Genomic DNA, 357912 nt, shown 5'->3' with positions numbered 1-357912 from the left:
TTGGTGGATGCCTTGGCATGCACAGGCGATGAAGGACGTGTTACGCTGCGATAAGCCGTGGGGAGCTGCGAATAAGCTTTGATCCATGGATCTCCGAATGGGGAAACCCACCTTAAATGCTTGGAAAATCCAAACTGACTGCAAGGTCGGCTTGGGTTTCCAAGCATTGTTATAAGGTATCTTACTTTCGAATACATAGGGGTAAGAAGCGAACGCAGGGAACTGAAACATCTAAGTACCTGCAGGAAAGGACATCAACCGAGACTCCGCAAGTAGTGGCGAGCGAACGCGGACCAGGCCAGTGGCATTAGTGATTAAAGCGGAACGCTCTGGAAAGTGCGGCCGTAGCGGGTGACAGCCCCGTACGCGTAGATATCATTAATGTCCTAGAGTAGGGCGGGACACGTGAAATCCTGTCTGAACATGGGGAGACCACTCTCCAAGCCTAAGTACTCGTGCATGACCGATAGCGAACAAGTACCGTGAGGGAAAGGTGAAAAGCACCCCGACAAGGGGAGTGAAATAGTACCTGAAACCGGATGCCTACAAACAGTCGGAGGGGGCAACCCTGACGGCGTACCTTTTGTATAATGGGTCAACGACTTAGTGTAACAAGCAAGCTTAAGCCGGTAGGTGTAGGCGCAGCGAAAGCGAGTCTGAATAGGGCGATATAGTTTGTTGCATTAGACCCGAAACCGAGTGATCTAGCCATGAGCAGGTTGAAGGTTGGGTAACACCAACTGGAGGACCGAACCCGCATCTGTTGCAATAGATTGGGATGACTTGTGGCTAGGGGTGAAAGGCCAATCAAACTCGGAAATAGCTGGTTCTCCGCGAAATCTATTTAGGTAGAGCGTCTGGCGAATACTCCCGGGGGTAGAGCACTGGATGGGCTATGGGGACTCACCGTCTTACTGATCCTAACCAAACTCCGAATACCGGGAAGTACTACCAGGCAGACACACGGCGGGTGCTAACGTCCGTCGTGAAAAGGGCAACAACCCTAACCTCCAGCTAAGGTCCCCAAGTCATGGCTAAGTGGGAAAGGATGTGAGGATCCCAAAACAACCAGGATGTTGGCTTAGAAGCAGCCATCATTTAAAGAAAGCGTAACAGCTCACTGGTCTAAATAAGGGTCTTTGCGCCGAAAATGTAACGGGGCTAAAGCCATGCACCGAAGCTGAGGATTCCTCTTTGAGGAGTGGTAGCGGAGCGTTCCGTAAGCTGATGAAGGGAGACCCGTGAGGGCTCCTGGAGGTATCGGAAGTGCGAATGTTGACATGAGTAACGATAAAGAGGGTGAGAGACCCTCTCGCCGAAAGACCAAGGGTTCCTGCTTAAAGTTAATCTGAGCAGGGTTAGCCGGCCCCTAAGACGAGGCGGACACGCGTAGTCGATGGGAACCACGTTAATATTCGTGGGCCTGGTGGAAGTGACGGATCGCACAAGTTGTTCATTCTTATTGGATTGGATGGGCAGCGGAGCGGTTCCAGGAAATAGCTCCACCGTATAGACCGTACCCGAAACCGACACAGGTGGTCAGGTAGAGTATACCAAGGCGCTTGAGAGAACTATGTTGAAGGAACTCGGCAAATTGCACGCGTAACTTCGGAAGAAGCGTGACCCCATAGTAGGCAACTATTGTGGGGTGGCACAGACCAGGGGGTAGCGACTGTTTATCAAAAACACAGGGCTCTGCGAAGTCGCAAGACGACGTATAGGGTCTGACGCCTGCCCGGTGCTGGAAGGTTAAGAGGAGAGGTGCAAGCTTTGAATCGAAGCCCCAGTAAACGGCGGCCGTAACTATAACGGTCCTAAGGTAGCGAAATTCCTTGTCGGGTAAGTTCCGACCTGCACGAATGGCGTAACGACTTCCCCGCTGTCTCCAACATAGACTCAGTGAAATTGAATTCCCCGTGAAGATGCGGGGTTCCTGCGGTCAGACGGAAAGACCCCGTGCACCTTTACTATAGCTTTACACTGGCATTCGTGTCGGCATGTGTAGGATAGGTGGTAGGCTTTGAAGCAGGGACGCCAGTTTCTGTGGAGCCATCCTTGAAATACCACCCTTATCGTCATGGATGTCTAACCGCGGCCCGTTATCCGGGTCCGGGACAGTGTATGGTGGGTAGTTTGACTGGGGCGGTCGCCTCCGAAAGAGTAACGGAGGCGCGCGATGGTGGGCTCAGACCGGTCGGAAATCGGTCGTCGAGTGCAATGGCATAAGCCCGCCTGACTGCGAGACTGACAAGTCGAGCAGAGACGAAAGTCGGTCATAGTGATCCGGTGGTCCCGCGTGGAAGGGCCATCGCTCAACGGATAAAAGGTACGCCGGGGATAACAGGCTGATGACCCCCAAGAGTCCATATCGACGGGGTTGTTTGGCACCTCGATGTCGGCTCATCGCATCCTGGGGCTGGAGCAGGTCCCAAGGGTTTGGCTGTTCGCCAATTAAAGCGGTACGTGAGCTGGGTTCAGAACGTCGTGAGACAGTTCGGTCCCTATCTGCCGTGGGTGTAGGAATATTGACAGGATCTGTCCCTAGTACGAGAGGACCGGGATGGACATATCTCTGGTGGACCTGTTGTCCTGCCAAGGGCATAGCAGGGTAGCTATATATGGACGGGATAACCGCTGAAGGCATCTAAGCGGGAAACCCACCTGGAAACGAGTATTCCCTATCAGAGCCGTGGAAGACGACCACGTTGATAGGCCGGGTGTGGAAGTGCGGCAACGCATGAAGCTTACCGGTACTAATAGCTCGATTGGCTTGATCGTTCTCATTGACTATGCTCATCAGGCTTTGCCTGATGATGCTTGACCTTTTGTCCTCACGCGCCAATGGCGCTGCGGACGGCGCGCCGGACAACCGGCGACGCGCTTTGCGCTTGCGGCCTTCTGGCCGAAGGTGCCTCGCGAAAGGTTCAAAGACGTGTTCAAATAAAAAGGATGTGAAAACATCCACCAGCTTCTCAACACAAGTTGCGCTTCGCTGACCTGGTGGTCATGGCGGGGTGGCTGCACCCGTTCCCTTTCCGAACACGGCCGTGAAACGCCCCAGCGCCTATGGTACTTCGTCTTAAGACGCGGGAGAGTCGGTCGCTGCCAGGTCTGCAAAACGCAACTCGTGTAAATCTTCTCATTACGAAATTTACGGCCCAAAGCCGATCAAAGGGCCGCTCACAAAGCGGCCTTTTGTGTTTGGTGCCATATGATACGAGACAAATTGCTTCGCAATTTGCTCGGCACAGATCCGTAAATCGCAAAGCGATTTACGTAGCAGCGACAAATCCAAAACGGATTTGTCGCGGGACGGATAAACTGCTTTGCAGTTTACCTAGGTAACGCGGGGTGGAGCAGCCCGGTAGCTCGTCAGGCTCATAACCTGAAGGCCGCAGGTTCAAATCCTGCCCCCGCAACCAAATCCTTACTAAACCTCCCCCGAAATCTAACCGCACGCCGCTTATCGCTGCCGCAAAGACTTCGTCTTCGCTAGCGATGCTCGCTCCTCGTTCCCCAATACTCATCATAACCGCATGGGTGAGAAACCCGAACAGGGCAAAAAGCCTGCAAACGAAACCAATTAAACAAGCCCGCCGCAAAGCGGGCTTTTTTATTGGCGCGAGAAGCGGCTACGCCCATCGTCTTCAGCCACCGCAGCCCGCCACAATGCCAAAATTTATCTCATCCTCGCAAAAACCACAGCTAGCCGGAATAAATCGGCAGCTCCGTTGTCAACGTTCATGAAACCGCTCTGCAAAACAAGGAGCCCGCATGAACGTCTTTCCCCGAAAAAGTTCCCTTCCGCTAGCGGTATCCATCTTGGTGGTCCTGTCCGTTTCGGCGTTTGCGGACGATCCAGCATCGCATGAACACACCACCTCCGCGGTTACTGACGAGACGCCGTTCCTGAAGGAAAACGATGCAGCCATGGCGAAGATGATGAGCGACATGGCGGTCAAGCCGACAGGCGACGTTAGCAGGGATTTTGTCGAGATGATGATCCCTCATCATCAAGGCGCGATCGATATGGCACAGGCCTATCTGCGCTATGGCAGCAATGAGCAACTCAAACGCATTGCCCAGGAAATCATCGTCGATCAACAGCAGGAAATCGCCGCGATGCGGCTGGCTCTCGGCGATCCTCTTCCGCCTTCGGAGCCGGCACCGACACAAGTTTCCCCGCAAAACTCCCTCTCTTCCGGCGCCGGCATGTCGATGATGCCGGCCATGGATCCGAACATGAAAATGGGCAATTGAAAGGACCCCGTCATGAAGTCTAGCCTTCTCGCCCTCAGCCTGCTTGCCGGCACGATGCTGGCGCCCTTAACAAGTTTCGCCGGCCAGGCGCCGGGTGCGGCCTCTGATCCTGACATCCCGATCAGTAGCAAGGATCGCGTCTACGCGGCCGAACAATTCTCCAACACGGTTTCGGTCACCGATCCATCCACTAACAAATTGCTCGGCGTCATCCGTCTCGGCGATCCGCAACCGGGCAATCTCAGCCCGCTCTATCGCGGGCAGGTCCTGGTCCACGGCATGGGCTATTCGCCCGACCACCAGACATTGGCTGTCGTTTCGATCGGCTCGAATTCGGTGACGTTCATCGACACAGCAACCAATGCCGTAAAGCACACCACATATGTGGGCCGTTCGCCGCACGAGGCATTCTTTACGCCTGATGGTAACGAAGTCTGGGTCACCGTTCGCGGAGAGGATTATATCTCCGTCATCGATGCGCATACCTATGAGGAGAAGCTGCAGATCAAGGTGCCGGCCGGCCCAGGCATGCAGATCTTCTCGCCGGATGGCAAATACGGCTATATATGCTCCTCGTTCAATCCCGAGACCGTTGTCGTTTCCGTCGCCGATCACCAGATCGTCGGCCACATCAAGCAGGAAAGCCCCTTCTGCCCCAACATTGCCGCGGCGCCTGATGGCAAGCAGGTCTGGTTTACGCTGAAGGATATCGGGAAGACGCAGGTCTTCGACGCTGAAGCCCCCTTTGATCTCATCAGGACGATCGATACCGGGCCAATCACCAATCACGTCAACATCGTTCACAACGCCAACGGCGAATTTGCCTATATCTCCGTTGGTGGCCTTAACGAGGTGAAGGTCTATCGCACGGATAATTTCGAACAGGTCGCGACAATTCCCGTCGGCAATCTTCCGCACGGCGTCTGGCCATCAGGCGATGGCACGCGCGTTTATGTGGGTCTCGAAAACGCCGATGCGCTGGCAGCGATCGATACACTGATAAACAAGGTGATCGCTACGATACCGATCGGCCAGGCACCGCAGGCCGTCAACTATGTCCCCGATGCAGTCCCAGAGGGCGACGGCACGCAGAACCTCCAACCGCTCGGCGTCGCTGGCCAGGTGGCGCATCTTGTCCTGCGCGCGCCGAAGGCGAAGCAGGATGGCGTTGCACCGACGAGTGTCTCCCTTTTCGATCAGGGTTTGTCACAGGTGCTGCAGGCTTCCGTGACGGGGCTGGAGCCCAAGAAGCCTTACATTCTTGCACTCTCCATGCGAGCTGACGGGACTGGCGATCTCCAGCCTCTGGCGTCATTCATGACAAACCCGGCTGGTTCGGCGATCGTCAATACCGTCGGCCCCATAAGGCAGATCGTCCAGACCAGAGAGAAGGCCGAGCGCCGCTATCTCGTCATTACCGCGGCGGGAGATAAAGGGTCCGGCGAAGTCGTCCAGATCGAAGCGAAGTAAATCTCTTCCGCCCGCCGCCTGTGATAGGGTGGCGGGCGAGCTCCTGAAGGTAAGCCTCATGAGTGACATTCTGCAGCTTGTCGAGCCGATGATCCCGGCACTCCGCCGCTACGCTCGTGGATTGTTGAAAGATGCAACGGCGGCCGACGATCTCGTTCAGGATTGCCTGGAGCGGGTTATTGCCCATTGGCATCATCGCCGAAACGACGATCCGCGCACCTGGATTTTCGCTATCCTTCACAATCTCGCGGTCAACCGGTTGAAACAGACCGCACGCCGTGGCGAACATCTGCCCTTTGAGAAGGTGGATGAAAGTGCCTTTGCCCGGCAACCGACACAGGAAGACAATCTGATGCGTCGCGATATCATTCAGGCGCTGGAGAAACTTCCGGAGGAGCAGCGCAGCGTCCTGCTGCTGGTATCGGTCGAGGATCTGTCCTATTCGCAGACAGCGGAAGTCCTGGCTATCCCGATCGGCACCGTCATGTCGCGCCTGTCGCGGGCGCGTGAGCGGCTACGGCAGATATTGGAGAACTCGGGGCAGACAACACAGGGGCCAGCCGCCCATCTTCGGAGAGTAAAATGAGCGTAAAACCGATCACCGAGGATGATCTTCATGGTTTTGTGGACGGTGCGCTGGATGAGGCGCGTGAAGCCGAGGTTTCCGTCTATCTTGAAACCCATCCCGAAATCGCCGCGCGAATCGACAGCTATGGCAGGCAGCGGCTCGATTTGCGGGCTGCGCTCAACTCTGTCGCGGAAGAACCAATCCCGAGCCGACTGAACCTGAGCCACCTGCTGGAGGTGCCCAAGCAAGGCCGGCTGCCCTTCTGGCGTATCGCGGCCGCTGCAGTCGTTCTTCTCGTCGCCGGCGGTTCCGGTGGCTGGATGCTGCATGGTATGTACCGGCAGCCAAACGAGGGCATGGTAGCGCTGGCTGATGAAGCTGCCAACAGCTTCGCCACTTACGCGCCCGACAAGGTGAGGCCGGTCGAGCTCCGTGCCGACAATATGGCCGAACTCGTCGACTGGGCAACGGAGCGCATGGGCCGCAAGCCGGTGCTGCCGGATCTTTCCAAGTCGGGCTATCGTCTGATGGGCGGCAGGATGATCTCGACGTCGCATGGCGCCGGATTGATGCTGATGTATGATGATGATCGGGGAACGCGTCTCGTCATGCTGACGCGGCCAATGCTCGCCGATCAGAACAAACCCATGGCGCCGCATGCGCAGGGCAATGTTGAGGGCTGGAGCTGGGCGTCCGGCGGCATGGGGTACAGCCTCGTCGGTGCCCTGTCAGCCGATACCTTGCATCCTCTCGCCGATGATATCAGGCACCAGACCGAAACCGGGGCCTGAGTTCCGTCAAACCTAGAGCAGGTCGCGCGAAATTGTGCAGCGGTTTTGCGGTAATCACATGGGAAAACAAAGACTTTAGTGCATGCGCGGGCGGCGTTTCTCGCCGCCGCGCTTTCCCGGCAATCCCATCATGCCTTCAGGAATCTGTTCGTCGGCTGCCAATGCCGCATTGTGCTGGCGTAGACGCTCGAGCGCCACGGAAGCAAGCTCGGTATAGGGAATGGCGGCCGGATCGTCGGTATGGATATCCTGGATCGCCGCGAGGACTGTCTCGGCTTGGGTGAGACGGCGTGTTGCGATGAGGGCCACACCTTCCTTGTAGCGGGCCTGCACCACATGGGGCGCCTGCTCGCCGATGCGATGGAAAGTTACGGCTGCATCCTCATAGAGTTTCAGCGCCAGTTGCGTATCTCCAAGGCGAAGTGCAATCGGCAGCGGCTCGGCGGTGCGCTCCAGCAGCGACTGATAGGCGGCAAGGGCTTCGGTCAGCTTTCCCCGATCGAAGAGCAGGTTGGCAAGGCCAAATTCGGCACCGACATGGCCCGGCGAGGATTGCAGAACCTGGGTGAAGACGATCTCGGCTTTTCCCTTCTCACCCTTTCGATACATTTCGAGTGCTTGTTCGTAGACATATTTGACGCTGCGTGGATGCAGAACACCGCCGAGATTGCGTCCGTCGCGGGTCCTGAAGAGCGTATAGCTGATCCGCCGCTCGTCAGCGCAGAAGACATATTTGTAAGATTCGTTTCCACGCAGGAAATCATAAAACCGGAAGCCGTCTTCGATCGCCCGGCGGATGCAGTATCCATGCAGAACCAGACCGGGAGACGGAGTTTTCCAGTTCTCGTCACGACCGGTGATATAGAAAAGGATCGTCTTTTTTGGGTGGTCGATGATATTGGCGAGGGCGCCGAGCGGCTGCTCGCCGAACCAGAAGACCGGGACGTCGAGCGTGCCGCTCTTGAAGCAGTCCATCAGCATTTCACGCGTTGAATTGATGAGCCGCTCCGTCCGCTCCGGTCCTTTGCGCTCCGTCCATCGCGTGCGCCAGAAATCGAAAAGAATAGTGAGGTCGCGGTCAATGGTCTCGGGCGTTGCCATCGTGATTCGGTAGCCTTCGTCGCCATCGAGCTTGCGCAGGAAGCGGCGCAGCTTCTGGCGCGTCTGACTGCTCAAAGTCTGCTCCAGATAGTCGTCCCAGCTTGCCGGCAACGAGACGACCGGGCAGATCGTATTATCGATATTATCATGGCTGGTGGGCACGTTGTCACGGAACATGACAAGCGGCCCCTGCAGCGCCAGGATCATCTTCTCCCGCCGTTCCGGCGGCCCGCTGAAATGCTCCAGCCTGAGATGCGTCCAGTTCTGCTGTTTGAGATAAGCAGCAAAACCGGCGATGGCTTTTTGCTCGTAACCCGGCATGACGATGAGGCCGGTATAGTCAGCCGAATAATTCCCGCCCATGACGATTTCATCGTAGAAAAGCCCGCACTGCTCATCAAGTTTCGTGAGCAATCTCAGCGGCAAAAAGGCGACATAGGGAGCATTCGGCTCCCGCTCGCGCAGCGCCAGCACGAACCATCGGCCGCGGTGCCCAAGAAAGTCTCTGAGCCATGTCCAGGAGAGGAAATGTTGGGCGTCTGGATCATCCCGATAGACCTGATCCCAATTGTCGCGAACGGCGTCAAAACCGGCGATGGTATCAATGACATCGATGCGCATGCCCCCCTCCCAATACTCCATACCTAATTCGGGAAATTCCAGTCTAATGGGAAACATCGATCTTCAAATAAACCGTCCGGGTGATTCCTTGAGACGAAATCGGATTAGCCCAACGCAGCCATTCTCGGCCTGCAATACTAGAGCGCGACAATCCGTGGACTTGCATGGATGAAAGCCCAGAGCGCCTTGCTGATATTGACGATCTCGCCAATCGATTTTTCCAGAAGCTCCAATTCCCGGTCATCCATCTGTTCGATCTTTCCGTAGCGAATTTCCTTGTCGTCCTCGACCAGGCGCATGAGTTGCGTGCTGGAGATTTCACCCTTCTCGTCGAAGGAATAGATGCAGTGATTGTATTTGTTGCGCATCTTCGATTCCTTCTTCAGGCGCGACATGGCTGAAAGAACGGCTTTGCGGTCCGCAGCCGGCGTCGAAGGAAGCTTCGCGAGACGCTCGACGAGATCTATGCGCGCGCGTGTCGTATTAAGCGTCAGGAAGACAACGATCGCCGCCTCCTTCTCCACCTTGAGAAGATGGGCGATAATATAGATCAGCAGGCTTTCTGTATTCGTCCAGACATAGTTTAACCGGCCAACATTCAACAAGACATCTGACATGGCCGGCATGCTGAACTCCCTCGGCTCAACGCTGATAATACATGGACTATATCAGATCATTTCGTTGAACGCTTCGGCCATTTCTGCGCTTAGCGCTCCTTGAAGGCGCGTGACATGCTGTCGGCGATCGGTTTGCTCAGATATTCGAAGAAGGTGCGCTCCGAACTCTGGATCAGCACTTCAGCAGGCATGCCGGGAACTGGATGGAAGTTGTGAACGCGGGCAATTTCCGAGTCCGGGATCTGTACGCGCACGATGTACACATCCTTCACGGACAGGCCGGCATTTTCCTCAATGGAGTCGGCCGAAACATAGAAGACCTTGCCTTCCAGAACCGGCGTGGTGCGCCTGTTGAGGGCGGTCAGGCGGATTGCCGCCGTCTGCCCTTCGTGAAGCTGATCGATGGAGGTACGCAATACCTGCGCCTCCAGGATCAGCGGCACGTGGGCCGGCAGGATTTCCATGATCGGTTTTCCGGTGGTGATGACGCCGCCGGCGGTGTGGTAGTAGGAGCGCACAACGGTACCAGTCACCGGCGAACGGATGACCGTACGCTCCAGAACGCCAGCAGCTTCGTGCAGCTGTTGACGCACGCTGTCGAGGTCGGATTCGGCGGTCTCCAGCGCATCAAGCGCTGCCTGCTTGTTGGAGTTGACGGCGATGACCGCTTCCTGACGGAATTTTGCGATTTCCGCCTCGCTCTCGTTGAGTTCTCCGTTCAGGCGCGAAATATCGCCCATCGCATCGGCAATGGCGCGCTCGATGGCCAGAAGGTCGGTCTTGCGCATATAGCCGACCTTGACGAGCCGTTCCTTGGAGTCCCGCTCATCCGAGAGCAGCGCCAGTTGCCGTTCGAAGGACTCGCGCTGGCCTTTGTAGCCTTCGAAGCGGTATTCCAGCGACTTGATGTTCTTCTCGATAAGGTTGAGCTGCTCCTCGAGTTTGACCTGCTTGCTGCGGAAGACGATGTTCTGGCTCTGGATGATGGCGTTGATATCGGGGTCACTCGCCTCTGCCATGACGATGTCAGGAAGCTTGAACTCACGCGATCCCTGTGCTTCGGCCCTCAGACGTCCAACGACTGCTTCCAGACGCAGCCGCCTCAGCGTCAGCATCCGCTCGTTGGTCAACGCGGCTGTTTGGTCGAGCGTCACCAGGACGTCGCCCTCCTTGACGCTTTCGCCTTCGCTGACGAGCATTTCCTTGATGATGCCGCCTTCAAGGTGCTGGACGACCTTGTTGTTGCCGGTTGCCACGAAGCTGCCCTGGGCGATGATGGCGGAGGCAAGTGGCGCGGTTGCCCCCCAGTATCCGAAACCGCCGAACGAGCAGAAGAGGACCGCCAGGCCGACAAAGCTGTGCAAACGGATGGAGCGTGGCACGTCGCCATACCATTCGAGCTGCACCGGGCCGCTGGATTCCTGCTTTTTCTTTCCCATGGCCTTCATCCTTCGATACGCGGTGACTGTTGGCCAGTTCGGCCATTGCCCTTGGATATTGCCTGCAGGACTTCCATTCGCTCGCCGAACATGGCGACCGTGCCGTCCTTGAGCACCATGATCTTGTCTACGCACTGCAGAAGTGCCGGGCGTTGCGTGATCGTAACTGTCGTGATGCCCTGTTTCTTGGCGTGGATCAGTGCTTTTGCGAGCGCGGCTTCGCCCTGGGTGTCGAGATTGGAATTGGGCTCGTCGAGCACGACGAATTTGGGATTGCCGAAGAAGGCGCGCGCCAGTGCGATGCGCTGCTTCTGGCCACCCGAAAGCGGCGCGCCATCGGACGCGACGACGGTCTCATAACCCTGTGGGAAACTGGCGATCAGCTCATGCACGTCGGCAAGGACGGCGGCCTCATAGATCTGCCGGTCTTCGACGTCATCGCGCATGCGGCAGATATTGGCCTTGATGGTGCCCGGGAAGAGCTGCACATCCTGCGGCAGATAGCCGATGCTTTCGCCGAACTGCCGCTGGTCCCAATTGCGCAGATCCATGAGGTCGAGGCGCACATTGCCGGAGGTCGGCAGGATCGAGCCCACCAGCATCTTGCCGAGCGTCGTCTTGCCGGAACCGGAATTGCCGATGATCCCCAGCGATTCACCCTTCCTCAACGAGAAGGAGATGCCGTTCAGGATCACCTTCTTCTGCGGCGGCGGAACGAAGAGGATCCGCTCCACATCGAGCCTGCCTTCCGGATTGGGAAGGCGCAGCCGCGGAAAGTTGAGCGGCGAGGTCAGCAGCAGGTTTTTGATGCGGCCATAGGCTGCGGCCGATCGGTTGAACTGATGCCAGCCTTCGATTGCTCCTTCAATCGGCGCCAGCGCACGGCCAGAAATGATTGAGGCTGCGATGACCATGCCGCCCGTCAGCTCTCCTGACAGCGACAGATGCGCGCCCCAGCCGAGAAGCCCGACCTGCGTGATCATGCGGCAGGCCTTGGAAATGCCGGTGAAGATGATGTTGCGGTCCTGCGCCTGGACGTGGGATTTCAGCGAGCCGGCGGTTTCGCGGCCCCACATCTTCACTGCTTCGGGGATCATCGCGAGCGCGTTGATGATCTGCGAATTCCGCGACATGGAATCGAGATGGAAATTCGCGCGGCTGAGATAGCTGTTGGATTCGGCGAACTGTTTGGCCGTGAACTTCTGGTTCAGGAAAGCGATCACAAACAGCACCGCGCAGCAGACCATGATGATGATGCCGAGATGCGGATGCACCAGGTAGACGACGATCACGAAGAGCGGCATCAGCGGCGCGTCGAGGAAAGCAATCAGCGTTCCTGAAGTCAAAAAGCTGCGGAGAGATTGAAGGTCCTGCAGGATCTGGTAATCCTTGCCGCTTCCATGCAGCGAGGCGCGAGCGGCGGCACTGAGGATCGGCGCGCCCAGCTGGACTTCCAGTTCCACGGCAGTCCGCATCAGGATGAAGCGCCGGACAGAATCCAGGAAGGCCTGTAAGAGGACGGCGCCCACCACCACGATGGAAAGCATCACCAACGTGTCGATGGAGCGACTGGTCAGGACACGGTCGGAAATCTGGAAGAGGTAGAGCGGGATCGCCAGCAGGAGTACGTTGATCGCGATCGTGAAGACCATCACGATCGCGAGATTGCGCCTGATAACCGCGATGCCTCGCGCAAGGCTCAAAGCGAAATTCACCGGCTCGCTGCGCTTGTGGAAGCCGCTGTTTCCGCCGCCGCCCCCGCCGCCCCCGCCGCCGAAATCCGGTTCCTTGCCGCCCCCGCCGCCGTCGCCTGTGCGCAGGCGGCGCTCATTTTCCTTCACCGGACCGGTGTCGCCATCGATCGTCTTGGCAAAGGGAATATCCGGCTTGGCCTTGAGCTCGTCGGTTTCACCGGGCATCCGCCGGGCCTCGATGACGGGCGCCGCCATCAGTTCTTCAGCCGGCTGCGGCTTTGTTTCCGGCTCCACGACATTGACGACGGGTATGTCATGGCCGGAAAGCTGCCTTGTAGGTTGTTCGGTCGGCATCACGGTTTGCACGTCATCCACCTTCTCTTCAGCGACAGCCTCGACTTCATGGGGATAGGAAGACACTTTGCGCGTCAGCTGGCGAAGATGGTCCACCGCATCGTCGATCGCCGAAACGCAGGTCTCCGTCAGAAAATCCTGAGGATTTGCCGCCGTAGAGGACGGCTTTTCGCCACGCAGATCAAGCGCGCTGCTATTTGCAAAAATCTGTTTTGAAATCTGATTCATCGCGGTCTCTCCCAAGATACGCAGGTCACGCGACCACGGCTTGCATTACATCTGAGGGGTGAGCGGAGGACCATGAAAGATCATGCCCGCCGTTGATGATGCCGTCGCCGCTGTCCGCGCCTTGGGGGGCATCGTCATCGAGAAAGGCGATGACTTCATTGGCAAGCTTTTCGCCCGCCGTCTCGGGCTGGGTGGTGTCGTGTTCTATGATACCACCCTGGATGAGAATGGCGTCGGAATAGAGCTGACCGGCAACATAGGTGGTGTTGCCGAAGCTGTCGTAGTCGACGATTTCAGCGATATTGGCGACGGTATTGCTGCCTGTATCGATCGTGATCACGGCGTCCTGGTTGTTCTTCAGAAGCTCGGCTGCAGCCTGGGTCACGTCGTCGGAATCTCCGAGCACCGCGACCTGCTTGATGATCGTCATGTCGTAGAGATTGCCTGTGATGTAGAGAACATTCACGCCGACATAGCCCTGGAAATTGGAATCGGTGGACAAGCCCTCGGGCATTGTCGGATCGCGCTCCTGGATCCCCTTCTCTGCCTCGTGCATATAGTCGGGCATGGTCTCGAAGCGGTCGTTGGTTCCAACATTGTGGATCGCCGCAAGATTCCAGATGAGATTGTTGCCGGACTGGATGGTGGCACCGCCGTCTACACCGTCTTCGGCGCGCGCCCAGTCGTTGTCGTAGAGAAGCGAAATCTGCGTGATGCTGTTGATATCGTAGACATTTCCGCCGACGATCACCAGATCGTACTGCAGGCCCATTTGGAAGAAGGACGAGAAATTCAGCGTCGTATTTCCGCCCGTCAGAACCGTCGCTTCCGACCCACTCGTCGTGACGGTCATGGTGTCGTTGTCGGTCACGAAATGATACTGTTCGATCCAGCTCACGAAGGAGACGTCGCCCTCGATGACGCTGACACGCCAGGCCATCGGAAAGATGGGGTCGCCATGTACATCCACCGTTGTCTGCGGCTGTGTTGACTGGAACGTGTCCCGTTCGAAGCTTGCAATATTGTAGGCGGTGACGCCGGTTGCATCGGCTGAGGAATGGAAGACCGAGGCGATGCTGTCATTGTCGCTGTAGACATAGACCTGGGTGATCGCATCGACCTGGTGATAGTCGCCCATGACAGCCGTCACGGAAGAGATCACTGCGGTATTGACGACGGAGGCAATGTTGGCGACGAGGTTTGCGCCCGCAGTGACCTCCAGGCTGTTTCCAGCGGGGTCATGCTGTTCGACGGATGTCTGGGTTTCGTCCGGTTCCTCAGGCAGTTTGGCGAGCCCCCGGTCCGGCAGCAGGTCGTCGAGCGCCGGAATTCCGGAAACGTGCTTGCCGTTCATATAAGGTCCGGTGATCTCGTCACCCGCCAGCACGAAATCATGTGCCTGATCGTTTGGATTGTCTGCCGGCGGCTCGCCCGTTCCGATCGATGTCTGGCCGGAATCCCTTACTCCCTGGATGTAGGTTTCCATATCCCCGGCGATCTGCTTGACCCCCTCCAGGGTGTCGGTCCGATGCAGGTCGGAAAAGGGAGAGAAAATCTCGGCCTTGGCGCTGAATTCAGCCAGTTTCTCAACGACGAAACTCGTATCGCGCGGGGCATGATTGCCACCAGTCATATCGAGATAATCGTCGTCGTAGAGAATGTTGACCTGTGTGGTGAAGCGGATCACCGAGCCGGGGCCGTCGAAAACCTGCAGCTCTTCTTCGGTTTCGATATCGATGTCCTGTGGGCTGCCGAACCGGGGCAGCGACGACACATCGCGGTGGGCAATCTCGGAGAGCTTTTCGATGCTTTCCTCAAAGGGGCGGCCGAAGCGGCGTGCGCCCCCATAAGCGATCTCATAGCTGACGCTTCTGTAGTTGACATCAGGATCGTAGTCCTGGAGCGCGAGATCGGAGGCGAAGGTGGGCGTATTGGCGACCAGATCGTCAAGCGCCGGATTATTTTCGGCAGGGCCTGTACCCTCCGTCAGCCCCGCACGCAGCCTCATCTCATCGGTCGTCGTTTCGAATATGCCGATGAAATGGGCGATGATTTCTGAGAATTTCTCGATTTGCATTGCCTTGGCCTCCCTTATCGAAGAGACGACCGGCCATGCGACATCCTTCTGAGGGAGCCGCGCTGTTCGTCAATTCGCACGCAAGCATTCAAACTGCACCGGCCGAAGCCGGTGCAGCCCTTTCTTGTCTTGGAGGTTAGTGCCCACTTGTATCTTCGCCGACATCGGAAGCATGTGAGTTGCCGCCGATGACACTGGAGTCCACAGCGTTGCTGAGCATGTTCGCGCCCTGAACGAGCTCCATATGGAAGCCCGAATTGGCAAGAATTGCCGAAGCATCTGCCGTCGAAGTGCCTGTGACGTCGTCACCTGCCTTGAGATCCCAGCCCTTGCTGTCCATATCCATGCCGTCAGCACCGTGCGCTGTGCCGGCATTCGCACTCAGGTGGTTCTGAGCGCCGCCGTTCTCCATCGTGATGTTCCAGGCCTGATCCTGGTCTGCGAGATGGTTTGCCTGGACAGTGCTGAAGACTGAGTCGGCGCCTTCGCCGGACAGTGAACCGTTGAGGATATTGTCGATATTGAGGGTGAAGGAGAAGTCATCCCCGATGTCGAAGGTGAGGTCGTGGCCGGCTACGCCGAGGTTCCCGAAGTCCTTGACATCATCAATGACGGCGAAGTCCGTGTCCGTCTTGTTGAAGCTGTCGCTGGTATTGTGGCTATTGGTGGTCGTCTTGGTATCGGTATCCGTAATCGTCTTGATGTCGGTGTCGATATCCGTGTCCGTCTTGGTGGTCGTGTCGTTATCGGTGATCGTCTTGATGTCAACGTCGTCGTCGCTGTACGACTTGGCGTCATAGCTCCAGTCGTAGTCCGACTTCGTGGTGGTCGTCGTGTCGTTATCGTTGATGGTGGTCGTCTTGGTGTTCGTGTCGTCGTCCGACTTGTAGCTCCAGTCGTAGTCGTTGTCGCGGTTGTCGCCGTTGTCGGTCTTCACATCGAGATCTACATTGGCCTTGACGTCAACGTCGGTGCTGTTGTCGGTGTTGTTGCGATTGTCACCATTGGCGATGCCGCCGACGTAACCTGTGGAATCATCATCGATTTCGGTTGAATTGATAGCGCTGGAAAGGCCATCGGCCAGGGCGCCCACCTTGACGGTGTCGTCGTCTGAGCCCTGCGGACCGGGCTTCGGATCATAAGGCATTACGTTTCCTCCAGAAAAAAACTGGAGCAGCTTTCGAAGTCCCTCTCATCTCAAATGGGATCTTTGCTCGCGCTTGCTCCAATGCGTTAACATCGGCAGATGGACTCGATACCTTTTCACCTGCAGCTTCATCGCGATTTGTTGGCCAAATTCTGTATTGGGATTGTGCCTATTCAGTACAAAGACGCACAAATCCGGTCCCGGACTCGATATGAGCGCGAGCAAGGCAGTCGAACTTCTTTTTGAGTTCCCTCGAAAGAAGACCAAGTATCAAAAACACATGCTGATACTTGATTTTCACGTCGCCACTTTGGCAACCGTTGCAGATTGATGGAAAAAAATGGGTCCCGATAGATATCAATTCGGGCTAAGGCATCTGAAGTCCGGTTCAATACTCCAGCTAAGCCAATACCGGATCGCGGGCTCGGAGAAGGCTGTGTGCGAATTCGGGACGGCGCCCCATACCTCGGAATCCGGAAGGTTCGACTGATTGCGGTATCGCGAAGTTAAGCTCGAAAGGTTCTCCGTCTTATTTTGAAATATCGTCTGCCCATTACCGCTTTGCTTTTGTATGTCTCGAACTAATACATGCTGCGTTATACCGTGATCTAGTTGAAATACCGCCCGCTAGTATGTTTCTTGTCGGAAATGCAACCATAAAGTGGCAAAAAATAAATATAACTTCGTGACAACTAACCCATTTGGGCCATTTCTTTCCTTTGAAATCCATATTACCATAATTAAGAAATGCCTAAAAGATAAGGCGGCCACATGCCTAGGGGCAATGTTCGTCGGCATGTAATACCCGCCATCGCGCCAATGGGAGTAGAAGCTCCTTGTTTGAGTATAGTGTAGCGCTAGGGGAGGCGTATATGTTCATGGTTGGGTCGGAAGTAGGAGATTCGGATCAGGCAAGAAGACTGGGTCCGAATGGAGAAACAGTCCTGGTAATCGCCAAGGCGGACTTGTTCTCCGAGTGCATGGTTGAGGCACTGGCAAAGAAATTCCCGAATTTTGATGTCGTAAGCGTATCGAGCGCGCAGTCCATATCCGAGAAGGATATTCACGACATGCGGCTTGTCCTGTTCTATCATGTCGCCGGCGCCGAGTTGCACGATGCGCTGCAGGTCGTTCGTGAAAACCGTCCGGACGCATCCATCGGCCTTGTCGTCGAAGCTATCGATATGATGGAGCCCTATATCAGCCGTCTTGTCGAGGCGCGTGTCGTCGATGGCGTCCTGCCGCTCAATCTGCGTCTGGATGTCTTCATGGCGGCAATCGATCTGCTGATGAAGGGCGGCGAACATTTTCCATCCGCGCTTCTGGGTCGTCTGTCCAACCGGGCAACGGCGCAGCTCGAGCCCTCGCTGTACCAGACGAAGTCCGTCGACGCAGCGCGCGCCAACGCGCTGAAGCTTCGCCGCAATAGCATGGCGGCTCTGACCACGCGCGAGGTACAGATTCTCGACCTCATCTGTAAGGGCACGCAGAACAAGATCATCGCCGACAAACTTCACCTGTCCGAAAACACGGTGAAGGTTCACGTCCGCAATATCTATAAGAAGATGAATGTGAGAAATCGCACTGAAGCGGCCTCACGTTTCTTCAACGATACGTCGGACAGTGGCGATCTCTCTGGCAGATGGCCGCACTAGGCCATCAATCCATCCGGGACGAGCGGGCAAAGCAGTGTGATTTCTGGCCGAAACCGCTCGGCGAACAGATGTAAGGCGCGGAACCGGGATAGACCGCGGCGCTCACTTTAGCCGAAGCGGTCTTCGGTTCGGCAGCATAGGCGAAGTCCTTCGCGGCATGTGGCACGCTTGCCACAACGACATTCTTCTCCGTGCTTCCCACGATCGCGGTATCGACGACCGCACATGAGATCGGTCCGATGGCCGAGAGAACGATCGTCGCAGCCAAAGCTAGAGAGCTGAAGCTGCATGGCGCTCTGCCATGCATGCGATCATGAGTCGTCATTAAAAAACCCTCTCTATCATCAGGGCAATAGCGACGCGCCCTCGCACACCAATGGCTGGCCACTCCTTATATTGGCTTCATTGACTGAAGCTGGAGCGGCCGGACAGAAAGCATGGCACCATAGTCATTGAGAGGGATTAATCAAGCAAATTCCGAAGTTTAATACTATAGCTATTTAGAATTGCTCCCGTGTTTTGAAGTTGACCTTCACTGATATCCTCTTATCATTTTGAGCATAGGTACAATTATCCGAAGAATAACCGAGTCGGTTATTTCATAGATACCACTTCGCGTTGAAGTTATCGAGGCGGATCAAGAGGGAGCCTAAAGTATAGAAGGGTCTATGAAGACCACACGACATGGGAAGGAATTTGTAGTGCGTAGTATTCCCACCGAAGGATATTCAGGATCTGCATTCGCATCGCCACGCCAGGAGTCAAAAACCGTGCTGGTCAACGGAGGCGCCGGTTTCCTGGGTTCCCATCTTTGCGAGCGACTTCTCGAGCGCGGCCATCAGGTCATCTGTCTCGACAATTTCTACACCGGCCGCCACGTCAATATCGAGCATCTGCTGCAGAATGCCCGTTTTCGGCTTTTGGAACATGACGTGCGCCAGCCCTATGACGTCGAGGCTTCCGTCATCTTCAACTTTGCTTCGCCAGCCTCGCCGCCGGACTATCAGCGTGATCCCGTCGGCACCTTGCTGACCAATGTGCTTGGAGCCGTCAATACGCTCGATGCAGCCCGCCGCAGCGGCGCAACGGTCGTCCAATCCTCGACTTCGGAAGTCTATGGGGATCCGCACGAGAATCCGCAGCGCGAAACCTATTTCGGCAATGTCAACCCGATCGGTCCGCGCGGCTGCTACGACGAGGGCAAGCGGTCAGCCGAAACCCTGTTCTTCGATTATCACCGCAAGTATGGCGTCGATATCAAGGTTGGCCGGATCTTCAATACCTATGGCCCGCGTATGCGCCTTGATGATGGACGCGTCGTATCCAATTTCATCGTCCAGGCGCTCTCCAACACCGACATAACGATCTACGGGGATGGCCGGCAGACCCGCTCCTTCTGCTATGTCGACGATCTCGTCGCTGGTTTCCTGCGTTTCGCCGATGCCGGCGAACACTGCGTCGGTCCGATCAATCTCGGCAATCCGGCGGAGATCACTGTGCGGGATCTGGCCGAAATCGTCCTTGATCTGACCAATTCGCGCTCGCGCATCATTTACCTGCCGGCCGTGGCAGACGATCCGCAGCAGCGCCGTCCGGATATTTCCAGAGCCAGAGAAGAGTTGAACTGGTGGCCGACGACGGAGCTGAAGACCGGGCTGAAGCGTACGATAGCCTATTTCGATGCGCTGCTTGCCCGCAAGGAAGTGGTGGAGGCCGTATGAGATGCCACGCTACATCCTGGTTACGGGTGGCGCCGGCTTCATCGGCAGCCACATCTGCAAGGCGCTTGCGTGTGCCGGAATGGTTCCGGTCACCTATGACAATCTTTCCACCGGACATATCGACAGCGTCCGGTGGGGCCCGCTGATCCAGGCGGATATCGCCGATGGCGCAAGGTTGCGGCATGTCATGGCCGAGTATTCGCCGGATTGTGTCATCCATTGCGGTGCCAACGCCTATGTCGGTGAATCCGTCGAAAAGCCGAGCATCTATTATCGCAACAATGTCATCGGCAGCCTGTCGCTGCTGGACGCCTGTCTCGATTGCGGTATCGACAGGATCGTCTTTTCCAGCAGCTGCGCGACCTACGGCATTCCCGAGATGCTGCCGATCGGCGAGAAAACGCCGCAACAGCCGGTCAATCCTTATGGCAGAACCAAACTGATCTTCGAAATGGCACTGGAGGATTATGCGGCCGCCTATGGTATCCGCTTCGCCGCACTCCGTTACTTCAACGCGGCCGGCGCCGATCCGGAAGGCCAGCTTGCCGAGCGGCACTATCCCGAAACCCATCTGATCCCGCGCGCTCTTCTCGCCGCAAGCGGCCGGATCGAGAGCCTCGACATTTTCGGCACCGATTATTCGACGGATGACGGCACCTGCGTCAGGGATTACATCCATGTCAGCGATCTTGCCCAGGCGCATCTCGCCGCGGTTCGTCACCTTCTGGTCGGCGGCAATTCCTTGAGCCTCAATCTGGGTTCCGGCCGCGGCACGTCGGTCGGCGAGATCCTTAATGCCGTCAAACGAAAGACCGGCCACAGGGTGCCGATCCGTTGTCAGCCGCGCCGCGCTGGCGATCCGCCTGTGCTTTTCGCCGATACGAAAAGGGCTCGCCTGGAGCTCGACTTCATGCCGACGCTTTCGGATATCGATACGATCATCCGCACGGCTGGCCCGACCTTCGGACTGGAGGTGATCGCATGAGCACCAGAGCCGAAATCGACCACGCACATCAGTCTTCTGCCGCCAAATCCGAGATGTTCGAGCCTGTCTTTACCGGCTGGAATCGAGCCGCTTATGGTCTTGGCATCGTCTGCTGGCTGGCAGCACTCGCTTACTTCTGGCTCTGGTGGGCTGAGCCCACTCATGTCGTTTCATGGCCGTCATTCCTGCTCGTCACCCTCATCCTTGCCTGGGTCACCCTGATACCGGCCTATTTCATCCTGATCTTTCTGGATGCGCGGCAGGTCAGATCATCCGCCGACCTGCCAAAGGGCCGCGTCGCGATGGTGGTCACCAAGGCACCGTCCGAACCTTTCGCCGTCGTGCGCAAGACGCTTCTTGCGATGCTCGATCAGAAGGGTGTCGAGTTCGATGTCTGGCTCGCCGATGAAGATCCGTCCGAGGAGACCAAGAGATGGTGCGGGCAGCATGGTGTCATGATCTCAACCCGCAAGGGCGTCAGCGAATATCACCGCCCCGTCTGGCCGCGCCGCACGCGCTGCAAGGAAGGCAATCTCGCCTATTTCTATGATCACTTCGGCTATGAACGCTATGATTTCGTCGCCCAGTTCGATGCCGATCATGTGCCGACGCCGACTTATCTTCGCGAGGTCCTGCGGCCCTTCGCCGATCCCGAAGTCGGCTATGTCTCGGCACCCAGCATCTGCGATGCCAATGCGGCCGAAAGCTGGGCCGCCCGCGGCAGGCTCTATGCCGAAGCGAGCCTGCATGGTTCGCTGCAGGCAGGATACAATAATGGCTGGGCGCCGCTCTGCATCGGCTCGCACTATGCCGTTCGCACGGCCGCCTTGAGGAAGATCGGCGGGCTCGGTCCCGAGCTTGCGGAAGATCATTCGACCACGCTGATGATGAATGCCGGCGGCTGGCGCGGGGTCCATGCGGTCAATGCCATCGCCCATGGCGACGGGCCGGCGACCTTTGCCGATCTGGTGGTGCAGGAATTCCAGTGGTCCCGCAGCCTAGTGACCATCCTCCTGCATCATTCTCGCCGGCATGTCGCCCGGCTGCCGCTGAAGTTGAAGTTCCAGTTCCTGTTTTCGCAGCTCTGGTATCCGTTGTTTTCGACTTTCATGGCAGTGATGTTCCTGCTGCCGGTCGCAGCCCTGCTCACCGGCCATGTCTTCGTCAACGTCACCTATCCGGCATTCCTGCTGCATTCTCTGCCGCTTTCGATCGTGCTGACGGTATTCGCCATCTTCTGGCGCGCATCAGGCACATTCAGGCCATACGATGCAAAGCTCTTTGGCTGGGAAGGGGTGGTTTTCATCCTGCTGCGCTGGCCTTGGTCGCTTGCCGGCACCCTCGCTGCCGCACGCGATCACGTGACCGGTTCCTTCGTGGATTTCCGCATCACTCCGAAGGGTGATCAAGGACAGCGCAAACTGCCGGCGCGGATAATGGCACCATACATCGCACTATTGGGCATTTGTGCTGCGGCCATGGCTTTTGCTGCCGATGGCGATGGTGCGCGTGGCTTCCAGATCTTCGCGGCGATCAACCTGTTGATTTATGTATCGCTCGTAATCCTGGTTGTCGTCCGTCACACAGTGGAGAACGGTCAGTCCCTTTTGCCGCAAGTATACGGCCTGCGGTTTACCGCCTCCGCCGGTCTCGTCGCCTGCCTGGTCGGCGGGGCGCAACTCGGCAACCACGGGCTAGCTGCCATGGAAGCGCTTTCGCACGGCCAGCCCTTCGTCACCTTTACCGAGTTGCAATTTGCTGTGGCGGGTGCAGGGCTCGGCGGAGGCAAGACCAGGATCGTGAAATTCCGTCTCAAATGGCACGGTTTTGAAGCCGGCCGTGAACGAAGGGATGGTGGGGAGAGCAGAAATGCGTGAGGAGGATAAAATGAGCATGACAATACGATTGACGGGAGGAGTGCTGGCTCTGTGCCTCGGCCTCATCCTCCCGATGGGTGCGCTCGCATCAGAAAAGACGAAAGCACCGACGCCGACGCCGCTGAGTGCCGGCGAACTCTACGTCATCTACGCCGACAAGACCTGGACCTGGGACACGGGTGGCGGACGTTTCATTGGCGAGGGTAGGCATTTCGTCGCCTGGGTCGACAATGGCGGCAAACAGTCTTTCGCCGAGGGCCGCTGGGTCGTCGATGATCTCGGTCAGATGTGCATGCGCGCGACCTGGACCAATAATGAGGGGGCGGCACGTGCCAGTACCTGCTTCGGCCACCGCAAGATCGGCAACACGATCTATCAGCGGCGTCAGCCGAGCGGGGACTGGTACGTGTTCCGGCACGCTTCCACGAAAGCCGATGATGAGTTCCGGAAGCTGGTTCCGGCAGACACGGTGAGCTTGAAAGCCAAAGAGCTGAAGCAGGTTCTCGCGACCAATAAATAGCCGAAGGGGAGGAAAAGACTATGAAAACTCTGGCGAAGAAAATCTCGACGGCAACAATCGCGATGCTTCTGCTCGGCGTTGCCGATCTGTCGCACCGAAGTGAGGCGCAGAACGCCGCCGTCATGAATGCGGGTGCCCAGACGATCACCGACAAGACGATCACCGACAAGCGGCCCGCCATTCATGCCAATGGCATCAAGTTTGGTGCCTACGACCCGCATGGCGATTTCGGCGCGCAGCAGAGCGTGACGACAGAGCACCTCTTCCTTCCATGGGAGGACGTCGATCTCGAAACGCTGCGTGTGGCGGATGCCTATGCGCTGGCAAGAGGCCGCAACCTGCTGATCACGGTGGAACCCTGGTCGTGGGATGTGGACTGGCGGCTGACGTCAGATGAACTTCGCTGGAAGCTGTTTCACGGCGACTACGATGCGAATATGCGGGCAATTGCCAGGATGATCGCCCAGTTGAAAAGCCCTGTCATCGTCCGCTGGGGACAGGAAATGGAAGACGACTCCGGCCGCTTTTCGTGGTCCGGCTGGAATCCTTCTGAATATATAACCGCCTACAGGCGCATGATGGATATCGTGCGGCAGGAGGCGCCCGATACGAAACTCATGTGGTCGCCGAAGGGACAGGCGGGCCTTAATGCTTATTATCCAGGCGACACCTATGTCGACTTCATCGGCCTCTCGGTCTTCGGTTTGGAACCTTACGACCGGATCGTTCACAACGGGCCGCGAACTTTTTCCGAGGCGCTGAGGCCGGGTTACGACCTCGTCGCCCAGTATCACAAGCCGGTCTGGGTGGCTGAACTCGGCTATGAGGGCAGTGATGGATACATCAAGCCGTGGATGGAAACAGCAACGCTCAAGCAGAGTGATTTTCCGGAGCTGCAGGAAGTCGTCTACTTCAATGACCGAGACGTACACACCTGGCCGTTCAATCTCGGCCGGCCCGATTGGCGGGTTATTGAAGACGCGAGCAACTAGGCTGGGGTCAAAAGAAAGGCCCGCCGATGGCGGGCCTTTGTCGGTATATGCGGGATATGATCAACCCTTGATGGTGGCCTTGCCGGTTTCGACGAGCTTGGCTGCGGCATCGGCTACTGAGATTCGCTCGAAGGCGAGCTCATCGCAGGTCGGACGAAGAACACGCTGGTCGAATTCGGTCGCGCCCATCGGTACTGGCCGCGGATATTCGCCGACCTGATCCTTGAGCAGATTGACGTATTTGACCGTTTCCTGCTCCGTCGGGTTGAGCTGCGGCAGTATAGCTTCACGAACCGCCGGCGACATCGGCACGCCACGTTCCACACCGAGAATCTTGCCGGCTTCCGGATCGTTGACGAAGAAACTGATGAACTTTGCGGCGGCTTCGCCCTGCTTGGTCGTGGCACCCACGCTCCAGATCAGTGCCGGGCGATAATAGTGACCGGACGGGCCCCCCTTCTTCTCGCGTGGCAGCATGGTGATGCCGAGCTTGTTCTTGATGATAAGCTGATAACCAACCATCTGGTTGGAATAGGCCATGCCGATCACCGATTTGCCAAGGCCGAGGCAATTGGTGTCGATGGTGTTCTGGTCAAGCGTCTGAACGTCGGCGGCGACGGTGCCGCCCGCCTTGCGCAGCTTTTCCCAGTAGTCGAACCATTCCTTGGCGTCGTCGACCGTGAAGCCGAGGCCGACACCCTCCTTGGCGAAGAGGCTCTTGCCGCGCTGGCGCAGCCAGGCGTCGAAGACATAATTGTAACGCGCCGCATAGGGGCCGCCACCCTTGCCGGAGGCTTTGGCGAGTTCCACGGCAAGCTTGGCATACTCATCCCAGGTGAGATCGGGCGTCGGCAGCGGAATACCCGCCTTTTCGAATTCGACGGTATCGAAGAACATCGCGAAGGAATTGAGCCCGAGGCCGACACCGTAGAGCTTGCCGTCGACGGTGGTGAGCTTCAGCATATCGGCGCCGAAGCTGTCGACCTTGAGCGTCGAAGGTACGAATTCATCGAGCGGCAGGCAGGCGCCGCGCTTGGAATAGTCGGAGATCGTGCCCGGCTCCAGCTGGAAGACATCTGCGATCGCGCGGCCGGCCATCTGCGTTGCGAGCTTCGTCCAGTAGCCGTCGCCCGAAAGCGACTCGCCGACAATAGTGACACCCGGTGTCTTCGACTGATAGAGTTTGGCAACATCCAGTGTGCGCTTGGCACGGTCGTTGGAACCCCACCACATGGCGCGAAGCGAAGCGTCCTCGGCAAATGCGGGGATCGAGCTGCCAGCGCCAAAGGCAAGGCCGGCCGCGGCACCCGCGGTTCCCATCAAGAATGAACGGCGATTGACCTGCATTGATTTCCTCCTGTGTCCGATGCCCGGTGCCATCCTCCAATGGTCTTTCCAGGCGTGCCGGAGGCTAGAGTACGCAAAAAATTTCTCTTTGCAAGAATTTATGATTATCTTGCAAATTTGCGTAATTTGCATAATCTTTGCCACATGAACGAGATTAAAATGAATGAGATCAAGACCAGGCGACCGCGACAGGCCGATATTGCCAGTCTGGCCGGTGTTTCGGTTTCCACGGTATCGCGGGTGCTCGCCAATGAACCGGGCATCAGCGAAAGCGTGCGGCGGCACATTTTGAAGGTCGCTGCCGAACATGGCTATCCGGTGAAGACTGTTTCGGAAAGCGTTCCGGGCGGGCTTGCCCTGATTGCCAGCGACGGGGCAACCGGTGGCCTCAGCGTCTTCTACGAATCGATTGTTGAGGGCCTTCGCGCCGGTGCCGCCGATGCCGGCATGCCTTTCGAAGTGCGGCTCGTGCGCGAGGACCGCACGACGCCTGATGTTGTCGGCGAATATATGCAGACGGCGGAAGCCGAAGGGCTTTTCCTCGTCGGCATCGATCCCAGCGATACGTTGCGGGCCTGGCTGGAAGAGACAGGAACACCGACCGTCCTCGTCAACGGTACCGATCCACGCCTGCGCCTCGATGGCGTCTCGCCCTCCAATTTCTTCGGCGCCTACGAGGCGACGAGCCGGCTCACGACAGCCGGTCATCGCCGTATCCTGCATCTCACCGGCTCGCATCGCCACACGATCCGCGAACGTGTGCGAGGATTCGAGGCAGCGATTGCCGCGATTCCCGGTGCCGAAGGCCGGCTCGTTCCGCTTACCTTCCAGGGCAGCGCCAGCCGCGAGGCGCATGAGCGCACGGTCGCGATGCTCGCGGAAGATCCCGGATACACGGCGGCCTTCTGCATGAATGATTTCATTGCCGTCGGCGTGCTTGAAGCCGTCACCGAAGCAGGCCTTCGCGTTCCCGAGGATTTCGCGATCGTCGGCTTCGATGACCTGCCCTGTGCCGTCATGACCAATCCCAGGCTTTCCACCATGCGCGTCGACCGCGCGGCGCTTGGCCGCGAGGCCGTCTCCCTTCTGATCTCCCGCTACCGCGACAGGACCGCGCCCGCCCGCCATATCTGCCAGGCGGTCGTTCCCGTTGCAGGAGGCACTGTTCCTGATACCGACAAGCTGTGAGTGATGCCGATGACCTATGATCCCGCCAGCGCCAATCCGCTCGCAGGCAATCCGCTGAAGACCCGCGCCGACATGATCCGCGCTGTCAACGATCTCTTCAATCCGCTGCTGCCCTTCTTCTCTGATGGAAATGCCCGTGTTCGCCTCGATGGCGCCGGCGCTCATTTCGACCGGGCCGCTGCTGATCTTGAAGGTTTCGCTCGTCCGCTCTGGGGTCTTGCACCGCTCGGCGCCGGCAAGAACGCTTTCGATCACTGGCACCGCTTTGCCGAAGGGCTTGCGAATGGCTGTGATCCGACCCATCCCGAATATTGGGGCACGGTCAATGCCCGCGACCAGCGCATGGTGGAGCTCGCCGCCCTCGGTTTTGCCCTGGCGCTGGTGCCTGACAAGATCTGGGAGCCGCTCGACAAGCGCTCTCGCGACAATATCATCGCCTATTTCAAGCATGTCCGGCAGTTCGACTATGCTGACAACAACTGGAAATTCTTCCGGATCTTCGTCGATATCGCTCTCGACCGCCTCGGCGCCGATTTCGATCGCAGTCTGACCAAGCAATATCTTGAGGAACTCGAAGGTTTCTACATTGGCGACGGCTGGTACCGTGACGGCAATATCCGCCGCATCGACCACTACATTCCCTTCGCAATGCATTTCTACGGCTTGATCTATTCCAAGCTGGTCGACGACGACTATGCCAAGCGTTATCGCGAGCGCGCCGTGCTCTTCGCCAAGGATTTCCGCCATTGGTTTGCGCCCGATGGCGCGACAATCCCCTTCGGCCGCAGCCTCACCTATCGTTTCGCCTGTGCCGGTTTCTGGTCGGCGCTCGCCTTCGCCGATCTGGAGGCGTTGCCTTGGGGCGAGGTCAAGCATCTCTGCCTCGAGCATCTGCGCTGGTGGCGGGACAAGCCGATCGCCAGCCACGATGGTGTTCTCTCCATTGGCTTCGGCTATCCGAACCTCTTGATGTCGGAGAGTTATAATTCTGCCGGCTCACCTTACTGGGCCTTCAAGGTCTTCCTGCCGCTCGCCATTGCCGAGGATCATCCCTTCTGGACCGCGGAGGAAAAGGCGCCTGAACAGACGCCGGAGGTCGTTCCGCAGCGTCATCCGGGCATGGTGGTCATGCGTGCCGGCAATGATGTCGTGGCGCTCTCGTCTGGCCAGGAAAACCTGCAGATGCGCTTCGGCACGGAGAAATATGCAAAATTCGCTTATTCTGCCTGCTACGGCTTCAGCGTCGAGGCTGACGAGCGAGCCTTCGCACTTGGCGCCTTCGATTCCGCGCTCGCCTTCAGCGATGACGGCCTGCATTACCGCGTCCGCGAAACCAATGAAGAAGCGAAGATCGCCGGCAACATCCTTTACTCCAGATGGTCAGCCTTCAAGGACGTGAAGGTCGAAACCTGGCTCGTGCCATCGGCCCCGTGGCATATCCGCGTCCACCGCATCACAACACCACGCCCGCTGCGGACCGCGGAAGGCGGCTTCGCGATTGCCAAACGCGATCTTGATGCGGACACGCTTTCGGCGGCCGAAGGCTCGGCCCATGCGATCGGCGAACTGGATTTCACCGGCATCGTCGACCTAGGTTCTTCGATCAAGAGAAGCGGCCTTGCCCAGAAGGCGCTGCCGAATACCAACTTGATCGTTGCCAAGACGCTCGTGCCCCAGCTCCGCGGTGAGATTCCGGCCGGCGAAACAATTCTGGTCACGGCTGTACTCGCGTTGAACGATCCGGCTGCCGTATCGGGGGCATGGACTACGCCGCCGAAAGCACCTGATATCGCTGCGCTCCGGAAGCTGGTCAGCGAGAAGGGCGTGACCGTCAGCGCCATCGAAGCGCCAGGACATATGCCATGAGCCGTGCTGCCATCGTCCTCGCCATGCAGCCTTCCCGCACGGAGCATGTGCTGCCCGAGGCGGTCCTTCGCCGGCTGGACGGCATCGGACGCCTGCTCGATGCCGAACCGCTTCAGCACTTCGACGACGAGCGGGCAAAGCGTCTGTTGTCCGAGGCGGAAATCCTCATCACCGGCTGGGGCGCGCCCTATGTCGGCCGCGAGGTTCTGGCGCGTGCGCCGAAATTGAAGCTCGTCGTTCATGCCGCGGGAACGGTGAAGGGCCTCGTCGATGCCGGCATTTTCGAGGCCGGCGTCGTCGTCAGCCATGCGGCCGAGGCCAATGCCGTGCCGGTCGCCGAATTCACGCTCGCCGCAATCATCTTTGCCGGCAAACATGTCTTCCGTTTCCGCGACCTCTATGTCGGCGACCGCCATCGTGATCGCACCCATCCGATGCAGCGTGAGGCCATCGGCAATTATCGCCGCACGGTGGGCATCATCGGTGCGTCACGCATCGGTCGCCGCGTCATCGATCTGCTGAAGCCCTTCGATTACAGGGTACTGCTCTTCGATCCGACCATCGATGCCGGTCAGGCGCGTGGAATGGGCGTGTACAAGGTGGAGCTCGACGATCTCATGCGTCATTCGGATATCGTCTCCCTCCACGCGCCATCACTGCCGTCCACCTACCATATGATCGATGCCGCAAAACTGGCGCTGATGAAGGATAGCGCGACGCTGATCAATACCGCGCGCGGCGCGCTGATCGATGAGGACGCTTTGCTTGACGTGCTGAAGACCGGCCGTATCGACGCTATTATCGATGTGACCGATCCCGAAATACCGGGACCGGAATCGGCATTTTACGATCTGCCCAACGTCTTCCTGACACCGCATATCGCCGGTGCTGTCGGCCTCGAGCGCAGCCGCCTCGGTGAAATGGCAGCGGATGAGGCCGAACGCTTCATCAAAGGCGAGCCCCTGCTTTACCGGCTCACCCTCGAAAACCTGGAAAATACCGCCTGAGGTGCCTTACGACGCCTTCAGCGAATTCGGCGAACCGTCATTGGCAAGCTCCGGCATCAGGTCGGAAATACTGACGACCTTGCCGGTGCGCGAGCTCGTCAGCGCCGCAATGCCGCAAAGCACGGACATGGCGCCGGCGCGGGTGCCGGCCCGCTGCGCGAGCTTGTCCTGCATGTCGGGCTTGAAGATCATGTTGCGCATCCGGTCGTCACCGCCGTAATGGCCGCCGGAGAAATGCGGCACCGTGATGCGCTCGACGGCCTCCTTGCCATGCGGGAAGCTGCGGATCAGCAGGATCGTATCTTCCTTCGGCTCTTCCCAAGGCTGTGCTTCATACTGGCGGATTTCGATACGGCCCTTGGTACCGTTGAAGGCGAGGTGATGGCCCTCGATCGGCTGGAACGTGTTCAGTGAATAGGAGACATGGACATTGTTTCGGTAGCGGATCGAAGCGACCATCGTATCGGGAATGTCGATGTCTTCGCGGAAGACACAGCCGTCGCGGAAATAGCCGTCGATCCTTGAGGGATCCTCATAGAGCGTGTCGAGGAAGGGATCCTTTTCGAGGTCGAGGTAATAATCGCATTCCTGCGTGTGCGGACAGAGCTTGCAACGCGGGCCGCGAAAGGGACCCGTGCGGCCGTAATTCTGCAGATCGGCAAAAGAGGTCACGGCGTCAGGATCGCTGTCGAGATACCAGTTCAGAAGGTCGAAATGATGCGTCGCCTTGTGAACGAAGAGGCTGCCGGAATTTTCCGTATAGGCGTGCCAGCGGCGGAAATAATCAGCGCCATGCTTGGTGTTGAGATACCAGTGGAAATCGACCGACGTAACGCGGCCGATTTCGCCGGAATTCAGGAGTTCCTTGATCTTCGCTGCCGTCGGCGCATAGCGATAGTTGAAGGAAACGTCGACCCGGCGGCCGGTGCGCTTTTCGGCATCCAGAATCCGGCGAATCTTCTCGACCGAGGTGGTCATCGGCTTTTCGGTGATGACGTCGATGCCGGATTCCAACGCCCTAACCACGATATCGTCATGCGTATGGTCGGGCGTGCAGACGATGACGAGATCCGGCTTCTGCTCTGTGAGCATCGAATCGATGTTTTCATAGAGTGGCGCATTGCTGCCGATCATGGTGCGGGCGCGCTCGCCGCGTAGCGAATTCTTCTCGACGATCGCAGTCAGGTCGACATGCTCGCGCCAGCCGGCCAAGAGATCCTTGCCCCACATCGTGGTGCCGCGGTTACCGGTGCCGATCAGGGCAAAACGGCGTTTCTCCATCGAATGATTCCTCCTTCATACGTGATGAAACGATTGGACTTTAGAGCAATTCCAGCAAAAGTGTGCAGCGGTTTTGCGTCCGGAATTGCGTTAAAACAAAGAGATAGAACATGTCCGTGTTTCGAAGAAAAACGGACATGCTCTAGAATCAGATTTGGCAGCAGCTCCTGAAGCGCTCGACGCAGGTGGCGATCACCTCGTCGGCGGGACGCTTCCACCAGTTCTCAGCCGAGAAGATTTCGACCTCCTGCGCGCCGAAGAAGCCGGCGGCTTCCACCATCCGTCTTATGCCTTTGAGATCGATGACGCCATCGCCCATCATGCCGCGGTCGAGCAGCATGTCCTTGGTCGGCACCAGCCAGTCACAGATGTGATGGGCAAAGATGCGCTTCATCCGTCCGGCGCGGGCGATCTGGTTGGCCAGATCGGGATCCCACCAGACGTGATAAACATCGACGGCGACGCCGACATCCTCGCCGAGTTGTTCGCACATATCGAGCGCCTGGCCGAGCGTGTTTACACAAGCCCGGTCGGCCGCATACATTGGATGCAATGGCTCGATCGCGAGCTTCACGCCCGAGGCCTGCGCATGCGGCAGCACGGCGGCAATGCCGTCGAACACCATCTGGCGGGCCGCGACGATATCCTTCGAACTATCAGGCAAACCGCCGACGACGAGCACGAGGCAATCGGCGGAAAACGCTGCCGCCTCGTCGATGGCGCATCTGTTGTCGTCGAGGTTCTTCTGCCAGTCGGCCTCGTTTGCCGCCGGAAAGAAGCCGCCGCGGCAGAGTCCGGTCAGCTTGATACCGTTCGACTTGACGATGCGCACTGCCTCGTCGAGGCCGGCCTTGGCGACCTGATCGCGCCAGGGCGCGATCGAGGTGATGCCGTGTTTCAGGCAGATATCGACGGCTTCGGCAAAGCCACATTGCTCGCGGATTGTCGCAAGGTTGATCGAAAGTCCTTCGACCTGCATGTCATTCCCCTCCCATTGCCATGCTGACGTTCAGTGAACGCCGTGGACGGCAAGCACCTGCTTCATGCGATCAGTTGCAAGGTCCGGATCGGCCAGAACCCGGGCCTTGTCGGCCAGGCGGAAAAGCTCCGCCAGATGCGTGAGCGAGCGCGTGCTCTGCTGGCCGCCGATCATTGTGAAATGATCCTGCAAGCCGTTGAGATAGGCGAGGAAGACGACGCCGGTCTTGTAAAAGCGGGTCGGCGCTTTGAAGATGTGGCGCGACAGCGGAACTGTCGGCTCGAGCAGATCGAAGAATTCGTGGTTGCTCTTACGGCCAAGCGCGTCGAGTGCGGCCGAAGCCGCAGGCGCGATGGCGTCAAAGATGCCGAGCAGCGCATCCGAATGGCCCTGCTCGTCGCCGGCAATCAGTTCGGCATAGTTGAAATCATCGCCAGTGTACATGCGCACGCTCTTCGGCAGCTGCCGGCGCATCGTGACTTCCTTCTCCTTGGAAAGAAGTGAGATCTTGATACCGTCGACCTTGGCGGCATTGGCTTCGATCACCTGCAGGCAGGTTTCCATCGCCTTCAGATGGTCGCCATTGCCCCAATATCCCTGAAGCGCCGGGTCGAACATTTCGCCGAGCCAATGGATGATGACAGGTTCTTTTACCTGGCGAAGAATGCGGTCATAGACCCTGACATAGTCATCCGGCCCCTTGGCGGCGGCGGCCAGTGCCCGGCTTGCCATCAGGATGATGCGACCGCCGGCAGCTTCCACCGTTTCGATCTGCTCTTCATAAGACCTAATGATCGTATCGATGGTCACGTCGGGGCCGGGCGTCAGATGGTCGGTGCCGGCGCCGCAGGCAATCAGCGCGTCCTTGCGTCCGGCTGCTTCGCCAAGCGCGCGGCGGACCAGCTCACGGGCTTCCGGCCAGCCGAGGCCCATGCCGCGCTGTGCAGTATCCATCGCCTCGGCCACGCCGAGGCCGAGGTCCCAAAGCCGATGGCGGAAGGCAAGCGTCCGTTCCCAGTCGATCGCCGGTGTCAGCCACGGATCATTGTCGGCGAGCGGATCGGCCACGACATGGGCGGCGGCAAAGGCGATACGCGGGAAGCTCTTGGCTTCCCGCTTCGTGAGTTCGATCGGCGTGCCGGTCAGTGTATAAGGAGCGATCTTGCCGTCGAGGGGGAGATTGATCGTCGTCACGGCTCAGAACTCCAGCGTGGGAACGTCGAGCCAGCGGCGCTCGGCCCAGGATTTCAGGCCGAGTTCTGCAAGCTGCACGCCCTTGGCGCCGGCTTCCAGGCCGTAGGGCCAGGGAGCATCTTCGACGACGTGGCGAATGAACATTTCCCACTGCGCCTTGAAGCCGTTGTCGAAGACCTGCGTATCCGGCACTTCGTCCCAGGTCTTGTAGAAGTCGATGGTCTGCGGCTGGTCAGGATTCCAGACAGGCTTCGGCGTATTGACGCGGTGCTGGCTCCAGCACTTGGTGAGGCCGGCAACGGCCGAGCCATGCGTGCCGTCCACCTGGAAGGTCACGAGGTCGTCGCGACGAACGCGTACGGCCCAGGAGGAATTGATCTGCGCGATCGCGCCGCCTTCCAGCTCGAAGGTCGCATAGGCGGCATCATCGGTGTCGCAATTATAGGGCTTGCCCTGTTCGTCGATACGGCTGGGAATATGGGTCGCGCCCAGGCAGGAAACGGCCTTCACCTCACCGAAGAGATTGTCGAGCACATAGCGCCAGTGGCAGAGCATATCGAGAATGATGCCGCCGCCATCGGCCTTGCGATAATTCCAGGACGGGCGCTGCGCCGGAACGCCCCAGTCGCCTTCGAAGACCCAGTAGCCGAATTCGCCGCGCACTGAGAGGATCTTGCCGAAGAAGCCAGAATCGCGCAGCAGCGCCAGCTTGCGCAGGCCAGGCAGGAACAGCTTGTCCTGTACCACGCCGTGCTTGAGGCCCGAAGCACGCGCCTTGCGCGCAAGGTCGATCGCGACCTGCAGATCGTCGGAAATCGGCTTTTCGCAATAGACATGCTTGCCGGCATCGAGCGCCTTGGTGAGAAGCTCGGCGCGCATCAGCGTCGTGCCGGCATCGAAGAAGATGGTGTCATCGGGATTGGCGAGCGCGGCATCCAGATCGGTCGACCAGCGCTTGATATTATGCTTGCGGGCAAGCTCCTCCATCTTCGCGCCGTTACGGCCGACGATGATTGGATCGATTTCCAGTTTTTCGCCTGATTTCAGCGTGATGCCGCCTTGATCGCGGAAGGCCAGGATCGACCGAACGAGGTGCTGGTTGTAGCCCATACGGCCGGTAACGCCGTGCAAAATGATCCCCAAACGTGCCATTGTTCCCTCCCTGGAAGCTTTTATGCGTCGGGAGCGGGCAGCCGGGCCCGGCCCTCCCGAGCCGGTAACTAAACAGTTACTTGATGGCAGAAGAGGAATATTGCTGTCAATAGCCAATTCGGTTTTTTGAAAATCAGCGCTTTATCGAGGCGAGCGTGACGTGAACGATATGTCGTTCCCAGGCTTCGAGATTGGCAGGCGTAATGAGATCGCGGCCGAAGATCGTGGAAAGCGTGTACTGGTTGGAGAGGTAGAAATAGCCGAGCGAGGCGATCGTCAGATAGACATGCAGCGGGTCGGCGGTCTCGATGAAGACTCCCGCCTTCTTGCCTTCTTCCAGCACCTGCGAAAGCTCGCCGATCAGATGCGAATGTAATTCCTTGAGCCGCACGGACTGGCGCAGCCAGCGGGCGCGATGCAGGTTTTCCGTGCCGAGCAGGCTGAGGAACTCCGGATGCTGCAGGAAGTAGCGCCAGGTGAAGAGGGCAAGTTCCCCAATGCCCTCCTCAGGGCTGCGGGTGCCGATGTTCAGTGCGCGCTCGGCGGTGCGGATGCTGACATAGGCTTCCTCAAGCACACGCAGATAGAGCTGCTCCTTGTCGCCGAAATAGTGATAGAGCATGCGCTTGTTGGTGCCGGCGCGCTCGGCGATGGAATCGACACGCGCGCCACCCATGCCGTTTTCGGCAAATTCCCGCGTCGCGGCTTCAAGTATGGCCGCACGGGTACGCTCCGGATCGCGTTGGGCGGTTCGCTCGGCGGACGGGCGCTTGATTTTCTTTTTTGCGCTCTCCCCGGTGTCGTTCATCAGATTTCCCCTATTTTCCCATGTTGCGCTCATAAAGCTTAAGCGGAAGAATGTAAAAACCCGAATTTGCAAACGCAACCGGGCCACCAACACCGCTTGACAGCCCGGAGGCTTTGAACATAGCTTGTAACCAATTAGTTATTTGTTGCAAGATAGCTAGTTGGGAAGCGTGTGGAGGCGCTTCCTATTGGGAGGAGGAAAACCAATATGTCTTTTCGTGTAAGCAGACGTAATTTCATGGCGGGCGGAGCAACGCTCCTTTCGCTTTCGGCGCTCGGAAACAGCGCTTTCGCGCAGGAGAACCGCTTGCGCCTCATCTGGTGGGGCTCTCAGCCGCGCGCTGACCGCACCAACAAGGTCTCCGACCTTTTCAAGGCGAAGAACAGCGGTGTTTCGATCACCGGCGAATTCCTCGGATGGGCTGATTACTGGCCGCGTCTGGCCACACAGGTGGCTGGCCGCAACGCCCCCGACGTCATCCAGATGGACTACCGCTATATTGTCGAATACGCCCGGCGCGGCGCTCTTGCCCCGCTGGAATCCTATATGCCGTCGAAGCTGCAGATCGATGATTTCGATCCGGCACAGATCGAAGGCGGCAAGGTCGATGGCCACCTGTACGGTGTCAGCCTCGGCGCGAATTCGGCGGCCACGGTCATCAACACCGTCGCCTTCCAGGAAGCCGGCATCGATGTGCCGACGAACAAGACGACCTGGGAAGAATTCGGCAAGATCGGTGCTGAAATCACCAAGGCCGGCAAGCGCAAGGGCTATTTCGGCTTTGCTGATGGCAGCGGCGGCGAACCGCTCTTCGAAAACTATGTACGTCAGCGCGGCAAGGCGCTGTACACGGCCGATTCGAAGATCGCTTTCGGCGCGGACGACGCCGCGGAATGGTTCGACATGTGGGCCAAGTTCCGTGAAGCTAAAGCTTGCGTAACGCCTGACATTCAGGCGCTCTATAAGGATACGATCGACACCAGCCCGCTGACCCTCGGCAAGGCTGCCTGCGATTATGCTCACTCCAACCAGTTCGTTGGCTATCAGGCGATGGTCAAGGACAAGTTGATGCTCAGCAACTACCTGCGGATCAAGCCGGACTCGAAGGGCGGCCATTACCGCAAACCTTCGATGTTCTTCTCCGTCTCTGCACAGTCGAAGGTGATCGATCAGGCTGTCGATTACGTCAACTTCTTCGTCAAGAACCCCGATGCCGCCAAGATACTCGATGTCGAGCGCGGCATTCCGGAATCGAAGGCGATGCGCGAAGTCGTCGCCGGCAAGCTCGATGAAACCGGCAAGATCCCGCTCGAATATGTCGCCGGTCTCGGCGATCTCGCCGGCCCGCTTCCGCCCCCGCCGCCGACCGGCGCCGGCGAAGGCCAGGTCGTGCTGCGCACCATCTCGGAGCAGGTGGCCTTTGGCCAAGTCACTCCGGCTGATGCAGGCAAGCAGCTCGTGGATGAAATCACGCGAATTCTCGCGCGGGGTTAATCTTATATGACCAATGCGATGCGCACGTCCGCAGGGACGGTAACCGTGGAAAGATATCAGGGAGTAAAGGCTGACGGACGCTTCCGGCGCCTGTGGAATGCCAATGCTCCCGGCTATCTCTTTCTGCTTCCGTGGCTGGTAGGCTTCTTCGGCCTGACACTCGGCCCGGCCCTGATTTCGCTCTACCTCTCCTTCACCGACTTCGACATGTTGAGGGCGCCGGGATGGGTAGGGGCCGCAAATTACGTGCGCATCGCCACGGCCGATCCGAAATTCGCATCGGCCATGTCCGTCACGCTGACCTACGTCGTGCTGTCGGTTCCCTTCAAGCTGACCTTCGCCCTGCTCGTCGCACTTGCCCTGAACCGGGGTCTGCGTGGCCTGCCGATCTATCGTGCGATCTTCTACCTTCCGTCCCTTCTCGGCGGCAGCGTCGCGATTGCCGTGCTGTGGCGCCAGCTCTTTGCCAGCGATGGCCTCGTTAACGCCGCGCTCGCACAATTCGGTATCGTCGGCCCGAGCTGGATCTCGCATCCGAGCTATTCGATCTATACGCTGGTGGCTCTCTCCGTCTGGCAGTTCGGCTCGCCGATGATCATCTTCCTGGCCGGCCTGCGGCAGATCCCGCAGGATATGTATGAGGCAGCAAGCCTCGACGGCGCCTCGAAATTCCGCCAGTTCTACAAGATCACCCTGCCGCTTCTCACACCTGTGATCTTCTTCAATGCTGTCGTTCAGACGATCGATGCCTTCAAGGCTTTCACACCCGCCTTCATCATTTCCGGCGGTACGGGCGGTCCGATCAATTCGACGCTGTTCTACACGCTCTATCTCTATCAGGAAGCCTTCGGCAATTTCCGCATGGGCTATGCCTCGGCGCTCGCCTGGATCCTCGTGGTGATCATCGCGATCTTCACCGCCTTCTCCTTCCTGACCTCGCGCTACTGGGTGCACTACGATGACTGAGATGACCGCTTCCGTCACCGCGGCCAGGCCGCCATCGGACATCACCAAACGCAGCCTCCCGGCTTCGATTATCATCCATGCGCTGCTGATCGCCGCCTCGCTGCTGATGCTCTATCCACTTCTGTGGATGGTGTCGGCATCGGTCAGGCCGGAAAACGAAATCTTCTCGTCGACCTCGCTCATCCCATCGTCGGTCGATTTTTCCTCCTATGTGCGCGGCTGGACCGGCCTCGACATCACCTTTGGCCGCTTCTTCTGGAATTCCCTCGTCATCTCGCTGCTTGTAGTGGCGGGCAATGTCATCGCCTGTTCGCTGACGGCCTTCGCCTTCGCGCGGCTGCGGTTTGCCGGCCGGAACTTCTGGTTCGCGATCATGCTCGGCACGCTGATGATCCCCTATCACGTGACGCTCATCCCGCAATATGTGCTCTTCCTCGATCTCGGCTGGGTCAACACCATCCTGCCGCTGGTCGTGCCGAAGTTCCTGGCCAGCGACGCCTTCTTCATTTTCCTCATGGTGCAGTTCTTCCGCGGCATCCCGCGCGAACTCGATGAAGCGGCGATGATGGATGGCTGCAGCGCTTGGCGCATCTATTGGAAGATCATGCTGCCGCTGTCGCTGCCGGTTCTGGCGACAGCCGCCATCTTCTCCTTCATCTGGACCTGGGACGATTTCTTCGGTCCGCTGATCTACCTCAACGACATGAACACTTACACGATCCAGCTCGGCCTGCGCACTTTCGTGGACTCCACCAGCGCATCGGACTGGGGCGGACTGTTCGCCATGTCGACGCTGACCCTCGTGCCCGTCTTCTTCTTCTTCTTGTTCTTCCAGCGCCTGCTGATCGAAGGCATCGCCACGACCGGCATGAAGCGTTGATGGGTCGGGCAGGAAAGCAAGACAGGGAAGAATGACATGAGCATCAAGACAGTCGCTATCATCGGCTGCGGTATCGGCCGCTCTCACATCGTCGAGGGTTATCTGCCGCATCCGGACAAGTTCAAGGTCGTGGCGATCTGCGACCTGAACGAGGAGCGCCTGAAGACGGTCGGCAACGAATTCGGCATCGAATGGCGCACGACCTCCTTCGATGAACTGCTTGCCGATGACAGCATCGACATCATCGATATCTGCACGCCGCCCGGCATCCATAAGGAGCAGGTCATAGCCGCCCTGGCCGCCGGCAAGCATGTGGTCTGTGAAAAGCCGCTCACCGGCTCGCTCGCCAGTGCCGACGAAATCATCGCGGCAGAAAAGACTGCCAAAGGCACACTGATGCCGATCTTCCAGTATCGCTATGGCGATGGCGTCGAGAAGGCCAAGCGCATCATCGATGGCGGTCTCGCCGGCAAGTTCTACATGGGCTCGGTCGAGACCTTCTGGCGCCGCAAGCCGGAATATTATGCCGTGCCCTGGCGCGGCAAATGGGAAACCGAACTCGGTGGCGTACTCGTCACCCATGCGCTCCATCTGCACGACATGCTCTTTTATCTCGCCGGCCCGGCAACCCGCGTGTTCGGCCGCGTGGCAACCCGTGTCAACGAGATCGAGGTGGAAGATTGCGCCTCCGTCAGCCTGCAGATGCAGAACGGCGCCTTCGTCTCGCTGTCCTGCACGCTCGGTTCGCAGAACGAAATCAGCCGGCTCAGGCTTCATTTCGAAAACATCACCTTCGAAAGCAATCATGAGGCCTATGCGCCCGGCCAGGATCCCTGGCAGATCATCGCTGCCGACGATGAAGTACAGGCGGAGATCGATGCTGTCATCGCCGACTGGCAGCCCGTGCCGCTGCGCTTCAACACGCAGATGCTGCGCTTCCACGATTATCTGATGGGCAAAGGACCGCTTCCGGTGACGAGCGCGGATGCAAGGCGCGCGCTGGAGCTGGTCACTGCCATCTATCAATCCTCCGATAGCGGCGCCGATGTCGCCCTGCCGATCGGTCCTGACAGCCCGAAATACGCCGACTGGCGTGCAAGAACCAAATAAGAGGGGATTTCGGAACATGGCAACGAGTGTCGTTCTTCAGAAGGTCGAGAAGCGTTATGGCCAGCTCGACGTCATTCACGGCATCGACCTGACGATCGATCCCGGCGAATTCGCCGTCTTCGTCGGCCCTTCGGGCTGCGGCAAGTCCACGCTGCTGCGCATGATCGCCGGCCTTGAGGAAATCTCCGGCGGCGCGCTGCTGCTCGACAATGAGCGCATGAACGAAGTGACGCCCGCCAAGCGCGGCATCGCCATGGTCTTCCAGTCCTACGCTCTTTATCCGCACATGTCGGTTTACAAGAACCTCGCCTTCGGCCTGGAAACCGCGGGCTACAAGAAGGCCGAGATCGAACCGAAGGTGCGCCGTGCCGCGCAGATCCTGCAGATCGAGAAGCTGCTCGAGCGCAAGCCGAAGGCACTATCAGGCGGCCAGCGCCAGCGCGTGGCGATCGGGCGCGCCATCGTGCGCGAGCCGCGCATCTTCCTCTTCGACGAGCCGCTGTCCAACCTTGATGCCGAACTGCGCGTGCAGATGCGCGTGGAGATTTCCCGCCTGCACCGCAGCCTCGGCAACACGATGATCTATGTCACCCACGATCAGGTGGAGGCCATGACGATGGCCGACAAGATCGTCGTCCTGAATTCCGGCCGCATCGAACAGGTTGGCGCCCCGCTCGACCTGTACAACAACCCCGCCAACCGCTTCGTCGCCGGCTTTATCGGTAGCCCGAAGATGAATTTCCTGAGTGCAAAGATCGAGAGCGTCACAGACACTGGCTCGACGGTCAATGTCTGCGGCAATTCCATTCAGCTCGGTCGCAGGCTTGCCGGTCAGGCTGGCCAGAACGTCACCTTCGGCATCCGCCCCGAGCATCTTTCCTTGGCGGAGGGCGGCGCCGTCCTTTCGACCGTCAATGTAGATCTGGTCGAAAATCTCGGCGGTGCCACGATGCTATACGCCACGACGCCGGACAATCAGCCGCTCACCATCGCACTCGATGGCCAGCAAAAGGTCGAACGCGGCACCAATGTGAAGGCCTCCTTCGATCCGGCGCGGTGTCATGTCTTTGATGATGCCGGCAAGACGATCTAAATCAGCCCGGCTTGACAGCCGATCCCTCTCAAGCCCATCATTTCATTGAGGGCTAAGAGGGGGATACGCGTGACGCCTGAAGAGAGGATTCATGCGCTTGGCATCTGGCAAGGCCCGATCGACATAGCCCCGATCACCGGCGGCCTCACCAACCGGAATTACCTGGTGAGGGATGGCGCGCTGCGGCGCGTCGTCCGTCTGGGCGATGATATTCCGGTCCATCATATCAGCAGGCAGAACGAGCTTGCGGCGAGCCGAGCCGCCCATGCGGCCGGCATCTCGCCTGCCGTTATCCATCACGTGCCAGGTGTGCTGGTTCTCGACTTCATCGATGCCGCACCGCTGTCACCCGAGGGCATCCGCAAGCCGGAAACGCTTGCTCGTGTCATTCTGTTGATCCGTGCCTGCCATCACGACATGGCCCGCCATTTCCGTGGTCAGGCGATGATCTTCTGGGTCTTCCATGTAATCCGGGATTATGTCGCGAACCTGAGGGCCGCAAACAGTCCGTATGTGCCGTTGCTGAACGCCCTGCTTGAGAAGGCGGAGCGTCTCGAGGCGGCGGCAGGTCCCTTCGAAATCGCCTTCGGCCACAATGATCTTCTGGCCACTAATTTCCTCGACGATGGCCGGCGGCTCTGGCTGATCGATTGGGATTATGCGGGCTTCAACACGCCGCTCTTCGATCTCGGTGGTCTTGCCTCCAACAGCGAGTTTTCGGGCGAGGCGGAGCGCCTCATGCTGGAGACTTATTTCGATCGACCGCTGACGGATGATCTCAGCCGCCGCTATCGGGCCATGAAATGCGCCTCGCTGCTGCGCGAGACGCTCTGGAGTATGATCTCCGAGATCCATTCCACCATCGATTTCGACTACGCTGCCTATACCGCCGAAAATCTCGCCCGCTTCGAGCGCGCCTATCGGGCATTTGAACAGGATCATTGAATGACGAAGGAATTACCGAAGACGGCAAAGGCCGTGGTCATCGGCGGCGGCATCATCGGCTGCTCGACCGCCTATCATCTGGCCAAGCTCGGCTGGACCGATACGGTGCTCCTTGAGCGCAAGAAGCTGACGTCAGGCACGACATTCCACGCCGCCGGCCTCGTCGGCCAATTGCGCACCAGCGCCAACATCACCCAGCTTCTGGGATATTCCGTCGATCTCTATAAGAAGCTCGAAGCCGAGACAGGTCTCGGCACCGGCTGGAAGATGAATGGCGGCCTGCGGCTTGCCTGTAACGAGGAGCGCTGGACGGAGGTCAAGCGTCAGGCGACCACGGCTCAGTCCTTCGGCCTAGAAATGCATCTCCTGAACCCGCAGGAAGCTTTCGATCTCTGGCCGCTGATGACGACAGACGATCTCGTCGGCGCCGCGTATCTGCCGACGGATGGTCAGGCCAATCCCTCCGACATCACTCAGGCGCTGGCAAAAGGCGCCCGCATGGCCGGCGTCTCTATCTTCGACGACACTGAAGTTCTCGATCTCGAAATCGACAGGGGCAGGATCCGCGCCGTCATCACCGGACAAGGCCGCATCGAATGCGAACGGGTCGTGGTCTGCGCTGGCCAATGGACCCGCAGTTTCGCCGCCCGCTTCGGCGTCAATGTCCCGCTCGTCTCCGTCGAGCATCAATATATCATCACCGAATCCTTCGGCGTGCCCTCCAATCTTCCGACCCTGCGCGATCCTGATCGCCTCACCTATTACAAGGAGGAGGTCGGCGGCATGGTCATGGGCGGTTACGAGCCGAACCCCATCGGCTGGGCGCTGGACGGCATCCCTGATGGTTTCCACTACACGCTGCTCGACAGCAATTTCGATCATTTCGAGCAGATCATGGAGCAGGCTCTCGGCCGCGTCCCGGCGCTCGAAAATGCTGGTATCAAGCAGCTTCTGAACGGGCCTGAGAGTTTTACGCCCGACGGCAACTTCATTCTCGGCGAGGCACCGGAGTTGAAGAATTTCTTCGTCGGCGCCGGCTTCAACGCTTTCGGTATCGCCTCGGCCGGTGGTGCCGGCATGGCGCTTGCCGAATGGGTGACGAAGGGCGAGCCGCCCTACGACCTCTGGCCGGTCGATATCCGCCGATTCGGCCGCCCGCATTTCGATACGGACTGGGTTCGCACGAGAACGCTGGAGGCCTATGGCAAACACTACACGCTGGCCTTCCCCTTCGAGGAATACTCGAGCGGCCGCCCTTGCCGCAAGTCTCCGCTTTATGAACGGTTGAAGGCGCAGGGCGCCTGCTTCGGCGAAAAGCTCGGCTGGGAGCGGCCGAACTGGTTTGCCGATCTCTTCGCCAATGAAGAGCCGAAGGATATCTATACCTACGGCCGCCAGAACTGGTTTGATGCCGTTGGCCGCGAGCACAAGGCCGTGCGCGAGGCAGCGGTCATCTTCGACCAGACCTCCTTCGCCAAATTCGTGCTGAAGGGCAGGGATGCAGAAGCAGCATTGTCATGGATTGCCGCCAACGATGTGGCAAAGCCCGAGGGATCGCTGATTTACACGCAGATGCTGAACGACAAGGGCGGCATTGAATGCGACGTCACCTGCGCCCGCATCGCCGAGAACGAATATTACATCGTCACCGGCACCGGCTTTGCCACGCATGATTTCGACTGGATCTCGCGCAACATTCCGGATGGCCTTCACGCCGAACTCGTCGATGTCACCTCGGCCTACACCGTACTGTCGCTGATGGGGCCGAATTCCCGTGTCATCCTGGAAAAGGTCACGACCAGCGACGTCTCCAACGCTGCCTTCCCCTTCAGCCGCGTCAGGACCATCGGCATTGCCGGTTGCCCCGTGCGGGCTCTGCGCATCACCTATGTCGGCGAGCTCGGCTACGAACTGCATGTGCCGATTGAATATGCGACGACCGTCTATGATGCGCTGATGGCGGCGGACGGGCAGTTCGGCCTCGTCAATGCCGGTTACCGTGCCATTGAAAGCTGCCGCCTGGAAAAGGGTTACCGCGCCTGGGGCTCCGATATCGGCCCCGACCACACGCCTATTGAAGCCGGTCTCGGCTGGGCTGTGAAGATGCGGAAGAACACGCCCTTCAAGGGGCGCGAGGCGATCGAGCGCCAGCTCGAAGGCGGTGTGAAAAAGATGCTCGCCTGCTTCGTGCCTGACGATCCCGATATCGTTCTGCTCGGCCGCGAAACCATCTATCGTGACGGTAAGCGTGTCGGCTGGCTCTCCAGCGGCGGCTTCGGCTACACCCTCGGCAGGCCGATCGGTTACGGCTATGTCCGTAACCCTGATGGTGTAACGGAGGATTTTGTCCTCTCCGGCACTTATGAACTGGATGTCGCCCGCGAGCGCGTGTCCTGCAAGGTTAGCCTGAAACCACTCTATGACCCCGAGATGCAGAGGATAAGGGCCTAGAACGCTTGTGACGGGGGAAAATTCCCCGGATGTTTCCTCATCCCTGTGGCACGTATAGGGATGAGGAAGTTTCGCTAACCCTTCAATATAGCGGCAGCCTGTTGTCCTGGATCAGGATCTCCAGCTTGTTCGCCACATCTTCCGTCCAGGCGACATTCCCGGTAAGCGCCTTCGGGAACAAGCCTGGCAAGCCGAACAGAGCTGCCGAAACCGCTCCGCCATTGCGCGGCACACCGTCGAGAAGTGCTGCAATCTCTCCCGCCCGTGGGTCACGCAGTTCGTAGCGTTCGCCATTGCGATCGATGCCGATAGCATAGCGCATCCAGGCGGCGACGGCGATTGCATAGGTCTCCGCCTTGTTGCCCTTGGCAAGCGCTTCCGTTGCTGGTTCCAGCAGACGCTGCGGCAGTTTCTGCGTGCCGTCCATGGCGATCTGATAGGTGCGGTGGGCGATCGCCTTGTTTGCAAAGCGTGCTATCAATTCGTCCGCATAGGTGTCGAGATCGATGCCGGGAACCGGATCCAGCGTTGCCGCTGCCGCATTCATGTGCCGGCGCGCAAGTGCTGAAAGTCCTGCATCATCCATGACGTCGCGGATGAATTCATAGCCTGCTGTATAGCCAAGATAGGCGAGCAGCGAATGCGCGCCGTTCAACATGCGCAGCTTCATCTTTTCATAGGCCGAGACTTCCTCGACCATCAGCGCGCCGTGAACCTTCTCCCAGGCCGGACGACCGTTGACGAAATGGTCCTCGATCACCCATTGGGTAAAGGGTTCCGTCTCGATTGCTGCCATGTCCGTGCGGCCCGTCAGCCGCTTGGCATCGGCATAGGTCGCATCGGTGCTTGCCGGCGTGATACGGTCGACCATCGTCGAAGGAAAGGGCACGTTCGCCTCGATCCAGCCATGCAGTTCCGGATCGATGCGGGCAGTGAATTCCAGCACCAGACGCTTAAGCACCGCGCCGTTGCTCGGCAGGTTGTCGCAGCTAAGCGGCGTAAAGGGTGTTATGCCCTTCTGCCGGCGCCGTGCCAGACCCTCGACGAGATAGCCGATGACACCGCGCGGCGCATGCCGGTTGGCGAGGTCGGCGACGATATCGGGATGCTTGAGGTCGAGCCCTCCGGTTGCCGGATCGAAACCATAGGCCTTTTCCGTCACTGTCATGCTGACGATGCGGATATCAGGGTCTTCGAGTCGTGCCAGAAGGCCCGCCGGATCGCGCGGCGCCACATGCGCCTTCAGGATCGAGCCGACGACGTGGGCCGTCGTGCCCGAGGTGTCGCGGATCAGCACCGTATAGAGCCCGTTCTGGGCGGACAGATTATCCGCGACATCGGGGGTGCGCAGGCTCGCCACTTCGATGCCCCAGTCACCGCCGGCAGCAGCCAGAGCGCCATCCGTGAAAGGCGCGAAATGCGCACGGAAGAAGGCGCCGGGGCCAAGATGCAGGATGCCGGCCTTCAGCGCATTCCGGTCATAGGCAGGAAGCTTCGCTGTCGGCGCAAGGCCGGTCACGTTCTGCAGTTTGTCGCTCACAGCTTGTAGGCCTTCTTCGCATTGTCATAGGAAAGTTCGCGCGCGACGATCTCGGCTTCTTTCCTGGAAATCCGGTGCTCGACGGCGAGCTGTGCCAGGAAACGGCAGATCTCGCGGCGCCAGACATCATGGCGGGCGGGGATCGACAGCAGTGCACGCGTATCGTCATTGAAGCCGGCGAGATTGGCAAAGCCAGCCGTCTCCACCACTTGGTCGAGGTAACGGCGGATGCCAAGCGGGCTGTCGTGGAACCACCAAGGCGGGCCGATCATCAGGCAGGCCCAATGGCCGGCCATCGGCGCGAGCTCCCGGGCATAGGTCGTCTCGTCGAGCGTAAAGAGCAGGATGCGCAGGCTTGGTGCATGGCCGTATTTCGACAGCAGCGCGTTGAGGCCGCCAACCCAGTCGGTACGCGTCGGAATATCGGCGCCCATATTCGGGCCACGCGTCTCGAAAAGCTCGCGGTCGGTATTGCGGCGCGAACCGGCATGGATCTGCATCACCATGCCGTCCTCGGCAGAAAGACCGGCCATTTCCGTCATCATCTGCCCGCGGAAAAGTTCAGCATCGGCGGCTGAAAGCGGTCCCTTCAGCGCCTTGTCGAGCAGCGCTTGCTTCTCGGCAAGCGGTAGATCGGCGGTAAAGGCGGTCGGCACGCCGTGGTCGGTCGCCGTCGCTCCGAACTGGCGGAAATAGGCGCGCCGCTTGCGATGTGCCTCGATGAGGCCATCCCATTTGGTGATGTCGCAGCCGGTGATCTCTCCGAACTTGATCAGATTGTCGCGGAAACCAACGGCATCGGGATCGGTGACGCCGTCAGGCCGGTAGGTCGTGCGTACTTTGCCGATCCAACCGTCCGCCGCCATCTTCTGGTGATGCGGCAGCGGATCGAGCGCGCCTTCGGTCGTGGCAATTGTTTCGATGCCGAAACGCTGATGCAGTGCCCGCGGCCGGAACTCCGGAAGCTTGAGCTGCGCATTGATGTGGTCGTAGAGCGCATCTGCGTTATCAGTCGTCAGTGGCTCGGTGCAGCCGAGCACGGCTGACATGGCATGATCGACCCAAAGGCTCGACGGGGTTCCGCGGAAAAGATGGTATTTGGCGGCGAAAGCACGCCAGATATCGCGGCCGCTCGAAACCATTTTGCCGTCGAGACGCGGTACACCGAGCTGGTCAAGCTTGGTGCCGGCGCTGTGTAACATGCGGAAGAGATAATGATCGGGAATGACAAGCAGCGAAGAGGCGTCTTCGAAGGCCTTGTCGTCAGCGAACCAGGACGGTTCGGTGTGCCCGTGCGGGCTGACGATCGGAAGAGCGCGCACCGTCTCATAGAGATCGCGCGCTATTGTCCGCGTTGCCGGATCGGCGGGAAAGAGCCGGTCCGGATGAAGAAAGCCATTGCTTACATCCATCAGTTTTCCTCCCTGATGGATAACGGCCTACCCCACATCATTAGACGCGGCAAGGGCTTTTGGTAACCAGACGGTCCACTTTCGGAATCGTTTTTATGGGGGCTCGAAACCATTGACGCCCCCGCCTATTTCGGCTTTGGAATACCACCTGATATCAGGGGAGAAAACCGATGTCCGACGAGGCAGCCCGCCTTACAAGGCTCGAAGAAATGCTGGCCCATCAGGCTAAGACGATCGATGAGCTTTCCGATCAGCTTGCCGAACAATGGAAGGTCATGGAGCAGACGCGCGCCAAGCTTGACCGATTGACCGAGCGCTTTCTGAGTCTCGAGGAGCAATCGCTGGAAGCGCCGGCGATCACCAAGCCGCCGCACTACTGAGCGGCCATGCCGCCGAGCTGTGCTCGGCGGTGCCTGCGGGCTGCCTGCAGCAGGAAAGCGGTTTCGCGCTTTCGCCCTTTGCGATATAGCCCGGAAAGACGAAGCTGAACGAGAGACATCCCATGGCGGCCACCATCCGTTATCATCAGGGCGATATTTCCGCGGCGGATGCCGCCCGTTACACCGGCGCGATCGCGATCGATACCGAAACGCTGGGCCTTGTGCCGCGCCGGGACCGCCTTTGCGTCGTGCAGCTTTCGCCGGGTGACGGCTCTGCCGATGTGATCCGCATTGCGGCCGGCCAGAAGGAAGCGCCGAACCTTACCGCGCTGCTCGCCGATCCGTCGCGCCAGAAGATATTCCATTACGGCCGCTTCGATATCGCCGTACTCTTCCATACGTTCGGCGTCACCGCGACGCCGGTCTTCTGCACGAAGATCGCCTCGCGCCTCATCCGTACTTACACCGATCGCCACGGCCTGAAGGATAATCTCAAGGAAATGCTCGACGTCGATATCTCCAAGACGCAGCAATCTTCCGACTGGGCTGCTGAAACACTCTCGCAGGCGCAGCTCGAATATGCCGCCTCCGACGTGCTCTACCTGCACGCGTTGCGCGACAAGCTAAATGAGCGCCTGATTCGCGACGGCCGCCTGGAACATGCGACGGCCTGTTTCGAATTCCTGCCGACGCGCGCCAAGCTCGATCTTCTCGGCTGGGAAGAGGCGGATATCTTCGCCCATAGCTGAGGTTATCGGACATGCAGGCAAGGTCGTAGACTGGGCGTCTTCGGCCGTTAGCTATTCGTTAAGGTATTTTCAGTAACATTATTCTTAATTTTTATGCATTCGACGGCGCGAAATACGCCGATGCGGACAGGAGGATCTGCCGGGATGCAAGGGGCCGGATGAGCGCGGTCTCGTTGTACGACCTGCTTTCATAGCCACTTTGCGAAAGGAGCGTGCCTGTGTTGTCTCCCATTCGTTCGGCGTCCAATGCAAGCCTTTCTTCTCAGGGTCAGACGGCGGCGATCGTTGCCGGTGGCCTCGGCCGTTCGGTGGTCGCCCCCACCCCGGTAAATGCAGTTGAAGCAGCAGACCTCAATGCCGCGATTGCCGGCAAGCTCAATATTCTGCTCATCGCCGCGCGCCAGCGCATGATTGAAGCGCTTCTCGACATCATCAATGCTACGGGACGCACCATCGCGCTGCAGCGTGGTGAAGGTGAATCCGATCAGGCCTTTGCCGCCCGTGTCGCTGATGCCATCCGTCGCATGCCCGACGCCGAGATCGATGCGGTCGAGCACCAGCTTTCCGATGACGGACATAGCCTGCCGTTGAGAATGATCGCCGCAGCCCTCAAGGACCCGACCGGGCCGGAGGCCACCCGTGTCATCGCCTATCTCGAGATTATCAGCTACAAGGACAGGGATCTCGCAGCCCGCGCCGTCGTCCGCTCTTATCGCCAGAACGATGCCGCGCCGCTGCCGCGCACCGAGCCGCGGCCGGAAATCAAGCTTCAGGGAGAAAACCTGCCCACTGCACGTCAGTCCGCAGCAAAAACGGCTGAAAATGTAGCGATGCCTGCTGCCGAAGAAATCGTTCCGGCCGAAGCGACTGTTGTCGTGGCGACCGATCCAACCGTTGAGGATCAGAAGACTGGCAGTCAGCCCACGGCAGCGGCGCATGAAGCTTCATCGCAGGCAACTACGCCGAGAGAGACAGAAGAAGTCCAGGCTGCACCGGTAGACCAGGAAGTGGTCGAGCCGGAACAGGCCGAACCCGCTCTCGAGCAGCAGACAATCTCCGCCAAGGCTGATCCGGTTATTCCGCGCAACTGGACCGGCATCGCAAGCTCCATGACCGAACAGGTTTCGCAGATGATCGCAACGATCATCCGCGCGCAGGAGGCAACTGTCCTGTTGACGGATACGCCTGTCGAAGCCGCCGTCGAAATCGATGCTATGCTGGACGAGGCCGTCATCAGCGAGGCGACGGAGAGCCTGGTTCGCACAACCCCGGAAGATGTGGTCGAGCCTGCATCTGCCCAGGCCGCGCAGGCTTCTCGCCCATCTCAGGCAGAAATCGCTGCGGCTGCCCAGACGGCGCGTCCCGTCAGAGAAATCGCCGCACAGCCGCAGCCGGTTCCCATCCCGGTTGTCGAGACGCCTTCCTATGTTCCGCTCGCAGCCCGCATGCCGGAAGGGCTTCCCTACGCGCAAACGCCTTACCAGTTCGCCCGCGATGAATATAAGGCGACCAAGGCCGATGACCCCCCTCGTCGCCATCACGAAAACGGCGGCTCGCAGGATCAGCAGCAACAGCAGCCGCAATCCGGTCAGGGCGGCGACGAGCAGCAGGCCGGCGGGGAGGAAGCCCCGCGGGAGGAGCGGCGCCAGCCGAAAATGTTTGATCCCGATCCGTCTACTGCTCCGGCAACGGTCACCGACCCGGTCTATGCCCTCTACCAGCGCATGGTCGGCTGGGAATAATCCGGAACAATTCCAGCAAAAGTGTGCAGCGGTTTTGCGTCCGGAATTGCGTGGGTACAAAGAGCCCTAGACAATCTCCCAAAACGAAAGAACCCGCCGGATCGCTCCGGCGGGTTCTTCATTTCAATGGATCAGCGAAGGATTATTCGCCGCCGCGGTTCTTCAGAGCCGCGCCGAGGATGTCGCCGAGCGAAGCGCCCGAGTCGGACGAACCGAACTGAGCAACGGCTTCCTTCTCTTCCGCGATTTCCAGAGCCTTGATGGACAGCATGATCTTGCGGTCCTTCTTGGAGAAGTTGGTAACGCGGGCGTCGACGGTCTGGCCGACCGAGAAGCGCTCAGGACGCTGCTCGTCGCGGTCGCGGGCGAGGTCGGCGCGACGGATGAAGGAAGTGATGTCCTCGTGGTTGACGAGCTTCACTTCGATACCGCCGTCGTTGATCGCGATGACTTCGCAGGAAACGACTGCATTCTTGCGCAGGTCGCCGGAAGCTGCTGCTTCGCCGACTGCATCCTTGCCGAGCTGCTTGATGCCGAGCGAGATGCGTTCCTTCTCGACGTCGACGTCGAGAACGACTGCCTTGACGACGTCGCCCTTGTTGAACTCCTCGATGACCTGTTCGCCCGGACGGTTCCAGTCGAGGTCAGAGAGGTGAACCATGCCGTCGACATCGCCGTCGAGGCCGATGAACAGGCCGAATTCGGTCTTGTTCTTGACTTCGCCTTCGACTTCAGTGCCGGCCGGATGGCTGCGGGCGAATGCTGCCCACGGGTTTTCCAGCGTCTGCTTGAGGCCGAGCGAAATACGGCGCTTGGACGGATCGACTTCGAGAACGACGACTTCGACTTCCTGGCTCGTGGACAGGATCTTGCCGGGGTGAACGTTCTTCTTGGTCCAGGACATTTCCGAGATGTGGATCAGGCCTTCAATGCCCGGCTCCAGCTCGACGAACGCACCGTAGTCGGTGATGTTCGTAACGGTACCGGAAATCTTCTTGCCTTCCGGATACTTGGCCTGGATGCCATCCCACGGATCGGACTCGAGCTGCTTCATGCCAAGCGAGATACGGTGGGTTTCCTGGTTGATGCGGATGATCTGAACCTTGACCTGCTGGCCGATGTTCAGGATTTCCGACGGATGGTTCACACGGCGCCATGCCATGTCGGTGACGTGCAGCAGGCCGTCGATGCCGCCGAGGTCAACGAACGCACCGTAATCGGTGATGTTCTTGACGACGCCGTCAACAACCTGGCCTTCTTCGAGGTTCTGAACGATTTCAGAACGCTGCTCGGCACGGGATTCTTCCAGAACCGTACGGCGCGAAACCACGATGTTGCCGCGGCGCTTGTCCATCTTGAGGATTTCGAAGGGCTGCGGGTTGTGCATGAGGGGCGTAACGTCGCGGATCGGACGGATGTCGACCTGAGAACGCGGAAGGAAGGCGATCGCACCGTCGAGGTCGACCGTGAAGCCACCCTTGACCTGGTTGAAGATAACGCCTTCGACGCGCTCGCCAGCTTCGAACTTGGCTTCGAGCTTGATCCAGCTTTCTTCGCGGCGAGCCTTCTCGCGCGACAGAACAGCTTCGCCAAGCGCGTTTTCGATGCGCTCGACGTATACTTCGACTTCGTCGCCGACCTTCAGCGAACCGTCCTTGGCACGTGCGCCGAATTCCTTGAGCGCGATGCGGCCTTCGACCTTCAGGCCAACGTCAACAACGGCGACATCCTTTTCGATGCCCGTGACGATACCCTTGGTAACATAGCCTTCAGCCAGATCGTTCTTGGCAAAGGACTCTTCGAGAAGGGCCGCGAAATCCTCGCGAGAGGGAGTAGCTACTGACATAAAATCTCCTGCGTGGCCTTCGATAGCTTCAAGGCTCACGTATGCGCCGGTTGGTTCGAGTTGAATGGGCCTGAACCCAGTCCGCCTTCTTTCAAGAAGGCAATCCGGCGCGTGGACGGAATTTCAGGCTTGCTTTCGCATGAGCGTCCCGCGCACGAAGCGCGGAAAACCGCTTGATTAGGCATTTCGGCTCAAGGCGACGTCGATAAACGACTTAGCGGCTTGAAACGCGGCCTCTATACTCATTTCCGACGTGTCAAGCAAGTGCGCATCGACTGCCGGTTTCATCGGGCTGTCCGCCCTGTTCATGTCGCGATCGTCGCGTCGCTTGACGTCTTCGAAAATCGCCTCGAAATCCGCTACGCCGCCCTTGCTGATGATCTCGTCGTAACGGCGTGTTGCGCGCACTTCTGGCGACGCCGTCACATAGAGCTTCACAGGTGCCGCGGGGCAGACGACGGTGCCAATATCGCGCCCGTCGAGAACTGTCCCCGGCAGCTTCTCGGAAAACCGCCGCTGCGCCTCAACGAGCGCCCGGCGAACCGCCGGCATCACCGCAATTTTCGAGGCGGCTTCGCCAATCTCATGTCTCGACAATATATCGCGATCGAGACCCGCGAGTTCAACCTCGAGCGCCATCTTTTCAGCGACCGTCTCGTCATTGAGCGGGAGCCCGGCATCGATCAGCGCCTTGGCGGTCGCCCGGTAGGTGAGGCCGGTGTCGAGATGGTGAAAGCCGTACTGCTCCGCGATCCTGCGCGAAAGCGTGCCCTTGCCTGCCGCGGCAGGGCCGTCAATGGCGATGATGAAGCTGCCGGTCATGAAGTCATTCCGTGCCGAGGCCGCCGTAACGGCGTACCAGTTCCTGCATTTCGGCTTGCTCTGCCATCTCGTCGAGGCCCTTTGCAACACCCTCGCGGTCGGCGACCGGCCGGTTCTGGCTCACCTTCCATTTGCCTTCGATCTCGGCGATTTCGATTTCGACGCCGATAATGCCCTTGAGCTGCGCACGGATAAATTCCTCTGGCGCATCGCCGACCGACCATGGTTTCTCACGCTGGCCCTCATGTTCGCCGGTAATTGCATTGATCTGCGCAAGCAGCCAGCCAGCATCCTCGATCACCCGTGCCAGTCCGCGTGCCTGCACGATCGCATAGTTCCAGGTCGGCACCACTTTGCCGGTCTCGGCCTTGGTCTGGTACCAAGACGGTGTGACATAGGAATCCGCGCCCTGGAAGACGGCAAGCACCGGCGCACCTGCAGCAATGTCCCGCCACTGCCCATTTGCCCGCGCCAGATGCAGCCGCAGCGTTCCCTTCTCTGATGCGCCGGCGTCGAGATGGAAGGGCACGGAATTGGCGATCAGCCCGGAAGCCGCCGCCGTGATCAGCAGGCCAAGCGGATGCGCACGGATCAGCGCATGCTGCACATTGAGATCGTCTTCGCAGAAATGTGGTGGCTGGTACATATCAGGCCTGCTCGATCTTCGCCCCGAGGCTCTTCATCAGATCCATGAACTGCGGAAAGCTGGTTGCAATCATACTGCTGTCGTCGATACCGACAGGATGCTCCGAAGCCAGCCCCATGACAAGGAAGCTCATGGCGATACGATGGTCGAGATGCGTGATGACCTGCTCGCCGGCAGCATTGCCGAGCCCCTTGCCATCCGGCCGGCCGGTGACGGAAAGCCAGTCCTTGCCTTCTTCGCATTCGACCCCGTTGAGCTTCAGCCCTTCCGCCACAGTCGAGAGCCGGTCCAACTCCTTGACCCGCAGTTCCTGCAGGCCGTTCATCACCGTTCGGCCCTTGGCAAAGGCGGCGGCAACGGCAAGAACCGGATATTCATCGATCATCGACGGTGCCCGATCTGTCGGAACGGTGACACCGGTCAACTCGGAGTGGCGCACGCGCAGGTCCGCGACATCTTCGCCGCCCGCAAGCCGCGGATCGAGGATCTCGATATCGGCGCCCATCTCCTGCAACGTCAGGATCAGTCCCGTCCGCGTCGGGCTCATCAGCACATTGGAAATGGTGACGTCCGAGCCCGGCACCAGCAAAGCCGCCACCAGCGGGAACGCGGCGGAGGAGGGGTCGCCAGGCACGTCGATCGTCTGGCCGGTCAGCTTGCCGCGGCCTTGCAGCCGGATCGTCCGCGTGCCGTCCCTGTCGGTCTTGATTGACAGTTCCGCGCCGAAGCCAGCCAGCATCTTTTCGGTATGGTCACGCGTGATCGCCGGCTCGATAACCGTCGTCACACCCGGTACATTGAGACCGGCCAGCAGCACCGCCGATTTCACCTGCGCCGAGGCGACGGGCAGGGTGTAGCGGATCGGAGCCGGCGTTTCCGGCCCGCGCAGCATGACGGGCAGGCGGTCGCCCTCCACCGCCTTCACCTGCACGCCCATGCGGCGCAACGGATCGAGCACGCGGCCCATCGGCCGCCGGGAAAGCGAGGCGTCACCGGTAAAGACGGTATCGAAATCATAGACGCCTGCAAGGCCCATGGTCAGGCGCGCGCCGGTGCCGGAATTGCCAAAATCGAGCGGAACCTCCGGTGCAAGCAATGCGCCGTTGCCTGTTCCGTTGATGATCCACGCGTCGCCCTCCTTGCGGATCACGGCGCCCATAACCTGCATTGCCTTGCCGGTATTGAGCACATCCTCACCTTCGAGAAGCCCGGTAACGCGCGTTTCCCCCGATGCCAGCCCGCCGAGTATCAGCACGCGATGCGAGATCGACTTGTCGCCGGGAATACGGATGATTCCGGAAAGCCCGGAGGATCTGCGGGCGACGGCCGGCTTCGATGCGGAACCCTGCGACATGGGTTAATCCCTTGCAAAGGCAATATATTCGCGCCACTCACAGCTCGGCGCCGGCATGTTTTTCCGGTCGGCATTGCTGCAATCGCGGCTGGTTAGCACAAACTTGCCGAGCGGTCATCCGGAATGCCGGGCAAAAGCCTGAAGTACCTTCTGCAGTTTGGCTTTGACATGGGAAGCCGTAGCGATTAAGGGGACCGGCTTATAAATTCCGAATAGAACGCCGGTTTGACGGCATTTGCCGAATCTCGCATTCGGCCATTCTCACGAGGCTTATAGTGGCGAAAGCGGAACTTGGAACCAAGCGCACCGATCCGGAAACCGGCAAGAAGTTCTACGACTTGAACCGGGACCCGATCGTCTCCCCCTACACCGGTAAATCCTACCCCCTGTCCTTCTTCGAAGAAACCTCGGCAATTGCTGAAGTTCAGGATGAGGACGAGGTTGCAGAAGTCGATACCGAAAACACCGAAGTCGAACTGGTTTCGCTCGAAGACGCCGATGACAGTGCTTCCGGCGACGATATCCCCGATATCGGCGATGACGATGTCGAAATCGAAGGCGATGACGACGATACCTTCCTCGAAGCCGATGAAGATGACGAAGATGACGACATGAGCGATATCATCGGCGTCACCGGCGACGAAGACGAAGTCTGAGCGAACGAATACCGGCCCGGATGACAAAAATTTCCCGGGCCGGATTTTTTAGGCTTGCCATCTGCGAAAACCGCAAGTAATAAGCCGCCACTCCAAAGGGATCGCCTTCGGAGTATCCCAGGACCGGCGCAAGCCGGACCACCCTGATGGGGCTATAGCTCAGCTGGGAGAGCGCTTGCATGGCATGCAAGAGGTCAGCGGTTCGATCCCGCTTAGCTCCACCAAATCTCTCCAAATGCAGTTCAGTAAGCACTTCAGGTCAGCATAACTGACATTTGTCAAAAGCTGTCTGGTTGCCACTTTTGCTGACGGCTGAAATCAGGTTCTTATATCCTGCGTTGAGGCCAGCCGATTCGGCGCTTCCCGGACCCGAACCCATGACACGAGCAAGACGCCGCCGCATCATCAGAACCCGCAGGACCGCGACCGGACTGGCGCTGGTTGGCTCGATTTCCTTCCTTGCGGGAATGACGGATGCGACAGGCCTGCTTCTGACCGGGGACTTCGTATCCTTCATGACCGGCAATACGACGCGGGCGGCATTGGCGCTGAGCAGCGGCGATGTCAGGCATGCCGCCGTGCTTGTGTCGGCCATCATCGTCTTCGTGCTCGGCAATGCCGCCGGCATTGTCGTTGCGCATCGCGCGGAGCGGCGCATCTTCGTCGTGCTCTGCTGCGTCAGCCTCATGCTGGCACTAGCCTCTATGATGACGCTGCAGGATCTGTTGATGACACGTTTCTATACGATCGTTCTCGCAATGGGCATGGTGAATGCAGCGGTCGAGCATATAGAGGGGCTGCCGATCGGCCTGACCTATGTGACCGGCGCGCTGTCGCGTTTCGGTCGCGGCATAGGCCGCTGGATCATTGGCGACCGGCGCCTCGACTGGACCATCCAGATCGTGCCATGGGGCGGCATGGTGCTCGGTGCCATCAGCGGGGCCCTCATGACGCGTCTTGTGGGCGCGCAGGCGCTGTGGCTGGTCTCCGTTTTCGCGATGGCGCTGGCGATTGTCGCCCTGTTTATTCCGCGCCCACTGCAGCGTCGGTTCAATCAAAAGATCGGAGCCTCCGGCCCGCATTCGGCGCGTGCCAGATAACCGCCGTCACCACCCAGCCGAGCCTGAACGCAGAGAACCTGGGACCACTCTTCGCGAACGGTACGGCCTCGCCTCGGCGTTCTTTCCGATCTGAGGCTTATTTCTTGGAGATGGTGACGAATTTCGTACCCCGCACGCGGGTGGTGACGATGCAAGGGTCGCCGCCGGTGCGATCGCAGAAGCGCGGGTTCATTTTCATGGCGAGCACCATATTGCCGAAACGCTGGACGAAGTCGTAGCCAAAGATCTGCGCCGTCGCGATCATGAAGTAGCCGCCTTCGGCCACCTGCAGATAAAAATTATAGGTGCAGCCGTCTTCGTTGCACTGCGGACCCTTCTGGCCGTCGCAGGTGAGTTCGCCCTCGTTGACGACCACGTCCATGAGGCCGTCATTGTTGATATCCTGGCGGATGAGGAAACCGTCACCGAAGGATGCTTCCGTGCATTGTTCCTGGAAATGCTTCTTCTCATAGATCTCCGGGTCGGAGATCAGCGATTGCTGTGCGAAAGCCGCGACCGGCATGACCAGCAGCAGAACGATGTTCAGGAGTACAGGCAACAGCGTCTTCACGGCTTTCCTCTTATGGATAAAGGCTCTCTGGCCTTCCATTCTGTACGCGCCGCCTTGCGCCGCCCTTGCCGCAATGATTCAGTGTGCCTCGTTCCGCCGGTCTGGAGGCCTCGATGTCATTGCTCGTCTATCTCGATTACGCCGGCATTGCCCTCTTTGCCGCAACCGGCGCGCTGGCCGCCTCGCGCAAGCAGCTCGACCTGATCGGCTTCCTGTTTTTCGCGATCGTGACGGGGACGGGCGGCGGTACCGTGCGCGATATCATTCTCGGCCGCGTGCCGGTCTTCTGGGTGTTGAACCCGTTCTATATCGTCATCTGCTGCATTGCGGGTGTCGTCGTCTTCTTTACCGCCCATCTCCTGGAATCGCGCTATCGCCTGCTGATCTGGCTCGATGCGGTCGGTCTTGCCGCCTATTGCGTGCTCGGCGCCGCCAAGGGGCTGGCCGCGACCGGCTCGCCGACGATCGCCATTGTCACTGGCGCCCTGACGGCGACCTTCGGCGGCATCCTGCGCGATCTCCTGGCAAACGAACCATCCGTGCTGCTGCGCCCGGAAATTTACGTGACGGCGGCCCTGGTGGGATCGGGCGTCTTTACCGGCGTCAATGCGCTTGGCGCCGAGCTCTATATCGCATCGGCTTGTGGTGTCGCAGCAGCCTTCGCAGTGCGCGGCGGCGCCCTGTGGTTCGGCTGGACATTCCCGACCTACAAGCACATGCCTGGCCGACATCCTGACGATGTGATGTAAAAGTCAGCCCTGCTTCTGCCGCAGACGGATCACCACGTCGACATGGGCGATTTCCATGCCCTCGGGCGGCAACGGCAGATTGGCGATCGTCAGATTGCTGATCGGAATATCGAGCACCTCGTTTTCGCCTTCGACGAAAAAGTGATGGTGATCGGAGACATTGGTGTCGAAATAGGTTTTGGCACTCTCGACGGCGAGAACGCGGATAAGGCCGGCTTCTGTGAACTGATGCAGCGTGTTGTAGACCGTCGCGAGCGAAACCGGCACGCCAGCGGTGACTGCTTCCTCGTGCAGTTCCTCGACGGTCAAGTGCCGGTCGCCCTTGGCAAACAGGAGGTCGCCAAGCGCGACGCGCTGGCGGGTGGGACGCAGGCCTGCGCTACGCAGCCTGACCTCAATGGCGATCGGGGTTTCACCCGTCATTAACACCAACTCCGGTTATTCTGGCGAAAAGCAATCATGTTTGTTCAAAGCGATATAACTTTTGCGCAAAAGCCTTTCAATAGTTCAATGGGGACAAGAGCCTTCGAAAGGCCGCAAAAACGGGCTTTTGACGCAATTAGGTCTGGTCGCGGCCTTGGCCTTCCTGTATGCGACCACCAAATACTGGCTCAGGCCCGGTCCGGAACGAAGAAATGAAGCCGCCATGCTTGCGCTTCATTTTCTAGTGAACTTGGACTAAAGACACACATCCATCGCCAAGAACGCGGGGGGAAACAGAGATTTATGACGACCAGACAGTCCAGCTACTCGTATGAAGAACTTATCGCCTGCGCACATGGCGAGCTGTTCGGGCCTGGCAATGCGCAGCTGCCTTTGCCGCCTATGCTGATGGTTCATCGCATCACGGATATCTCTGAAACGGGCGGCGCCTTCGACAAGGGCTATCTGCGGGCCGAATACGATGTTCGCCCTGACGACTGGTATTTCCCCTGCCATTTCGAAGGCAACCCGATCATGCCCGGCTGCCTTGGCCTTGACGGCATGTGGCAGCTGACCGGCTTCTATCTGGGTTGGCTCGGGGAACAGGGCCGCGGCATGGCGCTCTCGACCGGCGAAGTGAAGTTCAAGGGCATGGTCCGCCCGCACACGAAGCTGATTGAATACGGTATCGACTTCAAGCGCGTCATGCGCGGCCGTCTGGTGCTCGGCACTGCCGATGGCTGGCTGAAGGCGGATGGCGAAACCATTTATCAGGCGACCGATCTTCGCGTCGGTCTCTCGAAAGACAAGACGGCCTGAAAACCGCGTTTCGAGCGGCTCACGAAAACAACAAGGGTTTGATCAGATGAGACGGGTAGTTGTCACGGGTCTAGGTGTCGTGTCTTCGATCGGAAACGACGCGGCCGAAGTCACCGAATCCCTGCGCCAGGCAAAGTCCGGTATTTCCTTCTCCAGCGATTTCGCCGAACACGGCTTCAAGTGCCAGGTCTGGGGCAGCCCCAAGCTCGGCGCCGACAAGCTCGCCGAACTGGTCGATCGTCGCGCCATGCGCTTCCTCTCGCAGGGCGGCGCCTGGAACCATGTCGCCATGAAGCAGGCGATCGCCGATTCCGGCCTGGAAGACAAGGACTACAGCGAAAACGAGCGCGTCGGCATCATCATGGGTTCCGGCGGTCCGTCCACGCGCACGCTCATCGAAGCAGCCGAGATCACCGTCAAGAATAACAGCCCGAAGCGCATCGGCCCCTTCGCCGTGCCGAAGGCCATGTCGTCCACCGCGTCCGCAACGCTTGCCACCTGGTTCAAGATCCACGGTGTCAACTATTCGATCTCGTCTGCCTGCTCCACGTCAGCGCACTGCATCGGCAACGCCGTTGAAATGATCCAGTGGGGCAAGCAGGACTTGATGTTTGCCGGCGGCCACGAAGATCTCGACTGGACCATGTCGAACCTCTTCGATGCCATGGGCGCCATGTCCTCCAAGTACAACGACACGCCGGATACCGCTTCTCGAGCCTATGACGTCAGCCGTGACGGCTTCGTCATCGCCGGCGGCGCTGGTGTGCTCGTCCTCGAGGAGCTGGAACATGCCAAGGCGCGCGGTGCCAAGATCTATGCCGAAATCATCGGCTACGGCGCAACCTCCGATGGCTATGACATGGTCGCTCCCTCGGGCGAGGGTGCCATCCGCTGCATGCGTCAGGCGTTGGCAACCGTGAAGGGCGATGTCGACTACATCAACACGCACGGCACGTCGACGCCGGTCGGCGACAGCAAGGAAATCGGCGCCATCCGCGCGGTTTTCGGCGAGAAGCTGCCGCACATCCAGTCCACCAAGTCACTCACGGGCCATTCGCTCGGTGCCGCCGGTGTGCAGGAATCGATCTATTCGCTGCTGATGATGCAGGAAGGCTTCATCGGCGAAAGCGCGCATATTAAGGAACTCGATCCGGAATTCGAAGGCGTGCCGATCGTCCGCAAGCGTATCGACAATGCCAAGATCGACATTGCCCTCTCCAATTCCTTCGGCTTCGGCGGCACCAACGCCACGCTCGTGTTCCAGCGCTACAACGGATAATAACAATGACCGGAATTATGCAGGGTAAGCGCGGCCTCATCATGGGCGTCGCAAACAACCATTCTATCGCCTGGGGAATTTCGAAGGCGCTCGCTGCCCAGGGCGCCGAGCTGGCTTTCACTTTCCAGGGAGATGCGCTTGGCAAGCGCGTCAAGCCGCTTGCAGCCGAAGTCAATTCCGATTTTCTTCTGCCTTGCGATGTCGAGGACATCGCTTCGGTCGACACGGTCATCGACACGATCAAGGAGCGCTGGGGCAAGCTGGATTTCATCGTCCATGCCATCGGCTTTTCCGACAAGAATGAACTGAAGGGCCTCTACGCCGATACGACGCGCGAGAACTTCAGCCGCACTATGGTCATCTCCTGTTTCTCCTTCACGGAAATCGCCAAGCGCTGTGCGCCGCTGATGGAAGATGGCGGCACCATGCTGACGCTGACCTATAACGGCTCCACGCGCGTCATCCCGAACTACAACGTCATGGGCGTCGCTAAGGCTGCTCTGGAAGCTTCCGTGCGCTATCTGGCTGCCGATTACGGTCCGCGCGGCATCCGCGTCAACGCTATCTCGGCAGGCCCGATCCGCACGCTCGCCGGCGCTGGCATTTCCGATGCCCGTGCCATCCTGTCGTGGAACCAGCGCAATGCACCGCTGCGCAAGACCGTGACTATCGATCACGTCGGCAGCTCCGCGCTGTACCTGCTTTCGGATCTCTCGATGGGCGTGACGGGCGAAATCCACTTCGTGGATGCCGGCTACAACATCACCTCCATGCCGACACTGGAGACGCTGCGCAAGGCAGACGTCGAGTAAGGCCGGACAAGGCTTAAAAAGAAAAGGCGGCCATCGGCCGCCTTTTTTATTTACGTGCCCACAACACTTTGAAGCGGGCATTGCGGCAGGTTTCGCCGCTATCCTTGAAATGCTCCGCAAGCACCGGCTCATAAGGCAGGCCGCGATTAGCCACCAGCATCAGCCGCCCGCCGCCGCGCAGCGAAGAGGCCGCCGTTTTGATCATTGCCTGTCCGAGTGAGGGCTCAGCCGCATGGCCCTCATGAAAGGGCGGGTTCATGATGACGAGATCGTATTTGTCTCGCACCTGCTCGCCCGCCAGATCGTGCCAGAAGAAGCGCACAGGCGCGTCCGGGCAGTTCTCCGCCAGATTGGCCTTGGCGACCTCCAGGGCCTCGTAGTTGGCCTCGTAGAGGTCAAGGCGGGCAAGGTTAGGAGACTTCTGTGCAAGTTCGGCGGAGAGATAGCCCCAGCCGGCGCCGAAATCGGCCGCATCGCCGGTAAAATCGGTCGGCAGGCGCGAGGCGAGAAGCTGCGAACCGGCGTCAAGCCGGTCATGCGAGAACATGCCGGGCGAGGCAATGAAGCGGCCGTCGACGCGAACCGGCGACTTGCCGAACTTCGCAACGATCTCGCTGACATCGGCCGGCCGGCCGAACCAGAAGGCGACGCCATGATATTTCGGCATATGCTCGGTATCGAGGCCGAAACCTTCCACACGCTTGCGCAGCGGCTGGATGCCGTCTTCCTTGCCGCCGGCGACGACGATCAGCCCACCGGCCTTCACGCGGGAAAGGGCAGCGGCGATATTGGCTTCGTTTTCGCCCTTGTGCTTGGTGCAGAGCACGAGCGCTGCGTCATAGTCTTCACCGTCGATCTCCGGCTTCGCCTCGATGCGCTGCGCCAGAAGCTGCCTGTAGAGCGGCTTGAAGCCCTGTACGGCCTCCAGGGACGCGGCAAAGCCCTCAGGCAGGGCGAAGCCCGCCTCTGCGCCGAGGAAGAGCACGCGCTCGCCTTCGCCTGGCGGCGCGACGGTTTCGCTGGCAAAGGGGTGGAAAAGGGTTTTCAGCGTCTCGCGGCTCATGATCTGGTCCCGTCATCTGGAGCAATTCCAGGAAACTGCGCAGCGGTTTTCGTCCGCAATTGCGCAAAGGTCGAATACAAAAAGGGCGCGGAAACAGTCCCGCGCCCGGATATCAGCGGAGAAGGCGCGGCTTATTCGGCCGCTTCATCCTTCTTCTTGTCGCCCTTTTCAGCAGCCGGGATTTCCTGGCCGGTGGCCTGGTCGACGACCTTCATGGACAGGCGAACCTTGCCGCGTTCGTCGAAGCCGAGCAGCTTGACCCAGACCTTATCGCCTTCCTTGACGACGTCCTGGGTCTTCGCGACACGCTCGGAAGCAAGCTGCGAGATGTGGACGAGACCGTCACGGGCGCCGAAGAAGTTGACGAAGGCGCCGAAATCGGCGGTCTTGACAACAGTGCCTTCGTAGATCTGGCCGATTTCCGGCTCGGCGACGATCGAGTGGATCCACTTGCGGGCCGCTTCGATTTCCTTGCCCGAGGAGGAGGCGATCTTGACGGTACCGTCGTCCTCGATATTGATCTTCGCGCCGGTCTTTTCGACGATTTCGCGGATGACCTTGCCGCCGGAGCCGATGACTTCGCGGATCTTGTCGACCGGAATATTCATGACTTCGATGCGCGGAGCGAATTCGCCGAGCTGGCCACGGCTTTCGGTGATGGCCTTCGCCATTTCGCCGAGAATGTGGGCGCGACCACCCTGGGCCTGGCCAAGAGCGACCTTCATGATCTCTTCGGTGATACCGGCGATCTTGATGTCCATCTGCAGCGAGGTGATGCCGTCAGCAGTACCTGCCACCTTGAAGTCCATGTCGCCGAGGTGATCTTCGTCACCGAGAATGTCGGAGAGGACGGCGAAGCGATCGCCTTCGAGGATCAGGCCCATGGCGATACCGGCAACCGGCTTGGCAAGCGGAACGCCTGCGTCCATCAGAGCGAGCGAAGTGCCGCAGACGGTAGCCATCGAGGACGAGCCATTCGACTCGGTGATCTCGGAGACGACGCGCAGCGTGTAGGGGAACTGTTCGGCGGAAGGCAGCATCGGGCGAATTGCGCGCCATGCGAGCTTGCCATGACCGATTTCACGGCGACCCGGGGAGCCCATGCGGCCGGTTTCGCCAACCGAGTAGGGAGGGAAGTTGTAATGGAGCAGGAAGCGCTCCTTGTACATGCCCGTCAGGCTGTCGACATACTGCTCGTCTTCGCCGGTGCCGAGCGTGGCAACCACGATCGCCTGCGTTTCACCGCGGGTAAAGAGCGCCGAACCATGCGTGCGCGGCAGAAGGCCGACTTCGGATACGATCGGACGAACGGTTTCGAGGTCGCGACCATCGATGCGGCTCTTGGTGTCGAGGATGTTCCAGCGGACGATCTTGGCCTGCAGGTGCTTGAAGATCGCGCCGACTTCTTCGGCCGTGTAGCGGGCTTCGCCCTCTTCCGGGAGGAAGTGCGCCTTCACCTTCGCCTTGACGGCGTCGACGGCGGCGTAGCGGTCGGCCTTCTGGGTGATCTTGTAGGCTTCGCGAAGTTCACCTTCGGCAAGGCCGAGCATTTCGGATTCGAGAGCGGAGTAGTCTTCCGGCTGGAAGTCACGCGGTTCCTTGGCGGCAACTTCAGCGAGCTTGATGATCGCGTCGAGAACCGGCTGGAAGCCCTTGTGGCCGAACATGACGGCGCCGAGCATGACGTCTTCCGGAAGCTCCTTGGCTTCGGATTCGACCATCAGGACGGCATCGTAAGTGCCGGCGACGACAAGGTCGAGGCTCGATTCATCCATCTCGTCGAGATGCGGGTTGAGAACGTATTCGCCATTGATGTAGCCGACGCGTGCGCCGCCGACCGGGCCCATGAAGGGAACGCCTGATAGCGTCAGCGCAGCGGAGGTTGCAACCATGGACAGGATGTCCGGGTTGTTCTCGAGGTCGTGTTGGATGACGGTGACGACGACCTGCGTGTCGTTCTTGTAGCCTTCCGGGAAGAGCGGACGGATCGGGCGGTCGATCAGGCGGGAAACGAGGGTTTCGTTTTCGCTCGGGCGACCTTCGCGCTTGAAATAGCCGCCGGGGATCTTGCCGGCTGCATAGGTCTTTTCCTGATAGTTGACCGTCAGCGGGAAGAAGTCCTGGCCGGGCTTCGGCGCCTTGGCGGAAACGACGGTCGCGAGAACCACGGTTTCGCCGTAGGTGGCGAGTACAGCGCCGTCAGCCTGACGGGCGATCTTGCCGGTCTCAAGCTTGAGCGGGCGGCCTGCCCACTCGATTTCTACTTTATGTGTATCGAACATGTCTTGTCCTTCAATGCAGCCAACGCGCCGTCTCCGTGAGGAGCAGCATAGCGTCGACCACAATCAGTGTGACGCATCACGGGCAAGACAACGGGAAGCTTCGAGCGGACGATTTCCCTCGGGAAATCGGGCCAAAGCTCTTGTGAAACTCTGGCCGAAAGCATCCGGCAATCCTGCCCCATGACAGGTCAACGGTTGGTTTGGCAGATCCGGCCCATCCGGAACTGCCGTCTTTCCATTCACACAGATAGCGCGCGCCTGGAAAATGTCATCGGGAGACGCACTCCCGGAAAAACAATCGGCGGGCGAAGCGCTTCGCCCGCCGAAAAATCATTAGCGGCGGATACCCAGGCCGTTGATCAGCTTGGTGTAGCGGCCTTCGTCCTTCTTCTTGAGATAGTCAAGAAGCGAGCGGCGGCTGGAAACGAGCGTCAGCAGACCACGGCGGGAATGGTTATCCTTCTTGTGGTCCTTGAAGTGTTCGGTCAGGTTGTTGATGCGCTCGGTGAGGATCGCAACCTGTACTTCCGGCGAACCAGTGTCGCCCTCGGTGGTCGCATATTCCTTGATCAGCGCAGCCTTGCGCTCAGCAGTGATCGACATCGGACAATCCTTTCGTTGAGAGGAGTTTAAGTCGCCAAAAGCCGGGATGTCGTCCAGCCTTGGCCGCGAATGCAATCGGGGATACCCAGATGCTGGCGCTGCCTATAAACCAAATAAGCAGCGTTGGAAAGAGGGCACCAGTAGCGGTTTCAGCGCCCCGCCATGGCGTCCCGGATCATCGCGTCGTATCCTTCGGGATCCTGCAGCATGGCGAAATGGCTGGCATCCTTCAGGATGACGAGTTTTGCGCCTGGAATTTCCTTCGCCATCATCTCTGTATGGTCGAGCTTTACGGCCTCGTCATGATCGCCGATGGCGAGCGTGATCGGCACCGTGATCTTTCCGAGATCCGCTGCCGTCCAGGCAGGCTGTGTCGCCCACATTTCCGAGATTTGTTTGACGAAGGCGTCGTATTCGTTCGGCGTCGGCGACAGCTTTTTGTAATATTCGCCGGCGACATTGATGTAGTCGTTGAAGGTCTTGTTGCTCATGACGTCGGACTTCACGCCGTCGGTCGTGACATTTGCCGCCTGGGCGATGACGCGCGTGAGCTTCTCCGGATGTTTCATCGCCATGTCGATGCCGATGATGCCGCCGTCTGACCAGCCGACCAGCGTCACCTTGTCGATTTTCAGATAGTCGAGAAGTGCTACATAATCCGATGTCATCAGATCATAGCCGAAGGGCTGCTGGCTGCGCGTCGAGCGCCCATGCCCGCGGCTGTCAGCGACAATGACAAGGTGATCCTTGGCGAAATCGGCGACCTGATGGCCCCAGACATCGGCATTTCCAAGCCCGCCGTGGATGAAGAGGATCGGGTCGCCCTCGCCATATTCGGCGTAATACATCCTGATGTCGTTGACTTCTGCCATGCCGCTCGCCTTCGGCGCCGACATGGAAGGAAAGGCCGGAAGTTCGGCCCAGCGCTCGCCAGATTGAGCGATCGTAACCGTGAGAAACAACGAAAAGAACGTCAGTATTCCCAAAGCGATTTTGCGCATATTCTTCCCCCTATGACGGGCCGTTATGGCCCGCCGGGAAACATATCGCATCGCCTATTTCTGGCAATGCCGCTATTTGCAACTTTCAGGCGAAAACGCGCTTCGGCCGGAATTCACCCTGTCCGATCTCGCCGATCGCGATCAGCCTGCCCCGGGCCGTCGCATAGGCCTCGCTTTCGGCAACCGGCGCGTCGCGGCCGCGCACCAGGATAGGGTTGCCCATTTTCAGCCGGTGCGCCTGATCATCGCTGACAACAAGGTGCGGCAGGGCCGACAGCGCTTCGCAGGTATCGATCAGCAGTGCGTCGAGGGCGGCAAGACGCTCATCCATGTCTTCGATCTCTTCGAGCGCAGTGAGCTTTGCAAGCGGCACCATCGTCTCTTCCGCAAAGGGCGCGACGAAAGTTCTGCGCAGGCCGGAAACATGACCGTAGCAGCCGAGTTCGCGGCCGAAATCGCGGGCAAGCGCCCGCACATAGGTGCCCTTGCCGCATTCCACCTCGAAATGCGCGGTATTGTCATCCGGGCAGGCGAGAAGCGTGAGGCGATGAATCTCGACCTCGCGTGAGGGGATCTCGACCGCCTCGCCGTCGCGCGCCAGATCGTAGGCGCGTTCACCGGCGATCTTGATCGCGGAAAACTGTGGCGGAACCTGGCTGATCGTGCCGATATATTTCGGCAGGATATCGCGGATCTGCTGTTCGCTCGGGCGCTTGTCGGAGTTCTGCGTAACCTCGCCCTCGAGGTCGTCGGTCGCCCGTTCCTCACCCCAGCTCACCGTGAATTCGTAAATCTTGCGGCCGTCCATCACATAGGGAACGGTCTTGGTGGCATCGCCGAGCGCGATCGGCAGCATGCCCGATGCCAATGGATCGAGTGTGCCTGCATGGCCGCACTTCTGCGCCTTGAAGAGCCACTTGATTTTGGAAACGGCTTCCGTCGAGCCGAAATCCACCGGCTTGTCGAGGATCAGCCAGCCGGAAATCGGGCGGCCCTTGGGTTTGCGTGGTTTGGACATCAGTTTCTTCTGTTATTCGTCGTCATTGTCGAGATCGCGGCTCACTTCGGGCGAGCGCAGCAGGTCGTCGATCTTCTTGTAATTGTCGAAGCTGGTATCGTCGCGGAAGCGCACTTCCGGCATGTATTTCATCTGCCGGAGCTGCGGTCCGAGCCGGCCGCGGATGAACTTCGCATTGCGGTTCAACGCGTCGATGACGATCGTATGGTCGGAAACGCCGAGCGGCGTCACATAGGCCGTCGCGATCTTGAGGTCGGGCGACATGCGCACTTCGGAGATCGAGATCACGGTCGCCTCGATGATGTCGTCGCGCACTTCGCCACGCTGCAGCACCTGGGTGATTGCTGCGCGAACCTGCTCGCCGACGCGCAGCATGCGCTGCGACGGTGCCGAGGATGTGGGTCTTGTTGCCATTGTTCTTTATCCCAAAAGGATCGGGCGCCGGACTGGATGATCCGGCGCCCGTCCAAGATTTCAATCGTCGCCCGATCAGAGCGTGCGCGTGATGTGCTCGACGCGGAAGCACTCGATGACGTCGCCGACACGCATGTCTTCGTAGTTCTCGAAGGCCATACCGCACTCCTGGCCCATCGGTACTTCAGAGACTTCGTCCTTGAAGCGCTTGAGGGTCTTGAGCTTGCCTTCGTGCACGACGACGTTGTCGCGGATGAGGCGGACACCCGCGCCACGCTCGACCTTGCCTTCGACGACGCGGCAACCCGCGACCTTGCCGACCTTGGTGATGTTGAACACCTCCAGGATCTCGGCATTGCCGATGAAGGTCTCGCGACGTTCCGGCGAAAGAAGACCCGACATCGCTGCCTTCACGTCATCCACGAGGTCGTAGATGATGTTGTAGTAGCGGATCTCGATCCCCTCACGTTCGGCGAACTGGCGTGCCTGCGCATTCGCACGCACGTTGAAGCCGATGATGGCAGCGTTCGATGCTTCGGCAAGCGAGATGTCGGACTCGGTGATACCGCCTGCGCCCGAATGAACGATGCGGGCACGAACCTCGTCGGTACCGAGCTTGTCCAATGCGCCGGCAATCGCTTCGATCGAGCCCTGCACGTCGCCCTTGATGACCAGCGGGAATTCCTTCACGCCGGTGCTCTGGAGCTGCGTCATCATCTGTTCCAGCGAACCGCGCTGTCCCGACAGGCGGGCAGCCGCCTTGTCGCGGGCGAGACGCTGACGATACTCCGAGATTTCGCGGGCGCGGCTTTCATTCTCGACGACGGCAAACTTGTCACCTGCCTGCGGCGTGCCGGAAAGACCGAGAACCTCGACCGGGGTCGCGGGACGGGCTTCCTTCACATGGTCGCCCTTATCGGTGACCAGGGCGCGCACGCGGCCCCAGACGTCACCGGCAACGATGATCTGACCCGGACGCAGTGTGCCCTTCTGGACAAGCACTGTCGCAACCGCACCACGACCGCGGTCGAGCTGGGCTTCGATGACAGTACCTTCAGCCGTCCTGTTCGGATTGGCCTTAAGGTCGAGAATTTCGGCCTGCAGCAGGATCGCTTCGAGCAGCTTATCGAGGTTCTTGCCGGTCTTGGCCGAAACTTCGACGTCGAGCACTTCACCGCCCATGGATTCTACGAAGACTTCGTGCTGCAGAAGCTGGTTGCGAACCTTCTGCGGATCGGCCTCGTGCTTGTCGACCTTGTTGATCGCCACGATGATCGGAACACCGGCCGCCTTGGCGTGGTTGATGGATTCGATCGTCTGCGGCATCACGCTATCGTCAGCCGCGACCACAAGGATCGCGATATCGGTAGCCTGCGCACCGCGGGCACGCATCGCCGTAAAGGCTGCGTGGCCGGGAGTATCGATGAAGGTGATCTTCTGGCCGTTCTGTTCCACCTGATAGGCGCCGATATGCTGCGTGATGCCACCGGCTTCGCCGGAGACCACGTTGGCATGGCGGATAGCGTCGAGCAGCGAGGTCTTGCCGTGGTCGACGTGGCCCATGATGGTGACGACAGGCGGGCGCGAAACCAGTTCGCCCTGCTCGTCGGACACATTGAAGATGCCGAGTTCGACGTCGGATTCGGATACGCGCCTGACCGTATGGCCGAATTCACCGGCAATGAGTTCAGCGAGGTCGGCGTCGATGACGTCGCCCGGCTTCATCATCTGGCCTTCCTTCATCAGGTACTTGATGACGTCAACGGCACGTTCAGACATGCGCTGCGACAGTTCCTGAATGGTGATGGTTTCGGGCAGTACGACCTCGCGGGTGATCTTCTCGCGCGTCTCCTGCATCTGGCTGCGGCGGAACTTTTCCTGCCGGCGGCGCATGGCCGAAAGCGAACGCCCGCGTGCATTGCCGTCGTCATCGACGTTTGCGGTGGTAACGGTCAGCTTGCCGCGGCGGCGGTCTTCCTCGCTCTTCGGGCGGGTTGTCACCGGCTTTGCGGGCTCCGGACGAACCGGGCGGCCACGGACCGGACCGCTGCGCGAAGCACCGCGGTCTTCCTCTTCGCCTTCATTACGGCGACCACGCACACCTGCCGGTGCGCCTGGCGCAGGCCGGGCGGTTGAGGGCGACGGAGCGGTTTCCGGACGGCGAGCGGCCGGCGCGGCTGCCGGCTGCTGCGGACGAGGAGTTTCAACACGTGCTTCCACTGCAGGAGCGGCAGGTGGTTCGGCCAGGGCTGCTGCTGCGGCCTCCGCCTGGCGTACGGCCTCTTCTGCGGCGCGCAGCTTGGCTTCCTCCGCTTCGGCGGCCTGGCGTACGGCCTCTTCTGCCGCGCGGCGCTTTTCTTCCTCAGCACGACGGATGGCGTCCTGCGCGTCACGGGCTTGCGCATCGGCAAGCGCGCGGCGACGGGCATCCATTTCCTCAGGCGAAAGGTGGTTCAGCACCACGGGACGTGGACGATCCTGCTGACGCTGCGGCTGGTAGGATTGCTGCGGACGCTGGCTTGTCTGCTGCGGGCGCTGGTTGTTCTGGCCACCAGGCTGTTGAATGCGCGGGGCCGGAGCCGACTGCTGCGGGCGCGCCTGCACAGGCGCCGGCGCCGGTTCAGGCGTGCGCACCGGAGCTACGGGAGCAGGTGTCATCGGCTTTTCGTCTTCAGGGCGCATCGGGCGCCGCTTGCGGGTCTCGACGACGACCGCCTTGGTGCGACCGCGACCCATATCCTGGCGAACGGTACCCTGGCTCATTCCTGATGGTTTCAGGGTGAGGGTTTTCTTCCCCGTTGCGCTGATTGTCTTGTCGTCGTTGCTATCGGTCATTCGTTCCCGTTCCTTCGGACAGGGAACGATGAAGCCATCAGACCCTGTCAATCACATACAATCGATCAATGATATTGCGGCCGGCTTCCGCCGGTGACCGCATCATTGTTTTTGCTGGCCAGCGCCGCCCGGTGCCCGGGACTGACCGCCGTTACGGTACTGTTCGAGCATCTTTGCGCGCTTCACTACACCTTCACCCGCCTGCCCTGCAAGCACTGCGGCATGGATAAAAGCATTCTGGCCCATCACCCCTTCCATTTCGCTCTCCGAGAAGAGACGGAAGGAAGGTATTTCTTCCTCGGTTTCCATTCCGAGGTGCCAGGCCTTGCGAGCCTGGTCTATTTTTCTCACGCCATCGGCGGCTGCATCCGTCGAATGGAACACTGCAAGCGCAGCCCCGCTGCGTATTGCGGCATCCACCTTGGCCGAGCCAGTGACGAGCTGGCCCGCCTTGCGCGCCATATTCATCATCTGCAGAAGCTGCTGCAGAAACAGCCGCTCCACCCGCTCGGCGAGGTCGTCGGCTGCCTTGACATCGGCCTTGAGAGCGCGGGCGAAGAGCTTCTTCGCCACCGCCCTCTCGACCAGCGACCGGTCGATCTTCACCCAGCAGCCGCGTCCCGGCAGCGTGCGCTTCAGATCCGGCACCACCGTCCCGTCAGGGGCGGCCACGAAGCGGATCAGCTCATCCGGCGATCCGCTTTCGCGTGTTGCGATGCACATGCGGCCGTTCACGTCGTAACCTGCAAGATCATCGTCCTCAGGAGATGTGTCCGGCGTCAGTGTCATTATGCGTCCTGCTCGGTCGCATCGGCTTCGACAGCCTCAGCGTCCTTCGCAAGGTCTTCTTCAGTAATCCAGCCGGCGAGCAGGCGGGCCTGCACAACCATCTGTTCGGCTTCTACACGCGAAATGTCGAACTTCGAGAACAGGCCCTCGAACTTCTTCGTTTCGCCATTCTTGCGTTCGGTCCAGCCAACGAGATCGTCGGCCGCGCAGCCTGCGAAGTCCTCGATCGTCTTAATACCGTCTTCGCCGAGCGCGACCATCATCTGGGCAGTTATGCCGTCGATCTGGCGCAGCTCGTCGGCAACGCCGAGAGCCTTGCGCTTCTCGTCCATTTCCGCCTCGAGCTTCTCGAGGAATTCGCGGGCGCGGGTCTGGATTTCCTGCGCGGTGTCTTCGTCGAAACCGTCGATCGACGAGATTTCGTCGAGATCGACATAAGCCAGTTCCTCAACAGCGGCGAAGCCTTCCGAAGCCAGAACCTGGCCGACCATCTCGTCGACATCGAGCGCGTCCATGAAGAGGTTGGTGCGCTCGTTGAATTCCTTCTGACGGCGCTCGGACTCTTCGGCTTCCGTCATGATGTCGATGTCCCAACCCGTCAGCTGCGAAGCCAGACGGACGTTCTGGCCGCGGCGGCCGATGGCGAGCGAAAGCTGCTCATCCGGAACGACCACTTCGATGCGTTCAGCATCTTCGTCGAGAACGACCTTTGCGACTTCGGCCGGCTGCAGGGCATTGACGACGAAGGTCGCCGGGTCCTGCGACCAGGGAATGATGTCGATCTTCTCGCCCTGGAGCTCGCCGACGACGGCCTGGACGCGCGAACCACGCATACCGACGCAGGCGCCGACCGGATCGATCGAAGAGTTGTTCGAGATCACGGCGATCTTGGCGCGCGAACCCGGGTCGCGGGCAACCGACTTCACCTGGATGATGCCGTCGTAAATTTCCGGCACTTCCATGGTGAAGAGCTTCACCATGAACTGCGGATGCGTGCGCGACAGGAAGATCTGCGGGCCGCGCTGCTCGCGACGGACATCATATACGTACGCACGGACGCGATCGCCATAGCGAACATTCTCGCGCGGGATCATTTCGTCACGGCGGATGATGCCTTCACCGCGGCCGAGGTCGACGATGACATTGCCATATTCGACGCGCTTGACCGTTCCGTTGACGATTTCGCCGACACGATCCTTGAATTCGTCGAACTGGCGGTCACGCTCGGCTTCGCGCACCTTCTGCACGATAACCTGCTTGGCCGACTGTGCGGCGATGCGGCCGAAATCCATCGGCGGCAGCGGATCGGCGATGAAGTCGCCAATGGCGGCGTCCGGATTGCGGTCGCGGGCCAGTTCCAGCGGGATCTGCGTGGAATAATCTTCGGCCTTCTCGACGACTTCGAGCAGGCGCTGAAGACGGATTTCGCCGGTCTTCGGGTTGATGTCGGCGCGGATATTGGATTCGGTACCGTAACGGGAACGCGCCGCCTTCTGGATGGCATCGGCCATCGCGGCAAGCACGATCTCGCGGTCGATGACCTTTTCGCGCGCCACAGCATCTGCGATCTGCAGAAGTTCGAGCCGGTTTGCACTGACTGCCATTGTTGTGTTTCTCCGTCCTTGACTACCCGGGTTCCCGTCCCTGGAGCTTGCGTTGATCGGTTATTCTTCGTCGTCCGCTTCGTTCTGGTTCGCAGCCTGCGCCTTTGCCAGCTTGTCGGCGCGCAGTGCATCCCGGATCAGATCGTCGGTCAGAATGAGTTTGGCATCGCTGAGCGCAGTGAAGGGGATGACGACCTTCTGCTCCTCGCCATAGGCAACCTGATCGCGTTCGATCGTAAACCCGTCGGCGTCCGCTTCGACGATCTTGCCGCGGAAGCGTTTGCGATTGCCGATCATGATCGACGTTTCGCACTTTACGAGGTGGCCCTGCCAGCGAGTAAAATCGGATTTCCGCACCAGAGGGCGGTCGATACCCGGCGAAGACACTTCTAGATGATACTCTTTATCGATCGGATCTTCCACATCGAGCACCGGAGAAATCGCCATGGAGACCTGCTCGCAGTCTTCGACGCTCATCGTGCCATCGTTCTTCTCGGCCATGACCTGCATCGTCATGCCATTCTGGTTGAGCATGCGAACGCGAATGAGGCGGAAGCCGATGTCGACGAGTACGGGTTCGATAATGTCGGCAAGACGCTGGTCAAGCCCGGTCTCGGTAATCAGCCGCGGCTCATGTTGATTGTCTGCGTTTGTCAGATCCGACAAGCGGTGCGCTCCCTGCGATTTCTGGCATTCGGGGTGATCGCGCTAATAAAAAAGAGCGGGTCCTTGCGGCCCACTCTTCATCGAACGATCAAGAATTTGAGTGCCATATAGTCCCGTTTTTTGGAAATTGCAAGGTCGACGCCGATTCCGCCTCCTCCGCCCCTGCAAGTGCGAGCTAACCTATGGCGAGCACTCATCTTCCGCATATATTGCTATTGAGGCACAACGATAAAAGCGGGGGGAAGCGTGGCCTATACGTCTTCGACATTTGCGCCTTTGCGGCATGAGACCTACCGCACCATCTGGTTTGCAAGCCTCGCCTCGAACTTCGGTGGCCTGATTCAGGCTGTCGGTGCCGCCTGGATGATGACGGTCATCACCTCGTCCGAGGACATGGTTGCGCTGGTCCAGACCTCGACGGCGCTGCCGATCATGCTGTTCTCGCTGATCTCGGGCGCTCTCGCCGACAATTATGACCGGCGCCGGATCATGCTGACGGCGCAATCCGCGATGTTCGTGGTCTCGATCGTGTTGACGGCTTGCGCCATTCTCGGCTGGATTACCCCCGCACTGCTGCTCTTCTTTACGTTTCTCATCGGCTGCGGCACGGCGCTCAACAATCCCTCCTGGCAGGCCTCTGTTGGCGACATGGTGCCGCGCGCCGATTTGCCGGGCGCGGTTACGCTGAACAGTATGGGCTTCAACATTACCCGCAGTGTCGGTCCGGCGATCGGTGGCGCCATCGTGGCGGCTGCCGGTGCCGCTGCGGCCTTTGCAGTGAACGCGCTGAGCTACATTGCGCTCCTCTATGTGCTGTTTCGCTGGCGGCCCAGCACGCCTGCGTCGACGCTGCCGCGCGAAACACTTGGCAGCGCCATTTTTGCCGGCATGCGTTATGTCTCCATGTCGCCCAACCTCGAAAAGATCCTCCTCAGAGGGCTGGTATTCGGTATCGGTGCAAGTTCTATCCAGGCGCTGCTGCCGGTCGTCGCGCTCGATCTCGTCTCTGGCGGGCCGCTGACCTATGGCTTCATGCTCGGCGCCTTCGGCGTCGGCGCGATCGGTGGTGCCATACTGAGCACCAGTCTGCGCGAGATGTTCTCCAGCGAGACGATCATCCGCTTGGCCTTTACAGGCTTTGCACTCAGCGCCGTGATCGCAGCTCTCAGCCCAAGTGCCGTGCTCACCTCGGCCGGGTTGCTTGTAGCCGGTGCCTGCTGGGTTTCGGCGCTTTCGCTCTTCAACATCATCGTCCAGCTTTCGACGCCGCGCTGGGTGGTCGGCCGCGCTTTGTCGCTTTACCAGACCGTCACCTTCGGCGGTATTGCCGGTGGAAGCTGGCTCTGGGGTGTTGCCGCCGACCGGTATGGTCTTTCGAATGCACTGCTGATGTCGGCTGCGGTCCTGCTGCTTGGAGTCGTGATCGGCCTGCGCTTTTCCATGCCGGCTTTCGCCTCGCTCAATCTCGATCCGCTGAACCGCTTTATCGAGCCCGCGCTCGGTCTCGATATCACGCCGCGCAGCGGCCCGATCGTCATCCAGGTCGCTTACCAGATCGCCGATAGCGACTTGGCCGAATTCATGACGCTGATGGTTGAACGCCGCCGCATCCGCATCCGCGATGGCGCCCGCAACTGGGCTCTGATGCGCGATCTCGAAAATCCCGGCCTCTGGACGGAAACCTATCACACGCCGACCTGGGTCGAATATATCAGGCACAACCAGCGCCGAACGCAGGCCGATGCCGAAAATACCGACCGGCTTCGCGCCCTGCACTGCGGCGAGGACCTGCCGAACGTTCATCGCATGATCGAACGGCAGGCCATTCCGCCCGTCGATGACGTCTTCCACAAGGCACCGATCGATCTGCACCATTGAGGTCAGCCATGCACGTCTTCCGAAGCGCACGACAATCCGATCTCGCCGACATCATCCGGCTGCTCGCCGATGATGATCTCGGCAGCACACGGGAGGTCGTCTCGGATCCCGTCGATATACGCTATCTCGCAGCCTTCGCCGCAATCGAGGCAGATCCCAACCAGTTGCTGGCTGTTGCAATCGACGAGACAGACAGGGTCGTCGGCTGCTTGCAGCTGAGCTTTCTTCCCGGCCTTTCGCGAACGGGCATGTGGCGGGGCCAGATCGAAAGCGTGCGCATTGCGAAGAGCCATCGCGGCTCCGGGTTGGGCTCGCAATTCATCGAATGGGCGATCGCCCGCTGCGCGGAACGTGGTTGCGGTCTCGTGCAACTCACATCCGACAAGACGCGTGCGGATTCGATCCGGTTTTATGAAAAGCTCGGTTTCGTGACGAGCCATGAGGGGTTGAAGCGCAACCTGTAAAGCATCCGCCTGGCGCGCACGCCTCTTACTTGAGCTTGCCCTTCATCGATGCCTCGGGAAAGCAAGTCGGTTTCATGCCGTTCTTTTCCTGCCACTGGCCGATCGCGCGCCGTGTCTTGTAGCCGGGCAATCCATCCGAACCGCCGACATCGTACCCCTGCCGTTCCAGTGCGCGCTGCATGGCGGCGACATCCGAGCGCAGCATCTTGCCTACATCGCCCCATTGCCCCTGGAAGGAACCGGAACCGGAGGCGATGCGGTCGGCAAGATTGCCGATATAGAGGGCATAGAGGTCGGAGTTGTTGTATTCCTTGATGATATAGAAGTTCGGCGTGACGATGAATTCCGGCCCATCACGCCCCGCAGGCACCAGCATCATGCCTTGCGCTTTCAACTCGCCGGATGGAAAACCCTTGCCGGAAATACGTTTGATGCCGAGCGACCCCCAGTGGGAGAGCGGCTTGGCAAGATCAGGCCCTTCCTGCGCGCAGGAGACTGGGTCGGGGATCGTCACTTCGAAGCCCCAGTCGCGGTCGCGCTGCCAGCCCTTTTTCACGAGGAAATTGGCAATCGAGGCGAGCGTGTCGGGAACCGAGGTCCAGATATTGCGGTGACCGTCGCCGTCGAAATCGACGGCATATTTCAGGTAGCTCGTCGGCATGAACTGCGGTTGGCCGAGCGCGCCTGCCGACGATCCCTTGAAATCGGCAGGTGTTACGTCACCGCCGTCGAGAATATGCAGCGCAGCGATCAGCTCCATGCGGAACATCTCCTTGCGCGTCGACATGAAGGCCTTGGTCGCCAGAATCTCGACGGCGGAATTCGGGATCTTCGCCGCGCCGAAGCCGGTCTCGCGTCCCCAGATTGCCAGCACGATCGAGCCCGGCACGCCATAGGTCTTTTCAATGCGGCGGAGCGTCGAGGCATATTGTGAGGCAAAGCCGCGCCCGGTCATCGCAAGCCGCTTCAGCCGATCCTCGTTGAAATAGGGGCCTGGTGAGGAAAACTCGGCCTGAGTTTGCCTCTGCTCCTTCGGCGGCGGAAAGCCGGGAGGGGCAAGATCGGTCAGGGTCCAATCCAGTTCAACGCCTGAAAAGGCCGCGCGGAAGGTCTTCTCCGAAATGCCGTTCTTTTTCGCTTCCGGCCAGAGATCGGCCTGCACCCATTTTTCGAATTGCGCTTCGACATCGGCTTTCGAAGGTGCGGCGTAAGAGGGGATGGAGGAAAGCGCCAGCAGGGCGGCGCCTGTTGAAAGAAGCCGGCCGAAGAAGTTCATATATCCCCCTAAATTGCTGTGCGCGCTCGAAGCGCAGCCGTCAGCGTACCCTCGTCGAGATAGTCGAGCTCGCCCCCCACAGGCACGCCATGCGCCAGCCGCGTGATTTTCACATTGAGATCTGCGAGCTGGTCGGTGATGTAATGCGCTGTCGTCTGCCCTTCGACGGTCGCATTCACAGCGATGATGATTTCCTTGATACCGCCCTCGCCGACGCGGTTGATCAGCCCGCGGATATTGAGATCGTCAGGGCCGACGCCGTCAAGCGGCGAGAGCGTGCCGCCAAGCACATGATATGCGGCGTTCAGTGCGCCCGCGCGCTCCAGCGCCCAGAGATCCGAGACGTCCTCGACGACAATGATCACGGATTGGTCGCGCTGCGCATCGGTGCAGACCGTACAGGGATCGACCGTATCGACATTGCCGCAGTGCGAGCAGATTTTCACCTTGTCATAGGCCTCGCCCATCGCATGTGAGAGAGGACCGAGAAGCTGATCCTTCTTCTTGATGAGATGCAGCGCCGCCCGCCGCGCCGAGCGCGGCCCGAGGCCCGGCACTTTCGCCAGAAGCTGGATCAGTTTTTCGATTTCGGGGCCGGTGACTCGCTTTGCCATGCGCCGTTCTTAACTGATATGGAACGAAAACGGAATCGCCGAAGGATCGCCAGACCGATGAAAATCCTCGCAGTCTGCAAGGGTGCAGCAGAACGCCTACCCGGCAAGAGCTACAAGACCGGTATCTTCAAACATGCCGTCGCCGGCGGCGTCATGATCGATGCCGAAGGCCTCGTGGGCGATGCGATCTGCAACAGGAAACATCACGGCGGCGTCGATCAGGCTGTCTATCTGGAGGGTTCGGTCAGCCTCGACTGGTGGGCGAACGAACTCGGCCACCCTGTCGAGCCCGGCACCTTCGGCGAGAATCTCGTCATCGAAGGGCTTGATAACCGCGATGTCTCGGTCGGCGACCGCTTTATCGCCGGCGAACTGATCCTCGAAGTCACATCCTGCCGCATCCCTTGCGCCACGTTCGCTGCCAGGATGAACGATCCGAAATTCGTCAAGCGCTACACCAGGGCGGCACGCCCCGGCATCTATTGCCGCGTGATATCAAAGGGAATCGTGGAAGCTGGAATGTCGGTCGAATATAGGCCCTTTTCCGGCGCCACAGTGACCATGCCGGAAATGATGGAAACCTTCGGGCGCCAGCTTTCCGCCGCAGATCGCAACCGCTATCTGGCGGCGCCTGTTCACTACAAGCTGCGAGCCGAACTGGAAGAACAGCCATAACTCAGCGCATGGCGATCGTGACGGCAGCCCCCGCCATCGTTCCCGCGCTCACCCGGTTGGCGATCCGCACCGCACGCCGGCTTTTCAGGAAACCGCGCGCCTTTGCGGCGAGGAACATCCAGCTGAAATCGACGACAGCCAGAACGACGAACAGCGTGACGACGAGTTCGGCCCAACCGGCAAGCGATACCGAGGGAATGTCGATGATCGACGGCAGAAGGGCCACATAGAACATCATGATCTTCGGATTGCCGAGCGCAATCGCTAGGCCGGTCAGAAACATCCGACCACGCGAACGTTCCTGCGGCAACTCTTCTTCCTCGACCTCGGCTTTGGCGAACCACATCCGCCAGGCGAGATAAAGAAGATAGAGCACGCCCAACCATTTAACGACGACGAAGACGTGGTAGAAACTTTCGGCGATCGCCGAGAGGCCGGCAATGGCGCAGGTCAGCCAGATCGCATCCCCGGCCCACATGCCGAACAGGAAAGGCAGCACGTCGCGCGTGCCTTTCGAGATGACCCGGGCGACAAGCGCCGCAACGCTCGGTCCGGGTGTGCCGGCGGCAATGAAAAGAGCGCCGGCGAAAACCAGCAGCGTCGTCAAGGTCATCATCTCCCGTCTCTTCTTCCGGGGCCAGTCATTACCGGACCAGTCGACGAAATCAGAAAGGCAGCTTGAAACCGGGCGGGATCGGCAGGCCGGCCGTCAGCGCCTTGGTCTTTTCGGCAGCGATGGCTTCCGCTTTGTCCTTGGCATCCTTGTGGGCGGCAACGATCAGGTCTTCGAGGATCTCGACATCGTCTTCCTTGAAGAGGGAAGGGTCGATCTTCAGGCTCTTCAATTCGCCTTTGCCGGAGATGATAACGGTGACGAGCCCGCCGCCTGCCTTGCCTTCGGCGGTCAGCTCGGCGATTTCCGCCTGCATCTGCTCCATCTTGGCCTGCATTTCCTTGACTTTGCCCATCATGCCCATGATGTCGCGCATCGTCTTCTCCTTCTTGAAACTAGAATTCTATGTCGTCGCCGGGCAGGATATCGCCTTCTTCGGATTCGGCGGCGGCAGGCGGGTTGACCTCCTCCGCCTCTTCCTCCGGCGTCGGCGCCCGCACGCGTACGTCGATGATCTTGGCACCCGGAAACTGGGCAAGAATTGCCGCGACATCAGGGTCCTGACGCGCATCGCTGACGCGCTGTTCCTGCGCCTTAGCTTCCGCCTCCACCATCGTCGGCCCGCCTTCTTCGCGGCTGGTGCTGACGATCCAGTGGATGCCTGTCCATTCCTTGAGCTTGACGGCAAGCTCGTTGAGCAGCGTGCCGGGTGTGCCCTCGGTGAGGTTCACGTCCAGACGGCCAGGCTCGATCCGTACGGGCCGCACGAAGTTGCGCACCAATGCCTTGAGTTTGACGTCGCGTTTTTCAGCTGCGAGATCAACGATATCGCTGATCGAATTGACCGGCACGAGCGGCTTCGGCGCTTCCACCGGCTTCGTCTCGACGCGGCCGATACTCTGCGGCTCCAGATTGGGCACGGCGCGCAGCATGGCGGTTGGCCCCGAGGGCTGTGGCCGTGGGGCGGGCTCGGGAGCCCGTGCCGTCACATTCGTCTGGTAGGGCACGCGCGTGCCGCCGCCATTGCCCGAAGGCACAGGCGAGGACGGGCGTGGTGCACCGTTTTCGTTGGAAAATTCCGCAAGCCGCCGCGCCGCATCCTCAGGTGCCGGCAGATGTGCTGCATGCGCGAGCCGGATCAGCACCATCTCGGCTGCACCCGCCGTGCGCGAAGAGTTTTCCGTCTCTGGAATGCCCTTCAGCAGCATCTGCCAGATGCGCGAGAGCGTGGTAACCGCGACACCTTGCGCAAATTCCGCAGCCTTGGTGCGCTCCACTTCGCTGAGCGATGGGTCGTTTGCGGCATCGGGCACATATTTCAGCCGCGTCACCAGATGCGTGAAGTCGGCGAGATCCGTCAGCACCACGACCGGGTTGGCGCCCGCTTCGTACTGGCTCTGGAATTCATTGAGGGCGCTTGCGACATCGCCGCGCACGATATGCTGGAAGAGGTCGACGATGCGGGCGCGATCGGCAAGGCCGAGCATGCCGCGCACGGCCTCGGCTTGCACCACGCCGCCGCCATGCGCGATCGCCTGGTCCATCAGCGACAGGCCGTCACGGGCAGAGCCTTCCGCAGCGCGCGCGATCATCGCCAGCGCATCCGGTTCCGCCTCGATGCCTTCCTTGGCGGCGATGGTCGAAAACAGGCCGACGAGATCGGAAGCGCTGATGCGGCGCAGGTCGAAGCGCTGGCAGCGCGAGAGAACGGTGATCGGAACCTTGCGGATTTCCGTCGTCGCGAAGATGAATTTCACATGCTCCGGCGGCTCCTCGAGCGTCTTCAACAACCCGTTGAAGGCTTGCGTCGAAAGCATGTGCACTTCGTCGATGATATAGACCTTGAAGCGGGCAGAAACCGGCCGGTAGCGCACCTGCTCGATAATCTCTCTGATATCGTCGATGCCGGTATGCGAGGCAGCGTCCATCTCGATCACGTCGACATGGCGGCCTTCCATGATCGCCTGGCAATGTTCGCCCGGCACGCGAAGGTCGATCGTCGGCTTGTCGATCTCAGCCGTCTTGTAGTTCAAGGCGCGGGCCAGAATGCGCGCCGTCGTCGTCTTGCCCACGCCGCGAACGCCGGTCAGCATATAGGCCTGCGCGATGCGACCGGTCTCGAAGGCGTTGGTGAGCGTACGGACCATCGGCTCCTGGCCGACCATCAGGTCCGTGAAATCCTTGGGGCGGTATTTGCGTGCCAGCACCCGGTATCCGGTGCCCGTCGAGGCGGCATCTTGTGATTGTCGCTCGGTGTCGCTCATCGCCCTGCTTGCGCCCGGAAGGCCGGGCTTCTTGGAAGAGAAGGTGGGAGGCTGGCACGATGACCCGTGCCGGGCTCGTTAGGGCTGCTTCCTTCCGGACCTGACCCGGTTGGCGAGTGGCTCGTCCACCACCAACCTCCCGGATGCACATATCGGCAAATTCCTCATCAAAAGCAAGCCAAGCTCCGAAAAAACTGCTAGTCCATTGGAAAACATGAGGAGAATGCCTTTGAGCGATTTCGTGCTCGACCCCAGGCTCGAAAACGACAGTACCAGTATCCTGCTGACTGGCCTGTGTGACGTCAGGCTATCGAAGGATGCTCGCTGGCCCTGGCTGATCCTGGTGCCGCGCCGGGCGGATATTACAGAGATCTTCGAGCTGACGCCGCTCGATCAGGTGCTGCTGACCTTCGAGATCGAGCTCGTCTCCGCAGCACTCAAGAAGGTTACCGGTGCCACGAAAATCAATGTCGGGGCTCTTGGCAATATCGTCCGCCAGCTTCATGTTCATGTCATTGCGCGTTCTGAAGGTGACGCGAACTGGCCGGGTCCTGTCTGGGGTTTCGGCAAGGCCGAGCCTTACAAGGACGCAGCAAGAGACGAATTCATAGCTAAGCTGCGGGAAGCCCTTTCACCATGAGTCATTCGCTTTTCGATTCGGACCTGCCGCATCCGGAACCCAGCAATCTCACCGCCTTTGCCGCAAACGACCTGCACCGCGACAGCGAACATCGCGATGAAGGCTCTGTCGAAAAGGCGCTCGCCCGCGAAGGCACGCATATTTTCGCCTTCGCCAAGGACAAGTTGGTGCTCAAGCACGATGGCCAGGTGCTCGATCCGCTCTTCGCACGCTACGAGCTGCAGGAGCTGAAACCGAATTGGGACGAAACCGTGCTGCTCGGCTATCGCAAAACCGGCGAGCCGCGCCTTGCCGTGCCCGTCGGCATCGATGTCGAGGATATGGCGAGCCAGTACAAGCCGGTCGACGGACGCTCGCTCTTCCGTGACGAGCTCGTCGACGAGATGCTGCTCGGCGAGTTCTCCCAGGCAGCAAGCCTCATCCGCTGGAACGGTGACAACCAGTTTTGCGGCCGCTGCGGCTCCGTCATGGAAATCCGCATCGGCGGCTACAAGCGGGTCTGCACGGCCTGCGAGCACATGATCTTCCCGCGCACCGATCCCGTCGTCATCATGCTGACGATCGATGAGGAGCGTGATCTTTGCCTGCTCGGCCGCAGCCCGCATTTCGCGCCCGGCATGTACTCCTGTCTGGCGGGCTTCCTGGAGCCCGGCGAGACGATCGAAAATGCCGTTCGCCGTGAAACGCTGGAAGAATCCGGCATCAAGACCGGCCGTATCCGTTATCATGCCTCCCAGCCCTGGCCGATGCCGCATTCGCTGATGATCGGCTGTTATGCCGAGGCGAAGTCGTGCGATATCCACCGCGATGAGGCTGAGCTTGAGGATTGCCGCTGGTTCACCCGCGAAGAAACCATCGAAATGCTGGAGCGTCCTGGCGCCAACGGCAAGGCGCCGCCGCCGAAGGGTGCGATTGCCCATCGCCTGATGCGCGATTGGGTCGAGTGGAAACGCTGAACAAAAGGTCGGAGAGCACGGATGATCGTCAGCCGGTCCGGCCTGTCTGCATGAGGGCATAATCATGGTCGCCCGCTCAGAACGGCTGCTGACCCTGCTTCAGACGCTCCGGCGCTATCGGCGGCCGGTCACCGGCACCGTATTGGCCGAAGAAACCGGTGTCAGCCTTCGCACGCTCTACCGCGATATTGCGAGCCTTCAGGCGCAAGGCGCCATGATCGAGGGCGAGGCCGGCATAGGCTATGTGCTGAAACCCGGCTTCATGTTGCCGCCGATGATGTTTTCCGAGGAGGAGCTGGAAGCACTGGTGCTTGGCTCGCGTTGGGTGGCGCGCGCCGCCGAGCCGCGCCTGGCCAATGCCGGCGCTGATGCGCTGGCGAAGATCGCCGCCGTGCTGCCGCCCGACATGCGCGATATGGTCGATTCGGCTACACTTTTTGTCGGCCGCAAACGGCAGGATGAGGATAAGGCGGATGTTTCGGCCATCCGCAAGGCAATCCGCCTGGAGCGCATCCTTGAACTGCATTATGGCGACGAACAGGGGCGTGTCTCCCGCCGCCGTGTCTGGCCTTTCGCGCTCGGCTATTTCGAGCATGTGCGCATCATAATGGCCTGGTGCGAACTACGCCAGGATTTCCGTCATTTCCGCACCGATCGTATCATCGACATGACGATCCATGACACGCGGTATCCGCGTCGTCGCACCGTTCTCCTGAAGGAATGGCGGGACACCCAGGATACTCCGATCGAGCACTAACGCTACTGCCATAAACTGTCAGCAGGATGCGCTATTGTCAGTACCAGTCCAGCAGGAAGGAGTACTGATCATGGGAATGCCTCAAGTCGTTCAATATGCCGGCCGTCGTACTTCAGTCAAAGCCGGAAAAACCCTTCGTTCGCGTCTGGTGCGCTTGTTTGCCGACAGGTTCACAGGAGCGTCAGCACGCCGTCCGCGCCTTGATCTCGAGACGATGCCGCACTGGCACAAGCGCGATCTCGGCATCATGGACGGACAGGACTGGCGCGTCGGCGACGATCTCTTCCGTTAAGGCCGCACGCCGGCCTCATTGATATTCCTCCCGGTAACGAAAGCGGCGCTGTCTGCAGCGCTGCAATCGGAGATCTGCTGCCATAAAATGGCAGCAGATCTCGGCCGGGCATCTTTCAACCCAGTGGAGAACTGAAATGGCCAGCCCCAATCTTATTATCCTCTATGTCAAGGACCCCGCTGAAAGCGCCGCCTTCTATCGCAATATTCTGAGCCGCGAGCCGGCGGTGGAGGCGCCGAATTTCGTCGCCTTTCCGCTCGATGGCGGCTTCACCCTCGGCCTCTGGCGCCGCAGCAGCGTCGAACCGCAACCCTCGGCCATCGGTAACCGCGGTGAGGTCGCCTTCATGGTCGATGGAGAAAATGCCGTCGCCAGGCATTACGAAGACTGGCGGGGCCGTGGCCTGCCCTTCGCTCAGGATCTGACCGAACTCGACTTCGGTCCGACCTTCGTCGTGCTGGATCCGGACGGGCATCGCTTGCGTGTTTGTGAGCCGGATAAATAAATCAAGGTATGCATAAGGCCTCTCCGGTCAGTTGTCGGAGAGGCTTTGGGTAATCCTTACAGAAGTCCCCGCATTGCATGGCCCTTGTAGACGCCGAGGATGCGCACCTTCTCGGAGAAGAAACGCAGTTCCTCCAGTGCCCGTCGCACATGCGCGTCGTTCGGGTGGCCCTCGATATCAGCGTAGAACTGCGTCGCCACGAACTTGCCGCCGAGCTGATAGCTTTCGAGCTTCGTCATGTTGATGTTGTTCGTCGCAAAACCGCCGAGCGCCTTGTAGAGCGCTGCCGGAATATTGCGGACGTTGAAGACGAAGGTGGTGACGATCTTTTCGTCACTGGCAGCGCGTTCTGCCCATTCCTCATCACGTGACAGTACAACGAAGCGCGTCACATTGTTTTCCGTATCCTCGACATTCTCGGCGATGATATCGAGGCCGTAGAGGTCGGCGGCAAGGCGCGGCGCGAGCGCCGCCATCGAGCGGTCGCCGGTTTCCTTGACGAGCTTGGCGGCCCCTGCCGTGTCGCCGGCGATCACAGGCTTCCAGCCATTGGCGCGCACGATCTTGCGGCACTGACCGAGCGCATGGATATGGCTGTGCACAGTGCGGATCTCGTCCTTCGTCACGCCCGGCAGAACCATGAGCTGAAAGCGGATCGGCATGAAATATTCGCCGATAATGTGCAGGCGCGATTCCGGCAGGAGGTGATGGATGTCAGCCACACGCCCGGCGATCGTGTTTTCGATCGGGATCATACCGATATCGGCGTCACCATTGTCGACCGCCGTGAAGGCATCCTCGAAGGTCTGGCAGGGTAACGGTTCCATGGTCGGAAACATGTCGCGGCTCGCCATGTCGGAATTGGCGCCGAATTCGCCCTGGAAGGCGATCCTGTTGGTCTTGATGTTCATGAGGAAAATCCGTCAGTTGGCCTTTGCGGAGAGAATGCGCCGCGCCTTTTCGAGGTCGGCCGGAGTATCGACACCAAGCGGAACCGTGTCAACGATCTCGACATCGATGCGCATGCCGGCTTCGAGTGCCCGCAACTGCTCCAACGATTCGCGCTTTTCCAGCGTCGATGGGCCAAGCGAGACAAAACGCTCGAGTGCCGCGCGTCGGTAGGCATAGAGCCCGATATGGTGATAGAGCGGCCCTTTGCCGTAAGGCGCGGTCGTGCGGGTGAAGTAAAGCGCACGCAGACGGCTGGCGGAGAGCGGTGAACCGACGACTTTCACAATGTGCGGCGCGGTCTTGTCTTCCTCGTTGTCGATTTCGGTCGTCAGAGTTCCAATATCGACGGCCTCGTTCTCGAGAGGACGTAAAGCCGCACGCACGGTTTCCGGCTCGATCGTCGGCAGGTCGCCTTGGACGTTCACGACGATTTTGGCTTTCGCGTCTGGATCGACCTTGTTCAGCGCCTCGAAAATGCGGTCAGAGCCAGACTGATGGTCTTGGCGTGTCATGACCACTTCAAAGCCGGCGGCGGCGACAGCATCGAACACCTGCTGGTCGTCGACGGCAATAACCACCCGGCCAATCGCCGCTTCCTGTGCTCGTTTCGCCACCTGCACGATCATTGGCAGACCGCAAATATCGGCCAGCGGCTTGCCGGGAAGCCGGGTGGAGGCCATGCGTGCGGGGATCAGCACCAGCACCTCATCTAATTTTAAATCAGTCATTGTTCGGGCCTTCTAATCCGGGCTGAAAAGTGGCAAAAAGTCTCACGCACAAGACCATTTAGACAGTTGCAACGAATAGCCAAAAGACATAGGTTCCGCGCAATTTCAAGATGGTCCGGTTTCTGGTCTGCCGGCTGCAAGGGGAGCATTGCAGATGAATTCATACGTCAATACGGCCGTGGGAGCGCTGCTAGGAACGATCTTCGTTCTGATGTCTGTCTCCATCGCGTCCGAGGGGATCTTCCATTCCGAGGCGCCGGAGAAGGAAGGTTTTGCCATCGTCGCCGAGGAGGCACCCGCCGCCGGCGGTGAAGGCGCACCTGCTGCCGTTGCTGTTCCGATCGCGCAGCTTCTTGCCAGCGCCGACGCCAAGGCCGGCGAGACCGTATTCAAGAAGTGTCAGGCCTGTCATGACGGCACCAAAGGCGGACCGAACAAAGTCGGCCCGAATCTCTTTGGTGTCGTAGATCGGCCGATCGCTTCGCATGAAGGCTTTGCATATTCCTCCGCCATGAAGGACTTCTCCAAGGGCAGCAGCGAGCATTGGACCTTCGAAAACCTCAACAAGTTCCTGCTGGCACCGAAGAAAGACGTCCCGGGTACCGCCATGGGCTTTGCAGGCCTGCCGAAGGATCAGGACCGCGCCAACGTCATTCTCTATCTGCACACGCTGGCAGATTCACCGGCTCCGCTGCCGGATCCGAATGCTCCGACTGCAACGCAGTAAGAAGCGACGAATTTTTTCGAGAAGAAGCCCGGTCACAAGCCGGGCTTTTTTATTGCCTCAGGCACCGAGAATATAGGCCCAGAAGGAAACGGTGATCGCGCCGAGCGCCGTGGTCACTGTAATCGTCGAGGCGGCAAGGCTGTGACCGACGCCGAAGCGGTTGGCGATCAGCCAGGCATTCACCCCCGTCGGCACCGATGAGGTCAGCACCAGAGCCGCCGCCCACTCGTTGTTGAGGCCGAAAAGATGGCTTGCTGCCCACACGCAGCCAGGCAGCAGCAGCAGCTTGAAGGCGGAGGTCACGCTGGCGATTCCGACATTGCCGGAGACACCGTATTTCTGCAGCGCCATACCGAGCGAAATCAATGCCGCCGGACCAGCCGTGCCGGCAATCTGTCCAACGACGGAGCTGACCGTTGCCGGCATGGTCAGTCCCGAGACGTGAAAGACCGTGCCGGCGGCAATGCCGATGACCAACGGATTGTGTAGCAGATTCAGGCCGATCTGCTTCAGTACCAGGGTCATGCTGCGGTCGCTCTTGCCGGAGATTTTGCGTTCGGCATGTTCCATCATGATTGTGCCGGCCACCATCATGATCGGCAGATGCACGGCAAGCAGGATGGAAAGGGCAACAAGCCCTTCGCTGCCCACGGTACGCTCGACCAGCGGCAGGCCGATGAAGATGTTGTTGGCGAAAGCGGAGGACACGCCGGCAAGCACGCCGATCCGCTCATCGCGCCCGAAGAAGCGCGTGGCAACGATGTGCCCGGCCGTCCATGTCACCGCGACACCGGCAAAATAGACGATCCAGAGCCGAAACGGCGACGCGCCATGGAAATCGGCCTCGGCGATGGTGCGGAAAAGCAGCAGCGGCACGGCGATCTTAAAAACGAACTCGCTCAAGGCATCGCCGACCTCAGCCGTCAGCAACCCTGTACGGACAATCAGCCAGCCGATGAGAATGAGAAGGAAGATCGGAAGAACGTCGAAGATGATGGCTGACATAGACTGCTGCTCTGCGCGGGGATCGCCGAGGTCTAGCAGCTAATCGCCAGCCATGACAAATGCCTTGGATGCAATATCCTTCGCGGCGCAACAAAAAAAGCGGGCTAAGCCCGCTTTTCCGCATCCGGTCCTGCCGGATAGCCGGTTGCGATACTGCCAGTTCATCCGTGGTCAGCGTCGTCCCGGTAAGATTGAAGGGATCATCCCTCCCATACCCCGGCCATACGAGATACCTGCATGCCGGTCTTCCTGATGCTGTTTTTAGGTAAGCATGGTGACAGCGGCATGACGAATAAACGGCAGTTTTGCGAAGACTTGGAAGGCGGTGTGCTGTTTATCCTTCCAATACCAGCAAATTTCGCTAAGACCGATTACCGGCTATCACAAATCCGGGACTTCCCATTTCATGACCAAATTCGATGTTCTGACGGTCGGCAACGCAATCGTCGATATTATCGCCCGTTGCGACGACCAGTTTCTCATTGACAACAAGATCACCAAGGCAGCGATGAACCTCATCGATGCCGATCGCGCCGGACTGCTCTACTCTCGCATGGGACCGGCACTCGAAGCTTCTGGCGGCAGCGCCGGCAATACGGCCGCAGGCGTTGCAAGCCTCGGCGGCAAGGCCGCCTATTTCGGCAAGGTCGCAGAAGACCAGCTCGGCGAGATCTTCGCGCATGATATCCGTGCTCAGGGAGTTCACTACCGGACCGAGGCCAAGGGAAAATTTCCGCCGACCGCACGCTCGATGATTTTCGTCACCGATGACGGCGAACGCTCGATGAACACCTATCTCGGCGCTTGCGTCGAACTCGGGCCTGAGGATGTCGAAGCGGATGTGGTGGCGCAAGCCAAGGTGACCTATTTCGAAGGTTATCTCTGGGATCCGCCGCGTGCCAAGGAAGCGATCCTCGATTGCGCCCGCATCGCCCACGAGAACGGTCGCGAAATGTCGATGACGCTCTCAGACAGCTTCTGCGTCGATCGTTACCGCAGCGAATTCCTGGACCTGATGCGCTCGGGCAAGGTCGATATCGTCTTCGCCAACCGCCAGGAGATCCTGTCGCTTTACGAGACCGACGATTTTGAGGAAGCGCTGAACAAGATCGCCAAGGATTGCAAGATCGCCGCCGTGACCATGAGCGAGGACGGTGCCGTGATCCTGAAGGGCAACGAGCGCCATTACGTCGATGCGATCAAGATCAATGAAGTGGTCGATACGACGGGCGCCGGCGATCTCTTCGCCTCAGGCTTCCTCTACGGCTACACGCAGGGCCGCACGCTGGAAGATTGCGGCAAGCTCGGCTGCCTTGCCGCCGGCATCGTCATCCAGCAGATCGGCCCGCGGCCGATGAAGTCGCTCTCCGAAGCTGCAAAGGAGGCGGGCCTTATTTAAAGGCCTCGCCCGGATAGGCACCCCAGATTTCCGACTGCGCCACCCAGCCTTCGGCGCCGTCGGTCTTTGCGAAGCACCATTCGCCATTGCACTCGCCGATCGAGATCATCACCCCAGGCTCCAGCTTGGCAACGATGCTGGCGGACGGCTGTGACTCACGGCGCAGGTTCACATAGACGCCCTTGCCTTTTCCCTTCATCCACGGTGCCGCGATTGCGGCCCGCTGGCCTGACAGCAGCGACTGATTGACCCAACCCTCCGTGCCGTCGGCATCGCGGATACGGCGCCAGTTGTCGTATTCCTGGATGATTTCGACCGGCAAACCCGTCTTCAGATACATCCAGGAAACCGCATAATCTGTTCCCGGTCCGATGCGCAGGTTCACGCGTTTGGACTTCAGCGTCACGAAGCGCGGCAGCGGCAGGCCGCTCGGCCCCTTGGCCGCCTGGGCTTGTGCAAATTCGATGGTGCCCGCCGATACGGCAAAGGCAACCGCCAGAACGAGGCAGGACTTCATAACTGTGCGACGCATGGAAGCTTCCGTTGGCTCGAATTCGCAGCAGGCCGCGCCTGCTCGCTTTCCGGGATTCCCCGGCCGCCACACGAGTTTTGTTTGTCTTCGCGTGCGGGTCTGGTAGAAAATGCCCGGAACGGGAAAATGATCGCCCATCTTGGTTAAAGACCTCTAAACAAGGCACTGCAAGCCGCTATGACGACGAAGAAAAAACCGAAGGTCTACATAACCCGCAAGCTGCCTGATGTCGTCGAAACCCGCATGCGCGAGCTTTTCGATGCCGAGTTGAATATCGACGATACGCCGCGATCCGTGCCCGAACTCGTCGAAGCCGTCAGGACCTGCGACGTGCTGGTTCCGACCGTGACCGACCGGATCGACGCAGCTCTCATCGAACAAGCCGGGCCGCAGATGAAACTGATCGCCAGCTTTTCCAACGGTACCGACCATATCGATGTCGAGGCCGCCGCCCGAAAAGGCATCACCGTTACCAACACGCCGAACGTACTGACCGATGACACCGCCGACATGACCATGGCGCTGATCCTCGCCGTGCCGCGACGAATCGGCGAAGGTGCGCGCGTGCTGACCGACAGGCCCGGCGAATGGGCCGGCTGGTCTCCGACATGGATGCTCGGGCGACGCATCCATGGAAAGCGAATCGGCATCGTCGGCATGGGCCGTATCGGCACGGCCGTTGCGCGACGCGCCAAGGCCTTCGGCCTGTCGATCCATTATCACAACCGCAAACGCGTCAATCCGGCGACCGAGGATGAGCTGGAGGCGACCTATTGGGAAAGCCTCGACCAGATGCTTGCCCGCGTCGACATCGTCTCGGTCAATTGCCCCTCGACGCCCGCAACCTTCCATCTCTTGTCGGCAAGGCGCCTGGCGCTGCTTCAGCCGACCGCCTATCTCGTCAACACTTCTCGCGGTGACGTGATCGACGAGGCTGCTCTCATCAAATGCCTGCGGGAAGGAAAGATCGCTGGCGCCGGGCTCGATGTTTTCGAGAACGAACCTGTCGTCAATCCGAAGCTGGTGAAGCTCGCCAATGAGGGCAAGGTCGTGCTGTTGCCGCATATGAGCTCGGCAACGATCGAGGGACGTGCGGAGATGGGCGACAAGGTCATCATCAACATCCGCGCCTTCATCGACGGCCATCGCCCACCGAATCGGGTGCTGCCGGGCCGGTGACGACCGGAGCGCTCCCATCTTTAGGCCAGATTAGCCGGCGAGCGCTTTCTTCATCTCGATAAACGTCACGCGCGTAAAACCGGGATGGGATTTCTCTGCGGTCCTTTCAAAGCCCCAGGCAGCGAAGGTCGCGTGATTGCCGACGAGCTCTATCCGTGTCTCGAGCCTCAATGCCGGAAGGCCGAGATCGAGCGCCGTCTCTTCGGCGATATCAAGCAGTCGCCGGCCGATGCCCTTGCCTTGCGCGGATGGCAGAACCGCGAGTTTTCCGACATAGAGGCAATCCTTCTCCGGGCGCAGGAAAATGCAGCCGGCGAGCTGCCCCGCATCCTCTACGACATAGGCGATTTCTGCCTTTGCCTTTTCCACCAGCGATTCCATCGTCAGGCGAGTTGCTGAGGAGGGCGGATCGATGCGGCCTTCCATATAGGCGAAGGATGCGAGAATGAGATCGAGCAGCTCGCCCCAGCGAGCAAAACTCTCATCGATGCGAAAAGGCGTCATGCGGTCCTGCTCTGCCTCGCGCGCCGGCGCTTGTAGCGGATCGTATCGAAACGGGCAGACAGGGCGTCATAGAGCAGCAAGCGGCCAATCAGCGGTTCGCCGGCACCGGTAATGAGCTTGATCGCCTCCATGGCCATCATCGTGCCAATCACGCCCGTCAGTGCGCCAATGATACCGGCCTCCGCGCAGGCGGGGATCAATCCGGACGGCGGTACTTCGGGAAAGAGATCGCGATATCCAGGGTTCTGCGTGCCGTCTTCTGCAGCCTCATAGGGTTTCAGCACCGTCAGCGACCCGTCGAAGCGGCCGACGGCGCCGGTCACGAGCGGGATACGCGCTTCTTCTGCTGCATCGGCGGCCATATAGCGCGTATCGAAATTATCCGAGCCGTCGATCAGGAGATCGAAGCCGGAGAGGTGCAAACGCGCCGTATCGGCAGAAAGACGCTCAGTGAAACGGATGACCTTGATATGCGGGTTCAGCCGAGCGATCGCAATGGCCGCGCTTTCCGTCTTCATTTCGCCGATCGTGCCGGAATCGTGGATCACCTGCCGCTGCAGGTTGGAGAGCGAAACACGGTCGTCATCGGCAATGCCGAGCGTGCCGACGCCTGCGGCCGCCAGATATTGCAGGATCGGCGCCCCGAGCCCTCCGGCGCCGATGACAAGCACGCGGGCGGCCTTCAGCTTCTGCTGTCCCGCGCCGCCGATTTCCGGCAGCAGTATGTGGCGATGATAGCGTGCGATTTCGTCCGGGCTGAGGGGGTCCATGGGCGTAATGCTAACACGCCTCGAACCGCGGGGAGAAGCGCTATCGCTCATTCGAAAACCCTTCCGTCGGCAACCGTGAAAAACTGTGCCCGCTCGGCAAGTGCCGCAAACATCTGATGGTCCGTTCCTGTCATGAATGCCTGGCCGCCAAGCCCGTCTATGAGGTCGAACAGGGCGGCGCGACGTCCCTCGTCGAGATGGGCGGCAATCTCGTCCAGGAGCAGAACCGGCGCATGGCCAGTAAGGTTGCCGACTAGCCGCGCATGGGCAAGGACAAGGCCCACCAGCAGGGCTTTCTGCTCGCCGGTGGAGCAGCGCGCCGCTTCCATCTGCTTCTCACGATGATGCACGATGAGATCGGCGCGATGCGGCCCCTCCAGCGTGCGTCCGGCGCCGGCATCGCGGTAACGGTTGGCGGCGAGTGTTGCCGCATACTCATCTTCCAGATCGACTGAGGGTCGGGAGAACTGGCCATCCATGAAGCCCGAGAGCTGCAGAGATGCTGACGGGAAGGGCGAAGTCTCGCGGCTTTCCTCGATGAGCCGTGTCAGCAGGCCGAGCATTTCCTGGCGGGCGAGCGCCATGGCAATACCGAGGCTTGCCATCTGCTCCTCGATGCCGGAAAGCCAGGACGGATCGAAGCGGCCTTCGTCGAGCAACTTGTTGCGGCTGCGCATGGCGCGCTCGAAGTCGCTCGCCCGCCTGCCATGCTCAGGGTCGAGCGACAGGACCAGCCTGTCGAGGAACCGCCTGCGGTCGGAAGAGCCGCCGGTAAAGAGCCCGTCCATTGCCGGCGTAAGCCAGAGCACGCGCAGATGGTCGGTCAACTCGTCAACCGTCTTGGCCGTGGTTCCGTTGATGCGCAGCCTGCGCGCCATCGCCTCGTCGCTGGCATCGATCCCCGTACCGATCTCGACATCGCCTTCCATGCCTTCGAGCTTGGCAAAGATCGAAAATCCGCCCACAGCACCGACACGGGTAATATCGCCATAGGCGGCGCGGCGCAGCCCGCGTCCCGGTGACAGGAAGGAGACCGCCTCCATCAGGTTGGTCTTGCCGGCGCCGTTGTCCCCAGTCAGCACCACGTGCCGCCCGTCGAGCGCAAGCGAGGCCGACGCATAATTGCGAAAGTCGGTCAGTTTCAGACGGGAAAGGGCAACCTTGTGCGGCATCGGATATCCGGAAACATCAAGGCTGACAGTGAGAGCCTTTCCTAGTCAGAATGATTCAATCTGACTAGGAAAGGCTCTAAGCCGAAGTGTCAGGGATATCAAGGCTGAGAGCCGTTTCGGCTGTCAATGCCTGCGAGGGGCGGGCGGATCGAGCTGTGCCTCGGCCTCCGCAATCGCCTTTTCGATCCAATAGCGGAGATCCGGCCGGTCTTCGATCGAGCCGCGCAGCGATTTCAATGAATCGATCATCAGCGTCAGTTTCTGGCGGCGCATATTGATGACGATACTGTCGGCATCAGATTTCCCGGTGGGAGCGGATGTCATGCAGTATTCGAAGCCTCTTGTCTGACAGGTACTATAGGGGTTCCGTAACTATCGTCTCATGCAATGAAGTCAACTACAGGGTGTTCAACTTTTCGCGACATCGCCGCCAAGTCATCAAACAAGGATTAGAAGTTGTAAATCCGCGCAGCGAACAGTTATTTGGGCGGCCTAATGCCCAAAAAAAGTCGGTTGAAAATTGCAACTTCCGGGTTGAGATATTCAGCTGACGCTATATGGTAAATTAAGGGTTTACCGGGAGAGAGTGCAGCAGTGCCAGATCCGATTGATATCATTGTCGGCAGCAACGTGAGACAGCTTCGCGCCCGCCGACGTGTTTCTCAACTGGAGCTCGGCGAAGCGCTTGGCCTTACATTCCAGCAGATCCAGAAATACGAGAAGGGGACGAACCGCGTCTCTGCCAGCAAGCTGCATCAGATAGCGGTCTTCCTGGGGGTCGATATTTCCGAGCTATTTGAAGGTACGGGAATTTCCCAGTTTACCAACCGCGTCGAGTTGAGCCCCGAGGCCTATGAGCTGGCGGTCAGCTTTGACAGGTTGAGCTCGATTGCGGGCAAGCAGGCGGTCAAGACGATCCTCAACCTCATGTGCGGTCAGGCAACCGAAAACGCGGCTTGATGCGTCGCACATATCCTTGAAATCGACGGGATCTCAGTGAAGCTCGCGCTCGTGCAGCGCGACGAGCAGGGCGTCCTGCGTCTGATGGCCGGCATGATAAAGGTCGATCGCGATGCTGGCGATCGAAAGGCCCTGCTGGCTGCGAAGCTTGATGTTGCGTTCGGCACACCACGAATAGAGCGCACCTGCCAACGCATCGACATCTTCGGACAGAGAATTTGAAAAGTTCGTTGCCGACATGGAGATACCCTCTGTTAGTCCCGGACTGCGGGCCAAAGACAGTATGGATTTCAGTAACTTGCAAGCGTCATCGGATCTGTGCGTTAACACAAGACATCTGCGGGCAGACGCGCGTCCCGGCTTGAAACAGATGTCTCGAATTGGAGCGCGCATGAAAAAGCCGGAGGCGGAACCTCCGGCTTTTGTAACCTTGAAGGATATCGAGCTCAGCCCTCGAAGAATTCCTTCATCCGGGCAAAGAAGCCCGTCGATTCCGGATTGTTCTCCTTGGAGGAGAGCTGCTCGAATTCCTGCAGAAGCTCACGCTGGCGCTTGGAAAGCTTCTGCGGCGTCTCGATCTGGATCTGGATGTAGAGATCACCCGTCTGGCTGGAACGCAGCACCGGCATGCCCTTGCCCTTCAGGCGGAATTGCTTACCGGCCTGTGTGCCTTCGGGAACCGTGACGCGCGACTTGGTGCCGTCGAGCGTCGCCACATCGAAGGTACCGCCGAGCGCTGCCGTCGTCATGGAGATCGGCACGGCGCAATAGAGATCGGCTCCGTCGCGCTGATAGAACTCATGCGGCTTCACCGACAGGAAGATATAGAGATCGCCCGCCGGGCCGCCACGCGTACCGGCCTCGCCTTCGCCCTGCAGGCGAATGCGGGTGCCGTCCTCGATGCCGGCAGGGATGTTGACCGAGAGCGAACGCTCTTCGGTCACACGGCCCTGGCCGTGGCACTTCGGGCATGGATCGGGAATGATCTGGCCGCGGCCATGGCAGGTCGGGCAGGTGCGTTCGACTGAGAAGAAGCCTTGCGCTGCGCGCACACGGCCCGAACCCTGGCAGGTGCCGCAGGTTTTCGGCTGCGTGCCCGGTTTTGCGCCGGAGCCCGAACAGACGTCGCAGGTAATCGACGTCGGAACGCGGATCTGTGCCGTCTTGCCGGAAAAGGCCTCTTCCAGCGAGATTTCCATATTGTAGCGAAGATCAGCGCCGCGTTCGCGACCGCCAGAAGAGCGCTGCCGTCCGCGGCCTCCACCCATCATCTCGCCGAAAATGTCCTCGAAGATGTCGGAGAAGCCGCCACCGGCAAATCCGGCGCCGCCGCCGAAGCCGCCGGGACCGCCCATGCCGCCGTGCTCGAAGGCCGCATGGCCATAACGATCGTAGGCCGCGCGCTTCTGCGGATCCTTCAGCGTTTCGTAGGCTTCGTTGATTTCCTTGAACTTGCGTTCGGCATCTTTATCATCCGGGTTCTTGTCCGGATGGAATTTCATCGCCAGCTTGCGGAAGGCGCTTTTCAGCTCTTTTTCATCCGCCGTCTTGGCTACACCCAGAGTTTCGTAAAAGTCCGCTTTTGCCAATTTAAGCCCCGGAAATGGATTTCCGGCTGCCATGGTGAGCAGCCGGATGTCTATCGTCTAGCGTAGGCCGCCAGTCCGCCGATTAAGCGGACTTCTTGCGGTCGTCGTCCTTGACTTCTTCGTAGTCGGCATCGACGACATTGTCATCCTCAGCCGAAGCATCGGTCGCGCCGCCTTCGGTCTGCTGGGCTTCATAGATCGCCTGGCCGAGCTTCATGGAAACTTCCATGAGGGTCTGGGTCTTGGCCTTGATGTCTTCGGCGTCAGCTTCAGTTGCTTCGGTCGCGGACTTCAGAGCGGCAATCGCATCGGAGATCGCGGTGCGGTCGGCTTCCGAAACCTTGTCACCATAATCCTTGAGCGACTTCTCCGTGGAATGAATCAGGCTTTCGGCCTGGTTCTTGGCTTCCACACCCTCGCGGCGCTTCTTGTCTTCGGCAGCGTGCGATTCGGCATCCTTGACCATCTTTTCGATGTCGGCGTCGGAGAGACCACCGGAGGCCTGGATGCGGATCTGCTGTTCCTTGCCGGTGCCCTTGTCCTTGGCCGAAACCTGCACGATGCCGTTCGCGTCGATGTCGAAGGTGACTTCGATCTGCGGAACGCCGCGCGGTGCCGGCGGCAGGCCGACGAGGTCGAACTGGCCGAGCAGCTTGTTGTCGGCAGCCATTTCACGCTCGCCCTGCGAGACGCGGATGGTGACGGCCTGCTGGTTGTCGTCGGCGGTCGAGAAGGTCTGGCTCTTCTTCGTCGGGATCGTCGTGTTGCGTTCGATCAGACGGGTGAAGACGCCGCCGAGCGTTTCGATGCCGAGAGACAGCGGGGTTACGTCGAGAAGCAGAACGTCCTTGACGTCGCCCTGGAGAACGCCGGCCTGGATGGCAGCGCCGAGAGCGACGACTTCATCCGGGTTGACGCCCTTGTGCGGTTCCTTGCCGAACAGCTGCTTGACGACTTCCTGAACCTTCGGCATGCGGCTCATGCCCCCGACGAGAACGACTTCGTCGATTTCGGCAGCGGTGACGCCAGCATCCTTGAGGGCTGCCTTGCACGGAGCGATCGTGCGCTGAACGAGATCGTCGACCAGGCTTTCGAGCTTGGCGCGGGTCAGCTTCAGTGTCAGGTGCTTCGGGCCGGAAGCATCAGCCGTGATGAACGGCAGGTTGATTTCGGTCTGCTGCGAAGAGGACAGCTCGATCTTGGCCTTTTCAGCAGCTTCCTTGAGGCGCTGCAGGGCGAGCTTGTCGTTCTTCAGGTCGATGCCGTTGTCCTTCTTGAACTCGGCAACGAGATATTCGACGAGACGCATGTCGAAGTCTTCACCGCCGAGGAAGGTATCGCCGTTGGTGGACTTCACTTCGAAGACACCGTCGCCGATTTCGAGGATCGAGATATCGAAGGTGCCGCCGCCAAGGTCGTAGACGGCGATCGTCTTGCCGTCCTTCTTGTCAAGGCCATAGGCGAGAGCAGCAGCAGTCGGCTCGTTGATGATGCGGAGCACTTCAAGACCTGCAATGCGGCCGGCATCCTTGGTTGCCTGGCGCTGCGCGTCGTTGAAATATGCGGGAACAGTGATAACGGCCTTTTCGACCTTTTCACCGAGATAGGATTCGGCGGTTTCCTTCATCTTCTGAAGGATCATCGCGGAAATCTGTGCAGGCGAGTAGCCCTTGCCGTTGGCTTCGACCCAGGCGTCGCCATTGTCGCCCTTGACGATCGTGAAGGGAACGAGGTGCTTGTCCTTCTCGACGGTCGGATCTTCGTAGCGGCGGCCGATGAGGCGCTTTACGGCGAAGAGTGTGTTCGTGGGGTTGGTGACCGCCTGGCGCTTGGCCGGCTGACCGACGAGGCGTTCGCCGTCATCGGAAAATGCCACCATGGAAGGGGTCGTACGCGCGCCTTCCGCGTTCTCGATGACCTTTGCGTCCTTGCCGTCCATGACCGCGACGCAGGAATTTGTCGTTCCAAGGTCGATACCAATTACTTTTGCCATGTCATTCTCTCCTTGAAGCAAGCTGTCGGAACCCCGGTAAGGCATTTCCCTGACAGCCCCTTACGGGATGGGTCTACTAAGATTACGCAATCGTGATTGCGGTGATGCGGCGTATATAAGGAGCGGTTTTCTGGACTGCAAGGCGAGAAATGGCCTGGAATCCAGCAAAACGAATGTGTTGCGTTCAATTTTTACAGTAGCCGGAAAAGGGTCTGCTTTGCACCTTCAAACCGTGCAAATCTTGCATGCCGAGCCTTGCGCGGGACGTGCTCCCGCAAGGCGTCTTATCCGGTCTCAATACTGTCTGCTGTCTCCTATTGCCCCATGATGAGATCGAGCAGGGTCGTGCGACGTGGCTGCGCCCCTGATGTTGCCTGCGGTCCGCCGACATCACCGGGCGGCACCATGTCGTCGTAACCGCCGCCGGCGACATCGGCGGGCGGCACAGGGCCGCCATTCACCGGCATCGCCGTCTGCCGCTGTCCGGGTGCCGGCGGATAGCGGTTCAGGTCGGCATTGCCGCCGAAGACACCGGAAATGATGCTTCCGACCGTAGACGGCTGCTCGGGCGCCGGCTGCGCCTGCGCCATCGGCTGGCCGTTGGCGGGATCGGTTCCAGGATCGGAGAATGTCTGGCCCATGCCGAAAAGCGGTGCCGGCGAAAGCCCCTTATGCGCGGCGACCATGAAATCCTTCCAGGCCTTGGCCGGGAGCCCGCCGCCGGTCACCTTCTTCATCGGCGTGCCATCGTCATTGCCGAACCACACGCCCGTCGTCAGATTGCTGGTGAAGCCGACGAACAGCGCATCGCGCGAATTCTGCGTCGTACCGGTCTTGCCTGCTGCCTGCCAGCCGGGAAGCTTGGCGCTCGAGCCTGTACCGCCGTTGATGACGCCCATCATCATCATGTTCATTTCGGCGACGATCTGCTCGGAAAGCACGCGCGGCGGATTGTCGTAGGTATTCTCGTAGAGCACCTTGCCTTCGGTGGTGGTCACCCGGCGGATCACATGCGGGGTTGCCTTGTAGCCACCGTTCATGAAGGCTGCATAGGAGGCCGTCAGCTCCATCAGTGACACTTCCGAGGTGCCGAGAGCGATCGAGGCATTGGGCTGCAGGTCTGATTCGATACCAAGGCGGTGGGCGAGTTTGATCACCTGATCGGGGCCGTCATACATCACAAGCTGGGCGGCCACCGTATTGAGCGACTTTGCGAGCGCAGTGCGGAGCGTCACTTCGCCATTATATTTCTTCTCGTAATTCTCCGGTGTCCAGTTGCCGATGCGGATCGGCGCGTCGTTGAAAACGGAATCCGGCGTCAGGCCCTTTTCGAGCGCGGCGGCATAGACGAATGGCTTGAAGGAGGAGCCCGGCTGGCGTTTGGCCTTGACGGCGCGGTTGAACTGGCTCGTCGCGTAATCCCTGCCCCCGACAAGCGCACGGATCGCGCCCGTACCGTCGATCGAGACGAGGGCGGCCTGCGACGCGTCGAACTTGCCGCCTTCCTTGTCGAGCACATCGACCAGCGACTGCTCGGCCTTCTTTTCGAGGTTCTTGTCGATGGTCGTGTCGACGATGACGTCTTCCTTCACGTCGCCGACCAGCCCCTGCAGCTCGTCCATCACCATATCGGCGACATATTGTCCGGCGCCCGACCAGTAGCTGCGGGCAGAAGCCGGCGTCTGTGACATTGCCGTCTTGATCTCGCCGTCGCTGATATAGCCCTGGTCGCGCATCGCCTGCAGCACGATCTGCGCGCGGGCATTTGCTGCCTCCGGATCACGGGCCGGCGAAAGGCGGGACGGCGCTTTCACAAGGCCCGCAAGCAGGGCTGCTTCGCCGAGGTTCACATCGCGCGCCGACTTGTTGAAATAGCGTCGTGCCGCCGCTTCCACGCCATAGGCATTCGAACCGAAATAGACGCGGTTCAGATACATCGCAAGGATCTGGTCCTTGGTGTATTTCTGTTCCAGCCAGAAGGAGAGCAGTACCTCCTGCACCTTGCGCTCGAGCGTGCGCTCGGGCGAGAGGAACAGGTTCTTGGCAAGCTGCTGCGTCAGCGTCGAACCGCCCTGGATCGGCTGGCCGGTCGCATTGTTGACGAAGGCACGCGCGAGCCCGAACGGATCGACGCCGAAATGCGAATAGAAGCGTCGGTCTTCGATGGCGATGATCGCTTCTGGAATATAGGGCGACATATTATCCAGCGACAACGCCTCGCCGCCGGTCGCACCGCGGTTGGCGATCGCGCTGCCGTCTACGGCGGTGATCTTGACGTTTGGCGGCCGTTCCGGGATTGCCCAGGTGCTGGCGCTCGGCATGCGCGAACCATAATAGAACACGAGCCCGGCAACACCGATGCCAGCCCAGATGCCAAGTACGATACACCAGTAGACGACCCTGCGCAGGAACGCGAACAGACCACCGCCTTCACGCTCGCGCGGCTCGGGACGGCGCTTTGCAGGTGCGCGGCGAGGAGCGGGCGATCGCGATGGACGCTTGGAGCCGTGTCGCCCGTCGATGCGGTCGTCGGCATCGAGCGCAAATTCGTCATCCTCCTCACGGCCGCCACGGCCGTTGAAGGACGGTTCGATCCTGTCGTCTGATCTGCGTCTGGCTACCATCGTGGAGCGGCTGAACCCTTGCTCTAAGACCGCGCCCCCAGGCAACGGTTTTATCCGATTGAATTGTAAATGCGGCGAATTAACGGGCTGTTAAGAACAATACCAATACGGCCAAGTGCTCTCCCTGCCTGCATTTTTTCCGTCAGCCAGCCATGACTTCCCCACATGGCTGCCATTCATTGTGAGTGTCACAAAACTGACATATATCGCCGCGACTTCGCTTCTCCGAAGAAGCAGAGCGCAATATCAGGCAGAAAATGACGATCGATCCCGACAAGATGGACGAAGCTCGCCTCCGCGAAGTCTGGAGCGTGCATGCCTTTGCGCAGCATTATCGCCTCGACAGGGTGGAGGAGAGCCGGTTGAAGATGCTGCTTGGCCCTTATGCAGAGATGCGTGATCTGCTGGCGACCCAGCGTCGCACTTCTTCCGGCTGGTGAGGGAACCAATAGGCTTTGCAGCAGTTTTATCGAGAGCGGGACATACCCCTCACGTCCCGCTCAGATCGGCCGTCTCCCCTCAACACGTGCCGATCGATATCAGGCCCGGCGTATCACCAGATACGTCGGGTCCTTTTCTTTAGGGGCGATAAGGCCCGCGATCGCGATAATAGTAATCCGGCCCGCGGCGCCCGCGGTCGCGATTACGGTAGAAGTCGCGATTGCGGTAGTAACGATCCCAATAGAGGCCGACGCTGAAGGTGACGGCGATCAAGGTTTTCCGCGGGCCTTGAAATGTGAAAGACGGCTTCCGATATAAGGCTTCAGAAATCGCAGCCCGGAAATGTTGTGCGCGTTATCGTCGCATCGTTTCCGTGATCTGGTTGAACTAGCCGTTTACCGGCAGTAAACCTTTCGGGATCACTCTGGCTGTGCACTATCCGCTTCTCCTTTGACCACGGATGTACTGGCACTGAGATGAGGCGGATAACGGAAGGCCGGTTTGCCCCGGCCTTTTTGTTTGCAGATTTCGGATGGCGTGCCGCGCAGACCGCGGGCACGCCTTTTTTATTTCAAGCCTTCAGTGCGGCAAGGATGCGCACCCAGGAGCGGATGCCCTTGTGGTAGGAGGCGAGCTCGTACTTTTCGTTCGGTGAATGGATACGGTCGTCGGAGAGGCCGAAGCCGACGAGCAGGGATTCCATGCCGAGCATTTTCTGAAAATCTCCGACGATCGGGATCGAGCCACCCATGCCGATGACAATGGCAGGCTTTGGCCATTCATCGGAAAGCGCGTTGCGCGCCTTGGTCAGAACAGGCGAGTCATAGGAAAGATGAATGGCCGGCGAGGCGCCATGCGGATGGAACTCGACCGAGCAGTCGGCCGGGATCTTCGAGCGAACGTAGTTGCGGAAGCTTTCACGGATCGCTGCCGGATCCTGCGTACCGACGAGGCGAAAGGAGACTTTCGCCGATGCCTTTGCGGCAATGACAGTCTTGAAGCCTTCACCGGTATAGCCGCCCCAGATGCCGTTGACCTCGGCGGTCGGGCGCGCCCAGGTGAGTTCCAGGACTGAGCGGCCCTTTTCGCCCGAGGGAATGGAGAGGCCGACTTCGCCGAGGAAGTTTTCCGCCGACTTGCCGAGCGCCCCCCAGGATGCCTTGATGTTGGCGGGCGTTTCCTCCACACCGTTGTAGAAGCCTTCGAGTGTAATGCGGCCGGTTTCGTCATGCAGGCCGGCAAGCGCCTCCACGAGAATATGGATCGGGTTGGCGGCGGCACCCCCGAACAGGCCGGAATGCAGGTCGCGATCGGCGGCCGTTACCACGATTTCTTCACCGACAAGGCCGCGAAGAGCGGCCGCGATTGCCGGCGTATCGCGATCCCACATGCTCGTGTCGCAGACGAGGGCGTAATCGGCCTTGAGCTCAGTGGCATTGGCTTCGAGGAACGGCTTCAGCGACGGCGATCCGGACTCTTCCTCGCCTTCGAAAAGAATGGTGACGCGGCAGGGAAGCGCGCCGTTGATCTCCTTATAGGCGCGGCAGGCCTCGACGAAGGTCATCAGCTGGCCCTTGTCGTCGGCAGTGCCGCGGCCGGTCAGGATCTTGCGGCCGTTGCCGGCATCCTTGATGGCCGGATCGAAGGGGTCGTTTTCCCAGAGCTCGATCGGATCGACCGGCTGCACGTCATAGTGACCGTAGAACAAGACGTGGGGCGCATCAGCCGAGGCACCTTCGTGATGGGCGACCACCATAGGGTGGCCGGGCGTGTCGCGAACCGAGGCATCAAAGCCAAGCGTCTTGAGATAGGCTACCAGCCACTCGGCTGCCTTGCGGCATTCGGCCTTATAGGCCGGATCGGTCGAGATCGACTTGATGCGCAAGAGCTCGAACAGCTTTTCGAGGCTTGAATCGAGATTCTTGTCGGCACGCGCAAGGATGGGATTTAGTTCGGTCATTTCCAACTCCTTCTGAAATTCGGCCGGACGATAGACCCAATCGGCTGCGGTTTCGAGCGTCAAATTTCAAGATGTTATGTTGGCACCAAATGCTACAATAGATAAAGTAGTGACATTAAATGCAATTTACGGTTATTTAGCACAATCTAAATAACATCGTGCAGAGGTCGACTTTCGAGGTGGCGAATGTTCTCGGTTATTGCCTGCATCAGGGATAATCATGACTGGCGGCTGGTCGTTGCCGCTGTGATCGTCTGCCTCGTTGGCAGCCTGACGACCATGCTCCTTCTTTTCCGTGCCCAGGAATGCGATGTCGGCCAGCGAAAGCTCTGGATCGGCACGTCAGCCTTTGCCTGCGGCGTGGGTGTATGGGCAACGCATTTCATCGCGATGCTCGCTTATGATGGCGGCATGCCGATCAGCTACGATCTGCGCCTTACCTTTCTCTCGGTATTCCTGTCGATTTTCGGCTCCTGGGTGGCCATACTGATCGCGTCGGAGGGCAGGACCGGCTATTCCCTTGCTTTTAGTGGCTTGCTGATGGCGCTTGGCATCACGGCCATGCATATGACTGGCATGCAGGCGATCGAGGCCCCGGCCGTCATCGTCTATGATGCCTTCACGTCGGTCGTTGCTTTCTGCTCCTGCGCGGTTCTGGCGACGGTAGCCTTCCTCGTCTTCTTCCAGTTGAAAGGCATGAAACGCTTCGCCGCCTCCTCCGGCGCCTTTGTGCTGGCGATCTGCACGCTGCATTTCATCTCGATGAGCAGCATTACGCTGGTGCCCGACCCAACGCGCGAGGTGCCGGCGATGGCGCTCCAGCCCGAGGTTCTTGCGGTGATCGTCATGGTTGTCGCAACCGGCCTCATCCTCATGGCCTTCGGCGCAGTCTTCCTCGAAAGCCATCTGACCGATCTTCGCGGCCTTGCCAACGTTTCGCAGGAGGGCCTCGTCATCCTGCGCGAAGGCAGGATCATCGACACCAATGAGCGCTTCCTGACCCTGTCTGGCTGGAAGCTTGCGGAACTCACTGGCAACATTCCCTCTGCCGTCCTGGCTCTCATCCATGTTGGGCAGGAGAGTGATCACCGGGAAATGCTGCTGATTGCCAAGGACGAGAGGGAGATCCGTGTCGAGGTCGTCACGCGGCGGATCGTCTATCGCGGGCGCCATTGCGATGTTCTCGTCGTTCGTGACCTCACCCAGCACAGGCGCGCCGGAGAGATGAGCGAGCATCTCGCCCATCATGATGTTTCGCCAGGCTCTGCAGGTCGCTGAGCTAGAGTGGGCGCAGATTTTCGGCATGCCGAGGCCCAGGTAATAAAGCTCAAGCGCAACCGCGCCGCCCCGGAGCGATTCAGAGTGCCTTGGCGTTGTTGATGAGGCGCCGGATATATTCGAGCATCAGCTCCCGCTCGAAGACTCGAAAGCCCTTGAAGAGCGCAAGATCGGCCTCGCGTGCCGTATCGATGGCCTCAGCCTCCATCGCCTTGGCTTTCTCGGAGAGGAAGATCAGTTGGGCGCGTTTGTCGGTTGGGTGTGGGCGCCGCTCGATCAGCCCGTCGCGCACCATGCGGGAGAGCGTGTTGGCCATCGTCGCTTGTTCGATATCGACGCGCTCCAGAAGCTGCTTCTGGGTGAGCCCGTCTTCGGCCCAAAGTTCCAGAAGTATGGGGAACTGGCCGGGAGAAAAACCGAGTCCTGCCGCGCGCTGATGTAGCGAGCGGGCAAAACCCTTGGCCAGCTGGCTGGCAAGGTAGGCACCGGAATCCATTCGATTAAATCCCATGATTGTAAATTAGGCTCAAAATCGTGCAGTAGACAATGCAACAAATCGCATACGATCCATCAAAACATATGCGGCAAGCTCTTAAATTTTCGAGAGGTGAAGCGCCTGGCTGAAAAACAAAGCCGCCATGGCCTGGAGGATGGCCATGGCGGCTTGAAAATGGGGACAAAGGCCCGGAGAGGGGGATGAGGCCTTTGTCCAAGCCTGACGCGGCGGGGGACAAGCCGGCTATCAGACCCGCGGCGCGATCAAACGCCGGTAGGTGTGATTTGTGATTGAGAATGTGGTTTTTCAAGGGAAAGAGAAAAAACCGCCTATTACAAATTGGTAACAGTTTGGTGAGGCGGAATCTTTTTGCGCACCCAAGTTTATATGGACCTTGAAAGGCCGCCGCGCTATCCATGCTGCCATGAAAAAAGGCGATCACCTCTTCCTTATCGACGGTTCGGGTTTCATCTTCCGGGCCTTTCACGCTTTGCCCCCGCTGACACGCAAATCCGACGGCCTGCCGGTCGGCGCCGTCTCCGGTTTCTGCAACATGCTTTGGAAGCTGCTGAGAGATGCACGCGGTACCGATGTGGCTGCCACGCCCACCCATCTTGCCGTCATTTTCGACTACTCGTCGAAGACCTTCCGCAAGGATCTCTATGACGCCTATAAGGCGAACCGTTCGGCGCCGCCCGAAGAGCTGGTGCCGCAGTTCGGCCTGATCCGCGAAGCGACGCGCGCTTTCAATCTGCCTTGCATCGAGACGGAAGGTTTCGAGGCCGACGATATTATCGCGACCTATGCCCGCGAGGCCGAAGCTGTCGGCGCCGATGTGACGATCGTCTCCTCCGACAAGGATCTGATGCAGCTCGTCACCTCGAATGTCCACATGTACGACAGCATGAAGGACAAGCAGATCAGCATCCCCGATGTCATCGAGAAATGGGGTGTGCCGCCGGAAAAGATGATCGACCTGCAGGCGATGACCGGCGATTCCGTCGACAATGTTCCCGGCATCCCCGGCATAGGCCCGAAGACGGCCGCCCAGCTTCTCGCTGAATATGGCGATCTCGATACGCTTCTCGAGCGTGCCCATGAGATCAAGCAGGAAAAGCGCCGCCTGACCATTCTCGAAAACATCGACAAGGCAAAGCTCTCCCGCGAGCTGGTGCGGCTTCGCACCGACGTACCGCTGGAACTCGATCTCGACGCGCTCGTCCTGGAACCACAGAATGGCCCCAAGCTGATCGGTTTCCTGAAGACCATGGAGTTCACGACGCTGACGCGTCGTGTCGCGGAATTCTGCAATTGCGATGCCAGTGAGATCGAGCCAGCCTTCGTGAAGATCGAATGGGGTGCGGATGCGCATGGCCCGGATCTCGACGCCGAGGAGCCGAAGCCTGTCGCCGGCGCTGTGCCTGACATAGGTGGGGAAGCCGTCGCCGTTCCGCCGCGCGCGAAAGCGAAGACCGCGGTCGAAGGCACGTTTGCGCCTGCGGATCTTGCCAAGGCACGTGCGGAGGCCTTTGCGAGCCTGCCGTTCGACCATTCCTCCTATGTGACGATCCGCGACCTTGCGACCCTCGACCAATGGATCGCCGATGCCAGGGATACCGGCCTCGTCGCCTTCGATACGGAAACGACCTCGCTCGACGCCATGCAGGCCGAGCTCGTCGGTTTCTCGCTGGCGATTGCCGACAACACCGCCGATCCGACCGGCACGCGGATCCGCGCTGCCTATGTGCCCATCAACCACAAGACGGGTGTCGGTGATCTGCTCGGTGGCGGTCTCGCCGACAACCAGATCCCGATGGGCGATGCGCTGTCGCGGCTGAAGGCGCTGCTGGAGGATGAATCGATCCTCAAGGTGGCGCAGAACCTGAAGTATGACTACCTGCTGATGAAGCGTTACGGCATCGAGACGAAGAGTTTCGACGATACGATGCTGATATCCTACGTGCTCGATGCCGGCACCGGCGCGCATGGCATGGACCCGCTGTCGGAAAAGTTCCTCGGCCACACGCCGATCGCCTACAAGGATGTCGCCGGCTCCGGCAAGTCGAACGTTACCTTCGACCTCGTCGATATCGAGCGCGCGACACACTATGCCGCCGAAGACGCCGAAGTGACGCTGCGTCTCTGGATGGTGCTGAAGCCGCGCCTTGCCGCGACCCAGCTGACGCGCGTCTATGAGCGCCTCGAACGTCCGCTCCTGCCGGTTCTGGCTCGGATGGAAGCGCGCGGCATCACGGTCGACCGACAGATCCTTTCGCGCCTCTCGGGCGAACTGGCCCAGGGTGCAGCCAGATACGAGGATGAAATCTATCAGCTTGCCGGCGAGAGGTTCAATATCGGCTCTCCCAAGCAGCTTGGCGACATCCTGTTCGGCAAGATGGGTCTTGCCGGTGGCACCAAGACCAAGACCGGCCAGTGGTCGACCTCGGCAAGCGTGCTGGAAGACCTGGCGGCAGCCGGCTTCGAGCTGCCCCGCAAGATCGTCGACTGGCGCCAGCTCACCAAGCTGAAGTCTACCTACACGGATGCGCTTCCGGGTTACATCCATCCGGAAACGAAGCGGGTGCACACCTCCTATTCGCTGGCATCGACGACAACAGGCCGTCTTTCTTCCTCGGAGCCGAACCTTCAGAACATTCCGGTGCGCACCGCCGAAGGCCGCAAGATCCGCACCGCCTTCATTTCGTCGCCGGGTCACAAGCTGATCTCGGCCGACTATAGCCAGATCGAGCTGCGCGTGCTTGCCCATGTCGCCGAAATCCCGCAGCTCGTGCGCGCCTTCGAAGACGGCATCGACATCCATGCGATGACCGCTTCCGAAATGTTCGGCGTGCCGGTCGAGGGCATGCCGGGCGAAGTGCGCCGCCGCGCCAAGGCCATCAACTTCGGCATCATCTACGGCATCTCGGCCTTCGGCCTTGCCAACCAGCTTTCCATCGAGCGTTCGGAAGCCGGCGACTACATCAAGAAATATTTCGAACGCTTCCCCGGCATCCGCGATTACATGGAAAGCCGCAAGCAGATGGCCCGTGACAAGGGCTATGTCGAAACGATCTTCGGTCGCCGAATCAATTATCCGGAAATCCGCTCGTCGAATCCTTCCGTCCGCGCCTTCAACGAACGTGCTGCCATCAATGCGCCGATCCAGGGCTCGGCCGCCGATGTCATCCGCCGCGCCATGATCAAGATCGAGCCGGCGCTTGCCGAGGCCGGCCTTGCCGATCGGGCCCGCATGCTCTTGCAGGTGCACGATGAATTGATCTTCGAGGTCGAAGACGAGGATGTCCAAAAGGCGATGCCGATCATCGTCTCTGTCATGGAAAACGCCACCTCGCCGGCGCTTGAAATGCGTGTGCCGCTTCGCGTCGACGCCCGCGCTGCCACCAATTGGGACGAAGCGCACTAAAGCATGTCGCGCAAAAGTGTGTAGCGGTTTTGCGCCAACGACATGCGAAAACGAAAGCCTAAAGTGCGGCAAGCGAATCTGAAAGATCGCGACGCGCTTTAGGCGCTTCGTCAGATTACCCCAAAGATTTTTCCTGAAGAGTCAAATCTCTGAAACCAATGAGGTTTCGTCTTTTTGGTCGTCCCGGAACGAGACGGCTGGAAGGAACTTATTAACCTTCATTTCCTATCCGGAAGGATGTCAGAATTTACCAAGCGTGAGTGAGTAACTGTCGCATGCGTTTTCCTAGAACCAATTTGACGGATGCCGGAGATTTCTCCTCCGGACTTGAGGCTGAACATCCCGTGGAAAATGCACCCGTGGAATATGAAGGCGAAAAGCCGGTGCCGCCACTCTGGCAGAGCAATTTCTCGCTCGCCCCGAACGTCCGCTTCACCCGCACGCCGGAAACGCTGATCAGCAAGCGCCGCGCGCCGGAAGAGCCAGGTCGTGAGGAAATCGTTGTGCCTCCCTCGCAGGCCGTAGCAGCGCCGCAACCCTTAGCAGCACCGCAGATGCGCGCGCCGATCACGGTGAACGTACCCTTCGATATCTATCTGCCCGAAGTGGCCGAACCGATCGCCGCGCCGCCGCCGGAACCTCAGCCGCAGCCCGTTGCCGCAATTCCCGTCGAAACCACGCTACGCGCAGCGACGGAGCTTTCCTCCATTTCGGATTTCGCCTTCTGGGAAGTCATGGCCTTCGAGGAGACGGATGTCGGTCCGTCGCGTACCCCGGTCATCGCATTGCAGCAGGCCGAACCCGAATCGATCACCTCGCGCTTCCGCATCATGGAGTGGCGCCCGGGCCGGCATAATCCGGCGCCGGTGGCACCGCGCGCAACGCTGCCGGTTACACCCGCGCAAGTCCGCCCCGCACGTCCTCCGGCAGTGCGCGTTGCGCAGGCTCCGGTCGCTCCAACACCGGTCGCTCAGGCTCCGATAGCTCAGGCCCCAGTAGTTCAGGCCCCAGTAATTCAGCCGCCTGTGGTTCAGTCGAACCAGGCACCGGCAGATGTCCGGCCCGCGTCGCGTGTCGAGATCGCCGCATCTGCGCTGTCCCCGGTTCGCCCGGCTCGCATGACCGTCGAGAAGGTCGATGCATCGGGCTACGAATTCCCGCCGCGCGCCCTGTTGCAGGAGCCGCCGGAGCGGCTCGGCGAGATCATGTCGCAGGAAACGCTCGAGCAGAATGCCGGCCTCCTGGAAAGCGTGCTGGAGGATTTCGGCATCAAAGGCGAGATCATCCATGTCCGCCCCGGTCCGGTCGTCACCCTCTATGAATTCGAGCCGGCGCCGGGCGTAAAATCATCCCGCGTCATCGGCCTTGCCGATGATATCGCCCGCTCCATGTCGGCACTCTCTGCCCGTGTTGCTGTCGTCCCCGGCCGCAACGTCATCGGCATCGAACTGCCGAATGCGACGCGCGAAACCGTCTATTTCCGCGAGATGATCGAAAGCGACGATTTCGATAAGAGCGGCTACAAGCTGGCCCTCGGCCTCGGCAAGACCATCGGTGGCGAGCCCGTGATCGCCGAACTCGCCAAGATGCCGCATCTGCTCGTCGCCGGCACCACCGGCTCGGGCAAATCCGTCGCCATCAACACCATGATCCTGTCGCTGCTCTACCGCATGACGCCGGAACAGTGCCGCCTGATCATGGTCGATCCCAAGATGCTGGAACTCTCCGTCTATGACGGCATTCCCCACCTGCTGACGCCTGTCGTCACCGATCCCAAGAAAGCCGTCATGGCGCTGAAATGGGCGGTACGCGAGATGGAGGAGCGCTATCGCAAGATGTCGCGCCTCGGCGTGCGCAATATCGACGGCTACAACGGCCGCGTCTCCCTGGCCCGCGAAAAGGGCGAGACCATCCATATCATGGTCCAGGTTGGCTTCGACCGGCAGACCGGTGCGCCGATCGAGGAGCAACAGGAGCTGGACCTCGCGCCGATGCCCTATATCGTCGTCATCGTCGACGAAATGGCCGACCTGATGATGGTCGCCGGCAAGGAGATCGAAGGGGCGATCCAGCGTCTGGCGCAGATGGCCCGTGCCGCCGGCATCCATCTCATCATGGCAACCCAGCGTCCTTCGGTCGATGTCATCACCGGCACGATCAAGGCGAACTTCCCGACCCGCATTTCCTTCCAGGTCACCTCGAAGATCGACAGCCGCACGATCCTTGGCGAACAAGGCGCCGAACAGCTGCTCGGCCAGGGCGACATGCTGCATATGCAGGGCGGCGGCCGCATCTCCCGTGTCCACGGCCCCTTCGTTTCCGACGCGGAAGTCGAAAAGGTCGTGGCACACCTGAAGACGCAGGGCCGGCCGGAATATCTCGATACGGTCACGGCCGGCGAGGACGAAGAAGGCGAGGATGAAGAGGACGGCGCCGCCTTCGACAAGAGCGCCATGGGCGCCGAGGATGGCGACGAGCTTTACCAGCAGGCCGTCAAGGTCGTCATGCGCGACAAGAAGTGCTCGACCTCCTACATCCAGCGCCGTCTCGGCATCGGCTATAACCGCGCCGCCTCGCTGGTCGAGCGCATGGAGAAGGAAGGGCTGGTCGGCCCGGCAAACCATGTCGGCAAGCGTGAAATTGTCTCGGGGCGTGGCGACGGCGAATAATCGGAGCGCGGCTGGTTATCCCTCCTCAGAGGCCAGCCGCAGCGTCTCGAGCACAAAGTCACGCTTGCCGCCGGTATAACAATCCCAATCGTCATTTGCCTCGCTCATGAGCGTCATCTTGAGGGCGGCATAGGCATTCGCTCGTTCCGTGTGCGAGCGCAGATAGTCGCGAAACGCGATCCGGTCTCGCAAAACGGCATTATCCGTCGAGCAGACGTAGAGTCGCGCGCCGTACGAGCCCTTGCCGCTGGTGAAGGTCCAGGTCTGCTGCTGGTACTTGTCGCCATGGAAGGTGTAGGCGCCGAGCGATTGCACACGTTCGATCGCCTCGGGAAGCGCATCCGCATTCTCAAAGGCGGCGTGCAGGTCGATCTTCGGCTTGGCCGCCAGTCCGGGGACGGATGTGCTGCCGACATGATGAAAGACGGGGGTGAGATCGGCGAGAAACGGCTCAAGCTCGCCGACGATCTGACGGAAGAGAGACGGCCATTCCGGGTCATAGTCGATGACCTGAATGGCCATTCTCATCTCCTCATCTTGTTCAGACGATTTCCTTCAGGAAGCCGTCCAGGAGATCGATCATCTTGCGCTCGGCCTCTTCCAGCGAGTCGCTGTTGTCGAGCTCCACGACATCGTAATCGCCGCGCACCGTCAGCGGGCCGCGGGCGAGGCGGGCCATGATGTCCTCGTGCGTCTCGCGGCCGCGCGCTTCCAGGCGGCTGGCCAGCACTTCCGGGCGGGCCGTCACATTGATGACCTTCAGCCGCGGGAAGGCGGCCTGGAAACGGTGCAGCGCCGAACGCGAACCGTTCGCAACGACAATGTGGCCCTTGGAAAGTGCGACGGAAACCTCCGCCGGAATGGCGTATTTGAGACCATGCGCCTCCCACCAGACGGCAAAGGCACCGGACTGCTCCATCGATGCGAATCCCGCATCCGAAACGGCGAGATGATCCTCCCCGCCGGCATCGCCTTCACGGGTGATGACGCGGCGGGCAAAATGCACGTCCTCCCGGCGATCGAAATGCCGGGCCGCAAGGTTCATCAGCGTGTCCTTGCCAGCCCCGCTCGGACCGACGACGACGACCATGATGCCGCGTTCGGCACCGGCGCCCGGATGGGGTTCGTGTGACATCATCATGCGACACGGCGTCCTTCACGCCAGACGGAACGGGTCACCGGCACGCCGTGCGAGCGGTGGACGCGGACGAGATCGGCACGCAGGCCGGTTTCGATGCGGCCGCGATCGTTGAGGCTGACGGTGCGTGCTGGCGTTGCCGTCACCATTGCAATTGCCTTCGACAAAGTAATGCCCTCAACCTCGTCGGCAAGAATGAAGGGCGCATGCAGCAGGCTGAGCGGCACATAGTCGGACGAAAGCACGTCGAGAACGCCGAGCTGCGCCAGATCACGCGCGGCGATATTGCCGGAGTGCGATTTGCCGCGCACGATGTTCGGCGCGCCCATGAGCACGCTCATGCCGTTTTCATGCGACAGCCGGGCTGCGTCGATGCTGGTCGGGAATTCGGCCAGGCGCACGCCGTTTTCAATCGCCTCATCGACATGGGCAGATGTGGCATCGTCATGGCTTGCGACGGTGATTCCGCGTTCGGCGCAGACCTTGGAGATCGCGTCACGATTTGGCGTCGAATTGCGATCGGACTCGGCGATGCGTCTGGCGCAGAAGCGGGCGAACTCCTCATCGGAAAGACCGCGCTTCTTCTGATAGTAAAAGACGTACTGGTCCATTGTCTGGAACTGGCGCTGGCCGGGCGCATGATCCATCAGCGAGACGAGACGAACATAAGGGTCGTTTTCGAAATCGGCGAAGTGCTGCAGCACGTTGTCGGCCGAAACCTCGCAGCGCAGATGGACGAGATGCTCGGCGCGCAGGCGCCCTTCCTTTTCGGCGGACTGAATGGCATCGGCCATCTCGCGCATTTCGCCGTGCTCGAAACCGCCGTCTTCATCAGCACCCATGCGCAGGCAGTCGAAGACCGTGGTGATGCCCGAGGTGACGATCTGCGCGTCATGGGCCTGTATCGCCGCCGTCTTGTTCCAGCGGATGCCCGGACGCGGCGAATAGTGGCCTTCCAGATGGTCTGTGTGCAGCTCGACGAGGCCAGGAATGACGTAGTCGCCCTCAAAGTCTTCGCCGGCTACCGAACTGCCTCCCGAGATATCGGCGATCTTGCCGTCACGGATGAGAATGGAGCCCGAAAGAATATCGTCCTCGAGAACGATACGGGCGTTTGAGAGAACGGTTTCTTTGCTCATGTCAGAAAATCTTTCAGCTTTTGGCGCCAGCAAGAGGCAGCCATGTGTGGACTTTGAAAGGCGCGCCGCGCGCCTCCTCGCTAAAGACGGCAAGGCCGGAAATGCGAAGCGGCCTGCCGGTAAAAGCTGCGAAACGCTCCGTCAGGATCGCCTTCATCACTTCCGCGCGCTCTTCCGGCACCTGCCCGGTCAGCGTCATGTGGAAGCCGAAGTCATCCATGACATATGGATAGCCCCAGCGCATGAGATTATTGCGCTGGCTCTCAGAGAGCCTTTCCGGTTTGCGCCTGATAATATCGGCCTCGGAGAGTGCCGCCCGGAATGGTTCGAAAGACTTTACCACCTTTGCCGCGAAATCCTGAAGCGGTTGGTGCAGCGAACCCGGCACAAGCGCGAAGAAGCGACCAAGCTGGCCGAGCACCAGCTCCGGGATTTCAAAGGCGGGCGTGTTGGCGGCGAAATCTTCGACGACCGCCATCAGGTCCTTTTCGGTCACGGAGGAGGCAAGCTCGAAGGGCGCCTTGATCGTCGCATGGAAGCCATAGCGGCGCGGATCGGCCGTCAGTTCGAATTGTTCATGAGCCGGCAGCGTCTCGTACTCGGGCGCAGGATAGGTCTCCTCGGTAAAGGCATTGCGGCCGAGCCAGACGGAGGCTGCATCCGTCAGGGGATCATCCTTGGACGGTGAAAAATAGAGAGCGTAGCGCAAGGCTTTTATCCTGGAGATCGTCCGAACGGGGAGGGCAATGTGCAGTGATTTGGCGGCAAACCGCAAGCACGCTCCGGCTAAAAGATTTCCATGACAGAATGATGATGGAGACCGAAATGCCCACCATCATTTCGACAAATCCGATCAGTGCCTCTGCTTCGTTCCCATCAGCCGGTGACGCATTGCGTTGGAGGCTGCGTCGAAGAGAAAGACGACGATCAGGATGAGCATGACCATGTAGGCGACATTCTGCCAATTGGAATTGGTCCGCATCGCTTCCCACAGCTTCAGCCCGATGCCGCCGGCGCCGACGGCACCGATAATGGTCGCACCGCGGACATTCGATTCCCACTGGTAGAGGGTTTGGCTGACGAAGACGGGAATGATCTGCGGAATGATCCCGAAGCGATGGACGAGCAGCGTGGAGGCGCCGGTCGATTTGATGCCTTCGCGCGGCTTGTTGTCGATGTTTTCGAGTCCTTCGGAATAAAGCTTGCCGAGCGTGCCGGTTTCCGTGAGGAAAATAGCACCGGAACCGGCAAGCGGACCGGGGCCGAAGGCGCGCGTCAGGAACAGCGCCCAGATCAGCATATCGACCGAGCGCAAGAAGTCGAAGAACCGTTTGAGGCCTTGGTTCAGCACGCGGTTTGGCGTGATGTTGCGCGCCGCCAGGAAGGCGAGCGGAAATGCCGCGAGCGCACCGAGCAGCGTGCCGAGGAAGGCCATGACGATGGTCTGGAAAAGCTTGGTCCAGACGTCTCCGTGCTGCCACGCGCCGTTGTTCCAGATATTGTCGAAGGCCAGCGACAGGTTGGACTGATCCGGCTCGATCCGTGGGCCGGAGATGATCATGCTGACGACTTCACCTGCAGGCTTATCGAAGAAGGGCGAATGCGTGTCGAAGATGAAGTTTGGCCAGCCGAGCAGTCGCTTGTGGACCTTGATGCGATGTGCCGCGATGCTGACATCGCCCGAAAATCCCATATCAACGAGGATGTTGTCGTCGTAGACGGACATCCAGTCGGGCACAGCACCGTCGACGCGCGGGTTCTCGCCGGTGATGTCGACAGGCACCGTTACGCCATGGGCAGTCAGCAGAACCTGCGTCCTGGAGATTTCCACCTGGCGGTTCGTGCCGCTGAGGGAAACGACGACGTTGCCGTCCGGTTTGTTGACGATCCAGCTAGGGTTCGGATTATCGCCAAGGGGAGAGAAGCGCGGATAGCGTACGGTAATGCCGCCGTCGCCGATCCGGAATTCCGGTTGGGCGTCGTAGCTGACCCACTGCGACATATAGATGCCGAAACGCTCCCAATGCGCCTCGGAGATCAGCCGTGGCATCTGGAAGAACCAGACGGCGTAGATGCAATAGACAAGCGTGCCGATCGCGATCATCAGCACGCCGAAGCGTTGCTTGAAGGAACGTTGGAAATATTCCGGATAGCGCGTTTCGATCTCATGCATGCGGTTGGCGTCGAGTACGGTCATGGCGTCCTCAGTGCTGGAGAAGGAAGGCATGATCGCCAACAAGCTTGCGGCGGATCCAGGCCGAGAGCTGATCGACTGCGACGATCGTTATAAAGAGCAGAAGGACGAGCGCCACCGTCTTGGCGCCGAAACCACGGGAGATCGAGAGCTTCAGCTCTTCGCCGATGCCGCCGCCGCCGACGGCGCCGATGATGGTCGATGCGCGAACGTTGATCTCAAGGCGGAGCAGCATATACGACATGAGGTTGGGCAGTACCTGCGGCAGCGCCGCGAAGCGGACGCGCTCGAACCAGTTGGCCCCGACCGCCTTCATGCCGTCATCCGATTTCATGTCGGCATTTTCGATCACTTCGTAGAACAGTTTGCCGAGAGCGCCGATCGTATGAAGGGTGATGGCGATGATGGCCGCTACCGGTCCGATCGACAGAATGGCGGAAAACAGCCCTGCGATGACGATTTCGGGAAAGGCGCGCAAGAATTCCATCAGACGCTTCACGCACACGCGCAGCACACCCGAGGGGGCGAAGTTGCGCGCGGCCAGGAAACTGAGCGGTAGAGCGAAGACGAAGGCAACGATGGTCGAAAGGATCGCGATGTTGATCGTCACGATCATCAGTTCGAAATATTCGGGGATATAGAAATCGCCCCAGACATACACGCGACCTTTGGCGAAATTATATTCTTCACCGCCGGTGTCATTGACGCTGGGGATGTCGAACAGCGCGCGCCAGACGTCGTTCCAGTCTTTGGGAATGAGCCAGCTGAGGAAGTCGAAGAGATGCGGGAGACGTTCGAAGAAGTGCCCGGCATTGCTCTCGTCGGCAAAACGCACGGAGCTGACAAAAGCGAAAAGCAGGATTGCAAGCCCAATCAGCGTATAGAAGCGCCGCTTGGCGACCATCCGGTCCCATGCTGTGACTATTTCGCTAGAGCTCTGCATATTTGGTTGAATATCGGCAACAGTCATCAGCGCTCGAGCCCCTGTGCAAGAAAAGGGCGGCCGTCGCCGGCCGCCCCAGACATGAATGGAGAATTAGCCGCCGATGGCAGCCTTGCGGACGTCAACTACAGCGTTGTAGAAGTCGTGCTTGACCGGAACGTAGCCAGTGAAATCGCCACCTTCGATGGCGTTGAAGCACTTTTCATCGGTCTTCGGCAGAGCCAGGTAGAAATCGGAGATCTTCTTGATCCACGCGTCGCCGAGGGCGTTGCGGACAACGACCGGACCGTTCGGGATCAGCGGCGAGCGCCAGACTTCAACGAGCTTGTTCGGATCGACTGAGCCCTTGGCAACGACCTTGTGGAAGGTGCCGGAGGTGTAGCCGTCCATGAAATCGCCGATGCCCGAGCTATCGTCAACTGCAACGTCAACCTTGCCGTCGTAGGCAGCGAGCAGGTTGTTCTCGTGGCCGCCGTTGAACTGCGTGGAAGCGAAGAACTTGTCGTTCGGCGCGCCGGTGTCCTTCGGGATCTGCGTCAGCGGAACGAGGTAGCCCGAGGTGGAGTCCGGATCGGCGTAGCCGAGCTTCTTGCCCTTGGCGTCCTTGATGGTCTTGATGCCGGAAGACTTCAGAGCGAGACCGATCGAGTAGTAACCCGTGGAGCCGTCCTTCTGCTGCGTCGTCAGGATCGGCGAAACAGCCTTCGGATCCTTGATATAGATGGCAGCGTAACCGGAAGCGCCGAGGCCGGCAACGTCGAGCGTGCCGCCGAGCAGACCCTGGATAACGCCGTCATAGTCGGCGGCCGGGAACAGCGAAACCTTCTCGAAGCCCAATTCCTTCTTCAGGTGGTCCGCGAGGCAGGCATAGTTGCGCAGACGGTCGGCTTCGTTTTCGCCGCCGAGGATGCCGATGCGCAGTTCCTTGAGGTCGGCAGCATTTGCAGCGCCGGTCGCGAGCGCCAGAAGCGCCGTTGCGGCAAAGAGTGCTTTCTTGAACATGGTTCTCTCCTGATTGACCGGAAACCCGGCCGTCTTGTTAAGAAGATGTGCGCCCTTGACGCGGGCATTCGATCGCGACCGCCCCTCTCACAGACCGGCCAGCGCCAGCGGTGGGTTGCCGACGGATTGGTTTTCCGCTCCTTCCGGAGCGATGTTGATTGCAGTCGAGGTCATCGTTTCGTCGACGCCCGCGCCGTCCTTGTCCGTACCGTAGATTTCCTTCACGGCCTCGGTGGTCAGTTCGGAGGGCTTGCCGTCGAAGACGACACGGCCGCCTGCCATGCCGACGATGCGTTCGCAGTAGTTGCGGGCCGTATCGAGCGTATGCAGGTTGGTTACGACGGTGATGCCTTCACGCTCGTTGATGTCACGCAGCGCATCCATGACGATTTTTGCGTTCAGCGGGTCGAGCGAAGCGATCGGCTCGTCGGCCAGAACCATCTTCGGGTTCTGCATCAGCGCGCGGGCAATGGCGACGCGCTGCTGCTGGCCGCCCGAAAGCGTGCCGGCTGCCTGCAGTGCCGTCTGCTCGATGCCGAGGCGCTCGAGCGCTGCGATGGCCTGGATGCGCTCTTCACGGGTGAAGACGTTGAGCAGGCTGAGGATCGTCGAGCGATGGTTCAGGCGGCCGAGCATGACGTTGGTGAGTACGTCGAGGCGCGCCACGAGGTTGAACTGCTGGAAGATCATCGCGCAGTCGCGCTGCCAGTTGCGCAGCGCCTGGCCGCGAAGGCCGGAAACCTCGACACCACCAAAATGGATGGTGCCGGAGGAGGGTTCCTGCAGGCGGTTGATCATGCGCAGGAGCGTGGACTTGCCGGCGCCGGAACGGCCGATGATGCCGACCATCTGGCCTTGCGGAATGTCCAGCGTTACGGAATCAACAGCGAGCTTCTTTCCGAACCGGCGTGTGACATTCCTCAGCTCGAACATCATGCTCTTCCTTCGCATTGTAGGCTTGCTTCTGGGATCGCATTAGTCCCGCTTGATGAACCTCGCGTGTCAGTTTTGTGTAAGTCCTGTCACAATTCTCCGCACCGCAATATTGGGCTCAGCAGCCGTACCGGGAGAGGAAGTCTTCGGCGCCCAGCGCCCGGAAATCCGCCAGTGCTTCGCGCAGCCGGCCGTGTTCCCAGTCCCACCAGGCAAGCCTGTCCATGCGCTCGCCGATCTCCTTCGGAAAGCGCTCCCGGATGAGCTTGGCCGGCACGCCGCCGACGATCGTGTAGGGAGCGACATCCTTGGAGACGACCGCACCGGCGCCGATCACAGCCCCGTTGCCGACAGTCACTCCCGGCAGGATCGTAGCACCATGGCCGATCCAGACATCGTTGCCGATCACGACGCGGTTGGAGCGGCGCCATTCAAAGAATTCCGTCTCCATGTCGGCATCCGGCCAGTAGTCGACGGCGCGGTAGGTGAAATGGTGCAGCGTCGCGCGCCAGGTCGGATGGTTGGTGGCATTGATGCGCACGGCGGCGGCGATGTTGACGAACTTGCCGATCGTCGCGCACCAGATAGAGCCGTCCTGCATGATGTAGGAATAGTCGCCGAACTCCGCCTCGCTGATGCGGCAGCGCTCGGAAACTTCCGTATAGCGGCCGAAGGTCGAATTGGAGACGGAGGCGGTCTCGTGAAAATAGGGCTCGTTGCCCAGTTTGCGGCTCATGCTGCGATTGCCTTTCGCGGAGAGAATTGCTGAACGTCGAGAATGCGGTCGGCGGCTGCCTCGCGCACTTCCTCATCGTGGAAGATACCGAGCAGGGCGACGCCGGCCTTCTTCTTTTCCTCGATCATGCCGACGACGACGGCCCGGTTCTTCGCGTCGAGCGAGGCGGTCGGCTCGTCGAGCAGCAGAATCGTGTGATCGGTGATGAAGCCGCGGGCAATGTTGACGCGCTGCTGCTCGCCGCCGGAGAAGGTGGCGGGCGGCAGCTGCCAGAGCGCTTCCGGAAGGTTGAGTTTTTCCAGCAGGGCGGCGGCCTTTTCCCTGGCGCTGGCGGCAGCTTCACCACGTGCGAGCAGCGGCTCGGCGACGACGTCGAGTGCCGCAACGCGTGGCACGGTGCGCAGGAACTGGCTAACATAGCCGAGCGTCTGGCGCCGCACGTCGAGAATGGTGCGCGGGTCGGCGGCGGCGAGGTCGACGATCTTACCCTTGTGGTTGACGAGGATCTGGCCGGTATCGACGGCATAATTGCCGTAGATCATCTTGAGCAGCGAGCTTTTGCCGATGCCCGACGGGCCGCCGAGCACGACACATTCGCCTGACGCCACCGAGAAGGAGACATCCGAGACGACCGGCAGCTTGATGCCGTCGCGCAGGTGCATGATGAAGCTCTTGGCGACTTCTGAAACGACGAGGGGCGTTGCCATGGTTCTTAAACCTGCAGGATCGAGGAAACGAGGAGCTGGGTGTAGGGCTCGCGCGGGTCATCGAGCACGCGGTCGGTCAGACCCTGCTCGATGACGAAGCCGTCCTTCATCACCATCATGCGATGGGAGAGAAGGCGGGCGACGGCGAGATCATGCGTGACGATGATGGCCGACAGGCCGAGATCGTTGACGAGACCGCGCACCAGATCGAGCAGACGTGCCTGCACTGATACGTCGAGACCGCCGGTCGGCTCATCCATGAAGACGAGGCGTGGGCCGGTGACGAGATTGCGGGCGATCTGCAGGCGCTGGCGCATGCCGCCGGAAAAGGCGCGAGGCTGGTCGTCGATGCGGTCGGCGTCGATCTCGACGCGCTCCAGCCAGTCGAGGGCGGTGGAGCGGATCTTGCCGTAGTGCCGGTCGCCGATCGCCATCAGGCGTTCGCCGACATTGGCGCCGGCCGAAACCGTCATGCGCAGCCCGTCAGCCGGGTTCTGATGCACGAAACCCCAGTCGGTACGCATCAGGAAGCGGCGCTCGGCCTCGTTCATGTGGTAGAGGTCGCGGTAGGTGCCGTCACGCATGTGGTACTCGACACTGCCAGTGGTCGGCATCAGCCGGGTGGAAATGCAGTTCAGCAGCGTCGTCTTGCCCGAGCCGGATTCGCCGACAATGGCGAGCACTTCACCAGGCCACAGCTCGAAGGAGACGTTCCGGCAGCCGATGCGGTTGCCGTAGAACTTCGAGAGGTCGTTGACTTTGAGAAGCGGTGTTTCGGTCATTCTGCAGCCTCCCGGGCCAGCATTTCGCCGGCATGTCCGTGCGCGCGGCGGTCTTCGCAATGGTCGGTATCGGAGCAGACGAACATGCGCCCGCCCTTGTCGTCGAGGATCACCTCGTCGAGATAGACGTCCTCTGCGCCGCAGAGCGCGCAGGGCTTGCCGAAGCGCTGGATTTCGAAGGGATGGTCTTCGAAATCAAGGCTGACGACGTCGGTATAGGGCGGCACGGCATAGATGCGCTTTTCGCGGCCGGCGCCGAACAGTTGCAGCGCTTCGGACTTGTGCATCTTCGGATTGTCGAATTTCGGCGTCGGCGAGGGATCCATGACATAGCGGCCGTTGACCTTGACCGGATATGCATAGGTCGTGGCGATACGGCCGTTGCGGGCGATATCCTCGTAGAGCTTCACATGCATGAGGCCGTATTCTTCCAGCGCATGCATTTTGCGTGTCTCGGTCTCGCGCGGTTCGAGGAAGCGCAGCGGTTCCGGGATCGGCACCTGGTAGACGAGAACCTGGCCGGCTCCGAGCTTTTCCTCCGGGATGCGGTGGCGCGTCTGGATGATCGTCGCGTCCTTGGTGTGGGTCGTGACGGCGACATTGGCGACCTTCTGGAAGAAGGCGCGGATGGAGACGGCGTTCGTCGTGTCGTCCGCACCCTGGTCGATGACCTTGAGAACGTCGTCAGGTCCGATGATAGCGGCCGTCACCTGCACACCGCCGGTGCCCCAGCCGTAGGGCATCGGCATTTCGCGGGAAGCAAAGGGCACCTGATAGCCGGGAATGGCGATCGCCTTCAGGATCGTCCGGCGGATCATGCGCTTGGTTTGTTCGTCGAGATAGGCGAAATTGTAGGTGGCGAGATCACTCATTCGGCGGCCTCCTTTTGGGTCTCGCCGCTGTTGCGGGCGGCTTCGAATTCGCGGCGCATGCGGCGGACGAGGTCAAGTTCAGCCTGGAAGTCCACATAGTGCGGAAGCTTCAGGTGCTCGACGAAGCCGGTCGCCTGCACATTGTCGGAATGGGAAATGACGAATTCCTCGTCCTGTGCCGGCGCGGTAATGTCCTCGCCGAGCTCTTCAGCCCGCAATGCGCGATCCACCAGCGACATGGCCATGGCCTTGCGCTCGCTCTGGCCGAAGACGAGGCCGTAGCCGCGGGTGAACTGCGGCGGAGCCTTGGCCGAACCTTTGAACTGGTTGACCATCTGGCATTCGGTGAGCTGGATCGGCCCGAGCGAGACGGCAAAGCCGAGTTCCGGCACATCGAATTCCACCTCGACCTCGCCGATGCGGATTTCACCGGTGAAGGGGTGGTTGCGGCCGTAGCCGCGCTGGGTGGAATAGCCGAGCGCCAGAAGGAAGCCTTCGTCGCCGCGGGCAAGCGCCTGCAGGCGAAGATCGCGGGTCATCGGGAATTCCATCGGCTCGCGCGTCAGGTCGCCCGTCTGGTGGTCTTCGGGGAGCTCGCCATCGTTTTCGATCAGCCCTTCCTGGCCGAGGATTTCGGAGACGCGCATGACGCGGCCGGCTTCCGCCTCGCGCTGCGCCGGCTCTTCCACGGTCTCGTCGGAGAGCAGCGAGGGGTCGAGCAGGCGGTGCGTATAGTCGAAAGTCGGGCCGAGTAGCTGGCCGCCCGGGAGGTCCTTGTAGGTGGCGGAGATGCGCCGTTCGATCTGCATATTGGCCGTATCGAGCGGCTTCGAATAGCCGAAGCGCGGCAGCGTCGTGCGGTAGGCGCGCAGCAGGAAGATCGCCTCGATCATGTCGCCGCGCGACTGGCGCACGGCAAGTGCGGCAAGCGTGCGGTCGTAGAGCGAGGCTTCGGCCATGACGCGATCGACGGCGAGAGCAAGCTGTTCGACGATCTGCTCGATGCCGATCGCCGGCACGGAGCGGTCGCCACGCCGGCGGTCAGCGAGCAGGCGGTGGGCATTGGCGATGGCGGCCTCGCCACCCTTGACGGCAACATACATGAGCTCAGATCTCCGTTGCTGTGATCTTTGTGGTGCGCGGCAGGCAGAGGAAACGCTTGCCCGCCGTCAGCACGATGTCGATGCCGCGCGGGAAGAGGGCGCGGTTCTCAGTCCACAGGCGCAGGAACGTTTCCGGCAGGCCGACAGGCGCGATCTCGGTCACGCTCTGGATGCCCGGCCCCATCAGCGCCAGGCGGCGCCCGCCTTCGAGATCGGCAAGCTCGATCACCACTGTCGTGGAGCGATCGGGATATTCCTGCGTGCCGGCGGCAAACAGGCCGAAGGTGGAAAGCATCGTGCCGGCCTCGACGAAGGCGAAGCGCGCCTCGGCCTTTTCGGTGGTCAGCGGTGCGCCGGTGTGGAAGCCAAGCCATTCCGGGATCGCCGATCTGGCAAGTCCGGCCGAAAGCCAGACGGGCGTGTCATGGTCGCAGAGCGTCAGGCCGATCGCGCCGGCGGCAATGCCAAGCGGCGCGGGCGCCGTCACATCGGCTGCGACCGTCTGGATCGTGCCGGGCCGGGCCATGCCGTCCATCAGCATCTTGAATACGCTCTGGGCCTCGAATACCGGCTCGGCAAAGCCGCCGGTCAGAACATCGGTCTTGGCGCTCATCAGTTGTCTCCCCGCACCATGGTGAAGAAATCGACGCGGGTCGCAGCCGTCTCCTCGGCCTTGAGACCGGCCTCGGCGGCAATGCGGCTTGATATCGGCGACAGCAGCCTGTCCTCGACGAAGCCCTTGGTGGCCTCCTCCTGCCAGAGCGCATCGAAGATCGCGCAAAGCCGTGCCTTCTCGCGGTCGGTGCCGAGCGCCTGCGCATGGCCGACGGAGCCGGAGCCAAGGCGCACTGTCGCGCGCGTCACTGTGACCTCGCCGAGATTGAAGGGCGCGCCGCCGCCGCCGATGCGGCCGCGAACCATGACGAGACCCGTTTCCGGGCCGCGCACCGGCTGTGCCGCCGGCTTTTCGGCAAGCGCATCCCACGCCGCCAGCAATTCTTGCCTCTCAGCGCGCGCCAGCAGATCGACGGTGCGTTTGCGTCCGTTGTCTGTCTGCGCCGCAGCGTCTGCCTTCTCTGCTGCCGTCATCGTTTTTTCCTCGAAATGTCTATTGATATAGACAACCATACAAGCTATACCTATCCCTAAATCGGCGAGGTGACAAGCGTGTGACACGACGCGTCCAAATTGGCCGAGCCTGAAGATGAATTCGGGTCGAAGATGAGCTGGCAGGGGTGCAATGGCAGGCATGAAGCAGGTGCAGCGGCAGACTGGCGTGGCGCTCTGGCGGCAGATCGCGGACAGGATCCGCGAGGCGATCAGCAGCGGCGCCTATGACGAAACGGGCATGGTGCCGCCGGAAACCGTTCTGGCGCTGCAGTTCGGCGTCAACAGGCATACGGTCCGCAGCGCGTTGGCCGCGCTCGCCCAGGAAGGCATCGTGCGTGCGGTGCAGGGCCGCGGCACACTGATCGAGCGCAAGGAACGCCTGAATTTTCCGATCAGCCGCCGCACCCGCTTTACCGATGGTCTGGGCGACCAGGCGCGCGAGACGCACTCGCTCCTGCTCGGCCACGCGGAAGAGGCGGCCAATACCGAAGTGGCCCGCTGGCTTCGCATCGAACCGGGCACGCCGGTCATCCGGCTGGAAACAGTGCGCGATGCGGACAGGCGGCCTGTCGCGCGCGGCACGAGCTGGTTTCCGGCAGCGCGCTTTCCCGGCCTCGTCGAGACCTATCGCCAGACCGAGTCCGTCACCAAGACTTTCGCAGCACTTGGCCTGTCGGACTATGTGCGCGCCACGACCGAGATCACCGCCGCCCACGCCGATTCCGGCGACCTCGCCGATCTGGAGCTGACGCCGGGTGCCGTGCTGCTGATCACCAAGGCGATGAATACCGATCTGGACGGCGTGCCAGTCCAATATTCGATCAGCCGTTTCGCGGCAGACCGCGTCCAGTTCACCATCGAGAACTGAAAACGAAAAAGGCCGGGCGCGAGCCTGGCCTCAAACCTTATCGATGCCTGATCACACTCAGTGCGCGCCGGACATGTCGCCGAGCACTTCCTTGGAAGCGACGGTGGAATCTGCCTTCAGCTTGTAGACCATGGGCACGCCGGTCGCCAGATTCAGCGAAAGAACCTGCTCGCGGGTGAGGCGGTCGAGAACCATGACGAGCGAACGCAGCGAATTGCCGTGCGCGGCAACCAGCACCTTTTCGCCGCGCAGCACGCGCGGAAGGATTTCCGTCAGATAGTAAGGCCAGACGCGGGCGCCGGTGTCGCGCAGGCTTTCGCCGCCCGGAGGCGGAACGTCATAGGAGCGGCGCCAGACATGCACTTGCTCTTCGCCCCACTTGGCGCGGGCGTCGTCCTTGTTGAGGCCGGAGAGATCGCCGTAGTCGCGCTCGTTGAGTGCCTGGTCGCGGATCGTCTCGAGATTAGGCTGACCGACCTTGTCGAGGACAAGCTTCAGCGTGTGCTGCGCGCGCACCAGTGCGGAGGTGAAGGCGATATCGAACTTGATGCCGTAGTCGGCAAGCGCCTGGCCGCCGGTCGTGGCTTCCTGGATGCCGAGCTCGGTCAGGTCGGGGTCCTTCCAGCCGGTGAAGAGATTCTTGAGATTCCAGTCGCTCTGGCCGTGGCGAACGAGGACGAGGGTACCGCTCATGAAAAATGCCTCCGAGAAATGGTCAATGGGAAGAAAGCCCGAGAACGTCGAGCATGGAATAGAGCCCCGGTTTCTTGTCGCGCGCCCAAAGGGCTGCCTTGATGGCGCCGCGCGCAAAAATCGAACGGTCGGTTGCGCTATGCGAAAGTGTGACGGTCTCGCCTTCGCCGGCAAAGAGCACCGAATGCTCGCCGATGACTGAGCCGCCGCGCAGCGTCGCAAAGCCGATCGTGCCGGCTTCCCGCGGCCCGGTATGGCCGTCGCGCACACGTACGGATTTCGAGCCGAGATCGATGCTGCGGCCCTTCGCAGCTGCCTCGCCGAGCAGCAATGCGGTTCCAGAGGGCGCATCGACCTTGCGCTTGTGATGCATTTCGAGAATTTCGATATCCCAGTCGGCGGGATCGAGCGCCTGAGCCGCCTGCTGTACGAAAACGCTGAGCAGGTTGACCCCGAGACTCATATTGCCCGACTGGACGATGCGGGCATGGCGCGAGGCGGCCGCAATCTTTGCGTTGTGCTCATCGGAGCAGCCGGTCGTGCCGACGACATGAACGATGCGCGCCTGCGCCGCCAGTCCGGCAAATTCCACACTGGTGGCGGGCGATGTGAAGTCCAGCACGCCCTCGGCATGCAGGAACGCTGCCAAGGGATCGTCGCTGATGATGACACCATTGGCGCCGAGACCGGCGATTTCACCAGCATCCTTGCCGACGAAGGGCGAGCCCGGCCGCGCGACCGCTGCATGCAGTGTTGCGCCGTCGATGGAATGGATGAGACGGATGAGCGTCTGTCCCATGCGCCCTGCCGCTCCGACCACAACCAGTTTCATCGCAGCGTCGCTCATGTCAGTCCGTCATCCCGATCAGTATGAATCAGAAGCCGAAGGCCTCTGCAGATTGTTGAGGCGAGCGTAAAGTCCGTCGCTGACCTTCGCAAGCGTCTCGTGATTGCCTTCTTCGACGACGCGGCCCTGCTGCATCACGATGATCTTGTCGGCGCGCACCACGGTCGAAAGCCGGTGGGCGATAACGACGACGGTGCGGCCGGTCATGGCTTCGTCGAGCGCCTTCTGCACGGCTGCTTCCGATTCCGTATCGAGCGCCGAGGTCGCCTCGTCGAGAAGCAGGATCGGCGCGTTGCGCACCAAAGCGCGGGCGATCGACAGCCGCTGGCGCTGGCCGCCGGACAATGTCACGCCGTTTTCGCCGACGGGCGTATCATAGCCCTGTGACTGCGCGACGATGAAGTCATGCGCATAGGCAAGCCGCGCTGCCTTCTCGATATCCTCGTCCGTGGCTTCCGGACGGCCGTAACGGATATTGTCGCGGATCGTGCCTTCAAAGAGGTAAGGCTGCTGCGAGACATAGGCGAGCTGCTGGCGCAGCGAACGCTTGGTGATATGGGCGATATCCTGTCCGTCGATCAAGATCTCGCCGCCCTTCGGATCGTAGAAGCGCGGAATGAGGCTGATGACGGTGGACTTACCGGCGCCGGACGGACCGACGAGCGCCGTCGTCTTGCCGCCCTCGGCCGTCAGCGTCACGCCGTCAAGCACGCTTTCATTGCCATAGGCAAAGGAGACGTTGCGGAATTCGATCTTTGCTTCGGTGACAACAAGTGGCTTGGCATCCGGCAGGTCGCGCTGGCGCGTTTCCATGTCGAGCAACTCGTAGATCATCCGGGCGTTGACGACGGCGCGCTCCATCTGCACCTGCAGGCGGGCAAGACGTCGGGCCGGATCGTAAGCGAGCAGCAGTGCCGTGACGAAGGAGAAGAAGGCGCCCGGCGGCACGCCCTGATAGATCGAGCGATAGGCGGCATAGGCAAGCACGCTCGCGACGGCAAAGCCCGCAAAGCTCTCCGTCAGCGGCGAGGTGCGCTCGGAAAGCCGCGCGATGCGGTTTGCCCGGCCCTCGGCAGCGCCGATCAGCTTGTTGACCTTCTTCTCCAGTGCCTCTTCCATCGTGAAGGCCTTGACGATGGAAATGCCCTGGATCGTCTCCTGCATGGCGCCGAGAACATGGCTGTTGAGGTCGACGGCCTCGCGAGTGGCCGAGCGCAGCCGCTTGGAAACGTAGCGTAGCGCATAAAGCAGCGGCGGCGCCAGAATGAAGACGGCAAGGCTCAGCAGCGGATCCTGAACGACCATGACGCCGATCAGCGAGACGAAGGTGAGGAGGTCACGCACGGTCGACGTGATTGTGAGGTTCAATACGTCGCGGATACCGGTAACGTTCTGGCTCACCTGGGCCGCGATATGGGCGGAGCGAGACTCGTTGAAGTAGCCGACGGAGAGCGTCATCAGGTGCGAATAGATCCGTCGCTGATAGCGCGCAACGATATCGTTGCCGATCCTTGAAAGGGCAACGCCTTGCCCGTAGCTCGCAAAACCGCGCAGCATGAAAGCGATGAAGATCGAAAGACAGATGATCCAGACGACGTCCGCACGCCTGTTGGCGAAGGCCTCGTCAATGATCGCCCGCATGATCCAGGCCGTGAATGCCGTCGAAAGCGCTATGACGACAAGGCAGGAGATCGCAAAGACATAGCCCCAGAGATGGTCCCGGCCGTTTTCCGCAATGATGCGCTTCAGGATGCCCGTCACGGTATCGCTGTTGACATGTGGCTTTCTGCTGTCGGCGGCTTCCAAAAATAGGCTTCCTGTCTCGGGGCTGCGTGCCACAGGCGCGGCACGCATATGCGCGGGCTCTATAAAGAGTTGACGGGGCTTTGGCTAGAGCGCCGTGCGTCCCATCGGGGCGCACAAAGGACGCTCTAACGCCTTGAAACTATGCTTCAGGCTCAGGCCCGCCAGCGCCGTCCATCCGTCGAAAGGCCGAAGTTTGCAGGCATGCGTGCATAGGAAGAAAGCCCGGCAAGAGCTGCCAGCGGATGCGTCACGACATAGGTCGGGATCGTACGCAGTAGGGCCGAATGCGGCGCCTTGTCTTCGAATGCGGCCCGGAATTCCGGCTTTTTCAGTGCCGGAAGGATCTTCTGAGAGATGCCGCCCGAAAGATAGACGCCGCCGCGGGCCATGAATACCAGCGCCATGTCGCCCGCCACGCGGCCGAGATAGCTGGCAAACAGCGAAACGGTTTCGACCGCGACCTTGTCGCTGCCGACGAGCGCATGCGACGTGATGTCCGCCGGGTCGCTCATGGTTGGCGTGGCACCGTCGGCCGCGCAGATGGCGCGGTAAAGGTTGACGATACCGCGGCCGCAGAGGATCTGCTCGGCCGAAATGCGGCCCTCGATTGTCTCGACATGCGGGAAGATCTCATAGTCGCGTTTGCTGCGCGGCCCGAGGTCGACATGCCCGCCTTCGCCTGGAACCGGAATCCACGTCGACTGGGTATGGACCAGACCACCGACCCCGAGGCCGGTGCCGGGTCCGAGAACGACGCGGGAGGCCACCATGTCACCCGAAGCGTTGCCGATACGTTCGCGATTGTCGTCGGAAAGTGCCGCGATTGCCAGCGCCTGTGCTTCAAAATCGTTGACGACGAGCACATCGACAAGGCCGAGGCCCTCGATCATCCGCTTCGGCCGCACCACCCAGGGGCAGTTGGTCAGGGGGATTTCATCGGCCTTGATCGGTCCGGCAACGGCAAGGATCGCGGCGCGCGGCTGTACGGAGGTCTTGTCGAGCACACCCTTCTGGATCGCCTCGTCGATCGTCTCGTAATCAGCGGTGCGCACATTGGGAAACTGCTTCGGCTCCGCATAGGCATCCGTCAGGATGGAGAAGCGGGCATTCGTGCCACCGATGTCGCCGATCAGGATCGGAAAGGGCAAGGGAGTAGAGGATGCAGTCATGGCCGGTTCCGTGCTGTAGGCCCGAGGGATCAGGCGTTAAGGGTAGGGAGAAGCTTTTCGGCTGTAGACTCGTTCAGTGCCATCGGAATGTCGTAGACGATCGCAAGCCGCATCAGCGCCTTGACGTCGACATCATGCGGCATCGGCGTCAGCGGGTCCACGAAGAAGATCAGGGCGCTGACCTCGCCGGTGGAAATCAGTGCGCCGATCTGCTGGTCGCCGCCGAGCGGGCCGCTTTTCAGCCGGGTCACGTGAAGGTCGGGAGCGGCGTCGAGCACGCGCCCGCCCGTCGTGCCGGTGGCGACGATTTTCCATTGGGCGAGAAGATCCCTGTTACGGCGGGCAAACGCCGCCATATCGTCCTTCTTCTGGTCATGCGCAATCAATGCAAGGCATTTGCCGCCGGCCATGAACGGGTTCTCCGCGCGAGTAATTCAATCGATTTGACCGCTTCTACACCAGGCGTTTGTGATTTGAAAGACAGCCGCCCGCCAGCCTGTTTGGCCTGTTCAGCCTATTGCACGACCGGCTTGTCGTTCGGAACCGGGCCGACGGAAGGAAGTGCGCTGCCGGTATCGACAGGTGGTGCAGCCGCCGGGGCTGCTGTCAGAGCACTCGCCGCGGAAGGGCCGCCATAGGTCCCGGCTTCCGTAGAGGCGATGGACGGGGCATCGACAACGGCAGAGCAGGCCTTCGGCAGGTCGGAGACCATGACCTCACGCGGCGGCTTCGGCGGCTTTGCACCGGGTTGCGGCGGCTTCGGCGCCGCCCAAGGTTCCTTGGTGAACCACCAGGCAAGCGATTCGTCGCAGCCGTCACCGCCAGCCACCGGCGCCTGCCCTGTACAGCCCTTGGCTCCAACAGGGCATTTGATGCGGATATGGAAATGCGAATCGTGCCCGTATTCGGGCCGCAGTTTGCCGAGATTGGTGCGGTCGCCGGTCCAGGTGTCGCACATCTTCTTCTTGATTGCCGGATTGACGAAGATGCGCTCGACCTGCGGATAGCTTGCCGCCAGCATCAAGAGTGCCGCCCGCTGCTCGCTCCATACTTTCGGATCGACGGTCAGGAACTTGTCTTTCTGCAGCATGGTGGTGAAGGGCAGATCTTCCCGCTGTTCGTAGCTCAAGCGCTGCGAGGGCATGGGTGTAAACCAGACATCGGCATCCAGCCCGATCTGGTGCGACGCATGGCCGTTGAACATCGGCCCGCCGCGCGGCTGGGCAATGTCGCCGACCAGGATGCCCGGCCAGCCGATCTTGGCACGCGCATCCTGCGAGAATTTTTCCAGAAGCGATATCATCACCGGATTGCCCCAGCGCCGATTGCGTGAAAGGCGCATCGCCTGCCAGGTCGGCCCGTCCGCCGGCAGCGCCTCCGCACCGGTCATGCAGCCCTTGGCATAGAAACCGATCGGCTGCGCCGGCCCCTGCGTCGGCAATTTCACGGCGCCGAAAATCGCCTTGGCGCTGCCGGGGCTCGGCGTCTTCTGCTGTGCGCCGACATCACCGGCGATAAGGCTTGCGCCCATCGCGCCGGCAAGCGTCAGCTTGCCAAACGCCCTGACATCGAATGTCAGTTTGCCGAAAGTCCTGAAAACCTGAGCCAAGCCGAAAGCCATGCCATTCCCTTGCTGCGCCAAAGTGATTTGCAATCGAATCTATCGTGAAAAGCAATTTTGGTGAATCGATGTTTTGGCAGGCGGCGTGGGGACGGATCGCCGCAGCATCACGCGTTGGCCAGAACCTCGGCCGTTTTGCGCACGCGCGACAGGCGCCGCAGGATGCGCTCACAGGCAAGCGAATGCATTTCGGCGGTGAAGGTGCTCATCGCATCCTCGACAGCGATGACAGCATAATTATGAGCAAATGCATCGCGGATCGTCGCCTCGACGCCGAAATTCGTGGCGATGCCGGTCAGGATCACGGTCCTGATACCGCGGCGGCGAAGCTGGAGGTCCAGTTCCGTGCCGTAGAAGGCGCTCCACTGATGCTTGACGATATGGACGTCGACTGCGAGCGCAGCGATTTCCACTGGTGCCGCAAGCGCGGCCGCCGGAAGACCACCTTCCGGGAAAACCGTCGGCTCGTCCACCGGCTGGTTGACAGCATCGGCATAGTCCGGGGAGAATCCGACGGTAACGAGGATCACCGTCCCGCCTTCGGATTTCAGCCTGGTGGCGATTGCGGCGGTATTCTCGATCACTTGCGGGGCGGGATGGGGCGCAAGCTGCCGGCCGACGATGAAGCCTTGCAGGTCGATGGAAATGAGTGCGGTGGTCTTCGGATCATAAAGGGACATGAGAAATCTCCGGGGGAAGGAAATATGAGGGTATCCTCACAATGAAAAATACGAGGATAGCCTCACAAAAATCAAGCCCCGAACCGCAAACCCGTGTGCCGAAACGCCAGCGCGGCCATGAGCGCGTTGCGATCCTGCTGGAAGCGGCAGCCAGGGTCTTTCTCGAAAAAGGCTATGACGCCGCAACCATGACGGAGATTGCCGCGGCGGCAAATTCTTCGATCGGTTCGCTCTATCAGTTCTTCCCGACCAAGCCTCTGCTTGCCGAGGCGCTGCATATCGATCGCCTGCAGCATCTGAACAGCGGGCTCGCCGAACTCGCCGAGAAGACCAGGGGGAAGAGTGCTGCCGAAATCGGCGATGCGATCTTTACGCGGCTCGGCCGGTTCATCGAGGATCATCCGGAATTTCCGGTTCTCGCCGCGCGACGCGACGTGCCGAAGGAGCGAAAGGCGAAGTCGCGTGCGGAGCTTCGTGCCAACATCACCGCACTCCTGAAGAATGCTGAACCGTCGGTCGAGCGCGATGTCGATCTCCTGGGCGCCCTCGTCCTGGAGCTGCTGCGCATCGTCGTCGCGGCCGCCAATGACCCTGATGGTTCGGGCGATCCGCGCCTGGTTGGAGAGCTGCGTCGCATGCTCCGCAAGCGCCTCGAGGAGGTGACGCCCTGACCTCCATTGGTAAGGTCAAAATTTCGCGAGCCCGGTAAAAAACAAACTCTTTCCTGTTTTTCGCCTGCATTTCTCGTATTGTCGGCGAAACTAATAACAGGGGAAGAATGAATAGTGGCTTCGTGGTCGAAAATCGGTGTGCTGGTAGCATTGGCGGGTGCGCTCGCACCTATGACTGTATTGGCTCAGGACCAGCAGTTTAAAATCGGCAGTTCGGTCATCAGCGAGATGAAGTACAAGCCGGGCTTTACCCGCTTCGACTACGTCAATCCCGATGCCCCGAAAGGCGGCGACCTGCGCCTGTCTTCAAGCGGCACTTTCGACACTTTCAATCCTTTGCTGGCAAAAGGCCAGACAGCGGTGGGTTTGTCGCTCGTTTACGACACCCTGCTGAAGCCAGCTGATGACGAACTCCTCGTCTCCTATGGTCTGCTTGCTGAAGGCCTTTCCTATCCGCCCGACGTTTCGAGCGCCACCTTTCGCCTTCGCAAGGAAGCAAAATGGGCTGATGGCCAGCCGGTCACGCCCGAAGACGTCGTTTTCAGCTTCGACAAGACCAAGGAGCTGAACCCGCTTGCCGGGAACTACTACCATCACGTGGTCAAGGCCGAGAAGACGGGCGAGCGGGACGTTACATTCACCTTCGATGAAAAGAACAATCGCGAGCTGCCGAATATTCTCGGCCAATTGATGATCGTGCCGAAACACTGGTGGGAGGCACCGGGACCGGATGGCAAACCGCGAGACATTTCGAAGACGACGCTTGAGCCGGTCATGGGTTCGGGACCATACAAAATTGCCGCCTTCTCGGCTGGTGCGACGATCCGCTACGAGTTGCGGGACGACTATTGGGGCAAGGACCTCAATGTGAACGTTGGTCAGAACAATTTCCGCAACATTCTCTACACCTATTATGGCGATCGGGACGTCGAGTTCGAAGCGTTCCGTGCCGGCAACAGCGATTACTGGCAGGAGACTTTTGCTGCGCGTTGGGCAACAGGATATGATTTCCCCGCCGTGAAGGAAGGGCGCATCAAGAAGGAAGAGGTTACCAATCCCCTGCGCTCCACCGGCATCATGCAGGCGCTGGTGCCGAATATGCGGCGCGACATCTTCAAGGACGAGCGGGTGCGCGAGGCGTTGAATTACGGCTTCGATTTCGAGGAATTGAACCGCACGGTCGCCTACAACAGCTACAAGCGGATCGACAGCTACTTCTGGAACACCGATCTTGCCTCGTCCGGCCTTCCGCAAGGCAGGGAGCTGGAAATTCTTCAGGGCTTGAAGGATCAGGTTCCCGCGGACATCTTCACGACCCCCTACAGCAATCCCGTTGGCGGGGATCCGCAGAAAAGCCGTGACAACCTTCGCAAGGCGATCTCCCTTCTGAAAGAAGCCGGCTGGGAGCTGAAGGGCAATCGGATGGTCAATGCCAAGAGCGGTCAGCCGATGAGCTTCGAGATATTGTTGTCGAGCCCCTTGCTTGAGCGCTGGGCGGTGCCCTATGCCACCAATTTGAAGAAGATCGGTATCGATGCGCGGATCCGCACAGTCGATGCCGCGCAATATACCAACCGTGCGCGCAGCTTCGATTTCGATATGATCTGGAATGTCTGGGCCGAAACCGTGAACCCCGGCAACGAGCAGGCCGATTACTGGGGATCGGGTTCCGCCAATCAGCAAGGGTCGCGCAACTATGCCGGCATCGCCAATCCGGCCGTCGATGCGCTTGTTCGCATGATTATCTTTGCCCCCAACAGAGATGAACAGGTTGCGGCCATCAAGGCTATGGACCGTGTGCTGCTCGCCAATCACTATGTCATTCCGCTGTTCTACCGGGACACCTATTCGATTGCTTATTGGAATACGGTGACGCGTCCGGCAGAGTTTCCGGCATACGGCCTTGGCTTCCCCGATGCTTGGTGGTCCACCTCGGCGAAATGAGCAGACTTGCAATGCGAGGGGGCCTGCGCTCCAAATGGCATCGACGAATCATGAATGCCGGCACAAGCCGGCAAAGGAAGGCTGGCAGATTGAACGGCAATAGACTGGACGGCATGCAGGCGAAGATATTCCCGGAGGCCCGAGACTGATGGGAGCCTATATTCTTCGCCGCCTGCTTCTGATGATCCCGACGATCATCGGCATCATGGCGATTTCCTTCGTCGTCGTTCAATTCGCGCCCGGCGGCCCCGTCGAGCAAGTGATCTCCCAATTGACCGGCCAGGCCGACAGTGCCGATCAACGCCTCTCCGGCGGCGGTGATCTCATGGTCGGTGGAGGAGACGATGCCGGCTCGAAATATCGCGGTGCGCAGGGCCTCGATCCGGAACTGATCGCCAAGCTCGAAAAGCAGTTCGGCTTCGACAAACCACCGCTGACCCGCTTCGGCGAGATGATGTGGAACTACATCCGCTTCGATTTCGGCGAGAGCTTCTTCCGCAACACGACCGTGCTCAATCTGATTATCGAGAAACTTCCGGTCTCGATCTCGCTCGGCATCTGGATCCTGATCTTTTCCTACGCCATCTCCATTCCGCTCGGCATCCGCAAAGCGGTCAAGGACGGCTCCTCCTTCGATGTCTGGACATCAGGCGTCATCATCGTCGGTTATGCCGTGCCGAGCTTCCTGTTCGGCATCCTGCTGATCGTACTGTTCGCCGGCGGTTCCTTCTATGACTGGTTCCCGCTGCGTGGCCTGGTATCCGATAATTTCGACCAGCTTGCCTGGTGGCAGAAACCGCTCGACTACTTCTGGCACCTCACGCTGCCGCTGATCTCGCTGTCGCTGGCATCTTTTGCCACGACGACGCTGCTGACCAAGAATTCCTTCATCGACGAGATCAAGAAGCAATATGTCATCACCGCGCGCGCCAAGGGCCTGAACGAGCGGCAGGTGCTCTATGGTCATGTCTTCCGCAACGCCATGCTGATCGTCATTGCAAGCTTCCCGAGCGCCTTCATCTCCGCCTTCTTCACCGGCTCGCTGCTGATCGAGAATATCTTCTCCCTCGATGGCTTGGGGCGCCTCGGCTACCTCTCGGTCGTCAACCGCGATTATCCGATCGTCTTTGCAACGCTCTACATCTTCTCGCTGCTCGGCCTCTTCGTCGGCCTGATATCCGACCTGCTCTATACCTGGATCGATCCGCGCATCGATTTCGAGCGGAGGGACGTCTGATGGATGTCGCCGCAAATCCGACGACGGCCGCACCCGTCCGCCCGCCCCGCAAAGGCCTGCTGTCGCCCACCAACATCAGGCGCTGGCGGAACTTCAAGGCCAACAAGCGCGGCTACTGGTCGCTCTGGCTGTTCCTCGTCCTCTTCGTGCTCAGCCTCTTTGCCGAATTCATCGCCAATGACAGGCCGATCATCGCCTCCTACAAGGGCGAGATCCTTTTCCCTGTCATCGTCGATTATCCCGAAGAGAAGTTCGGCGGCTTCCTGGCCGAGACGGACTACCGCTCCTCCGTCATATCGGATGAGATCAACGCCAACGGCTGGATGATCTGGCCGCCGATCCGCTACTCCTATCAGTCGGTCAATTCCAATATCCCGCATTCGGCCCCAACCGCGCCCTTCTGGCTGATGTCGGCGCAGGAGCGTTGCTCGGCCTATCCGCAGGGCGTCGATGATCCCGGCTGCAGGCTCGGCAATCTCAACTGGCTCGGCACGGACGATCAGGCGCGCGATGTATTTGCCCGCGTCATCTATGGCTTCCGCATATCCGTTCTCTTCGGCCTGGTACTCACCATCTGCTCGGCCGTCATCGGCGTGACGGCCGGTGCCATTCAGGGTTATTTCGGCGGCTGGACCGACCTGTTTTTCCAGCGTTTCATCGAGATATGGTCCTCGATGCCGGTGCTCTACATTCTGTTGATCATCGCCGCCATCCTGCCGCCCGGCTTCTTCGTGCTGCTCGGCATCATGCTGCTCTTCTCCTGGGTGGGCTTCGTCGGCGTCGTGCGTGCCGAGTTCCTGCGCGCCCGCAATTTCGAATATGTCCGGGCCGCTCGCGCCCTCGGCGTCAACAACCGCACCATCATGTGGCGGCATATGCTGCCGAATGCGATGGTCGCGACGCTGACCTTCCTGCCCTTCATCCTCTCAGGCTCGATCACCACGCTGACCTCGCTCGACTTCCTGGGCTTCGGCATGCCGCCGGGCTCTCCCTCGCTCGGTGAACTGATCGCCCAGGGCAAGGCCAATCTTCAGGCGCCATGGCTCGGGCTGACGGCCTTCTTCACCATGTCGATCATGCTGTCGCTGCTGATCTTCATCGGCGAAGCGGTGCGCGATGCCTTCGATCCGAGAAAGACGTTCCAATGAGTGAAACGCTGCTCTCCGTCCGCGATCTCTCGGTCGCCTTCCATCAGGGTGGCGAAACCTCGCTTGCCGTCGATCGCATCTCTTTTGATATCCATAAGGGCGAGGTTGTCGCTCTCGTCGGCGAATCCGGTTCCGGCAAGTCGGTCTCTGCAAATTCGATCCTGCGGCTTCTGCCCTATCCCTCGGCAAGCCATCCGAGCGGCGAGATCTTCTTCAAGGGCAAGGATCTGCTGAAGGCCTCCGACCGCGAATTGCGCGAAGTTCGCGGCAACGACATCACCATGATCTTCCAGGAGCCGATGACATCGCTCAATCCGCTCCATACGATCGAAAAGCAGATTGCCGAAATCCTCGCACTGCATCAGGGTATGACCGGGCAGGCGGCGCGTACCCGCGTGCTGGAGTTGCTGAACCAGGTCGGCATCCGCGAGCCGGAAAAACGGCTGAAAGCCTATCCGCATGAACTCTCGGGCGGCCAGCGTCAGCGTGTGATGATCGCAATGGCGCTCGCCAATCGGCCCGAATTGCTGATCGCCGACGAGCCGACCACCGCGCTCGACGTCACGGTCCAGGCGCAGATCCTCGAACTCTTGCGCAAGCTGAAGGGCGAGCACGGCATGTCCATGCTCTTCATCACCCACGATCTCGGCATCGTGCGCAAATTCGCCGACCGCGTCTGCGTCATGACCAAGGGCAAGATCGTCGAGACCGGACCGGTGGAAGAGGTCTTCACCGATCCGAAGCATGACTATACGCGCCATTTGCTTGCCTCCGAACCGCGCGGCGAGCCGCCGGTGACCGACGCCTCCAAGCCTGTTGTCATGGAAGGCAATGACATCAAGGTCTGGTTTCCGATCAAGGCCGGTTTCATGCGCAAGGTCGTCGATCACGTGAAGGCCGTCGACGGCATCGACCTGACGCTCAGAGCGGGGCAGACGCTCGGGGTCGTCGGCGAATCCGGCTCCGGCAAGACCACGCTGGGGCTGGCGCTCACGCGTCTCATCTCCTCGAAGGGGCGCATTTCCTTCGTCGGAAAAGATATAGCAAGCTATTCATTCACCGATATGCGACCGCTGCGCAATCAGCTTCAGGTCGTCTTCCAGGATCCCTATGGCTCGCTGAGCCCACGCATGTCCGTCGGCGATATCGTTGCCGAAGGCCTGAAAGTGCACGAGCGCTCGCTCTCGGCCGAAGAGCGCGACCAGCGCGTCTGCTGGGCGCTTGAAGAAGTCGGCCTCGATCCGCTCACCCGCTGGCGCTTCCCGCACGAATTCTCCGGCGGCCAGCGCCAGCGCATCGCGATCGCACGCGCCATGGTTCTGAAGCCACGCTTCGTTATGCTCGATGAGCCGACCTCGGCGCTGGATATGAGCGTGCAGGCGCAGGTGGTGGATCTCTTGCGCGATCTGCAGAAGAAGCACGAACTTGCTTATCTCTTCATCAGCCACGACCTGAAAGTGGTCAAGGCGCTTGCCAATGACGTCATCGTCATGCGCTTCGGCAAGGTGGTGGAACAGGGGCCGTCAGCGGATATCTTCCGTGCGCCGAAGGATGACTATACCAGGGCGCTGATGGCCGCCGCCTTCAACATCGAGGCGGTGCCGACGCCGGCAATTCAGCAGTAAAAGACGGGCAGCAGTAAAGAAGATCATGTCAGCAAGACCTCCCATTCTCGTCGATCTCAAGTTCGACCCTGATACCGTTGCCCGCATCCTCAAGACCGCCTTTGCCGATCGCGGCAGCATCAATTCAGCCGATCCCGCGAACAAGGCGCTCGACCTGACCGGTGTCGATTACGCGCTGCTCTGGAAGCCGGATGCCGATATCTTCCAGCGCGCGCCGAACCTGAAGGTGCTCTTTTCCGGCGGCGCCGGGGTCGATAGCATCCTGTTCATTCCCGATCTGCCTGACATCCCGATCGTTCGCTTCGTCGATCGCAGCCTGACGACGCGCATGAGCGAATGGGTGGTCATGCAATGCCTCATGCACCTGCGCCTGCAGCGCGAGCACGACAAAGACCAGCGCGACAGGGTCTGGGGCAAGCTCGTCCCGCCGGAAGCCGCCGAAATCACCGTCGGTGTCATGGGCCTCGGTATTCTCGGCCAGGATGCCGTCGCCAAGCTCAGGGTCATGGGCTTCAACGTGATCGGCTGGTCGCGCTCGAAGAAAGAGGTTGAAGGCATCGAAACCTTCGACGGCTCGGAGCTCGATGGCTTCCTGTCGAAGACCGATATCGTCGTCGGCCTGCTGCCGCTGACGCCCGACACCACGGGCCTGTACAACAAGGCCTTCTTCGCCAGGCTCCGCCAGGGCGGTGCGCTCGGCAAACCGGTTTTCATCAATGCAGGCCGCGGCAAGAGCCAGGTCCAGGCCGATATCGTTGCGGCGATCGAGGGCGGCGTGCTCGGCGGCGCCTCGCTCGATGTCTTCGAGGTCGAACCGCTGCCGGCGGACGATCCGCTCTGGCATCTGGAGACTGTCTTCATCACCCCGCATGACGCTGCGATCTCCGAAGAGAACGCGCTTTTCCGTCATGTCGAGACCCAGATCGCCCGCTTCGAACGCGGCGAGCCGCTGCAATTCGTCGTCGATCGCAAGGCGGGGTACTAGAGCGCCGTGCGTCCGTTTGGACGCACAAAGGACGTTCTAACTCTTTGATCTTACGTATCAGGCTTTCCGAAAATCGATTCCGATTTTCGGGCCGATGCTGTAGCGCGCGTCGCGCAAAAGCGCGGAACTATTGAGCAAGCGCCGCCAATGTCCGTTTCCGGCCCTGAGCGGTCATTCCCGACCCCACGACACAGGCCAGGAAACTGCCACCTGCTATTACATATCTGCGTTGCATAATAGGAAGTATGCGTTTGCCTGAGATGAGATCATAAGGCGCGTAGCTGATGCACATGAGAGTCCTTAAAATGGATTGGGTCCCTGTAGTCTTCGTTACGTTTAAGGTTTTCGCTTTAGGAACGGCCATGTTCTTCGCCATCAAGTGGCATTACGATCGAGGAGAGAAGGGAAACAGGCGAGCGGTACTACGCACGGGCGGCAAGATGGCCGCAGTCTTCGCGCTGGCGCTCCTAGGCGTGGGGCTCGTCGCCTTCGCCCTTAGCAGTATGCTCGGTTTGGACTTGAGGCTCCCATGATCGCATCATCAATGGACCTAGGCGGCTTGGACAAATTTTGATCGGCAGCAAGCCCAAGGATGGTCTCTTTTGTGGGCTCAACTGGTCCGGTGAGAGGGCAACAGGATACGATTTGGCTCCGACGGCTTTGATGGCTCGATTGGCAGCGCGCCAACAAAGATCCTAATTTCGTCATTCGGTGAATTTGTCTACGCCGCTGAGCATGGCGGGGTCTTGCGATAACGACATGCCCAGATCCCCTTCGGAACCATCCGGCACGGCTCCTCGTTTCTCATCCGAAGTTCCGCGAGCCTCGCCCGCGGATAACCGAAGGAGACGACCATGACGCACACCGAAACGCGTTGGGAAAAGTCCGATCAGAAGCTGCACGCCGAAGAGCAGATTTCGCCTTTGAAGGCCAGGCAGGGCCGCACGGGTCGTCGCATCCTGACGGTGCTGGTGGCCGCCCTCGTGCTGGCTTTCCTCATTTGGATCCCCGTCGAGATCTGGGGCCAGAGGCAAGCCAATGACGTCGCTCCGCAGCAGCCGGGCCAGGCAATGCAGTCGCAGGTTCCAGCCGCTCCCGCGCAGAACGCCAGCCCAGCCCCGGCTCAGCCCGCGGCACCCGCACAATAACGTGCGGATGTCAGGCATTTAAACCACGTCCCGCAGCCATTCCTGCTGCGGGACGTTGCCTGTTGTTTTTTCTGGACTTTGCCGATCGATTTTTCGATAAGAAAGCGCACGAGCCGGTTTGTGCGCTGGCCGTTCCAGGGCCGCACCTGACCGGATTGACGGACAGGCAGGAGTTTCATGGCCAGGACCGATATCGCTAGGCGCGTCTACAATCATACCTGGAAACTCGATCCGATCGTTCGCAGTCTGATCGATACGGATTTCTACAAGCTTCTGATGCTGCAGATGATCTGGAAGCTCTATCCTGAGGTCAATGCCTCTTTCACGCTCATCAACCGCACCAAGCGCGTGCGCCTTGCAGAACAGATCGACGAGGGCGAATTGCGCGAGCATCTCGATCATGCGCGCACGCTCAGGCTCGCCAAGAAGGAGATGATCTGGCTCGCCGGTAACAGCTTCTATGGCCGCGCACAGATCTTCGAGCCGGAATTCCTGGCCTGGCTCTCCAATTTCCAGCTGCCGGAATATGAGCTCTCCAAGAAAGACGGCCAGTATGTGCTGGATTTCCATGGGTCGTGGAAGGAAACGACCATGTGGGAAATCCCGGCCCTCGCCATCATCAACGAGCTGCGCTCGCGCGCAGCCATGAAGACGATGGGTCCCTTCACGCTTGACGTGCTCTATGCCCGCGCCAAGGCCAAGATGTGGGCCAAGGTAGAAAAGCTGCGTGAATTGCCGGGCCTGCGCATTTCCGATTTCGGCACCCGCCGCCGCCACAGCTTCCTCTGGCAGCGTTGGTGCGTGGAAGCGCTGAAGGAAGGAATCGGTCCGGCATTTACCGGCACCAGTAATGTATTGCTGGCTATGGATTCCGATCTCGAAGCCGTCGGTACCAATGCGCATGAGCTGCCGATGGTGGCGGCAGCCCTTGCCGAGACCGACGAGCAGCTCAAGAACGCGCCCTACAAGGTGCTGCGCGACTGGAACAAGCTCTATGGCGGCAACCTGCTGATCGTCCTGCCGGACGCCTTCGGAACGGCCGCCTTCCTGCGCGACGCGCCGGAATGGGTGGCCGACTGGACCGGCTTTCGCCCGGACAGCGCCCCGCCGGTCGAAGGCGGCGAAAAGATCATCGACTGGTGGAAGAAGATGGGCCGCGACCCGCGCCAGAAACTCCTGATCTTCTCCGATGGCCTCGATGTCGATGCGATCATCGACACCTACAAGCATTTCGAAGGACGCGTGCGCATGAGCTTCGGCTGGGGCACGAACCTGACGAATGACTTCGCCGGCTGCGCGCCGAACGACAGTTCCGACTTCCTGCCGATTTCCATCGTCTGCAAGGTGAGCGACGCCAATGGCCGCCCGGCGGTGAAGCTCTCGGACAATCCGCAAAAGGCGACCGGCGAACCGGCCGAAGTCGAGCGCTATCTGAAATTCTTTGGCGCCGAGGATCGGACCGATCAGGCCGTGCTGGTCTAAGAAACGGAACGCGGCGTCGGCCAATGCCGGCGCGGCTCTTCTACCACAAGCCTGCCGCCGCGGCGTTTCTGATTGACGATGACACTGTCGTCAGGCGGGTGGGCGACACCGAGCCTCTCGGCGAGCGATCGGGCGTCGGCCGGCGCGCGTACCTTCACATCGTTGTCGAAATAGACATAGACATCGCGGCCCTTCGCCGAGCGTTTCAGCGGCGGCTTGATACGGCTGGCATCATCAGGCTCGATTCCGTGCGTCCAGGCATCGATGCGTCCAGCCCAGCGATCAAGCGCCTCATCGCTATAGCCGCTGACATAAAGCTGTTCCGATCCGTGCAGTCGGCAATAGATGAAGTCGGCCGTCACATCCATCAGCAACGGCCATTCCACGGTATCGGCGATCACCAGCCCGACTTTGTGTTCACGCAGCAATTCGATGAATTCGGGCGTGCAGAAACTGTCGTGGCGAATTTCCAGCGCGTGGCGCATGGGCTGCGTCGTCTCGCTCTTCGTCCAGGCACGGCCATCAAGCCGTTCGTCATGCTGCTTCGCGATTTCGGCAGCAGCATCTGTATCTCCAGGCAGCATTGCCAGAAAGCGCGCGAACAGGTCGGCATCGAATGTCAGGTTTGGCGGAAATTGCCAGAGGATCGGCCCGAGTTTTGGCCCCAGCCGCAGCAGGCCGGAGGCGAGGAAATTGGCGAGTGGCGTTTCGATGTCGCGTAGGCGCCGCAGATGAGTGATGTAGCGCGATCCCTTGACCGAAAAGACGAAACCATCCGGCGTCTCGTCACGCCAGCGGGCGAAAACATCCGGCTTCTGCAGCCCATAGAACGTGCCGTTGATCTCTATGGAGGGAAATTGCCGGGAGGCATAGGCAAGCTCGCTCTTCCTAGCCAATCCATTGGGATAGAAGACACCGCGCCAGGGCGCATAGGTCCATCCCGATATGCCGATGCGGATCGTGCCTGTTTTTGCCATGGGAAAGGAACCGCGCCGGCGCGCACTTGTTCCCGCATGAAAAAGGCGCCGCCTTGCTGGCAGCGCCTCGCATCGCGTCGGACAAGATCAGCCGGCCGGCTTCAGCGAGCTGATGATGGCGATCAGCTCGTCGTCATGGGCGTCCTGCTTGCCCTTAGTGCCCCAGTAGGTGATCAGGAGCAGCTTGCCTTCAGCAGGCGAAAGCACGGCGACGCCGATATTGACGGCGCCTTCCTTGTCGGTGCCATCCCAATCGAAGGTCTTCATCTTCATGCCGTTGATCTCGGCTTCGGACTCCTTCTGGGTCTTCTCCTCGATGCTCACGCCGTTCTTCTGCAGGAAGGCGAAGGCTTCGTCGATGATCTTGTCGCTGGTCTTCTCATCGGCAACATCGATCGAAAGATAGATCGCCGAATCGGCCGACGAAGCGTCTATGCCGGTCTCCGTTTCCTTCGGTCCCCAGTTGTCGGGAATGGTGACGGTCGCGACCGGATCGTCGCTCGGAAATTCCAGCGTTTCCGCCTGGGCCATCACAGGCAGGAATGCCGCAAAGGCGGCCGCAATGATGAGTTTCTTCATGGTAGGTCCCCGGATGGTCGCGCCCCGGCGGGCAGCAGCCCTTGCCACCCCTCTCGCTCCGGATCACGCCACGCCCCTTTGTTATCGGCTTTTGCTTTGCCAAGCCTTACCGGGCGCGGGCCTGAAAGCACGCAATGTTTAAAGGCGCGGTCCATTTTTGGTGTCTTCAGGAAGTGGATGATGCAGGCGACGCGCGGAGCCACATCGCCAATGAGGCCATGTCAGGCAGCGAGCGGAGAGGCCCGAAAGCGCAAGGCTGCCTCGAGGCCATCAAGCACTCCGCGCTATTTCTTTCGCTCAACTTTCTGCCTCTACGAATCCGGTCAGACACAATCTGACCTGGAGAGAAACCGTGGAAGCCAGCCCGAAAATCCTGCTTAGTTTCAAGGAAGTCATCGAGGTGACCGGCCTTAGTCGCCCCACCCTCTACCGGCAGATGAGGGCCGGCCAGCTTGGCTTTGTGAAGGTCGGAAGGCGCACGCTGTTTCGCCCTGCGGATCTGCAGGCTTTCATCGAGAGCCACATCAAGGCGCCGGCCGAAACCGCCAACCGCACCGTCTGAAACGGGACAATGCCATGCTCCGAATACCTGAATACACGCCGTCGAAGATGGACGTGAACGATATCGCATGTCTGCGCCGTGACGTGTCGCTTGCTTTGACCGTCTCGCAACACGGCTACAAGCTCGATCGCAACGGGCAGGAGCTTGAAACCTGCTGCCCCTTCCATGCGGAAGACACCCCGTCCTTCACGATCTTCACAGGCAATGACGGTATCGAGCGCTTCCATTGCTTCGGCTGCGGCAGGAAGGGCGATGTGCTTGATTTCGTGCGCGAGGTGAAGGGCGTCGATCTGCCCGAAGCCATCCGCATCCTCGGCGGCGGCGTCAGCAGCCGGCCGAACCTTCGGCCGAAAACGGTCGAGGCGCCTGATCCCTATGAGGGCGTAACGCCGATCCCGCCGCCGGCGGATCTGTTGCGGGCCGGCCAGCGCGTGCGGCTCTACAATCCCAAGCGCAAGGGCGAGCGCTCCGAATGGGGCTCATTCGCGCCCTCGATGGTCTTTCCCTATCGCAATGCCGACGGCTCTCTATCAGGCTATGTGCTGCGCCATGATCTCGCCGATGGGGCTAAGGAAACGCCGATGGTGATGTTTGTCCGTCTGCCGGACGGGACCGAAACATGGTGCCGCTTCCCGTTCCCGAAGCCCCGGCCGATCTATGGTTTGCAGGATATCGGCGACCGACAGGTGCTGATCGTCGAGGGCGAGAAGTGCCGCGACAGGCTGCATGAATCGAGCGGGCGGGCGGTCGTTTCCTGGGCGGGCGGAACGCAGGGCGTCAAGCACACCGATTGGTCGCCGCTATCAGGCCGCGACGTGCTCATCTGGCCGGATTTCGATCCCCCGGGCATGGCGGCGGCAAATGAAATCGCCGCGCAGCTGACGAGCCTCGGCTCCCGTGTCCGGCTCGTCGGCTTTGCCGATATCGGTGCCGCAAGCGAGCGTGAGACCTATCGCGTCGAAGACTGGCGGGCGGGCCTCTATCCCGGTCGCGGCTGGGATTGCGCCGATGCGCTGGACGATGGATGGACACGAGCCGAGATCGACGCCTTCATGCAGGCCACGGTGCGCCCCTTCGCGCTACCGGCTGCACAGGACGAAAAGCCTGTAACGGTCGAGCGCGTCGGCCGCGCGTCGCGGCGCAAAGCAGTCGTCCGTGACATGCCGCCACCGGCCAGAGAGGGAGACGACCGGCCGACGCTGCTCTTCGATGAAGCCGATCTTTCGGAAGCGGTGACGAATGCCTGCCGCTTGGCGATCGAGGCCGGCGCGCCGCTCTATGCCCGCGACACGGTCCTGTTTCGCGCCGTCCGCATTGCGGGGAAGGAAAAGACGGTGCTGGTCCCCGCCGATGAGGATGCGATGACCGAAATACTGACGAAACACATACGCTGGCTGAAACCCGACGCGAGAGTGACGCTCGGCCATAGGCCTGTGTCCTGCCCGGCGCTGGTCGCCAGATCCGTCATTGCCCGACACGGGGAATGGCCTTTCCCGCAGATCAGGGCGGTCGTGTCCCTGCCGATGATGCGCAGCGATGGCACCATCATCAACATCAAGGGCTTCGACCGGCAATCCGGCATCCTCTTCGAATCGGACAAGACATGGCCCGAAATCCCCGAATGCCCGGACAGGGCAGCAGCCGTGACAGCGCTGGAAAGCATCAGGAAGCTTGTCGCGAGCTTCCCCTTCGTCAGCGGCGTCGATGAATCGGCAGCGCTCGCCATGATCCTGACGGCGATCATCCGCCCCAGCCTGAAAACCGCGCCGCTGTTCGGGGTGAATGCGACGGCGCCCGGCACCGGCAAATCCAAGCTGGTGGACGTTGCCGCCATTCTGGCGACCGGCCGGGCCGCAGCGGTCAACTCCTATGCGGGCGACGATAACGAGCTGCGCAAGGTCCTGGAGTCGCGGCTCCTGCAGGGCGACAGTTTCATCAATCTAGACAATCTGTCGGTGGCGCTCCGCTCCGATCACCTTTGCCAGGTCCTGTCCCAGGAGGAAGTCAATATTCGCCCGCTCGGCAAGACCGTCTCGCTGGATTCGGCAACGGCGGTCATGTTCTGCGCCACAGGCAACGGCTTGCGCTTTGCCGGCGACCTGACGCGGCGCGTTGTGCTGATCAATCTCGATGCCGGCGTCGAGCGGCCGGAAGAGCGCGTCTTCGAGAGCGACGTCATCGAGGACGCACGCCGGCAGCGGGTGGAGATCGTCATATCAGCCTTGACGCTCCTGCGGGCATTCGTCGCCAAAGAGGCCGACAAGGTCTCGCCGGCGCTCGGCTCCTTCGAGCACTGGTCAAACCTCGTCCGCTCCGCGCTCGTCTGGCTCGGCCTGCCCGATCCGCTCGGCAATGCGGTAAAGATCCGGGACAACGACCCGGAGAAGGAACGAACATCGGCGATCATTTCAGCCCTGCCGGCCGGCAAGCCCTGGGTCGCGGCCGACATTGCCAGGATGGTGGACGAGGGAGCCTTCGATCCGATCGGCAACCGCCGGCACGAGGGGCTGATTGATGCCCTGTCAGAGTTCATCGAGCGCGGGCGGCTGAATACCGCGCGTTTCAGCGGCTTCCTGCGCAAACACTGCGGTCGGATCGTCAACGGCCAGATGATCGTCAGTGCGGGGAAAAACCGCGTGAACGCGGCTCTTTGGAAGGTCGAAAACGCGGGGAAAAGCTGAGGCAAAGGCGCTGCCTACGTGACAACGCCAAGCCGCACGGATGCTCTCGTCGAAATGGATGTTCATCGCGGCAGCCAACCAGAATCCCGCTCTGATGAGGGACTTTCAAATACCTCTCTGCATAGGATGCATAACTTGCATAGGATTTTCCATACGCCGTGTGGGAAATGTCAGACTGTGACATGACAGGCATTGAATCTGACATTTCCTATAGAGCAGTTGAAAACTGCCTATGCATCCTATGCACCCAGCGAAGATTATCTACTTCGACAGCCAGCTTTCGAAATAGTGGCGCACGGCCGCACCCGCGCCGAAATGATCGGTCGTATCCAGCCTCGCAACCGCGCCGCGCACGACATCCGCCACAACGGATGCAGGCAAGATGCCGGACTTGACCATGCTTTGGCGTACTCATGGGGTCGGCTGGCTTTTCCTTTTTTATTTTGGTCACGCTTTTATTCTGCGGAGTGAAGTTTGGGCTGGACCCCGCCACCGTCCCATCATCTCCGGATTCACCCAGCAAGGCAGAAATCGTACTTCCGCCAGCATCCTGACCCCCATCACCCCATCATCATTGTTGAGTGACATCGAGCTTGTGGAAACTCGGTTGAAAAATACCGCGTAACGTGTAGCTTGAAACCAAGGTTGGGGCATTTGATCATGTTGCTTTATTCGACCATTCAAGGCGTTGTCGCAACGTTGCTGCTGTCAACAACCGCTCTTCTCCCCACGTCGCGTGTCGCTGCAGATAAATGGGCGGAGCAAGTCTTTCCGGACCCGCTTGAGTGCGCTTTCAACGAAGGCACAATAGCTTATTACGCTGATGAAAACGCAATCAACATCACCATACCAGTCTCTGACGCGGTTAGGGCAAGTCTGAAGGCTATGGAGAGCAAGATTTCGAGTGCTTGCACTCCGGGAAACATGCCGCCTATCGATGTAGCCGTCGTCGGAGAATTCTTTGGTAGTCGCTACAATCAGTTCAGCTTGCCGATCTATGCCCGCGAGGTTGGAGGTGGCTGTATGTCACCATATTACTACCGCTTTTCCTTCCCGGAAAAAGCAACCACACTCCATGACAATATCCTGCTGCGCACAGGCAGAGACCTTAAAGTGCGTTCGGGAAGTGGAGAGAGCGAGCAGATAGATGACCGCGGGTGGATCACCGACCACGGCGATCACAGCGTCTATGTTTGTAATATGGAAGAAGGGTTCTAAATCGAGCCGCTTAGAGTCGCCAGCTACGCCTACATATTCGATTCTGAAGCGACGCGACGCTGCAATATATTCTTCGATCGCTTCGCGGATAAAAGCGACCATGCGGTTCGGCCGACGAGCGGCGCGATACGTGCGAAGATTTCAGTGAAGTACGGCGACCGAGGCCACGCCAGCTTCGTTAGCTGCTCGGAGGATAGCGCTTCGAAGCTCCCTGCTATTGGCTTTTCCGGTCATAACGTCGAGACAGGCTTTCACCGCAGATAAAAACTCCTCACCATCGTCCGACGGCCAATCTTTCATCAAAGCGTTGGCAGCCTCCTGGACAGTTCTAACGGTCAAGCGCCGGCCGGAATCCTGGAAGATGAGAATAACTTGATCAAATTCGGTCGAGGTGTCGAGTTTCATTACGCAGTACTCCAGCGATACGGCCCGCGAACACGTTTTAAGTGAGAACCTAATCGTAGGGTTGTACACTGTCGCGTGAAAAACGTGTGACATGCCGCAACCCTTGTTGTAAGCGACAAGCCGGGGCCGTTCAGGCGGCGTAGTTCCATGGCATGAGCGCGTCGATTTCACTGCTGGGCCATCCATTCGCAAGGCGCTCAAGCGTCTGGGTCAACCAAGCTTGCGGATCGACTGCATTCATCTTTGCCGTTTGCAGGAGCGTCGCGATGGTCGCCCAAGTCCGGCCGCCACCGTCGCTTCCAGCGAATAGACTATTTTTTCTCGTGATCGCTTGGGGTCTGATTGCTCGCTCGACTATGTTGGAGTCGAGTTCGATGCGGCCGTCGGTCAGGAAGCGCTCGAAGATGTCTCGACGCGAGATGGCATACCGCAGAGCTTCGGCGAGTTTGGATTTTCCAGAGACCCGTGGCAGGGTCGCCTGCCAGAGAGTGAAGAGGTCACGGACGATCGCTGCGGAGATCTCCTGGCGTGCAGCGACACGAGCTTCAGGGCTTTGGCCGCGCACACGCTCCTCGATCTCCCATAACCTCGCCATACGCTCGACGGTGTCTGTAGCGACCTTCGAGCTCTTTGCGACATGCAACTCGTAGAACTTTCTCCGGCTGTGCGACCAACAGCCGGCCAGGATGGCGCTGTCATTGCCTCCATCTTTCCGGACGAGCTTGTTATAAGCGGCATATCCGTCGACCTGCAGGATTCCACGATAGCCGCTCAGGTGTCGTGCGACACACTCGGTGGCTCGACTGTCCTCGAAGCGATAGGCTACCATCGGTGGACCGCTGCCCCCAAAAGTCCGGTCATCCCTGGCATACGCCCATAGCCATGCCGTCTTCGCTGATCCGGAACCAGGTGCAAGTGTGGGCAAGGTCGTTTCGTCGGCAAAGATCCGTTCGGCCTTCTTGATCTCATCGAGGATGTAGTCGGCGAGGATATTGAGCTCGAACCCCAGCTTGCCCATCCATTGAGCCATCAGCTTGCGGTCGAGTTCGACCTTGTCGCGTGCGTAGATGGCTTCCTGGCGATAGAGTGGCAGCCCGTCGGCATATTTGGAAACGGCGATCTGGGCCAGAAGTGCTTCCGTCGGAATGCCACCTTCGATGATATGTGCCGGAGCCGCCGCCTGGACGACACCATCCTCGTTCCTAAAGGCATACTTCGGCCGGCGGGTGACGATGACACGGAACTTCGCTGCCACGACATCCAGCCGCTCGGAGACGTCTTCTCCAATCAGGATTTTGGTCTTACCTGCATGTTCTGGAAGCTCTTCCGGTTCGATCACGACCTCGACGCGCTCAAGATGAGGCGCAAAGCCCTTGCGTGGCCGCGGAGCGCGTTTGCTGTCCGCGCTACCGCGGCCTTTCGTGACCTGAGCCTTGATCGTCGCAATGCCGGTCTCGATCTCTTCGAAGACAAAGGCATGCTGCTCGTCATCGACGGTGGATGATGCAAGCCTTTCCGAGCGTCGGCCAAATCGGGCGCGATCGAAAGCCTTCAGGATCTGCGTCAGCCGCTCGATGCGCTCATCGGCGTCCGCGTTGCGGGCCTCTAGATCGTCAACCTGCTTCTCCAAAGCCTCGACGCGGGCTGCTTTTGCGGCCATAGCAAGAACCATGGCTTTGAGAGCCTCTACATCATCCGGGAGCTCAATCTCGGGCCGCGTCATGGGTATGATCAGAGCATATTTTGCCGCGCTCCGCCCATGCTTTCAGGGACCTGATTCACTTCGCCGCAGCGGTTTTACCCAACAATCTCGGGAGGCTTCACCGGCGTGGATCGAACCCGCTTCCAGTCCATTCCGTCGACTAAAGCCAGAAGCTGGGCATGATTGAGCTGGACGCGATGATGGCCGATCCGGGGCCAGCAGAACTGGGCTTTTTCCAGCCGCTTCGCATAGAGGCAAACGCCGGAGCCATCCCACCACACGATCTTGACTCGGTCTGCTCTCTTGGCCCGAAAGACATAAAGTGCACCGTTGAACGGATCACTGCCAGCATCCCGTACCAGCGAAAGCAAGCTGTCCGGCCCCTTTCGGAAGTCGATGGGATGGCTCGCAAGAAAGACCTTCACGCCGGACGGGATCATGCCGACCGCACCGCTCGGATCACCCGCTGCAGGTGTGCTTCGCCGATATCTGCGTCGGCCCGGATAACGACGTCGCCGATGATAAGCTCGATCATCGCACGTGTGCCAATCGTCCCAGTCTCCGTCTGACCAGCCCGATCTTGCGAGGAGGATCGTTGTCCGTCACGAGCATCACGACGCCAGCCAAATAGCTGCGAGGGATGTATGCCGATGCGATGCGCAATGGCCGAGACGCTTGCGCCGGGCTCCATTGCCTCAGCCACAGCCCGCGCTTTAAAATCATCGGACCAGCGGCGCCGAAATTGCCGTGGGGCGCCCTCAAGCCGTTCCGGAACAGCCTCGATCATATGGAAGTTTCTAGTTCCAGAGCTAGGCGCAGACATAGAAGCTCACAGTTTGTGAATCGTCTGTCCGCAATACAGCGGCCAACGCTACTGACGCCAGATGGGGTCAGCTTGTCGCTTACCCCTTGTTGCGCCGTCATTTCGATGCTTTCGGCCAGCGCTATTTTCCGCGTTACGCTGGCCGAGGCGCGATGCCTACGCCGTGGTAACCGGCCATGCTCGGCGCACCGCTGGACAGTGACAGCCGGGGCCGAAAGATATCCGTAAAATGTCGGAGATTTCGCAAAAGGCAGAGGCCCGATCCCTCGTGCTGACCGGGCCTCCTCGGTTGCCACCTCGAAGGGGCTTTCATCGCGGACTTTCCGATTAGACCTTCCTCGACCCCCCAGGGGCGTCGAGGAAGCTCTTACATGAGAGCTTCCCAACTCGGCAAGAAAGTGATTCAACACTGCTTTCTAGGAGCAGTCATGATCCGGTGTTTAATGTCAGATCAAGAGTGGTCATTCTTCGAGCCGTTCGTGCCTCGCGGCGGTTCGGATAAAAAACATCCTTTCAGTCGAAACTGAAACCATTAAGAAGCTTTATTCACAAACATAAAATCGTGCGGACTTAGCTGTTCCTGTAACCCGTATCCCATTGAATTCAAGTAAATCGTTAGCTTTGCAATATCCCTGCACTCAATACACATATGTTTGAACCTGAAAACCTCATGATCTATTCCCTTAAGAACCTCTATTTCTGCGCCCTCTACATCTAAAGACAAGAGATCAATTTCTTTAGGTGCGTTAGACGTGATTAAAAGCTCGTTCAAAGGTTTAGCGACTGCACCAAATGTGAAAATCCTATCAGTGCTTGCTAAAAATTGTTTCCCAATTTCAGCGTGAGCCATTGGGTCCGCTATATCAGACTCAAGTCCAATTGGAGCGGACATAAGGTTTGCAAATGCCATCTCGACAAAGCGATCCTTGTAATCAAATGAAACGCACGCATTGCAAAAAATATGATTATAAGCTGCTCGATTAGCAAGGCACTTTAGATAGTTATGAGGTGTCGGTTCAACTAATACGCCCCTCCAGTTTCTATGGCGCTCGAAATATAAAGTGTTGGACTGATCAACCCCATCATTCGCACCTAACTCCACATAAAATCCATCATTATATGGGACATACTTTTCAATCTTCGCATCCAAACCGTTCAGGCCGTAATACATCTTCGCTAGACTCGCATATTTTATTTGCGTTGCTTGTTGTCTGTAAGGAGGTGGTGCCGCATCATTACTATTTTTTCATCACTTCACCGAAGTTAGATTAAAATTAGCGGCCATGGTTGCTGCTAGCTTGCTGTGACAACACGTGATCATCGGCACGCTTGAGCAAATTTGTCGAGCCAAGGTATGAATATCCATGATTCTGTCAATAGTTCTTGGGCGCTACAGGTGTGGCTAGCACTACATTGGCAGATTGAGGCAAGTTTGGTTTGAGATTGGCACCTTTGATTGGAGGTGCCGATGACAGACATGGACGCAGAACTTTCGCTGTTTTTACAGCCGTCTGTCGATCGGTTTGGGCACGGAAAGCGCCGCGCCATCGCCGGCGTGATCGGTCCGCGAGACTGCAAAAGCATCGAGCCGGATGCGGCCGACGGTGTCTTCCCCCGTCATAGCCTGTGAAATCCTGCTTGCCTTCTCCAGGCCACGTCTCCCGCTATTTGTATTTCGGCTGATATTCTTCGGTCACCGCAGATCGTCGCCTGCTTTCACGAACGGACGGTTGTCTGGAAACCACCAAGTCGATTGGGGCCGTAATCCCGATCGGTACATCCCTCGGGGCTCACATCGGCTTCGTCGACGTCAACTGCTGGGGTCTCATCAATCGTGAGTTTCGCACTATCCGCGCTTTCAAGCGTCCAGTATCGGCTGGAAAGCTCATATTCGTCATGTGTGACGTCGTAGGTTCTGGCGCGATAAACAGTGACTTTTGCCATCCACTTCTCCTTTCACTCGTGTCCCGCCCGCGATAGGTCGTAGGAATTGGGGTTGCCTCATGGCACTGAGCAAGCGTCTCCAGCCATGCAGCTAATCCGGCGGGCACTTCGACGCTCCCAGCTTCCAGTGCTTCCACCCATGAGAGATCGCATTGCAACGCGCTAGCAAGATTGATTGGCGTCCAGCGAATGTGCAGAAGGCATTCGGTGAAACGAGCGGGGGTCATGGCGGGCTCCAATTCGCGTTCGTCGACACAGTGGCATTGCTCGCGTGCATGTCAATCAAACTAGTGTTGGCTCACATCCTCGGAAACTGGCACGGCTCCCTCATTTCTGGGTTCGACGTGTGTTCTAAAGCATAACTTGCCAATGCACGCCCAACGTCCGATGCTGGTCTGAATGCAGGAAACCGGCAATCTCTATGACTGGTCAATCCGAGAAACCAAAACTGTCTGTTGTCGCACAGAACACTTCGCAGCAGATCGAGACGAACGATGCGCAGCAGCAGGTTAATGCTGCGCTCCTCCAACTCGCTGCGAATATTATCCGCGTGGTACGCCGCGCCGGAAGGCCTGAGGAACTTCTTTCCCAATGCGCTGATGTCGTGAATTCTGCTGTCGATTATCGAGATGCCGCGGGCAGGCTGCCCTCGCCAGCTACATTGGCTTCAGCGATCCACCTGGAGCGCGAACTTATCGATTATGGTGATACCTTCTGGGCCGGCAGAAAGCTCGCATATAGGCGCATTGTCAGGGGCTCATTGCAAGTGGCGCGTCCCAGTTGCTGGGGCAACGTTTGCAGATCGATCGGGGCGAAGATGAGATCGACCACGCGATTGAGGAACTTGATCGCCTCCGTGAGGAAATCAGAAAGAAGCGAGCTGCGGAGCAACGCGCGGCGAGTCCGAAGGCTGCGACAGGACCGCGTCTATGATCAGGTGACTGGTATCTTTCAGATACTCAAAGAGTATGCCGTAAAACGCATCCACGCTCAGGATTGCATTCACGGCTAGGCGATAATCGTCGTCCTCCTCAATCGCCAATTTGAGGTTAGGTCTGGCGGCAGTCTCAAAAAAACCGGAAGGAGTCATTTTGCGCCGGATCATCCTTTAGCAGAAGGTTTGCCGGTGCCGTTCATTTGCGAGAGTCGAAAGCAGCGACAATGGCGCAGGCGATACGATTTCACAAATTCACCCTTGTTCGCTCCAACACCCGTAGCAAAGTGGGGACGAGATAGGCATGCCCTAGAATATCAATGCAAAAACAGCGGCATAGAAGAGATAAATGGCGGACAAGGTGGGATTCGAACCCACGGTACGCTTTCACGTACACACGCGTTCCAGGCGTGCGCCTTAAACCACTCGGCCACCTGTCCTTATTGGGTGTTCGCATCCGCAGAGGATGCAAATCGTCGGAACGGCGCGATATATACCGATGATTTTTCACCGATCAACCCAAATCTAACAGTTTTTTGACTTCTTCCGATAAAACTACGCGCAATGCCGTCCATTGCGCCGTCTCCGTTGCCAACCTATCTCTAGGTCTGAGTGGAGAATGGCGCGGCTCGCCGTATAATCAGGCCTATCCGTCGTCGGAGGAATCGATGCGTTTCTTGTTGCGTCTTGCCAGTCTGTTTGCGCTGGCAGTTGCGGTCATTGCCGGTACCATCGATTCGATCCAGTCCGTCGCATCCTCGCAAGTGATCATGACTCCGATGTCGGATGCATGGGAGGATGTCAGCCCCTCGACGCTTGTCGCGCTCCAGTCCTCCGTTTCCTATTACGTCCATCCGCGTTTCTACGCTTTCATCTTCCAATGGCTCATGCTGCAGCCGGCCTTTGCCGTGCTTCTGGTGCTGTCGCTGCTGCTGTGGATGATCGGCTACAAGAAGCCGCCGGTGGCAGGCCGTTTTACCGCCTGACAAACAGGGGCCGGAGGGTGTGGATGAGCGCAATCGGCAGCTACCAGAACGGGAAGATAATGGTGCCGATGACGCCAAGGCATTGGTTAGAAAATTCGCATTTTAGCAGTCGATTTGCCCAGAATTCAGCACCAAAGGACTGATTTTCGGCAATAATGGCAAATCTTTACCAACCGAAAAATTTCTGGTGAATTTTTCGCTGAGCCATGCAAGGATGCACGCAGCCAGGCCTCCGGGGGGAGGTCGGTGGTTCCGCAGACATGCCTGAAAAAGGCTTGCGGGAGGACCCCAAACAAATAGCAACAACAGGGCTGCAAACTCATGAAAAAATCCCTTCTCACCCTCCTTGCCGTGGCAGCGATGTCGACGACGGCGCTTGCCGCCGACATCAAGCCGGCTCTCGTTTACGGCACCGGAGGGAAGTTCGATAAATCCTTCAACGAAGCTGCCTTTAACGGCGCTGAAAAGTTCAAGAAGGAAACCGGCATCGCCTATCGCGATTTCGAGCCGACCGGCGACACCCAGGGCGAGCAGGCCATCCGCAACTTCGCAAGCCGCGGCTTCAACCCGGTTGTTGCCGTTTCCTTCGCCTGGACCTCGGCTGTCGAGAAGGTTGCCGCTGAATTCCCGGATACCAAGTTTATCATCGTTGACTCCGTCGTCGACAAGCCGAACGTCCGTTCCGTCCTCTACAAGGAAGAAGAAGGCTCCTACCTCGTCGGCGTTCTCGCCGGCATGGCGTCCAAGACCGGCAAGGTCGGTTTCGTCGGCGGCATGGACATTCCGCTGATCCGCAAGTTCGAATGCGGCTATGAGCAGGGCGCACGCGCCGTCAAGGCCGACGTCGAAGTCTTCCAGAACATGACCGGCACGACCGGTGCTGCCTGGAACGACCCGGTTCGCGGCGGCGAGCTTGCCAAGAACCAGATCGACCAGGGCGCAGACGTCGTTTACGCAGCAGCCGGTGCGACCGGTCTCGGCGTTCTGCAGACAGCAGCCGACAACAAGAAGCTGTCGATCGGCGTCGATTCCAACCAGAACCACCTGCATCCGGGTTCGGTCCTGACCTCGATGGTCAAGCGCGTCGATCTCGCCGTCTACAACGCCTATAATGACACCAAGAACGACAAGTTCACGGCTGGCGTCCAGTCTCTCGGCGTCAAGGAAGACGGCGTTGCCGCCGCGATGGACGAGAACAACAAGTCGCTGATCACGCCGGAAATGCAGGCCGCCGTCGACAAGGCCAGGGCCGACATCATTGCTGGCACCGTCAAGGTCCACGATTACACCACGGACAACGCCTGCCCGAAGTGAGTCGTAACTGAGATCGGGCGTATGGCGGACAAGGATTTTCGCCATACGCCCTTTTCTTATTTGGAGCCTGCTGTGACAGACCAGCCTGCTATCGAACTTGTCGGCATCGACAAGAAATTCGGCGCCGTTCACGCCAACAAGGACATCAACCTGACCGTTGCCAAGGGTTCGATCCATGGCATTATCGGGGAAAACGGCGCTGGCAAATCGACCCTGATGTCCATCATCTACGGTTTTTACCAGGCCGACAGCGGCGAGATCCGCGTCAACGGCCAGCCCATCACCATCAGGGACAGCCAGGCGGCCATCGCTGCCGGCATCGGCATGGTGCACCAGCATTTCATGCTGGTCGATAATTTCACCGTCCTCGAAAACATCATGCTCGGTGCCGAAGGCGGCGCGCTGCTGGCCAAGGGCGTGGCATCGGCCCGCGCCGAACTCAAGCGGCTGGAAACCGAGTACGGCCTGGAGGTCAACCCGGACGCGCTGATCGAGCAGCTCCCGGTCGGCCTGCAGCAGCGTGTTGAAATCCTGAAAGCCATGTATCGCGGCGCCGAGATCCTGATCCTCGATGAGCCGACGGGTGTACTGACCCCGGCCGAGGCCGATCACCTGTTCCGCATCCTCGGCGTGCTGCGCGACGAGGGCAAGACCGTTGTCCTCATCACCCACAAGCTGCGCGAGATCATGGCGATCACCGACACTGTCTCCGTCATGCGCCGCGGCGAGATGGTCGCCACCCGCAAGACCAGCGAGACCACGGTCGAAGAGCTTGCCGAACTCATGGTTGGCCGCCGTGTTCTGCTGCGCGTCCAGAAGGGCGAGGCAAAGCCTGCCGATGTCATGCTTTCCGTCCGCAACCTGACGGTCAAGGACAACAGAGGCGTGACTATGGTCGACAACGTCTCCTTCGATGTCCGCGCCGGCGAGATCGTCGGCATTGCCGGTGTCGCCGGCAATGGCCAGTCGGAACTGCTGGAAGCGATCGCCGGCATCCGCAAGCCCGCCTCCGGCGAAATCCTGCTCGACGGCCAGGCCATCGACAAGGCCGATCCGGCCCGTCTTCGCGAGCTTGGCCTCGCCCATATTCCCGAAGACCGCCACCATATGGGCCTCGTCCTGAAATTCGAAGAATATGAAAATGCCGTGCTCGGTTATCACCGCCGGCCGGCCTACAGTCGTGGCCCGCTGCTCGATCTCGAAGCCATCCGCAAGGATGCCATGGAGAAGATCGAGAAATACGATATTCGCCCGCCGAACCCGCGGCTGAAGACGGCGAATTTTTCCGGCGGCAACCAGCAGAAGATCGTCGTCGCCCGCGAGATCGAGCGCGATCCGAAGATGCTGATCATCGGCCAGCCGACCCGCGGCGTCGATATCGGCGCCATCGAATTCATCCATCGCCGGATTATCGAGATGCGCGATGCGGGCAAGGCCATCCTGCTCGTTTCCGTCGAGCTCGACGAAATCCGCGCCCTTTCAGACCGTATCCTTGTCATGTTCGCCGGCCACGTCGTCGGCGAGAAGACGCCCGATGCCGGTGAACAGACCCTCGGCCTGATGATGGCCGGCATTGCCGCGTGAGGCCTCGATGAGCACTGCTTCCGTAACACTACCGAGATGGATCAATTACGGTCTGATCCCTCTATTGAATCTGATCGTCGCCTTCCTGATCTCCGGCTTCGTCGTCTGGCTGATCGGCGAGAGCCCGCTGGCGGCGCTTTCGCTGCTCATCGAAGGTGCCTTCGGCAGCGGCGAGGGCATCGGCTTCACGCTCTATTACGCAACGAGCTTCATCTTCACCGGCCTTTCGGTTGCCGTCGCCATCCATGCCGGCCTCTTCAACATCGGCTCGGAAGGCCAGGCCTATATCGGCGGCCTTGGCTGTGCGCTGGTGGCGCTGGCGCTCGACAATTATGTGCCCTGGTATGTGACGATGCCGATCGCCGTTATCGGCGCCGGCCTTTTCGGCGCTGCCTGGGCCTTCATTCCCGCCTTTCTTCAGGCCAAGCGCGGCAGCCACATCGTCATCACGACGATCATGTTCAATTATATCGCCGCCGCCCTCATGGTCTATCTGCTGGTGCACGTGCTGATCGTGCCGGGCAAGATGGCGCCGGAAACCCGCACCTTCCTCGAAGGCGGACAACTTCCGAAGCTCGGCTGGGTCATGACGATGTTCGGAGCCAAGCTCGGTGCGGCCCCGTTCAACGTCTCCTTCATCATCGCGCTGTTTGCCGCCTGGTTCGTCTGGGTGCTGGTCTGGCGCAGCAAGCTCGGCTTTGACATGCGCACGCTGGGCATCAGCCCGACAGCTGCCGCCTATGCCGGCACGCCCCATGCGCGCACCATCATCATCGCCATGCTGCTCTCTGGCGCGCTTGCCGGCATGATGGCGCTGAACCCGGTCATGGGCTCGTCGGCCCGTCTGCAGGTGGAATTCGTCGGTGGCGCTGGCTTCGTCGGCATCGCCGTATCGCTGATGGGACGAAACCACCCGCTCGGTATTATCTTCGCCGCGATCCTTTTCGGCGTCCTTTATCAGGGCGGCGACTGGATTTCTTTCGAAATGCCCAACATCACCCGCGAGATGATCCTTGTCATTCAGGGTCTGGTGATCCTGTTTGCCGGCGCGCTGGAATATATGTTCCGCCCGGCGATGGCGCTCATCTACCAGCAGTTCAAGCGAGCCTGAGGAACAGACGATGGAATATTATGAAGTTTTCATCAATGTTCTGAGCTCGACGATCCGGCTCTCCATTCCGCTGATCTTCACCGCACTTGCCGGCCTGTTTTCCGAGCGCGCCGGCATTTTCGACATCGGTCTAGAAGGCAAGATGCTGGGCTCGGCCTTCGCCGCCGCCTGCATCGCCTATCTCACCGGCTCGGCCTGGGCAGGCCTCGGTGCCGGCGTGGTCTGCTCGGTGGCGTTGAGCCTCGTGCATGGCTTTGCCTCGATCACCAATCGCGGCAACCAGATCATCTCGGGGGTCGCCATCAACTTCTTCATCGCCGGTATCACCATCGTGCTCGGCCAGGCCTGGTTCGGGCAGGGCGGCCGCACACCGCAACTGGCACCCGACGCCCGTTTCGCGCCGATCATACTCCCCGGTGCCGATGCCATCCGTGAGGTGCCGATCATCGGCCCGCTCTATGCCGGCGTGATCTCCGGCAACAATATCCTCACCTACCTTGCCTTCCTCGCCGTGCCCTTCTCCTGGTGGGTGCTCTACCGCACGCGTTTTGGCCTGCGTCTTCGCGCCGTCGGTGAAAATCCGGGAGCGGTGGATACGGCAGGCATTTCCGTCTCCTGGCTGCGTTACCGCGCCGTCATGTGCGCCGGCATCCTCTGCGGCTTTGCCGGCACCTACCTGGCGATCGCCCAATCGGCTGCCTTCATCAAGGACATGTCGGCGGGCAAGGGCTATATCGCGCTCGCCGCTCTCGTCTTCGCCAAGTGGAGGCCGGTGCCTGTCATGTTCGCCTGCCTGCTTTTCGGCTTCCTCGATGCGCTGGCGAATTTCATGCAGGGCAAACAGGTGCCGCTGATCGGCGAAGTACCGGTACAGGTTTTCCAGGCTCTGCCCTATATCCTGACCTGTGTTCTGCTCGCCGGCTTCATCGGCGTTGCAATTCCGCCGAAGGCCGGCGGCGTGCCCTATGTGAAGGAGCGTTGATATGTCTCACGACCTGTTCGAAGCCGCCCGCGGCGCCATGGCCTTCGCGCATGCTCCTTATTCCAAGTTTCCCGTCGGCGCGGCAATCCGCGCCGAGGATGGCAAAGTCTATACCGGCGCCAATATCGAAAACCTCTCCTTCCCGCAGGGCTGGTGCGCCGAGCCGACGGCAATCAGCGCCATGATCATGGGTGGCGCCAAGAAGATCGTCGAAATGGCCGTCATCGCCGAAAAACTGCCGCTCTGCCCGCCCTGCGGCGGCTGCCGGCAGAAGATCTCGGAATTCGCCTCCAAGGACACGAAGATCTATCTTTGCGACGAAGCCGGCGTGAAGAAGACCATGACCATGGAAGAGCTTCTTCCCTTCAGTTTTGAGACGGAACTCGGATGATCGCGACCATCGATCTGCTCGCGGCTCTGCTCGGCGGGCTCAAACCGCGCTACGGCATCGTGCTCGGCTCGGGCCTCGGCTCGCTGGTCAGTGAGCTCACCGATGTCGTGCGTATTCCCTACAAGGATCTGCCGGGTTTTCCGGTCAGCGCCGTCTCCGGCCATGCCGGAGAGGTCGTCGCCGGTCATCTCGGCTCGGTGCCGGTCATCATGCTCTCCGGCCGTGTTCACTATTATGAAAAGGGCGATGCCAACGCCATGCGCCTGCCGATCGAGGTTCTGCAGGCGCTCGGCGTCGAGGCCCTGATTCTCACCAATTCGGCGGGTTCGCTGAAAGAGGACATACCGCCCGGTTCGGTCATGCAGATTGCCGATCACATCAATTATTCCGGCATGAATCCGCTGATCGGGCAAGAGAGCGACCACCGTTTCGTCGGCATGACCAATGCTTATGACGCCGAGCTTTCGGCTGCCATGCGAGATGCAGCAAAGACGCTTGATATCCCGCTCGCAAGCGGCGTCTACATGTGGTTCTCGGGCCCAAGCTTCGAGACGCCGGCCGAAATCCGCATGGCCCGTGTTCTCGGTGCCGATGCAGTCGGCATGTCGACTGTGCCTGAAGTCATCATTGCAAGAATGCTGGGCTTGAGGGTTGCGGCTGCCTCCGTAATCACCAACTATGGGGCTGGCATGACCGGAGACGAGCTCAGCCACGAGGAAACCAAGGACATGGCGCCGGTTGGCGGTGCCCGTCTTGCCGCTATACTCAAAGAAATGATTGCCGGAAACTGATTGCCGGTGGAGGAAGCGAATATGAATAGCCATTCCAGCCGCGAAACGGCAGCTGTCGCCCTTTCCCTTCTCGATCTTACCAATCTGAAGGACGACTGCACCCAGGAGCAGATCGATACGCTTTGCGCCCGCGCGCAGACACCCTATGGCAACAGTGCCGCAATCTGCATCTGGCCGCGTTTCGTCGCCCATGCCCGCATCCTGCTCGGCAAGGGCCACCCGGTCCGTATCGCGACCGTCGTCAATTTTCCCTCCGGCGACATGGAAATCGCTGATGTCGCCGCCGAAACGCGTGAGGCGATCGCCGATGGCGCCGATGAGATCGATCTCGTCATCCCCTATCGCAAGCTGATGGCAGGCAACGAGAAGGCCGTTACCGATATGGTCGCGGCCGTGCGCGCCGAGTGCGTTGCACCCGTGCTCCTGAAGGTCATCATCGAGACCGGCGAGCTGAAGGATGCCGCCCTCATCCGCCGTGCCTCGGAACTGGCGATCGAAGCGGGCGCCGATTTCATCAAGACCTCTACCGGCAAAGTTGCCGTCAACGCGACGCTGGAAGCAGCCGACATCATGATCCGCGCGATCAGAGAGAGCGGCCGCAAGGTGGGTTTCAAGCCGGCTGGCGGCATATCGACCGTTGCGGATGCTGCCCTTTATCTGAGCCTTGCGGAAACCATCATGACGCCGGACTGGGCGATGCCCTCCACGTTCCGTTTCGGTGCCTCCGGCCTGCTCGACAATATCCTCTCCGTGCTCAGCGGCACGGAGCCGAAGCCGGCGGCAGCCTCGAGCTATTGAGATGATCCCGCAGGAGATCATCCGCCAGAAGCGCAACGGCGCCGAACTGCCGACCGATGATATCGACGCCTTTATCGCAGCCCTGGCTGCCGGCAATCTGTCGGAAGGCCAAATCGGCGCCTTTGCCATGGCGGTCTGGTTCAAGGGCATGTCACGCACCGAGACCGTCGCGCTGACGCTTGCCATGGCGCGCTCCGGCGACATGCTCTCCTGGGAGGGCATCGATCGGCCAGTCGCGGACAAGCATTCGACCGGGGGAGTGGGCGACAACGTCTCGCTGGTGCTCGCCCCGATCGCTGCCGCCTGCGGTCTGGCCGTGCCGATGATTTCCGGCCGCGGCCTCGGTCATACCGGGGGAACGCTGGACAAGCTCGAATCCATTCCGGGCTATACGATCAACCCGGATGCCGCTCTCTTCCGCAAAGTGGTGAAGGAGGTCGGCTGCGCCATCATCGGCCCGACGGGTGCCTTGGCGCCGGCCGATGGCCGGCTCTATGCCGTGCGCGATGTGACGGCGACCGTCGATTCCATCCCGCTGATAACCGCCTCGATCCTGTCGAAGAAGCTTGCAGCCGGCCTTCAGACATTGGTGCTCGACGTCAAGACAGGTAACGGCGCCTTCATGGCCGATCCGGAGCAGGCAATCGTGCTGGCGCATTCGCTGGTCGAAGTAGCAAATGGCGCGGGCGTGAAGACATCTGCGCTGATCACGGACATGAACCAGCCGCTTGCCGATAGCGCCGGCAATGCCGTGGAAGTGCGCAACTGCCTCGATTTCCTGGCAGGTCGAAAGACCGGTACCCGCCTTGAAACCGTGGTGCTTGCCTTTGCCGCCGAGATGCTCGTGCAGTCGGGTATTGCGGGCTCGCTTATGGAGGCGGAGGGCAGGGCACAGGATGCTCTCTCTTCCGGCAAGGCTGCGGAGATCTTCGCGCGCATGGTGCATATGCTCGGCGGCCCGGCCGATCTTCTGGAACGGCCGGATGCCTATCTGCGTAAGGCACCGATCGAGCGGCCTGTTGCGGCATCGCGCACCGGCTGGCTCGCGGCCTGCGACGCCCGCGATGTGGGCGTGAGCGTGATCGACCTTGGCGGCGGGCGACGCCATCCGGCTGACAGGATCGACCACAGTGTCGGCTTCACCGGTCTGCTGCCGCTTGGAACGCGTGTGAATGAGGGCGATCCGATAGCGCTCGTTCACGCTGCCGACGAGGCTTCGGCCGAAGGGGCCGTCGTCGCACTTGCCGCAAACTATCGCATTGCCGACGAGAAGCCGGAACTTCCCCCTGTCATCGCCGGCCGTATCTGATCAGGAAAGGCTCTACTGCTTGAGGCTGAGTGAGCCGTCGGCGACGGAGTAGGAGGCAAGCTTCTGCAGGAAGCTCATGCCGACCAGCGTGCCGCTCAGCGCCTCGTCCTTCAGCACGAAGGCTTCGACGCTGCGAACGCGAATGCCGCCGATTTCCACGCGGTCGAGCATCACATGCGCTGCCTTGGTCTGGCCGTTTGCCGTATTGACGGCATAGCGGAAATCGAGTTGGTTGCCGGAAAAGCCGAGCCTGCGGGCGAGGCTTTCGTTCAGCGCGACATAGGTGGCGCCGGTATCGATCAGCCCCTGTACCGGCTTGCCGTTGATCCTGAAATTGCCGGTATAGTGGCCCTGAGCATCGGCCTGCAGGCGGATCATGCCGCCATCGGCGATCGTGGCCGACGTATCGGGTGCACTATCTTCGGTCGAGACGAAATTTGCGGAGATCGTATTGCCGGGCTGCTGCGTCGTGCGGGTGAGCAGAGAAGGCACTTGTGTCGCCAGCGCAGCCGCGATGCTGGCAAATATGACGGTACGCATGAGCATGAAACAGAAATCCTTCCTGTATAAACCCCGCCTCATGCGGGACCTCACGCTTCAAGCAGCTAAGCCATAAGTGCTGAAAAGTTGCTAACGGCGACACAAAAAAGGCCCGGAACGAACCGCCGGGCCTTGGAAGGTTTTCGAATTGGTAAAGGAAGCTGAAACTATTTGGTGCCGTACATCCGGTCGCCGGCATCGCCGAGACCGGGCACGATATAGCCCTTCTCGTTCAGATGGCTGTCGATCGCCGCCGTGAAGACCGGAACGTCGGGGTGGGCGGTACGGAAGTTCTTGATACCCTCGGGAGCGGCCAGCAGGCAGAGGAAGCGGATATTGTGTGCTCCGCGCTCCTTCAGCTTGTCGATGGCCGCAATCGAGGAGTTGCCGGTCGCAAGCATCGGGTCGACCACGATGATCAGGCGCTCGGCGACATCCTCGGGCGCCTTGAAGTAATATTCGACGGGCTGCAGCGTTTCATGGTCGCGATAGACGCCGATATGGGAAACACGGGCGGACGGCACGAGATCGAGCATGCCTTCCAGAAGACCGTTGCCGGCGCGCAGGATGGAGGCGAAAACCAGCTTCTTGCCTTCGAGGATCGGCGACTGCATCTGCTGGATCGGCGTTTCGATCGTCTCCATCGTCAGCTCCAGATCGCGGGTGACCTCATAACAAAGCAATGTCGAGATCTCGCGCAACAGCCGGCGGAAGCTGCCTGTCGAGGTTTCCTTGCGCCGCATGATGGTGAGTTTGTGCTGCACGAGCGGATGATCGATGACTGTGACGCCGTCCATAGGGAAACCTTCCAATTCTTTGTTCTTATCGGCTGTTTCTTTCATGGAAATCGTCTCCTCTGCAAGAGCGGAGGCGAATTCGCCTGGAGCATTAACAACCCCGCGCCGTTAAAGACGGGCAAGCAACGCCTGGCGGGTCTCTTCGTCGACGAAGGCTGCCTCGATGGCCGTTCGCGTCATAGCATTGATTTCAGCGTCACTGAAGGCGAAGGCCTCCGAGGCAAGCTCGTATTCCCGCTTGAGCGATGTGTGGAAAAATGGCGGATCGTCAGAGCTGATCGTCACCTTCACGCCCGCATCTCTCAGTCTGCCCAACGGGTGCGAGACGAAATCCGGAAAAACCTTGAGCGCGATATTCGAGCCGGGGCAGACCTCCAGTACCGTGCCGAGGTCTGCAAGCCGCTTGACGAGTTCGGCATCCTCGATTGCCCGCACACCGTGGCCGATACGCGAAGGGCGCACCTCATCCAATGCGTCCGAAACGCTGAAGGCGCCGCAAACTTCACCGGCATGGATGGTAAGGCCGAGCCCCGCATCGCGGGCGATGTCGAAGGCGCGCGCATAATCGGCAACGCGACCCATCCGCTCCTCGCCGGCGAGATTGAAGCCGGTGATCAGCGGGTTATTGGCCTTTGCCGCATATTCCGCAGCGCCGATCACGCTTTCCGGACCGAAATGCCGTTCCCCGGTCACGATCAGCCGCGCCTCGATGCCGCTTTTTGCCTTCGCCCGGCGGATGCCTTCGCAAACACCTGATATATAGGCGTCCGCACCGAGGCCGATGCGCTTGCCGTGGTCGGGCGAAACGATGAGCTCGCTGTAGATCGTACCGATGCCGGCAAGTTCTTCCAGATAGGTTTCCGTCAGCAGCGCGTAGTCTTCCTCGGTCTTGTAGACCTCGGAAACCTTGTCGTAACATTTGAGAAAGCTCGCGAAATCATGCCAGACATAGGCGCCGCCCTGCAGATGAGCGCTGATGTCGATGTTGTATTTGCGCGCTTGAGCCTCGGTCAGATCAGGGGGAGCAGCGCCCTCCAGATGGCAGTGCAGCTCGACCTTCCTCAAATGCGATGTCACAGAATACTCCTCCCATACTGTCCCGAGGGAATACCGAGATGCCGCGCAACGCTCTCGCCGATATCGGCATAGGTCCGGCGTATGCCGACCGAGCGCGATCTGATGCCGGGACCGTAGGCGATAACAGGCACGCGCTCGCGCGTATGGTCGGTGCCGCGCCAGGTCGGGTCGCAGCCGTGATCGGCGGTCAGGATCACGAGGTCGCCGGCCCGCAGCTTCCGGTGAACTTCCGTCAGGCGCGCGTCGAAGGCTTCGAGGGCTGCCGCATAACCCGGCACGTCGCGGCGATGGCCATACAGCATGTCGAAATCGACGAAATTGGTGAAGACGAGATCGCCGTCCTCCGCCTCGTCTATTGCAGCAAGGGAAGCATCCATCAGGGCATCGTTACCGTTAGCCTTGATGACCCGTGAAACGCCGTGATGGGCGAAGATATCGCCGATCTTGCCGATGGCGTGCACATTGCGGCCATGCTGGACGAGCCGGTCGAGCAGCGTCGGTTCTGGCGGCGGCACCGAGAAGTCGCGACGGTTGCCGGTTCTCTGGAAGGTCGCGGCGCTTTGGCCAATGAAGGGGCGCGCGATGACGCGGCCGATATTGTAGGGATCGAGAAGGCTGCGGGCGATCTGGCAGAAGTTGAGCAGGCGGTCGAGGCCGAAATAGACCTCATGAGCGGCCACCTGGAACACGGAATCCGAGGAAGTGTAGCAGATCGGCTTGCCGCTGAGCATATGCTCTTCGCCGTAACGGGCGATGATCTCGGTTCCCGAGGCATGGCAGTTGCCGAGAATGCCGGGCACATCAGCTGCGCGGCAGAGCGCGTCGACCAATTCCTGCGGAAAGGCATCGCCCTTATCAGGAAAATAGCCCCAATCGAAGGTAACAGGCGTTCCGGCGATTTCCCAGTGACCTGATGGCGTGTCCTTGCCGCGCGAGGTTTCGTTGGCAGCGCCATAGAGGCCGTAGATCTTGTCCGGCAACGGCATGCCGGCGGGAAACTGGCCGGAGGCCGCCCGCGCAATATGCAGCAGCCCGAGCGCCGACATGTTCGGGAGTGCAAGGGGGCCGGAACGCAGGCCGGCTCGGTCGCCAGCACCTGCCGCACAGAATTCGGCGATATGGCCGAGCGTATCGGCGCCTTCATCGCCATAGGCTGCCGCATCCGGCGCTCCGCCGACACCGAAGGAATCCAGAACGAAGAGAAAGGCACGCGCCATTTTTCACCCGTATTAACTGCTGTCGTCAGCGTATGGCTGGAACGATCCGACTGGCGCACAGCCATATAATGACGGGAACCGCTTGGCAAATTTGAGGTGTGGAACTTAAAGTTTGGCAGGCGGATCCGAAGGATCGCGACACGCTTTAGCAATCGCCGCAGGGAATATTGTCGTTTTGCCGCTGGCGATAGAAATAGCTGCGGCTGATCGTGATGGTGCGCGTCTCCGCCGGCAAGAAGCTGGGAGCAAAGACGAGCAGCGTATAGGGCGTGCTGAGCTCGGTGCGGATGAGGAAGCTGTTTGCCTTCTTCATTTCCGTCGGCACATCGGAAACCGCGCTGTTCTTGGCATAGGGTGCTGCACCGCTTGGGGCCCAGGACCAAAGAACCGTGGGATTGGCGCTGCCGTCGATCTGGATTGCCGTGACCTTCAATGAGAGACCGGAACTGTCATAAGGCGCAAAGATCGCCGGGGCGGCTTTGGCGATATCTGTGAGCGAGCTTTTGGTAACGCTCTGCTGCTGGGTAATGATATCGGCGATCGAGCCGGCGGCACGTGTCGTGCGCTTGCTGATGTTGAGCCCGAGCGTGATCTCGAATGCGCCGAGATAGAGCATGATCAGAACCGGGAAGATGATTGCAAACTCGATGGCGCCCACGCCCTTCCGGTCGCGTACGAAGCGCCGCGCCGTCGAGGCCAGCGACATGAGAAGTCCGCGACGCGCCATTATGGATATTGCTCATTCTGGAAAGCCGCCGCCGCGACGATCAGATATTCGCTCGGCATGGAACTGCCGACTGGGCGAAGGCCGGTGACATAAGGACGGACGAGATCGACGATGATGGACCAGCGATAATAGGCCCGCACCATGTTGATCGAACCGGGGCCGCCGGGCGTGAACTTGAAGTCTGAGATCTTTAGATCGGAGTATTTATCTGAAGACACTCGGGGGATCGTCGTCGGGATCGAGGCAAAGGTCGTGAAGCTCCGCACATCCAGATAGAGCTTGCCGGGTGTCGCCGCCTCCGTCGCCGAGCAGCGGATGATGATCGAGATCTCGTCGCAGAAGGCCTGCCGGAACTGCGTCTGCGTAAAAGAGCCGGGACGTGTGGGATCGAATGTGATCTGCCCCGTCCGTATCTGACGGCTCATCGTGTCGACGGCGTTCGAGACGAGTTGCTCCGCCGCAAAGGCGATGAAGGTTTCCAGGATGGCGAATATGACGATGAAATAGGGAATGGCCAGCAGCGCAAACTCGATCGCGGCGGAGCCGTCACGCGAGCGGGCCAGGGCGCGAAGTCTGGATAAACGGAGGGACGCACGCACCTTGCCCGTCTCCTGCTCACTGATCGCCATAGTCTGGCCCCGAAAATGTTCTTCGGGCGCCACACTAAGGCGCGTTCGTTGATATTCCGTTTCAGGCCGGAGCAACTATTTTAACGAATAGGCGTGAGCTGAGCGTATATTGATCAGTTTCCGGAAGCCGCTCCACCCTGCTGTGAATGCTGTTCGCAATTGGGCGTGCAGGAAAGAACCGAGCGCTCCGTCTGGCGAAAGACGCGCACTGTGTTGCCTTCATCGATGGAGACGAGAATGCGTTCGTCCAGAATGGCGTTTCCATCGATATCGAGCAGCACGATATTGGTCGTGCCGAAGGCGCGGCCCGTCAATACGATTGTCTTGGCGTCGGCGACAGTCGCATCGGCAACCTTGGAATTGCCGACGATGACCTTGCTGACCGGCCGGTCGAGCTTCAGGACGCGCGCGTGATCCATATAGACGCGCAGCATGTCTTCCTGGGCGGAGGCCGCGGATGCCGTAAGAGCCGCAATCACCCAGGCAAAGAAAACGGTCTTGCCGTTCGATGGCATTTTGGCCCTCTTTCACGATCGTAATGCTAATTGCAGATAGAATGGAAAAAAATGGTGAACGAAGCTTTAAGCTCTCCATGTCATGTTCATGAGTGAGGCGCTCTGGATTGTTTCGGTACGCTTCGATGAGGCATGAAATCGACGGGCAGCAGAAATTCGTGCCATTTCTGGATGGCTTGAAAGCTATTGTGCCACTTTGCTCCCGGAATTCCTTAGAAATGCAAGCAATGCCGTAAGGAGTTACTTACCCTGACTGGGCCGGTTGTCTCGTTTACACCTTGTTAACGTATTTCATTAAGTCGATGGAAACGGCCATTCGCTAGGTTGCAGCCATCCGATCAACGGCAACAGTTGGCGGACGTGCTGAACATCAACTGGAGTTAGAGGTAACCATGACCAAGCTTTTTAGCCGTTTTCTGAAGGATGAATCCGGCGCGACCGCAATCGAATACGGCCTGATCGCCGCCCTCATTTCCGTAGCCCTCGTTGCTGGCGCCACCACGCTCGGCGGCAAGATTGGCGACACGTTCAACAACCTTGGCGGCCAGATGGAGGCCGCTGCCACCAAGGCCAAGCTCCCTACTACTCCGGCACCGCAGGAATAAGGTTTGCCACAAGGCATGCTGTAGGTAAGGGCTGGATTTGATCTGGCCGACACGTGGAGCGGGCTCACAGCTGAACGGCGGTGAGCCTTTTCGACTCCTGCATGATCGGGTGAGAATATGATAGCAGCTGCAGTTTTTGTGATACTGCCACTCTGCCTCGCCATGGCGGCATTCTCGGATCTGTTCACCATGACGATCCCGAACCGCGTTTCCTTGATCCTCATTGCCTCGTTCTTCATCCTGGCCCCGTTATCCGGCCTCGGATGGGGTGTGATCGGCATGCATCTTGCCGGCGCAGCCGTCGTCTTTTGCGTCTGCTTTGCTCTCTTTGCCCTCAACGTTATGGGTGGTGGAGACGCCAAGCTTTTGAGTGCGACCGCACTCTGGTTCGGCTTCAGCTCATCTCTTCTTTTCCTGATGGCCGATGTTGGGATGATCGGCGGTCTCCTGACTTTGCTGATTTTGTTGGTCAGGTCGCAATCCAACATCATCCTCGCTATCGGCCTGCCTGTTCCCAATTCGCTCCTGCTGGCCAAGAAGATCCCCTATGGCATTGCCATCGCGATCGGCGGCTTCATGGCCTTTCCGTCCTCGCCGCTGTTCATCGCAGCACTGGAAAGCCTGAAATGACGGCATTTTAATCGGTCGTTAACTTAAAATGTAAGTGTTCCATTAACTATAATTACACCAATTCCTGAGCATTCTGCGGGGCGAACGCGTTGTGCCCTAAGGAATGATCGATGAAGCCGGCCCGCCTTATTATTTTAGCTGTCGCCGTGGTGGCAGCCGGCCTTGCCGGTCTTCTTGCGATGAACATGGCCGGTAGTGGCGGTGTCGTAACGAAAGTCCAATCCGTCATCGAGAAGGAGCCGACTGTTAACGTCCTGGTCTCCAGCGCCAATCTTCCTGTCGGCGCGCGGCTGGATGAGAACGCCGTCCACTGGATGGCCTGGCCCCAGAATGGCATTGTCCAGGGCTTCATTACCGAGACCGATCGGCCGGACGCGATCAAGGATCTGCAGGGCGCCGTCGTGCGCTTGCCCGTCTTCGAGGGCGAACCCATCCGCCCGGAAAAGGTCGCCGATTCCAACAGCCGTATCCTGTCCTCGCTGCTGCCAGCCGGCAAGCGCGCCGTGGCGACAGAGATTTCCGTCGCGACTGGTGCGGGCGGCTTCATCCTCCCCAATGATCGCGTCGACGTCAACATGGTGCGCAAAGGGCAGGGCACGGACAAATACATAACCGAAACCGTGCTGAGCAATGTCCGTGTTCTCGCCATCGACCAGCAGATCGAGGAAAAGGAAGACGGCACCAAGGCAGCGGTCGGCACGACAGCAACGCTGGAACTGACTCCCGACCAGACCAAGGTTCTGGCCGTCGCCCAGCAGATGGCCGATCGCCTTTCGCTTGCCTTGCGCTCCGTCGCCGATGCGCGGGAGCAGGACACCAGCGCGGCAGATTATCTGCTCAGCGGCGATAACGGCAGCGCACTCATCCAAGTCATCAAGTCCGGCTCCATCGTCACGGATGCCACCGGCTCAGTGAAGCCGGAGTAAGGGAAATGCAGATGGGCAACTCAACACAGCGCACCAGGCTTTTCCTGACCGGCTGCCTTTCCCTGGCAATGGCAGCGACAGGCGTTGCGCCGCTCTCCTTCGTCGCATCCTCGGGCGTCGAACAAGCCAATGCCGCGTCGGAAAGCCTCATCCGCATATCGCAGGGTGGCCCCGGCGCGCATCGCCGCGTGAAGCTCGGTCTCAACAAGGCCGTCGTCGTCGATCTGCCTGATGACGCGCACGATATTCTCGTTTCCGACCCGGTTATGGCCGATGCCGTGACCCGTACCTCGCGGCGCATCTACCTGTTCGGCAAGAAGGTCGGACAGACCAATATTTTCGTATTCGGCGCCAGCGGCGAAGAGGTCGTCAGCCTCGATGTCGAGATCGAGCGCGACGTCTCCGGTCTCGAGACCAATCTGCGCCGCTTCATCCCGGATTCCGCCATCAAGGTCGAGATCGTTTCCGACAATATCGTGCTGACCGGTACCGTTCGTACACCTCAGGATGCCACCCAGGCAGCAGCGCTCGCCAAGGCCTTCCTGAAAGGCGGTGAGGCCACGACGCGCACGGAAAGTATTTCCGGCAGCGGTGGAGACAATTCGGTTGCGCTGTTTAACGAAGGCCGTCAGGAGTCCCAGGTCGTCAACCTCCTGAAGATCGAGGGCGAAGACCAAGTCACGCTCAAGGTCACGATCGCCGAGGTCCGCCGTGAAGTCTTGAAACAGCTTGGCTTCGACAATCTCGTCACCAATTCCTCGGGCATGACAGTCGCCCAGCTCGGCAGCCCGTCCGCCGATAGCGCCACATCCGTCGTTGGCGGCGGCCTCGCCGCACTCTTCAAGAACTCGATCGGCAAGTATGATATTTCGACCTATCTGAATGCGCTGGAACAGGGCAAGGTCGTCCGCACGCTGGCCGAACCCACGTTGACGGCGATTTCCGGCCAGGCTGCGACTTTCAATTCCGGCGGTCAGGTTCTTTACTCGACGACAGACAATAACGGCAACGTCACCGTCGTTCCCTATGACTACGGCATCAATCTGGCCTTCAAGCCGCTGGTCCTTTCATCCGGCCGCATCAGCCTGCAGATCAACACAAACGTCTCGGAGCCGGCGCCGTCGGTATCGGGTGCTGCGCCGACCTATCAGCGCCGCTCGGCACAGACCTCGGTCGAGCTTCCCTCGGGTGGCTCGATCGCTCTTGCGGGCCTCATCCGCGACAACATCTCCCAGACGATGAACGGGACACCCGGCGTCTCGAAAATCCCGCTTCTCGGCACGCTCTTCCGCCAGAAGGGGGTCGAACGCCAGGAAACGGAACTCGTCATCATCGCGACGCCCTATCTGGTGCGTCCGGTGGCGCGCAATCAGCTTAACAGGCCGGATGACAATTTCAGCCCGACGAATGATGCGTCCGCCTTCTTCATGAACCGCGTCAACAAGGTTTACGGCAGCTCTCAGGCGCCTGTTGCCGATGCGCAGTTCCACGGTTCCATCGGATTTATCTACAAATGAGCGGGGCACGGTCTGAACCGATGAAAACGAACAGAGATCAGGCGATGGTCCATTGGAGCCCGAAACATTCCCGCACGACGAAGCCTCTGCTCGTGGCTGCATCACTCGCCGTTGCAATTCTTTCCGGCTGCGCCGGCCCGCGTGATCAGCTGACGACCGGCGGTATTCCCGATGACTACCGGGAGCGCCATCCCATCGTCGTGACAGAAGCCGAACAGACGGTTGATATTCCCGTTGCCTCCAGCGATCGCCGCCTGACGATCGCCCAGCGCGAGTTGATCCGCGGCTTTGCGCAAAACTACGTGTCACGCGCGTCTGGCCCCGTCTACATCCTGTCTCCCGAGGGGTCGGCGAATGCAGGAGCGGCCCGCGCCCTGCGCAGCCAGGTTCGTGCCGAACTTGCTTCGCGTGGCATTGCCAGCAACAAGATCATCAATACGTCTTATGCGGCAACCGGCGTTCTCGACGCCGCGCCGATACGCTTGAGCTTCACTGGCACGACGGCGGTAACGACCCAGTGCGGCCAATGGCCGAAGGATATCTCGGCAGATTTCACCAACCAGAATTACTACAATTTCGGCTGTGCCTCGCAGAACAACCTCGCCGCCCAGGTCGCCAATCCGGGAGATTTCGTCGCTCCCCGCGGCATGACCCCGATCGACGCAGAGCAGCGTAACGAGGTGATCAAGGAATACCGCGGGACAGAAGAATGAGCACCGTCGATTACGAGATCAAGAACACCAGCGAGCTCCGCCATGCCGAAGAGGCGATGCGCATGGGCGAGTTGGAAAACATGCGGCCGCTGCCGCGCATCTCCGTTCATGCCTTTTGCGAAAGCGAGGGGTTGCAGCGGGTCATGGAACGCTGTGCCAATGACCGGCGCATGTCGAAGGTCAGCCTGCGCATCACCAGCGGCGGCACGGCTGCCGCCGCAAACATGTTCTCAGGCGCACCGACGCCGAACCTGATCATCCTTGAAACCAGGGCGAACCCGGCCAACCTGCTTGCCGAGCTCGCACCGCTCGCCTACGTCTGCGATCCCTCGACCAAGGTCATCATCGTCGGCTACTACAACGATATCGGTCTCTACCGCGATCTGATCCGCAACGGCATTTCCGAATATATCGTCCAACCCGTCGCCATGCCCGACATCATGGGGGCGATGGCGGCGATTTTCGTCGATCCGGAAGCCGAGCCGCTTGGCCGCTCCATCGCCTTCATTGGCGCCAAGGGCGGGGTCGGGGCCTCGACGATCGCCCATAATTGCGCCTTCGGCATCTCCAACCTGTTCTCGACCGAGACGATCCTGGCCGATCTCGACCTGCCCTATGGCACGGCGAACATCGATTTCGATCAGGATCCGGCCCAGGGCATTGCCGAGGCCGTCTTTGCGCCGGAGCGGCTTGACGAGGTTTTCCTCGATCGCCTGCTGACCAAGTGCTCGGAGCATCTTTCACTGCTGGCCGCTCCCTCGCTTCTCGACCGCGCCTATGATTTCGAGGGCCAAGCCTTCCAGCCGGTGATGGATGTGCTGCAGCGCAGCGCGCCTGTAACGGTGCTCGACGTTCCGCATGCCTGGTCGGACTGGACCCGTACGGTACTGTCAAGCGCCGACGAAGTGGTTATCTGCGCGGTTCCCGATCTCGCCAACCTGCGCAACACCAAGAACATGCTTGATGCGCTCCGTAAGATACGCCCGAACGACAAGGTGCCGCATCTCATTCTCAATCAGGTCGGTATGCCGAAGCGGCCGGAAATCTCGGTTTCCGATTTCTGCGAGCCGCTGGAAGTCGAACCGATTGCCATCATTCCCTTCGATATCGCCCTCTTCGGAAACGCCGCCAACAGTGGCCGGATGATTTCGGAGGTCGATCCGAAATCTCCGACGTCGGAGACTTTTTCGCAGATCTCGCACATCGTCACCGGTCGCGTGGCAATCAAGAAATCCAGGAAGGGCGGCCTTCTCGGCCTTCTGAAGCGTAAGTGAACGAGTAGAATTGGATCGGATCAATGTTCGGAAAACGCGGAAATGAAGGTTTCGGAAAGGCCGGTGTCGGCGGTGTCGCCGCTCCACCGCCGCCGATGCCGGCTGCCGCCCCGGCAGCCTCATCCGGTCCCGCAGTGCTCGTCGAGCCGTCGCGCGAGCCTGTCCGCCAGCAGGTGGCGCCGCCGCCGATGCAGACGCCGCAGCGCAAGCGCCCCGCCCGCACGGACGAATATTACGATACCAAGGCGCAGGTTTTTTCCGCGCTGATCGATACGATCGACCTCTCGCAGCTTTCCAAGCTGGACGGCGAAAGCGCGCGCGAGGAAATCCGCGATATCGTCAACGATATCATCACCATCAAGAATTTTGCGATGTCGATCTCCGAGCAGGAGGAACTGCTCGAGGATATCTGCAATGACGTGCTGGGCTACGGTCCGCTGGAGCCGCTGCTGGCGCGCGACGACATTGCCGACATCATGGTCAACGGTGCGGGTCAGACCTTCATCGAAGTCGGCGGCAAGACTATCGAATCCGAAATCCGCTTCCGCGACAATTCGCAGCTTCTTTCGATCTGCCAGCGCATCGTCAGCCAGGTCGGCCGTCGTGTCGATGAATCGAGCCCGATCTGCGACGCGCGCCTGCCTGACGGCTCACGTGTCAACGTCATTGCGCCACCGCTTTCCATCGATGGCCCGGCACTCACCATCCGCAAATTCAAGAAGGACAAGCTGACGCTTGATCAGCTGGTGCGCTTCGGCGCGATCACGCCCGAAGGCGCGACCATCCTGCAGATCATCGGCCGCGTCCGCTGCAACATCATCATCTCCGGCGGTACGGGTTCCGGCAAGACCACGCTTCTGAACTGCCTGACGAACTACATCGACCGCGACGAGCGCGTTATCACCTGCGAGGATACGGCCGAACTGCAGCTCCAGCAACCGCATGTCGTGCGTCTCGAAACCCGCCCGCCGAACATCGAAGGCGAGGGCGAGATCACCATGCGCGATCTGGTCAAGAACTGCCTGCGCATGCGTCCCGAACGCATCATCGTCGGCGAAGTGCGCGGACCGGAGGTTTTCGACCTCCTGCAGGCCATGAACACCGGCCACGATGGCTCCATGGGCACGATCCACGCCAACAACCCACGCGAATGCTTGAGCCGTATGGAATCGATGATCGCCATGGGTGGCTTCACCTTGCCCGCAAAGACCGTGCGCGAGATCATCTCCTCCTCGATTGATGTCATCATCCAGGCGCAGCGCCTGCGCGACGGTTCGCGTCGCATCACCCAGATCACCGAGGTGGTCGGGATGGAAGGTGACGTCATCATCACCCAGGACCTGATGCGCTACGAGATCGAAGGCGAGGACGCCAGCGGTCGTCTGATTGGCCGCCATATGTCCGCCGGTATCGGCAAGCCGCATTTCTGGGATCGCGCCCGCTATTACAACGAAGAAAAACGCCTCGCCGCCGCGCTCGACGAGATGGAATCGAAATCGAAGGATTGAGATGTTCGGCATCGATCCGACAGTGCTGGCAATTGTCGTTCTCGCAGCCGTTGCGGCGGCCGCGGTAAGCTATGCCGTATTGTTCTCTCGTATCGAGAGCGACAAGAAATCGGCAAGCCGCATCAACCGCGTCAAATCGGCCGAACTCGATCGTACCAAGGTCAAGGCCGCCCGCGACCGTGTGCAGGAACTGTCGAAGCGCCGCAAATCGATGCAGGACAGCCTGAAGGATCTCGAAAAGCGGCAGCACGAAAAGACCAAGAAGACACTGTCGCTGAAATCCCGCCTGGTGCAGGCGGGACTGCCGATCACGCCCGTCCGTTTCTATCTTTTCAGCGCGCTCTTCGCGTTTGTGCTGCTGGTCGTGCTTTTCATCGTCGGCGCATCGACACCGATCATGCTTGGCGTGCCCGTGGCCGCAGGGCTTGGTCTGCCGCGCTGGGTGCTGGGCTTCCTCGTCTCGCGCCGCCAGAACAAGTTCCTCGATGAATTTCCGAATGCGCTCGACGTCATCGTCCGCTCCATCCGCTCCGGCCTCCCGCTGAACGATGCGATCCGCCTCGTTGCGACCGAGGGGGTCGAGCCCGTCAAGGGCGAATTCCGCCGTATCGTCGAATCGCAGCAGGTGGGTCTCAGCGTGCCCGAAGCCTGTGCCCGCATGACCAATCAGATGCCGTTGCAGGAGGTCAATTTCTTCGCGATCGTCATCGCCATCCAGTCGCAGGCCGGCGGCAACCTGTCGGAAGCGATCGGCAATCTCTCCAAGGTGCTGCGCGACCGCAAGAAGATGAAGGCCAAGGTGAAGGCGCTGTCGATGGAAGCCAAGGCATCTGCCGTCATCATCGGCGCCCTTCCATTCATCGTTGCCACGCTCGTCTACCTGACGTCGCCGCAATACATGATGATCCTGTTCACCGATCCGCGCGGCCACTTCATCATGGGCTTTTCGGCGGTCTGGATGTCGATCGGCATCTTCGTGATGCGCAATATGATCAACTTCGATATCTAGCGGGAGCAAAGCAGCATGTCGCAGGAACTCGCCGCAACATTGACCGACCCCGCCATGATCGTCGCGGTGCTCGTCGCCATCGCCGTCTTTGCCACCTTCTACACGCTTGCCGTTCCCTTTTTCGAGCGCGGCGATCTCAACAAGCGCATGAAGGCTGTCTCGACCGAGCGCGAGCAGATCCGCGCCCGCGAGCGCGCCCGTATGAATGCCGACGTCGGCGGCAAGGCCACGCTCAGAAGCCAGAACAACCGGCCCGTCCGCCAGATCGTCGAGCGTTTCAACCTGCGTAAGGCGCTCGTCGACGACAACACGATGAACAAGCTGCGCGCAGCTGGCTTTCGCTCGGAAAACGCGTTGAACACCTTCCTCGTCGCGCGCTTTCTTCTGCCGTTTCTCTTCCTGGCCGTTGCCGCATTCTGGATGTTCGGACTCGGCAACCTTGCGGAGAAGGGCCTGCCGATACGGGTCTTCATCGTCATCGGCATCGCCTATATCGGCTTCTATGCACCGAATATCTATATCTCCAACCGTATGGGCAAGCGTCAGCTATCCATCAAGCGCGCCTGGCCGGACGCGCTGGACATGATGCTGATTTGCGTGGAATCGGGCATTTCCATCGAAGCGGCCATGCGTCGCGTCTCCGAAGAGCTCGGCGAACAATCGCCACCGCTTGCCGAAGAAATGGTGCTGACGACCGCTGAGCTCTCCTTCCTGCCGGATCGCCGCGCCGCACTCGAGAATCTCGCAACCCGCACCCAGATCGATCTCGTTCGTTCGGTCACCCAGGCGCTGATGCAGGCGGACCGCTACGGTACGCCCATTGCGACGGCGCTGCGCGTGCTTGCGCAGGAAGGCCGCGACGAACGTATGAACGAGGCGGAAAAGAAGGCTGCTGCCCTGCCACCGAAGCTGACCGTTCCGATGATCCTCTTCTTCCTGCCGGTATTGATCGCCGTCATCCTTGGTCCCGCCGGCATCCAGGTTGCCGACAGGTTCTGACGCTTGCCGCCGTCAAGAGATCCGATGACCCCGCTTTTCCGCGTGACTGGCGAAACGGATGGCGACCCATCGATAAGGGCGGAACTTCGCGCCACCCGCTTGGCAACCCTTGATCACATGAGCAATACCGGCAAAACTATACAGCGGTTTTGCGTCTGGAATTGTGTGAAAATGGAGTTTTGCCATGTCCTCTCTGGGCATCTTTATCAGCATCATCAGCGCTTTGATGATCGGCGCTATGAGCCCCGGTCCGAGTTTCGTCGTCGTCTCGCGGATTGCCATTTCCCGTTCCCGCTTTGACGGACTTGCCGCTGCACTCGGCATGGGCATCGGCGGCGTGACCTTCGCTATCCTTGCGCTTGCCGGCTTGACGGCGCTGCTTTCACAATTCGAGTGGCTCTATCTGGTGTTGAAGATCGCTGGCGGAGCCTACCTGCTCTACATCGCCTTCGCGATCTGGAAGGGAGCAAGCGAGCCGCTTGTATTGTCGGGCGATGTCGCCGGCAAAAGCGTGCCGGCACGCAGTTTTACGGCTGCTCTGTTGACGCAGTTGAGCAATCCGAAGACGATTGTTGTCTACGCCAGCATCTTTGCAGCACTGCTGCCCAAAACCGTGCCGGCGGAGCTTTTGCTGGCGCTGCCGGTGGGCGTCTTCCTGGTGGAGGCGGGATGGTATGCGATTGTGGCATTTGCCTTCTCGGCCCATCATCCGCGAAAGCTCTATATCGCCGCCAAGGTCTGGATCGACAGGGCGGCAGGCGCTGTCATGGCCGGCCTTGGCCTGCGTCTCATCCTCTCGGGACTGAGCAGCAAATAGGTCAGTTGGTACTGGCGGCGGCAGACGACGTCGTGTCTTTTGCCGCGAGCTTCTGCCAGGAATTCTGCTGGGAAAGCATGCCGCGCAGATAGGCGACATTCGCATCGGCCTGCTGCGGCGAAAGCTCGCGCCGCGCAATCTGCTCTGCCTCGGGGAATCTGCCCTGCAGGCCGACGACGAGGGCGAGGTTCTGGCGCACGCGGCTGTCGGCGGAAGGCTGGCCGGCGGCCGAGCGCAGATAGGTTTCCGCCGTGCGCAGATCGCCCGTCAGAAGATAGGACATGCCGAGGTTGGAAAGGATCGACGGCTCGTTCGGCTGAATATCGAGCGCATCGCGGTAGCGCTGGCGTGCGTCGCTTGGCTTGCCCATCTGATCGAGGATCGCGCCTTCCGCCGAGATCAGCCGCCAGTCGGGCCGATCGGGTGTCTGTGCCCTGCCGATCGTATCCAGCGCCTGCTGAAGCTGCCCCGCAGCGGCCTGCGCCTTGCCGTAGGCGGCAAGCACGTTGCGATCACTGGGATTGGCGATGGCAACCTGCTGCATGACGGCAAGCGCTTGCGCGTCGCGTCCGTTCATCCGCAGCAGATTGGCATAGTTTACGCCGTTGACGGGATCGCGCGGATTCTTCTCATAGGCCCGGCCGACGCGGTCGATGGCGGCCCGCAATTCGTTGGCATCCATCTGCTCGACTGGCCTGTCGAGTTTCGGGATCGAACCGGTTGTCATCCGATCCTTTGATGTCGTCGAGCAGCCGCCGAGGGCGAGCATGGCGAGAAGAGCCACGGTTCCCTGAAAAACACGCTTCTTATAAGGGGTAGAGGCCGAGAAGGGCATTGCGCGTTCCTGAATAAATCGGCGCCTGACCTCGAAGCGGAACAGGGAAAGGTTTGACGCAATCTTCGCTCCAGCAATAGTCTGTTAACCCTAACAGACCGTTAAGAAATGATTCTGCCCCGCCGCTTAAGGACAATCATGGCCCCCTTCCAGTTCATCGAAAGACCCACGCCTTTCAACACCAAGGGTGGGTCGACGCTGCCCATCTTCGCTGTCACGCCCGCCCATATCGAAACCGGCACGATCGATCCGATCGCGCTCGATTGGGCCGGCAAGGCCGGCTACAAGGCGGAAAGCGGCTCGGTGCTGCTGATCCCCACCGCCGAGGGTCACCTCGGCGGCGCGCTCTTCGGGCTCGGCAGTAATCCGTCGGAACAGCCTTTTATAACCGGCAAGCTAGCCCGCGCACTTCCGGCCGGCGACTGGCACATCGAGACCGCACCGCTGACGGCCAACCGCCTGGCGCTCGGCTTCGGTCTCGGCAGCTACCGCTTTGACCGCTACAAGTCTGAAAAATCCCCGGCTGCGACGCTGATGATCCCGCGCGATGCAGACGGCAACGAGATCAAGCGCCAGCTCGCCGGCGTCTTCCTCGCCCGCGACCTCATCAACACGCCGACCAACGACATGGGTCCGGAACAGCTCGAAGCCGCCTTCCGTGGCTTGGCCCAGCACTACAAGGCGGAGATGTCGGTCATCATTGGCGACGACCTGCTCAAGGAAAACTTCCCGCTCGTCCACACTGTCGGCCGCGCCAGCGCCGATGCGCCGCGCCTTCTGGAGCTGCGCTGGGGCAAGAAGGGCCACCGCAAGGTGACGCTGGTCGGCAAGGGCGTCTGCTTCGATACAGGCGGTCTCGACATCAAGCCGGCTTCCTCCATGCTGCTGATGAAGAAGGACATGGGCGGTGCCGCGAACGTCATGGGCTTGGCGCTCATGATCATGGATGCCAAGCTGAAGGTGGATTTGCGCGTCATCATCCCGGTCGTCGAGAATTCCATCTCGTCGAATGCCTTCCGCCCCGGCGATATCTACAAGAGCCGCAAGGGCCTGACGGTCCAGATCGACAATACCGATGCCGAAGGCCGCCTGATTCTGGCCGATGCGCTCGCTTATGCCGACGAGGAAGAACCCGATCTGCTGATCGACATGGCGACCCTGACGGGTGCCGCTCGCGTTGCCCTCGGCCCCGATCTGCCGCCCTTCTTCACCGATGATGCGATCCTCGCTCACGACTTGACGGAGGCAAGCCTCGAGACGGACGATCCGCTCTGGCGGCTGCCGCTTTACGCCGGCTACGAGAAGGACATCCGCACCAAGTTTGCCGATATCACCAATGCTCCGGCGGGCGGCATGGCCGGTGCGATCACCGCAGCACTCTTCCTGAAGCGCTTCGTCAGCAAAGCAAAGAGCTGGGCGCATTTCGATATCTACGGTTGGGCGCCGAACGAGCGCGCGCATTCGCCGGGTGGCGGTGAGGCGCAGGCCATCCGCGCGCTATACCATCACATTCGCCACAGCGTCCGCTGAGCCGATCGTTAAAATTTTATTCACCTTGCGAGGCGGCATTTTGTGCCGCCTCTTGCTTGCGCGTTGTAACTGCCGGAAAATGAAACGTTAGCGTAACGATTTCCGGAGGGGCCGTGCCGATTGAACTGACCGCCTCGCAGGCGCTTGGCCTCTGGCACAGTGTGGCGCTCAACCAGGTTCGTCACGACAACAGAGATTTGACGTTGCGCCAGATGGCGATCCTGCTGCATATCTATCTGGTGCCGCCGCCGCATACCGTGCGCGGACTGGCTGCGACGCTGAACGTGACGAAGCCGGTCATCACCCGGGCGCTGGATACGATGGGGGAAATGGGCCTCGTCGATCGCGTCCGCGACGATGCCGACCGGCGCAACGTCATCATCAAGCGCACCGTTGGCGGTGCGCTCTATCTCGAAAAGCTCGGCGACCTCGTGCGCGAGCAGGGCCGCAAGCTTTCGGTCTGAATGGCCCCCGACTGAAAGGGCCATCTGAAAGGCCCATCTGAAAGGAATGTCATGACGATGCTCGACCGCCGCCTCCACGCCTATCGCCCGGATCTCGCGGAAGCCGGCCTCGAGGGCAAGGTCGAAGCGACGCGTTTCGTCAGCGGCACGCCGGCCCGTGTCTGCGTCCCGGTCGTTGCCTTGCGCCCCCAGCCGGACTTTGCCCGTGGCATCGACACGGAACTGCTTTATGGCGAGGATATCACGATATTCGATCGCGCTGACGGCTGGTGCTGGGTCAAAGCCGCATCGGATGGCTATGTCGGCTACTTGCCCGAGGACGCAATTGCAGAAGCAGCGACGACCTCGACCCACATCGTCGTTCCGCAGCGCACCTTCCTCTATCCCGAACCGGAATTGCGTAAACCCTATAAGACGGTGCTTTCCATGGGTAGCCGCGTTCATATTGCCGGCGAAGCGGAAGCGCGTGGCAATCGCTATCTGGTCCTCGATGACGGCACTGCGATCTTCTCGAAGCACCTGCTGCCGCTGGGTGCCTTGGACGGCCAGGATTATGTCGATATCGCCGCCCGCTTTCTGGAAACGCCCTATCTCTGGGGCGGCCGTTCAGGCCTCGGTATCGATTGCTCCGGCCTCGTCCAGCTTGCGCTGCAGATGACCGGCAGAAGCGCGCCGCGGGATACAGACATGCAGGCGGCGGGCCTCGGCGAGCCGATCGAGCGCTCGGATGTGCGCCGCGGTGATCTAGTCTTCTGGAAGGGGCATGTTGCGATTTTCGAAGATCCCGAAACCATCATCCATGCCAACGGCCATACGATGACCGTTGCGCGCGAGAATTTCGAGGCGGCCGTCGAGCGCATCGGCTGGCTATACGAGCAGCCGACCGGCTATCGCCGTCCGTTCTGACGTTACCTGCAATCGTCAGGCCGCTGGCGGCTTTGGCCAGTCTTTCACGCCACCCGTCCAGTTTTCGAAGGCTTTCGAGAGCCTGAGCACCCGCATGTCATCGAAGCGCGGCCCGACGATCTGCAGGCCGATCGGCATGCCGGATTTCGAGAAGCCGCAATTGATCGATGACGCCGGCTGGTCCGACATGTTCCACGGCACCGTGAAGGCGATATGCTCGAAGGGCAGCTTCGGATCGTTGGTCGGCGAGGGCCATTCGGCCGGATAGGAGACGATCGGATTGGTCGGTGACAACACCGCATCGACCTCGGTGAAAAGCCGGCCGCAGGTCTTGCGCATCTCGATCGTCTGATTGAAACCCTTGACGGCGTCCACGCCGCTGACATCGGCACCGCCCTTCGCCCACTCGTAGATATAGGGAAGAATACTCTCGCGGCGTTCCTCGCTGAGCCCGGCAATGTCGCCCCAGAAACGCGCGCGCCAGAAAGTGTCGAGCCCATCCAGCATGGCGCGCGTCAGCACCGGTGCGGCTGGAACGATCGTTGCCCCGGCCTTCTCGAAGAGCCTAGCTGCTTCTTCGACGGCTATCCTCACATCTTCATCGACCGCAAGACCGCAGCCGGCATCGAGCATCAGCCCGATCCGCATGCCGCTGACATCGATATCGAGGTCCATCCAGTCGAAGTCATTCGGCGGCAGGCTGGTGCCGTCGCGCCAGTCGGGACGGGAAAGGGTCGCCATCGAATAGGCGGCATCCTCCACGGTGCGGGTCATCGGCCCCGCACAGCGCCCGACATAATAGGGATCGACCGGAATGCGCCCATGGCTTGGCTTGAAGCCGAAGACGCCAGTCCAGCCCGCCGGCAGGCGCACAGAGCCGCCAATATCGGTGCCGACATGCAGCGGCCCGTAGCCGGCAGCGGTTGCCGCCGAGGCGCCAGCGCTCGAACCGCCGGGGTTTTGCGTAATGTCCCAGGGATTGCGGCTCAGAGGATGAAAGCTGGAAAGGCCCGAAGAGAGCATGCCGTAATCGGGGCAGGTCGTCTTGGCGAAGATGATTGCGCCGTCCTCCCGCAGACGAGCCGCCGCCGGGGCATCCGCTTCCGCGGGCTTCAGTTCGATCGCTTTCGTGCCAAGCGGTACTGGCTGGCCTTTGGTCGCGATCAGCTCTTTCAGCGTGACCGGGATACCGTCCAGTGGACCGAGTGTTCCGCCTTTCATCCAGCGTTCGCTCGATGCCTTCGCCTGCTCGCGCGCCGCCTGCGGATCGTAGAGATAAAGCGCTGCGATCGAAGGTTCCCAGGCGTCGATATGCCTTTCGAGGGCAAGCCAGTATTCGAGCGGCGAGAGGCTTTTGTCAGTGAAGCGCCGCCTGAGTTCGTGGATGGTGAAATCGGTATCTGGCATGGTCTGGTCTTTCGGGCGTTTTGTCTTGGGAGGACATCAGCGGCTCGCTTCGCGCGGGTCGAAAAGATCACGCAGCCCGTCGCCCAGCATGTTGAAGCCGAAGACGGTGAGCGCGATCGCAAGGCCGGGCATAATCGCCAGCCAAGGGGCCAGCGAAAGGAAGGTCTGGGCATCCGCCAGCATTCGCCCCCAGGTCGGCGCCGGCGGCGCCATGCCGAGGCCGAGGAAGGAAAGGCCGGCCTCGGTAAGAATCGCCAAGCCGAGCTGGATCGCTGCATGCACAATGATCTGGCTTATGATGTTCGGCAGCACATGTCGGACCGAGATCGTGAAGCGGCTGTTGCCGATCGCCTGCGCCGCCAGAACGTAATCTCGGCTCCAGGCCTGCAAGGAGGTAGCGAGCGTCACGCGGGCAAAGACAGGTACCATGAAGACCGCGATTGCCGTGATGGCGGTAAAGCGCCCCGGTCCCAGAAAGGCGCCGAGGATCATGGCCGAAAGGATCGGAGGTAGGGCGAAGATCACGTCGCAGGCGCGCATCATCAGCGTCTCATAGGGGCCACGGATCGCAGCCGCGGAAATGCCGGCGATCGAGCCAAGCGTCCCACCGATGGCGACCGCGCTGACGGCGATAGACAGCGAATTCCAGCATCCGACCATCAGCATGGAGAGCACATCGCGGCCGAACTGGTCCGTGCCAAGCAGGCCGAAGGCAAGCGGCGGCTGCAGCTTGTGAATGATCTGCATCTTTGCCGGAGGCAGCGGCGTCCAGAAGAGCGACAGCAGGGCAATGGCAGCGAGAAAGCCGACGATGATGGTCCCGACGATCAGGTTCTTTCGTCGGCTAAGCCTGAAGCTACGGCGTCGCGGAACGACGGCGGAGGAGACGATGGGTGCCATCATGCCGCCTTTCGCATGCGCGGATCGATCATGAGATAGGAGAGATCGACGATGAAGTTCATGACGATGACGAGGCCCGCGAAGAACAGCACGACATCCTGCATGACAACGATGTCGCGCTGCGACAGCGCCTGAAAGGCAAGCCGCCCGAGGCCGGGAAGGTTGAAGACGTTTTCGACCAGCACCGCGCCGGCGACGAGAAAGGTGAATTGCAGCCCTAGGATGGTCAGGATCGGGACCAGTGCATTCGGCACGATATGCCGCCAGAGCACGGTGCTGCGCGCCAATCCTTTGGCGACGGCCGTACGGGCGAAATCCTCATGCATTGTGTCGAGCACGGCAGATCGCGTCACGCGCGTCAGCACTCCGGCTTGCGGCAGAGCCAGCGCTACGGCCGGCATCACCAGCGCCTGCAATGCAGGCAGAAGCCCGGCGTCCCATCCCGGAAAACCGCCTGCCGGCATGAGACCGAGCGTAGTGGAAAACAGGATGATGAGCAGCAGCGCCACCCAGAAGGCCGGCACGGCGATGCTCACCTGCGAGAAGACCGTGGCGATCGCATCGACGATACCGCCGCGCCGCGCCGCGGCCAGCACGCCGAGCGGCAAGGCAATCAGCACGGAGAGCATGATGGCGATCAGCGCGAGCGGCAGCGTCACGGCCAGTCGCTCGATAATCAGCCCGGCGACCGGAACGCCATAGGTGTAGGATTGTCCGAGATTGCCCGAGAAGACACCGGCAAGCCATTGGCCGTAACGAAACAGAAGCGGCTGGTCTAGGCCGAGCTCATGCCGCAGCGCCGTCAGTGTCTCCGGGCTTGCCGAGGTGCCGAGCATGATCGAAGCAGGATCACCGGGCAGCAGATCCATGACGGCGAAGATCACCAGCGACACGACGAGAAGAGTGATGACGAGGCCGGCGAGGCGGCGGGAAAGCAGTGCGATCATATCGTCTTCATCACCCTGTCAGTCGCCGCCCGCACTCGGTTGTTCAATCTTCCCAGGAAACGTTGCTGAGAACGTTGGAAGGGATCGGCTCGTTCTCCCACAGGCCCTTCAGCTTCTTGTCCCAGACGCCGAGCTTGGGCATGACGAAGAGGTAGAGCGCCGGCACTTCCTCGGCGAGGATCTTCTGTGCCTCGCCGTAGATCTTGGCCTGTTCGGCCGTATCAGTAGTCTCCTGCACCTTCTTCATGAGATCGTTGAAGGCGGGGTTCTTGTAGTTGAAGTAATAGGGATCACGCGAATAGACATCGATGTCCATCGGCTCGGCATGGGCAACGATCGTCATGTCGTAATCGCGGCTGGTCATCACATCCTTCACCCACTTTGCCGGAAATTCCGTGGGCTCGATGTTAACAGTCACGCCGATTTCGGCAAACATCGCCTGCATCACCTGCGCGCTACGTGGAGCATAGGCCATCTGCGGCGATTTGATCGTGAAGGTGAAACCACTGGGATAACCGGCCTCCGCAAGCAGTGCCCTCGCCTTTTCGACATTGTAAGGCAGCACGCCTGTCATGTCCTGATAACCGGGATCGTTCGGCGTATAGTGGCTGCCGATCGCCGTGCCGAGGCCGGACCAAGCACCGTCGATGACGGTCTGGCGGTCGATTGCCATCATCAGTGCCTGGCGCACGCGTTTGTCGTCGAAAGGCTTGCGGGCATTGTTCATGCCGGCAACGACCTTGAGCTCGGTATTGCCGACCTTGGTCGCGAGACGCGCGTCGCCATCGAAGGAGCTCATCAGCTCGGGTGCTGCGAATTCCGGAAAGGCGTCGAGATCGCCGGATTTCAGCGCTGCCGCCTGTGCTTGCGGATCGTTGATGAAGCGGAAGGTGACCTTGTCGAGCTTGGCCGCACCCACCTTGTTCCAGTAATCGGTATTCTTGATCAGTTCCACGTGGTCGCCCTTGGCCCAGGTGGAGAATTTGAACGGCCCGGTACCGACAGGCGTCGTCTTGTCGTCGGCTGCAGACTTCGGTCCGACCATGACGGAAGCCGGCCAGCCGAGCCAGTAGATCAGGCTGCCGGTCGGGCTGGAAAGATGCAGCACCAGTGTTTCGGCATCCGGCGTATCGATGGAGGCGATCGACGCGAAGAAGCGCTTCTGCGGATTGACGGAATCCTTGCCGCGGGCGCGGTCGAGAGCGAACTTGGCGGCGGCCGAATCAAAAGCCTCGCCGTCGTGGAATTTCACGCCGCTCTGCAGCTTGAACGTATAGGCCAGGCCATCGGGGGAAATTTCCCAGCTCTTGGCGAGCTGCGGCTGCACTTTACCGGTCTCGTCGATACTGACCAGTCCTTCGAAAATGTTCTGCCAGGTCACCTGGCCGATGGCGACAGGTGCAGCGATCGTCGGGTCAAGGCCGGTTGGCTCGACGCTCATCCCGAGATTGAGTGTGGTCTTGGCGGCTTCGGCGGGCGTCAGCGCCAGCATCATGATGCCGGCGGAAAGCGCCGCACCCATGGAAAGACGCCGCATGAGACGCGCCGACGGCGCGAGCGAAACCTTGATCATCCTGTTCCCCTGTTTGGTTCCGCTGCTGGACGGATCCCTTTTGCGAGTAGAGTGACACTACGGCAGTGCACACACAATGACGATTTTGTGTGCTCAGCGTAGCCGAAAAAGCTACACCGCAATTCTTGCCGTGATGCAAGTCCGCGAGTTCTACTCTTTGCTGTCGGTCTTGCGGTTCGATTGCTCGCGCATGAAGCGTTCGATGAAATCGAGAAGCTTGGTTGCGGCAAAGGAAAGCTGTCGATCGGGCGCCACGCAGAGATCGACATGCGTGCGGATACTGGTCTTGCCGGCAAGGGGAATGGCGCAGAGCTGCCCGGCCTCGATCTCGCGGCGAACGGTCAGCGCCGGCAGCAGCGTCACCGCTGCGTTGCTCAACACCAGTTCTTTGAGCATCTCCAGCGAACTCGTCACGAAAACCGGATCGAGGCTCAGCCCTTCCTTGTCGAAGAGCGCGTCGAAGGCCTGGCGAAAGCCGAAGGATTGATCGGGCAGAGCCAGCGCGTAATCGGCCAATTCCTTCAGGGGAATATCCGGACGCGCCGCAGCTGGATGGCTCGGTGAAGTGATGAGGTCGTAGGCGATTTCCGAGCGCAGCCGCACCTTGGTGCCGGACATCGGCGGCGCAAACAGAGTCACCGCAATATCGGCTTCCGCGCTGTTTACGGCTTCGATGGCCGCCCGTGCGCTGGTGATCGTCACGGCAAAGCGCAGCTTGGGATATTTCAGGCTGAACTCGGCCAGCGCAGGCGCAAGCAGATTAGCGACGGTCGCGCCGTTTGCGTAAATGTTGACACGGCCGCGCTGCAGGCCTTTCAGATCCTCGATCAGCTGCTGTACATGGTCGAGCTCGCGCAGGGTGCGCCCGGCACGCGCCGCCAGCAGCTCGCCGGCAGCCGTCAGCTTCACACCGCGGGCGCTGCGTTCCACAAGGGGCGCGCCGAAGTGGTATTCGAGGTTCTCGATCTGCCGGCTGATGGCCGTCGGCGCGACATTCAGGTTTTCGGCGGCCTGGCGCATGGAGTTGGTTCGCACCAGCTCGTCGAAATACATCAGCGCCCGAATCTGCATTCACCCGTTCTCCGCCGTGAGGCTCTTTTATGTAATCTAGGCAACTAGCGTCCGGCCGGATAGCGGTCGCGCCATGCCATCAGCGCATCCGGCACCGGAAGCGCCGTCGCCTCGTAGACGCCGCGCGCGATCGCCCGCGCCATAACGATCCCGGCCAGATGACACAATTCCATCAGGCTTGCCATGTCGTTGCGCTTCTGCCGGCCGGTGGAGGCCGCAAAAATCGTATCGCCGTCGAGCGGCAGGTGGGCGGGCAGCACCGCACGCGCCAGCCCGTCATGGGCGGCGATGGAAAGCCGGTGCGCCTCCGCCTTGATCAGCGATGCATCGGTGACGATGGCGCCGATCGTCGTGGCCGTCGTCTTCACGCCCTTCAGCCGCAGGCTATGGTCCATCAGGCTGGGCAAGCCGAGCCCGCCGAATTCTGCATTCTGCTCGAAGGGGGCGGCCCAGAAATGCGGGCCTTCGCCGATCGTCGCCGTACCGACGGCATTGACGGCGACGATGGCCGCGATGCGATGCCCGGCGCTGCTGACCGCACTTGCCGAGCCGAGCCCGCCCTTGAAGGTCGCGGTCGTTGCCCCCGTGCCCGCACCAACAGTGCCGAGATCGAACGCGCCCTTGCAGGCGGCTTTCACGGCCTCATAGCCCATCTCGCGATAGGGCGAATGCACGCCCCAATCCTTGTCGCCGCCATTAAGCAGATCCATCAGGATCGCCTGGGGCACGATCGGAATGCGAACCGGGCCGACCTGAAATCCACGTCCCATCTCTCGCAAGCCTGCTTGCACGCCGCCCGCAGCGTCGAGACCGAAGGCCGATCCGCCCGACAGCACGAAGGCGTCGACAGCATCGACGACCATGGAAGGGTCGAGCAGCGCTGTATCGCGCCCGCCCGGCGCACCGCCGAGCACGCTGCCGGAAGCTACTGCCGCTTCATCGAAGACGATGGCCGTGACGCCAGAACCAAGCGAGAGGTCGGTTGCGTGGCCGACGGAGACGCCTTCGATATCGGTGAGGAGGTTGAGAAGATCGGACAAGCGCTGGCTCCTGTCTTGAAGGGAAGCGCGCCGATAGGAAGTCAAATGCGTTTAAAAGACAAGACCGGCCCGTTTTGCCGGGCCGGTCGGAAATCCTCTGAGTATTAAAGCCGCGTTCTGCGTTAGGCATGAAGGGGCTTCGGGTGGCGGCGGGTCATCAGGTCGTGAATGGCCAGCTTCACCTCGGCGGGCGAGCTGAAATGCTGCTCGTCGAGGTCATGGACATGGAACTTGACGGCAATGAACTTCAACCGGTCATCGTCCGGAATGACGATCCCGACCGGGATGCCTGCATATTCGATAACTTCTTTTTTCATGCGTAGAACTCCTGCCGCGCGGATGCGCTGGCTATGGCGAATTGACTTGTCTGTTACCGTTGAAAGGGGACGAACGTCACATTCGACAGTTCGGGCGGGAGAGGGCGCCCGGACGGTCATTGCCAAGCACAGATCGCCCAAGGACTCTGGCGAGAATTGCGAAATCGATCATGTCTCGTTCCTTGTATTGGCGTTGCACTTGCGTGGTCCCGGTAGAGCCCGGGGCCGGTGAAAGACCATCTCTTTAATCTACTAACTTAGTAGAGAATAGCCGATGGCCTATAAGAAACATATTCCGAAACGTGTCAAAATATCGGCGATCCGAAAAATTTCATTCCATCGCACGTCGGTTTGCAGAAAGAAATCTATCACGTCTTCGTGCAACCCATGTGACGGTCCGAGTAGTCTCGTAATCGCCGAAGCAGACATAGGAGGCCGATCTGATTCCGGCAATGGGGCGTTTGGTTAAAATTTGGAAAGCCTTGAAAAGACCGAATTAGTAAACGGCTGGAGCCCTCGTCTACCAGCCTTCCCGAAGCACCTTTTCCAGCATATCGGCGAAGAAATCGGCGCTTTGTTCGGTGAGGCAGAGCGGCGGCTTGATCTTCAACACATTCAGGTGATCACCTGTCGGCTGCATGATGACGCCGAGTTCCAGCAGCCGGTCGCAGATCGCCACCGTCTCTTCGGTCGCCGGCTCCAGCGTCGTCCTGTCGCGCACGAATTCGAGGCCGAGATAGAGGCCCATTCCATGCACGGCGCCGACAATCGGATAGCTGTCGATGAGTGCCGCCAGTCGCGCCTTCAGATGGTCGCCCACCTCCCGGGCATTGTCCTGCAGCCGCTCCTCGGCCATGACGTCGAGAACCGTCATGCCGGCAACGCAACTGACCGGGCTGCCGCCGGCCGAGGAGAAGAAATAACCTTCCTTCTCCAGCGAAGCGGCGATCTCCTTCGTCGTGATGACGGCGCCGAGCGGATGGCCGTCACCCATGCCCTTGGCGATGGTGATGATATCGGGCACGACGCCTTGCTGCTCGAAACCCCAGAAATAATGGCCGAGCCGCCCGTAGCCCACCTGCACTTCGTCGGCGATGCAGAGGCCGCCGCGCTCTCGCACGTGCCGGTAGACCTCCGTGAGATAGCCGTCGGGCAGTGGAATGCCGCCGGCATTGCCATAGACAGATTCGGCAATGAAGCCGGCCAGCCCTTCGCTCTTGGCATCGATGGCTTCCAGCACCGGTGTTATCGTGCCGAGATAATCCGCTGCGGTTTCCGGCCCACGGAACTGGCCGCGATAGGTATTGGGCGAGACGACGGCGTGAACCCAGTCCGGCCGTGTCGTCAGCGCCTGCGGATTGTCGGCGACAGAGGTGGAGACGGCATCGCTTGCCACCGACCAGCCGTGATAGCCCTCCAGCAGGCAGAGCATGTTGCGTTGGCCGCTATGCGTCCAGGCAAGCCGCAACGCCAGGTCGTTGGCTTCCGAGCCGCTGTTGACGAGGAAGACGGCATCCATGCCGTCGGGCGCCAGCGATGCTAGGCTCTCGGAGAATTCCGCGACGGCGGCATAGTGGAAGCGCGAATTGGTGTTCAGCATCAGCCATTGCTGGCCGATCGCTTCCGCCATGCGCGGATGACCATGGCCGAGGATCGTGACATTGTTGACCATGTCGAGATAGGCGCGACCCTCGATATCGAAGAGATGCTCCTTCCAGCCGCGCTCGACCTGCGGCGGGTGCGCGTAATAATTCTTCTGCGGACTGGCGAAATGTGCCTGCCGCAGCTCGAGAAGCGTTGCCGTTTCGGGTTTTGGTGCATCGGCACCCGGCCCGAGGAGCACCGAAGGCGAGGGGCAGAGCGCGGACCACGCCTCGGCTTGTTGCGGTGTCGAAAAGAGTGGCGGCTCGAAGCCGGCGATGCTGCAAAGCTGCAGCCGCAATCCGCCGAGCGAGGACGTCTCGCCGGAGACCGTGCCGAGCCCCTGACCGGCGGCGACCTCGCTGCCGTCCTCGACTGAAAGTTCGATGCCGTCGATATGCAGTTTCATATCGGCGCCTGTGAGGACCAGATGCTGGTCGTACCAGGTGATCCGACCGGCAAAGGGTGCGGCAACGAGGCTGCCCGCTGCAAGGCAGATATCCATATGCAGGGCATAGGTCGCCTGGGCTTTTGCACGGTGCAGGCCGGCGCGGGACAGGCGATATTCGCCGTAACGCGTCGCCGCGGTTCCCGTTTCCGCCGCCGCGCGGGCAAGAAGCCGCCAGTCCATATCGGTCGCCAGCCAGTTACCGTCAGAAAAATGCGGGCTCTGCACACCGAGATCGACATAGGCGATGGATGCAGGATCGATCTCCGGCAAGAGCGGCTGCCAGTCCGTCGTATCGACACCGGCAATATCGAGACCGGCCGCTTTCAGGATAGCCGCTTCCATCAGTTCGAACGGTACGGACATCGCCGTATCGAAAATGCGCCGTTCGCCCTCCAGATTTCCTCTGACATAGTCATTATCGGGATCGATTGCGATCTGCTGCTCGCTGCTGGCGACGAGAATGACGGCGCGCGCCACGATGAGCGGCCAGAGCGCCTTCAGCTCGTCATCCATCAACGGGTAAATCTCGTGATAGGCTTTCACCGCCGGCAGGATGTAAAAGGGATCGCCATCTGCCTGATGCAGCAGAGAGGCGCAGGTCACGGCAAGGTCGCCGACCAGCCAGCCGCGGATGATGTCGCCGAAATCGATCACGCCGTCGGGAACGGGCCGCCCATGCACATCAGGGCGGCTGACGACATTATCACCGGTCACGTCGTGATGAACCGCCTGAAGCCGCAGCGACGGCGCAAGCGGCTGGATGCGGCGCACAGCCATGACCATCGTCTTGGCGATCCTGTCGCGCGCGGCGCTGTCGGTAATGGAGGAAAGCAGTTGCACGGCCACGGGCCCGGCGCGGCGCAGGTCCCATTGCAGGCTGCGGTCGAGCCCGGGATGGCTAAAATCGGCAAGCGCCTCAGCCAGTCGCGCGCAGAGCGCACCGAGCGCCGCGACCGAGGTGGGCGCCAGATAGGCGCGGTGGGTCAGGCCTTCGCCTTCGAGATATTCCAGCAAACGGACCTGGTAATCCTGCTCCCGCACGTTGACGGAAACGATCTCCTGCCCTTCGGTGGACGCCATCACGTTTGGAACACGCGGCGCATCCGCCTTGGCGCGTAAATGATGGATCGCCGCATTCTGCGCCTCGAGTTCCTCGGTCGCATAGGCGGCATGGCAGATCTTCAGCACATAGCGGCCGTCTTCCGTGTCGAGCCGGTAGTTGCGGTCCTGCTGGCTGCCGAGTTCGGACAGCGTGCCGGAAAGCCCGTAGTGGGAAAGAAGGATATCCGTGGCTTCGGAAGCGGTAACATCGGGGCGCGGCAGCGCCATGCGGTCAACAAGCGCTTCGTCGGTCATGGCACCCCTCCGCAGCATGATTCGATTACCTAATGAAACAGATAATCAAGCACTTGCCGACAAGCAACGGAAGATTGCGCCAGCCGCGGATTTAGGGGAAGTGCGTTGTTTGCCTCAACCCATGCGTTCGGAGGCATAGCTGCCGGGGCTGGCGGGGAAGACGATCGTGCGGTTGCCGTTGAGGAAGACGCGGCGATGGATATGCGCATGGATGGCGCGCGCCAGCACCTGGCTTTCGACATCGCGGCCGATCGAGACATAGTCTTCGGCGCTCTGCGCATGGGTGATGCGAGCAGTGTCCTGCTCGATGATCGGGCCTTCGTCGAGATCGGCCGTCACGTAATGCGCTGTCGCGCCGATCAGCTTCACGCCGCGCTCATAGGCCTGTTTGTAAGGGTTGGCGCCCTTGAAGCTCGGCAGGAAGGAGTGGTGGATGTTGATGATACGGCCTGACATCTTCCGGCACATCGCATCCGACAGCACCTGCATGTAGCGGGCAAGCACGATGAGTTCGGTGCCGGTCTGCTCGACGATGTCGAGGATCTGGGCTTCGGCCTGCGGCTTGTTTTCCTTCGTCACCTTGATGTGGTGGAAGGGAATGTCGTGGTTGACCACGACTTTCTGGTATTCGAAATGGTTGGAGACGACGCCGACGATGTCGATCGGCAGCGCACCGATCTTCCAGCGGTAGAGCAGGTCGTTGAGACAGTGGCCGAAGCGGGAGACCATCAGAAGCACCTTCAGGCGCTCGCTCCCGTCATGTACCTCCGCATCCATGCCGAACTTCTCGTAGATCGGCTTGAAGCCTTCGCGGATCTCGGCAAGCGTTGCACCCTCTTCGGAAATGAAGCTGACGCGCATGAAGAACTTGCCGGTATCGAGGTCGTCGAACTGCGAACTATCGATGATGTTGCAACCCTTTTCGGCGAGATAGGTCGAAATCGCCGCCACGACGCCGCGCGTCGACTTGCAGGTTACCGTCAATACGTAGTCCGTCATGTCCTCTTCCCTCTCTTAAGCCGCCGGGCCGTCCTTAGATCAAACCCCCGGCCGCGAACAGGCCGGCAAGCTTTCATTTCTGCAATAAATTGCAAGCCGAACCTTCATGCCTGCGGCATTTGCTTTCATGGCCGCAAGCTTATGACAGGACGCGCGGGATTCCGTTCTGCCTGCGCCGTTCGAAATCCCGTCCTCGCCCTCTGATAGTTTGAGGTCAGACGGCCGGCCGGCTGGCGACCCGGACTTTTCTGCGCGGCGTGATGATTTCGTGAATGATCGCTCCCACGATGGAGGAGAGCGCGAGGCAGAGGATCACGAAGATGACAGGCTGCTGAAGCGCGCCGACCGGGAAATGATTGGCGATGATCCGGAGGAAAGCCAGCGTGAAGGCATGCGTGATGTAGATCTCGTATGAGGCGTCGCCGAGATAGTTGAGCCAGCGCACAAAGGGAAGTTTCGAAAAGTCGATGGAAATAGCGCTATAGACGATGAAGATTGCCGGTATGCCCCAGCCATAATAACGGTCTCCAGGCCGCACCAGATCCTCGTTGATGAAGAGGAAGGCGAAGCCGACAGCAAGCAGAGCCCAGGCCCAGCGCTGCGGCAGCAGAAGCTTCTGGCCATAGAGCCAGCCGAGCGCCACGCCGGCCAGGAATTCCAGGATGATGGGTTCGCCATAGAATTTAGTGGCTGTCGTTTCCGGCAGCAGGTGGCAGACGATCAGGATGGCTGCAAAGGCACCGAAGAGGGCGGGCAGGCGATAGTCCTCGCGGATCGGCAATAGCAGCGCGAAGACGAAATAGAAGAACATCTCATAATTCAGCGTCCAGCCGGGCACGATGACGGGCGCGATCATCGTCGGGTCGACCGGATTGATCCAGGGCAGGAACAGCATCGAGGCCATGAGATGCGGCAGATCGAAAACGGTAGACTTGAGAAGCGACGGTGCGATAAGCGCGACAGCCGCCGAAAATAGCGTCGCCAGCCAGTAGAGCGGCACGATCCTCTTGACGCGCTTGCGGACGAAATCGACCGGCGTCATGTTTCGTCCGCTTGTCGTCAGCCACATCACGAAGCCGCTGAGCACGAAGAAGATATCGACACCCGTTTCGCCATAGATGAACGAGGTCGCGTCTATGGCGGGATTGACCTTGGCAAGCTGCAGGATCGCGTGGAAATAGACGACCATCAGCGCCGCGATGGCACGCAGATATTGCAGCTGGACAAGCATCTGGTGTCTTGCTCCCACAGGCTCTGCGGATCGCCCTTCAGGCAAGCCGCTTCGTCAACTCAGTACATTTGCCGGACGACCCTGCCGGATACGTGGCGTGTCGCGGAAACGCATGAACCCGATGACAAGCCAGACGAGACCGGCGATCTTCATCGAGAAGATTGCCGTTCCCCCGATCATCATATTCAGAAAAATGAAAAGAGAAAGTGAATGGGCGCAGCGCCTTTGTGCCGGGGTCGTGCCCGCGGGAAACAGGCAGACGAAGAGCCAGAAGGCGATGACGCCGAAGATCGTTGCGCCATAGACGAGGTAGACATAGCCGCTATCGGCGAATTCGGCGACTTTATCGACGGAAAGCCCGAGGATCGCCAGTGGATCGAGATCCATCAGTTTCTTCATCGTCAGATTGATGCGCCCGGTGAAATTGTCGCCGATCGCATTGGGGTCCTTCATGTAGACAAGAAAGCCGGCGCAAACGATGAGCGGCATCAGCGCCAGATTGAAAGCCTTGGGGATTCTGGGAAAGACGAAATAGCCGCCGATACAGCAGATGCAGAAGATGAGCATCGTGCGGGTATCATTGGTCGTGAGGATCAGCAGCGCTGTCGCAATGGCCAGCGCCCGGTCGATCCGCGTCAGCCGTTCCCACATCGAAATAAGGTAGATCGCGATCACGCCACAGAAATTGGCGAGCGACACCTGCTCCAGAAAGATCGAGGACGAGCGGTGATCGATGATGCCGAATGAGAATCGGCCGGGAAAGCCGAGTGCATTCTGGAACAGGCCCGTCGTGTTGAAACTGAGCGGCTTCAGCCCGCGCGTGTTGGCGAAATAGTCCGAGGGATGCACGATACTGACATAGAAGGGCACGCTGATGATCTCGAAGATCAAGAAAAGCAGCACCATGAAACAGGCCACACGGAAGATCAGCTTCAGCGTCCGCTCGTTGCACCAGCCTCCAAGCCCCGTGAAGCAGAAGATGATCAGCACGTTGCGGAAATGATCGATGAAGGCCATGCGGTTGATCACGCTGACATAGACCGTCACGATCAGCGTGAAGAGCATGAACAGGAAGGCCGGAAGGTCTTCCTCATAGATCCCTTTGTGCAGGATGTAGATGATTGCGCTCGCCATGATCAGGCCTTCGCTGGCCGCCACGTGCGTCATCGAAAGCGGCATGACGTTGTGGTTTATGAAGGCCAGGATGCCATTGTAGAGAACCGAGAGCAGCCCGAGGATCAGAATCGGGTAATCGAGACGCGAAGCCGGGCTCGCCGCACCGGCAGCCGTTTCGAATCTCGTGCTTGTCTCTCCGATTGCTGCCATGTCACTTCCCCGCAGGCTTTACTGCTGCACAGGCGGGCGCATGCTTGGCAACCATTTGCTCAAGCAGACGCATTTGCGGGCGCTCCGGCGTGTCACGCGGCTGCACGTTGAAAGGTTCGCTGGCCGGCCACCATTCGCCAGCCGCCCAGTAGGAGAAGCCGATCCACGCATCGCTATTGTCGGACATGGTGGTGAACATGGTCTTCAGGCCATCGAGGCAATCCGCATTTGCAGACGCGCCAAATTCACCGAGGAAACCGCGTTTGCCGTTCTTCTTCAGCCAGGCGGTCACATTGCTGACGGCATCGGTCGCGGCCTTTGCGCCCTCGCAGGTCTCGTGCGTGCCCGAAGAATCCGCGTCGAGATACTGATGGAATTCATAGGCGTAGAAATCGAGCGGATCACGCACGCCGAGCATGACGGTTCCGTTCGCGCCGCCGATCACATCGGTTTCCCAGCTTGCAGCTCCGCTCCAGGCCGTACCGGGAACGAGGATGAGATTGCGCGCGCCGACCGCTCGAATGCCGCGGATCGCGGCGTTGGCGGCTTTCAGCCAATCGGTCGCGGGAATGTCATGCGGCTCGTTCATCAGCCCGAAGAGCACGCCGTCCTGGTTGGCAAATTCGACGGAAAGCCGAGCCCAGAAATCGGCAAAGGCTGCATTCGCTACGGGCGGCTTGCCGACCTGATCCTTGTCATAGTAGCCGAAATTATGCGGATCGAGCAGCACGCTCATCTTGTGCTTGCGAACCAGCGCTACCGTATCCTTCAAACGCTGCAGTTCATCATCGTCGAGCCGCGCGCCAAGCGTCGGCTGCAGCCGCTCCCAGCGGAAGGGCAGGCGGATGATCGTCATTCCCTTCTTGGCGAAATAGCGGATCGTTTCTTCGGTCGGGTAGGTGTAGTTCGTGCCGTAGACGCCGCCGCGCTCGCCATATTCGGCGCCGGAGAGATTGACGCCATAATAGCAAAGTGGTGCGCTCGCGGCATGGGCGGTGGACGAAATGCTCATGACGGCGGCAACCAGCAGCCTGTGCAGCAGTCTTTTCCGTTTCATGGCTATCCTCGCGGGTCGCGGCAGGTCGCCACGTCGGCTTCAATGCCGTCATCTTAACGGTCCGTTAGCTAAGAATTTCTAAAGTCGCTCTGTCTCGGCCATCCTTTCCTGCCGGGCGGATGCGGTGTTTATGAATCAGTATGACGGGAACAGGGTGAGCCGCCTGCCTGCCTGGCGCAGTTATGAGTCGTCTCAGCCTGCGCCTGAAGGCACCCGTGCGCGCAGCCCTATCATCCGGCCGACCGATTTCGTTCCGCCTCCACCGACTCCCGAGCCTGGTCCTCTTCCGGTTCGCCCTGCAGCGTCGGAAAGCCGCCCCGCTGAGCCGCCACGCCGCGATATTCCTGCCATCCCCGAACCCTCATCAGCGCCTGAACCCGTGGTCCAGCAAGCACCTGATGTCGTCGGACCATTGCTGGATATCAGATCCGCGGTTGCCGCCATCTGGAGCAGGCGCCTGATTATTGCCGGTCTTTGCCTCGTCGGTGCCGCTGCCGGCGCGGTGATCGCGCCTCGCATTCAGCAAAAATTCACTGCCGTTGCCGCCCTCTATTTCGATCCGCGTCAGATCGGACTTGCCGACAGCGGCGCGCAGACCGCGGCCCCGTCACCGGAAATGATTTCGACGCTGATCGATAGCCAGGTTCAGCTGCTGACCTCGGGCAACGTATTGCGTCGCGTAGCCGACGCCATGAAGCTCGATCAGGATCCGGAATTCACCGGCGGCAGGACGGATGGTGCCGCTATCATCGGCGCTCTTCAAAAGGCCCTGCTGATCACGCGTGAGAATAATACCTATGTGGTCTCGCTTGCTGCGACGACGCACGATCCTGAGAAATCCGCGAAGCTCGCAAATCAGGTCGTCACCTCCTTCATGCAGGAGGAAAGCAGCGCATCGACCGGCCTTTATGAGACCACCTCCTCAGCGCTCGGCGGTCGCCTCGACGATCTGCGCCAGAAGGTGCAGGAAGCCGAACAGGCGGTCGAAACCTTCCGCGCCGACAACGACATGGCGGCGACCGAGGGCAACCTGATTTCCGATCAGCGCCTTTCGTCCCTGAATACGCTGCTCATTACCGCCCAGGAAAAGACTATTCAGGCCAAGGCCCGTGCCGATGCCGCTGCAAGTCTGCGCGTCGAAGATATCGTCGCCGGCAGCCAGACGGATGGCGCCACGGGCACATCGCCGCTCGTCAGCCTGCGGCAGCAATATTCCGCCCAGGCCGCTGTCGTCGGCAGCCTGCAGAGCCAGATGGGTTCGCGTCATCCGCGCCTTCAGGCCGCGCGCTCTTCGCTCGACAGCATCGGGGTAGAAATCAGGGGCGAGTTGCAGCGGGTCGCGACCTCGGCAAGAGCCGAATATGAACAGGCCAAGAAGGCCGAAGACGATATCGCCAAGGAACTGGCGGTGCAGAAAGCCCTGCAAGCCACGACATCGGACAAGCAGGTGCAGCTGAACGAACTGCAGCGCAAGGCGACGGCCGCCCGTGAACTTTACGAATCAGTTCTGAAGCGTTCCGGTGAGACCAGCGAAGAGCAGAACCTCAACCAGAGCAATATCCGCGTCGTCTCACCAGCCGAAGTTCCTGTTAAGGCAGATGGGCCGAGTAAGAAAATCATCATGGTCGCAGGCGTGATTGGTGGCTTGCTTGCCGGCTTTGCTGTCGGCGCTGGTTTTGCAATCCTCGCCGGCCTCTTCTCTCATCCCGTCATCAGGAGCTATTTCCGCAAGCCTGCTCGCGCTTCCGCTTGATGGCGACTTCCAATCTTCCTACATCCTGAACACGGGTACTGAACGAAAGACGCCCGTGAAAGAGGTTGTGATGCGGTTCGCTGCGGTTCTCCTGTTGTCGCTTGTTGCCGGCGCTTCGGCTGCGCCCGCCTCTGCCATCGATTGGCAGAATTCCGGCAAGCAGGCCGTGCAACCGCTCTATCCCTACAAGGATCTTCCGGGCGTGAAGGCGCAGCCGGACAAGAAGGTGGAGGAGTTGTACGACTGCCACACCGAGACGGTGCAGATCCGCCGCCGCTATGACCAGATCTTCCGCTCGGGCGGCATGCCGACACTGATGTATGTCTGCGAACGCGACGGTGTCGTATCCATGGATAGCCGGGTGCCGTTGCGCGGCCATTATCAGCCGGTGCGGTGAAAACCGCAGCGAGTCCCCGCGAGGTTATTGCCTGCAAGGCGAGATAGCTTGATCACCGTTCAATGAATTGACGGCGACTGCAACCAATCTTTTGGCCGCATCAATCTTCAACGAGCGGGCTGAAATGCCAATTGCGGCACTTCGCCACCAAGGATACGGTCGGCAAAGGACACGTTGGAGAGACCGTAGCGCTGATACAGCTCATTGTCCTGGTTGGCCCGAAACTCCGCCTGATCGGACGGCGAAGAGAAATATTTCCCAATCAAGAGCGGCAGGCGAACGGTTTTCAGGTTCTTTTGCTGGAACACATGCCAGAACAGTGCATCGCCGACCGATCTGATCAGGGATCCGTCGCCAAAGTAGCTCGGATAGTATTTCCCGACCATTTTCGGGCTCCAGAGTGTTGCCGGACCGAAAGTACCGCGCTCACCGGTACCCGATCCAAGCCTCAGGCGTTCACGCGGCTTCGGAGGCCAGTCCGGCGCAAATTCGGATGCCGTCAGTATCGGCGCTTTGAAAGGCTCATCGAGATGGGAATTATCAAAGCAGACCAGCCACTCGCCTCCAACCATTCCGGCGGAAGAAGCGCAAGCTGCTCCGACCAGGAGCTCGACCGCATTTGTGGCCAGGCGGTCGTCCATATTGAGGTTCATCACGAACAGTGAATTGCTCAATGCCACTGCCGCCGACCAGGCCTCGTAGATCGAGAGTGGCTGAGAGAAGACGTAACAGTCCGCGTCCAGCCATTCGGGCGGCATATCACCATTGTCGAAGATATAGATGATGCGCACGCCGACACTTTGTTGGCGCAGGTTTATGTAGTGCGACTTCAGCAGCTCGAACTTGTTGTTTTGACGGTGCCATACCGCACAGAACACGGTGACCAGCGCCGTCTCATTATCACTCTGCGTCCTTGCTTTAATAAAGTGCATGTCGGGCAATTCCTTTCGCGCAAGGTTCGCGCATGGCAGAGGCGGCATTGGTGTTAACCACGAAGGAGATGGCATGAGCCGGGCATTCGCGTCAATTGCCGTGGTTAGAAATCCTGGGGGCGGCCGCCCGGTCATCTGAAATCGGCATTTGAACGTGTTCGTTGTGTCGCGAAGAACGCGCGGCGACGGGAAATAAGGAAATTGGATGCAGCAGAAGCGCGATCTGACCTCTGCCAGCCGAAGGGTCTCTGCAGGGTGCTGCGCGGGCCATCGAGAGGGGCGTCCATGCGTTTCCTGATAACCGGGGCGGGCGGCATCCTGGGTAGGCATGTTATCAGGCATTTCGCTCAGTTTGCGCCAAGCGCAGATGTGATCGCCAACAAGGCGGACCTGACGAATCTGGATGCGACCCGAGCGGCAATCGCTGCCCTGCAGCCGATCGATAAGGTTGTTCATCTGGCGGCCCTGGTGCCGGTGGCATCAGTTAAGGCAGACCCGGCCCGCGCCTATGCCGTGAATGTCGGCGGCACGATCAATCTTCTCTCGGCGCTCGAGGGGCACCCGGCCACGTTCCTCTACTGCTCATCGAGCCATATCTATGCGCCGTCCCATCTGCCGATAACCGAGGACGCCGAAAAGGCGCCACCCTCTTTCTACGGACGGACAAAATGGGTGGCCGAGAGCGTTGCGTCCGACATTTGCGAGGCATCCGGCCGCACCTTTTGTGCGGCGCGTGTTTTCTCGATTCATGACCCAGCGCAAACTGGCTCGTTCCTTCGACCATCCATCGAGCGTCGGCTGGCAGAAGAGGACCTGAGCCAACCCTTCACGCTTCCGGGCGGTGACAGTGTCAGGGATTTTCTGCCGGCAGAAGATGCCGCAGAACTGGTCGTACGCCTTGCCCTTTCTTCCGCGACGGGGCCGGTCAATGTCGGCTCCGGGCGTGGCACAACCATTCGCGATTTCGTGCAGAGTTTCAGCCCCCGGCTCCTCGATATCAGGGCGACCGGCGGCTCCGACACCCTGGTCGCCGATATCTCAAGGCTTAGACAATTACTAGGAGACTCTGATGTCTGAGACTGTTTCCATTGTCATTCCGACCTTTAACAGAGCCGGAATGCTGCCTGTCGCTATTGACAGCGCCTTGAACCAAACGAAAGCGTGCGAGGTTATCGTCGTCGACCACGGCTCCACCGACGATACGCCGAAAGTTGCCGAGGCTTACGGTGACCGCATCCTCTACATCCGCCGCGAGCGCGATTTCGGGCCGCATTTCTGCTGGCTGGAAGGCGCGTTGCACGCCAGCGGTGAATTCGTTCACCTGCAATATGACGACGACTGGATCGCGCCAACCTTCATCGAGGCGTGCCTTGCGGTCATCACGCCGGAAACCGGCTTCGCCTTCAGCGGCGCTGACGTGACGGATGGTCCTGGCCTGCCCATCAAGCTTCGCCAGTTTATGGACTGGCTGCCCGCAACCGGCACCTATCCGGTCGATGCCATCGAAAGACAGATTCTCGGCTCGCTGATCTCGCCCGGCGCGGCGCTCTATCGCCGACAGATCCTCATCGATGCACTTTATCCGGGTCGGTTGCCGCTTCAGATAAACGAATATCGCGGCGTCGGCCCGGATGCTTTCGTCTCATTGCTTTCGATGCTGCGCTATCCAGCGGTCGGCTACGTCCGTGAACCGCTCGCTTTCTTCCGCTTTCACGAGGGGTCTATCACCATCGACGCCTTTGCATCCGGCGAGAAGACCGCACGGTTGCGCGCCGCTTATGCAGAAGTAACCCGCCACTATCTCGAAATGAAAGTGATGCGCGCTGTGCGTATCAGGGAGGCATCGTAATGACTGTAGGGCGTCCAATCCGCTTAGTTACTCAAGATCGTCCAATCCGCCTTGCAGAGGAAACCATCGATCAGGGTGAACTCGAGGCCCTCTCCGAGTGGATGCTTGCAGGCAACCGCCTGACCAAGGCTGAGCAGACGCTCGCCTTCGAGCAGGAATTCGCTGCCTGGATGGACTGCCGCCACGCGGTTTATGTCAACTCCGGGTCGTCGGCGAACCTGTTGATGATCGCCGCGCTCAAGGAAGCAGGCCGCCTGCGCAATAACAAGGCGATCGCTGCCGGCGTCAGCTGGGTCACCACGGTTTCACCACTGCTCCAGCTCGGCTTCGATGTACGCCTCTGCGATTGCGATTCGAAGTCGCTGGGCATCGACCTCAATCATCTGGAAGACCTTTGCCGCACGGATCCGCCGGCACTGCTGATCATCGTCCACGTTCTCGGCCATGCCGGCGACATGGATGCCATCCGCGATATTTGCCAGCGCTATGATGTCATCCTGCTGGAAGATGCCTGCGAGGCCCTCGGTTCGACCTACAAGGGTCGCAAGCTGGGCGCGATCGGCGCTGCTGGCAGTTTCTCCTTCTATTACGGCCACCACATCTCGACGATCGAGGGTGGCATGGTCGTCACCGACGATGCCGACCTGCATCAGCTGATGCTTTCTCTGCGTTCGCACGGCTGGAGCCGCGATCTCAAGCCCGAACTGCGCCAATCTCTGGCGGAGCAGAACGGCGTCGATGAGTTCAAGAATCTCTACACCTTCTACCATGCCGGCTATAACTTGCGCTCCACCGACCTCCAGGCATTCCTCGGCCGGTCGCAGCTCAAGAAGCTTGACCAGATCGTCGAACGCCGCCGCATCAATTTCGACCTCTACCGCAAGGCGTTGCCGGACTTCTTCTCCCAGTCGGGTGATACGGAGGTTCTGTCGTCCTTCGCCTACGGCACCTTCATCGAGAACCGGCTGGAAACCTACAAGCACATCAATGCGCTCGACATTGAATGCCGGCCGTTGATCTGCGGCAACATCGCGCGCCATCCCTTCTGGCTCCGCGACCATCCGCGGCTTGTCCTTCCGAACGCCGACAAGGTGCATGACTACGGCATCTATCTGCCGAACCACCATAATCTGAATGAAGCGGACATTGCGCGCGTGGCCGACGCCTTCGCCTCTGTTGCCCGCCCCTGCTAAGAGCGAAGACACATGACGAATACGGCTCCAAAGCGCGCTCTGATCACGGGCGTAACCGGACAGGACGGTTCCTATCTTGCGGAGCTGCTGCTCTCCAAGGGTTATCAGGTCCACGGCATCAAGCGCCGATCATCGAGTTTCAACTCGGCGCGCGTCGATCACCTCTATGAAGACGTGCATGAGGTCGATCGCCGCTTCACGATGCACTATGGCGACATGACCGATTCCACCAACCTGATCCGCCTGATTCAGGAAGTGCAGCCGGACGAGATCTATAACCTGGCCGCCCAGTCTCACGTCCATGTGAGCTTCGAGACGCCTGAATATACGGCTAACGCCGACGGCATGGGTACGCTGCGCATCCTGGAAGCCCTGCGTATCCTGCGCATGGACAAGACGCGTTTCTATCAGGCCTCGACCTCCGAGCTCTACGGCAAGGTGGTGGAGACGCCTCAGAAGGAGACAACTCCCTTCTACCCGCGTTCGCCCTATGGTGTCGCCAAGCTCTACGCATACTGGATCACGGTCAACTACCGCGAATCCTACGGAATCCACGCCTCGAACGGCATTCTCTTCAACCACGAGAGCCCGCGTCGCGGTGAAACCTTCGTGACCCGCAAGATCACCCGCGCCGTGGCTGCCATTGCCGCCGGCGACCAGGATCGCCTCTATCTCGGCAATCTGGATTCCATGCGTGACTGGGGCCATGCCCGTGACTATGTCGAGGGCATGTGGCGGATATTGCAGCAGGATAAGCCGGATGACTACGTGCTGGCGACTGGGCGTACCGTCAGCGTGCGCGAGTTTGTGGATACGGCTTTCCGGGTCGCAGGCATGGATATAGAATGGCACGGTAAGGGCGTGGATGAGCGCGGTTACATCCGCGGCACCGATCGCTGCCTGATCGAAGTCGATCCGCGCTATTTCCGTCCGACGGAGGTCGACCTCCTGCTTGGCGATCCCAGCAAGGCCGAGAGAGAACTCGGATGGCGCGCCACAACGACGCTTGAGGAAATGATCGTGGAAATGGTCAATTCCGATATCCGGGAACATGCTGCAAACTCGGTTCATCAGCGAGACAAGGACTGACGGATGAACCCTGTTTTTCAGATTGAGGGAAAACGGATCTGGGTCGCCGGTCATCGCGGCATGGCCGGCTCGGCCCTGGTCCGGGTGCTCTCGCAGCTGAGTTGCGAGGTGCTGACCGCACCTCGCAGTGAGGTCGATCTCACCGATCAGGCCGCGACGCGGCGTTGGGTGATGGACAACAAGCCGGATGTCGTCATCGTGGCGGCAGCACGGGTGGGCGGCATTGCCGCCAACAGCGCCTCGCCGGTCGCCTTTCTCTATGACAACCTCATGATTGAGGCCAACATCATCGAAGCAGCCGCGCGCGCCGACGTGAGCAAGCTTCTGCTGCTCGGCTCCACCTGCATCTATCCGCGAGACGCCGAACAGCCGATCCGCGAGGAAGCGCTGCTGACCGGTCCGCTCGAAAAGACCAACGAGTGGTATGCCATTGCCAAGATTGCCGGCATCAAGCTTTGCCAGGCTTATCGCCAGGAGCAGGGACGCGATTTCATATCGGCTCAGCCCACCAATCTCTACGGTCCCGGCGACAATTACGACCTGGAAACAAGCCATGTGCTGCCAGCCCTGATCCGCAAGGCCCATGAGGCCAAGGTGAATGGTGCGCAATCCCTGACGATCTGGGGCAGCGGTACTCCGTTGCGGGAATTCCTGCACGTGGATGATCTTGCCGAGGCCGTCATCTTCCTGCTGCGCAATTATTCCGGTCCGGTGCCGATCAATATCGGTTCAGGTGAGGAATTGTCGATTGCCGAGCTTGCCCGCCTCGTGAGCAAGACGATCGGCTTCGATGGTTCGCTCACTTTCGACACCACGCGGCCGGATGGGATGCCGCGTAAACTTGCCGATCTTCGCCGTCTGCGTGAACTCGGCTGGAACAATGCCCGTCCGCTGATGACCGGTCTCAAGCAAACCTATCAAAGTTTCCTGAATACGCGCGACAATTGAGTGGTGCGGAACCAGCGAACTGACGCAGGCCTGGACCAAAAGAACCAGTCGAGTTGACTAGGACAACACCCGGGAAAGCTTAACACCATGAAAATATGCCTCCTGATAACAACGTATAGGCGCGATATCCAGCTGGTACGCCTGCTTTCCCAAATCATGGATCTGCGAAGCAAATATACCGGCTCCGCCGTCTTCGAGACAGCGGTGACGGACTCCGAACTCGACAACGCCGCCAGACACATTCTCGAGCCGCTTTGTGATCTCTATGTAACCAACAAGGGGTCCGGCTTCGACGACAACCTGTTTCACTTTTACGCCGACCATGCTCGGAACTACGACTTCATCTTCAGCATAGGCGATGGCGACGTTTTCAGCTGCGGTCAGGTGAATCCGCTCGATCTGCTGGAACTCGCTGCCAGGCAGCAGCACGATGTCGTTCTGTTCAATCATTGCGAATACAGATCGGCAGACATGCTCGCGACCGAGCTGACATATACGCTGTCGCCGCCATTCTATACCAATCCCAAGCTGATGGACGAGCCGGAAGCGTTTCGCAGGCACTTCCTCGGCCACGTTCCCCGACATGTCGGCCTTCTGTACCGGAGCAGCTTCATCATCGAAAATCTCGGGAAGCTTGCTGCCTTCCGAAACACGCTGCATCTCTATGCCGTGCCTTTCCTGCTGGCGCTCGAGAAGAACAGGGCGATGTTCTTCGACTATCCCTTGAATTACTTCGCCGCGGATATGACCAGCGACGGCGCCCAGGAGGATTGGGCGAACGTATTCATGGGCCTGTATCGCTTCCTTCTTGCCACGAAAGCCATCCTGTCGCCGGCAAGCTTCGCAATCACGAAGCAGGGCTTCATGGCCAACTATCTCAATGACCGTTCCTGGCTGCGCGGATCTCTGTCCCAGAGTGTTCCGAGCGAGGCGCAAATATTGCGAGAGTTGGATGGGGCGCTCGAAAGCCTCCCACAAGCTTAAATCTCTAGAAACATTTTGTCGTTCTACGCCTCAAGCTGAAGACTTCGGTGTGGTTTAACAAAGCCAATGATCAAGGATTCCCAATGTCAAAGTGTTGTTCTCTGTGTCATGGGCAGATTTTGAACAAGTTTCTGGATTTGGGGCGCCAGCCCCTCGCGAACAAATATCCAAAGCCGAGTGATTTTCAGGAGGAGAAGTTCTTCCCGCTCGAGGTGTTCTTTTGCGAGACCTGCAAGAATGTTCAACTTGGCGAGATGGTCCCGCGATCCCTCATGTTCGAGGATTATTATTACCTGAGTTCGGTCAATGGGGGCCTGGTCCGCCATTTTGAAGCCCTCGCCGAGGAGCTGAAGGAGGCGAAATTCGTCGTCGATGTGGGCTCCAACGATGGCGTGTTGCTGCGTCCACTCAAAGGTCTCGGAGTTCGGGCACTGGGGGTCGAACCTTCGGTCAATGTCTCCAAGCTCGCCAATGACGAGGGGCTGGAAACGCTCTGCGCCTTCTTCGAGGAAACCTCGGCACGGCAGGTGCTGGACAGCCACGGCCCGGCGGATGTGATCGTCGCTAGCAGCGTCTTCACGCATCTCGACGCACCAGCTCAGTTCATCCGCGCAGCGGACATCCTGCTGGCCAAAGACGGCAAGCTGGTGATCGAAGTCGAGTATATCCTTAACATGATCAGCCAGGTGCAGTTCGAGCGATTCTACCTCGACCGGATCTTCTACTACTCGATCTCGTCGATGAAGGAGCTGTTCGGCAAGCACGGCATGGTGATCACCGGGGTTGAGCCTGTGGCCCAGCACGGCGGCTCCCTTCGGTTCACATTGATGCGCGACGCGGCCGGCACCGAGGCCCCGGAGTTGGAGGAGCTAATTGCGACCGAGCTGAAGGTGCTGAACACTGTGGCACTGACAGATTTTGGCCAGCGCTGCCGCGATCTGACCGACAAGCTGGTCGCTGGCCTGAAACGCTGGCGGGAAGAGGGCATCAAGGTGGCAGGCTACGGCGCGCCTGCCCGGCTTTCGACCATCACCAACTTTGGTGGCATCGACAGCGAACTGCTGCCGTTCACGATTGATGACAGCCCGCTGAAACAGGGGCGCACCTCGCCCGGCGCGCATATTCCGGTTGTGGCTGCCTCTGAACTTGAGACCTATCAGCCCGAAGTGCTGGTGGTCTTCGCCTACGAATACATCGATGACATTCGGAAAAAGACTGGCAATGCGTATGACTACTACATGCCAATTCCGCTTGTTGAGCTCAAAGCTTCCTGATCACTGGAATGGGGAAAGAAATGTCGAAAGAAATTCAACGTATTGTCGAGCGCCTCGGTGCTGATGCCCATCGGTTTTCCGGAAAGACTGTCCTGCTGGCAGGGGGTGCGGGTTTCCTTGGGAAGCACTTCCTCAAGGTGTTTCAGAAGCTGAATAACGATGTGCTGGACAAGCCCTGCTCGGTCATCTCGGTGGATAACTACATCACCGGCACCAAGAACCTCGATGAAAGCATCGTGCGCGATCCCAACATCATGCAGGTCTGGGCCGATGTGACCCATCCGCTGCCCGTGCGCGAAGATATCGACTTCATCATCCAAGCTGCGGGCATCGCCTCACCCGTTTTCTATATGCGCTATCCGCTCGAGACCATCGAGAGCGCGGTGCATGGCACCCGCAACCTCTTGGATCTGGCTTCACGCAACAAGAACCTCGAGGGCTTCCTGTTCTTCAGTTCCTCCGAGATCTACGGCGATCCTGACCCGCGCGCGGTGCCGATCAAGGAAGACTACCACGGCAACGTTTCGACCGTTGGGCCGCGCGCCTGCTACGACGAATCCAAACGCCTGGGCGAGACGCTCTGCTCGATCTTTAACGAGCACCACGGCGTGCCGACAAAAATCGTGCGCCCGTTCAACGTCTTTGGTCCCGGCATGGGCCACAACGACCGCCGCGTGATCCCGATGTTCACCTATCAGGCGCTCAATGGCCGTACGATCCCGGTCCATGGCACCGGCCTGCAAACGCGCACCTTCTGCTACATCACCGACGCCATCTACGGCTTCCTGATGACGCTGCTCGCGGGCAAGCGTGGCGAGGCCTACAACATCGGCAACCCGGACAACGAAATCTCGATGGTCAAGCTGGCGGAGATGTATCCCAAGCTGCTGCCGGGCGCCTCCTTCACCCGCATCGACTATCCGGACACCTATCCGGCGGGAGAACCCAACCGCCGCTGCCCGGATATCAGCAAGGCGCGGGAAACCTTTGGCTATACCTCCGAGGTGGATGTCGAAGACGGTCTGGCGCGCTTCATCGAATGGGCTCGCCATCAGCAGAGCTATATCGATTTCGAGCCCGAAGCGGTGCTCAAAAAGGTCGGATAACCATACTTGGTGACACTGGGTCTCATCGGGCGGGGTGCCTGGGCGCGCATCATTGGGGCCACCCTGGACAGCCTGCCCGAAGTGCGCTGGGTGCCGCTGACCGGCCCCGGCGCTTCTGTTGACGGCGTCATCATCGCCAACAGGAGCAGAGACCACGTGTCCTCGGCCATCCCCTTCGTAGAGGCGGGGGTGCCGTGCTTTATTGAAAAACCTCTGGCCACAAACCTTGAGGACTTCTTGCGCCTCAAGGCGGCGGCTGGTGAAGCGCGCGGCCACGTCTTTGCGGGCCACCTGCACCGGTTCAACCCGGCCGCAGAGGCCTTTTGTGCGGCCTTGCCGGAGATCGGCCCGATCCAATCGGCAACTGCGCTCTGCGCCAATGGCAAACCGCGCGACGATACGTCGGTGATCTGGGATTGGTTGCCACATCCGCTCTCGCTGGCAGTACAGATCTTCGGCACTCCGGCAGAGCGCGCCACGGCCCGGTCGCTTGAAGGCGGAGCGCGCTCGCTTCGCGTGGCTGCGCAATTGTCCTACGAAGGGCGACCTTTCGACCTTGAGGCCAGCTGGCTATCGCCTGATCCAGCCTTTCGGATCACGGCCGCGGGCACCAAGGGACGCCTCATCTTTGATGACAAAGCCGCGCAGAAAGTCACGCTCATCCGCGACGGAAACAGTGTCGCCCTTACCTATGATCCAGAGCTTCCTCTAACCCGCGAACTGCGCGCCTTTGTCGATTTGATCCGTGGCGTGCGCGACAACCCCTCTCCGCTTGACGCGGCAGAGGACGTGCTGCGCAGCCTGGATGCCATTGAACGCTCCGTAGCAGCAGAGGGCGCCCCGGTCGCGATCAATTGGCCCGATTGAGGTGTCTGTAGATTTGCGCGAGGATTTCCTGAACGCGCGTGTCCAAATGGCCGGCTGCCATGGCCGCCTCGTGACGCGCGAGCACACCGGCCTCGCCCTGCCTGCGGAAATGTGCATTTGCCGCCTCCACAACGGCCTGCGGGGCCTCCACATCTCTCGGCTCGAAGTAGAACAGATGCTCCTGCAAAGAAGCCAGGGCTGGAAGGTCTCTCAGGCTGGCCGGAAGGATCGGTACCCCACCGGTGATCAGCGCATCAAAGACACGGATCGGCAGATCGCCGCGGGTCGGGATGATCCAGTGGCTCATATGGGCCGCCCATTCGTCCAACCGGTCCAACTCTGTGCGGTCATGATATGTCCGCCCCACCGGACCGACGTGTTTGAAATGCGTGTTCAGCCTCTGGAGCATCGCATTGCGCTCGGGGAATTGCGGATAGAGGATATGCCGCCCAAGGGGTTCCGGATCACGCGTGGCGGCCAGGAGGCGATCGCGATGTTCGCTCAGATAGGCGCGTGACCACTGGATGACCGCTGCACTCACGGGGCTTCCCATCGCCTTGGTCACCTGCGCGTAAGTCTCATTGTGGTGCGGATGGCACGGCACGTAAAAGTCGGACAGAGCCGCAAAATTCAGGGACGCCGCAACGTCATGATGATTGTCGAAATCCCAGATGCAGACATGGGCACGCGGCTCGTTGACAAACATGCCCACGTATTTCTGCCCAGCCTGAGCGATATCATTGTTGTTCAGTATGTAGATAGTGTCGGGCTCGAACTGTTCGATGGCCTTCAGGTTCACCAACGAGATCTGGTCGGTCTTCTCGGCCTTGCTAAAAATCCCCTCGCTCAACCGAACCCGGGTTTGCGGGCGCAGTTTCATGCCTTCAGAAAAGGCCTTTCGGCGGATTTCCTTCTGCACGTTCAACTGTTCAATCTGCTCGCTTGCGGATGTCATGTCAGGTTTGTTTCGCTCTAGTTTATCTTGAAATTTTTTTATCAATTTATGGTTAAATCTTCCTAAATTGTTGGTGAACTAGTCCGGCCAGCGGGACGCCCTTCTCTCCAAGGGGGTGGGCTTTGACCCGCTCCCCTGAAAAAGTCCGCGGTTGACGTTAGCCTGTTCCTCGAACGAGGAGACAAACAATGCGAAAGAGCCGATTCAGCGAAGAGCAAATCATAGTTATCCTGAAAGAACACCAGGCCGGGATGGGAGCCAAGGAGCTGTGTCGCAAGCATGGCATCAGCGACCGTACGTTCATCATGCCATTGGTCATCGGTGGTCTTTCCGTCAGGTTGGTCTTCAACAACACGACCCTATCGGAAAACACTGATGGCCGCCCGCAAACCCAATTACCCGCTACAGCGCTATGAAAAGCGCGCGGGCAATCGGCTTTGCTACCTCCCGCCACCTAACCACCTGCTGGGACACGATCTTCTCGTCGATGCGGCACTGGATATGTGGCTTACGGCCAGGCGCATTTTGTCAGATATGGCGGAGCGCACCGATGAGTATTTCCTCGTTTCCGGCCGGAAGTTTACGCTCCGGGAGCTTATGGCGGTGATCGAAGAGGAAAGCGGCAGAACACTGAACATCTCCTGGGGCGCAAGATCCTACAATCAAGGGGAGATCATGGACCCCTACACGCATGGTCCTCCCGGCTGGTCGCACAAGGTGACTTTGGAAGAGGCGTTCGCGACCTGCTTCAGCGCTCTCGTCGGTGAGTTGGAAGCAAATGGTGACGATGCCGAGCGGCAGTGACGTTCGCCAGGATCGAGGCGCTTAAAGAATCCGGTCGATCTTATGCTGGATGTGCAGATTGGGCATCAAACCAGCCGTATGCGCGGCGCGATAAGCATTGCGCGCAGCATCGAACGTCACGCCCCACATGATGGCGCTGAGAAGAAACGCGATGATGTAAACTTGAATGCGCATGATTCCATCAGAATGCGGCATATCGGCATTTATGTGGCAGTGCCAAGCGTCGCTCGAGATCAAATTATTGTCGGTGAATAAAGACGCAGAAAACGACCACCACAACGGTGGGCACAGATAACAGGAAGAACCTGTATCTGTTTGATCTCATTAAAGATCAATGGGAATGGTGCCCAGAAGAGGACTCGAACCTCCACACCCTTTCGGGTACCAGCACCTGAAGCTGGCGCGTCTACCAATTCCGCCATCTGGGCGACGGAGAGCCATGTACGGGGGTCGCTCTTTGCTGTCAACAGGGTTTTTAAAGTTTTCCTGACAGCCTGTGAAAAAGCTTCACGAAGCTGTGGTCGCACGCCACGGCTCAGTGGATGGCATGGCCTGTTTCTCCGCCCTATATAAGGGGATATTGGAAAGGAACGCGCCATGTTCGACCTTCGCCCCGCTCTTCTTGCCGGTTTTCTTGCCGCAGTGCCGTTGGCCGGGGCCAATGCCGCCTCGCCGTCGCTTGGGCCTATCAATACGCAGTCGACGATCTGCGATTATCGTGGCTGCTTCGGCTTCGGTCCGCAGCAGTGGCATCGCCCAGCCTACGTGCAGCCGAACTATCGCCCGCCGAATGCCGCCGGTCCAAAATATTACCAGCCGCCCGGACAATTGCCGCCGCGGCTGACCTACGATCCGCCGCAGGCACCACGCGTGCAGCCTTCGGCAGATAATCAGGCCCGCCATCAGCAATGGTGCCGGAACGAATACCGGTCCTACAATCCGCGCACCGATCGCTTCCTGACCTATGAAGGCATCTACAAGACCTGCAACTCGCCCTATAATTGAGCGTCAGCTCTCCAGCGAAGCGCGGTCGGTATGGCCGAGGTCGCGGTCGGGCTCGATGATGTCCCGCACGCGCTGCTTGAGTTCCTTCGGCCCCGGAAAACCGCCGTCGCGCTTGCGCTCCCAGATCAGATCGCCGTTGACGCGGATTTCGAAATTGCCGCCGGTGCCGGGAATGAGCGCCACCTCGCCAAGGCTGTCTGTAAACGTCTGCAGCAGTTCCTGCGCCATCCAGGCGGCGCGTAGCAGCCAGTTGCACTGGGTGCAGTAGAGGATCGTCACACGGGCTTTCTCGGTCATGGGAATCTCCTTTTATCTGAGGGATCTAGACGCTCGCAAAAGGCGCTGCAATGTGCCCGCTGCCGAATCAGCGGACCGAAAGTTCGGATTCAGTCTTTTTTGATAATTTTCCGTTAGCTATTCCGGATTGGTGTCTTCGCAGAATGGCAGAAGCGCCCTGGTTCTTGTTTTGCGTAACGGTGCTCATGCGTTCCACGGCTATCCCAGCGATCCTCGTTGCCTGCCTCGCTCTGGCGGGCTGCTCGTCGGCTTCCGGTCCGGAAAGTCTTTCAGCCGGCGTCACTTCGAAGCCTTCGAAGGAAATCACCGCTTCCGTTACCCCGCCGCCGGCACCTGTGCCGCAGGCAACACTCGCTGCAACTGAAACGGACGATGCAATGCCGCAGGCAAGCCTCGCCTGGGAAGCGCCCGTGCCGGAGTCCCGCGCCTTCTCGGCAGTGACGCCTTCAGCCACATCGCAGCCGGGTATGCCGGTTCCGAGCGAACGCCCCGTCGAATTTGCCATGGCGGCAGCACCTGCCATCGAACCGCCGACGCGCGGCCGCTCGCGCGTCTATGGCTACGGTTTCCGCGATGCCAAGCCGATCAACTTCGGCAAGATCTCTCCGCGCAAGCTCGCCGTCCACGGCGTCGACGTCTCGCGCTGGCAAGGGGACATCGATTGGGAGACACTGAGGACCCGCGGCGCCAACTTCGCCTTCATCAAGGCGACCGATGGCGGCGACCATCTGGACCCGATGTTCAAGACCAATTGGCGGCGCGCCAAGGAAGCCGGCATCAAGCGCGGCGCCTATCACTTCTTCTACTGGTGCCGCACGGCCGGTGAACAGGCTGACTGGTTCATCCGTAACGTCCCGCGTGATCCGGATGCGCTGCCGCCTGTCATTGACGTGGAGTGGAACGGCGAATCGAGCTGCAAGGTGAAGCTTTCGCGCGCCCGTGTCCTGGAAAAAATGCAGGTCTTCATGGAAAAGATCGAGCGCCATTACGGTAAGCGCCCGATCATCTATACGGCCCCGGATTTCTACGCGGACAATCTCGAAGGCGCCTTCCAGAACTATCATTTCTGGCTGCGAGCAGTCGCCGAGCATCCTTCGAAGGTCTATCCGAACCGCAAATGGCTCTTCTGGCAATATTCCGGTTCGGGCCTGTCGCATGGTGTCGAAGGCCGCATCGACCTCAATGTCTTCCGCGGCAGCGAGGACGAATGGCACCGCTGGGTGGCCGGGCTTTAAGACGCAAAAGGCTGGCTCGATGGCCAGCCTTTCGTTCATATTTTGGGCTGAATCCGGATAGCTTAACCTACTCGTCGCCCATCTTCAGCGCAGCAATAAATGCTTCCTGCGGGATTTCCACCTTGCCGAACTGGCGCATCCGCTTTTTGCCGGCCTTCTGCTTGTCGAGCAGCTTGCGCTTGCGGGTAGCGTCGCCGCCGTAGCATTTTGCGGTCACGTCCTTGCGCAGTGCCGAGATCGTCTCGCGGGCAATCACGTTGCCGCCGATCGCGGCTTGGATCGGGATCTTGAACATGTGCTTCGGGATCAGCTCCTTGAGCTTCTCGCACATGTCGCGGCCGCGCTTTTCGGCGGCCGTCCGGTGCACCATCATCGACAGAGCGTCGACCGGCTCGCCGTTAACGAGAATCGACATCTTCACGAGGTTGCCCTCGCGATGGTCGGTGAGCGTGTAGTCGAAGGAGGCATAGCCCTTCGAGATTGATTTCAGCCGGTCATAGAAATCGAAGACGACTTCGTTGAGCGGCAGGTCGTAGGTCAGCATCGCGCGCGTACCGACATAGGTGAGCTCGATCTGGATGCCGCGCCGGTCCTGACAGAGCTTCAGGATGCCGCCGAGATAATCGTCCGGCGTCAGGATCGTCGCGCGGATCCACGGTTCGTGGATTTCCGAGATCTTGACGACATCGGGCATGTCGGCCGGGTTGTGCAGCTCGCGCTCCGTGCCGTCGGTCATGTACATCTTGTAGACGACGGACGGTGCGGTTGCGATGAGGTCGAGATCGAACTCGCGCTCCAGCCGTTCCTGGATGATTTCGAGATGCAGAAGGCCAAGGAAGCCGCAACGGAAACCGAAGCCGAGGGCAGCAGACGATTCCATTTCGAAGGAGAAGGAAGCGTCGTTGAGGCGAAGCTTGCCCATGGCGGCGCGCAGATCCTCGAAATCGGCCGCGTCGACCGGGAAGAGACCGCAGAACACCACTGGCTGCGCCGGCTTGAAGCCCGGCAGCGCTTCAGCCGTCGGCCGCTTGTCCTCGGTGATTGTATCGCCGACGCGGGTATCGGCCACTTCCTTGATCGAAGCGGTGATGAAGCCGATTTCGCCGGGGCCGAGGCTGTCGACATTGACCATCTTCGGTGTCAGCACGCCGACGCGCTCCACCTGGTATTTCGCATCCGTGCCCATCATTCGCACGGTCTGGCCCTTGGTCAGCACACCGTCGATGACGCGCACCAGAACCATGACGCCGAGATAGGTATCGTACCAGCTGTCGACGAGCAGCGCCTTCAGCGGCGCCTTTTCGCCGCCCGGGCTCTTCGGCGCCGGCAGCTTGTGGACGATCGCTTCCAGCACATCGGGAATGCCGAGGCCGGTCTTGGCCGAGATCAGCACGGCTTCCGACGCATCGATGCCGATCACTTCCTCGATCTGTTCCTTGATGCGGTCGGGTTCGGCGGCCGGCAGGTCGATCTTGTTGAGAACGGTTACGATCTCATGGTTGTTGTCGATCGCCTGGTAGACGTTGGCGAGCGTCTGCGCCTCCACGCCCTGCGAGGCGTCGACGACAAGCAGCGAACCCTCGCAGGCCGACAACGAACGAGAGACTTCATAGGCGAAGTCGACGTGGCCGGGTGTGTCGATGAGGTTGAGAATGTATTTCTCGCCGTTATTCGCCTGGTAGTGCAGGCGCACGGTCTGTGCCTTGATGGTGATGCCGCGCTCGCGCTCGATATCCATGTTGTCGAGCACCTGCTCGGACATTTCGCGCTCGGCGAGGCCGCCCGTCGTCTGGATCAGGCGGTCAGCAAGCGTCGATTTGCCGTGGTCGATGTGGGCCACGATCGAGAAGTTGCGGATATGGGATAGCGGAGTCGTCGAATTGGTGCTCATGCGCGCCATATAGCAGCGCGCAGATCGCCCGCAAAGCGGTAATTATACCGGGGTTTACCCTATTTTGCAGACTGTGGCGTGTGGCTCAGACCGGCCAGGTCTCCAGCCGCCAGGCCGAATCCCAGAACATCCATTCATATTGGGAGGCGCGCACGAAAACCTCCATCATCTGCTGGTGCTCCACCGGCGAGGCGGCGCGGGCGGCAATGTCAGTCAGCGCGATCACTTCGCGCGCGCCGGCTGCAAATTGCGGATCGCCATAGGTGTTGATCCAGGCCTGGAACACATTGCCCTCGATCGCCGGCCTGCTCTTGATGCCTTCCCCGACATGCCAATAGATCCAGAAGCAGGGCAGGATCGCCGAAAGTGCCACCGCATAGGAGCTGTGATAGGCCGTCGCCAACAGGAAATTCGTATAGGCAAAGCACGAGGGCGAGGGCTCTGCCGCCGTCACATCCGCGCTCGAAATCCCGAACTGCGTCAGGAAACCCGCATGCAGACCCTGCTCGACGGTGATCGCCTTCTGCGCCGACCCGAGAAAGCGCAGCACCTGCGCATTGTCGGGCGCCTTGGCCGCGACGATCGCAAGGCAGCGGGCATAGTGCTTCAGGTAGATCGCATCCTGCAGGATGTAATGGCGGAAAACCTCCGCCGGCAGCGTACCGTCAGAGAGACGTTCCAGCAGCGGCAATCGCTCGATCTCGGCCATGATGGGCTTAATCCGGTCCCAGGCGGATGTCGTGAAGCTTGCCGCCGTCTCAGTGCCTTGCGTGGTTCCGTCCATGCTGCTCTCCGCTCGTGAATGCCGCTGCCATATATCGACGGCGCGATGGTGAAAGCAAGGCGGCTCGCGGGGACTTGATTCCATCATCGGATCCTCTATTTCTCTTATAGTGGAAATTCGGATTCGGATAATGGAACAGGAACTCGAGCAGGCAATCGGCCTCCGCATTCGCACGCTGCGGACGAAAAGGGGCTGACACTGGATGATCTCGCTACTGCTTCCGGCGTGAGCCGCGCGATGATCTCCCGGATCGAGCGCGCAGAAGCGAGCCCAACGGCCTCGCTGTTGGCGAGGGTCTGCGCCGCGCTCGGCCTGTCGCTTTCAGAGTTTTTTGCCGATGAAGGGCAGGAAGCGTCGCCGCTCTCGCGTCGTCAGGACCAGCAGATCTGGCGCGATCCGGAAACCGGCTATATGCGCCGCGCCGTCTCGCCGCCGGGCACAGCCTCGGATGTCGATATCGTTGATGTCGAATTTCCGGCTGGCGCACGGGTCAGCTTCCCGCCGCATGCCGCCAGCCGCGGCATGACACAGCACGTCTGGCTCTTCGATGGTGAGTTGGAAATGACCGTCGGCGAGACCGTCCATCGCCTCAAGCCGGGCGACTGTCTCTTCATGCCGGTCGGCGACGGCCATGTCTTTCACAATCCGGGTCACGCGCCGGCACGCTATTGTGTCGTGCTGGACCGCGGCGACCGTTAATTCACACGCTCATTTACAGGGGACCTATCATGCCGACCATCCGCCTTCTCTCCGCCGCCGAGGCACACGCGGCGATTCCCGACCTCTGCGACGTGCTTGCCGATTGCGTCAATGGCGGCGCCTCGGTCGGTTTCATGCAGCCCTATACACCTGCGGATGCTGAACCCTATTGGCGCGGCGTCGCCGAAGCCGTGGCCGATGGCGCCACTCTGCTCTTCGGCGCCGAAATGGATGACAAAATAATCGGCACCGTCCAGGTCGGCGCTTCGCAGATGCCGAACCAGCCGCACCGCGGCGATCTGAAGAAGCTGCTTGTTCACCGCTCCGCTCGCGGCCATGGTTTGGCGCGCCTGCTGATGGACATGGCCGAACGGGAAGCGGCCCGTCGCGGCAAGACGATTCTCGTCCTCGACACGGCAACCGGCAGCGATGCTGAAGCCATCTACCCACGTCTCGGCTGGGAGCGGGTCGGCGTCATTCCCGATTATGCGCTCTGGCCTGAAGGTGGCCTGTGCGCCACCACCTTCTTTTACAAGCGCGTGGCCTGATCGCGTTGTGTAAAGGTGTCTATCGCGTCGGCCAGTCTTGAAGCCGGCGTCCAATGCAGAGCCTTCCAGCCGAAATCCTTGGCCGCCACGATATTCTCCTCGACATCGTCGATGAAGCCGATGTCATCAGGGGCAGCGCCAACGTCTTGCGTCGCAAGCCGGAAGAAATCGCTGAAAGGCTTTCGCGCGCCAAGTGCGGCAGAATAGAACATGCCGTCGAAAAGCGCGCCGAGCCCCAGCACGTCACGCAGGTAAGCCGCGCGCTGGTGTTCCTGGTTAGTGGCGAGGTAAAGAAGCGTGCCCTTGTCCTTTAGGCGGGCGAGATCGTCGAGCAGCTGCCGGTCGAGGCGGGAGTCGTTTTCGAACCAGTAGTCGAGCAAGGTCTGGGCGTTAAGATGCGGTGCGATCCGGCCGAGAACCTCCGTCAGGCGGGGTTCGATCGGCTCCTGGCCGGTGACGATGCCGACCCAGTAAGGCTTGAAGAATTCCTGTTGAAGCAACGGCGCAGGCAGACCTAGGTCGCGCTCGAGATAAGTGAAGAGCGGCAGACCATCCGCCGGCCGTCCGTGAACCAGCACGCCATCGACATCGACCATCAGGATTTTCATCGGGCTTAATCTCTTGAGGAAAAGGGACGCATTCTGAAATCGGGTTGAACGTGGCGTCATCTGCAGTGGCGATCAAGGCGTGTTCAGCGCTTTTTTCTTTAGACGGGCCTGTGTAAGGCTTGAGTCTGACAGACTGATTTGCGGAGGACACTCGTGCGCGTCATCTATTCCGAAGACCACAAGCTGCGTGATGCGAAGACGGAGCTGCATGATGGCCAGCTCGTGACGCCTTTCGAGGCGCCGTTCCGGGCGGAATGGATTCTCGCCGCGGTGAGGGAGGCGGGCTTTTCGGATGTCGTCGCCCCCGAACCGCACGGTCTCGAAACGGCGCGCAAGGTCCATGATCCGGCCTATCTGGAATTCCTGGCGACAGTGTGGGATCGCTGGGTGGCGGCAGGATATAAGGGCGAGGCGATCGCCAATTCCTTCCCCATCCGCCGCACCAGCCAGCGCATACCGGAAAACATCGTCGGCGCGATCGGCCATTATGCCAATGCCGCCGACACGTCCATCACCAAGGGCTCTTACGAGGCAGCTGTTGCCTCCATGCGCTGCGCGATGACAGGCTCGGACTGGCTGAATGCCGGCAACCGCTTCGCCTTCGCGCTCTGCCGCCCGCCCGGCCACCATGCCGGTATCGATCTCTTCGGCGGCTACTGCTTCATCAACAATTCCGGCGTCGCGGCCCAGCGTCTGCTGGATCACGGCGCCAGGAAGGTTGCCGTGCTCGATGTCGATTTCCATCACGGCAATGGGACGCAGGATCTCTTCTATCGTCGCAGTGATGTCTTCACCGCCTCGCTGCATGGCGATCCCATCCACGCCTTTCCCTATTTCCTCGGTCATGCCGATGAAGCCGGCGAAGGGCAGGGCGAGGGCGCCAACCGCAATTACCCGATGGCGCCCGGCACCAGTTTCGATATCTGGTCGGCAGCTCTTGCCGATGCGCTTTCCCGCATCAAGGCCTTCGGTGCGGAAGCTATCGTCGTGGCGCTTGGCGTCGATACGTTCGAGCGCGATCCGATCTCTTTCTTCAAGCTGAAATCGGAGGACTTCATTCGCATGGGCGAGATGATCTCAGCCGCCGGCCTGCCGGTCGTCACCTGCATGGAGGGCGGCTACGGAGTGCCGGAGATCGGCCTCAATGTCGCCAATGTGCTCAAGGGTCTGGAAGTCTGATCTCCTCCTGATGACCGACGAGACCGTTCCATCCGATATCCCGACGCCCCGCATGCTGAGCTGGGCACGCAACTCGACCATCTATCGTCTCGAGCGGCGCATGATGACGGAAAAGCAGCTCTTTGACGCCATCACCCGCAAGGCGAAGGAGAAATTCGAGGACATCAGCGCAGCGCAGATCAAGGCTGTCGCCGATTTCGCCGTCAAATTTGCCTATGACAACAAGGCGATCGACGATAGCGCCTATGCTGAAATCAGCACGCGTTCCGCCGTGCGCAGCGGCAAGTCGAAGCGCGCCATTGCCCAAAAGCTTGCGGTCAAAGGCGTCTCCAGCGACAAGGTGGAGGTTGCACTCGAAGAAGCTGACGATCTCTATGCCGCGGCGATATTCGCCCGCAAACGCGCCTTCGGCCCGTTCCGCCGCGTCGAGCTTGATGAAAAACGAAAGGCAAAGGAGCTCTCTGCCTTCGCCCGCAACGGCTTCAGCTTCGAGATCGGCAAGAAGGTTTTCGGTATGAGCTTCGAAGACGCCGAAGAGGTGATCCTCTCAGGCCGCCTCTGATATCGCATCAAGCCTTTTGCTGTCCCTATCAGAAGTTTGAATTTGTCGCTCATGCGCTGCTCTCATACGAAGAGCGCGCAATCGGAGAAGAACATGGAAGAAAGAACGACTGCCGGAACGGGCACGCTGACGGCGAAGACGCCTGCTGCATTTGGCGGTGTGGCTGCCGGCGGCTTGATGTGCCTCATGTCCATGTCCTCCATCCAGTTCGGGGCGGCGCTGTCCTCCTCCGCCATCGCCACCTATGGGCCGGTCGGCGCCACTTGGCTGCGCCTCGCTTTCGCTGCCATCATCCTGGCAATCGTCGTGCGCCCGCGCATCTTCAGCTACAGCCGCGCCCAGTGGACAAGTGCCCTGGTCCTCGGCACGACCACGGCGCTGATGACGATGAGTTTTTTCTCGTCGATCGAGCGCATTCCGCTCGGTCTCGCCGTCGCGATCGATTTTCTCGGACCGCTTTCCGTCGCGACCATTGGCTACGGATTGAGCCGGCGCCTCATCTGGCCGCTCGTTGCCGCTTTCGGCGTTCTGGCCCTCGCTCATGACGGGGAAGGCTGGGTTGGGGATCCCCTTGGTGTTCTCTTTGCATTTGGTGCGGGAACCGGCTGGGCGATCTATATCGTGCTCACGAAGAAGATCGGCGCAAGCTTCAAGGGTCTTGAAGGACTTTCCATGTCGCTCATGGTTGCCGCGGTGGTCGCAACGCCCTTCGGCTTTGCTGGCACGGTGCCGAAGCTTGATGCCGACGGCCTGATTGAAATGGCGGGCCTCGCCATTCTGGTGCCACTGCTGCCCTACACACTGGAGCTGATCGCGCTGCGGCGCATGCCGACGGCCTCCTTCGGCATCCTCATGAGCCTGGAACCCGCCATTGCAGCCCTCGCAGGCTTCGTCATTCTGGCACAGCCTATGACGCTTCTGCAGATGGCCGGAACGGCTTTGGTCGTCGCCGCGAGCGCTGGCGCGACCTTTTCGGCAAGGCAGTAAAGCGTCAGCCCATCTTCTTCGCGGGATCGTCAAGCGCCGGATTGTAGAAGAGCGACAGCGTCAGGCTCTTTGCGATCCGCTCCGCAGTCGCCATGAACCATTCCTTGGCTTCCGGCGTCGGTGCCACATCGTCGAGCGTTTGCGAAAACAGCGAAAGCCATTTCGGGAAAAGCTCCGGCGTCATGTTCGCAACGCCGAGATGCGCCTGCACCGGCTTGCCGCCATAGGCGCCGCTGCGGAAGGCGACGGACGACCAGAAGCTCTTCATCTTCTGCATATGTTCGGGCCAGCGGCCGGAAAGCCGCGCATCAAAGACAGGTCCGAGCTCGGGATGCCTGAGCACCCGCCCGTAGAAAGTCTCCACCAGCTTCGAAATGAAGGCCTCGTCCACGCCGATCGCCTTCATCTCAGCCTCGGCTTTTTCACGGATCGCGGCAACATGCGCGGCCCGTCCCTGTATCTCGCTATTCATCTTTAACCCCGGTGCCGCGTGCTGCAGCAGCTTCCATATAGGTTGACGTGCTGCCTCAGCAAAGCGCGATCGGCAGATCGCGGCATTCTGTCAATCCCGCCGGGCTTTGATCTTGACCCACGCGGGTTGCCTCTTTAGATTTAGAATAATTCTAAATTACTGGAGATTCCTTATGTTGGCCCGTTTTTTCAGATCACCGAAACGTTCCTTCCGCTCTCTCTCCGAGCAGGAAATCCTGGCGCTCGCCATCGCCTCGGAAGAAGATGATGCTCGCATCTATCTCGCCTACGCGGAGCATTTGCGACAGGAGTTTCCGGCCTCCGCCAAGGTGTTTGAAGATATGGCGGAGGTGGAGGACACGCACCGAAAGTCGCTGATCGAAATTCACCGCCAGCGCTTCGGTGAACGCATCCCGCTGATCCGCCGCGAGCATGTCGAGGGCTTTTATGAGCGCAAACCGGACTGGCTGCGTGCCAACCTGTCTCTCGATGCCATCAGGCAGGAAGCCGAGGCGATGGAGGAGCAGGCCTACCGCTTCTATGTCGAGGCGATCAAGCAGACCTCCGATGCCTCCACCCGTCAGTTGCTTGGCGATCTCGCTCTCGCCGAACAGGGCCATGAGGACATCGCCCGCATGCTGGGCGACAAGCACACGCCTGACGATGTAAAAAAGGAGGAGGATGAGACCGCGCGCCGCCAGTTCGTCCTGACCTATGTGCAGCCGGGCCTTGCCGGTCTGATGGATGGTTCGGTCTCGACGCTGGCGCCGATCTTCGCTGCGGCTTTTGCCACGCAGGATACCTGGCAGACCTTCCTCGTCGGCCTGTCGGCCTCGGTCGGTGCCGGCATCTCCATGGGCTTCACGGAGGCCGCCCATGACGACGGCAAGATCTCGGGACGCGGCTCGCCGATCAAGCGCGGCCTTGCCTGCGGCATCATGACGGCGCTCGGCGGTCTCGGCCACGCACTGCCCTACCTGATCCCGGACTTCTGGACCGCGACCATTACCGCCGCCATCATCGTTTTCTTCGAGCTCTGGGCGATCGCCTTCATCCAGAACAAATATATGGAGACGCCGTTCCTGCGCGCCGCCTTCCAGGTGGTCGTCGGCGGCAGCCTCGTGCTCGCAGCCGGTATTTTCATCGGGAACGCGTGAAGCATAGCTCAGAAATGAAAAAGGCCGGCTTTCGCCGGCCTTTCCCACAGTCCCCTCAAAATTAATTATTTCAGAGCGCCGACCAGAACGTCGCGGCCATTCTCGATGGTGACCCAGCGACCGGCATTGAAGCTCGACTGGCGCTTGATGAAGCTATAGGGCGTCGCAAACCACGGCTTGACGTCGGAAGCCAGGTTGTCGAGCACGAAATCGCCCTCGGCAGTACGCAACGTCAGCACCGCATGACCTTCACCATCAGGCTTGCGGACAACTGTCATCAGCAGATCGGCAGGTGAGAAGCCGCGCTGGATGAGGATACGGCGCTTCAGAAGCGCGAAGTCCTCGCAGTCGCCAGCCGTGGTCGGATAGGCCCAGACCTCGTCCTTGCCGTAGATTTCCTTGTCGGTCATCGGCGTGATGGTGCGGTTGACGGTCGCGTTGACCGAACGGACCGTGGCCCACTTGGCGCCGGTCATGGCGAGCGGACCGGTATTGCGGTTGGCACCGCATTCGCTGCGGTGCGTCTGACAGAAGTCGTAATGACCGACCGGCTGCGATGTCGCATTGCCGGTCACCATGGAGGCATTTTTGCTAGGAGCCGGAATAGCGGCCGGCGCCATTGCAAACACGGCCATAATGGCCACGAGGAAACCCTTGATCCGCACGCCCTACTTCCCTGCATCGCCCTTCATTTATTAACAAACAGTTAACGGAGAGGGCTGAAAGGAGTCAATCGTTACTTCTTGGGAGGGCCTTGCAACTCGTAGACATGGTTAAAATGCAACATAACCTTAGGGATATCTGAGCATAACTTGCTCAACCAAAGTCCTCTATTCGGGCAGTTGCATATTCTTTGGTGGACGACTGGCTTCAGTCTATCGGATGAGGCCTTTGACGGCGCTGCGCAGCCGCTCGATGTCCTGGGGGCGCGACAGCCTGTGGTCGCCGTCGCGGATGAAGGTCAGCACCACGTCGTCGGCAGGAAGATGTTCCACGAGTTTCATCGCATGCAGATAGGGCACGTCAGCATCTTTCATGCCCTGCAGGATATGGATCGGGCAGCCTGTTTCGATAATGCCGGTCAGCACCCGGTTCTGGCGGCCGTCCTCGATGAGGGCGCGTGTATAGATGTTGGGCTCCGGGCTATACTGCGAGCGTTCCTCGAAATAGCCGCGCTCCTCCAGCGAGGAGCGTTCCTTCTTCTTGAGGTGCGGCTCGATGAGATCAGAGGTGAAGTCCGGCGCCGGCGCTATCAACACCATGCCTTCGAGCTTTGGACCGCCGTCTTTCGCAAGCTCCTGCGCCACTCTGAGTGCGATCCAGCCGCCCATCGAAGAGCCGATGAGGATCATCCGTTTGGGGGCGGTATCGCGGATCACCGCGAGCGCCTCCTGCAGCCACCGCGAGATCGTGCCGTCGGTGAAGGTACCGCCGGAAAGCCCGTGACCGGAATAGTCGAGGCGGATGCAGGCGGCACCCAGTTCCTCCGCCAGCCGGTCGATCTCGACGGCCTTGCTGCCGCTCATGTCGGATCGGTAGCCGGATAGCCAGAAGAGGGCGGGAAGGTCGGCGCCTGTCCGCGCCGGCCGCAGCAGCATGGCGATCTGCCGTGCGTCCTCGTCTTCACCGACTGTCAGGAACTTCGGCTGAAGAATGGGCATCTCGTCGGACATTGGGCAGAACTCCTATTATTTTGGTCTATAAAACAGATTCTTGGCAGGCTGACAGCGGGTGATTTTTCCGCTATAGGATGTTATTGAATCCGTTGCAGTGATGGCGTGACCCGTTTGTGCCCCCTTTCGAACTGGGACACGAAGCTGCAACGTTCCGAACAACGCGAGGAGAATACGACCATTCGCAGACCCTTTAAAACCGACGCGCCCGTAAAGGATGGACCGCGTTCGAACCGTGAAATCCGCATTCCCAAAGTTCAGCTGATTGGGGCGAACGGTGAGAATCTGGGCGTCGTGCCTACCGACCAGGCCTTGAAAATGGCGGAAGAAGCCGGCCTCGACCTCGTCGAAATTTCTCCCAATGTCGAGCCGCCGGTGTGCAAGATCCTCGATCTGGGCAAGCTGAAATATGCCAACCAGAAGAAGGCCGCCGAAGCGCGCAAGAAGCAGAAGGTGGTTGAAGTCAAAGAAATCAAGATGCGTCCGAACATCGACACTCATGACTATGAAGTGAAGATGAAGGCGATGGGTCGCTTCTTTGACGAAGGTGACAAGGTGAAGGTAACGCTGAAGTTCCGTGGCCGCGAAATGGCCCACCAGGAACTCGGCATGAAGCTTCTCCAGCAGGTCAAGGCCGACACGCTTGAGATTGCCAAGGTCGAAGCCGAGCCGAAGCTCGAAGGCCGCCAGATGATGATGGTGCTGGCGCCGAAGTAACCGGTGCCGCATCCTTTCGCTCAAAGCCGTCCGACGGGGCGGCTTTTGTGATTCTTGCGGGTGCAAGAATCATCATCCGCCCCGTTGCACTTTCATGACGCTGCGGTTATAAGCGCGCGTCCGAACTGACCGGCAGGGCATGCCGTGGCAGTTTCGAATGCTTGCGGGCAGGTTTCGTCACTGGCCCCGCAGATCAACAACAAACGCTCCCACGCCTTTGGCGAAGACCGTAACAGGGCTTTCGCAGAAGGGCTTCTTTGATGAAGCGGGTGAGGAGCTCTCAGAACGGAGTAGCAAAATGCCCAAGATGAAGACGAAGTCCTCTGCCAAGAAGCGGTTCAAGATCACCGCCACCGGCAAGGTCAAGGCGGCTGCCGCTGGCAAGCGCCATGGCATGATCAAGCGCACGAACAAGTTCATTCGCGATGCACGCGGCACCATGGTTCTGGCAGAACCCGATGGCCGCAAGGTTGTGAAGAACTATCTGCCGAACGGTCTCTGAGACTATTCCGGTAACGCGTTAGATTAAGGAGATCATGAAATGGCACGTGTAAAAAGAGGCGTCACCGCCCACGCCAAGCACAAGAAGGTTCTGAAGCAGGCCAAGGGTTTCTACGGCCGCCGCAAGAACACCATCCGTACCGCCAAGGCTGCCGTTGACCGCGCCAAGCAGTACGCATACCGCGACCGCAAGGTTAACAAGCGCAACTTCCGCGCCCTCTGGATCCAGCGTATCAACGCTGCCGTCCGCGAATTCGGCCTGACCTACGGCCGCTTCATCGACGGCCTGAACAAGGCTGGCATCGAAGTCGACCGCAAGGTTCTCTCCGACATGGCAATCCATGAGCCGGAAGCATTCGGTGCCCTGGTTGCTGCCGCCAAGAAGGCCCTTGAGTACCTCAAGGAAACCGGCACGGCTAACGAGTTTGAAGGCGCGGTTCGTTAACCAGCGCTTCCCAAGCTTGACGCTTTTTTGAATTTTGGGAAACCCGCGCTGGTTTGGGCTAGCGCGGGTTTTTCTTTCTTTGTACTGCTTGCGCGGCCTTGCCGCGCCCGCCTTTCGAACGCCGCCTGATCTGGACGGAAAGAAGACAATGTCAGATATCGACCAGCTTAAATCCTCTCTGCTTGCCGAAATTGCCGCCGCCAATGACGAGCCTGCGCTCGAAACCGTTCGTGTTTCCGCGCTCGGCAAGAAGGGCTCGATTTCTGAGCTGCTGAAGACGCTCGGCGCCATGACGCCGGAAGAGCGACAGACCCGCGGCGCAGCAATCAATGCACTGAAGAACGAAGTAACCGACGCCCTTGCCGACCGCAAATCGGTGCTGAAGGAAGCTGCGATCAACGCCCGCCTGAAGGCTGAAACGGTCGACGTCAGTCTGCCGGTCCGTTCCTCACCGGCCGAGCGCGGCCGCATCCATCCGATCAGCCAGATTGTCGACGAAATCACCGCAATCTTCGGTGACATGGGTTTCTCGATTGCCGAAGGCCCCGATATCGAGACCGACTATTACAATTTCACGGCTCTGAACTTCCCCGAGGGACATCCGGCCCGCGAGATGCACGACACCTTCTTCTTCAATCCGGATGAGAAGGGCGAGCGCAAGGTTCTGCGCACGCATACCTCGCCGGTGCAGGTTCGCACGATGGAATCGCAGAAGCCGCCGATCCGCATCATCATCCCCGGCAAGACCTACCGCCAGGATTCCGATGCCACGCATTCGCCGATGTTCCATCAGGTCGAAGGCCTGGTCATCGACAAGAAGGCCAATGTCGGCAATATCCGCTGGGTGCTGGAGGAGTTCTGCAAGACCTTCTTCGAGGTCGACAGCGTGACGATGCGTTTCCGCCCGTCCTTCTTCCCCTTCACCGAGCCCTCCTTCGAGGTCGACATCCAGTGCGACCGCTCTGGTCCGATCGTCAAGTTCGGCGAAGGCACCGACTGGATGGAAATCCTCGGCTGCGGCATGGTCCACCCGAACGTGCTGCGTTACGGCGGGCTCGATCCGGACGAATATCAGGGCTTTGCCTGGGGCATGGGCCTCGACCGTATCGCCATGCTGAAATACGGCATGCCCGACCTGCGCGACTTCTTCAATGCCGATGTCCGCTGGATGAATCACTATGGCTTCCGCCCGCTCGACATGCCGACGCTGTTCGGCGGTCTCAGCGTTTAAGGGAGGATTAGACCTATGAAATTCACGCTTTCCTGGCTGAAGGATCATCTGGAAACGGATGCCACGCTCGATGAGATCTGCATCCGCCTGACTGAGATCGGGCTGGAAGTGGAAGATGTCGACGACAAGGCGGCCTTCAAGCCCTTCGTCATCGCCAAGGTTCTCTCGGCCGAAAAACACCCGCAGGCCGATCGCCTGAAGGTGCTGATGGTCGATATCGGTGAAGGTGCTCCGGTGCAGGTCGTCTGCGGCGCACCGAATGCGCGTGCAGGCCTCGTCGGCGCCTTTGCTGCTCCTGGCACCTATGTTCCCGGCATCGACGTGACGCTGTCGGTCGGCAATATCCGCGGTGTCGAAAGCCGCGGCATGATGTGCTCGGAAAAGGAACTGCAGATCTCCGACAATCACGACGGCATCATCGACCTTCCGGAAGATGCGCCCGTGGGCACGAGCTACGCCGCATATTCGCATCTCGACGATCCGGTCATCGAGATCAACCTGACGCCGAACCGTCCGGACTGCACCTCGATCTATGGCATCGCCCGCGATCTTGCAGCCTCCGGCCTCGGCACGCTGAAGACGCGACCTGCGCCGTCCTTCGCCGTCGAAGGCGAAACGCCGGTCAAGCTGACGCTCGATCTCGATGATCCCAAACTCTGCCCGGGCTTCGGCCTGCGGCTCGTGCGCGGCGTGAAGAATGGTCCGAGCCCGCGCTGGCTGCAGCAGCGGCTGCTCGCCATCGGCCTGCGCCCGATCAATGCGCTCGTCGATATCACCAACTACATGACCTTCGACCAGGGCCGGCCGATGCACGTCTTCGACGCCGCCAAGGTCAAGGGCAACCTGACTGTGCGTCGCGCCAAGGAAGGCGAAACCGTGCTGGCGCTCGACCAGCGCGAATATAAGCTCGGCCCGAACAATGTCGTCATCGCCGACGAGAACGGTATTGAATCGATCGGCGGCATCATGGGTGGCGAACATTCCGGCTGTGATGAAAAAACCGTTGACGTGCTGATCGAATCCGCCCTCTGGGATCCGATGAACATCGCCAAGTCTGGCCGCGCGCTCGGCATCATCACCGATGCGCGCTACCGTTTCGAACGCGGCGTCGATCCGGAATACATGGTTCCCGGCCTCGAACGCACGACGGAACTGGTGCTGGAACTTTGCGGCGGCGCCCCGGCAAAGGCCGAGATCGTCGGCTACAAGGGTTACGAGCCGAAGGTCGTCGACTTCCCCTATTCGGAGGTTAAGCGTTTGACCGGCCTCGAGGTCTCGACGGACGAAAGCAACACGATCCTGACCCGTCTCGGCTTCAAGGTTTCCGGTTCCGGCGAACGCGTCTCCGTGGCGGTTCCCTCCTGGCGTCCTGACGTGGACGGCAAGGCCGATCTCGTCGAAGAGGTCATGCGCATCCACGGCGTCGACAACATCAAGCCAGCGCCGCTCGAAAGTCATGCTGCTGTCAACGGTCGCATCCTGACGGTGCTGCAGATCCGCACCCGCTCCGCCAAGCGCGCGCTCGCCTCGCGCGGCATGCTGGAAGCCGTCACCTGGTCTTTTATTCCGGAGGATCAGGCAAAGCTCTTCGGCGGTGGTTCTCCGGCCCTCAAGCTTGCCAATCCGATCGCAGCCGAAATGTCGGACATGCGCCCCTCGCTGCTGCCGGGTCTGCTGACGGCCGCCCAGCGCAATGCCGATAAGGGCTATGGCGATGTGGCGATCTTCGAGGTCTCTGGCACCTACGAAAACGACACGCCGGAAGGCCAGCGGCGCGTCGCCGGCGGCATCCGCCGTGGCACGGCATCGCTTTCCGGCGCCGGCCGCATGTGGTCGAATGCGGCAAAGGGCGGCGGCCAGCCGGTCGATGTCTTCGATGCCAAGGCCGATGCGCTTGCCGTTATCGAAGCCTGCGGCCTGCCGACGGGCAATATCCAGATCGAGCGGGGTGGTCCGGAATGGTATCACCCCGGCCGTTCCGGCACGATCAAGATGGGTCCGAAGGTGATCCTCGGCTATTTCGGCGAATTCCATCCGACCACGCTTGAAAAGCTTGATGTGTCCGGTGCTCTCTGCGGCTTCGAAGTCTATCTCGATGCCATGGCCGAGCCGAAGAAGAAGGCGACCCGCACCAAGCCGGCGCTCGAACTTTCGCCCTTCCAGGCGGTCAAGCGCGACTTCGCATTCGTCGTCGACAAGACGGTGGAAGCCGGCGCCATCATCAAGGCGGCCACCGGCGTCGATCGCAAGCTTATCACTGGCGTCAACGTCTTCGATATTTTCGAAGGTGCCTCGGTTGGCGAGGGTAAGAAATCTGTTGCGATCGAGGTCCAGATCCAGCCGGCCGACCGCACGCTGACCGACGAGGATTTTGAAGCGCTGACGCAGAAGATCGTCGCCAGCGTCGCCAAGTTCACCGGCGGCGTCCTGAGAAGCTGATCCGGCTAACAGAAAGTTTGAGAAGACCGGCGGCGCAAGCTGCCGGTCTTTTATATGTGAAGATGATAGAGCTTGCTGACGATCGTCCAGCGTCCGTCGATCTTCAACAGTGACAGATAGTCGGTGAAGCGCATGCCGGCAAAATCGTCGGTCACTTTCACAGTCGCAGCATCGCCGGAAATATCGATGCTGCCGATGTCCATATAAGGCTGAGTTCCGGGTGGTGCGGCCCCTTCCTCAAGGATTGCCGCGATGAATTCATCGCGCGAGAGCCATTCCACCGCATTGTGATAGTGCCCGATGATCGAGCTCTTCGGGTGAAAGGCTTTCTTCAGGGCTGCTTCATTGGCGAAGGCCATGCCCTCGACATAGAGATGAACCGTCGCTTCGATTGCCTGCCTGTCGGCCATATCGACACCTCGCCTCACATTCTGAAGGAAATGATAGCGGGGTCGTCGGCGAAGGCAAGGCTGGGAGAAGGAGAGCGGCCGGCGCCGGCCGCTCTCCTTGCCGGTATGAGGACAAGTATCAGGCTGCGCGAGACGCTTTCTGGTTCGCGGCAGTCGTTGCAAGCTTCGTCAGAAGCTGGTCGGTCTTGCCTTCTTCCTGCAGCGTCTGATCGAGAAGCGTGACGGCTTCCTTGAAGCCCAGCGTCTGCGCCCAGGTCTTCAGTGTCCCGTAGCGAGCGATTTCATAATGCTCGACGGCCTGAGCCGAGGAGATCAGGCCTGCATCAATCGCGGCAGTACCTTTGAAATCCTCGATGATTTCCTCGCCTTCGGCAATGATGCCCTGGATCGCCTCACAGGTCTTGCCCTGGGCGCGCTTGCCGATGATTTCGAAGACCTGCTGCAGCCGCTCGACATGACCTTCGGTTTCTTCGCGATGCTTCTCGAAACCCGCCTTCAGTTCCTGGGACTGGGCAGCGCGCGCCATCTTCGGCAGGGCGCGCAATATCTGCCGTTCGGCGAAATAGATGTCCTTGAGCGTATCGTAAAACAGATCTTCCAGTGTCTTTTCCTTGGCCATTGTTCCGTTCCTTCGTTGGGGGATTCGCGCCCTTTCGGCGACACTCTTAGAAGCGAATACCGCGCTAATTGTTCCCGGCGCATTTCGGGTGGAACGGCTCCATTTTCCGGGCAATGATGTCTGGAGCAATCGGAGAGGATCGCACATGAAGAAACCGGGATCGATGAAGGGGCTCGAGGATCTCGGCCGGGTGCGCCTGTCGAAGAATTTCTTCTTCCGCGATTTCCTCCACTCAGAGATCGCCGATTTCTATCGTATCCCGAACATCCCCGACGATCCCGATCTTGCCGTCGAGACGGGCCGGCGTCTCTGCGAGGAATTGCTGGAGCCTCTGGAAGCGACGTTCGGGCGCCTTCACGTCCGCTCCGGCTACCGCTCGCCTGCGGTCAATCGCTTCGGCAATGAGAACAACCTGAACTGCTCGACCAATGCCGCCACCGCCGCCCATCATATCTGGGACATGCGCGACTTCGACGGCTGCATGGGAGCGGCCGCCTGCATCGCCGTTCCCTGGGTGGTCGATCGTTATAGTGACGAAAGCGATTGGCAGAGGCTCGCCTGGTGGATCCATGACCACCTACCTTATGCCTCGCTCTGCTTCTTCCCGAAACTATGGGCCTTCAACATCCAGTGGCATGAGCGGCCGAAGCGGGTGATCCAGAGCTATGTGCGCCCGCGCGGCATCCTGACCAAGCCGGGCATGGCCAATTGGGAAGGTGATCATTCCGAATGGTATGAGGGCTTTCCGCAACTCAAAAATTGATGCGGTAGCGGATGTGGCCGTCACTCTTGACGTATGTATCATAGAGCGCGCGGGCCGTCTTGTTCTGCTCGCTCGTATGCCAGTAGAGCCGCGACCAGCCGTTCTTCTTGCAGAGGGCTACGAGGTCGTCCATCAACGCCCGGCCGACACCCTTGCCGCGCACATTTTCTGATACGAACAGGTCTTCGAGATAGCAGTCCCTACCGCGGATCCATGTGCCTTCATGCGTCAGGCAGAGTGTAAAGCCCACGACTTCGTCGTCGAGTTCCGCCACTCGCATGAAGATTGCCGACGCCGGATCGAAGACCCGGCGCCAGGTGGAATCGGTAATATCGGCATCGACGGTGACCTCGTAGAAAGCGAGATAGTCCGCCCAGAGAGCACGCCAGCGCGTCTCGTCTTCGGGTCTCGCATCGCGGATTGTCACGGTCACGTCATCACCTCGTTTTAGGCACCGGCCTCGTCGAGCAGCGCCATTGCCTCGTCGGAGAGCTTGAGCGTGGCCGATTTCACCAGGCTTTCAAGCTGCGAAAGGCTCGTAGCACTGGCGATCGGCGCCGTCACGCCCTTCTTGCGCAAGAGCCAGGCGAGAGAGATTTCCGCCGGCATGGCGCCCGTCTCGGCCGAGACCGTGTCGAGTGCTGCGAGAATGCGCGTGCCCTTGTCATTGAGATACTGGGAAACGCGGCCTTCGCGGGCCCGGCCCTCCGTATCCGCCTTGCTGCGGTATTTGCCCGACAGGAAGCCGGCTGCGAGGCTGAAATAGGTGATGACGCCGATATCCTCCTTCACGCAGAGATCGGCAACCGGGCCTTCAAAGCTCGAACGCTCATAGAGGTTATATTCCGGCTGCAGCGCCTGATAGCGCGGCAGGCCTGCCTTGTCGGCGGCATCGAAGGAGGCCTGCAGCAGGCTCGCATCATAGTTCGAGCAGCCCACGGAGCGGATCTTGCCCTGTTCGAGCAGCTTGGCATAGGCGCCAAGCGATTCCTCATGCGGCGTATCGGCATCCGGCCAGTGCGACAGATAGAGGTCGATATAGTCAGTCTGCAGCCGGCGCAGCGAGTCCTCAACTGCCTTCAGAATATAGTTGGCCTTCAGCGTCTTGCCCTGACCCATGTCGGAGCCGACCTTGGTGATGATCACGGCCCTGTCGCGGGAGACCTTTCCCTTTTTCAGCCACTTGCCGATGATCTCTTCAGAGTCGCCGCCCTTATTGCCCGGCACCCAGGCGGAATAGACGTCGGCGGTGTCGATCGTGTTGAGACCCGCATCGAAGAAGCCGTCCAGAATATCGAAGGACGTTTTCTCGTCGGCCGTCCAGCCGAAGACATTGCCGCCGAAGACGATCGGCGAGATCGAAAGACCTGTTTTTCCAAGCCGGCGCATTTCCATGGCGCTCTCCCAAAATGCTGAAGTGATTGAAATCTGAAACGGCAGAACGCCGTCCATCGGTAACCTAGCGCGGAGTGTCCTGGAAGGAAACCAAACTTCCGTGATCGGCCGTCGCGCCATTGCGCCGCAAGAGAGGGCTGAATAAGGTGCGCCCGATGGATTTCAGGAGGACCTTTCATGTTGCGTTTCGGTATACTTTCAACGGCCAAGATCGGCCGGGACAATGTCGTTCCCGCCATTCAGGACGCGGAAAACTGCGTTATTACCGCCATTGCCAGCCGTGATTTTGCGCGCGCCCGTGACATGGCGGACCGCTTCTCCGTGCCGCATGCCTTCGGCTCCTACGAGGAAATGCTGGCGTCCGACGTGATCGATGCCGTCTATATTCCGCTGCCGACCTCCCAGCATATCGAATGGTCGATCAAGGCTGCGGATGCCGGCAAGCACGTGCTCTGCGAAAAGCCGATTGCGCTCAAGGCCTCCGAGATCGACGATCTCATCGCCGCCCGCAACCGCAACAAGGTCATCATCAGCGAAGCCTTCATGGTCGCCTATTCGCCGGTCTGGCGGAAGGTCCGTTCCTTGTTGCAAGATGGTGCGATCGGCGAACTTCGGCATGTGCAGGGCGCCTTCACCTATTACAACCGCGACCCCGGCAACATGCGCAACATCCCGGCGCTTGGTGGCGGCGGCCTGCCTGACATCGGCGTCTATCCCGTCATCAGCACCCGCTTCTCCACCGGCAAAGAGCCGTCCTGGATCCAGGCGATCACCGAGCGCGATGCCGAGTTCGGCACCGATATCTATTCCAGCGTGAAGGCCGATTTCGGCGATTTCGAGCTGAGCTTCTATATTTCCACCCAGATGGCCGGCCGCCAGATCATGGTCTTCCACGGCACCGACGGCTATATCGAGGTCAAGTCGCCCTTCAACGCCAATCGCTGGGGCCCTGAGGAGATCGAAGTGACCAATCGTGGTCATAACGAATCCCAGATCATCCGCTTCCAGGACAGCCGCCAGTACAGGTGCCAGGCGGAAGCTTTTGCCCGCGCTGCTGCAGGCGAAAAGGAAGAGATCGTTACCCTGGAAGATTCCAAGCTCAACCAGAAGGTCATCGACGCCATCTACCGCGCCAGCGAGCAGGATGGTTGGGAAGCCGTTTAATTTTTCTCGGCTTTGCCGCGGAAGACGAAGCGGGAATAGCCGAAGAAGCTGAAGAACATCGACGCTGCGGTCGCGAGCACCATCGCGACAAGCGGCTGCAGCGCCGGTAGTGACAGAAGCAGCGCCGAATAGAGCCCATAATTGACGAGGGCGGCCGTCACGCCGACCGAGCCATAGCGGAAGCCTTCTGCGGCCAGCGACCGGCCTGACCGGTCGAACGTGAAAGTCCGGTTGAATGCCCATGTCGTCGCCATCGCGAGCGCAATGGCAATCAGCCGGGCAATGAAGGGACCGAGCGGCGTCAGGTACAGAAGCAGCGCAAGCACGCTCGCATCGACGATGAAGCCCAGTCCACCGGCGATCGCGAAGCGAATGAGCTTCTTCATGCCGCGTCCGCCTTTTTGCCATCAAGCATTATGGGCAAGGTCTTATCCTTTGCTGAGACCGGCGCCGCCAGGCTCATATAATGGATGCGCAACTGCTCGGCCCGCGCCCGTGCAACGGAATCGAGGATCACACCGGCAGTAAACAGCATGATGGAGATCATCGCCAGTGCCGTCGAAAGCACCCAGGTCGGCATGCGGCTGACGAGGCCGGTCGCAAAGTATTCCGCCAACACCGGCCCCATGAAGCCGAGACTTGCCAGCATGAAGAGGGCGCTGATCGTGCCGAAGAAAGCGAAGGGCCGCGTTTCTTTCATCAGCATGGCAAACATCCAGAGGATCTTGCCGCCGTCACGGAAGGTCGAGAGCTTCGAATGCGAGCCTTCCGGGCGCCTGCCGTAATGCAGTTCCAGTTCACTGACAGGCAATTTCAGCCGCGACGCATGCACCGACATTTCCGTCTCGATCTCGAAGCCGCCGGAAACCGCGGGGAAGCTCTTGACGAAACGGCGTGAAAAGGCCCGGTAACCCGACAAGATATCGGTGAAGTCAGGCCCGAAGATCGCGCGATAGAGGATGTTGAACAGCCGGTTGCCGAGGGCATGTCCCTGCCGGCCGGCATCGTCATGCACGCCGCGCCGCGTGCCGACCACCATATCAGCCCGTTCCGTCAGCAGCGTCCGCACCAGCTCTTCGGCATCCTCAGGCGCATAGGTCCCGTCGCCGTCGGCGATGATGTAGATGTCGGCATCGATATCGGCGAACATCCGCCGCACCACATGGCCCTTGCCCTGGCGCCGCTCGCGCACGACATGCGCGCCGGCGAGCATGGCATGCAGCGCCGTGCCATCGGTGGAGTTATTGTCGTAGACATGGATATGCGCATCGGGCAGTGCCGCCTGGAAACCCCTGACGACAGCCCCGATCGTCGCCGCTTCGTTGTAGCAGGGAAGCAGAACGGCAATATCAGGACTTTCGCTGAGCGATCGCGCCATTGGGTTACACTCGTTACAAAGAAACCGCGGCGAATTTACGCCATGCAGCGTTAACAAGCCCCTATAAGAAACGAAAGCTGTCACGTCCTGTGGTTTACACTTTCTTGATAAGCCAAGGCTAAGGTTTGCCCATCACGCAACGACCTGGCTATCATGATGAACGCAGTGCAGCCGATCGCCAAGGCGCAATCCGCATCAGCCAGGACTGGATTCGTCGGCAGTATCCGGCAGATGCTGACGCGTCTCCTGCCATCCGCTCTCATCTACACCGTTATCCTGATCGGCATTATCACCGTCATGAAATATGCCGGAGGTCCGGTCGATTATGTCGGCCCCGATAATGACGACGGCATGCGCTTGGTGGAGGTCAGGGATTTCCTGAACGGGCAGGGCTGGTTCGATCTGATGCAGTATCGGCTCGGCCTCGGCGAAGGCACGCTCATGCACTGGTCGCGGCTGATCGACCTGCCGATCGCTGCGCTCATCCGCTTCTTCGGCCTCTTCCTCGGCCATGATGCTGCGGAAGCTGCCGCACTCGTGGTCTGGCCCCTGTCGCTCGTTTTTCCTGCCATGCTTGCTATGGGCCTTGCCGGCCGGCGTGTCGGCGGCCTTGCCGGCATGCACCTGTCTTTCTGCTTTGCCGGCATGGCGATCTATACCGGCAATCGTTTTGCGCCCGGCGCCATTGATCATCACAATGCCCAGCTCGCGCTTGTCGCGACCATGGTGGCGATGCTCTTCGATGAAAAACAGCGCGCGTGGAACTATGCCGTCGCTGGCGTGTCAGCCGCATTGGCGATCGCGATCGGTGCGGAAACCACGCCCTTCGTTGCCATCTATTGCCTGGTCGTAGCATTTCTCTGGGTCTGGGAAGGCGAGCCTCTCGCCGCCGCCACCAGGGCTTTCGGCCTTAGCCTCGCTGTTGCGATCAGCATCCTCCTCTTTGCGACGGTGCCGCCACAGCGCTATTCGGCGGTGACTTGCGACAATCTCTCGCTCGGCTTCTACAGCCTGGCGACGATTGGCGGCGGCCTGCTGCTCGCCTCCGCGGCCTTTGCCAGCCGTCTTGGCCGCGGCTTGCGTTTCGCCGTGCTTGCGGCGGTCGGCGCCGCCGTTTTCGGTTCGGCTATCGTCATTGCGCCTGAATGCCTGCGCAATCCTTTTGCCGATCTCGATCCTATGCTGGTCGAGCTCTGGCTGCGCAATGTCTCGGAAGCGCAATCCATTCTCGCGCTCAGCCGGACAGATCCCTTTTCCATCGGCGCATTCTATGCGCCTGGCCTGCTCGCGATCGCCGTCTGCATTTTCCGCTCCGTGCAGGGCGATCGCGTGCAGGTCCATCTCGTCCTTCTGGCGCTGTTGAGTGTCAGTTGGGCCGTCGCACTGGTTCAGGTCCGTGGAGCCGTCTTCTCAAACCTCCTGTCTATCCTGCCGCTTGCCTTGCTGATCATTGACGTGCGCCGCATGTCGAACGGCGACAGCGAAAATGCCGCAGCTGCCCTCGTCTATATCGTGACGGTTCTGGCAAGCGTGCCGGCGGTATGGGCCGTCGGCGGCGCACTCGTCGAAATGCAGGTCAACAAGACAAAGAATGCCGACGAGGCAGAGAGGCCTTCATGTTCCTCCCGGCAGGCGCTCGCGCCGCTCGGCGGCCTGCCTGCCGGTCTCGTCTCGGCGCCGTCGGAGATGGGTGTGCCAATCCTGCGCTACACCGCCAACCGTGTTTTGTCGGCGCCCTATCATCGCAACCAGGGCGGCATGCTGACCGAGATTTATATCGGTCTGGCCGAGCCGCAGGAGGCGGAGGCATTTCTGAAGGGAGCGGGCGTCACTGTGCTTGCCTTCTGCCCGGATGATCTGCAGACAAGTGAAATCGCCAGATTGAAGCCCGACGGGCTCTATGCGCAGCTGGGGAAGGGCAATATCCCTGCGTATCTTGACCCGCTGCCGAAAGCTGCGGGCAGCGGCGTCCAGTTCTTCCGTTACCGGCCGGCGTCGGACTGACGTCCTATCTTTCAGGAGTGGACGAGCACAGCCCGCAGGCGATCGGTGGTAAAGAGGCCGCCGAGATAAAGCAGCAGGCCGGCATTGTAACCGATGATCGTGTAGAAAAGCGCCAGGAATGAAACCGCACCGCCGGAGACAATCGCGGCGATGGCAAAGGTTACGGCGATCAGCATGGCGACGATTGCAATGACGCCGGCTGAGCGCATAAGGCCAGCGGTGAGGCCCAGGGTGGTTGCTGTCAGGATGATCATGTCGTCACCTCTTCTTCAGGTCGTTTGCGAGGAGCCTAGGGGCCCTCCGCTAACAAAAGTTTATTGGCCATCCTTAATGAAAGCTGCAATTGCAGCCATGGTTACGGATGCGTTCACCTGACGGCATTTCCTCCGGCTTGCGCCGGGTATGCGTTTCGATACAAGTCAACTCTGTTACAGGCTGAAAAGTTCCGTTACTTTCTCATTTACGTAAACGGAACTCCCCTGCAACAGCAACGACGTAGAACGAAGCAGCATCACGCTGACAATTCGATCGGCGTCTGATCGACTGGTTGTTCGGAAAGAGGGCGAGCCGATACCTATAATGGTTGAGCATAGCGCGATGAAAGGAGCGATCGCTCCCGCGCCTTCCATCGGCGGGGAATACTCACTGTCACCAGCATGCTCATTTTTCGGGTCGGTGTTCGCCACTCCCTACGAACGTGAATGATACTAAGATTTTTTTTGGAGTAGCGATATCCCTATTTCTTGGGTCTCCCACCGATTTTTGAATAAAAATTCGCCCTTCTCCTACCCCGACCTTTCCGTTTGGGGGCGATCAAAATAGAAAGGGGGATGAGCAATGTCTTTGACGGCGATTCGCCTACCAACCTTGCGGAATATTCGGTCTCGGAGCTCTCCGGTTCCATCAAGCGGACCGTCGAGACAGCCTTCGATCAGGTGCGTGTGCGCGGCGAGATTTCGGGTTACCGTGGCCCGCATTCCTCGGGCCACGCTTACTTCTCGCTGAAGGACGACCGCGCGCGCATCGATGCAGTCATCTGGAAAGGCACCTTTTCTCGCCTGAAGTTCCGCCCGGAAGAGGGCATGGAGGTGATCGCGACCGGCAAGGTCACGACCTTCCCCGGCTCATCCAAATACCAGATCGTCATCGAGACGCTGGAGCCTGCCGGTGCCGGCGCATTGATGGCGCTGATCGAGGAGCGCAAGCGTAGGTTGGGCGCCGAGGGCCTTTTCGATCCCTCACGCAAGAAGCGCCTGCCTTTCATGCCTGAGGTAATCGGCGTCGTGACCTCGCCGACGGGCGCCGTCATCCGCGATATCCTGCATCGTATCTCCGATCGTTTCCCCGTCCATGTCATCGTCTGGCCGGTCAAGGTTCAGGGCGAAGGCTCTGGCGAGGAGGTGGCAAACGCTATCAACGGCTTCAACGCCCTGGAGCCTGGCGGCGATGTTCCACGCCCAGATGTGCTGATCGTCGCCCGCGGCGGCGGCAGTCTCGAAGATCTCTGGAGCTTCAACGACGAAATCGTCGTGCGGGCCGCAGCTGATAGCCGGATTCCGTTGATCTCGGCTGTCGGCCACGAGACCGACTGGACGCTGATCGATTACGCCGCCGATGTCCGCGCCCCGACACCGACCGGTGCTGCCGAAATGGCCGTGCCCGTCAAGGCCGAGCTTGAGGCCCAGGGTGCAGGTCTCACTGCCCGCCTGCAGGGCTGCATGAGCCGACAGATGGATCAGCGACGCCAGTCCGTCCGTGCTCTGATGCGCGCCCTGCCGTCGCTCGATCAGCTTCTGGCGCTGCCCCGCCGCCGCTTCGATGAGGCGGCCGCTGGCCTTGGCCGCGGGTTGGAGCTCAACACCATCAACAAGCGCCGCGGTTTCGAACGCGTCGCCTCGCATCTGCGGCCGGATGTGCTGTCCAACCGCATCACAGAGCGTCGTCAGCTTCTGAACGAACGCATGGCCCGGGCCGAACGTACCGTCGAGCGCCTGCTCGACCGCTCGAAGTCCCGCATCGAACGCGCAGAGGCTATCTTCGCCTCGCTTCCGGCTCGGCTGAAGACACAGACCGACCGCGGTCGTGAGCGCCTCGGCAATCTGTCGCGTCATGCCGATACGGCAATCCGTCATCAGCTGACGCGTGCCCGCGCCGAGCTTTCCGCGCAGGACCGCATTCTTCAGTCTCTCTCCTACAAGAACGTGCTGAAGCGCGGCTATGCCGTCATCCGTGATGAGGAAAACAGGCCGGTCTCGCAGGCATCAGTACTCTCTGCCGGCATGGGCATCGCCATTGAGTTCGCCGACGGCCGCGTCGGCGCCATGACGACGGAAGGCGGCGCTGCGCCATCAGGGGCCAGGAAGCGCACGGTCAGGGCCGGCGAGCCACCGAAACAGGGAAGCCTGTTCTAGCAATGCACATTCTGCTGGTTCTCGCCCATCCGCTGCCGGAAAGCTTCGCCGCTTCTGTGGCGCGGACCGCCCGCGAGGCACTCGAAGCCTCGGGCCATACTGTCGATCTTCTGGATCTCTATGCAGAGGATTTTGACCCGCGGCTGTCCAAGGCAGAGCGGGGCGGCTATTTCGATGTGCCTTACGATACGTCCGCCGTCGCCGGTATCGTTGCACGGCTGAAAGCGGCTGACGGTCTCATTCTGGTTTTTCCGCAGTGGTGGTTCAACTTCCCGGCCATATTGAAGGGTTTCATCGATCGCGTCTTTGCGCCGGGTGTCGCCTTCACCCATGATGCTGCCGGCGGCCGTATCGTGCCGCGGCTCACCAATATCAAGCTGCTCTACGCGCTGACGACAACTGGTTCGCCCTGGTGGCTGGTGCATGTCTACATGGGCAATCCCGTCCGTCGCCTGCTGAAGCGCGGCATCGCCAATTTCTGCGCCAAGCGGTTGAAGTTCCGGATGCTGAGCCTGCACGACATGGACCGTGCGACGGATGCCAGGCGCAAGGCGTATCTGGAGCGCGTCCGCAAGGCGCTCGCCGCCGTCTGATTATTCGAAATCCGACAGGAATTTTTTGAGCAGCCGGTCGAGCTCGGCTTTGTCATCGGCCGTCAGGTTGCGCGTCAGCCGTTGCTGGTTTGCGACATGCGCGCCGACCGCTTCTTCCACCGTTGCCAGACCCTTCTCGGTCAGCGCAATCAGCACGCTGCGCCGGTCTTCGGGGTTAAACAGGCGCTCGACGAAGCCGGCCTTCTCCAGCTGATCGATCCGGTTCGTCATCGTGCCGGAACTCACCATCGTCATGCCGAGCAGCTCTCCGGGCGACAGCCGGTAGGGCGCGCCGGAGCGGCGAAGCGTGGCCAGCACATCGAAAGCGGAGGAGGAGAGGCCGTGCTTGAGCAGAACCGCTTCTACTTCGCGGCCGATATGCGTCGTCAGCCGCTTCAGCCGGCCGAAGATCCCCATGGGTTCGACATCCAGCTCCGGCCGCTCGCGCCGCCACTGAGCCAGGATCCTGTCGACGTGATCTGATTTCTCCTTGTCCATGCTGCATCGATATCAGCAGGTATCTTGACGTCAAGATAAAACACGCTATCTTGATTTTATCTTGAAGTAGAGATTCTTGAAATGAAGACAAATACCAGATACGTCGCCGATCTGCTGATGACTGCGATTGCGCCCGCCATCTGGGGCAGCACCTATTTCGTCACCACATCCTTCCTTCCGCAGGGCTACCCGCTGACGGTCGCGATGCTACGGGCGCTGCCGGCAGGGCTGCTTCTGCTGCTGATTGTCCGGAAATTGCCGACCGGCATCTGGTGGGGCCGCGCCTTCATTCTCGGCGCACTGAACTTCTCGTTCTTCTGGGCGATGCTCTTCGTTTCGGCCTATCGCCTGCCGGGCGGCGTGGCCGCAACGGTCGGCGCCGTGCAGCCGCTGATCGTCATTGCGCTCTCGCGTCTCTTTCTCGGCAAGCCGATCCGCTTCATTGCCGTTATTGCCGGCCTGATCGGAATGGTAGGTGTGGCACTTCTGGTGCTGACACCGAAGGCAGCGCTTGATCCCGTTGGTGTTACCGCAGGTCTCGCCGGTGCGGTCTCCATGGCCTTCGGCACGGTGCTGAGCCGGCATTGGCAGCCGCCAGTTTCCAGCCTCACCTTTACGTCCTGGCAATTGACCGCAGGTGGCATTCTGCTCGTGCCCGTGGCCTTTTTCCTGGAACCAGCGCTTCCTGTGCCGACGACAGCCAATATCCTCGGCATTGCCTATCTTGGCCTCATCGGTGCTGCCTTCACCTATCTGCTGTGGTTCCGCGGCCTCTCGCGCATAGAGCCATCGGCCGCAGCGTCGCTCGGCTTCCTGAGCCCCGTTGTCGCCACCCTGCTCGGTTGGCTGGCACTCGGCCAGAGCCTTACACCAACCCAGCTTTCAGGCTTTGCCATGGTGCTGGTCAGCGTCTGGCTCAGCCAGCGCAGCCTGATGCCGAAGGCGGGCGTTGTTACGCCCACTCGCCCTGTCGCATTACCGGCACCCGCGAGCCATCAGGCTTGATACCGTCAATATCGACCTTGTCGGAGCCGATCATCCAGTCGATGTGGATCAGGCTCGAATTGCCACCCTGCGCCTTGATCTGCTCCTGGCTCAGCGAAGCGCCGTCGAGGAAGCACTTCGAATAGCACTGGCCGAGTGCGATATGGCAGGAGGCATTCTCGTCGAACAGTGTGTTGTAGAAGAGGATGCCGCTTGCCGAGATCGGCGAGGAATGCGGCACCAGCGCAACTTCACCGAGCCGGCGCGCGCCTTCATCCGTATCGAGTACCTTGTTCAACACTTCCTCGCCGCGCGAGGCCTTGGCCTCGATGATACGGCCGCCTTCGAAGCGGACCCGGATATTGTCGATCAGCGTGCCCTGATGTGAGAGCGGTTTGGTGCTGGACACGTGGCCTTCCACGCGCAGTGCATGCGGCGTGGTGAAGACTTCCTCGGTCGGGATATTCGGATTGCAGGTAATGCCGTTCTTCGCCGTCGAGGCGCCGCCATGCCATTCATGGCCGTCTGCGAGGCCGACGGTCAGATCCGTGCCTGGCCCGGTGAAATGCAGCGAGGCGAAACGCTCTCCGTTCAGCCAGGACGAGCGCTTGCGCAGATTGGCATTGTGCTCGGACCAGGCGGTAATCGGATCAGGCACGTCGACGCGCGACGCCGCAAAGATCGCCTTGGCGAGTTTGGCAACGGCGATCGCTTCCGGATCGTCGGGGAAGACGACTTTCGCCCAGGAGGGGTTGGGGTAGGAGACGATGTTCCAGTTGATGTCGAAGTTGGAGATCTTCTCCAGCGCCGGCTTATAGGCCGTGGAATTGGCGCGATTGGCGCGGCCGACCTTGCTGGGATCCTGCTCCGAGAGCAACATCGGATTGTCGCCAGCAATGGCGAGGCGGGCGGCACCCTTTTCGTAGGCTTTCGCCATGCCGTCATAAAGCCAGCCGGAAGCCCGATCGAAGCTTTCGTCGCTGCCATACTGATAACGGGCAAGCGTCGTCTCCTCGTCGGAATAGAAGGTCGAAACCAAGCCAGCGCCCGAGAGATAGGCGTGTTTGGTGATCAATCGCACCAGCGGCAGCGCCACGACGGGTGCGGTAATGACGAGATCCTGCCCTTGCTGAAGCTGCAGGCCCACCTTGATGGCGACTTCCGCAAGTTTCTCGAGTTTGCCGGGATCGACGGAGCTGTGGCTCTGGGGCATAAACGTCATGGGTCAACCTGCCTTCTGATATCTGCGACGGGAGGTGAAAGACTTAGACCCCTTTACGGCGAAAATGAAGCGCGCCGAATCCGATTTGAAAGCGGCCGGATGCATGTCCGGCCGCTTGTGCGTGCGCGTCAAGCAGCGGCGGGCAGCCTGAGCAGGATCGAGTCATGCTTCTCGAGGAATTCCATCAGGCGCTGCGGATAGTCTTCGCCAACGGCGCCCCGGACACTTGCCCGCTCGGACAGCGCCTTGCGCCAGCGCTTGACCCGCTCGAGCCCGTCAAAGATGGGGCTGTCGCCGAGCGTATCGAACAGATCGAAGTACCGAAAGATCGGCCCAAAGACCGCGTCGACGAGGCCGAAGTTAGCCCCGGCGAAATAGGGTCCGTCCGCCAGCGCGCCCTCGAGCGTCGCGAATTTGGCGACAAGCGCCTTGTGCTTGGCCTCCAGTTGCGCAGCATCCTGCGCCGTCTCATAGCCCCAGAGATCGGAAAGTACGGAAGAGCCGAATTCCATCCATCCGCGATGGCGGGCGCGGGTCAGCGCGTCGGTGGGATGCAGGGCAGCACCCGCCTGCGTTTCCTCCAGATATTCGCAGATGACGCTGCTTTCGAACAACACCTCTTCGCGGCCATCGTCCTCTTGTATCCGGAGCAGTGGCACCTTGCCGAGGGGTGAGATTTTCAGGAACCAATCCGGCTTGTCGGCAAGATCGATGTTGATGCGCTCGAATGGCACGCCCTTTTCGAGGAGCGTGATCGCGGCGCGCTGCACGTAGGGGCAGAGGTGATGACTGATGAGGGTGAGCCTGCTCATGAAAGTCTCCTGGTGGTTTGCAAAGGATCGGTCGGTTAATATGCATGTAAATGCATCTAATATCGCTTGCGATGAGATTCAAGATAGATGTAATTGCATTTATGTCTGCGAATATGAAGAAGCCGAGCGAAGCCGTCGTCTCAGCCTGGACGCGCCTCATGCGCGCCCGCGAGCGGCTGCTTGGCGTGATCGAAGCCGATCTTAAGGCGGCCGGCATGCCGCCGCTTGCCTGGTACGATGTGCTTTGGGAATTGGCACGCTCGCAATCAGGAAAGCTGCGCCCCTATGAGATCGAGGAGCGGACATTGTTGGCGCAGTATAATCTTTCCCGCCTGATCGACCGGCTGGAAAGAGAGGGCCTAGTCGGTCGCGAGGTCTTCGCACAGGATGGGCGCGGCCGCTGGGTGGTGATCACTGATGCCGGCCGGCAGCTTCGGGAGCGCATGTGGACCGTCTATGGCAAAGCGATCGAAACTCATATCGGCTGCAAGCTTGCCGAAGGCGAGGCGAAGACGATTGCCGTCTTGCTGGACCGCTTCCTCTGATCAGGCGATCAGCGGTGCGGCGGCGGCCTTCAGTGCCGTCAACGCCTCCGTCGGATCGAGCCGTACCTGCAGCCCGCGTTGCCCGCCATTGATATAGACGAGCGGTTCGGCAAGGGCGGCTTCCTCGATCGCCGTTGGTACGATCTTCTTCTGCCCGAAAGGGCTGATGCCGCCGACATGATATCCCGTCAGCCGCTCGGCGTCGGCCGGCTTCATCATATTGGCCGATTTGCCATGGAAGGCACTGGCGAGCTTCTTCATGCTGACCTCGCGGTCGGAGGGCACGACCACACAGACCGGCTTTCCGTCCACCTCAGCCATCAGCGTCTTCAACACGCGGTGCGGCTCCTCGCCCAGCGCTTCGGCCGCCTGCAGCCCGACGCGCTCGGCGTTTGGATCATAGTCATAGGCATGAACCGTAAAGGTGACGCCAGCCTGCGTGAGAAACTGGGTGGCGCGGGTGGTCTTGGACATGGCTCAGCCCTCGAATGTCCGCGCGTAAATCTCTGGCTTGAAGCCGATCAGCAGTTTGTCGCCGGTTTCCAGTACCGGCCGCTTGATCATTGATGGTTGGTCGAGCATCAGGGCGATCGCTTTTTCACGGTCGAGATTTTCGCGCGCGGCGTCCGGCAGCTTGCGGAAGGTCGTGCCGGCGCGGTTCAGCACCGTTTCCCAGCCTGCATCGTCGATCCATCGTTCCAGGTGCGCCCGGTTGATGCCGACGGCCTTGTAATCGTGAAAGTCGTAGGCGACGCCGCGTTCGTCCAGCCAGCTACGGGCCTTCTTCATCGTGTCGCAGTTCTTGATACCGTAGATGGTGATGGCCATGCCGGTTCGATCTCCCTGTTTTCCAAGGGAGATATCACGCTGGATAAGCGCTGCAAACGCCGTCTGGCCTTTATCCCTCGAGCTCTTCGATGAGTGCTGGCAGGTCGGCCACGGTCTCGATGACGTAGTCGGCGCCGGCAGCAATCAGCTTCTCGCCGATCCGCTTGTGCAACTCGGCTCGCGCCTCCGGCGAAAGTGCATCCACCTCTTCAGGCGTCAGACCCGCCTCGTTGCCGGAGAGCGTCACGCCAACGGTAACGCAGCCTGCCGCGGCACCCTCGGCAATGCCGGGTTCAGTATCATCGACCTTCAGGACCGCAGAGGCCGGATAGACCATCAGGTCGAGGAAGCATTTATACATGCCGATCGGCGTCGGTCGGCCAAGCGGCAGATCGTCGGCACAGATCAGATTGTCGGGTGCATAACCCTGTTCAGCGGCAAGCGGCAGCACGCGCTCCATGATCGAGCGCGTATAGCCTGTCGTCGAGCCGATCTTCATCTGCCGCTCGCGCAGGTATTCGATCGTCTTGATCGCGCCAGGCACCAGCGCGCAGTAATCGGTCACGACAGCTTTGTTGAGCGGCACGAAGAGTTCGTAAACGCGGTCGATGGCCGCCTCGTCCGGAAGCGCGCCTTGCACCGCCTGCCATCGGGCGGCGATATGCGGTTCGGCCAGCATCGCGGCGATATGCGCACGCTTCGGGAGCCCCATCGGCTTGCGTGCGTCGGCGATCGTCACCTCGACGCCGAACTTGCCGAAGGTGTCTACAAAGGCACCCATCGGTGCGAAGGAGCCGAAATCGATGACTGTGCCGGCCCAGTCGAAGACCACTGCCTTGAATTGCGTCATGCTGCGCTCCCGTAAAGATCCTCGATGGTTTCTTCGCCGATGCCGAAGGCGGTCGAGGCACCGCAGCCTGCCGTCACCACGACGATACGCAGCGCATCGGAAGGCTTGTCGGTGAACCGCCAGCGGTCCGGGGAGGAGGCATAGGTGCCGACCCAGCGTTCGGCGATGAAGCGGCCCGGCAGGTTGAGCACGGCGTCCATCTCGTCGAGGGTCAGCCGGTCGATGCGCTCAAGGCCGAAGGGATCGGGCGTTTCGGAGTAATGGTGGCTGTCTCCGACGATCAGCGATCCGTCTTCCGATTGGGTGACGATCAGGTGGATGCCGTTTTCCCGCTCCGGCTTGAACTCCCGGTCAAGCCGCGCCTTCAGGGCAGTCGCTTCAGGCAACTCGGCATAACCGAGATAACGCCCGAGCCCGAGATCGGACATGACGGCGGTGCTGAGCGAGACCCGTTGCGCCGGCACGACACGCATCATCTGCAGCTTGCAGCGTGTGACGTTATATGCAGCGATCCGATCCGCAAACAGGCTCTTGAAATCGTCGCCGGGGCAAACAACCACCGTCTCCGCCTCGATCAGGCCGGTTGACGTCTCGATCCGCGGCGGCTCGACGGCGCTCACTGCTGTCGAGCGGCGGAACTCGATGCCATATTTGATTTCGAGATAGCGGGCGAGCAGTGGAACGGCCGTGCGGGATTCGACCCGCAGTTCATGGGGGCTATAGAGTGTGAAGCGCCCCGCTTCCGGTCGCAGTGCCGGCACAAGCCGCCGTGCCTCCTCGATCGTCAGTCTTTCGCAGCCTTCGCCCATCTCTGTGCGCAGGAAGGCGTCGATCACGGCTTCGGATTCGTCGAGCCTTGCGGCAAGGAGCAGCCCGCGCTGCAGGACGTCGACGCCTGCGTCATCGACAATATCGGCCCAGATATCGCGTGCCCGGCGTGCCTTGTCCCAGCAGTCGCCGGCCTGCTGGCCGGTCACCGTCACAAAGCCGAAATTGCGCACCGAGGCGCCATTTGCCTGTGCGTCGCGGTCAACAACGACGACCCGTTTGCCGCGCTTTGCCGCCGCCAGCGCATGCGCCAGCCCGACAATTCCCGCGCCGACGATCGCAATGTCGTAATGCGGCATGAAAGCTCCTTCGCAACATGTCTGCAACGGCTTGGCGGATTTTCTTGAAGCCTGTGTGACAGTTGCCCGGAGCCTTACATCCGCGTGTGGAAAAGAACGCTGGTTCAGTCTTCCAGCGTGCCGGCCTTTCGCGTTGCCTTGCTCGGCTTGTCGGCGGCAATCTTCATCAGGTCACCGCGCCGGCGCACCAGCCGGTCGGAAGTGCGGGTAAGAAATAGCCCGTCCTGCGGCGCCCGGATGTCGATATCGCCCTCGGCAAAACCGGGCCGGGTGACGATCGTCGCCAGAAGCTCTCCTTCCGAGACACGCTCGCCGATATTGCGGTGGAAGAGCACGGTACCGCCCTGCGGCGCACGCACGATCTCGACATTGTCGAGCGGCACGGCTGGTCCGGAGAAGGTCTTGTCTCCGGCTGCCCCGCCGTTGACAACACCGCGCCCGATCAGGAACTGCAGCAGGCCTTCGGCATCTTTCTCGGCCATATCGGGATAGACTTCGCGGCGACCGCGCAGTTCCACCGTCACCGAAAGCTTGCCCGGAAGCTTGGCCTTGCGCTCGCCCGGCACCTCATATTTCCAGGCAAAACCGACGGCTTCCTCGAAGGCGGAGCTTTCGCCATCCGAAAGCAGCACCGCTTCCATGTCGAGCGCATTGGCAAGGTCCGCTGCTTCCGGCCAGAAGGCTTCGTCGATATAGGCATATTGCAGCGATTCATCATCGCAATGCAGATCGAGCACCAGATCGGCTCCGAGCGCCATATGAATCAGCTCTCGCTTCAATCGATCCGTAGCCGGATAATAATCAAGACCGTCAAGCAACTCCTCCCGGTCGCGAACCGAGATCAGCGGGAAGTCCCGATTGAAATTGGTCCGCGATCCCAAATCGAACCGGCCCTGCAGCTCGCCGAAATGCGATTGCGCCGCCCCGATCGGATTTGCCTGCGGCACGAGCGTGATATCGCCGGCGATCCGTCCTTCGTTTTCGGCTTGCCTGAGTTGAAGGCAGAGAAAATGCGCAAGCGCGGTTCCCGGCAGTTCATTGGAATGCAATGCGGCCTGGATATAGACCTTGGGCGCCGCCGGATCGCTTCCCTTGAAACGCATGACGGGCAACCGCCATTCGATGCCGGGCGTATCGCCCGGGATGATGATCTCTGAAAGGTCCACTGTCTTGCTCCGCATGTACATATTGAGTGGGGAGTTTTATGCGAATCCCCACCCGCGGTGCAAGCGCAGCTCAGCCGAGCAGAGGCCAGCGGTTGATGACGTGATGCTCGCTCTTCCCGTAGATGCTGTGGATCAACAGGAACTCCTGGACTGTCCAGCGTACGGGTCGGTCAAGCTTTTCAGGCAGAACAGTCTTGCGATCATAGAGCATTGTCATGTGCGGCGTCAGATGTCCGCCGACATTATAGGGTAGTCCAGCCTCGTAGAGACCTTCTTGAATTTGGTTGCGAAGATCCAGCAGGCCTTCGTTTTCTTGCCTGCCGCAGATGACGAAGGCTTGCGGCTGGCCGGGATGCTTGAAGCTCATGGCTTCGTCGAGCACAATTTCGAACGGCTGGGCACGCACTGCCGCGGCAACTTGTTCAGCGCCGAACACGATATCATCCGGGAGCCGACGGTAGGCGCCGATGCCGTTCAGCGTGACATGAAGCACTGCGTTCGGCCGCGAGGGTCCGGTCAGAGCATGTCTATTGCGATACACTTGCGCGATGTCCAGCGCCTCGGATGCAGCTTCGATGGTTGGGCGAAGCGCGAAGAAAATCCTGTCGTGAAATTCCCCGCCAAGATTGGATTTCTTCTGGGGGCCTGCGCTATTCGGATCGAGTGGAAAATGAGGCATTTGAACTACGGACTACATCGCCCGCCTCCTTGTTTCGACAAGGAGGAGCATACCGAGATTGGCATTTCAGTCAAGAACAAAACATGAACAAAGAGCTTTGTGAGGATATTCAAAACAGAAACGGCTACCTTTGCGGCAGCCGTTTGCTGGCGTCAATCAAGCGCTGAGGAATGCGTTACGCGGCGTTCTTAAGGACCTCAGCCGCCTTTTTGGAAGACTTGGCGCGGGCTGCTTTCGGCGGTGCGAGACGAAGAACATCGTCTGCCAACAAGCGGGCATTGTCTTGCGCCTTGTCGAGATTGCTGACACGGGCAGGATCCATGGTATAGAGGCTGCCGCCTGAAACGAACATGTCGCGATAGGCGGCGCGCTCGATCAGCGCCGTGTCGATGACATTGACATGCTGCTTTGCGAGCAGACCTTTGACCGCCAGCAATGCACGCGTGGTGATGATCGAACTGATGCGCGTCAGCACGACCGAATGCGGGATGCGGATATCATGCTGGGCAGCAAGCTGCTTCATGATCTCAAGCACCTGCGCGCCGCCGACGGCGTCCATGGCGCAGCCCTGCACCGGAACCATTACATGATCGGAAAAGCCGATGGCCTTCGCCATCAGCGGGCTCAGACCGGCTGGCAAGTCGATAACGATATAACCGCCGCGCTTCTTGAGGTCCTTGATCTGCTGTTCGATCGTATCTTCGCTGACACCGGAGATGACGGCGAATTCGGCTGCGTCACCGGTCAGACGGTGCCAGCGGCTGGCCCACTGCTGGGGATCGGCATCCAGAACGGAAACGCGATGGCCACGGCGAGCCAGTTCTGTGGCAAGAACAAGAGCGACCGTCGTCTTGCCGGCCCCTCCTTTCGTATTGGCAAATGTAATGATTGGCATCGATTACCTCGGGTTGATGAGTTGGCGGCAGTCATCCCTGGGAGAGACGCGTCTCGGGCTTTAAGGAACAGCGACTTTCACAGTGATGAGATGAAAAGGTCAAACAGCAACCTTGCGTGGCGCTGTTTGGCCATGCTGTCTGAGGTTGATTTTTTCTGGGTGCAATCAGTGAGGAGCGGGCGATAGGGCAGCCGCGCCTCGGAGTTCTCCGCAAAAGTGGCATCTCCAGCCCGGCAAAAAAGACCGTCAGCGATGGTGAAGTCCGTCGCCGTCGGTAGTCTGGCCCTCGCGTCGGTTGCGATACGGCGTAACATTCGCGGATTGAACGACGCCGCTTCAAGCGTCGCCGGCGACCCGCCGCGCGTCAGTCGCGCGATAGGGACAGCCCGGCGAGAAGCGAAGCGTACGTGGCAAGCCTGCGGGATACGAACTCCGTGAAGAGCCGCACGCGCTTCGTCTTGCGTGTCTCCCCCTGTGTGAGAAGGAAGAGCGTTCCGTACATGTGCAGGTCGGTACCCGGCACTCTCACCAGTAGCGGGTCGGCATCTCCGACGAAGCACGGCAGGGTCGTAATCCCGAGCCCTTGCCGTACAGCAACGATCTGCGCCTCGCCGTCAGTGGTCCTGAACGGAACCCCCGTGGTGCGAACCTCACCCTCGCTGGCCCAATCCGGAATTCCATGAACACTTATGACGATCCACCGGATGGGATCAGGCGCGCCCGCACGCCACGCGGCTAGCAGATCGCGGGACATATAAATACCGCCGAATATATCCGGTCCCTTCAGGCCATGGAGATTGAGCGGCAGAGTTTTGCGGTCGTAGACGACGCGGATCGCGGCGTCGGCTTCTCGGTTGGTCAGATTTACCAGCTCGCCGGACGACAAGATTTCCATCTCGATGTCCGGATACAGACGCGCGAAATCGGAGAAGTCCGGCATGAGCAGGTGTGTCGCGAGGGGCGGTGCCAGTGTTACCCGCAGAAGCCCACGCACGCTCTGGTCGCGGCCAAAGACGCGCGTCTCCAGCTGGTGCGACGACGCCTCCATCTGGTCAGCGAGCTCTAGGACCTCCTCCCCTGCAGCCGTCAGGCGGTAGCCCGAAGGCAGCTTTTCGAACATCTGGGCCCCGAGCCGTTCCTCCAGTTGGGCGACGCGCCGCAGCACGGTCGAGTGGTTCACCCCAAGGCGCCCGGCGGCGGCCCGCACCGAGCCTCCGCGCGCGACGGCAAGAAAGTAGCGAACGTCATCCCAGTCGATCATGGTGCAATCCAGCACCGCTGGGGTGCGCCTTCCAAAGCCCGTGTCCAATACGTCGAACAGCATCTCGTATGTGAGTAGCACGGGCGGTCGTCATAGCCCATGCCGACAAGCGCGGCGCAATTCCGAACGGCGGACACCGATATGCGGGCTGGCGTCAGTCATCCAGCCGGATCGATTTCGCACCACCGATATGCGCGCTTCCGCACTCAACGCCCGACGCCCGCAGACCCATTTCGAGGGTCTCGGGGTTCTCCCCGAAGGACCAAATACGGAGTCTGAAAGGAAAAGTCATGGGAAAGCTTGAGGGTAAGGTTGCAGTCATCACGGGTGGATCGAGCGGCATGGCGCTGGCGAGCGCCAAGCGGTTCGTTGAAGAAGGCGCCTATGTTTTCATCACAGGCCGGAGACAGGAGTCGCTGGACGAGGCCGTCAATCTGATCGGCCGGAACGTGACCGGCGTGCGCGGCGATGCGTCCAATCTCGACGACCTCGACCGTCTGTTCGACACGGTCAAGCGGGAAAAGGGCAGGATCGACGTCCTGTATGCTAGCGCCGGCACGGGCGAAGCCGTCCCACTGGGCGAGATTACCGAGCAGCATTTCGATGCGACCTTCGGCCTGAATACGCGCGGCACGCTGTTCACGGTGCAAAAGGCGTTGCCGCTGTTCAACGATGGCGGATCGATCTTCATGACCGGATCAGTTGCTTCGGTGAAAGGTTTTCCTGGTTACAGCGTGTATGCGGCGAGCAAGGCGGCGTTGCACGCATTCGCACGCGGGTGGCTCAACGAGCTGAAGGGTAGGAATATCCGGGTGAACGTGCTGCATCCGGGGCCGATCGCCACACCGATGCAGGACCAAGTCCTCACCGAGGAGGCGAAGCAGATGTTCGAATCGCTGATCCCGCGGGGAAAAATGGGTCGTCCTGAGGAAATTGCGGCGGTCGCGCTGTTTCTTGCTTCAGACGATTCAAGCTTCGTGAATGGGGTGGAGTTGTCTGTCGACGGCGGCTTCTCGGCCATCTGAAATCGCGCCGGATCGCGGGAATTGTGGAACGACTTCGGCGCTGAACGGCCGGGCCGGCCGCACGAAGTCGTTCACCGCGGGACGCCTACGCGAAGGTCGCCATGCAGCCAAACGGATAACCCAGTGCCGTTGAGGGCCGGGGAATCGATGTCAACACAGATCGGAGAAACATTATGAGCTATGCGATTGTAGGATTCGGTAAGATAGGCCAGGCCCTCGCCCGGGCCTTCGCCCGTAAAAACATCGAGGTGGCAGTCGCGAGCCGCCGGACGCCTGAGGCGTTGGCGCCGCAGGCTCGGGCGATTGGACCCACGGTCGTCGCCAAGTCGCTGCGGGATGCACTCGAGGCCGACACGATCATCTTGGCGGTCCCGTTTGGGGAACATCGCGAGGTTGCGAAGATCCTGCCGAGCTGGAAAGGCAAGACGGTCATCGACGCGATGAACGCCTTGGTTCCCCTTGAGGAGCTGGACGGTCTCCTGTCCTCCGCCTTCGCTGCGAAGGCGTTCACCGGCGCCAAGTTCGTGAAAGGTTTCAATCACCTGATTGCGGCCACCCTGGCTGCCGATCCGATCGTCCAGGGCGGCGGTCATCGGGTGGTCTTTCTGTCGAGCGACGACGAGGACGCGATCGCTCCCGTGGCGGCCTTGGCCAAACAACTCGGGTTCGCACCCGTCAAGCTGGGAAAGCTCAAAGAGGGTGGCGCGCTGGTGCACGCACGCGGCCGCACCTGGGGCCAGCTCATCTTCCAGGATTTGTTCAAGAAGGAGCAGTAGTCGATCTACGACCGTGTGATCGACGCCGACGACTGGTCGCGCGCTAACTTCTTCGAGCGGCGCGTGGCCAAATATTTGAGGGCCAAAAACTCGCGAGGTTGGGCCGGGCCTGACGGCGTATGACCGCCGCTCGAAGAGCGAGGAGACGCCCGACAGAGCTGCAGATCTCGGGGTCGCCTAGAATTTATCGACTGCGCTATCCGATACTACTCCACGGTACTTTCCGTCACTCCCACTCGATCGTGCCGGGCGGCTTGCTCGTCACATCATAAACGACACGGTTGATACCGCGCACTTCATTGATGATGCGGGTCGCGGCGCGGCCGAGGAATTCCATGTCGTAGTGATAGAAATCCGCGGTCATGCCGTCGACCGAGGTGACGGCGCGCAGCGCACAGACGAATTCGTAGGTGCGGCCGTCGCCCATGACGCCGACGGTCTGGACGGGCAGCAGCACGGCAAAGGCCTGCCAGATCGCGTCGTAGAGGCCAGCCTTGCGGATCTCGTCGAGATAGATCGCATCGGCTTCGCGCAGGATCTCGAGCTTTTCACGCGTGATGCCGCCCGGGCAGCGGATGGCAAGGCCCGGCCCCGGGAAGGGATGGCGACCGATGAAGCTGTCTGGCAGGCCGAGTTCCTTGCCGAGCGCGCGCACTTCATCCTTGAAGAGTTCGCGCAGCGGCTCGACGAGCTGCATCTTCATGCGCTCCGGCAGACCGCCGACATTGTGGTGCGACTTGATGGTGACCGAGGGGCCGCCGGTGAAGGAAACGGACTCGATCACATCGGGATAGAGTGTGCCCTGGCCGAGGAAATCAGCGCCGCCGAGCTTCTTTGCCTCGTCCTCGAATGTCTCGATGAACAGGCGTCCGATGATCTTGCGCTTGGTTTCCGGGTCGGAAACGCCTTCGAGCTCGCCGATGAAGCGGTCGGAGGCATCGACGTGGATCAGGTGCAGGTTGTAGTGCTCGCGGAACATTGCGACCACGCCTGCGGCCTCGTCCTTACGCATCAGGCCATGGTCGACGAGTATGCAGGTTAGCTGGTCACCAACAGCCTCGTGAATGAGCAGAGCCGCGACTGAGGAGTCGACGCCGCCCGAAAGGGCGCAGATGACGCGCTTGTCACCGACTTGGCGGCGAATGTCCTCGACCGCCTTCTGACGGTACGCCGACATGGTCCAATCGCCCTTGATACCGGCGATGTTGTGGATGAAGTTCGCGATCAGCTTGGCGCCATCGGGCGTATGCACGACCTCAGGATGGAACTGCACGCCGTAATATTTGCGCTTCTCGTCGGCGATGAAGGCGTAAGGCGCGTTGGAGGATGTCGCCACGACTTTGAAACCGTCGGGCAGCTTCGTCACGCGGTCGCCATGGCTCATCCAGACCTGATGGCGCGAACCCTTGGACCAGAGGTCTTCGAAGAGGACGCAGTCCTCGTCGACTTCCAGGAAGGCGCGGCCGAATTCGCGGTGATGACCGCTTTCCACCAAGCCGCCCAGCTGCATGCACATCGTCTGCTGGCCGTAGCAGATGCCGAACACCGGGAGGCCGCTGTCGAAGATGATCTGCGGTGCCCTCGGCGATCCTTCATCGACCGTCGAAGCCGGGCTGCCGGACAGGATCACGGCTTTCGGCTGGAGGCGCTTGAAGCCTTCTTCGGCGGACTGGAAGGGAACGATCTCGCAATAGACGCCGGCTTCACGCACGCGTCGTGCGATGAGCTGGGTCACCTGGCTGCCGAAATCGACGATGAGAACGCTGTCGGGATGTGCTGTCTGGGTCATGGCGAGCCTTTAATGAAAAGCGCCTCTTCTTGCAATGCGGGAATTCGGCCGCAGCCGGGTTTTATTGTCCCGATTGTCCCTGTTTTCAGCCCTCAGAACCAGAAAACGCCGTCCTCCAGGGCGGTGAAAAGGCTGTCCACGGCATAGGAAAGCTTGCGGTCGACGATATGCAGATATTCGGTCCAGCCGGAAATATGCTGCAGCTCGACCGCACCGTCGGAAATGCCGCGAAGGCCGATCAGCGGCAGTTTGTAGCCTTGGCAGGCGCGCAGCACCGCATAGGTTTCCATGTCGACCATGTCGGCTGAGATATTGGCATAGGCGGTACCGGAAACGACATTGCCGCCGGTCGAAAGTGTGGCTTCGGGAATGCCGGGAATGCGCAGCGGCAGGTCGAGGTCCGCCGGCAGGTCGAGGAAGGGCGTCTTGCCCTTTTCGAAGCCGAGCGGCGAGGCATCCATGTCACGGTAGGAAACGGAGGTGACCTGATAGACTTCGGTCTGCTGCAGGCGTGCCGAACCGGCCGAGCCGAGCGAAACCACGAGATCGGGCAGGTCGTCTGATGCATCGAGACGGGAGAGCGACTTGGTGATCGCGATTGCCGCCTCGACCGGGCCGACGCCGGTCATCAGCGGTTCGATGCGCGAGCGCAGGAACGGGCCATATTCGGCCTCCGCGGCCATGACGAACAGGATGGACTTGCCTGCGACCGACTTCAGTTCGAATTTCATCCCGTAATTCCCTCTCTTCCGCGAATGACCATCATCGTCCCGGTCATGGACGCGATGAGCTTGGCAGGCCCGTCGCTGATCGCATAACCTCGCCCATCGGCGACGATGATGTTGGAGCCGGGCTTGGTGATCTCGCCTCTGAAGAGGAAGCGTTCGCCGCGCCCCGGCGACATGAGGTTGACCTTGAACTCGATCGTGAGGATCGAGGCTTCGGCATCGATGACACTATAGGCCGCAAAACCGCAGGCCGAATTGAGCGCTGCGGAAATGATGCCCGCGTGCAAAATGCCGTGCTGCTGTGTCAGTTTGACGTCGAAGGGAAGCTCGATTTCCACCATGCCGTGCTCGACACGCGTCAACTCCGCGCCGATGGTGTGCATGGCCGCTTGGCGGGAAAAACTCTGGCTGATCCGCTCGCGGAAATCGCCCCTGTCGGTGTCGTTCATCATGGTCCCTCTTGCGATCGCGAAAGTGGCATGGCCGGCTGGATTCGACAAGGTTTCAATCCGGCTGACGACGGTTTTGTCTCTCGATACAAGTTTTCGATCACGCGGCGCCGAGCTGTGTTGCTTGCGGGAATAAGGAATTATTCGTCCCAACTACTTCGCGTCCGGGGCTTCTTTGACGATGTCGCTGATCAGTGTCCGCAGCCAGCGATGCGCGGGATCGTTGCGGTAGCGGACATGCCAGGCCATCTCGACCGGGAATGTGCCGAGATCGACAGGCGTCGGTAGGACTTTCAGACGAGGGTCTGCGGCGAGACGCTGGCAGATCCTGTTCGGCAGTGTCGCGCAATAATCCGTCACCGCAATCATTTCCGGCACCGCCAGAAAATGGGTAACGGAGACTGCAACCTCGCGCTTGATCCCCTGTTGTTCCAGTGCTGTAAACAGGCCGACGCGCAGCCGCCCGGGCGGAAGTACGTTGACGTGCCGCATGTGCTCATACTGCTCTAGGGAAATGCTGCCCCCGATCTCAGGGTGATCAGCACGCACCACGCAGGCAAGGCCTTCGTCCATCAGATGCTGCACGACCAGATTGTCAGGCGGATCGATGATGCGGCCGAACACCATTGCCGTGGTGCCGGACATCACACCTGTCTCGCCGAGATCTGTGCCGAAAGGCGTGAGGCGAAGCCGGATGCCCGGCGCAACCTCGCGAAGCCGCGCGACGATCGCCGGCACCAGCACGAACTCCACATAGCTGTTCGGCGCAATCGTCATCAGCCGTTCGGCCTGCCTTGGATCAAAATCCTGTTGGCCGAGGATGGCGTCATCGATCCTTGCCAATGCCGCGGCAATGACTGGCGCCAGTTCCAACGCCATAGGCGTCGGCTGAATGCCGTATCGCTCACGGATGAAGAGCTGATCCTGCATCACCTCGCGCAGACGGGCCAAAGCATTGGAGAGCGCCGGCTGCGTAATTCCCAGCCGATCGGCGGCGCGGGTGACGCTGCGCTCCTCCATCAGCGTGATGAAGACGGGTAGCAGATTGAGGTCATATCGCATGACTTATAATGTCACATGAATATCTAAGATCATAGAAATAAACTTCTGGAATATGTCGTCCCGGAGCATGATCAGGCCATCCAAAAGGATGCCAACCACGGCAAACGGAGATGACAATGAGCAAGGCAAAAGTACTTCTGATCGGCTCCAACGCTACCCGCATCGAAATCCAGGGCGGCCGCACGGGAGCCACTGGCCAGTATCTCAACGAGACTGTCGTGCCGGCACTGGCAATCGTCGAGGCTGGCTACGAAATCGTTCTGGCAACGCCTGACGGCACCAAGCCCCATATCGACGAGGCCTCGGACACGCCGGATCATTTCGGCGGCGACAAGGCTGCCTACGAACGCGCCAAGACCTTCTATGCAAATGACCCTGCCATGAATGAGGTTCGCACGCTGCGTTCCATCGTTGAAGAGGGTCTCGACAATTACGCCGGTGTCTTTGTGCCGGGCGGTCAGGCGCCGGTAGTCGATCTGATGCAGGATCCGGATATGGGTGAAGTCCTGCGCCATTTCCATGAGCGCTCGAAGCCGACCGCACTTCTCTGCCACGGCCCGATAGCTGTCGCAGCCGCGATGCCGCATGCCCGCGAGTTCCGTGCCGCTCTGATTGCCGGAGTACCCGCCAAGGCCGCGGAATGGGCCAAAGACTGGCAATACGTTGGATACAGGATGACCGTCTTTTCCAACAGCGAAGAAAAGGTCGTCGAGGACTACATCCTGCACGCCAAGCTCTATTTCAACGTGGCCGACGCGCTGCAGACCGCCGGCGGCAAGGTCATCACGACAGCGACCGACTTCGAGCCGCACGTGGTTGAAGACCGTGAGCTCATAACCGGCCAGAATCCGCGCTCGGACCGTGCGCTCGCAGGAAAATTCGTGGCAGCGCTCGAACGTTCGCTAGCCATGGCATGATCTGAAGAAATCCGTGGGGTGCGACCATTCCGTATCCCGCGGGAACCCGATCTGAGGAAGGAAAAGCAATCATGTCCAATCCCATAAAGATCGTGGCGATCCTGACCGCCCGACCAGGCAAGACCGATGAATTGAAGGCGCTTCTCACCGGCATGATCGGCCCCAGCAGGGCAGAACCCGGTAATATGCGCTGGGATATCTGGCAAGATCAGGCCAATGCTGACATCTTGATCTTGGATGAGCTTTACGCGGACAACGCCGCCGTGGCCGCCCATCGCGAGACGCCGCATTTCCGGGATTATTTCGCTGTCATCAATGACCTCGCCGAACGCAGGGCGCTGGTGCTCGATCCCGTACAGATTGCCTGACAGGTCGATGAACGTTCACAACTATCTCGAGGACTAGACAATGGCACTCAAAGACATTCTCCCGGGCAAGCTCGGCTTCGGCGCCGCTCCGCTTGGCAACATGTTCCGTGATATTCCGGAGCAGGAAGCACTGGCAACCGTGGAAGCCGCCTGGAACGATGGTATCCGCTATTTCGACAACGCGCCCTTCTATGGCGCAGGACTTGCTGAACTCCGCATGGGCGAGGCGCTCGCTGGTAAGCCCAGGGATCAATATGCGATCAGCACCAAGGTTGGGCGTGTGATCCTTGATGAGATCGAAGACGTCAGCACCCGCGATCTCGGCGAGAAGGGCGAAGTCTTCAAATACGGCCGCCCCAACAAGATCGTCAACGATTACTCGGAAGATGCGACCCTGCGCTCGATCGAGGACAGCCTGAAACGCTTGAAGACCGACCATATCGAAATCGCCTGGGTCCACGATGTGGCACAGGATTTTTACGGTGACGAGTGGCTGGCTATCTTCGAAAGCGCACGCAAGGGCGCCTTCAAGGCACTGGATCGTCTGCGCGACGAAGGGGTCATCAAGGCCTGGGGTCTTGGCGTCAATCGCGTGGAACCGATCGAACTGCTGCTGGCCCTGCAAGAACCGCGGCCGGATGGTTTTCTGCTGGCCGGCCGCTACACGCTGCTTGATCATGAGCGGGCGTTGCAGCGCGTGATGCCGATGGTTGCAGAACGTGGTCTCGGCATCGTCGTCGGCGGCCCCTACAGTTCCGGCGCTTTGGTCGGCGGTCCGAACTTCGAATATGCGCCCGCCACACCGGCGATCCTCGACAAGGTCGCGCGTATCAAGTCAATCGCCGATCGTTACGGCATCAGCATGAAAGCGGCCGGGCTGCAATTCTCGCTCGCTAATCCCGCAGTCGCCGCCGTCATCCCCGGCGCAAGCAAACCGGACCGCATTGCGGAGGATCGGGCCGCACTCGACGAGGTGGTCCCAGGTGATTTCTGGCGGGAGCTTCGCAAGGCAGATCTCGTAAACGCCGAAGCTCCGCTTCCCGTATGATCACATTGATCGGCGCGGTTCATCTCAGCATGGTGAGCCGCGTCGCGTCCGTCTTGGGATCGTCCCAAAACCTCTTCTGAATAAGGCTCCGCAGGATTATGATCAATCAAACCTGAGGGCGAGCCGATGAAGAGATTTTCTCAATCTATGAGCGATTACGAGGCGTGGCTGGCACACGAGCTGCAGGGCGAGATCGTACAGGAGGGTATCGACGAGAAGCACCGTAAGATGGGCGAGGAGGCATTCTCCTTCTTGCGCGCTACCTACTGGCGCTGGGCGGAGATCATCTACGACGTCAGGCCGGATCTTGCGGACATGCCGCAAGTGCTGTCGATCGGCGATACGCATCTGGAGAACTTCGGCACCTGGCGGGATATCGAGGGGCGGCTAGTGTGGGGCGCCAATGATTTCGACGATGCAGCGATCATGCCCTACGGGCTGGATCTCGTGCGGCTGGTGGCAAGCGCCATTCTCGCTCAGCCGGACGCCGGGGTTTCCGGCAGGGCGATCGCCGAGCTCATTCTCGCCGGATATGTGCGCGGCCTTGAGCATGCGAATCCCATCATCCTGGAGCGCGATCATCCCTGGCTGCGCGACAAGCTGCTGCTTTCGGAAGATGAGCGGAAGGAGTTCTGGGAGAAATGGGACAAGCGTAAACCCGACGAAAAGCCGGCCCCCGGCCGCTTCGTTGATGCGCTGAGGAACGCCCTGCCGAGGTGCGCGGGAAGCTTTACGCCCCTACCAGTCAAGAAGAAGGGAACGGGCAGCCTGGGGCGGCCACGTTTCGTCGCCTATGTGAAGGAGTGGCGCGGTGGGCCCGTGCTGCGTGAAGCCAAGGCGCTTGTGCCCTCGGCCTGGTCGCTGGCAAGATCAGGAGATCACGTCATCAGAACCGGTGTCATTGCCGCCGGGCGGATGCGCAGCCCAGATCCTCATTTCGCAGTGTCGGGCCGCATTCTCGTTCGCCGGCTTTCGCCGAACAGCCGCAAGATCGAGATCGAGAACGATGCGAAGACGCTCCTGGACGGCGCCATGCTGGAACTGATGGGCTTCGAGATCGCCAACTGCCATTCAGATGACGCGGCAAGTGCTGCGGCAATTCGCAATGACCTGCGCTCGCGCGGTGAGGACTGGCTCTATGAGGCGGCGCGGGCGGCCGCCGACGTCACTGAAAAGGAATGGAAAGACTACCGCACCAGCTCCGGCTGAGCGATCCGCACGATATGCTGGTCCCAGGCGACATCGCTATGGGCTGCAAGGAAATCGCCGTCATAGGAGGAGACGGCAAAGCCGCCGGGCGCAGGCGCAATGCCGGCGGCGTCGTGAACGCTGTCCTCACGCAGCACCTTGCCCGTTTTCGCATCGATGGTGACGGACGCGCCGCCGATCGGCGAGGTGACGCCGACCAGACCTTCCTTTCGGTTGACTGCGATCGCTCCGACATAATTGGCAAGTCGTCGGGTCGTCTCCTCAGGCAGGTCGATGAAGCTCAAGTCTTCGCCCTTGGCGAAATGGCCGACGAGTGGCGGCAGGTCCTTGCGGTGGCCTTCATATTGGCAGGCGAACCAGATGCGGCCACCGGCATCGACATCGACATGGCGTGTCGAGACGGATGACCATTGCGGCGGCAGGGTATGTTTTTCGATCAGCGCGCCGGTTGCCGCATCGATAAGCGCCAGCGACGGCTGCATATTGCCGAGATTGAGCTTTGTGCGGCCGAAATCCGGATGTGTCTCGATGCCGCCATTGGCAACAACGAGCATGCGGCCGTCATCGGAAACCGTCATGTCATGCGGGCCGACGCCATAGGTCTCATATTCGCCGATACGGACAAAGCGGTTCGTCGCATCATAGAGGCCGATCATGCCCCTACCATTGTCGAAGTCGTTCTCGCTGGCATAGAGCAGCCGGCCATCCGGGGAAAAAGCGCCGTGGCCGTAGAAATGCCGGCCCTCCGGCGAGGTGATGACGACGGGTTCGCCCTTGTTCCAGGGGGCGAAGATCATAGCGAAGGTGCCCGGCCGGCGGGCGAAGGCGACGGTGCGCCCTGTTGCGCTGCTATGGGCCATGCCATGGGCGCGAGCGGGCAGCGGCACCTGATCGACGATCTCCCCATGCTCGGTGACCGTCGCCACGGCAAAGGAGCCGTTGGCGGCGCGGATACCGGAGGCGTAGACAGCATCGGCGCGGGTGAGCGCCAGCAGCGCTTCAGGTTTCAGCGCTGCCAGAAAGCCGATACCGGCGGCCTTGATGAAGCCGCGTCGGTCGATGGCGGCGCTGCGCCACATCGGCTCAGTCTCCGTCCGAGAAGGAGAAGCCGGCCGACAGGCCGATTGCCGCTCCATACTGATCGCTGATCGTGGTGATGAGATCGCGGCTTTCGGTCAGCAACGTATCGAGCTTGGCCCTTTCCGCATCGCTGACCGCGACTTCGATATCCGGGTTCAGCTTCGAGACGCCGTCGATGATCGTCTTCAGCTTAGCGTCGATTGAATCGGCAACCGCCTTCTTCTCTGGCGGCAGCAGTTCGGCCATGCCGGCCTTCTGCCAGAGCGTACGGATGCCCTCGAGATTGGCGGCCATCGATTTCCAGGTGTTCTTCGAACGCCAGTAAATCGCCATGCGCGGGCGAGCGGGCGTATCCTTGCCCTTGTAGAACTGCTCCAACCGCTGGTCGCGGACATTCTCGGCGCCGTGGACGAGGATGCCGAGCAGCGCGGTGACGGCTTCCTTGTTCTCCATGAAATCGTCGCTCTGCGGGCCGGGATGTTTCCAGCTCGCCTGCACACCGTCAGGCTTCTCCCAGGCGGCGACCACCTCGCCGGCCTCGCGCTGGATATTACCGGCGACGGCCTGGCCGTAGAGGCAGCGGAAGCCGCCCTTCTGCTTGATGAGGTCGTCGGAGCCGTTGCCATATAGCACATATTCGAGTGCGGTCAGGCCCTGCAGCGCCACACTCTTGCCGGCAATGGCATCGACGGTCGCGTCCTTCGGATCGGCCTTGGCGATCAGCGCCTGAACCTGCTTGAGGCCGACGCCCTTGCGATCGGGATAGAAGAGGATGTGTTCGAAGAGATTGTCTTGGATGACCGGGCCGGTCTGCACGATCTCGATCGTCGACCAGTAACGGATCACATCGGCGAATGCTGACTTGGCGCGGTCGAGCGTCTGCTGCGTCCCGGAGGCGCAGAGATCGTTCATGGCCGTCGTCAGGCGCGCGGATGATTGCTGCATATTGCGATAGCCGGGGCGGATGACCTCGTCGACAGCGCGCTGCATGACTGAAGGCACAGCATCCTCGTTGAGGCCCGAAGCGGGTGGTGCGGCGCTCTGGGCGGCAGCCGATGTGGCAAGGCCGGTCAAAGCGAGGCAAAGCAGGGTGTGCCAGGGGCGCATCAAAGTGACTCCAGGAATGTAATCAGGGCCTCTCTATCGTCTTTTGACAGCGAGGAGAATGCGCTACGGGCTTTTTCAGCTTCGCCGCCATGCCAGAGAATTGCTTCGGTGAGATTTCTGGCGCGGCCGTCATGCAGGAAGAAGCTGTGTCCGCTGACAGTCCGGGTCAGTCCTATACCCCATAGCGGCGGCGTGCGCCATTCACGTCCACCGGCCAGCCCTACTTGCTGTCCGTCGGCCAGGCCATCGCCCATGTTGTGCAGCAGGAAATCGGAATAGGGCCAGATGAGCTGGAAGGATTGGGCCTTCTCAGCCGTGTCGCGGCGGGTGACGAACTTCGGCACGTGGCAGGAAATACAGCCGGATTCGTAGAAAAGCTGCTTGCCGCGCAGGGTCCCGGCAAAACTTGCTTTTCGGCGCGCCGGCACGGCGAGGTTCTCGGAATAGAAGGTAACGAGATCGAGCACCGGTCCTGGTGCCTCCTCATTGCCGAGCCGTTTTTGCACGCCATCAGGCATGGCGAGGCACTTTGTCTCGGCCGCGGTGCAGTCGCCATCAGCGTTCGGCGCATCCGGCGTCGAGATGCCGATATCGGTGGAGAAGGCATCCGCACTCTGGTCTCGAACTGTGGCATTTTGCGCTTTCCAACCGAAACGGCCGAGTGCGATCTGGCCGGTGCGATGATCGCGCACGATCGCGGCCCTACCGGAAATGCCATCATGATCGAGATCATCAGGGTCGGCATGGGCCAGAATATCGGCCTCGGAAATTGCTTCGATCAGCCCGAGGCCGATCATCGGCGGGGCGACGCGCGCCGAGATCGTTGTCGCCGGGTCGAGCGGGCCGTAGGCGAGGTCTCTGACGGAATAGGCCGGCTTGCGCAGCTTCACCGTTTCGCCGCCGGCAAGCGTGATCGTCTCTTCGGTGTAGGTGACCGCGACCTTGCCCTCGGCGGCAAGTCCTGGAACGGCGAGATCCTGAAGCTGGTGGCCGTAAACAGGATCGGGGAAATTGACGACATCGGCGTCGGCGATCGCTTTTTCTTCCTCAAGTGTCTTTGCCGCACGGGCCACGCGCAGGACCATCGAGGTAGCGCTCGGACCTCTCTCAGGCGGCTTGCCGCGGCCGTCATTGGCATGACAACTCATGCAGGAGCGGGCATTGAAGAGCGGACCAAGCCCATCGGATGCCTGCGTCGAGGAGGGCGCGGAAACCCAGAGCTTGCGGAAGAGCGCATTGCCGAGCCGAAAATTCTGCTCTTCCTCGAAAGGGATATTGGCCGAGATGTGCGAGAAACTGTCTTCGGTGACCGGATCGATAGAGGTTGCCGCACCCGCCTGCATCGCCTCGTAGGGTTCGGCCTTGGTGAAATCGCCGGTCGGCCGCGTGACATCGACGACGCGCTTCAAATCCGCATCGGAAAGATCGGTACGTCCAGTCGGAAGATCGAAACTACCGGCAATAGCGACGGGAAGTCCGGCGAGCAGAGCGCAGAAAGCTGCGCTGACAAAAAGACGTCTGGCCGGGTTATGCGACATTTCAAGGGTCCGGGCCACTCCGGTTTCGGAGCGGCCCGCCTTTTTGCTTATTTGAAGACAGCGTTAGGATTATCCAGGCTGTCAGAACCTTCAAGCTCGACGGTGCCGAGGTCAAGTGCGGCAATAACGCGCTGGACCGACTTCGTCTGGTCGATGAGACCGTCGATGGCGGCCTGAACGACGGCGTTGCCTTCCTTGTTGCCCTCGCCGATCATCTGATCGTACTTCTCGACCGTCTCGCCGCGCTTGGCCATGGCGTGCATGGCATCCAGCGTCTTGTTGAGCTTGCCGGTCATCTCGGCGTCCAGAGCTTTATCCTTGGCGGCAACGAGGTCGTGCAGTGACGGGCCGGTCAGCTTGGTGCCGTCGACGCGGGTATATTCGCCCGTATAGGCAGCAGCGATGCCGATCGCGTCGTTCAGATGCGAATTGTAGGTATTGTCCGAGAAGCAATCATGCTCCTCTTCCGGATCGTGCAGCAGCAGGCCGAGCTTCATGCGCTCGCCGGCCAGTTCACCATAGGAGAGCGAACCCATACCCGTCAGGATGGCGACGAGGCCAGCCTTCGGATCGGCTTCGACGTGCTTCGTCGCTTCGCCACCCGGCGCCCAGTCATCGGTCATTTCCTGCAGGTCGGAAACAAGCAGCGTGGAAGCCGACTTCAGATATTCGGCGCGACGGTCGCAATTGCCGTGCGTGCAATTCTTGAGATCATAGTCAGTAGCAGGACGCTCGCCGGCGCCTGGTCCCGTGCCATGCAGATCCTGGCCCCAGAGCAGGAATTCTATGGCGTGGTAGCCGGTCGCGACGTTGGCTTCGATACCGCCGGCCTCGGCAAGCGTACCGGAGAGGAATTCCGGCGTCAGCTTGGAGGCGTCGACATCCTTGCCGTCAATCTTGATCGTCTTGTTGGCGATGACGTTTGCGACATAGAGGGAGTTCTCGTCGCTTTCCGTACCATAGGAGGGATCGACGTAGTCGATCAGGCCTTCGTCGAGCGGCCATGCGTTGACCTTGCCTTCCCAGTCGTCGACAACAGGGTTGCCGAAACGATAGACTTCGGTCTGCTGATAGGGAACACGTGCCTTGATCCAGGCATCCCTGGCGGCCTTCAGCGTCGCATCATCAGGCGACTTCAGAAACGCGTCGATGGCCGCGTCGAGCGCCTTGGCTGTTGTCAGCGAATCTTCATACTTGGCATGCGCGACCTCGGCGTAATGCTTCACGACAGCGGCTGCGTCGGTTGCCGCATACGCGGGAAGGGCGAGCAGGGCGGCGGGGGCAATCGCCAGCGCAGCTGCTCGGAATGTGCGGTTGAGCTTCATAATCCTCTCCTGTGACGGATTTCCGTCTGAATCCGGCATTCGTCTCTTCGCCCAAAAGCAAACTGGTGTCAAACACTCTAGTTTGGAATGGTTTTAAGGATGGATTTCCGCAAGCAGCCTGTCTATCTGAAAAGCATTTGCTTGAAAATTCAGCAAGACACGCGCTATTAATTGCGCACCCTGCTTAATCCTTCATCCGATCCTCCTGAACACCTCATCCGACCGGCCTTCATGCGTCATCACATCAGGCATTTCATTCATCGCCACGAGCCGAAGGGCGCGTTCCATGCGCATCTGAAGTCCGGAATTGGTGCCGTCATCGGCATGGTTTCGGTCGGCATCCTTGCTGTTACGACAGGCATTCCGCTGCTGATTGCGCCCTTCGGCGCAACGGCAGTGCTGATCTTTGGGCAGCCGAAGAGCCCGCTCGCCCAGCCGGCAAATGTCATTGGTGGTTACGTTCTTGCTGCGGCGGTCGGCGCCGCAGCCGCTTTCTTCTTTCCGGGTCTCTGGTGGGTCGCGGCAATCGCCGTCGGTATCGCAATCGCCGGCATGCTGGCGCTGAGGGTCACGCATCCGCCGGCAGGCGCCGTGCCGCTTGTTGCTCTCGGCTCGCATCTCGGCGGATTGACGCTTTTTGCAGTCGTCCTGTTCGGCGGCGTCCTGCTGGTCGCGATCGCCGTCGTGCATCACTTCATCCCACCGCGGCATCAATATCCGCTGCGGGCGCCGTCGCCGTAAGGCTCAGCCTGTTCTTTTGAGGCGGCAGAAGAAGAAGCCGTCCGTATCCGTCGAGGCCGGCGTCAGCGTGATCGTCTTGCCGTCGGAAGAGCGTGGGCGCGTCCCATCCTTGCCGAACAGGCTGTCCCAGGCGGGCAGGGCGCTGACGATTTCGAAGTCGCTGTTGTCGGTGGCAAAGCGCCGCACCTGTTCTTCGTTCTCCTGCGGTAGCACCGAGCAGGTAACGTAGATCAGTTCGCCGCCGGGGCGCACGAAGCTGCGCGCCTGCGTCAGCGCGTCCTGCTGCTGGGCAGTGCGCTCGTCGAGGTTCTTGGCCGTCAGTCGCCATTTCGTATCCGGGCGCCGGCGCCACGTGCCTGTGCCGGTGCAGGGCGCGTCGACCAGCACCTTATCGCAGCGGTCGCGCAGGCTGGTCAGGCCTCTGATATCGTCATGGACCTGGACATTGCGTGTTCCGGCGCGCTTCAGCCGCTCGATGATCGGCGCAAGCCGCTTGCGGTCGGCATCATAGGCATGGACCTGGCCCTTGTTATGCATCGCAGCCGCCATGGCGAGCGTCTTGCCGCCGCCGCCGGCACAATAATCCAGCACCTGCTCGCCATCCCCAGGCAAAACCAGATCCGCAACGATCTGCGATCCCTCGTCCTGAACTTCAAACCAGCCTTTCTGGAATGAAAGCTCGGCCGTCACGTTGGGCAAACGTGAGGCACCCTCGCCGGCGGGAATCCGGATGCCGTAGCGTGCGATCTTCGCCTCATTGGCGCCGGCGCGTTCCAGCGCCTTGACGGCCTTTTCGCGGGTGGCCTTCAGGATATTGGCACGCAGATCAAGCGTCGGGCGTCCAGCGAGCGCCTGGGCCTCGGAAAGCCATTCGCCGCCGAAAGCCTGTTCGAAGGAGGATTGCACCCATTCTGGAATATCGCCCTGAACATGCGGGGCTGCGTCGGAAAGAGAGCGGCTCGTAAAGGCCGCGAGTGCGTCGGCCGAAAGCGGCGTCGGCGCGAACTTGTCGTCAGCAAGTTCGGCGGCCAGCGTTTCCGGCGTGAAACCCCATTGGCGGAACATGACGGCATGGGCAATGGCAACGGCGCTGTCGTCGTCCATCAGATAGGCATGGGACAGTCGCATGCGCAGCGCATCGTAGACAATGTTGCCGATCGCCGCCCTGTCGCCGGAACCGGCGAAACGGTGAGCGAGGCCCCAGTCCTTCAGCGCATCGGCGACAGGCCTTTTACGGGCATCGATATCAGCCAGAACCGAAATCGCCCCTTCGAGGCGGCCGCCCAAACGCATTCAAACTTCTCCTGTTGCCTTGGCTAGTGAACGATCCGCGCGGAAAGAGCCTCAGGAAGCCTGATGGCGGGGCAGATTGTTTACAAGTCTCAACCGCGTGGTTACCCGCGATTGACGGCAAGAGCAAGCGCCGCATCCGGCGCAGGGATTTTGCGGAGGACGTAGCCTCAGCTCATGACTTCGTAGCAAACCTTCGCAGTACCTGTAGAGACCATGCCGATATTCTGGGCAGCAGCGCGTGACAGGTCGAGTACGCGACCGCGGATGAACGGGCCACGATCATTGATGCGAACGACGACGCTGCGGCCGTTGTTGCGGTTGGTGACCTTCACCTTGGTGCCGAACGCCAGAGAGCGATGGGCGGCAGTATAGATGGCCGGGTTCATGCGTTCCCCGGAAGCAGTTTTGGAGCGAAGTGCGTACCACGAAGCACCGCCACATCCGTTAGCAGCAAATCCTTCCGCCGGGAGGATGAAAGAGCAGGCTGCAATGGCTGCGGTAGTGATTAGAGAACGGCAGATTTTCTTCAAAACGGATTGTCCCTCAACTATTGAACTTGCGCCTTCACAGGCGGTGGGGCTTCAATCCGGGGAAAAGTGGCGAAAAAGCGCCGATCGCGATCACGGAACGTTACAGCTTGTAACATTTGTGATTCCGGTAACATTGCGGTAGCAGGACACCGCTTTGACGAGTTGCGGAAAAAACCTAATGAAATCAGCTAAAATCCGAACGATTTTTTCGGGAAAACGGTAAACATTTGATGGCCGCTGGAAGTCACAAAAATTTTTTGCTCACACCGCCATATTTGCTGCCACATTTGCGCAAATTTAGAGGCCGTTAACCATAATGCGGAGCGAAATTCGCGTCGCTAAAATAAGAAAGTAGGAAATTTCTACTCTTTTTGAATTATAGCCCTCTCACCCGAATGGGAGGGTATCGTCAGCCCCGCCACCCCTCATTTTGCCAGAGCTGGGCGAGCGACATCGGATAGTTCGGGAAGGCAAAACGGAAGCCCGTGGCCTTCAGTTTGGCATTGGAAACCCGCTTGTTCTCTCCATAAAAGGAGCGGGCCATGGGCGTCATCTCGGCCGTCTCGAAAGATTGCTCTGGCGGCGGTGCGACGCCCATCAGGCGGGCGGCTTCGACGATGACATCCTGCGGCGGGCCGGGCTGGTCGTCGGTGACATTATAGATGCCACCGAGCGCATGCTCTGACAAAAAGCGGGTGGAAGCGCCGATGTCCTCCACGCGGATGCGGTTGAAGACCTGGTCCTTCTTGATGATGCGGCGCGCCGTGCCGCGATCCAGATTAATGAAGGCGTTGCGTCCTGGTCCGTAAATGCCGGAAAGACGCAATATTGCGGCCGGTACGTCGCGGGCATGTCCGAGCGCAAGCCAGGCGTCCTCAGCGTCCAGACGTTCCTTGGAGCGGCCGGAGACCGGCACACAAGGGGTTTCCTCGGTCACCCAGGAGCCTTTGTGGTCGCCATAGACGCCGACCGTGGAGAGATAGCCGATCCATTGCAGCTTCGGCAGAAGCACCGTGCTGTCTTTGCCGAGCAATGCAAGCAGCGGATCGGCATCGCGCGGAGCTATCGACTGCACGAGATGCGTAACGCCGGCCATCGCCGCACGCAGATCGTCGCTCAGGGTTTCGCCGTCGAAGATGAAGGCTTCGATCCCGGATCTCTGCAGCTCTTCCGCTTTTTCCTCCGAACGGGTCGTCCCGGAGATGCGCATGCCGCTGTCACCAAAGGCTTTGGCGATCGCCGTACCGGAATAACCGCAGCCAAAGATCATCACATGCATCAGCTTACCCCCGCCAGTCGCCATTCGTTGAGGACTTCTTCGTCCGACTCATTTTCCCTTTGTGCGGCAAAGGCTTCGAATTCACCAGCCTCCATGAGCCGCGACAGTGCCCAAACTGCCATGCCGCGCACGACGGGAGAGGCATCGGCGGCGAGCGCACGACATTGCTCGATCAGGCTACGATCGCCGGAATTGCCGGCAGCGATCAGCACATTACGAATGAAGCGGTCACGCCCGATGCGCTTGACCGGAGAACCGCTGAAGAACGTACGGAAGGTTGGGTCGTCGAGGGTCAAAAGGAAGACGATCGAAGGTTCCTTCAGATCCTCACGCGCCTTCAGCTTCATTTCCGACGCTTCGTTTGCGAACTTGTTCCAGGGGCATGCGGCAAGACAATCGTCGCAGCCGTAGATGCGGTTGCCGATCAGCGGCCTGAACTCGGGATCGATCGGCCCCTTATGCTCGATCGTCAGATACGAAATGCAGCGGCGCGCATCGATCTGGTAGGGCGCAGGAAAGGCAGCGGTCGGGCAGGCATCGAGGCAGGCGCGGCAGGAGCCGCAATGATCGGCCTCCGAGGCATCTATATTGAGATCGGCAGTCGTGAAAATCGAGCCGAGGAAAAGCCAGGAGCCATGCTCGCGGCTGACGAGATTGGTGTGTTTGCCCTGCCAGCCGAGACCGGCCGCCGCGGCCAGCGGCTTTTCCATGACGGGTGCGGTATCGACGAAGACCTTCACGTCTGCGCCAGCCTTGGCTGCGAAGCGCGTGGCGATCTCTTTCAGTCGGCCCTTCATGACGTCATGATAGTCGCGGTTGCGGGCGTAGACGGAGATTGCCGCCCTATCCTTCCTGTCGAGAATGCCGCGAGGATCCTCGTCCGGCCCGTAGTTGAGGCCGAAGACGGCAACAGAGCGCACATCGCTCCAGAGCGTGCGTGGATCGCCGCGGCGCTCGCGCGTTTCCGCCATCCATTCCATTGTTCCATGCCGGCCGGCATCGATGAATTGGCCGAGTCGCTGCTTTGCGTCAGGGATCGAATCCGGACGGGTGACACGACAGAGATCGAAGCCGAGAGCGGCCGATTCCCTCTTCAGGAAGGCGGTCAAATTGTCGCGGCGCTTCCGCTCCTTAATATCTTCGGTTTTCGGTTCGGGCATCAAACGCCCTCGTCAGAAATCCAGGTCGGCGTAATGGGAAACCGGCGTCAGACCGCGCACGCGCTCGGTGAGCAGCGGACGGAAGGAGGGGCGCGATTTCAGCCGCTGGTACCAGTCCTTGGCGAGCGGCGATTCCGACCAGTCGATCTCGCCGAGATAATCGAGAATAGAGATCGAGGCTGCAGCGGCAAGATCGGCATAGCTCATCCGCTCGCCGGCGAGCCATTGGCGCGAGCCGGCGAGCCAGGTGAGATAACGCATGTGTTGGCGGATATTCGCGCGTGCCGTGCGTAACATCTTGGAATCCGGGGCGCCGCCGCCCTGGTCGGCCGTCATTTGCAGCTTGTAGACGCGCTCGCGCGCCAGCGGCTTGGTGACGTCGTTTTCCATCTTTTGCATGAACCATTCCGTCAGGCGACGGATTTCCGCGCGCTGGAACGGATCCTCGGCGAGCAGCCTGCGGTCGCGCTTCAGCACGCCATGCGTCTCGTCGAGATATTCCGAAATCACCGTCGCGCCGCAGAGTGCACGCATGCTGTCGTCCACATAGACGGGCAGCGTGCCAGCCGGGTTGAGCGCCAGGAAGTCGCGGCGTTTCTCCCAGGTCTGTTCTTCGATCAGCTCTGCCTGATAGCCATATTCCGCGAGAATGAGCCTGACGAAGCGAGACGCGGACGACATGGGATGATGATAAAGCGTGGGCATCGATACTCGGACTTTTGATTGTTGTGCATGGGTTCAGGGGCGCGCCGATTATACCGCCCTAGTCATGACTCATTAGTTGAAGCTATAGGAGCTTGGCCCCTTCAATACAAGCGAATCGGGTCACACCTGCCTGACAAGGGACAAAACATGGCTGCCTGAACGATCGCAACTCCCCGCTCGCCTTTTCTTGCCTCCCGCTCTGGCGAATGATGATTGTGCAGTGCAATATAGCCTGACCGCCATTCCAGTCCGACCGAACCCCAAACCGGAGACACTTTATGGACTACATAAACTCTATAATTCTGGGCATTATAGAAGGGATCACAGAGTTCCTGCCGATTTCGAGCACCGGCCATCTGATCATTGCGGAGCAGTGGCTCGGCGCCCGTAGCGACACCTTCAACATCGTCATTCAGGCAGGAGCGATCCTCGCCGTTACGATTATCTACTGGCGTCGTCTGCTCGATCTGCTGCTTGGCTGGCGCGATCCGCAAAACCGCGATTATGCCTTTAAGCTGATTGTCGCCTTTCTGATAACGGCGGTTCTCGGACTGTTGGTCAAGAAGCTCGGTTTCGAACTGCCTGAGAACGCAACGCCGGTTGCCTGGGCGCTGATCATCGGCGGTATCTGGATGATCTTTGCCGAATGGGCTGCCGCCCGCCGCCCGCCGAGCACTCACATCACCTGGCTCGTCGCCATTCTTGTGGGCATTGCCCAGGTCGTTGCCGGCGTCTTCCCCGGAACGTCCCGCTCGGGTGCCACGATCTTCGTCGCCATGCTGGCCGGCACGGCTAACCGCGCAGCGGCAACTGAATTCGCCTTCCTCGTCGGCATTCCGACCATGTACGCGGCAAGCGCCTTCTCGCTGCTGAAAACTTTCGAGGATGGCGGTGCGGCGAATGAGGATTGGACAGCGCTCGGCATTGCCTTCGTCGTTTCGACGATCGTCGCTTTCATCGCCGTCAAGTGGTTGCTGGCCTACATCAGGAGCAACCGTTTTACGGTCTTCGCAATCTATCGCATCATTTTGGGTATTGTGCTGCTCGGCATGGCGATGACCGGCATGATCGCCTGAGTCGCTAAACCAGCGAGCCATCGAATATTTGTCGCTCGCACCGGGATAAAATTAAAGCCGGTTCGAAAGGACCGGCTTTCTTTTAGTGGGTAATGGAGGCCGTCGAGCAGGGATCGACGCCGTAGGCTGGCGAGCAACCGCCCTTCACCGCTGCGACGGAGCCCGGCGCAATGAAGGAGCCTGCGAGGATTACCAGCGCCGCACACGCAAAAAGAAGCGCGATTGACTTACCCATCAGAAATAGCCTTTCACAGTGATTGCCGCACGCCTGCGAGGCGCCTTGAGTCTGTCTGGAGACGCGCGGGGGTGTTTAGTCAGTGGAATAGCAAATAGCAATAAATGTTCCTGCTAAATTTGGTGTTAACTTCACTAAATTTCCTATGCGTCTTTTATGCAACGTCACACAACATGAGATGCAGCGTAACACGCCAGGCTTGCGTCGGATTGGCGCCTCGCGAAAATGGAAAACGCCGCCCGCGAAAGCTCGCGAACGGCGTTTGAATTGTCTTCTATCGATTGATCAGGCAGCCTTGCCGGAGCCGGTATACTGGCCGTGGGGACGATACTGCACGAGGTAGGAGTCGAGCACCGAAGTCGCCATCGTCGGCGTGATGCCAAGGCCCTTCAGCGTGCGGCCCTCGGCTTCGGCTTCCTTGGAAACGACGTTGTCGTGCTTGAGAAGCTTGACCTGGTCCGGCGTGATCGGCGGCGCGATGAACGGCACGAGCGAGGCGATGCTGCCGATCAGCGATGCGATGCTGAAGGGCAGGGAAACGAGCCGATTCTTGCGTACCGTAACCTTGAGTATGGTTTCGAGACATTCGCGGAAGGTCAGGACCTCAGGACCGCCGAGCTCATAGATCTTGCCGCCTTCGACCTTGCCGTCGACGGCACGGGCAACGGCCTCGGCGACATCCTCGACATACACGGGCTGGAACTTCGTCTTGCCGCCGCCGACGAGCGGAAGGAGCGGGAACGTACGCGCCATATCGGCGAACTTGTTGAAGAAGCTGTCCTCCGGGCCGAAGACGACCGACGGACGGAAGATCACCGCGTCCGGCTTGATCGACAGGATGGCGGCTTCCGCGCGGCCTTTGGTACGGCCGTAGTTTGAGTTTGAACCGGCGTTGGCGCCAATGGCGGAAATGTGGGTCAACGTTGCGCCGGCATTGCGGGCGGCTTCCGCCACAGCACGACCGCCGAACTCCTGCACGGCGTCGAAGGTGTTGCGGCCGCTCTCGAAGAGAATACCAACGCAGTTGATGACATGGTCGGCGCCCTCGACAGCCCGGTCGATCGAGTTGCGGTAGCGCAGGTTGGCCTGGACCAAAGAGATCTGGCCGACATTGCCGAGCGGCTGCAGGAAGCCGGCAAGGTCAGGGCGGCGCACGGCAACGCGGATGCGATAGCCGCGCTTGGCGAGCACACGCACGACATGTCTGCCGATGAAGCCGGACCCTCCGAACACGGTAACGAGCGGCGGCAGGTTGGCAAGGGTCATGGCAGGCTCCTCGAAAGGCTTTGGAATGCTGTGATTGTTTTCGTCTTAGCCGAATACCGACGCGACGAAAAGGGCCATCGCGCCGCAGTTCTTACCCGTTCGAAACTGGCTCAGACACCTTCGACCACGACCATTTCCGCATCAGCCACCTCATGGCGGATTTTTGCGGCGGCCTGGTATTCCGGCGAATTATAGCAGTCGACGGCATGCTGCATCGAGGGAAATTCGATAACGACGTTGCGGGCGCGCGCCTTGCCTTCAAGCTCGGTGATCGCGCCGCCGCGGGCGAGGAAGTTCGCGCCGTACTTCTCGAAGGCAGGCTTTGCGGTTGCAACGTAATCCTTGTAGCGCTCGAGGTCGCGCACATCGACGCGAGCAATCCAGTATCCCTTGGGCATTTTTATCTCCCCTTCAGCGGATGTGTCAGCGGTTCGCCGGCCAGAGCGCGGCGACCATTTCATTGAGGATTGCGCGAGCCGCTTCCCGCGGCTCTGGCGCCTTGACGATCGGCCGGGCGACGACGAGATGGGTGGAACCGGCCCTCAGTGCATCCGAAGGCGTCATCACCCGCTTCTGATCGCCCTTCTCGGCGCCTGTCGGGCGGATGCCCGGGGTGACGATCGCCATGTCAGGTCCGACAATCTCGCGGACGCTGGCTGACTCCTCGGCAGAGCAGACGATACCGCCCATCCCGGCAATGCGCGCCTGTTCAGCACGCCGCGCGACCAATGTTTTCGGATCGTACTGATAGCCGGCCTCGACGAGGTCATCGGCGTCCATCGAGGTCAGCACCGTAACGCCAAGCAGACAGAGGCTGGAGCCCTTGGCCGCTTCGACGGCGGCCTTCATCGCTTTCGGATAGGCATGCAGCGTCAGCATCGACATGCCCATCTTGACGATGTTCTCGACGCCGGACGCGACCGTATTGTCGATGTCGAGCAGTTTCATGTCGAGGAAGATCTTCTTACCGCTGGCAGCGAGATCGCGGGCAAATTCCAGCCCGCCGGCAAAGACAAGCTGGTAGCCGATCTTGTAGAAGAGAATGTCGTCGCCGAGCGTGGAAACAATCTTTTCCGCTTCGCCAATCGTTGGAACATCAAGCCCGACGATCAACCGCTCGCGTGCGTCCATCTCAATCATCCCCGCCAGTCTTCAATGGGTGTCCAGTCGCATGATAAGCGCCGATCCGCAAGGCCGAAAGCATAGAGATTGCCACCACCGCCTGGCTGGTCGCGATCACGCGCAATCGGTGCGCCCATCAGATGGCACTTGAGCAGCGTTCCGACGCCACCATGCCCGACGAAGGCGATCGGCGCATTTGCCTCATGCGAGGATAGGACGGTCTCGACGGCGGAGACGATGCGGGCCTGCGCATCGGCGGCCCGCTCCCAGCCTCTGAAGCTCTCCAGCGGGTGGGCGAAGAACCAGTTGGCCGCCTCCTCGAATTTGTCGGGCGGCAGGAAACCAGTGGCGGAGCGGTCGTTCTCGTGCATGCCATGCACGATCTCGATTTTCACGCCTGAGGCCGCAGCAAGGATTTCCGCCGTCTCGATCGCCTTCGTCTCATCGCTGGAGACGATGCGGGTCAGCCGCTTCGCCCAGTCGCTCGAGGCAGCCTTGCGGGCGCGTTCGGCGCCGATCTCGGAAAGACCCCACTTGGGAACGGGAACCTGCGGGTCGATCTTGACCTGAGGGTGGGTGATATAAAGTCCAAACATTTATCCGCGCCGATAGATCCAGAGTTGAGCAGGAGGAATATTGCGCACGATGAAATCAAAATGATGAATGCTGTAGCGATCGGCATTGGCAACGATCGGCGAAACTGCGCCATAAGAGATCTGCACCATCGGCCGACCAGCCGGCATGCGGTCGAGCAGGCTTTCCAAGAGCGCAATACGCGCCTGCATGGGGAAGTTCAGGAGCGGTATACCCGAAATAACGGAATCGAATTCCTGATCCTTGAGTGAGCCGAGCGTTTTGTCGAGATCGAAGGCATCGCCGTTGATGAAGCTCACGCCGGGGTAAAGCCGCATAAGGTGTTCGTAGAAGTCCGTCGAATATTCGATAGCGACGAGCTTTTCCGGCTTCACGCCATGGGCAAGGATCGCCTTGGTGATGGCGCCGGTGCCGGGACCAAGTTCAAGCACGGGCAGGTCCGAATGCGGATTTGCGACGCTTGCCATCTTGCGGGCAGTGATCGAGGAAGTCGGAACGATGGAGCCGACGGTCTTCGGCCCCTGCATCATGCCCTTGAAGAAGCGGATCTCCTCGTCAAACTTCCTGCCGAGCCGTTCCTTGAGCCGTAATGCCATGCCGTCCTCCCATGCCTGCCGGTCAACTTTCCCTTAATTGCAGGAGGGTGAAGCAAAAACAAGAGGCGATGTCGCGATCAGGAAAGTTTCAACTGCAAAAGCGACGCGCGTTTAAACGCGCATCGGCATCAGCACGTAAAGCGCGTCATCGCCGGCGGTGTCACGCACAAGTGTCGGCGAACCCGCATCGGCCAGAAGGAAGATCGCCTCGTCGCCGGAAAGCTGCGCGGTGATGTCGAGCAGGTACTTGGCATTGAAGCCGATTTCCATTGGATCGGTGTCGTAGCCGACGGCAACTTCTTCCGTCGCGCTGCCGGAATCCGGATTGTTGACGGTGAGCAGAAGCTGACCATCGGAGAGCGCGAGCTTCACGGCGCGACCGCGCTCGGATGAAATGGTCGAAACGCGGTCGACGGCCTGGGCGAAGCTCGTGCAGTCGACACGCATTTCCTTGTCGTTATTGGTCGGGATGACGCGCTGATAGTCCGGGAAGGTGCCGTCGATCAGCTTCGAGGTCATGACGATGGAACTGAGGGTGACCCGGATCTTGGCATCGGAAACTTCGACGGTGACGATCGCGTCAGGCGTATCGACCAGCTTCTGCAATTCGCCAACCGTCTTGCGCGGAATGATGATGCCGGGCATGCCTTCCGAGCCGGAGGGGGCATCGACATCCGCGCGGGCCAGACGGTGGCCGTCGGTCGCAACGGCGCGCAGCTTCAGGTCGCCGCTGCTCTCGATCGTGTGGAAGAAGATGCCGTTCAGATAGTAGCGGGTTTCCTCGGTCGAAATCGCAAACTGCGTGCGGTCGATCAGCATCTTCAGATCGCTTGCCTTCAGCTTGAAGGAATGCGTGAAGGTGCCGGCGGTCAGATCCGGGAAGTCGGATTCCGGCAGGCACTGCAGCGAGAACTTCGAACGTCCGGACTGAACGGTCATCGAGCCGCCATCCTGGGAGGTGGCAAGCAGCACTTCCGCGCCATCGGGAAGCTTGCGGACGATGTCGTAAAGAAGATGGGCGGGAACGGTGGTGGCGCCGGCCTGCTCGACATTGGCAGGCGTCGCTTCGGTGATTTCCAGATCGAGGTCGGTCGCCTTCATGTCGAGGCTCTGCCCATCGGCCTTCAGCAGCACGTTGGACAGGATCGGGATCGTGTTGCGGCGTTCGACCACGCGGTGCACGTGGTTCAGCGACTTCAAAAGGTTTGACCGCTCAATAGTAATACGCATGGGATGCTACCGCTTTCGACCTTTATTGTCCGGGCGCCCGGAAGCGCCGCGTCACTGCTTTCCCCTTTTGGGAGAGGGGAGTGGACGGGCAAAATGGCAGAACTTTGCCGGCGATTGCAAGAGGCATGGCTGCCCGCAAGCCCGCAAATGCCGTTTTGCAGTGCAATGCTCACAGAAATTGCGGCCCTTGTCGAAGCCACACCGCTCGCCCATAAAGGGAAGAGGCCGGCGGAATGAAAGCGAATGACATGACGGAAGAGACGACAGCGGAAACTGGCGCCCGGCGCGGCTTTCGCCTGCACAATATCGCGGTGCCGGCGCGCCCGCTCGAACCGGCTCTCTATCTCGTCGCAACGCCGATCGGCAATCTCGGCGATATCACGCTGCGGGCGCTGGAAACGCTTGCCGGTGCGGATGTCCTCGCCTGCGAGGATACACGCGTTACCCGCGTCCTGCTCGATCGCTACGGCATTCAGAACCGCCCCTTTGCCTATCATGAACACAATGCCGATGAGGCCGGGCCGCGGCTCCTGCAGGCGCTCGAAGCCGGCAAGTCGGTGGCGCTGGTTTCCGATGCCGGCACGCCGCTCGTCTCCGATCCCGGCTATCGCCTGGCGCAGCAGGCGATCGAAGCAGGTTACCGCGTCATTCCCATTCCCGGCGCTTCCGCACCGCTTGCGGCCCTCGTCGGCTCAGGGCTGCCGAACGATGCTTTTCTATTTGCCGGTTTCCTGCCGACCAAGGACAAGGCCCGTCGCGACCGTCTCGCAGAATTCGCAAACGCACCGGCCACACTGATCTTCTTTGAATCGCCCCATCGCATCGGCGCAACGCTGGTGGCCGCTGCCGATATGCTCGGTGCTGAACGCGAGGCGTCGGTCTGCCGCGAACTGACCAAGACCTACGAGGAATTCCGCCGCGGCACGCTCTCCGAGCTCGCCACTTATTATGAAGAGCATGACAATGTGAAGGGTGAGATCGTTCTCGTCATCGGCCCGCCGAAGGACGAGCCGGCAACCGCGGCGGATGTCGACGCCATTCTCGCCGATCTCTCAAAATCGCTGCCAACCGCCGGGGCCGCGACCGAAGCTGCCCGCTTGACCGGCCTGCCGCGCAAGGTGCTCTATCAGAAGCTTCTCGACATGAAGGCGGCGAATGGCTGACGGCGAAGCCACGCTCCGCAGGAGAAAGGCGCTGCGTCGCGGCTCGGCGGCAGAATATATTGCCGCCATTTTCCTGATGCTGAAAGGCTATCGCATCCTCGCCATGCGCTACAAAACGAAGCTCGGCGAGATCGATATTATCGCTCGCAAGGGAGACCTGGCCGTCTTTGTCGAGGTCAAGGCGCGCGCTGACGAAATGGGCGCGGTGGATGCCGTGTCCTACGCCTCGCAAAAACGCATCCGGGCTGCGAGCGATCTCTGGCTCGCCCGCCAGCGGGACTATGCCCGGCTCTCACAGCGTTATGATATCGTTGCGATATTGCCGGGAAAACTGCCTCGTCATTTCCCCGATGCTTTCTAGGGGTTCGCTAAATTCCGCAGGCGGCTAAAAACTGACGAATAAGCTTTCGTTAAAATTTTAGCGTCTGCTTGAACGGGCTTTTACGATTCTTTTGTTATCCACGGCTCAGCTAGGGGTAGCAAACTGGGGGTAATTCATGGCCTTGAAGATGATGCTTGCAACCGCCGTCGCCATGGCTGCGCGGTCCGTGCCTTACGCCGCGTTGAAGACGGCCGGCAAATCGTTCGTCGCACAGGCAAGCGACCGCATGGTGCTGAAGTCGACGCCGATCAATCCGGACTGGGTCATCAGCGGCAATCCGCAGGCGCGCACGGCAGAACATTCCCGCGGCCATGACGAAGCATCGCTGACGGCGATCTGGGATTGCACATCAGGCGAATTCCGCTGGCGTTTCGGCTGGGACGAGACGGTCATGATCCTCGAAGGCGAGGTGCACGTCACCACCGAAGATGGTCTGGAACGCACGCTGCAAGTGGGCGACGTCGTTTTCTTTGCCGGCGGCACCTGGGCGAACTGGCGGGTCGACAATTATGTCCGCAAGGTCGCCTTCCTGCGCAAGCCTTTCCCGAAGCCGCTCGCCATTGCCTATCGCCTGCGCAACCTCTTGCGCAACGGGGGTGGCACCGGCATCGCGGCCTGAAAATTGCGCCGGCGGAGGCGCGCGAAGCCATTGATTGCCGTTGCGTTTGATGCCTGACCGACCTACATCTGGGCGGCATCAGCTCAAGGGACGGAAATGGCCAAGATCAAGAACGTAGCGGTCCAGATGGACCATGTCTCCGGCATCAATATCGCGGGCGATTCCACCTTCGCCATGAGCATTGAGGCTCAGGCGCGTGGCTACAAGCTCTTCCATTACACGCCCGATCGCCTGAGCTTCCGCGATGACAAGCTCTTTGCCGCCGTCGAGCCGATGGTGCTGCGCGAGGTCAAGGGCGATCACTATGAACTCGGCGCCCCTGAGCGCATCGACCTGTCGACCATGGACGTTGTCCTGCTGCGCCAGGACCCGCCTTTCGACATGTCCTACATCACCTCGACGCATCTGCTGGAGCGCATCCATCCGAAGACGCTCGTCGTCAATGATCCGGCCTGGGTGCGCAACTCACCGGAAAAGATCTTCGTCACCGAATTTTCCGACCTGATGCCGAAGACCCTGATCACCAAGGATCCGGGCGAGATCCGCCGCTTCCGCGACGAGATGGGCGATATCATCCTGAAGCCGCTCTACGGCAATGGCGGCGCCGGCGTTTTCCATTCCACCAAAGACGATCGCAACCTGTCCTCGCTGCTCGAAATGTTCGGCCAGCTCTTCCGCGAGCCTTTCATCGCTCAGCAGTACCTGCCTGACGTGCGCAAGGGCGACAAGCGCATCATCCTCGTCGACGGCGAATTTGCCGGCGCCATCAATCGCGTCCCGGCCGAGCATGACAGTCGCTCCAACATGCATGTCGGCGGCCGCGCCGAGCCGACCGAACTGACGGCGCGCGAAAAGGAAATCTGCGAACGCATCGGCCCGGCTCTGCGCGAACGCGGCTTCCTGCTCGTCGGTATCGATGTGATCGGCGATTATATGACAGAGATCAACGTAACCTCGCCGACAGGCATCCGGGAAGTGAAGAAGTTCGGTGGCGCCGATATCGCAAGCCTGTTGTGGGATGCGATCGAGCGCAAGCGCGGCTAAAGCAATACCAGCAAAAGTGCATAGTGGTTTGCGTTCGGAATTGCGGCAAAACTAAGCAGAGATTTTTTTGTAAAAACAAAGAGATAGAGAATTTTCGTGTTTCGAAGAAAAGCGGAAATGCTCCAAGTGTTCCGCCTTTGATCGCCTTCGTTCCGGCTTTGCAACCTGCTGCAATTTGATTGCAGCGGATAGCTGAATTCGTTCGCTTATCGTTCTTGTTTTATTCCAGATTCCATGCCAGATTGTGACCGCCTTCATAGGTTGGGGTTCAGGGTTACGGGGCAGGGGCATGGTCGCGCGCGTCAGCACGGTTGCATTTCAGGGCATTGAAGGTGTGCCGGTCGAGGTCCAGGTCATGGTCGCTCCCGGTAAAATGGGAATCCAGATCGTCGGGCTTCCTGACAAAGCGGTGGCGGAAAGTCGCGAGCGGGTGCAGGCAGCCTTGCACGCTTCCGGCCTAGCGCTGCCATCCAAGCGTGTGACGGTCAATCTTGCGCCCGCCGATCTTCCCAAAGAAGGATTCCATTTCGATCTCCCCATCGCACTTGGCCTGATGGCTGCGCTCGGCGCCATCCCGGCGGATGCTTTGTCCGACTATGTCGTCGTCGGCGAACTCAATCTCGACGGTACAATTGCCGCAATCGCTGGCGCTCTGCCGGCCGCAATCGGTGCCAACGCGAGTGGAAAAGGCCTGATCTGCCCGGCCGAGAGTGGCTCGGAAGCCGCATGGGCAGGGTCTGGGGTCGACATTCTGGCGCCGCGCAGCCTGATCGCACTCGCCAATCATTTCCGCGGCACGCAGATCCTTTCGCGCCCGGAACCGTCCATTCGCCCGAATGCCGCCAATCTGCCTGATCTCGCCGAGATCAAGGGACAGGAAAGCGCCAAGCGGGCGCTGGAGGTGGCTGCTGCCGGCGGCCATAACCTTCTGATGGTCGGGCCGCCCGGCTCTGGCAAGTCGATGCTGGCTTCGAGACTGCCCTCCATCCTGCCGCCGCTTTCGGCTGCGGAATTGCTGGAAGTCTCGATGATCCATTCTATCGCCGGCCAGTTGTCGGGCGGCAAGCTCTCCGACCGCCGGCCCTACCGCACGCCGCACCATTCGGCGACGATGGCCGCCCTCATCGGCGGTGGCCTGCGTGCCCGGCCGGGCGAAGCCTCGCTTGCCCATCATGGCGTGCTTTTCCTCGATGAATTCCCGGAATTCGCACCACAGGTACTTGATGCCCTGCGTCAGCCGCTCGAAAGCGGCGAATGCGTCATCGCGCGTGCCAATCACCGCGTCTCCTATCCGGCGCGGATCCAGCTCATTGCGGCCATGAACCCGTGCCGCTGCGGCATGGCGGGCGAGCCCGGCCACACCTGTGCCCGAGGACCGCGCTGCATGACGGATTATCAGGCCCGCATCTCCGGCCCGCTGATGGACCGCATCGATATCCGCATCGACGTGCCGGCCGTTTCCGCCGCCGATCTCATCCGGCCGACGGTAGCCGAAGCGAGTGCCGATGTTGCCCGGCGCGTTGCGCGTGCCCGTGACATCCAGCGTGAACGCTATGCTGCTGCAGGCGCTGTGGGTATTTCCACCAATGCCGGATGTTCGACCGCAATGATCGAGAAATTCGCAGAGCCGGATGCCGCAGGATTGCAGCTGTTGCGAGATGCCGCGGACAAGATGAAGTTTTCGGCGCGTGGCTACCACCGAGTCCTCAAGGTCGCCCGCACGCTTGCCGATCTCGACGGCAAGGAAATGGTCGGCCGCATTCATCTCGCGGAGGCGATTTCCTACCGTGTTGCCGGCGAGAGGCTTACCGCTGCGGCATGATAAAAGGGGCGCCGAAGCGCCCCAGGTACCGGGTGAGAGGAAGAACCCGGGAAGGTTCGATCAGCTTCCAAGGCCTTCAAACAATGCCGTCGAAAGATACCGTTCCGCGAAGGACGGAATGATGACGACGATGTTCTTGCCGGCGTTTTCCGGACGGCGGCCGACCTCGATAGCGGCCGTCAATGCTGCACCCGAGGAGATGCCGACCGGCACGCCTTCGAGCTTGGCGACCAGCCGCGCCTGCTGGAAGGCCTCGTCATTGCTCACGGTGACGACCTCGTCATAGATGCTCGTGTCGAGGATCTTTGGGGCGAAGCCGGCGCCGATGCCTTGGATCTTGTGCGGGCCGGGCGTGCCGCCTGACAGTACCGGCGAGTCCGCCGGCTCGACGGCCACAACCCGGATATCCGGCTTGCGGCTCTTCAGTACCTGGCCGACGCCGGTAATCGTGCCGCCGGTGCCGATGCCGGCAACGAAGATATCGACCGTGCCATCTGTATCGTTCCAGATTTCTTCAGCGGTCGTTTGGCGGTGGATCTCCGGGTTGGCCGGGTTTTCGAACTGCTGTGGGATGACGGCGTCGGGCAGCGAGGCGGCGAGTTCCTCCGCCTTGGCGATCGCCCCCTTCATGCCCTTCGGTCCTTCGGTCAGCACCAACTCGGCGCCGAGCAGCGCCAGCATCTTGCGGCGCTCGACGGACATGGTTTCCGGCATGGTAAGGATCAGCCGGTAACCCTTGGCGGCGGCGGCGAAAGCGAGCGCGATACCCGTATTGCCCGAGGTCGGCTCGATCAGCACGGTCTTGCCGGGCGAGATCTTGCCCTGCGTTTCCAGGCTATCGATCATAGCAACGCCGATACGGTCCTTCACCGAGGCGATTGGGTTAAAGAATTCCAGCTTGGCAAGGATGTTGGCCACCACGCCCTTTTCCTTGGCGAGTTTATTGAGGCGAACGAGCGGCGTGTCGCCGATTGTGTCCGTTATCGAGGAATAGATGCGGCCGCGGCCCGGTTTGTGCGACATGGTGCTCTCCCTTTGAAATCCATTCTGAAATCTGTGGAGAGAATAGGGTCAAAGTGGTGATGAGACCAGAGTGGCTTCACCCGCCGGCCGCTTGAGCCGGAGAAAAAATCCTTTGAGAACCGTCCGTTGCCGAATGTTTATTTCAGGCTGCACGCGTGGCGATGAAGGCTGCCGTGCCCGCCAGGATGCTTGCGGCGACGCGGTTCAGCGCCTGCAATGCACGCGGCTGCTTCAGCATCGTGCGGGCGCGCGACGCAAGCATCATGTAGGGGATGAGCACGATCATAAGCACCACGAAAGTGACGGCGAGCAGGATGAGATACTCGCGCATGCCGATGCTGCCGAGATCGATCAAGGTCGGCACCAGCGCCACGTAGAACAACATGGTCTTCGGATTGCCGAGTGTCACAAGCAGGCCGGACAGGAAGGACATGCCGGCACTGCTGGATTTCTTCGCGGCGATATCCTGCGGCAGCAGGCCGGCAGTCCAGAGCTTCCAGGCGATGTATCCGAGATAGAGAGCACCGGCGATCTTGATGACGAGGAAGATCTCAGTGAAGGTCTGCGCCACGAAGGCAAGACCGAGGATGACAGCGGTGAGATAGGTCATGTCGCCGAGCACGAGGCCGAGACCCATGAAGAAGGTCTCGCGGAAGTTCGAACCGAGTGCACGCGCCACGATTGCCGTGATCCCCGGGCCGGGAATTGCGGCGGCGATGAACAAGGCTCCAGCATAGGCGATCAGGACGGTAAGGCCCATCTTCGTATCCACTGACTTGCGCAGCCTCTCTATAGGCGCGCAAGGCAGGCCTCATCAATCGCCTGGCGCTGATCTGTCCATAACCATAAAGAATAGGTCGGCTGAACCATGATCTACTTGGAAAGCGATCCTGCCTTGCTATTTTCCCCTTGCAAGCGGCCGCAGACACGGCCCGCCGCGGCTTCCCGAGGCTGTCGGCGCAGAAGGTTTTCATCACCAAGGAGAGAATGCATGTCGACTACCTCAGCCGAAGCCCGCAGACGTTCACCGCTCAAGACCCCTTCCGACCTGCCGACCAACGCGATCACCGATATTTCGGCCGCGTTGACCGCGCTGCTCGCCGATGTGTTTGCGCTTTATGTGAAGACCAAGAACTTCCATTGGCACATGTCTGGCCCGCACTTCCGCGATTACCACCTGATGCTCGATGAGCAGGCGGAACAGATCTTCGATATGACGGACGAGGTTGCCGAGCGCGCCCGCAAGATCGGCGGCACGACGCTGCGCTCGATCGGCCAGATCGCCCGCCAGCAGCGCATTCCGGACAATGATGCTGACTACGTCACCCCCGAGGATATGCTCTCCGAGCTGCGCGAAGACAACCTTCACCTCGTTTCAATCCTGCGCCAAGTGCACGAAGTCTGCGACGAGCATAACGATGTCGCGACCGCAAGCCTGATCGAAAACTGGATCGACCAGAGCGAGCGCCGTACCTGGTTCCTGTTCGAAACGACGCGCCAAGCGAAGTAACAAGTAAGCCGAAGTAATGGCTCAGCGTCCGGCCGCCGGCAGGCGAATAAGTCTCGCCGGCGACCAGCCCAGATTCATGCCGGCGGCGGCGAGCAGAATAACTGCCGCCCCGGCAATCTGCATCGGCTGCAATGTGTGGCCGAAAGCGAAGCGGTCGACCAGGATCGCGGCGACCGGATAGATGAAAGACAAAGCGCCTGTCAGATGCGTCGGCAGCTTCTGGATCGCGCCATAAAGCAGCACATACATGAGACCGGTGTGGACGACGCCGACAGCGACCAGGATCATCCAGGAACTGGTATTGGCGGGAAGGTTCGAAAAATCGGTCATCGGTGCCAGCATGACGATGCCGGTGGAAACCTGGATCAGCGCGATCAGATGCGGCGGCGTGCCTTTCAGCCATTTGGCGGCAAGCGCGGCAAGTGCATAGAAGAAGGCGGCACCCAACGCCATCAGGATGCCGAGACCGTAGCTGCCGGAGACGGCGTCGGTATTTGGCTTCGCCTCGACGATAGCGGCCATGCCGGCAAAGGAAAGCCCGAGCCAGAAGAGCTTGGTGCCTGTGATCTTCTCCCCCAGAAAGAGTGCGCCGAGCGCAAGCAGCATGAAGGGCTGGGTGTTGTAAACCGTCGTGGCGATCGAGATCGAGGCGTGCGAATAGGAGGCGAACAGCAGCAGCCAGTTGGAGACGATCGCTATGCCGCCGAAGACAGCGATAGCGAGCGACCGCAGGCTGATGATGCCGGGCCTCAGGAGGCCGAGCGCAGTGCAAACCACAAGCAGGGTCAGTGCGCCGAAGAAGCAGCGCCAGAAGACCACGCCACTGACCGGCTGACCTGACATGACGACGAACCAGCCGATCGTTCCCGAGATCAGCATCGCTGCCGTCATCTCTGCTGTGCCTCTTCTGATGTCACTCTGCATCGCCATCTCCATTCGTTAGCGGGAAATTGTATTGCGGCATCGCAGCATTTTCTATAAGCTGAAAAAGGGAAAGGCTGGATAAACCTAATCTTGTTAGGAGTTTTTGCCATGTTGGCTAACGAGATGCAGGCAGTCGACGATATTGACCGCGCAATGATAGAGGCGTTGGCAGGAAATTCGCGTATTTCCCTAAAAGAGCTCGCCCAGGCTGTAGGACTTTCTTCGCCGAGCGCGGCAGAGCGTCTGCGTCGGCTCGAGGATCGCGGCGTCGTGACGCTCTTCACCATCGATCTTGATCCGGCGGCGATCGGTTATCCCTTGCAGGCGATCGTGCGGGTGCGCCCGCTGCCCGGCCAGCTCCACATCGTCGAGCGTATTATCCAGGACACGCCGGAATTCATCGAATGTGATAAGGTGACTGGAGACGATTGTTTCATCGCCCGCCTCGTCGTCCGCTCCATGGGAGAGCTTGACAACATTCTCGACAAGGTCGCCGAGCGCGCGGAAACCAATACCTCGATGATCAAATCCTCGCCGGTCAAGCGACGCCTGCCGCCCCTGATACGGAAAAAATAGCCTCAGAAATCCGCCATTGGCGACAGCATTGCGGGATGATCGAGGCTCATCTCCTCCAGTCCACGCAGCATGAGCCGTGTTCCGCCTCCGTAAGGCGTCGCCTCGCCGGACCAGCCGAGCCTGTCCGGCCGGAACAGCGTTTCGACTGACGTTGCCTGGATGCCGAGACCGGCAAGGATGGCGGCGAGGGACGGGATTTCACGCGCGACCACATCGAGGAGAACGACGTGGCCGGGTGCCGGCATCTTCCATGCGATGACGGCCTCGCTCTCTTCCAGATAGCTCAAGCGGACGTCGGAATCGAGCTGCGTGTTGATGAGGAACATCGCAGAGCTGCTGGCGACAGCAAGCGTCTCCGAAACTGGCTTGCGGTTCTTCAGCAGGCCCTGAAGCAGGGCGAGATCATCGGCATCGGGCGGCTGAACAGGCCGTGAGGTGGCGGCAGCTTCAGACATTGGTGCAGCGCCGACATACTTGTGAAGCGGAAGCGAGCGGAAGCCGTAGGGCTCATAAAGCGTCGGCTTGTCCGTGTAGAGGATGATGGCCTCGAAATCCCGCGCCTCACACCAGGCAAGCGCCTTGCCCGTCACATCGCGGTAAAGGCCGCGGCCGCGCCATGGCGGACGGACTGCGCCGGACTGAAAGGCGGCGGCATTGACGAGCCTGCCGTTGAGGACAAAAGGCATGGCGAAGGCGGAGAGATTGGCGGCGAGCAGGCCTTCATCCGTAAACCAGCCGAACGGCATACTGGCCGGGTCTGGGCCGCCAAGTTCGCGCAGCGGATCGATATCGATGCCGAACGTATCATCGAGAAGAGAAACGAGAGCGCTCCAGGCCGCCGGATCGCTGAAATAATCCTGTCGGAAGGTAAGCCCGTCTGAATCGGCGACGCTCATACCCCGGTCGAGCCGAAGCCACCGGCGCCGCGCGCGGTTTCGGTCGTTTCCGAGACTTCGGCGATGCGGATCTGGATGAATGGTGCAATCACCATCTGCGCGATGCGCATGCCGCGCGTGATGGTGAAATCCTCCTCGCCATGATTGATGAGAATGACCTTCACTTCGCCGCGATAGTCGCAGTCGACGGTGCCGGGCGCATTGAGGCAGGTGACGCCGTTCTTGGCTGCAAGGCCGGAGCGCGGGCGCACCTGGCCCTCGAAACCCTCAGGGATTTCAAAGACGAAGCCCGTTGGAACGAGCGCGCGTTTGCCAGGCGCCAGCACCAGCGGCTTGTCCTCGTCGATCGCCGCGCGCAGGTCCATGCCGGCTGCACCACGCGTTTCATAGGCGGGCAGATCCAGGCCCTGGCCGTTCGGCAGGCGGATCAAATTGAGGGTGGGGCGAGTATCTGTGTGAATGGTCATGCGGCATTACTTCGTGCCTCGTGCCGCAAGGTCAATTGCAATGGCGCGCTTTAATCGCTAGATACGCGGCAATTCCACAGGATTTACATTATGGCCGAAAGTCTCGCCGAGGCGGTCTCCCGCCGCCGCACATTCGCTATTATCGCGCACCCGGACGCGGGTAAGACGACGCTCACCGAAAAGCTGCTGCTGTTCGGCGGCGCCATTCAGCTCGCCGGTGAAGTGAAGGCGAAGAAGGACCGCATTCAGACCCGCTCGGACTGGATGAAGATCGAGCGCGAACGCGGCATCTCGGTCGTCACCTCGGTCATGACCTTCGAATATGAAGGCAATGTCTTCAACATTCTCGACACGCCCGGTCACGAAGACTTCGCCGACGATACCTACCGTACGCTCACGGCAGTCGATGCCGCCGTCATGGTCATCGACGCCGCCAAGGGTATCGAGCCGCGCACGCTGAAGCTTTTCGAAGTCTGCCGCATGCGCGACATTCCGATCATCACCTTCATCAACAAGATGGACCGCGAAAGCCGCGATCCCTTCGAGATCCTGGATGAGGTCGAGGAAAAGCTGGCGCTTGATACGGCCCCTGTCACCTGGCCGATCGGTCGCGCCAAGACCTTCTGCGGTTCCTATCACCTGAAGGAAAACACCGTTCGCGGCTCCGATACGGAAATCGCCGTCACCGCCGTCAATGGTCCGCAGAGTGTTGCCGATCGCCTGCCGGAAAACGAGCGGGATGCCTTCATCGAAGAAGTCGAGTTGGCAATCGAGGCCTGCCGTCCCTTCGATCGGGAATCTTTCCTCGAAGGTCATATGACGCCGGTTTTCTTCGGTTCGGCCCTGCGCAATTTCGGTGTGCGCGACCTCATCAACGCGCTCGGTGATTTTGCTCCGCCACCGCGTGACCAGGTGGCCGATATCCGCACCGTGCATGCCGCCGAAGACAGGATGACGGCCTTCGTCTTCAAGATTCAAGCGAACATGGACCCGAACCATCGCGACCGTATCGCCTTCGCCCGCATCTGCTCCGGCAAACTGGAGCGCGGCATGAAGGCGCGGCTAGCACGTACCGGCAAGCAGCTTGGCCTCACCGCGCCGCAGTTCTTCTTCGCCTCGCAGCGCCAGCTCGCCGATACGGCCTTTGCCGGTGATGTGGTAGGCATTCCGAACCATGGCACGCTGCGCATCGGCGATACGCTGACGGAAGGCGAAAGCCTGGTTTTCCAGGGCGTGCCGAATTTCTCGCCGGAAATCCTGCGCCGTGTGCGCCTGGAAGACGCCATGAAGGCCAAGAAGCTGAAGGAAGCCCTGCAGCAGATGGCTGAAGAAGGTGTCGTTCAGCTCTTCCAGCCGGAGGACGGTTCGCCTGCCATCGTCGGTGTCGTCGGCGCGCTGCAGCTTGACGTCCTGAAGGAGCGCCTGATGGCCGAATATGGCCTGCCGGTCTCCTTCGAAATGTCGCGCTTCTCCGTTTGCCGCTGGATTTCGTCCGACCAGGTTGCTGAACTCGACAAGTTCCTCACCGTCAAGCGCGGCGATATCGCCCGAGATCTCGATGGCGACCCTGTCTTCCTGGCGCAGGATGGTTTCTCGCTGCGCTACGAGGCGGAGCGCTATCCGGCGATCAAGATGGTGGCGATCAAGGAATATCACGCGGCCAAGGCCGCCTGATCACCCCGCCAGCCGTTCGGCAAGGAACTCGACGACCGCGCGCACGGAGGGTAATTGCCCTCGTCGGTGCGGCATCAGGATCGTCGTGGTGATACTGCCTGCTGTCCAGCCGGGAAGCAGACGCACGAGTTGGCCGTCCTTCAAAGCGTCGTTGCAGACCGATGTCGGCAGAATGGTGATGCCCATGCCGGCCGCAGCCGCTTTCAGCAGCACCATCGGCTCGTCTGCCGCCATGATGGGCCGAGGCGTTACCACAGTCTCAGCGCCGTTATCCGAGGTGAGACGCCACTGCTCCTCGGAGAGACTGGGCATGATTGCCCTGTGGCCGGCGATGTCCTCGGCCCGCTCGGGCTTCCCATATTGCGCTATGTAATCGGGCGAAGCGACGAGCAGGAACGGGTGAGCCGCGATCCGGCGCTGCACGAGCGTCGAATCCCCGAGTGGAAAGCGGTGGCTGCGCAGCGCAATGTCGAAGCCTTCCTGAACGATATCGACAAAGCGATCCGTTACATGCAGTGATACCTTCAGCTTTGGATAGCGTGCTGTCAGTTCGGCCATATGGTCGGCAAGCGTGAATTGTGCCGTCGGCACCGCTGCGGTCAGCCTGACGATACCGCTCGGTTCTCCCAGGCGGTTGCGCACGATACTCTCGGCCATTTCCGCTTCGATGATTGACGCCTGCGCATGGTCGAAGAAATCCCTGCCGATATCCGTCAGCGCAAAGCTGCGCGACGTGCGCTGGATCAGCCGCACGCCGAGCCTCTCCTCCAGTTCCGCCACGCGCTTGCTGATTGTCGATTTCGGAATGCCGAGATGGTGTCCTGCCGCCGTGAAGCTGCCGCTTTCCACCGCTTGCACGAAGAGATGGAGGTCGTTGAGGTTGAAGGCGGTCACATTCATCTTCCATACTTGTGGACTTTAAGATGCATTATCGCCATCTACTGCCTCATCGTCCACGAAATCATATTGGCCGGGTCAATAATTCCTATGGAAAGGACCCGATAATGTCCCTGATATTGTTTTACGGCGTGCCGGAAGGTTGTTCCTTTGGTTCGATCGTTGCGCTGGAATGGTCTGGCCTGCCGTACCGTCTCTGCCGCGTTCAGATGCCGGAAGTCGTCTCCTGTGACGAATACAGGCGCATCAACACCGTCGGCGAAACGCCGTCATTGCTGCTGCCCGATGGCCGGTTGATCAGCGAAAGCATGGCGATCCTGAATTACATAGGCGCGCAATCGATCGATAAAGGATTGGGCTTTGCGCAGGGCACCGCCGATTTCGATCGCCTGAACCAGATGCTCGCCTATTTGAACACCAGCTTCTTCAATGCTTTCAGCCCGCTTTGGTACGCTGTCGAGCATGAACTGGAACCGGCCGAAAAAGGCGTTCTCGTCGCCTACGGCACGGCCAAGGTGGAAAAGGCGCACCGCACGCTGGAGGGGCTGCTTGCCGGCCGGAAATGCCTGCTCGGCAACAGGCCCGGCATTGCGGATGCCTATTTCACTGGCATCGCCCGCTGGAACGACTTTCACAAGGTCGTCGATATCAGCCAGTTTCCTGCGCTGAATGACCTCTATCAGCGCATGCTGCAGGAGCCGGCCGTTCGCTTCGCGCATGCGATCGAGCATCAGGAAAAGGCGGAAAGCACCGGTCGCTTTCTGGGAGAAATCGATCTGGAAGAAGCGCTCGGCTTGCTGCGCCAGGCTGCCTGAACATCCCATGGTGCCGCCTTGTCCAGACAAGGCGGCATTTCACGCGGCAGCGATGATTTCGATTTCCACCAGCCAGTCTTTCTGAAGCGTTTGAACGACGATGGCGGTGGTCGGTACGATATGATCGCCGAGCGCGGCCAGCCGCGCATTTTGGTTTGCTTCGGCATAGTCAGCATCCCGTAAATAGCTGGTCAGCCGCACGATATTGCCGACGTCCATATCTGCATCCGCAAGAATTGCCCGCAGGTTCGACCAGATGAGATCGAGCTGGGCCGACAGATCTCTGCCCGGCGCACCCTCCGCGTGGAGGCCCATTGTGCCGCTCACGAACAGAAAGCGGGCGGGATTCCTGACCTCCATCGCATGGACATAATCTGACGTTGCCGCGTAGATGCCGCTGCTCGGACTGTGCTTCACCAGTTCCATTTGAAAGTCCCTCCCTCGAGTATCTGAAAGCTTGGCGCTATTATCACCGAATATTCTTCGGCGATAAGGCGAGTTTTCCGAATGATAAAAGAAATGAATGGCATTCGACGCCGCAGGCGAGAGCCCGAGCAACTGGACCTTTTCGACCGAAAAATATTAGGCGCGCTGGCAGAGGATGCCCTGCAGAGCTATGCGGCGCTTGGCAAAGCCGTCAATCTGTCGCCGCCCGCCGTGCATGAGCGCGTCAAGCGGCTGCGCCGGTCCGGCGTCATGAAAGGCGCGCACGCTGCGCTCGATGGCACGGCGCTTGGCAAGCCGCTGCTGGCCTTCGTGCATGTCGAGGCTGTGGGCTGGGGCAAAAGCGAAAGGCTGATGCAGCTTTGCCGCTTTCCCGAGGTAGAGGAGATGCATTCGGTTGCCGGCGACGCCAGTGTCATCTTCAAGGTGCGGACCGAAAGCCCGCGCGCACTGGAAGCCTTTCTCTCGCAAGTTCATGCCGTTCCCGGCGTGACGGCTACCAAAAGCTATGTTGCGCTTTCCACCTATCTGGAGCGGCCTGTCCAGGCGAACATGACGGCGGACTGGCCGGAGAACCCGTTGCCGGCCTGAAGTGCCGAAGCGCTGCATCCCAACTGCTATAGTGCTGTTCTTCCAGAGGGAGCGGCCCATGGTGCCGCGCCCGTCAAATTGCTCAGGCGGCGAGATCGCCGAGGAAGTCATCGCACCAGCGCGAGACGTCGTGCTCCAGCAGATGGTCCATCATCCGCTGCCAGCGGTCGCGGCGCTCCTCGAGCGGCATGTTGAGGCCGCGCGCCAGCGCATTGGACGTACCGACGATGTCGTAAGGATTGACAAGCAGCGCGCCGTTCAGCTCGCGCGCCGCGCCGGCAAAACGGGAGAGGACCAGCACGCCCGGATCATCAGGGTTCTGTGCGGCAACATATTCCTTGGCGACGAGGTTCATGCCGTCGCGCAACGGCGTCACGAGCCCGACTTTGGCGAGCCGATAGAGGCCGGCAAGCACCGGCCGGCTCACCGAGCGGTTGATATAGCGGATCGGCACCCAGTCGACCGTGCCGAGTGCACCGTTCACGCGGCCGGCCTGTTCTGCGACCGTGCGCTGCATTGCCTCGTATTCAGGCACTTCAGAGCGCGATTTTGGTGTGATTTGCAGATAGGTGACCTGGCGCTGATGTGCCGGATTGTTGGTGACGAAATGCTCGAAGGCATCGATACGCTGGGTAATGCCCTTGGAATAATCCAGTCTGTCCACGCCGATAATAAGGCTGCGGTCTTCGATACTATGGCGTGCCTTCAGCACCATGCTGTGCGTGCCGGCCTTCCTGGCGAATTCGGCGAAGGCGGCCGTCTCGATGGCGATCGGATAGGCGCCACCGCGGAACGTGCGCTCGCCGGCGACAAAACGCCCTTCGCTGATCATGTCGCCCATCTCCTCGCGGCGCAGGCAGCCCGCAAAATTTTCAAGGTCGTGATCGGTCTGAAAGCCGACGAGATCGTAGGCGGCAAGCCCCCGCATGATTTCCTCATGGACGGGCATGGCGAAGAGTACGTCGGCCGGCGGCCAGGGAATATGCAGGAAGAAGCCGATCTTGTTCTTGAGGCCCATCTGCCGAAGTTCGGCGGCAAGCGGGATCAGGTGATAATCGTGGACCCAGATGATGTCATCAGGCTTGATCAGCGGCGCCAGCCGATGGGCAAAGAAGCGGTTGACGCGGAAATAGCCGGCCATCTCCGTGCGCCCGTATTCTGCGAGATCCAGCCGGTAATGACAGATCGGCCAGAGCATGCGGTTGGCGAAGCCGAAGTAATATTCGTCGACATCCTTGGATGTCAGGTCGGTCAGCGCATAGGTGATGTTGCCGCGCTGCTCGATCGCAAGTGGACCGGGTTCGCCTTCGTCGTTGACGTTGCCCGACCAGCCCATCCAGACGCCCCCCCGTTTCCCGAGGGCGGCCTCTAGTGCCACAGCGAGCCCGCCGGCAGACGCCGCCCCTTTCTTCTCCGGAACGGGCACGCGGTTTGAAACGACGACAAGGCGGCTCATGGCAAATTCCTTTCATTAGAAATAACTGCAAAAAAACAATCAGCCGGCAAAACGCGCGACGATCTCGCGGACCGCTTCCGCGGAAGGCAGAGTGCCGCGGGCGGCAGTGCCTGCAGACGGCGGGCCGACGCGGATGGAGTAACCGCCAAGCCGGTTCGCCATGCCGAACATCGCCTCATCTGTGACATCGTCACCGATGGCGATCGGATGACGACCGCGGAAGGCTGGAGTTGCGAGAAAGCTTTCCAATGCATCGCCCTTGTTGGCTCTGGCGGGCCGGATTTCGAGAACCATCTTGCCGTGCTGCAGGGCCCAATCCGGTCCTGCACGGTTCAGGAAACGCTGCATCAGTTCCGTCAGTTCCGCCTGCCGCGCCGGCGCAAGACGGAAATGGGCGGCGACGGCCGCGCCCTTGTCCTCGATGAGGATGCCGGTCCAGCCCGCCGTTTCTGCCCGAAGTTCAATCTTCAGCCTCTCGAACTCGGCCGTTGGCTCCACCTTGAAGATGCTGCCGTCGGGGTTGCGGCGTTCGGCTCCGTGTAGTCCGGCGATGGGAAACTGATAGGGGGTGAAGAGACGGTCGGCATAGGTAAGACCTCGCCCGGTCACCAGAGCCAGTGCCCCGCCGAGCCTCTGCGACAGCGTGTCGAGCTGCGCAGGAAGCGACGGCGGCACGAATATCTCATCCGGCGTCGGCGCAAGATCGAGGAGCGTGCCGTCGATATCGAGGAAGAGTGCGCCGTTTTGAAGATAGGAAGAGAGTGTGGAGAGGGTTTCGTCCTGCCGGGAAGCGCTGCCGGATGGCGGAGCTTCTGGTAGCTGATTGCTGTTTGCCATGCCGGAGAAATAGGTCAGCACGCCCCTCCGGCAACCCTTGATCGTCTTCAATCCGCCGGCGGGTTGGCGGGATGCTCGGCATAAAAGGCCTTTGCATCCGCCGTGAATGCGGCGCGTTGGCCGGCGGTCGTGTAGAACATATGCCCGCCGCGATAGAGCTTCAGCGATACACGATTTCCCGCTAGGGACGGCGGCAAGTGATCCACCACATAACGGCTGACGCCGTAGGGCGTCACGAGATCGTTGTAGCCATGAGCGATCAGCAGATGGAAAGATGGGTTGGAGGCGAGCATCTGCCTGATATCATCGGTGGCGCTCGCCTGGAAACGTGAACCGCCGCCACGGCCGCTGCCCCACTCCCAGCGCTGGCTGACATCATTTTCGAGCAGCGTATAGGTCATCTCGGTCTTGAAGCCGAGCTCGTTGCGGGCGTAGTCGGCGAAGGCGCCGCCATAGGCGCGGGTAAAGCCGTCAAGGATCGCATCGTCGCCTCGGTCGTAATCGGATTCCGGATAAGGGTCCGGCGTGGCGAAGGCAGCGTCGTATGGGCTCATCACCTCTCCCGCCTGCTTGCCGGAATGCTTGGCGTAAGCATCGCCGAGGAAGCCGCGATTGCGGGTAACGACATCCTGCGGAATGCCCGTAAGACCGGAGATCTTGTTGTAGAAGGCTGTTGCCGCATCGCCCGTCGGCGTCGGGCCGGCAAGCGTCGTGAGATATTCGCCAAGCGCGAAACTCTCGGCATCGCGCTGGCCGGATTCGCTGAAGCTTTTGCGCCGGTCGGCTTCGGCGGCTGCCAATGAGGGAAATTCCAGCGCAGCACCCAGCGCGAACTGGTCGGCATTGAACATCAGCTGACCTTCGAGCAGCGGTGAGAGCATGACGGTGCCGGCGATGATGATGCCCTGGCTCTGCTGCAGGGCCGAAGCGACCTTGGCGGCGCGGAAGCCGCCATAGCTTTCGCCGAGCAGATATTTCGGTGAATTGCCGCGGTTATTATGCGCCACGTAGAGGGCGATCGTCTTCGCCATCGACTGCGCGTCGGCGCCGACATTATAGTAGTTCGAGGCGTCGTCGGCCTTCACCGTGCGGCTCCAGCCGGTGCCGATTGGATCGATCAGCACGAGATCGGTAAAATCGAGCCAGCTATGCGTGTTATCGACGAGCTTCGCATTGGCGCCGTCGCGGCCATCGGGCCCGAAGTCGAGTATCTTCGGCCCCACAAGGCCGAGATGCAGGAAGGCGGAAGCCGCACCAGGCCCGCCATTGAAGGCGAAGGTGACCGGCCGGTCCGGCCCGGCATCCTTGGCAACATAGGCGGTGTAGAAGATCGCAGCGTTCTGCCCGCCATCCTGACCGAAGAGATCAAGTGTGCCTGCCGTGGCCGTATAGACGATCTTGCGTCCATCGGCCGTCGTCAACTCGTGCTCGGTAACGGAATCGCCTGGCAGCAGCTTGAGGACGCCCTCTCGGGACGAACCCTGTGCTGCAGGGGCACCGCGTTCGCCAGCCTCCTGCGCAAAGGAGAAGGCGGGTGCGAGCGTAGCGGTCAGCGCGGCGAACAGAAGCAGGGATCGGAAGCGCAAGGATTTTCCTCCGGTGGACCAGAATGCGGCTGAGATAGGGTAGCAGCCGCATTCCTTCGATGGAGATCAAGAGATGGTGATACGCAAGTGAGCCTGGCTCATTCGTCCTTCTCGATCGTGCGTGCATTCACATGCAGCGCTCGACCGGCCCGCCACCCATTGAAGGCGGCACCAAGCCCGAGCGCGACGAAAAGCACTGCGCACCAGGCAAAGCTTCCCGTCCAGCCGCGGATCAAACCGACGATGAACGGGCCGATGGCGGCAAGCAGATAGCCCACGCATTGCGCCATGCCGGAAAGGTGAGCGGCGACATGCGGATCGCGCGAACGCAGCACGATGGCTGTCATCGCCGCGGCGATCAGCCCGCCCTGACCGATACCCTGTAGCACGGCCCAGACCCAGACGGTGGAAAGCGGCGCAAAGAGCAGGCCGAGAAGTGCGACGACGGCGAAGGCACAGAGCGTCACGTTGATGAGGCGCTGATCCCTACCGCGTACCGCGATATGCGGCACGATGAGACAGGCGGCGGCCTGTACCATGACGGAGACCGAGACGATGCCGCCGGCCACAACACCGTCAAGACCGCGTTCACGCAGGATCGGCACCAGCCAGCCGAAGACGCAATAGGCGAGCGCCGATTGCAGGCCCATGAAAAGCGTGACCTGCCAGGCGAGCTTGTCCCGCCACAGACCTTCGACACGGAAACCGCTGCGCCGCGCCTGTCGACTGCTCGCAAAGACCTGCGGCAGCCAGATCAGCCCGACGACGAGGGCAGGCAGTGCCCAGATGGCGAGCGCGCCTTCCAGCGAGCTGCCGAGCGCATGTTCGATCGGTAGTGTCAGGCCGGCGGCACTGGCAGCGCCCGCGCAGAGCGCCATCGTATAGAAGCCGGTCATCAGAGCCGTATTCGCGGCGAAGTCGCGCTTCACCAGTCCGGGCAGCAACACGTTGCCGACGGCGATCGCAGCACCGGCAAGCGCGGTGCCGAAAAAGAGCAAGGGAACGGAGGAAAGACCGCGCAGCGCCGTACCGAGCGTCAGCAGCAGGAGCACGCCGAGCAGTGTCCGCTCCGAGCCGATGCGCTGGGCAAGTCGCGGCGCCAGCGGCGAGAAGGCGCCAAGGCAGACGACGGGCAGGGTCGTCAGCAGACTGGCGCCGAGCGGCGACAGGCCGAGTTCGGTACGAATTTCCGGCAGCAGGGCGGAAGCGCTGGAAAACACGGGTCGCAGATTGAAGGCGATCAGTACGAGGCTGGCACCGAGCAGGAAGCGAGCCGTCGGGCTCTGCTTCTGCGGCGGCAATGGTACAGGCAGGCTGTCGTTTTCGGCATCGATCATCGTCTCGTCGACGGCGTCGAACGAGGATGTGACATTCTGTATGGGCATCCTCATGAAAGAAGCATCCGGTCGAGCGCGGAAAGGATGGGTGCCATGAAGCCGCGCACGGCTGCATCGGCCTTGTCAGGGCTGCCGGTTTCGATGGCGTCGACGATCGACTGGTGCGCCTGCATGTCAGGCTCGGGAATCGCCTTGTCGAGTGTGGCGGCAATCGTCTCCGCGATCGAGGTGGAGAAGAAATCATAGATCTCGATCATCGCCCGGTTGTTGGAGGCGGCGATGACGGCCTTGTGGAAGGCAAGGTCGCGTTCGATGAAACCTGCCGGATCGCCGCCTTCATAATTGCCACGTTCGTCAAGCAATGCGCGAAGCCCGGCGATGATGCCGGGTGTCTTGCGGATGGCGACGAGCCGCGCGCCTTCGACATCGAGCGCGCAGCGCGCCTCGAACTGGTCGCGCAGGCTGGCGCGCCGCGCCATGGTGAGCGGTCGGCTGCTATCGGTTGTCGAAAGCACGTAGGTGCCGGAGCCCTGCCGTGTTTCCAAAAAGCCTTGCGAGACGAGAACGCGCACGGCCTCGCGCACAGTGCCGCGACTGACCGACAGCATGGCCGAAAGCGAGGCCTCATTCGGCAGTTTCTCGCCGACAGCCCAGCGTTTGGCGAGTATCTCGTTGCGGATCGCTTCAGTGGCCGTGTCGGCAAGATTGGTCTTGTTGAGAGGTTGCAAGAGCATTATTCATAAAGTCATCAGATGACTTTATGAATAATGCTCTTCCGCTCGAGCGTCAACGGGGCAAAGAAAGCAATAAAAAAGGGCCGCTTTCGCGACCCTTTCCATGAGGTTTGGCCTGTGACTGGCCCGGACCGTCTGATGCGGCCCTAGGAAGGTGGGGTTTAGAGCGAGGGCTGCCTCGCTTTCATCACCACTTCCATGCCTGTTACGAGGTCCGAAAACTCATTAGACATTGGATCACCTTCCTTTCGTTAAGTTGACGATGGATCAAAAGTAGCCCGATTCCTCCGAGATGCAAGAGGAAAACGCATGGCTGTTTTTTAGCCGACGTCTGGTTATCTCATTCAATTACCTGATTTTCTGCCGCTGCGATCACGCAAATCCATATCGTTTTTGCGGAAAGTGATCTCGGTCGGCGTCAAGAATTTGTCATCTTCGCCTTGCAAATCGGGTGGTCGTTAAGTCGTTGTTAGCCGTAGCATCAGACTATCCAAGATGTTTTCAGCATTCCTGCCGCAGCAGGCGGTGGGCCGGAGCAAGAGCATGTGTCGCTGGGCTGCCTATCGCGGAGACCCCCTCTATCTGGAGGAGCTGGTGTCTTCGCCCGCCCATTCCCTGATCGAGCAATCCCATTGTGCCACCCGCGCCAAGACGGCAACGAATGGCGATGGTTTCGGCATCGCCTGGTATGGTGACCGGCCTGAGCCGGGCCGCTATCGCGATATCTTACCGGCATGGTCCGACTGTAATCTGAAGAGCCTGGCGCGGCAGATCCGTTCACCGCTGTTCCTCGCCCATGTGCGGGCAGCGACCGGCGGCGGCACACGGCGCGACAACTGCCATCCTTTCACGCATGAAACCTGGTCTTTTATGCATAACGGCCAGATCTCCGGCTTCGAGCGGCTGCGTCGGCCGATGGAGACCATGCTGGATGACGAGCTCTTCAACGCCCGCAGTGGCACGACGGATTCCGAGCTTCTGTTCCTGCTCGCTCTGCAGTTCGGCCTGCGGGATGCGCCGATCGCCGCTGTGGCCCAGACCATCGCCTTCGTCGAAGGCCTGGCGGAAAATATTCTCGGCTCCGTGCTGCTGCGCTTCACCGCGGCCTTCTCGGACGGCAAGTCTCTTTACGCGGTCCGCTATGCCACCGACCGCAAGGCGCCGACACTCTATGCCTCGCCGCTTGCCGAGGGCTATTGCCTCGTGTCCGAGCCGCTGAATGACGATGGTGATGCCTGGCAGGAAATACCCGATGGCAGTGCTGTGATTGTCAGCGCCGATGGTCTTGAGATCACGTCCTTCCGGCCTGAAAAGCGCGCGTCCGCAAGGCCAGAGCCTGTCTCTATTCCTGCTTAAGTCGTTCGGCGATCATCGCCGCCAGCCGTTCCGCCACCTCGTCCTTGGAAAGATCGGGCCATTGCTCGATGCCGTCGCGGCGGATGAGTTTTACGCTGTTGCGCGTGCCCCCCATGATGCCGGTTGAAGGCGATACGTCATTGGCGACGATCACGTCAGCACCCTTGCGCTCCAGCTTCAGCTTGGCATTGGCCTCGACATCCTGCGTCTCTGCTGCAAAGCCGATCACCAGTTTAGGCCGCGTCGTGTGATGGCCGACGGTCTTGAGAATATCCGGGTTCTCCGTCAGCGCCAGCGTCGGAATGGATTCGCCTGGATGCTTCTTGAGCTTCTGGTCGGCGGCCGAAGCCACCCGCCAGTCGGCGACCGCAGCCACCATGACGGCGACATCGGCGGGAAGGGCAGCGAGCACAGCATCGCGCATCTCTTCGGCTCGCTCGACATGCACCATCCTGACGCTCGCAGGATCAGGAATGGTTACCGGGCCGGACACCAGCGTCACATCGGCGCCGAGTTGCGCCAGCGCTGCGGCAATGGCATGACCTTGCCGGCCGGAGGAGCGGTTGGCGATGTAGCGCACCGGGTCGATCGGCTCGTGCGTCGGACCTGAGGTGACGATCGCTCTTTTGCCGGCAAGCGGTTTCGGACCATCATCGAGCAGGGCGTCGGCAGCTGCGGCTATTTCCAGCGGTTCGGCCATACGGCCCGTGCCGGTCTCGCGGCTTTCCGCCATCTCGCCGGCGACAGGACCGATGAAGCGGATGCCGTCACGCCGCAATGTCTCGATATTGCGTTTCGTCGCCGGATGCGCCCACATTTTCGGGTTCATGGCAGGGGCGGCAAGCACCGGCCGGTCGGTGGCGAGCAGCACCGTGGAAGCGAGGTCATCGGCAAGCCCATGCGCCATCTTCGCCATGAGATCGGCGGTGGCGGGCGCGATCAGCACCAAATCGCAGTCGCGCGCCAGCCGGATATGGCCGACATCCTGCTCGTCCTGCCGCGAAAAGAGATCGGTAAAGACATGGTCGGCCGCGAGCGCGCCGACGGCAAGCGAGGTCACGAATTCCTGCGAACCCTTCGTCATGATCGGCCGCACGGAAGCGCCGCGCTCCCGCAGGCGTCGGATAAGATCGAGGCTCTTATAGGCGGCGATGCCGCCCGAGATGATGAGGAGGATGCGTTTGCCGCTGAGAGCCATGGTTTTTTCCCGCCGCTTCTTTGACTGGGAAAAACCCTAAGCCTTTGGCAGAAAACATGCAATCGCGGCACTCAGGCTTGTTTGACCCGCTTCGGCGTGAAGATCGCAATCGCCATGCCGACGCCGATCAGCTGGAGGACCGCACCGCCGGCTTCGGGCACGGTCGGCATGCGCTGTTCGAACAGAAAGCCGTAAAACAGCCCGAAGACGGTTTCCGCGACGATCAGCTGGGCGGCAAGCGCCAGCGGCAGAAGGCGCGCGGCGATCATCCAGCACAGCGTGGCAAGCCACGAGCCGGCAATGCCCATGATTGTCGCCCATAGCACGAAGTGAAAGGTCTGCGTTCCGGTGAAGCTGACAGTGTCCCCGAGCGAGGTGAAGGGCAGAAGGACGAGTGCGCCGATGCCGGCGCCGATCCCCTGCAAGGCGGTCCAGTGTATGGCGCTTGGCGCATCCTGCGACTGCATGACCGCAGCGCTCATCATGCCATAGGCGACCCAGAGCGCCAGGCCGATCAGCGCGGCGACGATGCCGAGCAGGATCTCCGGCTGATCGCTGGCTGATGTCGTGGCGAAGATCGAGACATTCACCCAGCCGATGCCGGCAGCTATCAGGATCAGCGGTATTGCCAGTGTTCTCCAGTCGATGGACCGGTCCTTGAGATTGGCGATGATGGCAAGCAGTACGGGCATCGTGCCGATGACGAGCGGTGGAATGGCAGTGCCTGCGTAACGCACGGCATAGGAAATACTCATGAAATAACCGACATAACCGATGCTGCCGAGCGCAATGCCGGTCAGAACAAGCGACCGCCGCAAACCCACCGGACGAAAGCGCGGATTGATCATCAGGATAAGGCTGACGACGGCAAAAAGCCCGTAGCGTGCCACGGTCAGGTCGATCGCCGTATAGGGCGCGACGACGCGCGGGGCGACAAAGCTTAGCCCCCATAGCGCACAGGTGGCCAGACCGCAGAGGATGCCGATCAGCATGTGAAACTCCGAAGAGATGGGACTGGGCTCCGGCAGGAAAGGGATGTGGAGCGGTCGCGAAGAAATATCGCCTAGCCGATATGCCCTATCGCGGGCGGAAACAAGAGCCTGCCTGCGACATAGCGGAGACGGGCTTGGCAAAACGAGTCGAAATTACTGCTTTGATGTCATCAATCCTATGACGTAAGCGCACTTCAGTCAAAGATTGTGCGGCAGCATAGTGGGCCAACCCAAATAAAGGAGTTACCCCATGTTTGCTGTAACCGGAATGACAGGCCAGGTCGGCGCCGCCGTTGCCGATCATCTGCTGAAGAATGGCGCCAAGGTCCGTGCCGTCGTGAGAAATCCGGAAAAGGCCGCCGGCTGGAAAGAGCGGGGCTGCGAGATCGCTGTCGCCGATATGAACGACGCTGTATCGCTGACATCAGCGTTCAGAGGCGCGGAAGGTGTTTTTCTCGTCATCCCACCGCTTTTTGATCCCGCACCGGGCTTCCCGGAGGCGAAAGGCATGCTGGCAACACTGAAGACCGCGCTTGAGGCTGCAAGGCCCGGAAAGCTCGTCTGCCTGTCGACGGTCGGCGCACAGGCCATGCAGCCGAACCTGTTGAGCCAACTCGGCATCGTCGAGAAGGAGCTTTCGACACTCTCCATCCCGGTCGCTTTCCTGCGCGCCGCCTGGTTCATGGAAAACGCCGCCTGGGATGTAGCGCCCGCACGCGAAACCGGCGTCATCCCGAGCTTCCTTCAGCCGCTCGACCGTGCCGTGCCGATGATTGCCGTGGATGATATCGGCGTGCTCGGTACGAAGATGCTCCGCGAGAACTGGCAGGGTGCGCGCGTGGCGGAATTGGAAGCGCAGGAACGCGTCAGCCCGGCCATGATTGCCGCCGCCTTCGCCAAGGTGCTCGGCAAGCCGGTGACGGCGGAAGTCGTGCCGAAGGAAAGCTGGGAAGAGCTGTTCCGTGCCCAGGGCATGAAGAACCCCGAGCCTCGCATGCGCATGCTCGACGGCTTCAACGAAGGCTGGATCGACTTTGAGGCCGGACGTGAGAAATCGTTGAAGGGCACGACCAGCATCGAAACAGTGATCCGCCGCCTCGTCGCCGGCGCGTAAGCGAAAGGCCGCAGTCAAAAGAAACCGCGGCCATTGGTCGACACCCCTGATATCAAGGGGGCTTAGAGGTTGCTCATGCCGCCGTCGATGATCAGTTCGCTGCCGACGATATAGGCAGCCTCATCCGAGGCGAAGAAGACGATGGTCTTGGCGACTTCGCTGACATCACCGAAGCGGCCGACCGGGATTTGCGACTGAATCTGGGAGGCCATCGCCTTGGAATCGGCTTCCGACATGCCGAGCTTGCCATAGAGCGGCGTGGCGATCGGGCCGGGGCTGATGGCGTTGACACGGATGCCGCGACCGATCAGTTCGCCAGACAACGTCTTGGCAAGCGTCAGCAGCGCACCCTTCGTCAGCGAGTAGACGCTCGAATTCGGCATACCGATATGGGCATTGATCGAGGTATTGAGCACGATCGAAGCCTTCTTCGAGAAGATCGGTAGCAAGGCCTGGATCAGGAAGTAGGGCCCTTTGACATTGATCGCGAAAGACTTGTCGAAAGCGGCTTCGCTCCAACCCTCGACGGGGCCGAATTCGGCAATGCCGGCATTGACGAAGAGGATGTCCAGCGTGCCGAAGGCGTTCCTCACCGTTTCGGCGACGGCGGCCTGACCGGCGACATTGCCGGCATCGGCCTGGATGACGAGAACCTTGTCGCCGAGTTCGGCGCGAGCGGCTTCCACGCTCTTTGCACTGCTGCCGGTAATGGCCACACGTGCGCCTTCGGCGATGAACTGGCGCGCGGTTTCAAGGCCGATGCCGCTGGTGCCGCCGGTGATCAGGGCTGTTTTGTTTGCGAGACGAGTCATTGTCGTATTCCTTCTGTGTCCGTTTGGCGCTGGGCGCTTTTGATGCTGAGCGAGTGCAGGAAGCAGGTCGGCGCGATAATCTGCTCGTTTCAGGAGGGATCATCAATCTGTGGCGGATAATCGCGCTTTAGTCATCAGGTGCGGGTGATCGAGGCACCGCCGTCGACCAGCGTGGCAGTGCCGGTAACAAAGCTTGCGTCATCGGAGGCGAGGTACAGCACCGACCGAGCGAGCTCTTCCGGCGCTGCGACGCGCTTCAGCGCATGCAGGTTGGTAATAAAGGCCTGCTTGTCCGACGTATCATTCATTTCGCGATACATGTCCGTATCGACAGCACCTGGCAGGATCGCGTTGACGCGGACGTTCTGCGGGCCGTATTCGGCGGCGAGCGCCTGCGTCAGGCCGATGAGGCCGGACTTGCTGGCGGCATAGGCAGCAACGCCGGGGAAGGCAAAGCTGTAGCCGACGAAGGTCGAGGTGAAGACGACCGAGCCACCACCATTCTTGACCATTTCGGCGATCTGGTGCTTGGCGGCAAGAAAGGAAGCCGTCAGGTTGATCGCCAGCGCATCGCTGAAGCCTGCCTCGGAGACTTCCGTGCTTGGGCCGGCTTCGCCGAGCGTGCCGGCATTGTTGAAGGCGATGTCGAGCTTGCCGTAATTTTCAACGGCGGCTGCGACCAGTGCCTTGTGATAGTCTTCCGAGCGGACATCGCCGGCAACGGCAACGGCGGCACCACCAGCAGCCTTGATTTCGGCAACGAGGCTTTCAAGCTCGGCCTGGCGGCGGGCACCGACGACGACCTTGCCGCCTTCGGCGGCAAAGAGCTTGGCGGTAACGCGCCCGATGCCGGAGCTTGCGCCCGTGACGATTGCAACTTTGTTGATCAGACGATTCATTGTCCATCTCCTGAATTTGGGTTGGATCGGCATTGCCGTCCCGTTTCGATGACTGGAAGATGGCATTCTTCTTTCGTTCGGATTAGTCTCCTGATCGCGGAGTTCGAATTCGGAAAAGCCGAACGATGATGAAAATCGAAGGGATCGCGGCTTTTGTTGCCGTAGTCGAGGCGGGCTCGGTGAGCGAAGCCGCGCGGCGGCTGCGTCTGTCGAAATCGGTCGTCAGCGAAAGGCTGGCGGAGCTCGAAAAGACATTGGGCGCCATGCTCGTCCATCGCACCACACGCAAGCTGACCTTGACGGAGGATGGAGCCGCCTTTTTGGAGCGCGCTGGGCGCATCGTCCGCGAGATGGAAGACGCCGTGGCCGATATGGCCGAGCGCCGCGGCACGCTTTCAGGCCCGTTGCGCATTGCAGCCCCCGTCACCTTCGGTCGCCTGCATCTCGGGCCTGCCCTCTATCCGTTTTTAAAGGCGCATCCGCAGATCGCGCTGACGCTCGACATGGATGACAGGCGTGTCGATCCGGCTTCGGACGGCTATGATGCCATCATCCGCCACGGCGCCATCGCCGATACAAGGCTCGTCGCGTGGAAGCTCGCTCGCAGCCGCAGGCTGCTGGTCGCCTCGCCCGATTATATCGAGCGTCATGGCAAGCCTGCCTCATTGTCCGATCTCAACGATCATCGCGGCGTCTTCTATACCAACCGCGGCGCCGCCGACTGGCGCTTCCAGACGGAGGAGGGCACCGTCATCATCCGCGCGATGCTCGGCCTCGGCATCAACAATGGCGACATGCTGCATGATGCGGCGATCGAAGGTCTCGGCATCGCACTCCTGCCGGCCTTCATTGCCGGCCCCTCTGTTCGCGATGGCCGCCTGATAGAGATCGATGTCGGCGCAAAGCCGGAGCCGGAATTCATCTACATGGCCCATCCCGAAGGCCGAAACCCCTCCGCCAAGCTGCGCGCCATCGCCGATCATCTGAAAAAGACCTTCGGTGATCCGCCCTATTGGGATCCGGACTGCTAATTTAAAAGCCCCAAGAGATTTTCGGTCACCGGAGAGCGCTGGCTGCGCAGTACCGCGAGTGCCAGCCGCGCCACGGCCGGCGGCCCCTCGATCGGGCGATAGGCGACACCGGAAAGTTTGATCTGCGAAATCGAGGCAGGCACGATCGAGACACCGAGATCGGCGGCAACGAGGTTGACAACCGAAGAGATCTGCGGCGCCTCCTGAGCGACCTTCAAGTCGAAACCCGCCTCGCGGCAGGCGCGCACCACGTCGTCATAGAGACTGAGGCCGACAAGGCGCGGGAACAGGATGAAAGGTTCCTTCGCCAACAAGGCAAGCGGCAGCACCTTCTGCTTGGCCAGCGGGTGGCTGGCCGGCAGGGCGACGACCATCGGCTCATCCGGCAGGCGCTTCAGCCTGATGCCATCGGGATCGTCGAGGCCGGGTCGCATGAAGGTCGCATCGAGTTCACCGCGTTCCAGCTTCTGCATCAGGCCGAGCGTATTCATCTCCGTCAGCGACAGCTGCACATCCGGCCATCGGGCCTGAAAGCGGCGGATCGTGGTGCTGACGATGGGATTGAAGGCCGAAGAGGCGGTGAAGCCTAGCGACAATCGGCCAGTCTCGCCACGATTGGCGCTCTGCGCCGCAATCCGCGCCTTTTCGGCAGCCGCAAGCGACGCCTTGGCTTCCGGCAGGAAGGCCGTACCGGCTGCCGTCAGCTCCGCCCCGTGCGGCACGCGATGAAAGAGCATCGCCCCGATTTCGTTTTCGAGATCACGGATCTGCTGACTGAGCGGCGGCTGGCCGATGCCGAGGCGCGCGGCCGCCCGCGTGAAATTACCCTCTTCGGCCACTGCCAGAAATACCTCAGATGCCGCAGCTCCATCGCTATCTCCAAAACCTATCAGGATTGCCAGTTTCATATATTGGACAAATGGAGGCGTCCTGGCTAGATCGGAGGGCAGGAAGGAATTGATAATGTCCGACACTGCAATCCAAGACGTTGCCGACCTGAAAACGGCCGACAGGAAACAGTCCAAGGAATATCTGACCCGCGGCACCGGGGCCTATCGCCGCGCCAGCCTGGCTCTCTTCCTCTCGGGCTTTGCCACCTTCTCGTTGCTCTATTGCGTGCAGCCGCTGTTGCCGATTTTCGCGCAGGAATTTTCCGTCAGCCCTGCCGAAAGTTCGCTGGCTCTGTCGCTCTCCACCGGTTTCCTGGCGATCGCCATCGTCTGCGCTGCTGCCGTATCTGAAGGGCTTGGCCGACGCAGCCTCATGTCGATCTCGCTGATCGGCGCCGCCGTATTGACGATCGCCACCGCCTTTGCGCCGAACTGGCATCTGATGTTGGTCATTCGCGCGCTGCAGGGCTTCGTGCTCGGCGGTGTTCCGGCCGTTGCCATGGCCTATCTCGCGGAGGAAATCGACCCGCGCGGCCTTGGCGCCACCATGGGCCTCTATGTCGGCGGCACGGCCTTCGGCGGCATGTCGGGGCGGGTGCTGACGGGCATTTTCGCCGAATATTTCTCCTGGCGGCCGGCTCTGTTCCTGATCGGCACCATCGGCCTTGCCGCCGCGATCGGCTTTATCGCGCTGCTGCCGCCCTCGCGCAATTTCGTTCGCCGCGCCGGCTTCGATCCGCAATTCCATTTGAAGGCATGGATGGGGCATCTGAGCAATCCGGCTCTGCCCTTCATCTTCGCCATCGCCTTCTTTGCGATGGGCTCCTTCGTGACGATCTACAATTACGCCGGCTTCCGCCTCGTCGCGCCGCCCTACGAGCTGAACCAGACCGAACTCGGCCTGATCTTCACGGTGTACTTGTTCGGTATCGGCGCCTCCTCCGTCGGTGGCATTCTGGGCGATCGGCTCGGCCATTTTACCGTGCTCCTGGCCGGCATCGTCATCACTTCCGCAGGCTGCGCTCTGACGCTGTCGGCCTCCCTGCCGTTCATCATCCTCGGCATCGTCGTGCTGACCAGCGGCTTCTTCATGAGCCATTCGGTGGCAAGTGGTCTGGTCGGTAAACTCGCCGCCGGCACCAAGGGCCACGCCTCCTCGCTTTACATGCTTGCCTATTACATTGGCTCCAGCGTCATGGGCTCGGCCGGCGGCTGGTTCTGGGCGATGGAGGGATGGGCGGCGATCGTGATCTTCACGCTGGTCATGATGGCATTCGCTCTCCTGTCAGCACTCGCCGCACGCCGGCTCGCTCGACGGCCGTCTTGACTTCCGGCCTGTGACGATTAATTTAACTTGTAGGTTAAATAAGAGTCGGAGGAGTATTGTGAAGAAGATCTATCATGGAAGCTGCCATTGCGGTGCCGTCGCCTATGAGGCCGGGCTCGACCTTTCGGCTGGCACTTTCAAGTGCAATTGCTCTGTTTGCCGCAAGAAACGCAGCTGGCTGGCAATCGTTCAGCCCGCTGACTTCCGGCTGGTCTCGGGCAGGGATGGGTTGCGTGAATATCTTTTCGGCTCCGGCTCTATCCATCACCTTTTCTGCGAGAATTGCGGCGTGGCTTCCTTTGCCCGTAACGACAACGAGACGATCGGCCCCTTCATCGCCATCGCCCTCAGTTGCCTCGATGATGCCAGTGCCGAAGAGCTTGCCGCCGCCCCGGTCGCCTATTTTGATGGCATGCACGATCGCTATGACGCCGCGCCGGCCGAAACGCGGCATCTGTGACGACGGCGATCAGCCAAGCCGGATATAGGGCACGTCCTTCTTCGCCACCTCGTCCAGCGCTTCGTCATAACCGGCATCGGCATAACGCATGACGCCGAGCGCCGTATCGTTGGTCAGCGCATGGTCTAAGCGCTCGTCGGCGGCTTCCGAGCCGTCGGCCACGACCGTGACGCCGCAGCTCGTCATGTAACCGGCGTAACCGCCGCCGCCGGAATGGACGACGACGAGATCGGCCATCGAGGAGCAGAGCATCATCGCATCGATGAGCGGCCAGTCGGCGATGGCATCCGAACCATCCTTCATCCGCTCGGTCATGATGTTCGGATGCGCCATGGCGCCAGCATCGAGATGGTCCCGCGAGAAGGCGACTGGACCCTTGAGCTCGCCATTGGCGACCAGTTCGTTGACTCGCCGCGCCAGCGCCGTTCGCTCGCCGTGGCCGAGCCAGGCGATACGGGCCGGCAGTCCCTCGAAGGGAATATGCTCGCGCGCCAGCCGGATCCAGTTGGTGATGATCTTGTTGTCGGGAAACATCTCGAGCAGCAGATCGTCGATGCGGGCGATATCGCTCTCCTCGCCCGAAAGTGCCATCCACCGGAACGGGCCGATGGCACGGGCAAAGAGCGGTCGCAGATAGGCTTCCGTGAAGATCGGAATGTCGAAGGCATTGGCAACGCCGCCCTCGCGCGCCTGGGTGCGGATGAGATTGCCGTTGTCGAAGACCTCGGCACCGCGCTTCTGGAATTCCAGCATCGCGGTGACATGTTCGACGATCGAGGCGCGGCTGGCGGCCATCAGCTGGCCCTGGCCGTCATCGCGCAGGCCCTTCACCTGATCGATACTCATGCCCTTCGGTACATAGCCATAGACGAGATCATGCGCCGAGGTCTGGTCGGTGACGACATCGGGCACGATGCCGCGTCGGGCAATTTCCGGATAGATCTCGGCCGCATTGCCGACGAGACCGACGGAGAGCGCCCGCTTTTCCTTGACCGCGGCATCGATCATCGCAAGCGCGCTGTCGAGATCGGGCGCAATCTCCTGCAGGTAACCGATCTGCTGGCGCTTGCGGGCGCGTTCCGGATCGATGTCGACGCAGAGGATTGCTGCACCCGCCATACGGCCGGCAAGCGGCTGCGCGCCGCCCATGCCGCCAAGCCCGGCCGTCAGCACGAAACGGCCATGAAGGTCGCCACCGAAACGGCGCTCGGCAATGCGCATGAAGATCTCATAGGTACCCTGAATGACGCCCTGGCTGCCGATATATTGCCAGGCGCCAGCGGTCAGACCGCCCCAGCAGATCAGGCCCTTGCGCTGCAGCTCGTAGAAGACCTCGGCCTTCGCCCACTGGCCGACGATGTTGCAGTTCGCCATGATGACGAGCGGCGCCTTGGCATGGGTCTTCACGAGACCGATCGGCTTGCCGGACTGGATGAGCAGCGTCTGGTCCTCATCCATTTCAGTGAGTGCCTTGACGATGCCGCGATGCGCCGGCCAGTTGCGCGCTGCCTTGCCGAGCGCAGCATAGACCACGAGATTGTCGGGGTCTTCACCGACCGAGAGCACGTTTTCCAGAAGCCGCAGCAGCGCTTCCTGCCGCCAGCCCTTGGCGCGCAGCTCCGGCCCACCGGGAATTGGAAATTTCGGATGGCGTGGATTGGCCTTCGGCATCTTGGGTTCCTCGTCTTTTCGTCATCGGCGCAAGCGCACCGGTTCATTCACTTGGCAGGCATCGGCCCCACATAGGCAAGTGCGGCGTCGATGAGCCGCCGCCGCATGGCATCGTCGCCATAGATATCGGCATTGGCCCGCACCCAACCATGCATGATCCGCTCGCCCGACAGCATCTGGATCACGCCCGGCAGAGCCAGTGCCCAATCGTCATTTCCCTTGCCGAGACGCAGCAACATGCCATCCTGACGCGCGCAGCAGAGCAGGTTGCCGTTGAGCATAAAGGCCCAGCCGCCGAACATGGATTTTTCGGTAAGCCCCGGTCGGTCGCCGAGTTCCTCGCGCATCAGTTCTTCCAGGCCGGGATCGCGCGCCATGGCTCAGGCCCTCATCTCCAGTGCATAGCGTGCTATCTCGATGCCCATCGCCTTTTCGACAGACGGATAGACGGTCGGATCGAGCACGCTGGCCGACAGCGGAATGATGTCCTTCGGCACGTGCAGGATAAACACATGCATGCCACCCTTGAGCTGCCCGACGGAGAGCGGCTCGCCCTCCTCGGAAAGCGTGGTGATGACGGCGGGGAAGGTTGCGACGCGCCTGCCGTCGGCATCGTCGACCGCCATATATTCGTTCATCACATGCAGGGTCACGGCCTTGTCACCGGCGCCGACCGTGATCGTGCCGATGTCGAAGGCCTCCTTGGTATAGACCACATCCTTCTCGGTGATTGTACCCTCGGCGAGGATATGGCCGCCCGTCGTCTTGCAGATCGCATCGATGATCGCCGATCCGCCTTTCTTTTCCGCTTCAATGATCGCTTCGCCGAGCTTCAGCGCCATCGAGATGCCGCCGAGCGCGGCATTCTTGCGGACATAGGAGGCGCGCAACGGATTGCGGCAGCTGGCAATGAAGCCGCCGGACTGGTCGGCCGCCGCCCGCAGCACCGGCGAGATCTTCGCCGTCGCGCCTTTGACGACCAGCTCGATATAGCGGTTTTCAGCCCGGTTGCCGCCAACGGCGGTCTGGATCATCTGTTCCGGCGACCCTGCCATGCCGATCGATCCCATGTCGCCGGTCGGATGGGCGCGGATATCGCCGACGGCATCCACGACCTTGGTGCCGAGGATGGCCGAAGGCAGCCAGCCGTTCAGTGTCGAGGATTTGCCGTTCTGGCCGATGATGAGACCGGAGAGCTTTTCGCCGAGCGCCTCCTGCAGAAGCTGCACGGCTTTCACATAGTCGATGCCCTGCATTTCCCAGGGCGTGGTCGAGGCCGGTGCGCCGATAGCCGCGGCCGTCGCGATCCAGTCGTTGTCGCCGAGTTCCTCAATGGAGACGAGTTCGGGCTTGCCGACATTAACGGCGGCATAACCGAGCATGCGGCCGTGATCGGCCCAGCCACCACCGCCGGCGGCATAGACGGAACCGCCCTTGACGGCGGCTTCCACGTCCTTCTCAACCAGTATGCGTCCCATTATCCTTCTCCGTCGTAAGTGTCCTGTCCATCTCGCGCACCGCCTCGAAAAGCACGGCCGCCCCGAGCGCTATGTCGTCATTTTCAGCCCATTCATCCGGGGAGTGGCTGCGGCCTTCCCGGCAAGGCACGAAGATCATCGCAGCCGGCGCCACGCGGGCGATCCAGGCCGTATCGTGACCCGCACCCGAGGCCATGAAGCGGTGTTTGGCGCCGACAGTCTCGCAGGCCCGTTCCAGAGTCGAGAGCAGGCCCTTGTCGCTCGGTGTCGGAAAATTGTCGGAGATGCGGTTCGGGGGCGCGATCGTCACGCCAAAGGCCAGAGCGAGCTTTTCCGTATGGCCGTCCAGCCAGCGGCAGAAGGCTTCCATGTCGGCGCGGATTTCGGCCCGCCCGTCGATCAGCAACACGACACGCGACGGCACGACATTGGCGGCATTCGGCTCGATGCGGAATTCGCCGACGGTCGCTGCAAAATGGCCGGGCGTCTTGGCAAGCTCGTTTGCGGCATTGCGGATATCGAGCACGATCTGCGAAGCGGCAACCAGCGCATCGGCACGCGTATCCATCGGCGTCGTGCCGGCATGGTCGGCCCGACCCTCGACGGTGATTTCGATGCGGGTGATGCCCGAGATCGCCGTGACGATGCCTATATCCTTGCGCTCGTTTTCAAGCACAGGACCTTGCTCGATATGCAGTTCCAGAAAACCGGCAATATCGGGCTTGTTCTCATGAGTAAGCACACCCGGCGATCCGCCGACCTCGGCAATCGCTTCGGCGAGATCGCGACCTTCGATTGTGCGAGAGAGCCATGCTTGCGGCAATTGGCCGGTCATGCCACGGCTGCCGATGCAGGAAACGCCGAAAATGCTGACCTCCTCGGCCAGGAAATCGACGATCTCCAGATCATGGTCGAGATGGATCTCCTGTTCGCGCAGCGCCCGCGCAACTTCGAGTGCCGCCGCAACACCGGCAATACCATCGAATCGCCCACCGTCGGGGACAGTGTCGGAATGCGAGCCGAGCATGATGATGCCCGAGCCTGGCTTTGCGCCTTCGCGCCGGCCGATCAGATTACCTGATGGGTCGATGCGGGTATCGAGACCGATCGCCCGCATGCGTGCCTCAAGATAGGCGCGGCCTTCGAGGAAAAGCGGCGAAAAAGCCCGTCGTGTCCAGGGATGCCCCGGCTCGGTGATGGTGGAGAGGGCTTCGATATCGGCGGAGATCCGGCCGGCGTTGACGGGCAGGTTGCGGCTCATGCCAGCACCTGTCGCGCAAGCGGGCGCACGAAGCGGCCGGCGCCGGGCTCGGCCAGAACCTTGGCCTCCTCGGTGATCTTCTCTCCCCGCAGCCAGGCGGCCGAAACCGTCCACGGCAGGCGGATTCCATTGTAGGGACTCCAGCCAACGACATTGTTGCCGCTGGCCGAAGCATCATAGACCGTCTCTTTCGGCTCCAGCACGACGATGTCGGCATCCTTGCCCGGCGTCAGTGCGCCCTTGATATGGTCGAGACGGAAGTGCTTCGCCGGATTTTCGGCCATAAGCTTCGCTGCCCAAGTCAGGGGGATGCCACGTTCCAGCGCGCCCTTGACGAAAAGCGGCACCATGACTTCCAGACCCGGAACACCTGATGCATTCGCCAGCATGTCGGGATTGGTCTTGCGGTTTTCCGACCAGCTCACGTGATCGGTCGACACCAGCCAGACATTGCCTTCGGCGACCCTGCGCCAGAGCGTCTCCACTTCGGCGCGCGGCCGCACCGGCGGATTGATCTTCGCCTTGCCGCCGAGCCGCTTCACATCGTTTTCTTCATCGAGCGTCAGGTAATGAATGCAGCATTCCACGGTCGCTTCGAAGCCGTCGCGGCGATAGGCCCGCGCGATGTCGTAACCGCGCCCGAGCGAGCAATGCACGACATGGGACGGGCAGCCGGTATTGGCGCCGGTCTCGAAGATCGTGTGCATGGCAAGCAGCTCGGTGATCGGCGGGCGCGACAGGCCATGGGCGCGCCAGTCGGTAACGCCGCTTGCCTTCACCTGTTCCATATAGGTGCGGACCGCCTCGTCATCCTCGTTGTGCACGCCGGCCGTTAGCCCGGTCGGGGCGATGGCCGCAAAGCAGGCGTCGAGCAGGGCGGGCGGAATGCGCGGGAAACGTTTGGGATCGGTGCCGAAGGTCGAGAACTTGAAGGCGGCAACGCCTGCCTCCACCATCTCGGCGATGCGGGCAGCACCTTCTTCGGGATCGACGGTACCGTAAAGTGCGAAATCGACCCGCGCCTGCGGGCCGGCATGATCGACCTTCTTCTTCACCGCAGCAGCCGAGCAGACGAGATTGCCCTCATCATAAGGCATGTCGACGATGGTGGTGATGCCGCCGGCAGCGGCCGAGCGAGTCGACCAGATGAAATCCTCCTGGTCCTTCTGGGAGAGCGAGTGGACCTGAGCATCGATGGCGCCCGGCAGGATCAGTGCCTTGCCGAGCATGTGCCGTTCTTTGGCCGCAGGCGGAACGCCGATACCGACTTCGGCGATCTTTCCGTCGTAAACGGCGACATACCCGCCCTCGACAATGCGCTCCGGCAGCACCACCGTGCCCTGCAGAACGAGATCGAAATCCATGCCGCGTCTCCCTCGATAGGTCGAAATTCAGATGATGGCCGGTTCCCGCGTCAGCCGTTCCTCGATGCGCTCGAGCGACCCAAGTGCAAAGAAATCGTCGAAGGAGGCAATCGGTACCTGCTCGATCAGCTTGGAGAGAAATGCATCCGAGCCGAGTTCCTCTTCGATCGCCTCGACCTCGGCCGAAAGCGGCCGGTCGACCGTATAGAAGGCCGCATGTTTGCGCACGACCTCATAGAGCATGCCAGCAACGCCCTTCGGCGTATCGCCGATAATATCGATCGCTTGTGCCGAAAGCAGGGCTTCCAGTGCGGCGAGACGCTTCAGCGCCCGCATCTGCCGGTCGAAGCGTTCGATGACGAGTGGCAGGAAGGCTGCCTCGTCCTCAAGGCCCGCCGCAACGACGAGCGATTGCGCCGAAACCGGGTTCGACATGGAGAGTACGCGCGAAAAGATTTCGCCCGCAAGCTTGATGATTGGTCCGAAGCCGGTGGCGATGCGGCCCGGAGGCACGAGATTGACCGGCAGGCCGCGCCGCTGCCCGTTGCCGAGCAGGACACAGCGGTTGAAGGCGTTGCGCGCTGCATGCGCCATGCAGAGTGCCGCCGATTCCAGCAGGATGGTCACGTCGAGCGGCAGCGATCCGCCAGATGTCATCACCCGTCCCTCAACGACGACGGGATTGTCGTCGGAGCGGCCGGTGGCGGCGAGAATCTTATGGCCCGTCGAAAGCAGGTTCTCGATAACGGCACCAAAGACTTGGGCGATCATGCGGAGACTGAGCGCATCTTGCACGTGGGTCGCGACCGGCCATTCCCATTCGTCCGAGGCATTGCACAGCCAGGCGCCGATCAGCGCCTCTCGTGCGGTGCCGACATGGCGCACGGCCCGCCAGGGATCGCGCGATGCGCCAAGCGCACCTGAGGCCATCATGCCGGTTGCCAGCAGCACACGGATTGATGCGGCGGCATTGCGTGTCGTTTCGGCGGCGGCGGCAAAACTGACGGCATTGACGCTGAGCGAGGCGAGGCTGTCGCGCGGCGCCATCCTCACCGGCTCCATGCCGGCGGCCTGGAAGGCTTCAGCGGCCTGCATGCGGTTGCCGCGATAGATCGCTTCGCCGACGCCCGTCAGCACTGCGCCGATCTGGCCCATCAGGCCGATATCGGCACAGCCGATCGAGCCAGTGCGGCGCACGACCGGAATGAGATCTGCCTTCAGCATGCGCATATAGGCGTCGATGAGATCGGGCGTGCAGCCGACCTGGCCGGTCAGGGCCGTGTTGACGCGCATCGCCATGGCATTGCGCACGACATTGCAGGAAAAAGGTGTGCCGGTGCCGAAGTGGTGGGCGCGCACGAGGCCGAGATTGAAGACCTCGAGATCTTCGGGCGACCATTCGACATCCTTCATGGCGCCCACGCCCGTGGTCGCGCCGTAAACCGGCATGCCGGATTCGATGGCATCCTCGACGATCGAACGCGCGATCTTCACGCGCTGCATACCGATCTCCGAGGCCGAAAGCGCAACCTTGCCGGAGCCGATCCTCATCATCTCGGCAAAGCTGAAGGGCTGGCCGCTCAGTTCGATTCCGGGGCGTTCATGCTTCATGTGCTCATCTCCATGGAGGCGAGACTAAGCGAGCCTCACGTCTGGCGGGATATCCCAAATGCCGAACACATCATGCTTTTGTTGCTTCCCGATCAGCTCAGTATCCAGGCAATATAGAGAAGCGTGAGCGCAATGATCCAGAGGGCCGCTTTGGCCGAGCGGTTGTGGCGTGCTTCCGCCTTGCCGATGGCGTCGGCCGTCTGCTCATCGAAGCGCAACCCGTGTTCGCTCATATGCAGAAGCTGATGGTGGAACTTTTCTGTCTGGGCGGCGATTTCGGGCGCGGCTTCTGCGAGCTTCACGGCCGCCTTCAGCCCATCCTTGAGATCGGTGACGATGCGCTTGGGGCCGAGATTGTTCTTGATCCAGTCGCCGACGACCGGCTCGGACGCCTTCCACATGTTGAAGCGCGGATTGAGCATGCGCGAGACGCCTTCGACGACGACCATCGTCTTCTGCAGCATGACGAGCTCGGGCCGCGTCTGCATGTCGAAAAGTTCGGTGACCTCGAAAAGCAGCGTCAGCAGCTTGCCCATCGAGATCGTCTCGGCAGGCTGACCGTGGATCGGTTCGCCGATCGCCCGGATCGCCTGGGCAAAACTCTCGACATTGTGGTGACCGGGCACATAGCCCGCCTCAAAATGCACTTCCGCCACCCGGATATAGTCGCGGGTGATGAAGCCGTAGAGGATTTCGGCAAGGAAGCGGCGCTCCTTCTTCCCGAGACGCCCGACAATGCCCATGTCGACAGCGACGATCATGCCGTCGGAATCGACGAAGAGGTTGCCCGGATGCATGTCGGCATGGAAGAAGCCGTCGCGCAGCGTATGGCGCAGGAATGACTGGATCAGCGTGTCCGCAAGCTCATTGAGATCGTGGCCGGCAGCCCGCAGCCCTTCGACATCGGACATTTTGACGCCGTCGATCCACTCCATGGTGATGACGTCGCGGCCGGTGCGCTCCCAGTCAACCTTCGGCACGCGGAAGCCAGGATCCTTTTCGGTATTCTCGGCAATCTCAGAAAGGGCAGCCGCCTCAAGGCGCAGGTCCATCTCTACCTTGGTGGTCTGTTCCAGGGTTTTCGTCACCTCGACCGGCCGCAGGCGTCGGCTGGCCGGCATGAAGCGTTCCTGCATATGGGCGACGAGATACATCGCCTCGATATCATGGGCAAACCGCGCCCGGACACCGGGCCGCACGACCTTTACGGCGACCTTCTTGGGTCCTCTCGGCGTATCGACCTCGGCTGGATGCACCTGCGCAATGGAGGCCGCTGCAATCGGATCGCCGAAGCTCGCGTAGAGATCAGTGATCGATCGCCCGAGCGAGCCTTCGATATTGGCCTTGGCGGCTGCCGCCGGGAAAAAGGCCATCCGGTCTTGAAGCTGTGACAGGTCGTCTGCAAACTCGACGCCGACGACATCAGGGCGCGTCGCAAGGAACTGGCCGATCTTCACATAGGATGGACCAAGCCGCTCGACGGCCTGCGCCAGCCGGTCGCTGCGCTTCTGATACTTGCTGCGATTGCGCGCAAACATGCCGACAAAGGATTTTGCCAGGCTCACGGATGGCGGCAGGCCTTCCGAAGGCAGCGCCGAAATGACGCCTTCACGCACCAGAATCCAGCCGACCCTTACGAGCCTGAAATATGCCCCGAAAGCACTCATGCGGATCAGAGCTTCCAGCCGGAATGCAGCGCTGCTATGCCGCCGGTATAATTGGTATAGGTCACGCGCGAGAAGCCGGCGGTGCGGATCATCGCCGCGAAATTCTCCTGGTTCGGGAACTTGCGGATCGATTCCACGAGATACTGGTAAGGCTCGGCATCACCGGTGATCGCCTTGCCGAACTTCGGAATGGCATTGAACGACCAGGCCTCATAGACCTTGTCGAGAAGCGGCAGTTCCACTTCCGAAAATTCGAGTACTAATAGACGGCCGCCGCGTTTCAAGACGCGATAGGCTTCCGAGAGCGCCACCTCGATCCGCGGCACGTTGCGGATGCCGAAGGCGATCGTATAGGCATCGAAGCTGTTTGCCTCGAAAGGAAGGTCCTCGGCATTGGCTTCCACGAAGGTAAGATTGTCCGAAAGCTTCTTCTTTTCCGCCCGCTCGGCGCCGACGCCAAGCATCGAGCCGTTGATGTCGAGCACGGTCGCATGTGCCTGGCGGTTCGAGGCTTCAACGATGCGGAAGGCGATGTCGCCAGTGCCACCGGCCACGTCGAGCACCTTGTAGCCCGGCTCCTTGCGAGGGTTCAGCGCCGTAATCATCGCATCCTTCCAGGCGCGATGCATGCCCATGGACATGACGTCGTTCATGATGTCGTAGCGTTTGGCGACCTTGTGGAAGACCTCGTTGACGAGGCCCTGCTTTTCACCGTTCGGTACTTCGCGGAAGCCGTAGGACGTTTCCATGCCGCCATCGGCGGAGGTCCGGCTGTCTGACATCAAGCTACTCCGTTCACATCAAGAATTCGGCGCGGCGACCATAGCGAAAGCGTGGCTGCGGCGCTATCTGTGGGCCACGGTCCGCCCGCGGCACGTTGGCGCTATAGCGCACATCGCGGGCGGTTGAAACACGTTAGATATAGATGGGTTAAGATGCCGGAATTGCCAGAAGTCGAAACCGTGAAGCGTGGCCTGACGCCGGCAATGGAAGGCGCGCGCATTCAGAGGCTGGAATTGCGCCGCGGCGACCTGCGGTTTCCCTTTCCTCAGGATTTCGAGCGGCAGGTGTCCGGCCGCAAGATCATCGGCCTCGGACGGCGCGCCAAGTACCTGCTCATTGATCTCGACAGCGGCAAGACGATCATTTCCCATCTCGGCATGTCCGGCTCCTTCCGGATCGAACAGGGGCCACTGACTGCCACGCCGGGCGATTTTCACCACGAGCGCTCCAAGGACGAGAAACACGATCACGCCATCTTCCATCTGGACGGCGAGGGTGGCCCGCGCCGCGTTATCTACAATGACCCGCGCCGCTTCGGCTTCATGGATATTGCCGACCGTTCCGAGCTCGATGCCAACCCTTTCCTGTTCGGCCTGGGGCCGGAGCCGACCGGCAACGAACTGTCAGCCGCCTATCTGGCCAAGCGTTTCGACGGCAAGGCCCAGCCACTAAAGAGCGCGCTCCTGGACCAGAAGACCATCGCCGGGCTCGGCAATATATATGTCTGCGAGGCATTGTGGCGGGCGCATCTGTCGCCCGTGCGCGCTGCCGGCACGCTGGTGACGAAGACGGGCAAGCCGAAGCAGGCGCTGAACCTGCTTGTGACCTCCATCCGCGATGTCATCGCCGATGCGATCGCCGCCGGCGGATCGTCGCTGCGCGACCATATCCAGACGGATGGCTCGCTCGGCTACTTCCAGCATTCCTTTTCCGTCTATGATCGCGAAGGTCTTGCTTGCCGCACGCCGGGCTGTGGCGGTACGGTCTCGCGCATCGTGCAGGCTGGCCGTTCCACCTTCTATTGCGCCACCTGCCAGAAATAGGAGAGCGCCATGGCCTATGAAACCCTTGTTGTCGAAACCCGCGGCAATGTCGGCCTGATCACACTGAACCGGCCGCAGGCGCTGAACGCCTTGAATTCGACCGTGCTCAAGGAATTGAAATTGGCCTATGCGGCCTTTCATGCGGATGATGCCATCGGCGCGATCGTGCTGACCGGTTCCGAGCGAGCCTTTGCCGCGGGCGCCGATATCAAGGAAATGCAGCCGCTCGATTTCGCCGAAGTCTATAAGAGCGATTTCATCAGCGGCTGGGACGAGATCGCCAAGGCCCGCAAGCCGATCATCGCCGCCGTCAGCGGCTTTGCGCTCGGTGGTGGGTGCGAGCTTGCCATGCTCTGCGACTTCATCATTGCTTCCGAGACTGCAAAGTTCGGCCAGCCGGAGATCACACTCGGCGTCATTCCTGGCATCGGCGGCTCGCAGCGCCTGACGCGGGCGGTTGGCAAGGCCAAGGCGATGGACCTGATCCTGACCGGCCGGATGATGGATGCGGCGGAAGCCGAGCGCGCGGGACTCGTTTCGCGTGTGGTGGCCCCTGAGCGGCTTCTGGACGAAGCGATGGAGGCCGCTACCAGGATCGCATCGCTGTCGCGCCCCTCGGTGCTGATGGCCAAGGAGGCGGTCAGCCGCGCCTTCGAGACGACGCTGGAAGAGGGCCTGCGTTTCGAGCGCCGTCTGTTCCAGAGCCTCTTTGCGACCGAGGACCAGAAAGAGGGCATGGCCGCCTTCATCGAGAAGCGCAAACCGGCCTTCAAGAACAGGTGAGCGGACGGCGGCGGGAAAGGGGCTTTTCCTTGAAAATGCGCGTTGACGTGGCGCGGCTTTAGCGTTATATGCCCGCCCACGGTTCGGAAAGCCGGTCAGGTTTTCCGCTAATGCTCCCGCATTGCTGAATTGAGTGGCCGCAGGGCCAGCGCGGCAATGGCGGAGTTTTGTTCGAATTCTTGAGAGAGGCATCCATGGCCAATACAACTTCGGCGAAAAAGGCGACCCGCAAGATCGCACGCCGCACCGCAGTCAACAAGGCTCGCCGTTCGCGCGTTCGTACCTACGTTCGCCAGGTCGAAGAGGCACTCGCCGCTGGTGATGCCGCCAAGGCAAAGGAAGCCTTCATCGCCGCTGAGCCCGAGCTGGCGCGCGCCGCAAGCAAGGGCGTCGTGCATGCCAACACGGCATCCCGCAAGGTCTCGCGCCTCGCTGCTCGTGTGAAGGCCCTTTCGGCTTCTGCGAACGCCTAAACATCTCATTAACGAATTGCTCGTTATGATTAGCCCGGTAATTTTACCGGGCTTTTTCGATTCCGCCGCCCGCCGTGGGTATGGTTAATCCTGCGACGATTTCGTGTCAGGGGCATGACAGGAAAAATTGTTTTAAAACAATAGCTTACGCAAGGATCTTTTTAAGGCTTGCGACTCTGGTCACGCAACCCGTGGCCTCAAATGAGTCAAGAAGATTTTTTCTTTTTTCTTTTTATGCGTGTCCAAAATAACCCGGTCGGGGAATCTCCTTGATTCAAAAGCGATTCTTTTTTGACGTTGGTGTGACGCCCTAAAGGCCCCGCCGGAGTCAATGGCCGCGTCTTAATTTTGCGTAAAATTCATCGTTGATCTTGCCTTTTGATCCTGCCTAAATGGCGTCCAGCAAAGGGCGCGGACATCACCTGCAGAAGTCAGTCCAAACTGCCAAGTCGGCAGGATGATGGCTCTGTGTCATTTGCAACGGAGCGGACAGCTTCCGTTTTCTCACGCACTCGACGGCATTGTACCGTGACGTGGCTGTCACGGGACGGGGACGTTTTGTGCGCTCCGCGGCTACACGTTTTGCGTGAGGCCAGGAGAAGGGCAGGGGAAAGTGTAGCATTGCGTTCGGGCTTGCGGGCGAAAAACGAGGATCGGCCGCCAGCCTGACATAGAGGCTTTGAGACGGTTGTCGCATGACCGCGACCACCGCAGGGTTTCTGTGTCAGTCCCGAAAGGGACAGTGTTTGAGTGAACCGGCATGCGAGAGCGGCTCATGAAGATGCCGCCGGCTTTGTCAAAGCGGGGAATGATCGGGCGGCTGTCAACGAATGACCGCCCGAGGAAATGAAAGGCGGCATTATGCAGATGAATTCGATGACGACGGGTGCACTGGATAACGGGGAAGCTGCACAGCAGTCTTTCGGTTCCATTCACCTGAGCGCAACGGAAGAAAAGGGCGAGATGAAGCATGGTGTTCTCTTCGAACGCGTCAGCGCGCGTCTGAAGGCACAAGTTGGTCCTGACGTTTATGCAAGTTGGTTTGCACGGCTCAAGCTTCATTCGGTTTCCAAGAGTGTCGTCCGTCTCACCGTTCCCACGACCTTTCTGAAGTCGTGGATCAACAACCGGTATCTCGATCTCATTGTTGGCCTGTTCCAGGCTGAAGACCCCGAAATCCTGAAAGTCGAGATCCTTGTGCGCACGGCAACGCGCGCCGGCACGAAGGCGCTGGACGATGCAGTCTCCGTCGAGCCGGTCACCCAGCCCACCCAGCTTCGCCGCCCGGCATCTGCCCAGCCGGCGGGGCAGATCGTCCAGCAGGCTGTATCGGCCGCCGCTGCGGCACGCCCGGCAAGTGTCGGTTCGCCGCTCTTTGGCTCGCCGCTGGATTCCCGCTTCACCTTCGACACGTTCGTTGAGGGCAGCTCCAACCGTGTGGCGCTCGCCGCCGCAAAGACCATTGCGGAAGCAGGTCAGGGCGCTGTGCGCTTCAACCCGCTCTTCGTCCATGCGACCGTCGGCCTCGGCAAGACCCATCTGCTGCAGGCGATCGCCAATGCAGCGGTGCAGAACCCGCGTGGCCTGCGCGTTGTCTATCTCACAGCGGAATACTTCATGTGGCGTTTCGCGACAGCGATCCGCGACAATGATGCACTGACACTGAAGGACTCGCTGCGTAACATCGACCTTCTGATCATCGACGACATGCAGTTCCTGCAGGGCAAGATGATACAGCACGAGTTCTGCCACCTGCTGAACATGCTGCTCGACAGCGCCAAGCAGGTTGTCGTCGCCGGCGACCGAGCGCCGTGGGAGCTGGAATCGCTTGATCCACGCGTCCGTTCGCGTCTGCAGGGTGGTGTTGCGATCGAACTCGATGGTCCCGACTACGAGATGCGTCTCGAAATCCTGAATCGTCGCCTTGCGGTTGCCCGTCTGGAGGATCCATCGCTGGAAATCTCGACCGATCTGCTGCAGCATGTTGCCCGCAACATCACGGCAAGCGGCCGCGAACTGGAAGGCGCCTTCAACCAGTTGATCTTCCGCCGCTCCTTCGAGCCGAACCTCTCGATCGAGCGCGTGGATGAGCTTCTGGCCCATCTCGTCGGTTCCGGCGAGCCGCGCCGTGTGCGTATCGAGGATATCCAGCGTATCGTCGCGCGTCACTACAACGTCTCGCGACAGGAACTGGTCTCGAACCGCCGCACGCGTGTCATCGTCAAGCCACGCCAGATCGCCATGTATCTTGCGAAGACATTGACGCCGCGTTCCTTCCCGGAGATCGGACGCCGCTTCGGTGGACGCGATCACACAACGGTTCTGCATGCCGTGCGCAAGATCGAGGAACTGATCTCGGGAGACACGAAGCTGTCGCATGAGATCGAGCTTTTGAAGCGCCTCATCAACGAATAAGCGGTGCGCAGCCATCGCGTTTCAGCAGCCGGGAGCAATCCCGGCTGTTTTCTTTTATAAGCTTTTTATTCTATACAGCCCCAACGTGAGAAAAATGCGCCGGTGAAGAACGTCGGCGCTCGGGAGGACATCAATGAGTTTTGAACGGATTGCCGTGATCGGCCTCGGCAAGGTCGGACGGCTGGCGGCGACGCTTTTGCATGAGGGCGGCTTCGAGGTCATCGGCGTCGATGCACAACTGCCCGTGGGCGACCTGCCCTTCAAATGCCGGGCCGGCGATATCACGGATACCTCTGTCATCGGCGAGCTGCTGTCGAGCGTCGAGGCGGTCCTGTCCTGCCTGCCCTATCATCTGAATATAGAGCTGGCGCGGGCTGCCCATCTTGCCGGCATCCACTATTTCGATCTGACCGAGGACGTGCCGGCCACCAATTTCATCATCGAGCTTTCCAAAACCGCTCGCGGTCTGATGGCGCCGCAATGCGGCCTAGCGCCTGGCTTCGTCGGCATCGTCGGCGCAAGCCTTGCCGATGGCTTCGACCGCTGCCGCTCGATCCGCATGCGCGTCGGCGCTCTGCCACAGCATCCGACCGGGCTTCTGGGCTATGCCTTCAACTGGTCGCCGGAAGGTGTGGTCAATGAATATCTGAACGATTGCGAGGTCATCGAGGGCGGGGTTCGTAAGCTCGTCTCGCCGATGGAATGGCACGAAACGATCTATGTCGGCGGCGTCAAGCTGGAGGCCTTTACGACCTCGGGCGGCCTCGGCACCATGTGCGACACCATGCTCGGCAAGGTCGATAATCTCGATTACAAGACGATGCGTTATCCTGGCCACATGGAACTGATGAATTTCTTCTTCCATGAGCTTCTGATGCGTGACAAACGCCAGCTCGCCGGCGAAATCCTGACCAACGCCAAGCCGCCGGTCGATGATGATGTCGTCTATGTGCATGTCGCGGCCGAAGGCACGATCAACGGCTCCTTGCGCCGAAAGGAATTTGTCCGCGCCTATTATCCGATCGAGATTGCCGGCGCCCGGCGTACGGCAATCGCCTGGACGACGTCGGCCTCGGTGGTTGCGGTCATTGAAATGGTCCGCGACGGGCTGCTGCCGGCCAATGGCTTCCTGCATCAGGAGCACATTCCGCTGGACATGTTCCTTAAGACACCGACGGGCAGCTTGTTCAAGGCGGGTGCTACCAGCAGGGATTAGAGCAATTCCAGCAAAAGTGTGCAGCGGTTTTGCGTCCGGAATTGCGTTAGAACAAAAAGATAGAGCCTTTCCGTATTTCGAAGAAAAACGGAAAGGCTCTAAGTTCTCGCCTCCGAAAGCAGCCAGCGCCGGAAGGCCGCGACCGCCGGCCGTTCCAGCGCTGTGCCCGGATAGACGAGATGGTAGGCAAGCTTGCTTGTCAGCCCCAGCGGAAACGGAGCGACGAGTCGGCCTTCGGCAAGTTCCTTCTCAATGAATGAACGGCGCATCAGCGCCACGCCGAAACCCGATTTCATAGCCTCGAAGGCGCCGTTGCCATCACTGAAGATCGGGCCACGGGAGGCATCCACCTTGGTGGCGCCCGCTGCGGCCAGCCAGAGCTGCCAGTCGCGGCGGTAGACGTCATGGATGAGCTGATATCCTGCGAGCAGATCGGGCGAAGGATCGGCGCCAAGGGTCGCCGCGAGCGCCGGCGTGCAGATCGGCACCAGTTCGTCATCCACCAGCCGTTCGCTGATCAATCCCTCATAACCCCCAAGCCCATGGCGGATGGCGAGATCGATCCCGTCGCGCTCGAAATCGAACATGCGATGGGAGGCGCTGATGCGCACATCGATATCAGGATGCATGTCCTCGAACCGCTGAAGCCGTGGCAGTAGCCAGTGTGTTGCAAAACCTGCCGTACAGGTGAGCGTCAGCGCATTGCCGCGCCGCCGTGCGGTCAGCGATGCCGTCGCCTCGCGTACGAGCTGGAAGGCGGTGCGCAGTGTCGCGAAATAGTCCCGGCCTTCCGCCGTCAGCAGAATCTGCCGGGTTCGCCGCTCGAACAGCGACACGCCAAGCGAGGCTTCGAGATCGCGGATCTGCAGACTGACGGCGCCAGGCGTGACGTGCAACTCGTGCGCCGCCTGCGTCATGCTTAGATGACGCGCCGTCGCCTCAAAGGCGCGCAGGGCTGACAGTGAGGGCAGAGGATCGATCATGCTTTAGCTCAACTCAATCATGTAGTCAGAAATGCTCGTTTGTCAGATGCAGGGAATACTAATAAAAACTGATACATCTGGCAAATCGAGACGGGTGAGTCGGGAAGAACACTTTAGCAAAAATCGACAAAGGAGATTGTCATGTCCATTCAAAAGTCCATGGGAGCTGCAGAATGGGCGATGCTGATCGTGCTGTCGCTTCTCTGGGGCGGCTCCTTCTTCTTCAACGGCATTCTCGTAAAGGCGCTGCCACCTTTCACCATCGTGACCGGGCGCGTGCTGCTTGCCGCTATCGCACTCAATCTGATCGTGCGCGCCATGGGCCACACCATGCCGCGCGACAGGCAGAGCTGGATCGCTTTCTTTGGCATGGGGCTTCTGAACAATATGATTCCCTTCTGCCTGATCGTCTGGGGCCAGACACATATTGCGAGCGGCCTCGCCTCGATCCTCAACGCCACGACGCCGCTCTTTGCCGTGGTCGTTGCCCATGTGCTGACGGCGGATGAAAAGCTGACGGCAAACCGTCTCTTCGGCGTGATCGTCGGGTTTGCCGGCGTGGCCTACATGATCGGTTTTGAAGCCTTGAAGGATCTCGGCTCGAACGTGCTTGCCCAGCTCGCGGTTCTCGGTGCGGCCTTCTCCTATTCGCTGGCTGGCATCTGGGGACGGCGGTTCCGCCGGATGGGCCTTGCGCCACTCATTCCGGCAGCCGGGCAGGTGACTGCTTCCACCGTGCTGATGCTGCCGATCGCGCTGATTGTTGACCAGCCCTGGACGCTCGTCATGCCCTCCGCCGAAACTTGGCTGGCGCTATCAGGCCTTGCGATCCTTTCGACTGCCGTGGCCTATGTGCTCTTCTTCCGCATCCTGGCGACGGCGGGCGCTACGAATCTGATGCTTGTCACCTTTCTGATCCCCGTCAGCGCGATCCTGCTTGGCGCTGCAGCACTCGGCGAGCAGCTGCAGTTCAAGCATCTGATTGGCATGGCCTTAATCGCGATCGGCCTTGCGGCGATCGATGGAAGGCTCTTCAATTTCAGAAAGAGGCGCGCTGCTTGACGCGGCCTAGAGCAATTTCAGCAAAACTGTGCTGCGGTTTTGTGCCCGGAACTGCGTAAAAACAGAGATAGAGCATTCCCGTGTTTCGAAGAATAACGGGAATGCTCTAGCAGGCGAGGTCCGCGACAACGGAATCAAGGATCAACATGCCTGACGGAGTGCAGCGCAGCCGCGAATTGCCGATCCGTTCGATGAAGCGGTGTTCCAGTAAAAACTCTTCGCGCTTCGGATCGAGGTCGCGGCCGGAAAGCTGCTGCCAGCGGGCGAGATCGACGCCTTCCTTCAGGCGCAGACCCATCAGCAGCAATTCATCGGCCTGCTCATCGAAACCGAGGCGCTCTTGCTCGATGATACCGTGCCCGTCGCTTTCGACGAGGTCCAGCCAGGCTTCCGGCTTGCGCTCCGTAGCGGTCGCGATCTTTTCTGGCCCGCGCGTCAGGCGCCCATGTGCGCCGGGGCCAATGCCGGCATAATCGCCATAGCGCCAGTAGGTGAGGTTGTGGCGGCTCTCGGCGCCGGGCCGGGCATGGTTGGATACCTCATAGGCCGGCAATCCTTCACGCTCGGTGATTTCCTGCGTGGCCTCATAGAGTGCGGCGGACTGGTCCCCATCGGGCACGATCAGCTTTCCGGCCTTGTGGAGGCCGTAGAAGGGCGTGCCTTCCTCGATGGTAAGCTGGTAGAGCGAAAGGTGATCGACTGCATAGGAGATCGCTTCTTTCAGCTCGCTCTCCCATTCCTCAACCGTCTGGTTCGGCCTGGCATAGATCAGATCGAAGGACATGCGCGGGAAGATGTCGCGCGCCAGCCTGATCGCCTTCAGCGCGTCGGCAACGTCATGCAGTCGTCCGAGGAATTTGAGATCGCGATCGTTCAGCGCCTGCACACCGAGCGAGACGCGGTTGACTCCGGCTGCGCGATAGCCGCGGAAGCGTTCGGCCTCAACGCTCGAGGGGTTGGCTTCCATCGTGATCTCGATACCGTCGGGCACATGCCAGTGTCGAGAAATGCCGTTCATGATCGCGTCGACCGTTTCCGGCTTCATCAACGAGGGCGTGCCGCCGCCGAGGAATACGCTGGTCACCGTCTTCGGCCCGCTCATCTGGCGGGCCGTGGCGATCTCCTTTAGGAAAGCTGCGACGTAGCGCTCCTGATCGACCGGCTGATGGCGGACATGGCTGTTGAAATCGCAATAGGGACACTTCGCCGCACAAAAAGGCCAATGCACATAGATCCCGAAACCGGGTTCGCCGGTATCAGGCAGAAGCTTTGCGTCGGACATCAGCGCAGGCGAATCGATCATGTTCTAAGCTTGGCCTTATGCTTCCAGGCAGGTTTCGACAAAGAGCTTGAAGGCGCGAGCGCGGTGCGACAGCGCCTGCGGCTTGCCGATATTCCAGCCATGCTTTTCCTCCGCACTCATCTCGCCGAAGGTCACATCATAGCCTTCTGGCTGGAAGACCGGATCATAGCCGAAACCCTGCGTTCCACGCGGCGGCCAGGCAACGGTGCCTTCCACTTCGCCGCGGAAAAGCTCCGTGTGGCCATCCGGCCAGGCAAGGCAGAGCACGCTGACGAAACGCGCGCTGCGCTGCTCCGGCTTCGTGGCACCTGCCTTTTCCAGTGCCTTCTCGACCTTTTCCATGGCCATGTTGAAATCACGGGGGCCGTTGCCTGTCTCCGCCCAGTCGGCCGTGTAGACGCCGGGATCACCGCCGAGGGCATCGACGACGAGTCCGGAATCGTCAGAAAGCGCGGGCATGCCGGAGGCCTTGGCCGAGGCGATTGCCTTGATCGTGGCATTTTCCTCGAAGGTCGTCCCTGTTTCCTTGGGCTCGATGAAATTGAGCTCGGCAGCCGATTTGGCGGTGAAGCCAAGCGGCCCGATCAGATCCTGGATTTCGCGGATCTTGCCCTGATTATGGCTGGCGACGACAATAGTCTTGGTTTCAAGCTTACGCATAAAGTATCCTTATCCCATGCCCCAGATTTTCGCCTCCGCGCATTCCAGGCTATTGCCATCAGGATCGCGGAAATAAATCGATCGGCCGCCCTGCGGCCAGTGAACCTCGGATTCGATGCCGATGCCGGCAGCTTTCAGCTTCTCCGCCATCGCATCGAGATTATCTCCCGAAACCCTGAAGCAGGCGTGGCCTTTTCCGATGGTGCCATGTGGCGGAACCTGCAGGCTGTCAGGTGCCGGTGGCTTCACCGTTTCCTCCGGGTTGAAGATCAGGAGCACGCCCGGTCCGCAGCGGAAAAATACATGGCGGTTGCCCGAACGTGCGATCTTCTCAAGGCCCAGCACAGTTCCGTAGAAGCCTTCGGCCGCATCAAGATCGGTTGCGTAGAGCGCGGTCTCAAGAATGCCTTCGATGGGTTGCGCCATTGCCCGCCCCTTGTCCGGCCCTGCCCCCGGGAGCAGGGACAAGGAAATTCAATAGCGAGGCTTGAATAGGCCTCAGGCGATCGCCTGCTTCTGCAGATCCACCAGTTCGGCAATGCCTGCTTTCGCAAGGCCCATCAGCGAGGAGAATTCTTCCTCGGTGAAAGGCGTGCCTTCTGCCGTGCCTTGAATCTCCACAATGCCGCCGGCGCCCGTCATGACGAAATTGGCATCGGTCTCGGCCGAGGAATCCTCGAGATAATCGAGGTCGATGACCGGCTGGTTGGCGAAGATACCGCAGGAGATCGCCGCGACATGATCCTTCAGCACGCGGTCGGCCTTGATCATGTTGCGGGTTTCCATCCAACGCAGGCAGTCGTACAGCGCAATCCAGCCGCCGGTGATCGAGGCCGTGCGCGTGCCGCCATCCGCCTGGATGACATCGCAGTCGAGCGTGATCTGGCGTTCGCCGAGCGCGGTCAGATCGACCACGGCACGCAGCGAGCGGCCGATGAGGCGCTGGATTTCCTGCGTGCGGCCGCCCTGCTTGCCGGCAGCAGCTTCGCGCTTCATGCGTTCGCCGGTTGCGCGCGGCAGCATGCCATATTCGGCGGTGACCCAGCCCTTGCCGGTGTTGCGCAGCCACGGCGGGGTCTTGTCTTCGAGGCTTGCCGTGCAGAGCACGTGTGTGTCGCCGAACTTTACCAGGCAGGAACCTTCCGCATGCTTGGAAAAATTGCGCTCGAAGGAGACCTTGCGCATCTGGTCTGTTTTTCTGCCTGAAGGCCGCATTCTCTTCTCCTGAAACATGATGCCGAAAAGCGTAAGCGCGTCTCGGGCAATGTCATGCATGCATTGTATCGTCGCCCGCTTCTACGATTGGCTGCGTGCATTTGCAAATTCCCTTTTGCCACGGGGGACAGAATGGCTATATTTCCCTGACATCATTCAGTGCGGGTGCGAAAAGTTCATGAGCTACAGGTCGACATCAATTTCGGATGCCGTGGCTGCGCTGGATGAACGGTCGAAGGAAATTTTCCGGCGCATCGTCGAAGGCTACCTGGAGCATGGCGAGCCCTTAGGCTCCCGCAATCTCTCGCGTCTTCTGCCCATGTCTCTGTCGCCTGCCTCCGTTCGCAATGTCATGAGCGATCTGGAAGAGCTCGGGCTTATCTATTCTCCGCATGTCAGCGCCGGCCGCCTGCCGACCCAGATCGGGCTGCGCTTCTTCGTCGATGCCTTCATGCAGGTCGGCGATCTCTCCGTCGAGGAGCGTGCCAGCATCGACCGCCAGGTCCGGGCCGGAAGCCGCGACAATCCGGTGGAATCAATGATGAACGAGGCAAGCCGCATGCTCTCGGGCATTTCGCGCGGCGCTGGCCTCGTTATCACGTCCAAGAGCGACCCGGTTCTGAAACATGTCGAGTTCATCCGCCTGGAGCCTACCAAGGCGCTGGCCGTGCTTGTCGGCGATCATGATCAGATAGAAAACCGCATCATCGAACTGCCTGCGGGCGTTACCTCCTCGCAGCTCACCGAAGCCGCCAATTTTCTCAACGCGCACATGACCGGCCAGACGCTGCCGGAATTGCGCCTGCAATTGAGCCGGCTGAAAGATGAAGTTCGCCACGAGCTCGATGCGCTGTCGCGGGATCTCGTGGAGCGCGGCATCGCCGTATGGGCCGGTAGCTCGGACGAGACCAAGCCGGCACAGCTCATCATCCGCGGCCGCGCAAACCTGCTGGAAGGCGTAGGTGGGGCGGAAGATCTTGACCGGCTGCGCCTGCTCTTCGATGACCTCGAGAAAAAGGACAGCTTGATCGAACTCCTGAACCTTGCCGAAAGCGGGCCGGGTGTGCGCATTTTCATCGGTTCGGAAAACAAGCTCTTCTCGCTTTCCGGCTCCTCGCTCATCGTTGCTCCTTATCGCGATGACGACGACCGCATCGTCGGCGCGGTGGGCGTGATCGGTCCTACGCGGCTCAATTATTCCCGCATTGTGCCGATGGTGGACTATACGGCCCAGCTCGTGTCGCGCCTTTCGCGCGGATCTCTCTGATCCCTTGCGCGAAACCGGCGGAATTTTAGCTTCTTCGTCACGCAGACTTGATTTTTTCCGGCCAAACATCGATATCGGGCGCATCTGAGAATACACGAACCGGAGACCGTCATGACTGATGAAACGACGAAGAACGGACCTGACGCGGCTGCGGCGGAAGCCACAGCCGACGCCGCCGCAAACGTCGAGAATGAAGCCGTGAAGGAAGCAGCTGCAGGCGAACCGGATGCGCTTGAGCTTCTGAAGGCCGAGAATACCGAATTGCGCGACCGCTATCTGCGGCTTGCCGCTGAAATGGATAATCTGCGACGCCGTACAGAGCGCGAGGTCAAGGACGCCAAGTCCTATTCCGTCGCAGGCTTCGCCCGCGACATGCTGGCCGTCTCGGACAATCTGCGCCGTGCGATCGACGCCATTCCGCCCGAGGTCAAGGCTGCTGCCGACGCTGGCCTGACGACGCTGATCGAGGGTGTCGAGATGACCGAGCGTTCCATGCTCTCGGCTCTCGAGCGCCACGGCGTTCGTAAGCTGGAGCCGGTCGGCCAGAAGTTCGACCCGAACTTCCATCAGGCGATGTTCGAAGTGCCGAATACCGAAGTGCCGAACAATACGGTCGTGCAGGTCGTACAGGCCGGTTTCTCCATCGGTGAGCGCGTGCTGCGCCCGGCCATGGTCGGCGTCGCCAAGGGTGGTCCAAAACTCGTGGAAGCCGAGGCCAACTCGGTGCTGGACGAGAAGGACGCCTGAGGGAATTGAAAAAGGCCGCGTCAGCGGCCTTTTCTATTTCTGTCTGACTTGATGGGCTAAATCCGCGCGAAGCGCTCGATCAGCAGATCGAAAAAGCCGTCGGCATCGACGTAGCGCATGACCTTCGCATTGCGCTTGCGCTCGGTCACATGCCACCAGTCGACAACGGTCATGCCGACGGTCAGCTCCGAAGCTACCTCGATCTCGACATTGCAGTCCCGGCCCTTGAAGAGCTCAGGCTTCAGCAGGTAGGCGACTGTCGTCGGGTCGTGCAGCGGGCCGCCGTCCGAACCGTATTTTTCGATGTCGAAGCGCTCGAAGAATTCCAGCATCTCCACCATCGCCTTGGCGGGCGCCGTGCCGATTTCGGCCATGCGCTTCACGCGGTCCTTGCGGGTCAGAAGCTGATGCGTGACGTCGAGCGGCATCATGACGACGGGCACGCCGGAGCGGAACACGATATCGGCGGCTTCCGGATCGACATAGATGTTGAATTCAGCAGCTGGCGTGATGTTGCCGCCTTCAAAGAAACCGCCGCCCATCATGACAAGTTCGCGGATACGCGGCACGATGTCGGGCGCTTTCTGGAAGGCCAGGCCGATATTGGTCAGCGGTCCGAGCGTGCAGAGCGTAACTGTGCCTTCCGGCTCGTGTCGCAGCGTTTCGATGATGAAGTCGACGGAATGCTGTGCCTGCAGCGGCATCGTCGGCTCAGGAAGAGTAGGGCCGTCGAGACCTGTCTTGCCATGCACGTGCTCGGCGGTGACGAGCTTGCGGGCGATCGGCCGGTCGGCCCCGGCAAAGACCTTGATATCGGTCCGCTCGCAAAGCTCGCAGATGATGCGCGCATTGCGGCTTGTCAGAGACAGCGGCACGTTACCGGCGACAGTGGTGATGCCCAACACATCAAGCTCTCCCGGGCTGCCGAAGGCCAGCATGATCGTGGCGGCATCGTCCTGGCCGGGGTCGGTGTCGATAATGATCTTTCTCGGTTCTGCCATCCGGGTAGTTCCATCCTCTGGTGCGCGTCGCTCTAGCATGCACCTTTTCATTGTCTTCACGCTCCCGTCGCAAATCAACACAGTGCGCCGGGGCATGTTTTGATGCGGGGCGCTGCGTCCTTTGTCAAGGAAACGGTCTTACGAAGCTTTGCCTTAAAATATGGGAGGCCCGGCCGGCGGCCATCACGCCTTGCAGGGGGCAACCGTCGTTCCCATATTAACGGTACCCGGATGCTGCATGTTGAGGTCCGGAGAGGTCGCTTGCATCAAGGACTTTGGAAGATGAGCCGCATCACCCCTTTCGCCAGCCCACTGCTTCTGGGCTTCGATGCCATGGAAAAGACGCTCGAGCGGATTTCCAAGGCGAGCGATGGTTATCCACCCTATAATATCGAACGCATCGCCGCAGGCCACGACGCGCCTGAGCGGCTTCGCATCACGCTTGCAGTCGCCGGTTTCAGTGAAGAAGAGCTCGATGTGTCGACTGAGGAAAACCAACTTCTGATCCGTGGCCGCCAGGTCGATCAGGGCGAGCGCGATTATCTCTATCGTGGCATTGCGGCGAGACAGTTCCAGCGGACCTTCGTTCTCGCGGATGGCATGCAGGTCTTAGGCGCAAGCCTCAAGAACGGTCTGCTCTCGGTAGATCTAATTCGCCCGGAACCGGCGCGCATGATCAAGAAAATTAACATTTCGGTTTCACAGTAGCACAACGGTTTGTTGAACCGTTGGTCCCTTCTCTCGGAGGAACAGGAATGTTGATGAAAGAAGCTACGTCGCGTCTGACCAAGTCCGAACTTGCCGGCATCGGCAATGGCGAGGTCGCCTATATCCGGAAAATACGCAATGAAGAGGTTGCCAAGTGCTTCCCCGAGGCGCCGGATATCGATCCAAGCGTTGATCTCTGGGCATTGTTCGGCGCTGATGGCACACCGATCCTGCTGACGGATAACCGCTCCAGCACCTTCTTCAAGGCTGCCGAAGACGAGCTGAAGACAGTCAGCCTGCATTGATCATGACCGGGCTGCCGCAAGGCCGGCCGTCAGAATGCATGTGTGAAGAATGATAATGGGCGATGCGAGGGACTCATGCTAGTCCCTTGCTCATGCGTATAGCCGCCTTCCAGCGTTTTCCTATTTTCGACGACGCAGAGGCCGCGGCCGATGCGATATTGTGCGATTTGCTCTGGGCCGATGCGCATGGCGTCGATCTTGTCCTCTTTTCCGAATCCTATCTCCAGGGACATAGCTACCGGCAGAGCCTGGTTGAGGGCCGTGCGCTATCGCTCGACAGTCCGGCATTCCTTTCGATCCTTGAAAAGCTCGCGCCGACAAAGGCGACCGCCGTCATAGGCTGTTTCGAACGCCGTGGCGAAGCGGTCTTCAACAGTGCTGTCGTGATCGAAGCCGGCGTGCTGCGTGGCACCTATGCCAAGGCTTACCCCATCGAGAGCGGCTGTGCTCCGGGAACGGACTTCCCTGTCTGGAGCCGCGCCGGCCGCACCTTCGGCATCAATATCTGTAACGACACCAACTATCCCGATGCCGCTGACAGGCTCGTTGCACAGGGCGCGGATCTGATCTGCTGCCCGATCAATATGGTACTGCGGCCCCTCAAGGCCGAGATCTGGCGCGAGGAATCACTGGAGCATATGCGCTCCTGCGCGCGGCGGACGAAGCGCTGGTACATGTGTTGCGACGCCGTAGGCGCAGTCGACGAAGGCCCAGACCGGTGGTTCGGCTATGGCTGCACAGCCATCATCGCGCCCGACGGCTCCGTCATCGGCCAAGCCGTCGAAGGCGTCGAGGATGTCGTGATGGCTGATCTGCCCTGAAAGCTCACACCTAGGTAGGTCAGACACGCTTGAAGGTGAGATAGGCCGAGGAGCGACCTTCGCGGCGAGCCTTGGCTTCATAGCGGGTGCTCGGCCAGCCCTCATAGGGCGTCAGCCAGTCGGCGGCATTCTGCGCCATCCATTCGAAGCCGCCATGGTCGCGGCATTTCAGCAGCGTCCAGTTCACATAGGTGTCGATGTCTGAGGCGAAGCAGAACAGCCCGCCTGGCTTCAGCACCCGGTGAAAACGGTCGAGATTGGTCTTGGAGACGAAGCGACGCTTCCAGTGCTTCCGCTTCGGCCAGGGGTCCGGATAGAGCAGGTCGATCTGATCGAGGCAATGATCGGGAAGCCAGTCGAGAAGCTGCGTCGCGTCATCGTTATAGACACGCACGTTGCGCGCACCCGTTTCGTCGACGCGTGCAAGCAGCTTCTGCATGGAGTTTACAAAAGGCTCGACGCCGATAAAGCCCGTCGAAGGCGTTTCCAGCGCGCGGTGGATGAGATGTTCTCCACCGCCGAAGCCGATCTCCAGCCGCATTTTCTCGACCGGATCAGCGAAAATGTCCTTCGGCGGCTTCGGGGGAGCCGCCGAGAGATCGATGATGAATGCCGGAAGCAGTGTAGCAAGCCGATCGGCCTGCTGTTCACGCAGGGCTTTTCCCTTGCGGCGACCGAAAAACGCTTCGGTCGCCCGGCCCCGGCGTTCCATATCCGTCATGCAGCAGCCTTGGTCTTGACCGCGTCCTTGAGACCCTTCACGAGATCCGTGCGCTCCCAGGAGAACGAGCCGTCGCGGCCAGCCTTGCGGCCGAAATGGCCGTAAGCGGAGGTCTTGGCATAGATCGGCTTGTTGAGGTCGAGGTGGCGGCGGATGCCCGACGGCGACAGGTCCATGTTCTGGCGGATCGCGGCTTCGACCTGATCTTCGGTCACACCCTTGCCGGTGCCGTGCAGGTCGACATAGATCGACAGCGGCTGGGCAACACCGATGGCGTAGGAGAGCTGGATCGTGCAACGGTCGGCAAGGCCGGCAGCTACGACGTTCTTGGCGAGGTAGCGGGCAGCATAGGCAGCCGAACGGTCGACCTTCGTCGTGTCCTTGCCGGAGAATGCGCCACCGCCATGCGGAGCAGCACCGCCATAGGTGTCGACGATGATCTTGCGGCCAGTGAGGCCGGCGTCACCATCCGGGCCGCCGATGACGAACTTGCCGGTGGGGTTGATGTACCACTTGCAATCGTCGGCGATCTTCAGGTCGCCGAGAGCTTCGCGGATATAGGGCTCGACGACGCTGCGAACCTTCTTCGAATCCCAGCTGTCGTCCAGGTGCTGAGTGGAAAGAACGATCGAGGTGGCTTCAGCCGGCTTGCCGTCGACATAGCGTACGGTCACCTGGCTCTTGGCGTCGGGGCCGAGCTTGGCGACTTCGCCCTCACCCTTCTTGCGGGCGACAGCGAGCAGCTGAAGGATCTTGTGGGAATAGTAGATCGGCGCCGGCATGAGATCCGGCGTTTCCTTGCAGGCGTAGCCGAACATGATGCCCTGGTCGCCGGCGCCTTCGTCGCCCTGCTGGTCGGCGGCGCTGTCCACGCCCTGGGCGATGTCGGCCGACTGCGAATGCAGCAGCACATCGATCTTGGCCTTCTTCCAGTGGAAGCCGTCCTGTTCGTAACCGATGTCCTTGATGGCGCGACGAGCCGCAGCTTTGAACTTCGACGGGTTGATGACGTCCTTGCCGTCCTTGTCCTTCTTCATCAGGCTCGGCGGCAGGCGAACTTCACCGGCGATGACGACGCGGTTGGTCGTCGCGAGGGTTTCGCAGGCAATGCGCACGCCCCACGGATTGATGCCGGTCTTTGCCGCTTCGCGGTAGACCAGATCGACGATCTCGTCGGAGATGCGGTCACACACCTTGTCCGGGTGACCTTCGGCAACAGATTCGCTGGTAAAGAGATAGTTCGCGCGCATTCCGGGATTCCCCTCAAAGAATAAAAGCGGTCTAGTAGGTACTCACTTCGTGCCCCGATGACAAGCACAGAAGGACATAAATATATCTTTATATCTGCGGCGAAATGACAAATTTTGCCCCAAAAACGCAAAAAGGCGGCCTTTTGAGCCGCCTTAAGCTTTCAGAGCGTGGGGAACGCTCAGTCGGAGTCGGCTTCCGCCGCCAGTGCCTTCACCAGTTCGACGACTTTGCGACGAACCTTGGGATCGGTGATCTTCACAAATGCGCGGTTGAGCTGGAGTCCTTCCGAAGAGGAGAGGAAATCGACGACGTAGTTCGAACTCGAGGCTTCCGACATGCCGGTCAAGGCACCGGAATGTTCGCCGGGAGCGTCTTCGAAGAAGAAGGAAACGGGAACGTTGAGGATGCTTGAAATGTTCTGGAGGCGGCTGGCACCAACGCGGTTGGTACCTTTCTCGTATTTCTGGATTTGCTGAAAGGTGATGCCGAGGCTTTCGCCAAGCTTCTCCTGGCTCATGCCCAACATAGTACGGCGAAGCCGGATGCGGCTACCGACATGGATGTCGATAGGATTCGGCTTCTTCTTATTTTCAATCATGGTCGTGCCCTAGCAAAGAAAAATTCAACTCTGTTCTAACCGGCATGCCCTGACCTCATTCCGTAACGCCACGTTGCAAGTCGCGATAACCCACCTTGAAGCATACGTTACTAACGCCGATTGCGACCACTATGCAATTTTAGGGGTTTTCGGTCAATTCAACCTGAAAATAAAACCCCTGCGTGAAATTAGCGCAATGATCATCAGTAACGTTTCAGTCAACCAGAAGTACGTTTGGCGGGGGTGTGGGCTTCTGGTATTTTTTCCGAATCCATCGAGAGTTGCATCAATAAAGCCAATTTCGTCCAATTTTAGACCTGAAACGATTTCGCCGCGCGCGTCTACAACCGCCGAAATTCCACTATTCGCATCACGAATCAGCGGCAAACCGGTCTCAACCGCTCGTACGCGTGCCTGCTGAAAATGCTGGTAGGGACCCGGTGTTGAGCCGAACCAGCTATCATTCGTGATGTTGAGAATGGCGCTCGCTTGGCCGATGTCGCCGGTCATTTCGTCCGGGAAGATGATCTCGTAGCAGACGAGCGGGTAGAATTTCAGCCCGCTCGGAAGCTCGAGCAAATGACGGCTGGCGGCCGCCGAAAAACCGCCCGGCATCTCCACCACATTCTGGATGCCGAGTTCGTTGAGCATGTCCTCGAAGGGAAGATATTCGCCGAAGGGAACGAGATGCACCTTGTCGGAGGCGGCGACGATCTGCCCCCGCCCGTCGATCACATAGATCGAATTATAATAGCGGGTGGGATAGCCGGGGCCGAGTTCTTCGGCGCGCACGGCGCCTGCGATCAGGATCTGGTCGTCGTCGAGCGTATCGGCAATCCGCGTCAGCGCATCCTTGTTGTCGGTGAGGATGAAGGGGATCGAGGTTTCCGGCCATACGATGATATCAGGTTTCTTGCCACCTTCCTTGGGAGGCTCCGTCGAAAGCTTGAGATGTGTCTCGAAGATCGCCTCGCGATCCGCATCATTGTCCATCTTGACGGATTGATCGATCGCCGGCTGGACCAGGCGAACCACAGGCCGCTTGTCCTCGGGTAACGCCGCGGGCTTCGGCGTGAGATAAAGGATATAGGCGCCGTAACCGAGATGCGCCGCAAAGAGGATTGCCGCGAGGCTGACGCCGAGTTTCGCTCCCTGCCGCGTTCCGAGTAGGGCAGGGGCAGAAAAGACGAAGACCGAGAGAGCCGTCACCCCCATGGTGCCGATCACATGCGCGGACTGCATCATGACAGGCATGGGCATCATGGCATAGCCGATGGCGTTCCACGGAAAACCGGTGAAGATGAAGCTGCGTACCCACTCAAGCAGGCCGAAGCTGGCAGCAAGTGCCGCGATCCGCCCCAGGCCATCGGACCAGAAGATACGGGCAAGCGCCGCAGCCAAGCCGTAGAAGATTGCAAGGCAGGCCGGAAGGCCGAGGATCGCGAGCGGCAGAGCCCAGGCAAACTCCTCTGAATCGATCAGCAGTGCATGCCCAAGCCACCAGAGCCCGGCAACGAAATAGCCGAAGCCGAACAGCCAGCCCGTGGCAAATGCCGGCCAGAGCCTGCCGGGAAGGCTGCTTTCCGGCGAGGCGGCCGCTCCGTCGATCAGCCAGACGAGCAGCGTGAAGGAAACGAACATTGCCGCGAAGAAGCCGATGGGAGGCAGCGCCAGGACGCCAAAGGCGCCTGCTGCGATCGCAAGCAATGACCGTTTGAAACCCCAGACGAGGATAATCCTGTCCGCAAGCCGCTCCATGCGCACTCCCATCAAAGCCGCGAATCAATCCAATCGCAGTCTTTCAAAAAAGCGCGCGCTTGTCGTCTTACGGAAAGGTCAGTTTGCGGTCGATTCCGCCGACCGATCATCGTTTCCGTCGCCGAAGGGCGGCCCGTCACCATCCGCCTTGGCGCGGCGGCGGATTGCCTGGCGCTTGCGGGTGATGCGCACCCGCTTGATGCGGCGCGGATCGGCATCGAGGATGTGGAATTCGAAATCCGACAAGGCCTGAACGACTTCTCCGCGCACGGGGATGCGCCCCAGTGCCGAGAAGATCAGGCCGCCCAGCGTATCGACCTCATCGATCTGCTCACTGATGTCGAAATCCGGACCGATGGCTTCGGCAATCTCCTCGAGCTCGACGCGGGCGTCGGCAACGAAGACGTCCTCCGAAATGCGTTTGAACATGACTTCCTCATCGTCATGTTCGTCGTCGATATCGCCGATCACCATCTCCACAATATCTTCGTGCGAGGCGAGGCCGTCAGTGCCGCCATATTCGTCGATGACCAGCGCCATCTGTGTGCGGTTCACCTGCATGCGGCGCAGAAGATCGGATGCCAGCATGGAAGGCGGCACGAAGAGGATCTGTCTGATGATGCCGGTTTCGGCGAGCGTCTTCTGCAGGTCGACGCGTCCGAGATCGAAGTTCGGCTTGGCCGAGCGCGGCGCCTTCTGGATATTTTCCGGAGAGACCTCGATTGCGGGCGTGCTTGCCGCAGGCTTTGTGCCACTGCGGCGCTTGTTGCGCGCCTGCTTGGCGACGTAGGAAAGAAGATCGCGGATATGCACCATGCCGCGCGGGTCGTCGAGCGTTTCGGCATAGACCGGCATGCGCGAACGGCCGCTTTCCTCGAAGAGGATCATCAGTTCGCCGATCGTGATGTTCTGGTCGACCGCCTCGATATCGGCGCGCGGCACCATCACGTCGGCAACGCGCACTTCGCGGAAGCGCAGGATATTGTGGAGCATCGCCCGCTCGTCGGGCGAAAAGGCGTCGGCTGCAGCCGGGTCGGTCATCAGCGCGTCGGCGATGTCTTCGCGCAGGCGCGAGCCTTGTTGCGGTCTCAAGATGCGCGCGGCGCGTGACCAGAAGGATTGCGGTCGGTGTCGACTACTGCCACCCTCATCGGAAGAGGAGGATTGCTCGGAGTCCCTGGCGTCTGACGCCGGCTTCGTTGAAAAGTCGCTCATGGTTCCATTTTAAGGTCTTGACCCTCGTAGGGGTCAGATAGGCCGAGTACTGCCAAAATGCGAGTCTCCAGCCCCTCCATAATTTCGGCTTCGTCATTATTCATATGGTCGTAGCCGAGCAGATGCAAGAAACCATGCACCATAAGATGGGTCAGATGATCGTCAAAGCTCTTTTCGAGCTCTTGCGCCTCGCGCTCGACCGTTTCCAGGGCAATGATGATGTCGCCGAGCATCGGACCGGGCATTTTGCCGGGTTTGACCGGAAAGGCCGGAAACGACAGCACGTTGGTCGGCTTGTCCTTGCCGCGCCATTCCGCATTGATGTCCTGGATGGAGGCATCGTCGGTGAAGACGAGCGAAACTTCCGGCGGCATCTTCGGGAAGGGTTGCTGTTCCTCTTCCCGCAGGTAAGTGACAGCCGCACCCAACACGCGTTCGCCAAGAGCATGCAATACATCTTCGGCGGGCCAGCCCGTGTCCTCGATGCTGATCTGTATGTCGAGCTCGGCCATCAGTCCTGCCGGATGGCCTCTTCGTTTGCTGCGGTATAGGTCGCGTCATAGGCCTTGACGATGCGGCCGACGAGCGGATGGCGAACGACGTCGACATCCTTGAAGCGCACGATCGAAATACCCTCGACATCGTTCAGGAGGTGCAGCGCTTCCACAAGGCCGGATTTGACGCCACGCGGCAGGTCGATCTGGCTCGGGTCGCCGGTGATGATCATGCGCGAATTTTCGCCGAGACGCGTCAGGAACATCTTCATCTGCATCGCCGTGGTATTCTGAGCCTCGTCGAGGATGACAGCGGCATTGGCGAGCGTTCGTCCACGCATGAAGGCAAGCGGCGCGATTTCGATGACGCCGGCGGTAATCGCCCGTTCCACCTTATCGCCGGGCATCATGTCGTAGAGCGCGTCATAAAGCGGGCGCAGATAGGGATCGACCTTCTCCTTCATATCACCCGGCAGGAAGCCCAGGCGTTCGCCGGCTTCGACGGCCGGTCTGGAGAGAATGATCTTTTCGACCGCGCCGCGCTCCAGCAGCTGGGCCGCATGGGCGACGGCGAGATAGGTCTTGCCGGTACCGGCCGGACCAACGCCGAACACCATCTCTGAGCGCTCGAGCGCCCGCATATAGGCATCCTGTGTCGGCGTGCGCGCGATGATCGTCTTCTTGCGCGTCGAAATCTGCGCCATCGTCAATTTGGCTTTTTTCTCCATCGTCGGTAATGTGAGCTGGTCGTCGGCGGCAACCGCCATGCGAATTGCGCCTTCAACGTCTGAACGCTCCACACTGCCGCCTTTCTGGAGTTTTTCATAGAGGTAATCGAGTGTGCGCCGCGCCTGATTGGTGGCCAGCACATCGCCGGTGATGACAACGGAGTTGCCGCGCGCCCGCGCATCGATATGGAGCCGCTGTTCCAGCAGCTTCAGATTCTGATCGAACTGTCCGAAAAGTTCGCTGGCGAACCGGTTGTTCTCGAACGTCAGGACGAAGTGATTGGCGTCGCTCGCAATGCGTGGGTGGCGCGGTGAAGTGGAAACCAATTCCTGTCCGTTCAAGCGGTCGAGCTCCTTGGGTTAGACCTCAGCCTCTGCGCGTTCGGCAAACAGGCTGTTGGTTCCGGTTCCTGTGATTCGCACTTTAATAATGTCACCGATTTGCGATGCTTTTGCATCAACATTCACGGACTGCAGCCACGGTGAGCGGCCAATAAGTTGGCCGGGCATACGGCCGGGCTTTTCCAGGAGAAGATCGATTTCCTTGCCGATGCAAGACTCGTTGAATTCCTGCGTCTGCTTAAGAAGCAGCGCCTGCAGGCGTTCCAGCCGTTCTGCCTTGATGTCTTCCGGCACCTGGTCCTTCAATTCCGCTCCGGGCGTACCGGGCCGCGTCGAATATTTGAACGAGAAGGCCTGTGCATAACGAACCTCCTCAACGAGTTTTAGTGTATCCTCAAATTCCCGGTCTGTCTCCCCCGGAAAGCCGGTAATGAAGTCGCCTGAGAGTGCGATATCGGGGCGGGCTTTGCGGATGCGCTCGATGAGGGAAAGATATTCGGCCGCCGTGTGCCGGCGGTTCATGGCCTTTAGAATGCGGTCCGAACCGGCCTGAACCGGAAGGTGCAGATAAGGCATCAGCGTGCGAAGGTCGCGATGGGCCTCGATCAGACGATCGTCCATGTCGCGCGGATGGCTGGTCGTATAGCGAAGCCGCGCAAGGCGGGGGATTTCTGCAAGCCGGTAGAGCAGGTCGCCAAGGCTCCACTCTTCGCCCTTCGGGCCGACGCCATGCCAGGCATTGACGTTCTGCCCAAGCAGGGTGATTTCGCGCACGCCGCCATCAACGAGCTTCATCGCCTCCTCGACGATTTGTGCGACTGGCCGCGACACTTCGGAGCCGCGCGTATAGGGCACGACGCAGAAGGTGCAGAACTTGTCGCAGCCTTCCTGAACCGTCAGGAAGGCGGTCACGCCACGGGCACGGATCTTCGGTGCCTCGGCGATCGGCAGGTGCTCGAACTTGTCCTCGATTGCATATTCCGTATCGATGACGCGGTGGCCTTCCTTGGCGCGGCGCAGCGCCTCCGGCAGGCGGTGATAGGTCTGTGGGCCGATGACCACATCGACAGCCGGCGCACGGCGCAGGATTTCCTCGCCTTCCGCCTGCGCTACGCAACCGGCAACACCGATCATCATCTCGCGGCCGTCGGCGGCCTTGCGCTTCTTCATCTCGCGCAGGCGCCCAAGCGCGGAATAGACCTTCTCAGCCGCCTTCTCGCGGATGTGGCAGGTGTTGAGCAAGACGAGGTCGGCCTCTTCCATATCTTCGGTCGTCTCATAGCCGTCGCGGGCAAGAGCATCGCTCATGCGCGTCGAGTCGTAGACGTTCATCTGGCAGCCATAGGTCTTGATGAAAACCTTGCGGCTGTTGGAGCCATCGCGGAGAGAAGCCTCCGGGGCCTGAAGAAGGGCGCTGTCCTGGGTCATGGCCCGTTATCTAGTGGTTTTTGACGCGGGAGAAAAGGGTATCTCGGATCAGTCGATCGCGCGGCCGCGCAGGCTGCGGTTCAGCAGGTTGCGGATGCGGGCAGCGATCGTCGCGCTGACTTCCTTGCGATTGGTCTTTTCGCCATATTCGATCGTCTCGCCGAAGGAGACTTCGGCATCGATCGCGCCGCATTTCATGATGTCGGTCAGATGCGGTAGGAGCTCGATATCGCCGGGCCATGCCGCAAGCGGGCGGTGATAGCGGCCCATGGCGATACCATGCACCTGCGTATAGGCGATAGAAACCGGCTGGACCATGACGCCGCCGGTCGGGGAATGGGGCACGGCCATTGCGGCAGCGCCGAAGAGCGACGATTTGACCTCCAGCAGTCGATTACCATCCGAGGTCGTTCCCTCGGGAAAAAGCACGACGATTTCACCGTCTGCCATGCGGCCGGCGATCTCGCTCGCCTGATGGCCGGTGCGGCGCTTTTCCTCCCGCACCACGAAGACGCTTTTCTGCAGCTTGGCGAGCGTGCCGAAAATCGGCCAGTCGCGCACCTCGATCTTGGCGATGAAGGCGACGTCGGCCACGGCCGACATGACCATGATGTCCATCCACGAAGAATGGTTGGAACAGAGCATCAGCGGCCGGCGGCTCTCAAGCGTGCCGCGCACCTGAATGCGGATGCCGAGACAATAGCAGACGATACGATGCCAGCGCCGGGGCAGGGTACGCCTGAGTTTCCAGTCGAAACGCAGCGCCAGCACCTGTAGCGGCATGAGCAGGATGCTGACGACAATGATGACGGTAATGGCGAAGGCGATGCGCAGCCAGACGATCAAATGCGGCGCTCCCGGACTGCCATGATATCAGATTTCGTCTTTCTTCAGCGGGATGCCGTAGAGTTCCAGGCGGTGATCCACCAGCTTGAAGCCATGCTCGCGGGCGATCCGCTCCTGCAGCGCCTCGATCTCCGGCGAACGGAACTCGATGACGACGCCTGTCTTCAGATCGATCAGATGGTCGTGATGCTCTTCAGGCACCGTCTCGTAGCGGGAACGGCCGTCACGGAAATCGTGGCGGGCGATGATACCTGCATCTTCGAATAGCTTCACCGTACGATAGACCGTCGAAATCGAAATCTTGGCATCGACCTTGACGGAGCGGCGATAGAGTTCCTCGACATCGGGGTGATCTTCGGAGTCCTCGAGAATGCGCGCGATCACCCGGCGCTGCTCGGTCATGCGCATGCCGCGTTCAGCGCAAAGCTCCTCAAGGGTTTTGGCTACCTCAGTCATGGCTGCCTTCTCGCTATTCCTGCCGAGAAGGGAACTACCGAAGAACGCGCTTCATGACAAGCGCCGTGGAGGTAGCCCCATTGGCATCCTTATAATAGCCCTTGCGCTCACCAGCCACCTCGAAGCCAAGCTTGCGGTAAAGGCCGAGGGCGGCGGTATTGCCGTTATCGACTTCCAGGAACATGCTTTCGCCGCCACGAAGGCGTGCTTCGCGCATGGCGGCCTGCATCAGCCGCCAGCCGAGGCCGGAACGCGCGACCTTCGCCTGCACGGCGACCGTCAGGATTTCCGCCTCGCCCGCCACCTCGCGTGCCAGGATGAAGCCCGGCAGCGTCTTTTTCAGGATGGCATTGGTCTGGCGGGCGACAAAGCCGAAGACGGTGTTCTGCGAAAGCAGGCTGTGAAATTCGCCGTCACCCCAAGGGCGGGCGAAGCGCTCGCCATGCAGGACGGAAACGTCGAGGCAATCCTCCGGCTCCATGGCGACGATTTCGAATTCCGGTTTCAGCGTCAGATAGGCTTCCAGCATCGTCATACTCTTGCAATCGCATACCCGGCCTGCGGTTTGGCATCGGGTCCGCGCAGATAAAGGGGCTTCGGCTTTCCGGTATTCGGGTTCGCGGCAGCACCGAGACGCGCCACGATGGAGATCGGGAAGGAGTTGGCGTATTCGCCCGTTGCATCCGGCTTCAGGACCGGGGTTGCCGAACCGGTGATCTCGCCGTCGAAACCGGCAGCGAAAACCTGCGCTTCGGCAATGCTGACCGCACGGGGCTCATCAAGCGGTGAGCCGTCGGCTGCAAAAGACTGGAGATAGATTTCGTCCCGCTTGGCATCCATCGCCGCGAGCACTGCGTGACCAGGAGTCTTTTCGCGCTGGGCGGCCGCCATCACTTCCAGCGTGGTGATGCCGACGGCGGGAATATTGAGGGAAAGCGCAAAGCCGCGGGCTGCGGCAACACCGACGCGGATACCGGTAAAGGAGCCGGGGCCGATGGTGACCGCAAGGCGGTCGACATCCGAAAGTGCGACGCCCGCCTGATCCAGCGCGCGGTCGACGATACCCATCAGATGTTCAGCATGCCCCTTGCCGATCATGTCCGATGCCTCCCCCAGCACCGTATTCCTGCCGCTATCATAAATGGCGGCAGCGCAATCCACACCTGCCGTGTCGAGCGCCAGAACAATCATGCCATCAATTTCCGAATAAACTATTGTCGCCTATCCATAATTCCGTCTGGCCGAACCCTAGATGAACGGCCGGACGAATCTTACATTTTAAGCGGCAATCACTTCCTGCACTTCCGGAACGAAATGGCGCAGCAGGTTCTGGACGCCGTGCTTCAGCGTTGCCGTCGAAGACGGGCAGCCGGAGCAGGAACCCTTCATATTCAGGTAAACCTTGCCGTCCTTGAAGCCGCGGAAGGTGATGTCGCCGCCATCCTGGGCAACAGCCGGACGCACACGGGTCTCCAGCAGTTCCTTGATGGTGAGCACGATCGATTCGTCACCTTCATCGAAGAATTCATCGCCGGCATCAATGTCTTCCGAGAGAATGGAGGCATCGCCCATGACCGGCTTGCCGGACATGAAATGCTCCATGATCGAGCCGAGAATAGCCGGCTTCAGATGCTGCCACTCGGCATCGTCCTTGGAGACGGAGATGAAATCGTAACCGAAATAGACGCCGGTCACGCCCGGAATCTCGAAAAGACGGGCGGCGAGCGGCGAAGCCTGGGCTTCATCGGCATTGCGGAATTCGGCCGTTCCGTTTTCCATTACGACCTTGCCGGGAAGGAACTTCTGCGTTGCTGGGTTCGGCGTGGCTTCGGTCTGAATGAACATCTCGCTCTCCATGCGGCGGGCCGTGGCCTCTGCCGTCTTTAGAATTCTTCAAAAGAAAATAAGCCTATTGCCCGACCGATTCAAGAGACTGATACTCAAGAAATGGCTTAACAGAGGGCGTCGATTTCTTCATTCGTCAGCGTGTCGGGAAGCACGGTGACGGGAATGGGAAAGGCAGCTCCACGTCCTGCGACGGACGAAACCAGCGGTCCCGGTCCCTCCTTAGCGGAGCCTGCGGCAAGCACGAGGATGGCGACGTCCCTGTCTTCCTCGATCACCGCATTGATCTGCTCAGCCGAATTGCCCTCGCGGATGACGATCTCCGGTTCGATGCCAATCGTCTCGCGCACGATTTGTGCGATCTTGGCGACAGTGGCTTCCGCCTCCTCGCGGGCTTCCGCCCGCATGATCTCCTCGACGCCAAGCCATTGCTGAAAATCGCCTTCCGGGATCACATAGAGCAGAACGAGGCCGCCATTGGAATTCTTGGCGCGCCGTCCGGCATAGTGGACGGCGCGTTGGCATTCGGGTGTCCCGTCTATCACCGCCATAAATTTGCGGCGATGACCTTCGAGCCGTGAGAGTCGCTTTGATACCATGATGCGAACTCTGACACCTGAGACCAAAAATTTGCAAGCCCCCGTTTTGCACGGGAGCTCTGCATGTCGATCGGACTAGTAGAGGAAGCCGATGATCTCGCGAAGTTCGCGCATCGTCACGTCGGCGCGTGCCCTTGCGCGTTCATTGCCGTTGCGCAGAATCGCGTCGATATGGCTCGTGTCGTTCATCAGGCGGCGCATTTCGCCTGTTATCGGCGACAGCACCTGGACAGCGAGATCAATCAGCGCCGGCTTGAAGACGGAGAACTGCTGGCCGCCAAATTCAGCGAGCACCTGTTCCCTCGTCTTGTCGGCGAGTGCGGCATAGATCGAGACGAGGTTTTCAGCCTCCGGCCGGTTTTCGAGACCGGCGATTTCGCTCGGCAAGCCATCCGGATCGGTCTTGGCCTTGCGGATTTTCTTGGAGATCGCCTCCTCATCGTCCATCAGGTTGATGCGCGAAAGATCCGACGGATCGGACTTCGACATCTTCTTCGTGCCGTCGCGCAGCGACATGACGCGCGGTGCCGGTCCGCCGATCAGCGGTTCGACCATCGGGAAATAGGCATGTACCGGCTCGTTGCCGACGGTGATGTCGATCCCGTAATTCGTCTTGTGGATATGCGAGGCGTAATCGAGATTGAACTTCATCGCGATGTCGCGCGTCAGCTCGAGGTGCTGCTTCTGATCCTCGCCGACGGGCACATGCGTGGCGCGGTAGACGAGAATGTCGGCAGCCATCAGGCTCGGATAGGCGTAGAGACCGAGCGAGGCCTGCTCGCGGTCCTTGCCGGCCTTGTCCTTGAACTGCGTCATGCGGTTCATCCAGCCGAGGCGGGCGACACAATTGAAGATCCAGGCGAGTTCGGCGTGCTGCGGTACGGCGGACTGATTGAAGACGATATGCTTTTCAGCGTCGATGCCGGAAGCGATGAAGGCGGCTGCGATCGAGCGCGTCTGCGACAGCATGTCCTCGTGGACGAGCTGTGCGGTCAGCGCATGAAGATCGACGACGCAATAGATGCAGTCGTTGCCGTCCTGGAGCTGCACGAAGCGGCGGATCGCGCCGAGATAATTGCCGAGATGCAGATTGCCCGTCGGCTGAACGCCGGAGAATACGAGCTTCTTGAATTCGCCCATGATGTTGTCCTCGATTAGGCTGGTGGAGGGCCCCAGGGCCAAAGGCCCATGTTGCTAACGCGGGCGCTTATGCACGCGCTCCCGGTCGCAATCAAGAGGCGGTGGGCGCAGCGTGTTGAATGAGGTCGAAGGTGTTGCCGTAAGGATCCGAAAAGACCGCAACGGTGCCGTAAACCTCATGTCGCGGTTCCTCCAGAAAGTGAACGCCGGCATCAAGCATCGCTGTGTGATCGCGCCCAAAATCGTCGGTCTTGAGGAAGAAGCCGACACGCCCGCCGGTCTGATTTCCGACAGCAGCTCGCTGCGCTTCATTTGCCGCCTGCGCCAGTAGAAAGGCCGCGCCATCCCCGCCCTTTGGCTTGACGACGAGCCAGCGCTTGCCTTCCGGCTGTACTTCGTCTTGAAGGCATTCGAAGCCGAGGACCTCACAATAGAAGGCTTTGGCGCGGTCATAATCATCGACAACGAGGGTGACGAGAAACAGGGATTGGATCATGAGATCTCCAGATTCGGACGTTTATTCCATCTATATGCAGAAAAGTGCCCGGTTTTACGCCAAATTGATCAGTGTGTTTAGCTAAAACTGAGTATAAAATTTCACAGAAAAGCTTTCTTTGAACTGAAAATCCTCTCGCCGGGCTGACGGCCCAAGGGGCCGTCGGGACAACCGATCGGAGGGACCATGCAGAACGCTAGTTTGCTCGCCATGGCAGGCCTTTTCGCCCTACAATCAGCAACGACGGCCGTCGGTCAAGATAATCGACGGCAGACCAGTCAACTTCCCAAATACGAGATGCGTATTGCTTACACGATGCAGACCGTCAGCGTTCGCGCCGGCTGTTTCCCGGAGCGATTGCGGGTGGTCTTGTCGCATATCGCGGCAAAGACCGGACGACGGCCGATGATAACTTCGGGCTTCCGGCCACATCCCCGCCGCCACGGTTCCATGCACGGGAAATGCCTTGCGGCTGATATCCGGATTCCCGGCGTGTCAGAGCGCACGATCGTCGCCGCTGCGAAAACCGCACCGGGCATCGGAGGGATCGGCACCTATTGCAATGGCATCGTCCACGTCGATGTCGGGCCGCAGCGACGATGGGTGGATTGCTAAAGCAATTCCAGCAAAACTGCGCAGCGGCTTCGCGTCCGGAATTGCGAAAAAAGGGCGCTAGGCATCTTTCGCCGGCGCCGGCTTGCGGTTGAGGTTGCGTCGGATCATGCCGAGGTCCGCCCCGCCGATCAGGAAGGCGGTCGCGAAATAGACGACCATCGAAATCGCAATCAGCAGACCAAGCGTGCCGACCTTGGTCAGAAGCGGTGCGCCCGAGGCAAGCCAGGGCGCCCAGTGCTGCTTGAGGTAGAAGATGACCGCGCCCATGACGGCAGAGGCGACGACCAGCAGGACGGCGCGTTTGGCAAGCGCCCATTCCCATGTGAGATGGCCGCGGCGCAGAAGTGTCGTGAAGAGCAGGACGGTGCTGATCCAGCCGGCCGTGGCTTCGGCCACCGCGATGCCGGGCGCGCCGATATAGGGAAAGAGCGTCAGCGCCGTTGCACAGTTGACCGCGACGGCAACCGCAGAGAAACGCATGGGCGTCTTGGTGTCCTCGCGGGCATAAAAGCCCGGCTGCAGTGCTTTGATCAGCACGAAAGCCGGCAGGCCGATGCCGTAGATGGCGAGAATCGAGCCGACGATGAACGTGTTCTCCTGGTGGAAGGCGCCACGCTCATAGAGCACGCGGATGATCTCGTCGGAGAGAATCCAGAGCGCGAAGGCGGCAGGAATCGTCATGAACAGCACGAATTCGATCGAGCGGTTCTGCAGATAGCCCGCTTCGCGCAACGCCCCGCCCTTGAGTGCGCGGGCGAGTTCGGGCAGCAGCACCACACCGACGGCGACGCCGACGACGCCGAGGGGAAGCTGGTAGATTCGGTCGGCATATTGCAGGGCTGCAATAGCGCCTTCGCGCGAAGAGGCGATTGCCTGGCCGATGAGCTGGTTGATCTGCGTAATACCGCCTGTGACGGCCGCGGGAACGGCAAGGATCAGCAGCCGCTTGACGTTCGGTGTCATCTTCGGGAAGCGGAAGCCGATGCTCATGCCGGCATGCAGGACACCGAGATAGACGACGGCGAGCTGCAGAACGCCGGCTGCCAGCACGCCCCAGGAAAGATACCAGGCCGTCGTCAACGGTTCGGCGCCGGTATAGAGCGCGTAGAACAGCGCGCCGATCATCACCACATTGAGGAAGATAGGCGCGACGGCCGCGGCGAAGAAGTGATGCAGCGAATTCAGCATGCCGCTCATCATCGCCGTCAGAGACATGCACATGAGATAAGGGAACATCACTGCCGCCATGCGGATGGTGATGTCGAATTTCTCGGGGTCATCAGCAAAACCCGGCGCGATGACGAAGCGCACAAGCAGCGGCATGGAAAGCTCCATCACGATGGTGATGAGCAGCAGGACGGAGAACAGGACACCGAAGACTTCTTCCGAAAAGCGCTTAGCACCATCAGTGCCGTTCGCCTCGATCTCCTTGGCGAAGAGCGGCACGAAGGCGGCGTTGAAAGCGCCTTCGGCAAAGAGCCGGCGGAAGAGGTTAGGGAAACGGAAGGCGGCATAGAAAACGTCGGCCATCGGCCCGGTGCCGAGAGCGGCGGCCATCAGCGTTTCGCGGGCAAAACCGAAGATGCGGCTTCCGAGCGTGGCGCCGCCGACCGTGGCGAATTTCTTGACGAGGCTCATGCGGGGAAATCGGCTTTCTTTTCGGCGGCGGTAGCGGCAGGGGCGATGATCCCTGATGGCATGCGTTCGCGCAGTTCGTCCTGCTCCTCGGCCATGACCGCTTTCATACGGGCAGTGATATTGGCGCGCTTGCTATCACCGGAGATCTTCTGGCCGACAAGATCGGTGACGTAGAAAGTATCGATCACTTTTTCACCGAAGGTGGTGATGCGGGCCGACTGGATGTCGAGCGACAGATCGGACAGGACGGCAGTCATTTCCGACAGCAGGCCGGGCCGATCGAGGCATTCCACCTCGATGACCGTGAACTTGTTCGACAGGCTATTGGTGATCGCCACCGACGGCGGAATGATGAAGGCCTTGCTCTTCTTGCGGTTCTTCGCGCGGGTGGCGATCACATCGGGAAGGCGCTTGCGGCCTGACAGCACGTCCTCGATCATCCGGCCGATCGTGCCGGCGCGGCGAAGCTCGTCCTCGTCGTTCGGAAACTCGCGGCTGACATGGATCGTATCGAGCGCCCGGCCATCCGAGGTCGTGAAGATCTGCGCATCGACGATGTTGGCGCCGGCTGCCGCACAGGCCCCGGCAATGACGGCGAGCAGGCGCGGATGGTCGGGCGAGAGAACGGTAATTTCGGTGATCGCGTGGAAGCTGTCGGTGCGCACTGTGGTTGCCAGCGCCTGGCCGGCTTTGTCCGCCTGGCGGATGAAATGCGCATGGCGGATCTGGTCTTCCAGCGGCACGGAGAGCAGATAGGGCTGGTAATGCAGCTTGGCGTAGGTGCGGCGATCCTTCTGTGGCCAGTCGGCAAGCGCCGCATAAAGCGCTTCGGCGGCAGCCTGGGCGCGCTCCTTGCGGGACACTTCCGAGAAGCCGCCGGCAAGCAGCAGTTCCGTCTCGTAATAGAGCGTGCGCAGCAACTGGCCCTTCCAGCCGTTCCACACACCCGGCCCGACGGCGCGGATGTCGCAGATCGTCAGGATCATCAGCATCTTCAGGCGGTCGAGAGACTGAACACGGTCGGCAAAGTCGGTGATCGTCTTGCGGTCCGTCAGGTCGCGCGTCTGGGCGACCATCGACATCGTCAGATGTTCTTCGATCAGCCAGACGACGATCTCGGTCTGCTTCTGCGACAGGCCAAAGCGGGCACTGAGCTTGCGGGCGACGCGCGCGCCGGCGATCGAATGGTCTTCCTGGCGGCCCTTGGCGATATCGTGCAGCAGTACGGCGACATAAAGCGCCTCGCGATCCTCGATATGCGGCATCAACTTGTTGGCGAGCGGATGCAGCTCCTCCGCCTTGCCTTTGTCGATCTCCGAGAGAACATCGATGGCGCGGATCAGGTGCTCGTCGACTGTGTAGTGATGATACATGTTGAACTGCATCATCGCGACGATCTTGCCGAATTCGGGAATGAACCGGCCAAGCACGCCAGCCTCGTTCATGCGCCGCAGGATGAGGGCGGGGTCGCGCTTGGAGGTGAGGATCGACAGGAAAAGCCGGTTGGCCTCGTCATTCTCGCGCAGGTCGTTGTTGATGAGGCCGAGCGAACGCGTGACGCGCTTCAGCGCATCGGGATGGAATTCCAGCCCGTTGATATCGGCCACATGGAACAGGCGGATGATGCTGACCGGATCGCGCTTGAAGACATCGGGATTGGCAAGCGTAATGCGGCCACGATCTTCGACGAACTCGACGCTGCCGGGGATCTTGCGATTGCGGTGGGTAAAGCGGTTGATGACGCCCGTCAGACCGGGGATTGACTTCGCCTGCTGGTCTTCGAGCGCGGCGCAGAGGATGCGCGTCAGGTCGCCGACATCTTTAGCCACCAGGAAGTAGTGTTTCATGAAACGCTCGACGGCCGAAAGGCCGGGGCGGGAATGATAGCCGAGCGCCTCGGCGATCTCGCGCTGGATATCGAAGGAAAGACGTTCCTCCGCTTTCCCGGTCAGGAAATGCATGTGGCAGCGCACGGCCCAGAGAAAGTCGTCGGCCTTCTCCAGAAGCCGGTATTCCTGCTTCGACAGCACGCCGAGCGGCACCAGATCCGCCGGGTCGCGAACATGATAATAATATTTCGAAATCCAGAAGAGCGTATGCAAGTCGCGAAGGCCACCCTTGCCCTCCTTGACGTTCGGCTCGACGAGATAGCGCGTGTCGCCGGCCTTGCGGTGGCGTTCGTCGCGTTCGGCAAGCTTGGCGGCAATGAATTCCGGCCCCGTGCCGGTGACGATTTCCTTGTCGAAGCGGGCTTCCAGCTCCGTCTCTAGCGACTTCAGGCCGCAGATGTAGCGCATCTCCAGGATGGCGGTGCGGATCGTCATGTCGGATTTGGAAAGCGCGATACATTCCTCGATGGTGCGGGTCGCGTGGCCGACCTTGAAGCCCATGTCCCACAGCATATAGAGCATGAACTCGACGGCTTTATGCGTCTCTTCCGCTGGCTTCGGCAGGAAGAGGAAGAGCAGATCGATATCGGAACCCGGTGCCAGTGTGTCGCGCCCGTAGCCGCCGACTGCGGTGACCGCGAATTTGTCCTTCTGCTTCGGAAAGACATGCGCCGTGGCGAAATTGTAGAGAATGGTGATGATCTGGTCCTGCAGCCAGGAAATGCGGTGGGCACAATCAAGCCCGCCGCCCTGGGCGTCAAGCAGTTCGCGCGCCTTCTTGCGTCCTTCGACGCTGGCTTTCTTCAGAGCGGCAAGAAGATCGTTCCGCAGCACGTCGGGACGGTTGCGGTTGGCTTCGGCAATGGCATCACATTGCCCCTGCAGCAATTCCACATCGAGGATTTCGGAGAAATCGATGTCGTGCGTCGCCATCGGCCGGGGGCTTACCTCTTCGGTCCGGGTCGCTTGCTCATGGCGCGCCTCTTGTTTGATCTGCATGCGCTATAGCCTCTTTGCCCGCGGATTGACACAGGTCTCCATATTCCATGAACCTTTAAATTTGGCGAAATGGTGTTGGCAAGCCGTCGGCCGCGGACGCTTTGCCGCAAGTCCTTAGGCTGAAGCCTGCGTCAGCAGCGTATCGAGAACCTGCCGCGTTTCACTCATGATGCCATTGAGCGTCGCCTTGTCGCATTCGCGGTATCCGGCGTCAATGATTGCACTGCTGAGCTCGCCGATCTTCAAGCAGGAGCCGGTAATCTTCGCCATGCCGATCGGCGTATTCCAGCCGCGCGCCTCCAGATTACCATCAGATTGTTTCATAATCTCCAGCATCGAGACGATGACGGAGAGGCGCTGGGTTTCCTGAAGCAGTTTTTCCATGAACATCGGGGAATTCCTACTTCATCTTTTTCTTGAGATCGTAGAGCGCATCGAGCGCCTCGCGCGGTGTCATATCGTCGAGGCTCATCGCCTTCAGGGCCTCCTCGACCTTGGACGGCCCGCGGGTCGCCTCCTCGCGGCGCACTGCGACCTGGAAGAGCGGCAAGTCGTCGATCAGCTGGCTTGCCGGGTTCTTGCGGTCGGCATCCTCAAGACGGGTCAGCACGTCCCGCGCCCGCGCCACGACCGAGGCCGGCAGGCCGGCGAGCCGCGCGACCTGAATGCCGTAGGACCGGTCGGCTGCCCCTGGACCGACCTCATGCAGGAAGATCACGTCGCCGTCCCATTCCTTCACGCGCATCGTTGCGTTCGATAGCCGGGCAAGCTTTTCGGAAAGCACGGTCAGCTCATGGAAATGCGTCGCGAAAAGCCCGCGGCAGCGGTTGGCTTCATGCAGATGCTCGACAGCAGCCCAGGCGATGGAAAGACCGTCGAAGGTCGCAGTACCCCGGCCAATCTCGTCGAGAATGACCAGCGAGTGCTCGCTCGCCTGATTGAGGATCGCCGCAGTCTCGACCATCTCCACCATGAAGGTGGAACGCCCGCGCGCCAGATCGTCGGATGCGCCGACGCGCGAGAACAGCCGGTCGACGATGCCGATATGCGCTGACGTCGCCGGCACGAAGGAGCCCATCTGCGCAAGAATGGCGATCAGCGCATTCTGGCGCAGGAACGTCGATTTACCGCCCATGTTCGGGCCGGTCAGCAGCCAGATCGCGCCATCCTTACCATCGGAGACGGGCGACAGATCGCAATTATTGGCGACGAAAGGACCGATGGACTGGCGCCGCAGTGCCTGTTCGACGACGGGATGGCGCCCACCCTCGATCGCAAACATCTTCGAGCCGTCGACCAGCGGCCGGCAATAGGCCTGCTCTTCGGCAAGGAGTGCCAGACCTGCAGCGACATCGATGACGGCAAGCGCCCGTGCGCCAGCCTTGATCGCTTCAGCCTCGGCAACGGTCGCTTCCGCCATCCGGTCGAAAGCTTCGAGCTCGATCTGCAGCGCGCGGTCGGCGGCGTTAGCGATGCGGCTTTCGAGATCGGCAAGCTCCGTCGTGGTGAACCGCATGGCATTTGCCATCGTCTGGCGGTGGATGAAGCGGGCCTTCGCCTCCGCCGTATCGGTCATCGGTCCGGCATTGCCGGCGGTGACCTCGATGAAGTAACCGAGGATATTGTTGTGCTTGATCTTCAGCGATTTGATGCCGGTCTCTTCGGCATATTGCAGCTGCAGGCCTGCAATGACCCGGCGCGACTGGTCGCGCAGCGCCCGAACCTCGTCGAGGCCGGCATTGGCGCCGTCGCGCAGGAAGCCGCCATCGCGTTTTAAGAGCGGCAGTTCCTCGGCGAGGTTTTCGGCAAGCAAGGTTTCGAGCTCGCACGGTAGAGCCTGCAGTCCCGTACGCGCCTGTTCCAACTCCTCCGGCAGCATCGCGCTTCCCAGCAGATCGGCGATATGCGTGGCAGCGCCGAGTCCCTGGCGGATCGCCCAGAGATCACGCGGACCGCCGCGGTCGAGCGCCAGGCGCGAGAGCGCCCGCGGCATGTCGGGTACGTGTTTCAGTGCATCGCGCAGGTCGCCACAGAGCGAGGGTTCCTGCATCAGGAAGCTTATCGAATCCAGGCGCTCGTTGACGCGGGCGGGATCGGTGAGCGGCGACATCAGTCTTTCGGCAAGCAGCCGCGCTCCGCCACCGGTGGTCGTGCGGTCGATCGCCTTCAGCAGCGCACCGTTGCGATCACCGGAGAGTGTGCGCACAAGTTCCAGATTGGCGCGAGTGGCCGGATCGATGAACAGCGTCGAGGCGCCGCTCTCCCGTTCCGGTCTGCCGAGCGGCGGCCGTTCGGCAATCTGCGTCTTCTCCACATAGGCGATGGCGGCTGCCGCGGCTGCAAGCTCGGCGCGCGAGAAACTTCCAAAACCGTCGAGCGTCGAAACGTCGAAGTAGCGCGCTATACGGGTTTCTGCCGTCGCGCTGTCGAAAAGCACAGCCGGTTGTGGAACGGCGGTGCGGCCGAGTACATCGAAGACCGATTTCAGTTCGCCGTCATAAAACATCGTATCCGGTACGATGAGTTCGCGCGGATCGATGCGCAGGATATCGGCGAGCAGTCGCGATGCATCGGTTTCCGCCAACCGGAAGACGCCGGTGGAAATATCGATCCAGGCAAGCGCCAGCACCGGCTCGGAAGAACCGCGGATACGCGACAGAGTCATCAGATAGTTCGATTCCGAGGGCGAAAGCAGCTTCTCCTCGGTAATAGTGCCCGGTGTGACGAGGCGGACGACATCGCGCTTGACGACGGATTTCGCCCCCCGCTTCTTGGCTTCCGCCGGGTCTTCCACCTGCTCGCAGACGGCGACGCGATAGCCGAGCGCAATCAGCTTCTGCAGATAATCGTCGGCCGCATGCACAGGCACGCCGCACATCGCAATATCCTGCCCCATATGCTGGCCGCGCTTGGTGAGCGTGATGCCGAGCGCGCGCGAAGCCTCGAGCGCATCCTCGAAGAACAGCTCGTAGAAATCGCCCATGCGATAGAAGAGCAGCGAATCCGGATTGTTCGCCTTGATCTCGATAAACTGTTCCATCATCGGCGTCGCCGAGGCGCGGCTTTCTTCAGTCGCGAGCTCGGCTGCCGAGAAGGCTTCGTTTCTGATGTCTATTCGTGCGTTCACGGAGGTGCAGTTTTTCCCAAAAAAACAGGTGCCAACCCTATCCGCGCGCCGCTATAGATGACAACAGCAATTGGGGAAGAGGAAAACGTCACCCACAGACGTTTGGAGGAGGCATGTCCCAGATGGAGAAGAAAGAACGGCCGGTGACCTCTGTTACCGATCAGGAAGCGCTCGAATTTCACGCGATGGGTCGGCCCGGCAAGCTGGAGATCAACCCGACCAAGCCGATGGCGACGCAGCGCGACCTCTCGCTGGCCTATTCTCCCGGTGTCGCGGTGCCGGTCAAAGCCATCGCCACCGATCCGGCCACGGCCTATGATTATACGACCCGCGGCAATATGGTTGCCGTCATTTCCAATGGCACGGCCATTCTCGGTCTCGGCAATCTCGGCGCGCTTGCCTCCAAGCCGGTCATGGAAGGCAAGTCCGTACTCTTCAAGCGTTTCGCCGATGTCGATTCCATCGACCTTGAAGTCGATACGGAAAATGTCGACGAATTCATCAACTGCGTGCGTTTCCTCGGGCCGTCCTTCGGTGGCATCAATCTGGAAGACATCAAGGCGCCGGACTGTTTCGTCATCGAAAGCCGACTGCGCGAACTGATGGATATTCCTGTTTTCCATGACGATCAGCACGGCACCGCGATCATTGCCGCCGCCGGCCTTATCAACGCGCTGGAACTGACCGGCCGCGATCTCAAGACCACCAAGCTCGTCTGCAACGGCGCGGGCGCCGCCGCCATCGCCTGCGTAGAGCTCATCAAGTCGATGGGCTTTGCGCCTGAGAACATCATCCTCTGCGATACCAAGGGCGTCATCTATCAGGGTCGTACCGAAGGCATGAACCAGTGGAAATCGGCGCATGCGGCAAAGACCGATACCCGCACGCTCGAAGAAGCCATGAAGGGCGCAGACGTCGTTTTCGGCCTGTCGCAGAAGGGCGCCTTCTCCGAGGAGATGATCCGCTCCATGGCCGACCGGCCAGTCATCTTCGCCATGGCCAACCCCGACCCGGAAATTACGCCCGAGGAAGTTGCTCGTGTTCGTGATGACGCCATTATGGCGACCGGCCGTTCGGACTATCCGAACCAGGTCAACAACGTGCTGGGCTTTCCCTATATCTTCCGCGGCGCCCTCGATGTCCGCGCCTCGACCATCAATGATGCGATGAAGATTGCCGCTGTGAAGGCACTCGCCAGCCTTGCCCGTGAAGACGTGCCCGATGATGTTGCGGCTGCCTATCAGGGCAATCGTCCGCGTTTTGGTGCGCAATACATCATCCCGGTTCCCTTCGATCCGCGCCTGATATCCGCCATTCCGGCCGCCGTTGCCGAAGCGGCGATCGAAAGCGGCGTCGCCCGCAAGATCATCACCGACATGGCCGGCTACAAGCGAGAACTGTCGGCCCGCCGCGACCCGATCGCCTCCACGCTTGCCAGCCTCTATGAGCGCGTGCGCCGCCATCCGAAGCGCGTGGTCTTTGCCGAGGCCGAAGAAGAGCAGGTGATGCGCGCCGCCATGTCTTACGCCAATCAGCAGCTTGGCACCGCGATCCTGCTCGGCCGCGAGGATCTGATCCGTGCAACGGCCGAACGCGCAGGCATCGACCTCAATCGTCCAGGCCTCGAGATCGTCAACGCCCGTATCTCGACCCGCGTCGAGGCCTATATCGATTATCTCTATGCCCGCCTGCAGCGGAAGGGCTATTTGCACCGCGACGCGCAGCGCCTGATCCATAATGACCGCAACCATTTTGCTGCCACCATGGTGGCGCTTGGCGATGCCGATGGCATGGTGACGGGCATCACCCGCAACTATTCGACGGCACTCGAAGATGTGCGCCGCTGCATCGACCATAAGCCGGGCCATCGAGTGATCGGCGTGTCGATCGCGCTTTGCCGCGGCCGCACGGTCTTCGTTGCCGACACTGCGGTTCACGATATGCCGACGGCCGAGGAGCTTGCCGATAT

Annotated in this window: 345 protein-coding genes, 4 tRNA genes, 2 rRNA genes, 1 other RNA gene and 7 pseudogenes (2 of these 359 only partly in view); 154 read left to right on the top strand and 205 right to left on the bottom strand. The window is 60.2% G+C overall.

What is annotated here, in order from left to right:
- The 7 genes from ACR9ZQ_RS25660 to ACR9ZQ_RS25630 form a co-directional block, all read left to right on the top strand.
- Positions 1 to 2778, top strand: a 23S ribosomal RNA gene (locus tag ACR9ZQ_RS25660); it begins 21 nt to the left of the window's first position.
- A 218-nt stretch (positions 2779 to 2996) separates the two neighbouring features.
- Positions 2997 to 3111: ribosomal RNA gene (gene rrf, locus ACR9ZQ_RS25655) — 5S ribosomal RNA — on the top strand.
- Between the two features lie 234 nt (positions 3112 to 3345).
- Positions 3346 to 3422 (top strand) — tRNA-Met (locus ACR9ZQ_RS25650).
- 352 nt (positions 3423 to 3774) lie between these two features.
- Positions 3775 to 4260 carry a DUF305 domain-containing protein gene (locus ACR9ZQ_RS25645; RefSeq protein WP_310380005.1) on the top strand — a complete coding sequence of 162 codons (486 nt, stop codon included), beginning with the start codon at positions 3775 to 3777 and terminating at the stop codon, positions 4258 to 4260.
- Between the two features lie 12 nt (positions 4261 to 4272).
- Positions 4273 to 5730, top strand: coding sequence for a YncE family protein (locus ACR9ZQ_RS25640; protein WP_481429010.1), 1458 nt, complete (start codon positions 4273 to 4275; stop codon positions 5728 to 5730).
- Positions 5731 to 5788: 58 nt separating this feature from the next.
- Entirely contained in the window at positions 5789 to 6316 is a 528-nt protein-coding gene (locus ACR9ZQ_RS25635) for an RNA polymerase sigma factor (RefSeq protein WP_310380001.1), read from the top strand.
- Complete coding sequence (locus tag ACR9ZQ_RS25630; protein ID WP_481429009.1) at positions 6313 to 7089, top strand: anti-sigma factor family protein; 777 nt, start codon at positions 6313 to 6315, stop codon at positions 7087 to 7089. The genes ACR9ZQ_RS25635 and ACR9ZQ_RS25630 overlap by 4 nt, the downstream gene beginning before the upstream one ends.
- A gap of 75 nt (positions 7090 to 7164) precedes the next feature.
- On the opposite strand, the gene ACR9ZQ_RS25625 is transcribed toward ACR9ZQ_RS25630, so the two are convergent.
- From ACR9ZQ_RS25625 to ACR9ZQ_RS25600, 6 genes are all read right to left on the bottom strand, one after another.
- Positions 7165 to 8811 (bottom strand): GNAT family N-acetyltransferase, encoded by a 1647-nt coding sequence (locus ACR9ZQ_RS25625; protein ID WP_310379997.1) that lies wholly within the window; start codon positions 8809 to 8811, stop codon positions 7165 to 7167.
- A 137-nt stretch (positions 8812 to 8948) separates the two neighbouring features.
- Positions 8949 to 9437: a hypothetical protein gene (locus ACR9ZQ_RS25620; RefSeq protein ID WP_037100325.1), complete on the bottom strand. Its 489-nt coding sequence runs from the start codon at positions 9435 to 9437 to the stop codon at positions 8949 to 8951.
- An 80-nt stretch (positions 9438 to 9517) separates the two neighbouring features.
- Entirely contained in the window at positions 9518 to 10867 is a 1350-nt protein-coding gene (locus tag ACR9ZQ_RS25615; protein WP_310379994.1) for an HlyD family type I secretion periplasmic adaptor subunit, read from the bottom strand.
- Positions 10868 to 10872: 5 nt separating this feature from the next.
- Positions 10873 to 13143 (bottom strand): type I secretion system permease/ATPase, encoded by a 2271-nt coding sequence (locus tag ACR9ZQ_RS25610; RefSeq protein WP_481429008.1) that lies wholly within the window; start codon positions 13141 to 13143, stop codon positions 10873 to 10875.
- A gap of 25 nt (positions 13144 to 13168) precedes the next feature.
- Positions 13169 to 15220: a hypothetical protein gene (locus tag ACR9ZQ_RS25605; RefSeq protein WP_113320449.1), complete on the bottom strand. Its 2052-nt coding sequence runs from the start codon at positions 15218 to 15220 to the stop codon at positions 13169 to 13171.
- A 136-nt stretch (positions 15221 to 15356) separates the two neighbouring features.
- Positions 15357 to 16367, bottom strand: a complete 1011-nt coding sequence (locus ACR9ZQ_RS25600; RefSeq protein ID WP_113320450.1) for a fibrinogen-binding protein — start codon at positions 16365 to 16367, stop codon at positions 15357 to 15359.
- Between the two features lie 872 nt (positions 16368 to 17239).
- Here ACR9ZQ_RS25600 and ACR9ZQ_RS25595 point away from each other — a divergent pair.
- Complete coding sequence (locus ACR9ZQ_RS25595; protein WP_113320451.1) at positions 17240 to 18022, top strand: helix-turn-helix transcriptional regulator; 783 nt, start codon at positions 17240 to 17242, stop codon at positions 18020 to 18022.
- Between the two features lie 4 nt (positions 18023 to 18026).
- Here the strand turns inward: ACR9ZQ_RS25595 and ACR9ZQ_RS25590 are convergent, their stop codons facing one another.
- Positions 18027 to 18347, bottom strand: coding sequence for a hypothetical protein (locus ACR9ZQ_RS25590; RefSeq protein ID WP_113320452.1), 321 nt, complete (start codon positions 18345 to 18347; stop codon positions 18027 to 18029).
- A gap of 376 nt (positions 18348 to 18723) precedes the next feature.
- On the opposite strand from ACR9ZQ_RS25590, the gene ACR9ZQ_RS25585 reads away from it, so the two are divergent.
- The 5 genes and pseudogenes from ACR9ZQ_RS25585 (at position 18724) to ACR9ZQ_RS25565 (ending at position 24117) form a co-directional block, all read left to right on the top strand.
- Positions 18724 to 19743, top strand: coding sequence for a UDP-glucuronic acid decarboxylase family protein (locus tag ACR9ZQ_RS25585; protein WP_310379986.1), 1020 nt, complete (start codon positions 18724 to 18726; stop codon positions 19741 to 19743).
- A 1-nt stretch (position 19744) separates the two neighbouring features.
- Complete coding sequence (galE, locus tag ACR9ZQ_RS25580; protein ID WP_481429007.1) at positions 19745 to 20728, top strand: UDP-glucose 4-epimerase GalE; 984 nt, start codon at positions 19745 to 19747, stop codon at positions 20726 to 20728.
- Positions 20725 to 22605, top strand: coding sequence for a glycosyltransferase family 2 protein (locus tag ACR9ZQ_RS25575; RefSeq protein WP_481429006.1), 1881 nt, complete (start codon positions 20725 to 20727; stop codon positions 22603 to 22605). Before galE ends, ACR9ZQ_RS25575 begins: the two co-directional genes overlap by 4 nt.
- A gap of 10 nt (positions 22606 to 22615) precedes the next feature.
- Positions 22616 to 23138: pseudogene (locus ACR9ZQ_RS25570) on the top strand (DUF995 domain-containing protein); the annotation flags it as partial.
- Positions 23139 to 23145: 7 nt separating this feature from the next.
- Positions 23146 to 24117: a glycoside hydrolase family 26 protein gene (locus tag ACR9ZQ_RS25565; protein WP_481429005.1), complete on the top strand. Its 972-nt coding sequence runs from the start codon at positions 23146 to 23148 to the stop codon at positions 24115 to 24117.
- Positions 24118 to 24177: 60 nt separating this feature from the next.
- Here ACR9ZQ_RS25565 and ACR9ZQ_RS25560 read toward each other — a convergent pair whose 3' ends face one another.
- The gene (locus ACR9ZQ_RS25560; protein WP_481429004.1) at positions 24178 to 25464 is read right to left on the bottom strand and encodes an ABC transporter substrate-binding protein; all 1287 of its coding nucleotides are present in this window, start codon (positions 25462 to 25464) and stop codon (positions 24178 to 24180) included.
- A gap of 159 nt (positions 25465 to 25623) precedes the next feature.
- Between ACR9ZQ_RS25560 and ACR9ZQ_RS25555 the strand changes: the two genes are divergently transcribed.
- From ACR9ZQ_RS25555 to ACR9ZQ_RS25545, 3 genes are read left to right on the top strand one after another with little or no spacing between them, the layout of a single operon-like run.
- A complete protein-coding gene (locus ACR9ZQ_RS25555) occupies positions 25624 to 26652 on the top strand; it encodes a LacI family DNA-binding transcriptional regulator (RefSeq protein ID WP_481429003.1) in 1029 nt (342 codons plus the stop codon).
- A 9-nt stretch (positions 26653 to 26661) separates the two neighbouring features.
- Positions 26662 to 28518 carry a DUF2264 domain-containing protein gene (locus ACR9ZQ_RS25550; protein ID WP_481429002.1) on the top strand — a complete coding sequence of 619 codons (1857 nt, stop codon included), beginning with the start codon at positions 26662 to 26664 and terminating at the stop codon, positions 28516 to 28518.
- The gene (locus tag ACR9ZQ_RS25545) at positions 28515 to 29525 is read left to right on the top strand and encodes a hydroxyacid dehydrogenase (RefSeq protein ID WP_481429001.1); all 1011 of its coding nucleotides are present in this window, start codon (positions 28515 to 28517) and stop codon (positions 29523 to 29525) included. The genes ACR9ZQ_RS25550 and ACR9ZQ_RS25545 overlap by 4 nt, the downstream gene beginning before the upstream one ends.
- Before the next feature lie 6 nt (positions 29526 to 29531).
- Here ACR9ZQ_RS25545 and ACR9ZQ_RS25540 read toward each other — a convergent pair whose 3' ends face one another.
- From ACR9ZQ_RS25540 to ACR9ZQ_RS25520, 5 genes are all read right to left on the bottom strand, one after another.
- Entirely contained in the window at positions 29532 to 30806 is a 1275-nt protein-coding gene (locus tag ACR9ZQ_RS25540; protein WP_481429000.1) for a Gfo/Idh/MocA family protein, read from the bottom strand.
- A 148-nt stretch (positions 30807 to 30954) separates the two neighbouring features.
- A complete protein-coding gene (locus ACR9ZQ_RS25535; protein ID WP_481428999.1) occupies positions 30955 to 31785 on the bottom strand; it encodes a sugar phosphate isomerase/epimerase family protein in 831 nt (276 codons plus the stop codon).
- Between the two features lie 30 nt (positions 31786 to 31815).
- Positions 31816 to 32979, bottom strand: a complete 1164-nt coding sequence (locus ACR9ZQ_RS25530; protein ID WP_481428998.1) for a dihydrodipicolinate synthase family protein — start codon at positions 32977 to 32979, stop codon at positions 31816 to 31818.
- Positions 32980 to 32982: 3 nt separating this feature from the next.
- Positions 32983 to 34131 carry a Gfo/Idh/MocA family protein gene (locus ACR9ZQ_RS25525; protein WP_439016974.1) on the bottom strand — a complete coding sequence of 383 codons (1149 nt, stop codon included), beginning with the start codon at positions 34129 to 34131 and terminating at the stop codon, positions 32983 to 32985.
- A gap of 133 nt (positions 34132 to 34264) precedes the next feature.
- On the bottom strand, positions 34265 to 34939 hold the full coding sequence (locus tag ACR9ZQ_RS25520) for a TetR family transcriptional regulator (RefSeq protein ID WP_310379964.1): 675 nt from the start codon (positions 34937 to 34939) through the stop codon (positions 34265 to 34267).
- A gap of 207 nt (positions 34940 to 35146) precedes the next feature.
- On the opposite strand from ACR9ZQ_RS25520, the gene ACR9ZQ_RS25515 reads away from it, so the two are divergent.
- From ACR9ZQ_RS25515 to ACR9ZQ_RS25485, 7 genes are all read left to right on the top strand, one after another.
- Positions 35147 to 36433 carry an ABC transporter substrate-binding protein gene (locus tag ACR9ZQ_RS25515; RefSeq protein ID WP_310379962.1) on the top strand — a complete coding sequence of 429 codons (1287 nt, stop codon included), beginning with the start codon at positions 35147 to 35149 and terminating at the stop codon, positions 36431 to 36433.
- Between the two features lie 6 nt (positions 36434 to 36439).
- Complete coding sequence (locus ACR9ZQ_RS25510) at positions 36440 to 37399, top strand: carbohydrate ABC transporter permease (RefSeq protein WP_007814102.1); 960 nt, start codon at positions 36440 to 36442, stop codon at positions 37397 to 37399.
- On the top strand, positions 37392 to 38279 hold the full coding sequence (locus ACR9ZQ_RS25505) for a carbohydrate ABC transporter permease (RefSeq protein WP_376776552.1): 888 nt from the start codon (positions 37392 to 37394) through the stop codon (positions 38277 to 38279). The genes ACR9ZQ_RS25510 and ACR9ZQ_RS25505 overlap by 8 nt, the downstream gene beginning before the upstream one ends.
- A 36-nt stretch (positions 38280 to 38315) precedes the next feature.
- On the top strand, positions 38316 to 39389 hold the full coding sequence (locus tag ACR9ZQ_RS25500) for a Gfo/Idh/MocA family protein (RefSeq protein ID WP_481428997.1): 1074 nt from the start codon (positions 38316 to 38318) through the stop codon (positions 39387 to 39389).
- Between the two features lie 16 nt (positions 39390 to 39405).
- Positions 39406 to 40482 carry an ABC transporter ATP-binding protein gene (locus tag ACR9ZQ_RS25495; protein ID WP_310379957.1) on the top strand — a complete coding sequence of 359 codons (1077 nt, stop codon included), beginning with the start codon at positions 39406 to 39408 and terminating at the stop codon, positions 40480 to 40482.
- A 69-nt stretch (positions 40483 to 40551) separates the two neighbouring features.
- Entirely contained in the window at positions 40552 to 41427 is an 876-nt protein-coding gene (locus ACR9ZQ_RS25490; protein ID WP_310379955.1) for a phosphotransferase, read from the top strand.
- Positions 41428 to 43878, top strand: a complete 2451-nt coding sequence (locus tag ACR9ZQ_RS25485; RefSeq protein WP_310379953.1) for a GcvT family protein — start codon at positions 41428 to 41430, stop codon at positions 43876 to 43878.
- An 82-nt stretch (positions 43879 to 43960) separates the two neighbouring features.
- On the opposite strand, the gene ACR9ZQ_RS25480 is transcribed toward ACR9ZQ_RS25485, so the two are convergent.
- Complete coding sequence (locus ACR9ZQ_RS25480; RefSeq protein WP_481428996.1) at positions 43961 to 45418, bottom strand: mannitol dehydrogenase family protein; 1458 nt, start codon at positions 45416 to 45418, stop codon at positions 43961 to 43963.
- Entirely contained in the window at positions 45415 to 46830 is a 1416-nt protein-coding gene (uxaC, locus tag ACR9ZQ_RS25475; RefSeq protein ID WP_481428995.1) for a glucuronate isomerase, read from the bottom strand. Before uxaC ends, ACR9ZQ_RS25480 begins: the two co-directional genes overlap by 4 nt.
- 170 nt (positions 46831 to 47000) lie before the next feature.
- Here uxaC and ACR9ZQ_RS25470 point away from each other — a divergent pair, with 170 nt between their 5' ends.
- The 3 genes from ACR9ZQ_RS25470 (at position 47001) to ACR9ZQ_RS25460 (ending at position 49701) form a co-directional block, all read left to right on the top strand.
- A complete protein-coding gene (locus ACR9ZQ_RS25470) occupies positions 47001 to 47210 on the top strand; it encodes a SlyX family protein (protein ID WP_481428994.1) in 210 nt (69 codons plus the stop codon).
- 122 nt (positions 47211 to 47332) lie between these two features.
- On the top strand, positions 47333 to 47959 hold the full coding sequence (locus tag ACR9ZQ_RS25465; protein ID WP_007814121.1) for a ribonuclease D: 627 nt from the start codon (positions 47333 to 47335) through the stop codon (positions 47957 to 47959).
- Between the two features lie 218 nt (positions 47960 to 48177).
- The gene (locus tag ACR9ZQ_RS25460) at positions 48178 to 49701 is read left to right on the top strand and encodes a hypothetical protein (protein ID WP_481428993.1); all 1524 of its coding nucleotides are present in this window, start codon (positions 48178 to 48180) and stop codon (positions 49699 to 49701) included.
- Between the two features lie 142 nt (positions 49702 to 49843).
- On the opposite strand, the gene rpsA is transcribed toward ACR9ZQ_RS25460, so the two are convergent.
- From rpsA to aroA, 4 genes are all read right to left on the bottom strand, one after another.
- Complete coding sequence (rpsA, locus tag ACR9ZQ_RS25455; protein ID WP_037100373.1) at positions 49844 to 51547, bottom strand: 30S ribosomal protein S1; 1704 nt, start codon at positions 51545 to 51547, stop codon at positions 49844 to 49846.
- A gap of 177 nt (positions 51548 to 51724) precedes the next feature.
- Entirely contained in the window at positions 51725 to 52369 is a 645-nt protein-coding gene (cmk, locus tag ACR9ZQ_RS25450) for a (d)CMP kinase (protein ID WP_310379940.1), read from the bottom strand.
- Between the two features lie 4 nt (positions 52370 to 52373).
- The gene (locus tag ACR9ZQ_RS25445) at positions 52374 to 53015 is read right to left on the bottom strand and encodes an FMN-binding negative transcriptional regulator (RefSeq protein ID WP_481428992.1); all 642 of its coding nucleotides are present in this window, start codon (positions 53013 to 53015) and stop codon (positions 52374 to 52376) included.
- Between the two features lies 1 nt (position 53016).
- Complete coding sequence (gene aroA / locus ACR9ZQ_RS25440; RefSeq protein WP_481428991.1) at positions 53017 to 54369, bottom strand: 3-phosphoshikimate 1-carboxyvinyltransferase; 1353 nt, start codon at positions 54367 to 54369, stop codon at positions 53017 to 53019.
- A gap of 275 nt (positions 54370 to 54644) precedes the next feature.
- Between aroA and ACR9ZQ_RS25435 the strand changes: the two genes are divergently transcribed.
- From ACR9ZQ_RS25435 to ACR9ZQ_RS25425, 3 genes are all read left to right on the top strand, one after another.
- Complete coding sequence (locus ACR9ZQ_RS25435) at positions 54645 to 55025, top strand: TIGR02300 family protein (RefSeq protein WP_007814134.1); 381 nt, start codon at positions 54645 to 54647, stop codon at positions 55023 to 55025.
- A 148-nt stretch (positions 55026 to 55173) separates the two neighbouring features.
- Positions 55174 to 55249: transfer RNA gene (locus ACR9ZQ_RS25430), tRNA-Ala, on the top strand.
- Between the two features lie 153 nt (positions 55250 to 55402).
- The gene (locus ACR9ZQ_RS25425) at positions 55403 to 56125 is read left to right on the top strand and encodes a YoaK family protein (protein WP_310379935.1); all 723 of its coding nucleotides are present in this window, start codon (positions 55403 to 55405) and stop codon (positions 56123 to 56125) included.
- 97 nt (positions 56126 to 56222) lie between these two features.
- On the opposite strand, the gene ACR9ZQ_RS25420 is transcribed toward ACR9ZQ_RS25425, so the two are convergent.
- Entirely contained in the window at positions 56223 to 56696 is a 474-nt protein-coding gene (locus ACR9ZQ_RS25420; protein WP_113320580.1) for a hypothetical protein, read from the bottom strand.
- Between the two features lie 113 nt (positions 56697 to 56809).
- Between ACR9ZQ_RS25420 and ACR9ZQ_RS25415 the strand changes: the two genes are divergently transcribed.
- Positions 56810 to 57445, top strand: coding sequence for a trimeric intracellular cation channel family protein (locus ACR9ZQ_RS25415; RefSeq protein ID WP_007814141.1), 636 nt, complete (start codon positions 56810 to 56812; stop codon positions 57443 to 57445).
- A gap of 3 nt (positions 57446 to 57448) precedes the next feature.
- Here the strand turns inward: ACR9ZQ_RS25415 and irrA are convergent, their stop codons facing one another.
- Positions 57449 to 57868, bottom strand: coding sequence for an iron response transcriptional regulator IrrA (gene irrA / locus ACR9ZQ_RS25410; protein WP_310379931.1), 420 nt, complete (start codon positions 57866 to 57868; stop codon positions 57449 to 57451).
- Positions 57869 to 58171: 303 nt separating this feature from the next.
- Here irrA and fabA point away from each other — a divergent pair, with 303 nt between their 5' ends.
- From fabA to fabI, 3 genes are read left to right on the top strand one after another with little or no spacing between them, the layout of a single operon-like run.
- Positions 58172 to 58687, top strand: coding sequence for a 3-hydroxyacyl-[acyl-carrier-protein] dehydratase FabA (fabA, locus tag ACR9ZQ_RS25405; protein WP_007814145.1), 516 nt, complete (start codon positions 58172 to 58174; stop codon positions 58685 to 58687).
- 46 nt (positions 58688 to 58733) lie between these two features.
- Complete coding sequence (fabB, locus tag ACR9ZQ_RS25400; RefSeq protein WP_481428990.1) at positions 58734 to 59966, top strand: beta-ketoacyl-ACP synthase I; 1233 nt, start codon at positions 58734 to 58736, stop codon at positions 59964 to 59966.
- 5 nt (positions 59967 to 59971) lie between these two features.
- Complete coding sequence (gene fabI / locus ACR9ZQ_RS25395; RefSeq protein WP_310379927.1) at positions 59972 to 60778, top strand: enoyl-ACP reductase FabI; 807 nt, start codon at positions 59972 to 59974, stop codon at positions 60776 to 60778.
- A gap of 46 nt (positions 60779 to 60824) precedes the next feature.
- On the opposite strand, the gene ACR9ZQ_RS25390 is transcribed toward fabI, so the two are convergent.
- The 10 genes from ACR9ZQ_RS25390 to rimP all read right to left on the bottom strand — a co-directional run bounded on the left by ACR9ZQ_RS25390 (position 60825) and on the right by rimP (position 73053).
- Positions 60825 to 61841 carry a class I SAM-dependent methyltransferase gene (locus ACR9ZQ_RS25390; RefSeq protein WP_481428989.1) on the bottom strand — a complete coding sequence of 339 codons (1017 nt, stop codon included), beginning with the start codon at positions 61839 to 61841 and terminating at the stop codon, positions 60825 to 60827.
- A 131-nt stretch (positions 61842 to 61972) separates the two neighbouring features.
- The gene (gene pnp, locus ACR9ZQ_RS25385) at positions 61973 to 64123 is read right to left on the bottom strand and encodes a polyribonucleotide nucleotidyltransferase (protein ID WP_007814154.1); all 2151 of its coding nucleotides are present in this window, start codon (positions 64121 to 64123) and stop codon (positions 61973 to 61975) included.
- A gap of 333 nt (positions 64124 to 64456) precedes the next feature.
- Positions 64457 to 64726 (bottom strand): 30S ribosomal protein S15, encoded by a 270-nt coding sequence (rpsO, locus tag ACR9ZQ_RS25380; protein ID WP_007817719.1) that lies wholly within the window; start codon positions 64724 to 64726, stop codon positions 64457 to 64459.
- A gap of 149 nt (positions 64727 to 64875) precedes the next feature.
- Positions 64876 to 65727 (bottom strand): alpha/beta fold hydrolase, encoded by an 852-nt coding sequence (locus ACR9ZQ_RS25375; protein ID WP_310379920.1) that lies wholly within the window; start codon positions 65725 to 65727, stop codon positions 64876 to 64878.
- 85 nt (positions 65728 to 65812) lie between these two features.
- Positions 65813 to 66745, bottom strand: coding sequence for a tRNA pseudouridine(55) synthase TruB (gene truB / locus ACR9ZQ_RS25370; RefSeq protein ID WP_481428988.1), 933 nt, complete (start codon positions 66743 to 66745; stop codon positions 65813 to 65815).
- Positions 66746 to 66757: 12 nt separating this feature from the next.
- Positions 66758 to 67159: a 30S ribosome-binding factor RbfA gene (gene rbfA / locus ACR9ZQ_RS25365; protein WP_310379915.1), complete on the bottom strand. Its 402-nt coding sequence runs from the start codon at positions 67157 to 67159 to the stop codon at positions 66758 to 66760.
- 75 nt (positions 67160 to 67234) lie between these two features.
- Positions 67235 to 69994, bottom strand: coding sequence for a translation initiation factor IF-2 (gene infB, locus ACR9ZQ_RS25360; RefSeq protein ID WP_481428987.1), 2760 nt, complete (start codon positions 69992 to 69994; stop codon positions 67235 to 67237).
- A 102-nt stretch (positions 69995 to 70096) separates the two neighbouring features.
- Complete coding sequence (locus ACR9ZQ_RS25355; protein ID WP_113320488.1) at positions 70097 to 70783, bottom strand: RNA-binding protein; 687 nt, start codon at positions 70781 to 70783, stop codon at positions 70097 to 70099.
- Positions 70783 to 72387 (bottom strand): transcription termination factor NusA, encoded by a 1605-nt coding sequence (gene nusA, locus ACR9ZQ_RS25350; RefSeq protein WP_481428986.1) that lies wholly within the window; start codon positions 72385 to 72387, stop codon positions 70783 to 70785. The genes ACR9ZQ_RS25355 and nusA overlap by 1 nt, the downstream gene beginning before the upstream one ends.
- A 60-nt stretch (positions 72388 to 72447) precedes the next feature.
- Positions 72448 to 73053, bottom strand: a complete 606-nt coding sequence (rimP, locus tag ACR9ZQ_RS25345) for a ribosome maturation factor RimP (RefSeq protein ID WP_007813842.1) — start codon at positions 73051 to 73053, stop codon at positions 72448 to 72450.
- A gap of 246 nt (positions 73054 to 73299) precedes the next feature.
- Here rimP and ACR9ZQ_RS25340 point away from each other — a divergent pair, with 246 nt between their 5' ends.
- Positions 73300 to 74931, top strand: coding sequence for an MFS transporter (locus tag ACR9ZQ_RS25340; RefSeq protein ID WP_481428985.1), 1632 nt, complete (start codon positions 73300 to 73302; stop codon positions 74929 to 74931).
- Between the two features lie 8 nt (positions 74932 to 74939).
- Entirely contained in the window at positions 74940 to 75395 is a 456-nt protein-coding gene (locus ACR9ZQ_RS25335; protein ID WP_310379905.1) for a GNAT family N-acetyltransferase, read from the top strand.
- A 25-nt stretch (positions 75396 to 75420) separates the two neighbouring features.
- Here the strand turns inward: ACR9ZQ_RS25335 and ACR9ZQ_RS25330 are convergent, their stop codons facing one another.
- On the bottom strand, positions 75421 to 76671 hold the full coding sequence (locus ACR9ZQ_RS25330; RefSeq protein ID WP_310379903.1) for a lytic murein transglycosylase: 1251 nt from the start codon (positions 76669 to 76671) through the stop codon (positions 75421 to 75423).
- Positions 76672 to 76679: 8 nt separating this feature from the next.
- Complete coding sequence (recR, locus tag ACR9ZQ_RS25325; RefSeq protein ID WP_310379900.1) at positions 76680 to 77285, bottom strand: recombination mediator RecR; 606 nt, start codon at positions 77283 to 77285, stop codon at positions 76680 to 76682.
- Positions 77286 to 77342: 57 nt separating this feature from the next.
- Here recR and ACR9ZQ_RS25320 point away from each other — a divergent pair, with 57 nt between their 5' ends.
- Positions 77343 to 77960 carry an MOSC domain-containing protein gene (locus ACR9ZQ_RS25320; protein WP_310379898.1) on the top strand — a complete coding sequence of 206 codons (618 nt, stop codon included), beginning with the start codon at positions 77343 to 77345 and terminating at the stop codon, positions 77958 to 77960.
- A gap of 1 nt (position 77961) precedes the next feature.
- On the opposite strand, the gene ACR9ZQ_RS25315 is transcribed toward ACR9ZQ_RS25320, so the two are convergent.
- From ACR9ZQ_RS25315 to ffs, 4 genes are all read right to left on the bottom strand, one after another.
- A complete protein-coding gene (locus ACR9ZQ_RS25315; protein WP_481429357.1) occupies positions 77962 to 78573 on the bottom strand; it encodes a LysE family translocator in 612 nt (203 codons plus the stop codon).
- A gap of 52 nt (positions 78574 to 78625) precedes the next feature.
- Complete coding sequence (locus ACR9ZQ_RS25310; RefSeq protein WP_007813855.1) at positions 78626 to 78949, bottom strand: YbaB/EbfC family nucleoid-associated protein; 324 nt, start codon at positions 78947 to 78949, stop codon at positions 78626 to 78628.
- A 19-nt stretch (positions 78950 to 78968) separates the two neighbouring features.
- A complete protein-coding gene (locus ACR9ZQ_RS25305) occupies positions 78969 to 80837 on the bottom strand; it encodes a DNA polymerase III subunit gamma/tau (protein ID WP_481428984.1) in 1869 nt (622 codons plus the stop codon).
- 43 nt (positions 80838 to 80880) lie between these two features.
- Positions 80881 to 80977, bottom strand: an RNA gene (ffs, locus tag ACR9ZQ_RS25300) — signal recognition particle sRNA small type.
- 89 nt (positions 80978 to 81066) lie between these two features.
- Between ffs and ACR9ZQ_RS25295 the strand changes: the two genes are divergently transcribed.
- The 5 genes from ACR9ZQ_RS25295 (at position 81067) to ACR9ZQ_RS25275 (ending at position 83987) form a co-directional block, all read left to right on the top strand.
- Positions 81067 to 81477, top strand: a complete 411-nt coding sequence (locus ACR9ZQ_RS25295) for an HIT domain-containing protein (RefSeq protein WP_310379892.1) — start codon at positions 81067 to 81069, stop codon at positions 81475 to 81477.
- On the top strand, positions 81474 to 82433 hold the full coding sequence (nudC, locus tag ACR9ZQ_RS25290) for an NAD(+) diphosphatase (protein ID WP_310379890.1): 960 nt from the start codon (positions 81474 to 81476) through the stop codon (positions 82431 to 82433). The genes ACR9ZQ_RS25295 and nudC overlap by 4 nt, the downstream gene beginning before the upstream one ends.
- Before the next feature lie 61 nt (positions 82434 to 82494).
- The gene (locus ACR9ZQ_RS25285; protein WP_310380103.1) at positions 82495 to 83190 is read left to right on the top strand and encodes a helix-turn-helix transcriptional regulator; all 696 of its coding nucleotides are present in this window, start codon (positions 82495 to 82497) and stop codon (positions 83188 to 83190) included.
- 70 nt (positions 83191 to 83260) lie between these two features.
- The gene (locus tag ACR9ZQ_RS25280; protein ID WP_310379888.1) at positions 83261 to 83482 is read left to right on the top strand and encodes a hypothetical protein; all 222 of its coding nucleotides are present in this window, start codon (positions 83261 to 83263) and stop codon (positions 83480 to 83482) included.
- A 136-nt stretch (positions 83483 to 83618) separates the two neighbouring features.
- Positions 83619 to 83987, top strand: a complete 369-nt coding sequence (locus ACR9ZQ_RS25275; protein WP_025669404.1) for a VOC family protein — start codon at positions 83619 to 83621, stop codon at positions 83985 to 83987.
- A 56-nt stretch (positions 83988 to 84043) separates the two neighbouring features.
- Here the strand turns inward: ACR9ZQ_RS25275 and ACR9ZQ_RS25270 are convergent, their stop codons facing one another.
- Positions 84044 to 84898, bottom strand: a complete 855-nt coding sequence (locus ACR9ZQ_RS25270; protein WP_310379885.1) for a prephenate dehydratase — start codon at positions 84896 to 84898, stop codon at positions 84044 to 84046.
- Between the two features lie 12 nt (positions 84899 to 84910).
- Positions 84911 to 85666, bottom strand: a complete 756-nt coding sequence (locus tag ACR9ZQ_RS25265; protein ID WP_481428983.1) for a 3-deoxy-manno-octulosonate cytidylyltransferase — start codon at positions 85664 to 85666, stop codon at positions 84911 to 84913.
- A 154-nt stretch (positions 85667 to 85820) separates the two neighbouring features.
- On the opposite strand from ACR9ZQ_RS25265, the gene ACR9ZQ_RS25260 reads away from it, so the two are divergent.
- Positions 85821 to 86393, top strand: coding sequence for a c-type cytochrome (locus tag ACR9ZQ_RS25260; RefSeq protein ID WP_113016191.1), 573 nt, complete (start codon positions 85821 to 85823; stop codon positions 86391 to 86393).
- Positions 86394 to 86450: 57 nt separating this feature from the next.
- Here the strand turns inward: ACR9ZQ_RS25260 and ACR9ZQ_RS25255 are convergent, their stop codons facing one another.
- The gene (locus tag ACR9ZQ_RS25255) at positions 86451 to 87398 is read right to left on the bottom strand and encodes an AEC family transporter (RefSeq protein ID WP_310379880.1); all 948 of its coding nucleotides are present in this window, start codon (positions 87396 to 87398) and stop codon (positions 86451 to 86453) included.
- A gap of 406 nt (positions 87399 to 87804) precedes the next feature.
- On the opposite strand from ACR9ZQ_RS25255, the gene ACR9ZQ_RS25250 reads away from it, so the two are divergent.
- On the top strand, positions 87805 to 88797 hold the full coding sequence (locus ACR9ZQ_RS25250; protein ID WP_025669408.1) for an adenosine kinase: 993 nt from the start codon (positions 87805 to 87807) through the stop codon (positions 88795 to 88797).
- Here ACR9ZQ_RS25250 and ACR9ZQ_RS25245 read toward each other — a convergent pair.
- Positions 88790 to 89329: an SH3 domain-containing protein gene (locus ACR9ZQ_RS25245; protein ID WP_113320503.1), complete on the bottom strand. Its 540-nt coding sequence runs from the start codon at positions 89327 to 89329 to the stop codon at positions 88790 to 88792. The two genes, ACR9ZQ_RS25250 and ACR9ZQ_RS25245, sit on opposite strands and share 8 nt — an antisense overlap.
- 177 nt (positions 89330 to 89506) lie before the next feature.
- Between ACR9ZQ_RS25245 and ACR9ZQ_RS25240 the strand changes: the two genes are divergently transcribed.
- Complete coding sequence (locus ACR9ZQ_RS25240; RefSeq protein WP_310379877.1) at positions 89507 to 90508, top strand: 2-hydroxyacid dehydrogenase; 1002 nt, start codon at positions 89507 to 89509, stop codon at positions 90506 to 90508.
- A gap of 30 nt (positions 90509 to 90538) precedes the next feature.
- On the opposite strand, the gene ACR9ZQ_RS25235 is transcribed toward ACR9ZQ_RS25240, so the two are convergent.
- The 4 genes from ACR9ZQ_RS25235 to ACR9ZQ_RS25220 all read right to left on the bottom strand — a co-directional run bounded on the left by ACR9ZQ_RS25235 (position 90539) and on the right by ACR9ZQ_RS25220 (position 93278).
- A complete protein-coding gene (locus ACR9ZQ_RS25235) occupies positions 90539 to 91012 on the bottom strand; it encodes a GNAT family N-acetyltransferase (protein WP_310379875.1) in 474 nt (157 codons plus the stop codon).
- A complete protein-coding gene (locus tag ACR9ZQ_RS25230; protein WP_481428982.1) occupies positions 91009 to 91833 on the bottom strand; it encodes a molybdopterin-synthase adenylyltransferase MoeB in 825 nt (274 codons plus the stop codon). The genes ACR9ZQ_RS25235 and ACR9ZQ_RS25230 overlap by 4 nt, the downstream gene beginning before the upstream one ends.
- On the bottom strand, positions 91830 to 92954 hold the full coding sequence (recF, locus tag ACR9ZQ_RS25225; RefSeq protein ID WP_310379871.1) for a DNA replication/repair protein RecF: 1125 nt from the start codon (positions 92952 to 92954) through the stop codon (positions 91830 to 91832). The genes ACR9ZQ_RS25230 and recF overlap by 4 nt, the downstream gene beginning before the upstream one ends.
- Positions 92955 to 93077: 123 nt before the next feature.
- Entirely contained in the window at positions 93078 to 93278 is a 201-nt protein-coding gene (locus ACR9ZQ_RS25220; RefSeq protein WP_310379869.1) for a hypothetical protein, read from the bottom strand.
- 270 nt (positions 93279 to 93548) lie between these two features.
- Here ACR9ZQ_RS25220 and ACR9ZQ_RS25215 point away from each other — a divergent pair, with 270 nt between their 5' ends.
- On the top strand, positions 93549 to 93914 hold the full coding sequence (locus ACR9ZQ_RS25215; protein WP_007813894.1) for a helix-turn-helix domain-containing protein: 366 nt from the start codon (positions 93549 to 93551) through the stop codon (positions 93912 to 93914).
- Between the two features lie 33 nt (positions 93915 to 93947).
- Here ACR9ZQ_RS25215 and ACR9ZQ_RS25210 read toward each other — a convergent pair whose 3' ends face one another.
- The 4 genes from ACR9ZQ_RS25210 to ACR9ZQ_RS25195 all read right to left on the bottom strand — a co-directional run bounded on the left by ACR9ZQ_RS25210 (position 93948) and on the right by ACR9ZQ_RS25195 (position 100120).
- On the bottom strand, positions 93948 to 94154 hold the full coding sequence (locus ACR9ZQ_RS25210) for a hypothetical protein (protein WP_310379867.1): 207 nt from the start codon (positions 94152 to 94154) through the stop codon (positions 93948 to 93950).
- Positions 94155 to 94360: 206 nt separating this feature from the next.
- Positions 94361 to 95503 (bottom strand): molecular chaperone DnaJ, encoded by a 1143-nt coding sequence (dnaJ, locus tag ACR9ZQ_RS25205; RefSeq protein WP_310379865.1) that lies wholly within the window; start codon positions 95501 to 95503, stop codon positions 94361 to 94363.
- Positions 95504 to 95585: 82 nt separating this feature from the next.
- The gene (gene dnaK / locus ACR9ZQ_RS25200; RefSeq protein WP_477921667.1) at positions 95586 to 97496 is read right to left on the bottom strand and encodes a molecular chaperone DnaK; all 1911 of its coding nucleotides are present in this window, start codon (positions 97494 to 97496) and stop codon (positions 95586 to 95588) included.
- Positions 97497 to 97810: 314 nt separating this feature from the next.
- Positions 97811 to 100120, bottom strand: a complete 2310-nt coding sequence (locus ACR9ZQ_RS25195) for a transglycosylase domain-containing protein (RefSeq protein WP_310379861.1) — start codon at positions 100118 to 100120, stop codon at positions 97811 to 97813.
- Positions 100121 to 100377: 257 nt separating this feature from the next.
- Here ACR9ZQ_RS25195 and ACR9ZQ_RS25190 point away from each other — a divergent pair, with 257 nt between their 5' ends.
- The gene (locus ACR9ZQ_RS25190; RefSeq protein WP_007813904.1) at positions 100378 to 100560 is read left to right on the top strand and encodes a hypothetical protein; all 183 of its coding nucleotides are present in this window, start codon (positions 100378 to 100380) and stop codon (positions 100558 to 100560) included.
- A 157-nt stretch (positions 100561 to 100717) separates the two neighbouring features.
- On the opposite strand, the pseudogene ACR9ZQ_RS25185 reads toward ACR9ZQ_RS25190, so the two are convergent.
- Both ACR9ZQ_RS25185 and ACR9ZQ_RS25180 read right to left on the bottom strand, forming a co-directional pair.
- A pseudogene (locus ACR9ZQ_RS25185) lies at positions 100718 to 100825 on the bottom strand (SH3 domain-containing protein); the annotation flags it as partial.
- A gap of 307 nt (positions 100826 to 101132) precedes the next feature.
- Positions 101133 to 102521: a dipeptidase gene (locus ACR9ZQ_RS25180; protein ID WP_481428981.1), complete on the bottom strand. Its 1389-nt coding sequence runs from the start codon at positions 102519 to 102521 to the stop codon at positions 101133 to 101135.
- Between the two features lie 186 nt (positions 102522 to 102707).
- Here ACR9ZQ_RS25180 and ACR9ZQ_RS25175 point away from each other — a divergent pair.
- A pseudogene (locus tag ACR9ZQ_RS25175) lies at positions 102708 to 103775 on the top strand (MHYT domain-containing protein); the annotation flags it as partial.
- A gap of 103 nt (positions 103776 to 103878) precedes the next feature.
- Here the strand turns inward: ACR9ZQ_RS25175 and ACR9ZQ_RS25170 are convergent.
- Positions 103879 to 104295 (bottom strand): MarR family winged helix-turn-helix transcriptional regulator, encoded by a 417-nt coding sequence (locus tag ACR9ZQ_RS25170; RefSeq protein ID WP_007813909.1) that lies wholly within the window; start codon positions 104293 to 104295, stop codon positions 103879 to 103881.
- 424 nt (positions 104296 to 104719) lie between these two features.
- Between ACR9ZQ_RS25170 and polA the strand changes: the two genes are divergently transcribed.
- Positions 104720 to 107719: a DNA polymerase I gene (polA, locus tag ACR9ZQ_RS25165; protein WP_481428980.1), complete on the top strand. Its 3000-nt coding sequence runs from the start codon at positions 104720 to 104722 to the stop codon at positions 107717 to 107719.
- A gap of 275 nt (positions 107720 to 107994) precedes the next feature.
- Positions 107995 to 110388, top strand: a complete 2394-nt coding sequence (locus ACR9ZQ_RS25160) for a DNA translocase FtsK (protein ID WP_481428979.1) — start codon at positions 107995 to 107997, stop codon at positions 110386 to 110388.
- Positions 110389 to 110403: 15 nt separating this feature from the next.
- Here the strand turns inward: ACR9ZQ_RS25160 and ACR9ZQ_RS25155 are convergent, their stop codons facing one another.
- From ACR9ZQ_RS25155 to phnG, 15 genes are all read right to left on the bottom strand, one after another.
- Complete coding sequence (locus tag ACR9ZQ_RS25155; RefSeq protein ID WP_481428978.1) at positions 110404 to 110910, bottom strand: GrpB family protein; 507 nt, start codon at positions 110908 to 110910, stop codon at positions 110404 to 110406.
- Between the two features lie 19 nt (positions 110911 to 110929).
- Positions 110930 to 111526, bottom strand: a complete 597-nt coding sequence (phnN, locus tag ACR9ZQ_RS25150; RefSeq protein ID WP_310380092.1) for a phosphonate metabolism protein/1,5-bisphosphokinase (PRPP-forming) PhnN — start codon at positions 111524 to 111526, stop codon at positions 110930 to 110932.
- On the bottom strand, positions 111526 to 112665 hold the full coding sequence (locus tag ACR9ZQ_RS25145) for an alpha-D-ribose 1-methylphosphonate 5-triphosphate diphosphatase (RefSeq protein WP_310379850.1): 1140 nt from the start codon (positions 112663 to 112665) through the stop codon (positions 111526 to 111528). Before ACR9ZQ_RS25145 ends, phnN begins: the two co-directional genes overlap by 1 nt.
- Before the next feature lie 13 nt (positions 112666 to 112678).
- Positions 112679 to 113374: a DUF1045 domain-containing protein gene (locus ACR9ZQ_RS25140; protein WP_481428977.1), complete on the bottom strand. Its 696-nt coding sequence runs from the start codon at positions 113372 to 113374 to the stop codon at positions 112679 to 112681.
- Positions 113375 to 113518: 144 nt separating this feature from the next.
- Positions 113519 to 114862: a phosphonate ABC transporter, permease protein PhnE gene (phnE, locus tag ACR9ZQ_RS25135; protein WP_481428976.1), complete on the bottom strand. Its 1344-nt coding sequence runs from the start codon at positions 114860 to 114862 to the stop codon at positions 113519 to 113521.
- 7 nt (positions 114863 to 114869) lie between these two features.
- Positions 114870 to 115829 carry a phosphonate ABC transporter, permease protein PhnE gene (gene phnE / locus ACR9ZQ_RS25130; protein ID WP_481428975.1) on the bottom strand — a complete coding sequence of 320 codons (960 nt, stop codon included), beginning with the start codon at positions 115827 to 115829 and terminating at the stop codon, positions 114870 to 114872.
- 66 nt (positions 115830 to 115895) lie between these two features.
- Positions 115896 to 116804, bottom strand: a complete 909-nt coding sequence (gene phnD / locus ACR9ZQ_RS25125; RefSeq protein WP_481428974.1) for a phosphonate ABC transporter substrate-binding protein — start codon at positions 116802 to 116804, stop codon at positions 115896 to 115898.
- 87 nt (positions 116805 to 116891) lie between these two features.
- Positions 116892 to 117737 carry a phosphonate ABC transporter ATP-binding protein gene (phnC, locus tag ACR9ZQ_RS25120; RefSeq protein ID WP_481428973.1) on the bottom strand — a complete coding sequence of 282 codons (846 nt, stop codon included), beginning with the start codon at positions 117735 to 117737 and terminating at the stop codon, positions 116892 to 116894.
- Positions 117738 to 117855: 118 nt separating this feature from the next.
- Positions 117856 to 118473 carry a DapH/DapD/GlmU-related protein gene (locus tag ACR9ZQ_RS25115; RefSeq protein ID WP_481428972.1) on the bottom strand — a complete coding sequence of 206 codons (618 nt, stop codon included), beginning with the start codon at positions 118471 to 118473 and terminating at the stop codon, positions 117856 to 117858.
- Complete coding sequence (phnL, locus tag ACR9ZQ_RS25110; protein WP_310379837.1) at positions 118470 to 119180, bottom strand: phosphonate C-P lyase system protein PhnL; 711 nt, start codon at positions 119178 to 119180, stop codon at positions 118470 to 118472. Before phnL ends, ACR9ZQ_RS25115 begins: the two co-directional genes overlap by 4 nt.
- A gap of 5 nt (positions 119181 to 119185) precedes the next feature.
- The gene (phnK, locus tag ACR9ZQ_RS25105; RefSeq protein ID WP_113320523.1) at positions 119186 to 119962 is read right to left on the bottom strand and encodes a phosphonate C-P lyase system protein PhnK; all 777 of its coding nucleotides are present in this window, start codon (positions 119960 to 119962) and stop codon (positions 119186 to 119188) included.
- Positions 119959 to 120834 (bottom strand): alpha-D-ribose 1-methylphosphonate 5-phosphate C-P-lyase PhnJ, encoded by an 876-nt coding sequence (locus ACR9ZQ_RS25100; protein WP_481428971.1) that lies wholly within the window; start codon positions 120832 to 120834, stop codon positions 119959 to 119961. Before ACR9ZQ_RS25100 ends, phnK begins: the two co-directional genes overlap by 4 nt.
- A complete protein-coding gene (locus ACR9ZQ_RS25095; protein WP_481428970.1) occupies positions 120831 to 121937 on the bottom strand; it encodes a carbon-phosphorus lyase complex subunit in 1107 nt (368 codons plus the stop codon). Before ACR9ZQ_RS25095 ends, ACR9ZQ_RS25100 begins: the two co-directional genes overlap by 4 nt.
- 4 nt (positions 121938 to 121941) lie before the next feature.
- On the bottom strand, positions 121942 to 122550 hold the full coding sequence (phnH, locus tag ACR9ZQ_RS25090) for a phosphonate C-P lyase system protein PhnH (protein WP_481428969.1): 609 nt from the start codon (positions 122548 to 122550) through the stop codon (positions 121942 to 121944).
- Entirely contained in the window at positions 122550 to 123026 is a 477-nt protein-coding gene (gene phnG, locus ACR9ZQ_RS25085) for a phosphonate C-P lyase system protein PhnG (protein ID WP_481428968.1), read from the bottom strand. Before phnG ends, phnH begins: the two co-directional genes overlap by 1 nt.
- A gap of 151 nt (positions 123027 to 123177) precedes the next feature.
- Here phnG and phnF point away from each other — a divergent pair, with 151 nt between their 5' ends.
- Positions 123178 to 123915, top strand: a complete 738-nt coding sequence (gene phnF / locus ACR9ZQ_RS25080; RefSeq protein ID WP_310379826.1) for a phosphonate metabolism transcriptional regulator PhnF — start codon at positions 123178 to 123180, stop codon at positions 123913 to 123915.
- 57 nt (positions 123916 to 123972) lie between these two features.
- Here phnF and ACR9ZQ_RS25075 read toward each other — a convergent pair whose 3' ends face one another.
- From ACR9ZQ_RS25075 to ACR9ZQ_RS25045, 7 genes are all read right to left on the bottom strand, one after another.
- Positions 123973 to 124608, bottom strand: coding sequence for a 2,3-bisphosphoglycerate-dependent phosphoglycerate mutase (locus ACR9ZQ_RS25075; RefSeq protein ID WP_029616445.1), 636 nt, complete (start codon positions 124606 to 124608; stop codon positions 123973 to 123975).
- Between the two features lie 22 nt (positions 124609 to 124630).
- Complete coding sequence (gene dapB, locus ACR9ZQ_RS25070) at positions 124631 to 125455, bottom strand: 4-hydroxy-tetrahydrodipicolinate reductase (RefSeq protein WP_310379823.1); 825 nt, start codon at positions 125453 to 125455, stop codon at positions 124631 to 124633.
- Positions 125456 to 125473: 18 nt separating this feature from the next.
- Positions 125474 to 127261: an ABC transporter ATP-binding protein gene (locus ACR9ZQ_RS25065; protein WP_310379821.1), complete on the bottom strand. Its 1788-nt coding sequence runs from the start codon at positions 127259 to 127261 to the stop codon at positions 125474 to 125476.
- A gap of 152 nt (positions 127262 to 127413) precedes the next feature.
- Entirely contained in the window at positions 127414 to 128430 is a 1017-nt protein-coding gene (locus tag ACR9ZQ_RS25060; RefSeq protein WP_113320531.1) for a glucokinase, read from the bottom strand.
- A gap of 29 nt (positions 128431 to 128459) precedes the next feature.
- Positions 128460 to 128840, bottom strand: a complete 381-nt coding sequence (locus tag ACR9ZQ_RS25055) for a methylglyoxal synthase (protein WP_037100501.1) — start codon at positions 128838 to 128840, stop codon at positions 128460 to 128462.
- 104 nt (positions 128841 to 128944) lie between these two features.
- Entirely contained in the window at positions 128945 to 130051 is a 1107-nt protein-coding gene (mepA, locus tag ACR9ZQ_RS25050; RefSeq protein WP_481428967.1) for a penicillin-insensitive murein endopeptidase, read from the bottom strand.
- Between the two features lie 107 nt (positions 130052 to 130158).
- Positions 130159 to 130731, bottom strand: a complete 573-nt coding sequence (locus ACR9ZQ_RS25045; protein WP_481428966.1) for an isochorismatase family protein — start codon at positions 130729 to 130731, stop codon at positions 130159 to 130161.
- Positions 130732 to 130772: 41 nt separating this feature from the next.
- Here ACR9ZQ_RS25045 and ACR9ZQ_RS25040 point away from each other — a divergent pair, with 41 nt between their 5' ends.
- From ACR9ZQ_RS25040 to pncB, 8 genes are all read left to right on the top strand, one after another.
- Positions 130773 to 131402, top strand: a complete 630-nt coding sequence (locus tag ACR9ZQ_RS25040; protein ID WP_481428965.1) for a TetR/AcrR family transcriptional regulator — start codon at positions 130773 to 130775, stop codon at positions 131400 to 131402.
- A gap of 111 nt (positions 131403 to 131513) precedes the next feature.
- On the top strand, positions 131514 to 133346 hold the full coding sequence (locus ACR9ZQ_RS25035) for an extracellular solute-binding protein (RefSeq protein WP_113320535.1): 1833 nt from the start codon (positions 131514 to 131516) through the stop codon (positions 133344 to 133346).
- A 148-nt stretch (positions 133347 to 133494) separates the two neighbouring features.
- The gene (locus tag ACR9ZQ_RS25030) at positions 133495 to 134583 is read left to right on the top strand and encodes a microcin C ABC transporter permease YejB (RefSeq protein WP_439017017.1); all 1089 of its coding nucleotides are present in this window, start codon (positions 133495 to 133497) and stop codon (positions 134581 to 134583) included.
- Complete coding sequence (locus ACR9ZQ_RS25025) at positions 134583 to 135731, top strand: ABC transporter permease (RefSeq protein ID WP_310379809.1); 1149 nt, start codon at positions 134583 to 134585, stop codon at positions 135729 to 135731. The genes ACR9ZQ_RS25030 and ACR9ZQ_RS25025 overlap by 1 nt, the downstream gene beginning before the upstream one ends.
- The gene (locus ACR9ZQ_RS25020; RefSeq protein WP_310379807.1) at positions 135728 to 137356 is read left to right on the top strand and encodes an ABC transporter ATP-binding protein; all 1629 of its coding nucleotides are present in this window, start codon (positions 135728 to 135730) and stop codon (positions 137354 to 137356) included. The genes ACR9ZQ_RS25025 and ACR9ZQ_RS25020 overlap by 4 nt, the downstream gene beginning before the upstream one ends.
- Positions 137357 to 137381: 25 nt before the next feature.
- On the top strand, positions 137382 to 138341 hold the full coding sequence (locus tag ACR9ZQ_RS25015; RefSeq protein WP_481428964.1) for a 2-hydroxyacid dehydrogenase: 960 nt from the start codon (positions 137382 to 137384) through the stop codon (positions 138339 to 138341).
- Positions 138342 to 139195: 854 nt separating this feature from the next.
- Positions 139196 to 139489 carry a hypothetical protein gene (locus ACR9ZQ_RS25010; RefSeq protein WP_310379803.1) on the top strand — a complete coding sequence of 98 codons (294 nt, stop codon included), beginning with the start codon at positions 139196 to 139198 and terminating at the stop codon, positions 139487 to 139489.
- 177 nt (positions 139490 to 139666) lie between these two features.
- A complete protein-coding gene (pncB, locus tag ACR9ZQ_RS25005; RefSeq protein ID WP_310379801.1) occupies positions 139667 to 140971 on the top strand; it encodes a nicotinate phosphoribosyltransferase in 1305 nt (434 codons plus the stop codon).
- Here the strand turns inward: pncB and ACR9ZQ_RS25000 are convergent.
- Together ACR9ZQ_RS25000 and ACR9ZQ_RS24995 are read right to left on the bottom strand one after the other, a co-directional pair.
- The gene (locus ACR9ZQ_RS25000) at positions 140968 to 141948 is read right to left on the bottom strand and encodes a DUF72 domain-containing protein (protein WP_310379799.1); all 981 of its coding nucleotides are present in this window, start codon (positions 141946 to 141948) and stop codon (positions 140968 to 140970) included. The two genes, pncB and ACR9ZQ_RS25000, sit on opposite strands and share 4 nt — an antisense overlap.
- Positions 141949 to 142035: 87 nt before the next feature.
- Entirely contained in the window at positions 142036 to 142527 is a 492-nt protein-coding gene (locus ACR9ZQ_RS24995; RefSeq protein WP_310379797.1) for a histidine kinase, read from the bottom strand.
- A 352-nt stretch (positions 142528 to 142879) separates the two neighbouring features.
- Between ACR9ZQ_RS24995 and ACR9ZQ_RS24990 the strand changes: the two genes are divergently transcribed.
- Both ACR9ZQ_RS24990 and ACR9ZQ_RS24985 read left to right on the top strand, forming a co-directional pair.
- A complete protein-coding gene (locus ACR9ZQ_RS24990) occupies positions 142880 to 143089 on the top strand; it encodes a helix-turn-helix transcriptional regulator (RefSeq protein WP_162747914.1) in 210 nt (69 codons plus the stop codon).
- A gap of 14 nt (positions 143090 to 143103) precedes the next feature.
- On the top strand, positions 143104 to 145770 hold the full coding sequence (locus ACR9ZQ_RS24985) for a CHC2 zinc finger domain-containing protein (protein ID WP_310379793.1): 2667 nt from the start codon (positions 143104 to 143106) through the stop codon (positions 145768 to 145770).
- Between the two features lie 261 nt (positions 145771 to 146031).
- Here ACR9ZQ_RS24985 and ACR9ZQ_RS24980 read toward each other — a convergent pair whose 3' ends face one another.
- A complete protein-coding gene (locus ACR9ZQ_RS24980) occupies positions 146032 to 146169 on the bottom strand; it encodes a hypothetical protein (RefSeq protein ID WP_310379791.1) in 138 nt (45 codons plus the stop codon).
- 261 nt (positions 146170 to 146430) lie between these two features.
- Here ACR9ZQ_RS24980 and ACR9ZQ_RS24975 point away from each other — a divergent pair, with 261 nt between their 5' ends.
- On the top strand, positions 146431 to 146988 hold the full coding sequence (locus ACR9ZQ_RS24975) for a hypothetical protein (RefSeq protein ID WP_310379788.1): 558 nt from the start codon (positions 146431 to 146433) through the stop codon (positions 146986 to 146988).
- Between the two features lie 141 nt (positions 146989 to 147129).
- On the opposite strand, the gene ACR9ZQ_RS24970 is transcribed toward ACR9ZQ_RS24975, so the two are convergent.
- The 5 genes from ACR9ZQ_RS24970 to ACR9ZQ_RS24950 form a co-directional block, all read right to left on the bottom strand.
- Positions 147130 to 147393, bottom strand: coding sequence for a DUF982 domain-containing protein (locus tag ACR9ZQ_RS24970; RefSeq protein ID WP_310379786.1), 264 nt, complete (start codon positions 147391 to 147393; stop codon positions 147130 to 147132).
- A gap of 130 nt (positions 147394 to 147523) precedes the next feature.
- Complete coding sequence (locus ACR9ZQ_RS24965; RefSeq protein ID WP_016737534.1) at positions 147524 to 149116, bottom strand: IS66-like element ISRle3 family transposase; 1593 nt, start codon at positions 149114 to 149116, stop codon at positions 147524 to 147526.
- A gap of 74 nt (positions 149117 to 149190) precedes the next feature.
- A complete protein-coding gene (tnpB, locus tag ACR9ZQ_RS24960) occupies positions 149191 to 149535 on the bottom strand; it encodes an IS66 family insertion sequence element accessory protein TnpB (protein ID WP_003592504.1) in 345 nt (114 codons plus the stop codon).
- Entirely contained in the window at positions 149532 to 149882 is a 351-nt protein-coding gene (locus ACR9ZQ_RS24955) for a transposase (protein ID WP_082935752.1), read from the bottom strand. The genes tnpB and ACR9ZQ_RS24955 overlap by 4 nt, the downstream gene beginning before the upstream one ends.
- 568 nt (positions 149883 to 150450) lie before the next feature.
- Entirely contained in the window at positions 150451 to 151089 is a 639-nt protein-coding gene (locus tag ACR9ZQ_RS24950) for an FkbM family methyltransferase (protein ID WP_310379784.1), read from the bottom strand.
- A 297-nt stretch (positions 151090 to 151386) separates the two neighbouring features.
- Between ACR9ZQ_RS24950 and ACR9ZQ_RS24945 the strand changes: the two genes are divergently transcribed.
- A complete protein-coding gene (locus ACR9ZQ_RS24945) occupies positions 151387 to 151548 on the top strand; it encodes a hypothetical protein (protein WP_481428963.1) in 162 nt (53 codons plus the stop codon).
- Positions 151549 to 151634: 86 nt separating this feature from the next.
- Here the strand turns inward: ACR9ZQ_RS24945 and ACR9ZQ_RS24940 are convergent, their stop codons facing one another.
- Both ACR9ZQ_RS24940 and ACR9ZQ_RS24935 read right to left on the bottom strand, forming a co-directional pair.
- Positions 151635 to 151862 (bottom strand): hypothetical protein, encoded by a 228-nt coding sequence (locus ACR9ZQ_RS24940; protein ID WP_310380113.1) that lies wholly within the window; start codon positions 151860 to 151862, stop codon positions 151635 to 151637.
- Between the two features lie 23 nt (positions 151863 to 151885).
- A pseudogene (locus ACR9ZQ_RS24935) lies at positions 151886 to 152089 on the bottom strand (hypothetical protein); the annotation flags it as partial.
- Positions 152090 to 152283: 194 nt separating this feature from the next.
- Between ACR9ZQ_RS24935 and ACR9ZQ_RS24930 the strand changes: the two are divergent.
- The gene (locus ACR9ZQ_RS24930) at positions 152284 to 152874 is read left to right on the top strand and encodes a hypothetical protein (RefSeq protein ID WP_481428962.1); all 591 of its coding nucleotides are present in this window, start codon (positions 152284 to 152286) and stop codon (positions 152872 to 152874) included.
- 272 nt (positions 152875 to 153146) lie between these two features.
- On the opposite strand, the gene ACR9ZQ_RS24925 is transcribed toward ACR9ZQ_RS24930, so the two are convergent.
- Positions 153147 to 153236, bottom strand: a tRNA-Ser gene (locus tag ACR9ZQ_RS24925).
- 228 nt (positions 153237 to 153464) lie between these two features.
- On the opposite strand from ACR9ZQ_RS24925, the gene ACR9ZQ_RS24920 reads away from it, so the two are divergent.
- The 9 genes from ACR9ZQ_RS24920 to deoA all read left to right on the top strand — a co-directional run bounded on the left by ACR9ZQ_RS24920 (position 153465) and on the right by deoA (position 162062).
- The gene (locus tag ACR9ZQ_RS24920) at positions 153465 to 153782 is read left to right on the top strand and encodes a hypothetical protein (RefSeq protein WP_113320552.1); all 318 of its coding nucleotides are present in this window, start codon (positions 153465 to 153467) and stop codon (positions 153780 to 153782) included.
- Between the two features lie 321 nt (positions 153783 to 154103).
- Positions 154104 to 155096: a BMP family lipoprotein gene (locus ACR9ZQ_RS24915; protein WP_113320553.1), complete on the top strand. Its 993-nt coding sequence runs from the start codon at positions 154104 to 154106 to the stop codon at positions 155094 to 155096.
- Positions 155097 to 155168: 72 nt separating this feature from the next.
- Complete coding sequence (locus ACR9ZQ_RS24910) at positions 155169 to 156680, top strand: ABC transporter ATP-binding protein (protein WP_310379777.1); 1512 nt, start codon at positions 155169 to 155171, stop codon at positions 156678 to 156680.
- A 7-nt stretch (positions 156681 to 156687) separates the two neighbouring features.
- Positions 156688 to 157791 (top strand): ABC transporter permease, encoded by a 1104-nt coding sequence (locus ACR9ZQ_RS24905; RefSeq protein ID WP_310379775.1) that lies wholly within the window; start codon positions 156688 to 156690, stop codon positions 157789 to 157791.
- Between the two features lie 10 nt (positions 157792 to 157801).
- On the top strand, positions 157802 to 158773 hold the full coding sequence (locus ACR9ZQ_RS24900; protein WP_310379774.1) for an ABC transporter permease: 972 nt from the start codon (positions 157802 to 157804) through the stop codon (positions 158771 to 158773).
- A 1-nt stretch (position 158774) separates the two neighbouring features.
- Positions 158775 to 159164, top strand: coding sequence for a cytidine deaminase (locus ACR9ZQ_RS24895; protein ID WP_113181347.1), 390 nt, complete (start codon positions 158775 to 158777; stop codon positions 159162 to 159164).
- Positions 159161 to 159955 carry a purine-nucleoside phosphorylase gene (locus ACR9ZQ_RS24890; RefSeq protein WP_310379771.1) on the top strand — a complete coding sequence of 265 codons (795 nt, stop codon included), beginning with the start codon at positions 159161 to 159163 and terminating at the stop codon, positions 159953 to 159955. The genes ACR9ZQ_RS24895 and ACR9ZQ_RS24890 overlap by 4 nt, the downstream gene beginning before the upstream one ends.
- 21 nt (positions 159956 to 159976) lie before the next feature.
- A complete protein-coding gene (gene deoC / locus ACR9ZQ_RS24885; protein WP_310379769.1) occupies positions 159977 to 160753 on the top strand; it encodes a deoxyribose-phosphate aldolase in 777 nt (258 codons plus the stop codon).
- Position 160754: 1 nt separating this feature from the next.
- Positions 160755 to 162062, top strand: a complete 1308-nt coding sequence (gene deoA, locus ACR9ZQ_RS24880; RefSeq protein ID WP_481428961.1) for a thymidine phosphorylase — start codon at positions 160755 to 160757, stop codon at positions 162060 to 162062.
- Between the two features lie 12 nt (positions 162063 to 162074).
- Here the strand turns inward: deoA and ACR9ZQ_RS24875 are convergent, their stop codons facing one another.
- From ACR9ZQ_RS24875 to ACR9ZQ_RS24845, 7 genes are all read right to left on the bottom strand, one after another.
- Positions 162075 to 162644, bottom strand: a complete 570-nt coding sequence (locus tag ACR9ZQ_RS24875) for a TIGR02281 family clan AA aspartic protease (protein ID WP_310379766.1) — start codon at positions 162642 to 162644, stop codon at positions 162075 to 162077.
- Between the two features lie 125 nt (positions 162645 to 162769).
- A complete protein-coding gene (gene upp, locus ACR9ZQ_RS24870; RefSeq protein ID WP_183887651.1) occupies positions 162770 to 163399 on the bottom strand; it encodes a uracil phosphoribosyltransferase in 630 nt (209 codons plus the stop codon).
- 108 nt (positions 163400 to 163507) lie between these two features.
- Positions 163508 to 164476, bottom strand: coding sequence for an adenosine deaminase (locus tag ACR9ZQ_RS24865; RefSeq protein ID WP_310379764.1), 969 nt, complete (start codon positions 164474 to 164476; stop codon positions 163508 to 163510).
- Positions 164473 to 165693 carry a phosphopentomutase gene (locus tag ACR9ZQ_RS24860; protein WP_481428960.1) on the bottom strand — a complete coding sequence of 407 codons (1221 nt, stop codon included), beginning with the start codon at positions 165691 to 165693 and terminating at the stop codon, positions 164473 to 164475. Before ACR9ZQ_RS24860 ends, ACR9ZQ_RS24865 begins: the two co-directional genes overlap by 4 nt.
- 145 nt (positions 165694 to 165838) lie before the next feature.
- Complete coding sequence (locus ACR9ZQ_RS24855; RefSeq protein ID WP_310379760.1) at positions 165839 to 166420, bottom strand: TadE/TadG family type IV pilus assembly protein; 582 nt, start codon at positions 166418 to 166420, stop codon at positions 165839 to 165841.
- A complete protein-coding gene (locus ACR9ZQ_RS24850; RefSeq protein ID WP_481428959.1) occupies positions 166420 to 167049 on the bottom strand; it encodes a TadE/TadG family type IV pilus assembly protein in 630 nt (209 codons plus the stop codon). The genes ACR9ZQ_RS24855 and ACR9ZQ_RS24850 overlap by 1 nt, the downstream gene beginning before the upstream one ends.
- Positions 167050 to 167162: 113 nt before the next feature.
- Complete coding sequence (locus tag ACR9ZQ_RS24845) at positions 167163 to 167564, bottom strand: pilus assembly protein N-terminal domain-containing protein (RefSeq protein WP_310379756.1); 402 nt, start codon at positions 167562 to 167564, stop codon at positions 167163 to 167165.
- Positions 167565 to 167956: 392 nt separating this feature from the next.
- On the opposite strand from ACR9ZQ_RS24845, the gene ACR9ZQ_RS24840 reads away from it, so the two are divergent.
- From ACR9ZQ_RS24840 to ACR9ZQ_RS24795, 10 genes are all read left to right on the top strand, one after another.
- Positions 167957 to 168169 (top strand): Flp family type IVb pilin, encoded by a 213-nt coding sequence (locus ACR9ZQ_RS24840; RefSeq protein WP_310379754.1) that lies wholly within the window; start codon positions 167957 to 167959, stop codon positions 168167 to 168169.
- 117 nt (positions 168170 to 168286) lie between these two features.
- Entirely contained in the window at positions 168287 to 168799 is a 513-nt protein-coding gene (locus ACR9ZQ_RS24835) for an A24 family peptidase (RefSeq protein ID WP_310379752.1), read from the top strand.
- Between the two features lie 110 nt (positions 168800 to 168909).
- The gene (cpaB, locus tag ACR9ZQ_RS24830) at positions 168910 to 169725 is read left to right on the top strand and encodes a Flp pilus assembly protein CpaB (RefSeq protein ID WP_310379751.1); all 816 of its coding nucleotides are present in this window, start codon (positions 168910 to 168912) and stop codon (positions 169723 to 169725) included.
- Positions 169726 to 169730: 5 nt separating this feature from the next.
- Complete coding sequence (locus tag ACR9ZQ_RS24825) at positions 169731 to 171242, top strand: type II and III secretion system protein family protein (protein ID WP_405049682.1); 1512 nt, start codon at positions 169731 to 169733, stop codon at positions 171240 to 171242.
- Complete coding sequence (locus ACR9ZQ_RS24820; RefSeq protein ID WP_310379747.1) at positions 171239 to 171955, top strand: CpaD family pilus assembly protein; 717 nt, start codon at positions 171239 to 171241, stop codon at positions 171953 to 171955. Before ACR9ZQ_RS24825 ends, ACR9ZQ_RS24820 begins: the two co-directional genes overlap by 4 nt.
- On the top strand, positions 171952 to 173229 hold the full coding sequence (locus tag ACR9ZQ_RS24815; protein ID WP_481428958.1) for a CpaE/TadZ family protein: 1278 nt from the start codon (positions 171952 to 171954) through the stop codon (positions 173227 to 173229). Before ACR9ZQ_RS24820 ends, ACR9ZQ_RS24815 begins: the two co-directional genes overlap by 4 nt.
- 23 nt (positions 173230 to 173252) lie before the next feature.
- A complete protein-coding gene (locus ACR9ZQ_RS24810; RefSeq protein WP_310379743.1) occupies positions 173253 to 174737 on the top strand; it encodes a TadA family conjugal transfer-associated ATPase in 1485 nt (494 codons plus the stop codon).
- A gap of 1 nt (position 174738) precedes the next feature.
- Complete coding sequence (locus tag ACR9ZQ_RS24805; RefSeq protein ID WP_113320570.1) at positions 174739 to 175746, top strand: type II secretion system F family protein; 1008 nt, start codon at positions 174739 to 174741, stop codon at positions 175744 to 175746.
- 15 nt (positions 175747 to 175761) lie between these two features.
- Positions 175762 to 176745: a type II secretion system F family protein gene (locus ACR9ZQ_RS24800; protein ID WP_113320571.1), complete on the top strand. Its 984-nt coding sequence runs from the start codon at positions 175762 to 175764 to the stop codon at positions 176743 to 176745.
- 184 nt (positions 176746 to 176929) lie between these two features.
- The gene (locus tag ACR9ZQ_RS24795) at positions 176930 to 177562 is read left to right on the top strand and encodes a LysE family translocator (protein WP_037100579.1); all 633 of its coding nucleotides are present in this window, start codon (positions 176930 to 176932) and stop codon (positions 177560 to 177562) included.
- A 1-nt stretch (position 177563) separates the two neighbouring features.
- Here the strand turns inward: ACR9ZQ_RS24795 and ACR9ZQ_RS24790 are convergent, their stop codons facing one another.
- Entirely contained in the window at positions 177564 to 178397 is an 834-nt protein-coding gene (locus ACR9ZQ_RS24790) for a tetratricopeptide repeat protein (protein WP_113320572.1), read from the bottom strand.
- 138 nt (positions 178398 to 178535) lie between these two features.
- On the opposite strand from ACR9ZQ_RS24790, the gene ACR9ZQ_RS24785 reads away from it, so the two are divergent.
- From ACR9ZQ_RS24785 to ACR9ZQ_RS24775, 3 genes are all read left to right on the top strand, one after another.
- Complete coding sequence (locus ACR9ZQ_RS24785) at positions 178536 to 179927, top strand: leucyl aminopeptidase family protein (RefSeq protein ID WP_310379737.1); 1392 nt, start codon at positions 178536 to 178538, stop codon at positions 179925 to 179927.
- A 113-nt stretch (positions 179928 to 180040) separates the two neighbouring features.
- Positions 180041 to 180391 (top strand): MarR family transcriptional regulator, encoded by a 351-nt coding sequence (locus ACR9ZQ_RS24780; RefSeq protein ID WP_113298189.1) that lies wholly within the window; start codon positions 180041 to 180043, stop codon positions 180389 to 180391.
- A gap of 51 nt (positions 180392 to 180442) precedes the next feature.
- Complete coding sequence (locus ACR9ZQ_RS24775) at positions 180443 to 181297, top strand: C40 family peptidase (protein WP_310379733.1); 855 nt, start codon at positions 180443 to 180445, stop codon at positions 181295 to 181297.
- Positions 181298 to 181312: 15 nt separating this feature from the next.
- Here ACR9ZQ_RS24775 and ACR9ZQ_RS24770 read toward each other — a convergent pair whose 3' ends face one another.
- The 12 genes from ACR9ZQ_RS24770 to ACR9ZQ_RS24715 form a co-directional block, all read right to left on the bottom strand.
- Complete coding sequence (locus ACR9ZQ_RS24770) at positions 181313 to 182704, bottom strand: amidase (RefSeq protein WP_310379731.1); 1392 nt, start codon at positions 182702 to 182704, stop codon at positions 181313 to 181315.
- Positions 182705 to 182740: 36 nt separating this feature from the next.
- The gene (locus tag ACR9ZQ_RS24765) at positions 182741 to 183604 is read right to left on the bottom strand and encodes an ABC transporter permease (RefSeq protein WP_310380085.1); all 864 of its coding nucleotides are present in this window, start codon (positions 183602 to 183604) and stop codon (positions 182741 to 182743) included.
- Positions 183604 to 184551 carry an ABC transporter permease gene (locus tag ACR9ZQ_RS24760; protein WP_481428957.1) on the bottom strand — a complete coding sequence of 316 codons (948 nt, stop codon included), beginning with the start codon at positions 184549 to 184551 and terminating at the stop codon, positions 183604 to 183606. Before ACR9ZQ_RS24760 ends, ACR9ZQ_RS24765 begins: the two co-directional genes overlap by 1 nt.
- Before the next feature lie 43 nt (positions 184552 to 184594).
- Complete coding sequence (locus tag ACR9ZQ_RS24755; RefSeq protein WP_310379726.1) at positions 184595 to 186124, bottom strand: ABC transporter substrate-binding protein; 1530 nt, start codon at positions 186122 to 186124, stop codon at positions 184595 to 184597.
- Positions 186125 to 186274: 150 nt separating this feature from the next.
- The gene (locus tag ACR9ZQ_RS24750) at positions 186275 to 187195 is read right to left on the bottom strand and encodes a LysR family transcriptional regulator (RefSeq protein ID WP_310379724.1); all 921 of its coding nucleotides are present in this window, start codon (positions 187193 to 187195) and stop codon (positions 186275 to 186277) included.
- A 44-nt stretch (positions 187196 to 187239) separates the two neighbouring features.
- Complete coding sequence (locus ACR9ZQ_RS24745; protein ID WP_310379722.1) at positions 187240 to 188235, bottom strand: P1 family peptidase; 996 nt, start codon at positions 188233 to 188235, stop codon at positions 187240 to 187242.
- A gap of 122 nt (positions 188236 to 188357) precedes the next feature.
- On the bottom strand, positions 188358 to 188552 hold the full coding sequence (locus ACR9ZQ_RS24740; protein WP_025669973.1) for a hypothetical protein: 195 nt from the start codon (positions 188550 to 188552) through the stop codon (positions 188358 to 188360).
- Between the two features lie 520 nt (positions 188553 to 189072).
- Positions 189073 to 192000 (bottom strand): aminotransferase, encoded by a 2928-nt coding sequence (locus ACR9ZQ_RS24735; RefSeq protein WP_310379719.1) that lies wholly within the window; start codon positions 191998 to 192000, stop codon positions 189073 to 189075.
- A 114-nt stretch (positions 192001 to 192114) separates the two neighbouring features.
- A complete protein-coding gene (purU, locus tag ACR9ZQ_RS24730) occupies positions 192115 to 192999 on the bottom strand; it encodes a formyltetrahydrofolate deformylase (protein ID WP_310379717.1) in 885 nt (294 codons plus the stop codon).
- A gap of 214 nt (positions 193000 to 193213) precedes the next feature.
- Complete coding sequence (locus ACR9ZQ_RS24725; protein ID WP_310379715.1) at positions 193214 to 194230, bottom strand: acyltransferase family protein; 1017 nt, start codon at positions 194228 to 194230, stop codon at positions 193214 to 193216.
- A gap of 54 nt (positions 194231 to 194284) precedes the next feature.
- Entirely contained in the window at positions 194285 to 195556 is a 1272-nt protein-coding gene (locus ACR9ZQ_RS24720; protein ID WP_310379713.1) for a hypothetical protein, read from the bottom strand.
- A gap of 1 nt (position 195557) precedes the next feature.
- A complete protein-coding gene (locus ACR9ZQ_RS24715) occupies positions 195558 to 196613 on the bottom strand; it encodes a glycoside hydrolase family 5 protein (RefSeq protein WP_310379711.1) in 1056 nt (351 codons plus the stop codon).
- A 130-nt stretch (positions 196614 to 196743) separates the two neighbouring features.
- Here ACR9ZQ_RS24715 and ACR9ZQ_RS24710 point away from each other — a divergent pair, with 130 nt between their 5' ends.
- Together ACR9ZQ_RS24710 and ACR9ZQ_RS24705 are read left to right on the top strand one after the other, a co-directional pair.
- Positions 196744 to 198366 (top strand): GumC family protein, encoded by a 1623-nt coding sequence (locus ACR9ZQ_RS24710; protein ID WP_310380083.1) that lies wholly within the window; start codon positions 196744 to 196746, stop codon positions 198364 to 198366.
- Between the two features lie 70 nt (positions 198367 to 198436).
- Positions 198437 to 198763 (top strand): hypothetical protein, encoded by a 327-nt coding sequence (locus ACR9ZQ_RS24705; RefSeq protein WP_481428956.1) that lies wholly within the window; start codon positions 198437 to 198439, stop codon positions 198761 to 198763.
- Positions 198764 to 198870: 107 nt separating this feature from the next.
- On the opposite strand, the gene ACR9ZQ_RS24700 is transcribed toward ACR9ZQ_RS24705, so the two are convergent.
- Positions 198871 to 199695 (bottom strand): glycosyltransferase family 2 protein, encoded by an 825-nt coding sequence (locus ACR9ZQ_RS24700; protein WP_310379706.1) that lies wholly within the window; start codon positions 199693 to 199695, stop codon positions 198871 to 198873.
- Positions 199696 to 199980: 285 nt separating this feature from the next.
- Between ACR9ZQ_RS24700 and ACR9ZQ_RS24695 the strand changes: the two genes are divergently transcribed.
- From ACR9ZQ_RS24695 to ACR9ZQ_RS24655, 9 genes are all read left to right on the top strand, one after another.
- The gene (locus ACR9ZQ_RS24695) at positions 199981 to 200772 is read left to right on the top strand and encodes an NAD-dependent epimerase/dehydratase family protein (RefSeq protein WP_310380081.1); all 792 of its coding nucleotides are present in this window, start codon (positions 199981 to 199983) and stop codon (positions 200770 to 200772) included.
- Positions 200765 to 201544, top strand: a complete 780-nt coding sequence (locus tag ACR9ZQ_RS24690) for a glycosyltransferase family 2 protein (RefSeq protein WP_310379704.1) — start codon at positions 200765 to 200767, stop codon at positions 201542 to 201544. Before ACR9ZQ_RS24695 ends, ACR9ZQ_RS24690 begins: the two co-directional genes overlap by 8 nt.
- Positions 201544 to 202737, top strand: coding sequence for a DegT/DnrJ/EryC1/StrS family aminotransferase (locus ACR9ZQ_RS24685; RefSeq protein ID WP_310379702.1), 1194 nt, complete (start codon positions 201544 to 201546; stop codon positions 202735 to 202737). The genes ACR9ZQ_RS24690 and ACR9ZQ_RS24685 overlap by 1 nt, the downstream gene beginning before the upstream one ends.
- Positions 202738 to 202749: 12 nt before the next feature.
- Entirely contained in the window at positions 202750 to 203826 is a 1077-nt protein-coding gene (gmd, locus tag ACR9ZQ_RS24680; protein ID WP_310379700.1) for a GDP-mannose 4,6-dehydratase, read from the top strand.
- Positions 203827 to 203829: 3 nt separating this feature from the next.
- Positions 203830 to 204774 carry a GDP-L-fucose synthase family protein gene (locus ACR9ZQ_RS24675; RefSeq protein ID WP_310379698.1) on the top strand — a complete coding sequence of 315 codons (945 nt, stop codon included), beginning with the start codon at positions 203830 to 203832 and terminating at the stop codon, positions 204772 to 204774.
- A 204-nt stretch (positions 204775 to 204978) separates the two neighbouring features.
- Entirely contained in the window at positions 204979 to 205758 is a 780-nt protein-coding gene (locus ACR9ZQ_RS24670; protein ID WP_310379695.1) for a hypothetical protein, read from the top strand.
- Positions 205759 to 205841: 83 nt separating this feature from the next.
- A complete protein-coding gene (locus ACR9ZQ_RS24665; RefSeq protein WP_310380079.1) occupies positions 205842 to 207032 on the top strand; it encodes a class I SAM-dependent methyltransferase in 1191 nt (396 codons plus the stop codon).
- Positions 207033 to 207052: 20 nt separating this feature from the next.
- Positions 207053 to 208138 carry an NAD-dependent epimerase/dehydratase family protein gene (locus ACR9ZQ_RS24660; RefSeq protein ID WP_481428955.1) on the top strand — a complete coding sequence of 362 codons (1086 nt, stop codon included), beginning with the start codon at positions 207053 to 207055 and terminating at the stop codon, positions 208136 to 208138.
- A 9-nt stretch (positions 208139 to 208147) separates the two neighbouring features.
- Positions 208148 to 209005 (top strand): Gfo/Idh/MocA family protein, encoded by an 858-nt coding sequence (locus tag ACR9ZQ_RS24655; RefSeq protein ID WP_481429356.1) that lies wholly within the window; start codon positions 208148 to 208150, stop codon positions 209003 to 209005.
- Here ACR9ZQ_RS24655 and ACR9ZQ_RS24650 read toward each other — a convergent pair.
- Positions 208989 to 210005 carry a hypothetical protein gene (locus tag ACR9ZQ_RS24650; protein ID WP_481428954.1) on the bottom strand — a complete coding sequence of 339 codons (1017 nt, stop codon included), beginning with the start codon at positions 210003 to 210005 and terminating at the stop codon, positions 208989 to 208991. The genes ACR9ZQ_RS24655 and ACR9ZQ_RS24650 overlap by 17 nt on opposite strands.
- A gap of 143 nt (positions 210006 to 210148) precedes the next feature.
- On the opposite strand from ACR9ZQ_RS24650, the pseudogene ACR9ZQ_RS24645 reads away from it, so the two are divergent.
- Together ACR9ZQ_RS24645 and ACR9ZQ_RS24640 are read left to right on the top strand one after the other, a co-directional pair.
- Positions 210149 to 210262 (top strand): annotated as a pseudogene (locus ACR9ZQ_RS24645) (transposase); the annotation flags it as partial.
- Between the two features lie 73 nt (positions 210263 to 210335).
- The gene (locus ACR9ZQ_RS24640; RefSeq protein WP_481428953.1) at positions 210336 to 210764 is read left to right on the top strand and encodes a hypothetical protein; all 429 of its coding nucleotides are present in this window, start codon (positions 210336 to 210338) and stop codon (positions 210762 to 210764) included.
- Between the two features lie 21 nt (positions 210765 to 210785).
- Here the strand turns inward: ACR9ZQ_RS24640 and ACR9ZQ_RS24635 are convergent, their stop codons facing one another.
- A complete protein-coding gene (locus tag ACR9ZQ_RS24635; protein ID WP_162831968.1) occupies positions 210786 to 210938 on the bottom strand; it encodes a hypothetical protein in 153 nt (50 codons plus the stop codon).
- 167 nt (positions 210939 to 211105) lie between these two features.
- Positions 211106 to 211192, bottom strand: a tRNA-Leu gene (locus ACR9ZQ_RS24630).
- Positions 211193 to 211361: 169 nt separating this feature from the next.
- On the opposite strand from ACR9ZQ_RS24630, the gene ACR9ZQ_RS24625 reads away from it, so the two are divergent.
- Positions 211362 to 211769: a BA14K family protein gene (locus ACR9ZQ_RS24625; protein ID WP_310379684.1), complete on the top strand. Its 408-nt coding sequence runs from the start codon at positions 211362 to 211364 to the stop codon at positions 211767 to 211769.
- Positions 211770 to 211772: 3 nt separating this feature from the next.
- Here the strand turns inward: ACR9ZQ_RS24625 and ACR9ZQ_RS24620 are convergent, their stop codons facing one another.
- Positions 211773 to 212066, bottom strand: coding sequence for an Rdx family protein (locus tag ACR9ZQ_RS24620; RefSeq protein ID WP_007813273.1), 294 nt, complete (start codon positions 212064 to 212066; stop codon positions 211773 to 211775).
- Positions 212067 to 212251: 185 nt separating this feature from the next.
- Between ACR9ZQ_RS24620 and ACR9ZQ_RS24615 the strand changes: the two genes are divergently transcribed.
- Positions 212252 to 213301 (top strand): glycoside hydrolase family 25 protein, encoded by a 1050-nt coding sequence (locus ACR9ZQ_RS24615; protein WP_310380077.1) that lies wholly within the window; start codon positions 212252 to 212254, stop codon positions 213299 to 213301.
- A gap of 67 nt (positions 213302 to 213368) precedes the next feature.
- Here the strand turns inward: ACR9ZQ_RS24615 and lepA are convergent, their stop codons facing one another.
- Both lepA and tenA read right to left on the bottom strand, forming a co-directional pair.
- Complete coding sequence (lepA, locus tag ACR9ZQ_RS24610; RefSeq protein WP_037100640.1) at positions 213369 to 215201, bottom strand: translation elongation factor 4; 1833 nt, start codon at positions 215199 to 215201, stop codon at positions 213369 to 213371.
- 76 nt (positions 215202 to 215277) lie between these two features.
- Positions 215278 to 215976, bottom strand: a complete 699-nt coding sequence (gene tenA, locus ACR9ZQ_RS24605) for a thiaminase II (protein ID WP_310379679.1) — start codon at positions 215974 to 215976, stop codon at positions 215278 to 215280.
- Positions 215977 to 216106: 130 nt separating this feature from the next.
- Between tenA and ACR9ZQ_RS24600 the strand changes: the two are divergent.
- Positions 216107 to 216675, top strand: a pseudogene (locus ACR9ZQ_RS24600) (helix-turn-helix domain-containing protein).
- A gap of 29 nt (positions 216676 to 216704) precedes the next feature.
- Entirely contained in the window at positions 216705 to 217223 is a 519-nt protein-coding gene (locus ACR9ZQ_RS24595) for a GNAT family N-acetyltransferase (RefSeq protein WP_310379675.1), read from the top strand.
- Here the strand turns inward: ACR9ZQ_RS24595 and ACR9ZQ_RS24590 are convergent.
- Positions 217205 to 217831 carry an HAD-IA family hydrolase gene (locus ACR9ZQ_RS24590; protein ID WP_310379673.1) on the bottom strand — a complete coding sequence of 209 codons (627 nt, stop codon included), beginning with the start codon at positions 217829 to 217831 and terminating at the stop codon, positions 217205 to 217207. The two genes, ACR9ZQ_RS24595 and ACR9ZQ_RS24590, sit on opposite strands and share 19 nt — an antisense overlap.
- Before the next feature lie 153 nt (positions 217832 to 217984).
- Here ACR9ZQ_RS24590 and ACR9ZQ_RS24585 point away from each other — a divergent pair, with 153 nt between their 5' ends.
- The 3 genes from ACR9ZQ_RS24585 to ACR9ZQ_RS24575 all read left to right on the top strand — a co-directional run bounded on the left by ACR9ZQ_RS24585 (position 217985) and on the right by ACR9ZQ_RS24575 (position 220559).
- Positions 217985 to 219010 carry a histone deacetylase family protein gene (locus tag ACR9ZQ_RS24585; protein WP_481428952.1) on the top strand — a complete coding sequence of 342 codons (1026 nt, stop codon included), beginning with the start codon at positions 217985 to 217987 and terminating at the stop codon, positions 219008 to 219010.
- 10 nt (positions 219011 to 219020) lie between these two features.
- Entirely contained in the window at positions 219021 to 219572 is a 552-nt protein-coding gene (recX, locus tag ACR9ZQ_RS24580) for a recombination regulator RecX (protein WP_439017076.1), read from the top strand.
- A 93-nt stretch (positions 219573 to 219665) separates the two neighbouring features.
- Entirely contained in the window at positions 219666 to 220559 is an 894-nt protein-coding gene (locus ACR9ZQ_RS24575; RefSeq protein ID WP_481428951.1) for an EamA family transporter, read from the top strand.
- Between the two features lie 4 nt (positions 220560 to 220563).
- On the opposite strand, the gene ACR9ZQ_RS24570 is transcribed toward ACR9ZQ_RS24575, so the two are convergent.
- On the bottom strand, positions 220564 to 221031 hold the full coding sequence (locus tag ACR9ZQ_RS24570) for a group III truncated hemoglobin (protein ID WP_113325688.1): 468 nt from the start codon (positions 221029 to 221031) through the stop codon (positions 220564 to 220566).
- Between the two features lie 172 nt (positions 221032 to 221203).
- On the opposite strand from ACR9ZQ_RS24570, the gene mbfA reads away from it, so the two are divergent.
- Positions 221204 to 222187 carry an iron exporter MbfA gene (gene mbfA, locus ACR9ZQ_RS24565; protein ID WP_113325689.1) on the top strand — a complete coding sequence of 328 codons (984 nt, stop codon included), beginning with the start codon at positions 221204 to 221206 and terminating at the stop codon, positions 222185 to 222187.
- A gap of 65 nt (positions 222188 to 222252) precedes the next feature.
- On the opposite strand, the gene ACR9ZQ_RS24560 is transcribed toward mbfA, so the two are convergent.
- Positions 222253 to 222852, bottom strand: a complete 600-nt coding sequence (locus ACR9ZQ_RS24560) for a transglutaminase-like cysteine peptidase (RefSeq protein WP_481428950.1) — start codon at positions 222850 to 222852, stop codon at positions 222253 to 222255.
- A gap of 210 nt (positions 222853 to 223062) precedes the next feature.
- Complete coding sequence (locus tag ACR9ZQ_RS24555) at positions 223063 to 223860, bottom strand: alpha/beta hydrolase (protein WP_481428949.1); 798 nt, start codon at positions 223858 to 223860, stop codon at positions 223063 to 223065.
- 180 nt (positions 223861 to 224040) lie between these two features.
- Between ACR9ZQ_RS24555 and infC the strand changes: the two genes are divergently transcribed.
- The 5 genes from infC (at position 224041) to pheT (ending at position 229193) form a co-directional block, all read left to right on the top strand.
- Positions 224041 to 224577 (top strand): translation initiation factor IF-3, encoded by a 537-nt coding sequence (infC, locus tag ACR9ZQ_RS24550; protein WP_310380076.1) that lies wholly within the window; start codon positions 224041 to 224043, stop codon positions 224575 to 224577.
- A gap of 298 nt (positions 224578 to 224875) precedes the next feature.
- Positions 224876 to 225079 (top strand): 50S ribosomal protein L35, encoded by a 204-nt coding sequence (rpmI, locus tag ACR9ZQ_RS24545; RefSeq protein WP_004108077.1) that lies wholly within the window; start codon positions 224876 to 224878, stop codon positions 225077 to 225079.
- A 39-nt stretch (positions 225080 to 225118) separates the two neighbouring features.
- Positions 225119 to 225523, top strand: coding sequence for a 50S ribosomal protein L20 (gene rplT, locus ACR9ZQ_RS24540; protein ID WP_007813309.1), 405 nt, complete (start codon positions 225119 to 225121; stop codon positions 225521 to 225523).
- A gap of 148 nt (positions 225524 to 225671) precedes the next feature.
- On the top strand, positions 225672 to 226754 hold the full coding sequence (gene pheS / locus ACR9ZQ_RS24535; RefSeq protein WP_310379650.1) for a phenylalanine--tRNA ligase subunit alpha: 1083 nt from the start codon (positions 225672 to 225674) through the stop codon (positions 226752 to 226754).
- Between the two features lie 15 nt (positions 226755 to 226769).
- Positions 226770 to 229193, top strand: a complete 2424-nt coding sequence (gene pheT, locus ACR9ZQ_RS24530; RefSeq protein WP_481428948.1) for a phenylalanine--tRNA ligase subunit beta — start codon at positions 226770 to 226772, stop codon at positions 229191 to 229193.
- A 50-nt stretch (positions 229194 to 229243) separates the two neighbouring features.
- Here the strand turns inward: pheT and ACR9ZQ_RS24525 are convergent, their stop codons facing one another.
- Entirely contained in the window at positions 229244 to 229603 is a 360-nt protein-coding gene (locus ACR9ZQ_RS24525) for a nuclear transport factor 2 family protein (RefSeq protein ID WP_481428947.1), read from the bottom strand.
- A gap of 118 nt (positions 229604 to 229721) precedes the next feature.
- A complete protein-coding gene (locus ACR9ZQ_RS24520) occupies positions 229722 to 230222 on the bottom strand; it encodes a YciE/YciF ferroxidase family protein (RefSeq protein ID WP_113325694.1) in 501 nt (166 codons plus the stop codon).
- A 145-nt stretch (positions 230223 to 230367) separates the two neighbouring features.
- Between ACR9ZQ_RS24520 and ACR9ZQ_RS24515 the strand changes: the two genes are divergently transcribed.
- Positions 230368 to 230985, top strand: coding sequence for a hypothetical protein (locus ACR9ZQ_RS24515; RefSeq protein ID WP_310379645.1), 618 nt, complete (start codon positions 230368 to 230370; stop codon positions 230983 to 230985).
- Here the strand turns inward: ACR9ZQ_RS24515 and ACR9ZQ_RS24510 are convergent.
- Together ACR9ZQ_RS24510 and ACR9ZQ_RS24505 are read right to left on the bottom strand one after the other, a co-directional pair.
- Positions 230975 to 231418: an N-acetyltransferase family protein gene (locus ACR9ZQ_RS24510; RefSeq protein WP_481428946.1), complete on the bottom strand. Its 444-nt coding sequence runs from the start codon at positions 231416 to 231418 to the stop codon at positions 230975 to 230977. The two genes, ACR9ZQ_RS24515 and ACR9ZQ_RS24510, sit on opposite strands and share 11 nt — an antisense overlap.
- Before the next feature lie 14 nt (positions 231419 to 231432).
- Complete coding sequence (locus ACR9ZQ_RS24505) at positions 231433 to 232380, bottom strand: aldo/keto reductase (protein ID WP_481428945.1); 948 nt, start codon at positions 232378 to 232380, stop codon at positions 231433 to 231435.
- A 177-nt stretch (positions 232381 to 232557) separates the two neighbouring features.
- Between ACR9ZQ_RS24505 and ACR9ZQ_RS24500 the strand changes: the two genes are divergently transcribed.
- A complete protein-coding gene (locus ACR9ZQ_RS24500) occupies positions 232558 to 233544 on the top strand; it encodes a Gfo/Idh/MocA family protein (RefSeq protein ID WP_481428944.1) in 987 nt (328 codons plus the stop codon).
- Here the strand turns inward: ACR9ZQ_RS24500 and ACR9ZQ_RS24495 are convergent.
- Together ACR9ZQ_RS24495 and ACR9ZQ_RS24490 are read right to left on the bottom strand one after the other, a co-directional pair.
- The gene (locus tag ACR9ZQ_RS24495; RefSeq protein ID WP_481428943.1) at positions 233541 to 233930 is read right to left on the bottom strand and encodes a GtrA family protein; all 390 of its coding nucleotides are present in this window, start codon (positions 233928 to 233930) and stop codon (positions 233541 to 233543) included. The genes ACR9ZQ_RS24500 and ACR9ZQ_RS24495 overlap by 4 nt on opposite strands.
- On the bottom strand, positions 233927 to 234922 hold the full coding sequence (locus tag ACR9ZQ_RS24490; RefSeq protein WP_481428942.1) for a glycosyltransferase: 996 nt from the start codon (positions 234920 to 234922) through the stop codon (positions 233927 to 233929). Before ACR9ZQ_RS24490 ends, ACR9ZQ_RS24495 begins: the two co-directional genes overlap by 4 nt.
- Before the next feature lie 156 nt (positions 234923 to 235078).
- On the opposite strand from ACR9ZQ_RS24490, the gene ACR9ZQ_RS24485 reads away from it, so the two are divergent.
- On the top strand, positions 235079 to 236926 hold the full coding sequence (locus tag ACR9ZQ_RS24485; RefSeq protein ID WP_481429355.1) for a hypothetical protein: 1848 nt from the start codon (positions 235079 to 235081) through the stop codon (positions 236924 to 236926).
- Between the two features lie 11 nt (positions 236927 to 236937).
- Here ACR9ZQ_RS24485 and ACR9ZQ_RS24480 read toward each other — a convergent pair whose 3' ends face one another.
- On the bottom strand, positions 236938 to 237180 hold the full coding sequence (locus ACR9ZQ_RS24480) for a hypothetical protein (protein WP_112541918.1): 243 nt from the start codon (positions 237178 to 237180) through the stop codon (positions 236938 to 236940).
- Positions 237181 to 237756: 576 nt separating this feature from the next.
- Here ACR9ZQ_RS24480 and xseA point away from each other — a divergent pair.
- On the top strand, positions 237757 to 239337 hold the full coding sequence (gene xseA, locus ACR9ZQ_RS24475) for an exodeoxyribonuclease VII large subunit (protein ID WP_481428941.1): 1581 nt from the start codon (positions 237757 to 237759) through the stop codon (positions 239335 to 239337).
- A gap of 2 nt (positions 239338 to 239339) precedes the next feature.
- Positions 239340 to 239930 carry an NAD(P)H-dependent oxidoreductase gene (locus ACR9ZQ_RS24470; protein WP_481428940.1) on the top strand — a complete coding sequence of 197 codons (591 nt, stop codon included), beginning with the start codon at positions 239340 to 239342 and terminating at the stop codon, positions 239928 to 239930.
- Here the strand turns inward: ACR9ZQ_RS24470 and ACR9ZQ_RS24465 are convergent, their stop codons facing one another.
- The gene (locus tag ACR9ZQ_RS24465) at positions 239931 to 240428 is read right to left on the bottom strand and encodes a MarR family winged helix-turn-helix transcriptional regulator (RefSeq protein WP_007813326.1); all 498 of its coding nucleotides are present in this window, start codon (positions 240426 to 240428) and stop codon (positions 239931 to 239933) included.
- A gap of 81 nt (positions 240429 to 240509) precedes the next feature.
- On the opposite strand from ACR9ZQ_RS24465, the gene ACR9ZQ_RS24460 reads away from it, so the two are divergent.
- Positions 240510 to 241433 carry an EamA family transporter gene (locus ACR9ZQ_RS24460; protein WP_481428939.1) on the top strand — a complete coding sequence of 308 codons (924 nt, stop codon included), beginning with the start codon at positions 240510 to 240512 and terminating at the stop codon, positions 241431 to 241433.
- Here ACR9ZQ_RS24460 and ACR9ZQ_RS24455 read toward each other — a convergent pair.
- Both ACR9ZQ_RS24455 and ACR9ZQ_RS24450 read right to left on the bottom strand, forming a co-directional pair.
- Complete coding sequence (locus ACR9ZQ_RS24455; protein ID WP_481428938.1) at positions 241381 to 242634, bottom strand: aminopeptidase; 1254 nt, start codon at positions 242632 to 242634, stop codon at positions 241381 to 241383. The two genes, ACR9ZQ_RS24460 and ACR9ZQ_RS24455, sit on opposite strands and share 53 nt — an antisense overlap.
- A gap of 128 nt (positions 242635 to 242762) precedes the next feature.
- Complete coding sequence (locus ACR9ZQ_RS24450) at positions 242763 to 243446, bottom strand: glutathione S-transferase family protein (protein WP_310379620.1); 684 nt, start codon at positions 243444 to 243446, stop codon at positions 242763 to 242765.
- A gap of 101 nt (positions 243447 to 243547) precedes the next feature.
- Here ACR9ZQ_RS24450 and ACR9ZQ_RS24445 point away from each other — a divergent pair, with 101 nt between their 5' ends.
- Positions 243548 to 243991 (top strand): MarR family winged helix-turn-helix transcriptional regulator, encoded by a 444-nt coding sequence (locus tag ACR9ZQ_RS24445; protein ID WP_310379619.1) that lies wholly within the window; start codon positions 243548 to 243550, stop codon positions 243989 to 243991.
- On the opposite strand, the gene ybaK is transcribed toward ACR9ZQ_RS24445, so the two are convergent.
- The 8 genes from ybaK to ACR9ZQ_RS24405 all read right to left on the bottom strand — a co-directional run bounded on the left by ybaK (position 243992) and on the right by ACR9ZQ_RS24405 (position 250797).
- A complete protein-coding gene (gene ybaK / locus ACR9ZQ_RS24440; RefSeq protein WP_310379617.1) occupies positions 243992 to 244465 on the bottom strand; it encodes a Cys-tRNA(Pro) deacylase in 474 nt (157 codons plus the stop codon).
- A gap of 3 nt (positions 244466 to 244468) precedes the next feature.
- Complete coding sequence (locus ACR9ZQ_RS24435) at positions 244469 to 244819, bottom strand: ArsC family reductase (protein ID WP_481428937.1); 351 nt, start codon at positions 244817 to 244819, stop codon at positions 244469 to 244471.
- A 70-nt stretch (positions 244820 to 244889) separates the two neighbouring features.
- Positions 244890 to 245669, bottom strand: a complete 780-nt coding sequence (gene phnX / locus ACR9ZQ_RS24430; protein WP_481428936.1) for a phosphonoacetaldehyde hydrolase — start codon at positions 245667 to 245669, stop codon at positions 244890 to 244892.
- Positions 245666 to 246796: a TIGR03364 family FAD-dependent oxidoreductase gene (locus tag ACR9ZQ_RS24425; protein WP_481428935.1), complete on the bottom strand. Its 1131-nt coding sequence runs from the start codon at positions 246794 to 246796 to the stop codon at positions 245666 to 245668. The genes phnX and ACR9ZQ_RS24425 overlap by 4 nt, the downstream gene beginning before the upstream one ends.
- A gap of 104 nt (positions 246797 to 246900) precedes the next feature.
- On the bottom strand, positions 246901 to 247962 hold the full coding sequence (locus ACR9ZQ_RS24420) for a M14 family metallopeptidase (protein ID WP_310379608.1): 1062 nt from the start codon (positions 247960 to 247962) through the stop codon (positions 246901 to 246903).
- 70 nt (positions 247963 to 248032) lie between these two features.
- Positions 248033 to 248641 (bottom strand): 2'-5' RNA ligase family protein, encoded by a 609-nt coding sequence (locus ACR9ZQ_RS24415; protein WP_481428934.1) that lies wholly within the window; start codon positions 248639 to 248641, stop codon positions 248033 to 248035.
- Positions 248642 to 248816: 175 nt separating this feature from the next.
- Positions 248817 to 249536 carry an AAA family ATPase gene (locus ACR9ZQ_RS24410; protein WP_310379604.1) on the bottom strand — a complete coding sequence of 240 codons (720 nt, stop codon included), beginning with the start codon at positions 249534 to 249536 and terminating at the stop codon, positions 248817 to 248819.
- Between the two features lie 364 nt (positions 249537 to 249900).
- A complete protein-coding gene (locus ACR9ZQ_RS24405; RefSeq protein WP_481428933.1) occupies positions 249901 to 250797 on the bottom strand; it encodes a LysR family transcriptional regulator in 897 nt (298 codons plus the stop codon).
- Between the two features lie 290 nt (positions 250798 to 251087).
- Between ACR9ZQ_RS24405 and ACR9ZQ_RS24400 the strand changes: the two genes are divergently transcribed.
- On the top strand, positions 251088 to 251822 hold the full coding sequence (locus tag ACR9ZQ_RS24400) for an SDR family NAD(P)-dependent oxidoreductase (RefSeq protein ID WP_481428932.1): 735 nt from the start codon (positions 251088 to 251090) through the stop codon (positions 251820 to 251822).
- A gap of 173 nt (positions 251823 to 251995) precedes the next feature.
- Complete coding sequence (locus tag ACR9ZQ_RS24395) at positions 251996 to 252598, top strand: NADPH-dependent F420 reductase (RefSeq protein WP_310379598.1); 603 nt, start codon at positions 251996 to 251998, stop codon at positions 252596 to 252598.
- A gap of 226 nt (positions 252599 to 252824) precedes the next feature.
- Here ACR9ZQ_RS24395 and guaA read toward each other — a convergent pair whose 3' ends face one another.
- The 4 genes from guaA to ACR9ZQ_RS24375 form a co-directional block, all read right to left on the bottom strand.
- Positions 252825 to 254387 (bottom strand): glutamine-hydrolyzing GMP synthase, encoded by a 1563-nt coding sequence (gene guaA / locus ACR9ZQ_RS24390; protein ID WP_113321760.1) that lies wholly within the window; start codon positions 254385 to 254387, stop codon positions 252825 to 252827.
- Between the two features lie 92 nt (positions 254388 to 254479).
- Positions 254480 to 255118 carry a 5'-methylthioadenosine/S-adenosylhomocysteine nucleosidase gene (locus ACR9ZQ_RS24385; RefSeq protein WP_310379595.1) on the bottom strand — a complete coding sequence of 213 codons (639 nt, stop codon included), beginning with the start codon at positions 255116 to 255118 and terminating at the stop codon, positions 254480 to 254482.
- Positions 255115 to 255564 carry a PaaI family thioesterase gene (locus ACR9ZQ_RS24380; RefSeq protein ID WP_481429354.1) on the bottom strand — a complete coding sequence of 150 codons (450 nt, stop codon included), beginning with the start codon at positions 255562 to 255564 and terminating at the stop codon, positions 255115 to 255117. Before ACR9ZQ_RS24380 ends, ACR9ZQ_RS24385 begins: the two co-directional genes overlap by 4 nt.
- 153 nt (positions 255565 to 255717) lie before the next feature.
- Entirely contained in the window at positions 255718 to 256626 is a 909-nt protein-coding gene (locus ACR9ZQ_RS24375) for a LysR family transcriptional regulator (RefSeq protein ID WP_310379593.1), read from the bottom strand.
- A gap of 116 nt (positions 256627 to 256742) precedes the next feature.
- Here ACR9ZQ_RS24375 and ACR9ZQ_RS24370 point away from each other — a divergent pair, with 116 nt between their 5' ends.
- The 4 genes from ACR9ZQ_RS24370 to ACR9ZQ_RS24355 all read left to right on the top strand — a co-directional run bounded on the left by ACR9ZQ_RS24370 (position 256743) and on the right by ACR9ZQ_RS24355 (position 260168).
- On the top strand, positions 256743 to 257543 hold the full coding sequence (locus ACR9ZQ_RS24370) for a type 1 glutamine amidotransferase domain-containing protein (RefSeq protein ID WP_481428931.1): 801 nt from the start codon (positions 256743 to 256745) through the stop codon (positions 257541 to 257543).
- A gap of 71 nt (positions 257544 to 257614) precedes the next feature.
- Entirely contained in the window at positions 257615 to 257911 is a 297-nt protein-coding gene (locus ACR9ZQ_RS24365; protein WP_310379589.1) for a putative quinol monooxygenase, read from the top strand.
- A gap of 40 nt (positions 257912 to 257951) precedes the next feature.
- Positions 257952 to 258959: an aldo/keto reductase gene (locus ACR9ZQ_RS24360; RefSeq protein WP_481428930.1), complete on the top strand. Its 1008-nt coding sequence runs from the start codon at positions 257952 to 257954 to the stop codon at positions 258957 to 258959.
- A 126-nt stretch (positions 258960 to 259085) separates the two neighbouring features.
- Entirely contained in the window at positions 259086 to 260168 is a 1083-nt protein-coding gene (locus tag ACR9ZQ_RS24355) for a DUF2252 family protein (protein ID WP_481428929.1), read from the top strand.
- Here ACR9ZQ_RS24355 and ACR9ZQ_RS24350 read toward each other — a convergent pair.
- The 4 genes from ACR9ZQ_RS24350 to ACR9ZQ_RS24335 are packed head-to-tail and all read right to left on the bottom strand — an operon-like array spanning position 260147 to position 265218.
- Positions 260147 to 261247: a DUF1513 domain-containing protein gene (locus tag ACR9ZQ_RS24350; protein WP_481428928.1), complete on the bottom strand. Its 1101-nt coding sequence runs from the start codon at positions 261245 to 261247 to the stop codon at positions 260147 to 260149. The genes ACR9ZQ_RS24355 and ACR9ZQ_RS24350 overlap by 22 nt on opposite strands.
- Positions 261248 to 261251: 4 nt before the next feature.
- On the bottom strand, positions 261252 to 262355 hold the full coding sequence (locus ACR9ZQ_RS24345; RefSeq protein ID WP_481428927.1) for an imelysin family protein: 1104 nt from the start codon (positions 262353 to 262355) through the stop codon (positions 261252 to 261254).
- The gene (locus ACR9ZQ_RS24340) at positions 262355 to 263893 is read right to left on the bottom strand and encodes a di-heme oxidoreductase family protein (protein WP_481428926.1); all 1539 of its coding nucleotides are present in this window, start codon (positions 263891 to 263893) and stop codon (positions 262355 to 262357) included. Before ACR9ZQ_RS24340 ends, ACR9ZQ_RS24345 begins: the two co-directional genes overlap by 1 nt.
- Before the next feature lie 47 nt (positions 263894 to 263940).
- Positions 263941 to 265218, bottom strand: coding sequence for an imelysin family protein (locus ACR9ZQ_RS24335; RefSeq protein WP_310379577.1), 1278 nt, complete (start codon positions 265216 to 265218; stop codon positions 263941 to 263943).
- A gap of 231 nt (positions 265219 to 265449) precedes the next feature.
- Here ACR9ZQ_RS24335 and ACR9ZQ_RS24330 point away from each other — a divergent pair, with 231 nt between their 5' ends.
- On the top strand, positions 265450 to 265959 hold the full coding sequence (locus tag ACR9ZQ_RS24330) for an HPP family protein (protein ID WP_113321750.1): 510 nt from the start codon (positions 265450 to 265452) through the stop codon (positions 265957 to 265959).
- A 3-nt stretch (positions 265960 to 265962) separates the two neighbouring features.
- On the opposite strand, the gene ACR9ZQ_RS24325 is transcribed toward ACR9ZQ_RS24330, so the two are convergent.
- The 5 genes from ACR9ZQ_RS24325 to ACR9ZQ_RS24305 form a co-directional block, all read right to left on the bottom strand.
- Positions 265963 to 267252, bottom strand: coding sequence for an RsmB/NOP family class I SAM-dependent RNA methyltransferase (locus ACR9ZQ_RS24325; protein ID WP_310379575.1), 1290 nt, complete (start codon positions 267250 to 267252; stop codon positions 265963 to 265965).
- Between the two features lie 167 nt (positions 267253 to 267419).
- Entirely contained in the window at positions 267420 to 267782 is a 363-nt protein-coding gene (locus tag ACR9ZQ_RS24320; RefSeq protein WP_037070615.1) for a septal ring lytic transglycosylase RlpA family protein, read from the bottom strand.
- Positions 267783 to 268191: 409 nt separating this feature from the next.
- The gene (locus ACR9ZQ_RS24315; protein ID WP_310380070.1) at positions 268192 to 269061 is read right to left on the bottom strand and encodes an SDR family oxidoreductase; all 870 of its coding nucleotides are present in this window, start codon (positions 269059 to 269061) and stop codon (positions 268192 to 268194) included.
- Positions 269061 to 270221 carry a tRNA epoxyqueuosine(34) reductase QueG gene (queG, locus tag ACR9ZQ_RS24310; RefSeq protein ID WP_310379572.1) on the bottom strand — a complete coding sequence of 387 codons (1161 nt, stop codon included), beginning with the start codon at positions 270219 to 270221 and terminating at the stop codon, positions 269061 to 269063. Before queG ends, ACR9ZQ_RS24315 begins: the two co-directional genes overlap by 1 nt.
- A 12-nt stretch (positions 270222 to 270233) precedes the next feature.
- Entirely contained in the window at positions 270234 to 270926 is a 693-nt protein-coding gene (locus ACR9ZQ_RS24305; protein WP_192728435.1) for a glutathione S-transferase family protein, read from the bottom strand.
- A gap of 278 nt (positions 270927 to 271204) precedes the next feature.
- Between ACR9ZQ_RS24305 and ACR9ZQ_RS24300 the strand changes: the two genes are divergently transcribed.
- Positions 271205 to 272002: an undecaprenyl-diphosphate phosphatase gene (locus ACR9ZQ_RS24300; RefSeq protein WP_310379569.1), complete on the top strand. Its 798-nt coding sequence runs from the start codon at positions 271205 to 271207 to the stop codon at positions 272000 to 272002.
- Positions 272003 to 272084: 82 nt separating this feature from the next.
- Here the strand turns inward: ACR9ZQ_RS24300 and ACR9ZQ_RS24295 are convergent, their stop codons facing one another.
- The 7 genes from ACR9ZQ_RS24295 to dnaN all read right to left on the bottom strand — a co-directional run bounded on the left by ACR9ZQ_RS24295 (position 272085) and on the right by dnaN (position 277045).
- A complete protein-coding gene (locus ACR9ZQ_RS24295) occupies positions 272085 to 272237 on the bottom strand; it encodes a hypothetical protein (protein ID WP_165911864.1) in 153 nt (50 codons plus the stop codon).
- Between the two features lie 285 nt (positions 272238 to 272522).
- Positions 272523 to 273503, bottom strand: coding sequence for a complex I NDUFA9 subunit family protein (locus ACR9ZQ_RS24290; RefSeq protein ID WP_310379564.1), 981 nt, complete (start codon positions 273501 to 273503; stop codon positions 272523 to 272525).
- 110 nt (positions 273504 to 273613) lie between these two features.
- Positions 273614 to 273901 (bottom strand): DUF1330 domain-containing protein, encoded by a 288-nt coding sequence (locus ACR9ZQ_RS24285; RefSeq protein ID WP_007813455.1) that lies wholly within the window; start codon positions 273899 to 273901, stop codon positions 273614 to 273616.
- Between the two features lie 25 nt (positions 273902 to 273926).
- Positions 273927 to 274634, bottom strand: coding sequence for an orotidine-5'-phosphate decarboxylase (gene pyrF / locus ACR9ZQ_RS24280; RefSeq protein ID WP_310379562.1), 708 nt, complete (start codon positions 274632 to 274634; stop codon positions 273927 to 273929).
- A gap of 5 nt (positions 274635 to 274639) precedes the next feature.
- Positions 274640 to 275221 (bottom strand): histidine phosphatase family protein, encoded by a 582-nt coding sequence (locus tag ACR9ZQ_RS24275; RefSeq protein WP_310379560.1) that lies wholly within the window; start codon positions 275219 to 275221, stop codon positions 274640 to 274642.
- Positions 275222 to 275815 (bottom strand): phospholipid N-methyltransferase PmtA, encoded by a 594-nt coding sequence (pmtA, locus tag ACR9ZQ_RS24270; protein ID WP_310379558.1) that lies wholly within the window; start codon positions 275813 to 275815, stop codon positions 275222 to 275224. It abuts the gene before it with no gap.
- 111 nt (positions 275816 to 275926) lie between these two features.
- On the bottom strand, positions 275927 to 277045 hold the full coding sequence (gene dnaN, locus ACR9ZQ_RS24265) for a DNA polymerase III subunit beta (protein ID WP_113324395.1): 1119 nt from the start codon (positions 277043 to 277045) through the stop codon (positions 275927 to 275929).
- A gap of 248 nt (positions 277046 to 277293) precedes the next feature.
- On the opposite strand from dnaN, the gene rsmI reads away from it, so the two are divergent.
- The 5 genes from rsmI (at position 277294) to ACR9ZQ_RS24240 (ending at position 282075) form a co-directional block, all read left to right on the top strand.
- Entirely contained in the window at positions 277294 to 278208 is a 915-nt protein-coding gene (gene rsmI / locus ACR9ZQ_RS24260; protein ID WP_113324412.1) for a 16S rRNA (cytidine(1402)-2'-O)-methyltransferase, read from the top strand.
- Positions 278201 to 278569 carry a YraN family protein gene (locus tag ACR9ZQ_RS24255; RefSeq protein ID WP_113324396.1) on the top strand — a complete coding sequence of 123 codons (369 nt, stop codon included), beginning with the start codon at positions 278201 to 278203 and terminating at the stop codon, positions 278567 to 278569. Before rsmI ends, ACR9ZQ_RS24255 begins: the two co-directional genes overlap by 8 nt.
- A gap of 136 nt (positions 278570 to 278705) precedes the next feature.
- Positions 278706 to 279209: a cupin domain-containing protein gene (locus tag ACR9ZQ_RS24250; protein WP_481428925.1), complete on the top strand. Its 504-nt coding sequence runs from the start codon at positions 278706 to 278708 to the stop codon at positions 279207 to 279209.
- 96 nt (positions 279210 to 279305) lie between these two features.
- The gene (gene gshB / locus ACR9ZQ_RS24245) at positions 279306 to 280253 is read left to right on the top strand and encodes a glutathione synthase (RefSeq protein WP_310379553.1); all 948 of its coding nucleotides are present in this window, start codon (positions 279306 to 279308) and stop codon (positions 280251 to 280253) included.
- Between the two features lie 289 nt (positions 280254 to 280542).
- Complete coding sequence (locus ACR9ZQ_RS24240) at positions 280543 to 282075, top strand: YifB family Mg chelatase-like AAA ATPase (protein WP_481428924.1); 1533 nt, start codon at positions 280543 to 280545, stop codon at positions 282073 to 282075.
- A 60-nt stretch (positions 282076 to 282135) separates the two neighbouring features.
- On the opposite strand, the gene cysK is transcribed toward ACR9ZQ_RS24240, so the two are convergent.
- Together cysK and ACR9ZQ_RS24230 are read right to left on the bottom strand one after the other, a co-directional pair.
- A complete protein-coding gene (gene cysK / locus ACR9ZQ_RS24235; protein WP_310379551.1) occupies positions 282136 to 283098 on the bottom strand; it encodes a cysteine synthase A in 963 nt (320 codons plus the stop codon).
- Positions 283099 to 283240: 142 nt separating this feature from the next.
- Positions 283241 to 283858, bottom strand: a complete 618-nt coding sequence (locus ACR9ZQ_RS24230) for a LysE family translocator (protein ID WP_310379549.1) — start codon at positions 283856 to 283858, stop codon at positions 283241 to 283243.
- Between the two features lie 231 nt (positions 283859 to 284089).
- Between ACR9ZQ_RS24230 and ACR9ZQ_RS24225 the strand changes: the two genes are divergently transcribed.
- Complete coding sequence (locus ACR9ZQ_RS24225; protein ID WP_310379547.1) at positions 284090 to 284608, top strand: Dps family protein; 519 nt, start codon at positions 284090 to 284092, stop codon at positions 284606 to 284608.
- Positions 284609 to 284629: 21 nt separating this feature from the next.
- Here ACR9ZQ_RS24225 and ACR9ZQ_RS24220 read toward each other — a convergent pair whose 3' ends face one another.
- Positions 284630 to 285544 carry a DMT family transporter gene (locus ACR9ZQ_RS24220; protein ID WP_310379545.1) on the bottom strand — a complete coding sequence of 305 codons (915 nt, stop codon included), beginning with the start codon at positions 285542 to 285544 and terminating at the stop codon, positions 284630 to 284632.
- A 96-nt stretch (positions 285545 to 285640) separates the two neighbouring features.
- Here ACR9ZQ_RS24220 and ACR9ZQ_RS24215 point away from each other — a divergent pair, with 96 nt between their 5' ends.
- On the top strand, positions 285641 to 286108 hold the full coding sequence (locus ACR9ZQ_RS24215; protein WP_007813484.1) for an Lrp/AsnC family transcriptional regulator: 468 nt from the start codon (positions 285641 to 285643) through the stop codon (positions 286106 to 286108).
- A 2-nt stretch (positions 286109 to 286110) separates the two neighbouring features.
- On the opposite strand, the gene ACR9ZQ_RS24210 is transcribed toward ACR9ZQ_RS24215, so the two are convergent.
- Positions 286111 to 287004, bottom strand: a complete 894-nt coding sequence (locus ACR9ZQ_RS24210; RefSeq protein ID WP_310379543.1) for a GNAT family N-acetyltransferase — start codon at positions 287002 to 287004, stop codon at positions 286111 to 286113.
- Entirely contained in the window at positions 287001 to 287471 is a 471-nt protein-coding gene (dut, locus tag ACR9ZQ_RS24205; protein ID WP_310379541.1) for a dUTP diphosphatase, read from the bottom strand. Before dut ends, ACR9ZQ_RS24210 begins: the two co-directional genes overlap by 4 nt.
- Positions 287472 to 287561: 90 nt before the next feature.
- Between dut and ACR9ZQ_RS24200 the strand changes: the two genes are divergently transcribed.
- The gene (locus ACR9ZQ_RS24200; RefSeq protein ID WP_310379539.1) at positions 287562 to 289145 is read left to right on the top strand and encodes a peptide chain release factor 3; all 1584 of its coding nucleotides are present in this window, start codon (positions 287562 to 287564) and stop codon (positions 289143 to 289145) included.
- Here the strand turns inward: ACR9ZQ_RS24200 and ACR9ZQ_RS24195 are convergent, their stop codons facing one another.
- Entirely contained in the window at positions 289146 to 290039 is an 894-nt protein-coding gene (locus ACR9ZQ_RS24195; protein WP_310379537.1) for a LysR substrate-binding domain-containing protein, read from the bottom strand.
- A 110-nt stretch (positions 290040 to 290149) separates the two neighbouring features.
- On the opposite strand from ACR9ZQ_RS24195, the gene ACR9ZQ_RS24190 reads away from it, so the two are divergent.
- Entirely contained in the window at positions 290150 to 290857 is a 708-nt protein-coding gene (locus ACR9ZQ_RS24190) for a glutathione S-transferase family protein (RefSeq protein WP_310379535.1), read from the top strand.
- 39 nt (positions 290858 to 290896) lie between these two features.
- Here ACR9ZQ_RS24190 and ACR9ZQ_RS24185 read toward each other — a convergent pair whose 3' ends face one another.
- Positions 290897 to 291283, bottom strand: a complete 387-nt coding sequence (locus ACR9ZQ_RS24185) for a RidA family protein (protein WP_310379534.1) — start codon at positions 291281 to 291283, stop codon at positions 290897 to 290899.
- 93 nt (positions 291284 to 291376) lie between these two features.
- Here ACR9ZQ_RS24185 and ACR9ZQ_RS24180 point away from each other — a divergent pair, with 93 nt between their 5' ends.
- Positions 291377 to 291892, top strand: coding sequence for an Lrp/AsnC family transcriptional regulator (locus ACR9ZQ_RS24180; protein WP_405049681.1), 516 nt, complete (start codon positions 291377 to 291379; stop codon positions 291890 to 291892).
- Positions 291893 to 291974: 82 nt separating this feature from the next.
- Here ACR9ZQ_RS24180 and otsA read toward each other — a convergent pair whose 3' ends face one another.
- The 5 genes from otsA to ACR9ZQ_RS24155 all read right to left on the bottom strand — a co-directional run bounded on the left by otsA (position 291975) and on the right by ACR9ZQ_RS24155 (position 297842).
- Positions 291975 to 293348 carry an alpha,alpha-trehalose-phosphate synthase (UDP-forming) gene (otsA, locus tag ACR9ZQ_RS24175; protein WP_310379530.1) on the bottom strand — a complete coding sequence of 458 codons (1374 nt, stop codon included), beginning with the start codon at positions 293346 to 293348 and terminating at the stop codon, positions 291975 to 291977.
- 39 nt (positions 293349 to 293387) lie between these two features.
- Positions 293388 to 294185, bottom strand: a complete 798-nt coding sequence (otsB, locus tag ACR9ZQ_RS24170; RefSeq protein WP_310380065.1) for a trehalose-phosphatase — start codon at positions 294183 to 294185, stop codon at positions 293388 to 293390.
- Between the two features lie 47 nt (positions 294186 to 294232).
- Positions 294233 to 295771, bottom strand: a complete 1539-nt coding sequence (locus ACR9ZQ_RS24165) for a S10 family peptidase (protein WP_310379528.1) — start codon at positions 295769 to 295771, stop codon at positions 294233 to 294235.
- Between the two features lie 98 nt (positions 295772 to 295869).
- A complete protein-coding gene (locus tag ACR9ZQ_RS24160) occupies positions 295870 to 297162 on the bottom strand; it encodes a CynX/NimT family MFS transporter (RefSeq protein ID WP_481428923.1) in 1293 nt (430 codons plus the stop codon).
- Complete coding sequence (locus ACR9ZQ_RS24155; RefSeq protein ID WP_481428922.1) at positions 297159 to 297842, bottom strand: FadR/GntR family transcriptional regulator; 684 nt, start codon at positions 297840 to 297842, stop codon at positions 297159 to 297161. The genes ACR9ZQ_RS24160 and ACR9ZQ_RS24155 overlap by 4 nt, the downstream gene beginning before the upstream one ends.
- A gap of 543 nt (positions 297843 to 298385) precedes the next feature.
- Here ACR9ZQ_RS24155 and ACR9ZQ_RS24150 point away from each other — a divergent pair.
- Positions 298386 to 299198, top strand: a complete 813-nt coding sequence (locus tag ACR9ZQ_RS24150; protein ID WP_113325163.1) for a class II glutamine amidotransferase — start codon at positions 298386 to 298388, stop codon at positions 299196 to 299198.
- Here ACR9ZQ_RS24150 and coaBC read toward each other — a convergent pair.
- Together coaBC and ACR9ZQ_RS24140 are read right to left on the bottom strand one after the other, a co-directional pair.
- The gene (gene coaBC / locus ACR9ZQ_RS24145) at positions 299185 to 300396 is read right to left on the bottom strand and encodes a bifunctional phosphopantothenoylcysteine decarboxylase/phosphopantothenate--cysteine ligase CoaBC (RefSeq protein WP_310379520.1); all 1212 of its coding nucleotides are present in this window, start codon (positions 300394 to 300396) and stop codon (positions 299185 to 299187) included. The two genes, ACR9ZQ_RS24150 and coaBC, sit on opposite strands and share 14 nt — an antisense overlap.
- A gap of 71 nt (positions 300397 to 300467) precedes the next feature.
- Positions 300468 to 301388: a DMT family transporter gene (locus ACR9ZQ_RS24140; protein WP_481428921.1), complete on the bottom strand. Its 921-nt coding sequence runs from the start codon at positions 301386 to 301388 to the stop codon at positions 300468 to 300470.
- Positions 301389 to 301638: 250 nt separating this feature from the next.
- Between ACR9ZQ_RS24140 and ACR9ZQ_RS24135 the strand changes: the two genes are divergently transcribed.
- Positions 301639 to 302502, top strand: a complete 864-nt coding sequence (locus tag ACR9ZQ_RS24135) for an NmrA family NAD(P)-binding protein (RefSeq protein ID WP_310379516.1) — start codon at positions 301639 to 301641, stop codon at positions 302500 to 302502.
- Positions 302503 to 302564: 62 nt separating this feature from the next.
- Here the strand turns inward: ACR9ZQ_RS24135 and ACR9ZQ_RS24130 are convergent, their stop codons facing one another.
- A complete protein-coding gene (locus tag ACR9ZQ_RS24130) occupies positions 302565 to 303314 on the bottom strand; it encodes an SDR family oxidoreductase (RefSeq protein WP_310379514.1) in 750 nt (249 codons plus the stop codon).
- 134 nt (positions 303315 to 303448) lie between these two features.
- Entirely contained in the window at positions 303449 to 304213 is a 765-nt protein-coding gene (locus ACR9ZQ_RS24125; protein WP_310379512.1) for an SDR family oxidoreductase, read from the bottom strand.
- Positions 304214 to 304338: 125 nt separating this feature from the next.
- Here ACR9ZQ_RS24125 and ACR9ZQ_RS24120 point away from each other — a divergent pair, with 125 nt between their 5' ends.
- Positions 304339 to 305244 carry a LysR family transcriptional regulator gene (locus ACR9ZQ_RS24120; protein WP_481428920.1) on the top strand — a complete coding sequence of 302 codons (906 nt, stop codon included), beginning with the start codon at positions 304339 to 304341 and terminating at the stop codon, positions 305242 to 305244.
- Here ACR9ZQ_RS24120 and ACR9ZQ_RS24115 read toward each other — a convergent pair.
- A pseudogene (locus ACR9ZQ_RS24115) lies at positions 305241 to 306115 on the bottom strand (LysR family transcriptional regulator). The gene ACR9ZQ_RS24120 and the pseudogene ACR9ZQ_RS24115 sit on opposite strands and share 4 nt — an antisense overlap.
- A 92-nt stretch (positions 306116 to 306207) precedes the next feature.
- Here ACR9ZQ_RS24115 and ACR9ZQ_RS24110 point away from each other — a divergent pair.
- Together ACR9ZQ_RS24110 and ACR9ZQ_RS24105 are read left to right on the top strand one after the other, a co-directional pair.
- Positions 306208 to 307461, top strand: a complete 1254-nt coding sequence (locus ACR9ZQ_RS24110) for an MFS transporter (RefSeq protein WP_310379508.1) — start codon at positions 306208 to 306210, stop codon at positions 307459 to 307461.
- Positions 307462 to 307519: 58 nt separating this feature from the next.
- Entirely contained in the window at positions 307520 to 307921 is a 402-nt protein-coding gene (locus ACR9ZQ_RS24105; RefSeq protein ID WP_310379506.1) for a GFA family protein, read from the top strand.
- 9 nt (positions 307922 to 307930) lie between these two features.
- On the opposite strand, the gene ACR9ZQ_RS24100 is transcribed toward ACR9ZQ_RS24105, so the two are convergent.
- From ACR9ZQ_RS24100 to ubiE, 8 genes are all read right to left on the bottom strand, one after another.
- Complete coding sequence (locus tag ACR9ZQ_RS24100) at positions 307931 to 309592, bottom strand: urocanate hydratase (RefSeq protein ID WP_310379504.1); 1662 nt, start codon at positions 309590 to 309592, stop codon at positions 307931 to 307933.
- A 47-nt stretch (positions 309593 to 309639) separates the two neighbouring features.
- Positions 309640 to 309969, bottom strand: a complete 330-nt coding sequence (locus ACR9ZQ_RS24095) for a TfoX/Sxy family protein (RefSeq protein WP_310379502.1) — start codon at positions 309967 to 309969, stop codon at positions 309640 to 309642.
- Positions 309970 to 309972: 3 nt separating this feature from the next.
- Entirely contained in the window at positions 309973 to 311070 is a 1098-nt protein-coding gene (locus ACR9ZQ_RS24090) for a DUF917 domain-containing protein (RefSeq protein ID WP_113324742.1), read from the bottom strand.
- A complete protein-coding gene (locus tag ACR9ZQ_RS24085) occupies positions 311051 to 312331 on the bottom strand; it encodes a Zn-dependent hydrolase (RefSeq protein ID WP_310379501.1) in 1281 nt (426 codons plus the stop codon). Before ACR9ZQ_RS24085 ends, ACR9ZQ_RS24090 begins: the two co-directional genes overlap by 20 nt.
- Positions 312328 to 313695 carry a dihydroorotase gene (locus ACR9ZQ_RS24080; protein ID WP_310379499.1) on the bottom strand — a complete coding sequence of 456 codons (1368 nt, stop codon included), beginning with the start codon at positions 313693 to 313695 and terminating at the stop codon, positions 312328 to 312330. The genes ACR9ZQ_RS24085 and ACR9ZQ_RS24080 overlap by 4 nt, the downstream gene beginning before the upstream one ends.
- A gap of 27 nt (positions 313696 to 313722) precedes the next feature.
- A complete protein-coding gene (locus ACR9ZQ_RS24075) occupies positions 313723 to 315306 on the bottom strand; it encodes an aromatic amino acid lyase (protein ID WP_113182162.1) in 1584 nt (527 codons plus the stop codon).
- Between the two features lie 92 nt (positions 315307 to 315398).
- On the bottom strand, positions 315399 to 316973 hold the full coding sequence (gene ubiB / locus ACR9ZQ_RS24070) for a 2-polyprenylphenol 6-hydroxylase (RefSeq protein WP_310379496.1): 1575 nt from the start codon (positions 316971 to 316973) through the stop codon (positions 315399 to 315401).
- Positions 316974 to 316978: 5 nt separating this feature from the next.
- Positions 316979 to 317755: a bifunctional demethylmenaquinone methyltransferase/2-methoxy-6-polyprenyl-1,4-benzoquinol methylase UbiE gene (gene ubiE, locus ACR9ZQ_RS24065; protein WP_310379495.1), complete on the bottom strand. Its 777-nt coding sequence runs from the start codon at positions 317753 to 317755 to the stop codon at positions 316979 to 316981.
- Between the two features lie 153 nt (positions 317756 to 317908).
- Between ubiE and mutM the strand changes: the two genes are divergently transcribed.
- The 5 genes from mutM to ACR9ZQ_RS24040 all read left to right on the top strand — a co-directional run bounded on the left by mutM (position 317909) and on the right by ACR9ZQ_RS24040 (position 323686).
- A complete protein-coding gene (mutM, locus tag ACR9ZQ_RS24060; RefSeq protein ID WP_310379493.1) occupies positions 317909 to 318799 on the top strand; it encodes a bifunctional DNA-formamidopyrimidine glycosylase/DNA-(apurinic or apyrimidinic site) lyase in 891 nt (296 codons plus the stop codon).
- A gap of 9 nt (positions 318800 to 318808) precedes the next feature.
- Positions 318809 to 319582 (top strand): enoyl-CoA hydratase, encoded by a 774-nt coding sequence (locus tag ACR9ZQ_RS24055; protein WP_310379491.1) that lies wholly within the window; start codon positions 318809 to 318811, stop codon positions 319580 to 319582.
- Positions 319583 to 319776: 194 nt separating this feature from the next.
- The gene (gene rpsT / locus ACR9ZQ_RS24050) at positions 319777 to 320055 is read left to right on the top strand and encodes a 30S ribosomal protein S20 (RefSeq protein ID WP_113324735.1); all 279 of its coding nucleotides are present in this window, start codon (positions 319777 to 319779) and stop codon (positions 320053 to 320055) included.
- 861 nt (positions 320056 to 320916) lie between these two features.
- Entirely contained in the window at positions 320917 to 322470 is a 1554-nt protein-coding gene (gene dnaA / locus ACR9ZQ_RS24045) for a chromosomal replication initiator protein DnaA (protein WP_310379489.1), read from the top strand.
- A 133-nt stretch (positions 322471 to 322603) separates the two neighbouring features.
- Positions 322604 to 323686 carry a saccharopine dehydrogenase family protein gene (locus ACR9ZQ_RS24040; protein ID WP_310379487.1) on the top strand — a complete coding sequence of 361 codons (1083 nt, stop codon included), beginning with the start codon at positions 322604 to 322606 and terminating at the stop codon, positions 323684 to 323686.
- 98 nt (positions 323687 to 323784) lie between these two features.
- Here ACR9ZQ_RS24040 and gcvA read toward each other — a convergent pair whose 3' ends face one another.
- Positions 323785 to 324669, bottom strand: coding sequence for a transcriptional regulator GcvA (gene gcvA / locus ACR9ZQ_RS24035; protein WP_007814873.1), 885 nt, complete (start codon positions 324667 to 324669; stop codon positions 323785 to 323787).
- A gap of 141 nt (positions 324670 to 324810) precedes the next feature.
- On the opposite strand from gcvA, the gene ACR9ZQ_RS24030 reads away from it, so the two are divergent.
- Positions 324811 to 325731 (top strand): DMT family transporter, encoded by a 921-nt coding sequence (locus ACR9ZQ_RS24030; protein ID WP_310379484.1) that lies wholly within the window; start codon positions 324811 to 324813, stop codon positions 325729 to 325731.
- A gap of 106 nt (positions 325732 to 325837) precedes the next feature.
- Here the strand turns inward: ACR9ZQ_RS24030 and hemW are convergent, their stop codons facing one another.
- The 4 genes from hemW to rph all read right to left on the bottom strand — a co-directional run bounded on the left by hemW (position 325838) and on the right by rph (position 328909).
- Positions 325838 to 327034: a radical SAM family heme chaperone HemW gene (hemW, locus tag ACR9ZQ_RS24025; protein ID WP_310379482.1), complete on the bottom strand. Its 1197-nt coding sequence runs from the start codon at positions 327032 to 327034 to the stop codon at positions 325838 to 325840.
- A gap of 15 nt (positions 327035 to 327049) precedes the next feature.
- Positions 327050 to 327694, bottom strand: a complete 645-nt coding sequence (rdgB, locus tag ACR9ZQ_RS24020; protein WP_310379479.1) for an RdgB/HAM1 family non-canonical purine NTP pyrophosphatase — start codon at positions 327692 to 327694, stop codon at positions 327050 to 327052.
- 9 nt (positions 327695 to 327703) lie between these two features.
- On the bottom strand, positions 327704 to 328120 hold the full coding sequence (locus tag ACR9ZQ_RS24015; RefSeq protein WP_113323555.1) for a VOC family protein: 417 nt from the start codon (positions 328118 to 328120) through the stop codon (positions 327704 to 327706).
- A gap of 72 nt (positions 328121 to 328192) precedes the next feature.
- Complete coding sequence (gene rph, locus ACR9ZQ_RS24010) at positions 328193 to 328909, bottom strand: ribonuclease PH (protein ID WP_310379476.1); 717 nt, start codon at positions 328907 to 328909, stop codon at positions 328193 to 328195.
- Positions 328910 to 329087: 178 nt separating this feature from the next.
- Between rph and hrcA the strand changes: the two genes are divergently transcribed.
- Positions 329088 to 330176 carry a heat-inducible transcriptional repressor HrcA gene (hrcA, locus tag ACR9ZQ_RS24005; RefSeq protein ID WP_037070837.1) on the top strand — a complete coding sequence of 363 codons (1089 nt, stop codon included), beginning with the start codon at positions 329088 to 329090 and terminating at the stop codon, positions 330174 to 330176.
- Between the two features lie 111 nt (positions 330177 to 330287).
- A complete protein-coding gene (gene grpE, locus ACR9ZQ_RS24000) occupies positions 330288 to 330923 on the top strand; it encodes a nucleotide exchange factor GrpE (RefSeq protein ID WP_113323556.1) in 636 nt (211 codons plus the stop codon).
- 56 nt (positions 330924 to 330979) lie between these two features.
- On the opposite strand, the gene ACR9ZQ_RS23995 is transcribed toward grpE, so the two are convergent.
- A complete protein-coding gene (locus ACR9ZQ_RS23995) occupies positions 330980 to 331924 on the bottom strand; it encodes a nucleoside hydrolase (protein WP_310379473.1) in 945 nt (314 codons plus the stop codon).
- 282 nt (positions 331925 to 332206) lie between these two features.
- Here ACR9ZQ_RS23995 and ACR9ZQ_RS23990 point away from each other — a divergent pair, with 282 nt between their 5' ends.
- The 3 genes from ACR9ZQ_RS23990 to ACR9ZQ_RS23980 all read left to right on the top strand — a co-directional run bounded on the left by ACR9ZQ_RS23990 (position 332207) and on the right by ACR9ZQ_RS23980 (position 333758).
- Positions 332207 to 332632 (top strand): Hsp20 family protein, encoded by a 426-nt coding sequence (locus ACR9ZQ_RS23990; protein ID WP_310379471.1) that lies wholly within the window; start codon positions 332207 to 332209, stop codon positions 332630 to 332632.
- Between the two features lie 47 nt (positions 332633 to 332679).
- The gene (locus ACR9ZQ_RS23985) at positions 332680 to 332937 is read left to right on the top strand and encodes a BQ00720 family protein (RefSeq protein WP_007814896.1); all 258 of its coding nucleotides are present in this window, start codon (positions 332680 to 332682) and stop codon (positions 332935 to 332937) included.
- Positions 332938 to 333029: 92 nt separating this feature from the next.
- A complete protein-coding gene (locus ACR9ZQ_RS23980) occupies positions 333030 to 333758 on the top strand; it encodes a carbon-nitrogen hydrolase family protein (protein ID WP_481429353.1) in 729 nt (242 codons plus the stop codon).
- A 19-nt stretch (positions 333759 to 333777) separates the two neighbouring features.
- Here ACR9ZQ_RS23980 and trmB read toward each other — a convergent pair whose 3' ends face one another.
- From trmB to ACR9ZQ_RS23900, 16 genes are all read right to left on the bottom strand, one after another.
- Positions 333778 to 334479 (bottom strand): tRNA (guanine(46)-N(7))-methyltransferase TrmB, encoded by a 702-nt coding sequence (trmB, locus tag ACR9ZQ_RS23975; RefSeq protein ID WP_310379465.1) that lies wholly within the window; start codon positions 334477 to 334479, stop codon positions 333778 to 333780.
- Positions 334476 to 335729 (bottom strand): methionine adenosyltransferase, encoded by a 1254-nt coding sequence (gene metK, locus ACR9ZQ_RS23970; protein ID WP_310379463.1) that lies wholly within the window; start codon positions 335727 to 335729, stop codon positions 334476 to 334478. Before metK ends, trmB begins: the two co-directional genes overlap by 4 nt.
- Before the next feature lie 179 nt (positions 335730 to 335908).
- Positions 335909 to 336328 (bottom strand): helix-turn-helix domain-containing protein, encoded by a 420-nt coding sequence (locus ACR9ZQ_RS23965; RefSeq protein WP_007814904.1) that lies wholly within the window; start codon positions 336326 to 336328, stop codon positions 335909 to 335911.
- A 153-nt stretch (positions 336329 to 336481) separates the two neighbouring features.
- On the bottom strand, positions 336482 to 338086 hold the full coding sequence (lnt, locus tag ACR9ZQ_RS23960) for an apolipoprotein N-acyltransferase (RefSeq protein WP_481428919.1): 1605 nt from the start codon (positions 338084 to 338086) through the stop codon (positions 336482 to 336484).
- Positions 338087 to 338164: 78 nt separating this feature from the next.
- Complete coding sequence (locus tag ACR9ZQ_RS23955; RefSeq protein WP_310379456.1) at positions 338165 to 339301, bottom strand: hemolysin family protein; 1137 nt, start codon at positions 339299 to 339301, stop codon at positions 338165 to 338167.
- Positions 339298 to 339813: an rRNA maturation RNase YbeY gene (gene ybeY / locus ACR9ZQ_RS23950; protein WP_113323563.1), complete on the bottom strand. Its 516-nt coding sequence runs from the start codon at positions 339811 to 339813 to the stop codon at positions 339298 to 339300. Before ybeY ends, ACR9ZQ_RS23955 begins: the two co-directional genes overlap by 4 nt.
- Positions 339813 to 340865: a PhoH family protein gene (locus ACR9ZQ_RS23945; protein WP_310379454.1), complete on the bottom strand. Its 1053-nt coding sequence runs from the start codon at positions 340863 to 340865 to the stop codon at positions 339813 to 339815. The genes ybeY and ACR9ZQ_RS23945 overlap by 1 nt, the downstream gene beginning before the upstream one ends.
- 18 nt (positions 340866 to 340883) lie before the next feature.
- Positions 340884 to 342293, bottom strand: a complete 1410-nt coding sequence (gene miaB, locus ACR9ZQ_RS23940) for a tRNA (N6-isopentenyl adenosine(37)-C2)-methylthiotransferase MiaB (protein ID WP_310379451.1) — start codon at positions 342291 to 342293, stop codon at positions 340884 to 340886.
- 48 nt (positions 342294 to 342341) lie between these two features.
- Positions 342342 to 343139, bottom strand: a complete 798-nt coding sequence (olsA, locus tag ACR9ZQ_RS23935) for a lyso-ornithine lipid O-acyltransferase (RefSeq protein ID WP_310379448.1) — start codon at positions 343137 to 343139, stop codon at positions 342342 to 342344.
- Positions 343140 to 343166: 27 nt separating this feature from the next.
- Positions 343167 to 343595, bottom strand: a complete 429-nt coding sequence (locus ACR9ZQ_RS23930) for a Fur family transcriptional regulator (protein WP_007814920.1) — start codon at positions 343593 to 343595, stop codon at positions 343167 to 343169.
- 34 nt (positions 343596 to 343629) lie between these two features.
- Positions 343630 to 344130: a GNAT family N-acetyltransferase gene (locus ACR9ZQ_RS23925; protein ID WP_310379445.1), complete on the bottom strand. Its 501-nt coding sequence runs from the start codon at positions 344128 to 344130 to the stop codon at positions 343630 to 343632.
- Positions 344127 to 344786, bottom strand: a complete 660-nt coding sequence (gene tsaB, locus ACR9ZQ_RS23920) for a tRNA (adenosine(37)-N6)-threonylcarbamoyltransferase complex dimerization subunit type 1 TsaB (protein ID WP_481428918.1) — start codon at positions 344784 to 344786, stop codon at positions 344127 to 344129. The genes ACR9ZQ_RS23925 and tsaB overlap by 4 nt, the downstream gene beginning before the upstream one ends.
- Positions 344787 to 344873: 87 nt before the next feature.
- On the bottom strand, positions 344874 to 345440 hold the full coding sequence (locus ACR9ZQ_RS23915; protein WP_007814928.1) for a NifU family protein: 567 nt from the start codon (positions 345438 to 345440) through the stop codon (positions 344874 to 344876).
- A gap of 107 nt (positions 345441 to 345547) precedes the next feature.
- On the bottom strand, positions 345548 to 346039 hold the full coding sequence (locus ACR9ZQ_RS23910; RefSeq protein ID WP_007814929.1) for a universal stress protein: 492 nt from the start codon (positions 346037 to 346039) through the stop codon (positions 345548 to 345550).
- Positions 346040 to 346114: 75 nt separating this feature from the next.
- Entirely contained in the window at positions 346115 to 347179 is a 1065-nt protein-coding gene (gene trpS / locus ACR9ZQ_RS23905; RefSeq protein ID WP_477919812.1) for a tryptophan--tRNA ligase, read from the bottom strand.
- Positions 347180 to 347270: 91 nt separating this feature from the next.
- Complete coding sequence (locus ACR9ZQ_RS23900; RefSeq protein ID WP_481428917.1) at positions 347271 to 347675, bottom strand: VOC family protein; 405 nt, start codon at positions 347673 to 347675, stop codon at positions 347271 to 347273.
- A 186-nt stretch (positions 347676 to 347861) separates the two neighbouring features.
- On the opposite strand from ACR9ZQ_RS23900, the gene ACR9ZQ_RS23895 reads away from it, so the two are divergent.
- Entirely contained in the window at positions 347862 to 348290 is a 429-nt protein-coding gene (locus ACR9ZQ_RS23895) for a YcbK family protein (protein ID WP_481428916.1), read from the top strand.
- 57 nt (positions 348291 to 348347) lie between these two features.
- Here the strand turns inward: ACR9ZQ_RS23895 and murJ are convergent, their stop codons facing one another.
- From murJ to mutS, 4 genes are all read right to left on the bottom strand, one after another.
- The gene (murJ, locus tag ACR9ZQ_RS23890) at positions 348348 to 349928 is read right to left on the bottom strand and encodes a murein biosynthesis integral membrane protein MurJ (protein WP_481428915.1); all 1581 of its coding nucleotides are present in this window, start codon (positions 349926 to 349928) and stop codon (positions 348348 to 348350) included.
- The gene (locus tag ACR9ZQ_RS23885) at positions 349925 to 352816 is read right to left on the bottom strand and encodes a [protein-PII] uridylyltransferase (RefSeq protein ID WP_481428914.1); all 2892 of its coding nucleotides are present in this window, start codon (positions 352814 to 352816) and stop codon (positions 349925 to 349927) included. Before ACR9ZQ_RS23885 ends, murJ begins: the two co-directional genes overlap by 4 nt.
- Before the next feature lie 114 nt (positions 352817 to 352930).
- Positions 352931 to 353206 (bottom strand): hypothetical protein, encoded by a 276-nt coding sequence (locus ACR9ZQ_RS23880; RefSeq protein WP_113325054.1) that lies wholly within the window; start codon positions 353204 to 353206, stop codon positions 352931 to 352933.
- A 10-nt stretch (positions 353207 to 353216) separates the two neighbouring features.
- Positions 353217 to 355943, bottom strand: a complete 2727-nt coding sequence (mutS, locus tag ACR9ZQ_RS23875; protein WP_481428913.1) for a DNA mismatch repair protein MutS — start codon at positions 355941 to 355943, stop codon at positions 353217 to 353219.
- Between the two features lie 113 nt (positions 355944 to 356056).
- Between mutS and ACR9ZQ_RS23870 the strand changes: the two genes are divergently transcribed.
- Positions 356057 to 357912: the 5' portion of an NADP-dependent malic enzyme gene (locus ACR9ZQ_RS23870; protein WP_310379429.1), read on the top strand. 430 nt of this gene lie beyond the right edge of the window; the window shows 1856 of its 2286 coding nt (coding positions 1–1856); its start codon is at positions 356057 to 356059; the stop codon falls past the right edge of the window.

It is taken from the genome of Rhizobium sp. KNZ14-9A (genome assembly GCF_056755015.1).
This window is presented reverse-complemented; position numbering and strand designations above follow the sequence as displayed.

Bases quoted from the DNA above. Each gene is read 5' to 3' on its own strand.
- ACR9ZQ_RS24845 (WP_310379756.1), bottom strand. From the start codon at position 167,564: ATGCCATCGAACGGCAAGACCGTTTTCTTTGCCTGGGTGATTGCGGCT.
- ACR9ZQ_RS25505 (WP_376776552.1), top strand. From the start codon at position 37,392: ATGACTGAGATGACCGCTTCCGTCACCGCGGCCAGGCCGCCATCGGAC.
- ACR9ZQ_RS24640 (WP_481428953.1), top strand. From the start codon at position 210,336: ATGGCCGCCCGCAAACCCAATTACCCGCTACAGCGCTATGAAAAGCGC.
- ACR9ZQ_RS24975 (WP_310379788.1), top strand. From the start codon at position 146,431: ATGTTGCTTTATTCGACCATTCAAGGCGTTGTCGCAACGTTGCTGCTG.
- pheT (WP_481428948.1), top strand. From the start codon at position 226,770: ATGAAATTCACGCTTTCCTGGCTGAAGGATCATCTGGAAACGGATGCC.
- hemW (WP_310379482.1), bottom strand. From the start codon at position 327,034: ATGATCGATTCGCCTGCGCTGATGTCCGACGCAAAGCTTCTGCCTGAT.
- ACR9ZQ_RS23930 (WP_007814920.1), bottom strand. From the start codon at position 343,595: ATGACTGAGGTAGCCAAAACCCTTGAGGAGCTTTGCGCTGAACGCGGC.
- ACR9ZQ_RS24500 (WP_481428944.1), top strand. From the start codon at position 232,558: ATGTTGCGTTTCGGTATACTTTCAACGGCCAAGATCGGCCGGGACAAT.
- ACR9ZQ_RS24515 (WP_310379645.1), top strand. From the start codon at position 230,368: ATGAAGAAACCGGGATCGATGAAGGGGCTCGAGGATCTCGGCCGGGTG.
- ACR9ZQ_RS24970 (WP_310379786.1), bottom strand. From the start codon at position 147,393: ATGAAACTCGACACCTCGACCGAATTTGATCAAGTTATTCTCATCTTC.
- ACR9ZQ_RS24920 (WP_113320552.1), top strand. From the start codon at position 153,465: ATGCGTTTCTTGTTGCGTCTTGCCAGTCTGTTTGCGCTGGCAGTTGCG.
- ACR9ZQ_RS24095 (WP_310379502.1), bottom strand. From the start codon at position 309,969: ATGGCGCGCGATCCCGGCCTGGAAGAACTGATGCGCGAGGAACTCGGC.
- ACR9ZQ_RS24660 (WP_481428955.1), top strand. From the start codon at position 207,053: ATGTCGAAAGAAATTCAACGTATTGTCGAGCGCCTCGGTGCTGATGCC.
- ACR9ZQ_RS24140 (WP_481428921.1), bottom strand. From the start codon at position 301,388: ATGCTGATCGGCATCCTCTGCGGTCTGGCCACCTGTGCGCTATGGGGG.
- coaBC (WP_310379520.1), bottom strand. From the start codon at position 300,396: ATGGCTCTCAGCGGCAAACGCATCCTCCTCATCATCTCGGGCGGCATC.
- ACR9ZQ_RS25465 (WP_007814121.1), top strand. From the start codon at position 47,333: ATGGCGGCCACCATCCGTTATCATCAGGGCGATATTTCCGCGGCGGAT.
- ACR9ZQ_RS25160 (WP_481428979.1), top strand. From the start codon at position 107,995: ATGCGTTTTCCTAGAACCAATTTGACGGATGCCGGAGATTTCTCCTCC.
- ACR9ZQ_RS24015 (WP_113323555.1), bottom strand. From the start codon at position 328,120: ATGGCGCAACCCATCGAAGGCATTCTTGAGACCGCGCTCTACGCAACC.
- fabI (WP_310379927.1), top strand. From the start codon at position 59,972: ATGACCGGAATTATGCAGGGTAAGCGCGGCCTCATCATGGGCGTCGCA.
- ACR9ZQ_RS25500 (WP_481428997.1), top strand. From the start codon at position 38,316: ATGAGCATCAAGACAGTCGCTATCATCGGCTGCGGTATCGGCCGCTCT.
- ACR9ZQ_RS24325 (WP_310379575.1), bottom strand. From the start codon at position 267,252: ATGCGTTTGGGCGGCCGCCTCGAAGGGGCGATTTCGGTTCTGGCTGAT.
- ACR9ZQ_RS25390 (WP_481428989.1), bottom strand. From the start codon at position 61,841: ATGAGCCGCGAGACGCTGAAAACCCTTTTCCACCCCTTTGCCAGCGAA.
- ACR9ZQ_RS24825 (WP_405049682.1), top strand. From the start codon at position 169,731: ATGCAGATGGGCAACTCAACACAGCGCACCAGGCTTTTCCTGACCGGC.
- ACR9ZQ_RS24700 (WP_310379706.1), bottom strand. From the start codon at position 199,695: ATGCACTTTATTAAAGCAAGGACGCAGAGTGATAATGAGACGGCGCTG.
- infB (WP_481428987.1), bottom strand. From the start codon at position 69,994: ATGACCGATAGCAACGACGACAAGACAATCAGCGCAACGGGGAAGAAA.
- rsmI (WP_113324412.1), top strand. From the start codon at position 277,294: ATGACGGAAGAGACGACAGCGGAAACTGGCGCCCGGCGCGGCTTTCGC.
- ACR9ZQ_RS25635 (WP_310380001.1), top strand. From the start codon at position 5,789: ATGAGTGACATTCTGCAGCTTGTCGAGCCGATGATCCCGGCACTCCGC.
- ACR9ZQ_RS25240 (WP_310379877.1), top strand. From the start codon at position 89,507: ATGACGACGAAGAAAAAACCGAAGGTCTACATAACCCGCAAGCTGCCT.
- ACR9ZQ_RS25590 (WP_113320452.1), bottom strand. From the start codon at position 18,347: ATGACGACTCATGATCGCATGCATGGCAGAGCGCCATGCAGCTTCAGC.
- ACR9ZQ_RS24675 (WP_310379698.1), top strand. From the start codon at position 203,830: ATGAACCCTGTTTTTCAGATTGAGGGAAAACGGATCTGGGTCGCCGGT.
- ACR9ZQ_RS24685 (WP_310379702.1), top strand. From the start codon at position 201,544: ATGACTGTAGGGCGTCCAATCCGCTTAGTTACTCAAGATCGTCCAATC.
- ACR9ZQ_RS25310 (WP_007813855.1), bottom strand. From the start codon at position 78,949: ATGCGCGACATCATGGGCATGATGGGCAAAGTCAAGGAAATGCAGGCC.
- ACR9ZQ_RS24290 (WP_310379564.1), bottom strand. From the start codon at position 273,503: ATGACCCTTGCCAACCTGCCGCCGCTCGTTACCGTGTTCGGAGGGTCC.
- ACR9ZQ_RS24365 (WP_310379589.1), top strand. From the start codon at position 257,615: ATGTCCAATCCCATAAAGATCGTGGCGATCCTGACCGCCCGACCAGGC.
- ACR9ZQ_RS24775 (WP_310379733.1), top strand. From the start codon at position 180,443: ATGACGATGCTCGACCGCCGCCTCCACGCCTATCGCCCGGATCTCGCG.
- ACR9ZQ_RS25000 (WP_310379799.1), bottom strand. From the start codon at position 141,948: ATGGCAAAAACAGGCACGATCCGCATCGGCATATCGGGATGGACCTAT.
- ACR9ZQ_RS25640 (WP_481429010.1), top strand. From the start codon at position 4,273: ATGAAGTCTAGCCTTCTCGCCCTCAGCCTGCTTGCCGGCACGATGCTG.
- xseA (WP_481428941.1), top strand. From the start codon at position 237,757: ATGAGCAATGTCTTTGACGGCGATTCGCCTACCAACCTTGCGGAATAT.
- aroA (WP_481428991.1), bottom strand. From the start codon at position 54,369: ATGTCGCAGGGTTCCGCATCGAAGCCGGCCGTCGCCCGCAGATCCTCC.
- ACR9ZQ_RS24090 (WP_113324742.1), bottom strand. From the start codon at position 311,070: ATGGGACGCATACTGGTTGAGAAGGACGTGGAAGCCGCCGTCAAGGGC.
- rpsO (WP_007817719.1), bottom strand. From the start codon at position 64,726: ATGTCGATCACTGCTGAGCGCAAGGCTGCGCTGATCAAGGAATATGCG.
- ACR9ZQ_RS25600 (WP_113320450.1), bottom strand. From the start codon at position 16,367: ATGCCTTATGATCCGAAGCCCGGTCCGCAGGGCTCAGACGACGACACC.
- recX (WP_439017076.1), top strand. From the start codon at position 219,021: ATGACCGACGAGACCGTTCCATCCGATATCCCGACGCCCCGCATGCTG.
- ACR9ZQ_RS24985 (WP_310379793.1), top strand. From the start codon at position 143,104: ATGCTCCGAATACCTGAATACACGCCGTCGAAGATGGACGTGAACGAT.
- ACR9ZQ_RS24760 (WP_481428957.1), bottom strand. From the start codon at position 184,551: ATGATCGCACTGCTTTCCCGCCGCCTCGCCGGCCTCGTCATCACTCTT.
- rph (WP_310379476.1), bottom strand. From the start codon at position 328,909: ATGCGGCCTTCAGGCAGAAAAACAGACCAGATGCGCAAGGTCTCCTTC.
- dapB (WP_310379823.1), bottom strand. From the start codon at position 125,455: ATGAGCGACGCTGCGATGAAACTGGTTGTGGTCGGAGCGGCAGGGCGC.
- ACR9ZQ_RS24315 (WP_310380070.1), bottom strand. From the start codon at position 269,061: ATGCATGTGATGATCTTTGGCTGCGGTTATTCCGGTACGGCGATCGCC.
- ACR9ZQ_RS24695 (WP_310380081.1), top strand. From the start codon at position 199,981: ATGCGTTTCCTGATAACCGGGGCGGGCGGCATCCTGGGTAGGCATGTT.
- uxaC (WP_481428995.1), bottom strand. From the start codon at position 46,830: ATGGATGTAAGCAATGGCTTTCTTCATCCGGACCGGCTCTTTCCCGCC.
- ACR9ZQ_RS24220 (WP_310379545.1), bottom strand. From the start codon at position 285,544: ATGGAGATGGCGATGCAGAGTGACATCAGAAGAGGCACAGCAGAGATG.
- hrcA (WP_037070837.1), top strand. From the start codon at position 329,088: ATGAGCTACAGGTCGACATCAATTTCGGATGCCGTGGCTGCGCTGGAT.
- ACR9ZQ_RS25375 (WP_310379920.1), bottom strand. From the start codon at position 65,727: ATGCGCAAAATCGCTTTGGGAATACTGACGTTCTTTTCGTTGTTTCTC.
- recR (WP_310379900.1), bottom strand. From the start codon at position 77,285: ATGGCAAAGCGAGTCACCGGCCCCGAAATCGAAAAACTGATCCAGCTT.
- ACR9ZQ_RS25030 (WP_439017017.1), top strand. From the start codon at position 133,495: ATGGGAGCCTATATTCTTCGCCGCCTGCTTCTGATGATCCCGACGATC.
- ACR9ZQ_RS24575 (WP_481428951.1), top strand. From the start codon at position 219,666: ATGGAAGAAAGAACGACTGCCGGAACGGGCACGCTGACGGCGAAGACG.
- ACR9ZQ_RS25620 (WP_037100325.1), bottom strand. From the start codon at position 9,437: ATGCCGGCCATGTCAGATGTCTTGTTGAATGTTGGCCGGTTAAACTAT.
- mepA (WP_481428967.1), bottom strand. From the start codon at position 130,051: ATGGCTTTCGGCTTGGCTCAGGTTTTCAGGACTTTCGGCAAACTGACA.
- ACR9ZQ_RS24250 (WP_481428925.1), top strand. From the start codon at position 278,706: ATGGCCTTGAAGATGATGCTTGCAACCGCCGTCGCCATGGCTGCGCGG.
- ACR9ZQ_RS25100 (WP_481428971.1), bottom strand. From the start codon at position 120,834: ATGAGTGATCTCGCCACCTACAATTTCGCCTATCTCGACGAACAAACC.
- ACR9ZQ_RS24255 (WP_113324396.1), top strand. From the start codon at position 278,201: ATGGCTGACGGCGAAGCCACGCTCCGCAGGAGAAAGGCGCTGCGTCGC.
- ACR9ZQ_RS24210 (WP_310379543.1), bottom strand. From the start codon at position 287,004: ATGAGCGTCGCCGATTCAGACGGGCTTACCTTCCGACAGGATTATTTC.
- grpE (WP_113323556.1), top strand. From the start codon at position 330,288: ATGACTGATGAAACGACGAAGAACGGACCTGACGCGGCTGCGGCGGAA.
- ACR9ZQ_RS24785 (WP_310379737.1), top strand. From the start codon at position 178,536: ATGGCCCCCTTCCAGTTCATCGAAAGACCCACGCCTTTCAACACCAAG.
- ACR9ZQ_RS25180 (WP_481428981.1), bottom strand. From the start codon at position 102,521: ATGACCGAACTAAATCCCATCCTTGCGCGTGCCGACAAGAATCTCGAT.
- ACR9ZQ_RS25535 (WP_481428999.1), bottom strand. From the start codon at position 31,785: ATGCAGGTCGAAGGACTTTCGATCAACCTTGCGACAATCCGCGAGCAA.
- ACR9ZQ_RS24360 (WP_481428930.1), top strand. From the start codon at position 257,952: ATGGCACTCAAAGACATTCTCCCGGGCAAGCTCGGCTTCGGCGCCGCT.
- ACR9ZQ_RS24100 (WP_310379504.1), bottom strand. From the start codon at position 309,592: ATGCCGAAGGCCAATCCACGCCATCCGAAATTTCCAATTCCCGGTGGG.
- pheS (WP_310379650.1), top strand. From the start codon at position 225,672: ATGTCAGATATCGACCAGCTTAAATCCTCTCTGCTTGCCGAAATTGCC.
- ACR9ZQ_RS25015 (WP_481428964.1), top strand. From the start codon at position 137,382: ATGTCAGCAAGACCTCCCATTCTCGTCGATCTCAAGTTCGACCCTGAT.
- ACR9ZQ_RS24755 (WP_310379726.1), bottom strand. From the start codon at position 186,124: ATGATCAAGGTTTCGCTCGCGCCGTCGGCGCGTCTCATGCGGCGTCTT.
- ACR9ZQ_RS25020 (WP_310379807.1), top strand. From the start codon at position 135,728: ATGAGTGAAACGCTGCTCTCCGTCCGCGATCTCTCGGTCGCCTTCCAT.
- ACR9ZQ_RS25210 (WP_310379867.1), bottom strand. From the start codon at position 94,154: ATGTCGGCAACGAACTTTTCAAATTCTCTGTCCGAAGATGTCGATGCG.
- ACR9ZQ_RS24705 (WP_481428956.1), top strand. From the start codon at position 198,437: ATGCGGTTCGCTGCGGTTCTCCTGTTGTCGCTTGTTGCCGGCGCTTCG.
- ACR9ZQ_RS25540 (WP_481429000.1), bottom strand. From the start codon at position 30,806: ATGGAGAAACGCCGTTTTGCCCTGATCGGCACCGGTAACCGCGGCACC.
- cysK (WP_310379551.1), bottom strand. From the start codon at position 283,098: ATGTCGCACAAACCGGGCCGCGGCCGCATCTATTCCTCGATAACGGAC.
- ACR9ZQ_RS25625 (WP_310379997.1), bottom strand. From the start codon at position 8,811: ATGCGCATCGATGTCATTGATACCATCGCCGGTTTTGACGCCGTTCGC.
- ACR9ZQ_RS24135 (WP_310379516.1), top strand. From the start codon at position 301,639: ATGTTTGCTGTAACCGGAATGACAGGCCAGGTCGGCGCCGCCGTTGCC.
- ACR9ZQ_RS25520 (WP_310379964.1), bottom strand. From the start codon at position 34,939: ATGAACGACACCGGGGAGAGCGCAAAAAAGAAAATCAAGCGCCCGTCC.
- ACR9ZQ_RS24495 (WP_481428943.1), bottom strand. From the start codon at position 233,930: ATGAAGAAGCTCATTCGCTTCGCGATCGCCGGTGGACTGGGCTTCATC.
- ACR9ZQ_RS25565 (WP_481429005.1), top strand. From the start codon at position 23,146: ATGAAAACTCTGGCGAAGAAAATCTCGACGGCAACAATCGCGATGCTT.
- purU (WP_310379717.1), bottom strand. From the start codon at position 192,999: ATGACGGACTACGTATTGACGGTAACCTGCAAGTCGACGCGCGGCGTC.
- ACR9ZQ_RS25040 (WP_481428965.1), top strand. From the start codon at position 130,773: ATGAAAAATACGAGGATAGCCTCACAAAAATCAAGCCCCGAACCGCAA.
- phnF (WP_310379826.1), top strand. From the start codon at position 123,178: ATGGCAGGCATGAAGCAGGTGCAGCGGCAGACTGGCGTGGCGCTCTGG.
- ACR9ZQ_RS24425 (WP_481428935.1), bottom strand. From the start codon at position 246,796: ATGCCGCATTACGACATTGCGATCGTCGGCGCGGGAATTGTCGGGCTG.
- ACR9ZQ_RS24995 (WP_310379797.1), bottom strand. From the start codon at position 142,527: ATGAAGAAACTCATCATTGCGGCCGCCTTTGCGGCATTCCTGCCTGTG.
- ACR9ZQ_RS24465 (WP_007813326.1), bottom strand. From the start codon at position 240,428: ATGGACAAGGAGAAATCAGATCACGTCGACAGGATCCTGGCTCAGTGG.
- queG (WP_310379572.1), bottom strand. From the start codon at position 270,221: ATGCCCGAACCGAAAACCGAAGATATTAAGGAGCGGAAGCGCCGCGAC.
- ACR9ZQ_RS24375 (WP_310379593.1), bottom strand. From the start codon at position 256,626: ATGCGATATGACCTCAATCTGCTACCCGTCTTCATCACGCTGATGGAG.
- ACR9ZQ_RS25275 (WP_025669404.1), top strand. From the start codon at position 83,619: ATGGCCAGCCCCAATCTTATTATCCTCTATGTCAAGGACCCCGCTGAA.
- rbfA (WP_310379915.1), bottom strand. From the start codon at position 67,159: ATGGCAACAAGACCCACATCCTCGGCACCGTCGCAGCGCATGCTGCGC.
- phnE (WP_481428976.1), bottom strand. From the start codon at position 114,862: ATGACCGTACTCGACGCCAACCGCATGCATGAGATCGAAACGCGCTAT.
- ACR9ZQ_RS24720 (WP_310379713.1), bottom strand. From the start codon at position 195,556: ATGGCAGCAATCGGAGAGACAAGCACGAGATTCGAAACGGCTGCCGGT.
- ACR9ZQ_RS25320 (WP_310379898.1), top strand. From the start codon at position 77,343: ATGAAAATCCTCGCAGTCTGCAAGGGTGCAGCAGAACGCCTACCCGGC.
- ACR9ZQ_RS24810 (WP_310379743.1), top strand. From the start codon at position 173,253: ATGTTCGGAAAACGCGGAAATGAAGGTTTCGGAAAGGCCGGTGTCGGC.
- ACR9ZQ_RS24155 (WP_481428922.1), bottom strand. From the start codon at position 297,842: ATGCTCTTGCAACCTCTCAACAAGACCAATCTTGCCGACACGGCCACT.
- gcvA (WP_007814873.1), bottom strand. From the start codon at position 324,669: ATGATCGATCCTCTGCCCTCACTGTCAGCCCTGCGCGCCTTTGAGGCG.
- ACR9ZQ_RS24895 (WP_113181347.1), top strand. From the start codon at position 158,775: ATGTCTCACGACCTGTTCGAAGCCGCCCGCGGCGCCATGGCCTTCGCG.
- ACR9ZQ_RS24080 (WP_310379499.1), bottom strand. From the start codon at position 313,695: ATGGATTTCGATCTCGTTCTGCAGGGCACGGTGGTGCTGCCGGAGCGC.
- ACR9ZQ_RS24635 (WP_162831968.1), bottom strand. From the start codon at position 210,938: ATGCGCATTCAAGTTTACATCATCGCGTTTCTTCTCAGCGCCATCATG.
- guaA (WP_113321760.1), bottom strand. From the start codon at position 254,387: ATGACCCAGACAGCACATCCCGACAGCGTTCTCATCGTCGATTTCGGC.
- otsA (WP_310379530.1), bottom strand. From the start codon at position 293,348: ATGAGCCGCCTTGTCGTCGTTTCAAACCGCGTGCCCGTTCCGGAGAAG.
- ACR9ZQ_RS25555 (WP_481429003.1), top strand. From the start codon at position 25,624: ATGAATGAGATCAAGACCAGGCGACCGCGACAGGCCGATATTGCCAGT.
- ACR9ZQ_RS24795 (WP_037100579.1), top strand. From the start codon at position 176,930: ATGTCCTCTCTGGGCATCTTTATCAGCATCATCAGCGCTTTGATGATC.
- ACR9ZQ_RS23915 (WP_007814928.1), bottom strand. From the start codon at position 345,440: ATGTTCATTCAGACCGAAGCCACGCCGAACCCAGCAACGCAGAAGTTC.
- ACR9ZQ_RS24470 (WP_481428940.1), top strand. From the start codon at position 239,340: ATGCACATTCTGCTGGTTCTCGCCCATCCGCTGCCGGAAAGCTTCGCC.
- ACR9ZQ_RS25515 (WP_310379962.1), top strand. From the start codon at position 35,147: ATGTCTTTTCGTGTAAGCAGACGTAATTTCATGGCGGGCGGAGCAACG.
- ACR9ZQ_RS25075 (WP_029616445.1), bottom strand. From the start codon at position 124,608: ATGAGCGGTACCCTCGTCCTCGTTCGCCACGGCCAGAGCGACTGGAAT.
- recF (WP_310379871.1), bottom strand. From the start codon at position 92,954: ATGCCGCACAAGGTTGCCCTTTCCCGTCTGAAACTGACCGACTTTCGC.
- rpsT (WP_113324735.1), top strand. From the start codon at position 319,777: ATGGCCAATACAACTTCGGCGAAAAAGGCGACCCGCAAGATCGCACGC.
- ACR9ZQ_RS24335 (WP_310379577.1), bottom strand. From the start codon at position 265,218: ATGAAGCTCAACCGCACATTCCGAGCAGCTGCGCTGGCGATTGCCCCC.
- ACR9ZQ_RS24790 (WP_113320572.1), bottom strand. From the start codon at position 178,397: ATGCCCTTCTCGGCCTCTACCCCTTATAAGAAGCGTGTTTTTCAGGGA.
- ACR9ZQ_RS25190 (WP_007813904.1), top strand. From the start codon at position 100,378: ATGACGATCGATCCCGACAAGATGGACGAAGCTCGCCTCCGCGAAGTC.
- ACR9ZQ_RS24980 (WP_310379791.1), bottom strand. From the start codon at position 146,169: ATGGTCAAGTCCGGCATCTTGCCTGCATCCGTTGTGGCGGATGTCGTG.
- mutM (WP_310379493.1), top strand. From the start codon at position 317,909: ATGCCGGAATTGCCAGAAGTCGAAACCGTGAAGCGTGGCCTGACGCCG.
- ybeY (WP_113323563.1), bottom strand. From the start codon at position 339,813: ATGGCCGAGCTCGACATACAGATCAGCATCGAGGACACGGGCTGGCCC.
- ACR9ZQ_RS24075 (WP_113182162.1), bottom strand. From the start codon at position 315,306: ATGAAGCATGAACGCCCCGGAATCGAACTGAGCGGCCAGCCCTTCAGC.
- ACR9ZQ_RS25425 (WP_310379935.1), top strand. From the start codon at position 55,403: ATGACACGAGCAAGACGCCGCCGCATCATCAGAACCCGCAGGACCGCG.
- ACR9ZQ_RS25550 (WP_481429002.1), top strand. From the start codon at position 26,662: ATGACCTATGATCCCGCCAGCGCCAATCCGCTCGCAGGCAATCCGCTG.
- ACR9ZQ_RS25305 (WP_481428984.1), bottom strand. From the start codon at position 80,837: ATGAGCGACACCGAGCGACAATCACAAGATGCCGCCTCGACGGGCACC.
- irrA (WP_310379931.1), bottom strand. From the start codon at position 57,868: ATGACGGGTGAAACCCCGATCGCCATTGAGGTCAGGCTGCGTAGCGCA.
- ACR9ZQ_RS24190 (WP_310379535.1), top strand. From the start codon at position 290,150: ATGTCCCTGATATTGTTTTACGGCGTGCCGGAAGGTTGTTCCTTTGGT.
- ACR9ZQ_RS25220 (WP_310379869.1), bottom strand. From the start codon at position 93,278: ATGACATCCGCTCCCACCGGGAAATCTGATGCCGACAGTATCGTCATC.
- nudC (WP_310379890.1), top strand. From the start codon at position 81,474: ATGAGTCATTCGCTTTTCGATTCGGACCTGCCGCATCCGGAACCCAGC.
- ACR9ZQ_RS25575 (WP_481429006.1), top strand. From the start codon at position 20,725: ATGAGCACCAGAGCCGAAATCGACCACGCACATCAGTCTTCTGCCGCC.
- ACR9ZQ_RS24225 (WP_310379547.1), top strand. From the start codon at position 284,090: ATGTCGACTACCTCAGCCGAAGCCCGCAGACGTTCACCGCTCAAGACC.
- ACR9ZQ_RS24715 (WP_310379711.1), bottom strand. From the start codon at position 196,613: ATGAAACGGAAAAGACTGCTGCACAGGCTGCTGGTTGCCGCCGTCATG.
- ACR9ZQ_RS25245 (WP_113320503.1), bottom strand. From the start codon at position 89,329: ATGCGTCGCACAGTTATGAAGTCCTGCCTCGTTCTGGCGGTTGCCTTT.
- ACR9ZQ_RS24040 (WP_310379487.1), top strand. From the start codon at position 322,604: ATGAGTTTTGAACGGATTGCCGTGATCGGCCTCGGCAAGGTCGGACGG.
- ACR9ZQ_RS24305 (WP_192728435.1), bottom strand. From the start codon at position 270,926: ATGCCCACGCTTTATCATCATCCCATGTCGTCCGCGTCTCGCTTCGTC.
- ACR9ZQ_RS25115 (WP_481428972.1), bottom strand. From the start codon at position 118,473: ATGAGCCGCAAACTGGGCAACGAGCCCTATTTTCACGAGACCGCCTCC.
- ACR9ZQ_RS24450 (WP_310379620.1), bottom strand. From the start codon at position 243,446: ATGAGCAGGCTCACCCTCATCAGTCATCACCTCTGCCCCTACGTGCAG.
- ACR9ZQ_RS24130 (WP_310379514.1), bottom strand. From the start codon at position 303,314: ATGACTCGTCTCGCAAACAAAACAGCCCTGATCACCGGCGGCACCAGC.
- ACR9ZQ_RS25280 (WP_310379888.1), top strand. From the start codon at position 83,261: ATGGGAATGCCTCAAGTCGTTCAATATGCCGGCCGTCGTACTTCAGTC.
- ACR9ZQ_RS25330 (WP_310379903.1), bottom strand. From the start codon at position 76,671: ATGAACTTCTTCGGCCGGCTTCTTTCAACAGGCGCCGCCCTGCTGGCG.
- ACR9ZQ_RS24770 (WP_310379731.1), bottom strand. From the start codon at position 182,704: ATGCCAGATACCGATTTCACCATCCACGAACTCAGGCGGCGCTTCACT.
- ACR9ZQ_RS23925 (WP_310379445.1), bottom strand. From the start codon at position 344,130: ATGACGATGCTGGAAGCCTATCTGACGCTGAAACCGGAATTCGAAATC.
- ACR9ZQ_RS24625 (WP_310379684.1), top strand. From the start codon at position 211,362: ATGTTCGACCTTCGCCCCGCTCTTCTTGCCGGTTTTCTTGCCGCAGTG.
- fabA (WP_007814145.1), top strand. From the start codon at position 58,172: ATGACGACCAGACAGTCCAGCTACTCGTATGAAGAACTTATCGCCTGC.
- ACR9ZQ_RS24915 (WP_113320553.1), top strand. From the start codon at position 154,104: ATGAAAAAATCCCTTCTCACCCTCCTTGCCGTGGCAGCGATGTCGACG.
- ACR9ZQ_RS24460 (WP_481428939.1), top strand. From the start codon at position 240,510: ATGAAGACAAATACCAGATACGTCGCCGATCTGCTGATGACTGCGATT.
- ACR9ZQ_RS24750 (WP_310379724.1), bottom strand. From the start codon at position 187,195: ATGCAGATTCGGGCGCTGATGTATTTCGACGAGCTGGTGCGAACCAAC.
- ACR9ZQ_RS24350 (WP_481428928.1), bottom strand. From the start codon at position 261,247: ATGTGGCGCAGCGCCGCCATCGACCGACGCGGCTTCATCAAGGCCGCC.
- ACR9ZQ_RS24855 (WP_310379760.1), bottom strand. From the start codon at position 166,420: ATGGCGCGTCGCGGACTTCTCATGTCGCTGGCCTCGACGGCGCGGCGC.
- ACR9ZQ_RS25560 (WP_481429004.1), bottom strand. From the start codon at position 25,464: ATGCAGGTCAATCGCCGTTCATTCTTGATGGGAACCGCGGGTGCCGCG.
- ACR9ZQ_RS24385 (WP_310379595.1), bottom strand. From the start codon at position 255,118: ATGAAATTCGAACTGAAGTCGGTCGCAGGCAAGTCCATCCTGTTCGTC.
- ACR9ZQ_RS24595 (WP_310379675.1), top strand. From the start codon at position 216,705: ATGCCGACCATCCGCCTTCTCTCCGCCGCCGAGGCACACGCGGCGATT.
- ACR9ZQ_RS25510 (WP_007814102.1), top strand. From the start codon at position 36,440: ATGACCAATGCGATGCGCACGTCCGCAGGGACGGTAACCGTGGAAAGA.
- ACR9ZQ_RS24965 (WP_016737534.1), bottom strand. From the start codon at position 149,116: ATGACGCGGCCCGAGATTGAGCTCCCGGATGATGTAGAGGCTCTCAAA.
- ubiE (WP_310379495.1), bottom strand. From the start codon at position 317,755: ATGTCAGACAGCCGGACCTCCGCCGATGGCGGCATGGAAACGTCCTAC.
- otsB (WP_310380065.1), bottom strand. From the start codon at position 294,185: ATGGCAAACAGCAATCAGCTACCAGAAGCTCCGCCATCCGGCAGCGCT.
- ACR9ZQ_RS24160 (WP_481428923.1), bottom strand. From the start codon at position 297,162: ATGAGGATGCCCATACAGAATGTCACATCCTCGTTCGACGCCGTCGAC.
- ACR9ZQ_RS24410 (WP_310379604.1), bottom strand. From the start codon at position 249,536: ATGCCAATCATTACATTTGCCAATACGAAAGGAGGGGCCGGCAAGACG.
- phnG (WP_481428968.1), bottom strand. From the start codon at position 123,026: ATGACGGCAGCAGAGAAGGCAGACGCTGCGGCGCAGACAGACAACGGA.
- lepA (WP_037100640.1), bottom strand. From the start codon at position 215,201: ATGGCGCGCATGAGCACCAATTCGACGACTCCGCTATCCCATATCCGC.
- phnH (WP_481428969.1), bottom strand. From the start codon at position 122,550: ATGAGCGCCAAGACCGATGTTCTGACCGGCGGCTTTGCCGAGCCGGTA.
- miaB (WP_310379451.1), bottom strand. From the start codon at position 342,293: ATGACCCAGGACAGCGCCCTTCTTCAGGCCCCGGAGGCTTCTCTCCGC.
- ACR9ZQ_RS24740 (WP_025669973.1), bottom strand. From the start codon at position 188,552: ATGAAAAAAGAAGTTATCGAATATGCAGGCATCCCGGTCGGGATCGTC.
- ACR9ZQ_RS24525 (WP_481428947.1), bottom strand. From the start codon at position 229,603: ATGGCCGACAGGCAGGCAATCGAAGCGACGGTTCATCTCTATGTCGAG.
- gshB (WP_310379553.1), top strand. From the start codon at position 279,306: ATGGCCAAGATCAAGAACGTAGCGGTCCAGATGGACCATGTCTCCGGC.
- ACR9ZQ_RS24570 (WP_113325688.1), bottom strand. From the start codon at position 221,031: ATGAATAGCGAGATACAGGGACGGGCCGCGCATGTTGCCGCGATCCGT.
- ACR9ZQ_RS24800 (WP_113320571.1), top strand. From the start codon at position 175,762: ATGTCGCAGGAACTCGCCGCAACATTGACCGACCCCGCCATGATCGTC.
- lnt (WP_481428919.1), bottom strand. From the start codon at position 338,086: ATGGAGCGGCTTGCGGACAGGATTATCCTCGTCTGGGGTTTCAAACGG.
- ACR9ZQ_RS24180 (WP_405049681.1), top strand. From the start codon at position 291,377: ATGAATGGCATTCGACGCCGCAGGCGAGAGCCCGAGCAACTGGACCTT.
- ybaK (WP_310379617.1), bottom strand. From the start codon at position 244,465: ATGTCCAAGACCACCCGCGCCACCCAGTTTCTCACGCAGGCTGGCGTC.
- rdgB (WP_310379479.1), bottom strand. From the start codon at position 327,694: ATGCGTAAGCTTGAAACCAAGACTATTGTCGTCGCCAGCCATAATCAG.
- ACR9ZQ_RS25170 (WP_007813909.1), bottom strand. From the start codon at position 104,295: ATGGATTCCGGTGCCTACCTTGCCAGCCAGCTGGCCAAGGGTTTTGCC.
- ACR9ZQ_RS24590 (WP_310379673.1), bottom strand. From the start codon at position 217,831: ATGAAAATCCTGATGGTCGATGTCGATGGCGTGCTGGTTCACGGACGG.
- ACR9ZQ_RS23955 (WP_310379456.1), bottom strand. From the start codon at position 339,301: ATGAGCGACTTTTCAACGAAGCCGGCGTCAGACGCCAGGGACTCCGAG.
- cmk (WP_310379940.1), bottom strand. From the start codon at position 52,369: ATGACCGGCAGCTTCATCATCGCCATTGACGGCCCTGCCGCGGCAGGC.
- ACR9ZQ_RS24805 (WP_113320570.1), top strand. From the start codon at position 174,739: ATGTTCGGCATCGATCCGACAGTGCTGGCAATTGTCGTTCTCGCAGCC.
- ACR9ZQ_RS24725 (WP_310379715.1), bottom strand. From the start codon at position 194,230: ATGCTTGTCCAGCTGCAATATCTGCGTGCCATCGCGGCGCTGATGGTC.
- dut (WP_310379541.1), bottom strand. From the start codon at position 287,471: ATGACCATTCACACAGATACTCGCCCCACCCTCAATTTGATCCGCCTG.
- ACR9ZQ_RS24950 (WP_310379784.1), bottom strand. From the start codon at position 151,089: ATGTATTACGGCCTGAACGGTTTGGATGCGAAGATTGAAAAGTATGTC.
- ACR9ZQ_RS25145 (WP_310379850.1), bottom strand. From the start codon at position 112,665: ATGAGCAAAGAAACCGTTCTCTCAAACGCCCGTATCGTTCTCGAGGAC.
- murJ (WP_481428915.1), bottom strand. From the start codon at position 349,928: ATGAGCCTCGTCAAGAAATTCGCCACGGTCGGCGGCGCCACGCTCGGA.
- pmtA (WP_310379558.1), bottom strand. From the start codon at position 275,815: ATGGCATTACGGCTCAAGGAACGGCTCGGCAGGAAGTTTGACGAGGAG.
- ACR9ZQ_RS24380 (WP_481429354.1), bottom strand. From the start codon at position 255,564: ATGAACGACACCGACAGGGGCGATTTCCGCGAGCGGATCAGCCAGAGT.
- ACR9ZQ_RS24710 (WP_310380083.1), top strand. From the start codon at position 196,744: ATGAATCAGTATGACGGGAACAGGGTGAGCCGCCTGCCTGCCTGGCGC.
- trpS (WP_477919812.1), bottom strand. From the start codon at position 347,179: ATGGGCGAATTCAAGAAGCTCGTATTCTCCGGCGTTCAGCCGACGGGC.
- ACR9ZQ_RS24415 (WP_481428934.1), bottom strand. From the start codon at position 248,641: ATGCCTCATTTTCCACTCGATCCGAATAGCGCAGGCCCCCAGAAGAAA.
- ACR9ZQ_RS24285 (WP_007813455.1), bottom strand. From the start codon at position 273,901: ATGCCCAAGGGATACTGGATTGCTCGCGTCGATGTGCGCGACCTCGAG.
- ACR9ZQ_RS24835 (WP_310379752.1), top strand. From the start codon at position 168,287: ATGATAGCAGCTGCAGTTTTTGTGATACTGCCACTCTGCCTCGCCATG.
- deoC (WP_310379769.1), top strand. From the start codon at position 159,977: ATGAATAGCCATTCCAGCCGCGAAACGGCAGCTGTCGCCCTTTCCCTT.
- ACR9ZQ_RS25195 (WP_310379861.1), bottom strand. From the start codon at position 100,120: ATGGTAGCCAGACGCAGATCAGACGACAGGATCGAACCGTCCTTCAAC.
- ubiB (WP_310379496.1), bottom strand. From the start codon at position 316,973: ATGAGTGCTTTCGGGGCATATTTCAGGCTCGTAAGGGTCGGCTGGATT.
- ACR9ZQ_RS25230 (WP_481428982.1), bottom strand. From the start codon at position 91,833: ATGAGCGATAGCGCTTCTCCCCGCGGTTCGAGGCGTGTTAGCATTACG.
- ACR9ZQ_RS24445 (WP_310379619.1), top strand. From the start codon at position 243,548: ATGTCTGCGAATATGAAGAAGCCGAGCGAAGCCGTCGTCTCAGCCTGG.
- ACR9ZQ_RS23980 (WP_481429353.1), top strand. From the start codon at position 333,030: ATGCGTATAGCCGCCTTCCAGCGTTTTCCTATTTTCGACGACGCAGAG.
- ACR9ZQ_RS24215 (WP_007813484.1), top strand. From the start codon at position 285,641: ATGTTGGCTAACGAGATGCAGGCAGTCGACGATATTGACCGCGCAATG.
- ACR9ZQ_RS23995 (WP_310379473.1), bottom strand. From the start codon at position 331,924: ATGGCAGAACCGAGAAAGATCATTATCGACACCGACCCCGGCCAGGAC.
- ACR9ZQ_RS25610 (WP_481429008.1), bottom strand. From the start codon at position 13,143: ATGAATCAGATTTCAAAACAGATTTTTGCAAATAGCAGCGCGCTTGAT.
- ACR9ZQ_RS24620 (WP_007813273.1), bottom strand. From the start codon at position 212,066: ATGACCGAGAAAGCCCGTGTGACGATCCTCTACTGCACCCAGTGCAAC.
- rpsA (WP_037100373.1), bottom strand. From the start codon at position 51,547: ATGTCAGTAGCTACTCCCTCTCGCGAGGATTTCGCGGCCCTTCTCGAA.
- ACR9ZQ_RS25055 (WP_037100501.1), bottom strand. From the start codon at position 128,840: ATGGCCGGCGGCAAATGCCTTGCATTGATTGCGCATGACCAGAAGAAG.
- fabB (WP_481428990.1), top strand. From the start codon at position 58,734: ATGAGACGGGTAGTTGTCACGGGTCTAGGTGTCGTGTCTTCGATCGGA.
- ACR9ZQ_RS24690 (WP_310379704.1), top strand. From the start codon at position 200,765: ATGTCTGAGACTGTTTCCATTGTCATTCCGACCTTTAACAGAGCCGGA.
- phnN (WP_310380092.1), bottom strand. From the start codon at position 111,526: ATGATGTCACACGAACCCCATCCGGGCGCCGGTGCCGAACGCGGCATC.
- ACR9ZQ_RS24435 (WP_481428937.1), bottom strand. From the start codon at position 244,819: ATGGCCATCACCATCTACGGTATCAAGAACTGCGACACGATGAAGAAG.
- gmd (WP_310379700.1), top strand. From the start codon at position 202,750: ATGACGAATACGGCTCCAAAGCGCGCTCTGATCACGGGCGTAACCGGA.
- rplT (WP_007813309.1), top strand. From the start codon at position 225,119: ATGGCACGTGTAAAAAGAGGCGTCACCGCCCACGCCAAGCACAAGAAG.
- ACR9ZQ_RS25495 (WP_310379957.1), top strand. From the start codon at position 39,406: ATGGCAACGAGTGTCGTTCTTCAGAAGGTCGAGAAGCGTTATGGCCAG.
- ACR9ZQ_RS25045 (WP_481428966.1), bottom strand. From the start codon at position 130,731: ATGTCCCTTTATGATCCGAAGACCACCGCACTCATTTCCATCGACCTG.
- tsaB (WP_481428918.1), bottom strand. From the start codon at position 344,786: ATGATTGTTCTGGCGCTCGACACGGCAGGTGTGGATTGCGCTGCCGCC.
- phnK (WP_113320523.1), bottom strand. From the start codon at position 119,962: ATGACCGAAACACCGCTTCTCAAAGTCAACGACCTCTCGAAGTTCTAC.
- phnL (WP_310379837.1), bottom strand. From the start codon at position 119,180: ATGGCAACGCCCCTCGTCGTTTCAGAAGTCGCCAAGAGCTTCATCATG.
- ACR9ZQ_RS25415 (WP_007814141.1), top strand. From the start codon at position 56,810: ATGTCATTGCTCGTCTATCTCGATTACGCCGGCATTGCCCTCTTTGCC.
- ACR9ZQ_RS24395 (WP_310379598.1), top strand. From the start codon at position 251,996: ATGAGCTATGCGATTGTAGGATTCGGTAAGATAGGCCAGGCCCTCGCC.
- ACR9ZQ_RS25445 (WP_481428992.1), bottom strand. From the start codon at position 53,015: ATGTACCAGCCACCACATTTCTGCGAAGACGATCTCAATGTGCAGCAT.
- ACR9ZQ_RS25630 (WP_481429009.1), top strand. From the start codon at position 6,313: ATGAGCGTAAAACCGATCACCGAGGATGATCTTCATGGTTTTGTGGAC.
- ACR9ZQ_RS24615 (WP_310380077.1), top strand. From the start codon at position 212,252: ATGCGTTCCACGGCTATCCCAGCGATCCTCGTTGCCTGCCTCGCTCTG.
- ACR9ZQ_RS24485 (WP_481429355.1), top strand. From the start codon at position 235,079: ATGAACGCAGTGCAGCCGATCGCCAAGGCGCAATCCGCATCAGCCAGG.
- phnC (WP_481428973.1), bottom strand. From the start codon at position 117,737: ATGTTCGAGCTGAGGAATGTCACACGCCGGTTCGGAAAGAAGCTCGCT.
- ACR9ZQ_RS23910 (WP_007814929.1), bottom strand. From the start codon at position 346,039: ATGGTATCAAAGCGACTCTCACGGCTCGAAGGTCATCGCCGCAAATTT.
- truB (WP_481428988.1), bottom strand. From the start codon at position 66,745: ATGTCCAAACCACGCAAACCCAAGGGCCGCCCGATTTCCGGCTGGCTG.
- dnaK (WP_477921667.1), bottom strand. From the start codon at position 97,496: ATGGCAAAAGTAATTGGTATCGACCTTGGAACGACAAATTCCTGCGTC.
- ACR9ZQ_RS24505 (WP_481428945.1), bottom strand. From the start codon at position 232,380: ATGGAAATGCGCCGGCTTGGAAAAACAGGTCTTTCGATCTCGCCGATC.
- ACR9ZQ_RS25095 (WP_481428970.1), bottom strand. From the start codon at position 121,937: ATGTATGTTGCCGTCAAGGGTGGCGAGGCCGCCATCGCCAATGCCCAC.
- ACR9ZQ_RS24110 (WP_310379508.1), top strand. From the start codon at position 306,208: ATGTCCGACACTGCAATCCAAGACGTTGCCGACCTGAAAACGGCCGAC.
- ACR9ZQ_RS25025 (WP_310379809.1), top strand. From the start codon at position 134,583: ATGGATGTCGCCGCAAATCCGACGACGGCCGCACCCGTCCGCCCGCCC.
- ACR9ZQ_RS24345 (WP_481428927.1), bottom strand. From the start codon at position 262,355: ATGCGCCCCTGGCACACCCTGCTTTGCCTCGCTTTGACCGGCCTTGCC.
- ACR9ZQ_RS25155 (WP_481428978.1), bottom strand. From the start codon at position 110,910: ATGGCCATTCAGGTCATCGACTATGACCCGGAATGGCCGTCTCTCTTC.
- ACR9ZQ_RS24815 (WP_481428958.1), top strand. From the start codon at position 171,952: ATGAGCACCGTCGATTACGAGATCAAGAACACCAGCGAGCTCCGCCAT.
- ACR9ZQ_RS24875 (WP_310379766.1), bottom strand. From the start codon at position 162,644: ATGAGGCGGGGTTTATACAGGAAGGATTTCTGTTTCATGCTCATGCGT.
- ACR9ZQ_RS24120 (WP_481428920.1), top strand. From the start codon at position 304,339: ATGATGAAAATCGAAGGGATCGCGGCTTTTGTTGCCGTAGTCGAGGCG.
- ACR9ZQ_RS24665 (WP_310380079.1), top strand. From the start codon at position 205,842: ATGTCAAAGTGTTGTTCTCTGTGTCATGGGCAGATTTTGAACAAGTTT.
- ACR9ZQ_RS25260 (WP_113016191.1), top strand. From the start codon at position 85,821: ATGAATTCATACGTCAATACGGCCGTGGGAGCGCTGCTAGGAACGATC.
- ACR9ZQ_RS24200 (WP_310379539.1), top strand. From the start codon at position 287,562: ATGGCCGAAAGTCTCGCCGAGGCGGTCTCCCGCCGCCGCACATTCGCT.
- ACR9ZQ_RS25485 (WP_310379953.1), top strand. From the start codon at position 41,428: ATGACGAAGGAATTACCGAAGACGGCAAAGGCCGTGGTCATCGGCGGC.
- ACR9ZQ_RS24055 (WP_310379491.1), top strand. From the start codon at position 318,809: ATGGCCTATGAAACCCTTGTTGTCGAAACCCGCGGCAATGTCGGCCTG.
- upp (WP_183887651.1), bottom strand. From the start codon at position 163,399: ATGGACGGCGTCACAGTCATCGATCATCCGCTCGTGCAGCACAAACTC.
- ACR9ZQ_RS24085 (WP_310379501.1), bottom strand. From the start codon at position 312,331: ATGAGCCGCAACCTGCCCGTCAACGCCGGCCGGATCTCCGCCGATATC.
- ACR9ZQ_RS24185 (WP_310379534.1), bottom strand. From the start codon at position 291,283: ATGGAACTGGTGAAGCACAGTCCGAGCAGCGGCATCTACGCGGCAACG.
- ACR9ZQ_RS25595 (WP_113320451.1), top strand. From the start codon at position 17,240: ATGTTCATGGTTGGGTCGGAAGTAGGAGATTCGGATCAGGCAAGAAGA.
- pyrF (WP_310379562.1), bottom strand. From the start codon at position 274,634: ATGGACGCACGCGAGCGGTTGATCGTCGGGCTTGATGTTCCAACGATT.
- tnpB (WP_003592504.1), bottom strand. From the start codon at position 149,535: ATGATCCCGTCCGGCGTGAAGGTCTTTCTTGCGAGCCATCCCATCGAC.
- ACR9ZQ_RS24295 (WP_165911864.1), bottom strand. From the start codon at position 272,237: ATGGGTAAGTCAATCGCGCTTCTTTTTGCGTGTGCGGCGCTGGTAATC.
- ACR9ZQ_RS23900 (WP_481428917.1), bottom strand. From the start codon at position 347,675: ATGATCCAATCCCTGTTTCTCGTCACCCTCGTTGTCGATGATTATGAC.
- ACR9ZQ_RS25605 (WP_113320449.1), bottom strand. From the start codon at position 15,220: ATGCAAATCGAGAAATTCTCAGAAATCATCGCCCATTTCATCGGCATA.
- ACR9ZQ_RS25270 (WP_310379885.1), bottom strand. From the start codon at position 84,898: ATGAACATCAAGACCAACAGGATCGCCTTCCAGGGCGAATTCGGCGCC.
- pnp (WP_007814154.1), bottom strand. From the start codon at position 64,123: ATGTTCGATACACATAAAGTAGAAATCGAGTGGGCAGGCCGCCCGCTC.
- ACR9ZQ_RS24890 (WP_310379771.1), top strand. From the start codon at position 159,161: ATGATCGCGACCATCGATCTGCTCGCGGCTCTGCTCGGCGGGCTCAAA.
- cpaB (WP_310379751.1), top strand. From the start codon at position 168,910: ATGAAGCCGGCCCGCCTTATTATTTTAGCTGTCGCCGTGGTGGCAGCC.
- ACR9ZQ_RS24405 (WP_481428933.1), bottom strand. From the start codon at position 250,797: ATGATCGACTGGGATGACGTTCGCTACTTTCTTGCCGTCGCGCGCGGA.
- phnX (WP_481428936.1), bottom strand. From the start codon at position 245,669: ATGACGCAATTCAAGGCAGTGGTCTTCGACTGGGCCGGCACAGTCATC.
- ACR9ZQ_RS23895 (WP_481428916.1), top strand. From the start codon at position 347,862: ATGCAGAACGCTAGTTTGCTCGCCATGGCAGGCCTTTTCGCCCTACAA.
- polA (WP_481428980.1), top strand. From the start codon at position 104,720: ATGAAAAAAGGCGATCACCTCTTCCTTATCGACGGTTCGGGTTTCATC.
- dnaA (WP_310379489.1), top strand. From the start codon at position 320,917: ATGCAGATGAATTCGATGACGACGGGTGCACTGGATAACGGGGAAGCT.
- ACR9ZQ_RS24735 (WP_310379719.1), bottom strand. From the start codon at position 192,000: ATGACCGACGAAGCGCTTGTTGACCGCATGGCGCTGCCGCGCCCCGAT.
- ACR9ZQ_RS24480 (WP_112541918.1), bottom strand. From the start codon at position 237,180: ATGATCATCCTGACAGCAACCACCCTGGGCCTCACCGCTGGCCTTATG.
- ACR9ZQ_RS24820 (WP_310379747.1), top strand. From the start codon at position 171,239: ATGAGCGGGGCACGGTCTGAACCGATGAAAACGAACAGAGATCAGGCG.
- galE (WP_481429007.1), top strand. From the start codon at position 19,745: ATGCCACGCTACATCCTGGTTACGGGTGGCGCCGGCTTCATCGGCAGC.
- ACR9ZQ_RS24340 (WP_481428926.1), bottom strand. From the start codon at position 263,893: ATGTCGCATAACCCGGCCAGACGTCTTTTTGTCAGCGCAGCTTTCTGC.
- ACR9ZQ_RS24490 (WP_481428942.1), bottom strand. From the start codon at position 234,922: ATGGCGCGATCGCTCAGCGAAAGTCCTGATATTGCCGTTCTGCTTCCC.
- ACR9ZQ_RS24520 (WP_113325694.1), bottom strand. From the start codon at position 230,222: ATGGCCAAGGAAAAGACACTGGAAGATCTGTTTTACGATACGCTCAAG.
- ACR9ZQ_RS24300 (WP_310379569.1), top strand. From the start codon at position 271,205: ATGGACTACATAAACTCTATAATTCTGGGCATTATAGAAGGGATCACA.
- ACR9ZQ_RS24230 (WP_310379549.1), bottom strand. From the start codon at position 283,858: ATGGGCCTTACCGTCCTGATCGCCTATGCTGGAGCCTTGTTCATCGCC.
- rpmI (WP_004108077.1), top strand. From the start codon at position 224,876: ATGCCCAAGATGAAGACGAAGTCCTCTGCCAAGAAGCGGTTCAAGATC.
- dnaN (WP_113324395.1), bottom strand. From the start codon at position 277,045: ATGCGTATTACTATTGAGCGGTCAAACCTTTTGAAGTCGCTGAACCAC.
- phnE (WP_481428975.1), bottom strand. From the start codon at position 115,829: ATGACTGTTGCCGATATTCAACCAAATATGCAGAGCTCTAGCGAAATA.
- ACR9ZQ_RS25060 (WP_113320531.1), bottom strand. From the start codon at position 128,430: ATGACTGCATCCTCTACTCCCTTGCCCTTTCCGATCCTGATCGGCGAC.
- ACR9ZQ_RS24400 (WP_481428932.1), top strand. From the start codon at position 251,088: ATGGGAAAGCTTGAGGGTAAGGTTGCAGTCATCACGGGTGGATCGAGC.
- ACR9ZQ_RS25250 (WP_025669408.1), top strand. From the start codon at position 87,805: ATGACCAAATTCGATGTTCTGACGGTCGGCAACGCAATCGTCGATATT.
- ACR9ZQ_RS25010 (WP_310379803.1), top strand. From the start codon at position 139,196: ATGACGCACACCGAAACGCGTTGGGAAAAGTCCGATCAGAAGCTGCAC.
- ACR9ZQ_RS24275 (WP_310379560.1), bottom strand. From the start codon at position 275,221: ATGTTTGGACTTTATATCACCCACCCTCAGGTCAAGATCGACCCGCAG.
- ACR9ZQ_RS25315 (WP_481429357.1), bottom strand. From the start codon at position 78,573: ATGACCTTGACGACGCTGCTGGTTTTCGCCGGCGCTCTTTTCATTGCC.
- mbfA (WP_113325689.1), top strand. From the start codon at position 221,204: ATGTTGGCCCGTTTTTTCAGATCACCGAAACGTTCCTTCCGCTCTCTC.
- ACR9ZQ_RS24330 (WP_113321750.1), top strand. From the start codon at position 265,450: ATGCGTCATCACATCAGGCATTTCATTCATCGCCACGAGCCGAAGGGC.
- ACR9ZQ_RS24240 (WP_481428924.1), top strand. From the start codon at position 280,543: ATGGTCGCGCGCGTCAGCACGGTTGCATTTCAGGGCATTGAAGGTGTG.
- ACR9ZQ_RS23880 (WP_113325054.1), bottom strand. From the start codon at position 353,206: ATGTTCATGGAAAAACTGCTTCAGGAAACCCAGCGCCTCTCCGTCATC.
- ACR9ZQ_RS24860 (WP_481428960.1), bottom strand. From the start codon at position 165,693: ATGGCGCGTGCCTTTCTCTTCGTTCTGGATTCCTTCGGTGTCGGCGGA.
- ACR9ZQ_RS24850 (WP_481428959.1), bottom strand. From the start codon at position 167,049: ATGGCGATCAGTGAGCAGGAGACGGGCAAGGTGCGTGCGTCCCTCCGT.
- tenA (WP_310379679.1), bottom strand. From the start codon at position 215,976: ATGGACGGAACCACGCAAGGCACTGAGACGGCGGCAAGCTTCACGACA.
- ACR9ZQ_RS24765 (WP_310380085.1), bottom strand. From the start codon at position 183,604: ATGGCACCCATCGTCTCCTCCGCCGTCGTTCCGCGACGCCGTAGCTTC.
- ACR9ZQ_RS25335 (WP_310379905.1), top strand. From the start codon at position 74,940: ATGCACGTCTTCCGAAGCGCACGACAATCCGATCTCGCCGACATCATC.
- ACR9ZQ_RS24940 (WP_310380113.1), bottom strand. From the start codon at position 151,862: ATGGCAAAAGTCACTGTTTATCGCGCCAGAACCTACGACGTCACACAT.
- ACR9ZQ_RS24030 (WP_310379484.1), top strand. From the start codon at position 324,811: ATGTCCATTCAAAAGTCCATGGGAGCTGCAGAATGGGCGATGCTGATC.
- metK (WP_310379463.1), bottom strand. From the start codon at position 335,729: ATGCGCGCGAACTATCTCTTTACCAGCGAATCTGTTGCCGAAGGTCAC.
- ACR9ZQ_RS24905 (WP_310379775.1), top strand. From the start codon at position 156,688: ATGAGCACTGCTTCCGTAACACTACCGAGATGGATCAATTACGGTCTG.
- ACR9ZQ_RS25525 (WP_439016974.1), bottom strand. From the start codon at position 34,131: ATGGCACGTTTGGGGATCATTTTGCACGGCGTTACCGGCCGTATGGGC.
- ACR9ZQ_RS24840 (WP_310379754.1), top strand. From the start codon at position 167,957: ATGACCAAGCTTTTTAGCCGTTTTCTGAAGGATGAATCCGGCGCGACC.
- ACR9ZQ_RS25265 (WP_481428983.1), bottom strand. From the start codon at position 85,666: ATGACTGATTTAAAATTAGATGAGGTGCTGGTGCTGATCCCCGCACGC.
- ACR9ZQ_RS24455 (WP_481428938.1), bottom strand. From the start codon at position 242,634: ATGACGTTTATGCCCCAGAGCCACAGCTCCGTCGATCCCGGCAAACTC.
- ACR9ZQ_RS24555 (WP_481428949.1), bottom strand. From the start codon at position 223,860: ATGTCCGACGAGATGCCCATTCTTCAGCCGAAGTTCCTGACAGTCGGT.
- ACR9ZQ_RS23985 (WP_007814896.1), top strand. From the start codon at position 332,680: ATGTTGATGAAAGAAGCTACGTCGCGTCTGACCAAGTCCGAACTTGCC.
- ACR9ZQ_RS24955 (WP_082935752.1), bottom strand. From the start codon at position 149,882: ATGATCGAGGCTGTTCCGGAACGGCTTGAGGGCGCCCCACGGCAATTT.
- ACR9ZQ_RS23885 (WP_481428914.1), bottom strand. From the start codon at position 352,816: ATGCAGATCAAACAAGAGGCGCGCCATGAGCAAGCGACCCGGACCGAA.
- ACR9ZQ_RS25615 (WP_310379994.1), bottom strand. From the start codon at position 10,867: ATGGGAAAGAAAAAGCAGGAATCCAGCGGCCCGGTGCAGCTCGAATGG.
- trmB (WP_310379465.1), bottom strand. From the start codon at position 334,479: ATGACGGATATGGAACGCCGGGGCCGGGCGACCGAAGCGTTTTTCGGT.
- ACR9ZQ_RS24930 (WP_481428962.1), top strand. From the start codon at position 152,284: ATGACTGGTCAATCCGAGAAACCAAAACTGTCTGTTGTCGCACAGAAC.
- ACR9ZQ_RS24900 (WP_310379774.1), top strand. From the start codon at position 157,802: ATGGAATATTATGAAGTTTTCATCAATGTTCTGAGCTCGACGATCCGG.
- ACR9ZQ_RS25470 (WP_481428994.1), top strand. From the start codon at position 47,001: ATGTCCGACGAGGCAGCCCGCCTTACAAGGCTCGAAGAAATGCTGGCC.
- ACR9ZQ_RS25355 (WP_113320488.1), bottom strand. From the start codon at position 70,783: ATGACACTGACGCCGGACACATCTCCTGAGGACGATGATCTTGCAGGT.
- ACR9ZQ_RS23990 (WP_310379471.1), top strand. From the start codon at position 332,207: ATGAGCCGCATCACCCCTTTCGCCAGCCCACTGCTTCTGGGCTTCGAT.
- ACR9ZQ_RS24370 (WP_481428931.1), top strand. From the start codon at position 256,743: ATGAGCAAGGCAAAAGTACTTCTGATCGGCTCCAACGCTACCCGCATC.
- nusA (WP_481428986.1), bottom strand. From the start codon at position 72,387: ATGGCAGTCAGTGCAAACCGGCTCGAACTTCTGCAGATCGCAGATGCT.
- ACR9ZQ_RS24125 (WP_310379512.1), bottom strand. From the start codon at position 304,213: ATGAATCGTCTGATCAACAAAGTTGCAATCGTCACGGGCGCAAGCTCC.
- ACR9ZQ_RS24945 (WP_481428963.1), top strand. From the start codon at position 151,387: ATGACAGACATGGACGCAGAACTTTCGCTGTTTTTACAGCCGTCTGTC.
- phnD (WP_481428974.1), bottom strand. From the start codon at position 116,804: ATGTTCAAGAAAGCACTCTTTGCCGCAACGGCGCTTCTGGCGCTCGCG.
- ACR9ZQ_RS24355 (WP_481428929.1), top strand. From the start codon at position 259,086: ATGAAGAGATTTTCTCAATCTATGAGCGATTACGAGGCGTGGCTGGCA.
- ACR9ZQ_RS25545 (WP_481429001.1), top strand. From the start codon at position 28,515: ATGAGCCGTGCTGCCATCGTCCTCGCCATGCAGCCTTCCCGCACGGAG.
- ACR9ZQ_RS25255 (WP_310379880.1), bottom strand. From the start codon at position 87,398: ATGTCAGCCATCATCTTCGACGTTCTTCCGATCTTCCTTCTCATTCTC.
- ACR9ZQ_RS24150 (WP_113325163.1), top strand. From the start codon at position 298,386: ATGTGTCGCTGGGCTGCCTATCGCGGAGACCCCCTCTATCTGGAGGAG.
- ACR9ZQ_RS23965 (WP_007814904.1), bottom strand. From the start codon at position 336,328: ATGATTGAAAATAAGAAGAAGCCGAATCCTATCGACATCCATGTCGGT.
- ACR9ZQ_RS25235 (WP_310379875.1), bottom strand. From the start codon at position 91,012: ATGACGCCTTTTCGCATCGATGAGAGTTTTGCTCGCTGGGGCGAGCTG.
- ACR9ZQ_RS25645 (WP_310380005.1), top strand. From the start codon at position 3,775: ATGAACGTCTTTCCCCGAAAAAGTTCCCTTCCGCTAGCGGTATCCATC.
- deoA (WP_481428961.1), top strand. From the start codon at position 160,755: ATGATCCCGCAGGAGATCATCCGCCAGAAGCGCAACGGCGCCGAACTG.
- pncB (WP_310379801.1), top strand. From the start codon at position 139,667: ATGGCCAGGACCGATATCGCTAGGCGCGTCTACAATCATACCTGGAAA.